General features: G+C 66.4%; 429 protein-coding genes, 8 tRNA genes, 4 pseudogenes and 2 CRISPR repeat arrays (2 of these 443 only partly in view). Of the genes and pseudogenes, 239 read left to right on the top strand and 202 right to left on the bottom strand.

Annotated features, from left to right (window positions below; genetic code table 11):
• The 24 genes in view from ACNQFN_RS11300 to ACNQFN_RS11415 are tightly spaced (at most 21 nt apart) and all read right to left on the bottom strand, a layout consistent with a single transcriptional unit that may run on beyond the window.
• Positions 1-93, bottom strand: the 5' portion of a protein-coding gene (locus tag ACNQFN_RS11300) for a phage protein Gp27 family protein (RefSeq protein ID WP_418648846.1). It extends 237 nt beyond the left edge of the window; the window shows 93 of its 330 coding nt (coding positions 1-93); it begins with the start codon at positions 91-93; its stop codon lies beyond the left edge, outside the window.
• Complete coding sequence (locus ACNQFN_RS11305; RefSeq protein ID WP_418648847.1) at positions 90-614, bottom strand: hypothetical protein; 525 nt, start codon at positions 612-614, stop codon at positions 90-92. The genes ACNQFN_RS11300 and ACNQFN_RS11305 overlap by 4 nt, the downstream gene beginning before the upstream one ends.
• Positions 601-1,227 (bottom strand): regulatory protein GemA, encoded by a 627-nt coding sequence (locus ACNQFN_RS11310; RefSeq protein WP_418648848.1) that lies wholly within the window; start codon positions 1,225-1,227, stop codon positions 601-603. Before ACNQFN_RS11310 ends, ACNQFN_RS11305 begins: the two co-directional genes overlap by 14 nt.
• Before the next feature lie 2 nt (positions 1,228-1,229).
• Entirely contained in the window at positions 1,230-1,538 is a 309-nt protein-coding gene (locus tag ACNQFN_RS11315) for a hypothetical protein (RefSeq protein WP_418648849.1), read from the bottom strand.
• Positions 1,539-1,540: 2 nt separating this feature from the next.
• Entirely contained in the window at positions 1,541-1,792 is a 252-nt protein-coding gene (locus ACNQFN_RS11320) for a hypothetical protein (RefSeq protein ID WP_418648850.1), read from the bottom strand.
• Positions 1,789-2,049 (bottom strand): hypothetical protein, encoded by a 261-nt coding sequence (locus ACNQFN_RS11325; RefSeq protein WP_418648851.1) that lies wholly within the window; start codon positions 2,047-2,049, stop codon positions 1,789-1,791. Before ACNQFN_RS11325 ends, ACNQFN_RS11320 begins: the two co-directional genes overlap by 4 nt.
• A 1-nt stretch (position 2,050) precedes the next feature.
• Positions 2,051-2,284, bottom strand: coding sequence for a hypothetical protein (locus tag ACNQFN_RS11330; protein WP_418648852.1), 234 nt, complete (start codon positions 2,282-2,284; stop codon positions 2,051-2,053).
• Complete coding sequence (locus tag ACNQFN_RS11335) at positions 2,284-2,988, bottom strand: DUF2786 domain-containing protein (RefSeq protein ID WP_418648853.1); 705 nt, start codon at positions 2,986-2,988, stop codon at positions 2,284-2,286. The genes ACNQFN_RS11330 and ACNQFN_RS11335 overlap by 1 nt, the downstream gene beginning before the upstream one ends.
• Positions 2,988-3,437, bottom strand: a complete 450-nt coding sequence (locus ACNQFN_RS11340; protein WP_418648854.1) for a hypothetical protein — start codon at positions 3,435-3,437, stop codon at positions 2,988-2,990. Before ACNQFN_RS11340 ends, ACNQFN_RS11335 begins: the two co-directional genes overlap by 1 nt.
• On the bottom strand, positions 3,437-3,628 hold the full coding sequence (locus ACNQFN_RS11345; RefSeq protein WP_418648855.1) for a hypothetical protein: 192 nt from the start codon (positions 3,626-3,628) through the stop codon (positions 3,437-3,439). The genes ACNQFN_RS11340 and ACNQFN_RS11345 overlap by 1 nt, the downstream gene beginning before the upstream one ends.
• On the bottom strand, positions 3,628-4,002 hold the full coding sequence (locus ACNQFN_RS11350; RefSeq protein WP_418648856.1) for a hypothetical protein: 375 nt from the start codon (positions 4,000-4,002) through the stop codon (positions 3,628-3,630). Before ACNQFN_RS11350 ends, ACNQFN_RS11345 begins: the two co-directional genes overlap by 1 nt.
• Complete coding sequence (locus tag ACNQFN_RS11355) at positions 4,002-4,376, bottom strand: hypothetical protein (RefSeq protein WP_418648857.1); 375 nt, start codon at positions 4,374-4,376, stop codon at positions 4,002-4,004. Before ACNQFN_RS11355 ends, ACNQFN_RS11350 begins: the two co-directional genes overlap by 1 nt.
• Positions 4,376-4,873 carry a host-nuclease inhibitor Gam family protein gene (locus tag ACNQFN_RS11360; RefSeq protein WP_418648858.1) on the bottom strand — a complete coding sequence of 166 codons (498 nt, stop codon included), beginning with the start codon at positions 4,871-4,873 and terminating at the stop codon, positions 4,376-4,378. Before ACNQFN_RS11360 ends, ACNQFN_RS11355 begins: the two co-directional genes overlap by 1 nt.
• 1 nt (position 4,874) lies before the next feature.
• Positions 4,875-5,120, bottom strand: a complete 246-nt coding sequence (locus tag ACNQFN_RS11365) for a hypothetical protein (protein WP_418648859.1) — start codon at positions 5,118-5,120, stop codon at positions 4,875-4,877.
• 2 nt (positions 5,121-5,122) lie between these two features.
• Positions 5,123-5,476 (bottom strand): hypothetical protein, encoded by a 354-nt coding sequence (locus ACNQFN_RS11370; protein WP_418648860.1) that lies wholly within the window; start codon positions 5,474-5,476, stop codon positions 5,123-5,125.
• Complete coding sequence (locus ACNQFN_RS11375; RefSeq protein WP_418648861.1) at positions 5,473-5,832, bottom strand: hypothetical protein; 360 nt, start codon at positions 5,830-5,832, stop codon at positions 5,473-5,475. The genes ACNQFN_RS11370 and ACNQFN_RS11375 overlap by 4 nt, the downstream gene beginning before the upstream one ends.
• Positions 5,829-6,221, bottom strand: coding sequence for a hypothetical protein (locus tag ACNQFN_RS11380; protein ID WP_418648862.1), 393 nt, complete (start codon positions 6,219-6,221; stop codon positions 5,829-5,831). Before ACNQFN_RS11380 ends, ACNQFN_RS11375 begins: the two co-directional genes overlap by 4 nt.
• Complete coding sequence (locus ACNQFN_RS11385; protein ID WP_418648863.1) at positions 6,218-7,435, bottom strand: ExeA family protein; 1,218 nt, start codon at positions 7,433-7,435, stop codon at positions 6,218-6,220. The genes ACNQFN_RS11380 and ACNQFN_RS11385 overlap by 4 nt, the downstream gene beginning before the upstream one ends.
• A gap of 10 nt (positions 7,436-7,445) precedes the next feature.
• Positions 7,446-9,212 carry a hypothetical protein gene (locus ACNQFN_RS11390; protein ID WP_418648864.1) on the bottom strand — a complete coding sequence of 589 codons (1,767 nt, stop codon included), beginning with the start codon at positions 9,210-9,212 and terminating at the stop codon, positions 7,446-7,448.
• Between the two features lie 11 nt (positions 9,213-9,223).
• Positions 9,224-10,222: a hypothetical protein gene (locus tag ACNQFN_RS11395; protein ID WP_418648865.1), complete on the bottom strand. Its 999-nt coding sequence runs from the start codon at positions 10,220-10,222 to the stop codon at positions 9,224-9,226.
• A gap of 21 nt (positions 10,223-10,243) precedes the next feature.
• Positions 10,244-10,549, bottom strand: a complete 306-nt coding sequence (locus tag ACNQFN_RS11400) for a hypothetical protein (RefSeq protein WP_418648866.1) — start codon at positions 10,547-10,549, stop codon at positions 10,244-10,246.
• On the bottom strand, positions 10,546-10,806 hold the full coding sequence (locus tag ACNQFN_RS11405) for a hypothetical protein (protein WP_418648867.1): 261 nt from the start codon (positions 10,804-10,806) through the stop codon (positions 10,546-10,548). Before ACNQFN_RS11405 ends, ACNQFN_RS11400 begins: the two co-directional genes overlap by 4 nt.
• A complete protein-coding gene (locus tag ACNQFN_RS11410; protein WP_418648868.1) occupies positions 10,803-11,003 on the bottom strand; it encodes a hypothetical protein in 201 nt (66 codons plus the stop codon). Before ACNQFN_RS11410 ends, ACNQFN_RS11405 begins: the two co-directional genes overlap by 4 nt.
• A 5-nt stretch (positions 11,004-11,008) precedes the next feature.
• Positions 11,009-11,269, bottom strand: coding sequence for a hypothetical protein (locus tag ACNQFN_RS11415; RefSeq protein WP_418648869.1), 261 nt, complete (start codon positions 11,267-11,269; stop codon positions 11,009-11,011).
• 54 nt (positions 11,270-11,323) lie between these two features.
• Between ACNQFN_RS11415 and ACNQFN_RS11420 the strand changes: the two genes are divergently transcribed.
• The 23 genes from ACNQFN_RS11420 (at position 11,324) to ACNQFN_RS11530 (ending at position 26,884) form a co-directional block, all read left to right on the top strand.
• Positions 11,324-11,545 (top strand): hypothetical protein, encoded by a 222-nt coding sequence (locus ACNQFN_RS11420; protein ID WP_418648870.1) that lies wholly within the window; start codon positions 11,324-11,326, stop codon positions 11,543-11,545.
• Between the two features lie 208 nt (positions 11,546-11,753).
• Entirely contained in the window at positions 11,754-12,098 is a 345-nt protein-coding gene (locus tag ACNQFN_RS11425) for a helix-turn-helix domain-containing protein (RefSeq protein WP_418648871.1), read from the top strand.
• A 1-nt stretch (position 12,099) separates the two neighbouring features.
• Positions 12,100-12,639, top strand: a complete 540-nt coding sequence (locus ACNQFN_RS11430) for a hypothetical protein (RefSeq protein WP_418648872.1) — start codon at positions 12,100-12,102, stop codon at positions 12,637-12,639.
• A 250-nt stretch (positions 12,640-12,889) separates the two neighbouring features.
• Positions 12,890-13,096, top strand: a complete 207-nt coding sequence (locus ACNQFN_RS11435; protein ID WP_418648873.1) for a hypothetical protein — start codon at positions 12,890-12,892, stop codon at positions 13,094-13,096.
• Positions 13,089-13,556 carry a lysozyme gene (locus ACNQFN_RS11440; protein WP_418648874.1) on the top strand — a complete coding sequence of 156 codons (468 nt, stop codon included), beginning with the start codon at positions 13,089-13,091 and terminating at the stop codon, positions 13,554-13,556. The genes ACNQFN_RS11435 and ACNQFN_RS11440 overlap by 8 nt, the downstream gene beginning before the upstream one ends.
• Entirely contained in the window at positions 13,553-14,068 is a 516-nt protein-coding gene (locus ACNQFN_RS11445) for a hypothetical protein (RefSeq protein ID WP_418648875.1), read from the top strand. Before ACNQFN_RS11440 ends, ACNQFN_RS11445 begins: the two co-directional genes overlap by 4 nt.
• Positions 14,065-14,370: a hypothetical protein gene (locus ACNQFN_RS11450; protein WP_418648876.1), complete on the top strand. Its 306-nt coding sequence runs from the start codon at positions 14,065-14,067 to the stop codon at positions 14,368-14,370. The genes ACNQFN_RS11445 and ACNQFN_RS11450 overlap by 4 nt, the downstream gene beginning before the upstream one ends.
• Entirely contained in the window at positions 14,367-14,789 is a 423-nt protein-coding gene (locus ACNQFN_RS11455; protein ID WP_418648877.1) for a hypothetical protein, read from the top strand. Before ACNQFN_RS11450 ends, ACNQFN_RS11455 begins: the two co-directional genes overlap by 4 nt.
• Positions 14,786-15,085, top strand: coding sequence for a hypothetical protein (locus tag ACNQFN_RS11460; RefSeq protein ID WP_418648878.1), 300 nt, complete (start codon positions 14,786-14,788; stop codon positions 15,083-15,085). Before ACNQFN_RS11455 ends, ACNQFN_RS11460 begins: the two co-directional genes overlap by 4 nt.
• Positions 15,086-15,087: 2 nt before the next feature.
• Positions 15,088-15,639: a phage protein Gp27 family protein gene (locus ACNQFN_RS11465; protein ID WP_418648879.1), complete on the top strand. Its 552-nt coding sequence runs from the start codon at positions 15,088-15,090 to the stop codon at positions 15,637-15,639.
• 110 nt (positions 15,640-15,749) lie between these two features.
• Positions 15,750-16,091, top strand: a complete 342-nt coding sequence (locus ACNQFN_RS11470) for a Gp49 family protein (RefSeq protein ID WP_418648880.1) — start codon at positions 15,750-15,752, stop codon at positions 16,089-16,091.
• A 115-nt stretch (positions 16,092-16,206) separates the two neighbouring features.
• Positions 16,207-17,652: a terminase large subunit domain-containing protein gene (locus ACNQFN_RS11475; RefSeq protein WP_418648881.1), complete on the top strand. Its 1,446-nt coding sequence runs from the start codon at positions 16,207-16,209 to the stop codon at positions 17,650-17,652.
• Entirely contained in the window at positions 17,649-19,133 is a 1,485-nt protein-coding gene (locus ACNQFN_RS11480; protein ID WP_418648882.1) for a DUF935 domain-containing protein, read from the top strand. Before ACNQFN_RS11475 ends, ACNQFN_RS11480 begins: the two co-directional genes overlap by 4 nt.
• 112 nt (positions 19,134-19,245) lie before the next feature.
• Positions 19,246-20,553, top strand: coding sequence for a PBECR2 nuclease fold domain-containing protein (locus ACNQFN_RS11485; protein WP_418648883.1), 1,308 nt, complete (start codon positions 19,246-19,248; stop codon positions 20,551-20,553).
• A gap of 99 nt (positions 20,554-20,652) precedes the next feature.
• On the top strand, positions 20,653-21,252 hold the full coding sequence (locus ACNQFN_RS11490; protein ID WP_418648884.1) for a phage virion morphogenesis protein: 600 nt from the start codon (positions 20,653-20,655) through the stop codon (positions 21,250-21,252).
• 103 nt (positions 21,253-21,355) lie between these two features.
• The gene (locus ACNQFN_RS11495; protein WP_418648885.1) at positions 21,356-22,501 is read left to right on the top strand and encodes a hypothetical protein; all 1,146 of its coding nucleotides are present in this window, start codon (positions 21,356-21,358) and stop codon (positions 22,499-22,501) included.
• Between the two features lie 15 nt (positions 22,502-22,516).
• Positions 22,517-22,879, top strand: coding sequence for a hypothetical protein (locus ACNQFN_RS11500; protein WP_418646554.1), 363 nt, complete (start codon positions 22,517-22,519; stop codon positions 22,877-22,879).
• A gap of 14 nt (positions 22,880-22,893) precedes the next feature.
• Complete coding sequence (locus ACNQFN_RS11505) at positions 22,894-23,844, top strand: hypothetical protein (protein WP_418646555.1); 951 nt, start codon at positions 22,894-22,896, stop codon at positions 23,842-23,844.
• 157 nt (positions 23,845-24,001) lie between these two features.
• Entirely contained in the window at positions 24,002-24,424 is a 423-nt protein-coding gene (locus tag ACNQFN_RS11510) for a gp436 family protein (protein ID WP_418646556.1), read from the top strand.
• A 1-nt stretch (position 24,425) separates the two neighbouring features.
• Positions 24,426-24,854 carry a phage tail terminator protein gene (locus ACNQFN_RS11515; RefSeq protein WP_418646557.1) on the top strand — a complete coding sequence of 143 codons (429 nt, stop codon included), beginning with the start codon at positions 24,426-24,428 and terminating at the stop codon, positions 24,852-24,854.
• A 266-nt stretch (positions 24,855-25,120) separates the two neighbouring features.
• Positions 25,121-26,068, top strand: a complete 948-nt coding sequence (locus tag ACNQFN_RS11520) for a phage tail tube protein (protein ID WP_418646558.1) — start codon at positions 25,121-25,123, stop codon at positions 26,066-26,068.
• Positions 26,069-26,090: 22 nt separating this feature from the next.
• Entirely contained in the window at positions 26,091-26,579 is a 489-nt protein-coding gene (locus ACNQFN_RS11525; RefSeq protein ID WP_418646559.1) for a hypothetical protein, read from the top strand.
• A 65-nt stretch (positions 26,580-26,644) separates the two neighbouring features.
• A complete protein-coding gene (locus tag ACNQFN_RS11530; protein WP_418646560.1) occupies positions 26,645-26,884 on the top strand; it encodes a DUF1799 domain-containing protein in 240 nt (79 codons plus the stop codon).
• Here ACNQFN_RS11530 and ACNQFN_RS11535 read toward each other — a convergent pair.
• The gene (locus ACNQFN_RS11535) at positions 26,866-27,027 is read right to left on the bottom strand and encodes a hypothetical protein (RefSeq protein WP_418646561.1); all 162 of its coding nucleotides are present in this window, start codon (positions 27,025-27,027) and stop codon (positions 26,866-26,868) included. The genes ACNQFN_RS11530 and ACNQFN_RS11535 overlap by 19 nt on opposite strands.
• On the opposite strand from ACNQFN_RS11535, the gene ACNQFN_RS11540 reads away from it, so the two are divergent.
• From ACNQFN_RS11540 to ACNQFN_RS11560, 5 genes are all read left to right on the top strand, one after another.
• Positions 27,026-32,386, top strand: coding sequence for a tape measure protein (locus ACNQFN_RS11540; RefSeq protein ID WP_418646562.1), 5,361 nt, complete (start codon positions 27,026-27,028; stop codon positions 32,384-32,386). The genes ACNQFN_RS11535 and ACNQFN_RS11540 overlap by 2 nt on opposite strands.
• Positions 32,383-33,267, top strand: a complete 885-nt coding sequence (locus ACNQFN_RS11545; RefSeq protein WP_418646563.1) for a hypothetical protein — start codon at positions 32,383-32,385, stop codon at positions 33,265-33,267. The genes ACNQFN_RS11540 and ACNQFN_RS11545 overlap by 4 nt, the downstream gene beginning before the upstream one ends.
• Positions 33,264-34,052 carry a hypothetical protein gene (locus ACNQFN_RS11550; protein ID WP_418646564.1) on the top strand — a complete coding sequence of 263 codons (789 nt, stop codon included), beginning with the start codon at positions 33,264-33,266 and terminating at the stop codon, positions 34,050-34,052. The genes ACNQFN_RS11545 and ACNQFN_RS11550 overlap by 4 nt, the downstream gene beginning before the upstream one ends.
• 1,120 nt (positions 34,053-35,172) lie before the next feature.
• Entirely contained in the window at positions 35,173-35,370 is a 198-nt protein-coding gene (locus ACNQFN_RS11555; RefSeq protein ID WP_418646565.1) for a hypothetical protein, read from the top strand.
• Between the two features lie 5 nt (positions 35,371-35,375).
• Complete coding sequence (locus tag ACNQFN_RS11560; protein WP_418646566.1) at positions 35,376-35,744, top strand: hypothetical protein; 369 nt, start codon at positions 35,376-35,378, stop codon at positions 35,742-35,744.
• Between the two features lie 210 nt (positions 35,745-35,954).
• Here the strand turns inward: ACNQFN_RS11560 and ACNQFN_RS11565 are convergent, their stop codons facing one another.
• The 6 genes from ACNQFN_RS11565 to ACNQFN_RS11590 all read right to left on the bottom strand — a co-directional run bounded on the left by ACNQFN_RS11565 (position 35,955) and on the right by ACNQFN_RS11590 (position 42,256).
• Entirely contained in the window at positions 35,955-36,137 is a 183-nt protein-coding gene (locus tag ACNQFN_RS11565) for a hypothetical protein (RefSeq protein ID WP_068637758.1), read from the bottom strand.
• 13 nt (positions 36,138-36,150) lie between these two features.
• Complete coding sequence (locus tag ACNQFN_RS11570; protein WP_418646567.1) at positions 36,151-37,857, bottom strand: FAD-dependent monooxygenase; 1,707 nt, start codon at positions 37,855-37,857, stop codon at positions 36,151-36,153.
• Positions 37,858-37,985: 128 nt separating this feature from the next.
• Positions 37,986-39,962, bottom strand: coding sequence for an acetoacetate--CoA ligase (locus ACNQFN_RS11575; RefSeq protein ID WP_418646568.1), 1,977 nt, complete (start codon positions 39,960-39,962; stop codon positions 37,986-37,988).
• Between the two features lie 84 nt (positions 39,963-40,046).
• Positions 40,047-40,691, bottom strand: a complete 645-nt coding sequence (gene maiA / locus ACNQFN_RS11580) for a maleylacetoacetate isomerase (protein WP_068635181.1) — start codon at positions 40,689-40,691, stop codon at positions 40,047-40,049.
• A gap of 6 nt (positions 40,692-40,697) precedes the next feature.
• A complete protein-coding gene (locus ACNQFN_RS11585; RefSeq protein ID WP_068635180.1) occupies positions 40,698-41,708 on the bottom strand; it encodes a fumarylacetoacetate hydrolase family protein in 1,011 nt (336 codons plus the stop codon).
• On the bottom strand, positions 41,705-42,256 hold the full coding sequence (locus ACNQFN_RS11590) for a VOC family protein (protein ID WP_068635179.1): 552 nt from the start codon (positions 42,254-42,256) through the stop codon (positions 41,705-41,707). Before ACNQFN_RS11590 ends, ACNQFN_RS11585 begins: the two co-directional genes overlap by 4 nt.
• A gap of 140 nt (positions 42,257-42,396) precedes the next feature.
• Between ACNQFN_RS11590 and ACNQFN_RS11595 the strand changes: the two genes are divergently transcribed.
• Complete coding sequence (locus tag ACNQFN_RS11595) at positions 42,397-43,323, top strand: LysR family transcriptional regulator (RefSeq protein WP_418646569.1); 927 nt, start codon at positions 42,397-42,399, stop codon at positions 43,321-43,323.
• Between the two features lie 130 nt (positions 43,324-43,453).
• Here the strand turns inward: ACNQFN_RS11595 and ACNQFN_RS11600 are convergent, their stop codons facing one another.
• From ACNQFN_RS11600 to ACNQFN_RS11630, 7 genes are read right to left on the bottom strand one after another with little or no spacing between them, the layout of a single operon-like run.
• Complete coding sequence (locus ACNQFN_RS11600; RefSeq protein WP_418646570.1) at positions 43,454-44,221, bottom strand: Crp/Fnr family transcriptional regulator; 768 nt, start codon at positions 44,219-44,221, stop codon at positions 43,454-43,456.
• Positions 44,222-44,238: 17 nt separating this feature from the next.
• Positions 44,239-46,176, bottom strand: a complete 1,938-nt coding sequence (locus tag ACNQFN_RS11605; protein WP_418646571.1) for a nitric oxide reductase activation protein NorD — start codon at positions 46,174-46,176, stop codon at positions 44,239-44,241.
• Positions 46,177-46,179: 3 nt separating this feature from the next.
• Complete coding sequence (locus ACNQFN_RS11610) at positions 46,180-46,614, bottom strand: hypothetical protein (protein ID WP_068635176.1); 435 nt, start codon at positions 46,612-46,614, stop codon at positions 46,180-46,182.
• A gap of 11 nt (positions 46,615-46,625) precedes the next feature.
• Positions 46,626-47,438: a CbbQ/NirQ/NorQ/GpvN family protein gene (locus ACNQFN_RS11615; protein ID WP_068635175.1), complete on the bottom strand. Its 813-nt coding sequence runs from the start codon at positions 47,436-47,438 to the stop codon at positions 46,626-46,628.
• Positions 47,435-47,716: a cytochrome C oxidase subunit IV family protein gene (locus ACNQFN_RS11620; RefSeq protein WP_068635174.1), complete on the bottom strand. Its 282-nt coding sequence runs from the start codon at positions 47,714-47,716 to the stop codon at positions 47,435-47,437. Before ACNQFN_RS11620 ends, ACNQFN_RS11615 begins: the two co-directional genes overlap by 4 nt.
• Before the next feature lie 10 nt (positions 47,717-47,726).
• Positions 47,727-48,329 (bottom strand): cytochrome c oxidase subunit 3 family protein, encoded by a 603-nt coding sequence (locus ACNQFN_RS11625; protein ID WP_068635173.1) that lies wholly within the window; start codon positions 48,327-48,329, stop codon positions 47,727-47,729.
• A gap of 45 nt (positions 48,330-48,374) precedes the next feature.
• A complete protein-coding gene (locus ACNQFN_RS11630; protein WP_068635172.1) occupies positions 48,375-49,454 on the bottom strand; it encodes a type I glyceraldehyde-3-phosphate dehydrogenase in 1,080 nt (359 codons plus the stop codon).
• A gap of 186 nt (positions 49,455-49,640) precedes the next feature.
• Here ACNQFN_RS11630 and ACNQFN_RS11635 point away from each other — a divergent pair, with 186 nt between their 5' ends.
• The 6 genes from ACNQFN_RS11635 (at position 49,641) to ACNQFN_RS11660 (ending at position 57,251) form a co-directional block, all read left to right on the top strand.
• A complete protein-coding gene (locus tag ACNQFN_RS11635; protein ID WP_418646572.1) occupies positions 49,641-51,860 on the top strand; it encodes a TonB-dependent siderophore receptor in 2,220 nt (739 codons plus the stop codon).
• 87 nt (positions 51,861-51,947) lie between these two features.
• Complete coding sequence (locus ACNQFN_RS11640) at positions 51,948-52,271, top strand: hypothetical protein (RefSeq protein ID WP_157659083.1); 324 nt, start codon at positions 51,948-51,950, stop codon at positions 52,269-52,271.
• A complete protein-coding gene (locus ACNQFN_RS11645; protein ID WP_068635170.1) occupies positions 52,268-52,585 on the top strand; it encodes a hypothetical protein in 318 nt (105 codons plus the stop codon). The genes ACNQFN_RS11640 and ACNQFN_RS11645 overlap by 4 nt, the downstream gene beginning before the upstream one ends.
• A gap of 3 nt (positions 52,586-52,588) precedes the next feature.
• Positions 52,589-54,211: a PepSY-associated TM helix domain-containing protein gene (locus ACNQFN_RS11650; RefSeq protein ID WP_418646573.1), complete on the top strand. Its 1,623-nt coding sequence runs from the start codon at positions 52,589-52,591 to the stop codon at positions 54,209-54,211.
• 169 nt (positions 54,212-54,380) lie between these two features.
• Positions 54,381-54,758, top strand: coding sequence for an ArsR/SmtB family transcription factor (locus tag ACNQFN_RS11655; RefSeq protein WP_418646574.1), 378 nt, complete (start codon positions 54,381-54,383; stop codon positions 54,756-54,758).
• A gap of 159 nt (positions 54,759-54,917) precedes the next feature.
• On the top strand, positions 54,918-57,251 hold the full coding sequence (locus ACNQFN_RS11660; RefSeq protein ID WP_418646575.1) for a heavy metal translocating P-type ATPase: 2,334 nt from the start codon (positions 54,918-54,920) through the stop codon (positions 57,249-57,251).
• 41 nt (positions 57,252-57,292) lie between these two features.
• Here ACNQFN_RS11660 and ACNQFN_RS11665 read toward each other — a convergent pair whose 3' ends face one another.
• The 3 genes from ACNQFN_RS11665 to ACNQFN_RS11675 all read right to left on the bottom strand — a co-directional run bounded on the left by ACNQFN_RS11665 (position 57,293) and on the right by ACNQFN_RS11675 (position 60,408).
• Positions 57,293-58,345 (bottom strand): NAD(P)-dependent alcohol dehydrogenase, encoded by a 1,053-nt coding sequence (locus ACNQFN_RS11665; protein ID WP_068635166.1) that lies wholly within the window; start codon positions 58,343-58,345, stop codon positions 57,293-57,295.
• A gap of 197 nt (positions 58,346-58,542) precedes the next feature.
• Positions 58,543-59,922: a cbb3-type cytochrome c oxidase subunit I gene (locus tag ACNQFN_RS11670; protein WP_068635165.1), complete on the bottom strand. Its 1,380-nt coding sequence runs from the start codon at positions 59,920-59,922 to the stop codon at positions 58,543-58,545.
• Positions 59,923-59,982: 60 nt separating this feature from the next.
• The gene (locus tag ACNQFN_RS11675) at positions 59,983-60,408 is read right to left on the bottom strand and encodes a c-type cytochrome (RefSeq protein ID WP_068635164.1); all 426 of its coding nucleotides are present in this window, start codon (positions 60,406-60,408) and stop codon (positions 59,983-59,985) included.
• Between the two features lie 200 nt (positions 60,409-60,608).
• Between ACNQFN_RS11675 and ACNQFN_RS11680 the strand changes: the two genes are divergently transcribed.
• Positions 60,609-61,361: an N-acetylmuramoyl-L-alanine amidase family protein gene (locus tag ACNQFN_RS11680; protein WP_418646576.1), complete on the top strand. Its 753-nt coding sequence runs from the start codon at positions 60,609-60,611 to the stop codon at positions 61,359-61,361.
• Positions 61,362-61,395: 34 nt separating this feature from the next.
• Here ACNQFN_RS11680 and ACNQFN_RS11685 read toward each other — a convergent pair whose 3' ends face one another.
• The 3 genes from ACNQFN_RS11685 to ACNQFN_RS11695 are packed head-to-tail and all read right to left on the bottom strand — an operon-like array spanning position 61,396 to position 67,048.
• The gene (locus ACNQFN_RS11685) at positions 61,396-62,838 is read right to left on the bottom strand and encodes an efflux transporter outer membrane subunit (protein WP_418646577.1); all 1,443 of its coding nucleotides are present in this window, start codon (positions 62,836-62,838) and stop codon (positions 61,396-61,398) included.
• On the bottom strand, positions 62,835-65,939 hold the full coding sequence (locus ACNQFN_RS11690) for a MexW/MexI family multidrug efflux RND transporter permease subunit (protein ID WP_418646578.1): 3,105 nt from the start codon (positions 65,937-65,939) through the stop codon (positions 62,835-62,837). Before ACNQFN_RS11690 ends, ACNQFN_RS11685 begins: the two co-directional genes overlap by 4 nt.
• Entirely contained in the window at positions 65,936-67,048 is a 1,113-nt protein-coding gene (locus ACNQFN_RS11695; protein ID WP_418646579.1) for an efflux RND transporter periplasmic adaptor subunit, read from the bottom strand. Before ACNQFN_RS11695 ends, ACNQFN_RS11690 begins: the two co-directional genes overlap by 4 nt.
• Positions 67,049-67,218: 170 nt before the next feature.
• Between ACNQFN_RS11695 and soxR the strand changes: the two genes are divergently transcribed.
• Both soxR and ACNQFN_RS11705 read left to right on the top strand, forming a co-directional pair.
• Positions 67,219-67,638, top strand: a complete 420-nt coding sequence (gene soxR / locus ACNQFN_RS11700; RefSeq protein ID WP_418648918.1) for a redox-sensitive transcriptional activator SoxR — start codon at positions 67,219-67,221, stop codon at positions 67,636-67,638.
• Positions 67,639-67,749: 111 nt separating this feature from the next.
• Entirely contained in the window at positions 67,750-68,286 is a 537-nt protein-coding gene (locus tag ACNQFN_RS11705; protein ID WP_068635159.1) for a DUF924 family protein, read from the top strand.
• A 27-nt stretch (positions 68,287-68,313) separates the two neighbouring features.
• Here ACNQFN_RS11705 and ACNQFN_RS11710 read toward each other — a convergent pair whose 3' ends face one another.
• The 4 genes from ACNQFN_RS11710 to ACNQFN_RS11725 are packed head-to-tail and all read right to left on the bottom strand — an operon-like array spanning position 68,314 to position 71,991.
• Positions 68,314-69,339: a quinone-dependent dihydroorotate dehydrogenase gene (locus ACNQFN_RS11710; protein WP_418646580.1), complete on the bottom strand. Its 1,026-nt coding sequence runs from the start codon at positions 69,337-69,339 to the stop codon at positions 68,314-68,316.
• Between the two features lie 27 nt (positions 69,340-69,366).
• The gene (locus tag ACNQFN_RS11715) at positions 69,367-70,173 is read right to left on the bottom strand and encodes an arginyltransferase (protein ID WP_083953433.1); all 807 of its coding nucleotides are present in this window, start codon (positions 70,171-70,173) and stop codon (positions 69,367-69,369) included.
• A 20-nt stretch (positions 70,174-70,193) separates the two neighbouring features.
• Positions 70,194-70,901 (bottom strand): leucyl/phenylalanyl-tRNA--protein transferase, encoded by a 708-nt coding sequence (aat, locus tag ACNQFN_RS11720; RefSeq protein WP_068635157.1) that lies wholly within the window; start codon positions 70,899-70,901, stop codon positions 70,194-70,196.
• 7 nt (positions 70,902-70,908) lie between these two features.
• A complete protein-coding gene (locus tag ACNQFN_RS11725; protein ID WP_068635156.1) occupies positions 70,909-71,991 on the bottom strand; it encodes an ABC transporter ATP-binding protein in 1,083 nt (360 codons plus the stop codon).
• Between the two features lie 131 nt (positions 71,992-72,122).
• Between ACNQFN_RS11725 and ACNQFN_RS11730 the strand changes: the two genes are divergently transcribed.
• A complete protein-coding gene (locus tag ACNQFN_RS11730; protein ID WP_068635155.1) occupies positions 72,123-73,790 on the top strand; it encodes an ABC transporter permease in 1,668 nt (555 codons plus the stop codon).
• A 12-nt stretch (positions 73,791-73,802) separates the two neighbouring features.
• On the opposite strand, the gene ACNQFN_RS11735 is transcribed toward ACNQFN_RS11730, so the two are convergent.
• On the bottom strand, positions 73,803-74,000 hold the full coding sequence (locus ACNQFN_RS11735) for a hypothetical protein (protein WP_157659082.1): 198 nt from the start codon (positions 73,998-74,000) through the stop codon (positions 73,803-73,805).
• A 101-nt stretch (positions 74,001-74,101) separates the two neighbouring features.
• Here ACNQFN_RS11735 and ACNQFN_RS11740 point away from each other — a divergent pair, with 101 nt between their 5' ends.
• Entirely contained in the window at positions 74,102-75,130 is a 1,029-nt protein-coding gene (locus ACNQFN_RS11740; protein WP_245650832.1) for a GGDEF domain-containing protein, read from the top strand.
• Here ACNQFN_RS11740 and ACNQFN_RS11745 read toward each other — a convergent pair.
• The gene (locus tag ACNQFN_RS11745) at positions 75,121-76,140 is read right to left on the bottom strand and encodes an extracellular solute-binding protein (RefSeq protein WP_217999551.1); all 1,020 of its coding nucleotides are present in this window, start codon (positions 76,138-76,140) and stop codon (positions 75,121-75,123) included. The two genes, ACNQFN_RS11740 and ACNQFN_RS11745, sit on opposite strands and share 10 nt — an antisense overlap.
• Positions 76,141-76,264: 124 nt before the next feature.
• Between ACNQFN_RS11745 and ACNQFN_RS11750 the strand changes: the two genes are divergently transcribed.
• Positions 76,265-76,600 carry a DUF2325 domain-containing protein gene (locus tag ACNQFN_RS11750; protein WP_068635153.1) on the top strand — a complete coding sequence of 112 codons (336 nt, stop codon included), beginning with the start codon at positions 76,265-76,267 and terminating at the stop codon, positions 76,598-76,600.
• 156 nt (positions 76,601-76,756) lie between these two features.
• Here ACNQFN_RS11750 and ACNQFN_RS11755 read toward each other — a convergent pair whose 3' ends face one another.
• From ACNQFN_RS11755 to ACNQFN_RS11775, 5 genes are all read right to left on the bottom strand, one after another.
• A complete protein-coding gene (locus tag ACNQFN_RS11755; protein WP_068635152.1) occupies positions 76,757-77,323 on the bottom strand; it encodes a C40 family peptidase in 567 nt (188 codons plus the stop codon).
• A 102-nt stretch (positions 77,324-77,425) separates the two neighbouring features.
• Positions 77,426-78,073, bottom strand: a complete 648-nt coding sequence (locus ACNQFN_RS11760; RefSeq protein ID WP_068635151.1) for a PolC-type DNA polymerase III — start codon at positions 78,071-78,073, stop codon at positions 77,426-77,428.
• Positions 78,070-79,968: a DUF294 nucleotidyltransferase-like domain-containing protein gene (locus tag ACNQFN_RS11765; RefSeq protein ID WP_068635150.1), complete on the bottom strand. Its 1,899-nt coding sequence runs from the start codon at positions 79,966-79,968 to the stop codon at positions 78,070-78,072. Before ACNQFN_RS11765 ends, ACNQFN_RS11760 begins: the two co-directional genes overlap by 4 nt.
• 137 nt (positions 79,969-80,105) lie before the next feature.
• Positions 80,106-81,602: a PhoH family protein gene (locus ACNQFN_RS11770; protein ID WP_418646581.1), complete on the bottom strand. Its 1,497-nt coding sequence runs from the start codon at positions 81,600-81,602 to the stop codon at positions 80,106-80,108.
• Between the two features lie 60 nt (positions 81,603-81,662).
• A complete protein-coding gene (locus ACNQFN_RS11775) occupies positions 81,663-82,112 on the bottom strand; it encodes a peroxiredoxin (protein WP_068635149.1) in 450 nt (149 codons plus the stop codon).
• 257 nt (positions 82,113-82,369) lie between these two features.
• Here ACNQFN_RS11775 and vapB point away from each other — a divergent pair, with 257 nt between their 5' ends.
• Both vapB and vapC read left to right on the top strand, forming a co-directional pair.
• Positions 82,370-82,603: a type II toxin-antitoxin system VapB family antitoxin gene (gene vapB, locus ACNQFN_RS11780; RefSeq protein WP_418646582.1), complete on the top strand. Its 234-nt coding sequence runs from the start codon at positions 82,370-82,372 to the stop codon at positions 82,601-82,603.
• Positions 82,600-83,019, top strand: coding sequence for a type II toxin-antitoxin system tRNA(fMet)-specific endonuclease VapC (gene vapC, locus ACNQFN_RS11785; protein WP_418646583.1), 420 nt, complete (start codon positions 82,600-82,602; stop codon positions 83,017-83,019). The genes vapB and vapC overlap by 4 nt, the downstream gene beginning before the upstream one ends.
• Positions 83,020-83,025: 6 nt before the next feature.
• Here vapC and ACNQFN_RS11790 read toward each other — a convergent pair whose 3' ends face one another.
• Positions 83,026-83,415, bottom strand: a complete 390-nt coding sequence (locus tag ACNQFN_RS11790) for an Mth938-like domain-containing protein (protein ID WP_418646584.1) — start codon at positions 83,413-83,415, stop codon at positions 83,026-83,028.
• 159 nt (positions 83,416-83,574) lie between these two features.
• Here ACNQFN_RS11790 and ACNQFN_RS11795 point away from each other — a divergent pair, with 159 nt between their 5' ends.
• The 5 genes from ACNQFN_RS11795 (at position 83,575) to ACNQFN_RS11815 (ending at position 89,516) form a co-directional block, all read left to right on the top strand.
• Entirely contained in the window at positions 83,575-84,882 is a 1,308-nt protein-coding gene (locus tag ACNQFN_RS11795) for a pyridoxal phosphate-dependent aminotransferase (RefSeq protein WP_418646585.1), read from the top strand.
• Positions 84,883-84,913: 31 nt separating this feature from the next.
• Positions 84,914-86,224, top strand: coding sequence for a homoserine dehydrogenase (locus tag ACNQFN_RS11800; RefSeq protein WP_418646586.1), 1,311 nt, complete (start codon positions 84,914-84,916; stop codon positions 86,222-86,224).
• A 132-nt stretch (positions 86,225-86,356) separates the two neighbouring features.
• Positions 86,357-87,016, top strand: coding sequence for a hypothetical protein (locus tag ACNQFN_RS11805; RefSeq protein WP_418646587.1), 660 nt, complete (start codon positions 86,357-86,359; stop codon positions 87,014-87,016).
• Between the two features lie 21 nt (positions 87,017-87,037).
• Positions 87,038-88,891, top strand: a complete 1,854-nt coding sequence (locus ACNQFN_RS11810; RefSeq protein WP_418646588.1) for a sensor histidine kinase — start codon at positions 87,038-87,040, stop codon at positions 88,889-88,891.
• A complete protein-coding gene (locus tag ACNQFN_RS11815) occupies positions 88,875-89,516 on the top strand; it encodes a response regulator transcription factor (RefSeq protein ID WP_418646589.1) in 642 nt (213 codons plus the stop codon). The genes ACNQFN_RS11810 and ACNQFN_RS11815 overlap by 17 nt, the downstream gene beginning before the upstream one ends.
• Positions 89,517-89,540: 24 nt before the next feature.
• A CRISPR array of direct repeats spans positions 89,541-90,057; the repeat unit is 29 nt; unit sequence CGGTTCATCCCCGCGCGAGCGGGGAACAC.
• Between the two features lie 108 nt (positions 90,058-90,165).
• On the opposite strand, the gene istB is transcribed toward ACNQFN_RS11815, so the two are convergent.
• The 13 genes from istB to ACNQFN_RS11880 all read right to left on the bottom strand — a co-directional run bounded on the left by istB (position 90,166) and on the right by ACNQFN_RS11880 (position 106,089).
• Complete coding sequence (gene istB, locus ACNQFN_RS11820) at positions 90,166-90,954, bottom strand: IS21-like element helper ATPase IstB (protein ID WP_418648887.1); 789 nt, start codon at positions 90,952-90,954, stop codon at positions 90,166-90,168.
• The gene (gene istA, locus ACNQFN_RS11825) at positions 90,954-92,174 is read right to left on the bottom strand and encodes an IS21 family transposase (protein WP_418648888.1); all 1,221 of its coding nucleotides are present in this window, start codon (positions 92,172-92,174) and stop codon (positions 90,954-90,956) included. Before istA ends, istB begins: the two co-directional genes overlap by 1 nt.
• Before the next feature lie 183 nt (positions 92,175-92,357).
• Positions 92,358-94,400: direct repeats of the CRISPR family, unit length 29 nt; unit sequence CGGTTCATCCCCGCGCGAGCGGGGAACAC.
• Between the two features lie 90 nt (positions 94,401-94,490).
• Positions 94,491-94,787, bottom strand: coding sequence for a type I-E CRISPR-associated endoribonuclease Cas2e (cas2e, locus tag ACNQFN_RS11830; RefSeq protein WP_418646590.1), 297 nt, complete (start codon positions 94,785-94,787; stop codon positions 94,491-94,493).
• Positions 94,768-95,694, bottom strand: coding sequence for a type I-E CRISPR-associated endonuclease Cas1e (gene cas1e, locus ACNQFN_RS11835; RefSeq protein ID WP_418646591.1), 927 nt, complete (start codon positions 95,692-95,694; stop codon positions 94,768-94,770). The genes cas2e and cas1e overlap by 20 nt, the downstream gene beginning before the upstream one ends.
• 2 nt (positions 95,695-95,696) lie before the next feature.
• Complete coding sequence (locus ACNQFN_RS11840) at positions 95,697-95,918, bottom strand: DUF3368 domain-containing protein (protein WP_418646592.1); 222 nt, start codon at positions 95,916-95,918, stop codon at positions 95,697-95,699.
• 21 nt (positions 95,919-95,939) lie between these two features.
• Complete coding sequence (locus ACNQFN_RS11845; protein WP_418646593.1) at positions 95,940-96,281, bottom strand: UPF0175 family protein; 342 nt, start codon at positions 96,279-96,281, stop codon at positions 95,940-95,942.
• A 32-nt stretch (positions 96,282-96,313) separates the two neighbouring features.
• Complete coding sequence (gene cas6e, locus ACNQFN_RS11850; protein WP_418646594.1) at positions 96,314-96,952, bottom strand: type I-E CRISPR-associated protein Cas6/Cse3/CasE; 639 nt, start codon at positions 96,950-96,952, stop codon at positions 96,314-96,316.
• Positions 96,927-97,595, bottom strand: a complete 669-nt coding sequence (gene cas5e, locus ACNQFN_RS11855) for a type I-E CRISPR-associated protein Cas5/CasD (RefSeq protein ID WP_418646595.1) — start codon at positions 97,593-97,595, stop codon at positions 96,927-96,929. Before cas5e ends, cas6e begins: the two co-directional genes overlap by 26 nt.
• 3 nt (positions 97,596-97,598) lie before the next feature.
• Entirely contained in the window at positions 97,599-98,756 is a 1,158-nt protein-coding gene (cas7e, locus tag ACNQFN_RS11860) for a type I-E CRISPR-associated protein Cas7/Cse4/CasC (RefSeq protein ID WP_418646596.1), read from the bottom strand.
• The gene (casB, locus tag ACNQFN_RS11865; RefSeq protein ID WP_418646597.1) at positions 98,753-99,274 is read right to left on the bottom strand and encodes a type I-E CRISPR-associated protein Cse2/CasB; all 522 of its coding nucleotides are present in this window, start codon (positions 99,272-99,274) and stop codon (positions 98,753-98,755) included. Before casB ends, cas7e begins: the two co-directional genes overlap by 4 nt.
• The gene (gene casA, locus ACNQFN_RS11870) at positions 99,271-100,827 is read right to left on the bottom strand and encodes a type I-E CRISPR-associated protein Cse1/CasA (protein WP_418646598.1); all 1,557 of its coding nucleotides are present in this window, start codon (positions 100,825-100,827) and stop codon (positions 99,271-99,273) included. The genes casB and casA overlap by 4 nt, the downstream gene beginning before the upstream one ends.
• Before the next feature lie 13 nt (positions 100,828-100,840).
• Positions 100,841-103,486, bottom strand: coding sequence for a CRISPR-associated helicase Cas3' (gene cas3 / locus ACNQFN_RS11875; RefSeq protein WP_418646599.1), 2,646 nt, complete (start codon positions 103,484-103,486; stop codon positions 100,841-100,843).
• A 524-nt stretch (positions 103,487-104,010) separates the two neighbouring features.
• Positions 104,011-106,089: a c-type cytochrome gene (locus ACNQFN_RS11880; RefSeq protein ID WP_418646600.1), complete on the bottom strand. Its 2,079-nt coding sequence runs from the start codon at positions 106,087-106,089 to the stop codon at positions 104,011-104,013.
• 395 nt (positions 106,090-106,484) lie between these two features.
• Between ACNQFN_RS11880 and ACNQFN_RS11885 the strand changes: the two genes are divergently transcribed.
• The 6 genes from ACNQFN_RS11885 (at position 106,485) to ACNQFN_RS11910 (ending at position 110,003) form a co-directional block, all read left to right on the top strand.
• Positions 106,485-107,396 (top strand): PEP-CTERM sorting domain-containing protein, encoded by a 912-nt coding sequence (locus tag ACNQFN_RS11885; RefSeq protein ID WP_418646601.1) that lies wholly within the window; start codon positions 106,485-106,487, stop codon positions 107,394-107,396.
• A 277-nt stretch (positions 107,397-107,673) separates the two neighbouring features.
• Positions 107,674-108,336, top strand: a complete 663-nt coding sequence (locus tag ACNQFN_RS11890) for an MOSC domain-containing protein (protein WP_418646602.1) — start codon at positions 107,674-107,676, stop codon at positions 108,334-108,336.
• Positions 108,337-108,441: 105 nt separating this feature from the next.
• Positions 108,442-108,579 (top strand): hypothetical protein, encoded by a 138-nt coding sequence (locus ACNQFN_RS11895; RefSeq protein ID WP_418646603.1) that lies wholly within the window; start codon positions 108,442-108,444, stop codon positions 108,577-108,579.
• Between the two features lie 41 nt (positions 108,580-108,620).
• Positions 108,621-108,833 carry a dodecin gene (locus tag ACNQFN_RS11900; protein WP_068635140.1) on the top strand — a complete coding sequence of 71 codons (213 nt, stop codon included), beginning with the start codon at positions 108,621-108,623 and terminating at the stop codon, positions 108,831-108,833.
• Positions 108,834-108,858: 25 nt separating this feature from the next.
• Entirely contained in the window at positions 108,859-109,002 is a 144-nt protein-coding gene (locus ACNQFN_RS11905; RefSeq protein ID WP_245650829.1) for an AMP-binding enzyme, read from the top strand.
• A gap of 71 nt (positions 109,003-109,073) precedes the next feature.
• Positions 109,074-110,003: a pyridoxal-phosphate dependent enzyme gene (locus ACNQFN_RS11910; RefSeq protein WP_418646604.1), complete on the top strand. Its 930-nt coding sequence runs from the start codon at positions 109,074-109,076 to the stop codon at positions 110,001-110,003.
• A gap of 81 nt (positions 110,004-110,084) precedes the next feature.
• Here ACNQFN_RS11910 and ACNQFN_RS11915 read toward each other — a convergent pair whose 3' ends face one another.
• Positions 110,085-110,255: a hypothetical protein gene (locus ACNQFN_RS11915; protein WP_217999547.1), complete on the bottom strand. Its 171-nt coding sequence runs from the start codon at positions 110,253-110,255 to the stop codon at positions 110,085-110,087.
• A 115-nt stretch (positions 110,256-110,370) separates the two neighbouring features.
• Complete coding sequence (locus ACNQFN_RS11920; RefSeq protein WP_245650828.1) at positions 110,371-110,919, bottom strand: RidA family protein; 549 nt, start codon at positions 110,917-110,919, stop codon at positions 110,371-110,373.
• Between ACNQFN_RS11920 and ACNQFN_RS11925 the strand changes: the two genes are divergently transcribed.
• Entirely contained in the window at positions 110,892-111,356 is a 465-nt protein-coding gene (locus tag ACNQFN_RS11925) for a LysR substrate-binding domain-containing protein (RefSeq protein ID WP_217999545.1), read from the top strand. The genes ACNQFN_RS11920 and ACNQFN_RS11925 overlap by 28 nt on opposite strands.
• Before the next feature lie 136 nt (positions 111,357-111,492).
• Here the strand turns inward: ACNQFN_RS11925 and ACNQFN_RS11930 are convergent, their stop codons facing one another.
• Entirely contained in the window at positions 111,493-114,276 is a 2,784-nt protein-coding gene (locus tag ACNQFN_RS11930) for an FAD-binding and (Fe-S)-binding domain-containing protein (protein ID WP_068635139.1), read from the bottom strand.
• A 99-nt stretch (positions 114,277-114,375) separates the two neighbouring features.
• Positions 114,376-115,254 carry a tellurite resistance TerB family protein gene (locus tag ACNQFN_RS11935; RefSeq protein ID WP_068635138.1) on the bottom strand — a complete coding sequence of 293 codons (879 nt, stop codon included), beginning with the start codon at positions 115,252-115,254 and terminating at the stop codon, positions 114,376-114,378.
• Positions 115,255-115,410: 156 nt separating this feature from the next.
• Here ACNQFN_RS11935 and thrC point away from each other — a divergent pair, with 156 nt between their 5' ends.
• The 3 genes and pseudogenes from thrC (at position 115,411) to ACNQFN_RS11950 (ending at position 117,461) form a co-directional block, all read left to right on the top strand.
• Entirely contained in the window at positions 115,411-116,859 is a 1,449-nt protein-coding gene (gene thrC / locus ACNQFN_RS11940) for a threonine synthase (RefSeq protein ID WP_418646605.1), read from the top strand.
• Between the two features lie 45 nt (positions 116,860-116,904).
• Positions 116,905-117,018 (top strand): annotated as a pseudogene (locus ACNQFN_RS11945) (hypothetical protein); the annotation flags it as partial.
• 125 nt (positions 117,019-117,143) lie between these two features.
• The gene (locus ACNQFN_RS11950; RefSeq protein ID WP_281178400.1) at positions 117,144-117,461 is read left to right on the top strand and encodes a PD-(D/E)XK nuclease domain-containing protein; all 318 of its coding nucleotides are present in this window, start codon (positions 117,144-117,146) and stop codon (positions 117,459-117,461) included.
• 16 nt (positions 117,462-117,477) lie between these two features.
• On the opposite strand, the gene ACNQFN_RS11955 is transcribed toward ACNQFN_RS11950, so the two are convergent.
• The 3 genes from ACNQFN_RS11955 to ACNQFN_RS11965 form a co-directional block, all read right to left on the bottom strand.
• Entirely contained in the window at positions 117,478-118,050 is a 573-nt protein-coding gene (locus tag ACNQFN_RS11955; RefSeq protein WP_068635136.1) for a DUF2946 family protein, read from the bottom strand.
• 10 nt (positions 118,051-118,060) lie between these two features.
• On the bottom strand, positions 118,061-118,912 hold the full coding sequence (nadC, locus tag ACNQFN_RS11960; RefSeq protein ID WP_068635135.1) for a carboxylating nicotinate-nucleotide diphosphorylase: 852 nt from the start codon (positions 118,910-118,912) through the stop codon (positions 118,061-118,063).
• Between the two features lie 81 nt (positions 118,913-118,993).
• Positions 118,994-120,550, bottom strand: a complete 1,557-nt coding sequence (locus tag ACNQFN_RS11965; protein WP_418646606.1) for an NAD(P)H-hydrate dehydratase — start codon at positions 120,548-120,550, stop codon at positions 118,994-118,996.
• Positions 120,551-120,750: 200 nt separating this feature from the next.
• Between ACNQFN_RS11965 and ACNQFN_RS11970 the strand changes: the two genes are divergently transcribed.
• A complete protein-coding gene (locus ACNQFN_RS11970; protein ID WP_245650836.1) occupies positions 120,751-120,906 on the top strand; it encodes a hypothetical protein in 156 nt (51 codons plus the stop codon).
• A 133-nt stretch (positions 120,907-121,039) separates the two neighbouring features.
• Here ACNQFN_RS11970 and ACNQFN_RS11975 read toward each other — a convergent pair.
• The 3 genes and pseudogenes from ACNQFN_RS11975 to ACNQFN_RS11985 all read right to left on the bottom strand — a co-directional run.
• A pseudogene (locus ACNQFN_RS11975) lies at positions 121,040-121,801 on the bottom strand (TonB-dependent receptor plug domain-containing protein); the annotation flags it as partial.
• A gap of 124 nt (positions 121,802-121,925) precedes the next feature.
• Positions 121,926-122,612, bottom strand: coding sequence for a FecR family protein (locus ACNQFN_RS11980; RefSeq protein ID WP_068635131.1), 687 nt, complete (start codon positions 122,610-122,612; stop codon positions 121,926-121,928).
• Positions 122,613-122,761: 149 nt separating this feature from the next.
• Positions 122,762-123,175, bottom strand: a pseudogene (locus ACNQFN_RS11985) (sigma factor); the annotation flags it as partial.
• Positions 123,176-123,324: 149 nt separating this feature from the next.
• On the opposite strand from ACNQFN_RS11985, the gene ACNQFN_RS11990 reads away from it, so the two are divergent.
• Positions 123,325-123,552: a CopG family transcriptional regulator gene (locus ACNQFN_RS11990; RefSeq protein ID WP_418646607.1), complete on the top strand. Its 228-nt coding sequence runs from the start codon at positions 123,325-123,327 to the stop codon at positions 123,550-123,552.
• Entirely contained in the window at positions 123,524-123,961 is a 438-nt protein-coding gene (locus tag ACNQFN_RS11995; RefSeq protein ID WP_217999544.1) for a type II toxin-antitoxin system VapC family toxin, read from the top strand. Before ACNQFN_RS11990 ends, ACNQFN_RS11995 begins: the two co-directional genes overlap by 29 nt.
• A 155-nt stretch (positions 123,962-124,116) precedes the next feature.
• Here ACNQFN_RS11995 and ACNQFN_RS12000 read toward each other — a convergent pair whose 3' ends face one another.
• The 6 genes from ACNQFN_RS12000 to ACNQFN_RS12025 form a co-directional block, all read right to left on the bottom strand.
• The gene (locus ACNQFN_RS12000; RefSeq protein ID WP_418646608.1) at positions 124,117-124,392 is read right to left on the bottom strand and encodes a hypothetical protein; all 276 of its coding nucleotides are present in this window, start codon (positions 124,390-124,392) and stop codon (positions 124,117-124,119) included.
• A 305-nt stretch (positions 124,393-124,697) separates the two neighbouring features.
• On the bottom strand, positions 124,698-126,080 hold the full coding sequence (fumC, locus tag ACNQFN_RS12005) for a class II fumarate hydratase (protein ID WP_068635127.1): 1,383 nt from the start codon (positions 126,078-126,080) through the stop codon (positions 124,698-124,700).
• A 79-nt stretch (positions 126,081-126,159) separates the two neighbouring features.
• On the bottom strand, positions 126,160-126,540 hold the full coding sequence (locus ACNQFN_RS12010; RefSeq protein WP_068635126.1) for a hypothetical protein: 381 nt from the start codon (positions 126,538-126,540) through the stop codon (positions 126,160-126,162).
• A 99-nt stretch (positions 126,541-126,639) separates the two neighbouring features.
• Positions 126,640-128,178 (bottom strand): SpoVR family protein, encoded by a 1,539-nt coding sequence (locus ACNQFN_RS12015; protein ID WP_068635125.1) that lies wholly within the window; start codon positions 128,176-128,178, stop codon positions 126,640-126,642.
• Positions 128,175-129,458 carry a YeaH/YhbH family protein gene (locus ACNQFN_RS12020; protein WP_418646609.1) on the bottom strand — a complete coding sequence of 428 codons (1,284 nt, stop codon included), beginning with the start codon at positions 129,456-129,458 and terminating at the stop codon, positions 128,175-128,177. Before ACNQFN_RS12020 ends, ACNQFN_RS12015 begins: the two co-directional genes overlap by 4 nt.
• 68 nt (positions 129,459-129,526) lie before the next feature.
• Positions 129,527-131,449, bottom strand: coding sequence for a PrkA family serine protein kinase (locus tag ACNQFN_RS12025; protein WP_068635123.1), 1,923 nt, complete (start codon positions 131,447-131,449; stop codon positions 129,527-129,529).
• Positions 131,450-131,820: 371 nt separating this feature from the next.
• Here ACNQFN_RS12025 and tig point away from each other — a divergent pair, with 371 nt between their 5' ends.
• The 6 genes from tig to ACNQFN_RS12055 all read left to right on the top strand — a co-directional run bounded on the left by tig (position 131,821) and on the right by ACNQFN_RS12055 (position 138,217).
• A complete protein-coding gene (gene tig, locus ACNQFN_RS12030) occupies positions 131,821-133,125 on the top strand; it encodes a trigger factor (protein WP_068635122.1) in 1,305 nt (434 codons plus the stop codon).
• Positions 133,126-133,145: 20 nt separating this feature from the next.
• Entirely contained in the window at positions 133,146-133,784 is a 639-nt protein-coding gene (gene clpP, locus ACNQFN_RS12035; RefSeq protein ID WP_068635121.1) for an ATP-dependent Clp endopeptidase proteolytic subunit ClpP, read from the top strand.
• An 18-nt stretch (positions 133,785-133,802) separates the two neighbouring features.
• Positions 133,803-135,071 (top strand): ATP-dependent Clp protease ATP-binding subunit ClpX, encoded by a 1,269-nt coding sequence (gene clpX / locus ACNQFN_RS12040; RefSeq protein WP_068635120.1) that lies wholly within the window; start codon positions 133,803-133,805, stop codon positions 135,069-135,071.
• Between the two features lie 113 nt (positions 135,072-135,184).
• Positions 135,185-137,596 carry an endopeptidase La gene (lon, locus tag ACNQFN_RS12045; protein ID WP_068635119.1) on the top strand — a complete coding sequence of 804 codons (2,412 nt, stop codon included), beginning with the start codon at positions 135,185-135,187 and terminating at the stop codon, positions 137,594-137,596.
• A 228-nt stretch (positions 137,597-137,824) separates the two neighbouring features.
• Positions 137,825-138,097: an HU family DNA-binding protein gene (locus ACNQFN_RS12050; RefSeq protein ID WP_418646610.1), complete on the top strand. Its 273-nt coding sequence runs from the start codon at positions 137,825-137,827 to the stop codon at positions 138,095-138,097.
• 44 nt (positions 138,098-138,141) lie between these two features.
• A tRNA-Val gene (locus tag ACNQFN_RS12055) sits at positions 138,142-138,217 on the top strand.
• A gap of 13 nt (positions 138,218-138,230) precedes the next feature.
• On the opposite strand, the gene ACNQFN_RS12060 is transcribed toward ACNQFN_RS12055, so the two are convergent.
• Positions 138,231-138,761 (bottom strand): hypothetical protein, encoded by a 531-nt coding sequence (locus ACNQFN_RS12060; RefSeq protein WP_418646611.1) that lies wholly within the window; start codon positions 138,759-138,761, stop codon positions 138,231-138,233.
• Between the two features lie 137 nt (positions 138,762-138,898).
• Between ACNQFN_RS12060 and ACNQFN_RS12065 the strand changes: the two genes are divergently transcribed.
• The 3 genes from ACNQFN_RS12065 to ACNQFN_RS12075 all read left to right on the top strand — a co-directional run bounded on the left by ACNQFN_RS12065 (position 138,899) and on the right by ACNQFN_RS12075 (position 139,890).
• Positions 138,899-139,564: a phosphatase PAP2 family protein gene (locus tag ACNQFN_RS12065; protein ID WP_068635114.1), complete on the top strand. Its 666-nt coding sequence runs from the start codon at positions 138,899-138,901 to the stop codon at positions 139,562-139,564.
• A 124-nt stretch (positions 139,565-139,688) separates the two neighbouring features.
• A tRNA-Val gene (locus tag ACNQFN_RS12070) sits at positions 139,689-139,763 on the top strand.
• A 52-nt stretch (positions 139,764-139,815) separates the two neighbouring features.
• Positions 139,816-139,890: transfer RNA gene (locus ACNQFN_RS12075), tRNA-Val, on the top strand.
• 66 nt (positions 139,891-139,956) lie between these two features.
• Here ACNQFN_RS12075 and ACNQFN_RS12080 read toward each other — a convergent pair.
• On the bottom strand, positions 139,957-140,874 hold the full coding sequence (locus ACNQFN_RS12080; protein WP_068635113.1) for a LysR substrate-binding domain-containing protein: 918 nt from the start codon (positions 140,872-140,874) through the stop codon (positions 139,957-139,959).
• Positions 140,875-141,034: 160 nt separating this feature from the next.
• On the opposite strand from ACNQFN_RS12080, the gene ACNQFN_RS12085 reads away from it, so the two are divergent.
• The 13 genes from ACNQFN_RS12085 (at position 141,035) to ACNQFN_RS12145 (ending at position 156,567) form a co-directional block, all read left to right on the top strand.
• Entirely contained in the window at positions 141,035-142,723 is a 1,689-nt protein-coding gene (locus ACNQFN_RS12085) for a DUF1302 domain-containing protein (RefSeq protein ID WP_418646612.1), read from the top strand.
• Between the two features lie 32 nt (positions 142,724-142,755).
• Positions 142,756-144,108, top strand: a complete 1,353-nt coding sequence (locus tag ACNQFN_RS12090; RefSeq protein ID WP_418646613.1) for a DUF1329 domain-containing protein — start codon at positions 142,756-142,758, stop codon at positions 144,106-144,108.
• 145 nt (positions 144,109-144,253) lie between these two features.
• Entirely contained in the window at positions 144,254-145,369 is a 1,116-nt protein-coding gene (locus ACNQFN_RS12095; RefSeq protein ID WP_418646614.1) for a WD40/YVTN/BNR-like repeat-containing protein, read from the top strand.
• Entirely contained in the window at positions 145,369-147,768 is a 2,400-nt protein-coding gene (locus ACNQFN_RS12100) for an efflux RND transporter permease subunit (protein WP_418646615.1), read from the top strand. Before ACNQFN_RS12095 ends, ACNQFN_RS12100 begins: the two co-directional genes overlap by 1 nt.
• 17 nt (positions 147,769-147,785) lie before the next feature.
• Positions 147,786-148,820 (top strand): universal stress protein, encoded by a 1,035-nt coding sequence (locus ACNQFN_RS12105; RefSeq protein WP_068635109.1) that lies wholly within the window; start codon positions 147,786-147,788, stop codon positions 148,818-148,820.
• 197 nt (positions 148,821-149,017) lie between these two features.
• Complete coding sequence (locus tag ACNQFN_RS12110; protein WP_068635108.1) at positions 149,018-150,712, top strand: sigma-54-dependent Fis family transcriptional regulator; 1,695 nt, start codon at positions 149,018-149,020, stop codon at positions 150,710-150,712.
• Between the two features lie 324 nt (positions 150,713-151,036).
• On the top strand, positions 151,037-151,972 hold the full coding sequence (locus ACNQFN_RS12115; RefSeq protein WP_068635107.1) for a catechol 2,3-dioxygenase: 936 nt from the start codon (positions 151,037-151,039) through the stop codon (positions 151,970-151,972).
• A 10-nt stretch (positions 151,973-151,982) separates the two neighbouring features.
• On the top strand, positions 151,983-152,261 hold the full coding sequence (locus ACNQFN_RS12120) for a phenol hydroxylase subunit (RefSeq protein WP_068635189.1): 279 nt from the start codon (positions 151,983-151,985) through the stop codon (positions 152,259-152,261).
• A 42-nt stretch (positions 152,262-152,303) separates the two neighbouring features.
• Complete coding sequence (locus ACNQFN_RS12125) at positions 152,304-153,296, top strand: aromatic/alkene monooxygenase hydroxylase subunit beta (protein ID WP_068635106.1); 993 nt, start codon at positions 152,304-152,306, stop codon at positions 153,294-153,296.
• A 9-nt stretch (positions 153,297-153,305) separates the two neighbouring features.
• Positions 153,306-153,575: an MmoB/DmpM family protein gene (locus ACNQFN_RS12130; protein WP_004334009.1), complete on the top strand. Its 270-nt coding sequence runs from the start codon at positions 153,306-153,308 to the stop codon at positions 153,573-153,575.
• Positions 153,576-153,589: 14 nt separating this feature from the next.
• On the top strand, positions 153,590-155,107 hold the full coding sequence (locus ACNQFN_RS12135) for a YHS domain-containing protein (RefSeq protein ID WP_068635188.1): 1,518 nt from the start codon (positions 153,590-153,592) through the stop codon (positions 155,105-155,107).
• 31 nt (positions 155,108-155,138) lie between these two features.
• On the top strand, positions 155,139-155,495 hold the full coding sequence (locus tag ACNQFN_RS12140; RefSeq protein ID WP_068635105.1) for a phenol hydroxylase subunit P4: 357 nt from the start codon (positions 155,139-155,141) through the stop codon (positions 155,493-155,495).
• 10 nt (positions 155,496-155,505) lie between these two features.
• The gene (locus tag ACNQFN_RS12145) at positions 155,506-156,567 is read left to right on the top strand and encodes an NADH:ubiquinone reductase (Na(+)-transporting) subunit F (RefSeq protein ID WP_068635104.1); all 1,062 of its coding nucleotides are present in this window, start codon (positions 155,506-155,508) and stop codon (positions 156,565-156,567) included.
• Between the two features lie 69 nt (positions 156,568-156,636).
• Here ACNQFN_RS12145 and chrA read toward each other — a convergent pair whose 3' ends face one another.
• Complete coding sequence (chrA, locus tag ACNQFN_RS12150) at positions 156,637-157,866, bottom strand: chromate efflux transporter (RefSeq protein WP_418646616.1); 1,230 nt, start codon at positions 157,864-157,866, stop codon at positions 156,637-156,639.
• Between the two features lie 5 nt (positions 157,867-157,871).
• A complete protein-coding gene (locus ACNQFN_RS12155) occupies positions 157,872-158,012 on the bottom strand; it encodes a hypothetical protein (protein ID WP_169802946.1) in 141 nt (46 codons plus the stop codon).
• Positions 158,013-158,328: 316 nt separating this feature from the next.
• Between ACNQFN_RS12155 and ACNQFN_RS12160 the strand changes: the two genes are divergently transcribed.
• The 13 genes from ACNQFN_RS12160 (at position 158,329) to ACNQFN_RS12220 (ending at position 171,407) form a co-directional block, all read left to right on the top strand.
• Positions 158,329-159,789: a 2-hydroxymuconic semialdehyde dehydrogenase gene (locus ACNQFN_RS12160; RefSeq protein ID WP_418646617.1), complete on the top strand. Its 1,461-nt coding sequence runs from the start codon at positions 158,329-158,331 to the stop codon at positions 159,787-159,789.
• Positions 159,790-159,798: 9 nt separating this feature from the next.
• Positions 159,799-160,596: a 2-oxopent-4-enoate hydratase gene (dmpE, locus tag ACNQFN_RS12165; protein WP_418646618.1), complete on the top strand. Its 798-nt coding sequence runs from the start codon at positions 159,799-159,801 to the stop codon at positions 160,594-160,596.
• Positions 160,593-161,396 carry a 2-oxo-3-hexenedioate decarboxylase gene (gene dmpH, locus ACNQFN_RS12170; RefSeq protein ID WP_418646619.1) on the top strand — a complete coding sequence of 268 codons (804 nt, stop codon included), beginning with the start codon at positions 160,593-160,595 and terminating at the stop codon, positions 161,394-161,396. The genes dmpE and dmpH overlap by 4 nt, the downstream gene beginning before the upstream one ends.
• Before the next feature lie 26 nt (positions 161,397-161,422).
• Complete coding sequence (locus ACNQFN_RS12175; protein WP_004334023.1) at positions 161,423-161,650, top strand: tautomerase family protein; 228 nt, start codon at positions 161,423-161,425, stop codon at positions 161,648-161,650.
• A complete protein-coding gene (locus ACNQFN_RS12180) occupies positions 161,647-162,561 on the top strand; it encodes an acetaldehyde dehydrogenase (acetylating) (RefSeq protein WP_418646620.1) in 915 nt (304 codons plus the stop codon). The genes ACNQFN_RS12175 and ACNQFN_RS12180 overlap by 4 nt, the downstream gene beginning before the upstream one ends.
• Complete coding sequence (gene dmpG, locus ACNQFN_RS12185; protein WP_418646621.1) at positions 162,561-163,610, top strand: 4-hydroxy-2-oxovalerate aldolase; 1,050 nt, start codon at positions 162,561-162,563, stop codon at positions 163,608-163,610. Before ACNQFN_RS12180 ends, dmpG begins: the two co-directional genes overlap by 1 nt.
• On the top strand, positions 163,610-164,368 hold the full coding sequence (locus ACNQFN_RS12190; RefSeq protein WP_418646622.1) for an SDR family oxidoreductase: 759 nt from the start codon (positions 163,610-163,612) through the stop codon (positions 164,366-164,368). Before dmpG ends, ACNQFN_RS12190 begins: the two co-directional genes overlap by 1 nt.
• 37 nt (positions 164,369-164,405) lie before the next feature.
• Positions 164,406-164,837: a tautomerase family protein gene (locus ACNQFN_RS12195; protein ID WP_418646623.1), complete on the top strand. Its 432-nt coding sequence runs from the start codon at positions 164,406-164,408 to the stop codon at positions 164,835-164,837.
• Positions 164,834-165,196, top strand: coding sequence for a 2Fe-2S iron-sulfur cluster-binding protein (locus ACNQFN_RS12200; protein ID WP_418646624.1), 363 nt, complete (start codon positions 164,834-164,836; stop codon positions 165,194-165,196). The genes ACNQFN_RS12195 and ACNQFN_RS12200 overlap by 4 nt, the downstream gene beginning before the upstream one ends.
• 184 nt (positions 165,197-165,380) lie before the next feature.
• Positions 165,381-166,412, top strand: coding sequence for an IS110 family transposase (locus ACNQFN_RS12205; protein WP_418646625.1), 1,032 nt, complete (start codon positions 165,381-165,383; stop codon positions 166,410-166,412).
• Positions 166,413-166,827: 415 nt separating this feature from the next.
• A complete protein-coding gene (gene trmA / locus ACNQFN_RS12210) occupies positions 166,828-167,931 on the top strand; it encodes a tRNA (uridine(54)-C5)-methyltransferase TrmA (protein WP_418646626.1) in 1,104 nt (367 codons plus the stop codon).
• Positions 167,932-168,089: 158 nt separating this feature from the next.
• Positions 168,090-169,904 (top strand): M61 family metallopeptidase, encoded by a 1,815-nt coding sequence (locus ACNQFN_RS12215; RefSeq protein ID WP_418648919.1) that lies wholly within the window; start codon positions 168,090-168,092, stop codon positions 169,902-169,904.
• Positions 169,905-170,078: 174 nt separating this feature from the next.
• On the top strand, positions 170,079-171,407 hold the full coding sequence (locus ACNQFN_RS12220) for a ferric reductase-like transmembrane domain-containing protein (RefSeq protein ID WP_068635092.1): 1,329 nt from the start codon (positions 170,079-170,081) through the stop codon (positions 171,405-171,407).
• Here the strand turns inward: ACNQFN_RS12220 and ACNQFN_RS12225 are convergent.
• The 8 genes from ACNQFN_RS12225 to ACNQFN_RS12260 all read right to left on the bottom strand — a co-directional run bounded on the left by ACNQFN_RS12225 (position 171,383) and on the right by ACNQFN_RS12260 (position 178,576).
• Complete coding sequence (locus tag ACNQFN_RS12225) at positions 171,383-172,804, bottom strand: MATE family efflux transporter (protein ID WP_068635091.1); 1,422 nt, start codon at positions 172,802-172,804, stop codon at positions 171,383-171,385. The two genes, ACNQFN_RS12220 and ACNQFN_RS12225, sit on opposite strands and share 25 nt — an antisense overlap.
• Positions 172,801-173,370, bottom strand: a complete 570-nt coding sequence (locus ACNQFN_RS12230; protein WP_418646627.1) for a hypothetical protein — start codon at positions 173,368-173,370, stop codon at positions 172,801-172,803. The genes ACNQFN_RS12225 and ACNQFN_RS12230 overlap by 4 nt, the downstream gene beginning before the upstream one ends.
• An 84-nt stretch (positions 173,371-173,454) precedes the next feature.
• Complete coding sequence (locus ACNQFN_RS12235; protein WP_418646628.1) at positions 173,455-174,930, bottom strand: Y-family DNA polymerase; 1,476 nt, start codon at positions 174,928-174,930, stop codon at positions 173,455-173,457.
• Positions 174,931-174,936: 6 nt separating this feature from the next.
• Entirely contained in the window at positions 174,937-175,611 is a 675-nt protein-coding gene (gene imuA / locus ACNQFN_RS12240) for a translesion DNA synthesis-associated protein ImuA (protein WP_418646629.1), read from the bottom strand.
• A 56-nt stretch (positions 175,612-175,667) separates the two neighbouring features.
• On the bottom strand, positions 175,668-176,276 hold the full coding sequence (gene lexA, locus ACNQFN_RS12245) for a transcriptional repressor LexA (protein WP_418646630.1): 609 nt from the start codon (positions 176,274-176,276) through the stop codon (positions 175,668-175,670).
• Between the two features lie 70 nt (positions 176,277-176,346).
• On the bottom strand, positions 176,347-177,390 hold the full coding sequence (locus ACNQFN_RS12250) for a zinc-dependent alcohol dehydrogenase family protein (RefSeq protein WP_418646631.1): 1,044 nt from the start codon (positions 177,388-177,390) through the stop codon (positions 176,347-176,349).
• Positions 177,391-177,557: 167 nt separating this feature from the next.
• On the bottom strand, positions 177,558-177,869 hold the full coding sequence (locus tag ACNQFN_RS12255) for an AzlD family protein (RefSeq protein WP_418646632.1): 312 nt from the start codon (positions 177,867-177,869) through the stop codon (positions 177,558-177,560).
• A complete protein-coding gene (locus ACNQFN_RS12260) occupies positions 177,866-178,576 on the bottom strand; it encodes an AzlC family ABC transporter permease (RefSeq protein ID WP_418646633.1) in 711 nt (236 codons plus the stop codon). The genes ACNQFN_RS12255 and ACNQFN_RS12260 overlap by 4 nt, the downstream gene beginning before the upstream one ends.
• A gap of 174 nt (positions 178,577-178,750) precedes the next feature.
• Here ACNQFN_RS12260 and ACNQFN_RS12265 point away from each other — a divergent pair, with 174 nt between their 5' ends.
• A complete protein-coding gene (locus ACNQFN_RS12265) occupies positions 178,751-179,620 on the top strand; it encodes a LysR family transcriptional regulator (RefSeq protein ID WP_068635084.1) in 870 nt (289 codons plus the stop codon).
• Between the two features lie 143 nt (positions 179,621-179,763).
• Here the strand turns inward: ACNQFN_RS12265 and metE are convergent, their stop codons facing one another.
• Positions 179,764-182,055 (bottom strand): 5-methyltetrahydropteroyltriglutamate--homocysteine S-methyltransferase, encoded by a 2,292-nt coding sequence (gene metE / locus ACNQFN_RS12270; protein WP_418646634.1) that lies wholly within the window; start codon positions 182,053-182,055, stop codon positions 179,764-179,766.
• 104 nt (positions 182,056-182,159) lie between these two features.
• On the opposite strand from metE, the gene ACNQFN_RS12275 reads away from it, so the two are divergent.
• From ACNQFN_RS12275 to ACNQFN_RS12290, 4 genes are all read left to right on the top strand, one after another.
• Positions 182,160-183,062 (top strand): LysR family transcriptional regulator, encoded by a 903-nt coding sequence (locus tag ACNQFN_RS12275; RefSeq protein WP_418646635.1) that lies wholly within the window; start codon positions 182,160-182,162, stop codon positions 183,060-183,062.
• A 201-nt stretch (positions 183,063-183,263) separates the two neighbouring features.
• Positions 183,264-183,497: a hypothetical protein gene (locus tag ACNQFN_RS12280; RefSeq protein WP_418646636.1), complete on the top strand. Its 234-nt coding sequence runs from the start codon at positions 183,264-183,266 to the stop codon at positions 183,495-183,497.
• A 323-nt stretch (positions 183,498-183,820) separates the two neighbouring features.
• Positions 183,821-184,078, top strand: a complete 258-nt coding sequence (locus tag ACNQFN_RS12285; RefSeq protein ID WP_068635081.1) for a type II toxin-antitoxin system ParD family antitoxin — start codon at positions 183,821-183,823, stop codon at positions 184,076-184,078.
• Positions 184,075-184,368, top strand: coding sequence for a type II toxin-antitoxin system RelE/ParE family toxin (locus ACNQFN_RS12290; RefSeq protein ID WP_068635080.1), 294 nt, complete (start codon positions 184,075-184,077; stop codon positions 184,366-184,368). Before ACNQFN_RS12285 ends, ACNQFN_RS12290 begins: the two co-directional genes overlap by 4 nt.
• A 300-nt stretch (positions 184,369-184,668) precedes the next feature.
• Here ACNQFN_RS12290 and ACNQFN_RS12295 read toward each other — a convergent pair whose 3' ends face one another.
• From ACNQFN_RS12295 to ACNQFN_RS12330, 8 genes are all read right to left on the bottom strand, one after another.
• Positions 184,669-187,161, bottom strand: a complete 2,493-nt coding sequence (locus ACNQFN_RS12295) for a TonB-dependent siderophore receptor (RefSeq protein WP_418646637.1) — start codon at positions 187,159-187,161, stop codon at positions 184,669-184,671.
• Positions 187,162-187,214: 53 nt separating this feature from the next.
• Positions 187,215-188,195, bottom strand: coding sequence for a FecR domain-containing protein (locus ACNQFN_RS12300; protein WP_418646638.1), 981 nt, complete (start codon positions 188,193-188,195; stop codon positions 187,215-187,217).
• A 1-nt stretch (position 188,196) separates the two neighbouring features.
• On the bottom strand, positions 188,197-188,703 hold the full coding sequence (locus tag ACNQFN_RS12305) for a sigma-70 family RNA polymerase sigma factor (protein WP_418646639.1): 507 nt from the start codon (positions 188,701-188,703) through the stop codon (positions 188,197-188,199).
• 177 nt (positions 188,704-188,880) lie between these two features.
• On the bottom strand, positions 188,881-189,789 hold the full coding sequence (mmsB, locus tag ACNQFN_RS12310; RefSeq protein ID WP_068635076.1) for a 3-hydroxyisobutyrate dehydrogenase: 909 nt from the start codon (positions 189,787-189,789) through the stop codon (positions 188,881-188,883).
• A 103-nt stretch (positions 189,790-189,892) separates the two neighbouring features.
• Entirely contained in the window at positions 189,893-191,035 is a 1,143-nt protein-coding gene (locus tag ACNQFN_RS12315; protein WP_418646640.1) for an enoyl-CoA hydratase/isomerase family protein, read from the bottom strand.
• A gap of 10 nt (positions 191,036-191,045) precedes the next feature.
• The gene (locus tag ACNQFN_RS12320) at positions 191,046-191,834 is read right to left on the bottom strand and encodes an enoyl-CoA hydratase (protein ID WP_418646641.1); all 789 of its coding nucleotides are present in this window, start codon (positions 191,832-191,834) and stop codon (positions 191,046-191,048) included.
• Positions 191,831-192,991: an acyl-CoA dehydrogenase family protein gene (locus tag ACNQFN_RS12325; protein WP_418646642.1), complete on the bottom strand. Its 1,161-nt coding sequence runs from the start codon at positions 192,989-192,991 to the stop codon at positions 191,831-191,833. Before ACNQFN_RS12325 ends, ACNQFN_RS12320 begins: the two co-directional genes overlap by 4 nt.
• A gap of 19 nt (positions 192,992-193,010) precedes the next feature.
• The gene (locus ACNQFN_RS12330) at positions 193,011-194,525 is read right to left on the bottom strand and encodes a CoA-acylating methylmalonate-semialdehyde dehydrogenase (RefSeq protein ID WP_418646643.1); all 1,515 of its coding nucleotides are present in this window, start codon (positions 194,523-194,525) and stop codon (positions 193,011-193,013) included.
• Between the two features lie 177 nt (positions 194,526-194,702).
• Between ACNQFN_RS12330 and ACNQFN_RS12335 the strand changes: the two genes are divergently transcribed.
• The 4 genes from ACNQFN_RS12335 (at position 194,703) to ACNQFN_RS12350 (ending at position 199,195) form a co-directional block, all read left to right on the top strand.
• Positions 194,703-196,172, top strand: coding sequence for a helix-turn-helix domain-containing protein (locus ACNQFN_RS12335; RefSeq protein ID WP_418646644.1), 1,470 nt, complete (start codon positions 194,703-194,705; stop codon positions 196,170-196,172).
• 159 nt (positions 196,173-196,331) lie between these two features.
• A complete protein-coding gene (locus ACNQFN_RS12340; RefSeq protein ID WP_418646645.1) occupies positions 196,332-198,362 on the top strand; it encodes a ribonucleoside triphosphate reductase in 2,031 nt (676 codons plus the stop codon).
• A 28-nt stretch (positions 198,363-198,390) separates the two neighbouring features.
• On the top strand, positions 198,391-198,588 hold the full coding sequence (gene nrdD, locus ACNQFN_RS12345) for an anaerobic ribonucleoside-triphosphate reductase (RefSeq protein ID WP_418646646.1): 198 nt from the start codon (positions 198,391-198,393) through the stop codon (positions 198,586-198,588).
• 13 nt (positions 198,589-198,601) lie between these two features.
• Positions 198,602-199,195 carry an anaerobic ribonucleoside-triphosphate reductase activating protein gene (locus ACNQFN_RS12350; RefSeq protein ID WP_418646647.1) on the top strand — a complete coding sequence of 198 codons (594 nt, stop codon included), beginning with the start codon at positions 198,602-198,604 and terminating at the stop codon, positions 199,193-199,195.
• Positions 199,196-199,249: 54 nt separating this feature from the next.
• Here the strand turns inward: ACNQFN_RS12350 and ACNQFN_RS12355 are convergent, their stop codons facing one another.
• The 6 genes from ACNQFN_RS12355 to prpC form a co-directional block, all read right to left on the bottom strand.
• Positions 199,250-199,837 (bottom strand): GntR family transcriptional regulator, encoded by a 588-nt coding sequence (locus ACNQFN_RS12355; RefSeq protein WP_418646648.1) that lies wholly within the window; start codon positions 199,835-199,837, stop codon positions 199,250-199,252.
• A gap of 65 nt (positions 199,838-199,902) precedes the next feature.
• Positions 199,903-203,385 carry a pyruvate carboxylase gene (locus ACNQFN_RS12360; RefSeq protein ID WP_418646649.1) on the bottom strand — a complete coding sequence of 1,161 codons (3,483 nt, stop codon included), beginning with the start codon at positions 203,383-203,385 and terminating at the stop codon, positions 199,903-199,905.
• 129 nt (positions 203,386-203,514) lie between these two features.
• Positions 203,515-204,375, bottom strand: coding sequence for an isocitrate lyase/PEP mutase family protein (locus ACNQFN_RS12365; RefSeq protein WP_418646650.1), 861 nt, complete (start codon positions 204,373-204,375; stop codon positions 203,515-203,517).
• A 34-nt stretch (positions 204,376-204,409) separates the two neighbouring features.
• On the bottom strand, positions 204,410-205,609 hold the full coding sequence (gene prpF / locus ACNQFN_RS12370; protein ID WP_418646651.1) for a 2-methylaconitate cis-trans isomerase PrpF: 1,200 nt from the start codon (positions 205,607-205,609) through the stop codon (positions 204,410-204,412).
• Positions 205,610-205,701: 92 nt separating this feature from the next.
• Complete coding sequence (gene acnD / locus ACNQFN_RS12375; RefSeq protein ID WP_418646652.1) at positions 205,702-208,335, bottom strand: Fe/S-dependent 2-methylisocitrate dehydratase AcnD; 2,634 nt, start codon at positions 208,333-208,335, stop codon at positions 205,702-205,704.
• Between the two features lie 157 nt (positions 208,336-208,492).
• Entirely contained in the window at positions 208,493-209,650 is a 1,158-nt protein-coding gene (gene prpC, locus ACNQFN_RS12380) for a bifunctional 2-methylcitrate synthase/citrate synthase (RefSeq protein WP_418646653.1), read from the bottom strand.
• A 325-nt stretch (positions 209,651-209,975) separates the two neighbouring features.
• Here prpC and ACNQFN_RS12385 point away from each other — a divergent pair, with 325 nt between their 5' ends.
• From ACNQFN_RS12385 to ACNQFN_RS12400, 4 genes are all read left to right on the top strand, one after another.
• Positions 209,976-211,457 (top strand): short-chain fatty acyl-CoA regulator family protein, encoded by a 1,482-nt coding sequence (locus ACNQFN_RS12385; protein WP_068635061.1) that lies wholly within the window; start codon positions 209,976-209,978, stop codon positions 211,455-211,457.
• 168 nt (positions 211,458-211,625) lie between these two features.
• Complete coding sequence (locus tag ACNQFN_RS12390; RefSeq protein ID WP_418648920.1) at positions 211,626-212,108, top strand: peroxiredoxin; 483 nt, start codon at positions 211,626-211,628, stop codon at positions 212,106-212,108.
• Positions 212,098-212,583, top strand: a complete 486-nt coding sequence (locus tag ACNQFN_RS12395; RefSeq protein WP_068635059.1) for an FKBP-type peptidyl-prolyl cis-trans isomerase — start codon at positions 212,098-212,100, stop codon at positions 212,581-212,583. Before ACNQFN_RS12390 ends, ACNQFN_RS12395 begins: the two co-directional genes overlap by 11 nt.
• Positions 212,584-212,678: 95 nt before the next feature.
• A complete protein-coding gene (locus ACNQFN_RS12400) occupies positions 212,679-214,739 on the top strand; it encodes a dipeptide ABC transporter ATP-binding protein (RefSeq protein WP_418646654.1) in 2,061 nt (686 codons plus the stop codon).
• 243 nt (positions 214,740-214,982) lie between these two features.
• On the opposite strand, the gene ACNQFN_RS12405 is transcribed toward ACNQFN_RS12400, so the two are convergent.
• Both ACNQFN_RS12405 and gloB read right to left on the bottom strand, forming a co-directional pair.
• A complete protein-coding gene (locus ACNQFN_RS12405) occupies positions 214,983-216,464 on the bottom strand; it encodes a transglycosylase SLT domain-containing protein (protein WP_418646655.1) in 1,482 nt (493 codons plus the stop codon).
• Positions 216,465-216,537: 73 nt separating this feature from the next.
• Positions 216,538-217,311 (bottom strand): hydroxyacylglutathione hydrolase, encoded by a 774-nt coding sequence (gene gloB / locus ACNQFN_RS12410; RefSeq protein WP_418646656.1) that lies wholly within the window; start codon positions 217,309-217,311, stop codon positions 216,538-216,540.
• A 27-nt stretch (positions 217,312-217,338) separates the two neighbouring features.
• On the opposite strand from gloB, the gene ACNQFN_RS12415 reads away from it, so the two are divergent.
• Genes ACNQFN_RS12415 through dnaQ form a run of 3 tightly spaced genes read left to right on the top strand, consistent with a single transcriptional unit; the run spans position 217,339 to position 219,266 of the window.
• Entirely contained in the window at positions 217,339-218,067 is a 729-nt protein-coding gene (locus tag ACNQFN_RS12415) for an SAM-dependent methyltransferase (protein ID WP_068635184.1), read from the top strand.
• Positions 218,068-218,526, top strand: a complete 459-nt coding sequence (gene rnhA, locus ACNQFN_RS12420) for a ribonuclease HI (protein WP_068639638.1) — start codon at positions 218,068-218,070, stop codon at positions 218,524-218,526. It begins immediately after the preceding gene.
• Positions 218,527-218,546: 20 nt separating this feature from the next.
• Positions 218,547-219,266, top strand: a complete 720-nt coding sequence (gene dnaQ / locus ACNQFN_RS12425; RefSeq protein WP_418646657.1) for a DNA polymerase III subunit epsilon — start codon at positions 218,547-218,549, stop codon at positions 219,264-219,266.
• A gap of 15 nt (positions 219,267-219,281) precedes the next feature.
• Here dnaQ and ACNQFN_RS12430 read toward each other — a convergent pair whose 3' ends face one another.
• The 4 genes from ACNQFN_RS12430 to pgi all read right to left on the bottom strand — a co-directional run bounded on the left by ACNQFN_RS12430 (position 219,282) and on the right by pgi (position 225,360).
• Positions 219,282-220,052, bottom strand: a complete 771-nt coding sequence (locus ACNQFN_RS12430; RefSeq protein WP_418646658.1) for a spermidine synthase — start codon at positions 220,050-220,052, stop codon at positions 219,282-219,284.
• A gap of 7 nt (positions 220,053-220,059) precedes the next feature.
• Positions 220,060-222,693: a DNA mismatch repair protein MutS gene (gene mutS, locus ACNQFN_RS12435; protein WP_418646659.1), complete on the bottom strand. Its 2,634-nt coding sequence runs from the start codon at positions 222,691-222,693 to the stop codon at positions 220,060-220,062.
• Between the two features lie 130 nt (positions 222,694-222,823).
• On the bottom strand, positions 222,824-223,627 hold the full coding sequence (gene map, locus ACNQFN_RS12440; protein WP_068639632.1) for a type I methionyl aminopeptidase: 804 nt from the start codon (positions 223,625-223,627) through the stop codon (positions 222,824-222,826).
• Entirely contained in the window at positions 223,624-225,360 is a 1,737-nt protein-coding gene (gene pgi / locus ACNQFN_RS12445; protein WP_418646660.1) for a glucose-6-phosphate isomerase, read from the bottom strand. Before pgi ends, map (ACNQFN_RS12440) begins: the two co-directional genes overlap by 4 nt.
• 213 nt (positions 225,361-225,573) lie before the next feature.
• On the opposite strand from pgi, the gene pgsA reads away from it, so the two are divergent.
• The 14 genes from pgsA to iscX all read left to right on the top strand — a co-directional run bounded on the left by pgsA (position 225,574) and on the right by iscX (position 236,033).
• Entirely contained in the window at positions 225,574-226,152 is a 579-nt protein-coding gene (gene pgsA, locus ACNQFN_RS12450; protein WP_068638772.1) for a CDP-diacylglycerol--glycerol-3-phosphate 3-phosphatidyltransferase, read from the top strand.
• 77 nt (positions 226,153-226,229) lie between these two features.
• Positions 226,230-226,305, top strand: a tRNA-Gly gene (locus ACNQFN_RS12455).
• Positions 226,306-226,348: 43 nt separating this feature from the next.
• Positions 226,349-226,422 (top strand) — tRNA-Cys (locus ACNQFN_RS12460).
• Positions 226,423-226,855: 433 nt separating this feature from the next.
• On the top strand, positions 226,856-228,226 hold the full coding sequence (gene ltrA, locus ACNQFN_RS12465; protein ID WP_418646661.1) for a group II intron reverse transcriptase/maturase: 1,371 nt from the start codon (positions 226,856-226,858) through the stop codon (positions 228,224-228,226).
• Positions 228,227-228,464: 238 nt separating this feature from the next.
• Positions 228,465-229,220 carry a serine O-acetyltransferase gene (gene cysE / locus ACNQFN_RS12470; RefSeq protein ID WP_418646662.1) on the top strand — a complete coding sequence of 252 codons (756 nt, stop codon included), beginning with the start codon at positions 228,465-228,467 and terminating at the stop codon, positions 229,218-229,220.
• A gap of 125 nt (positions 229,221-229,345) precedes the next feature.
• A complete protein-coding gene (gene iscR, locus ACNQFN_RS12475) occupies positions 229,346-229,828 on the top strand; it encodes a Fe-S cluster assembly transcriptional regulator IscR (protein ID WP_068637303.1) in 483 nt (160 codons plus the stop codon).
• Positions 229,829-229,836: 8 nt separating this feature from the next.
• A complete protein-coding gene (locus ACNQFN_RS12480; protein WP_418646663.1) occupies positions 229,837-231,000 on the top strand; it encodes a cysteine desulfurase family protein in 1,164 nt (387 codons plus the stop codon).
• Between the two features lie 59 nt (positions 231,001-231,059).
• Positions 231,060-232,268: an IscS subfamily cysteine desulfurase gene (locus ACNQFN_RS12485; protein WP_217999627.1), complete on the top strand. Its 1,209-nt coding sequence runs from the start codon at positions 231,060-231,062 to the stop codon at positions 232,266-232,268.
• Between the two features lie 39 nt (positions 232,269-232,307).
• Positions 232,308-232,691: a Fe-S cluster assembly scaffold IscU gene (iscU, locus tag ACNQFN_RS12490; protein ID WP_068637300.1), complete on the top strand. Its 384-nt coding sequence runs from the start codon at positions 232,308-232,310 to the stop codon at positions 232,689-232,691.
• A 26-nt stretch (positions 232,692-232,717) separates the two neighbouring features.
• A complete protein-coding gene (gene iscA, locus ACNQFN_RS12495) occupies positions 232,718-233,041 on the top strand; it encodes an iron-sulfur cluster assembly protein IscA (RefSeq protein WP_068637299.1) in 324 nt (107 codons plus the stop codon).
• 16 nt (positions 233,042-233,057) lie between these two features.
• Positions 233,058-233,591, top strand: a complete 534-nt coding sequence (hscB, locus tag ACNQFN_RS12500; RefSeq protein ID WP_068637298.1) for a Fe-S protein assembly co-chaperone HscB — start codon at positions 233,058-233,060, stop codon at positions 233,589-233,591.
• 23 nt (positions 233,592-233,614) lie between these two features.
• Complete coding sequence (gene hscA / locus ACNQFN_RS12505) at positions 233,615-235,489, top strand: Fe-S protein assembly chaperone HscA (RefSeq protein ID WP_418646664.1); 1,875 nt, start codon at positions 233,615-233,617, stop codon at positions 235,487-235,489.
• 6 nt (positions 235,490-235,495) lie between these two features.
• The gene (gene fdx, locus ACNQFN_RS12510) at positions 235,496-235,837 is read left to right on the top strand and encodes an ISC system 2Fe-2S type ferredoxin (protein ID WP_418646665.1); all 342 of its coding nucleotides are present in this window, start codon (positions 235,496-235,498) and stop codon (positions 235,835-235,837) included.
• 1 nt (position 235,838) lies between these two features.
• On the top strand, positions 235,839-236,033 hold the full coding sequence (iscX, locus tag ACNQFN_RS12515) for a Fe-S cluster assembly protein IscX (protein ID WP_068637295.1): 195 nt from the start codon (positions 235,839-235,841) through the stop codon (positions 236,031-236,033).
• Between the two features lie 60 nt (positions 236,034-236,093).
• On the opposite strand, the gene ACNQFN_RS12520 is transcribed toward iscX, so the two are convergent.
• Genes ACNQFN_RS12520 through dapC form a run of 6 tightly spaced genes read right to left on the bottom strand, consistent with a single transcriptional unit; the run spans position 236,094 to position 242,084 of the window.
• Entirely contained in the window at positions 236,094-236,549 is a 456-nt protein-coding gene (locus tag ACNQFN_RS12520; RefSeq protein ID WP_068637294.1) for a response regulator, read from the bottom strand.
• A 45-nt stretch (positions 236,550-236,594) separates the two neighbouring features.
• On the bottom strand, positions 236,595-237,614 hold the full coding sequence (gene prmB, locus ACNQFN_RS12525) for a 50S ribosomal protein L3 N(5)-glutamine methyltransferase (RefSeq protein ID WP_418646666.1): 1,020 nt from the start codon (positions 237,612-237,614) through the stop codon (positions 236,595-236,597).
• A 37-nt stretch (positions 237,615-237,651) separates the two neighbouring features.
• Positions 237,652-238,794, bottom strand: a complete 1,143-nt coding sequence (gene dapE / locus ACNQFN_RS12530) for a succinyl-diaminopimelate desuccinylase (protein ID WP_418646667.1) — start codon at positions 238,792-238,794, stop codon at positions 237,652-237,654.
• 35 nt (positions 238,795-238,829) lie between these two features.
• Entirely contained in the window at positions 238,830-240,002 is a 1,173-nt protein-coding gene (locus ACNQFN_RS12535; RefSeq protein ID WP_418646668.1) for a PilT/PilU family type 4a pilus ATPase, read from the bottom strand.
• A 45-nt stretch (positions 240,003-240,047) separates the two neighbouring features.
• Positions 240,048-240,869, bottom strand: coding sequence for a 2,3,4,5-tetrahydropyridine-2,6-dicarboxylate N-succinyltransferase (gene dapD, locus ACNQFN_RS12540; RefSeq protein WP_068637290.1), 822 nt, complete (start codon positions 240,867-240,869; stop codon positions 240,048-240,050).
• Positions 240,870-240,890: 21 nt separating this feature from the next.
• Complete coding sequence (gene dapC / locus ACNQFN_RS12545) at positions 240,891-242,084, bottom strand: succinyldiaminopimelate transaminase (protein WP_068637289.1); 1,194 nt, start codon at positions 242,082-242,084, stop codon at positions 240,891-240,893.
• Between the two features lie 221 nt (positions 242,085-242,305).
• Between dapC and smc the strand changes: the two genes are divergently transcribed.
• The 4 genes from smc to galU all read left to right on the top strand — a co-directional run bounded on the left by smc (position 242,306) and on the right by galU (position 250,036).
• A complete protein-coding gene (gene smc / locus ACNQFN_RS12550) occupies positions 242,306-245,842 on the top strand; it encodes a chromosome segregation protein SMC (protein WP_418646669.1) in 3,537 nt (1,178 codons plus the stop codon).
• Positions 245,843-245,876: 34 nt separating this feature from the next.
• Positions 245,877-246,980 (top strand): cell division protein ZipA C-terminal FtsZ-binding domain-containing protein, encoded by a 1,104-nt coding sequence (locus tag ACNQFN_RS12555; RefSeq protein WP_068637288.1) that lies wholly within the window; start codon positions 245,877-245,879, stop codon positions 246,978-246,980.
• Positions 246,980-249,034, top strand: coding sequence for an NAD-dependent DNA ligase LigA (ligA, locus tag ACNQFN_RS12560; protein ID WP_068637287.1), 2,055 nt, complete (start codon positions 246,980-246,982; stop codon positions 249,032-249,034). Before ACNQFN_RS12555 ends, ligA begins: the two co-directional genes overlap by 1 nt.
• A gap of 96 nt (positions 249,035-249,130) precedes the next feature.
• A complete protein-coding gene (gene galU, locus ACNQFN_RS12565) occupies positions 249,131-250,036 on the top strand; it encodes a UTP--glucose-1-phosphate uridylyltransferase GalU (protein WP_068637286.1) in 906 nt (301 codons plus the stop codon).
• Positions 250,037-250,120: 84 nt separating this feature from the next.
• Here galU and ACNQFN_RS12570 read toward each other — a convergent pair whose 3' ends face one another.
• A complete protein-coding gene (locus tag ACNQFN_RS12570) occupies positions 250,121-252,865 on the bottom strand; it encodes a cation-transporting P-type ATPase (protein ID WP_418646670.1) in 2,745 nt (914 codons plus the stop codon).
• Positions 252,866-253,020: 155 nt separating this feature from the next.
• Positions 253,021-254,838, bottom strand: a complete 1,818-nt coding sequence (typA, locus tag ACNQFN_RS12575) for a translational GTPase TypA (RefSeq protein WP_418646671.1) — start codon at positions 254,836-254,838, stop codon at positions 253,021-253,023.
• 115 nt (positions 254,839-254,953) lie between these two features.
• On the opposite strand from typA, the gene ACNQFN_RS12580 reads away from it, so the two are divergent.
• On the top strand, positions 254,954-255,691 hold the full coding sequence (locus tag ACNQFN_RS12580; RefSeq protein WP_418646672.1) for an S-methyl-5'-thioinosine phosphorylase: 738 nt from the start codon (positions 254,954-254,956) through the stop codon (positions 255,689-255,691).
• Between the two features lie 32 nt (positions 255,692-255,723).
• Positions 255,724-256,230 (top strand): TIGR00645 family protein, encoded by a 507-nt coding sequence (locus ACNQFN_RS12585; RefSeq protein WP_068637283.1) that lies wholly within the window; start codon positions 255,724-255,726, stop codon positions 256,228-256,230.
• 37 nt (positions 256,231-256,267) lie between these two features.
• On the opposite strand, the gene ACNQFN_RS12590 is transcribed toward ACNQFN_RS12585, so the two are convergent.
• Both ACNQFN_RS12590 and map (ACNQFN_RS12595) read right to left on the bottom strand, forming a co-directional pair.
• Positions 256,268-258,844: a [protein-PII] uridylyltransferase gene (locus ACNQFN_RS12590; RefSeq protein WP_068637282.1), complete on the bottom strand. Its 2,577-nt coding sequence runs from the start codon at positions 258,842-258,844 to the stop codon at positions 256,268-256,270.
• A gap of 30 nt (positions 258,845-258,874) precedes the next feature.
• Positions 258,875-259,696 (bottom strand): type I methionyl aminopeptidase, encoded by an 822-nt coding sequence (map, locus tag ACNQFN_RS12595; protein ID WP_068637281.1) that lies wholly within the window; start codon positions 259,694-259,696, stop codon positions 258,875-258,877.
• Between the two features lie 297 nt (positions 259,697-259,993).
• Here map (ACNQFN_RS12595) and rpsB point away from each other — a divergent pair, with 297 nt between their 5' ends.
• From rpsB to ACNQFN_RS12690, 19 genes are all read left to right on the top strand, one after another.
• Positions 259,994-260,749, top strand: a complete 756-nt coding sequence (gene rpsB, locus ACNQFN_RS12600) for a 30S ribosomal protein S2 (RefSeq protein WP_068637280.1) — start codon at positions 259,994-259,996, stop codon at positions 260,747-260,749.
• A 106-nt stretch (positions 260,750-260,855) separates the two neighbouring features.
• Positions 260,856-261,761 carry a translation elongation factor Ts gene (tsf, locus tag ACNQFN_RS12605; RefSeq protein WP_068637279.1) on the top strand — a complete coding sequence of 302 codons (906 nt, stop codon included), beginning with the start codon at positions 260,856-260,858 and terminating at the stop codon, positions 261,759-261,761.
• Between the two features lie 10 nt (positions 261,762-261,771).
• Positions 261,772-262,485 (top strand): UMP kinase, encoded by a 714-nt coding sequence (gene pyrH, locus ACNQFN_RS12610; protein ID WP_068637278.1) that lies wholly within the window; start codon positions 261,772-261,774, stop codon positions 262,483-262,485.
• 20 nt (positions 262,486-262,505) lie between these two features.
• Positions 262,506-263,063 (top strand): ribosome recycling factor, encoded by a 558-nt coding sequence (frr, locus tag ACNQFN_RS12615; protein ID WP_068637315.1) that lies wholly within the window; start codon positions 262,506-262,508, stop codon positions 263,061-263,063.
• 46 nt (positions 263,064-263,109) lie between these two features.
• Positions 263,110-263,898 (top strand): polyprenyl diphosphate synthase, encoded by a 789-nt coding sequence (uppS, locus tag ACNQFN_RS12620; protein ID WP_068637277.1) that lies wholly within the window; start codon positions 263,110-263,112, stop codon positions 263,896-263,898.
• A complete protein-coding gene (locus tag ACNQFN_RS12625; protein ID WP_418646673.1) occupies positions 263,891-264,715 on the top strand; it encodes a phosphatidate cytidylyltransferase in 825 nt (274 codons plus the stop codon). The genes uppS and ACNQFN_RS12625 overlap by 8 nt, the downstream gene beginning before the upstream one ends.
• Before the next feature lie 38 nt (positions 264,716-264,753).
• The gene (gene ispC / locus ACNQFN_RS12630) at positions 264,754-265,956 is read left to right on the top strand and encodes a 1-deoxy-D-xylulose-5-phosphate reductoisomerase (RefSeq protein WP_068637275.1); all 1,203 of its coding nucleotides are present in this window, start codon (positions 264,754-264,756) and stop codon (positions 265,954-265,956) included.
• Positions 265,953-267,317 carry an RIP metalloprotease RseP gene (rseP, locus tag ACNQFN_RS12635; RefSeq protein WP_068637274.1) on the top strand — a complete coding sequence of 455 codons (1,365 nt, stop codon included), beginning with the start codon at positions 265,953-265,955 and terminating at the stop codon, positions 267,315-267,317. The genes ispC and rseP overlap by 4 nt, the downstream gene beginning before the upstream one ends.
• 8 nt (positions 267,318-267,325) lie before the next feature.
• The gene (bamA, locus tag ACNQFN_RS12640) at positions 267,326-269,674 is read left to right on the top strand and encodes an outer membrane protein assembly factor BamA (protein WP_068637273.1); all 2,349 of its coding nucleotides are present in this window, start codon (positions 267,326-267,328) and stop codon (positions 269,672-269,674) included.
• Between the two features lie 35 nt (positions 269,675-269,709).
• The gene (locus ACNQFN_RS12645) at positions 269,710-270,210 is read left to right on the top strand and encodes an OmpH family outer membrane protein (RefSeq protein ID WP_068637272.1); all 501 of its coding nucleotides are present in this window, start codon (positions 269,710-269,712) and stop codon (positions 270,208-270,210) included.
• Between the two features lie 13 nt (positions 270,211-270,223).
• On the top strand, positions 270,224-271,228 hold the full coding sequence (gene lpxD / locus ACNQFN_RS12650; protein ID WP_068637271.1) for a UDP-3-O-(3-hydroxymyristoyl)glucosamine N-acyltransferase: 1,005 nt from the start codon (positions 270,224-270,226) through the stop codon (positions 271,226-271,228).
• 35 nt (positions 271,229-271,263) lie between these two features.
• A complete protein-coding gene (gene fabZ / locus ACNQFN_RS12655) occupies positions 271,264-271,701 on the top strand; it encodes a 3-hydroxyacyl-ACP dehydratase FabZ (RefSeq protein WP_369404213.1) in 438 nt (145 codons plus the stop codon).
• Complete coding sequence (gene lpxA / locus ACNQFN_RS12660) at positions 271,698-272,468, top strand: acyl-ACP--UDP-N-acetylglucosamine O-acyltransferase (protein ID WP_418646674.1); 771 nt, start codon at positions 271,698-271,700, stop codon at positions 272,466-272,468. Before fabZ ends, lpxA begins: the two co-directional genes overlap by 4 nt.
• A 5-nt stretch (positions 272,469-272,473) precedes the next feature.
• On the top strand, positions 272,474-273,625 hold the full coding sequence (lpxB, locus tag ACNQFN_RS12665; protein ID WP_068637269.1) for a lipid-A-disaccharide synthase: 1,152 nt from the start codon (positions 272,474-272,476) through the stop codon (positions 273,623-273,625).
• A 17-nt stretch (positions 273,626-273,642) separates the two neighbouring features.
• On the top strand, positions 273,643-274,239 hold the full coding sequence (gene rnhB / locus ACNQFN_RS12670) for a ribonuclease HII (protein ID WP_088178885.1): 597 nt from the start codon (positions 273,643-273,645) through the stop codon (positions 274,237-274,239).
• The gene (locus ACNQFN_RS12675; protein WP_083953617.1) at positions 274,239-275,057 is read left to right on the top strand and encodes a TrmH family RNA methyltransferase; all 819 of its coding nucleotides are present in this window, start codon (positions 274,239-274,241) and stop codon (positions 275,055-275,057) included. Before rnhB ends, ACNQFN_RS12675 begins: the two co-directional genes overlap by 1 nt.
• Positions 275,058-275,167: 110 nt before the next feature.
• Positions 275,168-275,641, top strand: a complete 474-nt coding sequence (locus tag ACNQFN_RS12680; RefSeq protein ID WP_418646675.1) for a hypothetical protein — start codon at positions 275,168-275,170, stop codon at positions 275,639-275,641.
• Positions 275,642-275,692: 51 nt separating this feature from the next.
• A complete protein-coding gene (gene yaaA, locus ACNQFN_RS12685) occupies positions 275,693-276,478 on the top strand; it encodes a peroxide stress protein YaaA (RefSeq protein ID WP_418646676.1) in 786 nt (261 codons plus the stop codon).
• Between the two features lie 5 nt (positions 276,479-276,483).
• Complete coding sequence (locus tag ACNQFN_RS12690; protein ID WP_418646677.1) at positions 276,484-277,035, top strand: M14-type cytosolic carboxypeptidase; 552 nt, start codon at positions 276,484-276,486, stop codon at positions 277,033-277,035.
• On the opposite strand, the gene hpnE is transcribed toward ACNQFN_RS12690, so the two are convergent.
• From hpnE to hpnC, 3 genes are read right to left on the bottom strand one after another with little or no spacing between them, the layout of a single operon-like run.
• Positions 276,942-278,282 carry a hydroxysqualene dehydroxylase HpnE gene (gene hpnE / locus ACNQFN_RS12695; RefSeq protein WP_418646678.1) on the bottom strand — a complete coding sequence of 447 codons (1,341 nt, stop codon included), beginning with the start codon at positions 278,280-278,282 and terminating at the stop codon, positions 276,942-276,944. The genes ACNQFN_RS12690 and hpnE overlap by 94 nt on opposite strands.
• Before the next feature lie 4 nt (positions 278,283-278,286).
• On the bottom strand, positions 278,287-279,120 hold the full coding sequence (gene hpnD / locus ACNQFN_RS12700; protein ID WP_068637262.1) for a presqualene diphosphate synthase HpnD: 834 nt from the start codon (positions 279,118-279,120) through the stop codon (positions 278,287-278,289).
• On the bottom strand, positions 279,117-279,950 hold the full coding sequence (gene hpnC, locus ACNQFN_RS12705) for a squalene synthase HpnC (RefSeq protein ID WP_418646679.1): 834 nt from the start codon (positions 279,948-279,950) through the stop codon (positions 279,117-279,119). The genes hpnD and hpnC overlap by 4 nt, the downstream gene beginning before the upstream one ends.
• Before the next feature lie 261 nt (positions 279,951-280,211).
• Between hpnC and ACNQFN_RS12710 the strand changes: the two genes are divergently transcribed.
• The 10 genes from ACNQFN_RS12710 (at position 280,212) to ACNQFN_RS12755 (ending at position 291,155) form a co-directional block, all read left to right on the top strand.
• Positions 280,212-280,889: an ABC transporter ATP-binding protein gene (locus tag ACNQFN_RS12710; protein ID WP_068637260.1), complete on the top strand. Its 678-nt coding sequence runs from the start codon at positions 280,212-280,214 to the stop codon at positions 280,887-280,889.
• A 79-nt stretch (positions 280,890-280,968) separates the two neighbouring features.
• Positions 280,969-283,548, top strand: coding sequence for an FtsX-like permease family protein (locus ACNQFN_RS12715; RefSeq protein ID WP_418646680.1), 2,580 nt, complete (start codon positions 280,969-280,971; stop codon positions 283,546-283,548).
• Positions 283,549-283,620: 72 nt separating this feature from the next.
• Positions 283,621-284,835, top strand: coding sequence for a lipocalin-like domain-containing protein (locus tag ACNQFN_RS12720; protein WP_418646681.1), 1,215 nt, complete (start codon positions 283,621-283,623; stop codon positions 284,833-284,835).
• Positions 284,836-284,889: 54 nt separating this feature from the next.
• Positions 284,890-285,972 (top strand): dTDP-glucose 4,6-dehydratase, encoded by a 1,083-nt coding sequence (gene rfbB, locus ACNQFN_RS12725; protein ID WP_068637259.1) that lies wholly within the window; start codon positions 284,890-284,892, stop codon positions 285,970-285,972.
• On the top strand, positions 285,969-286,856 hold the full coding sequence (rfbD, locus tag ACNQFN_RS12730) for a dTDP-4-dehydrorhamnose reductase (RefSeq protein ID WP_418646682.1): 888 nt from the start codon (positions 285,969-285,971) through the stop codon (positions 286,854-286,856). The genes rfbB and rfbD overlap by 4 nt, the downstream gene beginning before the upstream one ends.
• 52 nt (positions 286,857-286,908) lie before the next feature.
• Positions 286,909-288,348, top strand: coding sequence for a mannose-1-phosphate guanylyltransferase/mannose-6-phosphate isomerase (locus ACNQFN_RS12735; protein ID WP_418646683.1), 1,440 nt, complete (start codon positions 286,909-286,911; stop codon positions 288,346-288,348).
• Positions 288,349-288,455: 107 nt separating this feature from the next.
• Positions 288,456-288,540 (top strand) — tRNA-Leu (locus ACNQFN_RS12740).
• A gap of 224 nt (positions 288,541-288,764) precedes the next feature.
• The gene (locus ACNQFN_RS12745) at positions 288,765-289,991 is read left to right on the top strand and encodes a class I SAM-dependent methyltransferase (protein ID WP_418646684.1); all 1,227 of its coding nucleotides are present in this window, start codon (positions 288,765-288,767) and stop codon (positions 289,989-289,991) included.
• Positions 289,970-290,530 carry a flavin reductase family protein gene (locus ACNQFN_RS12750; RefSeq protein WP_418646685.1) on the top strand — a complete coding sequence of 187 codons (561 nt, stop codon included), beginning with the start codon at positions 289,970-289,972 and terminating at the stop codon, positions 290,528-290,530. Before ACNQFN_RS12745 ends, ACNQFN_RS12750 begins: the two co-directional genes overlap by 22 nt.
• A gap of 460 nt (positions 290,531-290,990) precedes the next feature.
• On the top strand, positions 290,991-291,155 hold the full coding sequence (locus tag ACNQFN_RS12755; protein WP_157659164.1) for a hypothetical protein: 165 nt from the start codon (positions 290,991-290,993) through the stop codon (positions 291,153-291,155).
• A 62-nt stretch (positions 291,156-291,217) separates the two neighbouring features.
• Here the strand turns inward: ACNQFN_RS12755 and ACNQFN_RS12760 are convergent, their stop codons facing one another.
• Positions 291,218-292,207, bottom strand: a complete 990-nt coding sequence (locus ACNQFN_RS12760; protein WP_068637813.1) for a diaminopimelate dehydrogenase — start codon at positions 292,205-292,207, stop codon at positions 291,218-291,220.
• 84 nt (positions 292,208-292,291) lie between these two features.
• A complete protein-coding gene (gene def / locus ACNQFN_RS12765) occupies positions 292,292-292,819 on the bottom strand; it encodes a peptide deformylase (RefSeq protein WP_068637815.1) in 528 nt (175 codons plus the stop codon).
• A gap of 204 nt (positions 292,820-293,023) precedes the next feature.
• Here def and ACNQFN_RS12770 point away from each other — a divergent pair, with 204 nt between their 5' ends.
• The 3 genes from ACNQFN_RS12770 (at position 293,024) to ACNQFN_RS12780 (ending at position 295,056) form a co-directional block, all read left to right on the top strand.
• Positions 293,024-293,788, top strand: coding sequence for a PEP-CTERM sorting domain-containing protein (locus ACNQFN_RS12770; RefSeq protein WP_418646686.1), 765 nt, complete (start codon positions 293,024-293,026; stop codon positions 293,786-293,788).
• A 71-nt stretch (positions 293,789-293,859) separates the two neighbouring features.
• On the top strand, positions 293,860-294,297 hold the full coding sequence (locus ACNQFN_RS12775; protein WP_068637866.1) for a low molecular weight protein-tyrosine-phosphatase: 438 nt from the start codon (positions 293,860-293,862) through the stop codon (positions 294,295-294,297).
• 36 nt (positions 294,298-294,333) lie between these two features.
• Positions 294,334-295,056 (top strand): SIMPL domain-containing protein, encoded by a 723-nt coding sequence (locus ACNQFN_RS12780; protein WP_068637819.1) that lies wholly within the window; start codon positions 294,334-294,336, stop codon positions 295,054-295,056.
• Between the two features lie 6 nt (positions 295,057-295,062).
• On the opposite strand, the gene ACNQFN_RS12785 is transcribed toward ACNQFN_RS12780, so the two are convergent.
• From ACNQFN_RS12785 to ACNQFN_RS12845, 13 genes are all read right to left on the bottom strand, one after another.
• The gene (locus tag ACNQFN_RS12785) at positions 295,063-296,319 is read right to left on the bottom strand and encodes a glycosyltransferase family 4 protein (RefSeq protein ID WP_068637821.1); all 1,257 of its coding nucleotides are present in this window, start codon (positions 296,317-296,319) and stop codon (positions 295,063-295,065) included.
• Positions 296,320-296,363: 44 nt separating this feature from the next.
• Positions 296,364-297,866: a heparinase II/III family protein gene (locus tag ACNQFN_RS12790; protein WP_418646687.1), complete on the bottom strand. Its 1,503-nt coding sequence runs from the start codon at positions 297,864-297,866 to the stop codon at positions 296,364-296,366.
• A 256-nt stretch (positions 297,867-298,122) separates the two neighbouring features.
• The gene (locus tag ACNQFN_RS12795) at positions 298,123-299,097 is read right to left on the bottom strand and encodes a hypothetical protein (protein ID WP_157659165.1); all 975 of its coding nucleotides are present in this window, start codon (positions 299,095-299,097) and stop codon (positions 298,123-298,125) included.
• 62 nt (positions 299,098-299,159) lie between these two features.
• On the bottom strand, positions 299,160-300,542 hold the full coding sequence (locus ACNQFN_RS12800) for a hypothetical protein (RefSeq protein WP_418646688.1): 1,383 nt from the start codon (positions 300,540-300,542) through the stop codon (positions 299,160-299,162).
• A 53-nt stretch (positions 300,543-300,595) separates the two neighbouring features.
• Positions 300,596-301,750 carry a glycosyltransferase gene (locus tag ACNQFN_RS12805; RefSeq protein WP_068637829.1) on the bottom strand — a complete coding sequence of 385 codons (1,155 nt, stop codon included), beginning with the start codon at positions 301,748-301,750 and terminating at the stop codon, positions 300,596-300,598.
• A gap of 13 nt (positions 301,751-301,763) precedes the next feature.
• Positions 301,764-302,882, bottom strand: a complete 1,119-nt coding sequence (locus ACNQFN_RS12810) for an ATP-grasp domain-containing protein (protein WP_418646689.1) — start codon at positions 302,880-302,882, stop codon at positions 301,764-301,766.
• On the bottom strand, positions 302,879-304,150 hold the full coding sequence (locus ACNQFN_RS12815; RefSeq protein ID WP_418646690.1) for an oligosaccharide flippase family protein: 1,272 nt from the start codon (positions 304,148-304,150) through the stop codon (positions 302,879-302,881). Before ACNQFN_RS12815 ends, ACNQFN_RS12810 begins: the two co-directional genes overlap by 4 nt.
• Before the next feature lie 184 nt (positions 304,151-304,334).
• The gene (tviB, locus tag ACNQFN_RS12820) at positions 304,335-305,618 is read right to left on the bottom strand and encodes a Vi polysaccharide biosynthesis UDP-N-acetylglucosamine C-6 dehydrogenase TviB (protein ID WP_068637835.1); all 1,284 of its coding nucleotides are present in this window, start codon (positions 305,616-305,618) and stop codon (positions 304,335-304,337) included.
• A gap of 43 nt (positions 305,619-305,661) precedes the next feature.
• Positions 305,662-307,230 carry an MraY family glycosyltransferase gene (locus ACNQFN_RS12825; protein ID WP_083953654.1) on the bottom strand — a complete coding sequence of 523 codons (1,569 nt, stop codon included), beginning with the start codon at positions 307,228-307,230 and terminating at the stop codon, positions 305,662-305,664.
• A gap of 133 nt (positions 307,231-307,363) precedes the next feature.
• A complete protein-coding gene (locus tag ACNQFN_RS12830) occupies positions 307,364-309,613 on the bottom strand; it encodes a polysaccharide biosynthesis tyrosine autokinase (protein WP_418646691.1) in 2,250 nt (749 codons plus the stop codon).
• Between the two features lie 64 nt (positions 309,614-309,677).
• Positions 309,678-310,748: a polysaccharide biosynthesis/export family protein gene (locus ACNQFN_RS12835; protein ID WP_418646692.1), complete on the bottom strand. Its 1,071-nt coding sequence runs from the start codon at positions 310,746-310,748 to the stop codon at positions 309,678-309,680.
• A 444-nt stretch (positions 310,749-311,192) separates the two neighbouring features.
• Positions 311,193-312,563, bottom strand: a complete 1,371-nt coding sequence (gene radA / locus ACNQFN_RS12840; RefSeq protein WP_068637839.1) for a DNA repair protein RadA — start codon at positions 312,561-312,563, stop codon at positions 311,193-311,195.
• Positions 312,563-313,483: a LysR family transcriptional regulator gene (locus ACNQFN_RS12845; protein WP_083953656.1), complete on the bottom strand. Its 921-nt coding sequence runs from the start codon at positions 313,481-313,483 to the stop codon at positions 312,563-312,565. The genes radA and ACNQFN_RS12845 overlap by 1 nt, the downstream gene beginning before the upstream one ends.
• Before the next feature lie 166 nt (positions 313,484-313,649).
• Here ACNQFN_RS12845 and lplT point away from each other — a divergent pair, with 166 nt between their 5' ends.
• Positions 313,650-314,900, top strand: coding sequence for a lysophospholipid transporter LplT (gene lplT / locus ACNQFN_RS12850; RefSeq protein WP_068637841.1), 1,251 nt, complete (start codon positions 313,650-313,652; stop codon positions 314,898-314,900).
• A gap of 36 nt (positions 314,901-314,936) precedes the next feature.
• Here the strand turns inward: lplT and ACNQFN_RS12855 are convergent, their stop codons facing one another.
• Genes ACNQFN_RS12855 through ACNQFN_RS12870 form a run of 4 tightly spaced genes read right to left on the bottom strand, consistent with a single transcriptional unit; the run spans position 314,937 to position 317,325 of the window.
• Positions 314,937-315,839, bottom strand: coding sequence for a uracil-DNA glycosylase (locus tag ACNQFN_RS12855; protein WP_418646693.1), 903 nt, complete (start codon positions 315,837-315,839; stop codon positions 314,937-314,939).
• A gap of 16 nt (positions 315,840-315,855) precedes the next feature.
• The gene (gene rimI / locus ACNQFN_RS12860; RefSeq protein WP_083953659.1) at positions 315,856-316,278 is read right to left on the bottom strand and encodes a ribosomal protein S18-alanine N-acetyltransferase; all 423 of its coding nucleotides are present in this window, start codon (positions 316,276-316,278) and stop codon (positions 315,856-315,858) included.
• A gap of 29 nt (positions 316,279-316,307) precedes the next feature.
• Complete coding sequence (gene tsaB, locus ACNQFN_RS12865) at positions 316,308-316,997, bottom strand: tRNA (adenosine(37)-N6)-threonylcarbamoyltransferase complex dimerization subunit type 1 TsaB (protein ID WP_068637846.1); 690 nt, start codon at positions 316,995-316,997, stop codon at positions 316,308-316,310.
• A 34-nt stretch (positions 316,998-317,031) separates the two neighbouring features.
• Positions 317,032-317,325 carry a hypothetical protein gene (locus ACNQFN_RS12870; RefSeq protein WP_068637848.1) on the bottom strand — a complete coding sequence of 98 codons (294 nt, stop codon included), beginning with the start codon at positions 317,323-317,325 and terminating at the stop codon, positions 317,032-317,034.
• 276 nt (positions 317,326-317,601) lie between these two features.
• Here ACNQFN_RS12870 and ompR point away from each other — a divergent pair, with 276 nt between their 5' ends.
• The 7 genes from ompR (at position 317,602) to ACNQFN_RS12905 (ending at position 322,347) form a co-directional block, all read left to right on the top strand.
• Positions 317,602-318,360 carry a two-component system response regulator OmpR gene (ompR, locus tag ACNQFN_RS12875; RefSeq protein WP_068637850.1) on the top strand — a complete coding sequence of 253 codons (759 nt, stop codon included), beginning with the start codon at positions 317,602-317,604 and terminating at the stop codon, positions 318,358-318,360.
• A 7-nt stretch (positions 318,361-318,367) separates the two neighbouring features.
• Positions 318,368-319,801, top strand: a complete 1,434-nt coding sequence (locus ACNQFN_RS12880; protein WP_083953657.1) for an ATP-binding protein — start codon at positions 318,368-318,370, stop codon at positions 319,799-319,801.
• Entirely contained in the window at positions 319,791-320,252 is a 462-nt protein-coding gene (locus ACNQFN_RS12885) for a group II truncated hemoglobin (RefSeq protein ID WP_418646694.1), read from the top strand. Before ACNQFN_RS12880 ends, ACNQFN_RS12885 begins: the two co-directional genes overlap by 11 nt.
• Positions 320,253-320,276: 24 nt before the next feature.
• On the top strand, positions 320,277-320,885 hold the full coding sequence (locus ACNQFN_RS12890; protein ID WP_068637854.1) for a septation protein A: 609 nt from the start codon (positions 320,277-320,279) through the stop codon (positions 320,883-320,885).
• Complete coding sequence (locus ACNQFN_RS12895) at positions 320,885-321,184, top strand: YciI family protein (RefSeq protein WP_418646695.1); 300 nt, start codon at positions 320,885-320,887, stop codon at positions 321,182-321,184. The genes ACNQFN_RS12890 and ACNQFN_RS12895 overlap by 1 nt, the downstream gene beginning before the upstream one ends.
• 79 nt (positions 321,185-321,263) lie before the next feature.
• Positions 321,264-321,554, top strand: coding sequence for a BolA family protein (locus ACNQFN_RS12900; RefSeq protein ID WP_068637858.1), 291 nt, complete (start codon positions 321,264-321,266; stop codon positions 321,552-321,554).
• 10 nt (positions 321,555-321,564) lie between these two features.
• Positions 321,565-322,347 carry a peptidylprolyl isomerase gene (locus ACNQFN_RS12905; protein WP_068637860.1) on the top strand — a complete coding sequence of 261 codons (783 nt, stop codon included), beginning with the start codon at positions 321,565-321,567 and terminating at the stop codon, positions 322,345-322,347.
• A 127-nt stretch (positions 322,348-322,474) separates the two neighbouring features.
• Here the strand turns inward: ACNQFN_RS12905 and ACNQFN_RS12910 are convergent, their stop codons facing one another.
• The 4 genes from ACNQFN_RS12910 to ACNQFN_RS12925 are packed head-to-tail and all read right to left on the bottom strand — an operon-like array spanning position 322,475 to position 326,676.
• Positions 322,475-324,271 (bottom strand): acyl-CoA dehydrogenase, encoded by a 1,797-nt coding sequence (locus ACNQFN_RS12910; RefSeq protein WP_068637862.1) that lies wholly within the window; start codon positions 324,269-324,271, stop codon positions 322,475-322,477.
• A gap of 30 nt (positions 324,272-324,301) precedes the next feature.
• Positions 324,302-324,967 (bottom strand): energy-coupling factor ABC transporter permease, encoded by a 666-nt coding sequence (locus tag ACNQFN_RS12915; RefSeq protein ID WP_083953658.1) that lies wholly within the window; start codon positions 324,965-324,967, stop codon positions 324,302-324,304.
• Positions 324,968-324,994: 27 nt separating this feature from the next.
• Entirely contained in the window at positions 324,995-325,924 is a 930-nt protein-coding gene (locus ACNQFN_RS12920) for an electron transfer flavoprotein subunit alpha/FixB family protein (RefSeq protein ID WP_418646696.1), read from the bottom strand.
• A gap of 2 nt (positions 325,925-325,926) precedes the next feature.
• Positions 325,927-326,676, bottom strand: a complete 750-nt coding sequence (locus tag ACNQFN_RS12925) for an electron transfer flavoprotein subunit beta/FixA family protein (RefSeq protein ID WP_068638958.1) — start codon at positions 326,674-326,676, stop codon at positions 325,927-325,929.
• 175 nt (positions 326,677-326,851) lie between these two features.
• Between ACNQFN_RS12925 and ACNQFN_RS12930 the strand changes: the two genes are divergently transcribed.
• On the top strand, positions 326,852-327,487 hold the full coding sequence (locus ACNQFN_RS12930) for a TetR/AcrR family transcriptional regulator (protein WP_418648921.1): 636 nt from the start codon (positions 326,852-326,854) through the stop codon (positions 327,485-327,487).
• On the opposite strand, the gene ACNQFN_RS12935 is transcribed toward ACNQFN_RS12930, so the two are convergent.
• The 3 genes from ACNQFN_RS12935 to ppx all read right to left on the bottom strand — a co-directional run bounded on the left by ACNQFN_RS12935 (position 327,469) and on the right by ppx (position 330,765).
• Positions 327,469-328,263, bottom strand: coding sequence for a TatD family hydrolase (locus ACNQFN_RS12935; RefSeq protein WP_418646697.1), 795 nt, complete (start codon positions 328,261-328,263; stop codon positions 327,469-327,471). The two genes, ACNQFN_RS12930 and ACNQFN_RS12935, sit on opposite strands and share 19 nt — an antisense overlap.
• 43 nt (positions 328,264-328,306) lie before the next feature.
• Positions 328,307-329,107, bottom strand: coding sequence for an enoyl-CoA hydratase (locus tag ACNQFN_RS12940; RefSeq protein WP_418646698.1), 801 nt, complete (start codon positions 329,105-329,107; stop codon positions 328,307-328,309).
• Positions 329,108-329,262: 155 nt separating this feature from the next.
• Positions 329,263-330,765: an exopolyphosphatase gene (gene ppx, locus ACNQFN_RS12945; protein WP_418646699.1), complete on the bottom strand. Its 1,503-nt coding sequence runs from the start codon at positions 330,763-330,765 to the stop codon at positions 329,263-329,265.
• 198 nt (positions 330,766-330,963) lie between these two features.
• Here ppx and ppk1 point away from each other — a divergent pair, with 198 nt between their 5' ends.
• Positions 330,964-333,045 (top strand): polyphosphate kinase 1, encoded by a 2,082-nt coding sequence (gene ppk1 / locus ACNQFN_RS12950; protein WP_418646700.1) that lies wholly within the window; start codon positions 330,964-330,966, stop codon positions 333,043-333,045.
• A gap of 83 nt (positions 333,046-333,128) precedes the next feature.
• Here the strand turns inward: ppk1 and ACNQFN_RS12955 are convergent, their stop codons facing one another.
• Positions 333,129-335,333: a RelA/SpoT family protein gene (locus tag ACNQFN_RS12955; RefSeq protein WP_068639380.1), complete on the bottom strand. Its 2,205-nt coding sequence runs from the start codon at positions 335,331-335,333 to the stop codon at positions 333,129-333,131.
• Positions 335,334-335,542: 209 nt separating this feature from the next.
• On the opposite strand from ACNQFN_RS12955, the gene ACNQFN_RS12960 reads away from it, so the two are divergent.
• The 4 genes from ACNQFN_RS12960 (at position 335,543) to ACNQFN_RS12975 (ending at position 338,321) form a co-directional block, all read left to right on the top strand.
• Positions 335,543-336,436: a DMT family transporter gene (locus ACNQFN_RS12960; RefSeq protein WP_068639381.1), complete on the top strand. Its 894-nt coding sequence runs from the start codon at positions 335,543-335,545 to the stop codon at positions 336,434-336,436.
• A gap of 4 nt (positions 336,437-336,440) precedes the next feature.
• Positions 336,441-337,238, top strand: coding sequence for a zinc-dependent peptidase (locus tag ACNQFN_RS12965; RefSeq protein ID WP_068639382.1), 798 nt, complete (start codon positions 336,441-336,443; stop codon positions 337,236-337,238).
• Entirely contained in the window at positions 337,214-337,678 is a 465-nt protein-coding gene (locus tag ACNQFN_RS12970) for a flavodoxin family protein (protein ID WP_418646701.1), read from the top strand. The genes ACNQFN_RS12965 and ACNQFN_RS12970 overlap by 25 nt, the downstream gene beginning before the upstream one ends.
• A gap of 205 nt (positions 337,679-337,883) precedes the next feature.
• Positions 337,884-338,321, top strand: a complete 438-nt coding sequence (locus tag ACNQFN_RS12975) for a host attachment protein (protein WP_068639384.1) — start codon at positions 337,884-337,886, stop codon at positions 338,319-338,321.
• Between the two features lie 235 nt (positions 338,322-338,556).
• Here the strand turns inward: ACNQFN_RS12975 and ispF are convergent, their stop codons facing one another.
• Positions 338,557-339,066 (bottom strand): 2-C-methyl-D-erythritol 2,4-cyclodiphosphate synthase, encoded by a 510-nt coding sequence (ispF, locus tag ACNQFN_RS12980; protein WP_068639385.1) that lies wholly within the window; start codon positions 339,064-339,066, stop codon positions 338,557-338,559.
• Entirely contained in the window at positions 339,063-339,794 is a 732-nt protein-coding gene (gene ispD, locus ACNQFN_RS12985; RefSeq protein WP_068639386.1) for a 2-C-methyl-D-erythritol 4-phosphate cytidylyltransferase, read from the bottom strand. Before ispD ends, ispF begins: the two co-directional genes overlap by 4 nt.
• A 120-nt stretch (positions 339,795-339,914) precedes the next feature.
• Between ispD and amrA the strand changes: the two genes are divergently transcribed.
• Both amrA and ACNQFN_RS12995 read left to right on the top strand, forming a co-directional pair.
• Entirely contained in the window at positions 339,915-340,481 is a 567-nt protein-coding gene (gene amrA / locus ACNQFN_RS12990; RefSeq protein WP_068639392.1) for an AmmeMemoRadiSam system protein A, read from the top strand.
• The gene (locus ACNQFN_RS12995) at positions 340,478-341,161 is read left to right on the top strand and encodes a phosphoribosyltransferase (RefSeq protein ID WP_068639387.1); all 684 of its coding nucleotides are present in this window, start codon (positions 340,478-340,480) and stop codon (positions 341,159-341,161) included. The genes amrA and ACNQFN_RS12995 overlap by 4 nt, the downstream gene beginning before the upstream one ends.
• 15 nt (positions 341,162-341,176) lie before the next feature.
• Here ACNQFN_RS12995 and ACNQFN_RS13000 read toward each other — a convergent pair whose 3' ends face one another.
• Together ACNQFN_RS13000 and ACNQFN_RS13005 are read right to left on the bottom strand one after the other, a co-directional pair.
• Complete coding sequence (locus tag ACNQFN_RS13000; protein ID WP_068639388.1) at positions 341,177-341,869, bottom strand: nitroreductase; 693 nt, start codon at positions 341,867-341,869, stop codon at positions 341,177-341,179.
• 42 nt (positions 341,870-341,911) lie between these two features.
• Entirely contained in the window at positions 341,912-342,721 is an 810-nt protein-coding gene (locus ACNQFN_RS13005; RefSeq protein WP_418646702.1) for an alpha/beta fold hydrolase, read from the bottom strand.
• A 239-nt stretch (positions 342,722-342,960) separates the two neighbouring features.
• On the opposite strand from ACNQFN_RS13005, the gene mfd reads away from it, so the two are divergent.
• From mfd to serB, 4 genes are all read left to right on the top strand, one after another.
• Positions 342,961-346,449, top strand: a complete 3,489-nt coding sequence (gene mfd / locus ACNQFN_RS13010) for a transcription-repair coupling factor (RefSeq protein ID WP_418646703.1) — start codon at positions 342,961-342,963, stop codon at positions 346,447-346,449.
• A gap of 16 nt (positions 346,450-346,465) precedes the next feature.
• Positions 346,466-347,449 (top strand): magnesium and cobalt transport protein CorA, encoded by a 984-nt coding sequence (locus ACNQFN_RS13015; protein WP_418646704.1) that lies wholly within the window; start codon positions 346,466-346,468, stop codon positions 347,447-347,449.
• A gap of 397 nt (positions 347,450-347,846) precedes the next feature.
• Positions 347,847-348,926 (top strand): 3-deoxy-7-phosphoheptulonate synthase, encoded by a 1,080-nt coding sequence (locus tag ACNQFN_RS13020; protein ID WP_068639390.1) that lies wholly within the window; start codon positions 347,847-347,849, stop codon positions 348,924-348,926.
• Entirely contained in the window at positions 348,923-349,753 is an 831-nt protein-coding gene (gene serB / locus ACNQFN_RS13025) for a phosphoserine phosphatase SerB (RefSeq protein ID WP_418646705.1), read from the top strand. Before ACNQFN_RS13020 ends, serB begins: the two co-directional genes overlap by 4 nt.
• Before the next feature lie 6 nt (positions 349,754-349,759).
• Here serB and ACNQFN_RS13030 read toward each other — a convergent pair whose 3' ends face one another.
• Genes ACNQFN_RS13030 through ACNQFN_RS13040 form a run of 3 tightly spaced genes read right to left on the bottom strand, consistent with a single transcriptional unit; the run spans position 349,760 to position 351,056 of the window.
• Entirely contained in the window at positions 349,760-350,101 is a 342-nt protein-coding gene (locus tag ACNQFN_RS13030) for a DUF5615 family PIN-like protein (RefSeq protein WP_083953738.1), read from the bottom strand.
• A complete protein-coding gene (locus ACNQFN_RS13035) occupies positions 350,098-350,355 on the bottom strand; it encodes a DUF433 domain-containing protein (protein ID WP_245650991.1) in 258 nt (85 codons plus the stop codon). The genes ACNQFN_RS13030 and ACNQFN_RS13035 overlap by 4 nt, the downstream gene beginning before the upstream one ends.
• Positions 350,352-351,056: an ABC transporter ATP-binding protein gene (locus tag ACNQFN_RS13040; RefSeq protein ID WP_418648922.1), complete on the bottom strand. Its 705-nt coding sequence runs from the start codon at positions 351,054-351,056 to the stop codon at positions 350,352-350,354. Before ACNQFN_RS13040 ends, ACNQFN_RS13035 begins: the two co-directional genes overlap by 4 nt.
• On the opposite strand from ACNQFN_RS13040, the gene ACNQFN_RS13045 reads away from it, so the two are divergent.
• Positions 351,040-351,654 carry an arylesterase gene (locus tag ACNQFN_RS13045; protein ID WP_068639180.1) on the top strand — a complete coding sequence of 205 codons (615 nt, stop codon included), beginning with the start codon at positions 351,040-351,042 and terminating at the stop codon, positions 351,652-351,654. The genes ACNQFN_RS13040 and ACNQFN_RS13045 overlap by 17 nt on opposite strands.
• 7 nt (positions 351,655-351,661) lie before the next feature.
• Here the strand turns inward: ACNQFN_RS13045 and selD are convergent, their stop codons facing one another.
• A complete protein-coding gene (gene selD, locus ACNQFN_RS13050; RefSeq protein WP_068639174.1) occupies positions 351,662-352,702 on the bottom strand; it encodes a selenide, water dikinase SelD in 1,041 nt (346 codons plus the stop codon).
• A 57-nt stretch (positions 352,703-352,759) separates the two neighbouring features.
• Here selD and mnmH point away from each other — a divergent pair, with 57 nt between their 5' ends.
• Complete coding sequence (gene mnmH / locus ACNQFN_RS13055; protein ID WP_418646706.1) at positions 352,760-353,839, top strand: tRNA 2-selenouridine(34) synthase MnmH; 1,080 nt, start codon at positions 352,760-352,762, stop codon at positions 353,837-353,839.
• A gap of 191 nt (positions 353,840-354,030) precedes the next feature.
• On the opposite strand, the gene ACNQFN_RS13060 is transcribed toward mnmH, so the two are convergent.
• From ACNQFN_RS13060 to ACNQFN_RS13075, 4 genes are read right to left on the bottom strand one after another with little or no spacing between them, the layout of a single operon-like run.
• Positions 354,031-354,399, bottom strand: coding sequence for a hypothetical protein (locus ACNQFN_RS13060; protein WP_068639172.1), 369 nt, complete (start codon positions 354,397-354,399; stop codon positions 354,031-354,033).
• Positions 354,386-355,240, bottom strand: a complete 855-nt coding sequence (locus tag ACNQFN_RS13065) for a DUF3325 domain-containing protein (protein WP_418646707.1) — start codon at positions 355,238-355,240, stop codon at positions 354,386-354,388. The genes ACNQFN_RS13060 and ACNQFN_RS13065 overlap by 14 nt, the downstream gene beginning before the upstream one ends.
• Positions 355,237-355,548 carry an iron transporter gene (locus tag ACNQFN_RS13070; RefSeq protein ID WP_418646708.1) on the bottom strand — a complete coding sequence of 104 codons (312 nt, stop codon included), beginning with the start codon at positions 355,546-355,548 and terminating at the stop codon, positions 355,237-355,239. The genes ACNQFN_RS13065 and ACNQFN_RS13070 overlap by 4 nt, the downstream gene beginning before the upstream one ends.
• Positions 355,545-357,191: a PepSY-associated TM helix domain-containing protein gene (locus ACNQFN_RS13075; RefSeq protein WP_418646709.1), complete on the bottom strand. Its 1,647-nt coding sequence runs from the start codon at positions 357,189-357,191 to the stop codon at positions 355,545-355,547. Before ACNQFN_RS13075 ends, ACNQFN_RS13070 begins: the two co-directional genes overlap by 4 nt.
• A 346-nt stretch (positions 357,192-357,537) precedes the next feature.
• On the opposite strand from ACNQFN_RS13075, the gene ACNQFN_RS13080 reads away from it, so the two are divergent.
• Positions 357,538-358,053 (top strand): sigma-70 family RNA polymerase sigma factor, encoded by a 516-nt coding sequence (locus tag ACNQFN_RS13080; protein ID WP_418646710.1) that lies wholly within the window; start codon positions 357,538-357,540, stop codon positions 358,051-358,053.
• Positions 358,050-358,508: pseudogene (locus ACNQFN_RS13085) on the top strand (DUF4880 domain-containing protein); the annotation flags it as partial. The gene ACNQFN_RS13080 and the pseudogene ACNQFN_RS13085, both read left to right, overlap by 4 nt.
• A 388-nt stretch (positions 358,509-358,896) precedes the next feature.
• On the opposite strand, the gene ACNQFN_RS13090 reads toward ACNQFN_RS13085, so the two are convergent.
• On the bottom strand, positions 358,897-360,000 hold the full coding sequence (locus tag ACNQFN_RS13090) for an arginase family protein (RefSeq protein WP_083953737.1): 1,104 nt from the start codon (positions 359,998-360,000) through the stop codon (positions 358,897-358,899).
• A 57-nt stretch (positions 360,001-360,057) separates the two neighbouring features.
• A complete protein-coding gene (locus ACNQFN_RS13095; RefSeq protein WP_418646711.1) occupies positions 360,058-360,612 on the bottom strand; it encodes a class I SAM-dependent methyltransferase in 555 nt (184 codons plus the stop codon).
• A 127-nt stretch (positions 360,613-360,739) separates the two neighbouring features.
• Between ACNQFN_RS13095 and ACNQFN_RS13100 the strand changes: the two genes are divergently transcribed.
• From ACNQFN_RS13100 to ACNQFN_RS13155, 12 genes are all read left to right on the top strand, one after another.
• On the top strand, positions 360,740-362,230 hold the full coding sequence (locus ACNQFN_RS13100) for a sensor histidine kinase (protein ID WP_418646712.1): 1,491 nt from the start codon (positions 360,740-360,742) through the stop codon (positions 362,228-362,230).
• A 173-nt stretch (positions 362,231-362,403) separates the two neighbouring features.
• Positions 362,404-365,091 (top strand): bifunctional acetate--CoA ligase family protein/GNAT family N-acetyltransferase, encoded by a 2,688-nt coding sequence (locus ACNQFN_RS13105; RefSeq protein WP_068639165.1) that lies wholly within the window; start codon positions 362,404-362,406, stop codon positions 365,089-365,091.
• 5 nt (positions 365,092-365,096) lie between these two features.
• Positions 365,097-365,948 carry a D-hexose-6-phosphate mutarotase gene (locus ACNQFN_RS13110; protein WP_418646713.1) on the top strand — a complete coding sequence of 284 codons (852 nt, stop codon included), beginning with the start codon at positions 365,097-365,099 and terminating at the stop codon, positions 365,946-365,948.
• A gap of 26 nt (positions 365,949-365,974) precedes the next feature.
• Positions 365,975-367,252 carry a TonB-dependent siderophore receptor gene (locus tag ACNQFN_RS13115; RefSeq protein WP_418646714.1) on the top strand — a complete coding sequence of 426 codons (1,278 nt, stop codon included), beginning with the start codon at positions 365,975-365,977 and terminating at the stop codon, positions 367,250-367,252.
• A gap of 170 nt (positions 367,253-367,422) precedes the next feature.
• Positions 367,423-369,759, top strand: a complete 2,337-nt coding sequence (locus ACNQFN_RS13120; RefSeq protein WP_418646715.1) for a Tex family protein — start codon at positions 367,423-367,425, stop codon at positions 369,757-369,759.
• 15 nt (positions 369,760-369,774) lie between these two features.
• Positions 369,775-370,137: an ArsC family reductase gene (locus ACNQFN_RS13125; RefSeq protein WP_068639162.1), complete on the top strand. Its 363-nt coding sequence runs from the start codon at positions 369,775-369,777 to the stop codon at positions 370,135-370,137.
• On the top strand, positions 370,134-370,997 hold the full coding sequence (locus ACNQFN_RS13130) for an Hsp33 family molecular chaperone HslO (RefSeq protein WP_068639161.1): 864 nt from the start codon (positions 370,134-370,136) through the stop codon (positions 370,995-370,997). The genes ACNQFN_RS13125 and ACNQFN_RS13130 overlap by 4 nt, the downstream gene beginning before the upstream one ends.
• 137 nt (positions 370,998-371,134) lie before the next feature.
• Positions 371,135-371,896: a septum site-determining protein MinC gene (gene minC, locus ACNQFN_RS13135; protein WP_418646716.1), complete on the top strand. Its 762-nt coding sequence runs from the start codon at positions 371,135-371,137 to the stop codon at positions 371,894-371,896.
• 31 nt (positions 371,897-371,927) lie between these two features.
• A complete protein-coding gene (gene minD / locus ACNQFN_RS13140) occupies positions 371,928-372,740 on the top strand; it encodes a septum site-determining protein MinD (RefSeq protein ID WP_083953735.1) in 813 nt (270 codons plus the stop codon).
• A 1-nt stretch (position 372,741) separates the two neighbouring features.
• On the top strand, positions 372,742-373,002 hold the full coding sequence (gene minE, locus ACNQFN_RS13145; protein ID WP_068639159.1) for a cell division topological specificity factor MinE: 261 nt from the start codon (positions 372,742-372,744) through the stop codon (positions 373,000-373,002).
• 27 nt (positions 373,003-373,029) lie between these two features.
• A tRNA-Leu gene (locus tag ACNQFN_RS13150) sits at positions 373,030-373,114 on the top strand.
• Positions 373,115-373,184: 70 nt separating this feature from the next.
• A complete protein-coding gene (locus ACNQFN_RS13155) occupies positions 373,185-373,649 on the top strand; it encodes a DUF1178 family protein (protein WP_068639158.1) in 465 nt (154 codons plus the stop codon).
• A 16-nt stretch (positions 373,650-373,665) separates the two neighbouring features.
• On the opposite strand, the gene ACNQFN_RS13160 is transcribed toward ACNQFN_RS13155, so the two are convergent.
• The 3 genes from ACNQFN_RS13160 to ACNQFN_RS13170 form a co-directional block, all read right to left on the bottom strand.
• Positions 373,666-374,856, bottom strand: a complete 1,191-nt coding sequence (locus ACNQFN_RS13160) for an alkaline phosphatase family protein (protein ID WP_418646717.1) — start codon at positions 374,854-374,856, stop codon at positions 373,666-373,668.
• Positions 374,857-374,872: 16 nt separating this feature from the next.
• The gene (locus tag ACNQFN_RS13165; RefSeq protein WP_418646718.1) at positions 374,873-375,430 is read right to left on the bottom strand and encodes a c-type cytochrome; all 558 of its coding nucleotides are present in this window, start codon (positions 375,428-375,430) and stop codon (positions 374,873-374,875) included.
• Positions 375,431-375,614: 184 nt separating this feature from the next.
• The gene (locus ACNQFN_RS13170) at positions 375,615-376,043 is read right to left on the bottom strand and encodes a LysR substrate-binding domain-containing protein (RefSeq protein ID WP_418646719.1); all 429 of its coding nucleotides are present in this window, start codon (positions 376,041-376,043) and stop codon (positions 375,615-375,617) included.
• 222 nt (positions 376,044-376,265) lie between these two features.
• Here ACNQFN_RS13170 and ACNQFN_RS13175 point away from each other — a divergent pair, with 222 nt between their 5' ends.
• Positions 376,266-377,030 (top strand): SDR family NAD(P)-dependent oxidoreductase, encoded by a 765-nt coding sequence (locus ACNQFN_RS13175; RefSeq protein ID WP_418646720.1) that lies wholly within the window; start codon positions 376,266-376,268, stop codon positions 377,028-377,030.
• 2 nt (positions 377,031-377,032) lie between these two features.
• Here ACNQFN_RS13175 and ACNQFN_RS13180 read toward each other — a convergent pair whose 3' ends face one another.
• From ACNQFN_RS13180 to ACNQFN_RS13205, 6 genes are all read right to left on the bottom strand, one after another.
• Positions 377,033-377,821, bottom strand: coding sequence for an XdhC family protein (locus ACNQFN_RS13180; protein WP_418646721.1), 789 nt, complete (start codon positions 377,819-377,821; stop codon positions 377,033-377,035).
• On the bottom strand, positions 377,782-378,045 hold the full coding sequence (locus tag ACNQFN_RS13185) for an XdhC family protein (protein WP_418646722.1): 264 nt from the start codon (positions 378,043-378,045) through the stop codon (positions 377,782-377,784). The genes ACNQFN_RS13180 and ACNQFN_RS13185 overlap by 40 nt, the downstream gene beginning before the upstream one ends.
• On the bottom strand, positions 378,045-378,614 hold the full coding sequence (locus tag ACNQFN_RS13190) for a nucleotidyltransferase family protein (protein ID WP_068639155.1): 570 nt from the start codon (positions 378,612-378,614) through the stop codon (positions 378,045-378,047). The genes ACNQFN_RS13185 and ACNQFN_RS13190 overlap by 1 nt, the downstream gene beginning before the upstream one ends.
• Positions 378,611-380,554 (bottom strand): molybdopterin cofactor-binding domain-containing protein, encoded by a 1,944-nt coding sequence (locus tag ACNQFN_RS13195; RefSeq protein WP_418646723.1) that lies wholly within the window; start codon positions 380,552-380,554, stop codon positions 378,611-378,613. Before ACNQFN_RS13195 ends, ACNQFN_RS13190 begins: the two co-directional genes overlap by 4 nt.
• Positions 380,551-381,024 carry a (2Fe-2S)-binding protein gene (locus tag ACNQFN_RS13200; RefSeq protein ID WP_418646724.1) on the bottom strand — a complete coding sequence of 158 codons (474 nt, stop codon included), beginning with the start codon at positions 381,022-381,024 and terminating at the stop codon, positions 380,551-380,553. Before ACNQFN_RS13200 ends, ACNQFN_RS13195 begins: the two co-directional genes overlap by 4 nt.
• Positions 381,025-381,169: 145 nt before the next feature.
• The gene (locus ACNQFN_RS13205; protein ID WP_418646725.1) at positions 381,170-381,565 is read right to left on the bottom strand and encodes a LysR substrate-binding domain-containing protein; all 396 of its coding nucleotides are present in this window, start codon (positions 381,563-381,565) and stop codon (positions 381,170-381,172) included.
• A 572-nt stretch (positions 381,566-382,137) separates the two neighbouring features.
• Here ACNQFN_RS13205 and ACNQFN_RS13210 point away from each other — a divergent pair.
• The gene (locus tag ACNQFN_RS13210) at positions 382,138-383,115 is read left to right on the top strand and encodes an arsenic resistance protein (protein WP_418646726.1); all 978 of its coding nucleotides are present in this window, start codon (positions 382,138-382,140) and stop codon (positions 383,113-383,115) included.
• A gap of 232 nt (positions 383,116-383,347) precedes the next feature.
• Here the strand turns inward: ACNQFN_RS13210 and ACNQFN_RS13215 are convergent, their stop codons facing one another.
• Complete coding sequence (locus ACNQFN_RS13215; protein WP_418646727.1) at positions 383,348-384,877, bottom strand: catalase; 1,530 nt, start codon at positions 384,875-384,877, stop codon at positions 383,348-383,350.
• Between the two features lie 210 nt (positions 384,878-385,087).
• On the opposite strand from ACNQFN_RS13215, the gene tnpA reads away from it, so the two are divergent.
• Entirely contained in the window at positions 385,088-385,516 is a 429-nt protein-coding gene (tnpA, locus tag ACNQFN_RS13220) for an IS200/IS605 family transposase (RefSeq protein ID WP_418646728.1), read from the top strand.
• 196 nt (positions 385,517-385,712) lie between these two features.
• Here the strand turns inward: tnpA and ACNQFN_RS13225 are convergent, their stop codons facing one another.
• On the bottom strand, positions 385,713-387,263 hold the full coding sequence (locus ACNQFN_RS13225) for a phospholipase D family protein (RefSeq protein ID WP_418646729.1): 1,551 nt from the start codon (positions 387,261-387,263) through the stop codon (positions 385,713-385,715).
• A gap of 480 nt (positions 387,264-387,743) precedes the next feature.
• Between ACNQFN_RS13225 and nosZ the strand changes: the two genes are divergently transcribed.
• From nosZ to ACNQFN_RS13270, 9 genes are all read left to right on the top strand, one after another.
• Positions 387,744-389,699, top strand: coding sequence for a TAT-dependent nitrous-oxide reductase (gene nosZ / locus ACNQFN_RS13230; RefSeq protein WP_418646730.1), 1,956 nt, complete (start codon positions 387,744-387,746; stop codon positions 389,697-389,699).
• Positions 389,700-389,807: 108 nt separating this feature from the next.
• Positions 389,808-391,109, top strand: a complete 1,302-nt coding sequence (locus ACNQFN_RS13235; protein WP_418646731.1) for a nitrous oxide reductase family maturation protein NosD — start codon at positions 389,808-389,810, stop codon at positions 391,107-391,109.
• Positions 391,081-392,022: an ABC transporter ATP-binding protein gene (locus ACNQFN_RS13240; RefSeq protein WP_068636619.1), complete on the top strand. Its 942-nt coding sequence runs from the start codon at positions 391,081-391,083 to the stop codon at positions 392,020-392,022. The genes ACNQFN_RS13235 and ACNQFN_RS13240 overlap by 29 nt, the downstream gene beginning before the upstream one ends.
• Positions 392,023-392,033: 11 nt before the next feature.
• Complete coding sequence (locus ACNQFN_RS13245) at positions 392,034-392,864, top strand: ABC transporter permease (protein ID WP_068636620.1); 831 nt, start codon at positions 392,034-392,036, stop codon at positions 392,862-392,864.
• Positions 392,865-392,893: 29 nt separating this feature from the next.
• Positions 392,894-393,427: a nitrous oxide reductase accessory protein NosL gene (locus ACNQFN_RS13250; protein WP_418646732.1), complete on the top strand. Its 534-nt coding sequence runs from the start codon at positions 392,894-392,896 to the stop codon at positions 393,425-393,427.
• A 478-nt stretch (positions 393,428-393,905) separates the two neighbouring features.
• The gene (locus ACNQFN_RS13255) at positions 393,906-394,955 is read left to right on the top strand and encodes an efflux RND transporter periplasmic adaptor subunit (protein ID WP_418646733.1); all 1,050 of its coding nucleotides are present in this window, start codon (positions 393,906-393,908) and stop codon (positions 394,953-394,955) included.
• Positions 394,900-398,205, top strand: a complete 3,306-nt coding sequence (locus tag ACNQFN_RS13260) for an efflux RND transporter permease subunit (protein ID WP_418646734.1) — start codon at positions 394,900-394,902, stop codon at positions 398,203-398,205. The genes ACNQFN_RS13255 and ACNQFN_RS13260 overlap by 56 nt, the downstream gene beginning before the upstream one ends.
• A gap of 34 nt (positions 398,206-398,239) precedes the next feature.
• Positions 398,240-398,449 carry a YgaP family membrane protein gene (locus ACNQFN_RS13265; protein ID WP_068636624.1) on the top strand — a complete coding sequence of 70 codons (210 nt, stop codon included), beginning with the start codon at positions 398,240-398,242 and terminating at the stop codon, positions 398,447-398,449.
• Between the two features lie 19 nt (positions 398,450-398,468).
• Positions 398,469-399,842 carry a TolC family protein gene (locus ACNQFN_RS13270; RefSeq protein WP_418646735.1) on the top strand — a complete coding sequence of 458 codons (1,374 nt, stop codon included), beginning with the start codon at positions 398,469-398,471 and terminating at the stop codon, positions 399,840-399,842.
• A 106-nt stretch (positions 399,843-399,948) separates the two neighbouring features.
• On the opposite strand, the gene ACNQFN_RS13275 is transcribed toward ACNQFN_RS13270, so the two are convergent.
• From ACNQFN_RS13275 to ACNQFN_RS13295, 5 genes are all read right to left on the bottom strand, one after another.
• Positions 399,949-400,635, bottom strand: a complete 687-nt coding sequence (locus ACNQFN_RS13275; protein WP_068636626.1) for a cytochrome b/b6 domain-containing protein — start codon at positions 400,633-400,635, stop codon at positions 399,949-399,951.
• Between the two features lie 4 nt (positions 400,636-400,639).
• Positions 400,640-402,220, bottom strand: coding sequence for a tetrathionate reductase family octaheme c-type cytochrome (locus ACNQFN_RS13280; RefSeq protein WP_418646736.1), 1,581 nt, complete (start codon positions 402,218-402,220; stop codon positions 400,640-400,642).
• Between the two features lie 367 nt (positions 402,221-402,587).
• On the bottom strand, positions 402,588-403,574 hold the full coding sequence (locus tag ACNQFN_RS13285; RefSeq protein WP_418646737.1) for an SLAC1 anion channel family protein: 987 nt from the start codon (positions 403,572-403,574) through the stop codon (positions 402,588-402,590).
• 22 nt (positions 403,575-403,596) lie between these two features.
• A complete protein-coding gene (locus tag ACNQFN_RS13290; protein ID WP_418646738.1) occupies positions 403,597-403,836 on the bottom strand; it encodes a DUF2141 domain-containing protein in 240 nt (79 codons plus the stop codon).
• A 17-nt stretch (positions 403,837-403,853) separates the two neighbouring features.
• Positions 403,854-404,270: a hypothetical protein gene (locus tag ACNQFN_RS13295; RefSeq protein WP_418646739.1), complete on the bottom strand. Its 417-nt coding sequence runs from the start codon at positions 404,268-404,270 to the stop codon at positions 403,854-403,856.
• Positions 404,271-404,754: 484 nt separating this feature from the next.
• On the opposite strand from ACNQFN_RS13295, the gene trxC reads away from it, so the two are divergent.
• Both trxC and ACNQFN_RS13305 read left to right on the top strand, forming a co-directional pair.
• On the top strand, positions 404,755-405,189 hold the full coding sequence (trxC, locus tag ACNQFN_RS13300) for a thioredoxin TrxC (RefSeq protein ID WP_418646740.1): 435 nt from the start codon (positions 404,755-404,757) through the stop codon (positions 405,187-405,189).
• Between the two features lie 228 nt (positions 405,190-405,417).
• On the top strand, positions 405,418-406,128 hold the full coding sequence (locus ACNQFN_RS13305) for a class I SAM-dependent methyltransferase (RefSeq protein ID WP_068636631.1): 711 nt from the start codon (positions 405,418-405,420) through the stop codon (positions 406,126-406,128).
• Between the two features lie 127 nt (positions 406,129-406,255).
• Here the strand turns inward: ACNQFN_RS13305 and ACNQFN_RS13310 are convergent, their stop codons facing one another.
• The 3 genes from ACNQFN_RS13310 to ACNQFN_RS13320 all read right to left on the bottom strand — a co-directional run bounded on the left by ACNQFN_RS13310 (position 406,256) and on the right by ACNQFN_RS13320 (position 410,497).
• Positions 406,256-407,638, bottom strand: a complete 1,383-nt coding sequence (locus ACNQFN_RS13310; RefSeq protein ID WP_217999595.1) for an APC family permease — start codon at positions 407,636-407,638, stop codon at positions 406,256-406,258.
• Positions 407,635-408,459: an SAM-dependent methyltransferase gene (locus ACNQFN_RS13315; RefSeq protein WP_418646741.1), complete on the bottom strand. Its 825-nt coding sequence runs from the start codon at positions 408,457-408,459 to the stop codon at positions 407,635-407,637. The genes ACNQFN_RS13310 and ACNQFN_RS13315 overlap by 4 nt, the downstream gene beginning before the upstream one ends.
• 79 nt (positions 408,460-408,538) lie before the next feature.
• A complete protein-coding gene (locus ACNQFN_RS13320; protein WP_418646742.1) occupies positions 408,539-410,497 on the bottom strand; it encodes a TonB-dependent receptor domain-containing protein in 1,959 nt (652 codons plus the stop codon).
• Between the two features lie 123 nt (positions 410,498-410,620).
• Here ACNQFN_RS13320 and ACNQFN_RS13325 point away from each other — a divergent pair, with 123 nt between their 5' ends.
• Positions 410,621-411,541, top strand: coding sequence for a LysR family transcriptional regulator (locus ACNQFN_RS13325; protein WP_418646743.1), 921 nt, complete (start codon positions 410,621-410,623; stop codon positions 411,539-411,541).
• Positions 411,542-411,735: 194 nt separating this feature from the next.
• Here the strand turns inward: ACNQFN_RS13325 and ACNQFN_RS13330 are convergent, their stop codons facing one another.
• A complete protein-coding gene (locus ACNQFN_RS13330) occupies positions 411,736-411,933 on the bottom strand; it encodes a hypothetical protein (protein WP_418646744.1) in 198 nt (65 codons plus the stop codon).
• A 310-nt stretch (positions 411,934-412,243) separates the two neighbouring features.
• Between ACNQFN_RS13330 and cydP the strand changes: the two genes are divergently transcribed.
• The 6 genes from cydP to acnA all read left to right on the top strand — a co-directional run bounded on the left by cydP (position 412,244) and on the right by acnA (position 418,638).
• Positions 412,244-412,453 (top strand): cytochrome oxidase putative small subunit CydP, encoded by a 210-nt coding sequence (gene cydP / locus ACNQFN_RS13335; RefSeq protein WP_068636690.1) that lies wholly within the window; start codon positions 412,244-412,246, stop codon positions 412,451-412,453.
• Complete coding sequence (locus ACNQFN_RS13340; protein ID WP_418646745.1) at positions 412,431-413,999, top strand: cytochrome ubiquinol oxidase subunit I; 1,569 nt, start codon at positions 412,431-412,433, stop codon at positions 413,997-413,999. Before cydP ends, ACNQFN_RS13340 begins: the two co-directional genes overlap by 23 nt.
• 15 nt (positions 414,000-414,014) lie before the next feature.
• Entirely contained in the window at positions 414,015-415,154 is a 1,140-nt protein-coding gene (cydB, locus tag ACNQFN_RS13345; RefSeq protein ID WP_068636637.1) for a cytochrome d ubiquinol oxidase subunit II, read from the top strand.
• A 17-nt stretch (positions 415,155-415,171) separates the two neighbouring features.
• The gene (gene cydX, locus ACNQFN_RS13350) at positions 415,172-415,303 is read left to right on the top strand and encodes a cytochrome bd-I oxidase subunit CydX (RefSeq protein ID WP_418646746.1); all 132 of its coding nucleotides are present in this window, start codon (positions 415,172-415,174) and stop codon (positions 415,301-415,303) included.
• The gene (locus ACNQFN_RS13355; RefSeq protein WP_068636638.1) at positions 415,296-415,592 is read left to right on the top strand and encodes a cyd operon YbgE family protein; all 297 of its coding nucleotides are present in this window, start codon (positions 415,296-415,298) and stop codon (positions 415,590-415,592) included. Before cydX ends, ACNQFN_RS13355 begins: the two co-directional genes overlap by 8 nt.
• A gap of 343 nt (positions 415,593-415,935) precedes the next feature.
• A complete protein-coding gene (gene acnA / locus ACNQFN_RS13360; protein ID WP_418646747.1) occupies positions 415,936-418,638 on the top strand; it encodes an aconitate hydratase AcnA in 2,703 nt (900 codons plus the stop codon).
• Positions 418,639-418,749: 111 nt separating this feature from the next.
• Here the strand turns inward: acnA and ACNQFN_RS13365 are convergent, their stop codons facing one another.
• From ACNQFN_RS13365 to ACNQFN_RS13380, 4 genes are read right to left on the bottom strand one after another with little or no spacing between them, the layout of a single operon-like run.
• The gene (locus ACNQFN_RS13365; RefSeq protein WP_418646748.1) at positions 418,750-420,861 is read right to left on the bottom strand and encodes a TonB-dependent receptor; all 2,112 of its coding nucleotides are present in this window, start codon (positions 420,859-420,861) and stop codon (positions 418,750-418,752) included.
• 36 nt (positions 420,862-420,897) lie between these two features.
• Positions 420,898-422,685: an ABC transporter ATP-binding protein gene (locus tag ACNQFN_RS13370; protein WP_418646749.1), complete on the bottom strand. Its 1,788-nt coding sequence runs from the start codon at positions 422,683-422,685 to the stop codon at positions 420,898-420,900.
• The gene (locus ACNQFN_RS13375) at positions 422,682-424,451 is read right to left on the bottom strand and encodes an ABC transporter ATP-binding protein (protein ID WP_418646750.1); all 1,770 of its coding nucleotides are present in this window, start codon (positions 424,449-424,451) and stop codon (positions 422,682-422,684) included. Before ACNQFN_RS13375 ends, ACNQFN_RS13370 begins: the two co-directional genes overlap by 4 nt.
• Positions 424,441-425,829, bottom strand: coding sequence for an MFS transporter (locus tag ACNQFN_RS13380; protein ID WP_418646751.1), 1,389 nt, complete (start codon positions 425,827-425,829; stop codon positions 424,441-424,443). Before ACNQFN_RS13380 ends, ACNQFN_RS13375 begins: the two co-directional genes overlap by 11 nt.
• Positions 425,830-426,201: 372 nt before the next feature.
• On the opposite strand from ACNQFN_RS13380, the gene ACNQFN_RS13385 reads away from it, so the two are divergent.
• Positions 426,202-427,188, top strand: a complete 987-nt coding sequence (locus ACNQFN_RS13385) for a helix-turn-helix domain-containing protein (RefSeq protein WP_157659125.1) — start codon at positions 426,202-426,204, stop codon at positions 427,186-427,188.
• A gap of 429 nt (positions 427,189-427,617) precedes the next feature.
• On the opposite strand, the gene ACNQFN_RS13390 is transcribed toward ACNQFN_RS13385, so the two are convergent.
• From ACNQFN_RS13390 to ACNQFN_RS13410, 5 genes are all read right to left on the bottom strand, one after another.
• A tRNA-Gly gene (locus ACNQFN_RS13390) sits at positions 427,618-427,693 on the bottom strand.
• A gap of 166 nt (positions 427,694-427,859) precedes the next feature.
• On the bottom strand, positions 427,860-429,080 hold the full coding sequence (glcF, locus tag ACNQFN_RS13395; protein WP_418646752.1) for a glycolate oxidase subunit GlcF: 1,221 nt from the start codon (positions 429,078-429,080) through the stop codon (positions 427,860-427,862).
• A 12-nt stretch (positions 429,081-429,092) separates the two neighbouring features.
• Positions 429,093-430,160, bottom strand: coding sequence for a glycolate oxidase subunit GlcE (glcE, locus tag ACNQFN_RS13400; protein WP_418646753.1), 1,068 nt, complete (start codon positions 430,158-430,160; stop codon positions 429,093-429,095).
• On the bottom strand, positions 430,160-431,659 hold the full coding sequence (gene glcD, locus ACNQFN_RS13405) for a glycolate oxidase subunit GlcD (protein WP_418646754.1): 1,500 nt from the start codon (positions 431,657-431,659) through the stop codon (positions 430,160-430,162). Before glcD ends, glcE begins: the two co-directional genes overlap by 1 nt.
• Positions 431,660-431,760: 101 nt before the next feature.
• Positions 431,761-432,495, bottom strand: coding sequence for an RNA methyltransferase (locus ACNQFN_RS13410; RefSeq protein WP_068636648.1), 735 nt, complete (start codon positions 432,493-432,495; stop codon positions 431,761-431,763).
• An 85-nt stretch (positions 432,496-432,580) separates the two neighbouring features.
• Between ACNQFN_RS13410 and ACNQFN_RS13415 the strand changes: the two genes are divergently transcribed.
• Entirely contained in the window at positions 432,581-433,381 is an 801-nt protein-coding gene (locus tag ACNQFN_RS13415) for an inositol monophosphatase family protein (protein ID WP_068636649.1), read from the top strand.
• 35 nt (positions 433,382-433,416) lie between these two features.
• Here ACNQFN_RS13415 and ACNQFN_RS13420 read toward each other — a convergent pair whose 3' ends face one another.
• The gene (locus tag ACNQFN_RS13420; RefSeq protein ID WP_245650896.1) at positions 433,417-434,448 is read right to left on the bottom strand and encodes a poly(3-hydroxybutyrate) depolymerase; all 1,032 of its coding nucleotides are present in this window, start codon (positions 434,446-434,448) and stop codon (positions 433,417-433,419) included.
• A 337-nt stretch (positions 434,449-434,785) separates the two neighbouring features.
• Between ACNQFN_RS13420 and ACNQFN_RS13425 the strand changes: the two genes are divergently transcribed.
• The 16 genes in view from ACNQFN_RS13425 to ACNQFN_RS13500 are tightly spaced (at most 41 nt apart) and all read left to right on the top strand, a layout consistent with a single transcriptional unit that may run on beyond the window.
• Complete coding sequence (locus ACNQFN_RS13425; protein WP_068636691.1) at positions 434,786-435,379, top strand: DUF4255 domain-containing protein; 594 nt, start codon at positions 434,786-434,788, stop codon at positions 435,377-435,379.
• Positions 435,376-436,143 (top strand): hypothetical protein, encoded by a 768-nt coding sequence (locus ACNQFN_RS13430; RefSeq protein WP_418646755.1) that lies wholly within the window; start codon positions 435,376-435,378, stop codon positions 436,141-436,143. Before ACNQFN_RS13425 ends, ACNQFN_RS13430 begins: the two co-directional genes overlap by 4 nt.
• A 38-nt stretch (positions 436,144-436,181) precedes the next feature.
• On the top strand, positions 436,182-437,897 hold the full coding sequence (locus ACNQFN_RS13435; protein WP_418646756.1) for a phage tail sheath family protein: 1,716 nt from the start codon (positions 436,182-436,184) through the stop codon (positions 437,895-437,897).
• Positions 437,898-437,915: 18 nt separating this feature from the next.
• Entirely contained in the window at positions 437,916-438,374 is a 459-nt protein-coding gene (locus ACNQFN_RS13440; RefSeq protein WP_068636653.1) for a phage tail protein, read from the top strand.
• 4 nt (positions 438,375-438,378) lie between these two features.
• On the top strand, positions 438,379-439,989 hold the full coding sequence (locus tag ACNQFN_RS13445; protein WP_068636654.1) for a hypothetical protein: 1,611 nt from the start codon (positions 438,379-438,381) through the stop codon (positions 439,987-439,989).
• On the top strand, positions 439,982-440,443 hold the full coding sequence (locus ACNQFN_RS13450) for a phage tail protein (protein ID WP_068636655.1): 462 nt from the start codon (positions 439,982-439,984) through the stop codon (positions 440,441-440,443). Before ACNQFN_RS13445 ends, ACNQFN_RS13450 begins: the two co-directional genes overlap by 8 nt.
• An 11-nt stretch (positions 440,444-440,454) precedes the next feature.
• Positions 440,455-441,144: a hypothetical protein gene (locus ACNQFN_RS13455; RefSeq protein ID WP_418646757.1), complete on the top strand. Its 690-nt coding sequence runs from the start codon at positions 440,455-440,457 to the stop codon at positions 441,142-441,144.
• The gene (locus ACNQFN_RS13460; RefSeq protein ID WP_418646758.1) at positions 441,141-441,308 is read left to right on the top strand and encodes a hypothetical protein; all 168 of its coding nucleotides are present in this window, start codon (positions 441,141-441,143) and stop codon (positions 441,306-441,308) included. Before ACNQFN_RS13455 ends, ACNQFN_RS13460 begins: the two co-directional genes overlap by 4 nt.
• Positions 441,295-442,344, top strand: coding sequence for a phage late control D family protein (locus tag ACNQFN_RS13465; protein WP_418646759.1), 1,050 nt, complete (start codon positions 441,295-441,297; stop codon positions 442,342-442,344). Before ACNQFN_RS13460 ends, ACNQFN_RS13465 begins: the two co-directional genes overlap by 14 nt.
• A complete protein-coding gene (locus ACNQFN_RS13470; protein WP_418646760.1) occupies positions 442,341-442,982 on the top strand; it encodes a phage baseplate assembly protein V in 642 nt (213 codons plus the stop codon). The genes ACNQFN_RS13465 and ACNQFN_RS13470 overlap by 4 nt, the downstream gene beginning before the upstream one ends.
• On the top strand, positions 442,976-444,631 hold the full coding sequence (locus ACNQFN_RS13475) for a hypothetical protein (protein ID WP_418646761.1): 1,656 nt from the start codon (positions 442,976-442,978) through the stop codon (positions 444,629-444,631). The genes ACNQFN_RS13470 and ACNQFN_RS13475 overlap by 7 nt, the downstream gene beginning before the upstream one ends.
• Positions 444,628-445,023 (top strand): GPW/gp25 family protein, encoded by a 396-nt coding sequence (locus ACNQFN_RS13480; RefSeq protein ID WP_068636659.1) that lies wholly within the window; start codon positions 444,628-444,630, stop codon positions 445,021-445,023. Before ACNQFN_RS13475 ends, ACNQFN_RS13480 begins: the two co-directional genes overlap by 4 nt.
• Before the next feature lie 41 nt (positions 445,024-445,064).
• The gene (locus ACNQFN_RS13485) at positions 445,065-447,257 is read left to right on the top strand and encodes a putative baseplate assembly protein (protein WP_418646762.1); all 2,193 of its coding nucleotides are present in this window, start codon (positions 445,065-445,067) and stop codon (positions 447,255-447,257) included.
• 10 nt (positions 447,258-447,267) lie between these two features.
• Positions 447,268-449,742, top strand: coding sequence for a phage tail protein (locus tag ACNQFN_RS13490; RefSeq protein WP_068636661.1), 2,475 nt, complete (start codon positions 447,268-447,270; stop codon positions 449,740-449,742).
• 21 nt (positions 449,743-449,763) lie between these two features.
• Entirely contained in the window at positions 449,764-450,732 is a 969-nt protein-coding gene (locus ACNQFN_RS13495; protein ID WP_068636662.1) for a hypothetical protein, read from the top strand.
• A gap of 9 nt (positions 450,733-450,741) precedes the next feature.
• On the top strand, positions 450,742-452,054 hold the 5' portion of the coding sequence (locus ACNQFN_RS13500) for a methyltransferase type 11 (RefSeq protein ID WP_418646763.1). 1,201 nt of this gene lie beyond the right edge of the window; 1,313 of the gene's 2,514 nt are visible here — the first part of the coding sequence; its start codon is at positions 450,742-450,744; the stop codon falls past the right edge of the window.

The raw sequence follows: 452,054 nt of genomic DNA on the forward strand, positions 1-452,054 counted from the left end.
CCCTACGTAGTCGCTGAAGCTCGAGGCGAGGATTCGCCGGTTCAGTTCGTCGAGAACATCCGCTGGAAGAGTGGTAACAGATGAGCGCTTCATGTTTGATCCTCGTTGAAAAGATCGGGCTGACGGCGTTTGGATTCTGCTGCCATGAACGGTTTGAGCTTTTGCCGAAGGCGCTCGCTGGATATTCCGACCTCCAGTGCGAGTGCTCGGATGTTGCCTTTGTAGCGGCGCCACAACTCCTTTGCATCGTGTTCGGTGGTAAGGAGTGTCTTCGGAATGTGGGCACCCTTCGCTGTCGCCCGCAGCGCGTCAATCAGGTGCAGGACAGCGACGTCTGACCAGGCGTCAGGCATGCCGCAGCGCTCGGCGATGAGCGCCCGCCATGCATCGTGCAGCCGACCGTAAGCCGGGTCGCCCCGCAGGTCGCTTGCCGATGCACGGGGAGCCGCCGGCAGGCGATGTCCGCCGATTGTGGTGCGGCAGCTATGCATCAGATCCACCGCCAGCCGCTCACGCTCGGCATCGGGCATGGCCGGCGACAGCCGCCCGAGTGTCGCGTGCAGATCGTGCGCGATGAGCCCGAGCAGCTCGGGCACGTCGTCAGGCGGCAGCATTGCCTTGCTCCACTTTGTCGAGATACCACCACGCCCGCTGCAGTGCAGTGAACGTGCTCGAATCGAGTGTCGGGCTGACGCCGCTGACCAAGCCCGCCACCGTCATGCCGACGGGCAGCTTGCCCGTGGCCTGAAGCGCGTGCAGGCGCTGCTCGAGCTTTGCCGGCAACTCGCGGGCGGCCCAGGTCTTGATGCCCTCGATCAGCTTGTCGGTGCGCCTTGTCCATTGCAGTGCATCGACGCCGCTGATGCGCTTGCCGAACGATGCAAGCGCAGCCTCGCTTGGGTCGCGGACGATTCCGACCTGGTGCAGCCAGAGCCAGAGTGCCCGGGCCTTGCTGCCGGTGGGTGACGTGTCGAGTGCCCGGCGCTCGCGCGGCGCCGCGTTTGCCGGCTTGGTGGGCTTGAAGCCGCAGCCGCGCAGGTGTTTGATGACGGCCTCGAGCTGGTCGACGGACAGATCCTTGGCCGAGCGTTTGCCGTTGGACTTCGCCGCCAGCAGATCGCGGTAGGTGTCTTCGTCCATACGCAGCCGGTTGCGGCCGGTCTGGACGATCTTGATGAGCTTCGCGCGCTGCGCGGCGCGGGCGGATGCGAGGGATGCGGAGGCCATGGTCAGTCCTCGCAATCGAAGTTGCGCGCATGGCACTTCGCGCAGACCTGGCCTTCGCCTGCGATTGGGTACCATTGCCAGACGTGCTCGCATTGCTCCTGCCTGACGCGCTGTTCGATGGCGGACACGACCCGCTTGTACTCCGGCCAATCGTGCTCAACGACCACGCATTCGAGTGGAGCCTTGCCGATTAACTGCCGTTCCTGGTCCACCATGCTATTGATGTCCATGAGCTGCTCACGGATATGTGCGAGATGGGGGGCATCAAGGTCTTTCATCTTGAAGACGATGTAACGCCGTTCGAGAGTCATGGTCAGCCCTCCATTTCGTCGAACAGATCGCTGATGGCCTGGCTCACCACGGCGCAAGAGGTCGGCGCGTATCTGGGGATGGTGAGGCTCGACATGCAGCCGGAGGGCCACTGGATATCCATGTATGCATCCTTCTGTCCGGGGCGCCGGAGAATGCTGATCTGCGTTCCGGCCGGAATGAGGGTCGCGATGCATTTGATGGAGGTCTGGATCATCATCGCGAGGTCGGCGGATTTGAGGTTGGAGGCGTTCATTGATCGCTCTCCCCTGGAAGCAGGTCGCGCAATCGCGTATTGCGATCACCGCCATACGGAACGCAGTCACCATCCCACCCGTCGCGCAGATGCCGAAGGCGGCGAACCTCGCCACTCACGTGGATGTCTGTCGGTTCGTTGGCGTCATCGAATGCTTGCCTGGCGTGCTCTTGCGCAACCTGCCACGCGTGATCCTCATCTTCCGCCACAACAACCATCCTTGTGGTCTTGGTGGCGACTACATTGAATATCGGCATGTCACTGCCCTCCATCAGTTGCCGTGGCCGCGCTATCCGGCAGATCAACACCGGCAGCGATCGCCATATCCAGCAGTTCGCGCCAACTGATCGTCCAGAGCCTGTTGGAGCTTTCCGAGAGGACAACGGGAGTGCCGTCCATTGCGAAGCCGAACTCGTATTGATTGCCCCCGCTCTTGGCTGTCCCCGCGTGATTCCAGAGCATGAGCGTGGCGCTCGGATGTACCTTGCCCATCACTCACCTCCCAGCATCAGCGGTTTGTTGGCGCCTACGCCCTGGTGCAACTGCGCACCGCGCCCGGCGCTGCGGCCTGCGTGGTAGGCGTCCTGATCCTTGTCAGACCAATTGCGGCCAGCGTTGCGATCGGTTGTAGAGAGCTCCCCCAAGCTCGGATGCTTGAGCTGTATGTAGGCCTGGATGGCCTCGGTCGCGCCTTCCGGCGGCGTGAGCGCGCCGACTTGGGCGCATGCGGTGTGCACCCAGCCCGCGCTGAACAGGTCCGCGCGGCGCGTCTTGTTGGCCTTCTTCTTGGTGCGCTTGAGGGTGCTGCCGATAAATTCGCGGCGGGCCTTGAGCGCCTGCCTGAGCAGAACCTCCAGGGAGTACGCCGCGATTTCGTTCGCAGGCGGCAGGCCGATGAACACCCACTGAGCCTCACCCCAGCCCCAAGAACTGGAGCTGAAGATCAATTTGCAGCCGAAAGCGGCGGCGATGTGTGTAGCGAGGTCGCTTTCCCAGGCGGCCGGCCGTGCGACGGCGCAGGCCTTGGACTTGGATTCGTGCACGCCGGCTGCAAGCATCTCGGCCTGGCTGATCTTGTGCAATTCCATCAGCCGCTGGGCCTGGCGCAGCGCGGTAGCGGCTTCGTGCTCACTGCCCGACTGGGCCAGCGCCATGCACTTGCGGATCTTGTCGAGGATGTCGTCACGGTTGTCCATTACTCACCTTCCTTCAACGGCAAGACAGCATCGATCGGATAACGGATTGTTCGCACGCCACTGCTGTGCTCATGCCGAAGGGCGATGTGATCCCCGCGATGGATCGTTTCGTTGATGACCTCTGCGCCGGACCACATATCGGACTGGAAGGGGCGCGCGTCGATGACCCGACCGCCTTTGATGTCGAATTTAAGGAAATCCTGGCCGTGATCTTCAAACACGACGGTCATGCCATCCTGGGGATTCGGTGCTGGCTGGCGGGGCTGTTTGTCCAGTTGGCGCAGACGAATGCGGACGGCGCGCTCGACGGACTTCTGCAGATCACCCATGGCGAGTGCAGTTTGGCACTGTGCGCGATCGAAAGTCTTGACGCGATTGATGCGATCGTTGGCGGTCACGGCGAAGCACTCGATGCCGCCGTAGCAGCCGGTCTTGAACGGGTCGTCCATCACTCCGCCTCCGCGTTTTCCAGCAGGTCGGTATGTGCGCTAAGCAGCGTTTCGGCGGCATCCGTGAGGATGTTGACGCAGTACTCATCGACATCGGCCCACTGCGCAGCCATGTCCAGCAACTTGGCGCGCATGGTCTTGAGGGTGCGGCGTTGAGCTGCCGCGATCTGCCTTTTCGATGGGGTCGCCATCACGCCACCTCCACGGTTTCCGGCTGGACGTCTGAGGTCCAAATGTCGCGGCGCAGGCCGTCCAGCAGGATCGTCAGGCGCCCGAGCTGCGTGTCGTAGCCCCAGTCTCCAGGGCTGCCGAGGAAGCTCAGCAGCGACTTCAGGTTTTCATCCAGCCGGATGCGCTCCTCGGCAGTCAGCGCAGAACTGCACAGCGGCAGGTCTTTGAAGGCTTTGCTCCGGCGCTCGTTGAGGCGGGCGGCGTTGGCCAACTGGTCGCACTCTTCGAGCAGCGTGATGATCAGTTGAGCGCGCCGGTTGATTCCCCCGTCACGCGCCGCCTCGGAAACAAGCTCGGGCAGGCTCTGGCGGAGAAACTGGTATTTGTCTTCCATCACGCCACCTCCTCTTCCAAGTCGTTGATCCAGTCGTTGATCATGGTCCGCACCATCTCGATGTCGCCGGCGTCGAGCCACTCCAGCATTTCCTGGAGGAACTCGAGGTCATCGCTGTACAAGTTGGGCGTGGGGCCGTCCATGGTCACCGGCCACGGCGTCAGCAGCTCCAAGGCGATTTGGATTGCGATCTTGAAGCCGATCAGTTTGTCGCCGTCCAACTCGACGCTGGCATCGCCGGCGTTAATCATGACGCGCGGACCAGTGTCCGCGAGAGCGTGTAGTGTTTCGATGTGCCCGGCGTGCCATTGCTGCGCGCGGTTGAAGATGGCGACCACATCCGGGTCAAAGGTTGTTGCAGTTTGCTTGCTCATCACGCCACCTCCTGCAGCTGCTCGCGCTTGATCTCATAGCCGAAGGCGTCTTCCTGTTTGAGGTTGGCGCCGACGGCATGAAGGGTTTCGAGCGGCAGGTTCTTCATGGCCTCCTTGTCGCACTCCTCCTTGATGCGGATGCAACTGGTGAGCGCGAAGTCTTTGAGGGCCTGCAGCGTGTTGCCGAGGTTCTTGATGACCACCTTCGACGACAGGCGAAAGCCCACGCTGCCGAAGGTCAGTTCCTTGGTCTTCGCCTTCACGAACTCGCCGCGGTTGGCTTCGGCGTACTGCTGAATGGCGAGCTCGAGGCCGGCCTTCTTGTTCTGCAGCGGTTCGGCGGCGGCTTTGGTGCTGGCCTTGATGGCGTCGATCTGCTCTTGCTGGGCGGCTTCGAGCAGGCCCAGTTCGCGGTCGACTTCGCCGATGGCCTTCAGGCAGGCGTCGACGTCGTTCCAGGATGAGAGGGTGGTGGCGGAGAGGCGTTTGCGGGCCATGTCAGTGAGCTCCTGTATTTTTGCGGGAAGCGGTGTCGGTGATGCGCCAGCGGCTGACGTGCGGCTGGGCGGGGTTCGGGGCGCCGATGCGGCGGGCGGTGTCGAGGTCGGCGGCGCCCCATAGTTGTTCGGCCAGGCGTTCGGCCGCGCGGGCGGGTGAGCTGGTGGCTGCACCGCGAATACCGAGGATGCGATCTGTGCGGTACTGGCCGTCAACGAAAGTGACGGTGATGTCGAGGTAGTGCATGCTCAGGCCTCCTTCGCCACGCTTTTGCGCGGCCTGCTGCGCGGTGCGCCCGTCTTTTTGAGCGCGACCGGGTCGTGACGGACAAAGAGGAAGGACAGGCGCGGCCCGGTCCAGGCGCCGGCCGGCGCGACAACGCCCGTGGGCCAGATACCCAGCCAGGGGTCGGCGTCGACACGAGGGCGGTAGAGTTGCGCGCCGGTGATGCGTCCTTCGCGGGCGAGCTGGTCGATGGCGGCCCAGAAGTCGACATCCTTGCCGCCGACCAGGGCGAGGACGTCATCGGCATTGGCCGGGCGCTTACTGGTGGCGGTGGCGATCGCGGCCAGGACGCGATCTGCGAGTGGCGTCGGTTTCATTGGGGTTCCTCCCAGATGATCCACACGCCCTCGAGCCGGCACGCGGCGGTTTTGACGGAGACGCCGTCGCGGGCGATGCACACCCACTCGCGCGGGCCGGCCGCATCCAGGAAGGCGGCGAAGCTGCGCTGTGGGTCGCGCTCGATGCGGATGGACGGCTCGGCGACTGCGGGCCATTCACCATCGAGATGGCATTCCAGGACGCGTACGCCGAGGGTGCGCAGTGTGCGCATGGCGGTGTTCATGCGTGCAAGGCGCCGCGTAGCCTGGCTGGTGAGCACGTGCGCCGGGCGCTGCGCGGGGTTGTAGCCGCCGCGCGGGCCGTGCATGGGATAGATGGTGGCGTTGGTGATCACAGCTTGTCCTCCAGTTGATCCAAGCCGGGCATGACGACAGGCAGGCCGCAGCTGACGGCGTAGCTCAGGGTTGCGACGGCGTTGCTGGCGGCCTCAAAAATGGACTCTTCGGCAGCGACGCGGTCGGTATCCGGGGCATGCTTGTTGCGGTAATCGGGGTCGTGCAGCATCAGGGCATGCAACAGCCCGGCCAGGTCGGCGAGCAACTCGGGCGCCAGGGCAAACAGATCGGCCACCGGCTGTGGCGAGGCATTGCCGGGCATCGAGACCATCGCCACAAGCCGGCCATCCGAGGCGTGGATGTCGGACGGGTGATCGGGGGAGTGATGGGCGTACAGCGGCAATGTCGGCAGCGGATTGGGGTGTTGCGAGGCAATGGCGCTCATCATTCTTCCCTCCGCACTGCAGCCGCGATCAGTTCCGCCGTCACCTTGGGCGCGCCGATGCGCACCGCCTGATTCATCGCGCCGCTGACCAAGTTGTTCACCGCCAGCGGGTAGCACAACGAAATGGACTGCGCCTGGCTCTGCCCGCGCACGCGGCGCGTGATGCTGGTGCGCAGCAGTTCGTTGATGGCGGGTACCGCGCCGGGGGCGAAGATGCCGTCGAAGTCGGCGTCCGCTCGAGTGAACTTGTGGCGCAGATAGGGCTCAAGCGCCGGCCCGAGTGGCCCGAGGCGCGCAAACTCGCAGCGCTGTACCACCTCGCGCACCTCGGGGTTGTGCTCGGAGAGCTTCCATTCAAGTTCGGTCTGGCCGATCAGGATGATGGCGAGCAGCTTCTTGAAGCCTTCCTGCACTTCGTAGAAGCGCTTGAGATGCTTGAGGGTGGGCGTTGCCAGGCAGTGCGCTTCCTCAATGATGAGCAAGTGCTTGCGGCCGACCTGGGCGCTGGCGCGCAGGATGTCGTGCATCTGCTCGGAGCGGTCCTGGTGGCTCGCGCGCAGGCGCGTGCCGGGGGCAACGCGGCGGATCACGGCGCCGGTAATGTCGGCCGCGCGCAGCATGCGCCCCTTGTTGTCGGTGTCTTCCATGCCCAGCACGTAGGGTTCGATGATGGTGACCGGCTCGTCATTGGCATTGATCCATTCGGCTAGGTCGTGGCGCAGCGTGCTCTTGCCCGCGCCGCTCTCGGCGATCACCGCCAGCAGCCCGCCATGCTTGGCAACTTGGCGCATGGCGGCGCGCACGTAGCGGATGTCGTCACTGGTGAACACGTCCGCGTCGCCGCGCATCTCATCGGTGAAAGGGTCGCGCGGGATGCGGAAGTGGGTCTTGGCCTCGCGCGTCAAGGTCTGTTTGCGTAGTAGCATGTGTACGTCCTCCGGGTCGTTTGCTTCGGGCTGGTGGGGCGCCGGCAGGGCCGCGCTGCAACGCGGCTCTGCCAACTTTTCAAAGACGGTTTTCAGGGTGGATTCGTCCGCGCCATGCGCGCGCAGGAAGGCGTGGATGCGCTCCTGCAGGGCCTCGGTCGGGATGCTCTTGGGCCAGAAGTCGTGATTGACCATCTGCGCAACCAGGCCATCGGACAACCGCAGATGGCGCGCCAGCGCGGCCTGTGTCTGGCCAACTCCCGCCAGCACGCGTTTCAGTTTCAGCGTCATCTCGTCTCCCCTATGCAACCCGCTCGATGGCCGGGTTGTTGAACTGCGCGATCAGCGCGTCGATCTGGTTTTCTGGTACGCCCTTGGCGTAGCGCAGGCTGAAGAAGCGGTGCTCTTCGGGTGTGAGGTTGCGGCCCAGGCCATCGACGATGCGCAACATGGCGCTGATGGCGTCGAGCAGTTCCGGCCCTGTGGCCACGGCATGCGCGGGCGCCTCGATCTCGGTACCGGCACGCGGCAGATAGGTGGGCTGCTCGACGTGCTTGAGGTGGCTGTGGGCATCCAGGGTGTTGCCGAAGGGGACAGCCTTCTTCTCGCGTGCGCGCTTGACCTCCTCGGCCGACATGCCGGGATATGCGGCGGCATCCATCGCGGTGGCGGCGTGCTCGATGGCGGTGTCCGGCATGGCCTTGTACTCGGCGCCGATCTCGGCGGCGTCCGCAAGCTGGCCGAAGCGGTCGTAACCGCGCACCGGCTCCACGCGGTGCACCAGGGGCGCGCCGTCGTAGCGCGCAACCTCGATCTGGATGGCGCAGTCGCCATACACCAGGGGGCGCACCGACACGCTGTCACCGATGCATACGCCATCCAGCCCGCGCAGGCTGTAATCCAGGCTGCGCTCGGCCGCCGGGTGCTTGAACGGGATCGTCATGCTGCCCGTTACCTTGCGGGTTTCCAGCTTGCCGGCCATCAGCGCGCGGCACACCTCAACCGGCGGCAACACGCGCAACTGCTCGGCGGTGATCCACTGCCACAGGTTATAGCGCGCCATGGGCTCGGGCAGCCCGCGCCGCTTCAGGCGCGAATCCTGGCCGGGTATCAGGTTGGCATTCCAGGCCTCCGCCCAGGCTTGGGCGGAGGCGTTGAGCTGGGCAACGTCATCCACAGGCTCGAAGCGCAGGCGGCTTTCGAACTGCGTTTCCACCAGGTTGTTGCCGTTCTCCACCCCGCCTTTCACGCGGGCACGGCCCGCCTCGTGCGTTAAAGGCGTCACGCCCAGGCTGCGCAGCAGCCCCTCGATCGCCGCCGAGATGTTGGCGCTGCCCTTGTCCCACAGCAGGTAGTAGGGCACGCCATGAATCAGGCGGCCGGTCTGCTGGCCCCAGGCGAACATCAGGAAGTTGAACAGGTTGTGCTGGTTTTCGCCGGCCGCTTCCACGTACCAGGGCACAATGGCACCGCTGGCGCGGTCGTACAGGACGTAGCGATAGACCTTGAACTTGACCTTTGCGTAGTTCTCCAGCTTGTTCTTGTAGAACTCGCGGTCGCGCATGATGTGCTGCTTGCCGCGCAGGTAATACACCAGGCACAGCGAGGGGTCGATCTCGTGCGTATGGTTGGGGTGCGGTGCGCGCAGCGCCTGCACCGGGTTGGCGTTGCGCTGGGCGGCCACGTTGAGCTTGCGCGCACGTAGCAGGCGGTTCAGATGTCCGGTGCTGCAGCCGAACTGGTAGCTGTTCTGCTCCAGCACGCTGCGCGCCGTCGTGGTAAAGAGCGTTTGCTTGCCGTTGTCGCGGATCGCCTCACGCTGGGCCGCGCCCAGGGCCGTCAATGCCTCGACCGAGATCGACGTGCTGCCCTTGTCGCGGCGCGCCGCGCGGCCGGTATCGCGGCCGGCGGATTGCTTAAGGTGCCGGTGCACCGTCTGCATCGACCAGCCGAGAAACTCCGCCGCTGCTTCCACTAGCCGGCTCTTGCCGCCATGCGGTGCCGCGTCCAGGCGCAGCGCCAGATCGCGCAGGTAGTCGCGCGTCTCGGGGGCGAGTTGTGCTGCCATCGTCGCCTCCATCACGCCGCGCCCTGGTCGCCGGGCTCGCGCAGCAGATGGCGGCGGGCATCATCGATGTCCGCGCCGAAGCGCGTTTCCAGCTCGTTCTGCAGGGCGCCGACTAGGCGCGCAGTGCGCTCGACGGCATCCGAGAGTGTGAGCAGTACTGTCTGCACGGCCGGCGGCATCGTGGCGTCGGACTCGGGGTCGTAGTCCGGTGCGGCACACACCTCCTGCGTGTACCAGACGTCCAGCGCAGTCACCGCCTCCAGGTGCGCGCCGACCAGCTTGTCCAGCAGCTTCTGCCGCTCGCCAATCTCGCCCTTGAAGGCGTCGACGCGCTCGTCCCAGGATGCCGTGCGCAGTTCCAGCTTGGCCTTGGCGCGCTTGGCGTTGTCGAGTTCGTCGCGCGTGGCGGCCAGCAGTTTGTCCGTGGCTGCGTGCTGAGCGCGCTCTTCGCGCAGGGCGGTGCGAAGTTCCGAAACCGACATCGATGCAATGTCGTCGAGAGACAGCTCGCCAGTTTGGCCGGTCAGCTCCAGGTCCTCGATCTGGTCGTCGTCGAGGATCAACAACTCGAACAGCTTGGTCTGGCTTCCGGCTGCTTTCAAAACGGTCGTTGACGACCGATTTGAGAACTTGGTGGCAGCCCGGATGAACTTGCGGGCCACGCCATCATCGATACCAAGCACTTCCAGCCGTGCCATGAACTGCCCGTGCTGGCACGCCTGCTTCAGCACCGCAAGCCCGCGCCCGACTTCCAGGCAGGCTTCCACGCTGCGGCGCATGTTGGCCGCAATGTCGCGCTGGATCAGATCGGGATCGGTGCAGTCGGCCGGCAACTGGTAGCCCAGTTGCTGCGCCACCGCGCGCACGCCGGCATCGTGCTGGGAAATCGCCAGGGCCGTCGCGGTGTCGGCCTGGTGCATCGCCACCTCGATAACGGCCATGGCGGGCGGTGTGGCGCCGACGAACTCGGGGCCGTGTTTCAGCGCGGGGGCAAGGGGTTTGCGGGCCATGATTCCTCTACTTTTCCTGGGTTACGGTTTGCAGGCGTAGGTCTGCTCGAAGTCGCGGTTGCGCTGGCGCAGGCGGTCAATCTCGTCCTGGTGGGCAATGGCGAGCTGCACCAGGCGCGGCGTGAGACGCCAGCGGTCCTTGTTGGCCGGCAGGCGCTCGGTAATGCCCTCTTCGGCCAGTGCCTCCAGGTCGCGCAGCGTCTTGTCCTCGCGCTGGCCGACCAGTTGCGATACCTGCCTGAGGCGCAGCCCCTCGAAGCTGTGGCCCTGCAGGGCGAAGATCAGGGCAAGGGCACGCTGCACCGGGGTGGCGCGGACGGTGCTCATGTCTTGCTCCGCTTGATCGTCACGGCGTCGATCGCATCGGCGCTGGCCAGCAGTTCGGCAGCCAGGGCGCGGGCCATGTCGGCGCTCAGCTCTTGCGAGAAGGCCGCATCACCAAGGTTCTGGGTTACCCGGATGTTGGGCTGACCCCTGCTGCCAATGCGGACCGCATCCACGGCGATGCCGTAGTTGGGTTGGACGTGCTCGGATGAGCGCAGCAGGTGCGGGCCGCCTTGGGTGACAACAGTGAAGATACTCATGCTGCCCTCCGCTGCTCGGCGGCCTCAAAGCGCGCGACGATTTCCAGATAGGGGCGCATCCAGCTCACCCGTGCATCGCGGGCGGCGCTGGACTGCAGCTTTTTCGGGAGCGGACGTACCATCCAGGCGCTCGCGCGCGTCGTCGCCGGGCGAGCGGGCGACTGGGTGGCCTTGGGTGAGACGGTGGTGGTGTTCATGCTGCCTACCTCCTGTTGGAACGATCGATGACGGCCTGCGGGTTGGGCTTGAGGCCCAGCAGCACCGCGGCGCAGTGGCGGTCGCCGCGCACGCCCCGGCCCTTGCCGCGCAGCGCGTCGAACAGCGCGTAGCGGCTGATCCGGTAGTAGCGGGCGACGTCGGCCAAGCAGATGCCGTGTTCGTGGCACCAGGCGCGCGCGGTGCTCGGCGTCTGCGGGTACGGGATGGGGATGCCGGCGGGCGGCGGGGTGGCGATCTTTTTCATGGCGTGGTCAGGCGTGGTAAATTGCGGGAGTCATAAAGAGAAGGGAGGTCGGTTGTGGAATCCAAGATGTTTGTGATGGGCGCGATCACGATCAGCAATTCGGGACCGCAGATGCTGTCGGCGCAGTTCGATTTCCGGGCTGACACGGTGCATGGCTCACTTACCGTCACGCTTCCGGGTGGCGACGATTCACTGCAGAGCATCCAACGCAAAGCATTACTCGAGGCAAGCGACAAACTGCGAGCTCTTGCCGGGGAGAGCCCACGAGCTCGATAACCGTCCGCTCGAAAAAGGGGCAAGGGGGAGTGGGCGTGGTGGCGTAGAGGTCGCCGCGCAGTGCTTTTTCGTAGGCTTGGCGGATGGATTAAGAGGCATCCATGGGCAATCTCCTGCGGCTTGTTGCGTGGTGAAGCGCGGTTAAGTGGTGCGATGTGTGGTAATTGTGTTATTCAATTGAATAACTGTCAAGTGGAATTTTATTCAAATGAATGTCGGCGAGCGGCTAAGGGAAGAGCGGGAGCGCATGGGGCTCAGCCAGGAAGCGATGGGGGCTATCGGTGGGGTCAAGAAGCTCGCGCAGTTCAATTACGAGAAGGGCGAGCGAGCACCTGACAGCACTTACCTCGCCGCCATCGCCGCAGCTGGCGCTGACGTGCTCTACGTCCTCACTGGCCAACGGTCAGGCGATGCGCCCGCCGTGCCGGCCAGTCCGCGCGTGCGGGCGCTGGTGGAGAACTACGAAGCGGCCGACGAAGCCGGTAGGCGCGTCATAGAAGGCGCCGCCGATCTGGCAGCGAAATCGGCGCGGCCGATGAAGAGGGCGGGGTGAGATGAGCGAAGACGGAAATGAAGACGATGTTCCGCCGCAGATGCCCAATCTGACGGCCTACTTCTTGAGGGAGCTGGTTGAGGTCAAGGCGAGCATGGCGGTGCTCGACGCCACTGTTCAGGCCCAAGCTCAAATCATCAATGCCTTGGCCGTGGCTGTGCCGGCCAGCAAAAGGCCGGACGTTCTCGCCCTGCTTCGGGCGCAGCAGCAGATGCTGTCGTCCGATGGTGAGAATACGGCTGCGGGTATGCTGGGCGTGACGATTGATTACATCGGCGCGATGCTGGGCGAGGGCGGTAAGCGCACACTCGGAGAGGTGACGGCGGCTGTGGGTCTGGGGAATGCTCTGGTCAGGAGCGTTCCCGAAGAGTACGCTCAAGCGATGCGCACATGGCTATCCATTGCGACCGAAGGCGAGATTGCTCAAGACGCCACGCGATTGCCGCCTGAACAGCTTGATGAACTTTTGCGTCTTCAAGCAGCTTCAGAGCCCGTAGTGCGCGGCGGTTCAAAAAAGAGGAAGCCGCGCGGCGGCGGTTGATGGGTTTGCGTTTCATGAGTTCAGGTCGGCGCCCTGGTCTGCGCTGTCCTCCTCCTGTTGGCACATCGAGCAGGCAGCGGCGTTTGCTGCCAATCGATGCGGTAAGCAGGCTGCTGTTGGAGAGAAAAATCAAGCCGTAAGGGCAGAAGAGCTCACGGCAAGGCCGTAGCAATCTTCCGCGCGCCCATGAGCGCAAACCAGCAAAACCCTTTGCGTGCGCCGCATCGCGCGCGCGCGGAAACTTCGCGGCATGCAAACCCATGCCGCCACCCCTCCCACTGCTGATCCCGCCGTTGCGCGCACCTGCGCCAACTGCGCCCGCGTGTCTCCCGCCAAGGGGCGCATGGGGGCGCTGGGCTGGGGCAGTTGCGCGGTCGATCCGGGCTGGCGCTATGTTTCGCTGAGTGGGCGCGGTGGCTGCCACCACGGCAATGCGTGGAAGTCGCGCCATGCGTAAGCCTGCCATGGGTCTTATTGCCAGCGCCGCCCTGGTCGCCAGCCTGGCCGGGTATGAAGGCTACCGAGCTGCCGCATACCGTGACGCGGTCGGCGTGCCGACCCTCGGTTTTGGCACTACGGCAGGCGTCACCCTGGCGGATCGCACCGACCCCGTGCGCGCCGTGCAGCGCCTTGCTGCGGATGCCCAGGCGCACGCCCGCGAAGCGGCGCGCTGCATTGGCGACGTGCCGCTGTACCAGCACGAGTTCGATGCCTTCGTCGACCTCGCCTACAACGTCGGCACGCCGGCCTTCTGTTCTTCCACCTTGGTCAAAAAGTTGCGCGCCACGCCGCCGGACTACCCCGGCGCCTGCGCCGAGCTGCTGCGCTGGGTCTACGCGGGCGGCAAGCGCCTGCGCGGGCTTGAGCTGCGCCGTGCAGAGCAGTACCGGCTGTGCATGGAGGGCTACCTGCAATGACGCCGCGCGACTGGATGGGTGATCTGCTCGGCTTGCTGGTGCTGCTCTCCGGCGTGGGGGCGTGCGGCTGGATCGGCTACCAGGTCGGCCGGAGTGACGTCGATGAACTGCGCGCGCAATACGCCCGCGAGCATGCCGCTGCTGCAGAACATGCCAGTCGGAAACTGCTGGCTGCCACCAAGCGCGGCGACCGCCTCACCTTGGAGCTGGCTGCCGCCCAGCTCGACGCCAATCGCTTGTCACAGGAAGTCCGCGATGAAATTCCCCGCGTCACAGATGACCGCGCTTGTCTGCGCGAGCCTGCTCTGCGCCTGCTCGACAGCGCCACGGGTCTATCAGTGCGCCTGCCCGCGCCCGCCCGCGTCGCTGATGCTGCCGATGCCGGCCGAGTTGCCACCGATGCCGACATCTCCAATTGGGCCGTCGATGCCGGCGCACAGTACGCCGAGTGCGCCCGACGCCTCGCCGCCTTGATTGACTGGCACCAGGCCACACACGAGGAGACGCAGTGATTCACATCGAGCATCTGACCAGTGTCGTGCGGGTATATCGCCCGGGCGATTCCTACGAGTTCGGCGACGAGCCGGTGGCGGTCGCAACGCTGTGCCGCACCGACGCCCACACGGTCGAAATCATGGCCGCGATGGGGAAGCTGACCCGTGCGGCAATGCGCGAAATTGCCCGCGCGCTGGCCGCGGGCGGTGTGCGCACGCTGGTGATCAAGCGCGCCGGGGCGCGACGCATGCCTTACGGCAAGCTGGTTAAAACCCATGGGCCGTTCAGCTATTACGAAGTCGCCGTGGAGGCCATGTGACCATCGAAATCAACTATCTCACCGTGCTGCTGGCGGCCGCCGTGCTCTCGGCCATCGGCAGTCTGCTGTGGGCTGCGGGCCGCAGTCTGCTCAACCAGTATGGCGCGCTGCTGCGCGACCAGCTCGCCGATCATCGCGCGGACATCGGCGCCCGGCAGGAGGCTGACCGGCGACGGCTCGATCAATTCGAATCTGCGATCGATGCCTACGCCGGCCGTGTCGCTCGACTGGAGCACGACATGCGCACCGCGCCCACGCACGACGACCTTAAGCGGTTGCATGCCCGCATCGACGGCGTCGTGAAGGAGCTGCACGACGTGGCGGGCGACCTGAAGGCGCTGAACCAGAAAGTGGAAGGCATCGGCAGGACGCTCGGATTGATCCATGAATTCATGCTCACAGGAGGCAGCAGCAAATGAGTTACCCCGAAGCCGTGCAGACTGAAATTCGCCGCGCCATGCTCGACGCGCTGGCCGATCTGCCCGATCTCACGCTCACCGAAGGCGGCCTGGCCGAAGCCGTCAACGAGCGCACCGCGTATCGCGTGGGCGGCGTTGCCGTGGCCGGATATACGAGCTGGCTGCACCAGGCCGGCCTGGTCACTCGGCTGGCCGTGGGCGCCACGGCGGTGATTGCCCTCACCCCGCGTGGGCTGGACGTGTCGCGCGGCCTGGACAGCGTGCCCGGCGTGGCCCGCCGCGTGCGGGAGGCTTGAACATGGCCCCGCGCCCGGCGATCGAAACCCTGCCGCCCGACCTGCGCCGCGCGCTCGATGAGCGCCTGGTGGCCAACAGCTTCGGCGACTATGCCGGGCTGAGCCGCTGGCTGACCGAGCAAGGCTACGCCATCAGCAAGTCCGCGCTGCACCGCTACGGTCAGGCGCTCGAGGGCGAGTACGACGAAGCGATGGCCGACGCCCGCGCACTGCTCGCGCTGACCCGCGCGGCGGGCGACCTGGGCGAGGCCGGCAGCGAAATTGCCTCGGGCGCCGCAACGATCTTGCAGACCGACCTGGTGCGCACCGCGCTCGAAATCCGCCGCGAGGCAGACCCGGCCAAGCGCACCGCGCTGCTTGCAAAGCTGACCCGCGCGCAGGCCGACATGGGACGCATGACGGTGTCGGTGGAACGGCACCGGGCGCAGATCGAGGAAGCAGCCCGCAAGCAACTGCTGGAAGAGCAGCGCGCCAAGCTCGATGCGATGGGCAACAAGGGCGGCGTGACGGCCGAGACCGCGCGGGAAATCCGCAAAGTGCTGGGGATCGAGTGATGGACGCCAAGCGGAAAAAGGCTCTGCGCCGACATATGGCGGAATGCCCGTTCTCAACCCGTTTCGGACGTGCGCTCTGGCGCGCGCTTTTTTGACAGAGGAGATTGCTCATGAATCATGAACAGACCGCGCCGCGCATCACCAAGGCCGATATCGAGGCGAACATCGCCAGCGAGTTCTATTTCAGCGTCGCGAATGGCGTGGAAGGTGCATCACAGCTTGGTACCAGCGTTGCATCTTGGACCGGCTGGGATCACGTCACGCTCTGCGCGATCATCTTGTGCAACGGCACCAAGATCATCGGCATCAACTATGGTCCTGTGAGCCGAGAGAACTTCGACCCCGAAGAGGGCCGGCGCCTCGCCCGTGAGAATGCCGTCCAACAGATCTGGCCCCTGATGGGCTACGCGATGCGGCAGCGTTTGTTCGAACAAAGCGGCGACGCGCAATGATCTTTGTCGACGTCCTGCGCATTGCATCCACCATGGTTGGCGCCATCGTCATCCTGATGTGGTTGGCCGGGGCGTTCGGCCTGGGCGACTTTGCACTGACGTTTCGGGTGCCCTGATGGCCGTCAAGCCCAAAGGCCGCGCCCGCATCATCCCGGCCAACCCGGATGCGATCTTCTTGCCGTTTCAGTCGACATGGGTGAAGGACGGCGCCAGGCTCAAGCTGATGGAGAAATCCCGCCAGATCGGTTTGTCCTGGAGCACGGCTTATGCCTGCGTCGAACGCACCGCGGCGCAGGGCGCCAGGCAAGACCAGTGGGTAAGCAGCCGCGACGATCTGCAGGCGCGCCTCTTTATCGAGGACTGCAAGATGTGGGCGGGCATCATGAACCTGGCTGCCCGCGACCTGGGCGAAGTTGTGATCGACCCGAAGGCACGCATCAGCGCCTATGTGCTGGAGTTTGCCAGTGGCCGGCGCATCCACAGCATGAGCAGCAACCCGGATGCCCAGGCCGGCAAGCGCGGCGGGCGGGTGCTCGATGAATTCGCCCTGCACCCCGATCCGCGCAAGCTGTGGAGCATCGCCTACCCCGGCATCACCTGGGGCGGCGGCATGGAGGTGATCTCCACGCATCGCGGCTCGAACAACTTCTTCAACGAGCTGATCCGCGAGGTGCGCGAGCGCGGCAACCCGAAGAACATCAGCCTGCACCGCATCACCTTGCAGGACGCGCTCGACCAGGGCTTTCTCTACAAGCTGCAGCAGATGCTGCCGGCCGACGACGAGCGCCAGGCAATGGACGAGGCCGCGTACTTCGACTTCGTCCGCTCCGGCTGCGCCGACGAGGAAAGCTTCCAACAGGAGTACATGTGCAACCCGGCAGACGACGATGTCGCCTTCCTGGAGTACGACCTGATCGCCGCGGTGGAGTACGCCGCCGGTACGGACTGGCAGCACTGCGGTGGCGGGCGGCTGTACACCGGCATCGACATTGGGCGGAAGCACGACCTGACCGTGGCCTGGCAGACGGAAGAGATCGGCGGTGTGCTGCTGACCCGGCGCGTCGAACGCCTGCAGAACATGAGGAAGAGCGATCAGGAAAAGATCATCTACCCGATGATCGAAGAGAGCGACCGCACCTGCATCGACGCCACCGGCTTGGGAATCGGTTGGGCAGACGACGCCCAGGACAAGTTCGGAGCGCACAAGGTGGAGGCTGTCACCTTTACCCCCAGGGTGAAGGAAGAGCTGGCCTACCCGGTGCGGGGGCGCATGGAGGATCGCAGCCTGCGCATTCCGTACGACCCGAAGACGCGTGCGGCGCTGCGATCGGTGACCAAGCAGACCACCGCGGCCGGGAACGTCCGCTTCACCGCGGAGCGTACTGCCGATGGCCACGCGGATGAATTCTGGGCGCTGGCGTTGGCCGTGCACGCGGCAGGCTCACCAGCAGCCCCGATCGAGTTCGACTCACTCTCGCGCGCCGAGATGACTGGCGGTTCCATGTACAACGACTACCTACCTGCCGCCACCGGCGATTACAGCGACTACCTGTGCTCATGACCACTTTGCTCGACGCCTCTGGCAATCCAATCGGTAAACCCCGCCCTGTAGTGGACGAGGCCGCGCACATCGAGCTGTCGATGCTGTCGATGTTCGGCGGTTTGATGCAACCCGATGACGACACGCTGGCAACCCGCGGTGGGAACAAGGGCGTGCGCATCTATCGAGAGCTGGAGCGCGATGCTCACGCCTGGGCGGTGCTGGACAAGCGCAAACGCGCGGTGATTGCCCGTACCTGGAAAGTAGTGCCGGCATCCGAGCGCCCGCGTGATGTGGAAATGGCAGAACGGGTGGAGGCGCAACTGCTGCGCTTTCCGTTCGACCAGGTGTGCCACGACCTGCTCGATGCCACGCTGATGGGTTACGCCGTGGGCGAAATCATGTGGCGGGTCCGTCCTGGCGAGGTGGATGTGGCAGAGGTGATCCCTCGCGCCCAGGAACGTTTCGTGTTCGACATGGAGCGGCGCTTGCGTCTGCTCACCCGTGACGAGCCGACATTCGGCCGCATCATGCCCGAGCGCAAGTTCATCGTGCATCGGCGTGGTGGCGCGGATGGCAACCCGTATGGTTTGGGTTTGGGTACGCGCTTGTTCTGGCCGGTGTTCTTCAAGCGGCAGGGCGTCACTTTCTGGCTGACCTTTCTGGACAAGTTCGGGGCTCCTGCGCCGGTAGGCAAGTACCCGTCCGGGGCCAGCGATGAGCAGAAGCGCACGCTGCTGCAGGCTCTCAAGGCTTTGCGGATGGAGTCGGCGACCATCATCCCCGAGGGCATGCTGATCGACCTGGTCGAGGCCAAGCGTGCCGGCAACACAGATGCTTTCGAGAAACTCGCCCGATATATGGACGAGCAGATGGCACTGATCGTACTCGGCGAGACCATGAGCACGACGTCGGCCGCATCCGGCTTGGGGAGCCGCCAAGCCGAGGTGCATAACGAGGTGCGCCTCGAGCTGGCGCGCGTCGATGCGGATCTGCTCACCGATACGTTGAGCCAGACGCTGGTGCGCTGGATCGTGGAGTTCAACGATCCGGGTGCCGGTGTTCCACGTGTTGAGCGTGATTTCTCCGAGCCGGAGGATCTCGGCGCCAAGGCGACACGCGACAAGCAGCTGGTCGAGATGGGGCTGGAACCGGAGGACGCCTATATCGCCGAGTTTTATCCGGGCTGGAAGCGTGGCGTCGGGGCGACGCTTGGTCGAGTGAGTGCTTTTGCAGCGCCGGCCGACGATTCGCAGGATGGTCAGCGCGCGGTGGATGCTGCGATCGACGCCATTCCGGCCGAGGTGTTGGCCTCGTTGACCGAGGGGGCCATGCGCCCGGTGGTGGATCGACTGCTCGCCACCGGCGACGTCGACGAGGCACACCAGGCGCTGCTCGAAGCCTGGCCGGAACTCGACACTGATGCGCTCGAGCAAATGCTGGCTCGTGCGCTTTTTGTGGTCGAAACCTGGGCGCGCATCGAGGCGCAGGAGGGTCTGTGAGAATCGCCGCGCTGTGCGCTTCGTGCGCCCTTGCCGTGCCGGATGCTTGCGCCGGGGCTGAATCGGCCGTCTGCGGCTTTTATAAAAGCCTTGCTGGCGCAAAGGTGCTTTGATGTCCGCCCCCGATTTGCGTGCAGCGTTCGCCATGCCTCCGGAAGCTGCGCTGGCTTACTTCCGCTCCAAGGGCTACGCCATCAGTTGGGACTGGCGCGATGTGTGGCAGGACGCCCAGGCGCGAGCACACACGGTTGCCGGGGTGATGAAGATCGATGCACTGCAGGCTATTCGCGGCCGCCTCGATGCCGCGCTGAAGGAAGGCCAGGCTTTTGCGCAGTGGCAAGACGCCCTGATCCCCGACCTGGAGAAGCTTGGACTGTGGGGGCGGCACAAGCTGCTCAATGAAGAAACCGGCGAGTTGAAGACGCTGACGCCGCATCGGATGCAGACCATTTTCCGCACCAATCTGCAAACGGCCTACATGGCCGCACGCTACCAGGCGCAGCGGGAAAACGTGGAGGATCGCCCGTACTGGGAGTATGTGGCGGTGATGGATGGCCGCACCCGGCCCAGCCATGCGGCCATGCATGGCCGTGTGTTCCGGCACGACGATCCGATTTGGCACACGCACTATGCGCCCAACGGGTTCAATTGCCGCTGCCGCATCCGGGCGCGCACCGAGGCGGAAGTGCGAGCGGCCGGGCTGGCAGTTTCCAGCAGCGAAGGCCGGCTCACCAGCGGCCCCGCCCAGGTCTGGCCGGACCGTGATCCGATCGAGGTGACGCGCTTCGAGCACGCGCCTGGTCAGCACTTCACGCCCGACCCCGGCTGGAACTACAACCCCGGCGAAACCTGGACGCGCCCCTTTGCGCCGCCGCCGCTCGATGATCTGCCGCGCACCTTCCCTGAAGGCGTGGCTTTGCCAGGCATGCCAGCTGCGGCCCGCGTGCAATCGGCCCGGCTGCTGCCGGAAGGTTTGCCCCCGGTGGACTATGCGCGCGCCTTCCTGCAGGAGTTCGGTGCGGACATCGGCCGGCCTGTGGTGTTCGATGATGTGGCGGGTGACATGCTGACGATCAGCGATGCGCTTTTCACGGATGGCCGCGGAAACATCAAGGCCGACAAGCGCGGCCGTGGGCCTTACATGCGGTTGCTGGCGGAGACGGTGCGCGAACCGGACGAGATCTGGATGCGCTGGGAGGAGAGCCGTGCGCAGCCAGGCACATGGCTGCTCAAGCGACGCTACCTGAAAGTGATCGAGCTGGTCTCGGAAGATGCCGCGCTGTATGGCATCGGCGCCTTCGAGTATGGCCGTGACGGCTGGAGCGGTTCGACCGTGTTCCCGGCCGATGCCGGCGATGGCCGCAAGCGCCGCGAATACCTGGAACATCAGCGCGCCGGCTTTTTGCGGTACCGAAAATAGAAAACCCGACGCGCCGCCACACGTCGGGAACCCTGGGGCTGGGAGTAGGAGGCGCTGGCGGACGCTGCCGCCCCAATGGGTGTATATGAAGGATAGACCATGACTGCCTTTCACGTCGAGATCACCGAAGACCAGGTCACTCGCCGCCTGGCCGAACTGCTGAAGGCCGGCGAAAACCTCACGCCGGCCATGCGGGCCATTTCCGGCTTGCTGAACGATCTCACCGAGGAAGCCTTCGCGCGCCAGGCGCAACCAGGTGGCCCCAAGTGGGCGCCATTGGCCCGCTCCACGATCGAGGGGCGCATCGGCCGCTGGGCCAAGGCTGCGGGTGGCACCCGCAAGGATGGGCGAATCAGCAAGGCCGTCGCCAACCGTGCCGCGGGAGCAAAGCTGTTGCAGGATACTGGCCGGCTTGCGGCCTCTGTGCATGGGTCGAGCGGTGCAGACTTCGCTCAGATCGGCGTGTCGGCGGTGTACGCCGCTATCCACCAGTTTGGCGGCAAGACCAGTCCGAGCACGATCCGCCCGAAACGGGCCAAGGCGCTGGCCATCGGCGATGCAGTGGTGAAGTCGGCAAAGCACCCCGGCAGCACCATTCCGGCACGCCCCTATCTGCCGCTCGCGGGGGACTCCGGTCAGCTGACCGCGCCCGCCCGCGAGGGAATTCTGGAGATCCTGTCACGGCACTTCGGGGCTTGATCGTGGCACACTTCCAGTGCAGCGCCCGCCCTTGTGCGGGCGTTGTGCATTCTGCAAAGGGCTTTGCGTGCTCCCGGTGCGCGCGGCGGCGACCATGTGCCACATGGATACCTCGACCGCCCATCCCTCCGCCCCCATCGTCGTCGAATCGCTGCGCCCCGGCACCTTCGTCGATGCAGCAGGCAATAGGCACACCTTCACGCGCGCCGACCTCGATGCCATTGCCGCGTCCTACGACCCGGCGGTGTTTCGTTCTCCGGTCGTCATCGGCCACCCCCAGACCAATCATCCCGCTCGTGGCTGGATCAACGCTGCCCGTGTAGGCGACGACGACCGGCTGCGCATCGAGTTCGGCACCACTGATCCGGCCTTTGCTGACGCGGTCAGCAAGAAGCACTACCGCAAGGTGTCGCTGGCGCTCTTCGGTCCGGCAACGCCGGGTAATCCGACGCCGGGGCGCTGGTACATCCGACACCTGGGCTACCTCGGTGCGGTGGCGCCCGCCGTGACCGGACTTGCCGAGGCGGACTTCTCCGGGCCGGTCGATGGCCTGGTGGAGTTCTCCGATTTCACGCCGAGCTGGCAAGGCATGGGCCGTCTGCTGCTCAACCTGCGCGACTGGCTGCTGGCTTCGCACGGGCAGGAAACCGCCGACCAGGTACTGCCCCGCTGGGAAGTGGAGGGCATCGAAGCCGCCGCGCGTGACGCAGACACCCAACCCCTGGGCGCATTCTCCGCGCCGCCGGCAGCGCCCGCGCCCAACCCTCAACCACAGGAGCACACCATGTCCGAACAGGTAATCGCGCAGCTGCGCGAGCAGAACACTGCGCTGACGGCGCAACTGGCCGCTGCACAAGCTGCGCGCATCGCCGCCGCACACAGCCAGAACGTGGAGTTCGCGGCGAGCATGACCCACTGCATTCCGCCTGCGCTGCATTCGCGCCTGGTGGCGGTACTCGATGCGCTGTCCGCCGTCGAGCAGCCGGTGTCGTTTTCGACTGGCGACAACGCCACGGCAAGCGAACCCCCGGCTGCGGCACTGCGCGCGGTGCTCGCCGGCATCGTGTCCCCGGTGCCGCAGGGTGAAGCCGCGCCTGGTGGCTCGGCCGAGTTTGCCGCGCCCGCGGCCGATGATCCCCACGCCCTGGCACAAGCAGCCAGCGAGCTGATGAACAAGGCTGCCCGCGAGGGCCGCACGCTCGATGCGGCCAGTGCTGTCGCCCAGGTGCAGGCCCGCGCTGGCCGCTGATCGGAGGAAACCAAGATGCTGATCAAGACCTATACCGCTGGTGGTGCCGTCGCGCGCTACCGCCTGGCGAAGTTTGCGGCCGAAGCCGGCAAGGTGCTGGCTTCCACTGCGCCCACCGATGAAACCGTGGGCGTCACGACTGACATCGCAGCCGTCGAGGGTGAGCGCGTCGACCTGGTGCACCACGGCGAAGCGCTGGTAACGGCGGGTGGCGCCATCGGCCAGGGCAAGTTCTTCGTCGCCGGGGCCGGTGGCAAGGCTGTCCAGGGCGAGCCCGGCGCAGGTGTCCGGGCTATCGGCATGGCGCTGGAACCTGCTTCGGCGGACGGTGACATCTTCCGTGCATTCATCTTCCCGGCCGTGCTGGCCGCTTCCTGACAGGAGTTCCAACCATGGCATCTGCACCGTTTGCCGTTAATCCCACGCTGACCGCGATCGCAATCGCCTACGTCAACCCGCTGGTCACGCTGATCGCGGATCGTGTGCTGCCGCGCAAGAGCACCGGGGAAACCTTCGTCTACACCAGGTACGACAAGGCCGCCGCCTACACCGTGCCGGATACGACGGTGGGCCGTAAGGGCAGGCCCAACTTCGTCGAGTTCGATGGCGCCGAAGTGGTGGATCGCTGCCTGGATTACGGCCTGGATGCGCCCGTGCCGAACCGCGACATCAAGCTCTTTGCCGATATGCCCAAGGCACCCGGAGCGAAGGGGCCGCTCGAGGTGGCCACGATGATGTTGACCAACCTGATGCTGCTCTCGCGCGAGGTTCGCGTTGCGCAACTGGTTTTCAATGCCGCGACCTATCCCGCTGCCAACAAGGCCAAGCTGACCGGCGATGAGCGCTTCTCGGATCATGCCAATTCCGATCCGCTGGGCTTCGTCCTGGAAAAGCTCGATGTGCCGCTGGTGCGGCCGAACGTGATGGTGTTCGGCCAGGAGGCCTGGACTCAGTTCCGCGTGCATCCTGACATCGTGCAAGCCTGCAAGGGGGGCGCGCAGCAGTCCGGCACGGTGACACGCCAGCAGGTGGCCGAGCTCTTCGAAGTGAATGAAGTGCTGGTCGGCGCAGGGCGTCACAACGTGGCGCGCAAGGGCCAGCAGCCGAACTTCCAGCGCTGCTGGGGCAAGCACATTGCCCTGCTGTCGATCGACCAGATGGCCGCTGAAACGGATCAGCCGACCTTTGGTTGGACGGCGCAATGGGGGGCGAAGGTCGCCGGCACTATCAATGATCCGGACATCGGTATTGAGGGTGGTGTGCGGGTGCGCTCTGGCGAGCATGTGAAGGAAGTCATTTCCGCGCCGGACGCTGCCTTCTTCATCGAAGACGCGGTGGCGTGATGGTCGCGCGCAGCCAAAGCGGTCGGCGTAGCAGTACCCGCGTGCGCGAGTCGCGCCGCGCGGTGCCGCCGCCGGCCAGCGTGACCGAGCCGCAGGCGCCGGAGACCCCTGCGGCCGAAGCGGCGCCGCGCCGCGCCCGCAAGCAGGAGCCCAAGCCGTGAGCTACGCCACGCAGCAGGCAATGGTCGACACCTTTGGCCAGGCGCAAATCGTGCAGGTCACCAGCCGCGGCGGCACGGATATCGACACTGCCGTGCTGGCGCGCGCGTTCGAAGACGCCGACCAACTGATCGATAGCTATCTGGCCGAACGGTATGCGCTCCCCTTGGCTGGCCGGGCTTTCCCGGTGCGGCAGGCATGCGACATCGCGATGTATTACCTGCTTGGCACCCGTGTCACGGAATCGGCGCAGACACGGTACGAGCAGGCGCTGGGTTTCCTTCGTGACGTCGCTCGCGGCGTCGCCTCGTTGCCGAGCGACGGTACCGATGCGCCTGCTCAGGACAAGCAGGACGGCGACCTGGTGCAGTCGGTGTCGTCGCCGCCTGTGTTCAGCGCTGACGCCTTGCGGGACTACTGACATGGCGGACTTCGATATCACGCCCTACCGGCAGCGCCTGGCCGCGCAGCTCGTCGATTGGGCGCAGGTGGGCAGTGCGGCCGACCTCGAGGCAATCGAAGGCGGGATGGTGGCGCCACCTGCAGCCTTTGTCGTGCCGCTGTCGGATGCGCCGTCGGCCAACCCGCTGGCGGGTGATTTTGTGCAGCACGTCGTTGTTCGCTTGGGCGTGGTGATTGCGCTGTCGAACTTGAGCGATGGCGAAGGCGCCGGAGCCATGTCCGAGCTGTCGCTACGCCGCAGTCAGGTGCGGGCAGCCCTTGCCGGCTGGTCGCCCAATGAAGCAATCGGCTGGGCGCAGCGCGGGCCGGGGACGTTGCTGAAGTTCAACGATGGCGTCCTGTGGTGGATGGACGAATACGTCACCGATTTCTATGAGAGACGAGCATGACTCGCAACCGAACTTCCAAGGCCGCATCGGCCAGTGAAAGGGCTGAGACGCAAGTCGACGCCCCCGCCGCCGGGGACGGTTTCCCCGGCACCCTCAACCGTGAGTCCGAGGCAGTACCTGGCGCGGACGGGGCCGCGTTGCCCCCGTCCGCCACGCCAGGCTCCGCAGGCACGTCATACATCGGCGATCCGTACTGGGGTCGCGGCGGCCGTTACATCGTCGGCCAGGACGGCATTCGCCGGCCGGCCAGGCAGGAGGAATAAGTCATGGCAAACGTAGTAGCCAACCCGCGCTTCTGGAAAAAGAAGGCGATCCTGATCAAGCGCGAAGTCACGGTCGGCGTCGATGCCGAACCCACCGGCGCCGCCAACTGGATCGAGGCGCGCAATGTGACCTTTCAGCCGTTCGACGTCGAGACCGCGGATCGCAACATCGAAGCGCCGTACATGGGCAACGGCGGCAAGCTGATCACCGGCAAGTATTCAACGCTCAGCTTCGAGCTTGCCCTTGTTGGCCCTGGCGTGCCTGGCGGTGTGCCGAAGTTCGCGCCCCTGCTGTTCGCGGCGGCCTTTGCCGAGACGCTGACCGAAGACACGGCCGCCGCGTACAGCCTGGTGTCCAGCAATATCGAATCGGTCACGGCCTACATCAACATCGATCAGGTTACCCACAAGATGGTGGGCTGCCGCTGCAACGTGGCGCTGACGATGTCGGCCAAGGGCATCCCGCTGCTGAGGATCGAGATGCAGTCGATCTATACGGTGCCGGTGGCCGAGGCACCGCCGGTGGTCGATCGCGAGGGTTGGCCCATCGAGCAGCCGGTGACTGCGGCGACCACCAGCGGCATGGTGTTCGGTGCCACCACGCTGGCGTATTCGACCTTTGAGCTGAACCTCGGCAACCAGCTCGCGCGCATCGATCTGCCTGGCCCGCAAGTCGAGGTTGCCATCACCGACCGCAAGCCCACTGGCAGCGTCACGGTGCTGGCGCCGGGGCTGGGGGTGTTCGATCCGTTCGCGCTGGCGACCGCAGGCACGGTGGTCGATGTCACGACGACACAGGACAGCCGCATCGGCCACAAGGCCAAGGTGGACGCAAAGGTGCGCATCATCGGCGTCGAGTACGACAGGATCGAAGAGATGCTGGCCTACAAGCTGACGCTGGAGCCGACGCCCGTCGCCGGCAACGACGAAATCACCCTGACCTACCTGTAAACCTGCAAAGGACTTTCACCCAATGAGCAATCAACAACAGCCGGCGCCGGCTTTCGTGCTGGTCAGCAACCCCACGGTGCAGTGGCCGGTAACGGTCCAGGTGCCGACCAACGGCGGCACCTTCGCGCCGCACCGCTTTACCGGCACCTTCCGCGTGATGGCGGAGTCGGACTATCTGGCGCTGTTTCCGCAGCGGTCCGAGGCTGATGCCGCAAAGCGCGAGTTCGCCGACGTGCTGGCCGAGAACGCCGAGGCGCTGCCCAGGGTGCTGGTCGGCTGGGATGTGAAGGGGCCGGACGGCGCGCCGGTGGGCATCGAGCACCTGGCGGCGGCGCTGCGCGGCGAGCATGGCGCGTTCTTGGGTGCGGGCATTCGCCGCGCAGTAACGGAGATTCGCTTTGGCCTGCCCGCCCAGCCGCCGGCCACGCTGGGAAACTCGCCGACTGCGCCCGACATTGGGTCCGGCGCGCAGCAGGACGATCCGGCCCCGACGAGTTCGCCGACGATCTAGCGGCGTTTGGCCTGGCCGAGCGTGCTGCTGCCGAGCGCGCCCGGCCGGATGATGCGCCCTTCGGGGTGTATGCCCACAACTGGCCGGCGTTTCAGTTGTGGTGCCTGGTGTGGCGGCAGTGGCGTTGGGTGTCGGGTGGCCTGGGTGCGCAGCGGGTCGGGCTGGACTGGTGTCAGGTCGAATCCGTGATGCGCCTACAGGGCATCAAGCGCCGGCGCCGTGCGGCGCTGATGCGTGATCTGAAGGTGATGGAAGACGCGGCGGCGGATGAATTGGCGCAGATCGATCAAGCGCGCGGCGCTTGATTCCGCTTCCGCCCGATCCAGGCGCCGGCAGCCAGGTTGATGCCCAGCAGCGGCCAGAACCAGGCGCCCAGCACGCCGTGCAGCACCAGTGCCAGCAGTAGCCACACGAGTCCCATCGAGCAGTAGTAGAAAAGGTTGACCATGTCCTCAGCTTCCCGTGATCTGGTGATTCGCATCCGCGGCGACTCGGCCGAGTTCGTCGCCGCAGTCGATGGTGCCGGGCGGCATCTGGATGATTTCGGTCGCCGCGTCGAGAGTATAGACCGGTCGGCCAGCGCGACCACGGCAAGTCTGGCACGGATGGGGCACGGCCTGACGGCCTTCCTGGGCGTGCGCGAGATCATCCAGGCGGCGGATGCCTACGGGCAGTACGCCAGCCGGATGCGCATGGCGGTGGACAGTGCGGCCGAATACGAGCAGGCACAGAACCGCATGGCGGCCAGCGCCAGCGAAACTTTCCGCAGCATCAACGAGACGCGCGAAAGCTTCATCCTGATGAACCCGGTGCTGCGGCAGATGGGGCTGTCGCTCGATGAGAGCATCGACGCGATCGACACCTTCAGCGGCCTGCTCGTCGTCAATGCCGCAAGCTCGGAGCGCGCCTCTTCTGCGCAGGCTGCGCTTGCAAAATCCTTGCAGACGGGCCGCATCGAATCCGATGCATGGCAGAGCATGATGGCGGCCATGCCCTCGCTGGTGGGGACGTTGGCCACCTCGAGCGGACTGGCCGAGGCGGAGATTCGCAAGCTGGGCATCAGCGGCCGGCTGTCAGTGGACATGCTGACTCAGGCATTGGTCGCCGGCAACGCCGCGGTGTTTGAGCAGGTGCGGCAGATGCCGACCTCGATCGCCGACGCGCTGACCAATCTGGGCACCGCCTTCAGTGAATACGTGGGCCAGACCAACGAGGCGTTGGGCGTCACGGCCAATGTCGCAGGCGCCATCGGTACGTTGGGCGAGCACTTCGACAGCTTTGCCAATGCCGCCATCGTTGCCGCCGGCGCGGTGGGCGGGCGCTATGCGGTGGCACTGTACGGCGCTGCTGCGGCCCAGCTTGAGAAAACCCGCCAGACGCGCGCGGCGACGATCGCCGAAGCCCAGCACCAGGTGGTGCTGGCGCGTACCGCGGTGGCTCAGGCTTCGGCCACGGCGAACTCTTCCGCCATGGCCGCCGCCCGTGCACGCGAGACGGCGGCCACCGAGGCGCTGACGGCGGCGCAGTCCCGCCTGGCCAGCGTTGCTGGCGTTGCAGGTCGCGCGGTGACGGCGCTGGGCGGGCCGGTGGGCATGCTGACCATGGCGCTGACAGCCGGCGCCACCGCCTGGGCGATCTGGGGCGGCAAGGCCGAAGCGGCGGCAAAGCAGGCCGCGCAAGCGGCCGACAACCATATCGAGGGCGTGCTGCAGAAGCTGCGCGCGCTCAATGCCGACATGGGCCGCTTCTCGCGCCGGGAAGTGGATGCGTCCATCGCTGCGGCCGAGTCGGCCGTGGGGCTGAACGCGGGCGAGATCAACGCGGCCGCGCGCCGGGTTCGTGAGCTGCGGGCCGAGATCGACGTGGCGCGCGACCATGGCTTCAGCCAGCGCCACATCCGTGCGCAGAACGCCGAACTGATCGCGGCCGAGGACGAGTATCAGCGCCTGCTCTCGCGCCAAAAGGATTTGCAGGGCGACTTGGCGACGGCGCGCGACCGGGCCGTGCGTGCGGGCATTGCGGGCGTGCAAGCCTTTGTCGATGCCAATTCGGTGGGCGCTACGAAGGTCGCCCGCGAGCGTGCCGCGCTGCAGGCCGAGTTCGACAGGGTGATGCGCGATGCGGGCGGCTTCAATCCTGCGCTGCCCGAGCACGTCGCCGCGCAAACCGCGCTGAACCAGAAGCTGGCCGAGTTGGACAAAGCTGCACGCAAGGCGCAGGGCGGCTTGTCCGAAGCCGAGAAGTCGGCGCGGGACATGATCGCGGCCGGCATCGAGCTCGCCGCCACGCTCGATGCGACAGCCGCAGGCTATACGGGCGATTTTTTCAAGAAATGGGAGTCGCTGGCGGCGGCATATCACGCCGGTAAAATCAATCTTCATGAGCTGACCGACGCCCAGGCTCGTCTGCTTTCGCAGCAGCCGGCCGTCAAGGCCGCGGCCGAGGCGGAGGCGAAGCTTGTGCAGGCCCGCACGCAAGCGCTGCAAGGGCTCGTCGACGCCGAATCGAACCGGGCCGATGCGCTGATCGAAGGTATTGCGCGAGGCCGGGAAGAGATCGAGACGCTCGGCATGACCGAGCAGCAACTCGCCGCCTACACCGCTGCGAAACTGGTGGCCACCGCTGCGGCCGACGAACAGGCGGCGTCCGAACTCGATGTCGCCGCGGCGCTGCTCGGCCAGCAGGGTGTGCTGTCTGACGTGGCCGCCGAATACCGTCGCCTGGCGGCCGAGAAGCGCCGTGCGGCCGAGGCTGGGCGCAACGCAAGCACGCAGGCGATCGAGCTCGGCAACGCCCGCGCGGCCGTTGCTGCGGCGGACGTGGCGCGCCAGGCGTGGTCGGACACGGCAGGCCACATCCAGTCCGCGATCTACGACGCGCTGATCAGCGGCGGCGAGGATGCGGCTGACGTGCTCGAGCGGACCTTCAAGGCGATGGTGATCGAGCCGAGCGTGCGCCTGGTCGCGCAGGCGGGCAGCGACCTGGTCATGGGTAGCGGCAGCGTATTGCTTGAGGCACTAGGGCTTGCGCCGAACAATGCCGCGCCGCAAGGCGTGGGCGGGATCTCGTTGTCCGGTGGTGCCGGAGCGTCGGGTGGCTTCAACGGCTACGGCACGCTCGCGAATCAGGCGCTGGGGGCGTTCGGTGGTGTGGCGGGCGCAGTCTCTGGCATCGCATCGCTTGCCGCAGGAACCTCTCTCGGTTCGTTTGGTGCCGGCATGGCTTCAGGCTTGGCGTCGTTCGGGTCTCTGGGCTCGATGGGCGCGACATTGTCGGGCGGTGCGGCGGCCGGTGGCGCGGTTGGTGCCGGCATGATAGCGGGCACCGTCATCCCCGTGGTCGGTGCCGTCCTTGCGCTGGCGAGCGTACTCGGCGCCTTCGGCGGCGGCACGCCGCACACCGGTGCGGTCGTCATCTCAGGCGGCGCTGGCGATACGGTGTCACCCCGCTCTGATGCGGAGGTTCGCGGGATTTATGCGACGCCCGATGATCCGTGGGGGCTTGAGGCCGGTCAGTTTCGCGAAAATGATTTCTACAAGCGACGAAATCAGGGCGTCGCAGATGCGCTCACGCCTGTTGCGGAGGCGATGGCCGAGCAGTTCAATGCGCTGGCGAGCGCACTGGGCGGTGCTGGCACGTATCGCGTGGGACTGGGCTTTTCCGCAGACGGCGACGATCCGAGCCGTGGCCGCGCCTCGATCATCGATCAGGATGCGAATGAGCTGATCGACTTCGGCGGGAAGTATTCATCGGACCCACAGCGTGGGCTGGAGCAGTTCATCGGCGCGCTGGGGCCGGTGCTGCGCGATGCACTGATCGCCGCCGTGCCTGATCTGGATCAGTGGCAGGCGGACGCCTTGCGCGCGCTGGGCAACGATATCGACGCCGATGCGCTGGCCGCGGCCGTGGTGCAGATCAAAACGATCGAGTCCGCGAGCACCCAGGCTGCGGCCGCGCTGGGCGTTACTGCGGACGAGATCAGAGGGATGGCTGACGGCCGCACGCTCTCGATGATCGCCGACCAGGTCGGCGCGTTTGCGCTGGCGATCGAGTCTGCTGGCCAGCTCGGGTTGACGTTCGATGCGGCCGCCGAGGGTGCCATGCGGGCGTCGTCGCGGCTCATGAGCCTGGCCGGTGGCCTGGATGAATTCGCCGGCTTGCAGTCCGCGGCCTATGCCATGCTTACGCCACTCGCCGACCAGGTCGCGCGGGCGCAATCGCAGGTCGTGGATGCGTTCGAGCGCGCGGGCGTCGTCATGCCGCGCACCGCGGAGGAGTATCGCGGTCTGCTGCGAGCTCAGGATTTGCTGACCGAGTCCGGGCGCGAAACCTATGTCGAGCTGCTGAAACTGGCAGGCAGCTTCGATGCCGTGCGTGGGCAGGCCTTGGCGTTGGCCGGCATCGACACGAACGCGCTCGGCCAGGCGATCGTCGCCGGGCTGACCGGCGAGCTGACGCAGGCCGAGATCGCGGCGCAGCTCGAAGACAATGTGGTCGCCGGCATCCGCCGCGCTATGGCAGGTAGCGTTGCAAACGAAGTCATGGATTTGATGGTTGGCGAGATCATCAACCCGGCGATCGAGGCACTGGTGCTCGGCGGCGATCTGAGCAAGGCAATCAACGCCGCACACATCGACGCGGTGGTCGCGGACATCACGGCTCGGGTCAGTGCGTTCCAAGCGGTTATGGAATCGCCTGAAGTGATGGGTGCGCTCGACCGCCTGCGTGGCGCCATGAGCGGAATTGCCGGGGCGATGGGGGGCGCGGCAAATGCGTCTGCTGACGCGGCCCGCGCTGAGCGCGATCGTGCATCTGCCATCTCGGCGGCCGAGGCCGCGCTGCGCAGCGCATACCAGCGCGAAGCTGCGGAACTTCAAGCCGCGGCAAATCGCATGGGCGATTTTGCGCGCCGGCTGCGCGAGTTCCGCGAGTCGCTGCTCGTGGGCGATCGCTCGCCGCTCGGCATCGACGCCCGTGCTGCCGCGGCCGAGCGCCAGTTCGCCGACGTCGCCCGTCGGGCGGCACTGGGCGACACCGATGCAATGGATCGTCTTCAGGGTGTTTCGGAAGACTACCTCGACACGAGCCGAGAAGCCGCCGCCAGCGCAGAGGAGTATTACAGATCGTTCGCTCGGGTCCAGGGTGTGCTGCTCAAAACCGAAGGCGTGGCGAGCCGGCAAGAGCGTGTCGCGCAGCAGCAGCTCGACGCGCTCACGGCACAAGTCAGCGCGCTGATCGAGATCAACAGCAATGTGATGTCCGTCAGAGATGCGATCGCCGCATTGCATGCTGCGCGCGGCACGTCCGGCAGCTCGAGCAGCAGCAGTGGATCGAACGCTGATCTTTGGTCGCCGAAGAACCCTGCCGGGCAGTTGCCGAGTGGTGATTGGCTGGATGCGCTTCCGCCCGGCCTCATGGCAAACAGCGCATACATCAGCCCAGAGCTGCAGGGGCTCTCGCAGGAACAGATCGTCGCGTACTTCGAGCGTGAGAAACAACGTGGCCAAGTGCCTGCATTTGCTGCTGGCGGCTTGCATTTGGGCGGTCTGCGTCTCGTCGGTGAGCGTGGTCCCGAGCTGGAGGTGACTGGCCCGGCGCGCTACTACTCTGCGCAGCAGACCCAACAGATGCTTGGTGGCGGTGACAATAGTGCGCTGCTTCGGGAGATCGCCGCACTGCGGGCGGAGGTCCGCGATCTGCGTGCCGCTGCGACCGCGACAGCACGGCATACGCAGTCGACAAGCCGGCTGCTTGCGCGCGTGTCTCGTGACGGCAATGCGCTCATGGTCGAAGAGGTTGCGGCGTGAAGGTCATTGAGCCCACAACGATCACACCTGACTTGCTCGTCAGCTCGTCGGTCCCCGAGGATGATGCCCAGGCCTGGAATGCTGGAACGAGCTACAGCATCGGCGAGGAAGTCATGGACGACCACGCTGTTTTCGAGGCGTTGCAAAACAACGTCGGCAAGCCGCCCAGGAGCAACCCCGATGTCTGGCTGCCATTGGGGGCCGTGAATCGCTGGAAGATGTTCGATGGGAAAGTGGGGGTCGGCACGACTGCGGATGACGCTGTGTCGATTGTCGCGCGCCCCGGGCTGATCACCGGTATTGCGTTGATCGGTGTCGTTGCAGATTCAGTGACAGTATCGATGACGGATGCGACTGAAGGGGTGGTCTTCGAAGAGGTCATTCAGCTGCAAGACACGAAAGTGGTGCATGACTGGACCACCTATTTCTTTGAGCCAATTCGCCGACGCAATCACGTCGTTGTCACAGGTCTGCCGATGTATCGCAATGCCGAGGTCGCTGTCACGGTCAGCGCCCCTGGCGAACGCGTGACGATCGGCGAACTCGTGCTGGGGCGGCTGCATGTTTTTGCGAAGTCGTTCAGGTACGGCGCGAGCTTCGGTATCCGCGATTTCAGCAAAAAAACCCGTGACGACTGGGGTAACTGGTTCGTCCGCGAGGGGGCGTATTCACGGCGTGGACGATGGCCGGTGCTTGTCGACAACAACATGATCGACAGCATGGCCGCCACGCTTGACCGGTTGCGCTTCAAAGCGGCGGTCTACGTCGGTTCCCCGCGCTGGGATGCCGCCGTTATCTATGGTTTCTATATCGACTACGACATCGTGATCCCGTACCCGACATATTCCGAGCTTGCAATCGAGATCGAAGGACTGACATGAGCACTCACCAAATCACCCCGCTGCCTACGCCGCCGTCACGGCGCCGGCCGGAGACGTTTAGCGACGAAGCCGATGCGTTACTTGGCGCGCTGCCTGCATTCCAGGCCGAGGCCAATGCGCTCGCACAGTTTGTATCCGATGCTGCAGTTGATGTGGCTGCCAATGCAGATGCAGCCGCTGCGGCCGAGGCGGCGGCAACAGGCCAGGCAGCCGCTGCGGCATCTTCCGCTGTCGCTGCGGCAGCAGATGCGGGCGTCGCAGTCGCCCAGGCTGGCATCGCCGCCGCGCGGGCCGGAGATGCTGCTTCGGCCGCTGGCGCTGCAGAGGGCTTCGCCGTGGCGGCCGGTGCCGCTGCAGCCGCGGCGGCAGACAAGGTCGATGAGGCGCTGGCATCAGCAAACCGCGCAGCGGCGTGGGCTGACAGCGATGTCGAGATCGAGCCGGGGCGCCGGTCGGCACGGTACTGGGCTGATCAGGCGGCGGGGTCAGTGTCGGGCGGCATGCTCGATGACACTGTGACGTCGCCGGTCAAAACGTGGAGCAGCGAGCGCATGGCGGGCGAGCTGGGTCTGTCGAGTGCGGGCGAGCTTACTTATGTCGACGGCGTGCTGACTGGGGTTTCGGAGGTGCTACCGGGTGGCACGCGCACCACTGCACTCACCTACGCAGACGGCGCGTTGGTGAGCGTCGAGCAGACCATCGGCGACCGCATCCGCACTACGACGCTGACGTACACCGATGCCGTTCTGACTGGATACACAACTGTGGAGACTGTTGCGCAATGAGCGACCCCATCAATTTTGCCGTCCTGAGCGAGACGGTCCGGCAGCGTCTTGCAATTGGCCGCAGCATCAATCCGATTGTCAAAGTTGTCCGCTCGAGTGGCGAGTTTGTAATGCCTTACGACGGGCTCCTTCGGATCGCTGCGATCGGCGGGTCTGCCAGTGGAGCAGCGGTTAAATCCGCGATGGGTCAATTGGCGGCCGCTTCTGGGGGTGGGCCTGGGAGCTTGGTTAGAAAATCTGTATGGGCGCGGAAAGGCGATACCTTCACGATAGAAATCGGCGCGCGCGGCGAGGGCGTAACAGTTTCAAGTTTCGCGACAGGGGCCAACGGGAACGACGGCGGCGATACGCTGGTGACAGGACCGGGCGTGAACATCGTAGCGACCGGCGGTAAAGGTGGCGTATTCAGCTTGTCCGGCAGCTGCGCGGGCGCGCCGGCGAGCGATGAGCCCACGGGTGGCGATGAAAATATTGCGGGCGCTGGAAGTGGCCAAGTAGTTGGGAATGGGGGCGCAACCGGGGGCGGCGCTGTTGGTGTTTTCGGCACTAGCCATAAGAGCGGTGATTGCACCTCAATTGGTGTCCCCACGGGTGGCGCTGGATGCGGCGGTCCGAGCGGTGGATTGGGCGGGGGCGGATCGTTGGGTCCATCTACAGGGAGTCAGGGCGGACCTGCGGCCGATGGCAGCACATCGGGCACAGCTCATGTGCCGTGGCTCAATGCTGGCCTCATGCAGCCAACCGGTGGTGGTGCCAGTGGTGGTTCGTCAAGCGCGGGTGGGGCGGGTGGTGGTGGTGGTGGTGGTGCCAGTAATAACGCGAGCGCGACAGGCGGCCCCGGGGGCATGTTCGCAGGTGGTGGGGCGGCTAGGGCAGGCAACGGCGGCGTCGGCGGTACTACGAATGCGACAAGCGGCACAGGCGGGCTGTTTGGAGGTGGCAGCGGCGCAGCACTGCGATATGTGAACGATAGTAACGGGACGGTGGGTTCCGCTACTAGCGCGCCAGGGAGTGATGGCGCTGTTATTCTGGAGTACTAACATAGAGCTAACCGGCGGCGCTTCGCGCCGTCCGGGTTGAGCGCCGGGTTATGCCTGGCGCAAGCCAAGGAGAAGAAACGATGAACACCACGAACCACCAAGCACTGAGCCTGCTGCAACAAGCGTTCGACGCACTGGAAGCCACTGCGGACAGCGACATCGACACCCTCGAGGATGAAGAGGCGGAAGCTGTTCCGGCGCAGTACGCCTGCCGGAAGATCATGGAAGCGATGGACCTGCTCCGCGCCGAAAACCGTGCGCAGCTTCTTGGGGCATAACAACCATGATTTATGAAATCGTTGACTCAGACGGCAACGTCATCAACACCATCGTCGCCGACGCTGCGTTCGTTGATGCGCGGTATCCGGGACGGTATCGCATGATCGAACAGCCTGCCGCTGAGCCCACTCCAGCGCCCCGCCACATCAGCGTTGGCGCCTTTTATGATCGTTTCGGCAGCGCGAAATACGCGATCCTTGCTGACAGCAGTCCGATCGTACAAGCGCTGATCAAAGACACAAGTGTGCGTCAGTACATCGATCTCGATCGCGCTGACCTGCCAGACGGGCTGCAGATGCTGGTCAACGCAGGGCACGGCATCGACGTGGGCGCGATCTTGTCAGCGCCGGTCCAGCCCGGAGAGCTACCGTGAAGGCTTGAACAGGCCGGCAGACTATCAGGACGGATTTTCCGGCCGCTGATCGACGCGATCTTCGCGCGGTTGCCCTTCGGCTCGTTCTGCAAATTCCTTGCACAGAGTGCAAATGCGCGCAATGCCATTTATCGCGCAAAACGATGCCATTTATCGCGCCGCGCTACAGCATCGCGGCCGTGAGCCTGGACGCGGGGGCGCTGGCGGATGTCAAAGATCCTGGCCGGCGGCCTCGATCATGGTGTTGAAGCGGTCGGCATCACCGAGCGCCTCGGCGGCGAGGATGGCCAGTTTGACGAGGAACAGTTCGGCGTGCTGTGGCGTTGCCGCGTCGATTGCGAGCGCCAGCTTGTCGTAGATGCGCTCGAGTTCTTGGATGGAAAGATTGGTCATGTTCAGTTCTCAGTCAGGAATTGCCGAGCACGGTATTCAGGGCCGCGCGCAGGCGATCGGGAGACAGGTTCTTCCAGCGTGCGCAGACATGCTGGTCGGGACGCACCAGATAGGCCGCACCGTCGGCGAGCACGCCGTACTTCTCCCAGAAGTGCCCGCTTTCATTGCCGAATGCCGCATCGGCGCCTTCCACCGCCTGCTTCCGGCCGCGGCGGACCACGATGATCCGCACGGGCACGCCGCGCGCGCGCAAGGCCTCGACTTCGGCGAGGATCGGAGCGGGCACCGCGTCGATCTCGGCGAACATCAACAGGTGCAGCGCGGGGCCGAAGTGGTCGAAGAGGAAGCCGTCGCTGCCGAGGCGGACATTCATCAAGGGCGCGCCGTCCGCCGGGCCGGCGTGGAACAGCGCGTTGTCGTCGCCGAGGCTGTTGAGCATCGAATCGGAATACTCGTGCGGCCGCGAGGTCCGCCAGTGGAACAGCGGGCGGACGAAATCGTGCTTCAGGGACAGGGACAGCACTGCGTCGCGCAGCAGGCGGAAACCATCCGAGGGCGGTGTCATGAAACGGATGCTCTTGCCCGCCTCGTCGATGATCTCGCGCGCGGCCTTCACCCGTTCCGCCGAGTAGCTGCGCAACAGCTTCTCCGTCCCCCAGCCCTGGATCGCGAATGCGAGCTTCCAGCTCAGGTCGAAGCCGTCCTGGAAGCCGGTGTTCGCGCCCCGCACGCCGAAGATCGGCAGGATGTGCGCGGCGTCGCCGGTAAAGATCACCCGGCCATGCACGTAGTCAGGGAGGGTCAGGGTGCGCGCGGAGTAAACCGAGCACCAGTCCATTTCCCACTCCGGCTCCTCGACGCCGATCATCCTCAGCTGGGCGTCGATGCGCGCCTTCAGCGAGTCGGGCTGCAGCGCCTGCTCCGGGGTCTCGTCCGCCGGCAGCTGGTAATCCACCCGCCAGATGTTGCCCGGCTCCCGGTGCATCAGCACCGTGTTGCCCGGGTTCCAGGACGGATCGAAGAAGGCCAGGCGTTCGGTGGGCAGATCGACGTCGATGCGGATGTCGGCGATGACGAAGCGGCCTTCGTAGGAAGCGCCCTCGAGACCCAGACCCATCATCGTGCGGATCACCGAGCGGGCGCCGTCGGCGGCCACCAGCCAGTCGGTCTCGAGGGTGTACGGGCCGGCCGGCGTGTCGATCTCGACCCGCGCGTGATCCGCTGCCTGCTCGACGCCGAGCACCTTGTTGCCCCAGCGCAGCTCGATCAGCGGATGAGCCTCGGCGGCATCGACCAGAAACTCCTCCAGATACTGCTGCTGGAGGTTGATCATCGGGTAGTAACGATCGTCCGCGTCATGCGGCGCTTCCATGCGGAACACGCGCTGGCCGCGGTAGAACGAATTGCCGAAGCGCCAGGGCAGGCCCGCCGCACTGATCCGGTCGGCCGCCCCCGCTTGTTGCAGGATTTCCATGGAGCGGCGGGTGAACACGATCGCCCGGCTGCCCTCCGAGACCTGCTGCTCGGATTCGAGCAGCACGGAAGGCACCCCGTAGCGCGCCAATGTCAGCGCCGTGGTCAGGCCGACAGGACCGCCGCCGACGATCACGACGCGCTTGCGTTCTTCCGGCCCCGAGGGAAGGCGGGCAGGGTAGATGCGGTAGTTATAGTAGACTCGATATTTGGCTGATGCATCGTTTCTTGTCTCCTGAATGTTCAACTGCGAGCGACACTGCAAACTTGGCGGTGCCGTTTTCGGGATGGAGCGGAGGCCGGCACTGTTTTGTCGTGCCGGACCGCTCCCGCCCCCGGTCATTCATTGCCGGGGCGAAGGTTTTGCACGGCCGTTCAGCCGGCCAGTTCGTCCCGGTCGCGGAAATGCGCCAGCGCCTCGGGGTTGGCCAGCGCTTCCTGGTTCTTCACCGGGCGGCCATGCACCACGTTGCGCACCGCCAGCTCGACGATCTTGCCGCTCTTGGTGCGCGGAATGTCCTTCACCTGCAACACCTTGGCCGGCACGTGGCGCGGCGTGGTGTTGTCGCGGATCGTCTGCCGGATGCGCCCGATCAGTTCATCGTCCAGCGCCAGGCCCTCGCGCAGCCTGACGAACAGCACCACGCGCACGTCGCCCGGACTCTGCGGCGGCCAGTCCTGTCCGATCACCAGGCTCTCGACGACTTCGTCCAGCTTCTCGACCTGGCGGTAGATTTCCGCCGTGCCGATGCGCACCCCGCCCGGATTGAGCGTGGCGTCCGAACGCCCGTAGATGACGACGCCGCCGTGGGCGGTGATCTCGCAGAAGTCGCCGTGGCACCAGACCTTGGGGAAGCGATCGAAATAGGCCGCGTGGTACTTGCTGCCGTCGGCGTCGTTCCAGAACCCCAGCGGCATCACCGGGAAGGGCTTGGTGCACACCAGCTCGCCTTTCTCGCCGCGCACCGGCTGCCCGTCGTCGTCCCACACGTCCACCGCCATGCCCAGGCCGCGGCACTGGATCTCGCCGCGCCACACCGGCCATACCGGGCTGCCCAGCACGAAGCAGGAGATGATGTCGGTGCCGCCCGAGATGGACGACAGCTGCAAGTCGGCCTTGATCTCGCGATAGACGTAGTCGAAGCCTTCGGGCACCAGCGGGCTGCCGGTGCTCATCATCGCGCGCAGGGTCTCGAGCCGGTGCGTTTCGCGCGGCTCGAGGCCGAACTTGGCGCAGGCGTCGATGAACTTGGCCGAGGTGCCGAAGTGGGTCATGCCTTCGGCGTCGGCGTAGTCGAAAAGGACATGATTGCCGCCGGCGAAGGGCGAGCCGTCGTAGAGCAGCAGCGTGGCGCCGGCCGCCAGGCCGGACACCAGCCAGTTCCACATCATCCAGCCGCAGGTGGTGAAGTAGAACACGCGGTCGCCGGGCTTGACGTCGCAGTGCAGGCGATGCTCCTTGAGGTGCTGCAGCAGCGCGCCGCCGGCGCCATGCACGATGCACTTGGGCACGCCGGTGGTGCCCGAGGAGTACATGATGTACAGCGGGTGATCGAAAGGCAGCTGCGCGAACGCGATGTCGTCGACGAAATGGAAGGGCGCGATGAAGTCGGCGTACAGGCGCGCATGCGCCACCTGCGACAGATCATGTTCGCGATGCACGTAAGGCACGACCACCACGCGCTGCAGCGAGGGAAGCTGGCCGGCGATCTCGCCGAGCTTGTCGAGCACGTCGATGGTCTTGCCGCCGTAGTAATAGCCGTCGCAGGCCACCAGCACCTTGGGTTCGGTCTGGCCGAAGCGGTCGAGCACGCCCTGCACGCCGAAATCGGGCGAGGCCGAGGTGAAGATCGCGCCGATGCTCGCCGCGGCCAGCATCACGATGATCGTCTCGGGCATGTTGGGCATGTAGGCGGCGACGCGATCGCCCGCCACCACGCCCTGCTCGCGCAGTGCGGCGGCGAAATGGGCCACCGCGCGGTACAGCTCGCCGCGGCTCATGCGATTCTGCACCCGGTCCTCGCCCCAGAACACGAGGGCATCGCCGGCATCACGCGAGCGCAGCAGGTTCTGCGCAAAGTTCAGCCGCGCATCCGGAAACCATTTCGCCCCCGGCATGCGCTCGCCATCGACCAGCACCCGCTCGCCGCGCGTGCCGATCACGCCGCCGTCTTCCCAGACGCTGACCCAGAACTGCTCCGGATGCGCGACCGACCAATCATGAAGCGCAGCGTAGTCGGGCAGCGAAACGCCCCAGCGCCTTTCCGCCGCAACACGGAACGCGGTGACATTGGCCGAGGCGATGCGCTCCGGCGAAGGTGCCCACAAGGGCATGTTGTCTGCAGGATTCATGATGCCTCCTCACCATCCCAAAAGAGCGTGCAAGCCAGAGCGCGCGACCTGTCGTTCCGGGTCGCTCTTGCCGCTCGCTCCGATTCACTCGGCATCGGGCTGCGCCATCGGCGCCGCGCGTCGAAACGCCTCGAGTTCCTCGCACCGGGCGACGATTCCGCGCACCGTCGGCATTGCCGAGAGGTCGCAGTCGAAGCGCCGGGCGTTGAACACCTGGGGTACCAGGCAGCAGTCGGCCAGTCCGGGCCGATCTCCATGGCAGTACGCACCCGTGAGCTCGTCGCCGGCGAGTCTGGCCTCGACGGCGGCCAGGCCGAGCTCCACCCAGTGGCGATACCACGCATTGCGCTGTGCTTCGCTCGCTCCGAGCGTTTGCCCGAGGTACTGCAGCACCCGAAGGTTGTTCAGCGGGTGGATGTCGCAGGCGGTCGCCTGGGCGATCGCACGTACGCGCGCCCGTTCGAGTGCCCCCGCCGGCAGCAGCGGCACCTGGGGATGGGTCTCGTCCAGGTACTCGATGATGGCGAGCGACTGCGTCAGCACCTGCCCTGCGTCCTCCAGCGCCGGCACCAGGCCGGCCGGATTCAGCTCCAGATACTCGGGCCGGCGGTGCTCGCCGCCGCCGCGTAGCAGATGAACCGGTACCGCCTCGTATTCCAGGCCCTTGAGATTGAGGGCGATCCGCACGCGGTAGGCCGCCGAGCTACGGAAGTAGGTGTAGAGCCTCATCGCCTGTCAGCCCTTGCGCGCCACCACCCGGTTCTCGATCGTGCCGAACACGCTGCGGCCTTCGCGATCGAACATCTCGACGCGCACCACGTCACCGTCGCGCATGAAGGGCGTGCTCGGCTCGCCCTGCTCGATCGTCTCGTAGGTGCGCACCTCGGCGAGGCAGCAGTAGCCCACGCCGCCGTGTTCGATCGACGAACCCCACAGATCGCCCTGCTTGTTCGAGACCGTGCCCGAGCCGATGATCGAGCCGGCTTCGAGTTCGCGCGTCTTCGCCACATGGGCGATGAGCTGGCCGAAGTCGAAAGTCATGTCGACGCCGGCTTCCGGCTTGCCGAACAGCTTGTCGTTGAGGTGCACCACCAGCGGCAGGTGGACCTTGGCATCCTTCCAGGCGTCGCCCAGTTCATCCGGGGTGACTGCTATCGGGCTGAAAGCCGAGGCCGGCTTGGACTGGAAGAAGCCGAAGCCCTTGGCGAGCTCGTTGGGGATGAGGTTGCGCAGGCTGACGTCGTTTACCAGCATCAGCAGGCGGATCGCCTTCGCCGCCTCGGCAGGGGTGGCACCCATCGGCAGGTCGCCGGTCACCACGGTGACTTCGGCCTCGAAATCGATGCCCCAGCTCTCGTCGGCCACCACCGCGTCGCGCGGGCCGATGAAGCTGTCCGAGCCGCCCTGGTACATCAGCGGGTCGGTGTAGAACGAGGGCGGCATCTCGGCGTTGCGCGCCTTGCGCACCAGCTCCACATGGTTGATGTAGGCGGAGCCGTCGGCCCACTGGTAGGCGCGCGGCAGCGGCGAATGGCAGGCTGCCTGGTCGAAGGGCTGCGACTCGACCGTATCGCTGTTCAGGGCCTCGTAGACCTGGCGCAGCTGCGGCTCGCAGGCTTGCCAGTCGTCGAGCGCGGCCTGCAGCGTGCGGGCGATCGCCGGCACCGGAAGGCAGCGGGCGAGATCGCGGCGGACGACGACCAGGGTACCGTCGCGGCCGCCTTGCTTGAGGGTGGCGAGTTTCACTTGAACATCTCCTTGTAGCTGCCGTCGTGCATCCAGGCAGCGTGCTTGGGAGCCTTCTTGGTCTGCGCCCATTCTTCGAGCATGTCCCACTTGACCTTGTCGAGCGCATCAAGCATCCCGGGGAGATTGGTGTTGCAGGCGAGTTCGAGGCGGTGGCCGTTGGGGTCGAAGAAGTAGATCGACTGGAACAGCGCATGGTCGGTGGGGCCGACGACCTCGAGGCCCTCGGCTTCGAGGCGCGCCTTGGTGGCGAGCAGGATCTCCATCGAGTCGACTTCCAGGGCGAGATGCTGGGTCCACGCTGGGGTGTTCTCGTCGCGGCCCATCGGCGCCCGGGTGGGCAGCTCGAAGAAGGCGAGCACGTTGCCCATGCCGGCGTCCATGAAGATGTGCATGTAGGGATCGGCCTCGCCGGTCGAGGGCACGGCATCCTCGGCGATCGACAGGATCAGCTTCATGTGCAGGTGCTTCTCGTACCAGCGCGCGGTCTCCAGCGCGTTCTTGCAGCGATACGCGACGTGGTGGATCTTCTTCACGATCGGGGTCATTGCAGTCTCCTCTCTCCTGTAGGCCCCTCGGCAAGGGGATGATGTGTTTCGTTTATCGATGCATAAGTGATGTCGCTATTAAATTGGAAAATGTTTTATCATTCAAACGACTTTTTCAGATTCATTTATTGGATTACCGGATGAATGTGACCTTGCGCCAGCTGCGCGCCTTCCTCGCCGTCACCCGGACCGGAAGCTTCACGCTCGCGGCAGAGAGCCTCTACATCACGCAGTCGGCCCTCAGCGGACTGATCAAGGAACTGGAGCAGGGGCTGGGCGTTCGCCTGCTCGATCGCAGTACGCGGCGCATCCAGCTGTCGGAGATCGGCCGCGGGATTCATCCGCTGATCGAGAAGATCCTCGCCGACCTCGACGGCGCACTCGACGAGCTTGCGAACATCAAGGCGCTGAAACAGGGAGTGGTGCGAATCGCGGCGCCGCAGTTGATGGCCTGCACGCTGTTGCCGGACGTGATCGCAGCATTTGCGCGCGATTACCCGAACATCACGATCCGGCTCACCGACTGCGCGGTCGAGAGCGTGACCTCACGGGTGTTTTCGGGGGAGGTGGACCTGGGCGTCGGCCCCGAGCGCGATCCGAATTCCGATATCGATGCCGCGCTACTGTTCGCGCTGCCGTTCCATGCGGTTTTTCACCGCGAGCATCCACTGGCGGACGCCGAATCGGTGTGCTGGGCCGAACTCGCAAATCACCCCTTGATAACACTGCAGGGCCAGTTCACCGAGCGCCTCTCGATCGATCTGCACAACGTGGTGCGCGGACTCGACCTCAACCCCAACGCGACCGTGACCTTCATGTCGACTGCACTCAGCATGGTCGCGGCCGGACTGGGGGCGACGATCTGCATTCCCTACGCCGCTTCGCTGGTACGCCTGTATGGCTTGAGCATGCGGCCGCTGGTCGCCCCCGAAGTCTTCCGCCGCTTCCATATCTTCACCCGCAACGGCCGTTCGCTGTCACCTGCAGCCGAGGCTTTCCGGGATCATCTGACGCGATATGTCCGCGAGCACGCGGGCTTCTCGGCGGAGGGCATGCGAAAACAATAGACTTCGCTGGTGTTGCAGCTGCCACCGAGACTGGCTGCGACACCTTGCTCAGCGAAGACATGCACCATGGTCATGCCCTGCCTGGTATCCGCGTCGTCAATCCTCTTGTGTCATCTTCGGCAGCCGTGGCTCAGTCCAGGCTGCTGCGCAGCCGCTCGATGTCCGGGATGTGGATGGTGCGGCCTTCGACCTCGATCAGGCCGGAGCTGGTCAGTTCGTGCAGGATGCGGGAGAAGTGTTCCTGCGTCAGGTTGAGCCGCGAGGCGATGGTGCCCTTGCTGGTGGGCAGGCGGATCGACACGCGGCCGGTGCCGCTGCATTCGCTGCCCAGTTCCTCTTCGCGCAGCAGGTAGCCGATGATGCGCTCGCGGCCGGAGCGCAGCGAATAGCTTTCGACGTCGCCCATCAGGCGGTGCAGGCGCTGGGAGAGGCCGGCGATGATCTTGTGGCAGAAATCCGGGTCGTTGCTTATTTCCTCGAACAGCACCTGCTTGCCGATGTGCAGCAGGGCGCTGTCGGTCAGCGCCTGCGCCATGACGACGTAGGGCTTGTCCATGAACATCACCGCTTCGCCGAAGCTCTGGCCCGGGCGCAGGATGTCGACCACTTTCTCGTTGCCTTCGGATGAGGTGAAGGCGAGCTTGATCTGGCCGGACAGGATCAGGTGGAAGCCGGTGCAGGTATCGCCGCGATGGAACAGGATTTCGCCCTTGGCGGCCTTGATTTCGCGCACGCCGCGGGCGAAGCGGGCGATTTCGCCACAGCCCAGGCCCTGGAACAGCGAGGCATGGCGCAGCAGGCGGCACAGGCGCTCGACTTCGGGTGCCAGCGGAAGGGCCTCGGCGGGCGGATCGGCTTCGCGCATGGCTTCCTGGCATGGGGTGTCGAAATGGTTCATGGCGTTGCTCTCATGCGTCAGCGGGTCAGTTGGGCATAGAACATCGGCAGGCGGGCGGGCAGTTCGTCGGGCTGGCGGATCACCGCGTAGCCGCCGGGGCCGAACAGGTGGGGCAGGTAGCTGGCGCCCTCGCGGTCGATGGTGACGCAGAAGGGCACGATGCCGCGGCCGCGCGCTTCGATGACGGCGACGCGGGTGTCCTCGATGCCGTAGCGGCCATCGTAGAGGTCGAGGTCGTTGGGCTTGCCGTCGGACAGGATCAACAGCACGCGCCGCGCGGCGGCCTGCTTTTCGAGCACGCTGGTGGCGTGGCGGATCGCCGCGCCCAGGCGGGTGTAGTAGCCCGGCTTGATCGCCATGATGCGGCCGCGCGCGGCGTCGTCGAAGCGCTGCGAAAAATTCTTCAGGTGGTGGAAGCGGACGTTGCTGCGCTTGACCGACGAGAATCCGCACAGCGCGAAGCGGTCGCCGGTGGCCGACAGCGCTTCGCCGAACAGCAGCAGCGAATCGCGGATGACGTCGATGACGCGCGCCTCCGACGAGATCCAGGCGTCGGTGGACAGCGACAGGTCGGCCAGCGCCAGACAGGCGAGGTCGCGTTCGCGCTTTTCCAGCGACAGGTAGAGCTGGTCGGACGGGTGCTGGCCGATGGCGCGATCGGTGGCGGCGCGCACCACCGCGTCGAGGTCGAGCTCGCTGCCGTCGATGCGGCCCTTGAGCCAGCGCCGGCCCGGCTGCAGCGCGGCGAACTGGCGATGCAGGTGGCGCGCGGTGCGGTGCAGGTGGGGCGGCAGCGGCGTGGGCGCGGCGCGCGGGTCGTGCGGCGAGGCGGTGAGTTCCTGCAGGCGGACGTGGTCTTCGCGCAGCAGTTGCTTGCGGTAGTCCCATTCGGGCAGCGGAATGCCGTCGCCGAGCACGACGTCGTCCTCGGCGGCGGACGGCAGGTCGAGGTCGAAGCGCACCTTGGAGGCGACACGCTCCTCGTCGCGCGACAGCGCGAGCTGTTCGAGGTTGGCGGCGGCGTCGGCGGCATTGTCGTCGGGGTCGTCGTCGCTGCTGCGCTTGACCTTGAGGAACTCGGCCACCGACAGCAGGCTCTCGGCGCGGAAGATCATCAGCAGGCCGTGCTTCTCCTGCGGCTGGTCGACGCGCTCGACGCGGTGGGCCTGGCGTTCGGTTTCGCGCTCGTCGCGCTTGTTCTGCGCGTTGGCGCTGGCTTCGGCGCCGCGTCCGCCGCGGGCGGCGGCGGCCTCGCCGGGCATCAGGTCGCCCAGCCACAGCAGCACGGGCTGGTGCGCCATGCCCTTGGGCGGCAGGGGCGGCAGGGCGGCGACGCTGCCGGGCTGCTGCAGCGCCTGGCGGATCAGGTTCTCGCGTTCGGCTTCGACCGGCGGCAGGCGGGCGGGGGCGATGCGCTGCTGGATGACTGCGGCCACGAGGCGGTCGTAGCGCGGCTGCAGGCCGGGCCAGCGCAGCAGCGCGCGTAGCGTGGCGAGCTGGTTCAGGCGCAGTTCGAGCGTCGCCGCGTCGGCGCTGGCGCCTTCGGGCAGCGGCGCGAGCCGGGCTCGGGCCTCGGCCAGCGCGGCTTCGTCCTCGGCGCCGGCCGGCGCGCCGCTGGCGGCGGCGAGCGCAGCGAGCCACAGGTAGAGGTCGCGGTTCAGGCTGCGCTCGGGCAGGGCGTCGAGTTCCATCGGCAGGCGCAGCGTGACGGCGTCCATGCGCGCGCGGGCCGTGCGTTCGTCGCTGCCGGCTATGCGCGACAGCAGGCTGCGGCGCGCGCCGTGCACGTCGGCGGTGGCGGCGGCGACGCGCAGGCCGGGGTCGCCGCCGAGGGCGCGGAAGAACACGCCCGTCATGCGTTCGATTTCCTTCAGCCTGACCACGGCCTGCGGAAAATGCCCGCCCGCGGCGCGGGTGATGAAGCGGTGCCAGAGCTTGCCGACGGTTTCTTCCACGGCTCAATGCTCCTTTGGAGGGGAGAGGTCCAGTTCAGGCTCGCGCGGCCCGAAGATCGGATAACGCCAGGGCCGGCCATTGACCGCGCGCGACAGGCCGAGCACGCCGAGCAGGATCAGCCCGGAATGGACGAAGGTGAAATACAGCACGCCGATCACCCACGACCACGGGTTGTCGAAGCCGCCGAGCACGAAGATGGCCACGCTCAGGCTCACCAGCAGGGTGCCGCCCCAGATGCAGGTCCAGCCGGTCTGGCGCAGGTGGTTGCGCACCAGCGGGTCGGGATGATTGCGGTGCTTGATCCACAGGAACATCAGCGCCAGGAAGGCCAGGCCCGGCGCCAGCATCAGGTTGATGAGGAACAGGGCCTCGGCGGCGATGGCGAGATGCGGGCCGGGTACGGCGTGGCGAAGGGGGTCGGGGCGTTCGATCGACATGGCCGTTCGCGTCAGCGGCCGAAGGTGGCCGACACGACTTCCATCAGCGCCTCGGCGACTTCATGGTCGTCGGTCAGGCTCTCGATGATGCCGACGCGGCAGGCGGCGACCGGATCCATGCCGTCCTTGATCAGCAATGCGGCGTAGATCAGCAGGCGGGTGCTGGCGGCTTCCTCGAGATCGCGGTCCTTCAGCGCGCGCAGCGCGCCGGCGATCGCCACCAGGCGGCGGGCGAGGTCGGGCGGGCAGGCGGTCTCGCCGATCAGGATCGCTTCTTCCTGTTCGGCGCGCGGGAAATCGAAGCGCAGGCTGACGAAGCGCTGGCGGGTCGAGGGCTTCATGCCTTTCAGCAGGTTCTGGTAGCCGGGGTTGTAGGAAACCACCAGCATGAAGCTGGGCGGCGCCTCGAGCAGTTCGCCGGTGCGGTCGATCGGCAGGATGCGGCGGTCGTCGGCCAGCGGGTGCAGCACCACCGTGGTGTCCTTGCGCGCCTCGACCACTTCGTCCAGGTAGCAGATGCCGCCTTCGCGCACCGCGCGGGTCAGCGGGCCGTCGCACCACACCGTCTTGCCGTCGCCGATCAGATGGCGGCCGACGAGGTCGGCGGCGGTGAGATCGTCGTGGCAGGCCACGGTGTGCAGCGGCAGCCCCAGGCGGGCGGCCATGTGGGCGACGAAGCGGGTCTTGCCGCAGCCGGTCGGGCCCTTGATCAGCAGCGGCAGGCGGTTCTTCCAGGCGTGCTCGAACACTGCGACTTCGTCGCCGGCGGCCTGGTAGTAGGGGATGTCGAGTTGCTGCGTCTCGGCGCGGTTGTCCATGTTCATTGCGGCATTCCTTTGATGTATGCGATGGCGATGACCGCCCAGACGAGGACCATCCAGCCCAGCGTCAGCATGCGCCACAGCGCCGGTGCATGTCTCAGGGCCATGAAGTCGAGGATGATGACCGCGCCCTTCCAGAACGAGATCGCGGCCAGCGCGGCGATCGCGCCCTTGCCGGTGGCGCCCAGCACGCCCATGCCCCAGGTCAGCAGCGTGGCGACGATCAGCGTCGCCCACAGCAGGGTGGCGCGTCGCGGCGTGCCATGTACGTCGGAGCTCATCTTCTCCTCCTCAGTGGATGACATAGACCAGCGGGAACAGGATCAGCCACACCAGATCGACCATGTGCCAGTAGGCGGCGCCGGTCTCGATGCCGTTCATCTCGCCCGGCCGGTAGCGGCCCTGGCGTGCGCCGTTCCACATCGCGACCAGGATCACCATGCCGAGAATCACGTGCATGAAGTGGAAGAAGGTCAGCGACAGGTAGAACATGTGGAAGGGGCTGCTCGACAGGCTGATGTTGTGCTCGAAGGCCGCCGCGTACTCGAACATCTTGACCACCAGGAAACCGGCGCCGCAGGCGATCGCGGCCAGCAGCCAGCGCGCGCAGGGCTGCGACAGGCTGTGCTCGGCGGCCTGCACCGCGCGCACGACGAAATAGCTGGCGGTGAGCAGCAGCACGGTGTTGAGCGCGCCGGCATGGCGGTTCAGCGCCGCCTGCTCGGCATCGAACAGCTCGATGTTGTTGGCGCGGGTGAAGGCGTAGGCGGCGAAGAACACGCCGAAGGCCAGCAGTTCGGCGAGGATGAAGAACCAGATCGCCAGGTCGCCCGCGAGTCGGGGGCCGGTGGTGTCCGGGGGTGTTGCAATGGCGGGTAGGGTGTCCTGTTCCATGCATCGAAGTCTAGGCAGCGGGGCATGGAATTAACTTGATCGTGGTTAACTGAGCCGTTCCGCGAGGGATTCGGCGGCGCGGCCCAGCCAGTGCCGCGTCACATCCGCCATGCGGTTGGCAAACCCCCATTCGTTGTCGAACCACACCACCAGGTTGAGCAGCCGCGGCCCGATCATGCGCGTCTGGCCGCCGTCGACGATCGCCGAATGCGGATCGTGGTTGAAGTCGATCGAGGCATGGGGGTCGTCCGACCACGCCAGCAGTCCGCGCCACGTGCCTTCGGCAGCGGCGCGCAGCAGCCTGTTGATCCGCGCCGCGTCGGTGTCGCCGGCGAGCTGCAGCACCATGTCGATGGCCGAGACGTTGTGCGTCGGCACGCGGATGGCCTTGGCCTGCACCTTGCCGGCGAGCTCGGGCAGCAGGCGCTCGACGCCGCGCGCCAGGCCGGTGGACACCGGGATGATGGACTGCATCGCCGAGCGTGTGCGGCGCAGGTCGGCGTGGTGGTAGCCGTCGATCAGCGGCTGGTCGTTCATCGCCGAATGCAGGGTGGTCAGCAACACGTTCTCGAGGCCCAGTTCGCGGTGCAGCAGGGCCAGCACCGGCACTGCGGCATTGGTGGTGCACGACGCGTTCGACACCAGCCGGGCATCGGCGCGCAGGCTGGCATCGTTGATGCCGTGCACGATGGTGGCGTCGACGTCCTCGGCGCTGTTGCCCGGCTGCGATAGCAGCAGGCGTGGGCAGCCTGCCCGCAGGAAGCGTTCGAGTTCGGCGCGGCTGCCGTACTGTCCGGAGCATTCGACCACCAGATCGATGCCGTGGGCTGCCCAGTCGAGCGCTTCGGGCGTGGCTGCATGCGAGACCGCGATGGCCCGGCCGTCGATCAGCAACTGGTCGCCGCTCGTCTCGACCTGGCCGGGAAAGCGCCCGTGGGTGGAATCGAAGCGGGTCAGGTAGGCGATGCTCGCGAGATCTGCCGGCTCGTTGATCGCCACCACCTGGAACTGCCGTGCCAGCCCGGCCTCGTGCAGGGCACGCAGGTAACAGCGCCCGATGCGGCCATAGCCGTTGATGGCGATGCGTTGCGGGCGGGATGGGACGGGGGGCGGGGTGCGTGACACGGTGGCTTCCGGTGGGCGGGTCGGGGGAAAAGCGGAATTCTAATGGGCGATGGCCCCGTGCCGGAATTCGTGCAGGGCAGGAGCAGGCTTGCTGCGGTTTCAAAGTCGGTTATTTAGCTCTCGTTTTTATTAGTACAATGAGAACTGTTTTCATTAAAATTCATCGTCCGTTCTCATGAGGAAACCATGAAGGTCCGCATCGCAAGTTTGAAGAGGAAAACCGTATGCCTGGTCATCCTGTCGGCCATGCCCGCACTGGCAGCCGCACAGGAAAGCCGGCAGGCGTCCGCAGACGACGGGTTGGCGCCCACGGTGTTGAAGGCGGTCACCGTTGATGCCTACCGAACGGCGGAAACGACGTCGGGTGCGACCAAGACCGATACACCGGTTGCCGAAACGGCACAGTCGGTATCGGTGATCGTGCGCGACGAACTGGACGCGCGCGGCGTGCAGAACCTCAACGACGCGATGCGGTATGTCGCCGGAGTCGCGCTCGAAGGCTCCGGCATCGACAATCGCGTCGATGATTTCAGCATCCGCGGCTTCGATGCCGGCAGCTGGAGCAACAACGTGACCGTCGATGGCATGCGGGCGCCGCAGGGCAGCCAGTGGAACCGGACGATGGTCGATAGCTGGAACCTGGAGCGCGTCGAAGTCCTCAAGGGGCCGTCGGCGGTGATGTATGGCCAGGTGGCACCGGGAGGCATGGTCAACCAGGTGAGCAAGATGCCGTCGGCCGACCGCGAGCGGCTCCTGCGGCTCGGCATCAACGGCCATGGCCAGTTCAATACTGCCTTCGATGTCGGCGGCGGCAGCGAGGACGACCGCCATCTGTTCCGTCTGGTCGGGCTCTACCGCAAGGGTGATACCCAGATCAAGCACACGCCGGAAGAGCATTACTTCATCGCGCCGAGCTACAGCTTGCAGATCTCCGATGCGACGAAGCTGACGCTGCTGGGCCTGTACCAGCGCGACGACGGCGGTTCGACCTACCAGTTCCTGCCAATGGACGGAACGCTCGTCGCGACGCCGTTCGGGCGGATGAAGAACACCACCTTCATCGGCGAGCCGCACTGGAATACCTATGATCGTACGATCTGGACTGCCGGCTATGTCTTCGAGCACGCATTCGACGACAGCTGGAAGTTCAGCCAGAGTGCGCGTGTGACGGACGTGGAGTCCCTGTTCCGTACGGTGGTCACCAGCGGCGCATTGAATGCCGACGGCCGCACTCAGAACCGCCGCGCGGTATGGGGCGAGGGCGATTCCAGGGGGTATACCGTGGATACGCGCCTGACCGGAAAATTTGCCACTGGCGCGGTTGCACACACCTTGCTTGCCGGGCTGGATTGGCAGAAGGCGGATTGGACCGGTGCGCGCGGCGCGATGACCAGCCCTCCGCCCATCGACATCTTCAACCCGGTGTACAGCGGCTTCAGGCCCACCACCACCAGCATCAGCTACAGTGGCGGCAAGAACGAACAAACCGGGGTCTATCTGCAGGATCAGATGGCCATCGACAAGTGGCGGCTGACCTTGGGCGGCCGCTACGACTGGACCGAGGATGACACCTACTCGCAGCCCTATTCTGCCATTTCCGGTGTCTACGGCGCCCGCAGCCCGAGCAGGGTAAAGAACGAAGCCTTCACCCGCAATGCCGGAATCCTCTATGTTTCCGATCTGGGCCTGTCGCCTTATCTCAGCTATGCCGAGTCGTTCCAGCCGGCCGGCAGCAACACAAGCATGAGCTTCACCGACAAACCCTTCGATCCGGTGACCGGCAAGCAATGGGAATTCGGCATCAAATACCAGCCGGCGAACCATGATGGCCTCGTCACCGTGTCCATCTACGACCTGCGCCAGCAGGACATCCTGGTCGACGACCCCGATCCCGCCCACAACACATGCGGTTCGAACGGAACCAGCCAGTGCCAGGTCCAGGATGGCGAGAGCCGGGTGGCGGGCGTGGAGCTCGAAGGCCGGATCACGCTGCAGAAGGGGTTGAGCGTGATCGGCGCGGTGTCGTGGATGGATTCGGAAATCACCCGCAGCACGGCCGGCCTGAAGGGCAAGGAGCTTGCGCGCGTGCCGGAGAAAACCGCGTCGCTGTGGGCCGACTACACTTTCCTCGGCGGAGACCTGGCCGGCCTGAGCCTGGCGGCCGGGGTGCGCTACAACGGCAGGAGCTACGGCGACAGTGCCAACCTCTACGAGATTCCGTCCTTCACGCTCTATGACGCGGCAATCCGCTACGTCATCGGCCGCGACAGCGGCACGCCCGTCCAGCTTGCGCTCAATGTCGGCAATCTGACGGACAAGCGCTACGTTTCCACCTGCGGCGGCGTTTCTTCATGCTTCTACGGGACCGGCCGCACCGTCAACGCGACCGCGACCTTCAATTGGTGAGTCCGTGGCGGCAGGTTCCCCCGCCGGGGCGGACCGCGTCATGGCATACCCTGTGGGCAGCGACGCAAGCGGGGGCGGCAGTGATGATTGTCGCTGCGGCTGCAGCCGTATCTTTCGAATGAGATCAGTACGATGAATGCGTGGATGGTCCTGCTTTCGGCGCTGTCCGGTGTGGCGGGCGCATGGCTGCTCTATCTGGCATCGCCGCAGCAACTGTGGTCGGCACGCCGATCCTCCCCCCGCGGCCTTGCCTGGCTCGGCAGCGGCTGCCTGCTGCTGTCCCTGGTGCTGCTGCTGTCGATGATGGGGGCGATGGCTGCGGTGGCGAGCTGGATGGTGCTGGCGATGCTGGTGTGGACGGCGGCGCCGTTCGTTGGTGCATGGCGGGCGCGGCAGCGGAGGCCGTCATGAGCGAGAAGGCGGCAACGGTGAATGTGCGGCGGCTCGACAGCCGCCACTGGTTCGGCAAGGGCTGTGCCGGCGTGCTGCTCGGTTTCGGCCTGGCGGTGGCCCTCTCCGGCTTGTTTGCCTGGCTCGGCCCGGGAGGTATCGAGGGTGGGGGCGGCAAGACGCAGTTCAACATGTGGCTGATCTCGCCGATCTGGGCGGGTGTGCTGTCCTTCGTATTCCTGTTTCGCGACAGCCTGCGTGCATGGTTGTGGCTGGGCGCGGCGAACCTGGCTGCTTTCGGCCTGTTGGGCGCGCTCCGGCTGGGCATGGGTTGAGCAATGAAAATCCGTAACGACGTCATCAAGGTATACAAGGACGTACACATCTGGGTCGGCATCGTCAGCGGGCTGATGCTGTTCATCGCCTTCTACGCCGGCGCCATCACGATGTTCGAGAAACCGCTCGAACGCTGGGCGACGCCGCCATCGGCGCTGGCGCCGCCGCCGCCGATCGAGCGCGCGGACGAATTGCGGGAGGCCGTCCTCGCCAGGCACCCGCAGGCGGCGAAGTTCCATGCCGTCGTTGTCCAGCCGACTGCCGAAATGCCTGCAAGAGTGGTATGGCGCGAACCTGGCAAGACCCGTCGGGACTTTACCGAGTATGGGGCGAGCTTCGCTGCCGATGGCAGCCTGCAGGTCGAGAAGCTGGCCAGGGCGCCGGTGGCGCAACTGGTCGACACGCTTCACCAACTGGTGGGCCTGCCGTTTGCCGATGCGGTGGCACGCCCGATCATGGGCGCCGTGGCCTTGCTGTATGCGGTGGCGCTGGTTTCCGGGCTGATCATCGTGCTGCCGACGCTGGTCAAGGATTTCTTTGCCCTGCGCCTGGGCAGGAACATCAAGCGCATGTGGATGGACGTCCACAATGCGCTGGGCATCGTCAGCCTGCCCTTTCACCTCGTCATGGCGCTGACCAGCGTGGTGTTCGCCTTCCATACGCCTTTCTACGCGGTTCAGGAGAAAGTGGTGTATCCCCATGGCCTGCCCTGGGGGCAGCACGATCCTGCGCCCTTGCCCGGCCCCGACGAATACCCGCTGCCGGCGGACGAGCTGCTGCGCAGAGTCGAGGCGCAACTGCCGGGTTTCGAGGTGTACAGCTTCATTTTCCGTGAAGACCATGGCCAGTTGGAGGCGAGCGTCACCGGCCTGGACATCCGCTACGGCACTCGTGGGCGAACCTATGCGAGCACGCACCTGAATCCCTACACCGGCGAAGTGGACCCGCATGACCTGCCCGGGCACATGGAGCCATGGGACGCGACCGTCAATACCTTCTTCATGCTGCATTTCGGCAGCTACGGCGGCGACGCGATGCGCTGGCTCTACGTGGCGATGGGACTGGCCGGTGCCATGCTGTTCTACACCGGAAACCTGCTGTGGATCGAATCGCGCCGCAGGAAGCGGCGCGACGGCGTCATCCCCGGGCAAAAACGTTCGGCCCGGGTGCTGGGCTGCCTTACCGTCGGTGTGTCCCTTGGCTGCGTGATCGGTATTTCGGCGACGTTGGCAGCGACCAAATGGCTGCCAGGCCAGGCCGATGACCTCGCTGCATGGCATGAGGGCATTTATTACGCAGTTTTCTTCGCCGCCGTTGCCTGGGCCTTCGTGCGGGGGGCTGCCCGCGGCGCCGACGAACTGCTGCGGCTGGCGGCGCTGGCGACCCTGCTGATTCCGCTCGGCAGTCTGGCGGGCATCTGGGGGATCGGCGGCACCTGGAACCATCACGGCGCGGGCTTCGCCGTCGATGCCACCGCCCTGGCAGCCGTACCGGTGTTTCTGCTGCTGGCGCATCACACCCGCAAGCGGATGCTGGAAGGCCATGCCGATAGCGTCTGGTCCGCGAAGCATGAACCTGCCGTCGATCCAGGTGCTTCACCTCAGGAGGTGGCGGTTTCCAAGTGAGGGGCCGGTATGGACGGCCGCTGCTGCTCGCCGTCGTCCTGCATCCTGCCCCGCGGGGTGGACGTGACGGGGGTTCTAGGCTGTAATCCCGGCCACCAGCAGGGCAGACCGATGCGGCTGCCGATCAGGGACCACAGCGGCCGGCTTCGGGAACAGGTATCTTCGCGCCATGACTTCACACAAACCGCGCGACGGCAAGGATGTGCCGCCTGCGCCTGCACGAGAACAGGACGCCGGCGATGCCTTTGCGCTGTCGCAGAACGACGTCACCATCCTGGCGGAGACTTTCCGCCTGCTGGGCGATCCGTCGCGCCTCAGGATCATGCTGTGCTGCATGAAAGGTTCCACTTCGGTGGGGGAGATCGCTGACAGCCTTGAGCTGTCGCAGTCGCTGGTCAGCCACCATTTGCGGCTGCTGCGTGGCGCGCGGCTGGTGAAGGGAGTGCGGCGGGCCAAGCACATCTTCTACGAAGTCGCCGACCAGCACGTCAGCCAGGTGCTGCAGGACATGGCCAGCCACATCGTGGAAGAGCAGGCTGACGATTGAACGCTGCGCCCGGGCAGGAGGTGTGGCGCTGCAGCGGAGCGGGTGTGCCTTTTTAAAAAACACATGAACAATTGTTCATGTGTGCTAGTATGAGTGCACCTGCTGTGCAAGAAGGTCTGCGTTTTTGCAGCTCCCGCATCGGCAGGCAAGGAGATCGGCATGAATGAACACCATGCGGAGCACGGGCACCACGACGGCCACCGGCACGAGCGGGATGGCTGCGCGGATCACTGCCATTGCGAGATCCAGGCCTGCGCGGACGGGCATCGGCATGCCCACGCGGCCGGGGAGGTGGCTGCCGCCCAGGCAGCGTCCGCTCCTGCGCCCGAAAGCTCACCCAGGGTATCGATGCGGGTCGAAGGCATGGACTGCGCAAGCTGCGTCGGCAAGATCGAGACTGCGCTGGCGCGCATGCCGGGGGTGTCCTGCATCCGGCTCAATTTCGCTGCGGAAACGCTGGAACTGGCGCTGGCGCCGGATTCGGCCACCGGCGTCGGCGACATCGAGAAAGTCATCGGCGGGCTGGGCTTCGGTGTGTCTGCCATCCAGGACCGGAGGGGGGAAGAGGGAGCGCCGAGCGCTCCTGCTGCTGCCGCGGACCTGCCCTGGTGGAAGACGAAGAAGGGCGCGCAGGTTCTCGGCCTCGGCGTGCTGATGGGTGCGGCCTATGCGATGGCGCTCGTGTTGCCGGCATATGGGCCCTGGGTGTTTGCCGCCGCCGTGCTGCTCGGCGTCTTTCCCTTCGTGCGCAAGGCGTTCGCACTGGCGCGCGCGGGTTCGCCGTTCTCGATCGAGATGCTGATGTCCGTCGCTGCAGTCGGTGCCCTGCTGATCGGCGAGGCGGAAGAGGCCGTTGCGGTGGTGTTCCTGTTCTCGGTCGGCGAATTGCTGGAGAACGTCGCCGCGGGCCGTGCGCGCGCCGGCATCAAGGCGCTGGCCGCGCTGGTGCCGAAGACGGCGCTGCTGCTCGATGGGCAGGGCGGGCAGCGCGAAGTGCCGGCCTCGTCCTTGCGCGTGGATGACCGCGTGCTGGTCCGGCCGGGCGACCGCGTGCCGGCCGACGGCGTGATCGTGGCGGGCGCGTCCAGTCTGGACGAGTCGCCGGTGACCGGCGAGTCCGTGCCCCGGGAGAAGGCAGCCGGCGACGGCGTCTTCGCCGGCACCATCAACGTCGATGGCGTGCTGCAGGTCCGGGTGGACAAGGCCGCCGCGGACAACACCATCGCCCGCATCATTCATCTGGTGGAGCAGGCCCAGGCCGCCAGATCGCCCACCGCGCGTTTCATCGAGCGCTTCAGCCGCTATTACACGCCGGCGGTGATGGCGCTGGCGGCGCTGGTCGTGCTGGTGCCGCCGCTGGTGCTGGGCGGCGACTGGGGCACCTGGCTCTATCGCGGCCTGGCGTTGCTGCTGATCGCCTGCCCTTGCGCGCTGGTGTTGTCGACCCCGGCCGCCATTGCTTCGGGCCTGGCGGCGGGCACGCGGCAAGGGCTGCTGATCAAGGGCGGCAATGCGCTGGAAACCATCGGCCGCGTGGGTGCGATCGCCTTCGACAAGACCGGCACGCTGACCGAAGGCAGGCTGCGCGTCACCGACATTGCCGCCTTTGACGGAGAAGAAGGGGAAGACGAGGAGAGCCAGGCGATGAGCGTGCTCGCGCTGGCGGCGGGCGTCGAATCCGGTTCCAGCCATCCGCTGGCCAGGGCCATCATCCGGCAGGCCGAAAGTGCCGGGCTCGCCATTCCAGTGGCGGCGGAGGCTTCGGCCAGCGCGGGCCGGGCAGTGCGTGCGCGGGTGGATGGCCGTCGCCTGGCGGTGGGCTCTCCGGTGTACGCCGAGCAGGTCGCGCAGCTTGCGCCTGGGCAGCGGGCACGCATCGAGGCCTTGCAGAACGATGGCAAGACGGTGTCGGTGCTGCTCGACGAGGAGGCGGGGCGCGCCCTGGGCCTGCTCGCGCTGCGCGACGAACTGCGGCCGGATGCGCGTGAGGGCGTCGCCCGGCTCAAGGCGCTGGGCGTGCGGCCGGTGATGCTGACCGGCGACAACGCCCGCACGGCGCGGGCGCTGGCCGGCGAACTGGACATGGAATGGCAGGCCGAACTGCTGCCGCAGGACAAGCTGCGCCTGATCGACGGCATGAAGCGTGATGCCCGCGTGGCGATGGTGGGCGACGGCATCAACGACGCGCCGGCACTGGCAGCGGCCGACGTCGGCATCGCGATGGGCGGCGGCACCGACGTGGCGATCGAAACCGCCGATGCCGCGCTGCTGAAGAGCCGCGTCAGCGATCTCGCCCATCTCATCGCGCTGTCGCGGGCGACGATGGCCAACATCCACCAGAACGTGGTGTTCGCGCTCGGCCTCAAGGGGGTGTTCCTGGTCACCAGCGTGCTGGGCATGACCGGCTTGTGGGTGGCAGTGCTGGCCGATGCCGGGGCGACGGCGCTGGTCACGCTCAACGCGCTGCGCCTGCTGCGCTTCGGGCGTGGCTGAAGCGCCGGCTCGCCCGCGGCATACGGGGGCGGGCCGCTGCTTCAGGCGACGCTGGACAGCGAAGCCATGTCGATCACGAAGCGGTAGCGCACGTCGGCTTTTTCCATGCGCTCGAAGGCGTGGTTGATCTCGTCCATGCGGATCATCTCGCAGTCGGGCAGGATGTTCTTTGCCGCGCAGAAATCGAGCAGTTCCTGCGTCTCGCGGATGCCGCCGATCGGCGAGCCGGCGATGCGGCGGCGGCCGAACAGCAACGGCACCGTGCTCAGTTCGTCCAGCGGGCCGATCTGGCCCACCAGTACCAGCGTCCCGTCCACGTCCAGCAACGGCAGATAGGGCTTGAGGCTGTGCTGGACCGGCACGGTGTCGATGATCAGGTCGAAGCTGCTGGAGGCCTTGCGCATCGACTCGGTGTCCGATGAGGCGAGCAGGCGGTGCGCGCCCAGCGCCAGCGCGTCGGCTTCCTTGTCCCTGCTGCGGCTCAGCACCGTGACGTCGGCGCCCAGCCCGACCGCGAGCTTGACCGCCATGTGGCCCAGGCCGCCCAGCCCGATCACGGCCACCCGGCTGCCCGGCCCGACTTGCCAGGTGCGCAGCGGCGACCAGGTGGTGATGCCGGCGCACAGCAAGGGCGCCGCCCGGGCCAGATCCAGCCCTTCGGGTACGCGCAGGCAGAATTCCTCGCGCACCACCAGATGCTTGGAATAGCCGCCCTGCGTCGGCTCCCGGGTGATGCGGTCGTGTCCGCCATAGGTGCCGGTGCAGCCCTTGCGACAGAGCTGTTCCTCGCCCCGTTGGCATAGATCGCATTCCATGCAGCTGTCGACCAGGCAGCCGACGGCGACGTGGTCGCCGGCCTTGTAGCGGGTGACCTCGGCGCCGACCCGGGTGACGCGACCGACGATCTCGTGCCCCGGCACGATCGGGTAATAGCTCTTGCCCCAGTCGTTGCGCGTGGTGTGCAGGTCGGAATGGCACACGCCACAGTAGAGGATCTCCATCGCGACGTCGTTCGGCCGCAGCGCACGGCGTTCGAACTTGAAGGGCGCCAGAGGCGTGTCCTTGCTGTAGGCGGCATAGCCATAGGTCTGCATGTGCGGGCTCCTGTGCTGTATTTCTCGGAAAGCTGGGATCCTACAGGCTGTGGCGCGGCAGGCAAGCGGTTTGCCGCCGCCGGACTGCCGGGCGCCGGATCGCCAGACCGTCGACGAAAAAAAAGGGGCGGCCCAAGCCGCCCCCAACCCCTTCCCCTGGTCGCCCAGGAGTTACTGCGGAGAGACACCGGTCATCGTCATGCCTTTGCCGGCTGGGTCTCGCCCTTGACGAAGAAGCTGATGACGTACACCACCAGGCCGACGAAGAACATCACACCCGCCCATTCACGCATCCAGTAGAACAGGGTGACCTGGTCCTGGGCGGCCATGAAGGACATCGGCGAGTCGGACACGCGCTGCAGCCACACTTGCAGGATGCCGGCGGCGGTGAGGAACAGGGTGATGAAGACCATCGCGATCGTCATCAGCCAGAAGGCCCACATTTCCAGCACTTGCGACTTGTTCGAGTTGGCGGCACGGCCGCGCAGGATCGGCATCGCGTAGCTGATGATGGTGAGCACGACCATCACGTAGGCGCCGTAGAAGGCCATGTGACCGTGGGCGGCGGTGATCTGCGAGCCGTGGGTGTAGTAGTTGACCGGAGCCAGGGTGTGCAGGAAGCCCCACACGCCTGCGCCGAGGAAGGCCATCACGCCGGTACCCAGGGCCCACAGCACGGCAGCGCGGTTCGGATGCTCGCGGCGACGGCGGTTGACCATGTTGAAGGCGAAGACGGTCATGGCGAAGAAGGGCAGCGGCTCCAGCGCGGAGAAGATGGAACCCCACCACTGCCAGTATTCCGGCGCACCGATCCAGTAGTAGTGGTGGCCGGTACCGATGATGCCGGTGACCAGGGCCAGCGTGATGATCACGTACAGCCACTTCTCGATGACTTCGCGGTCGACCCCGGTCACCTTGATCAGCACGAAGGCCAGCAGCGCGCCGAGGATCAGTTCCCACACGCCTTCCACCCAGAGGTGCACCACCCACCACCAGTAGAACTTGTCACGGACGAGGTTCACCGGGTTGTAGAAGGAGAACAGGAAGAAGATCGCCAGACCCCACAGACCGAGCAGCAGCACCATGCTGATGGCGGTCTTGCGGCCCTTGAGCGTGGTCATGGTGATGTTGAACAGGAAGGCGAGGGCGACGATGACGATGCCGATCTTGGTGATCAGCGGCTGCTCGAGGAACTCGCGTCCCATCGTGGCGAGGATGTCGTTGCCCGTCATCTCGGCCAGCGTGGCGTAGGGCACCAGCAGATAGCCGAGGATGGTGGCCGCACCGGCGACGAGGAAGATCCAGAACATCGCCAGCGCCAGCTTCGGGCTGTAGAGCTCGGTTTCCGCTTCTTCCGGAATCATGTAGTAGGCCGCGCCCATGAAGCCGAACAGCAGCCAGACGATCAGCAGGTTGGTATGGACCATGCGGGCCACGTTGAACGGGATTTCCGGGAACAGGAAATCGCCGACGACGTACTGCATGCCCATGATCAGGCCGAAAATGATTTGCCCCACGAACAGTCCGATCGCCGCGATGAAGTAGGGCATGGCGACCGCTTGTGATTTGTATTGCATGGATGATCCCCTTGTCGGTTCTCCGGGTTGCGTCTGAGGTTCTATGGTTCAGCCTTCGACTCAACCTTCGATGTTGGGCGGCCAGTTGGCGGTGTTGATCTCGGAGGTGTACTTCAGGAAGGCAACGAGCTCATCCAGCTCCTCGTCGGTCAGGTTGAAGTTGGGCATCTGGCGGCGGCCAGGCGCCATCGTGGGCATGCTCTGCATCCACGCCTTGATGAACTCCGGACCGCGGCGAACATAGACATTGCCGAGTTCAGGCGCGAAATAGGCGCCTTCGCCCAGCAGGGAGTGGCATCCGATACAGTTTCGTGTTTCCCAGATGTGCTTGCCGGCGGCGACTTCCGGCGTGATGTTGTGAGAATTGTCGCGCGATGGCAGTTCGCGCTCGGTGTCGAAGGTCAGCGCCAGGAACAGGAGGAAGAAGAAAACCGTCCCCCCATAGAAGATGTTCCGCGCCATCGATTTTGTGAAAATGCCGCTCATCGCGCACTCCTCATCATTGGTCTCGTTTTCAGGATTGATTGGTGTCAGTGGTAAGGGGGATTACATTCCCACGGCTGAGCCGATGGTGAGCGCATGGTAGGGAGCCGGCTGCCCCCCCACCATGATTTGAATCAAGATTGACCGGGTAGCCGGAATGCGCCCGGCGACCGGGCTGGAGAGCGTGGGTGGAGATGAACGGGATGGCATCGACAGCGCATCGCGTCTGCATGGCCATGCTCGCCTTGCCGGCGATTGCGCTGGCACATGGCGAGATCGTGGTGGACGTGGGCCATACCCTGGCGGCACCGGGGGCGACGAGCGCGCGTGGACGCAGCGAATTCGAATTCAACCTCGATCTGGCACGCGAGGTGACGGCGGCGCTGCAGGCGCGGGGCCGGTCCGCACGCCTGATCAACGAGGACGGCCTCATCCCCAGCCTGAAGGCCAGGCCACAGGCGGCCGAGGGAGCCGCCTTCCTGCTGTCGATCCACCACGACTCGGTCAACGCCTTCGAACTGCAGCCCTGGCAGTGGCAGGGGCAGGCGCTGGACTACAACGACGACTTCGCCGGACATTCGCTGTTCGTCTCGCGCGACAACCCGGATACCGCGCGCAGCATCCTGTGCGCCCGCATCATCGGCGCACGCCTGCAGCGCATGGGTTTCGAGCCCACCTACAAGAACGGCCGCCGCCGCGCCTACGCGGACCCCATGCATGCCGTGCATTATTACGATGGCCTGGCGGTGCTACGACATGCGACGATGCCCGCCGTACTGTTCGAGGCCGGCGTGATCAAGAACCGCGACGAGGAACTGCTGCTGCGCGATCCCGCGCGCATCGCCCGCATGGCCGATGGCATCGCCACCGCGCTGGTGGCCTGCCTGACTGCCGGCCAGCCGGCCGATGATGAGGCGACGGCAGATGGGCCGCCGCTGCAGCCTGTCGTGGAGTGATGGCTCGAGTGCTGTGATGTGGCAATGTGGCGTATCAAGGCATGGCGCGCTCGCCTTGCCAGCCGAGCGCCTTGTATAGCGCGACCACTTGCACCTGCGATCCGGTTTCCTCCTGCACGATCTGCCGGCGTAGCTGAAACAGCGTTCGCTGGCTCTCCAGCACGGCCTGGTAGCTGCCGGCACCGGCGCGGTAGCGTTTGCCGGCGATGTCGAAGGCCGCCTGGGCGTGGCCGGCCGATTGCAGCAAGACGGCGAGTTGGCGCTGCTGTTCGGCGAGGGTGGTGATCGCGTTTTCGACTTCCTCCTGTGCGTTCAGCAATACCTGTTCGTAGACGGCCAGCAAGCCTTCGGACTGCGCCCTGGCGGCGCGCAGCCGCGCGCGGGCATTGCCGAGGCGCAGGGCTGGCCAGGACAGAGTGGGGGCAGCCTGGAAGGTGCGCGAGGCGGCGCTGCCGAGATCGCCATCGCGCAAGGCGAAGAAGCCGAAAAAGCCGCCCAGGTCGAGGCGAGGGTAGAGCTCGGCGGTGGCTGCGCCCACGTTCTCGACGCTGGCGGCCAGCAGGCGTTCAGCCCGGATCACGTCGGGCCGCGCGAGGATCAGGTGCTTGACGTCGCCCAGCGGAAGCTGCGTTGCCAGTGGCGCGAAGCGGGTTTCGGCCGGGTCGGGCAATTCCGCCCGGGCCTGGCCGGGCCGCCGTCCGGCGAGCACGTCGAGCCGGTAGCGGGCCTGCTGCAAGGCCGCCGTCAGCGGGGGAATCGCGGCCTCGCTGCGCAGCAGGTTGGCGCGGGCGCTTTCCACCTCCTCCGGCAGTCCGGCGCCGGCGCGCTGGCTGGCTTCGGCCAGGCGGACGGTTTCGCGCCAATTGTCGGCTTCCTGCCGGGCGACGTCCAGTTGCCGCCGATGGCCTTGTGCATCGAACCATGCCCGTGCGACTTCGGCAGCGATGCTCAGGCGCGTCAGCGCCAGGTCAGCCCGGCTGGCTTCGGCACGGGCCATCGCTGCCTGTTGCAGCCGATCCAGGCGGCCGAACAGGTCGATTTCCCACTGCACGTCGAAGCCGGCCTGCCAGGATTCGGACAGCCTGCGTCGGCCGTCGTTGCTGGCCTGCTGCTGGATGCCCCGCACATGGCCGGCGCTGCTGGTCACGCCCGGCAGGCGGTCGAGCCGGCGTTCGTCGAAGACCGCACGGGCGCCAAGCAGCCTGGCCTGCGCCTGGCGGATGTCGTGGTTGTGGGACAGTGCCGTTTCGATCCAGCGGGCCAGGCCCTCGTCCTCGAAGAAGCGCCACCAATCGGCGGGCATCGTTGCGCTGCTGTCCATCGCCTGGCTCGCGGCCAGTTCCACCGTCTGTGGGCTGGCAAGCACGACGGCTGGTGTGTCGGGTTTGACGTACTTCGGTCCCACTGCGCAGCCGGTCAGCGCCGTGGCCAGCGCCGCTGCACTCAGGAGACGGAGTCTGGTGCTGCTCGTCCTCATGCCTTCGCTCCTTCGGCCCGTTCGATTTCAGCGATCCCGGCCAACTGAAGCTCACGTGCGCTCTGCACGCGATGGTCGCGTGCCAGCCAGGTGTAGATCGTCGGCAGCACGAACAGGGTGAACAGCGTGCCGACCAGCATGCCGCAGACGATCACCACGCCCAGGCCGAAGCGGCTGTTGGCGCCCGCGCCGCTGGCGAACAGCAGCGGCACCACGCCGAAGGCCATCGCGCTGGTGGTCATCAGCACCGGCCGTAGGCGGATCTGCGCGGCGCGGATGATCGCGGACGTCCGGTCCAGCCCTTCATTCGCCTGCAGTTCGTTGGCGAACTCCACCATCAGGATGCCGTGCTTGCTGATCAGGCCGATCAACGTCACCAGGCCGATCTGGGTGTAGATGTTCAGTGTCGCCCAGCCCAGTGCCAGTGGCAGCAGCGCGCCGCAGATCGACAGCGGCACGGTGATCAGGATGATCAGCGGATCGGCCAGGCTCTCGTACTGCGCCGCCAGCACCAGATAGATCACCACCAGGGCGGCGAGGAAGGCGAACACCAGCGCATTGCCTTCCTGCACGTACTGGCGGGATTCGGACTGCCAGTCGTGGCTGAAACCGGGCGGCAGATCGGCCACCGCCTGCTCAAGGAAACCCACCGCCCGGCCCAGTGACACGCCTGGTGCGGGAATGGCCTGCAGGGTGGCGGCGTTCTGCTGGTCGAACTGCATCAGGCGGTTGGGTTCGACGCCCATCTCCAGCCGCAGCACCGTGGACAGCGGCACCAGGGTGCCGTCGCCGGTGCGCACGAACTGGCGAGCCAGTGCCTGCGGCGTCAGCCGCTGGTCGCGCATGCTCTGCGGGATCACGTCGTAGGAACGGCCGAACAGGGCGAAGCGGTTGATGTAGTTCTCGCCGACCAGCACGCCGAGCGAATCGCCGATGTCCTGCATGGAAATGCCCAGGCTTCCCGCCTTGGCACGGTCGATGGTGAGCTGGACCACCGGGCTGTCGTACTCCAGGTCGCTGTCGACCACGACGAACAGGCCGCTTTCGCGGGCGCGCTGCTTCAGGCCCGCCATCGCTTCATAGATCACCGGATGGTCCTGGGCACTGCGCAGCACCAGTTGCACCGGCAGGCCGCCGCTGCCGCCCGGCAGCGGCGCGACCTGGAAGGCGAAGATGCTGCTGCCTTCGATGTCGCCCACGGCCTGCTGCAGCTCGGCGAGGATTTCAGGCTCCTTGCGCTCGCGTGCGCCCCAGTCCGACAGGTTGATGCCGCCGAAGCTGGACGCGGGGCCGTCGGTGCCGTTGATGATCCAGGTGCCGGTCGTTTCCGGAATGGCGGCCATGACGCGGTGCAGCTCCAGCCCGAAGCGTTCGGCATAGTCCAGGCTGGCGTACTGAGGCGACTTGATCGCGGCCAGCACCGCGGCCTGGTCTTCCGGCGGTGCCAGTTCGCGTTGAGGCATCTGGTACAGCAGAGGCAGGCTCAGGCAGACGAGCAGGGCGACGCCACCGCTCAGCCAGCGTTGGCGCAGCGAGAAACGCAGCAGCTTGCCGTAACCGTCTGCCAGGCCGCCGAAGACCTGTTCGGCCAGCCTCGCCATGCGGCCGTGTCCGTCGTCCTGCCGGCTGGACTTCAGCAGCAGCGAACTCATCACCGGCGACAGTGTCAGCGCCACCACACCTGAGACGATCACCGCGCCGGCCAGCGTCAGCGCGAACTCACGGAACAGCGCTCCGGTCAGCCCACCTATCAGGCCGATCGGGGCATAGACCGCCGCCAGCGTCAGCGTCATGGCGATGACCGGCCCGGCGATCTCGCGCGCACCGATCAATGCCGCCGCGATTGGCGACCTGCCTTCTTCGATGTGGCGATGTACGTTCTCCACCACGACGATGGCGTCGTCCACCACCAGGCCGATCGCCAATACCATCGCCAGCAGGGTCAGCAGATTGATGCTGAAGCCGAAGGCCAGCATCAGCCCGGCTGCGCCCAGCATCGACAGCGGGATCGTCAGCACCGGGATGACGACGCTGCGCAGCGAGCCCAGGCACAGCCAGATCACCAGCACCACGATCAGCACCGCCTCCAGCAGCGTGTGCAGCACCTCGTCGATCGAGGCTTCGATGAAGCGGGCCGTCTCGTAGGCCAGTTCCATCTTCACGCCCGGCGGCAGCGCTTTCTCGATCTCCGGCAGCAACTGGCGGATGCCATCGACGATGACCAGCGGATTGCCCGCGGGCGTCGGGAACAGGCCCAGGTGGACGGCGGCTTCGCCATCCATCGTGGCGCTGGCGTTGGTGGCCGCGGCGCCCAGCTCCACCGTGCCCACGTCGCGCAGGCGCACCAAACCGTTGCCGTCGTTGCGGATCACCAGATCACGGAACTCGTCGACGCTGCTCAGTTCGGAATCGACCCGTACATTGGCGATCACGTACTGCCCGCGTACCTGCCCCGGCGCGGCCTGGTAGTTGTTGCGGCGCACCGCCTCGGCCACGTCGCTGGCGGTCAGGCCGCGGCCGGCCAGGCGATCCGCATCCAGCCACAGGCGCATCGCCAGCCGCTGGCCGCCGAAGGTCTGCACCTTGGCGACGCCGGGAATGCCGGAGAACAGCGGCTCGACCACGCGCGACAGGTAGTCGGTAAGCTCGGGCGCCGACAGGCTGCCGGTGGAGAAGCCGACATAGGCCACCGCCGTCGAATCGCCGGCGGACAGTTCGATCACCGGATCGTAGGCGCGCTCGGGCAGGCGATAGCGCACCTGATTGACCTTGGCCATGGTCTCGGTCAGCGCCTGGGTGGAATCGCGGTTCAGCTCCATGCGCAGCGTGACCGTGCTGCGGCCCTGCACCGACGAGGACGACAGGTAGTCGATGCCTTCGACCGAGGACACCGTCTGCGTGATCGGCTGGGTGACGAAACCCTGCATCAGTTCGGCGGACGCGCCGGGGTATTCGGTGCTGACCGTGATGGTCGAGGTTTCCAGCGTCGGGTACTGCCGGATCGGCAGCTTGCCCAGCGCGAACAAGCCCAGCAGCACGATCAGGCTGCTGGCCACCAGCGCCAGCACCGGGCGGCGCACGAAAACGTCGGTGAATTTCATGAGCGCGCGTCCTCCGTCACAGGTGCTACTGGCTGTTCCTCATGAAGCGCGTCACGTGCGACTACCTCGACCAGCATTCCGTCGCTCAGCCGCAACTGGCCGGAGACGACTACCCGTTCACCCTCGTTCAGGCCGGATTCGATCTCGACAAGGCCCTGCCAGCGTTCGCCGGTCCTGACCGCCACGCGGCGCACGCTCAGCGCCTGCCGTTCATCCCTTTCGGCGACGAACACCGTCTGGCCGTAGGCGGAATGGCTCACGGCGGTTTCCGGCACCACCAACACCGGCGTCGGCTGCTGGCGCAGCACGCGGACCTTGGCGAACATGCCGGCCTGCAACAGCCTTTCGGCATTCGGGATGCGGGCCTGCACCTGCACCGTGCGCGAGGCGCCGATCAAGGGGTCGATGGCGGCGACCTCTGCCTCGAACACACGCCCTGGCCAGGCATCGGCGCGCACCTGTACCGGCTGGCCAGCGCGCAGATGCGGCACCGCCTGCTCATCCAGCGCGAAGTTCGCATGCAGCGTGCCGGCATCGACCAGACTGGCGATGGCATCGCCGGCGTTCAGGTACTGCCCCTCATGCACCCGGCGGATGCCGATCACGCCGGGGAAGGGCGCGGTGACGGCCTTCTGCGCGATCACCGCCTCGATGCGCTGCAGTTCGCCGCGCGCCATGTCACGGGCCGCGGAGGCGTGGTCGAGCTGCTCCTGGGTCGCCACCCGCTCGCCGTGCAACTGGCGGGTTCGGGCCAGTACCGTTTCGGCGTTGCGCAACTGGGCGCGCAGCCGCAGGCGCTCGGCCTGCTCGGGCGCGTCGTTGAGCTGCACCAGCAACTGCCCCTTGTCGATACGCTGGCCGGAGGAGAAGGCGATGCGCGTGATGCGCCCTGCGACTTCCGCGGCCAGCTCCACCTGGCGCGCAGCTTCCAGTTCGCCGACACCGTGAAATGCCCGTGGCGCATCGGCGTGCTCCACGGCGGCCAAGGCCACCTTGGTGACCGGCCAGCCATCGCTCGAGGTTTCGCCGTCGCCGCCCCGGATCAGCCATGTGGCGGCGACGGTCACGGCGGTGGCCGATGCGATCGCCACTCCCGCCCATTTTTGCATTGTCGTTCTCCCGATGATTCAGCAGCGCAGTGCTGCACGCGCCCTCGATGTCCGGCCCGCAAGGCTTGCCGGCGTGGTCGCGGCGGACTATAAGACCTCAAGTTAACTTGAGGTCAAGCGTCGTGACGAACCAAGACAAACCCATCGGTTTCATCCGAGTGTTTCTGACCGTGGGGGAAGTTGCCCGGCGTGCGGGCGTGCCTGTATCCACCATCCACTTCTACGAATCGAAGGGTTTGATCACCAGCGTGCGCAGCGCGGGCAACCAGCGGCGTTTCCCCTTGGTGGTGCTGCGCTACATCGCCGTCATCAAGGTGGCGCAACGCGCCGGCGTGCCGCTGGAGGAAATCAAGGAAGCGCTGGGCCGCTACCCGCGTGGCAGCAAGCTGACGACGGAGCAATGGCGCGAGCTGTCCTCGGCGTGGCGTGCCAGCCTGGACGAGCGGATCAAGCGGCTGACGCGGCTGCGCGATGAACTGGACGGCTGTATAGGCTGCGGTTGCCTGTCGCTGGAGGAATGCCCGTTGCGCAATCCGATGGATGAACTCGGCAGGGAGGGGGCAGGGCCGAGGATTCTGGAGCGGCCATGAGAACGCATCAGGTTCGGCGCTGCGTGTGCAGGAGCTGTTTTGTCACGGCCCCTGTGCTCGGCTGCGCCGAAGTGTCACACAATTCACGACGGGACAGACAGGGAGACAAGCATGCACGAGGAAATCCTGCGTTTCTGGTTCGAGGACATCCAGCCGGCCCAATGGTGGGCGGTCGATCCGGCCTTCGATGTCCTGCTGCGCGAACGTTACGCGGCTGTGCTGCAAAGCGCTGCGCAGGGCGAATGCCATGCCTGGCGCGGCAGTGCCCGCGGCCGCCTGGCCGAAATCATCGTGCTCGACCAGTTCTCGCGCAACATCCATCGCGGCACGCCGCGTGCTTTCGCGCAGGATGGGATGGCCCTGGTGCTGGCGCAGGAGGCGGTCGCAGGCGGCGTGCTGGATGCGCTCGGGCCTGCCGAGCGCGCCTTCCTGCTGATGCCCTGGATGCACAGCGAGTCGCGCTTGATCCATGTCGAGGCCGAACGCCTGTTCAGGCATTGGGCGCCGCCGGACAGCCACGATTTCGAACTGCGCCACAAGGCCATCATCGATCGCTTCGGGCGCTATCCGCATCGCAATGCCATCCTGGGGCGGGAACCCAGCGCCGAGGAAGTCGCCTTCCTGCAGCAACCGGGGTCGAGTTTCTGAACCGGCTGCGGCCCCCTGGCCGGGTGCTCAGGCCGCGGGCGCTTTCCAGCTGCGCGTGGCACGCACGCATTCGCGCACCAGCGCCGGGCCGCGATAGACCAGGCCGCTATAGACCTGCACCAGGCTGGCGCCGGCATCGAGCTTGGCGATCGCGTCGCTGCCGTTGAGCACGCCGCCGGCGGCAATGATCGGCAGTTCGCCGGCAAGCGCCGCGGCGAGCTGGCGGACGACGGCGGTCGAGGCTTCGAACACCGGCGCGCCGGACAGCCCGCCTTGCTGTTCGCCGTAGCGGATGCCCTGCACCTTGTCGCGGGCGATGGTGGTGTTGGTGGCGATGACGCCGTCGATGCGGTGGCGGCGCAGCGCGTCGGCGATGTTGATGACCTGGGCTTCGTCCAGGTCGGGGGCGATCTTCAGCGTCAGCGGCACGTAGCGGCCATGGGTGTCGGCCAACCGGGTCTGCGCGGCCTTGAGGCGGCCGAGCAGGTCGTCGAGTTCGGATTCGCCCTGCAACTGGCGCAGATTCCTGGTGTTGGGTGAGGAAATGTTGACGGTGACGTAGCTGGCCAGCGCATAGATCTTGTCGAGGCAGGCGAGGTAGTCGTCGGCGGCGTTCTCGATCGGGGTATCGAAGTTCTTGCCGATGTTGATGCCGAGGATGCCGCGGAATTTGGCTGCCTTGACGTGGGCGATCAGGACGTCCACGCCGTGGTTGTTGAAGCCCATGCGGTTGATGACGCCTTGCACTTCGGGCAGGCGGAACATGCGCGGACGGGGGTTGCCGGGCTGGGGGCGCGGCGTGATGGTACCGATCTCGATGAAGCCGAAGCCCATGCGGGCGAGGCCGTCGATGGCTTCGCCGTTCTTGTCGAGGCCGGCGGCGAGGCCGATGCGGTTCGGGAAGCTCAGGCCCATGACTTCGACCGGCTCGGCCGGCTCGGGCTGGCCGGCGGGCAGTACGCGGCCGGCGAGGTTCAGGGCATGGATGGTGAATTCGTGGGCGGTCTCGGCGTCGAGCGAGAACAGCAGGGGGCGGGCGATGTCGTAGAGCATCGGCGGATTGTAGCGATTCGGTGCCCGTCAGGCGATGGCGCCGGATGTGCCGGAAAGAGGGGGCGCACCCGGATCCGGGGTCGGGTGGGGCGAAAGCGGGCCGCCATGGCCGGGCATGCTCTCCAGCGCCATCCACTGGCCGGCGTGCAGCGCCTGCAGCGGGCGGAAACGTGCCTTGTAGGCCATCTTCGGGCTCTCGCCGATCCAGTAGCCGAGATACACGTAGGGCAGGCCCATGCGGCGGCAGGCTTCGATCTGCCAGAGGACGCCGTAGGTGCCGAGCGAGCTTCCGGCCAGTTCCGGTTCGTAGAAGGTGTAGACGCTGGACAGGCCGTCTTCCAGGCGGTCGATGATGCTGACCATGCACAGGGTGTCGCCGTCGCGGAATTCCACCAGCCGCGTATCGACGTGGGTCTGCAGCAGGAAGTGGGTGTATTGCTCGCGGTTGTCCAGGTCCATGCCGCCGCCGGCGTGGCGGGTGGACTGATAGCGCTGGTACAGCCGGTAGTGCTCCTCGACGAAGGCCAGCGGCAGTTCCACGGCCCGCAGCCCGGCGTGGCGCGTCCGGGCGCGCCGCTGGCTGCGGTCGGGGCGGAAATCCTGCACCGGGATGCGCACCGGCACGCAGGCGTGGCAGGTGTCGCAATACGGCCGGTAGGTGAACACGCCGCTGCGGCGGAAGCCGCGCCGCACCAGTTCGCCATATACCTGGGTGTCGATCAGGTGGCCGGGCGTGGCGACCTGCGAACGTGCATTGCGGCCGGCCAGGTAGGAGCAGGCATAGGGCGCGGTGGCGTAGAACTGTATCAGGGCGTAGGGGTAGTCTTTCTGCATCTTCGCTCCCGGCCGTGTATCTAGCCCCAGTCGATGTACTGCCCGGCGTCCGCTGGCCATCGGGCTCCGCCCGGACAGGCCGATGCGTGCCGGGCGAGGATGTCGCTGAACTGTCGGCGCGGAATCTCGCACGCGCCCATCGACATCAGGTGCGTCGTCGTCATCTGGCAGTCGATCATGACATAGCCTCGCATGTGCAGGAAGCGGGCCAGGTGGGCAAGCGCGACCTTCGAGGCGTTCGATTCGATCGAGAACATCGACTCGCCGAAGAAGACCCGCCCCAGCGCCATGCCGTACAGGCCGCCCACCAGACGGCCATCGCGCCAGGTTTCGACGCTGTGGGCATGGCCGAGTTCATGCATGGCGCAGTACGCGGCGCGGATTTCCGGCGTGATCCAGGTGCCGGGGCCGGGTGTGCGCGGCGCCGCACAGGCGTCGATGACGGCGCTGAAGCGGGTGTCGAAGCGGACCTCGAAATGCCGCCGGCGCAGGAGCTTGCGCAGGGAGCGGCTGATGCGGATCTGCTCGGGTGCGAGCACCAGGCGCGGGTCGGGACTCCACCACAGGATGGGTTCGCCGGGATTGAACCAGGGAAAGATGCCTTTCCGGTAGGCGGCGAGCAGCCATTCCGGGCTCAGGCCGCCGCCGGCGGCGAGCAGGCCGTTCGGTTCGCGGAGCGCATGCTCGACCGGCGGAAATCCGGGCGGGCCGTCCAGCCAGGGAATCATGCCGGGCTCAGGCGGCTGCGTCGGCCGCCGGCGAGTCCTGGAAGGTGATGACGTGGTCGGCATCCAGGCGGATGCCGATGTGCTCGCCGATCGCGTGGTTGTGGTGGCTCGGCACCAGCGACAGCACCCGCGCGCCGCTCGCCAGGCGCAGGGTGTAGAGGATGTCGGCGCCGCGGAAGGCCTTGTGCAGGACTTCGGCCTTCAGCGGGCTGGCATCGTCGTGGATTATGTCGTCCGGACGCAGCAGCACGTCGACCGCCGCGTCGGGCCTGCACGCCTTGTGGTCGCCGCAGGACAGCGGGACATGGCTGTCGAGTATGCCGAGCTCGATGCGGACGCGGCGTTCGTCCAGCATCTGTCCGTCGACGAACACGCCCTGGCCGATGAAGTCGGCGACGAAGCGGTTGGCCGGTTCGTGATAGAGGTTGTAGGGCGTGTCCCATTGCTGGATGCGGCCTTCGTGCATGATGCCGATCTCGTCGGCGACGGCGAAGGCTTCGTGCTGGTCGTGGGTGACCAGGATGGCGGTGGTCCCGGTGGCCTTGATGATGTCGCGCACTTCGTGCGACAGGCGCTCGCGCAGCTCGACGTCGAGGTTCGAAAAGGGTTCGTCGAGCAGCAGCAGGCTGGGCCGGGGCGCCAGCGCGCGGGCCAGCGCGACGCGCTGCTGCTGGCCGCCGGACATCTCGTGCGGATATTTGTGGCCCTGGTCGCTGAGGCCGACCAGTTTCAGCAGTTCGGCGACGCGCGCCCTGCGGGCCTCGGCACTTTCCTTGCGCAGGCCGAAGGCGATGTTGTCCGCCACCGTCAGGTGGGGAAACAGCGCGTAGTCCTGGAACACCATGCCGATGCGCCGCTGTTCGGGGGCGAGATGCTCGCCGGCGGTGCTGACCACCCGGCCATCGAGCCGGATTTCGCCCGCGGCCACGCGCTCGAAACCGGCGATGCAGCGCAGCACGGTGGTCTTGCCGCAGCCGGAAGGCCCCAGCAGGCAGCCGATCCGGCCTTTCTCCAGGCTGAAGGACAGCTTCTGGACGATCCGGTGAGAGCCGAAAGCGAGGTCGATGTCGGTGAGCTGGAGATGGGCCATGTCGGGTCGTCGGACTGCGGAGGAGGAGGATTATTGCATCGTAACGCGCAACAAATGCGATCAATTATAATTCTCCTCCTCTGCAAGGGGCCAGGCGGCGGCAGACCGGGCCCGACAACGACGGAACCAGAATGAACAACAAGGGAGGGCAGGCCGCCACGAGCCTGCGCTGGTCATCTTTGACCGTGGCCGCGGTGATCATCGCGGCCTTGATCGCCGCGCCTGTGCTGTCGGTGTTTTCCAACGTCTTCACGGGAGGGACCAGCGATACCTGGACGCATCTCAGCGAAACGGTGCTGGGCGAATTCGTCTTCAACACCGTGGTGATGTGCGTCGGCGTCGGCCTGGGCGTGGCGTCGATCGGCGTGACCACCGCCTGGCTGACGACGATGCTGGATTTCCCCGGGCGCCGCTTCTACGAATGGGCGCTGATCCTGCCGATGGCGGTGCCGGCCTACGTGATGGCCTACGTGTATACCGACTTCCTGCAGTTCGTCGGGCCGGTGCAGACCGGGTTGCGCGAACTGTTCGGCTGGCGCGCGGGCGACTACTGGTTTCCGGACGTGCGCACCGTGGGCGGCGCGGTGACGATGTTCATGTTCGTGCTCTATCCCTACGCCTACATCCTGGTCCGTGCGGCCTTCCTCGAACGTGCCGGCGGCATGCTGGAGGCGGGACGTTCGCTGGGGCTCGGGCCCTGGGGCTGCTTCCTGCGCGTGTCGCTGCCGCTGGCGCGGCCGGCGGTGGTGGCCGGCACGGCGCTGGCGCTGATGGAAACCCTGGCCGACTTCGGCACCGTGTCGTACTTCGGCGTGCAGACCTTCACCACCGGCATCTACCGCGCCTGGTTCTCGCTCGGCGACCGCGTGGCCGCGGCCCAGCTCGCCGCCGCGCTGCTGGCCTTCGTCGTCATCGTGCTGAGCCTGGAGTTCGCCAGCCGGGGGCGGGCGCGCTTCAACAACACCTCGCGCCAGCAGGGGGCGCCGGCGCGCAGGCGGCTGTCGCCGGGCTGGGGGCTGCTGGCGAGTTTCGCCTGCTTCATGCCGCTGCTGCTGGGTTTCCTGCTGCCGGCCGGGTTGCTGCTGCAGATGGCTTTCGTCGAAGGCGATGCCCAGTTCGGCCCGCGCTTCCTGCAACTGGCGCGCAACAGCTTCGTGCTGGCGGCGGTGACGGCTGTGCTGGCGGTGGTGCTGGCGGTGGTGCTGGCCTATGCGGCGCGGCTTGCCCGCTCGTCGTTGCCGGCGGCGTTGAACCGCATCGTCGGCCTCGGCTATGCGGTGCCGGGCTCGGTGATCGCGGTCGGCGTGCTGATCCCGGTGACACGGCTCGACGCCTGGCTGGCGCAGGCCTGGCAGGCGGCGTTCGACGTCAATCCGGGTCTGATCCTGACCGGCGGCATCGCTGCGCTGGTTTACGCCTATCTCGCCCGCTTCCTGGCGGTGGCGCTGCATGCGGTCGAATCCAGCCTGGGCAAGATCACGCCGAGCATGGACGATGCGGCGCGCAGCCTGGGCTTCGGCAAATGGGCGACGCTGCGCCGGGTCCATGTGCCGATCCTGCGCGGCAGCCTGCTGTCGGCGGCGCTGCTGGTGTTCGTCGATGTGATGAAGGAGCTGCCGGCCACGCTGGTGATCCGGCCGTTCAACTTCGACACCCTGGCGACGCAGGCGCATACGCTGGCAGCCGACGAGCGCCTGACCGAGGCATCGACCGCGGCGCTGACCATCGTCGCCGTCGGCCTGCTGCCGATGATCGTGCTGTCGCGTCAGATCCTGAAGGCCAGCAGGCGGAAGGATTGAGCAATCCGATCTTCATGCGGAGCCGTCCGCGCTGGTTGCAAAGACGGCAAAGACGGGCAGGAACGTGATGCCGTCGCCTTTCCTGGCCAATTCGCATCGAGGATAATCGCGCGGGCAAGTTGTTCTGCCGGCGCGGCGCTTTGCCTGCGCGGCGCGCCTGTCATTTTCCGACGATGCGAGAACATGCAGATAGCAACGAAGCCCATTCATGCCCCCGCTCCGCTGGCCCGCACGGCCGGTGAAGCGCTCGGGCTTGCGCCGATTCGCCGGGCCCTGGCGCTCCACGTGTTGTCTGCCATAGGGAGCCGCACATGGCGCTGATGGACGAGCGCGCCCTGCTGATGGCGCTGGAGAGCGCTTCACTCGGGATCTGGGACTGGGACATTCCGTCCGGCAGGATGAGTTTCAGCCCCTTGTGGGCATCCATGCTGGGTCGGCGGCCCGAGGAGCTTGCGCCGGACGTGTCGTCGTGGGAGGTGCTCGTGCATCCGGACGACTGGAGCGGTATCCAGTCCGCGCTGCTACCCCATCTGCGGGGAGAAACCGAGTCCTACGCCGCTGAATACCGTCTCCGCCACGCCGACGGCCGCTGGGTGTGGGTGCAGGATTCCGGACGCGTGCTCGAACGCGACGACGAAGGCAAGCCCCTGCGGGCCGTCGGCCTGCACCAGGACATCAGTTCGCGCAAGGCGATGGAGGAGAGCCTGCTGCTGCTGGCGACCAGCGATCCGCTGACCGGGCTGTGGAACCGGCGCAATTTCGCCGAGATGGTCAATGGTGAACTGGGCCGGGTACGCCGCCACGGCTCGCAGGCCTGCCTGTTGCTGCTCGACCTCGATCACTTCAAGCGCATCAATGATACGTACGGACATGCGGCTGGCGATGAGGTGTTGCGGCACTTTTCCGGACTGGTTTCTCTCCATCTGCGCGAGGCCGACGTGTTCGCCCGTCTGGGTGGCGAGGAGTTCGGCGTCCTGTTGCCCTGTATCGAGGGCGATGCGGGCGCGCTGCGCGCGGCCACGCGTCTGCGCGAACTGATTGCGTCGAGCCCGGCCATCGTGGATGGCAAGCCCTTGCGCTTTTCCGTGAGCATTGGCGTGGCCATGCTCGATCCGGAAGATGAAGGCTTCGACGAAATCTTCACGCGCGCCGATGAGGCGCTGTATGAGGCCAAGCGCACTGGCCGTAATCGTGCGGTGCTGGCAGGGCATGCGCCTGACAGCGGGGCGGACGGCGAAAGAGAAACGGGCTTCGCGTCCTGGAACGACGCGAAGCCCGTCAGCCGGGAATGCCCCGAAGACGATCGGGGCTCGTCCGCCGGCGCCGGCTGTCAGCGATAGCCGGCGCGGTCGTAGATCTTCTGCGCTTCGGCGACGGTGTCGGCCAGTTCGCCGATCTGGATCGAATCCGCCTTGAACTTGCCCAGCTTGTCGAGCGCGGCATTGTCGACCTTGACCGAGGGCACCACCGGCCATTCGTTGTTGCCGTTGGCGAAGTAAGTCTGGGCTTCGTCGGAGGCCAGGTATTCGAGGAACTTGACCGCGGCTTCCTTGTGCGGCGCGGTCTTCAGCATGCCGGCGCCGGAAACGTTGACGTGGGTGCCCCAGCTCTGCTGGTTGGGCCACACCGCCTTGACCTTGGCGACCACTTCCTGATCCGCCGGGCGCGGCGAGTTCATCAGGCGGGCGAGGTAGTAGCTGTTGGCGATGGTGACGCCGCACTCACCGGCCGCGACGGCCTTGATCTGGTCGGTGTCGCCGCCCTTGGGCGCGCGAGCGAAGTTGTCGACCACGCCGCTCGCCCACTTGGCGGCGGCTTCCTCGCCGTTGTGCTTGATCAGAGCGGCGCCCAGCGACAGGTTGTAGGGGTGGCTGCCCGAGCGGGTGCACACCTTGCCTTTCAGCGCCGGGTCGGCGAGCTGCTCGTAGGTCTGGACCTGCTCGGCCTGAACAAGCTCGGGGTTGTAGACGATGATGCGTGCGCGCTGCGAGAACGAGAACCAGCGCTCGGTGCGCAGATTGGCCGGAATCCTCTCTTCCAGCACTGCCGACTTCACCGGCGCGAAGATGCCCATCTTGTCGGCATGGGCCAGGCGCGAGATGTCCACGGTGATGAAGATGTCTGCCGGGCTGTTGGCGCCTTCGTTGCGGATGCGCTCAAGCAGCTCGTCTTCCTTGGCTTCGATGCGGTTGATCTTGATGCCGGTCTGCTTGGTGAAGTTGCCGTACAGGGCTTCGTCGGTCTGGTAATGGCGGGCGGAGTAGATGTTCAGTTCGGTGTCGGCCGCGTACGCAATCGGCGCTGCAATGGCGAACGTGGACAGCAGGGCGATGATGGTGGCTTTCTTCATCATTTTGGAGGTCTTCCGTGGCAGTCGTTGAGGTCCGGATATTAAACGAGAAGAGTTCGCAGTTGCAAAGGCGTTCATTTCATGTCTTAATAGTGATAATCATTCGCAACTATCGGATACGGACATGGACGCACTCCTCGTTGGCGCAGATCGTCTTGGCAACATTCCCGACATCCTGTCGAACTTCGGCATTCGCATCGCCGGCCACGTCAGCGGCCGGGACACCACCCACCAGCGCCGCAGCAGCTCTCTGCCCGCGGGAATCGGCATGGTGATCCTGTTCACCGATTTCATCGGCCACAACGTCATGCAGCGATTCCGTGAGGCGGCCAACCGCGAAGGCGTGATGTTCGTGTGCTGCAGGCGCTCGACCTGCGCGCTGCAGCAGGCGCTGGGCCAGCGCATGGCGGAGAAGTGTTCGACGTGCACCGTGGCAAAGAAGTGTCGGCAGAAGCATTGAGAGTTGCCGCGGGAACGGCACCGGGTCGGTAGCCGGCCGCCGCAGACGAAGAAGGCGTTCGATTGCTGCGAACGAGCGGCAATCGAACGCCTTTCACGTTGATGCACTGCCGGCGACGGAGCGTGGGCGCAGGTGTCGAGCGGATGTGAAGCCGGATCAGCGGATGGCGGCGAAGCTGTCGGCAGTGGAGCCGCTGTCTTCGTCGATCAGGCGGCGGGCGCCGTTGAAGCGCTTGGACCAGTAGCTGCTCGAAAGCGCCTCGACACGTACCTTGCCGCCGGTGGACGGCGCGTGTACGAACTTGCCGTCGCCCAGGTAGATGCCGACGTGGGAAAAGGCGCGGCGCATCGTGTTGAAGAAGACGAGGTCGCCCGGTTTCAGTTCCTGGCGGCCGATCTTGTCGCCCAGCCGGGACATCTCGGCGGCAGTGCGCGGCAGATCGAAGCCGATGGCGTTGCGGAACACGTTCAGCACCAGGCCGCTGCAGTCGAGGCCTGTTTCAGGCGAGGTGCCGCCGAAGCGGTAGCGTACGCCGAGATAGGCAAGCGCCTGATCGACGAGCTGTTCGGCGGCCGAAACGTAGTCGCTGCCCGTGTCGCCACTGCTCGGGGATTCGCTGTTCGCCATGCCCATTGCCATCTGCTGCATGGGTTCGTCCGCGTGCGTGGCCTGGATTCCCGAGAGGGCGAGCGTCAGCACGAGGAGGAGGCGGCGAATTTGCATTCGGCGGAATATACGCAAATGTAACAGGCTTGTAAACAAGCGGCTGGCATGGACGCCGGGCAAGGCCGTGGTCAGCCTGCATAGGCTGCCCACGGCCTCTGTTTACAGCCGGTTGCGATACTGCCGCTGGCTGCGTTCGAGGTCTGCGAGTGCGCGTGGCGTATGCACTCCCTGTTCGGCAGCCCGGGCCTGCGCGACGAGGAGCAGCTGGGCGATGGCCCAGGCGTCGCCCAGCGCGTGGTGGCGCTGGAAGGTCTCGATGCCGAAGCTCTCCATCCAGGCGGCGAGCTTCGCCGGGCGCTCGATGCGTTCGGGAAACAGCGCGGGCAGCAGGAAATAGAGATCGATCCACTGGTCGTCGGGTTCGATGCCCAGGTGTTCGTCGAAGGCGTGTTCGAGCAGGCTGCGGTTGAGTGCGGCGTTGAACACGACCCGTGGCGCCTTGCCGGCCACGCCGAGCAGTTCGGCGAGGGTGGAGGCGGGGTTGGGGGCCAGGGTGCCGTAGTAGCTGTCGCGCGGGGCGAGCAGGCCGCCATCCACGGCCAGTGCCGCGACGGCGATCAGCCGGTCCTTGTCGAGATCCAGGCCGGTGGCCTCGGTGTTGAGCACCACGTAGCGGGTTTCGAAATGCGCCGTGCTGGTGTCGGCCGGGGCCAGTTCGGTCCAGCGCTGCAGGGCCTGGGCGCCCTCGTCCGAGAGCGGGGCCCCGGCCTGCGACGGGGCGAGAAAGCGGCTCAGCCATTTGCTCATAGCTGGTAGTCGAGCTTGATCCGGATCTGCAGCTTGCGCGCCTGGCGGAAAGCTTCCTTCAGGATGCGGCGATCGAGTTCGTTGAGGGTGTCGGGATCGACCTGGTTGTCGTCCGGCGCGCCATGTTCGGTCTCGAGGTGCTGGGAGCGCAGGCGCAGCAACTGGATGAAGTGGAAGCCGTCGATGATGGCCGACACTTCGTCGGCGGACACGCCCATCTTGCCGCTGGCCTGGCGCAGACGCTGGGCGGTGCTGCTGGAATCGATGCCGATGCGCAGGGCGATGATGCGGGCGACATCGACGAACAGCCGCGCGCCCGATTTCTTCAGGTCGATGCAGCCATTCTCCTCGACCACGAAGTCGCGCAGGCGGCCGAGCGGCGGCGTCACCGAGAGCGCGTTGGCCGCCATCATGCGCAGGAAGGCGGCGTTGCCGCGCACCGTCCTGTTGAGCCAGCTGCGGAGCTGGTCGCCGAGGCGTTCGTTGCCGTACAGCACGCGGAAGTCGAAGAAGATCGAGGCGTTGAGCAGGGCTTCGGGGTCGGGTTCGCGGATCCAGGCGCCGAAGCGCGACTTCCATTCGTCCAGCGTCAGGCACAGCTCGGGGTTGCTCGCCATGATGTTGCCCTTGCACAGCGGGAAGCCGCAGAGGGCGAGGCTGGCATTGACCTCCTTGGCGAAGGCGATCAGCCTGCTGCGGATCGATACCGGGTTTTCCCACTCGGCGCATTGCCAGATGATGCCGTTGTCCTGGTCGGTGGATAGCGTCTGTTCGTGCCGGCCCTCGGAACCGAAAGCCATCCAGCCGAAGTTGATGCCGGTCAGGTCGTGGTTTTCGAGCGCGAGCTGGATGATGCGGCGCGTCAGCGCATCGTTGAGCGTCGAGATGAACTGGGTGAGCTGCTCCGCTGCGATGCCCTGGGCGATGAGGTTGAGGGCGAGCTGGCGGATGTCCTTGCTGGCGCGCTGCAGCGATTCGATGTCCGCAGCGTTGTCGATGCCCGCACGAATCTGCCGCAGGCCGATGCGCTGCAGCGAGAACAGGTCGCGCTCGGAGACGACGCCCTTGAGCCGGCCTTCGGCGTCCACCACCAGGATGTGGCGCACGCCGTGCGTGGCCATCGCCAGCGCGGCATCGTAGGCCGAAGCGGTGGTGGCGAGCTGGTGGGGGTTGGCCGTCATCAGTTCGCCGACCGGGTTGCCGAGATCGAAGGCGGCGAGGATCACGCGCGGCAGCAGATCGCTCTGGGTCAGGATGCCGACGGGGTGGCGTTCCTGGTCGGTCATCACTGCGCAGCCGATGTGCTGTGCGTCCATCTGCTCGAGCACTTCGCGTGCCGGCGTGTCGGGAGAGAAGCAGACGGGTTCGCGCTTGATGAGCTGGCCCAGCGTGGTCGTCATCGTCTGCTGCTCGGCCGCGCGCTGTGCGAACGCGGCCTGCAACTGCTCGCGCGACTGGTTGAGCAGGCTGGCGATGTACTGTGTGCAGAACAAATGGAGGGCCGGGCTCGTTTCCATCAACTGCAGGAAGTCGTCCGCATCGATCTGGAAGCAGAAGCTGTCTTCGACCGCCACATAGGCGTTGGTCGACGGACGCCGGGCGGAAATCGCACCGATCGGGAAGCACTCGCCCGGGCCGAGCGGCAGGCTGGCGTATTCGCTCAGGGCGGAAGCGACCACCTGGCGCGCCTGGATCTTGCCGCGCTGGATGATGTGGAAATGGCGCGGCACGCCCATCTCGGGCGTCAGGATCTCACTGCCGCGCGGGTGGAAGGCAAGTGCGGCGCGCTCGGCGAGGAAGGCGAGAGCCTCGGCTTCCATGCGGTCGAAGGGCGAGAAGCGGCGCAGGAAGTCCGTGCTGGCTCCCACCAGCAGGTCGGCGGCGATGGCGGTCATGACGGTTCTGTCGTCGGTCGGATGCGCCGATTATAGGGGGCTGCCGGGACAATGGCTTGTCCGCGCGCAAGCGGCTACCCGCCGGCAGCGGTTTGCGCGGAGAGCGGGGACGAAAAGCGTGCCGGCGGAAAGGAAACTTACAGCACGTCGGCAGCGTAGTCGGCCAGGCGCGAGCGCTCGCCGCGCTGCAGCGTGATGTGGCCCGAATGCGCCCAGCCCTTGAAGCGATCGACGACGAAGGTCAGGCCCGACGAGCCTTCGGTCAGGTAGGGCGTGTCGATCTGGGCGATGTTGCCCATGCAGACCACCTTGGTACCGGGGCCGGCGCGGGTGATCAGGGTCTTCATCTGCTTGGGCGTCAGGTTCTGTGCCTCGTCGATGATCAGGAACTTGTTCAGGAAGGTGCGCCCGCGCATGAAGTTCAGGCTCTTGATCTTGATCCGGCTGCGGATCAGGTCGCGCGTGGCGGCGCGGCCCCAGTCGCCGCCTTCGCCGGCGGTGCCGTTGAGCACGTCGAGGTTGTCCTCCAGTGCGCCCATCCACGGCGCCATCTTCTCTTCCTCGGTACCGGGCAGGAAGCCGATGTCCTCGCCCACCGACACCGTCACGCGGGTCATGATGATCTCGGAGTAGCGCTTGGATTCGAGCACCTGGGTCAGGCCGGCGGCCAGCGTCAGCAGGGTCTTGCCGGTGCCGGCCTGGCCGAGCAGGGTGACGAAGTCGATGTCCGGGTTCATCAGCAGGTTCAGCGCGAAGTTCTGCTCGCGGTTGCGCGCGGTGATGCCCCATACGTTGTTCTTCTGGTGGCTGTAGTCCACCACGGTCTCGAGCAGCACCTTGCCGCCGTCGCGTTCCTTGACCCAGGTCTGCAGCGGATTGTCGCCGCTGGTCTCGAAGACGAACTCGTTGACCAGCAGGTCCGGCGCCAGTGGTCCGCTCACACGGTAATAGGTGTGGCCCTCTTCCTTCCACGACTCCATGCCGCGGCCGTGGGTGTCCCAGAAGTCGGCCGGCAGTTCGCGCGCGCCGGAGTAGAGCAGGTCGGTGTCCTCGAGCACCTTGTCATTGAAGTAATCCTGCGCCGCAAGCCCGAGCGCGCGGGCCTTGATGCGCATGTTGATGTCCTTCGACACCAGGATGACTTCACGCTCGGGGTGGCGCTCGGCCAGGTAGGTGACGACGGCCAGGATCTGATTGTCGCCGCGCGCGGTGGGCAGCGCGGCGGGCAGCGCGGCGTCGATCGCCTCGGTCTGCAGGAAGAGCCGGCCGGTGGCGAGGCCGTGCGACGGCAGGTCGAGCGCGATGCCTTCGTCGATGCCGTCGGGAGAGGTGGTGACGATCTCGTCCAGCATGCGGCTGGCCTGGCGGGTGTTGCGCGCGACTTCGGTCGTGCCCTTCTTGTTGTTGTCCAGTTCCTCCAGCGTCATGATCGGCACGTAGAGGTCGTGCTCCTCGAAGCGATACAGGCTGGTGGGGTCGTGCATCAGCACGTTGGTGTCCAGCACGAAGAGCTTGCAGTCGTGCTTGCAGGCGCTCTGCTTCACCGCCTTGCCGCGCTTGGCGGAAGCGGTCGCGACAGTTTTCGGTGTCTTGGCTTGCGCCTTCGGCGTCTTGGTCTTGGTGGTCGAGGGCATGGTCTGGCTCGGATGGAAGAGGGGAGGCGCGCAGCGAAGCGGTGCGCCGAAAGGGGTGGATCAGAGCGACTGCACCACGGCAAGCACGTCCGCAGCGTGGCCCGGCACCTTGACGCCGCGCCATTCGCGGGCGATGCGGCCGTCGGCGTCGATCACGAAAGTGCTGCGCTCGATGCCGCGCACCTGCTTGCCGTACATGTTCTTCAGCTTCATCACGCCGAAGGCTTCGCAGGCCGCTTCCTCGGGGTCGGAAATCAGTTCGAACGGCAGTTCCAGCTTGGCCTTGAAGTTCTCGTGGCTCCTGATGCTGTCGCGGCTGATGCCGAACACCTCGCAGCCGGCGGCGGCGTACTCCGCGTACAGAGCGCCGAAGTCCCTGGTTTCGTTGGTGCAGCCGGGCGTGTTGTCCTTGGGGTAGAAATAGATCACCAGCTTGCGGCCGCGCAGTTCGGACAGCGTGACGTTGCGGCCGCCGGTGGCGGGCAGGGTGAAATCGGGGGCAAGACTCATGCGGTTCTCCGTATGTTCTTCGAGCGTCGGGGGCGGCGGAAAGCGGGGCATTCCGTGCATGGCGGCAGGCCGGAGCGGCCTCGCCATGCGCGCATACGTTTCGACGCAGGGTAGCGGAGCAAGGTTTCGCCCGCAATCGTCCGTCGGCAGCCGGTCGTTCGGCCATGCGGGCCGCTGGCCGAGCGCGATGCGATCCTTGTCCGTCTCGTGGTCAGTGTATATAGTCGATGTATATCGCAGATGAAGGAGGAGCGATCATGACCACCACGACCGTTTTTACCAACAACCGCACACAGGCCGTGCGCCTGCCTGCCGAAGCCCGCTTCCCGGCCGAGGTCAAGAAAGTGAGCGTGCGCGTGGTCGGCAACGAACGCATCATCGCGCCAGCCGAGTCGGCCTGGGACAGTTTCTTTCTCGGTAGTCATACGGTCAGCGACGATTTCATGAGCGAGCGAGCGGATCAATCGCAGCTGGAGCGCGAAGGGCTATGAATGCGCCCGCGCTGCTCAGCCATCTGCTCGACACCAACATTGCGATCTACGTCATCAAACGCCGGCCGATCGCCGCGCTCGCCAGTTTCAACCGCCACCACGGCCGCATGGCCATTTCCAGCATCACGCTGGCCGAACTGATGCATGGGGTGGAAAAAAGCAGCGATCCGGCACGCAATTTCCTCGCTGTGCAGGATTTCAGCAGCCGCCTTCAGGTTCTGGCCTATGACGAAGCTGCCGCGGCTCACTACGGGCAGGTCCGCGCCGCATTGGAGCGGCAGGGCCAGCCCATCGGCGTCAATGACCTTCACATCGCCGGGCATGCCCGGAGCCGGGGGCTGACGCTGGTGAGCAACAATCTGCGCGAATTCCAGCGTGTTCCCGGGCTTCGGCTGGAAAACTGGATCGAGCCGTGAAGCGCTTCAGCCGGCCGCTTCGAACAGCAGCGCGACCGCGACCGAGCGGCCTTCGCCGACCAGGATGTTGTAGGTGCGGCAGGCCGCGGGCAGGTCCATGAACTCGAAGCCGATGCCTGCCTCGATCAGCGGACGGAGCAGGGCGGGAGAGGGAAAGCGCTGGCGCCGGCCGGTGCCGACGATGACGATCTCGGGCCGCAGTTCGGCCACCGCCGCCAGGTCGTCGGCCGTCAGCGCGGCCAGGTCGCCGCGGGCAGCGGGCGCCCAGCCGGTGTGGATGCCGTCCGCGGTCACGATCAGGTTGCCGTCGTGGCGCACCTTGTTGACCATCACGTGGTCGTCGCCATAGCCGGTGACGACGTTGAACTTGTCGTTGCTGTCCTGGTAGAGCTTCATCGTTCGTCGCTTGCGATTGTCTTGGTGCGGCTTTCGGTGCGCGCCGGGAAATTGCCGCAGTGCGGCAGCGCGGATAAGATAACAACCTTTTGCGGCAAGGGGTAAGCCCCCGGGATTCTTCCCTGCCGTTCCTTCCCTCCCTGCACGAAAAGGTCAGTCATGAAAGCGGAGAAGACAGTCGAGCTCGCAATGCCCAACCCGGAACCGGCTGCCAGGGCCGAAGCGGGCGCGGCCGTCGCGCGTCCTCCGATCCGCAAGTCCGTCAAGCTGAACAACGTGCTCTACGACGTGCGCGGCCCCATCGTGGATGCGGCCAAGCAGATGGAGGACGAAGGCCAGAAGATCATCAAGCTCAACATCGGCAACATGGCGCCGTTCGGCTTCGATGCGCCCGAGGAAATCCAGCAGGACATGATCCGCAACCTGCCGGATTCGGCAGGCTATTCCGACAGCAAGGGCATCTTCGCCGCGCGCAAGGCGGTGATGCACTACACCCAGCAACTGGGTATCGAGGGCGTGACCCTCGAGGACATCTACCTGGGCAACGGCGCCAGCGAACTGATCGTGATGGCGACCAACGCGCTGCTCAACGATGGCGACGAACTGCTGGTGCCGACGCCGGACTACCCGCTGTGGACGGCCTCGGCCAGCCTCGCCGGCGGCATACCGGTGCATTACCGCTGCGACGAGGACAAGGGCTGGCTGCCCGACCTCGACGACATGCGCGCGCGCATCACGCCGCGCACCCGCGGCATCGTGGTCATCAACCCCAACAATCCCACCGGCGTGATCTATCCCGACGACGTGCTGCAAGGCATCGTCCAGATCGCGCGCGACTACGGCCTGGTGCTGATGGTCGATGAGGTCTACGACAAGGTGCTGTACGACGGCGTCAAGTTCACGTCGATCGCCAGCCTGTCCACCGACGTGCTGACGCTCACCTTCAATTCGCTGTCCAAGGCCTACCGCTCCTGCGGCTACCGCGCCGGCTGGATGGTGATTTCCGGGCCGAAGGACGACGCCAAGGACTACATCGAAGGCCTGAACATGCTGGCCAACCTCAAGCTCGGCTCCAACGTGCCGGGCCAGTGGGCCATCCAGACCGCGCTGGGCGGCTATCAGAGCATCAACGACCTGGTGAAGCCCGGCGGGCGCCTGTGCCGCCAGCGCGACATCGCCTACGAACTGATCACCGCGATCCCGGGCGTGAGCTGCGTCAAGCCGCAGGCGGCGCTGTACATGTTCCCGCGGCTCGATCCCAAGGTCTACCCGATCGAGGACGACCGCCAGTTCTTCATGGAAGTGCTGCGCGCCACCCGCGTGATGCTGGTGCAGGGCTCGGGCTTCAACTACCCGGACAACCAGCATTTCCGCATGGTCTTCCTGCCGCACGAGGACGACCTGCGCGAGGCCATCGGCCGTCTGGCCCGCTTCCTCGAAAACTACCGCAAGCGCCACGGCGCCTGACACTTACTTCACACACCACGGAACACACTGCATGAAACCGATCAATGTTGGCCTGCTGGGCATCGGTACCGTCGGCGGCGGCACCTTCACCGTTCTGAAACGCAACGCCGAGGAAATTTCCCGCCGCGCGGGCCGCCCGATCTGCATCACCACCGTGGCCGACAAGAACCTGGAGCTTGCCCGCAAGGTTACTGGCGGCGAGGCCAGACTGACCGATGACGCCTTCGCCGTCGTGGCCGACCCCGACATCGACATCGTCGTCGAACTGATCGGCGGCTACGGTGTGGCCAGGGACCTGGTGCTGCAGGCGATCGAGAACGGCAAGCACGTCGTCACCGCCAACAAGGCGCTGCTTGCGGTGCATGGCAACGAAATCTTCGCCGCCGCGCAGAAGAAGGGCGTGATGGTGGCTTTCGAGGCCGCGGTGGCCGGCGGCATCCCGATCATCAAGGCGCTGCGCGAAGGCCTCACCGCCAACCGCATCGAATGGCTGGCCGGCATCATCAACGGCACCACCAACTTCATCCTGTCCGAAATGCGCGACAAGGGCCTGCCCTTCGCCGAGGTGCTGAAGGAAGCACAGGCGCTGGGCTACGCCGAAGCCGATCCGACCTTCGACATCGAAGGCGTGGACGCTGCGCACAAGGCGACGATCATGAGCGCGATCGCCTTCGGCATCCCGATGCAGTTCGACAAGGCCTACGTCGAAGGCATCAGCAAGCTCGACGCGGTCGACATCGCCTATGCCGAACAGCTCGGTTACCGCATCAAGCTGCTCGGTATCGCCCGCCGCCGCGAGCAGGGCGTCGAGCTGCGCGTGCATCCGACGCTGATTCCGGCCAAGCGCCTGATCGCCAACGTCGAAGGCGCGATGAACGCGGTGCTGGTGCAGGGCGACGCGGTCGGCGCCACGCTGTACTACGGCAAGGGCGCGGGCGCCGAGCCGACCGCGTCGGCGGTCATCGCCGACCTGGTCGACGTCACCCGCCTGCACACTTCCGACCCCGAGCACCGCGTGCCGCATCTGGCCTTCCAGCCCGATCAGGTGCGCGACGTGCCGGTGCTGCCGATCGAGGACGTCGTCACCTCGTACTACCTGCGCATGCGGGTCGACGACAAGCCCGGCGTGCTGGCCGACATCACCCGCATCCTGGCCGACAGCGGCATCTCGATCGAGGCCCTGCTGCAGCGGGAGGCCGCCGAAGGCGAATCGCAGACCGACATCATCATGCTCACGCACCGGACCGTCGAGCGCAACGCCAATGCCGCCATCGGCCGTATCGAGGCGCTGCCGGTGGTGCGGGGGCAGGTCACGCGCCTGAGGATGGAAGCGCTGCAGTAAGCGCCTGCATCCGGAGTGGCAGCCGCGGCCTGACCGGCCCGGCTGCAGCGGCGCTGCGACGCGGGCGGGGAGGATGCCCAGGCCCGCGCTTCCGCAATCGTCCGCTCGGAAATCGACTTTCCCGGAACCCAAGTGCGCTTCTTCGACTTCACTTCCTGGCCGGACCTGCTGCTGACCGTCATCGGCCTGGCCCTGTTCACACTGATCAGCATGGGCATCCGGCTGATCATGATGTTCTCGATCCAGCAACGCCGCGAGCGGGTGAACCGGCAGATCAACGAACGCCTGAAGACGCTGATCGCCGCCTACAAGACGCTGGGGGGTTCCTTCACCGGCACGCTCACCGTCGACCCGACCCACATGCGCGATCTTCGCCGCGAGGCCGACACCCAGGCCGGCGGCGAGGACGCCGCGCAGCAGGCGTCCAATTCGGAGCGCGCCCGGCGGATCCGCGACGCGGTGGAAGCGGCGCTGTCCGACATCATCCTGCTCGGCACCGCGGAACAGGTGCGCCTGGCCGCGGCAGCGAGCCGCCAACTGGTGGCCGGCGAGCACGTCCATACCGACGAACTGGTCGTGTCGCTGCGCGACTTCATCCGCCAGGCGCTGGATCTGGCGCCCGTTCCGGCCGATGCGGAGATTCCGGCCCAGGGCCCGGCACGGCCGTCGGCATCGGGCGGTCGTGGCGGCACGGGCCGAGGTGGCGGAGGCGGTGGAGGTGGCATGGGGATGGGTGCAGGCGGCGGAGGTGTGGCTTTCGGCGTGTCCGAGCGCTCGGCGCCGGATCTCTAGCCGATGCTGGGCGACGGCGGGATGTTCCTGTCCCGGTGCCACGTGCCAGCCGGACGCCGCGGGCTGGCCTTGCTGCGCCGAACCATCCGGCTCTGTCTGCTGGGCATGTCCGGTTTCGGCCTGCTGCCCGGTACGGCGCAGGCCGAAACCGGCACCCGGGACGTCACCATCGGTGTCCTCGCTTACCAGGGAGAGCTGGCCGCGGCGCTCGACTGGGCGCCGCTGACCCGTTTCCTGGATGAGCGCCTGCCCGGCTACCGCTTCCATCTCGAACATTTCGATGCTGACAGCCTGCGTGCGGCGATCCGCGACCGGCGTGTCGACCTGGTCGTCACCAACCCCGGCTACTACGTGGCGATGGAGAACGAATTCGGCCTGAGCCGGATCGCCACGCTGGATTCGCCGCAGGCGCTGTCGCCGGACAAGGCGACCGGCTCCGCGCTGATCGTGCGCAGCGATCGCGGCGATCTGCAAACGTTCGGCGACCTGCGCGGCAAACGTCTGGCGGCGATGGCGCCGGACGCCTTCGGCGGCTATCTGCTGGTCGTGCGGGAAATGCTGGCGAAGGGCATCGAGGCGGAATCGAGTCTGAAGGAAATCCGCTTTGTCGGCGTGCCGATGATGCGCATCGTCGAGGCCGTGCTGCGCGGCGAAGCGGACGCCGGCGTCGTGCGCAGCTGCTTCATCGAGCAGGCTGCGGCGCGCGGCGAGCTGCGCCTTGACGATTTCCGCGTGCTGGCCGACCGCCGCAGCGAGGGGGCCGCCGATGCCGCCTTTCCCTGCGGCTTGTCGACCGCGCTGTATCCGGACTGGCCGATCGCGGTGACGCGCACCATCGGCCATGGCCTGTCCAAGCAGGTGGCGCAGGCCTTGCTGGCGATGCCCGGCGATACCGGCATGGCGTGGACGGTGCCGGCCGACTACCAGTCGGTGCACGCGTTGTACCGCGAGCTGCGCACCGGCCCCTATGCCCACCTGCGCGATGTCACGCTGGCAGGCCTGCTGCGTCGTTTCTGGCCCGCGCTGCTGGCGCTGGCCCTGGTGCTGGCCGCCTGGGGCGTGCATACGGTGCGGGTCGAGCACCTGGTGCAGCGCCGCACCGCCGAACTGCGTGCCTCGCTGCGCGCCCGCGACGAAGCCGAGGCGCGGGTGCGCAGCCACCAGGAACAGATGGAGCATCTGTCCCGCCTGTCCATCCTCGGCGAGCTGTCGGGCAGCCTCGCGCACGAGATCAACCAGCCGCTGACCACCATCGGCAACTACGCCCGCAGCCTGCTGCGGCGCCACGCCGACGGCCGCCTGACCGAGGCGGCGGTGGTCGAAGCCGCCGGCGAAATCGACAGCGAGGCCGAGCGTGCCGGCGGCATCATGCGCCGCATCCGCGACTTCGCCCGCAAGCGCAGCGCGGTGCGCGAGCCGGTGGACATGCCGGCGCTGGTCGACAGCGCCCGCAAGCTGATCGAAGGCATGCTGCTGCAGGCGCCGCCCATCGTCTGCGAAAACAGCCTGCCGCCTGGCTGCGAAGTGCTGGCCGATGCGCCGCAGCTCCAGCAGGTGCTGTTGAACCTGATGAAGAACGCCATCGACGCCGCCCGCGAGCTGCCGCCCGGGCGCCAGACCATCGCCATCCGCCTGGAGATCGTGGACAAGCGTCTGGTGGTGCAGGTCATCGACCAGGGCTGCGGGCTGTCGCCGGAACAGCAGGCCCACCTGTTCGAGCCTTTCTTCACCACCAAGCCGGACGGGCTCGGCCTCGGGCTGCCGATCTGCAAGACCATCATCGAAGCCCACGGGGGTCGCCTGTGGGCGCAAAGCAATGTACCGTCGGGCATGTGCTTTTCCTTCTCCTTGCCCTGCCATGCCGTTTCCGACTGAAGACGCGCTCGTCTACGTGGTGGACGACGATCCCGCGCTGTGCCGCTCGCTGCGTTTCCTGCTCGAAACCGAAGGCTGGCCGGTGCGCCTGTTCGAATCGGCCGAATCCTTCCTCGACGAAATCGGCAACCGCTCCCGTCCGGCACGGCCTTGCTGCCTGCTGCTCGACATCCGCATGCCGGCGATGAGCGGCCTGGAACTGCAGCAGGTATTGCGCGAGCGCGGCTTCGACGCACCCATCCTGTTCATGACCGGGCATGCCGACGTGTCGATGGCGGTGCAGGCGATGAAAAGCGGTGCCTGCGATTTCGTCGAGAAGCCGTTCAACGACCAGGCGGTGCTCGACGCCGTCGCCGCCGCGGTGTGCCGCTGCGCCGACTTGCTCGACGAGGCCGCCCGCCGTGAAGCCGCCCGCAGCGCACTGAGCCATCTGTCGCCGCGCGAACAGGAAGTCGCCCACCTAGTCGCGCGCGGCCAGCCCAACAAGCTGATCGCCGCCGAATTGGGCATCAGCGAAAAGACGGTGCATATCCACCGCCAGCACGTCATGGAAAAGGCAGGGGTGTCTTCGGCGGCGGAACTGGCGCGGCTGTTCCTGCGGGTCGATCCGGCGGCCTTGGACTGAGCGGAGGCGGGGCAGGTCCGAGGGCAGTTCATCCCCGCGCGAGCGGGGAACACGACTGGCCGAGCAACGACTGGAACGACGTCGGCGGTTCATCCCCGCGCGAGCGGGGAACACATGAGCGAAACCACCCAGGCGGGCACCACCACCGGTTCATCCCCGCGCGAGCGGGGAACACTTCAAGTGGTGATCGAATATTCGCGCCGTTCGCGGTTCATCCCCGCGCGAGCGGGGAACACAGTGGTAGCGCATCCTATCTCGTCAGTTTCCACGGTTAATCCCCGCGCGAGCGGGGAACACGGGCAGATGGACCTGCAGACCGCGATTGACCGCGGTTCATCCCCGCGCGAGCGGGGAACACATGCCGCCTATGTATGCGCATGTAGGCTAGAACGGTTCATCCCCGCGCGAGCGGGGAACACGCACCTTGTACGCCGCCCACCAAAACGACCTCCGGTTCATCCCCGCGCGAGCGGGGAACACGCCCACGAACTGATCGCCACTATCGAATCCACCGGTTCATCCCCGCGCGAGCGGGGAACACGAACTGAGCGGTGGCGGAATCGACGCCGTTGAGGGTTCATCCCCGCGCTGTCAAGCGACACGCAGATTTGACCCCCTGACGACATCTGGAATTGACCCCCTGGGTTAATCAACTCTCCGACGTGATCGGGGTGGGGGCAGCGGCCTTCTGCAGAAGGCCGCTGCGGCGCTTGTCGCGCAGCCGGTAGCTGTCGCCCCGGATCGTGATCACCTGGCTGTGATGCAACAGCCGGTCGAGGATGGCGGTGGCGGCCACGGCATCGCCAAACACCTGTCCCCACTCGCCGACTGGCCGGTTGCTGGTGATCAGCATGCTGGCGCGCTCGTAGCGTCGCGACACGAGCTGGAAGAACAGGTGCGCGGCGGCCGGCTCGAGCGGCAGGTAGCCCAGTTCGTCGATGATCAGCAGCTTGGGCTTGGAGAGCTGCAGCAGCTTCTCCTCGAGTCGCCCGTCGGAGTGCGCCTTCGTGAGCCCTGCCATCAGCGCTGCTGCCGAGGTGAAGAGCACCGTGTAGCCGCGATCGACCGCTTCACGCCCGAGTGCGACCGCCAGGTGCGTCTTGCCCACGCCGGGCGGGCCGAGCAGCAGCAGGGCCTGGCCGTGGCCGATCCAGCGGCCGGTGGCCAGATCCCGGATCTGCCCCGGATCAATCGAGGGTTGAGCGTCGAAGTCGAAGCCGTCGAGCGTGCGCACGCACGGGAAGCGGGCGAGCTTCATGCCCATCTGGATACGCCGGGTGTCGCGTCGGGCGACCTCGCGTTCGGCCAGGAACAGTAGCGCCTCGCGCAGCGTCATCTGCGCCCGGCTGGCTTCATCGAGCAGGCTGTCGAGCTGGTCGCGGATCGCCGTGAGCCGCAGCCGGGTGAGCAGTTCGTCGAGTCGGTCGGTGTCGAGCATCACCAGCCCCCTCCGACGAGTGCTTCGTATTCGGCCAGCGGACGCAGCAGCGCATCGGTGCGTGGCGGCACCGCGATCTCGGCTGGCGGCGGAGAGCCGCCCAAGAGATGGCTGCGCTCGATGCTGCGCCCGCGACTACCGGAGAGTTCCGCGTGGCGTGCGACTTCCTCGCCGGCGTACTCAACCACCACGGTATCGGCGCTAACGACGACCGTGACGGTCTCGCCAATCAAGCGCCACGGCACACTGTAGGCGTTGGTGTCCAGTTCGATGCAGCCCTCGGCATTGACCCGGCGCACGAGCTCGCGCACCTGCAGGAAGGGGGTGACGCCGGCGATGGGGCGCAGGTGATCGCGCTCCAGCTCGAAGCGCTCGCGTGGGGCAACGCCCGTCGTGCCGTGGATACGCACGTCGGCCACCTCACGTTGCCAGCGCGCCAGGTGCGCTTCCATCGCCGCCCAACTCTCGAAGGCGTGGCCGGCGATGGCGTTCTTCTTCACGTAGCCCACGCCGTTCTCGGTCTTGCCCTTGGTGCGGGCGCGAAACGGCGCGCACGCCCGGGCAGCGATGTCCCAGTGCCGGCAGAACGCCTCGAAGCGGCTGTTGAACCGAACCTGGCGCGTGTGCGCGTCGTGCTTGTCGACCAGCGCCTTGGCGTTGTCGACGAGGAGCGTCTGCGGTCGTCCGCCGAAGTGGGCGAACGCGGCTTCGATGCCAGCGAACCAGGCGCTTTGGCGCTCGTGCCGGAACGCGCAGGCGAACCCCCTGCGCGAATGGCCCAGCGTCGCCACAAAGAGGAACACCCGCACCGACTCGCCGCCGATCAGCACGCGCGTCTGGCCGAAGTCGATCTGCATCTGCTCGCCGGGCGCGGTCTCGAAGCGGATCGTCGCACGGCGGCTCGCTTCGAGTTCCTGGCGGAACCCTCGGCACGCGCGCTCGACCGTGCGCAGGCTCGTGTCGATCCCGAGCTCTTTGCTCAACTGCTGGCGCACCACGTCGCAGTTGCCCCGGTGCTGCAGAAAGCGCTCCCGCAGCCATGTTTCATGACCGCCGAGCACACTGGCACGTTGCGGCTGCTGGTAGGGCACCGGCCCGCCCGCATTCAGATACCGCTTCGCTGTGTTGCGCGCGATGCCCAGCGTCCTGGCAATCCGCTTCGCACCCCACCCCGACTGCCCCAACCGAACGATCGTCGTGACCGCTTCCGGCTCCAACATCTCCTGCACTCCGCAAACCACACGGCGCACAGGATTCACCTTGATGTGCTTCGTTTCCAACGATGGCCTCCTTGCGAACGAGGGGGTCAGTTCCTCGTGTCGCTAGGGGGTCAATTTACGGTGTCGCCTGACACGCGCGAGCGGGGAACACAGTTGTCGCCGGTCAGGCTGTACAGTTTCTTGCGGTTCATCCCCGCGCGAGCGGGGAACACCGCGCTGATGCTCGCATCGGCTCTGTTTCGCGCGGTTCATCCCCGCGCGAGCGGGGAACACCGACCCCGCGCCCCACAAAACCCCCGGCCTACCGGTTCATCCCCGCGCGAGCGGGGAACACGGTTTCATTTGGCGGCGTCACCCGCACCACCACGGTTCATCCCCGCGCGAGCGGGGAACACCACGTTTCCGGTTCGTTGGGGTCTTGCTCTGGCGGTTCATCCCCGCGCGAGCGGGGAACACCACGAGTTCGCCGGTCGGCGTGGGCACGAGGTAGGTTCATCCCCGCGCGAGCGGGGAACACGCCATGCCGCAGGATACGGCGTCGGTGTTCGGCGGTTCATCCCCGCGCGAGCGGGGAACACATCCCCAGAAATAAAAAAGGGAAGGCCGAAGCCGGTTCATCCCCGCGCGAGCGGGGAACACTTGGGAAGCATCGGTTCATCAATCTGGCGCGGCGGTTCATCCCCGCGCGAGCGGGGAACACGCCGCTTCCGCCTTCCTGCGAAAGCTTGCCGACGGTTCATCCCCGCGCGAGCGGGGAACACGACGGCGAGCACGATGTTTGCCGGCACTTCGTACGGTTCATCCCCGCGCGAGCGGGGAACACATGGACGCCAGCGAGGGCAGGCAGTTGGAGGCCGGTTCATCCCCGCGCGAGCGGGGAACACGCACCGTTGGGCATCAGCAGCAGCCGGGCATCCGGTTCATCCCCGCGCGAGCGGGGAACACTAGACAGGGGCATCGTCAAGAATGACAGCGAGCGGTTCATCCCCGCGCGAGCGGGGAACACCGCACGGTGTTCACCGTGTCGGCCTGCACCTTCGGTTCATCCCCGCGCGAGCGGGGAACACTTCACCGCGTAATGTGGTTCCTGGTCGGCTTTCGGTTCATCCCCGCGCGAGCGGGGAACACTTGAGAATCCCGCACGAAAGTCATAGTCACCTCGGTTCATCCCCGCGCGAGCGGGGAACACGTTCCATTTGCGCAGGCCCTGGCGGAGCGTGCCGGTTCATCCCCGCGCGAGCGGGGAACACTACTAGGGAAAATAACGGACCTCATGCGACTGCGGTTCATCCCCGCGCGAGCGGGGAACACCAGACCTGGGTCACCGGCACCTGGGAAGACAGCGGTTCATCCCCGCGCGAGCGGGGAACACTCGGTGCTGTCGTAAGCAATGCCGGCCGGCTGCGGTTCATCCCCGCGCGAGCGGGGAACACGTAGCGCACGACGAGCGAATTGGCGGCGTAGACGGTTCATCCCCGCGCGAGCGGGGAACACTGGATCGCGCGGTGTAGAACTCAGGGAACCACCGGTTCATCCCCGCGCGAGCGGGGAACACCTGTTCATCAGGGCGGATTGCTGGCCCGAATACGGTTCATCCCCGCGCGAGCGGGGAACACGCCACCCACGGCGGCAATCGGGGTGGCCAGAGCGGTTCATCCCCGCGCGAGCGGGGAACACGTCAAAAAGTCGTGTTCTCCAAGCTCGACGGCCGGTTCATCCCCGCGCGAGCGGGGAACACCCCGTCCGTCGCAGTTTCACCGTCCTACCGTACGGTTCATCCCCGCGCGAGCGGGGAACACTATGACTGTGCATAGTTGTTCGTCGGAATCTACGGTTCATCCCCGCGCGAGCGGGGAACACTGTTCGTGTAATGATGAACATGATGAAACCGACGGTTCATCCCCGCGCGAGCGGGGAACACACCGTCCTACCGCACTTCCTTCGTTTCGTCGCCGGTTCATCCCCGCGCGAGCGGGGAACACGCCTCGAAGACAGACGACAGCAGCGCCACCGCCGGTTCATCCCCGCGCGAGCGGGGAACACCCGCGCGGTAACTACGTCCTGGCGCCGGAAAGCGGTTCATCCCCGCGCGAGCGGGGAACACAGCAGCTACTTAAGACGGCGGCATGCATTGCACGGTTCATCCCCGCGCGAGCGGGGAACACGGAAGCCGCTCAAGCAGCCGAACGAGAGGATGCGGTTCATCCCCGCGCGAGCGGGGAACACACTTCCTCCATCTCCATGAAATTCAATGGAAAAATGGAGAGGACAAATTCTACCGATAGTTCGTCATGCTGTAGGCATTTGTTCGGATTGTTAAGGAGCGTCGTCCGTGGGTTCGGGATGGAAACTCACAAGTCTTACGCCATCCCAGTCTGCTGGCATTCGTCGGTTCGCCCCAAGCGTCAGGAACTCGAACCCGGCTTCATTGTTCGTGCGCCAGACCATGACTGCATTGCCGTCGTCAATCCCATCCTCGACCTGCTTCCAGATGTGCTCGCGGACCTTGTTCGAGTAGTTTCCGACGTAGACGCCTGCGCGCACTTCCAATAGCCAGACGGCCAGACGGCCACGCAATCGAGGTGGTGCGTTTTCAAGAACGATGACCAGCATCGCCGATGTTCTCGGGGTTGGGAATGGCCGGACCGACGACTCCATCGACGGAATCGGGGCGGCTCACATCTCCGGCGGCAAGTATGGTTTCGATGTCCGGGATGATGCGTTCCAATAGTCTGGTCTGACGGAAGATGTCGCGGCAGGCCAGACGCACAGCACGTTCCGGGTTCTGCGGTTCAGATGCAGCCACCTTGAAAGCTGCAGGCACCACGGTTTCGAATTTGTAGATATCGGCCACGTCGTACACGAAGGACAGCGGCTTGCCGGTGTGGATGAAGCCGACTGCCGGTGCATAACCCGCTGCCAGCACGGCCGCTTCAGTCACGCCATATAACGCGGCAGTGGCGGATGACAGACAGCGATTGGGCAGATCGGACACGTCCCAGTCCTCCGGGTTGTAGTTGCGTCCAGACCACTTCACCCCAAATTTTTGCGCGAGCAATTGATAGGTCTTGCGTACCCGGACCCCTTCGATTCCGCGCAATTGCTCCACGCTGCGGCGCGCGGGCGGCTCTTCGCCGAAACGCATGGCGTACATTTTGCGCACGACCTTGAGACGCAGGGTTTCATCCAATGCTAGGCGTGCCTGATAGAGCAGCCGGTCGGCGCGCGCGCCGCCGGGCTGGCCGGACGAGTACAGGCGCACCCCGGCCTCGCCCACCCACACCAGCAAGGTGCCCACGCGCGCGGCGAGTGCCGCCGCCATGTGCGAAACTCGTGTGCCGGGTTCAAGCATGATGCACGCTACCCCGCCGACCGGGATATGAGCGAGCACCGGGCGTACCCGAAAGCCTTGCTGATCGACCATAACGAAAGCGCCATCGACAACGTCGATCTCGCCTTTCTCGACGAAGACGATGGACATGCGTTCCTTGATGGGGATGGGTTTGAGCGGCGGGAGCATGTTCAGGCTTCACCCAGGTCAGTCAGTATGCGCTCCACCAGCGAGGGCGACAGGAAATAGCCTGAGTCTTGCAGGATGCCGATCAGGGGTTTGAGCGCGGGGAGTAGGCCGCTTTCACGCGCCCGGATCAGCAGGCCCAGGGTTCCAAGCACGGGTAGTCCGAGTTCAACCGCAATCCGTCGCCCTTTCCTTTCATCCATCAGCACGGCCGCACCCAGTTCCACACCAAGGGCGAGCGTGTGTCGCTATCCGCGATCAGCAAGCGTCCGGGCATAGGCGAGTTCTTCGTCGAGTTCTTCCGGTGTGATGCGGATGACGGGAATCCGACGTCCGCCAAGCTCGTCGATCATCTCGCTGATCGACAGGCCTGCCATGGCTGCAGCGCCTCCCAGAGTGGGCTGCTCGAGATCGAACAGACGCACTGCCAGTTCCAGGCGTACGCTGCGAGCGTCGAATCCCTCGCCCATCGGCACGGTCATGAACACGGGCTTGCCGTGATCCGTCACCAGCGCGGATTCGCCTCGGCGTGCGTCGGCCAGCAGGCTGTCAGGCCGGTTCGTCAGTTCATCAGTGGTGAGCTGGTGCATTGCAGGCTCCCGAAGTGTGCGTCGTGTGGCAATTATCGCCGAATGGGTGCGGGTGCAACCGACAGCATTCCCAGTCCCAGCGCTTTGGCATGGCCTATGCCTTTTATCAGCGCCGACCCGACTCGTTCCGGATTATCCACCCTCAGCAGACCGTCGAACTGTACCACCTGCAGTGTGATTCGCCGGCCACTGCGTCCCTGTTGGTAGCTTACGCGCTCGCTGCGACCTATGCGGGTGTGCAGTGAGGTGAAACCGTGCTGCTGCCCCTGCCGGACCAACCACCCCAGTTGCTCCTCTTCGCGCATCAAGCCATAGCGTTTGCCGGCGCGGGTGACTGTTGGGTTGCACACCAGCCGGAACACATAACAGCGGTCTGCCTCCAGCAGTTGCTCAACTGGAACGGGTTTGTCCGGATACAGGGTGCGGATGTAGCCCGGCTCTTCCTGCAGGCGTTGCCAGCAGCCGGCTGTGGCAGACTGTAACAGGACAGTGGCCCCCTCTTCGGGAGAGCGGTCGCCGCCGTGTTCCAGCCGCCACAGGAAACGCACTGGCGGGCTGTCGATGCTGTCGGCAAACACCCGGCTCAGGGTGCGGTGCATTTCATAGGCGTTCGCCAGATCCCGCCGCGCCTGCGGATGGGTGGGGTCAAGCACCAGTTTGGACAGGAACATCCAGCACCTCCGAGAGTACGAAACGGGGGCCGAAGCGACGTTCGGCAAAGGACGACAGGGGCTGATCCATCTTCATCAGGCCGGAACGGTCGGCAGATTCCAGAGACAGAATTCTTGGTGTACGTGGCTGACCTCGCTGTGCTGGGGCGATGGACGGCCACTGGGTCAAAGCCTCGCGCAGATCGGCATCCACCACTGCGCCAGGCATCCAGATCGGTTCCGATGGAACATAAGATTTTCGGCCAAGAGCAAGAGGCCAGACCGGATCAGCAAATGCGGCGTGTGCGCGTTCGAGCAAGATACGGTCCTCGCCACACAACCCAACCAGGAAAGCGGCATCGGCGAGGTAGTGACGGGTGGTGACGGCAGTGTCGTGGATCTTCGAACCATCGGCCGAAATCACCCGCTGTGCCGTCTGGTAATCGCGCTTTGGCACTCCCGGTCGGTCATGGCGCACCCCCATGCGCAAGCGGCACAGGGGCTCCAGGTCGGCCCAGTTCTCCCGATCCATGCCCAGCGCCGCTGCCACCAGCCCGAGTACGCCGGACTTGCTGGGTTCCTTGCCGGTATCTCGTTCGTCGAAGCGGCTGGTGGTGCCCCAGGACTGCATCGGCCCCACCAGGCGCAGCAGTAAGGTGGCCATGATTCAGCCCTGCTGCACTTCGGCGATCACCGCATCCAGCAGCGCCGCGAGCGATGCAATTGGCTGGGCCGCATCGCCGATCTCCGCGCCGGAAAGGTCGAGCACGAAGGCAGCCGCCTCGCCGCCATAGGCCGCTTGCAGCGTTTTGGCCTTGCCGAGCAGCGCATTGGCGGAGTTGCGCGTCAGGTTGTCACGGGCGCGGATGGCAGTTTCGAAGGCATTGGCCAGATTGCGCGGAGCGGTATTGCGGCGCACCGTTGCCAGCACGAACTCCGGTGGGTTGTGTGCAGCAAAAGTGTTCTGCTTGCCGGTGGGCTCAGCTACGACAAAGCCTTCGAGGAAGGCGCGCAACCCCTTGGCAGCCAGTTCGCCGTCTCCTTGCAGATTCGCGCCCAGCTTTTCCCAATCGACCACGGCATAGCGGTAGAAGCAGGCGGAATTGAATTCGACCGTGCCCATCATGTCCGCCCCAGCGGTGTCCTCGGGCTTGAGATCGTCTACGGCGGTGTAGAAGTCGAATTCCCGCTCCACCGCGTGAGTAGACAAAGCATGGGCGACCTGGCAGGCGGCGTACTGGTTCTTCTCGGGCATGTCGGCCAGCATGCGCCCGAACAGCGCCACATCCAATGCCTTGCCACCGTTGAACACCTTGTCCAGTGCCTTCCTGATATCTGGATCAATGCCTTGCGCGGCCTGCTTCTTGGCCTTGCCCGCTTTCTTGCCCTCGGTGGTGGGCGTTGCGGACGCAACCAGGGCATCCCACTTTTCATGTACCACCTCGGCGATGCCGGCGATTTCGCGCTGACCGAGGAAGAGCAGGTATTCGGTCTTGCCTTCGTCCTTGATCGCAAGCTCCATGGCCCCCAGAGCCAATGTGGCCTTCTCTTTTGCATCGGTCGGGTCCCGGCCTCTTTCGACCAGGATTTCGATTAGCGCTTCAAGTACTCGCTTGCTACGCCGCGCCAAGTCGTCCGTGCTCAGAATGCCCTGCGATACCTGCTCGCCAAAGAACTGCCGCACTGCCCGCTTCGTACACTGACTGGAAATACGCGCCCGGCGTGTACCGCCAAACAGCGCATCCTTCGGCGCGCCGGTGTCGTCGCGGTTGAGGTTGGACGGCGCGAAGTTCTGCAGGGCGTGGATTTCAACGATGGTCTTCATGCGGACTCCTCTTCGGTTTCGGATTCTTCAGGCAGATCGGTGTCTTGCTGCAGCGTGCGGTAGAACTGGCGTGCCCACTGGTTCTGGGTGCGCTTGTCCGGGGATTGCCAGCGCAGGAGGTCGGTGAGCAGTGCGTCGAAATCAATGGTGTGATCCTTCAGCAGAGCGACCATCTGGCGCAGCCGATAGGGCAGTTCGTCGGGGTTCGCATCGAGCAGGGCGATGAAGCGGCGCTCGGTGCTGGCCGACTTGCTTGCCAACTGGAGCAGGGCGGCGGCCTTGCCGATGGGCTGGATACCGCCGCTACGCTCCGCCTTCCAATGAGCCGCCCATAGCGCCGCGACCAGGTAATGAACTTGTCGCCGCCAATGGCTGGCATCTTCCGCCAGGAAGGGTTCGACATAGGGGTAGGCTGCGGGAAAGACACCAGGGGCGAAGGCCAAGCTGCGGCGCAGCACGGCGCGAACGCGGCTATCGCGCTTGTTCATCTCCTCCAGCCAGTCGAGGTAAGCACTCATGCAGGCTCCTTGTCGGGTTCGAGTTTGGAAATTTCATCATTGAGCTTCCCGATGTGGCGCAGTACCGAAGCCTCGGCCAAGGCAAGCGCGCGGATCGCCCAGGCATCGCCGACGGCAACGCCCGATGCGTAGGCACGCCAGGCGGTGCTCATGGCGGAACGCACATGGCGCAGCCACGACAGGCGGATGTCTTCGGGGTCACTATCCTCGGTGTATTCGGCCAGAACCTGATGAAAGCGAGGTTCCAGGTTGGACCAGTAGCTATCGGTGACGGGCATCTGGCGCACGAAGTTGCTCACATCCTTTCCTGCAGGTTCCCGTTCGCCACGACTAAGCAGGTTGCGGGCAAAGGACTTGCAGGCGTACCACAAGGCGGTCTGTGCCTCTTCCGACTCGGCCAGCAAGGTGCGAATCTCCGCTCGTACAGAGCGATCTCCGGCCAGTGCAGATGGCAGGCTGAAACGCTCCATGCGCCAGTATTCGATCTTGGCCTTGTCATTGGACTGACCTGCCACCATCACCGTGGAAGGAAAGCGCTCCGGCACTGCACGGCCCAAGTCAACAGCATGCTCAATCACTTGAGGCGCACACCTTGCAGCGTCGGGCAATAGGGAGTCGAAGTCGCGCCAGAATCCCCGTTCACGAAAGATCATGGGCAAGCGGCCTTTCTTTTCGTCGACTCGATAGCCGAGCATCGGGTCGGTCTGCTGTTCCGCCCGATGCCCCACGCCCGATGCGAAGGCAAGCCGCGGCACCATGAGATCCGCGTCGACCTGTAAGCGCACAGCGCGAATGCGCCAAGTGTAGCGATCCGCATAGCCGCTGACAGCCCGCTCGCATCCGCTTTTCAATGCTTCCAGCGTTTCCGGCGCCCGTTCCCAGAGAGGAATATCTTGCTCCAGCACCAAACGATTCTGCGGAACGAGCAAGAACGAAAGGGTATCTCGCAGACTGTGCCCCAATGGTATGGCCATCGCCGCAGTGGCGGACGGTGCCGTGCCGGTATGGGACAACTCGCTCTTGCCGCAACTCACCGAGAAAGTCTGCGTCGCCAGCAGCCAGCGGGTGGCCTGGGCTGGAGGGATTGCGCCGGCTTGATTCACGTCCACATGGTCGGACAGGACTTTGGCGTTGTCGGCGTTGTGCTCGGCGGCCAGTACGGTCCACGCCCGCCATATCCGGGGCTTGAATGTGGGAATCTGTCCGAAGGGGAAATGCGCGTCAAATAACCAGAAATGCTCACGCCATTGCGCCAGATAAGCCTCTATCTTCTCGGTCGGCCAACCCTGTTTGAACCAGGTTCTGGCCTGCTGCCCGTCCGACGGCCCCTCCAGCGCTCGGTACAGCACCGCCAGCAGGAAGCGATGCAGCGCAGCGACCACCAGAGGTGAAGCATCCTGAATCTCGGCGATGCGGTCTGCCTGCAGAAGCGTTTCGCGGATGCCCAGTTCGCTGCGTGAGCCGTCCTGCCAGAGAACAGGTATCCACGGCTCATCGATGAGATTGAAACTCGGTGTGACCGCCGGTTCTGCGCTTTTTGTACTGTCGGCCATTGTGTCTCCGTGTTCAAGTGTTATTGTCATAGATCAGGCCTAAGGCCGCATCAAGACGGACTGATGGGTCGTCCAGCCAGCGTCCGAGTTCATCCAGGTATAGGGGAAAGCTGTTGCGCAACAGCGGGGATTGCTGCCACGTTTCAGGAATGCCCCGTGCCTTGAGCTGTTTCACCACCCCTTTGCGACCGACGCGCAACGCCTGCAGCGACCATGCCTTGGCCTGCTCGAAGCTGGGTGCGGTTTCGGCAACGAAGCCATCGGTTGGTCCCAAGGGAATCACGATCAGGGACTCGTCGCCCAGGCGGGTCTGGGCGGCCAGGGTGCGATGCACGAAGGGGTCGTTTTCGTCGTAGAGGGCAAATCGTGCCGGTTCGTCCCAGGACGCGTCATCAGGCATACCGATAATGGCGGCATGGGCCTGCTGGGTCTTGGTGATGTCGTTACCGTCGGATTCCATGAGCGCCTTGTCCAGCCGGGACTGTAATTCCTCCGGGATGGGAACGTTTTCCTCGTAGACTGCCTGTACGAGCGTGTCGATGTCGTCGGGCAGGATGATTTGCCGGTGCGCTGGCTGCCGCAGCAAACACCAAGTGCGCAGTAAAATCGATTCGGCATAAACCGCGCTCCACCACAGCGGGCGGCCGAAATCCTCCGGCGCATCTCCGGCCAGACCAGCGATCAGCAGCACCGGAAGAGCAACAGGACGCTGCGGCCTGGGATGGCGCCATAGCCGGCCGGCCCGTTGCAGCAGCAGATCAATGGGGGCGAGGTCGGTTGCAATGACATCGAAGTCCAGATCCAGGCTTTGTTCGGCCACCTGGGTGGCGATCAGGAGCTTGCGACCGCTGCGCAGTTCGCCATGCTCTCCACCGGATTTACCGAAAATATCAAGCACTCGCTGCTCGCGTACCTGGCGCTGCTTGGCTGGGAAACGAGCATGGAACAGATAAATCTCGCTACCATCGTTCAGCCGCTTGCCGACTGGATCTCCATCCCGCAGCAACGGGATACCTTCGGGGAGCAAGCCATACAGCTCCTGCGCCCGCTGCACCGTATTGACCAGTGCGAGGCCCATACCGCCATCGGCCAGGTTGTGCATCAGCGCAGCCTGCATCTCGTCGAGGGTGGTGCCAATCGGCTGGATGTCGACGGTCAGACGCCTTTCGGGATCGGCTTCGAAATGGATTTGCCGGATTGCTCCGCTGGTGAAGGCGCTTAATCGTGGGTAAGGCGTTTCAGTGGTGGGCAGTTCGGCGCCTACCGCCTTGGCCAAATTGCGCCGGATGGCAGGTGGCAAAGTGGCCGAGAGCAACACCACCGACGAACCCAGTGCATGTAGCCAACGTACCAAATGGATGAGTAGCGTGCCGGTGTAGGCGTCGTAAGCGTGAATTTCATCGAACACCACCACCCGGTTGGCCAATCCCCATAAGCGTACGAAGTGATGACGCACCGGCAGGATGGGCAGCAAGGCCTGATCCACCGTGCCCACGCCATATTCGGAGAGCAATGCCCGCTTCTTGTGGGTGAACCACTCGCTGGCCCTGATCTGTGCGTTTACGGGGTGCTCTTCGTCATGGACCGACGTCAGGCGAAGTTGCTGGAAGCTGTCATTGAGCAGCGTGCCCCCGTGCAGCAATTGCACGTCCAGTACACGGTCGGCGCTGCGCGCGCGCAAAAAAGCCAGCGTGCGGACGAACATGGCATTGCCCGTGGCTTGGGTGGGCAAAGCCATATACAAGCCACGATGCTCGAAGCGACGCTGCAGTTCCAGGTGTGCAAACCACGCAGCCTCGGTCTTGCCCTCGCCCATGGGGGCCTCGATGAGCAGAATGGCGGGCTCGGCCAACTCTTCCAGTGCGACCTCCACGGCATTCTGCAAAGGGCGTGGAGCAAAACCGAAGGCTTCGGAAAAACTGTTGCGACGTGTCAGCAGGGGCCTGCGCGGCTGCCAGCCGATTGCGTCCAGTGCCTGTACGGCAGTGTCGCAGCGGGCTTCAAACCATTTCTTCGGCGCGGCAGTATCGGTTGCGGCACCAAATCCGAACCAGTCGGTATTGGAGCCGATCCAGTCGGCAAAGCTGGTGAGTCCGGCCAATAGCATGAACTCCGGGCCGGGGAGGGTGGATGTGCTTGGAAACGCCGTTGGTTCGAAAACTTCGAACAGAGTGTCGAGCAATTGAAAGCGGACTTCGGCCCAAGGGCTCTTTCCGACGGCGCTGCGATCCCATTCGAGATTTTCAAGCGTGGTCGGCGAGGCCCGATTGCCATGGTGACAACCTATCGCATCGGCAGCCAGCCGGGCGAGCTCATCGGGCCAGTTGCGCTGGACCAGCCAAGCGGCCAGTGCGATCTGGCTGACGAAGGCGTGGTTTATATTGGTGTTCGGGCTGCGGCCCGGATCGAGTCCGGAGATGTTCTGCCACTTGCACTGAAAACCGGGGCAGGCCTTGCCGAGATCATGGGCTGCAATCAGAAGAAGCAGCCACGGTTTGGCTTCTTCCCAAGACAGTCCAAGGGCACGTGCAAACTGACGACGGGTCTGCCGCGGTTCGCGATTCAGGATTTCAAGCGCAGCCGCTGCCACATCGAGGCAGTGCAACAACAGGGGGTGCCACCTGCCTTCTCCGTCAGTTTTCGCCCAGATGTTGGTCATTCTCGTAGGAAGGGCTGCAGCGTGGGAAGCCCCTTGTCGTGTTGCCTTTGCAGTCATGGAATACAAAACCGCTATTGTATGCATGATGCAAAATTTCGCCGGCAAATGGCTCGTATGACGGGCTACTTCGGCAGTGCTCCGTGTCGTACTTCACGGCGCCTGACCGGTGGTCGGCTTGCAGGCTTCGGTGCAGGGTTTGCTTGAATCCTCCGACAGCCTTGGGTGTGCGGCTGCTTGGTTGTCGCATCCAACAGCAACGTCTCTCCGGGACGATTGCCGGGAGATGCTGGGTGCGACTGATTTCCTGGTGCCGAGCTTGCCCAATCTGGCGACGGCGCTTGATGGTGTGCGTGCCAGTTTGGATGACCCGGCCGCGCTGCGTCGGTGCAGCGCGGCCGAATCTGCCTGTACTCCCTTATCGTTCAAGCCAGTTTTCAATGATCAGGCTGGAATCGTCGCGCAAACCGGCCTCGTCTTTAGTTACCGGCGTGCAGCCTGCCGCTGGCTCGACATCCAGCCGCTGCTCAGTAGCGCGCGTCGCTTGGCTTGCCGCCCTTGGGCCAGTCATTGACCTTGGGTGCGAAGTCCGGGCGGGGCAGGTGGCTGAACCAGGCCGCCACGTCCACCGCTTCCTGGTCGGACAGCCCGCCCTGGCCGAGCGGGAAGCTGCCGTGGAAGGCGATCGGCATGTTGCGTTTGACGAAGGCCGCGGCAGTGTAGATGCGGGCCATGCCGGCGCCGATGTTGAACGAGTGCTCGCCGCCCAGCGGCGGATAGACCCAGCGGCCCCTGGCGTCCTTGATGCCTTCGCCTTCGTCGCCGTGGCAGACGGCGCACTGGGCGGCGTAGATCAGCTTGCCGTTGTCGGGGTCGGGTACGATGCTGCGGTCGATCTTGCCGATGCCCCGGCCCTCGACGCGATCCTCGGGCTTGGTCTCGCGCTTCATCCAGTCGAAGTAGGCGACCATCGCCTTCATCTCGTCCGACTCCTTGGGCAGCGCCTTGCCGTTCATCGAGCGCTGGAAGCAGCCGTTGATGCGCTCTTCCAGCGTGATTTCGCGGCCCGCGCGGGCGCCATAGCTGGGGAAGAAGGCCGACACGCCGACGTAGGGCGAACCATCGGCCACGGTGCCGGCGTTCAAATGGCAACTGGCGCAGTTCATCGCTGCGCCGACGTGATCGGGCAGCATGCGGGCAGTGTCGATGTTCAGGCGCGCGCCCAGCACCAGTTGCTCGGCGTTCGCTTCCTTCAGCATGTCGGCCAGCCGCGGCGTCTCGAACGGCCGCTCGTCGATGCCCTTGGCGCCGAGGTGCTTGCGCACGCTGCCGACCTCGCTTGCGAGGATTTCACGTGCATCGCTGCGGCCCCAGCTGCGGCGGGTGAAGTTCAGGATCTCGGCGATTTCCTCGTCGCCCAGTTGCGCGAAGGCCGGCATGTACAGCGGCCGCGCATGACTTTCGGTCACCGGCGCACGCCAGCCGGTGAGCATGATGTGGATCAGCGTGGCCGGGTCCTGCGACTGCAGCGTGTGGTTGCCGGTCAGCGGCGGGAACACATTGGGTACGCCGTCGCCGTTGGCGCGGTGGCAGTCGGCGCAGAACTGCAGGTAGCCCAGGCCGCCGCGGGTGGTGAAGATGTTGGTCGGCACGTCGTCGTCCGGCGCTGCACCCATGCCTGCCGACAGCGGGACGATGTTCGGCGCCGGGCCCTGGGCCACCTGCATCGGCAGGTCGTCCTTGCCCGCCGGCAGCGACTTCAGATACACGCCCACGGCCAGCAGGTCCTCGTCCGTCATGTACTGGGTGCTGTGCTGCACCACGTCCACCATGTTGCCCGAGACGGTGCCGTGCTTGTTGCGGCCGGTCTTGAGCATCTCGGCGGTGTCCTCCGGCGTCCACAGGTTGCGCAGGCTCAGCGCGCGCCAGCCTTCGACGGTTTCGCCGGCCAGGAACATGGCGCCCTTGCCGCCCTGGTCGCTCATGGTCTTTTCCTGGAAGGCGAAGCCGCGCGGCGTGTGGCAGGCACCGCAATGGCCCAGGCTCTGCACGATGTAGGCGCCGCGGTTCCACTGTTCCGATTCGTTCGCGACCGGCTCGAATGCCTCGTCGTCGAGGAAGACGGCATTCCACAGCGACAGGCCCCAGCGCATGCTGAAGGGCCAGTCCATGTCGTTCTCCTTGTTCGCCTGCTCGACCGGCTCGACGCCGTTCAGCATGTAGGCGTACAGGTCGCGCATGTCCTGCGCGGTCATCCTGGCGTAGGACGGGTAGGGCATGGCCGGGTACAGGTTGTGGCCGTCGGCGGCCACGCCCTTGCGCATGGCGCGGTCGAACTGCTCGAACGTGTATCGGCCGATGCCGGTCTTGCCGTCGGGCGTGATGTTGGTGGAATACAAGATGCCGAACGGCGTCTCCAGCGCCCGCCCGCCGGCCATCGGCTTGCCGTCCGGCGCGGTGTGACAGGCGACGCAGTCGCCCATGCGGGCAATGTATTCGCCGCGCCTGACCACATCGGCCTGCGCCGTGCCGGCCGATGCGGTAGCGGAGGCCAGCAACAGCGAACAGCCGATGCCGACCGCTCGCAGGATCGCTCGCGTATTCATGGAAAGCTCCCTTTGGCTCATGACGATTTGACTTGCCGGGAGCTTATTTCCTTGTTCATGGAAGGGATATAAGAAAATCTCCCTAGCGGCCTGTCGGGCTTGGGCTCGGCAGCTTGCTGGTCATGGCTACACGAAGGCGGGATGCCGATGGGTTTTCGCCACGGACAGAATGGCGTTTGAACTTTCTACGCGCGGGCTCAGCGCGGGGTATTCAACCAGACCGCGGTGATGTCGAAATTTATTACATTTATAGTATTGAAATCATCAATAAAATCACAATATTTTGATTTTATTGATTTTTATAAGATGGCATGCCGTTTGCTAGTCGGTGTGCGGCCTGTCCTCCATCCTGGTCAGTCAATTTGTCACGTACTTCGATTCACAAAGAGGCGCTCATGAAAATTTTTACCTTGAGTATTGCGGCCCTTGCTGCCGCGCTGACGTCCGGCACGACCCTGGCTGCGCCGGTCCTGCTCGAATCCCAATCTGTGCGGGTGAATATTACCGATGGGGGGGTGTTCAATTCTTTGCGCTTTGACCCCACCGGCACCGGCAACTTCCCTGCGGACAAGGATTATGTATCGCCCGGGATTCCCTTTGAAGGCTTCGGCATCAGGTTGACGGATTCCACTGGTTCCGCGCGCTCGTACTCGAATTCCAACTCTGGCGGCTTGTCGCTTTCCGGTACCACGTCGGTGGCAAGCGGCTCGTTCGACTTCGGCGCCACCTGGAGCACGACGACCAACCTGTTCTCGCTGACGCACCTGTTCTACTTCAACGAAGGCGACCAGCGCGTGAACATCCAGACCACGTTCACTGCGAACGCGAACCTGGACAACGTGCGTATCTCGCGCGCCGTCGATCCCGATCCGGACAACTACTCGGGCGGTAGCGCGGCCACGAACAACCAGCGTGGCATTGCGGATCAGGGCGTTTCGCTGGAGGACTTCGTCGGCTCGCTCGGCGCGATCTCCGGCTACCCGCTGGGCCTGTTCTATTCGGGCCCGATCGCGCACAACACGGGCATCGTCGGCGCCTGCTGCTCGGTGACCGATCCGGATGTCTATCTGGCTGGCGGCAACCAGGGCAACTCCAGTTCTGGCGACCATGGCATCGGCCTGGCATTCAACCTGGGTGATCTGTTGAGCGGCGATACCGTTGTGTGGAACTACGCATACGTGATGGGCGGCTCGCTCGACACGATCGATATCCCGGTTGAGCCCGGCAAGGTGCCCGAGCCCGGCTCGCTGGCCCTGGCCTGCCTGGGCCTGGTTGGTTTGGCTGCTGCTCGCCGCCGCAAGCACTGATCTCAGCTTCGATTGCACGCACAACCCGGCTTTGGCCGGGTTGTGCGTAGGCGATGATCAGGGCAGTGAGGATCATTCCAAGAATTTCTGGCGCGTACACCAGGAAGCCTGCCGATGGTTAAATCGTGTGGCTTGGAATGCATCGCTCTACATCCACTATGCGCGGTCGGGCGATCGCGCTGTGGCGCCGCCATCGGCACGCAAGCGCGTCTTCGATGGCCCGGGTGGGGCGGGTTCAGGTAAGCTGATTTTCCCTGTTCCGATCCATGGAGAAGCGATGAAAAGCACGGTCGATCAGGTCTTCGTCGGACGCGTGCGGCTGATGCTGCCCGAAGGCGAGGCCAGCGGAATCTTCAAGTCGGCGGTCGACGGCCCGGTCCAACTGGGCACGACTGGGCTGGCGGGAGACGAGCAGGCCGACCTGCGCCACCACGGCGGGCCGGACAAGGCGCTGCATCACTATCCGGCCGAGCACTACGCGCTGCTGGCCGAGGAGTGGCCGCAGTGCGCGCAGATCGTCGGGCCGGGTGTATTGGGCGAAAACATCAGCACGCGCGGCTTGGTCGAGCACGACATCTGCATCGGCGACGTGCTGCGCATCGGCGAGGCGCATGTGCAGGTCAGCCAGCCGCGCTCGCCATGCTGGAAGATCGACCTGCGGCTGAAGGTGAAGGACGCCTCGCGCTTCGTCGAGGCCGCGGGCGTCACCGGCTGGTATTACCGGGTACTGCGGGAAGGTCGCCTGTGCGCCGGGGATGGCATCGAACTGCTCGAACGGCCGAATCCCTGGCTGACGCTGGCCGAATACTGGGACACGGTGACGGCGCACCGGCCCGATCCTGCGGCGCTGCGCCGCATCGCAGCGGCACCGGGACTTGCGGCGGACAAGGCCGGGCGCTGGCTGGAGAGGGCGGCCTGGCTGGAGGCGAATGCCGGCTGAGCGACGCGCTGCGGCAGGCGCGAGCGGAGATGTGCGGCTACACTGAAGGCATTGGCCGCGCCTGAGGCGAAAGGGGCGTTTCAGGAGCGAACGGGACCGACTGACATGGCATTCAAACTCATCGTTTTCATCGGCATCCTCATCGCGGTGGCAGTGCTCGGCGTACGTGCCTACCGTTCTTCGGTGCGGAATTTCGAAGCGCGGCAAGTGTCTTCCAGCCATTGCGATGGCGATTCGAACTGAGAAGGCCGATTCCCCGGCCTCACCACCAAGAGGAGGCTCACATGTCCGATCACGTCTATAAGCTCGTCGAGGTCGTCGGCTCGTCCCACGAGGGCAGCGATGCTGCCATTCGCAACGCCATCGAGGCTGCGGCGCAGTCCATCCGCCACATCGACTGGTTCGAAGTGGTGGAAACCCGCGGCCACGTCGTCGATGGCAAGGTGGCGCACTTCCAGGTCACGCTGAAGATCGGCTTCCGGCTCGAAGCCGATTGAGGTCTGTGGGCGGGCGGCGGAGGACTTGATTGCCTACGTGCCCACCAGGCTCGCTTCGTTCAAGGTGCCCAAGCGCGTGTTCTTTGTCGAGGACATGCCGCGCAATGCTTCGGGCAAGCTGCTCAAGCGCGAGCTACGCGCGCGCTACGCAAGCGAGGCCGAGGGCTGAGCGTTTTCCCGCCGGGATCTTGCCTGGCCCGGAGTCATTTATTATCCGCTTTTCTGATTTTCTGCTTGCCCATGCCTTTGCACATCGAAACCCCGCTGATCGCATCCGATTCCCTGAGCCAGGCCGCAGGCCGGCGCATCAGGCTCAAGCTCGACAACTTGCAGCCTTCGGGCTCCTTCAAGATTCGTGGTATCGGCGCGGCCTGCAAAGCGCACGCACGAACGGGCAAGCGCCGTTTCGTGTCCTCTTCCGGCGGCAATGCCGGTATCGCCGTGGCCTATGCCGGCCGCTGCCTGTCCGTGCCGGTCGTCGTGGTGGTGCCGGAAACCACCACTGAGCGAGCCCGGGCCTTGATCCGCGCACAAGGCGCGGAATTGGTCGTACATGGAGCGGCTTGGCATGAAGCCCATGCGCTGGCGCAATCCCTGCTGGGCGAGGAAGACGCCTTTCTTCACCCGTTCGATGACCCGCTGCTTTGGCAAGGCCATGCCACCCTGATCGACGAGGTGGCGGCGGCCGGCACCAAGCCCGATGCCATCGTGCTGTCGGTGGGCGGCGGCGGCCTGTTCTGCGGTGTGGTGGAAGGCTTGCGCCGCAATGGCTGGCAGGACGTGCCCATCGTCGCCGCAGAAACGGGTGGCGCCGATGCGCTGGCGCGTTCGCTCGCGGCAAACGAGCGCATCGCGCTGGATGCCATCACCAGCATCGCCACGTCGCTGGGCGCGCGACAGGTATGCAAGCATGCATTCACCCTGGCGCAGCAGCATCCGGTACGGCCCGCGGTGGTCAGCGACCAGGCTGCCGTGCAGGCGTGCGAGCGCTTCCTCGACGACCATCGGATGCTGGTGGAGCCCGCCTGCGGTGCCAGCCTGGCGGTGGCCTACGGGCAGGCTGGCGCATTGGCCGATGCCGCTGATGTGCTGGTGGTAGTGTGCGGCGGCGTAACCGCCACCGCCCAGCAGTTGCACCAGTGGCATGCCGCATTGGATGCGAATCCATGAGTCAGTCATGTATCCATGCTGGCCCGGAAATCTGACGGGCTGAAAGGGTCTGGCACCGCACTGCCAGGGGATCGTCCCGATCTACCGGCCTTGCTCCCTGAGCCAGCCGTCATGCAGCCACTTCTCGGTCTTGCGATGGCCTGGGAAGGTGATCCATACGATGTCGCGCTCGAACACCATCGGTTTTTCGTCGCTGCCGAGGATGACCCAGAACCAGCGCCCGTCGGCCAGATTGCGAGCTTTGACTTTCATGCCGGTCAGGGTGACGGTTTCGCTGCGGCCATCGCGCTGCACATGGATCGGCTCATCGTGCGGGTCGATCCATGGGTGAATCTCCTTTCAATGGATTCCGGTGTACCGAGGGAAATCAGGCATCCGGCGGCAGCACAGCAATCGCATCCATCTCGACCAGTACATTGGGGTGGAACAGCTCTGCCGCGCCGATCAATGTACTGGCGGGAGGCCGTTCCTGGTCGATGAAGCGGTCTCGTGCGCGGCGGATGGCGGGCAGTTGATCCGCCTGGAAATCGCGCACATAAATCGTGATACGCGCCAGTTGGCGAGGTGTTGCGCCTGCCGCTTCCAGCGTTGCGCTCAGGTTCTTGAATACCTGGTCCAGTTGGCTTTCAAGGTCTGGCGGAAGAACTGCGCCGCCCGCATCCATTGGCACGTGCCCGGACAGGAACATCATCCTGCCGCTCTCAACGACGACGGCAGAGGAAATGCCGGGGATAACGGCGCCCGCAGGATTGACGGGCCGAAGCATGGTGCTTGCGGAGGGCATGGCGGATTCCTCCTGTGCGGAAAGTGCGGGATTGGCCAGGGCATTGGCGCTGAGCAGAAGCGCTGCCGACAGCATGGAAAAGCGATGAGGTTTCATGAAGAGCGGTGCGCCCGCCATCAGGAGCGGCAACAATCGGCTGTGCTGCTCATCGCATCGGCCTCCCTCATGCGCCGGTTGCCGGTCCGGCCCAGCAGGCAAACAACACCGTTATTCGTGAACCGGCCGATTGCCTGAGGTGGCCGTTGCTCCAGGACGCTGACCGTGCGGACTGGCCGCTGTGGCTGGCGGCGCATGGCGTGCCCGACGACCCGCGCGCCGAACGCGGCACGGCATTCGAGGACGACTACCTGCTGATCCGGGCGGCCGTGGCCGGTCAAGGGCTCGCCCTGGTGCCGCAGGAATACGCCTGCGATGAAATCGCTGCCGGGCGTCTGGTACAAGTGCTGGACAAGCCTTGGCCGGCGCGCTTCGCGTATTACCTGGTCACGCTGCCGGATGCCATGCAGCGCCCGGAAGTCCAGGCGTTTGCGGAATGGATCAGGGAAGAAGTGCAGCAGGCTCTGGCCTGAACCAGGGCAACGCCCGTGGTGATGGGACCGTGGTACAGGACGGTGCCCTTGTGCGCCAGATGACCGATCGCGACTTCGATGTCCGGTACGAAGCGGACGATGGATTCGATGGTTCGCAGCATGGCGGGAGAGGCGTTCAGCAAGATGCCTGCCGCATCGCCTCGCGGCTGCATTCGTCCAGCAGATGGACGATGGAGCGGTAGGGCAGGCCGGTGGCGGCGGTGAGGCCGATTTCGCAGGTCTGGTTGCTGGAATAGCCGCCGCAGCAGCCGGCCGGGATGTCGGCGGCCAGCTTGCGCAGTGCGTGGGCGTTGAGTTCGGGCACGACGAAGCCGCGGTCGCCGCCGAAGCCGCAGCATTTGACTTCCGCCGGCAGCGTCACCTGTTCGGCACAGGCGCGCGCGAGCTGGGTGAGCTTGCGTTCGAAACCCATGCGGCGCGCGCTGCAGTTCAGGTGGACCAGCACCGGCTCGGCCTTCTTCGCCAGCATCAGGCGCGGCAGCAAGGCGTCGTGGGCGAATTCGACCAGGTCGTAAATCGGCAGGCGTTCGGCGAGGAAGGTTTTCATGCGCAGCGAGCAGGCGCTGGCGTCGAGCACGATGGGGTGGCGGCCGTCTTCGCTGGCGTGGCGCAGCACGGCTTCGAGTTCGGCGGACTTGCGGTCGGCATCAGCGGGCATGCCCTTGCTGGCGAAGGACTGGCCGCAGCACAGCGCATCGACGCCTTCGGGCACGACGGGGGCGTAGCCGGCGCGTTCGAGCACGCGGATGACCGTGGCCGACAGCGCATTCTCGGGCGTGTCGGCACCGAACATGCGGCCGGCGCAGGTCGGGAAATAGACCACCTTGTCGCCGCTGGCGGCGGGGTTGACGCGGCCCGCCGGCTGGGGGCGCGGCATGCCGGCCTTCCACGCGCCGCCGGTGAGGCGGGCGAGCAGCGGCGTGCCGAGCACCGATTCGGCGACGTGGCCGGCTTTCAATGCGCTGCGGGCCAGTGCCTGGGTGGCGCCGAAGTTGTTGGCGGCGACGCGGCCGAGCGTGCGTGCGACCGACGACAGGTTTTCGCCGCGCACTGCGCGCGTCAGCGCGCCGGTTTCGATGCCGACCGGACAGGCGGTGGCGCACAGGCCGCAGGTGGCACAGGTGTCCAGACCCATGTAGAGATAGTCGTGGCCGAGTTCGCCGGGCGCTTCGCCCGCCGCCTTGCGCCGCGACAGTTCGCGCCAGCCGACGATGCGCTGGCGGGGCGACAGCGTGAGGCCGTGCGACGGGCATTGCGGTTCGCAGAAGCCGCATTCGATGCAGCGGTCCACCGGCGCGTACAGCTCGCCGGCGGCGGGCATCGGCTTGAGGTGCTTCAGGTGGGCCTCGGCATCGTCGTTGATGATGACGCCGGGGTTGAGTAGTTCTTCCGGATCGAACAGGCGCTTGATTTCCTTCATCAGCGCATAGGCCTGTGCGCCCCATTCCAGCTCGACGAAGGGCGCCATGTTGCGCCCGGTGCCGTGCTCGGCCTTCAGCGAGGCATCGTACTTCTCCACCAGCACGGTGCACAGTTCGTCCATGAAGGCGGCGTAGCGGGCGACTTCCGACTCGATGCCGAAATCCTGCGTGAACACGAAATGGACGTTGCCTTCCAGCGCATGGCCGAAGATGATCGCCTCGTGGTAGCCATGCTTGGCGAACAGGTGCTGCAGGTCGAGGCAACAGGCGGCCAGGTCGGGTACTGCCACCGCGACGTCCTCGATGATGACCGTGGTGCCCGGCTTGCGCACCGCGCCCACCGCCGGGAAAGTGCCCTTGCGCACGTTCCACAGGCGCTCGATCTCGGCGGCGTCGGTGGTGAAGGCCGGCGCTTCGAGCAGCGGGTGGCGGGCCAGCTCGGCGAGCACCGCTGCCATCCGCTCGGACAGCGCGGCGGCCGACGGAGCGCGCGTCTCGATCAGCAGCGCGGTGGCGCCATCGGCCAGTTCGCGCAGCAGCGGCGGCATGCCCGGTTTGTCGGCCACCGAGCGCAAGGATGCGCGGTCGAGCAGTTCGACCGCATCCACCGGCGCGGACTTCAGCCCGGCCACCGCGCGGCAGGCGCTTTCCATGTCGGGGAAGAACACCAGCGCGCTGGCCTTGTTGGCGTATTCCGGCACGGTGCGGTAGGTGACGCGGGAGATGAAGCCGAGCGTGCCTTCCGAGCCGATCATCAGGTGGGCGAGGATGTCCACCGGGTCGTCGAAATCGACCAGGGCGTTGAGGCTGTAGCCGGTGGTGTTCTTGATCTTGTACTTGCTGCGGATGCGCGCGTACAGCGCCTCGTCGGCCTTGATGCCGGCGGACAGCCCGGCCAGGCGGTCGAGCAGGGCGGCGTGGCTGGCGCGGAAGGCGGCCACGCTGGCGGCGTCGGCGGTGTCGAGCAGGCTGCCGTCGGCCAGCAGCACGCGGATCGCCGCCAGCGTGTTGTAGCTGTTCTGCGCCGTGCCGCAGCACATGCCGCTGCTGTTGTTGGCGGCGATGCCGCCGATCTTGGCGGCGTTGATCGATGCCGGGTCGGGGCCGATCTTGAGCCCCAGCGGCGCCAGCCGGCGGTTGACCTCGGCACCGATGATGGCCGGCCCCACTTCCACCGTGGCGCCGTCGGCGGCGATACGGCAGCTCGCCAGCCCTTCGCCGAGCAGCACCAGCACGCCATCGGTCACCGCCTGGCCGCACAGGCTGGTGCCGGCCGCGCGGAAGGTCACCGGGCGCTGGTGGCTGCGAGCGAGCGCGATCACGTCGCGGACGTCGTCCTCGCTGTCGACGACGGCGACGACCTCCGGAATCAGGCGGTAGAAGCTGCCGTCCGTGCCGTAGGCAAGGCGACGCAGTTCGTCGGTGATGACGCGCTCGGCGGGCAGCCGGCGGCGGAGAGCTTCGATCAGTGCGGACATGGAGAGTCGTCCCGGCAAAAAGGTAGGAACAACCGGGCGCGATGCCCTTGTGCGCTCATCGGCAGGGCATCGCGCTCGTGATGGCGTCGGGCGTCTTGCTCAGGCCACGCCAGTGAGCTGGTGCAGGCGGGCGACGGTGTCGGCATCCAGTCCCAGTCCGCGCGCGAGCTGGCGCAGGTAGGCCAGTTCGGCTTCGGTGTCGAGGTCGATCGCCAGCAGCGAAGCACCGTAGACCTGTGCCGCGACCGCCTGGCTGGGCACGGCGGCGATCAGCGACTCCAGATCCAGCGGGCGGCGCAGCTCGGCGACGACGAACTGCTTTTCTTCCGCCGTGACGCCGTCTTCGCCGATCTTGCCGACGATGCGCTGGATTTCGCTTTCGTCCACCTCGCCATCGGCCTTGGCCGCCGCAATCATCGCGCGCAGCACGAGCTGCTCGGTCTCGGGCGAAGTCATCGCCGCCAGTTGGGCCGGCTCGATCTGGCCGGGCGCTATCGCCGCCTGGGCACCGCTGAAGCCGGCCGCAGCAGTGCGCGAACCCTGCCAGTTCTTCAGCGCCGCCATCGCCAGCGTGGCGAGGATGGCCATGCCGGTGCCGCCGAGCGGATTGCCCGAACCGGCGCGGCTGGCGCCGCTGCTTCCGCCGCCCAGCATGCCGCCGAGCACGTCACCGAGGCCGCCTCCCGCACTGCGGCCGCTGGCGCCACCGCCCAGCAGGCCGCCGAGCAGATCACCCAAGTTGCCGGCACCGCTCCTGGCCGAGCCCTGGCCGCCGAGAACGCTGCCCAGTACGTCCGCCAGGCCGCCACCTGCGCTGCCGCGGCCACCGCCGCCCGCGCCCAGAACCGTGCCGAGCAGGTCGCCCAGGCCGCCGACGCCGCCCAGCCCCGAAGAGCCGAGCGTGTGATCCAGCCGCGAACGGCTCTGGCTGGCCATGCCTTGCTGCAGGATCTGGCCGATGATGTTGCCGAAACTCATGGTGTTCTCCGGTTTTTGTCGTGGGGCGGAGGAATTGTAGCCGCCTGCCGGCCCTGGAACGGTATGTCGGCTGCCGCGCCATTCGTTAAAATCGCGCATTAGCACCCGGACACTTCGTCCGGCCCGATTCCAGCCCAGTCTCCGAGGACTTCCTCCGTGAAATACATCTCCACCCGAGGCCATGCCGGCCAGCCCGCCAATCCCGAGTTCTGCGACATCCTGCTCGGCGGCCTCGCACCCGATGGCGGGCTGTACCTGCCCGAAACCTATCCTCAGGTGACGCGCGCCGAACTCGATGCCTGGCGCAGCCTGTCCTACGCCGAGCTGGCCTTCGCCATCCTGTCGAAATTCATCACCGACATTCCGCCGGCGGACCTGAAGGCGATCTGCGACAAGACCTATACCGCCGAGGTGTACCGCCACGTGCGCGAGGGCGACCAGGCGAGTGACATCACGCCGGTGCACTGGCTGGAAGAAGGCAAGCTTGGCCTGCTGGAGCTGTCCAACGGCCCGACGCTGGCCTTCAAGGACATGGCGATGCAACTGCTCGGCAACCTGTTCGAGTACGTGCTGGCCAAGCGCGGCGAGACGATCAACATCCTCGGCGCCACCTCGGGCGACACCGGCTCGGCGGCGGAATACGCGATGCGCGGCAAGCGCGGCGTGCGCGTGTTCATGCTGTCGCCGCACGGCAAGATGAGCGCCTTCCAGCGCGCGCAGATGTATTCGCTGCAGGACGACAACATCTTCAACATCGCCGTCACCGGCATGTTCGACGACGCCCAGGACATCGTGAAGGCGGTGTCGAACGACCATGCCTTCAAGGCCGAGCACAAGATCGGTGCGGTCAACTCGATCAACTGGGCGCGTGTCGCGGCGCAGATCGTCTATTACTTCAAGGGCTATTTCGCCGCGACCGGGAGCAATGACGAGCAGGTCGCGTTCTGCGTGCCCTCGGGCAACTTCGGCAACATCTGCGCCGGCCACATCGCCCGCCAGATGGGCCTGCCGGTGGCGAAGCTGATCCTCGCCACCAACGAGAACGACGTGCTCGACGAATTCTTCCGCACCGGCGTCTACCGTCCGCGCAAGGCCGCCGAGACCCACGTCACCTCCAGCCCGTCGATGGACATCTCCAAGGCGTCCAACTTCGAGCGCTTCGTCTTCGACCTGGTCGGGCGCGAGCCGCAGAAGGTCGCCGCGCTGTGGGCGGAAGTCGATGCCGGCCGCGCTTTCGATCTGTCCGCATCGCCGGAATTCGCCCGCATCGCCGGCTTCGGCTTCGTGTCGGGCGCCAGCAGCCACGCCGACCGGCTGGCGACCATCCGCAAGGTGTTCGAGCAGTACGGCGTGATGATCGACACCCACACCGCCGACGCCGTCAAGGTGGCCTGGGCGCGCGCCGCCGAAGTGCCGACCGGCGTGCCGGTGCTGGTGCTGGAAACCGCGCTGCCGGTCAAGTTCGCCGAAACCATCGTAGAGGCGCTGGGCCGCGAGCCCGAGTGTCCGTCCGACCTCGAAGGCATCGAGAAGCTGCCGCAGCGCGTCGAGGTGATGGCGCCGGACGTGGATGCGGTGAAGCGCTTCATCGCCGAGCGCGTCTGAGGCGGCGTGCCTTGCCGGATGGGGTGTGACCGGCAAGGCCGTACAATGGCGGCCGAGACGGAATCCGCGAGCGCAGCCCATGAACCGCAAGAAACTGCCGATCGGCTCCAGACCTTCCGCGAAATCCGGGAGGAGGGCCATTATTACGTCGACAAGACCACGTTCGCGCTGCGCCTGATCGACGAGGGCAAGCACTACTTTCTCTCCCCCCGCGCCGTTTCGGCAAGAGCCTGTTCACTGCCTTCTTTGCCGGCATCCCGGCCGACTGGCACCGCAGGAACCCCATCGCCAACTACGAGGGCTACTGTGCCAGCGTGTTCTACGCCTATTTCGCCGCGCTCGGCCTGGATGTGGTGCCCGAAGAGGCCAGCCATGCCGGGCGACTGGACATGGCGGTGCGCTTCAACGGGCAGGTGTATCTGTTCGAGTTCAAGGTCGTCGAGATCGAACCCGAAGGCCGTGCGCTGGAGCAGATCAAGGACAGGGGCTACGCCGACAAGTATCGCCTGGCCGGCCAGCCCATTCACCTGATCGGCGTCGAATTCAGCCGCGAGCAGCGCCGCGTGGTGGGTTTCGAGGTGGAGAGCATTGCCGGGGCGTAAGGAGGCGAGACGGGTTTCAGGCTGCTTCAGGCTGCGGGTCTGAAGTGAAGCCGAGCCGGGAGGCGGCTGTTTCGCCGCTGCGGCCACCGTCCAGCGCCTGGAGCGGCATTCCGTGCCACTGCAGCTTCGCCCGGCTTTCACCCGCCACCAGCGCCAGCAGCGTATCGTCGTCCGCGGCCTTGCCCGCAGGGTCGCTCAAATCGGCCAGCAGCATCGCCAGATCGCGATCGTCCAGTGCAGCAGGGCCGGCGTCGGTGGCGAGGAACAACCGTCCTTCGGCGTCGAGCAGCAGCGGGCCGATCGCCGTGACGCTGCGCCCGGTGTGGGTGACGAAGCTGCCGTCAGGCTGCAGGCGCAGCACCCAGGGCGCGCTTTCCAGTGCGACGTACACCCGCTGCGGGCCGTTGTTCACCAGCCAGCGGCCTTCGGCGTCATGGGTGTAATGGGCGTTCAGGAAAGCGATCAGCCCGGGATGGGAGATCGTTTCGCCTTTCAGCCGCCAGCGGCCGCGGGCGTCGAGCGACAGCCAGCCGTAGCAGGCCGGCACCATCGGCCAGGGCGGCAGGGAAGCGCTGGCGCCGTCGGCCATCGGGCGGCGCTCAGGCCTGGGCCTCGACGTGGCGCAGCGAGAGGTCGAGCGCGCGCACGTCCTTGGTCAGGGTGCCGATCGAGATGCGGTCGACGCCGGTTTCGGCGATGGCGCGCACCCGCTCCAGGCTGACGCCGCCGGACGCTTCGAGCTCGGCGCGGCCGGCGTTGATCGTCACGGCTTCGCGCATGTCGTCCAGGCTCATGTTGTCGAGCAGCACCATCTTCACGCCCGCATCCAGCGCTTCCTCCAGTTCGTCGAGACTCTCGACCTCGACTTCGATGAAGACGTTCGACGGCGCGATGAGGCGCGCCTGCTCGACCACTTCACGGATGCCGCCGGCAGCGATGATGTGGTTTTCCTTGATCAGGATGCCGTCGTAGAGGCCGACGCGATGATTGGTGCCGCCGCCGATCGCGACCGCGTACTTCTGCGCCAGGCGCAGGCCGGGCAGCGTCTTGCGGGTGTCGACGATCCTGGCCTTGGTGCCGGCGACGGCATCGACGAAGCGGCGCGTCACCGTGGCCGTGCCGGACAGCAGTTGCAGGAAATTCAGCGCCGTGCGCTCCGCGGTCAGCAGCACCCGCGCGCGGGCGATGATGTCGCACAGCACGTCGCCGGCCTTGACCACGTCGCCGTCGCGGACGTGCCAGTCGACCACCGCCGCCGGGCTGAGCGCGGCGAAGGCGGCGTCGAACCAGGCGGTGCCGCAGATCACCGCGTCCTCGCGGGTGATGACGCGGCCGCGGGCCTCGGTGTCGGGGGCGATCAGGCGCGCCGTCAGGTCGCCGGTACCGATGTCTTCGGCCAGGGAGGCGGCGATGTTGCGCTGGATTTCGACGCGAAGCTGTTCAGAGAGCATGGCGGGTGAGCGGGCAGGTGGCAGGAGGCGCGATTCTAGCATCGCGCCCGGCGCGGACAGGTCGGGGTGGCGGCCCTGGGATCAGTGCTTGCCCAGCGTGATCAGCGGGCGCGAGTCGCGTTGAACGTCGCGGTTCGCATCCTGCTGGGCCTCGACGAGCCAGCCGTTGAAGACGCCGCGGGCGGCGACGATGGTTTCGCTGGCGCTCAGGCCAGCCGGGCCGATGCCTTCGCGCGCCAGGCGATCCGCTGCGGCGCCATGCAGGTGGACGGCCGTGATCAGTGCCGATTCGGCGGGCCAGCCCTGGGCGAGCAGGCCGGCGACGAGGCCGGTGAGCACGTCGCCCATGCCGGCGCTGGCCATGCCGGGGTGGCCGCTGGTGTTGATGAACCAGCGCCCGTCGGGCGCGGCGATGATCGAGCCGCAGCCTTTCAGCACGGCCAGCGCGTGGTAGCGGCGGGCGATGTCGAGCGCGGCCCGCAGGCGGTCGGACTGGACGGCCGCAGTGCCGATGCCCAGCATGCGGCCGGCTTCGGCCGGATGCGGCGTCAGCACGGTCGGCATCCTGCGTGCGGCAAGCTGGCTCTGCAGCGCGGCGTCGGTGCCGATCAGGTTCAGTGCGTCGGCGTCCAGCACCAGCGGAATGTCGCGGGCGAGGGCGGCGGCGAGCTGCGCGGCGGCATTCGCATCGATGCCCAGGCCCGGCCCGACGGCCAGCGCGCTCAGGCGCTCGGGCAGTTGTGTGGCGCGGCGCAGCATGAGTTCGGGGTGCGAGAAGTCGACCGCCGGGCCGTTGGGGTCGAGCAGGCCGACATAGACCCGGCCGGTGCCCAGCCATTGCGCCGCACGCCCGGCCAGCAGCGCCGCGCCGACCATGCCGGCATTGCCGCCGAGGATGCCGGCATCGCCGTACAGACCCTTGTGGCTGTTGCGCGGCCGGCGCACCAGCTGGTTGCGGAACAGCGCGGGCGTGATCGCATGGCCGACAGCGGGCAGCCAAGCCGGCGCGTCGATGTCCAGCCGCTGCACGCTGATGTCGCCGCAGTAGTCCGGGCCGTCGTTGGTCAGCAGGCCGGGCTTGAGCGAAATGAAGGTGGTCGTGTGGGTGGCGCGGAAGGCCGTGCCGAGCGGCTGGCCGGTGTCGGCGTCGAGGCCGCTGGGCACGTCGAGCGCCATGCGCGGTGAAGGCTGGGCGTTGAGGGTCTGGATCCAGCCCGCGTAGCGGCCTTCGATCTGGCGCTTCAGGCCGATGCCGAAGATGGCATCCACCACCAGCGCCCAGCCCTGTGCCGGCGCCGCCGGCAGGTCGGAAATGGTCTGGCCGCCCGCCGCGAGGTAGTCCGTGTAGGCCTTGGCGGCTTCGGCGGGCAGATTCTGGGCGTCGGCGGCGAAGGCGACCTGCACTTCGCGTCCGGCCTGGGCCAGCTGGCGGGCCATGACGAAGCCGTCGCCGCCGTTGTTGCCCGGCCCGCAGGCGATCAGGATCGGCCCCGGGCGGTCCATGACCAGGCGGACCGCGTCTTCGGCGGCGGCGCGGCCGGCGCGTTCCATCAGCGGCGGCCGCGCGCTGGGGATGAGCTTGCCTTCGATTTCACGGATGCCGGCGACGGGATAGATGGGTAGGGCGGACAGGAACATGATGGGCGCGCCGTCAGGTAAAGGCGAAATTGTAAGGCGCGCTGCGGTGCAGCGTGAATGTTCATCGAAGCTTCACTTGCAGGACGTACATTTTGCGGGGGCGCCTTGTGGGGCGCGATACGGTCATCGATCTTATTTTTTGCAATCCCGGGGGTTGCTTGATGTTGGGTGACACACGGCTCACGGTTCGGCTGCGCCAGATGCTGGAAAGGCACGAGCTGAAGTTCGTTTTCCAGCCGATAGTGGATCTGGCCAGGGCCGACCTCCTGGGCTACGAGGCGCTTCCTGCCCGGCAACATCCCGATCACCGAGCACATCGGCCACCAGCCGGCCGCGCACGGAGGCATCCTCGTTGAGCGCGCGCGAAACGTCCAGCCCCACGCCGTAGCGCGACCAGTTGCCCGCTTCGGCGCTGATGCTGGTCTGCGGTGCCTTCGTCGGGCGCTTGCGAATCATGTTGATGGTGGCCGAAGGATAGCCCAGACCGCTCATGATGCCGGTGGCGCCCTTGACGATTTCCACGCGGTCGTACATCGCGGTGTTTTGCAGGTAGTTGCTCATCGACGCGGAAACGGGCACGCCGTCGATCTGGAAGTTGGTGATGCTGGAGCCGCGTGACCAAAGCTGCGGGCCATCCGCGCCATGGTTGAACGGTTTGATGGTGATGCCCACGGCGGCCTCCAGCACGTCGCTCAGGCTGTTGAGCCTTTGGTCCTCCATGCGCTGGCGCGTCATCACCGTGACCGCCTGCGGCGTCTCCTGTGGCGTCAGGTTCAGGCGTGTGGAGCTGCTGGTGGACCAGGTGGTGTAGGAGCCCGTGCCCTCGGTGGTGGAGCCCGGTGCCTTGCCGGAAACAGTGACGGCTGGCAGCATCGCTTCCGGTGCCTGCGCTTCGGGGCTTGGCGCGATGCTGAAGCCGTTGCCGCCGCTGGCCCGGGCGCTCAGGCCGCTGCCGGCGAGCAGGCGGCTCAGGGCCTGTTCGACGCTCATCCGGCCGGACACGGCGGGAGCCTGGTGACCGCCGATCTGTGCGCCGGCGGCGAAGATCTGCGCGCCGGTCTGGCGCGACAGTTCGTTCAGCGCGCTGCCCAGCGGCTGGGCGGGCAGATCGATCTCGAAGCTGCGTTCCGCCTGTTGCGCGCTGGTCTGCGCATGGGCCGGCGCGGGTGGGCCGGCAAGCAGGGCGAAGGCGCCGCACAGGGCGGCGATGATGGGCAGCAGGCGGAAGCTGCTCGGCTTGCGGTGGGACATGTCGGCTCCTGTTCATGGACATGCGCGCTTCGACCAAAAAGCACGCTTCAGGGCAGGAGACGTTCGGGAGAGAAAAACGGAGACAGGAGACAGGTGGTTTCCAATTCGCCGCCGGGTTTCGGGCTCACCGCGCTGCCAGGCGGATGCTGCCATCGTCGAGCACTTCCACGCGCAACGGCAGGATGGCGGGCAGAGCCTGGACGAGGCTGCGCTGATCCTGGGCGCGGAAGCGGCCGGTCAGCCGCAGCGCGCCGGTGCGGTCATCGGCGAGGACGATGGGCTGTCGACGATAGGCGTTGATGGCGGGCAAGGCGTCGGCCAGCGGCGTGTCGTCGAAGAGCAGCCAGCCGTCGCGCCAGGCGGCGACCTGTCCGGGAGGGATGGGGCGGACTGCTTCGGGGCGGGCATCGCGCACGCTCAGCGCTTCGCCGCCGCGCAGGTCGATGGCAGGTGGGGCGAACACCGGCAGACGGGCGAGGCCTTCGCCACGCGGGGTGAAGCGGACCTGGCCGTGCTCGACGGCGATGTCCAGCGCGCCGCTCCGGTCGGCGATGTTGAAGGCGGTGCCGAGCACTTCGATGCGCCCCGCGCGCGTGTCCACGCGGAAGGGGCGGCCGATGTCGCGGGCGACGGCGAAATACGCTTCGCCTCCAGCCAGTTCGACGTGACGCGCAGCGCGGCTGAGGCTGGCCTGGAGCACGGTGCCGGGAGCGAGCTGGAGGCGGCTGCCGGGGGCGCCGCCAGGGCCGTCCGGCAATTCGGCAAGCAGGGTGTCGAAACCGTCGTTGTGGTACTGCCGTGCGAAATGCACGGTCTGCTCAGCTGATCGAAGTCTACGTAGCCGCCGGCCGGCTCGACGTACTCGGGCAGTTCCGCGAAGATACGGCTGCAATCGAGCGTGGCGCGGACCACGTGCTTGGCCACCGTGCTTTCCTGGATACCCAGCCGGGCGGCGATTTCGGCCCGGCTCATGCCGTAGGCGCGGAACAGGATGAACACCTCGCGCCGGGCGCGCGGCAGGCTCATCAACTGGGCGACGACCCGCTCGATGATCTGGCGCTGGGCGACCAGATGGTCGGATGCGGGTGCGGCCCGGTGCGCATGCGTCGCGCCGTGCTGCAAAGCCCAGCTGCTGGCGGTCTGCTGGCGGCGGTGATGGTCGATGCACAGATTGTGGGCGATGCGGAAAAGCAGGGCGCGGGGCGACTCGATGGCGACATCGAGCTTGCGCTGCAGGGTGAGCAGGAGCTGTTCGTAGGTGCTCTGGGCAATGTCGTCGGCGTCTGCGCCATTGCCCAGCTTGCGAGCCAGAAAGCAGCGCAGTTCGCGATAATGCGTGAGGACGTCGGCAATGGAGGGGGCTGGGGACGGCACGTGAGGGGCGCTGGACAGGCGACATGTTAATGATAATTCTTATCATTGCATGGGGGTTTGATCCTGTCGGCAGCCTTGCCGGCTGAATGGCTTGCCTTCCCTGCTTGAGCACATACAATTCCACATATATGCAGACCGTGGAGATCGCCATGTCCCAGATCACTCTATATATCGATGACGCTACGGAGGCGCTGCTCGTCCAGGCCGCGCAGGCGAGCGGCATGTCCAAGAGCCGTTGGGTGGCGGAACTCATCCGCCAGCACGCACACGACACCTGGCCGGCCGAATGCATTGCGCTGGCCGGGGCGTTTCCCGATTTCCCGCTACGCGAGGAATTGCCGCCACCGGGTGAAGACCTGGCCCGAATCAGGTTTTGACCCGATGCTGGTTCTGGACAGCAACACCATCAGTTACTACTTTCGGGGCGATGCTCAGGTGGTGCCGCGCCTGCAGGCGTTACCGCCATCCGAGGTGGGTGTGCCCGCCATCGTGGTCTACGAACTGCGCTATGGCCTGATGCGCCTGCCCGTCGAAGCTGCACGGCCGCGCATCGAGGCACTGGACAAGTTGCTGCTGCCATTGCAGGTGCTGGCTTTCGATGCCGTCTGCGCAGAACAGGCCGCCGCCATCCGCTGTGCGCTGGAGAGGCAAGGCACGCCGATCGGCGCCCATGACGTGCTCATCGCGGCCACGGCATTGCGCCATCGGGCGAGGCTGGTGACGCGCAATGAGCGGGAGTTCGCCCGTGTGCCGGGCTTGCAGGTGGAAAACTGGCACGCCGAATGATCGGTTCGCGGATACCCGGCATTTCCAGCTGCGCCTGCCCGACTCCCTGCACGAAGGTGCCCGATGCTCCGTCCATGCCCGGCGACGAGTCGCCCGGTGGCGAAGCGGTTTGATCCCACGGGGCCGGGCGCGCGCAACCCGGCCCCGAGCCCGCATCAGAAATCTGCGCTCAGGGAGAAGGTGAGGGTGCGCGGTTCGCCGACCTCGCTGCCATTGTTCCAATAGCGCCTGTCGCCCGCGTTCTGGACTTCCAGGCGTGCGGTCAGCGGCCGGCCCGCCAGCGTGGTGGCGTAGCGTGCGCCGACGTCGAACAGCGTGAAGGCGGGCAGCCGGTCGGTGTTCATTTGATCGGCGTATCGGTGGTGTGTGTACTGGACGCTGCCCACCAGTGTCAGCCCCGGCAGCCAGCGCGTGTCGTACTCGACGCGCATCGAGCACGCCGAATCATTGCTCAGGTGGGTCTACTCCCATCCGTAACCCGCCCGCGTTCTCTGCAAGGTATTTGCAATTCCGCCCCAGCTCATCCAACAAAATCCATGGTCTTCCCGCCATTTATCTCGCCGGAGCCTGTGGATTTATCTCACTCGTTCTTACGCAGCGGGCCAGAAACGATGGTTGGAGCTGGCTGCGAAGTCGCTCCCGGGCTGGGGCGGCAGGCGCGGATGAAGCGGTAGTCGGTGTCCGAAGGTGTCGGCGGCCGGCGCGCATTTGCGGCCGGCCGTGCGGGTCTCCGGGCTCAGCCGACCATCTTCGCCGGGTCGATCCAGCGGTCGAAGTCTTCCGCCGAGACATGGCCCAGCGCCAGCGCGGCTTCGCGCAGGCTGCTGCCTTCCTTGTGCGCCTTCTTGGCGATCTGCGCGGCCTTGTCGTAGCCGATGTGCGGATTCAGCGCGGTGACCAGCATCAGCGAACGCTCGACCAGTTCGGTGATGCGGGCGCGGTTGGGCTCGATACCGGCGGCGCAGTGGTCGTTGAAGCTGTTCATGCCGTCGGCGAGCAGGCGCACACTCTGCAGGAAGTTGTGGATGACCATCGGGCGGAAGACGTTGAGCTCGAAGTTGCCCGAGGCGCCGCCGATGTTGATGGCGACGTCGTTGCCCATGACCTGCGCGGCGAGCATGGTCATCGCTTCGCTCTGGGTCGGATTGACCTTGCCCGGCATGATCGAGGAGCCGGGTTCGTTCTCCGGGATCGAGATTTCGCCCAGGCCGCTGCGCGGGCCGCTGGCGAGCCAGCGCACGTCGTTGGCGATCTTCATCAGGCTGGCGGCCAGGGTCTTGAGCGCACCGTGGGCGTACACCAGCCCGTCGCAGCTGGCCAGCGCCTCGAACTTGCTGGGCGCGGTGACGAATTCCTGCCCGCTGAGGCGGGCGATTTCGGCGGCCACGGCTTCGGCATAGCCCTTGGGGGCGTTGAGCCCGGTGCCGACCGCGGTGCCGCCCAGCGCCAGTTCGCTCAGGTGCGGCAGCGCGGCGCGCAGGTGGCGTTCGCCATGGGCCAGTTGTGCGGCCCAGCCGGAGATTTCCTGCCCCAGGGTGAGCGGCGTGGCGTCCTGCAGGTGGGTGCGGCCGATCTTGACGATGTCGGCGAAGGCGCGGGATTTTTCTTCCAGCGTGGCGCGCAGCCGGGCCAGCGCCGGCAGCAGTTTCCGGACCACCGCCAGCGTGGCGGCGACGTGCATCGCGGTGGGAAAGACGTCGTTGCTCGACTGGCTGCGGTTGACGTCGTCATTGGGGTGGACGAGGCGCTTCTCGCCGCGTTCGCCGCCCAGCAGTTCGCTGGCGCGGTTGGCGAGCACTTCGTTGACGTTCATGTTGGTCTGCGTGCCCGAGCCGGTCTGCCAGACGGCGAGCGGGAACTCGTCCGGGTGCTTGCCGGCGAGCACTTCGTCGGCGGCGGCGATGATGGCGTCGGCTTTTTCGGCGGGCAGCAGGCCCAGGCCATGGTTGACCCGCGCGGCGGCGCGCTTGACCAGCGCGAGGGCGTGGATGAGTTCGGTGGGCTGGCGCTCGGTAGAGATGGCGAAGTTGATCAGCGAGCGCTGGGTCTGCGCGCCCCACAGGCGGTCGGCGGGGACGTCGATCGGGCCGAAAGTGTCGTATTCCTGGCGTGTGCTCATGGAGGGGGCTCCTGTTGGTGAGGTGGAAGGCGGGCGCGTGCCGGCGGCGCCTCGAGTGGATGAGCTGGAGAAAGGCTTTTCAGGCAAAAGGCGAATCCGGGCCGTCGAGCTGCATGGACGGGGACAGGTCCAGGTTGGCGACGCGCCAGCGCAGCGCGGCCAGCCGCGCCTGTTGCTGCGGGGTGAGGGCGCAGCAGGCCAGTCGAGCCAGCGGTTGGTGCAGATGATCCAGGCACAGGTGGCGCCAGTGGCCGGGCAGGGCGCGGTCCGCGGCGGCACCGGCCAGCAGTTCGGCCGCGCGCCATGCGGCTTCCCAGGGCGACAGCCGCATGCGGCGTACCAGGGCGTCGGCTTCGGTGAGGTAGTGCGGAATCAGGCGCGGCTCGTCCGGCTGCAGTGCGCAGCGGATGCGGATCGCGGCCCAGAGCCAGCGCTGTTTGCGGTCGAGGTGAGGGGGCATGTGGCTGTCGCGCGATCATTTCAAATTAATGAGAATCATTGTTGTCAATGAGGCCGAGATAGACAAGCCCGGTGGCGAAAAGTCGCAAGCGGGCGCGCTTCAGCCGGTGTCGCCGACGCGGCGTTTGTCTCTGCGTATCTCGGTATGCAGTTCGACCTGGCCGTCTGCCCCGACCGTCTCCAGGCGGACGGTGAAGCCCCACAGGCGGGCCAGATGCTTCATGACTTCGCCGGTGGAGTCGCCCAGCGGGCGGCGGCTGTGCTGCTGGTGGCGCAGCGTCAGCGAGCGGTCGCCGCGCAGATCGACGCTCCAGACCTGGATGTTGGGTTCCCGCGCGCCGAGGTTGTAGTGGTCGGAGAGGACGTCGCGCACACGGCGGAAGCCTTCGTCGTCATGGATGGCCGATACCTTCAGCTTGTTCTCGCGATCGTCGTCGAGCACTGCGAACATGCGGAAGTTGCGCATGATCTTGGGCGACAGGTATTGCGCGATGAAGCTCTCGTCCTTGAAGTTGCGCATCGCGAAGTCGAAGGTTTCGAGCCAGTCGCTGCCGGCGATCTCCGGAAACCAGTGGCGGTCCTCGTCGTCAGGGTTTTCGCAGATGCGGCGGATGTCCTGCCACATCGCAAAACCCAGCGCATAGGGGTTGATGCCGTTGTACCAGGCAGCGTTGTACGGCGGCTGATACACCACGTTGGTGTGCGACTGCAGGAATTCGAGCATGAAGCTGTCGGCGAGCAGGCCCTCGTCGTACAGGTGGTTGAGCAGGGTGTAGTGCCAGAAGGTGGCCCAGCCTTCGTTCATGACCTGGGTCTGGCGCTGGGGGAAGAAGTACTGCGCGATCTTGCGCACGATGCGCACGATTTCGCGCTGCCAGGATTCGAGCAGCGGGGCGTTCTTCTCGATGAAGTAGAGCAGGTTCTCCTCGGGTTCGGGCGGGAAGCGGCCTGGCGATTCCGGGCGGGCATGGATGTCGTGTGCCGGCAGCGTGCGCCAGAGTTCATTGACCTGGCTCTGCAGGTAGCTCTCGCGTTCCTGCTGGCGGAGCTTTTCCTTGGCGAGCGAGAGTTTGGGTGGGCGCTTGTAGCGGTCCACGCCGAGGTTCATCAGCGCATGGCAGGCGTCGAGCAGGTTCTCGACCTCTTCCTCGCCATGGCGCTCTTCGCATTCGGTGATGTAATTCCGCGCGAAGATCAGGTAGTCGATGATCGCGTCGGCATTGGTCCAGGTGCGGAACAGGTAGTTGCCCTTGAAGAAGCTGTTGTGGCCGTAGGCGGCGTGGGCGATCACCAGGCCCTGCATCGTCAGGGTGTTTTCCTCCATCAGGTAGGCGATGCAGGGGTTGGAGTTGATGACGATTTCGTAGGCCAGCCCCATCTGGCCGCGGCGGTAGCCTTTCTCGGTGGCGAGGAAGTGCTTGCCGAAAGACCAGTGGTGGTAGTTCACCGGCATGCCGACCGAGGCGTAGGCGTCCATCATCTGTTCGGCGGTGATGATCTCGATCTGCACCGGATAGGTGTCGAGCCGGTAGTGGGCGGCGACGCGGGCGATCTCGGTGTGGTAGCGGTCGATGCTTTCGATCGACCATTCCGAGCCGCGCGGCAGGGGGTCGAGCTTGCGGGTGGCGGCGGTCGTCATAGGATCGTCTTCTTGAACAGTTCGCGGAACACCGGGTAGATGTCGGCCGGCGATTCGATTCGCTGCATGGCGAAGTGGGGCTGTTCGTCGGCGATGCGGGCGTATTCGCGCCACAGGTTCTGCGGCTCGCCGGCGGTGATCTCGATGTAGGCGAAGTATTGGCAGCTGGGCAGGATGTCGCGGCCGAGCAGCTGGCTGCACAGCGGCGAATCGTTGTCCCAGTTGTCGCCGTCCGAAGCCTGCGCGCCGTAGATGTTCCACTGGCCGTTGGCGTAGCGCTGGCGCAGGATGTCGCGCATCAGCAGCAGCGCGCTGGACACCACGGTGCCGCCGGACTCGCGCGAGTGGAAGAATTCGTCTTCGTCGACTTCCTTGGCCACGGTGTGATGGCGGATGAAGACGACTTCGATGTGTTCGTAGCTGCGCGTCAGGAACAGGTAGAGCAGCATGAAGAAGCGCTTGGCGGTGGATTTGCGTTCCTCGCTCATCGAGCCGGAGACGTCCATCAGGCAGAACATCACCGCCCGCGTGGTGGGGCAGGGCACGCGGATGCGGTTGTTGTAGCGCAGGTCGAAGCGCTCGATGAAGGGGATCTGCTCGATCTTCTCGCGCAGCCGCTCGATTTCCTCGCGCAGCGCACAGGCTTCCTCGCTGTCCTCGCAGGCTTGGTCGCCGTTGCAGTGGGCGAGGAGTTCGTCGAGCTGCTGCTGGAGTTCGCGCAGCTTGCCGGCGTAGGGCGAGCCGAGCGCGAGCCGGCGGCCGAGCGCGCTGCGCATCGAGCGGATGATGTTGATGTTCGCCGGCACGCCGTCGGCGGTGAAGCCGGCGCGCTGGGTCTTGTATTCGGTGACCTTGGCCAGCTGGGTGCGGACCAGGCGCGGCAGTTCGAGATCCTCGAAGAACAGATCGAGGAATTCCTCGCGCGAGAGCTGGAAGACGAAATCGTCCTCGTGCTCGCCTTCGTTGCTCGCCTTGCCCTGGCCGGAGCCGCCCGCGCCGCCGCCGAGCGGACGGTTGATGAGGTCGCCGGCGCTGAACTGGTCGTTGCCGGAGAAGACCTGTTCCCAGGTGCCGCCCCGGCCGTGATGCAGCGAAGGTTCGGACAGATCGCGCGCGGGAATGGCGACTTCCTCGCCGTTCTCCAGGTCGCGGATCGAGCGGCCCTCGATCGCGCCGGACACCGCCTTGCGGATCTGCTGCTTGAAGCGACGCATGAAGCGCTGGCGGTTGACCGCGCTCTTGTTCTTGCTGTCGAAGCGTCGATCGATGATGCGGACCATGCCTCCTCCTCGGGCCGAAGCCGGCAACGGTGCGCGCCATGTCGGGCGCGCACCTCATCCGCACGGATTCACGAAGACTTGCGTACGCGCAGATACCATTCGCACAGCAGGCGTACCTGCTTCTCGGTGTAGCCCTTCTCGATCATGCGGTCGACGAAGTCCTGGTGCTTCTTCTGCTCGTCGGCGCTGGCCTTGGTGTTGAAGCTGATCACCGGCAGCAGGTCCTCGGTGTTGGAGAACATCTTCTTCTCGATCACCGCGCGCAGCTTCTCGTAGGAGGTCCAGCTCGGGTTGCGGCCGTCGTTCTTGGCGCGGGCGCGCAGTACGAAGTTCACCACTTCGTTGCGGAAGTCCTTCGGGTTGCTGATGCCGGCCGGCTTCTCGATCTTCTCCAGTTCGTCGTTGAGCGCGGAGCGGTCGAGGATCTCGCCGGTGTTCGGATCGCGGAACTCCTGGTCCTGGATCCAGAAGTCGGCATAGGTCACGTAGCGGTCGAAGATGTTCTGGCCGTACTCGGAATAGCTTTCGAGATAGGCGGTCTGGATTTCCTTGCCGATGAATTCGGCGTAGCGCGGCGCCAGGTATTCCTTGATGTAGCCCATGTAGCGCGCTTCGGTCTCGGGCGGGAACTGCTCGGCCTCGATCTGCTGCTCGAGCACGTACATCAGGTGCACCGGGTTGGCGGCAACTTCGCGGTGGTCGAAGTTGAACACCTTGGACAGGGCCTTGAAGGCGAAGCGGGTGGAGAGCCCGGTCATGCCTTCGTCGACGCCGGCATAGTCGCGGTATTCGGGATAGCTCTTGGCCTTGGGGTCGGTGTCCTTGAGGTTCTCGCCGTCGTAGACGCGCATCTTGGAGAAGATGCTGGAGTTTTCAGGCTCCTTCAGCCGCGACAGCACCGAGAACTGGGCCATCATCTTCAGCGTGTCGGGCGCGCAGGGCGCTTCGGACAGCGAGCTGTGGGCCAGCAGCTTCTCGTAGATGCGGATTTCGTCCGACACCCGCAGGCAGTAGGGCACCTTGACCGTGTAGATGCGGTCGAGGAAGGCCTCGTTGTTGCGGTTGTTCTTGAACGCGACCCATTCGGACTCGTTCGAGTGCGCCATCACGATGCCGTCGAACGGGATCGCGCCGAAACCTTCGGTGCCCTTGTAGTTGCTTTCCTGGGTCGCGGTGAGCAGCGGGTGCAGGACCTTGATCGGCGCCTTGAACATCTCGACGAATTCGAGCAGGCCGCGGTTGGCCAGGCACAGGCCGCCGGAGTAGCTGTAGGCGTCGGGGTCGTCCTGCGAGTACTGCTCGAGCTTGCGGATGTCGACCTTGCCGACCAGCGAGGAGATGTCCTGGTTGTTCTCGTCGCCCGGCTCGGTCTTGGCGACCGCCGTCTGGCGCAGCACCGAAGGCATCAGCTTGACGACGCGGAACTTGGTGATGTCGCCGCCGAACTCGTGCAGGCGCTTGACCGCCCACGGGCTCATGATGGTGTCGAGATAGCGGCGCGGAATGTGGAAGTCGTCCTCGAGGATGCGGCCGTCTTCCTGGGCATCGAACAGGCCGAGCGGCGACTCGTGCACCGGCGAACCCTTGACCGCGTAGAAGGGGATCTTCTCGATCAGCGACTTCAGCTTTTCCGCCAGCGAGGACTTGCCGCCGCCGACCGGGCCGAGCAGGTAGAGGATCTGCTTCTTTTCCTCCAGCCCCTGCGCGGCGTGGCGGAAGTAGGAGACGATCTGCTCGATCGCCTCTTCCATGCCGTAGAAGTCGCGGAAGGCCGGATAGAGGCGGATGAGCTTGTTGGAGAAGATGCGCGAGCGGCGCGGGTCGAGGCGGGTGTCGACCAGTTCGGGCTCGCCGATCGCGGCCAGCATGCGCTCTGCGGCCGAAGCGTAGGCCATGCGGTCGCTGCGGCAGAGTTCGAGGTACTCCTGCAGCGACATTTCCTCTTCGCGCGATGCCTCGAAGCGGGCCTGGTAAGCATTGAAGATGGACATGGCAATCTCCCTGACGATCGATGCGAGGGGGGGCGTGCCTGACGATGATACGCGCCCTGTGTCCTGACACCTGCATCCAGTCGTATGACGGCGAGCACGGGTGCGCGCTCGCGCGGATGCCGGCTCTGTAGCATCAGAGGCCCCGCGCGGGTGCGAGTTCCGCGCCCGGATCACCTGTCTGCGGCGTTCGTGCGCGCTTTTCGTGCATGGCGTCACGGTCTCATCCAGTCCTCAAGCGTGACGCGGGCGCTGTGCTAGAATCCCGCTCTTCGTTCAACGCGTTTGCGCTGGCGGCGTGTGCGTGCGTCCTTGTCGAAGACGCATGCCGACGCCGGCGAGAACGGTTTTTTTGACTTCTCAGGATCGACCCAATGGAGCAGAACCAGGTAACCCCGAGCGCACTCGAGCGCCGTATCGACATCGCCGTTTCGCTGGCAGACATCGAAAAAGAGGTGGATGCCCGCCTCAAGCGCATGGCGCGTACGGTGAAGATGCCGGGGTTCCGCCCGGGCAAGGTGCCGATGAAGATCGTCGCCCAGACGCACGGCGGCCAGGCCCGCGGCGAAGCGGTCGGCGCGGCGGTCGAGAAGGCTTTCGGCGAGAAGGTGCGCGAGCAGAACCTGCGCGTGGCAGGGTATCCGAACATCGAGCCCAAGAACGGTGCCGCCGACGGCACGCTGGAATTCAGTGCCGTGTTCGAGATCTACCCGGAAGTCGCCATCGGTGATCTCGCCAGCCAGCAGATCGAACGTCCGGCCCTGGTGGTCGGCGATGCCGAGGTCGACAAGACGCTCGACGTGCTGCGCAAGCAGCGTACCTCCTTCACCGCGGCCGATCGTGCCGCCGCCGAGGGCGACCGCGTCGTGATCGACTTCACCGGCCGCAAGGACGGCGAAGTGTTCCAGGGCGGCCAGGCCGAGGACTTCCCCTTCGTGATCGGCGCCGGTGCGATGCTGAAGGACTTCGAGACCGCCGTGACCGGTCTGAAGGCGGGCGAGAGCAAGACTTTCGACATGAGCTTCCCGGACGACTACCATGCTGCCGAACTGGCCGGCAAGACCGTCCAGTTCGAGATCAAGGTCAAGCAGGTCGAAGGCCCGGTGCTGCCGGAGATCGATGCCGACTTCGCCCGCTCGCTGGGCGTGGCCGACGGTGACGTCGCCAAGCTGCGCGAAGAGGTCAAGGGCAATCTGGAGCGCGAGGTCAAGCGCCGCATCCAGGCCAAGGTCAAGGAACAGGTGATGAACGCGCTGATCGCCGTGACCCCGATCGAAGTGCCGAAGGCGCTGGTGCAGGGCGAGTCGCAGCAACTGGCCGAGAATGCCCGCCGCGACCTGGAAATGCGCGGCATGAAGACCAAGGACATCCCGGTCGATCCGTCGTGGTTCACCGAGCAGGCCGAGCGCCGCGTCCGCCTGGGCCTGATCATGGCCGAACTGGTCAAGGCCAACGAACTGCACGCCAAGCCCGAGCAGGTCCGCGCGCTGGTCGAGGAAATGGCGCAAAGCTACGAGGATCCGTCCGAGCTGGTACGCTGGTACTACGCCCAACCCGAGCGCCTGGCCCAGGCCGAGGCCGTGGTGATCGAGGACAATGTCGTCGCCTGGGTCAGCGAGAAGGCCCAGACCACCGACAAGGACGTGACTTTCGACGAACTGATGGGCAACGCGGCCTGAGTCCGCAAAGGGTCTGACCAATGATGCAAGGAACACCCCAGCACAGCAGCGACTGGAATCCGGTCGGTCTCGGCCTGGTTCCGATGGTGGTCGAACAGAGCGGTCGCGGCGAGCGCGCCTACGACATCTATTCGCGCCTTCTGAAGGAGCGGGTGGTGTTCCTGGTCGGGCCCGTCAATGACGTGACCGCCAACCTGATCGTCGCGCAGTTGCTATTCCTCGAATCCGAGAATCCGGACAAGGACATCTCGTTCTACATCAACTCGCCCGGCGGTTCGGTCACTGCCGGCATGGCGATCTACGACACCATGCAGTTCATCAAGCCGAACGTCAGCACGCTGTGCATCGGCCAGGCGGCAAGCATGGGCGCCTTTCTGCTGGCGGCGGGCGAGAAGGGCAAGCGCTTCATCCTGCCCAACTCGCGCGTCATGATCCACCAGCCGCTGGGCGGCTTCCAGGGCCAGGCCTCGGACATCGAGATCCACGCCCGCGAAATCCTCTACCTGCGTTCGCGCCTGAACGAGATGCTGTCCAAGCACACCGGCCAGCCGCTCGAGCGCATCGAGAAGGACACCGACCGCGACAACTTCATGTCAGCCGCGGCGGCGGTCGAGTACGGCCTGGTCGACAAGATCCTGACCAGCCGCGACGACACCTGATCCAGGAGAACCCCCGACATGACGGACAAGAAGGCTGGCGGCGACAAGCTGCTGTACTGCTCCTTCTGCGGCAAGAGCCAGCACGAGGTGCGCAAGCTGATCGCCGGCCCTTCGGTCTTCATCTGCGACGAATGCATCGAACTGTGCAACGACATCATCCGTGACGAGGTCGTCGGCGCCGCAGACCCGGAAGGCACCAAGGGTGCGCTGCCCACGCCGCGCGAAATCTGCGAGATCCTCGACCAGTACGTGATCGGCCAGGCACGGGCCAAGCGCAATCTCGCGGTGGCGGTGTATAACCACTACAAGCGCCTGCGCCACGTCGAGGCACGGGAAGACGACGTCGAACTGGCCAAGAGCAACATCCTGCTGATCGGGCCCACCGGCTCGGGCAAGACGCTGCTGGCGCAGACGCTGGCGCGCCTGCTCGATGTGCCCTTCGTGATGGCCGACGCGACGACGCTGACCGAAGCCGGCTACGTCGGCGAGGACGTCGAGAACATCATCCAGAAGCTGCTGCAGAAGTGCGACTACGACGTCGACAAGGCGCAGCAGGGCATCATCTACATCGACGAGATCGACAAGATCTCGCGCAAGGCCGACAACCCCTCGATCACCCGCGACGTCTCGGGCGAGGGCGTGCAGCAGGCGCTGCTGAAGCTGGTCGAAGGCACGGTGGCCTCGATTCCGCCGCAGGGCGGGCGCAAGCATCCGAACCAGGACTTCATCCAGATCGACACCACCAACGTGCTGTTCATCTGCGGCGGCGCCTTCGACGGCCTGGAAAAGGTCATCCGCAACCGTACCGAGAAGGTCGGCATCGGCTTCGGCGCCGAGGTCAAGAGCAAGGAAGGCAAGAACCTCACCGACACCTTCCGCCAGGTCGAACCCGAGGATCTGATCAAGTTCGGCCTGATCCCCGAGCTGATCGGCCGTCTGCCGGTCGTCGCCACGCTGCAGGAACTCGACGAGGCCGCGCTGATCCAGATTCTGGTCGAGCCCAAGAACGCGCTGGTCAAGCAGTACCAGAAACTGTTTTCGATGGAAGGCGTCGAACTCGAGATTCGTCCTGCGGCGCTGCATGCGGTGGCCCGCAAGGCGATCAAGCGCAAGACGGGGGCACGTGGCCTGCGCTCCATCCTCGAAGCGTCCTTGCTCGACATCATGTACGACCTGCCGACGCTGAACGGCGTCGAGAAGGTCGTCGTCGATGAGGCGACCATCGAGGAAGGCGGCAAGCCGCTGCTGATCTACGCCGAGCAGCCGAAAGTGTCGGGTGCCAACTGAGACCGGCGAAGCGGACTCGTGTGATCGTCGTCCAGCCGTGGGTCGTACCCGTCGCTTGAATTTCCAGGTCATGCCCATACATGGGTATGACCTTTCTCACAGGGAAAATTAAAATGTCGGGTTCCGCTGAACTCCCCAACGGACAACTGGAAATGCCGCTGCTGCCGCTGCGCGACGTGGTGGTGTTTCCGCACATGGTCATCCCGCTGTTCGTCGGACGGCCCAAGTCGATCAAGGCGCTCGAAAGCGCGATGGAAGCCGGCAAGAGCATCCTGCTCGTCGCGCAGAAATCGGCGGCCAAGGACGAGCCCTCGATCGAAGACCTCTATTCCATCGGCTGCATCGCCAACATCCTGCAGATGCTGAAGCTGCCCGACGGCACCATCAAGGTGCTGGTCGAGGGCGTGCGCCGCGCGCGGGTGGATTCGGTCGAGGATCTGCGCCACCTGTTCGTCGCCAAGGTGACGCCGGTGAAGGTGACCGAGGTCGACACCAACGAAGTCGAGGCCATGCGCCGCGCGATCGTTGCCCAGTTCGACCAGTACGTCAAACTGAACAAGAAGATCCCGCCCGAGATCCTGACCTCGCTGGCCGGCATCGAGGAAGCAGGCCGCCTGGCCGACACCATCGCCGCGCATCTGCCGCTCAAGCTCGAACAGAAGCAGGAAGTGCTCGAGATGTTCGACACCGGCGAGCGCCTCGAAAAGCTGCTGAACCAGCTCGAAGCCGAACTCGACATCCTGCAGGTCGAAAAGCGCATCCGCGGCCGCGTCAAGCGCCAGATGGAGAAGAGCCAGCGCGAGTACTATCTGAACGAGCAGGTCAAGGCCATCCAGAAGGAACTCGGCGAAGGCGAGGATGGCGCCGACCTCGAGGAGATGGACAAGAAGATCAAGGCCGCCGGCATGCCCAAGGAGGCACTCGCCAAGGCCCAGTCCGAATTCAAGAAGCTGCGCCTGATGTCGCCGATGTCGGCCGAAGCCACGGTCGTGCGCAACTACATCGACACCCTGATCGGCCTGCCGTGGAAAAAGAAGTCGCGCGTCAGCAAGGATCTGGCCGAGGCCGAGAAGGTGCTCGACAAGGACCACTACGGCCTGGAGCGGGTCAAGGAACGCATCCTCGAATATCTCGCCGTGCAGCAGCGCGTGGACAAGGTCAAGGCGCCGATCCTGTGCCTGGTCGGCCCCCCGGGCGTGGGCAAGACCTCGCTCGGCCAGTCGATCGCCAAAGCCACCAACCGCAAGTTCATCCGCATGGCGCTCGGCGGCGTGCGCGACGAAGCCGAGATCCGCGGCCATCGCCGCACCTACATCGGCTCGATGCCGGGCAAGATCCTGCAGAACATGAGCAAGGTCGGCGTCAAGAACCCGCTGTTCCTGCTCGACGAAGTCGACAAGCTCGGCATGGACTTCCGCGGCGACCCGAGTTCGGCATTGCTCGAAGTGCTCGACCCGGAGCAGAACCACACTTTCCAGGATCATTACATCGAAGTCGATTTCGACCTCTCCGACGTGATGTTCGTGGCCACCGCCAATACGCTGAACCTGCCGCCGGCACTGCTCGACCGCATGGAAGTGATCCGCCTGTCCGGCTACACCGAGGACGAGAAGGTCAACATCGCCCAACGTTACCTGCTGCCCAAGCAGATCAAGAACAACGGCCTCAAGCAGGAAGAAATCTCGCTCACCGAGGACGCTTTGCGCGACGTCGTGCGCTACTACACCCGCGAAGCCGGCGTGCGCAGCCTGGAGCGCGAAATCTCCAAGATCTGCCGCAAGGTGGTCAAGCAGCTCGTGCTCAAGAGCCGCAGCAGCAAGATCGTCGTCAACGCCAAGAATCTCGACAAGTTCCTCGGCGTGCGCAAGTACAGCTTCGGCATCGCCGAGAAGCAGAACCAGATCGGCCAGGTCACCGGCCTGGCGTGGACCGAGGTTGGCGGCGAACTGCTGACCGTCGAGGCGGTGCAACTGCCCGGCAAGGGCAAGGTGCTGACTACCGGCAAGCTCGGCGAAGTGATGCAGGAATCCATCCAGGCCGCGCTGTCGGTGGTGCGCAAGCGCGCCCGCTCGCTCGGCATCGAGGAGGACTTCCACCAGAAGAGCGACATGCACATCCACCTGCCGGAAGGCGCGATCCCGAAAGACGGACCGTCCGCTGGCATCGCGATCAGCACCGCGCTGGTGTCTGTATTGACCGGCATCCCGGTGCGCTGCGATGTGGCGATGACCGGCGAGATCACCCTGCGCGGCGAAGTGCTGCCGATCGGCGGCCTCAAGGAGAAGCTGCTGGCAGCGGTGCGCGGCGGCATCCGCACGGCGTTGATTCCGGAAGAGAACGTCAAGGATCTGGCGGAAATTCCGGAGAACATCAAGAACGCGCTGGAGATCGTGCCCGTCAAGTGGATCGACCAGGTGCTCGAACGCGCGTTGGAGCGTCGCCCGGAGCCCTCGCCCGAAGAGGTGGCGGCGCCGGTGGCGCCTGCGGATCCGGACGCGGTCGGCGCGGCTCAGCGGCCGCACTGAGTTCGGGCGGATCCGCCGGGCGCAATTCCTGGCATCCACCCCGACAAAGCCGCAGCGTGTGTCATGCACGCTGCGGCTTTGTCATTGATGTATCACGCGTTGACCCGCCGAAGTGCGCGCGCTATAAAAACCGGGATCGGCAGGACAGCAGGCCGTACCGGACATCCGTACCGACGCGGATAAGCAGTGAGCGTCATCCCATCGCAGTGCACTTTCGGAGGGATTCAAGTGAACAAATCAGAACTGATCGACGTCGTCGCAGCACAGGCCGAAATCTCCAAAGCCACGGCGGGCCGAGCCCTGGATGCAGTCGTCGCGGGGGTCGTGGAAGCCCTCAAGGGCGGCGACAGCGTCACGCTGGTGGGCTTCGGATCGTTTTACGTCGGTGAGCGAGCAGCACGCACCGGCCGCAATCCGCGTACAGGGAAGAACATCAAGATCCAGGCAGCGAAAGTCCCGAAATTCCGTGCTGGCAAAGGCCTGAAAGATGCAGTAAACTAACGGGCTTTACTGGGCCGCCTGCCAAAGAAAGGTGGTTTCAGCGCGGGTGCTTAGCTCAGTTGGTAGAGCGTCGCCCTTACAAGGCGAATGTCGGCGGTTCGACCCCGTCAGCACCCACCAGACATGCTGCCAGTCAGCAATTCAAAAGCCCGGCAAGCCGGGCTTTTGCTTTTCCGTCGCCGAACAAGGCAAAACCGATGTTCGGGAGCAGAGCGACAGGTGCGGGTTCTTTCAGGCGCGGGGAAAACCTTCTTCGCGCAAGGCAGTTCATACTGCCGTTCATGGCCTCGCTGCCTCTCAGTGACAGGCATACCTTCTTCCCTGATGTGGTGCCTGCTTCGCGCAGATTGATGCGGATGAGCGGCGCCCCCTGTCTTTCGCCGGACAGGCGGACGGAAGGAATGGCCGTGCCGGCACCGATCTCGATCACGACCAGGTGTTCGACCATGCACCGCCAGGCATTCAGTCGGGCGTGTTGTGCCTCCGAACGGCTTTCGACCCAGCCCCAGTCGCCGAACATCAGGATGTCCGGGCGCGCCTCGTCGCCACGGAAATCCGGCAGGCCGGAATCGACGCCCAGTCCGGCGCCGGCCGTGATGAGAAGCCCGTCGGCCTGGGCGATGAGTCGGGCGCAGCGGATGAAGCCGGCATTCGGATCGTGCATGGTGTGGCCTGTGGCGTGGTGCTGCCCGGAGCTGCCGTCCGGCGATTGACCATTTTAGCGGCACAGCGGCAGACTGCTGCCATATGGGGAAACGGATCGCCACAGCGACGAGAGAAACGCGAAACGAGGGAGGCGAGATGAAGTTTCTGCGCACATGGCTTGAACCGCGCATTCTCGCGGTGGTGCTGTTGCTGGCTTCGGCGGCCTGGATTTTCATCGCGGTTGCGGACGAAGTGGCGGATGGCGATACCGTGACCCTGGATCGCGCCATCATGCTGGCGCTGCATCCTCGGCCCGACACCGGCGGGCCGATGTGGCTGCAGTCGGCGGCGCGCGACGCCACCGCGCTGGGCAGCACCACGGTGCTCAGCCTGCTGGTGTGCATGGCCGTGCTGTTCCTGCTGCTGTCCGGCCGAAGGGGCATGGCGCTGTTCGTGCTGGCGTCGACCCTGGGCGGGACCCTGCTCAGCACGCTGCTCAAAGGCGCCTTTTCCCGGCCGCGGCCGGACGTGATCCCGCACGGCGACTTCGTGACGAGTGCGAGCTTTCCGAGCGGGCACGCGATGATGTCGGCCGTCGTATATCTGACGCTCGGTGTCCTGCTCGCCCGCCTGGTGAATGCACAGGCGCAGAAGCTCTATATCATGGGGGCTGCGCTTTTTCTGTCGGGTATCGTGGGCTTGAGCCGGGTCTATCTCGGTGTCCACTGGCCGACCGATGTACTGGCCGGCTGGGCGGCCGGTGCGGCCTGGGCCCTGGGCTGGTGGATGGTCGCCGAACTGATGTGGAGAAGGCGCGGATGAAGGGCGGTGCCGGCGGCAAGTGGAGCCGCTGTCAAGACAGGATTTGCCCGGCAGTCAAGCGACCGACAAAAAGCCGGCTTGACGGGCCAGGGTGCCGCTTCTACAATGCGGCCTCTTTGCGGAAGGGCGGTTAGCTCAGCGGTAGAGCACTGCCTTCACACGGCAGGGGTCACTGGTTCGATCCCAGTACCGCCCACCAGGCCTCGAATGCCTCCTTTCGCAAGCCGACCGCGCGAATCTTTCGCCGGATCGGGCGGTTAGCTCAGCGGTAGAGCACTGCCTTCACACGGCAGGGGTCACTGGTTCGATCCCAGTACCGCCCACCAGAATCCAACCCCAGCCCGTCCCGGCTGGGGTTTTCGTTTTGTGCTCCCGTATGCTGATTGCCAGGCTCATTCCGTCAAGGCCGCTCCTGACGGAAGCGTGGAACGCATTTGCTCGATGGTGCCGAGAAAGGCTTCGAGGATCGGCGACTGGTCGTCGCTGCGATAGATGCAGCTCAGATCGACCTGGGCATGGTGGGGTAGGTCGGTGAGGGGCTTGTAGATCACGCCGGGCAGGGCCAGCGAGGTGGTCGATTCCGGGACCAGGCAGACGCCGAAGCCGCCGGCAGCCAGTGCTACGCCGGTGATGGCGTCGCTCACTTCCTGCGAGACGATGGGTTCGAAGCCCGCTTCGTGGCACAGCGTCATCACCTTGTCGATGAAGTTCGGGCGCGCGCCGGTGGGGAAGAGCACGAGCGGGTGATCGCGCAGCGCCGGGAATGCCACCGATTCTTGCGCGGCCAGCGGGCTGGTGTGGCTCATGGCCAGCAGCAGCCTCTCGTTGGCCACCAGCCGGGTGGTGATGTCGGGCAGCGGCGCGAGCATGCGGTTGAAGCCGACCGTGATGCGGCGCTGGCGCAGGGCTTCGATCTGTTCGCCCTTGTTCATGGTGTGGAGGACGATCTTCACCTCCGGGTAGGAGCGGCGGAAGGCCAGCAGCAGCTTGGGGATCGCGTCGAGGATCGCGGTGCCGAAGATGCCGACGTCCAGCCGCCCGAGCTTGCCTTGCCCCGCGCGCTGGGTGCGCTCGGTGGCCTGCTCGACGACGGCGCGGATGTTGCGCGCTTCGTCGAGGAAGAGCGCCCCGGCCTGGGTCAGCTCGACGCCGCGCGGCGTGCGCTTCAGCAGGCGGACGCCCAGTTCTTCTTCGAGCTGCTGGATCTGCCGGGTGAGCGGCGGTTGCGAGATGTGGAGCCGGGTGGCGGCGCGGCCGATGTTCTGTTCCTCGGCGACGGCGATGAAATATCTCAGGTGGCGCAGGTCCATGCGCTTTCTCCGGTATCGATCCGGGGCGATCATACTTTAAAGGTATTGATGAGTCCATAAATCGGTATTGGACGGCATTTCGCCCGCTCTATAAGGTTCGTGCCATCCCGGTAGGTCGGATACGGATCCGGGATCCAGATAACGATTGGAGGAGGAAGGCATGGACAAGAGGGCACATCCGCACGGCCGCAGCCGTTTTCGCATCAGATCCGTCTGTCGTGCCGTTGCCGGTGCGTTTGCAGGGCTTGCGGCCTCCGGCGCCGCGCTCGCTTTTCAGATCGATACCGGCAACCCGGACATCAGGATGAGCTGGGACAACACCGTCAAGTACAGCGCGAGCTGGCGCGTGAGCGGCGTGGACCGGAAGGTGGCGGACGACTCCATCGGACCGCAGGCGAACACCAACGACGGCGACCAGAACTTCGGCAGGGGGCTGGTCTCGAACCGGCTCGACCTGCTGTCCGAGCTCGATTTCCGCTACATGCGCAAGTACGGCTTCCGCGTCAGCGGGGCGGCCTGGTACGACCAGGTCTACAACGAGTCGAACGACAATCCGGGCGCCCTCGGCGGCGCGCTGCTGAACCAGCGCTCGGCGCGCTACAACGAATTCACCCGCGCGACCAAGAAGCTGCACGGGCGCAAGGCCGAGTTCCTGGATGCCTTCGTCTATGGCAGCTTCGAGCCGGCCGGCATGAACCTCAACCTCAAGGCGGGGCGCTTCACCCAGCTTTACGGCGAGAGCCTGTTCTTCGGCTCGAACGGCATCGCGGGGGCGCAGACGCCGCTCGACCTCGCGCGCGCGCTGTCGGTGCCCAACTCGCAGTTCAAGGAGGTCGCGCGTCCGGTCGGGCAGGTGTCGGTGACGCTGCAGATCAACCCCGAGGTGACGCTCGGCGCCTATTACCAGGCCGAGTGGCGCAAGTCGCGCCTGCCGGCGGCGGGCAGCTATTTCAGCTTCGCCGACTTCGTCGATGCGGGCGGCGAGCGCCTCATCCTCGGGCCGGGGCAGGAGGTGTTCCGGGGCAAGGACATCGAGGCGAAGGACTCCGGCCAGGGCGGGGTGCAGATCCGCTTCAAGGCCGGGGATTCCGAGTACGGCCTCTATGCCGCCCGGTTCCACGACAAGATGCCGCAGTTCTACGTGCGGCCGGGCGTCAACGTCCAGCCCGGCAGCATCGGCGACTACGTCATGGTCTATGCGGAAGACATCCGCACAGTGGGTGCCAGCTTCAGTACCCTGGTGGGCGAGACCAACGTCGCCGGCGAACTGTCCTTCCGCGACAACATGCCCCTGGTGGGAAGCGGCATCACCATGATCCTGCCGGGCGACACCACCGCCGACGGCGGCGACGACGCGGCCTTCCCCAAGGGCCGGACGATGCACCTCAACCTCTCGGCCATCAGCGTGCTGGGCGGCAGCGCGCTGTGGGACGGCGCGACCTTCGTCGGCGAGTTCGCCTACAACCGGCGGCTGAAGGTCACCGACAACGCGCACCAGCTCGACCGCCTCGCCACGCGCAGCGCGAGTGCGATCCAGTTCGTGTTCACGCCCGAGTACTTCCAGGTGGCGCCCGGGCTCGACCTGCAGGTGCCGATCGGCCTCAGCTACGGCCTCAGCGGCCGCTCCTCGGTGAATGGCGTGCTGTTCCCGTCCGAAGGCGGCGGCAACTTCAGCATCGGCGTCAAGGCCGACTACCAGCGGACCTGGCAGGCGGGCCTGAACTACACGCGCTATTTCGGTTCGGGCGGCTCCGTGATCCGCTACGACACTGCGGTGCCCGAGCTTTCGTACGACAACTTCCACCGCGACCGGGATTTCGTCTCGCTGTCGATCCAGCGCACGTTCTGATCCCCCGGGCACGACAATTTCAGGAGACGACAATGATGAAGCACAAGATTCTGCCGCTGGCCGCGATCGCCGCCGCGCTGATGGCGCAGGCCGCCGGCGCGGCGGTCACGGCCGACGAGGCCGCCGGGCTGAAGAACACGCTGACCCCGCTGGGCGCCGAAAAGGCGGGCAACGCCGACGGCAGCATCCCGGCCTGGGACGGCGGCATCACCAAGCCGCTGCAAGGCCGGAAGGTGGGCGACATTCCGGGCGAGATCTTCGCCGGCGAGAAGCCCCTGCACCAGGTCACGGCCCAGAACATGGGGCAGTACGACGCCCTGCTGTCGGAAGGGACGAAGGCGCTGCTGCAGAAGTACCCCGACAGCTTCCGGCTGGACGTCTACCCCACGCACCGCACAGCGGCGGCGCCGCAGCGCGTCTATGACAACACCGCGCTGAACGCGACGCGCTGCAGCACCAGGGATGGCGGCTACTCGCTCGAAGGCTGCATCGGCGGCATCCCCTTCCCGATCCCGAAGGAAGGCGTCGAGGTAATGTGGAACTTCCTGCTGCGCGTCGAGGCGCCGTCGATCGAATACCGCTTCAAGAACATCGTCGGCAACGCCGACGGTTCGCACACCCTGGCCACGCGCAACGAGATCGCCTTCCAGTACCCGCCGTACTACGAGGACGCGACCATCGAGAAATGGTCCGGCGAGTACGCGATGTTCCGCTTCAACACGCTGGAGCCGCCGTTCAAGGCGGGCGAGTCGCTGGTGATCCGCGACGGCATCGACCAGAAGAACGCGCGCCAGGCCTGGCAGTACCTCGTCGGCCAGCGCCGCGTGCGCCGGGCGCCGACGGTGTCCTACGACACGCCCGATTTCGTCGCCTCCGGGGCCAACTACTTCGACGAGGTGCAGGGCTTCTTCGGCCAGCTCGACCGCTTCGAGTGGACGCTGGTGGGCAAGCAGGAGATGCTGATCCCGTACAACAACAACGGGCTGGTCGGCGCCAGGCTGGAAGAGGCGCTGTCCCGGCACCACCTGAACCCCGACCAGGTGCGCTGGGAGCGCCATCGCGTGTGGGTGGTCGAGGCGAGCGTCGCCGCCGGCAAGCGCCACGCGGTGCCCAAGCGCCGCTACTACCTCGACGAGGACACCTGGCTGATCGCGCTGATCGACGGCTACGACGCCGAAGGCAAGCTGTGGCGCACGACCCAGGTCACGCCCTTCGTGGTGCCGAAGATTCCGGCCACGCTGATGAAGACCGCCACCGTCTTCAACCTGCAGGCGGGCACGATGAGCGTCATCCAGGCGCTCAACGACGAGGACTTCAAGGTCGTCGAGCGCAAGCCGGAGACCTACTTCACCGGCGACGCGGTGGCGGCCGACGCCGCACGCTGACCTGCGCGGCGCGCTCGCCGGTCGCCGCCGCGGAGTGCGCGCGGGCTGGCCGGCGAGGCGCCGGCTTCTCCAGTTTCTCAGATTGCTCGCCGCCGCCGTCCGCCACCCGCGGGCCGGGGCGCGGCGAGGACACGGGTTCCGAATCATGTCCATCAGGCTTCCAGGCCGGCGCGGCATTGCGCGCGCGGCCGTCGTTCTACCTGCCGTCCTGGCTGCGGCAACGGTCCTGGCCGCGCAAACGCAGGCCGTGCCCGACCTCCTCGAGGCGCCGGCCCGCGCCGACGTCCGCGCGCAGCAGTCGCCGCAGTTGAACGTGGCGGAGGCGGGCAGCCGCTTCGTCGGCGTCGGCGTGCGCGGCCTCGTGTTGCTGTCGGACGACGCCGGGCGCACCTGGCGCCAGGCCGGGGCGGTGCCGGTCAGCGTCGCGCTCACCGACGTCCACTTCGTCACCTCCACCGACGGCTGGGCCGTCGGCCATGGCGGCGTGGTGCTGCAGACCACGGACGGGGGCGAGACCTGGCAGCTCCGGCTGGACGGCCGCCAGGCCGCGCGCATCGTCTTCGAGGACGCGCAGGCCCGCGCGCAGGCCGGGGACGACGCGGCCGCCCGCGCGCTGCGCGACGCCCAGCGCCTCGTCGAAGAGGGGCCGGACAAGCCTTTTCTCGGCGTCCACTTCCTGGACGGGAAGCGCGGCTTCGCCGTCGGCGCGTACGGACTCGCACTGGCGACCGACGATGGCGGGCGGAACTGGCATTCCCTGATGGGACGCATTCCCAACCCGCGCGGCAAGCACCTGTACACCGTCCGCGCCAGCGGCGCCGACGTGCTGATCGCGGGCGAGCAGGGGGCGCTGTTCAGGTCGCTCGATGGCGGGCAGCGCTTCAGCGCGATCGAAACCCCCTACCCGGGGACCTGGTTCGGCGCGCTGGCGCTCGATCGCGACACGCTGCTGGCCTACGGCCTGCGCGGCAACGTCTGGCGCAGCGCGGACGGCGGCGCCAGCTGGCGGCAGATCGCGCTCGGGCAGGCGGTGACGCTGACCAGCGGCAGCGTGCTGGCCGACCGTTCCATCGTGCTCGCCGACGAAAGCGGGCGCCTGCTGCGCAGTGTCGATGGCGCGCGCAGCTTCACGCCCGTGGCGGGCAGTTTCCCGACCGGCCTCACCGGCCTCGCCCAGGGCGGCGACGGGGCGCTGGTGCTGTCCGGCGCGCGTGGGCTGACCCGTGTCGAGCCGGCTCGACTTGTTGCGGAATCAAGATAATGGCGGTCGCACATTCCCTTCCGGCCGAGGCCGTGATCGCGGACATCGCGGAATTCGATTCGCGTTCGGGCTCGCTGCCCGAGCGCCTGCTCTTCAACAACCGCCTGGCCGTCGTCGCCGTCTGCCTGCTGGTGACCGTGGTGCTGGCCTGGCAGGCGTTCGGCCTGCGGCTCAACGCGGCGTTCGAGAAGATGATTCCGACGAGCCATCCCTACATCGTCAATTTCCTGGAAAACCGCAGCCAGCTCGCCGGCATGGGCAACAGCCTGCGGATCGCGATCGAGGCCACCGAAGGCGACATCTTCAGCGCGGCCTATCTCGACACGGTGCGCAAGCTCAACGACGAGCTGTTCCTGCTGCCGGGGGTGGACCGCCCCTACATGAAGTCGCTGTGGGCGCCGGCGGTACGCTGGACGGGGGTCACGGAGGACGGCCTGGATGGCGGCCCGGTCATCCCGGACGACTACGACGGCTCGCCGGAAAGCCTGGAGCAGGTCCGCATCAACGTCGAGCGCTCCGGCGAGATCGGCCAGCTCGTCGCCGCCAACTATCGTTCGAGCATCCTCCTCGTGCCGCTGCAGGATGTCGTCGCCGACACCGGTGAGCGCATCGACTACCACGCGCTGTCGCAGCGCATCGAGCAGTTGCGCGGCAAGTACGAGTCGGACACGGTGAGGATCCATGTCACCGGCTTCGCCAAGGTCGTCGGCGACCTGATCGACGGCCTGCGCCAGGTGATGCTGTTCTTCGCCGGGGCGATCGTCATCTGCACCGTGGTGCTCTACTGGTACACCCGCTGCCTGCGCAGCACGCTGCTGGTGGTGGCGTGTTCGGTGGTCGCGGTGGTCTGGCTGCTGGGCCTGCTGCCGACGCTGGGCTACGAGCTGGACCCCTATTCGGTGCTGGTGCCTTTCCTGGTGTTCGCCATCGGCATGAGCCACGGCGCGCAGAAGATGAACGGCATCATGCAGGACATCGGCCGCGGCACCCACCGCCTGGTGGCGGCGCGCTACACCTTCCGCCGCCTGTTCCTGGCCGGGCTCACAGCCTTGCTGGCCGACGCGGTGGGGTTCGCGGTGCTGATGGTGATCGACATCCAGGTCATCCAGGACCTGGCGGTCACCGCCAGCATCGGCGTCGCGGTGCTGATCTTCACCAACCTCGTGCTGCTGCCGATCCTGCTGTCCTACACCGGCGTCAGCCCGGTCGCCGCCCAGCGCAGCCTGGCGGCGGAGCTGACGGACGCCGGCGACGGCGGCCACGGCAAGCATCCGTTCTGGGCCTTCCTCGACCTGTTCACCCGGCGCAAGTGGGCCACCATCGCCGTGGCCTGCGGCCTGGCGATGGGCGCGTTCGGCCTGGCGGTCAGCTTCCAGCTCAAGATCGGCGACACCGACCCCGGCGCCCCCGAACTGCGCCCGGAGTCGCGCTACAACCGCGACAACGCCTTCATGACCGCCAACTACGCCGCGAGCAGCGACGTATACATCGTCATGGTGAAGACGCCGCAGTATGCCTGCGGCCAGTACGGCACGCTGATGGCGGTCGATGCGCTGGAGCGCGCGCTGCAGCAACTGCCCGGCGTGGAAGCGACCAGCTCGCTCGCCGGCCTGGCCAAGGTCGCCAACGCCGGCATGAACGAGGGCAGCCTGAAGTGGTTCGAGATTCCGCGTTCGCAGGACATGCTCAACGCCATCATCACGCGCGCGCCGCGCGAGATGTTCAACCAGAACTGCGACCTGCTGACGGTCTATGCCTACCTGAAGGACCACAAGGCCGACACCCTGGCCAGCGTGGTGGACGTGGTCGAGGGCTTCGCCGCGCGCCACGGCACGGACGCGCTGCGCTTCCTGAACGCGGCCGGCAACGCCGGCATCGAGGCGGCGACCAACATCGTCGTGCGCAAGGCCAACGTGCAGATGCTGTTCCTGGTCTATGCGGCGGTGATCGTGCTGGCCTTCATCACCTTCCGCTCGTGGCGGGCCGTGGTGTGCGCGGTGGTGCCGCTGATGATCACCTCGGTGCTGTGCGAGGCGCTGATGGTGTGGCTCGACATCGGCGTCAAGGTGGCGACGCTGCCGGTGATCGCCCTCGGCGTCGGCATCGGCGTCGACTATGCGCTGTACGTGATGACGGTGACGCTGGCCCGGCTGAAGGAAGGCATGAGCCTGTCCGAAGCCTATTACCGCGCGCTGATCTTCACCGGCAAGGTCGTCGTGCTGACCGGCATCACGCTCGGCCTCGCCGTGGCGACCTGGGCCTGGTCGCCGATCAAGTTCCAGGCCGACATGGGCATCCTGCTCGCCTTCATGTTCGTCTGGAACATGCTGGGGGCGCTGATCCTGCTGCCGGCGCTGGGGCACTTTCTGCTGCGGCCGAAGCAAGCGATCGCGGTCTGATCCGAAGGAGACGGGACATGTATCGACATCTGCTGGTGCCGCTCGACGGCTCCGAACTGGGCACGGGCCTCGCCACCCAGGCCGTCGCCTTCGCCGCGGCGCTGGGGGCGAAGATCACCTTCTTCACCATGCGCGAGGACTACGGCGCGAGCGGCGAGGGCGCGCTGGCGCGGACCTTGTCGCCGCAGGCCTTCGCCGAACTGGCCATGGGCGAGGCCAACGCGATCCTGGCCAAGGCCGTCGCCGCGGCCGGCGCCGCCGGGGTCGACTGCGACGGCGTGGCGCGCACCGGCGCGCGGCCCTACGAGCTGATCCTGGACGTGGCGGCCGAGCGCGGCTGCGACCTGATCTACATGGCCTCGCATGGCCGGCGCGGCGTGCGCGCGCTGATCATCGGCTCGCAGACGCAGAAGGTGCTGGCCCACGCCACGCTGCCGGTGCTGGTGGCGACGGTCGAGGCCAACGTGCGCGGCACGCCGGCCGCGGCAGCGGTCGACATCATCAAGGACGAGCACCGCGCCATCGCCGCGATCTGTGCCGGGCTGCGGGAACAGGCGGCGCGCCTGCGTGCCGGCGCCGAGACCGACCACGAGCTGACCGGGGCGCTGCTCCACTACCTGCGCGCCTTTCCCGAACGGCTCCACCATCCCAAGGAAGAGCAGTACCTGTTCGCCAGGCTGGGGCAGCGCAGTACCGACGCCGGGCCGCTGATCACCGATCTCGAGCGCGAGCACGCGGAAGGCGGCCGTCGCCTGGCCGGGCTCGAACAGGCCGTGGCCCGCCTGCGCGAGGCTGGCGGCGATGCCGAGGCGCGCACCCGTCTGGGCGACGACATCGACGATTTCGTCGCAGGGCAGTGGCGCCACCTGAACACCGAGGAAAAGCTGCTGCTGCCGCTCGCCGCCCGCCACCTGCGGGACGAGGACTGGGCGGAGATCGCCCGGGCCTTCCGCGAGAACGCCGAGCTCGGCAAGGCGGGCGCGCAGGACGAAGCCTTCCGGCGCCTGTTCTCGCGCCTGATGAACCTGCGCGCCGGGCGTCCCGTGTATTGACATCGGATAGGGCGGTGCGGAGGCGGGCCGATCCGGGCCGGCCCGCGCCTTGCCGGCCTCTACACATCGGTGCGCCAGTCGCGTAACGTGGCGCCTCGGCGTGGCCGGTGGAGGCCATTTGGAACAGACCGGCCAGCGCTGCGCGCCCGCGATGCGGGCGGCGAGGCGCGTCTCAGAGCCGGATGCGGAGCGAGGACATGGCAGAGCAGCGACTCATCGAGCAGTTCAATCTGCGTTCGAGGTTGCGTTTCAACATCGACCAAGGGCAGATCTGGCTCGACGAGAACCGGATGCTGCTCCTGCACGCGCGGGCGATGGGGGCGCTGCGCAAGGAGCTGTTCGATTCCCTCGGCACGCGGCGGGCGCAGGGCCTGCTGCTGCGCATGGGCTTCGTCTCCGGCCAGCAGGACGCCGACCTGGCCTCCAAGCTGTACGGCAGCGGCGACAACTACGACGTCTTCCGCATCGGCCCCGAGCTGCATGCCTTCGAGGGGCTGGTCAGGGCGACGATCACGCGGGCCGACATCGACTGGGAGGTGGGCAGCTTCTTCGGCGAAGTCGAATGGGACAATTCGTGGGAGGCGGAATCCCACCTGCAGCAGTTCGGCAGCGGGCACGAGGCCGCGTGCTGGACCCTGGTGGGCTACGCTTCCGGCTACGTCACGGGTTTCTTCAAGCGCCTGATCGTGTTCCGCGAGACGCATTGCCTGTGCAAGGGCGACGGCAAGTGCGTCATCGTCGGCAAGCCGGCCGAGGCCTGGGGCGACGATCCCTACCTGGCGCATTTCAAGCCCGAGAACCTCGACTGGAAACTGCAGGAGATGGAGGCCGAGCTGGTCGAATTGCGCGGCCAGCTGCGGGAGCGCAAGGAACTCGGGCAACTGGTCGGCCGTTCGCCGGGCTTCCGCGCCGCCTTCGATCTGCTCAGCAAGGCGGCCAACAGCCCGATCAGCGTGCTGCTGCTGGGCGAGACGGGCGTCGGCAAGGAAGTCTTCGCGCGCTGGCTGCACGAGAACAGCGACCGCCGCGAACAGCCTTTCGTCGCGGTGAACTGCGCGGCCATTCCGAACGACCTGATCGAGGCCGAGCTGTTCGGCGTCCAGAAAGGCGCATACACCGGCGCCCAGCAGTCCCGCGCGGGCCGCTTCGAGCGTGCCGACGGCGGCACCCTGTTCCTCGACGAACTGGGCGAGCTGTCGCTGGCCGCGCAGGTCAAGCTGCTGCGCGTCCTGCAGACGGGCGAGGTCGAGCGCCTGGGGGACGAGAAGACGCGCAAGGTCAATGTCCGCGTCGTCGCCGCCACCAACGTCGATCTCCAGCAGGCGATCGCGCAGGGGCGCTTCCGCTCCGATCTGTACTATCGCCTCGCCACCTATCCGGTGACCATTCCGCCTCTGCGCGAGCGCAAGCCGGATATCCCGCTGCTGGTCGCGGCGATGCTCGACAAGTTCGCCCCGCAATACAACAAGACGCTCGAAGGCCTCACCGACCGCGCGATGCAGGCCTTGATGAGCTACCCATGGCCGGGGAACATCCGCGAACTGGAAAACCTCGTCGAGCGCGGCGTGCTGCTGGCGCCGGCCGGAGGACGGATCGAAGTGGACCATCTGTTCGCGGGCGGGGCGCCGGCCGTCGGCGCCGCTGCGGCGGTCGATCACGAAGGCGGCGTCTGCCGCGCGGTCGATGCCGCCCGCGAGCGCCTGTGCGAAACGCTGCTGGACGAGGAAGGCTTCGACCTCGACGCGCACGAGACGCGGCTGCTGAACCTGGCCGTGCAGCGCTCCCAGGGCAATCTCACCCATGCCGCGCGCCTGCTGGGCATCACCCGGCGGCAGCTTGCCTACCGCTTGAAGCAGGGTGAGGGCAGCGAGACGGGGCTGCCAGACCCGTAAGTCTGGGCGCCCGCCGCACCGCAGTTCCGCCGATGGCCGCTTTCGAGCGGCCATCGGCGTTTTCGGCGCAGATCGGCTCTGCCTTCTTGCTGCATCGCACCGTGACGCTTTTGTCAGGCGGACGGCGGCGATGGACCAAAACGTCAGGCCACCGCCGCAGCAGCAGCGTCGCTTTTTTCGTGAAAACTCAATTAATACAGTGATTTGATTCTTCTGGCACGGTCTCTGCATAAAGAATGGTGAATGCTTGATAAGCGGGCTTGATGGATGACGGATCGGTCAGGCGCCTTGCCCGCACCCACCGTTGAACAAGGAGACAAGAAGATGGCCATGACAGGAGTCCTGCGACCGGGGCACGTCCAGCTCAGGGTGATGAATCTCGACGATGCCGTTCGCCATTACCGCGACATCATGGGATTGACCGAAACCGGGCGCGATGCCGAAGGGCGGGTCTATCTAAAGTGTCGCGACGAGATCGACCACCACAGCGTGGTGCTGCGCGAAGCCGACTGCGCGGGGCTGGATTTCATCGGCTTCAAGGTGCTCGACGAGGCCACGCTGGACCGGCTCGAGGCGGACCTGCGCGCTTATGGCCTGGACACCACGCGCCTGCCCGCCGGCGACCTGCTGGAAACCGGCGAGAGAGTGCGCTTCCAGGTGCCGTCCGGCCACTGGTTCGAGCTGTACGCGAAGAAAAGCGCCGTCGGCAACGGCTGTGGACTCGTCGATCCGACGCCCTGGGCGCCCGAGAACAAGCGGGGCATGGCGCCGCTGCGTCTCGACCATGCCTTGCTGTACGGGCCGAACATCGGCGCGGTGCAGAAGATCTTCACCGAGGTGCTGGGTTTCACGCTGGTCGAGCGGGTGCTCAATCCCGAAGGCAGCGCCAACCTGATCATCTTCCTGAACTGCTCGATCAAGTCGCACGACATCGCCTTCGCCGAGTATCCCGAGCCGGGCAAGCTGCACCACTGCTCCTTCCTGATGGAAAGCTGGGAAGACGTGCTGCGCGCCGGCGACATCATGTCCATGAACAAGGTGCCGGTGGACATCGGACCGACCCGGCACGGCGTCACCCGCGGCCGCACCATCTATGCCTGGGACCCCTCCGGCAACCGCTTCGAGACCTTCAAGGAAGACCGCCAGCCCTATCCCGACCACGAGCCGCTGACCTGGACCTTCGAGGCGCTGGGCGCGGGCGGCGGGCTGGACTACGTCCAGCGCAAGCTGCACGAAACCTTCCTCACCGTCGTGACCTGAGGTGGCCGCCATGGCAGCGACAGATACCAGCGCGGCGCCGGCCTTCGACACCGCCCGGCGCTTCGTGCGCGTCACCGGCGAACGGCCGAACGGCTTCGTCGAATTCGATTTCGCCATCGGCGAGCCGGAACTCTTCGTCGAGCTGATCCTCGGCCGCGAGGCCTTCGGCGAATTCTGCGCCGCCAACGCGGTGGCGTTGCTGCCGCCGCGGGACGGGCAGGCGGACGCCAAGACGCCCGACGACTTCGACTGGCGGCTCGCCGACGCCACCCACACCCGATTCCGATGAACAGCATGCGCCGCCGCTCCGGGGCGGCGCAGGAGGGACAACATGCAGATCGACCTTCGCACCGTCAGCATCCAGCCGCAGCGCAACGCCTTCGACCACCTGGTCCGCCGCTTCGGCGACAAGCCGGCCTCGCGTTACCAGGAAGGCAGCTACGACATCCAGGCCGCCGAAAACCTGCATTACCGGCCGACCTGGGATCCGGACCAGCAGCTCTACGATGCCGGCATCACCCGCATCGCGATGCGGGACTGGTACGCGCTGAAGGACCCGCGCCAGTTCTACTACAGCACCTACACCCTGACCCGCGCGCGCCAGCAGGACACCACCGAGGCCAACTTCGCCTTCGTCGAGTCCCGCGGCCTGGCCGACAGGCTGGCTCCCGAGCTGCGCGAGGCCGTGCTGCGCCTGCTGGTGCCGCTGCGCCACGCGGCCTGGGGCGCCAACCAGAACAACACCTTCGTCTGTGGCTATGGCTTCGGCACTGCTTTCACGCAGCCCTGCATGTACCACGCGATGGACAACCTCGGCATCGCCCAGTACCTGTCCCGGCTGGGGATGATGCTGGGCGACGTGGAAGCGCTCGACGCCGGCAAGGCCGCCTGGCTCGACGGCCCCGCCTGGCAGCCGCTGCGGCGCTACGTCGAGGACTGCATGGTGGTGCGCGACCCGTTCGAGCTGTTCGTGGCGCAGAACGCCGCGCTCGACGGCCTGCTGTATCCGCTGGTCTACGCGCGCATCGTCGATGACGAGCTGTCGGCCAGGGGGGCGAGCGCGGTGGCGATGCTCACCCAGTTCATGGCCGAGTGGTTCGACGAGACGCGCAAGTGGGTGGATGCGGTGCTCAAGACCGCGGCCGCCGAATCCGACCACAACCGCGAGGTCCTGCAGGGCTGGATGGCGCACTGGAGCGACCGCGCCGCCGCCGCCCTGGTGCCGGTCGTCGAACTGGTGCTCGGCGTCGACGCCGACGAAGCGGTCGCCGTGCAGATCGCGGCGTTCAAGGCCCGCATCCACAAGACCGGGATCTCTTTCTGAGGAAACACGATGTCCACCGTATTCATCGCCTTGCAGGCCAATGAGGAAACCCGCCCGATCATCGACGCCATCGAGATCGACAACCCGCAGGCCGTCGTCAATCGCCAGCCGGCGATGGTCAAGATCGACGCGCCGGGGCGGCTCGTGGTGCGCCGCGAAACCATCGAGGAACAACTCGGGCGCGCCTACGACCTGCAGGAACTGCAGATCAACCTGATCACCCTTTCGGGCAACGTGGACGAGGACGAGGACACGCTGACCCTGAGCTGGAACGAATGAGCGAGGCAAACACCATGGATATGAAAGCCACCAAGAAAAAGCTGGGCATGAAGGAGCGCTACCGCGTCCTGACCCGCGACCTGGGCTGGGAGCCGGGCTACCAGTCGAAGGAGGCCATCTTCCCCTACGTCCGCTACGAAGGCATCAAGGTGCATGACTGGGACAAGTGGGAAGACCCCTTCCGCCTGACGATGGACGCCTACTGGAAGTACCAGGCGGAAAAGGAGCGCAAGTTCTACGCCATCATCGACGCCCATGCGCAGAACAACGGCCACCTCAACCTGACCGATGCGCGCTACCTGTCGGCGCTGAAGATCTTCCTGCAGGCCATCAGCCCGGGCGAATACGCCGCGCACAAGGGCTTCGCCCGCATCGGCCGCGAGTTTCCTGGCGTCGGCACGCAGGTCGCCTGCCAGATGCAGGCGATCGACGAGATCCGCCACGCCCAGACGCAGATCCACGCCATGTCGAACTACAACCGCTACTACGACGGCTTCCATGCCTTCGCCGATGCGCGCGACCGGATCTGGTACACCTCGGTCGCGCGCTCGTTCTTCGACGACGCGATGAGCGCCGGCCCGTTCGAGTTCATGATCGCGATCGGCTTCTCGTTCGAGTACGTGCTGACCAACCTGCTGTTCGTGCCCTTCATGTCGGGCGCGGCCTACAACGGCGACATGGCGACCGTCACCTTCGGCTTCTCCGCGCAGTCGGACGAAGCGCGCCACATGACGCTGGGGCTGGAGTGCATCAAGTTCATGCTCGAACAGGACCCGGACAACCTGCCGATCGTGCAGGGCTGGATCGACAAGTGGTTCTGGCGCGGCTTCCGCGTGCTCGGCCTGGTCAGCACGATGATGGACTACATGCTGCCCAAGCGCGTGATGTCGTGGCGCGAGGCCTGGGAAATCTACGGCGTCGAGAACGGCGGCGCGCTGTTCCGCGACCTGGCGCGCTACGGCATCCGCCCGCCCAAGGGCTGGGACGATGCCGAGCAGGCCATCGACCACATGTCGCACCAGTTCATGCTCGGCCTCTACCAGTGGAGCTTCGGCACCGCCTTCCACAGCTGGATTCCGTCGGACGACGACATGGCCTGGCTGTCGGCGAAGTACCCGGACACCTTCGACCGCCACTACCGCCCGCGCTGGGCGCACATCAAGAAGCTCAAGGCCGCCGGCACGCCGTTCAAGAACTACGGCCTGGCCAGGCTGTGCCAGTGCTGCCAGTTGCCGTGCGTGTTCACCGAGCCCGGCGACCCGACCCTGACCTGCCACCGCGAGACGGTCTACAAGGGCGAGAAGTATCAGTTCTGCTCCGACGGCTGCAAGGACATCTTCGAGCACGAGCCGGAGAAGTACATCCAGGCCTGGCTGCCGATGCCGGCGCTGTTCAGCGAGCTGGGCGGCGACGTCGCCGCGTGGATGGACTGGGTCAACCTGCGCGACGGCGCCGACAACGGCGACTACGACGGTTCGCGGGATCAGAAGCATTTCGACGAATGGCGCGGACTCGCGACCTCGAACCTGTGACCCGCGCCCACCAGGACAAGGAGACTCGACAATGGCTGTCACCTCACTGAAGGAATACATCGGCGTCGCCCGCGACCGCGTGGAGAACTACGGCGGCAAGCAGATCGTGTATCTGAGCTGGGACCACCACCTGCTGTTCGCCGCGCCGCTGATGCTGTGCCTGCCGCCCGCCACGCCGTTCGGCGAGGTGTTGCGGGGGCCGCTCGCGGCGCTGCTGCAGGCCGACCCCGACGCCTCCGCGCTGGACTGGAGCAAGGTCGAGTGGCTGAAGGACAACCGGCCCTTCGCGCCGGATTTCTCCCGCAGCCTCGCCGACAACGGCATCGGCCACAAGGACCAACTCCGCTTCCGCACGCCGGGGCTGAATTCCCTGCAGGCCGTCGCGTGAAGGGGCAGCGATGAGCTACGAACTGACCATCGAGCCGCTGGGCCAGACGATCGAGATCGAGGCGGGGCAGACGATTCTCGACGCGGCCCTGCGCGCCGGCATCTACCTGCCCCACGCCTGTTGCCATGGCCTGTGCGCCACCTGCAAGGTGCAGGTCAGCGACGGCGAGGTCGATCACGGCGAAGCCTCGAGCTTCGCGCTGATGGACTTCGAGCGCGACGAGGGCAAGTGCCTGGCGTGCTGCGCCCGCGCCGAAAGCGACCTCGTGATCGAGGCCGAGATCGAAGAAGACCCGGACGCCGAGAACCTGCCGGTGCGCGATTTCGACGGCGCCGTCAGTCGCATCGAAACGCTCACGCCGACGATCAAGGGTGTGTGGATCACGCTCGACGAACCCGCCGGCATCCGCTTCCAGGCCGGACAGTACATCAACCTGGAATTGCCCGGCGGCATCGGCAGCCGCGCGTTCTCGATCGCGAGCGTGCCGTCGGCGGCGGGGGAGATCGAACTCAACATCCGCATCGTGCCGGGCGGCGAGGGCACGGCCTACGTGCATGAGCGGATGCGGGCCGGCGAGCGGGTGCGCATCAGCGGTCCCTACGGGCGCTTCTTCGTCAAGAAGTCGGCGCGCGTTCCGGTGCTCTTCATGGCGGGCGGCTCGGGCCTGTCGAGCCCGCGTGCGATGATCCTCGACCTGCTCGAAGAAGGCTTCGAACTGCCGGTCACGCTCGTCTACGGCCAGCGCAGCCGCGAGGAACTCTACTACCACGAGGACTTCCTCGCGCTGGCCGGGAAGCATGCCAACTTCCGCTACGTGCCGGCCCTGTCGCACGAGCCGGAAGGAACGGACTGGACCGGGTTCCGCGGCTTCGTGCACGAGGCGGCGAAGGCCGCCTTCGACAACGATTTCCGCGGCCACAAGGCCTACCTGTGCGGGCCGCCGCTGATGATCGACGCCTGCATCACGACGCTGATGCAGGGGCGCCTGTTCGAGCGCGACATCTACACCGAGAAGTTCATCTCGGCCGCCGACGCGCAGCAGATCAGGAGTCCGCTGTTCAAGGCGATCTGAGCGGGAGCACGCCGGGGGAGGCGCCATTCGCGCCTCCGCCTCCTTTTCCCGCGCCCGGCGAACCGGGGTTCAGCGTCCCATCGCCATGATCCCGCCCGCCACCCCGGCCAGCAGCACCACGAGCGCCGGCGGCGCGCGTCCGACCGTCAGCAGCCCGAACGACGCGAGCGCCAGCCCGAAATCGGCCTTGCCATGGATGGCGCTCGTCCACACCGGGTCGTACAGGGCAGACGCCAGGATGCCGACCACGCCCGCGTTGATGCCGGCCATGGCCGTCTGGATGCCCGCACGGTGGCGCAGCTCCGCCCAGAACGGCAGCGCGCCGACGAGTATCAGGAAAGCGGGAAGGAAAATGGTGAGCAGCAGCGCCAGGCCGCCGATCCAGCCGTGCAAGGGCCCGCCGGCGACGGCGCCGAGATAGGCCGCGAAGGTGAACAGCGGCCCCGGCACCACCTGCGCCGCGCCATAGCCGGCGAGGAAATCGGCATTGTCCACGAGGCCGCCGGGCACCACCGCCGCCTGCAGCAGCGGCAGCACGACATGGCCGCCGCCGAAGACCAGCGCGCCCGAACGATACACCCCTTCCAGCAGGGCGATCGTGGACGAGCCGGTGGCGGCCGCCCACAGCGGCAGCGCGGCGAGCGGCGCGGCGAACGACAGCAGCGCCGCGATGCCCAGCTTGCGCGAGACCGGGTAGACGTGCGCCTGGCCGCCGCCCGGCTGTGCGATCTTCAGTCCCAGCCAACCCAGCAGGCCCGCCACCGCGATGGCGGCGACCTGTCCGGCCGCCGAGGGCAGCAGCATCGCCAGCAGCGCGGCCAGGATCGCCAGGGCCGCGCGCGGACGGTCGGGGCACAACGACCTGGCCATGCCCCATACGGCCTGCGCCACGATGGCCACGGCGACGACCTTGAGCCCATGCACCCAGCCGGACTGGGCCAGGTCGCGGTACTGCGCGATGCCGAAGGCGAACAGGATCAGCGCGATCGCCGATGGCAGGGTGAAGCCTGCCCAGGCCGCGAGCAGCCCGGCCCAGCCCGCGCGGCCCAGCCCCAGCGCCATGCCGACCTGACTGCTGGCCGGCCCGGGCAGGAACTGGCACAGGGCGACCAGATCGGAATAGGCGCGGTCGTCCAGCCAGCGGCGGCGATCGACGAACTCCAGGCGGAAATGGCCCAGGTGCGCGACCGGCCCGCCGAACGAGCTCAGGCCCAGCTTGAGGAAGGCGCCGAAGACCTCGGCAGGGGTGCCGGGCGCGGCGGCAGCCTCGCGCTGCGCGGTGTCGGCGGGGTCGGCCATCCGTTTCAGGGGCGCGATGCCCGGCGGGCGGCGAGTGGATGCGGGATGCCGCCATCGCCATCGGCGTGCATCACCCGCGCACGGAATTCATCGTCGAATTCGCACTTGGCGAACGTGAACGTGGCGGTGCTGGTGGCGTCGGACAAATCGAGCTCCTTGGATCATGGCCGTTGTTCCCGGCCGAGGCCGGTTTTCGGAACCGATAGTACCCATGCGGCCACTGATCGGCACGCCGGAGAAGGCTTTCCGGCTCAAGCCGAGCGTTTTCCCCGGCCGTCCTTGGGATTTTTTCGAATGCGCGCGCCGCCGTCATCCATGCTTTATTCAATACCTTTAAGGTATTGATAATTAGATAACAAAGTATTAGACGGTATTTCGCTTCTTTCTTAGACTCGTTTTCGAAGGTCGGGGCCGATGCGCAGCGCTTCCGGCACGAGTGACAAATCCACACCTGGGGGGACCATGCGTCTTGTAGACAACTTCATCGCGGGCGAATACCGGGCGCCGGCCTCGGGCCGCCGCTTCGACAAACGCTCGCCGCTGGACAACCGCGTGATCGCCTCGGTCGCCGAGGCGGGGCGCGGCGAGATCGATGCCGCGGTCGGCGCCGCCCGCGCGGCGCTGGCGGGCGAGTGGGGCGTGTTGACGACGGAGCAGCGCGTCGATCTGCTCCATGGCGTCGCCAACGAGATCACCCGCCGCTTCGAGGACTTCGTCGCCGCCGAGATGGCCGATACCGGGCAACCGGGCCACGTCATGCGCCACGTGTTCATCCCGCGCGGCGCGGCCAATTTCAAGGTGTTCGCCGACGTCGTCAAGAACGTGGCCTCGGAGTCCTTCCGCATGGCGACGCCGGACGGGCAGGGCGCGCTGAACTACGCGATCCGCGTGCCCAAGGGCGTGATCGGCGTCATCTGCCCGTGGAACGCGCCCTTCATGCTGATGACCTGGAAGGTCGGGCCGGCGCTGGCCTGCGGCAACACCGTGGTGGTCAAGCCGTCGGAGGAGTCGCCGCAGACGGCGGCCCTGCTCGGCGAGGTGATGAACGCCGTCGGCGTGCCGAAGGGCGTTTACAACGTCGTCCACGGCTTCGGGCCGGACTCCGCGGGCGAATTCCTGACCCAGCACCCCGGCGTCGATGCGATCACCTTCACCGGCGAGACGCGCACCGGCACGGCGATCATGAAGGCCGCCTCCGAAGGCATGCGCGACGTGTCCTTCGAGCTGGGGGGCAAGAACGCGGCCATCGTCTTCGCCGACTGCGATTTCGACGCCGCGGTCGGGACCATCTTCCGCTCGGCCTTCCTCAATACCGGGCAGGTGTGCCTGGGCACCGAGCGCGTCTATGTCGAGCGGCCGATCTTCGAGCGCTTCGTGCAGGCGCTCAAGGCCAGGGCCGAAGCGGTGAAGTACGGCCGCCCCGAGGATCACGATGCCGACTACGGGCCGCTGATCAGCCAGGCGCACCGCCAGAAGGTGCTGTCCTACTACCGCAAGGCGGTGGAAGAGGGCGCCACCGTGGTCACCGGCGGCGGCGTGCCCGAGATGCCGGAAGCACTCGCCGACGGCGCCTGGGTGCAGCCGACCATCTGGACCGGCCTGGCCGACGACGCGGCCGTGGTACGCGAGGAAATCTTCGGGCCGTGCTGCCACATCCGCCCGTTCGATGCCGAGGACGAAGTGGTCGGCCTCGCCAACGACACCGTGTATGGCCTGTCCACGACGATCTGGACCACCAGTCTGGCGCGCGCGCACCGCGTCGCCGCGCGTGTCGAGGTGGGCATCACCTGGGTGAATAGCTGGTTCCTGCGCGACCTGCGCACGCCTTTCGGCGGCTCGAAGCAGTCCGGCATCGGGCGCGAGGGCGGGGTGCATTCCCTGGAGTTCTACACCGAGACGCGCAACATCTGCGTCAAGCTCTGAGGCGGAATCATGGATGAAAGCAGGATCAGGCAATTGGGCGACGAGCTTTTCGACGCCTGGCGCGCGCGCCGCACGGTGCCGCCGCTCGTCGAACGCGAGCCCGACATCGCGCTGGAGGATGCCTACCGCATCCAGTCGCGCTACATCGAACGCCGCCTCGCCGCCGGCGAGACGATCGTCGGCAAGAAGATCGGCGTCACCAGCAAGCCGGTGCAGGATTTCCTCGGCGTGTTCCAGCCGGATTTCGGCCAGCTCACCTCGGGCATGGTGCATGAGGAAGGCGAGGCCATCGACCTCGGCACGCTGATCCAGCCCAAGGCGGAGGCCGAGCTGGCCTTCGTGCTGAAGGAAGACCTGCGGGGGCCGGGCGTCACCGCGATGGACGTGATCCGCGCCACCGACTACGTGGTGCCGTGTTTCGAGATCGTCGATTCGCGCATCACCGACTGGAAGATCCGCATCCAGGACACGGTGGCGGACAACGCCTCCTGCGGCGTGTTCGTGCTCGGCGGCAGCCGCGGCGACCCGCGCAGGCTCGACATCACGCTGGCCGGCATGGTGCTCGAAAAGAACGGCGAGCTGCATTCGACCGGCGTCGGCGCCGCGGTGCAGGGCTCGCCGGCCAATGCGGTGGCGTGGCTGGCCAACACGCTGGGCGAACTGGGCATTCCGTTCAAGGCCGGCGAGGTGATCCTGTCGGGGTCGCAATCGGCGCTGGTGCCGGTCGCCGACGGCGACGAACTGGTGTGCACCGTCGGCGGGCTCGGCAGCTGCCGGGTGAAATTCTCCGGGAGGAGCGCGGCATGAGCATGGACATCACCCTGTCGCGCGAGGATGTCGTGCGCCTGTGCGAGCGCATCGAAGGCGCGCAGCGCCGCGCCCACGCCATTCCCAAGCTGACCGACGAATACCCGGGCATGACGATCGGCGACGGCTACGCGGTGCAGACCGAACTGCGCCGCCGCTACGTCGCCCAGGGGCACCGGCTCGTGGGCTGGAAGGCCGGGCTGACCTCGAAGGCGAAGATGCGCCAGATGGGCGTCGACGTGCCTTCCATCGGCTTCCTGACCGACCGCATGGCGCGCGCCGAGAACGCCGCGATCTCGACGTCCGACCTCGTCCATCCGCGCGTCGAGTGCGAAGTGGCCTTCGTCATGAAGAAGGCGCTCGCCGGCCCCGGCTGCACGCGCCAGGATGTGCTCGATGCCACGGACCATGTGCTGCCGGCGGTGGAGATCATCGATTCGCGCTTCTCCGGCTTCAAGTTCGACCTCGCCAGCGTGGTCGCCGACAACGGCTCGTCGGCGCGCTTCGTCGGCGGCGGCCGCGCCCGCTGCGCGGATGAGCTGGACCTGCGCACGCTCGGTGTGGTGCTGGAAAAGAACGGCGAGATCGTCGGCATGGGGGCCGCGGCGGCGGTGCTGGGCCATCCGGCGGACGCGGTTGCGATGCTGGTCAACATCCTTGCCGAACTGGGCGAGAGCCTGCCCGCCGGCAGCTTCGTCATGAGCGGCGGCATCACCGAGGCCGTCCCCGTGCGGCCGGGCGACAGCGTGGTCGCGCGCTTCCAGGAACTGGGCAGCGTGTCGATGCGCTTCGCCGAATGAGGGCGGCGTAAAGCCGGAGACGACAGATGCCAATCATCGAAATGCACATGATGCAGGGCCGCAGCGACGCGCAGAAGCGCGCGGTGGCCGGCGCCGTCACCGAGGCGGTTGCGCGCAGCCTGGGGTGCAGCCCGGAGACGGTGCGCATCCTCATCACCGAACACGGCACGGAGGAATTCTTCGTCGCCGGACTGACCATGGCCGAGCGCGCGGAACGCCAGCGGCGCACGGCATCGCAGGAGCAGAACCCATGAAGAAGATCCGATGCGCCCTGATCGGCTCCGGCAACATCGGCACCGATCTCATCTACAAGATCCAGCGCAGCCTGGTGCTCGAGCCGGTCTGGATGGTGGGCATCGACCCCGCCTCCGAGGGCCTGGCGCGCGCCCGCGAAATGAGCCTCAAGACCACCGCCGAAGGCGTGGACGGCCTGCTGCCGCACGTGCTGGAGGACGGCATCCAGATCGCCTTCGATGCCACCAGCGCCTACGTGCATGCGGAGAACAGCCGCAAGCTCAACGAACTGGGGGTGATGATGATCGACCTGACGCCGGCCGCGATCGGGCCGCTGTGCGTGCCGCCGGTCAACCTGCGCGAGCATGCCGACCGGGTGGAGATGAACGTCAACATGATCTCCTGCGCCGGCCAGGCGACGATTCCCATCGTCAACGCGGTGTCGCGCGTGCAGGGCGTGGGCTACGCCGAGATCGTCGCCAGCCTGTCGTCGAAATCGGTGGGGCCGGGCACGCGTGCCAACCTGGACGAATTCACCTACACCACCTCCAGCGCGATCGAGCGCGTCGGCGGTGCGAAGAAAGGCAAGGCGCTGGCCATCATCAACCCGGCCGAACCGCCGCTGATCATGCGCAACACGATCTACTGCCTGACCGAGGATGAACCGGACCATGTCCGCATCACCGAGTCGATCCTGCAGATGATCGGCGAAGTGCAGAAGTACGTGCCGGGCTACCGGCTCGTCAATGGCCCCATCTACGACGGCAACAAGGTTTCCGTGTTCATGGAAGTGGCCGGCCTGGGCGACTACCTGCCCAGGTACGCCGGCAACCTCGACATCATGACTGCGGCCGCGACCCGCACCGCCGAGATGTTCTCCAAGGAAATCCTGGCCGGAAAGATCAAGCTGAAAGCGACGGAGGCGGTGTGATGAGCGAAACGAAATCCCTGCAGGGCCGCAAGGTCGTCCTGCACGACATGTGCCTGCGCGACGGCATGCATGCCAAGCGCGAACAGATCGGCGTCGAGCAGATGGTGAAGGTCGCCACCGCGCTCGACGACGCCGGTGTCCCCTACATCCAGGTCACGCATGGCGCGGGCCTGGGCGGCAACTCGCTGCAGCACGGCTTTGCGCCGGCGAGCAACGAGGAATACATCGCCGCGGTGGCATCGCGGATGAAGCAGGCCAAGGTCTCGGTGCTGCTGATCCCCGGCCTGGGGACGATGAAGGAACTGCAGGCGGCCTTCGACGCCGGCGCGCGCAGCGTGCATGTGGCGACGCACTGCACCGAGGCCGACACCTCGCCGCAGCACATCGCCTTCGCGCGCAAGCTCGGCATGGACACCACCGGCTTCCTGATGATGGCCCACCTCAACGACCCGGCCGGCATCGCCGCGCAGGGCAAGCTGATGGAGTCCTATGGCGCCCACACGGTGTACGTCACCGACTCGGCCGGCTACATGCTGCCGGAGGACGTACGCGCGCGCGTCGCCGCGTTGCGCGAGGCGCTCGACCCGGCGACCGAGATCGGCTTCCACGGCCATCACAACCTGGGCATGGGCATCGCCAACTCGATCGCGGCGATCGAGGCCGGCGCCACCCGCATCGACGGCTCGGTGGCCGGGCTGGGCGCGGGCGCGGGTAACACGCCGCTGGAGGTGTTCGCCGCGGTGTGCGAGCGCATGGGCATGGAGACCGGCGTGGACCTGTTCAAGCTGATGGATGCCGCCGAGGACATCATCGTGCCGATGATGGACCACCTGGTGCGGGTCGACCGCGAGTCGCTGACGCTGGGCTTCGCCGGGGTGTATTCGACCTTCCTGCTGCATGCCAGGCGCGCGGCCGAGCGCACCGGGGTGTCCGCGCGCGACATCCTCGTCGAACTCGGGCGCAAGAAGATGATCGGCGGCCAGGAGGACATGATCATGGATACCGCCATGACCATGGCCAAGGCGCGCGGACTGGAGGGCGTGGCCTGATGTCCGGTGAGCCGTCCGAACTCGCGGTGGTGGTCGGCGCGACCGGCGCCTTCGGCCAGCACATCGTCGCGCGCCTGTGCGATCGCGGACTGGGCGTGGTGGCGGTGTCGCGCACCGCGGCCGCGCTCGACGCGCTGCGCGCGCGCCACCCGCGGGTGCGCGCCTGCGTCGCCGACATCGCCGCCGACGAAGCCATCGCGCAGATCGCCGCCAGCGTCGACCGTCCGGTGCGGATGGTGGTGCATGGCCCCGGCGTCGCCGTGGCCGGCGGCATCGCCTTGGTACCGGCGGCGGCGGTCGTGGATGCGGTCAACATCAAGGTGGGCGGCATGCTGCGGCTGGTGCGCGCGGTCGAGCCGCGGCTGGTGCGGGGTTCGCGGCTGGTCGCGATCGGCGGGCATTACGGGCTGGAGCCGACCGCCTACGCCGCCGCCGCAGGCATCGCCAACGCGGCGCTGGGCAACCTGATGCGGCAATTGAGCCTCGCCCACGGCGCGGCCGGCGTCACCGCCCACCTGATCGCGCCCGGGCCGGCCGACACCGGACGCCTGCACCGCGTCGCCGCCGACCGTGCCGTGCTGCGCGGCATCACCGTCGAGGACGTGATGGCGCAGATGCGCGCCGAATCCTCGATCGGCGCGTTCACGACGCCGGCGCAGGTGGCCTGGGCGGTGGCCCTGCTGCTCGACCCCGAAGCCGACGCGATGACCGGCAGCACCTTCATGCTCGACGCCGGACGGCGGCGCGGACTGCCTTGAGCCCCGGGGTCGGGACCTGCCTGACAAGGAGATTCACATGCCGGTCGTCAATTTCCACCTGGTCGAAGGACGGGCGACGCCGCAGCAGGAAGCGGCGCTGCTGAAGGCCGCCTGCGCGCTCTACTGCGAGGTGCTGCGCGCGCCGCTGGAGCGGGTGCGGGCCTTCATCACGCGGCACGCGCCGGCGCACGTCCTGGTCGCCGGCGAGTTGGTCGGCGACGACGGGCCGCATGCGCCGGTGTTCCACTTCATCGTCCTCGAAGGCCGGCCGCTGGAAGAGCGCCAGCGCCTGCTCGCCGGCTTCACCACGCTGCTCGTCGATATCCTGGGCGTGGAGCGGGCGCTGGTCAGGGGTAGCTGCACCCGCGTGCATCCGGAGGACTGGGCGATCGGCGGCCGTCCGGCGAGCGAGCTGCGCGCCGACGAAGTGCGCGCGCGGGCGCTGCGGGCGGCGGACGGCGCGGCGTGAGCGCGGCGGGGCCGGCACGCGTGAGGCACGACGTCGAGATCGCCGGCACCGGCGAGCACTATGCCTGCGGCAGCGACGAATCGGTGCTCGACGGCATGGCGCGGCTCGGCCGGCGCGGCATTCCGCTGGGCTGCCGGGGCGGCGGCTGCGGCGTGTGCAAGATCCGCATCACCGCGGGGCGCTACCGCTGCCGGGCGATGAGCCGCCAGCACGTCGGCGCCGACGAACTGGCGGCGGGCGTGGTGCTGGCGTGCCGGGTCATGCCGGAAAGCGATCTGGTGCTCCAAGTGTTGGGCAAGATGCAGAAATGCATGGGCGCGGGGCGCCCGGTGCCCGCAGCGGATGGCACCGGCGAATGACGCTCCGGGGCCGCTCCCGGGCCTGATCGCGGCCCCGTCCTTTTCATGCTGATGGCCTCTCCCCATCTCCTCGGTCGTCGGCACTTGCGCCCCGGAATCCGTTCCGGGGCTAATGAGATGGTCAGCCCGATCCCCGCTCAGCGGCTACGCTGAACGGGGATTGTTCTTTTCGGAGGCCATTATCATGAATGCGGTGACGTTGATCGGGATCGACCTGGGCAAGCACTGCTTCCACCTTCATGCTCAGGACGAGAAGGGGCGGATGGTATTCCGCAAGAAGGTGTCGCGCAGCCAGATGCTGACGATGCTGGGCAACTTTCCCGCCTGCCGCGTCGTGATGGAAGCGTGCGCCGGTGCGCACTGGATCGCGCGTCGGTTGGGCGGCATGGGACATGAGACGCGGCTGATCTCGCCGCAGTTCGTCAAGCCCTTCGTGCAAGGCAACAAGAATGACTTCGCCGACGCCCAGGCGATCTGCGAGGCGGCGAGTCGGCCGAGCATGCGCTTCGTGCGTCCGCGCACCGAGACCCAGCAGACCATCTCGGCGCTGCACCGGGTACGTGAAGCCCTGGTACGCGAACGCACGTCCACGACGAACCAGATTCACGCCTTCCTGCTGGAGTTCGGCATCGGTTTGCCCAAGGGCGCAGCCATCATCAAGCGCCTGCCGGCGGTGCTGGCCGAGCACGAGACACAACTGCCGCCGCGCCTGATCGCACTCATCGAGCGGCTGCGTGCCCACTTCAAGTATCTGGACGAGCAGATCAAGCAGGTCGAGCAGGAACTGACGCAACAACTGCGCGAGGACGATCGCGGCCAGCGGTTGCTGGAAATTCCCGGCATCGGGCCGATCACGGCCAGCGTGCTCGCCACCGAGCTGGGCGATGCCAGGCAGTTCGCCAACGCGCGCCAGTTCGCCGCCTCCGTCGGGCTGGTGCCGCGCCAGTACAGCACCGGCGGCAAGCCCACGCTGTTGGGCATCAGCAAACGCGGGGACAAGAACCTGCGACGGCTCCTCGTGCAGTGCGCTCGCGCGTTGATGCAACGCATTCAGAAGCGCACCGACGCCTTGGGCCAATGGACCCGCGCCATGCTCACCCGACGCCACTCGAATGTCGTCGCCTGCGCACTGGCCAATAAATTGGCGAGGATCGCCTGGGCCATCCTCGCCAACGGAACGCACTATCAGTGTCGCCAGCCTGTGGCAGCAGGCTGATGACTCGCGCCACCAATGAACCTGTAGTCACCCACCGGGTTTTGCGACGGTAGATCACGTGATGACGTAAACGGCTCAACGGCCTGGCAACGAACCTGACATAAAAAACAGCGATCACACGCTGAGGGGCTTTTGAGGATTGCCAGGCGCGGCTCTCATCAAGGAGCGGGGAGTCCCCTCCCCAACACGACTCCGAATAGATTTGCGCAAGCCCAATTTACGCCTGAACTCCTCTGCCTTGCGAAAATCGGGCTGACCATAGATTTTTTCGTCGCCGGGCCGCCCCAGGACGAAAAAGCCTCCTGGGGTGCAGTTCAGATGAGCGTGGGGGTCTTTCTCGTCCGCCTTTCCCGTCCATGGCCGTCGTATACTCTTGCGCCCTCCGGCTTCCGTCTCCACTACCGCCTTGCCTGCCATGCCGTCCGACCGCATCGACCCCGCCCAATACGAATCTCAACTGGCCGGCAAGCTCGCCGCCTTTAAGCGGGATTTCGCCGATTTCGGCCTGCCCGAGCCCGAAGTCTTCCGCTCGGCGCCGCTGCACTACCGCATGCGCGCGGAGTTCCGCATCTGGCACCACGGCGGGCGCATCGACTACGCGATGTTCGAGGCCGGCGGCGGCGACAAGAAAGTCGTGCTGATCGATGATTTTCCCGCTGCGGTCCAGCCGGTCTGCGAATTGATGCCGCGCCTGCGCGATGCCTTGCAGGATTGCGAAGTGCTCAAGCGCAAGCTGTTCCAGGTCGAATTCCTCGCCACGCACAGCGGCGAACTGATGGTGTGCCTGATCTACCACCGCCCGCTCGGCGAGGACTGGAGCGCGGCCGCGCAGGCATTGGCGGACCGCTTCGGCGTGCAGCTCATCGGCCGCAGCCGCAAGCAGAAGATCGTGCTCGGCCGCGACTGGCTGCTGGAATCCTTCGAACTCGACGGCCGCACGCTGCGCTACCAGCAGATCGAAGGCAGCTTCACCCAGCCCAATGCCGGCGTCAACCGGCAGATGCTGGGCTGGGCCCGCCGCCAGGCGGCCGATGCCGGCGGCGACCTGCTGGAGCTGTACTGCGGCAACGGCAACTTCACCGTGGCGCTGGCGCCGGCCTTCGGCAAGGTGCTGGCGACCGAGGTCAGCAAGTCCTCGGTGCGCGCGGCAAACTACAACCTCGAGGCCAACGGCATCGGCAACGTCACGATGGTGCGGATGTCGAGCGACGAGATCAGCGACGCGCTGGCCGGCGGGCGGGAATACCGCCGCATGAAGGAAATCGACCTCGGCGGCTATCGCTTTTCGACGCTGTTCGTCGATCCGCCGCGCAGCGGGCTGGACGCGGCCACGGTCGAACTCGCCCGCGGCTTCGAGCGCATCCTGTACGTGTCGTGCAATCCGGCCACGCTGCGCGACAACGTCGCCGCGCTGCACGATACGCACGAGATCGCGGCGGCGGCGGTGTTCGACCAGTTTCCCTATACCCTTCACCTCGAAAGCGGCCTGCTGCTGAAGCGGCGCCGGGCCGGCGGCTGAGCCGCCACGCAACCGGAGCGCCGGGCACGGATGGCGCTGCGCATTGCGCTGCGGCAGCCCGGGTCGACGCGGGCGGTGCGGGGTGGTAAATACAGGACTTCCGGCACGAGGGCTTGAAGCCCGTGCCAATCCCCGTTGCCAACCGGACCCGCGACACGATGCCTCCCGCCTTGCCTGCCGTCGAATACCGTATCCGCCCCGCCAATCCCGGCGCCCATCTTTTCCATGTGAGCTGCACTGTCCGCGATCCCGATCCGGCCGGGCAGGTCTTCCGCCTGCCGGCGTGGATTCCGGGCAGCTACATGATCCGCGAGTTCGCACGCAACATCGTCACGCTGCGCGCCGAACTGGATGGCGAAGCCTGGCCGATCGACAAACTCGACAAGCACAGCTGGCGCGCCGCGCCGGTGCCGGACGGCGGCGTGCTCAGCCTGTATTACGAAGTCTATGCCTGGGATCTGTCGGTACGCGCTGCCCACCTGGACGGCACCCACGGCTTCTTCAACGGCACCAGCGTGTTCCTGGCGGTGGAAGGACGCAGCGATCGTCCCTGCCTGGTCGACATCGAGCGGCCGGACGGCGCCGAGTACCGCGACTGGAAGGTCGCCACCGCGCTGCCGCTCGCACGCGGCGTGGCCGGCGCGGCGCGGCCCTATGGTTTCGGCTGGTATCGCGCCGCCGATTACGACGAGCTGATCGACCATCCGGTCGAGATGGGCAGTTTCACCCTCGGCCATTTCGACGCCGCCGGCGTGACCCACGACATCGTGCTGACCGGCCGCCACGACTGCGATCTCGAACGCCTGTGCGAGGACTTGCGCCGCGTCTGCGAATGGCAGATCGCGCTGTTCGGCGCGCCGCCGCCGATGGACTACTACGCCTTCCTGACCATGGTGGTGGGCGAGGGCTATGGCGGGCTGGAGCACCGCGCCTCGACCGCGCTGCTGTGCAGCCGCGCCGAGCTGCCGTGGAAGGGCATGGAAGGCCTGCCCGACGGCTACAAGAGCTTCCTCGGCCTGTGCAGCCACGAGTATTTCCACAGCTGGAACGTCAAGCGCATCAAGCCGGCGGCCTTCACGCCTTACGATCTGACCCAGGAAAACTACACCCGCCTGCTGTGGGCCTTCGAAGGCTTCACCTCCTACTACGACGACCTCGCGCTGGTGCGCAGCGGCGTGATCGCGCCCGACGATTACCTCGGTCTGCTCGGCAAGACCGTTTCCGCCGTGCTGCGCGGCAGCGGGCGGAGCAAGCAGAGCGTGGCGGAGTCGTCCTTCGATGCGTGGACCAAGTATTACCGCCAGGACGAGAACGCGCCCAACGCCATCGTCAGCTATTACGCCAAGGGCGCGCTGATCGCGCTCGCGCTCGACCTGCAGCTGCGTGCCGGCAGCGACGGACGAAGCAGCCTGGACGACGTGATGCGCCTGCTGTGGCAGCGCCACGGCCAGACCGGGCTGGGGGTGGCGGAAGAAGGCGTCTTCGACGCGGTGCGCGAAACCGGCGGCGGCACGCTGGGACCGAAGCTGGCGCGCTGGCTGAAGAAGACGGTCGAAGGCACGGACGATCTGCCGCTGGCGCGGCTGTTGAAAGGCTTCGGCATCGACTGGCAGGCCGAGCCGACGACCGCCGCACCTTCGCTCGGCGTCAAGCTGGCGGCCGGCAATGGCGAATGCAGGCTTGCCAGCGTCCATGACGGCGGTGCGGCACAGGCGGCCGGGCTGTCGGCCGGCGACGTGCTGATCGCGCTCGACGGCCTGAAACTGGGCAGCGGCAAGGCGCTCGACGACATGCTCGCGCGGCGCCAGCCTGGCGATGAGGTGGAGATCCACGCCTTCCGCCGCGACGAGCTGATGGTGTTCAGCGTCGTGCTGGGCGAGCCCGTCGTCGACAAGATCAGCCTGAAGCCTGCGGAAAAGGCTTCCGCCGGAGCGCTGAAGCTGCGCAGGGGCTGGCTGGGCCGGGCTGCCTGAGCGCTCGGCTGCAGAAGCAGGATCATCCCTGCCGGCGCTGGATTCCCGCAGTTCCCGGCCGGCAGGCCCCGGCTCCACGTCGGTGCGAGCCAGGCGGATTCAGGCTGCGTTCAGGCAGGCCGGGCGAAACTTGGGCATCGTCAATCGAAAAAGTACGGCGGGAGGCGTACGGCGATGAAACCGATCAAGACAGGTCTCGTGGTTTTGCTGGGTGGGCTGAGCGTGCTGTGGCTGATGGCGGATACTTTCCTGCCCCAGCCTTTCGGCTATTTTCCGTTCCGCAAGGTATTCGTGCAGTACTCCGGCGTCATCGCCATGGGGGCCATGAGCGTCGCCATGGTCCTGGCGCTGCGCCCGGTGCGCCTGGAGCCGATGTTCGACGGCCTGGACAAGATGTACCGCCTGCACAAATGGCTCGGCATCACCGCGCTGGTGGCCGGCACCGTCCATTGGCTGTTCGCCAAGGGCACCAAGTGGGCCGTCGCTTGGGGCTGGCTGGTCAAGCCGGGCAAGGGCGGCGGGCAGGCATACGAAGGCATCGAGGCGCTGTTGCGCACCCAGCGCGGGCTGGCCGAAACCGTCGGCGAATGGACTTTCTACGCGGTCGCGGTCCTGATCGTGCTGGCGCTGATCAAGCGCTTTCCCTACCGCCTGTTCGCCAGGCTCCACACGCTGCTGGCCGCCGGCTACCTGTTGCTGGTCTTCCACAGCGTCATCCTGATCAAGCACGAATACTGGACCCAGCCGATCGGCATCGCCATGGCGCTGCTGATGGCCGCAGGCAGCCTGGCCGCCTGTATCAGCCTGGCCGGCCGCATCGGCCGCAAGCGCCAGGTGGGCGGGCGCATCGAGGAACTGATCCATTACCCCGAAATGCAAACCCTGGTCACGCGCATCCAGCTCGACGAAGGGTGGAAGGGGCACCAGAGCGGCCAGTTCGCCTTCGTCACTTCGGATCCCCGCGAAGGCGCTCACCCCTATACCATCGCGTCGGCATGGGACCCCGGCAAGCGGCAGATCACCTTCGTCACCAAGGGGCTGGGCGACCACACCAGGCGCCTGCCGGAGCGCCTGAAGATCGGCGACCCGGTGACGGTCGAAGGGCCTTATGGCTGCTTCACTTTCTCGGACCAGCGGCGCCAGATCTGGATCGGCGCAGGCATCGGCATCACGCCTTTCCTGGCCCGTCTGCAGTATCTTGCCGGGCACCCCGCTGAAAGCCGCCAGGTCGACCTGTTTCACCCCACGACCGTGCTGGCGCCGCAGGCTCGCGAGATTCTGGCCGAAGCGGCCGGGGCCGCCGGTGTCAGGCTGCACCTGCTGATAGGCGATGGCGAGGGCCGGCTGGATGGTGAGCGCCTGCGCCGCACCGTGCCCGGCTGGAAGGATGCCAGCGTCTGGTTCTGCGGCCCTTCGGCGTTCGGCCGGGCCTTGCGTGCCGATCTGCTGGCTCACGGGCTCCCCCCGGGAGCCTTTCATCAGGAATTGTTCGAGATGCGCTGACGTTCCATCACCCGCGCCAGCAGCCAGCCGAACAGTGCGGTGGCCAGCACGGTCGCCGCCACGCTGGCCTCCCAGAAGCCGGCGACGCTGGGCGCCGTCTCGCGGCCGAAGGCGTGGTAAGTGGCCCAGTAGCCGCCGCCCAGGCCGACGCCCCAGAAACACAGGGTGTGCAGCAGCATCGGCAGCAGCGTGACCTTGAAGCCGCGCAAGGCATGCGCGGCCACGGTCTGGATCGCGTCGGTCAGTTGATAGATGCAGATGTAGACGATCAGGCCGAGCGCCACCGCGCGTACCGCCGGATCGGTCGATGACAGGCCGATCACCGGCTCGCGCAGCAGCCACAGGCCGATGCCGACCAGCGTGGCGAAGCCGGACGTCAGCCACAGGCTGACTTTCACCGTTGCGCGCGCGCGTGCCCAGTCGTGTGCGCCGGCGGCCTGACCGACCAGCACCAGGGTGGCGATCGACATCGCCAGCGGCAGCATGTAGACCAGCGCCGACAGGTTGGCGACCACCCGATGGCCGGCCACCGCTTCGGAGCCGAGGCGGGCGGCGAACAGCGCGATCAGCGTGAAGGAAGTGATCTCGATGAAGGTGGAAAAACCCATCGGCACGCCCAGGCGCAGCAGCGAGCCGATCTCGCGCGGGCGGGGCGCCTGCCAGTGCGAGAAGATCGCGTACTGGCGGTAGGCCGGGCTGCGCAGCAGGTGCAGCAGCCCGCAGCCCAGCCCCAGCCAACTGACGATGGCGGTCGAGATGCCGCAGCCGGTGCCGCCGAGCGCGGACAGGCCGGCGAAGCCGAACAGGCCGTGGGTCAGCGCCCAGGCGAGCGGCACATGCACGCAGACGGCGATGAAGCTGATGACCATCAGCACCCGCGGTCGGCCGACCGCGTTGTTGAAGGCGTAGAAAGTGCGATAGAGCAGTACCGCCGGCAGGCCGAAGGCGGTGGCCCGCAGGTAGGCACCGGCGCCTTCGGCAATCTCGGGCGGCACGCGGGCGAACCGGAGCAGGGCATCCGGCTGGCCGAGCACCAGGCAGCCCGGCACGGCCAGCATCAGCGCCAGCCAGAAGCCCTGCTGCAGAGCCGGCCCGATCGCACCGCTGCGCCCGGCGCCGACATGGTGGGCGATCGTCGGCGCCACCGCCTGCAGGATGCCGACCAGCAGCATCACCACCGAGATGTACAGCCCGCTGCCGACCGCGACCGCGGCGAGGTCGGCCGTGCCGTAGCGGCCGGCGATCAGCGTGTCGGCGACCATCATGGACATCGACAGCAACTGCGCGACCAGCACCGGCCAGGCGTGGTGCAGCAACTGGCGGATGATGGGCGCTGCCGGCAGAGCTGCGGCCGCCGGTGTTGCCGGCGAGGTGGGACGGGCGGGGGTGGGCTTCAATCTTGCGCCGCGCTGCGGGGGAACAGGCGCGGGCGCCAGTAGCGCCAGGCGAGGAAACCGAACAGCACGGCCATGATCAGCCAGAAACCCACGCCCTGCCAGAAGGCGATCGGATCGGTGGCGAGGAAGTAGTCGCGCGGCGGCCGCACGAAGTGGATGCGGCCCTCGTACAGGCCGCGCCCGGCGGCGGCAATGGCGGCCAGCGCGGGCGAGAACCACACCAGCAGGCCGACTGCGACGATGGGTTTGTCGAGCGCGGCGCCGGTCGTGCGCCTGGGCAGGTAGACGCTGTCCACGCCGAACCAGACCGCCAGCAGGAAGCCGATGGCGGCCGCCAGCGGCGCGATCGCCAGCGCCGCGCCGAGCAGCGTGGCCGCGGCCATGAAAGGCAGGCCTTCGAGCGGCAGGATCCGGTCCCAGATCGGTTCGAGCCGGCTGAACAGCCACCACGAGATCGGCAGCGCGATGATGAAGGCGAGCAGGCTCCGTTTTGCACGGCGGCGGGCGGCGTCGCCCGGCAGTTCGGCAGGTATGTCGGGAGAGTGGGGGGAAGAGGAGGATGGCATGTCTGTTGTTGTCCGGCAGGCCGGGAAAAATGTGCCGGGGGAGTGTACTACGTTCGCAAGGCGCTTCCCGGCGCGGCGGCCGCGTCAGCCGAAGCAGCCGTGCAGGAACCAGCCGCCCGGCGAGGCGAGATCATGGAAAACCCAGCACAGGCTGCCGTCGGCACGGCGGGCGAGGTAGTAGTCGCGGCGGATGTCGCCTTCGTCCCACCAGCCGCTTTCGATGCGTTCGGCGTCGCCGATCAGCGCGTATTGCCGAAGGTCGATCGCTCGCGGCGCGGGGAGCAGCCACAGGGGGCGCAAGTTTCGGCTCGGAGAAGGCTTTGCCTGGCTGCTTCGGGACCGCTCCCCGCAGACTTGCCAGGCGGCTTCCGGGCGGTGGTCGGCGAGTGGCGCGAGGCGGCGCACGGCGCCGTCGCCGAGCCGTGCGCGCAGGCGGTCGAGCAACTGCAGCGCTTCGTTCCGGGCCTGGCCGGGAGAGCCGAACAGGTCGGTGGCATGCGCACCGCGGTCGAGCGGGTGCTCGGCTTCCAGGCGCAGGATGCAGATCTCGGCAGGCAGCACCTGCATGCCCAGGCGTTCGCGCGTGATCAGGGCGAGATGATCCGCGTCGTCCGAAGGATGGCCAAGCACGATGTCCAGCGGCGTTTCCCCGCTGCCTTCATGGACCAGCGACAGGCGGCAATGGTCGATGCCCGCATGCCTGGCCTGCAGCCAGGCCGACAGGCTGGCGAACAATCGGCGGGCGGCGAACAGCAGGGTTTCGCTGTGATGGGTCGGCGCCGGCAGCGCCAGTTCGTGCGAGAAGCGCGCGGGCGGCTCGAACCAGGGGCGAGGGTCGGGCTGTTCGCCGCGGGCGCGGGCGATCAGCAGGCCGACGGCCTGGGCCTGGCGACGGGCCAGGCCTGCTGCGGGCAATGCACGTACCACGCCGATGCTGCGGGCGCCGAGGCCGTCGAGCAGCTCGAGCGTGCTGGCGGAACAGGCCGTGGTGGCATGAGCGAGCATTTGAGGGAGAGCAGGGGCGCCGTCCGTGCCGCTGCCGAGGACGGACAGCGGCAGGCCGTCCAGCGCCTCGCGCCAGTCGATGCCGGCCGCGGGGTCCTGTCCGCAGGCGGCGAACCAGCAGGCGGCCAGCGGCGTGGGGGCGCAGGCGAGGCGGGCTTCGATGCCGAGCTGCAGCAGGCCTTCGCGAGCCTGCTGGCGGATCGCGTCCATACCGCCGAACAGGCGCAGGCTGGCACCGATCTCGAGCAGCACGGCGTCGGGCGGAGCAAGGCTGATACGCGGCGTGAAGCGCCCGGCCCAGCAGGCGATTTCGGCCAGCAGGGCGGCTTCGCGCGCGGTCTGGCGAGCTTGCAGCTGCAGCGCCGGCGCCATGGCCCGTGCGGCCGACAAGGCCTGGCCGGCAAAGACGCCCTGGGCGCGGGCGGCGCCGTTGGCGGCGAGGATGCGGTTACGGCGGCCGCTGTCGATCACGCCGAGCGGCGTGTCCTCGTCGGCCAGGCCGCGGGTGAAGACCTGCAGCGGCAGCTCCGGCAGCTTGATCGCGAGCCACGGCATGCTTGTTCAGCCGACGAGGGCGAGGCGCCGTGCCGTGCCGGCGCAGGCGTCGTTCGTCGCGGCGGTGTCGTCGCGCCAGCTCAGCAGCACAGGGCGCGCTGCAGGCGGGCCGCGCCGTTTCAGGATGTCGATGCGCAGCCCCCCGGTCGTGGGCGCCAGGGCCAGGCGCAACGGCGCGGGCGAGGCGTGGCGGGCCATGTCGCGCGTGCGGAACAGGAACAGCGGCGTGGCGCTTTCTTCGGCAGCCAGTTGCAGGCGGCGCAGCGCTGCGGTGTCGGGCCGCGCAAGCCAGGCCAGCACCAGGGCGCAGGCGCCGCTGGCCGTCGCCTGGCGGGCGGCCCACAAGGCTTCTGCCGCGCTGGCAGGCTGGATCAGCAGCAGGCGCTGCAGCGGCACGCCGGCAGCGGCCAGCGCCGGTGCGTAGGGCAGCAAGGGCGGCGCGATGCAGGCGATCCAGCGTTCGGCGCCGGCCTTGCGCATCAGCGGCAGCAGCAGGGACAGTTCGCCCACGCCGGGGTGTTCGGCCAGCAGTTCGATCAGTGCGCCGGCCGGCCAGCCGCCGCCGGGCAACTCCGCATCGAGCACAGGGAAGCCGGTGGGCAGGATGCCGCCGGGCGGCCGCGCCAGATGCGAGCCCTGCCAGACGAGGCCGGCGGGCAGGTTCTCGAGCAACTGGGCCACGGCGTGCTCCGCGTGATTCGTCGATGCGCGGCAGGCGCGGACAGGACGGGGAAAACTCAGTGATCCTGGCGGATCAGGCCGACCATGACGCCTTCGATGGCCAGCGGATCGCGCCGGGTGTCGACGACGATGGGTTCAAAGTCGGGGTTGGCGGGCAGCAGCTCGACCAGCGGCCCCTCGCGCTGCAGCGTCTTGACGGTGACTTCGTCTTCCAGCCGGGCGACGACGATCTGGCCGTTGCGCGCCTCGGGGCTGCGATGCACGGCGATCAGGTCGCCGTCGAGGATGCCGGCGTCGCGCATGCTCATGCCGCGCACGCGCAGCAGGTAGTCGGCGCGCGGCGAGAACAATGCGGGGTCGAGCTGGAGCCGGGTTTCGACGTGCTCCGCCGCCAGGATCGGGCTGCCGGCGGCAACGCGGCCGACCAGCGGCAGGCCCAGCGCTTCGGCCAGGCGGATGCCGCGCGCGCGGCCTTCTTCCAGCAGGATGGCGCCCTTGGCGGCGAGCGCGCGCAGATGGGTTTCGGCCGCATTGGGCGAGCGGAAGCCGAAGGCGGTGCAGACTTCGGCGCGGGTGGGAGGGCGGCCTTCGCCTTCGACGGTGGCGCGGATGAAATCGAGAATTTCCTGCTGGCGGGCGGTGAGGTTTTCGCTGCGGGCGTTCATTACAGCCTCCTTGTGGATGGCTGTAATTTTAAACAGTTGATGGAGAACGGCAAGCCTGGCCGGAGCGGCTTCAGGGAATCAGCACCGCCGCGCCCTGCAGCGCGCCGCGGCGCAGCCGCTCGAGGGCGTCGTTGGCGTCGGCCAGCGCGAAGCGTGTCACTTCGGTGCGCACCGGCACACGGGCGGCGAGGGCGAGGAATTCGTCGCCGTCGCGCCGGGTCAGGTTGGCGACCGACATGATGCGGCGTTCGCCCCACAGGATGTCGTAGGGAAAGGAGGGGATGTCGCTCATGTGGATGCCCGCGCAGACCACGCTGCCGCCCTTGCCCAGTGCCCGCAGCGCGGCCGGCACCAGTTCGCCCGCCGGGGCGAAGATGAGCGCGGCGTCCAGCGGCTGCGGCGGCAACTCGTCCGACGCGCCGGCCCAGCAGGCGCCGAGCGTCCGCGCAAAGTCGCGGCTGGCTGCGTCGTCGCGGCGGGTGAAGGCATGGACTTCGCGCCCCTGCCAGACGGCGACCTGGCAGATGATGTGTGCGGCCGCGCCGAAGCCGTAGATGCCCAGCCGCCGCGCGTCGCCGGCCATCGCCAGCGCCCGGTAGCCGATCAGGCCGGCGCACAGCAGCGGCGCGGCCGCGGCGGCATCGATCGTATCGTCGAGCGCAAAGCAGTAGCGCGCGTCGGCCAGGGTGAATTGCGCATAGCCGCCGTGGATCTGATAGCCGGTGAAGCGGGCTTCGTCGCACAGGTTCTCGCGCTGGCTGCCGCAGTAGCTGCAGTGGCCGCAGGTCCAGCCCAGCCAGGGCACGCCCATGCGCTGGCCGAGGCGGATGCCCTGCACGCCGCTGCCGATGGCGGCCACGCGGCCGACGATCTCGTGGCCGGGAATCATCGGCAGTACGGGGTCGGGCAGTTCGCCGTCGATCAGGTGCAGATCGGTGCGGCAGACGCCGCAGGCTTCGACTTCGAGCAGAACCTGGCCGGCCTGCGGCACGGGGCGCGGCAGTTCGACGGCCTTCAAGGGCTCGAAAGGACGTTCGAGCACCATCGCGCGCATGCGTTCCGGCAGGTTCGGGAGCATCTGCCCGGGCCGGGAGTCATGGTTCGTGGAGGACATCGTGTGTCTCCTTGGAATGCAGGTGTAGCGCGTTTCCGAGTCTTGCCCGATGCGGACAAGGAGATTTTCGGCCTCGCTTTCCTGCCGGGCAAGCATTCCAGGCGACGGAAAGGATCGGCAAGGGCGCTGCGGCAAGTTCGAACAGCGCGATCGCCGTCGCGGTGCTCCTACAAAAGCTGCCTGGACAAGGCCGCCGTGGCGATGCCGGCAGCAATCGCGGGCAGGGGCTTCTTCAGCAGCAACATCGTGGCGGCGGTGGCCAGCAGCGCCAGCCGCGCGCCACCGTCGCCATTCACCGCCAGTGGTGCCAGAAGCGCCACCAGTACCGAGCCGGACATGGCGCCGATGAACTGTTGGACCCTGCGGCCGATGGGGACGAAGGACATGACGAAAATCCCGCCCCAGCGGGTGGCCAGCGTCACCCCCGCCATGACCAGAATGATGATCAGCGTGCCGATGGCCGACGTTTCGATGCTCACGGCTTTTTCTCCATCCAGACTGCGCCCAGCACGCCGCCCGCCAATGCGCCCACGACGACATGGCTGTTTTCCGGCAGATACCAGTAGGCCAGCAGGGACGAGCAGGCCGCCGCCGTCCATATCGCGAACATGCGCAGGTTCTTCGGCCCGCTGATCGCCATCGCCAGCATGAAACAGCCCATCACCATGTCCAGCCCCAGGCTCACCGGGTCATGAATGGCATTGCCGAAATGGAGGCCCAGCCAGGAGCCCAGTATCCAGGCCAGCCAGAGGGCAATGCCGCCGCCCAGCAACAGCCCCATGCCCGATTCGCCACGGCCGAATGCTTGTATGGACATGGCCCAACTGGCGTCGGTGACGACGAGCATCACGCCGTAGCGCCTTGCGGGCGGCAGATGGCGAAGCCACGGATAAAGCGTGGCCCCCATCAGCAGGTGGCGGGCGTTGACGGCGAAGACAGTGATGGCCAGCGGGATCAACGGCACTTGCGCGCCCCACAAGTCCAGCGCGGCGAACTGCGAAGCGCCGGCAAAGACCAGCGTGCTCATGATGACGATCGAAGCGCCATCCAGTCCCGACTGCGTGGCTGCAAGCCCGAATGCCAGGCCAAAGATGACGACGAAAAGGGAAATGGGCAGCAACTGCTTGAAGCCAAGCCATACCTCGTGGCGATCAAGCGCGTATGCCGTTGCAGCCTTGCTTGTCAAAGTCCGGTCTCCTTCACCTGTAGCTGTCGCCGTTCCGAGCGAAAACATCGATTGCGTGCGATGGCCGGCGTGGCCGGAAGGGCATGCAGGCCGGAAGGATGCGCCAGACAGTAAATGACGAAAAGCGCATAATTCTGCTACCTACCATCCGTAAATCGAATACATGAAGGCGCCATGAATTACCCGGATCTGCAGGTCGATTGGCTCAAGTGCTTCGTCGCGGTGGTGGATGCCGGTTCGTTGTCCGGCGCCGCGCCGGAACTGCATCGCTCGCAGTCGGCGGCGAGCATGCAGCTCAAGAAGCTGGAGGCCGCGGTGGGGCGGCAACTGCTGGTGCGCGGCCCGCGGCAGCACCAGCTGACGCCCGACGGGCAAGTCCTGCTGGGTTACGCACGGCGTATCCTCGATCTGCACGCGGAGGCGCAGGCGGCCTTTCATGGCGAGGAGCTGGCAGGCCGTGTTCGACTCGGGGTTCCGGACGATTACGCCGCCACCTACCTGACGCCTGTCCTCAAGCGCTTTGCGCCCAGGCACGGCAACGTGGAAATCGAGCTGGATTGCGAGCAGTCGACATCCCTGATTCCCCGCGTCGAAAGGGGCGACCTGGATCTGGCGCTGATTTCGCGGGACCATGCCCGGCGCGGCACCTTGCTGTTTCACGAACCGATGGTGTGGGTGGGAGCGCCCCAGTTCGATGCGTGGCGGCGTGATCCGCTGCCCATCGCGGTCTATGAGAACACCAGCCTTGCAAGGCGCAGCGCCATCAATTCATTGGGTTTGCAGGGGCGCCGCTACAGGGTGGTCTACAACAGCTCGAGCCTGGCCGGGCAGATCGCCGCCGTCGAGAGCGGACTGGCCGTCGCCGTGCTGACCCGCTGCAGCGCACCGCCCCATCTGGAAATCCTGGGCAGTGCGCATGGGCTGGGGCCACTGGAGCCGATGGAAGTGTCGGTGTACCGGAGCAGGGCTTCGCGCGGCTCGAAGGCCGTGGATAGCCTTCATGAGCTTCTGATCAGGACGCTCAGGATTTCCGAATCAGCCTGAGCTCTTGTCGGTCCATGGACATGTGGCCCGTGTCGCCGACGCTGAAAGAACAGAACCCAGCAGCCCCCTGGTGGCATGGCGACAGGGGGCTGCTGAGCTGGGGCAGGGCCTCGACCCTGCCATGCCGGGCAGAAAGTGCCTGCTCAGGCGGCGGTGCGCAAGGTCTTCGCTGCCTCCACCATGTTGGCCAGCGCCGGGATGACTTCACCCCACTGGCGGGTCTTCAGGCCGCAGTCGGGATTGACCCACAGGCGCTCGGCGGGGATGCGCTCGGCCGCCTTCTTCATCAGGTCGACGATGTGCGCGGTGCTCGGGATGTTCGGCGAATGGATGTCGTACACGCCGGGCCCGATCTCGTTGGGGTACTTGAAGTCGTCGAAGGCGTCGAGCAGCTCCATGTCCGAGCGCGAGGTCTCTATGGTGATCACGTCGGCGTCCATGCCGGCGATGGCCTCGATGATGTCGTTGAACTCCGAATAGCACATGTGGGTGTGGATCTGCGTTTCGTCGCGCACGCCGTTGGCGGCGATGCGGAAGCACTCGATCGCCCAGTCGAGGTATTCCTTCCACTGCGCGCGGCGCAGCGGCAGGCCTTCGCGCAGCGCGGCCTCGTCGATCTGGATCACGCGCACGCCGGCCTTTTCCAGGTCCAGCACTTCCTCGCGGATCGCCAGCGCAAGCTGCTTGCACGATTCCGAACGCGGCTGGTCGTCGCGCACGAAGGACCAGTTGAGGATGGTCACCGGGCCGGTCAGCATGCCCTTCATCGGCTTGCCGGTAAGCGACTGCGCGTAGGTGATCCACTCCACCGTCATCGGCCGCGGGCGGCTGATGTCGCCGAACAGGATGGGCGGCTTGACGCAGCGCGAGCCGTAGGACTGCACCCAGCCGAACTGGCTGAAGGCGTAGCCGTCGAGCTGCTCGCCGAAGTATTCCACCATGTCGTTGCGCTCGGCCTCGCCGTGCACCAGCACGTCCAGCCCCAGCTTTTCCTGTTCGCGCACGCTGCGCTCGATTTCCGCCTGCATGGCCTGGCGGTAGGCCGTGGCGCCGATGCGTCCGGCCTTGTAGTCGGCGCGTGCCTGGCGGATTTCCGCGGTCTGCGGGAAGGAGCCGATGGTGGTGGTGGGAAACTTCGGCAGCTTGAGCAGCGCGGCCTGCTTGGGCGTGCGCCGCGCGTAGCTGCTTTCGCGCATGCCCAGGTGGGGAACGATGCAGGCCACCGCGCTGCGCACCTTGGGGTTGTGCACCCGGGGCGATGCGCGGCGGGCGTCCAGGTCGGCCTTGTTGGCCGCCAGTTCGCCGGCTACCGCCGCGCGGCCTTCGCGCAGCGCGGTGGCGAGCACCTTCAACTCGTCGAGCTTCTGCAGCGCGAAGGCGAGCCAGGACTTCAGCTCGGGGTCCAGCTTCTGTTCGCTGGCGAGATCCACCGGCACGTGCAGCAGCGAGCACGAGGGCGCGAGCCACAGGCGTTCGCCAAGGCGCTCGGCGATGGGTTCCAGCCAGTCGAGCACGGCAGTCAGGTCGGTCTTCCAGATGTTGCGGCCGTTGATCACGCCGAGCGACAGCACCTTGTGCGAGGGCAGCAGGCCGATCAGCGGCAGCACGTCGTCGCGCCCGTTGATCGCATCCACATGCAGCCCGGCCACCGGCAGGTTGGCGGCGAGGTACAGGTTCTCCGCCAACTGGCCGAAATAGGTCGCCAGCAGCAGCTTGACGCGGCAGCTCTTCAACTGGTGGTAGGCGGTGGTGAAGGCATGCTGCCAGTCAGCGTCCAGCTCGGTGACCAGGATGGGCTCGTCGATCTGCACCCATTCGATGCCCTGCGCGGCCAGCGTCTCCAGCAGCTCGGCATACACCGGCAGCAGGCGCGGCAGCAGCGCGAGGCGGTCGGAGTCGTCCTTGGCCTTGCCGATGGCGAGATAGGTGACGGGGCCGACGATCACCGGCTTGGTGCGCACGCCCTGCGCCCTGGCTTCGGCGAGTTGCTCCAGCAGGCGCGAGGCGTCCAGGCGGAACTCGGTGGCGGCGGTGAATTCCGGGACGATGTAGTGGTAGTTGGTGTCGAACCACTTGGTCATCTCGCCGGCGGCCACGCCGCCGCAGCAATCGGCATGTTCTTCCGCCGACTGGGCAGAGCGGCCTCGGGCAACGCGGAAGTAGTTGTCCAGCACGTCGCCGTGGAAGCCCTGCACGCGCTCGGGCAGGTTGCCGAGCATGAAGCTGGTGTCGAGGATCTGGTCGTAGAACGAGAAATCGCCTACCGGCACCAGGTCGAGGCCGGCCTGGTCGTTCCAGTGGCGCTGGCGCAGGCTGGCGCCGGTCGCCTTCAGTTCGTCGCGGGACGATTCGCCCTTCCAGTAGGATTCGAGGGCGAATTTCAGTTCGCGTTTTGCGCCGATGCGCGGAAAGCCGAGGTTGTGTGTGAGTGCCATGGGAGTGCGGATACGGGTTGGTAGTGGCCCAATCCTATGACGCCTCGTTCATGAATAAAAATGGTATTGTTTCATTAATCGATTAATGTTGTTCACGCAATGACATGCCCATCCTGGAACGCACCCATCTGGAAATCGTCTGCGCCGTCGATCAGTACGGCTCGCTGACCGCCGCCGCCGAGAAGCTGCACGTCACCCAGTCGGCGCTGAGCCACACCGTGCGCAAGCTGGAAGATCAACTCGGCACCGCGATCTGGCACCGCGAAGGGCGCAGCTTGCGGCCTACGCAGGCCGGCGAGTACCTGCTGGCGGTGGCCCAGCGCCTGCTGCCGCAGCTCGTGCTGGCGGAAGAGCGTCTGCGCCAGTTCGCTCAGGGTGAGCGTGGCGCGCTGCGCATCGGCATGGAATGCCATCCCTGCTACCAGTGGCTGCTGAAGATCGTCTCGCCCTACCTGGCCGCGTGGCCGGCGGTGGACGTGGATGTGAAGCAGAAATTCCAGTTCGGCGGCATCGGTGCGCTGTTCGGCTACGAGATCGACCTGCTGGTCACGCCGGACCCGCTGCACAAGAACGGGCTGGTCTTCGAGCCGGTGTTCGACTACGAACAGGTGCTGGTGGTCGGCTGCGCGCATGCGCTGGCCAGTGCCAGCCATGTGGACCCCGAACAGCTCTCGGATGAAACGCTGATCACCTATCCGGTGAGCCTGGACCGGCTGGACATCTACACCCGCTTCCTCACCCCGGCGGGCATCTCGCCGAAGCGGCACAAGCCCATCGAGACCACCGACATCATGCTGCAGATGGTCGCCAGCGGCCGCGGCGTGGCCGCGCTGCCGCGCTGGCTGGTGGAAGAAAATGCGGAACGCTTCGGCGTGGTTCCGGTGAAGCTGGGGCCGCAGGGCGTGGACAAGCAGATCTTCCTCGGCTACCGCGAGGCGGACGGCGACATCGATTACCTGCGCGCCTTCATCGAGATGGCGCGGGCGCACCGCGATATCCATGCATGATTGGCAGCGCTCCTGTTTTGTCGGAATTCAAGCAATTGATAGGCATAAATATTATTAACGATTACATTACTGAGTAAATTTACTCAGTAATGTAATCGTGGCCTCTTCCTACCAACGCTCGGAATCGGCAACGCTGCACGAGCGGCTGCGCGAAACGCCGCGCTTTCTGATCATCGTCGCCACCCTGATCTGTGGCGCGCGGTGCATGAGCAACTCATCGGACGCTACATCCGCGATCCTGGCACAGGCGGTTGCGGCATCTACCTGGTGTTCTGGTTCGGTGGCGAGAACATGCCGCTGCCACAGACAGGCAAGAAACCGCGCAGCGCAACCGAACTTGAACAGCGCTTGCGGTCGATTCTGACCAAGGAAGAGGCAGCACATGTCGCCGTTATCGTGATCGATTGTGCGTTGCCGGTGAGCGCCAAAGGATGAACAGATCAAACGCGCCATCACCGCCGACACCGCGCTGCGGCTGGCTGCCTGTTTCGACACGGATGCGCGAAGCTGGCTCAATCTTCAGGGTGACTTCGATACGGCCAAGGCAAGGGATGCGCTGACCGAGGTGCTGGCGCGCATCGAGCGCTTCGAGCCGATCCACACCGTGCGCACATGAATCGTTGCGCCTTGCCTGCATAGCCGACACGGCCCCCTATACTCACTGCACGCACCCACAAGCTGCTTTACTTACAGGCAGGAAATACCAATGAATACGATTGGGTGGTAATATGAGATTCCATCCCACCCGGAGACACGCCATGACCAAGAACACCTCCATCTCGCTGGGAGAGCACTTTGGCAGCTTCATTGAGCAGCAGCTTGCCCATGGCCGGTACGGCTCGGCCAGCGAAGTCGTGCGTGCTGGGCTGCGCCTGCTCGAAGAGCAGGAAATGCGTCTGAGTGCCCTGCGCCACGCGCTCGAAGAAGGCGAGCGCAGCGGCCCGGCGACCGGCTTCGACTTCGACGAATTCATCCAGGCCAAACGCGCCCAGGCCGGGCGGAAAGCCTCTGCATGAGCGGCTATCGGCTTTCCCGCAAGGCGGTGGCTGACCTCTCCGGCATCTGGGACTACACCGCCGAGCATTGGGGCGTCGAGCAGGCCGAGCGCTACATCGGCAACATCCGCGACGCTTGCAAAGCGCTGGCCAGCCGCCGACAACGCGGCCAGGACGCCAGCCACATCCGCCACGGCTACCGCAAGCAGCTCACGGGCGCACATGTACTGTTCTTTCGCACGCTGGACGATGGCTGCATCGACGTCGTGCGCATCCTGCACCAGCGCATGGATGCAGGCCAACACTTGTGAACGGGCCAGGCAAACCATTCACACCTGCTCCACTGCACCGGCGAAGCTGCCCCCGCCATTTGTCGAACACCTTGTCCACGTTGAAGCGAATGGTGGCCGGATTGCCGCTCCATGGGCTGCGAGCACGTCGTGCGGGCCATTGCCGCGCTGGAGGCTGCGGGTTTGCCGGTGCAGGGCCGGTTCCACATCCTGGATCACTGGCGCTGACGATTTCAGTGGATCGACGGCATGCGGCTGGAAAACCGGCGTGTGGATGTCGGCGGTTCGACGCCGCCGACACTGTCTGCCGGATATCACGAATCAGAAATCCACCGAAGCCGATAGCCGGAAGACGCGCGGCGCGCCAAGGGTGGCGTAGCCGCTATAAAAACCGCTTTGCCAGTAATTGCGGTTAAACACGTTGGCCACGTTGGCGCGGAACACGACCGGCTTGCCGCTCAGTTGGGTGGAATAACGCGCACCCAGGTCCAGCCGCGTCCATGAGGGCAGTTTCAACGTGTTGGCGTTGTCCACGTATTGTCGGCCGGTGTGGATCACCCGGCTGCTCAGCGCCAAACCTGGCAAGCTGGGCACGTCCCAGTCGACGCCCAGATTGGCGGCCCAGGGCGACGAGCCAGGCGCCTGATTGCCGTCTTGCAATCCATCCTGCGTCTTGCTCAGCCGGCCCTGCATGTAGGTCACCCCGCCCAGCACGCGCAGGCCGCGTGTCAGTTCGCCGAAGATCGTCCATTCGATACCCCTGTTGCGCTGCTCGCCGTTCATGCGCAGCATGGGCAGTGGCGACGTGCTGTTGTCGGTCAGCGTGCTGGGCTTTTCGATCTGGAACACGCTGATCGTGTTGGTGAATCGGCCGGTTTGCAACTTGGTGCCCACCTCGATCTGTTTGGTCTTATAGGGCGGGAAGACCTGACCAGCGTTCTGGTAGCCACTGCCGACCGTCGTGCCCTCCGACAGCCCTTGGATGTAATTCGCATAGAGTGATAAACCGTCGGTCGGCTTGACCACCAGCCCCGCCATGGGCGACCAGGCACTCGCGTCGTAGCTTGAGGTCACTGCACCGCTGTCATCGAAGCTGTCGGCCTTCACGTTCTGGCGCCGCACACCCAAAGTCAGCAATACGCGGTCGTCCATGAAGCCCATCGTGTCGGCCAGGGCAATGCCGCTGAGCGTGCTCTCCGAGGTTTTCAGCATAGGGGCTGGAGGAGCGGGCCAGGCAGGGATAGGCGTCGGCTCATAGATGTTGGTCGGCTGAATGGGAATGATTCCGAAAGCGTCGCTGCCGTCCCGGTTCAGATACGACGCGCTCAGGGCCAAGGCATGGCTGACCGCACCGGTCTTGAATCGGCCCCGCAGGCCCGTTTCGGCGCTGGTGGTTCGCATGTCCATAGGACGGATATGAGTGAGCAGGAGTCCATCGCCATTGGCTTGTACGTTTAGAACTGTTCCAGGCCAGATCCCCTCGACCTCGTAGCGCTGCACGCCCAGTTTGGCGAAGCCCGTCCAGCGGTCGTTGAAGTCATATTCACCGCCAAGGATCACTGCTTCCGTCGTTCTTTTTGTTTCAGGGGCGCCCGGCAGGATGTTCGTGCGGCCATCAGGTGCAGCGGGCATCGAACTCAGCCAACTTGCGCCGCTGCCCCAATTGCCAACAATGGCCCACAGAGGCGCACCACCATGCTGCTTCTCCTGCGAGCGAACGGCATCCAGCGACATGCGTAAACGCTCGCCCCGATAGTCCAGTGCCAGGGCACCAAGGTGGCCGCCTTTCTTCTGGCCATCGAGGTAGCCGTCACCGTTGTTGTAACTGCCGTTGAAGCGCAGGCCCCATTCGCCGACAGCGCCGAATCGCCGGCCCATGTCCACATGACCACGCCACAAAGCGTCCGACTCCACGCCCAGCGTCAGGCGTGTCAAGGGCTGATCATCTGCCCGCTTGGGAATGAGATTGACGGCGCCGCCTACCGCACCAAGAGGCGACATGCCGTAAAGCAGGGCGCTCGGTCCCTTGAGGACTTCCACCCTTTCAGCGAACTCCGCCGAAAGACCGCTAAAGCTCGGCGCCATCCCATAGAGCCCGTTGATCGCCAATTCGCTGGTGCTGACATCGAAACCGCGAATGGTGTAGTACGACATGGCCCCCCCCGATGGCGAGCTTTGTCGAACCGAGGGCTCGTTCAACAGTACATCCTGAACCGTGCTTGCCTGCTGATCTTCGATCAGTTGAGAGGTGTAGTTGGTGATGTTGAACGGCGCGTCCATCACGTCCACATTACCCAGCAGGCCCAGGCGCCCGCCACGTGCAACCTGGCCGCCCGCATAGGCTTCGGGCAGGTCGCCGGGGCGCGCAAGCTGCGCCGTCACCGCCACCGGCGCCAGCGTCACCTCGCCCTGCGCCGCTGGCAGCCTGTACAAGGTATAGCTGCCGTCGCCGCGTGCTTCCGCCGCCAGTCCCGTGCCTTGCAGCAGCCGGGCAAGGCCGCTGGCAAGGTCGTGGCTGCCCTGCAGGCCGGGACTGCGCAGGCCGGCGGTGAGGCCGGTGGAGAAGCCGAGCGTGATGCCGGCTTCGCGGCCGAAGTGGTTCAGGGCGGCTTCCAGCGGGCCGGCGGGGATGTCGTAGCTTCGCTGGACGGCGGCTTTGGCGGCACCGGCTGTTTCGGCGGCGAACGCCGGCGTGGCCAGTGCCGGCACCAGAGCGAGATGGGCGAGGGCCAGGGCCAGCAGGCTCGGGCGCGGCAGACGGCGATGGGACATGGTGTTTCCTCGGGTGGTGAAGGTGAAAAAACGTGGCTTCACCTGGTTTGTCCGACGAGGAAAAAAAGTAGACCACCCGCGGTGCGTTATTTTGCTCAGGTGGCGGGATGCACCGTGACCCAGTAGCGCGTGAGGGTGTCGATGCGCACCGGCAGGCTGGCGCGCAGGACGTCGAGGATGCGGTCGGTGTCGTCCAGCCGGTAGGTGCCGGAAACGCGCCAGTCGGCGATTTCCGGCGCGCAGGCGAGCCGGCCGTGGCGATGCCGGCCGACTTCGGCGAGGAAGTCGGCGAGCCGCATGTTGGCGGCGACCAGGATGTCTTCACGCCAGGCGACGGCGTTTTCGTCGGCGGCCTGCGGCGCTTCGTCGAGGCCCGGGGCGAAGCGCAGTTGTTCACCGGCCTGCAGGGTGACGCGCGGCGCCGTGTCGCCACTGTGCTGGACGGCGACGGCGCCTTCGAAGACGGCGAGGTGGCCGGCGTCCGGCAGGATGCGCACGGCAAAGCGGGTGCCGAGCGGGCGCAGCGCACCGTAGCGGGTGAGGACGACGAAGGGGCGTCTGGCCGGATCCTGCCCCGTGCGGATGAGGATTTCGCCGCGGTGCAGGCTCAGTTGCCGGGCCTGCTCGTCGAAGCGGACGTCCAGCGCGCTGTCGCTGTTGATCGCCAGTTCGCTGCCGTCGGCCAGTTCCAGTGTGCGGCGTTCGCCGATGCCGGTGCGCAGGTCGGCCAGCAGGCCGGTGTTGCGCCGGCCGTGGCCGCTGTGCAGCCACAGGCCGCCGCTGGCACCGGCGGTGAGCAGCGCGATGAGCAGTTCGCGGCGCCGACGGCGGGGGCCGCCGAGCAGCGCCTTGCGCACCGGCGGCGCGTTGTCGGCCACCGAGTGCAGGCGGGCGTTGACGCGCTGGATGTGTTCCCAGGCGCGGCGGTGGTCGGGGTGCTCGGCCAGCCAGCTTTCGAAAGCCCGGCGCGGCGCTTCGGCGTCGCCGGCCTCCTGCAGTTCGAACAGCCATTCCACGGCACGGCTGGCGATTGCCGGATCGAAGTCGGCCGGCGGCTGGGGCGTCGCAGAGGACATCTCAGCCGGCATCGAGGGCGAAGTAGCACAGGGTGCCGGCCCGGGTCAGGTAACGCTTGACGGTGGTCACCGAGACGCCGAGTTCCGCGGCGATCTGGGCCTGGTTGAGGCCGTCGAGCTGCGACAGCAGAAAGGCGCGGCGCACTTCGCCGGGCAGGGTGGACAGCAGGGCGTCGATCTCGATCAGCGTGGAGAGGACCACCTGGCGCTCCTCGGGCGAGGGGGCCAGTGCCTCGGGCCGCAGGGACAGGGCTTCGAGCCAGGCTTGTTCCAGGTACTCGCGCCGCCAGTGGTTGGACAGCAGACGCTGTGCGATGGTGGTCAGGAAGGCCCGTGGCTCCTGGATAGCGACCGGCTCTTCACGGGCAAGCAGGCGCAGGAAGGTGTCGTGCGCCAGATCGGCGGCGCGATGGGTGCAGCCGAGCCGGCGGCGCAGCCAGGTGTGCAGCCATTTGTGATGATCGGTGTACAGCTCGTCGACGTTGGGGGTGGCAGGGGCGGCAGGCACGGCATGCTCCGGGAAGCGGAAAGAAGTGCTGGCTACCGGGAACCTCCCCTTGGCTGGCTATCGAGAATCGTTCTTAGTTTCCGCCTGGAGCAGGCCGGCCGTCAATGTGGGCTGCCGGGTTCGGCACTCATCGAACTGGTGCGGGCGCCGCCGGGGCCGTGGGCGCCCGCCGGGGGGCTACTGCTTTCGCGCCTGCAGCAAGCCGATGATGCTGGAGAAGTCCAGCCCGCCGTTGCCGGCTCGGCTGTGTGCGGCGTACAGCGATTCGGCTAGCCCGCCCAGCGGCACCGGGCTGCGGCTGGCGATGGCCGCTTCCAGCGCAAGGCCGAGGTCCTTCAGCATCAGGTCGGTGCCGAAGCCGCCGCTGTAGCCGCGCGCGGCGGGTACGTTGTCCATCACGCCGGGCACCGGGTTGTACTTTTCCAGCACCCAGTTGCCGCCGGAGCTGACTTTCATGATGCCTGCGAGCACCGCCGGGTCCAGGCCGAGCGACTGGCCCAGCGACAGCGCTTCGCTGGTGCCGATCATCAGGATGCCGAGCAGCATGTTGTTGCACAGCTTGGCGGCCTGGCCGGCGCCCGCGCCGCCGGCATGGAAGACGTTCTGGCCCATGTGGCGCAGGATGGGTTCGGCGCGGGCGAGGTCTTCTGTTGCCCCGCCCACCATGAAGGTCAGCGTGCCGGCGGCGGCGCCCGCGGTGCCGCCGGAGACCGGCGCGTCGAGCACCGCGATGCCGGCCGCGTGGCCGGCCGCGGCCAGCTTCTGCGCGCTGGCCGGGGCGATGGTGCTGCAGTCGATCAGCAGCGTGCCGGCGGGCAGGGCGGCGAGCAGGCCGGGTTCGTTGCCGTTGCCGAGGAACAGCCCTTCGACATGGCGGCTGGCCGGCAGCATGCTGATGACGATGCCGGCCCCGTCCGCCGCCGCGCGGGCCGAGTCGGCGATGTGCGCGCCGTGCTCGGCGACGCGCGCGCGGGCGGCGGGGTCGAGGTCGAAGGCGCGTACCGCGAGGCCGGCCCTGGCGAGGTTGATGGCCATCGGGCCACCCATGTTGCCGAGGCCGATGAAGGCGATGTGCTTGTCGGTCATTGTGGTGTCTCCTCCTGGTTGCGAATGTGACGTGATGCCGTCCGGTCAGGATTGCTGAAGCCCCTCTCCCGCTGCGGGAGGGGGGCGGGGCCGGTGGTCTGCATCACCGGCCCAGATCAGCCAACGGATGCGGGCCGCTGTAGCGGGGCTTGAAATGGTCCTCGATGGCCGCGTCATCGACCGCCTCCAGCGTGGCGTACTGCCAGCGCGGCTTGCGGTCCTTGTCGATCAGCAGCGCGCGCACGCCTTCGGCGAAGTCGCGGTGGGCGGTGGCGGCGACCGATACGTGGTACTCGGTGCGGAACACCTCGGCCAGCGACATGTGGCGCGTCTTCTGCCACAGTGCCCACGACAGCCGTGCCGAACTGGGCGCGCCACGCGCGAAGGTCTTGCCGGCGGCGGCGAGCCAGGGGTCGGCATCCTCGGCCAGCGCGCTCAGGCGGGCAGCGATGTCGGCCAGGCCGTCGTGACCGATCAATGCCTCGATACGGTCGAAGTGGGCGCGCAGCGGCGAGGGCTGTACGGTGGCGGGCGACACGCTGGCACCCAACTGGTCGAGCAGGGCGCCCAGGCGGGCGTGATTGGCGGCGTTGCCGCCATCATCCGGTGCATCCCAGCGGGTGTCGGCGAGCAGCGCGGGCAGACGTTCGCGCTCGGCATCGGCGACGATGAAATCGGCCAGCCCGGCGAAGCGGGCGTCGGCGGCGTTGAGCGGCGCACCGGTCAGCGCCAGGAACAGGCCGGTACGCCCGGGCATGTGGCGCAGGAACCAGCTTCCGCCCACGTCCGGGTACAGGCCGATGGTGATCTCGGGCATCGCCATGCGGGTGGTGGGCGTGGCGACGCGGTGCGAGGAGCCGGCCATCAGGCCGATGCCGCCGCCCATGACGATGCCCTGACCCCAGCACAGCACCGGCTTGGGGTAGGTGTGGATGCGGTGGTCGAGGCGGTATTCGCGCTCGAAGAAGGCCTTGGCTTCCTCCGGTGCGTCGCCTTCGGGCGCGGCCTTGATCGCATGGTGGAGCGCGGTCACGTCGCCGCCGGCGCAGAAGGCCTTCTCGCCCGTGCCGTCGAGCAGCACGCCGACGATGGCGGGGTCGGCGGCCCAGGCGTCGAGCTGGGGCGCGAGGCGGTCGATCATGTCCAGCGACAGGGCGTTGAGGCTCTTCGGCGCGTTCAGCGTCGCATGGCCGAAGCGCCGGCCGCAGGCGGTGGGGAATTCGCGCAGGATCACGCAGTCGTCCATCGCTGCCTCCTCAGGCGTTGCGCCATTGCGGGGCGCGCTTTTCGAGGAAGGCGGTGACGCCTTCGCGCTGGTCGGCGGTGTCGAACAGCTTGACGAACTCCGCGCGCTCGTCGGGCAGCGCCTGGTTCGGCGGGGTGGTGCGGGCGGCCTGGATCAGGCGCTTGCAGGCGGCCACGCTGGTGGGGCTCTGCTTTTCGACCGTGCGCGCCAGTTCCAGCGCGCGCGCCAGTGCCTCGCCGCGGCCGGTGACTTCTTCCACCAGGCGGATGCGCAGCGCGGTGGCCGCGTCCAGGCGCTCGCCGCACAGGATCAGGCGCTTGGCCCAGCCTTCGCCGGCCAGCCAGGACAGCCACTGGGTGCCGCCCGCGCACGGCAGCAGGCCGACGGCGGCCTCGGGCAGCGCCAGCACCGCCTGTTCCTCGGCGATGCGCAGGTCGCAGGCCAGCGCGCATTCCAGCCCGCCGCCCATCGCATAGCCGTTGATCGCGGCGATCGACACGCCGCGGAAGGCCGACAGGGTCTCGAAGGCGAGGCCGAAGTAGTGCGCCATGCCCGCCGCCACTGCCTTGTCGCCGCTGGCGAAGAGCTTGAGATCGGCGCCGGCGGAAAAGAACTTGCCGCCCTGGCCGGTGACCACCAGGCTGTAGATCTCGCGGTCGTCGTTCAGCAGGCCGACCACCTCGACCAGGGCCGCGAGGCTTTCCTGCGTCCAGGTGTTGGCCGGCGGGTTGTCCAGCGTCAGGATGGCGGTGTGGCCCTGTTTCTCGAGTACCAGGCCGGGGTAGGTATGCGTGCTCATCGTGGGGTCTCCGTGGTGTGTTCTGCGAGCATGCGGCGGGCGATGATGACGCGCATGATCTCGTTGGTGCCTTCGAGGATCTGGTGCACCCGCGCGTCGCGCAGGTAGCGTTCCAGAGGGTATTCGCGGATGTAGCCGTAGCCGCCGTGGATCTGCAGCGCCTCGTTGCAGATGGCGAAGCCCAGGTCGGTGGCCAGGCGCTTGGCCATGGCGCAGTACATCGTGGCGTCGGCCGCGCCGGCATCGAGCCGGCTGGCGGCCAGGCGCACCATCTGGCGCGCGGCGACCAGTTCGGTGGCCATGTCGGCGAGCTTGAACTGCAGCGCCTGGAAGTCCGCCAGCGGGCGGCCGAACTGGCGGCGTTCGTGCAGGTAGGCGAGCGCCGCGTTCAATGCGCCCTGCGCGGCACCGACCGAGCAGGTGGCGATGTTGATGCGGCCGCCGTCCAGCCCCTTCATGGCGATGGCGAAGCCTTCGCCTTCATCGCCCAGCAACTGGCTTGCCGGCACGCGCACGCCGTCGAAGGCGATGCTGCGCGTGGGCTGGCTGTTCCAGCCCATCTTGTGCTCCTTCTTGCCATAGCTGATGCCGGGACTGTCGGCGGCGACGAGGAAGGCCGAGATGCCCTTGGGGCCGGCTTCGCCGGTGCGCGCCATGACCACCAGCGTACCGGTGGCGCCGGCGCCGGAGATGAAGGCCTTGGTGCCGTCGAGCACATAGTGCCCGCCCTCCCGCCGCGCGCGGGTGGCGAGCGAGGCCGCGTCCGAGCCGGCGCCGGGTTCGGTCAGGCAGTAGGAGGCCAGCACCTCGCCCGAGGTCAGGCGCGGCCCCCATTCGGCGGCCACCTCGGGGCGGGCGAAGCGTGTCACCATCCAGGTCGCCATGTTGTGGATGGTCAGGTAGGCGGTGGTCGATGGGCAGGCCGCAGCCAGTTCCTCGAACACGATGCTGGCATCCAGCCGCGGCAGGCCGAGGCCGCCGTATTCCTCCAGCGCGTACAGGCCGCAGAAGCCCAGTTCGCCGGCATGGCGCAGCGCCTCGACCGGGAAGATGCTTTCGGCGTCCCATCGCGCCGCGTGCGGCGCGAACTCGCGCTGGGCGAATTCGCGCGCGGTGTCGCGGAAGGCGCGCTGGTCTTCGGAGAGTTCGAAGTCCATGGAAATGCTCCGGGCCGGCTTACTTCAGGCTGATGGTGGTGTTGACCGGCGCCACCACGCCGTCGTCGAACCAGCGCGCGGTGACGGTCTTGGTCTGGGTGTAGAACAGGATCACCTGCTGGCCGTAGGGGCCGAGGTCGCCCAGCTTGGAACCGCGCGAGCCGGTGAAGGAGAACAGCGGCACCGGCACCGGGATGGGCACGTTGATGCCCACCTGGCCGACGTCGATCTCCTCCTGGAACTTGCGCGCCGCCGCGCCCGACTGGGTGAACACCCCGGTGCCGTTGCCGTTGGGGTTGGCGTTGATCAGCGCGATGGCCTCGTCCAGCGACTCCACCGCCATCGTGCACAGCACCGGGCCGAAGATTTCCTCGTCGTAGATGCGCATGCCGGGCTTGACGCCGGAGAATAGCGTGGGGGCGACGAAGTTGCCGTCCGGGTAGCCGGGCACCTGCGGGGCGCGGCCGTCCAGTTCCAGCGTGGCGCCTTCCTCGACGCCGGCTGCGATCAGCTCCAGGATGCGGGCCCTGGCCGCGCGCGAGACGACGGGGCCGACGTCGGTGCCGGCTTCGTGGCCGGCATTGACCTTCAGCGCGCGGGCACGCTCGACCAGTTCCGGCAGCCACTGCGCCGCTTCGCCGACGAAGACCACCACCGACGAGGCCATGCAGCGCTGGCCGGCGGCGCCGAAGCCGGCCCCGGCCAGGGCGTTCAGCGTCTGTTCCTTGTGCGCGTCGGGCAGCACGACGACATGGTTCTTGGCGCCCATCATGCATTGCGCGCGCTTGCCGGCGAGGCTGGCGCGGTTGTAGACGTGGGTGCCGACGCGGGTCGAGCCGACGAAGGACACCGCCTTGATGTCCGGGTGGTCGCAGATGCCGTTGACCACGTCGACCGCACCATGCACGACGTTGAGCACGCCGGCCGGAATGCCGGCCTCGATCGCCAGTTCGACCAGCCGCATCGTGGACAGCGGGTCCTGCTCGGAAGGCTTGAGCACGAAGGTGTTGCCGCAGGCGATCGCCATCGGGAACATCCACAGCGGGATCATCGCCGGGAAGTTGAACGGCGTGATGCCGGCGCAGACGCCGATCGGCTGCTGCAGGGTGTAGGTATCGACGCCGGTGGCGACGTTGTTGGCCAGTCCGCCGAGCTGCAGCGTGCCGATGTTGGCAGCGTGCTCCACCACCTCCAGACCGCGGAAGACGTCGCCCTCGGCGTCGGGCAGGGTCTTGCCCTGTTCGGCGGTCAGGATGGCCGCCACTTCCTTCATGTTCTCGCGGATCAACTGCTGGTACTTCAGGAAGATGCGTGCGCGGGCACCGATGGGCGTCTTCCTCCAGCTTTCGAAGGCTTTCCTGGCCGCGGCGACGGCGGCATCCACTTCTTCTGCGGTGGCCATCGGCACGCGGGCCAGCACCTGCTGGGTGGCGGGGTTGACCACGTCGCGCCATTCGGTGGTGCGCGATTCGACGAATTCGCCGTTGATCAGCAGTTTGACGGTGGGGATGGTGCTGCTTTGGGTCGTATTCATGGGTGTCTCCTTCCGGTTCTCGTTGCGGCTGCGCGGACATGCCTGCCGTGTTCGACCGCATCGTATTTACATGCCTTGAAATCATCAATAAGCTATTGATGTAAAAGAGAAATCATGTAAATAAATTCGCAATGGAAAGCGTGAAATTGCGAATCATGTGAACGAGGAGGCGAGGTCTTGAACCACAAGCTGTTCATTGGCGCCCGCCTGCGCCGCCTGCGTGAGCAGGCAGGCTTGAACCAGGCCGCGATGGCTGCCCGGCTGGGTATTTCACTGAGCTATGTCTGCCAGCTGGAGAACAACCAGCGCCCGGTGAGCGCCACCGTGCTGCTGAAACTGGTCGAGGCTTTCGACTGCGAAGTGAGCGATTTTTCGGAGGAGCAGGACCGGCGCCTGCTGGGCGAACTGAGGGACGTGTTCCGCGATCGCCTGCTGGCCGGGGAGGGCGTGGGCCAGGCGCAACTGGTGCGCATGGTCGAGCAGGTGCCCGAACTGGCCAGCGCCTTCGTCGGCCTGGTCCAGCGCCACCAGCGTCTGCAGGACGAATATGCGCAGTTGGCCGATCGCTTGCACGGCGATCAACTGCCGACGCTGCTCGCACCGTTGCCGCACGAAGAGGTGCGTGATTTCTTCAACCGGCGCGACAACTACATCGATACGCTGGATGCGTTGGCCGAGGAGCGGGCGGGCAGGGGAGGATTGGTGCCGGGCGAGCGTGCCGCGGCCCTGCGCAGGATCCTGCATGACGAGCATGGCATCGAGGTCGAAGGGCTCGGCAACACCGCTGCCGACGGCATGCTGCGGCGTTTCGATGCGCGCCGCAGCCGCCTCGCAGTGGCGACGCATCTGTCGGACGCCCAGCAGGCCTTCCAGATCGCCACCCAGCTGGCGCTGATCGCACACCGTGATGTCATCGAGGCGGAGATTGCCGCCGCCGGTTTTTCCGATGCGCAGACCAGCGCCCTGGCACGGCAGGGGCTGGCACATTACTTTGCCGGTGCGCTGCTGCTGCCCTATGGTGATTTTCGCGCCGCGGCACGCAGCTCGCGCTACGACATCGAGGCTTTGCAGCGGCGCTTCCACGTCGGCTTCGAAACAGTCTGCCATCGCCTGTCGACGCTTCAGCGAAGCGGTGCCCGTGGCGTGCCCTTCTATCTGGTGCGGGTGGACCAGGCCGGCAACATCTCCAAGCGCCAGAGCGCGACGGCTTTCCATTTCGCCCGTCACGGCGGTGCCTGCCCGCTGTGGCATGTGCACGATGCCTTCACTCAGCCGGGGCGCATCCTCACCCAGGTGGCGGAGATGCCCGACGGTACGCGCTTCTTCGGCATCGCCCGCAGCATCGGGCGCGGCGGCGGCGGCTGGCGGGTGCCGCGCAAGTCCTTCGCCATCGGCCTGGGCTGCGAACTGAGCCATGCCCGGGAGCTGGTCTATGCCGACGGCCTGGACCTCGACGCGCAGCGCGAGGTGGTGCCGATCGGCCCCGGCTGCCGCGTCTGCCCGCGCGCCGACTGCGTGCAGCGCGCATTTCCGCCAGCCGGCAAGCTGCTCGAAACCGGCGTCGATGTCGAGTTCCTGACCTCCTACCGCTTCGAGGACGAAGGGCGCAAGCACAGCGGGAACAGGGCGGCAGCCGCGCGCGGATAGGCGTGCCGGCGCAGCTTCCGGCCCTGCTGCCGATCCATCCGGCATTAGTGCAAACGCGGGCGGCAAGCTCGGATGGAGATCTTATTGATGTATGTCAAATCAACATGTAGTTGTTTGAGTGAAAAATTCAACTACATTTAGTGCATCAAGGGGACGAAAATGCAGAATCCGCCCGAACCCGCCAGCGTGATCAGCGCACGCAGGGTGATCAAGCGCGACGGCCGTCGCACTGCTTTCGATGCCGGCAAGATCCGTTCCGCGCTATCCCGTGCGGGCCGGGCCAGCGGCGAATACGGCGACGACGAAGCGGCCCGTCTCACCGAGCGGGTGCTGCGCGTGCTCGCCCACCGCTTCGGCAATCAGGCGGTCGGCATCGAGCAGATCCAGGACGTGGTCGAAGAAACGCTGATCGCCGACGGCCTCGCCGCCACCGCGCGCGCCTACATCGTCTACCGCGAACGGCACGCGGCGCTGCGCGGCGAGCGCAAGGTGCAGGTCGATGTCGAAAGCTCGGTCAATGAATATCTCACCCGCGCCGACTGGCGGGTCAATGCCAACGCCAACCAGGGCTATTCGCTGGGCGGGCTGATCCTCAACGTCGCCGGCAAGGTCACCGCCAACTACTGGCTGTCGCACGTCTACCCGCCCGAGGTCGGCGCCGCGCACCGCGAGGGCGACCTCCACATCCACGACCTGGACATGCTGTCCGGCTACTGCGCGGGCTGGTCGCTGCGCACCCTGCTGCACGAGGGCCTGAACGGCGTGCCGGGCAAGGTGGAGGCCGGTCCGCCCAGGCACATGTCCAGCGCGGTGGGGCAGATCGTGAACTTCCTCGGCACCATGCAGAACGAATGGGCGGGGGCGCAGGCCTTCTCGTCCTTCGATACCTACATGGCGCCCTTCGTGCGCAAGGACAACATGCGCTACGAGGAGGTGCGCCAGCACATCCAGGAACTCATCTACAACCTCAACGTGCCCTCGCGCTGGGGCACGCAGACGCCGTTCACCAACCTCACCTTCGACTGGACCTGCCCGGACGACCTGAAGGAGCAGATCCCCGTCATCGCCGGCGAGGAAATGCCCTTCGCCTACGGCGAGCTGCAGGCCGAGATGGACCTGATCAACCGCGCCTACATCGAGGTCATGTCGGCCGGCGACGCCAAGGGCAGGGTGTTCACCTTCCCGATCCCGACCTACAACATCACTCCGGACTTTCCGTGGGAGTCGGACAACGCCGCGCTGCTGTTCGACATGACGGCCAAGTACGGGCTGCCCTACTTCCAGAACTTCGTCAATTCCGAACTCCAGCCCAACATGGTGCGTTCCATGTGCTGCCGCCTGCAGCTCGACCTGCGCGAACTGCTCAAGCGCGGCAACGGCCTGTTCGGCAGCGCCGAGCAGACCGGCAGCCTGGGCGTGGTGACGGTGAATTGCGCGCGCCTGGGCTATCTGCACCGTGGCGACGAGGCCGGCCTGTTCTCCCGCCTCGACCGCCTGCTGGAGATCGGCCGCGACAGCCTGGAGATCAAGCGCAAGCTGATCCAGCGCCTCATCGACCAGGGCCTGTTCCCCTACACCAAACGCTACCTCGGCACGCTGCGCAACCACTTCTCCACGCTGGGGGTGAACGGCATCAACGAGATGATCCGCAACTTCAGCAACGATGCCGAAGACATCACCACCGAACGGGGCCACGCCTTCGCCGTGCGCCTGCTCGATCACGTGCGCGCCCGCATCACCGCCTTCCAGGAGGAAACCGGCCACCTGTACAACCTGGAGGCCACCCCGGCCGAGGGCACCACCTACCGCTTCGCCCGCGAGGATCGCAAGCGCTGGCCGGACATCCTGCAGGCCGGCACCACCGAGCAGCCGTACTACACCAACTCCTCGCAACTGCCCGCCGGCTTCACCGACGACCCCTTCGAAGCCCTGGCCCGGCAGGAGGCGCTGCAGCGCAAATACACCGGCGGCACCGTGCTGCACCTCTACATGGGCGAGCGCCTGTCCAGCGGCGAAGCCTGCAAGCGACTGGTGCGCCGCGCGCTGGAGAACTTCCGCCTGCCTTACATCACCGTGACGCCGACCTTCTCGATCTGCCCGGCGCACGGCTACCTGGCCGGCGAGCACGCCTTCTGCCCGAAGTGCGACGAAGAGCGCCTCGCCGCCAAGCGGGCACGGCTCGCCGCCTGACATTCCACTTTTCCACAAGGAGCACACCATGAACATGCACACCGCCAGCGAAACCCGCCATCTCGCCGACGCCGTCACCCTCAGCGACGAAGAGCGCCAGCCCTGCGAAGTGTGGACCCGCGTGATGGGCTACCACCGCCCGGTCGCCAGCTTCAACACCGGCAAGAAGGGCGAGCACGCCGAGCGCCGCTTCTTCGCTGAGAATCGCTGCGGCCTCGGTGGCTGAAGCAGGCTCCCCCATGTCCAGCCTGCGCGTCGGCGGCTTCGTGCCGCTGACCACCATCGACTTTCCCGGCCGGCTGGCCGCCGTGGTGTTCTGCCAGGGCTGCCCGTGGCGCTGCAGCTACTGCCACAATCCGCAGCTGATCCCGGCGGGGGCGGAAGCGGAGCGCCCATGGCAGGCAGTGCTGGACTTCCTCGAACGCCGCCGCGGCCTGCTCGACGGCGTGGTGTTCTCCGGCGGCGAACCGACCCTGCAGGCGGCGCTGCCGCAGGCCTTGCGCGAAGTCCGCGCACTCGGCTTCGAGACCGCGCTGCACACTGCAGGCATGTATCCCGACCGCCTCGCCGCGCTGCTGCCGCTGCTCGATTGGGTGGGGCTGGACATCAAGGGCCCGGCCGAACACTACGATGCGATCACCGCCACGCCTGGCAGCGCAAGCGCCGCGCAGCGCTCGCTGGAGCTGCTGCTGGCCAGCAGCGTCGACCACGAATGCCGAACGACCTGGCATGCCGGCCTGTTCGGCAGGGACGAACTGGACCGCCTCGGCGCTGGACTCGCGCAGCGCGGAGTACGGCGCTGGAAGGTGCAGGCCTGCCGCGTCGAAGGGTAAGCAGCGGTCGACGCATTGGCGTTCGAATAAGGTTCGCAAGCCGGGAGCGGCTGTTCAATTGGGCAGCGGCGCGGGCTCCTTGAGGTTTGCCAATCGCCGGCGCGCGGCGGCATAGGTTCGCCATACAGCTTCGGCCTGCGCTGCGTCGTGCCGGCTCAGGGTTGCATGCAGGGTAGGTGCGATGCCGGAAAAGCATTCGGCGTCACCGTCGCCGAAAGCGGGGCCGAGCGCTAGTCTGAGCTTTTCGCGCAGGCGAAGGATGGCGTCGGCGGCATAGCGATTGCCGGCGCTTTCGACCAGCCGTTCATAGTCGATCGGTCCGGCGACCGGGCCACGGCCGGCGGCTTCGCGCACGGCGAAGGCTTCCAGCAGCTCGAGCACGCCGAACAGTGCGCACACGTCGCTGCGGGAAAACTCCGCCACGCAGCAGCCGCGGCGTGGCTCGATCACCACCAGGCCCTCGTGGGCCAGCACTTTCAGCGCCTCGCGCACCGGCGTGCGGCTGACGCCGTAGCCGCGCGCAAGGGCGATTTCATCCAGCGCGGCGCCCGGCGGCAGTTCGTGGGCGAAGATGCGCTCGCGCAGCGAGTCACCGATGGCTTCGTATAGCGCTCGCGGGCGCAGCAGATCGTTGTCATTCATGTCCGTGCTCCTCCATCGGGTGGCTTGGAAGCCGGCCGTTGTGGCATCGTGGCAGTGGAAGGCACTCATGCCGCCTCCGCTGCTGTGAACTCGATCAGCAGATCCTTGGCTTCCACCTGATCACCGGGCCTGATGAAGATGCGGGCGATGGTCGCGTCGCGCTCGGCGCTCAGCACCGTCTCCATCTTCATCGCCTCGATCGACAGCAAGGGCGTGCCCTTCTTCACCGTCTGGCCGGCTTCGACGGCCACCATCACCACCGCGCCGGGCATCGGTGCGGGCAGGTGGGCGGCGTTGCCGTCCTCGGCCTTGGGGTGATTGCGCTGCGGCGCAGCCAGGCCGGCCTGGGCGACCTTGATCGGGCGCGCCTGGCCGTTGAGCTCGAAGAACAGCTTGACCATGCCGTCGTCGTCGGCTTCGGTGCGGCCGGTCAGGCGTACCGCGAGCGTCTTGCCGGCATCGATGGCGACGGCGATTTCATCGCGTTCGCTCATGCCGCTGAAGAACACCGGCGTCGGCAGCGTCGACACGTCGCCGTACTGGCGCTGGTGGCGGGCAAAGTCGGCGAAGACCTTGGGATACATCAGCCACGAGGCGAGGTCCTTGTCGTCGATGTCGCGGCCGGCCGCTTCGCTGGCGGCCGCGCGCGCGGCGTCGAGATCGGCCGGCGGCAGCACCGCGCCGGGGCGCTCGGTCAGTGGCGCCTGGCCCTTGAGCACCTTGCGCTGGAGTTCGGCCGGGAAGCCGTCCGGCGGCAGGCCGAGTTCGCCGCGCATCAGTTGCACGACGGATTCGGGGAAGGCGATCTCGCGCGCCGGGTCGAGCACGTCGGCCGGCGTGAGTTCGTTCGCGACCATGAAGATGGCCATGTCGCCGACCACCTTGGAGGTCGGGGTGACCTTGACGATGTCGCCGAACAGCATGTTGACGTCGGCATAGGCCTGGGCGATGGCGTCCCAGCGGTGTTCCAGCCCCATCGCGCGGGCCTGTTCGCGCAGGTTGGTGTATTGGCCGCCGGGCATTTCGTGGCGGTACACGTCGGCGGTGCCGGCGCGCATGTCGGCTTCGAAGGGGGCGTAGTGGCGGCGCACGCCTTCCCAGTAGTGGGAGAAATGGCGGAGCTGGTCGAGGGTGACGGCCGGCGCGCGTTCGCTGCCTTCCAGGGCGGCGACGATGGCGCCGAGTGAAGGCTGCGAGGTGAGACCGCTCATCGCGTCCATGGCGCCGTCCACCGCATCGACGCCGGCTTCGATAGCCGCCAGCACGCTGGCGGCGGAGGCGCCGCTGGTGTCGTGGGTGTGGAAGTGCACCGGCAGCCCGGTTTCCTCGCGCAGTGCCTTGACCAGCGCGCGCACCGCGCGTGGGCGGCAGATGCCGGCCATGTCCTTGATGCCGATGATGTGGGCGCCGGCACGTTCGAACTGTCTGGCCAGATCGACGTAGTACTTCAGCGAATACTTGTCGCGTCGGGCGTCGAACAGGTCGCCGGTGTAGCACAGAGCGGCTTCGCACAGCGCGCCGGACTCATTCACCGCGTCCATCGCCACCCGCATGTTGTCGGCGTTGTTGAGCGAATCGAAGACGCGGAACAGGTCGATGCCTTCGGCCGCCGCGCGCTGGACGAAGAAGCGCACCACGTTGTCCGGGTAGTTGGTGTAGCCGACCGCGTTGGAGGCGCGCAGCAGCATCTGGAACAGAATGTTGGGCACGCGCTCGCGCAGTTGTGCGAGGCGCTGCCACGGGTCTTCCTTGAGGAAGCGCATCGCCACGTCGAAGGTGGCGCCGCCCCAGCATTCCATCGACAGCAGGTCGGCGAGGTCTCGCGCATAGTGCGGTGCCACCGGCAGCATGTCGGCGGTGCGCATGCGGGTGGCGAACAGCGACTGGTGGGCGTCGCGCATCGTGGTGTCGGTGAGCAGCACCGCCTGTTGTTCGCGCATCCAGGTGGAGAAGCCCTTGGCGCCGAGTTCGCGCAGGCGGTCGCGGCTGCCGGCGGGGATAGTCGCATCCAGGCTGGCGGCTGACCAGATCAGGCTGCCGTCTTCGCGGCCGTGACCGAGGCTGCTGGCGGGAGCCGGCTGGCGGCCCTTCATTTCTGGGTTGCCGTTGACGACCACTTCGCCGATGAATTCGAGCATGCGCGTGGCGCGGTCCAGGCGCGGCGTGGTCGCAAGCAGTTCCGGCGTTTCGTCGATGAAGCGGGTGGTGCACGTGCCGTCGCGGAAGGACGGATGGTCGACCACGTTCTCGAGGAAGGCGAGGTTGTTGGCGACGCCGCGGATGCGGAACTCGCGCAGCGCGCGGTCCATGCGCTGTGCGGCTTCGGCCGGTTCGCGGCCCCAGGCGGTGACCTTGACCAGCAGCGAGTCGTAGTAGGGCGTGATCACCGCGCCGGTATAGGCGGTACCGGCGTCCAGGCGGATGCCGAAACCGGCGGCGCTGCGGTAGGCGCCGAGCTTGCCGTAGTCGGGCGCGAAGCCCTTGTCCGGGTCTTCGGTGGTGACGCGGCATTGCAGCGCGTGGCCGTTGAGGCGAATGTCGGCCTGCTCGGGCACACCGGATTCGGGCGTGCCGATGCGCGCGCCTTCGCTGACGTGGATCTGCGCCTTGACGATGTCGATGCCGGTGACTTCCTCGGTGACGGTGTGCTCGACCTGGATGCGCGGGTTCACTTCGATGAAGTAGAACTCGCCGCTGTCGGCGTCCATCAGGAATTCCACCGTGCCGGCGTGGGTGTAGCCGACCGAGCGGCACAGGCGCAGCGCGGCTTCACACAGCTCGGCGCGCTGAGTGTCGTTGAGGTAGGGGGCCGGAGCGCGCTCCACCACCTTCTGGTTGCGCCGCTGCACCGAGCAGTCGCGCTCGAACAAATGGACGAGCTGGCCATGGGTGTCGCCGAGAACCTGCACTTCGACGTGGCGGGCACGCACGATGCGCTTTTCCAGGTAGACCTCATCGTTGCCGAAAGCGGCCTTGGCTTCGCGCCGCGCAGCGGCGATGGCGGCAGCGAGCTCGTCCTCGCTGTCGATCGCGCGCATGCCGCGGCCGCCCCCGCCCCAACTTGCCTTGAGCATCAGCGGATAGCCGATCGCCGCGGCCTGGGCCTTCACTGCGTCGAGGTCGTCCGGCAGCGCGGCGGTGGCCGGAATCACCGGCACCTTTGCGGCAATGGCAGCGTTGCGCGCGGCCACCTTGTTGCCGAGCGTGCGCATCACCTCGGGCGAGGGGCCGATGAACTCGATGCCGGCGGCGGCACAGGCTTCGGCGAAGTCCGGATTCTCGGACAGGAAGCCGTAGCCGGGGTGGATGGCATCCACCCCGGCCTCGCGCGCGATGCGCAGGATGTCGTCGATGTCCAGGTAGGCCTGGATCGGCGTCTTGCCGGTGCCGACCAGATAGCTCTCGTCGGCCTTGAAGCGGTGCAGCGCGAAGCGGTCTTCGCGGGCGTAGATGGCAACGGTGCGGATGCCCAGCTCGGCGGCGGCGCGCATCACCCGGATGGCGATCTCGCTACGGTTTGCAACCAGCAGGCTTTTGATTTTTTTCATTCTTCATCGTCCTTTTCGGACATTTCCATTCCCTCTCCGCGGATCCGTTCTGCGCCTCTCGAAGGGAGGAGGGGCGCCCGGCGAGGGGCACCCAAAGGATGCTCGCCCGGGGAAAGGTATTCAGCCCGCTCAGATGTAGCGCTTTTCCAGCGCATCCCATTCGGCTTTGCCGACCAGGCGTTGACGTTCGGCAAAAGGCGTAACGAGGCCGCTCGATTCCTTGACCTCCTTTTCGTCGCGCAGCACGGTCAGCGCCTTCTGCATGCCGGCCACCGCACCCTGCAGCGCGGCGTTGGCGTACAGCACGAAACCGTAGCCCAGCTCACCCAGTTCGGTGGCGTTGAAGATCGGCGTCTTGCCGCCGATCACCATGTTCATCAACTGCGGCTTGGCGAGGCGCTGCGGCAGCGCGCGCACTTCCTCTTCCCCGGTCACGGCTTCGACGAACAGGATGTCGGCGCCGGCCTCGGCGAACTTGTGCGCGCGTTCGATGGCGGCCTCGAAGCCATGCACGGCGGCGGCGTCGGTGCGCGCCATGATCAGGAAGTCCTGGTCGCGGCGGGCGTCGGCGGCGGCCTTGATCTTGCCGACGGCCTCTTCGGTGCTGATCACGTCCTTGCCGTTGAAGTGGCCGCAGCGCTTGGGCGCGACCTGGTCTTCGAGCTGGATGCAGTCGGCGCCGGCGCGTTCCAGCGTGCGCACGGTGTGATAGACATTGACCGCGTTGCCGAAGCCGGTGTCGGCATCGACCAGCAGCGGCAGGTCGACGGCGTCGCGGATGCGGGCGGTGTGGTCGGCGATCTCGGCCAGGCCCATGAAGCCCTGGTCGGGCATGCCGAACCACATGTTGGTGACGCCGGCGCCGGTGATGTAGATGGCCTCGAAGCCGAGGTCGGCGATCACCCGCGCGGACAGCGCGTTGAATGCGCCCGGCACGATCACGCCGCGCCTGGCTTCGGCCAGGGCTTTCAGTTGCTTGCGAGTGGACATGGTGTCTCCTTGTTCGGGGGCTGTGTTCGAGGGGTCAGAAAGCGTCGCCGGGCACGCGTACCCAGCCTTCCATCAGCACGCGCGCGCTGCGGCTCATGATGGCCTTGGTGACGGTCCATTGACCGTCGACCAGCCGTGCCTCGGCGCCGACGCGCAGCGTGCCGGACGGATGGCCGAAACGGACCGCGGTGCGCTCGCCGCCGCCGGCGGCGAGATTGACCAGCGTGCCGGGAATCGCCGCGGCAGTGCCGATGGCGACTGCCGCGGTGCCCATCATCGCGTGGTGCAGCTTGCCCATCGACAGCGCGCGCACCAGCAGGTCGACCTCGCCGGCCGTGACCGTCTTGCCGCTGGAGGCCGCGTAGTCCTTGGGCTTCGAGACGAAGGCGATCTTGGGCGTGTGCTGGCGGGTGGCGGCTTCCGCCGGCGTCTTGATCAGGCCCATGCGCAGCGCGCCGGCGATGCGGATGGCCTCGAAGCGCGCCAGCGCCTCCGGGTCGCCGTTGATGTCCTCGCGCAGCTCGGTGCCCTGGTAGCCGATGTCTTCGGCGTTGACGAAAATGGTCGGGATGCCGGCGTTGATCATCGTCACCTTGAGCGTGCCCGCGTTTGCCACGCTTTCGGGCACTTCGAGGTCGTCGACCAGATTGCCGGTGGGGAACATCGATCCGCCTTCGTCACCGTCGTCGGACGGATCGAGGAATTCCAGTACGATCTCGGCGGCCGGGAAGGTGACGCCGTCCAGCTCGAAGTCGCCGGTTTCCTGCACCTGGCCGCCGGTGACCGGCACGTGGGCGATGATGGTCTTGCCGATGTTGGCCTGCCAGATGCGCACCACGCAGACGCCGTTTGCGGGAATGCGCGCCGGGTCGACAAGCCCCGCGTGGATGGCGAAGGCGCCTGCGGCAGTGGACAGGTTTCCGCAGTTGCCGGACCAATCCACGAAGGGCTTGTCGATCGAGACCTGGCCGTACAGGTAATCCACGTCGTGCTCAGGCCGGTTGCTCTTGGACAGGATCACGCACTTGCTGGTGCTGGAGGTGGCGCCGCCCATGCCGTCGATCTGCGCGGCATAGGGATCGGGGCTGCCGATGACGCGCATGAACAGCCTGTCGCGGGCCTCGCCCGGCGCCTGGCAGCGCTCGGGCAGGTCCTGCAGGCGGAAGAACACGCCCTTGCTGGTGCCGCCACGCATGTAGGTAGCGGGGATCTTGACTTGCGCTGCATGGGCCATGTGCGGGGCTCCTGTCAGGCCGCTGTGTATGGCGGCGGTGTGTGGGATGCGCAGGAAGCGTGCCGGGGCGCCGCTTCCTGCTCCTTGCTGCGTCAGACCGTCCCTTCCAGGAAGTCCTTGGCGAAGCGCTGCAGCACGCCGCCTGCTTCATATACCGAAACTTCCTCGTCCGAATCCAGCCGGCAGGTGACCGGCACCCGCAGGGTTTCGCCGTTCCGGCGGTGGATCAGCAGCGTCAGTTCGGCGCGCGGCTGCAGTTCGCCTTCCACATCGTACGTCTCGGTGCCGTCGAGCTGCAGCGTCAGGCGGTTGCTGCCCGGCTTGAATTCGAGCGGCAGCACGCCCATGCCGATCAGGTTGGTGCGGTGGATGCGCTCGAAGCCTTCGGCCACCACCGTTTCCACGCCTGCCAGGCGCACGCCCTTGGCCGCCCAGTCGCGGCTGGAGCCCTGGCCGTAGTCGGCGCCGGCGATGATGATGAGAGGCTGGCGGCGGTTCAGGTAGGTCTCGATCGCTTCCCACATGCGCATCACCTTGCCTTCCGGTTCGACGCGGGCCAGCGAGCCGCGTTTGACCTCGCCATCGACCACGGCCATTTCATTGACCAGCTGCGGGTTGGCGAAGGTGGCGCGCATCGCGGTCAGGTGATCGCCGCGGTGGGTGGCGTAGGAGTTGAAGTCTTCCTCCGGCAGGCCCATCTTCGCCAGGTATTCGCCCGCCGCGCTGCTCGCCAGGATGGCGTTGGACGGCGACAGGTGGTCGGTGGTGATGTTGTCCGGCAGGATGGCCAGCGGGCGCATGCCTTTCAGCGTGCGCGGATTGGCGGCCAGCGCGCCGACGCCTTCGGTGTCCCAGTAGGGCGGGCGGCGGATGTAGGTCGACATCGGACGCCAGTCGTACTGTGGCGACACGCGTTCGCCGTCGTCGCGGCGGATGGCGAACATCGGCTCATACACGGCGCGGAACTGCTCGGGCTTGACGGCGCTGGCGACGATGGCGTCGATTTCCTCGTCGCTCGGCCAGATGTCGCGCAAGTGGATTTCCTTGCCGTCGACCACCGCGAGCACGTCCTGCTCGATATCGAAGCGCACGGTGCCGGCGATCGCGTAGGCCACCACCAGCGGCGGCGAGGCCAGGAAGGCCTGCTTGGCATAGGGGTGGATGCGGCCGTCGAAGTTGCGGTTGCCCGACAGCACGGCGGTGGCGTACAGGTCGCGATCGATGATTTCCTGCTGGATCTTCGGATCGAGCGCGCCGCTCATGCCGTTGCAGGTGGTGCAGGCGAAGGCGACGATGCCGAAGCCCAGCTTTTCCAGCTCGCCCAGCAGGCCGGCTTCCTTCAGGTACAGCTCCACTGCCTTGGAGCCGGGCGCCAGCGAGGACTTGACCCAGGGCTTGCGCGTCAGGCCCAGCCGGTTGGCGTTGCGCGCCAGCAGTGCGGCGGCGATCACGTTGCGCGGGTTGCTGGTGTTGGTGCAGCTCGTGATCGCGGCGATGATCACCGCGCCGTCGGGCATCAGGCCCTGGGCTTCCTCTTCCTTGCCGGCGGCCAGCTTGGCGGGGTCGGCAATGCCACGCTCCTGCAGCGCCGACACCGGCAGGCGGCGGTGCGGGTTGCTTGGTCCGGCCATGTTGCGCACCACGGTGGACAGGTCGAAGCTCAGCACACGCTCGTACTCGGCGGTTTGCAGCGCGCTGCTCCAGATGCCGGCCTGCCTGGCGTAGGTTTCAACCAGTTTGACCTGTTCGGGGCTGCGGTCGGTCAGCTTGAGGTAGGCCAGGGTCTGCTGGTCGATGTAGAACAGCGCGGCGGTGGCGCCGTATTCGGGGCACATGTTGGAGATCGTGGAGCGGTCGCCGATCGACAGGCTGTCCGCGCCTTCGCCGAAGAATTCGACGTAGGCGCCCACCACTTTCTCCTTGCGCAGGAATTCGGTCAGCGCCAGCGCGATGTCGGTGGCGGTGATGCCGGGCTGGCGCTTGCCGGTGAGCCTGACGCCGACGATGTCGGGCAGGCGCATCCACGACGCGCGGCCGAGCATCACGTTCTCGGCTTCCAGGCCGCCGACGCCGACGGCGATCACGCCCAGCGCGTCGACGTGCGGGGTGTGGCTGTCGGTGCCCACACAGGTGTCGGGGAAGGCGACGCTCGTGTCGCCATCCTTCTGTACGTAGACCACGGGCGACATCTTCTCCAGATTGATCTGGTGCATGATGCCGTTGCCCGCGGGGATCACATCCACGTTGGCGAAAGCCTTCTTGGTCCATTCGATGAAGTGGAAGCGGTCTTCGTTGCGGCGGTCCTCGATCTCGCGGTTCTTGCGGAAGGCGTCGGGGTCGAAACCGCCGCACTCCACTGCCAGCGAGTGGTCGACGATCAATTGCACCGGCACCACCGGGTTCACCGCCGCCGGGTCGCCGCCGGCCGAAGCGATGGCGTCGCGCAGGCCGGCCAGGTCCACCAGCGCGGTCTGGCCGAGGATGTCGTGGCAGACCACCCGCACCGGGAACCAGGGGAAGTCGATCTCGCGCTTGCGCTCGATCAGTTGCGAAAGACAGGTGTCGATGATGGCCGGATCGGCCTTGCGCACGATGTTCTCGGCATGGATGCGGGCGGTGTACGGCAGCTTGTCCCAGGCGCCGGGCTGGATCGCGTCGACCGCTTCGCGGGCGTCGAAATAGTCCAGCGAGGTGCCGGGCAGGGGTTTGCGATGGGCTGTATTCATGGATGGCGGACGGCCGGGGCCGGCTCGAAAAAGGTTGTCGCAAGCGTCGATGCGGACGGGGAAGGCGCGGCGGGCAGCTTGCCGCCGCGCGGGCCGGGGCGCCGTGTGCGGCGGCCGTGGTGCCTTGACAGGAGGGAGATCACGGCCGCCGCGGCGCTCAGTGGCGTGCCTCGATGGGCACGAAGGGCTGGTCGTCCGGGCCGACGTAGTTGGCGCTCGGGCGGATGATCTTGTTGTCGATGCGCTGCTCGATGATGTGCGCCGCCCAGCCGCTGGTGCGCGCGATGACGAACAGCGGGGTGAACATCGCCGTCGGCACGCCCATCATGTGGTAGCTGACCGCGCTGAACCAGTCCAGGTTGGGGAACATCTTCTTCACTTCCCACATCACCTGTTCCAGCCGCTCGGCGATGTCGTACATCTTGGTCGAGCCGGCCTCATCCGACAGGCGCTTGGCCACACCCTTGATGACCACGTTGCGCGGGTCGCTGATCGTGTACACCGGGTGGCCGAAGCCGATCACCACTTCCTTGGCCTCCACGCGGCGGCGGATGTCGGCTTCCGCATCAATCGGATTGTCGTAGCGCTTCTGGATCTCGAAGGCCACCTCGTTGGCGCCGCCGTGCTTGGGTCCGCGCAGCGCGCCGATGGCGCCGGCGACGGCGGAGTACACGTCGCTGCCGGTGCCGGCAATCACGCGCGCGGTGAAGGTCGAGGCATTGAATTCATGCTCGGCGTACAGGTTCAGCGAGGTGTGCATCGCCCGCACCCAGGTCTCCGACGGCTTTTCGCCGTGCAGCAGGTGCAGGAAGTGGCCGCCGATGGAGTCGTCGTCGGTTTCCACCTCGATGCGCTGGCCCTTGGTGGACCAGTGGTACCAGTACAGCAGCATCGAGCCCAGCGAAGCCATCAGGCGGTCGGCGATGTCGCGCGCGCCCGGCGTGTTGTGGTCGTCCTTCTCCGGCAGCACACAGCCGAGCGCGGAGACGCCGGTGCGCATCACGTCCATCGGGTGGGCCGAGGCCGGCAGGCGCTCCAGCGCTTCCTTGACGCTGGCGGGCAGGCCGCGCATGGCTTTCAGCTTGGCCTTGTAGGCACGCAGCTCGGCCTTGGTCGGCAGCTTGCCGTGCACCAGCAGGTGAGCCACTTCCTCGAATTCGCAGCGCTCGGCGAGATCGAGGATGTCGTAGCCGCGATAGTGCAGATCGTTGCCGGTCTTGCCGACGGTGCACAAGGCGGTGTTGCCGGCGGTGACGCCGGACAGGGCGACCGATTTCTTCGTCTTCGGCGCGGTCTCGGTGGTAGCAGTGCTCATGCAGGTCTCCTTCGGTGGATGGGCACGGGCGGGAGGGCCGCCGGTGTCGATGGAGCGCACTATACGCAGCGAGAAAATTGCGTAAATGACTGAAAAGGCGAGGTTTTGCGAAGCGATATGAGTGAATTTGCAAAGCCTGCGAAGACCTTGGCCGGCCACTGCCGCGGCTGGAGGCGTTCACGAGGCGAAGGGTGTGGCTTGACGATGATTTGCAAGAATACGCAGCAAAAAAGTAATATAAGTTATTGATTTTGTGTATTTTGTAAATTTATCAGGCCTGGCTTGCAAATTTTGCGAATCAATTGGCCTTGTTATCGGAGCCAGCATGAAAAAGACCTTCATGGGCCCGCGCTTGCGCCGGCTGCGCGAGGAGCGCGGCCTGACCCAGGTGGCGCTGGCGCGGACGCTGGAGATCTCGCCCAGTTATCTGAACCAGATCGAGCAGAACCAGCGTCCGCTCACCGTGCAGGTGCTGCTGAAGATCAGCGCTGCGCTGGACGTGGATGTGCAGCGCTTTTCAGATGACGACGAGGCTCGGCTGATCACCGATCTGCGTGAAGTGCTCGGCAGCGGCGCGCTCGGCGCGATGCTGGACGAACCGGTGTCGCTGGCCGACGTCCGCGAACTGGCCGCCGGCATGCCCGCCATCGGCCGCGCCCTGATCGCGCTCGACCGGCGCTGCCGCGAGGCCGAGGAGCGCGTCGATGCGCTCGCCACCCGCCTGGGCGAGGACCGCGGCGCGGTGGCCGGTGCACCGCCGATGCCTTACGAGGAAGTGCGCGACTTCTTCTACGCCCGCCACAACCACGTCGCCGAGCTGGACGATCTCGCCGAGCGCCTGTTCGGGGCCTGGTCGCTGCAGCCGGGCGACGTCGCTGCCGGGCTGGCGGCGCGGCTGGCGAAGGTGCATGGCGTGCGCGTGGTGCGAGACGACGCCGGCTTCGGCGAGGAGGGCCACGAGGACGGCCCGCTGCGTGCGTTCGATCCGGTGGCGCGCGTGCTGAGCCTGTCGCCGCTGCTCGAACCCGGCCAGCAGGCTTTCCAGATGGCGACCCAGCTCGCCTTTCTGGAGGCGGGGGAGGAGATCGATCGCATCGCCGCCGAGGCACCGTTCCGCAGCGACGAGGCCAGGGTGCTGGCGCGCATCGGACTGGCCAACTACTTCGCCGGCGCACTGGTGCTTCCCTACGGCCGCTTCGTGGCTGCGGCGGAGCGGCTGCGCTACGACATCGATCGCCTCGGCCGGCGCTTCGGTGTCGGCTTCGAGACCGTCTGCCACCGCCTGTCCACGCTGCAGCGGCCGGATGCGCGCGGCGTGCCTTTCTTCTTCGTGCGGGTGGATCGCGCCGGCAACATCTCCAAGCGCCAGTCGGCGACCGATTTCCACTTCTCCCGCGTCGGCGGCACCTGTCCGCTGTGGAACGTGTACGAAGCCTTCGCGCGGCCGGGCCACATCCTGACCCAGCTCGCCGCGATGCCCGACGGCCGCACCTATTTGTGGATCGCACGCTGCGTGTCGCACAGCCGCGGCGGCTACGGCGTACCGGAAAAGAGCTTCGCCATCGGCCTGGGCTGCGACCTGCGCCACGCTTCGCGGCTGGTCTACGCCAAGGGGCTCAAGCTCGACGACCCCGAGGCGCCGACACCGATCGGCGCCGGCTGCAAGGTGTGCGAACGCCCCTCCTGTCCGCAGCGGGCCTTTCCGCCGGTGGGCGGCGGCCTGGCGATCGACGAGAACCGCAGCCGCTTCGAGCCTTATGCCGCGGTGGTACGCAGCGGCGTGCGCAGGGTACAGGTGCGCGGATAGTGGAACTTGTTTGTGGCCGGACGCCGCGTGCGCATCTATTATTCCGGTTACAGAAAAACAGAGAGGGAGTGAGCCATGTTGGTCCAGCCCCACCCGGAATCCCAGCCCGGCCCCGGTAGAGTTCGCCGGGGGTCTCGGCTAGAATCCGCCTCACGTCAGGGAGAGCCCATGCTGCAAAGCGGAGATACCGCGCCCCCGTTTTCCTTGCCCGATGCGGACATGGAGGTCTTCGACCTCGCATCCTTGCAGGGCAAGCATCATGTGGTTCTTTATTTCTATCCCCGCGACCGGACGCCGAGCTGCACGCTGCAGGCCGCAGATTTCAGCGATCACGAGGACGATTTTGCCCGCCACGGCTGCATCGTGGTCGGCGTGAGTCCTGACGACTGCCTGACGCACGCCGATTTCCGCGACGAGGAAGGCCTGTCGATCCGGCTGCTGTCGGATGCCGACAAGGAGGTCTGTCGCCTGTACGGCGTATGGCAGCAGAAGGAAGTCGATGGCATCAAGAAGATGGGCGTGCGGCGCTCGACCTTCATCATCGACAAACGGGGCGTGATCCGCCATGCGCTCTATGATGTAGCACCCCGTGGCCACGCGGCTGCGGTTTTTGAACTGGTCAAGAAACTGGAAGCCGACAATGCAGAATGAAATCGTGAAAAATAGCGTCGTGACGCTCAACTACACCGTCCGCGACACGGACGGCGCCGTCATCGACGATGGCCAGCACCCGCTGGTGTATCTGCACGGCGGATACGACGGCATCTTCCCGGTGCTGGAAGAAACCCTGCACGGCAAGAAGGTCGGTGAAAGCTTCCAGGTCAAGCTGCAGCCGGAAGACGCCTTCGGCGACTACGACGAGGAACTGATCCTGGTCGAGGACGCCAAGCTGTTTCCGGACAATATCGAAGTCGGCATGAGCTTCGAGCGCACCTCCGACGACGGTGAGGACGACGTCATCTACCGCATCACCGACATCGCCGACGGCAAGGTCGTGGTCGACGGCAACCATCCGCTGGCCGGTGTCGCGCTGGTGTTCGAGGTCACCGTCGCCGAAGTGCGTGCCGCCACCGCCGAGGAAGTCTCCCACGGCCACGTTCATGGCGCGGGCGGACATCACCACTGATCGTGCCCAGGCCGCGCAAGCGGCCTTTTTTCAGTCTCTTTTCTGTTGCGCTCCGGGGCTGCCGCAGTTCCGGACATAGCCAGACAACGCCAGCAATGAACCTTTCCGCGCCAGCCGCGGCTTCTTCCGGCGGTGCCGTTCCGCTTCTGTCCGTCTCCGGGCTCGCCGTCGCCATCGACCGCGGTGGCGCCGTCGCGGCGCGGCCGGTCGACGGCGTGGATCTGGCGATCGCCGCAGGCGAGACCTTCGCGCTGCTCGGCGAATCGGGCTGCGGCAAATCGATTACCGCGCTCGCGCTGACGCGGCTGCTGCCCGACGGCGGCCGCATCGAGCGCGGCGAGATCCGCCTGGGCGGCGAAGACCTGCTGCGCCTGCCGGAGTCGGTGATGCGCAGCGTGCGCGGCGGGCGCATCGGCATGATCTTCCAGGAGCCCTCGACCAGCCTGAATCCGGTGATGACGGTCGGTGCCCAGATCGCCGAGGCGCTGGCGCAGCATGGGGTGAACGGCGTGCGGGCCGAAGCGGAAGCCTGTCGCCTGCTCGAAGCGGTCGGCATTCCCGATCCGGCACGGCGGCTGCGCGATTTCCCGTTCCAGTTCTCCGGCGGCATGAAGCAGCGCGTGATGATCGCGATGGCGCTCGCCGGACAGCCGCAGCTGCTGATCGCCGACGAGCCGACGACGGCGCTCGACGTCACCATCCAGGCCCAGGTGCTGGACCTGCTGGTGAAGATCCAGGCCGAGCGCGGCATGGGCATGCTGCTGATCACGCACGATCTCGGCGTGGTGGCGCGCATGGCGCACCGGGTCGGCGTGATGTACGCGGGCGAACTGGTCGAGACCGGGCCGCGTGAAGCCTTCTTCCACGCACCGCTGCATCCATACTCGCGCAAGCTGTTCGCCGCCTTGCCGGGCGCGGCGAAGCGGGGCGCGCCGCTGGATGCGCCCAGCGGCGCCGTGCCGACGCTGGACCGGGATTTTCCGGGTTGCCGCTTCGCCGAACGCTGCGCGCTGGCCTTCGATCGCTGTGACGACGAGTCGCCGGCCTGGCACCGCATCGGCGAGCAGGCGGTGCGCTGCCATCTGTACGAAGGCGTGGCCGTGCCGCATCACCGGCCTGCCGGCGTGCAGCCGGAGGCCGCGCCATGGCGCGCGCGCCAGGCTGCGCCGGTGCTGGAAGTGAAGGATCTCAGCGTCCATTTCCCGGTGCGCAAAGGGCTGCTGCGGCGTACGGTCGGGCATGTCCGCGCGGTCGACGGCGTCAGCCTGAGCCTCGCACCCGGGCGGACGCTGGCGCTGGTCGGCGAATCGGGCTGCGGCAAGACCACGGTCGGCAAGGCCGCGCTGAAGCTGATCGAGCCGACCGCCGGCGAGCTCTTCCTCGGCGGCGAGAACATCAACGCGCACCGCGGCGAAGCGCTGCGGGCCATGCGCCGGGTGGTGCAGATGGTGTTCCAGGATCCGTTCGCGTCGCTCAATCCGCGCATGCGCGTCGGCGACATCATCGAGGAGGGCATGGCCAGCCTCGGCGTCGAAGCCGATTCGAATGCCCGCCGCGCACGCGTCGATGAACTGCTCGAACGCGTCGGCCTGTCGGCCGACATGCGCTGGCGCTACCCCCACGAGTTTTCCGGCGGCCAGCGCCAGCGCATCGCGGTAGCGCGCGCGCTGGCGGTGTCGCCGCAGGTGATCATCTGCGACGAGCCGACCAGCGCGCTCGACGTGTCGGTGCAGGCGCAACTGCTGAACCTGATGCGCGAGCTGCAGGCCGAGCGTGGCCTGGCCTACCTGTTCATCACCCACAACCTGGCGGTGGTCGAATACCTGGCAGACGACGTGGCGGTGATGTACCTCGGGCGCATCGTCGAGCAGGGGCCGGCCGACAAGGTGCTGCGCGCGCCGGCCCATCCCTATACGCGCGCCTTGCTCGCCGCGGTGCCGAGGATCGGCGAGGAGCACAGGGAAATGAGCGGCAAGGGTGGCGATGCGGCGCCGGTCGCGAGCGACCTGCCTTCGCCGCTGAACCCGCCGGCGGGCTGCCACTTCCATCCGCGCTGCCCGCACGCGACCGAAGTCTGCCGCATCAGCTACCCGCCGGTGACCGAGTTCGGCCAGGGCCACCGTTTCCGCTGCCACTGGCCGCGGCTGGGAGATTGAGCAGGAAGGCAACTAGGCAGGGGGCCAGAGTGCAGCGGAACCCACCGCGCCACGCTTGAGGCGATGGGTTTCGCCTTCGGCTCTTCCCATCCTACGCTCGCTGGGGGATTGAGCAGGGCAGTCTGGCGGCGAGATGGGGCGGGCCGCATCGGTAGATGCCGAAGGCGAAATCCGCCATCTCGAGAGCGAGCGCAGCGATGTCGGGTTTTGCTGCGCTGGCTACGCGGCCCGACCCATCCACACCTAGTTCCTGGCGGGCGCTTTGGCCTTGGCGGCGGGTTTGCTTGCCTGCTTCGGCGCTGCCGGCTTGGCGGTGGTCTTCCCGGTGCTCTTCGCCGTGCTGGTTTGGGGCGCCTTTTTCGCGGCGGGTTTCGAGGCTTTCTTGGGGGCTGCTTTCGGCGCGGCCTTCTTTGCGCCCGGCTTCGCCGGGGCCGCGGCCTTTTTCGATCCGCCCGCCGTTGTGCGCACGGCGGCAGGCGCTTTGAGCCCGCCTCCCGAACCGCCGATCTTCAAGCCCTGCTGGCGTGCCGCTGCAGCGGCGAAGGGCAGCATGCTGCTGACCTGCAAGGCGCCGTCCGGGTCGATGCCGCTGGGCACCAGCAGGGTATGTCCTGCGCTCACGGCATTGCCGGAGAGACCGTTGATCTGGCGCAGCTCGGTCACGCTCAGATCATGCCGGGCGGCGATCTGCTCCAGCCGCTCGCCCTTTTCGACGGTGTGCAGGCTCCAGCCCTTGCCGCTGCGCTGCAACTCGTCCAGCCCTTCGCGCAACTGGCGGGCACGGTCGGTGGGAACGATGAAGGCCTGGCCCGGCATCGTCGTCACCGGGCGGTTGAAGCCGGGGTTCAGAGCGAGGAACTCGTCGAGCGGCATGCCCGACAGCGTCGCGGCGGTGGCCAGGTCGACGCCGATCGGCGCATCGACCGAAACGAAGTGCATCTCGTTGGCGACGTAGGGCAGTTCGAAATGGAACAGCTCCGGCTCGGAGACGATGTTCTTGATCGCCTGCAGCTTGGGCACGTAGTTGCGCGTTTCGTCCGGCATGCGCAGATGGCTGTACTCCAGCGGCAGGTCTTCCTCGGCATTGCGCTTCAGCGCGCGCTGCACCGAACCTTCGCCCCAGTTGTAGGAGGCCAGCGCCAGATGCCAGTCACCGTGCATCTCGTAGATGTACTGCAGGTAGTCGAGCGCGGCATTGGTCGAGGCGATGACGTCGCGCCGTTCGTCGACCCAGGCGTCCTGCGTCAGGTTGTAGTGCTTGCCGGTGGAGGGGATGAACTGCCACAGGCCGGACGCATGGGCGCGCGAATAGGCAAGCGGGTTGTAGCTGCTCTCGACCATCGGCAGCAGGGCGAGTTCGGTGGGCATGCCGCGGCGTTCGAGCTCATCGACGATGTAGTACAGGTAGCGGCCGCCGCGCGAGAACACCTGCTTCAGGAAGCTCGGCCTGTTCAGGTAGAAGGCCTGCTGGTCGCCGACGCGCTCGCTGTCGAGATCGGGCATGCCGAAGCCGCGGCGGATGCGGTCCCAGATGTCGTTGGCGTCGCGGGTCAGGTCGAGCGTCAGCACGCGCTCGGGTACGGCGATTTCGTCGACTTCGAGCGGAGCGGGCGTGCTTGCAGGCGCCGCCTGCTGGGCTTGCGCAGGCCTGCCGATGGCGAACGCCCCCATGCAGGCAAGACTGGCAATGAAAACGGAGAGGCGGGCGGCGAAACGTCTGGGCATGATCGTGTGACTGCCTTGTGCCGCGAACGATTAAACGTGGAAGTCTATCGATCGGCGGGACGGGGCGTCAATTTCAGAACGTATCCTTCCAGGCGCGCAGCGCGGCCACGCATCCGGCGGTGTCGGCGGGGCGCACGCCGGAGTGGGTGGCGAGCACGTCGCGGATCTGTGCCTGGTCGCTGCGCAGGAAGGGATTGATCGCCTTTTCCAGCCCGATCGTGCTCGGCAGCGTGGGCCGGTTCGCAGCCCGTAGCGCCTGGCAGCGCTCGACGTAGGCGTCGCGTTCGGGGTTGTGCGGTTCGGCTGCACGTGCGAATGCGAGGTTGGACAAGGTGTATTCGTGCGTGCAGTACACCAGGGTGTCGTCGGGCAGGGCGGCGAACCTGGCCAGCGCGTCAGCCAGTTGCCGTGCACTGCCTTCGAACAGGCGGCCGCAGCCGGCCGAAAACAGCGTGTCGCCGCAGAACAGCGCGCGGGGCGGTGTGCCCCGGCTGACGTAGGCGATGTGGCCGGCGGTGTGGGCCGGGACGTCGAGCACGTCGAACTCTAGATCCAGCGCATCGATGCGCACCGTGTCGCCTTCGGCCACGGGATGATCGACGCCGTCGATGCGTTCGTTGAACGGGCCATGCACCGGCACCGGTGCGTGGGACAGCAGCGTGCCCAGGCCGCCGACGTGGTCGGCGTGGTGATGGGTGACGAGGATGGCGGCGAGCTGCAACCCTTCTCGTGCCAGGTAGTCCAGCACCGGTGCGGCATCGCCCGGATCGACCACGACTGCGTGGCGACCGTCGCGGATCAGCCAGATGTAGTTATCGCGGAAGGCGGGAAGAGGGATAATGTGCATCCGCCAATTGTGGAAGCCTGGTCGCCGATGTCAATGCCCGATCTCTCCGCGTGGCTGGAAACGCCGCCGGGGCAGTACCTGCTCGAATGGGAGCGAGCCGTGCTGGAGCGCATGGTGGCGGACATCTTCGGCTACAGGGCGGTGCAGATCGGCTTGCCCGGGCTGGATCTGCTGGCCGCCAACCGCATGCCTTTCCGCTTCGTCTGCGCCCGTACGGGGCCGGCGGCGGTGCTGGCGAACGAGTTCGAGCTGCCTTTCGCCAGCGCGAGCATCGATCTGGTGCTGATGCCGCACGTGCTGGAGTTTTCCGCCGATCCGCATCAGGTGCTGCGCGAGGTGGAGCGTGTGCTGGTGCCGGAAGGCAGCGTGGTGCTGAGCGGGCTGAATCCGATCAGCCTGTGGGGCTTGCGCCGCCTGGCGGCACGCAAGGACGGCGTGCCGCCGTGGCGCGGCCAGTACCGGCCGGCGATGCGGATCAAGGACTGGCTGAAGCTGCTCGGCTTCGAGGTGCTGGCGGTCGAATCCGGCTGCCATGTGCCGGCGCTGAACAGTGCGCCGTGGCTCGAACGCCTGCGCTGGATGGATCGCGCCGGCGCGCGCTGGTGGCCGTTGCTGGGCGGGGCTTATCTGATGCATGGGGTGAAGCGGGTGCAGGGCATGCGCCTGATCATGCCCAAATGGCGCGAACGCAAGGCGGCCGCGAAACGAGTTCCCGCCGTTGCCCAGCGCAACGGCGGCACGAGGAAAACGACATAGATGGAAGAAGTGGATATCTACACCGACGGCGCCTGCAGCGGCAATCCGGGGCCCGGCGGCTGGGGCGCGATCCTGCGCTCGGGCGCGCACGAGAAGGAAATCTGGGGCGGCGAACCGGTGACGACCAACAACCGCATGGAGCTGCTCGCCGTGATCCGCGCGCTCGAAGCGCTGAAGCGGCCGGTGAGTGCTCGGGTGCATACCGACAGCCAGTACGTGCAGAAAGGCATTTCCGAATGGATCCACGGCTGGAAGGCGCGCGGCTGGAAGACGGCCTCGAAGGAGCCGGTGAAGAACGCCGACCTGTGGCGTGCGCTGGATGAAGCGCAGGCCCGGCACCAGGTGAAATGGCTGTGGGTGAAGGGCCATGCCGGCCATGTGGAGAACGAGCGCGCGGATGCGCTGGCCCGCCGCGGCGTGGATGAGGTGCGCAAGACCGGCGCCACGGTCGAACCCTGAGACGAAGGAAAGGAAATAACATGCGACAGATCGTGCTCGATACCGAAACCACCGGCCTGGACTGGCGCAACGGTGATCGCGTCATCGAAATCGGCTGCGTCGAGCTGCTGAACCGCAGCCTCACCGGCCGCCATTTCCACGTCTACCTGAACCCGGAGCGCGGCATCGACGCCGAAGCGGTGGCGGTGCACGGCATCACCGAGGAATTCCTCGCCGACAAGCCGAAATTCGCCGACGTTGCTGCGGACTTTGAGGATTTCGTCCGCGATGCCGAGCTGGTCATCCACAACGCCAGCTTCGACGTCGGCTTCCTCGACAACGAATTGAGCCTGCTCGGGCGCGACAAGCTCAAACGCCTGTGCGCGGGCGTCATCGATACGCTGAAACTCGCCAAGGAACAGAATCCGGGCAAGAAGGCTTCGCTCGACGCCTTGTGCGACCGCTACGAGATCGACAACGGCCACCGCGAGCTGCACGGCGCACTGCTCGATGCGGAACTGCTGGCCGAAGTCTATCTGGCGATGACCCGCGGCCAGGAGAGCCTGATCATGGCGCTCGACGACGAGCCCGCGATGCACACGGCCGATGCCGGCGGTGTGCCGAGGGCGCGCGTGGCGGTGAAGGTGCTGCGGGCTTCCGACGAGGAACTGCAGGCGCACGGCAGCGTGCTGGCCGACATCGCCAAGGCCAACAAGGGCTTGTGCCTGTGGCTGCCACTCGAGGAGCCGGCGGCGGCTTGAAGCACGGCGCCGGGCTTACAGCCGCAGGCTGCCGCCCGGCACGCTGCCCGACTGCTCCAGGCGGGTGATCGTCGGCCCGAGGTCGAGGCCGGTGGTGGTCTTCAGCAGATGGGCGCGCTCGCGCAGTTCGGCCAGCGGGCGCTCGATCGCTTCGCCGTCGGCGGCGAAGGCGACGACGTTGCCGCTGTCGCATGAAGGAAAGGCGACGACGCGGTCGTCGAAGGCTTTCAGCAGGCGCTCGACGCTGGCCTTGTAGCCGCGCGAGCGGCCGAACAGGTTGACCGCCATCAGACCCTGGCCGGACAGGCGCGAACGCACCGCCTGGTAGAAGGGCAGGGTGTCCAGGGCGCCGGCGCGCGCGTTGCGGTCGAAGCCGTCGACCAGGATGTAGTCCCAGGTCTCGTCCTTTTCCAGCACGTATTGCGCGCCGCAGCCGACGTGGATCGAGAAGCGCGCGTCCTCGGCCGGCAGCTTGAAGAACTGGCGCGCGGCGGCGACCACCGTGGGCGCGATCTCGACCACCCTGATCCGTGCCTGCGGACAGTGGCGGTAGACGAATTTCGCCAGCGAGGCAGCGCCGAGGCCGATGATCAGCACTTTCTTCGGCCACCGGCCGGTGTCCTCGGCGAGGCCGTCGCGCAGCAGCAGGCCGGCCATCATCTCGCGGGTGTAGGCCAGCTCCAGCGCATCGGGTTTGCGGATGCGCATCGCGCCCTGCACCCAGTCCGAGCCGAAGTGCAGATAGCGCACGCCGGCTTCTTCGGAAATGTCGATCGGTGTATTCATGCTCGGCTCAGGAAGCCAGGCGCTTCAGCGCGTACAGGCGTTCGAGCGCTTCGCGCGGCGTCAGCGCATCGGGGTCGAGGGTGGCAAGCTCGGTCAGCACCGGGTGCAACAGCGGTTCGGCTTCCGGCTCGGGCAGCGAGGCGAAGAGATCGGCCTGCGGCCCGGCGTGGATCTCGCGGTTCTCCAGCGTACGCAGGCGGCGGCGGGCGTCGCGGATCACCGGCGCCGGGATGCCGGCCAGCGCGGCGACCTCGATCCCGTAGCTCTGGCTTGCCGGGCCTTCCTCCAGCGCGTGCAGGAAGACGATGCGGTGGCCGTGCTCGACGGCGTCGAGGTGCACGTTGGCGCACTCGGGGTAGTCGGTATTGAGCCGGGTCAGCTCGAAATAGTGGGTGGCGAACAGCGTCAGGCTGCGGTTCTTTTCCAGCAACTGGCGGGCGATCGCGGCCGCCAGCGCGAGGCCGTCGAAAGTCGAGGTGCCGCGGCCGATCTCGTCCATCAGCACCAGGCTGTGCTCGGTGGCGCCATGCAGGATGGCGGCGGCTTCGGTCATCTCGACCATGAAGGTCGAACGCCCCGAGGCGAGGTCGTCCGAGGCGCCGATGCGGGTGAAGATCGCATCCAGCGGGCCGAGTTCGGCGGTATCCGCCGGTACGAAGCTGCCGACGTGGGCGAGCAGGCAGATCAGCGCCACCTGGCGCATGAAGGTCGATTTACCACCCATGTTCGGGCCGGTGATCATCAGCATGCGGCGGGTGGCCGCCAGGCGCGCGTCGTTGCGGATGAAGTTCTCGACCTGGCGCTCGACCACCGGGTGACGGCCGCCGGCGATGTCCACGCCGGGCGTGTCGCGGAAACGCGGGCGGACGTAGCCGTAGCGCAGCGCGGCTTCGGCGAAGGCGGCGAGGCCGTCGAGCAGCGCCAGCGCGCGGGCGATGCGCTGCAGTGCCGGAATGTGGCCGGCCAGGGTGTCGAGGATCGCTTCGTACAGCAGCTTCTCGCGCGCCAGGGCGCGCTCCTGCGCCGACAAGGCCTTGTCCTCGAAAGCCTTCAGTTCGGGCGTGATGTAGCGCTCGGCGTTCTTCAGCGTCTGGCGGCGGCGGTAGTCGTCCGGCACCTTTTCGCTGTTGGCGCGGCTGACTTCGATGTAGAAGCCATGCACTCGGTTGAACTCCACCTTCAGGTTGGGGATGCCGCTGCGTTCGCGCTCGCGCGCCTCGAGCGCCAGCAGGAATTCGCCGCAGTTGCTCTGGATGTCGCGCAACTCGTCCAGTTCGGCGTCGTAGCCGGCGGCGATCACGCCGCCGTCGCGCACCATCGCGGCGGGTTCGGCGGCGATCGCGCGTTGCAGCAGTTCGAGCGCGTCAGGGGCGATTTGCAGCGCGTCGCGGATCTCGCACAACAGCGGCGTACCGCAGCCGTGCAACACGGCGCCCAGTTCCGGCAGCCGGGCCAGGCTTTCGCGCAGCGCCGACAGGTCGCGCGGCCGGGCGCTGCGCAGCGCGATGCGGGCGGTGATGCGATCGACGTCGGCCACGCCGCGCAGCGCGGCGCGCACGGCGGCGGTGTTGCGTCCGCTGCGATCGTCATCGCGGCTGGAGGGCTCGTCGCCGAGGCTGGTGGAAAAACCTTCCACCAGTTCCGCCACCGCGGCCTGGCGCGTGGCCGGCACGGCACGGTCGCGCAGCGGGTGGTGCAGGGCGTGGCGCAGCCAGCGCGAGCCCATGCTGGTGACGCAAGTGTCGAGCAGCGACAGCAGCGTCGGCGAAGCTTCGCCGCGCAAGGTCTCGGTCAGCTCCAGGTTGCGCCGGGTGGCGGCGTCCAGCCGCAGGTATTCGGACTCCCGTTCGACGGTGAGGCCGGTGACGTGGGCGAGCGTCTGGCGCTGGGTGGCCTGGGCGTAGTCGTACAGCGCCGCCGCCGCGCCGAGCGCCACCGGCAGCTCCTCGACGCCGAAGCCGACCAGGTCACGGGTGCCGAAATGCGTGGTCAGCAGTCGGGTGCCGGTCTCGGCGTCGAACTGCCAGTCGGCCAGCCGGCGCAGCGCCGGGGCCAGGGTGTCGAGCAAGGGCAGCGCCAGGCCGTCGGGGATCAGCACTTCGGCCGGGCGCAGGCGCTCGAACTGCGCCTGCAAGGCCTCGGACGGGCACTGCATCAGGCGGAAATCGCCGTTGGCGAGGTTCAGCCAGGCCAGGCCGAGCACGCCCCGGTGCAGGTTGGCCGCCAGCAGCAATGCATCGCGGCGGTCGTCGAGCAGGGCGGCGTCGGTCAGCGTGCCGGGGGTGACGATGCGGCTGACGGCGCGCTCCATCGGCCCCTTGGTGGCACCGGGTTCGCCGACCTGCTCTGCAATGGCCACCGCCTCGCCGAGCTTGACCAGCCGCGCCAGGTATTGCTCGACGGCATGGAAGGGCACGCCCGCCATCTTGATCGGCTGGCCACCCGACTGTCCGCGGGTGGTCAGCGTGATGTCGAGCAGGCGCGCCGCCTTCTCCGCATCGTCGAAGAACAGCTCGTAGAAATCGCCCATGCGGTAGAACAGCAAGGTGTCGGGATGTTGCTGCTTTATGCGGATGTACTGCTGCATCATCGGCGTATGAGCAGCGATCTCGGCTTCGGTGAGCGGCGGTGTCTTTTGCATTTCTTCCTATCAAGCCCAGGCATGCGAGCCGTCCATGGCCGGCCGGCAGGATGGCGCGGGCGTGGCTGAGCCTTTCGCCACGGCCGGCGCCGGTCGACGGGGCTGCATCTTATCAGGACGCCCGGGCGTGTCAGCCCGCAGGGTGGATCGCCGGATAGCTGCCGGTGCCTTCGGGCCAGGGGGTCAGGACTTCGAAACCGTCCGGCGTGACGGCCACCATGTGTTCCCACTGGGCCGACAGCGAGTGGTCCTTGGTGACGACGGTCCAGCCGTCGGCAAGGGTTCGGGTTTCGCGCTTGCCGGCATTGATCATCGGTTCGATGGTGAACACCATGCCCGGCTCCAGCCGCAGGCCTTCGCCGCGGCGGCCGTAGTGCAGGACCTGCGGGGCGTCGTGGTAGATCTTGCCGATGCCGTGGCCGCAGTATTCACGCACGACGGAAAAGCGTTCGCGGTGCGCCACGGTCTGGATCGCATGGCCGACGTCGCCCAGCGTGGCGCCTGGGCGCACCGCGCGGATGCCGGCGACCATCGCCTCATAGGTGGTGAGCACCAGGCGGCGCGCCAGCGGCCCGGGTTCGCCGACGAAGTACATCCGGCTGGTGTCGCCGAACCAGCCGTCCTTGATCACGGCGACGTCGATGTTGATGATGTCGCCTTTCTTGAGGGTCTTGCCCGGCGACGGGATGCCGTGGCAGACCACGTGGTTGACCGAGGCGCAGACGGTCTTGGGGTAGCCGTGGTAGCCGATGTTGGCGGGAATGGCGTCCTGCACGTTGACGATGTGGTCGTGGCAGATGCGGTCCAGTTCGTCGGTACTGACACCCGGCTTGACGTAAGGCGCCACGACCTTGAGCACTTCCGCCGCCAGCCGGCCGGCCGCGCGCGACAGGGCGATTTCTTCGGGAGTCTTGATGGAAACCGTGCTGTTCATCGGGCTTGGTTCTGCTCCGTGTGTCCTGCGGCCGGCTTCTCGCTGTCCTGCCGTTCTGCCAAGTGCTCGCGATAACGGGCGATGAGGCCCGCGGTGCTGGCGTCGTGGGGGTGGAGATCGGCGGGGGCGGCGAGATCGGCCAGCACGCGGGCGGCGAGCTGCTTGCCGAGTTCCACGCCCCACTGGTCGAAGGAATTGAGCCCCCACACCACGCCCTGCACGAAAGTGCGGTGTTCGTACAGGGCGACCAGCGCACCGAGCGCGAAGGGGCTGAGGCGTTCCATCAGCAGGGTGTTGCTGGGGAGGTTGCCGGCAAAGACGCGGTGCGGCAGCAGCGCACGGATCTGCGCTTCGGCCAGGCCCGCCGCCCGCATCTCGGCCTCCACTTCGTCCGCCGGCTTGCCGCTCATCAGCGCTTCGGCCTGCGCGACCATGTTGGCGAAGGCGATGCGATGGTGCTGCTCCAGTCCGGCTTCGGCTTGCAGCACGCCGATGAAATCGACCGGGACGAGCTGGCTGCCCTGGTGCAGCATCTGGAAATAGGCATGCTGGCCGTTGATGCCGGATTCGCCCCAGATCACCGGACTGGTCTGGCAGTCCACCGGACTGCCGTCGCTTCTGACCGACTTGCCGTTCGACTCCATGTCGAGCTGCTGCAGGAAGGCGGGCAGGCGGTGCAGGCGCTGGTGGTAGGGGGCGATGAGCTGGCTGGGCGCGCCGAGGAAATCGACGTTCCAGATGCCGAGCAGCGCCATGATCACGGGCAGGTTGCGCTCGAACGGTGCGTCGATGAAGTGCCGGTCCATGGCGTGCGCGCCGGCCAGCAGTTCGTCGAAACCCTCGGCGCCGATCTGCAGCACGATGGACAGGCCGATTGCGCTCCACAGCGAGTAGCGGCCGCCGACCCAATCCCAGAAGCCGAACATGTTGGCGGGGTCGATGCCAAAGCGCGCGACCGCGTCGGCATGGGTGGACACGGCGACGAAGTGGCGGGGGATCGCCGCTTCGCTGCCAGTGTGTTCGACCAGCCAGGTGCGTGCGGCATGGGCGTTGGTCAGCGTTTCCTGGGTGGTGAAGGTCTTGGAGGCGACGATGAACAGCGTGGTGGCGGGATCGACGGTACGCAGCACGTCGCCGATCTGCACGCCGTCCACGTTCGAGACGAAATGCATCCGCAGGCGCGGATGGGCAAAGGCTTTCAGTGCTTCGCACGCCATCAGCGGGCCGAGATCGGAGCCGCCGATGCCGATGTTGACGACGTCGGTGATGGCGCGCCCGTCGTGTCCGCGCCAGTTGCCGCCGCGCACGGCTTCGGCGAAACGGTAGATGCGTTCGCGTACTGCGGCGACGTCGGCGACGACGTCGCGTCCACCCACGATCAAAGGCTGGTCCGCCGGCCGGCGCAAGGCCGTGTGCAGCACGGCACGGTTCTCGGTGAGGTTGATGCGTTCGCCGCCGAACATCGCGGTGCGCCGTTCGGCCAGCCGCGCCTCGCACGCCAGTGCGAAAAGCAGCGCCAGGGTTTCATCGCTGACACGGTTCTTCGAATAGTCGAGGAACAGGCCACAGGCTTCGGCCTGCATGCGCGCGGCGCGTTCGGGGTCGGCAGCGAACAGTTGCTTGAGATGGCATTCGCCGATCCCGTCGCGATGGGCAAGCAGGGCCTGCCACGCCGCAGACGAGGTGGAGGAGGCGCCGGAGGGGGCGAAATGCAAAGTCGGATGGCTGGTCATCGATGCATCGAGGGAGTCGAGCGGGCAAGAGTCCGAAAGGCAGCCGGCATTGTGCCCGTTTTGCCGCGCCGCGGCCTGCCCGGATCGGATATGCGGCCGTAACGAGTTGTTTACAATGCCGCAGCCGATGCTGCCGGATGCAATGCCCGGGTGCGATGAGGGCACTGATATACTCGCGCCATTCTCCGTTCCAGACCCGGACCTTCCCCCGGCATGCCACTCAATATTCCCAATTCCCTGACTTGGGCCCGCATCGTACTCATTCCGATCTTCGTCGGTGTGTTCTACCTGCCGGACAGCCTGCTGTCCGTGCACAGCAAGAACTTGGTCGCGACCGCGCTGTTCGCCGCCGCGGCGATCACCGACTGGTTCGACGGCTATCTCGCCCGTGCGCTCGGCCAGACCTCGGCCTTCGGCGCCTTTCTCGATCCGGTCGCGGACAAGCTGATGGTGGCGGCGGCGCTGATCCTGCTGGTCGAACTGTCGCGCGTCGATGCGATCATCGCCGTCATCATCATCGGCCGCGAGATCACCATTTCCGCGCTGCGCGAATGGATGGCGCGGGTCGGAAAGTCCGCCAGCGTGGCCGTGGCCTACGTCGGCAAGCTCAAGACTGCCGCGCAGATGGCGGCGATTCCGCTGCTGCTGTACGACGCGCCGCTGCTGTCGATCGACATTCGCATGCTGGGCAGCGTGCTGCTCTACGTTGCCGCCGCATTGACCCTGTGGTCGATGGGCTACTATCTGCAGCGCGCCATTCCATTGCTGACCGGCGGGCAGGACGGTAAGTAGCGGCCCCGGGGCGGGCAGGGTGCTGATTTCGTACTTGACAGCATGAAATCGCCGCCTATAATGGCGCTCTTTCCCGAGCGGGAATAGCTCAGTTGGTAGAGCGCAACCTTGCCAAGGTTGAGGTCGCGAGTTCGAGACTCGTTTCCCGCTCCAAGCATTCCGGCGGTAGGTCGACGATCTGCCGTACAAGCCAAAAGGCGCGATGGCAGAGTGGTTATGCAGCGGCCTGCAAAGCCGTGTACCCCGGTTCGATTCCGAGTCGCGCCTCCATAAACAGCAGTTGATTCAAGCATATAGCCCGCCATGAGCGGGCTTTTTGTTGTGTGCGCCCAGCATGGGCGCCCTCCTGCGGGTGCAAGTCCCGCCGTAAGTTGATCACAGCGAACGAAGTGAAGCGCAACTGCGTGAGGGTGACCGAGCGTGGGGAGGAAGCGTGGAGCATAAGCTGCGAGCCGATGGACAAGAATCGGATAGAAGGCGCTGCGGAGCAGGGCGAGCGAGCACGTAATCGCGAAGCTCTCGTGATCAAGGCGAAGTGGCGTAGATCCGGCGGTTGTGCAGCGAAGGAGTGCGTTCTTACCTGGGGAGGTCTCGCCTTGTGCCTGAAAGGGCGACGGCGCTTAACCGGAGCGAGAAGTCAGCAGAGGCCGTAGTAGCCGCTGGTTTGGGGCGAAGGGCCGAACGAGTAGGAGGGCCGAAGGCCGTGTTGCTCGGACGTGAAGTGCATCAGAAGCTCGGGGAGCCGGGGCGCAATGCGGGAGGGCTCGGTGAAGCCGCGTCCGAAGCAGTGCGTGATGAAGCACGGACGGCGCGGCATGGAACTGGAAGCCCGGGGCGAGATGACCTGCTTGCGCAGGTGCTCGCGAGCGCGAACATGGAGGCGGCGTGGAAACGCGTCAAATCCAATCGCGGCAGTGCTGGGGTGGATGGGTTGTCGATCACCGAGACGGCGGAGCAACTGAGAGCGCACTGGCCCCGGATTCGGGAATCCTTGCTGGATGGCAGCTACCGGCCCCTGCCGGTGCGCCGTGTCCAGATCCCGAAGCCCGATGGTGGGGTGCGCGAATTGGGGATTCCGACGGTGACGGATCGGCTGATCCAGCAAGCCCTGCTGCAAGTCTTGCAGCCCAGGATTGATCCAACGTTCTCTGAACACAGCTACGGCTTCCGGCCGGGACGCCGTGCCCACGACGCGGTGCTCGATGCACAGCGCTACGTGCAGGACGGTTACCGGGTGGTGGTCGATGTGGATCTGGAGAAATTCTTCGATCGAGTCAATCACGACATCCTGATGGAACGGTTGTCGAGGCGAATCGAGGACAAGGCCGTGCTGCGGCTGATCCGTCGTTACCTCGTGGCCGGGATCATGGATGGCGGCGTGGCCATGGCGCGCTACGAGGGGACGCCGCAAGGCGGCCCACTGTCGCCGCTGCTGGCCAATGTGCTGCTTGACGAGGTGGATCGGGAACTGGAGCGACGGGGCCACCGTTTCGTTCGCTATGCCGACGACTGCAATGTATATGTACGCAGTGGTCGCGCAGGCGAACGGGTGCTGGCGGGCCTGACCAAGCTCTACGAACGACTTCACCTGAAGGTCAATGACGCCAAGACGGCCGTTGCGCCGGCCTCGGGCCGCAAGTTTCTGGGCTACGCCTTCTGGTACGGCCCGGGCGGACAGGTCAAGTGCAGGGTGGCCGACAAGGCGCTCAAGACCTTCAAGCAACGCATCCGGCAATTCACGCGTCGCTCGGGTGGGCGCAACCTGACCGAGATTGCCGAACGGCTGCGGGCCTACATGCCGGGCTGGAAGACGTACTTCCAGCTTGCGCAGACACCCAAGGTGTTCCGCAAACTCGACAAGTGGATAAGACACCGGCTGCGTGCGGTGCAGCTCAAGCACTGGCGTCGGGGTACGACGATGTACCGGGAGTTGAAAGCGATGGGCGCCTCGGAAGAGGATGCCCGCAAGGTGGCGGCGAACAGTCGGTGCTGGTGGCGTAACAGCCGCATGCGATTGAACCGCGCGATGCCTGTCGCTTACTTCGACCGACTCGGCGTCCCTCGGCTCTCATAACCTCAACGACTCGAACCGCCCGGTGCGGACCCGCATGCCGGGTGGTGTGGGAGGGGGCGGCCGGGTAAGCTGGCCGCCCCTATCCCGATCCGTGAGCGGCCTGGGGTGCGGCCGTTTCAAGTTTGTCGCCAAGTCGATTAAAATCGTCGGGAATTCGGCGTCGGCAGGTATGTGCGTTTCCGGCCCCGCATCCGTTTTCCGTACTGTCAGTCCAATCCATTCCGGAGTCCGTCCAAAAATGTTCAGCCGCCTGCGTGAAGACCTGGCCAGCGTTCGCGAACGCGATCCTGCAGCCCGCTCCACGTTCGAGGTGCTGACCTGTTACCCGGGCGTGCATGCGCTGATGTTCCATCGTCTCGCCCACGGGGCGTGGCGCCGGCAATGGTTCTGGCTGGGCCGTTTCCTGAGCCACGTCAGCCGTTTCCTGACCGGGATCGAAATCCACCCTGGCGCGATCATCGGCAGGCGGGTCTTCATCGACCACGGCATGGGCGTGGTCATCGGCGAAACGGCGGAGATCGGCGACGACTGCACGATCTACCAGGCCGTCACGCTGGGCGGCACTTCGCTCTACCGCGGTACCAAGCGGCATCCGACGCTGGGCAGGGGCGTGGTGGTCGGTGCCGGCGCCAAGGTACTGGGCGGCTTCACCGTCGGCGACGGTGCCAAGATCGGCTCGAATGCGGTGGTCGTGAAGCCGGTGCCCTCCGGCGCGACGGCTGTCGGCAACCCGGCCCGGATCGTCGACGCCGAGCGCGACGCGCAACGTGAGCAGAAGGCGGAGCAGATGGGCTTCAGCGCTTACGGCGTCACCCGCGACATGGACGACCCCGTGTCCAAGGCGCTGCACGGCCTGCTGGACCATGCGGTCGAAACCGACCGCCGCCTGCAGGCGATGGCGGCCCGGCTCGAGGCAGCCGGCCTGCAACTCGACTCGTCGATCGAGGCGAAGGATGATTTCGATGCCTCTCGCCTGTCGCGGATGGTGGATTGAAGCCATCGGTCTCTCCATATAGTTGACCGTTTTTGTCGGGATAAGTATAGTTGACCGAAACGTTCGGGTATTCAGGATGCGTGGCATCCTTGCCGGGCGACTCAAGGTTTCGGAGAGATGACGCGATGAGATTGACGACCAAGGGACGTTTCGCCGTGACGGCGATGATCGATCTGGCGGCGCGCCAGGACGACGGTCCGGTGACGCTGGCAGGCATCGCCGAACGGCAGAAGATCTCGCTGTCCTATCTCGAACAGCTGTTCGGCAAGCTGCGCCGCCACGATCTGGTCAGCAGCGTACGCGGCCCGGGCGGCGGCTACCGCCTGGTGCGCAGCATGGACGAGATCACGGTGGCGGACATCATCATCGCCGTGGACGAGCCGCTGGATGCCACGCAATGCGGCGGCAAGCAGAACTGCCACGACGCGCAGCGCTGCATGACGCACGATCTGTGGGCCAACCTGAACAAGCGCATGTACGCCTATCTCGATTCCGTGACCCTGCGTGCGCTCGTCGAGCGCCAGGTCAAGCCGGATTCCGACATGGCGGTCCTGAAGAACATCCGCCGCCGCGCCACGCTGCAGGCGCGTGAAATCGCGGCAGCTTGAGGGCAGGGATGAGTTTTGCCCCGGTCTATCTCGACTGGAACGCCACGACGCCGCTCGATCCGCAGGTGCGCGAAGCCATGCTGCCCTGGCTGGGCGCAGCCGAGCCGATCCGTTTCGGCAATGCGTCGAGCCGGCACGAATACGGCAGGCAGGCGCGCGCAGCCGTCGATGAGGCGCGTGCGCGCGTGGCCGCGGCAGTCGGCGCTCACGCGACCGAAGTGATCTTCACCAGCGGCGGTTCGGAAGCGAACAACCTCTTCCTGAAAGGCGCGGCGGCCTGTCTCAAGCCCGGTACCGTCGCCGTCAGCGCGATCGAGCATCCCTGTGTGCGCGAACCGGCAAAGCAGTTGCAGCGAACCGGCTGGACGCTGAAGGAAATCGCGGTCGACGCGCATGGCGTGATCGATGCGGCCGACTGGGGCGCAACGCTGCAGGCCAAGCCGGCGCTGGTGTCGGTGATGCTGGCCAACAACGAGACGGGCGTGCTGCAGGACATTGCCGCGCTGGCGGCCGAGGCGCGCAAGCCGGGCGCCTGGTTCCACACCGACGCGGTGCAGGCGCTGGGCAAGGCCGAGCTGGATTTCCGTGCCTTGGGCGTCAATGCGATGACGCTGTCGGCGCACAAGATCGGCGGTCCGCTCGGCGCGGGCGCGCTGGTGGTGGACAAGCGTGTCGAACTGGCGCCGCTGATCGCCGGGGGCGGGCAGGAGCGCGGGCTGCGCTCCGGCACCGAGAACGTGGCGGCGATCGTCGGCTTCGGTGTCGCCTGCGAACGGGCGGTGGCGCACCGCGAAACCGAGGCGCAGCGGCTGGCGCTGCTGCGTGGCGAGATCGAGACAGGTCTGGCCGCGCTCGGTGCCACCGTGTTTTCACGGGCAGCGCAGCGCCTGCCGAATACGGTATTTTTCGCCTTCGGCAACATCGATGGCGAAACCCTGGTGGGCAAGCTGGATCGCGCGGGCTTTGCCTGCGCCAGCGGTTCGGCCTGCTCGAGCGCCCAGCCCGAGCCGTCCCATACCTTGCTGGCGATGGGCGTCGATCCGGTGGTGGCGCGCGGAGCGGTGCGCGTCAGCCTTGGGCGCATGACCACGGCTGACGACGTGGCGCGATTCGTCGCGACCCTGTCGCGCGTGGTCGAAGATTTGAGAAAACTGGCGTCGGTGGCGGGCTGAACCGCGCCGGCGTTCGAAACCTGACAACGAGACAAACCCCTCTGCGGAGAGATGCAATGCTGAAGTTCCCGATCTACCTCGACTACTCTGCGACGACGCCGGTGGATCCGCGCGTGGCGGCGAAGATGATCCCGTGGCTGACCGAACACTTCGGCAACCCGGCCAGCCGCTCGCACGCCTACGGCTGGGAAGCCGAGCAGGCGGTCGAGGAAGCGCGCGAACAGGTCGCGGCGCTGGTCGGGGCCGATGCCAAGGAAATCGTCTGGACCTCGGGCGCGACCGAGTCGAACAACCTCGCGATCAAGGGTGCGGCGCACTTCTACCAGGGCAAGGGCAAGCACGTCATCACGGTCAAGACCGAACACAAGGCAGTGCTCGACACGGTGCGCGAACTCGAACGCGAAGGCTTCGAGGCCACTTATCTCGACGTGCAGGAAAACGGCCTGATCGACCTCGAGGTGCTGAAGGCGGCGATCCGTCCGGACACCATCCTGGTGTCGGTGATGTTCGTCAACAACGAAGTCGGCGTGGTGCAGCCGATCGCCGAAATCGGCGAGATCTGTCGCAGCAAGGGCATCGTTTTCCACGTCGATGCGGCGCAGGCCACCGGCAAGGTCGCCATCGACCTCGGCAGCCTGAAGGTCGACCTGATGAGCTTCTCCGCGCACAAGACCTATGGCCCCAAGGGCGTCGGCGCGCTGTACGTGCGCCGCAAGCCGCGCGTGCGCCTCGAAGCGCAGATGCACGGCGGCGGCCACGAGCGCGGCATGCGCTCGGGTACGCTGGCGACGCACCAGATCGTCGGCATGGGCGAGGCCTTCCGCCTCGCGCGCGAGGAAATGGCGGGCGAGAACGAACGCATCCTCAGGCTGCGTGACAAACTGATGAACGGCCTGACCGGCATCGAGGCGACCTACGTCAATGGCGACCTCGAGCATCGCGTGCCGCACAACCTGAACATTTCCTTCGCTTACGTCGAAGGCGAGTCGCTGATCATGGCGATCAAGGACATCGCGGTCTCCAGCGGCTCGGCCTGCACCTCGGCCAGCCTGGAGCCGTCCTACGTGCTGCGTGCGCTGGGCCGCAACGACGAACTGGCGCACAGTTCGATCCGCTTCTCGATCGGCCGCTTCACCACCGAGGAAGAAGTCGATTTCACCATCGATCTGCTGCGGAACAAGATCGGCAAGCTGCGCGAGCTGTCGCCGCTGTGGGAGATGTACAAGGAAGGCATCGACCTCGACACGGTGCAGTGGGCCGCGCACTGAGCGCCAACGAATAAAGACGGAAACCCCTGGAGAAACATCATGGCTTACAGCGACAAGGTCCTGGACCATTACGAAAACCCCCGCAACGTCGGCTCCTTCGGCAAGGAGGAAGAAGGCGTGGCCACCGGCATGGTCGGCGCCCCCGCCTGTGGCGACGTCATGAAGCTGCAGATCAAGGTCGGCAAGGACGGCGTGATCGAGGATGCGAAGTTCAAGACCTACGGCTGCGGCTCGGCGATCGCGTCGAGCTCGCTGGTGACCGAATGGGTCAAAGGCAAGACGATCGACCAGGCGCTGGACATCAAGAACACCCAGATCGCCGAGGAACTGGCGCTGCCGCCAGTCAAGATCCACTGCTCGATCCTGGCCGAGGATGCGATCAAGGCCGCCGTGGCCGACTATCGCAAGAAGCATCCGGCCTGAACGGCCGCGAACAGGAGGCAAGAACCATGGGCGTGACCCTGTCTGAAAACGCTGCGCGCCATGTGGCGAATTTCATCGCCAAGCGCGGCAAGGGCTTCGGCATCCGCCTCGGGGTGAAGACCTCGGGATGCTCGGGCATGGCCTACAAGCTCGAATTCGTCGACGACACCCACGACGAGGATCTGGTGTTCGACAGCCACGGCGTCAAGGTCGTGGTCGATCCGAAGAGCCTGGCCTATCTGGAAGGCACAGAGCTGGATTTCGTCAAGGAAGGGCTGAACGAGGGCTTCAGGTTCAACAACCCGAACGTCAAGGACCAGTGCGGCTGCGGCGAGAGTTTCAACGTCTGATGGCGCGCGACGAGGCATGAGCATCGATCTCAAGCAGGACCATTTCAGCCTGTTCGGTCTGCCGCGCAGCTATGCTCTGGACGAGGCGGCGCTCGAAGCCGCCTGGCATGGCCTGCAGTCACAGGTCCATCCCGACCGCTACGCTCATCTGCCGGATGTCGACAAGCGTCGCGCGATGCAATGGGCGACGCACGTCAACGAGGGTTTTCGCACGCTGCAGAAGCCGCTGTCCCGCGCCCGCTATCTGCTGGAACTGGCGGGCGTGGACGTTGGCGCCGAAACCAACACCGCGATGTCGCCCGAATTCCTGATGGAGCAGATGGAATGGCGCGAAGCGGTCGAGGAGGCGCGCCAGGCGGCGGAGGTCGAGGACCTGGAGCAACTGCACACGCGCCTGCTGCGCCATGCGCGGGCGGTGCGTGCCGAGCTGGAACGCCAGCTCGATGTCGAACATGACCATGCCGCAGCAGCCGACACCGTGCGCCGGCTGATGTTCATCGAAAAACTCCAGCACGAGATCGACGAAGCCCTGCTCGCGCTCGAAGGCTGAACACAAGAGGCACGGATTCCCTGATGGCCCTGTTGCAGATCGCCGAACCCGGCATGTCCCCCGAACCGCACAAACACCGGCTTGCGGTGGGCATCGACCTCGGGACCACCAATTCGCTCGTCGCCAGCGTGCGCAACGGCATCGCCGTGTGCCTGCCGGACGAATCCGGCCGCAGCATGCTGCCGTCCGTGGTGCGCTACCACGCCGATGGCAGCATCGAAGTCGGGCAGGGCGCATTGAAGGCGCAGGCCACCGATCCGCGCAACGCCATCGTCTCGGTCAAGCGCTTCATGGGCCGCGGCCTGAAGGACGTCGCCCACGTCGAGGCCATCATGCCCTACGACTTCGAGGACGGACCGGGCATGCTGCGGCTGCGCACAGTGCAGGGCGTCAAGAGCCCGGTCGAAGTGTCGGCCGAGATCCTGCGCGCGCTGCGGGTGCGCGCCGAAGCCAGCCTGGGCGGTCCGCTGGTGGGCGCGGTCATCACGGTGCCGGCCTACTTCGACGATGCCCAGCGCCAGGCGACCAAGGATGCGGCACGCCTGGCCGGACTGGACGTGCTGCGCCTGCTCAACGAACCCACCGCCGCGGCGGTCGCCTATGGCCTGGACAATGCCGCCGAGGGCGTCTACGCCGTCTACGACCTCGGCGGCGGCACCTTCGACCTGTCGATCCTGAAGCTGTCGCGCGGCGTGTTCGAGGTGCTGTCGACCAATGGCGATGCCGCGCTCGGTGGGGACGACTTCGACCACCGCCTGTTCTGCGCCATCCTCGAGCGCGCCGCGATCGCGCCGCCTTCGCTCGAGGACGCCCGCCGCCTGCAGATGAAGGCGCGCGAGGTCAAGGAACTGCTGACCTCGTGCGAGGAAGCGCCGATCCACCTGCGCCTGGGGTCGGGCGAACTGGTCGATCTCGTCGTCACCCGCGACGAATTCGCCGACATGACCCGCCACCTGGTGCAGAAGACGCTGACGCCGGTGCGCAAGGCCTTGCGCGACGCCGGGCTGACGCCGGAAGAGATCAAGGGCGTGGTGATGGTCGGCGGCGCCACGCGGATGCCCCACATCCAGCGCGCGGTCGCTGCTTTCTTCGGCCAGGAGCCGCTGACCAATCTCGACCCCGACAAGGTGGTCGCGCTCGGCGCCGCGATGCAGGCCAACGTCCTGGCCGGCAACCGCGCCGAACAGGACGACGACTGGCTGCTGCTCGACGTCATTCCGCTGTCGCTCGGCCTGGAGACCATGGGCGGGCTGGTGGAGAAGGTCGTGCCGCGCAACTCCACGCTGCCGATCGCGCGCGCGCAGGAATTCACCACCTTCAAGGACGGCCAGACGGCAATGGCTTTCCATGTCGTGCAGGGCGAGCGCGAGCTGGTCGCCGACTGCCGCTCGCTGGCGCGCTTCGAGCTGCGCGGCATCCCGCCGATGGTGGCGGGTGCGGCGCGCATCCGCGTGACTTTCCAGGTCGATGCCGACGGCCTGCTGTCGGTGTCGGCGCGCGAGATGTCCTCGGGCGTCGAAGCGAGCGTGCTGGTGAAGCCGTCCTACGGCCTGTCCGACGACGAGATCGCCGAAATGCTGAAATCCGGCGTCGAGCATGCCGGCGACGACATGATGCTGCGCGCGCTGCGCGAACAACAGGTCGAAGCCGAGCGCGTGATCGAGGCCACCGAGCAGGCGCTGGCCAAGGACGGCCATCTGCTCGATGCCGGCGAGCGCGCTGCGATCGATGCCGCGATCGAGCATCTGCGCGTGCTGCGTGCCGGCAGCGACCACCGTGCCATCAAGACCGGCATCGACGCCTTCGCGCGTGCCACCGACGAATTCGCCGCCCGCCGCATGGACAACAGCATCCGCACTGCGCTGGCCGGCCACAAGGTAGACGAGTTGGAACTCTGACCCATCATGACCCAGATCATTGTCCTTCCCCATGTCGAACTCTGCCCCGACGGCAGCGTGATCGAAGCCAAGCCGGGCCAGTCGGTCTGCGAGAGCCTGATCGAGAACGACATCTACATCGAGCATGCCTGTGAGATGTCCTGCGCGTGCACGACCTGCCACGTCATCGTGCGCGAGGGTTTCGAGTCGCTGCCGCCCGCCGAGGAAGAGGAAGAGGACCTGCTCGACAAGGCCTGGGGGCTGGAGCCGCAATCCCGGCTGTCGTGCCAGGTCCAGGTCGGCGACACGCCGCTGGTGGTGGAAATCCCGCGCTACACGATCAACATGGCCCGCGAAGGAAAGCACTGAAATGAAATGGACCGACGTGCAGGAAATCGCCATCCAGTTGTCGGAAGCCCGGCCGGATGTCGATCCGACCAGGGTGAATTTCGTCGACCTGATGAACTGGGTGATCGCGCTGCCCGAATTCGACGACGATCCCAAGCGCTGCGGCGAGCGCATCCTGGAAGGCATCCAGCAGGCCTGGATCGACGAGCTCGCCTGAGCTTCTCGCACATGACGGGCGCTCGCGTGGCGCCTGTCCTTTGTAGTACCCCGGCCCGACTCAATAGCCGTTGCGGGTGCTGGCGTCGCTGCTTTCGTTGACCTCCAGCCAGTAGCGGCCGAGCAGGCCGATGACCTGCACGAAGCGCTCGAAGTCCACCGGCTTGCGCACGTAGCTGTTCGCGCCGAGATTGTAGGCCTGCTGCAGATCGAGCGATTCGCGCGAGGTGGTCAGCACCACCACCGGCAGCAACGTGGTGCGCGAATCGGCCCGGATGTGGCGCAGCACTTCCAGGCCGTCGATGCGCGGCAGCTTCAGGTCCAGCATCACCACGGCAGGCAGCGGTCCGCTGCTGCCGGCATAGCTGCCGGTGCCGAACAGGTAGTCCAGCGCCTCGGCACCGTCATGTACCACGATCACCGGGTTGGTGATCTGGTTCTTGCTGAAGGCGTGAAGCGCGAGCGCTTCGTCGTCGGGATTGTCCTCGACGAGCAGGATCGGACGGTTGTTGCTCATCGCTCTAAGCCCCCTGATTCAGTCCTGTGGCGATGCAGTGGAAACTCAAGGCTCGGCGCTGGGCTTCCGGTCGCCGGATCGCCGGCCGCCCGGCACCGGATTGCCGGCCAGATCTTCCCTTCTCAGCACGAACACCATGTCGTCGCCGCCACGGGTGGAGAGCCAGGTGAAGGGCAGGTCGGGGAAAGCCTCTTCGACAATGTCGCGGTTGTGGCCGACCTCGACGGCCAGCAGGCCGTTCGGGTTCAGGTGCTCCGCGCCTTCGGCGATCAGCCGCCTCACGACGTCCAGCCCGTCATCGCCGGCGGCGAGCGCCATGTGCGGCTCGTGCAGGTATTCGGGGGGCAGGGCGTCCATCGCGTCGCCCGTGACGTAGGGTGGATTGCTCAGGATCAGGTCGTAGCGGCGTCCGCCGAGGGCCGAGAACACGTCCGACTGCACCAGCTCGATGCGTGCATCCAGGCCGTAGTCGCTCACGTTTTGCAGCGCGACGTCGAGCGCGTCTTCGGACAGGTCCGCGGCCGTGACTTCGGCGTTGGGGAAAGCATGCGCCATCAGCACGGCGAGACAGCCGGAGCCGGTGCACATGTCCAGCACGCTGGTGACTTTTTCGGGTTCGTCGATCCATCCCGCGAGGCCGTCTTCCAGCAGTTCGGCGAAGAAGGAGCGCGGCACGATGACGCGCTCGTCGACCGTGAAGCGGAAGTCGCCCAGCCAGGCTTCGCCGAGGATGTAGGCGGTCGGCACGCGTTCGCCGGCGCGGCGTTCGATCGCTTCGAACAGGGCGATGCGCTCCTCGGCCGGAATGCAGGCATCGAGGAAGGGCTCGAGCCGGTCAAGCGGCAGCGCCAGCGAACCCAGCAGCAGCCACACGGCTTCGTCGTAGCTGTCGTTGGTGCCATGGCCGCAGAAGATGCCGGCGCGGTTGAAGCGGGTGACGGCATAACGCAGCCAGTCGCGTACGGTGACCAGCTCGGCCAGCGGGCCGTGCTCGTGCATATGATCATGCTCGTGGTCGCAACGCTCGTGGTCGCAATGCGCGTGATCGGACGAATGTTGGTTCATGGAAGTGTGATTCCTTGTTTCGGGCGGCCGGACGGCTTCATGCGGCCAGCAGGGCGCGCAGGGTGCGTTCGTAAACCTGGGACAGCGGTTCGATCGCCGAGACGGCGATGCGTTCGTCGACCTGGTGGATGGTGGCGTTGACCGGACCGAACTCGACGACTTCGGCGCAGATGTCGGCAATGAAGCGCCCGTCCGAAGTGCCGCCGGTGGTGGAAAGTTCGGTTTCGATGCCCAGCGTGTCGGCGATGGCGCCGGACAGCGCGGCCACCAGCTTGCCGCGGCCGGTGATGAAAGGCTTGCCCGACAGGTGCCAGTCGATCTCGTAGTCCAGACCGTGGCGGTCGAGCACTTCGTGGGTCCGCGCCTTGAGGCCGTCGGCCGAGGACGCCGAGCCGAAGCGGAAGTTGAACATCACTTCGCAGACGCCCGGGATGACGTTGTTGGCGCCGGTGCCGGCATGGATGTTGGACACCTGCCAGGTGGTCGGCGGGAAGAACTCGTTGCCCTGGTCCCATTCGATCGCCGCCAGCTCCGCCAGCGCGGGTGCGAAGGCATGGATCGGATTGCGCGCGAGTTGGGGGTAGGCGACGTGGCCCTGCCGGCCCTTGACTCTCAGCGTGCCGGACAGCGAACCGCGGCGGCCGTTCTTGATCATGTCGCCGAGCGCATGCACCGAGGTCGGTTCGCCGACGATGCAGTAGTCGAGCCGTTCGCCGCGTGCCGCCAAGGCCTCGACCACCTTGACCGTGCCGTGCGTGGCGATGCCTTCCTCGTCCGAGGTCAGCAGCAGGGCGATGCTGCCGTCGTGGTCCGGATGGGCCGCGACGAAGCGTTCGATCGCGGTGACGAAGGCGGCGAGCGAGGTTTTCATGTCGGCCGCGCCGCGGCCGTGGAGCATGCCGTCGATGATGGTGGGCTCGAACGGCGGCGTCTTCCAGGCCGCCGCCGGTCCGGGCGGGACGACGTCGGTATGGCCGGCGAAGCACAGCACCGGCTGCGCCTTGCCGCGGCGCGCCCACAGGTTGGAGACGCCGCCGGTGTCGATGCGCTCGCAGCCGAAGCCGGCTGCACGCAGCCGTCCGGCGAGAAGTTCCAGGCAGCCCGCGTCGTCGGGCGTGACCGAGGGGCGGGCCATGAGTTCGCAGGCGAGGGCCAGCGTGGGGGAGTCGGCGTGAGGCATTCAGTGTGTTCTTGGTGTGGGGTGGACAATCGCGCTCAGTCCCGGTCGGCGTGCAGCGTGAACTCCTGGAACGAGGCGCCGCCGCCATCCGGCTCGAAATTGAGCAGGCTCGGCGAATCGGGCGGCGGCGAGGCGGCTGGCGCAGCGTCGATCTGGGCGTTGTTGATCAGCCAGTGCAGGTTGGTCGGGGAGTCGGCATTGGCCAGTGCCTCCTCGAGCGAGATGATCTTGTCGCTGTACAGCTCGTACAGGCATTGTTCGAAAGTCTGGCAGCCCGGTGCCAGGCTCTGCTCCATGGCCTGTTTGATCTCGTTGATTTCGCCGCGCTCGATCAGTTCGGCGATATGGCGGGTGTTCATCAGGATCTCGACCGCGGGCATGCGGCTGCCGTCCGGTTTGCGCACCAGCCGTTGGGAGACGATGCTGCGCAGGGCGACGGCCAGGTCGAGATACAGCAGTTGCCGGTTCTCGAGCGGGAAGAAGTTGATGATGCGGTTGAGCGCGTGATAGGCGTTGTTGGCATGCAGCGTGGCCAGGCACAGGTGGCCCGACTGCGCGTACGAAACCGCCGCCTGCATGGTTTCCCGGTCGCGGATCTCGCCGATCAGGATGCAGTCGGGCGCCTGGCGCATCGCGTTGCGCAGGGCTTCCCGCCAGCTCAGCGTGTCGATGCCGACTTCGCGCTGGTTGACCACCGACTTGCGGTGGGTGAACAGGTATTCGATCGGATCTTCCACCGTCAGGATGTGGCCGCTGCGATTGCGGTTGCGATGGTCGAGCATCGATGCCAGCGTGGTGGATTTGCCCGAGCCGGTGGCACCGACCACCAGCACCAGCCCGCGCTTTTCCATCACGATCTCCGCCAGCACTTCGGGCAGGCCGAGATCGTGGATGGAGGGAATGTTGCTCTGGATGTAGCGGGCGACGATCGCGATCGAGTTGCGCTGCCAGAAAACGTTGACGCGGAAGTTGCCCAGGTCCCGGCGGCCGAAGGACAGGTTCAGTTCGCGCTCGCGTTCGAGCTGGGCGAGCTTCTCGGCTGGCACTGCCTCTTCGACGATCCTGCGGATCATGGCCGGCTCCATGACCTGCTGGTTGATCGGCATCGTGTTGCCCTGGATCTTGATGTGGATCGGGGCGCCGGCGGTGATGAAGATGTCCGAGGCTTTCTTGTCCGCCATCAACTGGAAAAGGCTGTCGAAAATCATGCCCCGGCCATGCTCCGTCAATAAGGAAGGTTCTTGCCCACCAACTCAGGCGCCGCGCAGCAACTCGTTGATGCCGGTCTTGGCGCGGGTCTGCGCATCGACCTTCTTCACGATCACCGCGCAGTACAGGCTGTACTTGCCGCAGGCCGAGGGCAGGCTGCCCGGCACCACGACGGCGCCGGCGGGCACGCGGCCGTAGGTGACCTCGCCGGTCTCGCGGTCGTAGATCTTGGTGCTCTGGCCGATATACACGCCCATCGACAGCACGGCGTTCTCCTCGATGACGACGCCTTCGACGACTTCCGAACGGGCGCCGACGAAGACGTTGTCCTCGATGATCACCGGACCGGCCTGCACCGGCTCGAGCACGCCGCCGATGCCGACGCCGCCGGACAGATGTACGTTCTTGCCGATCTGGGCGCAGGAGCCGACCGTGGCCCAGGTGTCGACCATCGAGCCTTCATCCACGTAGGCGCCGATATTCACATACGAAGGCATCAGCACCACGTTCCTGCCGATGAAGCTGCCCTTGCGGGCGACGGCCGGCGGCACGACACGAAAACCGCCTTCGCGGAACTGCTCGGGCGAGTAGTCGCCGAACTTGGTGTCGACCTTGTCGTAGAAATTGAGGCCGCCGGCCGACACGATTTCGTTGTCGCGCAGGCGGAAGGAGATCAGCACGGCTTTCTTGATCCACTGGTTGACCACCCACTGGCCGTCCTTCTTCTCGGCCACGCGCAGCGTGCCGGCATCCAGCCCGGCAATGACGGCCTCGACCGCATCGCGGATCTCGGCGGGAGCGGAGCTGGGCGACAGGCTGGCGCGGTTCTCGAAGGCCTCGTCGATGATCTGTTGCAGTGCTTGCATTTGGTTTTCTCTCTTGGAGTTTCAGAGACTTCTGCAGAAGTCGATGATGCGCTCGGCCGCTTCGACACACTCGTGAGTGTCGGCAACCAGCGCGATGCGGATGAATCCGGCGCCCGGGTTGACGCCGCCAGACTCCCGGGCGAGGTAGCTGCCCGGCAGGACCGTCACATTATATTCAGCCTGCAGACGGCGGGCGAACTCGGTATCCGGCAGCGGCGTGCGCACCCAATGGTAGAAGCCCGCATCCGGCATCCGGACGGGCAGCCAGGGCGCCAGCATCGGCGTGATGCGGGCGAATTTCTCGCGGTACAGGCGGCGGTTCTCGGCGACGTGTTCTTCGTCGTTCCAGGCCACGACCGATGCTGCCTGCACCGGCGGACTCATCTGGCAGCCGTGATAGGTGCGGTAGAGCACGAAGTCCTTCAGGATCCTCGCGTCGCCGGCGACGAAGCCCGAGCGCATGCCCGGCACGTTCGAGCGCTTGGACAGGCTGGAGAACATCACGATGTTGCGGAAGTCGGTGCGCCCCAGTCGCCAGGCGGCTTCGAGCCCGCCGATCGGCTTCGCCTCGTCGTCGAACCAGATTTCGGAATAGCACTCGTCGGCCGCGATGACGAAGCCGTGGCGATCGGACAGCTCGAACAACTGCTTCCATTCGTCCAGCGACAGCACGCGGCCGGTCGGGTTGCCCGGCGAGCAGACGTAGACCAGTTGCACGTCGCGCCAGACGGCCTCGTCGACGGCATCGAAGCCGGACGCAAAGCCGTTCTCCGGCAGGTGGTTCAGAAAGACGGGTTCGGCGCCGGCCAGGTAGGCCGCGCCTTCGTAGATCTGATAGAAGGGGTTCGGGCACAGCACCTTGGCACCCGGCCGGGTACCGTCGATCACGCACTGGCCGAAGGCGAACAAGGCTTCGCGCGTACCATTGACCGGCACCACCTGGGTGGCGGGGTCGATCTTCGGCAGGCCGTAGCGGCGTTCCAGCCAGTGGGCGATGGCGCCGCGCAACGCATCGCTGCCCAGCGTCAGCGGATAGCTGGACAGGCCGTCCAGGCTGTCGGCCAGGGCGTGGCGGATGAAATCGGGTGTCGGATGCCGGGGTTCGCCGATCGACAGGCGGATCGGACTCAAATCCGGCGGTGGCGTGATGCCGGCAAACAGCTGGCGCAGCTTCTCGAAGGGGTAGGGCTGGAGGCGGGTGAGGTAAGGATTCACTTTGGCACAAAATCCACGCCGCAGCAGCGTGCCGCAGCCGAGTGGGAAAGGCCGGAAATGGTATCATGGCGGGCCTTGCCGGCACTGCGCCGGGATGGCCAGTCCCGGCTGCGCAGCCGTTTTCGTCCCGTTCAATCCGCCGCCTCGTTCCGCTTGCCGCCATGCTGGCGATGGCTGCGGCCCGGCTTCCCGCTTCCAGGCATCGATCCTCTCCTTCCGACGTGCGTCTGTCCAAGCTCAAACTTGCCGGTTTCAAGACTTTCGTCGATCCGACCACGGTACTGACGCCGGGCAATCTGGTCGGTGTGGTCGGCCCCAACGGCTGCGGCAAATCCAACATCATCGACGCGGTGCGCTGGGTGCTGGGCGAGACGCGCGCTTCGGCCCTGCGCGGCGAGTCGATGCAGGACGTGATCTTCAACGGCTCGACCACGCGCAAGCCGGTGTCGCGCGCCAGCGTCGAACTGGTCTTCGACAACGCCGAAGGCCGTGCTGCCGGGCAGTGGTCGCGCTACAACGAGATTTCGGTCAAGCGCGTGCTCGACCGCTCGGGCGAGTCGACCTACTACATCAACAACGTGCACGTCCGGCGCAAGGACGTCATCGACCTGTTCCTCGGCACCGGGCTGGGGCCGCGCGCCTACGCGATCATCGAACAGGGCATGATCTCGCGCATCATCGAGGCCAGGCCCGAAGAGATCCGCGGCTTTCTCGAAGAAGCCGCCGGCGTCACCAAGTATCGCGAGCGGCGCAAGGAGACCGAAGGCCGGCTGCGCGATGCGCGCGACAACCTCGCCCGTCTCGACGACATCCGCATGGAGCTGGGCGAGCGCATCGGCCATCTCGAAGCCCAGGCCGAAGTCGCGGCGCGCTTCAACAGCCTGAGCGCGGCCCATGTGCAGAAGCAGCAACTGCTGTGGCTGCTCAAGCGCAACGAGGCCCGGGCCGAGCAGGCCCGCCTGAGCGAGGAGCTGAACGCCGCCACCTTGCGCATCGAGTCGGACAGCGCGCGCCTGCAGGAACTCGAAGCCGCCGTCGAAACGGCGCGTGAAGCGCATTTCGAAGCGTCCGAATCGGTGCACGTGGCGCAGAGCGACCTGTTCGCCGCCAGTGCCGAAGTGGCGCGGCTGGAAACCGAACTGCAGCACCTGGGCGAGGCGCGCAAGCGCCTGGAGGCCCGCCTGGCGCAGCTCGAACTCGACCGCGCTCATTGGGAGGCGCGGCGCGAGGCGCTGATCGAGGACCGCGAGCGCTGGCTGGGGCTGGCGGACAATGCGGCGATGCGTGCCGAACAGGCCGAGGCGCGGCACACCGAGATCGCCGGGCGGGTGCCCGAACTGGAGTCCGAGCGCCAGGCGGCGGATGCCACTGTCGTGACTGCGCGCCGTGAACTGGCGCAGACCGAGCAGCAACTGCGGGTCGAGGAGGCCCACCGCGCCAGCGCGACGCGGGCGCTCGATGCCTTGCAGCAGCGCCGCGGCCGCATCGAAGGCGAACGCGCGGCGATCGTCGGCCCCGACGAGCGCGAGCTGGCCGAACGCGAAGCGCGCCTCGAAGCCCTGCAGGCTTCGCTCGAAGGACAGCAGCAGACCCTGGCAGAGTTGCAGCAGGAGATGCCGGATGCGCAGGCGGCATTGAAGGCGGCGCTGGAGCACGAACGCGCGGTACAGCGCCGCCTGACCGAACTGCGTGCGCGCCGCGACGCGCTGGTGCAGTTGCAGGCCAAGGTGCAGTCGCAGGGCAAGCTCGGCGACTGGCTCAAGCGCCACGGACTGGACAGCCTGCCGCCGCTGTGGCGCAGCCTGCGCGTCGCCGAAGGCTGGGACGCGGCGGTGCAGGCGGTGCTGCGCGAGCGCCTGGCCGCGCTGCTGGCGCCCGACGCAGCGTCCGCGCGCGCCTTGCTGGATGAAGTGCCGCCGGAATCGCTCGCGGTCGTGCTCGGCACCGAACACGCTGCGCCACCGGCTGCTTCCGCCGGGGACGGCTATGCCGGGCTGGAACCGCTGCTGGCGAAAATCGAAGTGCTCGACGCCGGCCTGCAGCCGCTGCTCGCCGGCTTCCTGCGCGGGGTCCATTGCGTCGAGCACCTCGATGACTGGCTGCCGCGCCACCGCGAGCTGCCGGCGGAGGTGCTGCTGGTCGGTGCGCATGGCCAGATGCTGGGCAGGGGACTGCTGTCGCACTCGGCGCCCGACAGCCGCACCCATGGCGTCATCGAGCGCCAGCGCGAAATCGACCATCTCGCCGACGAGCAGGGCGCGCTGGAAGACGAAGCCGCCATCGCCCATGAGGCCTTGCAAGCCGCCGAAGCGGCGGCGACGGCCTTGCAGGAACGGATCAACACATTGAGGCGCGACGGCCAGGGCATGCAGGCACAGGTCCACGCGGAGCAGGTCGAAGTGCTCAAGCTCGCGCAGGCACGCAGCCGCGCGGAAGAGCGCCATGGCCAACTGGCGCGCGATCTGGAAGACCTGGTCCATCTCGAACAGACCGAGCACGAGCATCTGGCCCGCGCCGAGCGCGACCTGGCCCGGGCGGAAGAACTCGCCGAACTGCAGCGCGAGCGCCTCGATGCCGGCATGGACGTACTGCGCGAGCGCGAGCAGGCCCTGCAGGAAGCGCGGGCGCTGGAACAGGCAGCGGCGCGCGAGCTGCAGGAAGCGAGGTTCTCCGAGCGCGAGTGCGCCGGCAAGCTAGACGACATCGGCCGCAACCTGCAACTGGCCGCCGAACAGTTCGAGCGTGCCGTCGCCGAGACGCAGACCCGGACCGCCGAGCTGGAGGCCACCGACGACAGCCGCAGCTTCGACGCCTTGCAGACCGCGTTGGCGCTGCGTTCGAGCCGCGAGGCCGCGTTGGCGGCCTGCCGCGACGCGCTGGAAGACGCCGCGGCCCGGCTTCGCCAGGCTGAGGAAACGCGGCTGCGCACCGAACAGGAAGCCGCGCCGATGCGCAACCGCGTCGCCGAGCTGCGGCTGGCGGTGCAGGCCAGCGAACTGGCGGTCGAGCAGTTCGCCGAGCGCCTGCTCGAAGTCGACGCCGACGAGGCCGCGCTGCAACCCTTGCTGGATGCAGACGTCAAGGAAAGCACGTTGCAGCGCGAAGTTTCCCGGCTGGCGAGGGAGATCGCCGAACTGGGCGCGGTCAACCTCGCCGCGCTCGACGAGCTGCGCAGCGCCTCCGAGCGCAAGGGCTATCTCGATGCCCAGACCGAGGATCTGCTGCAGGCGATCGACACGCTGGAAGACGCGATCCGCCGCATCGACCGCGAGACGCGCGAGCAACTGCAGGAGACCTACGACACCGTCAACCGCCAGTTCGGCAGCCTGTTCCCGCAGTTGTTCGGCGGCGGCCGGGCGGAGCTGGTGCTGACCGGCGAGGAGATCCTGGATGCCGGCATCCAGATCGTCGCCCAGCCGCCGGGCAAGAAGAACTCCTCCATCCACCTGCTGTCCGGCGGCGAGAAGGCACTAACCGCGATTGCGCTGGTCTTTTCGATGTTCCAGCTCAATCCGGCGCCATTCTGCATGCTTGACGAGGTGGATGCGCCACTGGACGATACGAACACCGAACGCTACGCCAACATGGTCAAGCGCATGTCCTCGCAAACCCAGTTCATCTTCATCAGCCACAGCAAGATCACGATGGAGTTCGCGCAGCAGCTGGTTGGGGTGACGATGCAGGAGCAGGGTGTGTCGCGCGTGGTGGAAGTGGACATGGAAGAAGCGCTGCGCCTGGCCGAGCCGGCGGCAGCCTGAAGAACAGCAAGGAATTCGGGAATCTCTCTTACATATGGACAGCGAACTTCAGATCGCCCTCATCGGTGCGGGTCTCGGCGTCGTGGTGCTGATTTTTGCCTACAACAAGTGGCAGGAACGCAAGCACCGCAGCAAGGCCGAAAAGGTTTTCAAATCCGAACACCGCGACGTGCTGCTCGAACCGCGCGGCGGCGGGCAGAGCGAAGAGGCGGGGGAACGTTTCGAACGGCGTGAACCGGGCTTCGGCAACGGCGACGACGAAATCCCGCGCCCGGTGCGCGAGGCATCGATCAAGCGTTCGGCCCCCGAGCTGCCCGCGCTGCTCGACGCCCGCACCGACTGCGTGATCCGCCTCGAGGCGATCGAACCGCTCGACGTGCAGCGTGTCTGGCAGGCACAGCTCGAGCACCTCGAAGGCCTGTCCAAGCCGGTCCGCTGGTTCGGCTTCAACGATGCCGAGAACCTGTGGTTCCCGCTCGGCCCCGACGCCGACGGCGCCTGCCACTGGTTCTGCGCCGCGCTGCAGCTGGTCGATCGCCGCGGTTCGATCGGCGAAGCGGACTTCATGCGTTTCTCGGGGGGCGTGCAGCGTGTCGCCGACCTCGTCATGGCGCTGCCGCCGGGCTTGCCGGCGCGCGGCGAGACGCTGCACGGCGCGGCCCAGCTCGATGGCTTCTGCGCCGAAGTGGACGTACAGATCGGCGTCAATGTGATCGCCGGCGAGCGTCCCCTCGAAGGCCGGGAAATCGCCCAGTTCGCCAGGCGCCATGAGCTGAGCCTTGCCGGCGACGGCAGCTTTCATGCCCTGGCCGACGACGGCAGCACGCTGTTCACGCTGGCCAACCTGGAAGCGGGCGCGTTTTCCGAGGACATGGCGTCGCTGGCGACCATGGGGGTCACGCTGGTCATCGACGTTCCCCGCGTGCGTGACGGCGTGGCGGCCTTCGATCACATGATGGAACTCGCCGGTGCGCTGGCGCAGCAGAGCAAGGGCACGGTGGTGGATGACAATCGTGCCCCCTTCGGCGCCGAGGCGGCTGCGATGATCCGCAGCCAGATCCGCCAGTTCCAGGATCGCATGGCCGAAAGCGGCATCCCCGCGGGCGGTCCGCTGGCAAGACGCCTGTTCGCGCTGTGATGGATTCGCCCGTTTCTGCGGCGCAGCGCGCGCAAGCGCTGCGCGACGAGATCGCTCGCCACGACCACGCCTACTACGTCCTCGATGCGCCGACGGTGCCGGACGCCGAATACGACCGCCTGTTCCGTGAACTGCAGGCGCTGGAAGAGGCGCATCCCGAGCTCCACACCGCCGATTCGCCGACCCGGCGCGTCGGCGGCAGGCCGCTCGAACAGTTCCCGCCGGTACGCCATCGGGTGCCGATGCTGTCGATCCGCACCGAGACCGACACCGAGGCCAGCGGTGCCCATACTTTCGATGCCCGCGTGCGGCGCGAGCTCGGGCTGGGCGAGGGCGATGCCGAGGTCGAGTACGTCGCCGAACTGAAGTTCGACGGCCTCGCCGTCAGCCTGCGCTACGAGCATGGCATGCTGGTGCAGGCCGCCACCCGCGGCGACGGCGAGACCGGCGAGGACGTCAGCAGCAACGTCCGCACGATGCGCGCGGTGCCGCTTCGCCTGCACGGCCAGGCGCCCGCGGTGCTGGAGATCCGCGGCGAAGTCTATATGCGCCGCGACGACTTCGAGGCACTGAACCTGCGCCAGGCCGAAGCCGGCGAAAAGACCTTCGTCAATCCGCGCAACGCCGCGGCCGGCAGCATCCGCCAGCTCGATCCGGCGATTGCCGCGCGCCGGCCGCTGTCCTTCTTCGCCTATGGCCTGGGCGAAACCGAAGGCTGGGCGCTGCCGGCGACCCATGCCGAAGTGCTCGACGCCATCGCCGCCTTCGGCCTGCCGGTGTGCGGGCACCGCGCAGTGGTGCAGGGCGCGGCCGGGCTGGCGGCCTTCCACGCGCGCATCGCCGGCCTGCGCGAGACGCTGCCCTTCGACATCGACGGCGTGGTGTACAAGGTCAATTCGCTCGAGCTGCAGCGACAGCTCGGCTTCGTCACGCGCGAGCCGCGCTGGGCGGTGGCGCACAAGTACCCGGCGCAGGAGGCGGTGACGCTGCTGCGCGGCATCGAAGTGCAGGTCGGCCGCACCGGCGCGCTGACGCCGGTGGCGCGGCTGGAACCGGTGTTCGTCGGCGGCGTCACCGTCACCAATGCCACGCTGCACAACCAGGACGAGATCGACCGCAAGGACGTGCGCATCGGCGACTGGGTGATCGTGCGCCGCGCCGGCGACGTCATTCCCGAAGTGGTCGCGCCGGTCGTCGAGCGGCGCCAGGGCGAGCTGCCGCGTTTCGACCTGCTCGAACGTTTCCCCGCCTGTCCGGTGTGCGGCTCGCATGTGGTGCGCGGCGAGGACGAAGTCGTGGCGCGCTGCACCGGCGGCCTGTTCTGCCCGGCCCAGCGCAAGCAGGCGCTGCTGCATTTCGCCGGGCGGCGGGCGATGGACATCGAGGGGCTGGGCGACAAGCTGGTCGAGCAACTGGTCGATGCCACCATCGTCAAGACGCCGGTCGACATCTACCGGCTCGGCATCCTCGCGCTGGCGAATCTGGAGCGCATGGGCGAGAAGTCGGCGCAGAACCTGCTCGCCGCGATCGAGAAGAGCCGGTCGACGACGCTGGCGCGCTTCATCTTCGCGCTCGGCATCCGCAACGTCGGCGAAGCTACCGCGCGCGATCTCGCACGCCATTTCGGCAAGCTCGATGCGCTGATGGAGGCCGACGCCGAGGCCTTGCAGCAGGTGCCGGACATCGGTCCGATCGTCGCCCGCTCCATCGTCGAGTTCTTCGGCGAACCCCACAACCGCGAAGTCATCGAGCAGTTGCGTGCCGCCGGCGTGCATTGGCCGGAGAGCGAGCAACTACGGATGCCCCAGGGCGGGCTGGCAGGGCAGACCTTCGTGATCACCGGCACCCTGCCCACGTTGACGCGCGACGAGGCCAAGGCGCTGATCGAGGCGCGGGGCGGCAAGGTCGCGGGCTCGGTGTCGAAGAAGACCACCTGGCTGATCGCCGGCGCCGAAGCCGGCTCCAAGCTGGTCAAGGCGCAGGAGCTGGGCGTGGACATCCTCGACGAGGAAGGCTTGCGTGAACTGCTGCGCAAAACGGATACAAATGCCTGATGCAGGCGGCTGCGGCTTCGCGCATGATGCCGGGCGCGCCGGCCAGCCGAGGCATGGACGGCTTTGTCGAACGATCGAACAGGGAGTGAAGCAGGCATGAAGAAGATCACCAAGGCAATATTTCCGGTCGCCGGCATGGGCACGCGCTTCCTGCCGGCGACCAAGGCCAGCCCGAAGGAGATGCTGCCGATCGTCGACAAGCCCCTGATCCAGTACGCGGTCGAAGAAGCGGTGGCAGCGGGCATCACCGACATGATCTTCATCACCGGCCGCACCAAGCGTTCGATCGAGGATCACTTCGACAAGGCCTACGAACTCGAGACCGAGCTGGAATCCCGCGGCAAGAAGGAACTGCTCGAGATCGTGCGCAAGACGGTGCCCAAGGGCGTCAACTGCATCTACACCCGCCAGTCCGAAGCGCTGGGCCTGGGCCATGCGGTGCTGTGCGCCGACAACATCGTCAATGACGAAGCTTTCGCGGTGATCCTCGCCGACGACCTGCTCGACAACAAGGACGGCACGCCGGTGCTCAAGCAGATGGTCGACGTCTTCAGCTACCACCGCTGTTCGGTACTGGGCACGATGAACGTGCCGCGCTCGGAAACGCGCAGCTACGGCATCGTCAGCACCGAGAACGAGTCGGGCAAGGTGCAGCGCATGACCGGCATCGTCGAAAAACCCAAGCCCGAGGAAGCGCCCACCACGCAGGCGGTGGTCGGCCGCTACATCCTGACGCCGCGCATCTTCGAGCACATTCGCGCCCTGAAGCCCGGCGCCGGCGGCGAGTATCAGCTCACCGACGCCATCGCCTCGCTGCTGAAGGAAGAGGCCGTGCTGGCCTACCAGTTCGACGGCGTGCGCTACGACTGCGGCTCCAAGCTGGGCTACCTGAAAGCGACCATCGAATTCGGCCTGCGCCACCCGGAAACGGGTGCCGAATTCGCCGACTATCTCGGCGAACGCTTCGGCGCGCAGCAAAAGAGTGCGAAAACCGCCAAGTAGGCGGCACCGAGAGAAAGCACTGGCAAGGAATGCGCGGGGTGGAGGGAAGCCGGCAAGCGGCCTCCCTCCACCCCGCGTCGCGTTTCAGGCGTGATGCAGCCGTGCGGCCAGCGGGGTGCGGCGGATGATGAACTTCTCCGCTTCCGCGACGCAGAACACCAGCAGGCCGGCGCCCAGCACCTTGGCCCACTCCAGCAGCGTCAGGTCGTCCGAACCGAAGATACCCTGCATCAGCGGCAGATGGGTGAAGGCCAGTTGCAGCGGAATGCAGGCGGCGATCGCCAGCAGTACGTAGCGGTTGCCGCTCAGGCGGGCGGGCGCGAGGATGAAGCGGCTGTTGACCAGATAGAACATTTCCGCCGCGACCACTGCGTTCACCGCCATCGTGCGTGCGGTCTCGATGCTGGTGCCCTTGTCCAGCTCGTACAGGAACAGGCCGAGCGCGCCGGTCATCATCAGCACCGACACCATCAGCACGCGCCAGACGAAGAAGCCCGACAGCAGGGCTTCGCCGGGCGGCCGCGGCGGACGGTTCATAATGCCGCGCTCGGCCGGCTCGAAAGCCAGCGCGAGGCCGAGCGTGCTCGACGTCACCATGTTGATCCACAGCACCTGGGCCGCCGTCAGCGGCAGGATCAGCTCGAACAGGATCGCGGCGATCACCACCAGCGCCTCGCCGCCGTTGGTCGGCAGCATGAACAGGATGAACTTCTTGAGGTTGTCGTAGACCGCCCGGCCTTCGCGCACCGCGGTGGCGATGGTGGCGAAGTTGTCGTCGGCCAGCACCATGTCGCTGGCTTCCTTGGCGGCCTCGGTGCCTTTCATGCCCATCGCCACGCCGACGTCGGCGCGCTTCAGGGCCGGGGCGTCATTGACGCCGTCGCCGGTCATCGCCACCACCTGGCCATGCTCCTGCAAGGCCTGCACCAGGCGCAGCTTGTGCTCGGGGCTGGCGCGGGCGAAGACATCCACTTCCATCGCCACCTCGCGCAGCGTGGCATCGTCCATCACCGCCACCTCGGCGCCGGTCAGCGCCGGTTTGCCGACGCCGATGGAAAGCTGGGCACCGATCGCGCGCGCCGTTTCGGCATGGTCGCCGGTGATCATCTTGACGCGGATGCCGGCATGGTGGCAGTCGCCCACCGCGCGGATGGCTTCCTCGCGCGGCGGGTCGATGATACCGACCAGGGCCAGCAGCACGAAGCCGGCGTCCACGTCGGCGAAATCGAGCGACTCGCCCTGCGGCGCGGCGCGCTTGCAGGCCAGCGCCAGCAGCCGCAGCCCCTGCGCGGCGACATTGGTCGCCATGCGCCGCCAGGTGTCGATGTCCAGCGGCTCCTCGCCGTCGGCGCCCCACTGCGCGCTGCACATGTCGAAGATGCGCTCCGGCGCGCCCTTGGTGAAGATCCACGGCATGTCGTCGCTGTCGCGATGCCAGGTGGCCATGAAGCGGTGCTGGGATTCGAAGGGGATCGAATCGAGGCGGGGCCAGGCTTCGTCGCCGAGGTGCTGCGAAAAGCCGGTCTTGCCGCCGAGCACCAGCAGCGCACCTTCGGTGGGGTCGCCTTCGATTCGCCACAGATCGTCTTCCTCGCACAGGCGGGCGTCGTTGCACAGCACGCCGGCACGGATCGCCATCGCCAGCGCGGGATAGTGCTCGGGGTCGATGATGCGGCCGTCCACGCTCAGGTCGCCCACCGGTGCGTAGCCGACGCCGCCGACGTCGAACACGTGGCCGGCGCAGACCACTTTCTGCACCGTCATTTCGTTGCGCGTCAGCGTGCCGGTCTTGTCCGAGCAGATCACCGTGACCGAGCCCAGCGTCTCGACCGCCGGCAGGCGGCGGATGATCGCGTTGCGCCGCGCCATGCGCTGCACGCCGAGGGCCAGCGTGACGGTCATGATCGCCGGCAGGCCTTCGGGAATCGCGGAAGCGGCCAGTGCCACCACCATCATGAACATGTCCGCCGGCGCGTGTCCGCGCCACAGCGTGCCGAGCACGAAGGTCGCGGCCGACAGCGCCAGAATGGTCAGCGCCAGGGCGTGGCCGAAGCGATCGACCTGGCGCAGCAGCGGCGTCGTCAGGCTGCGGATGTCGGCCAGCATCTGGTTGATCTTGCCGAGCTCGGTGGCTGCGCCGGTCCTGACCACGATGCCGCTGGCCTGGCCGTACACCACCAGGGTGCCGGAGTAGGCCATGCCGTGGCGGTCGCCCAGCGGCGCATCGGCGGCGACGGTGGCGGTGGTCTTCTCCACCGGCAGGGATTCGCCGGTCAGCGCGGCTTCCTCGACTCGCAGCTCCTTGACCGAGGCGAGGCGCAGATCGGCCGGCACGCGGTCGCCGGAGGCCAGCACGACAAGGTCGCCGGGCACCAGTTCGCCGGCGTCGATTTCCCGCCGGACGCCGTCGCGCACGACCATCGCGTGGGGCGAGAGCATGCCGCGGATGGCGTCGAGCGCGGATTCGGCCTTGCCTTCCTGGATGAAGCCGATGATGGCGTTGATGATCACCGCCGCCATCAGCACACCGGTGTCGACCCAGTGGCCGAGCAGCGCGGTGATCAGGGCGGCGCCCATCATCACGTACAGCAGGATGTTGTGGAACTGCATCAGCAGACGCAGCAGCGGGCCGCGCCGTTTGGGCGGTGCCAGGCGGTTCGGGCCGTAGACGCCCAGGCGCCTGGCGGCTTCGGCCTCGGTCAGTCCGCGCGTTCCGGTCTGCAGCATTTCCTCGACCTGGGAGCGGCTCAGGGTGTGCCAGCGGGTGGGCGGCTGGGACGAGGAAGGAAAAGGATCGCCGGCGTGAACGGGGCGTGAGTCTTTCGTCATGGGTCGGTCTCGATGTCCGGTCGCTTGTTGCATATTCTGACAAGCGATGCTCGACTCTTCCAGACAACGGCAGGATCGTCGTAGTTCATGCCGCAAAAGGAAAACGCCCTTCACGGCGATCGGGAAGGGCGTTCATGCGTGGCGGCAGCGGCGGCTCAGGCGTCGGCGGCTTTCGCTGCGCGCTTGCGCTCGTGCTCCTGCAGGTGGCGCTTGCGCAGGCGGATCGACTTCGGTGTGATCTCGACCAGTTCGTCGTCGGCGATGAACTCGATCGCCGATTCGAGCGTGAGCTGGATCGGCGGCGTCAGGTTGACCGCCTCGTCCTTGCCCGAGGCGCGCACGTTGGTGAGCTGCTTGCCCTTGATCGGGTTGACGACGAGGTCGTTGTCGCGCGAATGCACGCCGATGATCATGCCTTCGTACAGCGCGTCGCCCGGGCTGACGAACATGCGGCCGCGGTCCTGCAGGTTCCACAGCGCATAGGCCACGGCGTCGCCGTTGTTCTGCGAGATCAGCACGCCGTTGCGGCGTTCGGCCATCTGGCCGGCCATCGGGCCGTAGTCGTCGAAGACGTGGCTGGCCAGGCCGGTGCCGCGGGTCAGGGTCAGGAACTCGCCCTGGAAGCCGATCAGGCCGCGGGCCGGGATGCGGTATTCGAGGCGCACGCGGCCCTTGCCGTCCGGCTGCATGTCCTGCAGCTCGCCACGGCGGCGGCCGAGTTCTTCCATGACGCCGCCCTGGTGCTCTTCCTCGACGTCGACGGTCAGCAGCTCGTAGGGCTCGCACTTCTGGCCGTCGATTTCCTTGAACACCACGCGCGGGCGGCCGACGGCCATCTCGTAGCCTTCGCGGCGCATGTTTTCGAGCAGGATGGTCAGGTGCAGTTCGCCGCGGCCCGACACTTCGAAGACGTCGGCGTCCTGGGTGTAGTTGACGCGCAGCGCGACGTTCTTCAGCAGTTCCTTTTCCAGACGTTCGCGGATCTGGCGGCTGGTGACGTACTTGCCTTCGCGGCCGGCCAGCGGCGAGGTGTTGACCATGAAGTTCATCGTCAGCGTCGGCTCGTCGACGGCGATCGGCGGCAGCGGGTCGAGCTTGTCGGGGTCGCACAGCGTGACGCCGATGTTGACCTGGTCGATGCCGGCCACCAGCACGATGTCGCCGGCTTCGGCGACCTCGGCGGCCGAGCGCTCCAGGCCCTTGAAGGTCAGCACCTGGCTGACCTTGCCCTTGCCGCGGTTCTCGTCGCCGTACATCACGACCAGTTCCTGGTTCGGGCGGATGCGGCCGCGCTGGATGCGGCCGATGCCGAGTTGGCCCATGTAGGTGGAGTAGTCGAGCGAGCAGATCTGCAGCCGCAGCGGGCCGTCGACGTCGATCTCGGGCGGCGGCACGTACTTGAGGATGGCTTCGAACAGCGGACGCATGTCCTTGCGCTCGTCGTCGAGGCTCTCGACCGCGAAGCCGTTGAGGCCGGAGGCGTAGATGACCGGGAAGTCGAGCTGTTCCTCGGTGGCGCCCAACTTGTCGAACAGGTCGAAGGTGTGGTTGATGACCCAGTCCGGGCGGGCGCCCGGGCGGTCGATCTTGTTGATGACGACGATCGGCTTCAGCCCCAGCGCCAGTGCCTTGCGGGTGACGAAGCGGGTCTGCGGCATCGGGCCTTCCTGGGCATCGACCAGCAGCAGCACGCTGTCGACCATCGACAGCACGCGCTCGACCTCGCCGCCGAAGTCGGCGTGGCCCGGGGTGTCGACGATGTTGATGTGGGTGTCGCCGTACTGGATCGCACAGTTCTTGGCGAGGATGGTGATGCCGCGTTCCTTCTCGATGTCTCCCGAGTCCATGACGCGTTCGGCGACCTGCTGGTTTTCGCGGAAGGTGCCGGACTGGCGCAGCAATTGGTCGACGAGGGTGGTCTTGCCGTGGTCGACGTGGGCGATGATGGCGATGTTGCGGATGGCGCGGGACATGGAGGCGGGAAGTCTTTGAAAGGGCGAGGATTCTAACATGCGTTGCGGCAGCGCAGCATCCTTTGTCGAAGCTGCGTGCTAAAATCCGCGCCCATTTTTTCAGCGGAGCAAGCGGATGCTCGCGATCATCGGCGGCAGCGGCCTGACCCAGCTTTCCTCCCTCGCCATCGTGCGGCGCGAGGTCGTGCGCACCCCCTACGGCGAGCCGTCCGGCGCGCTGACCTACGGCAGCCTGTGTTCGGAGCCGGTGATCTTCCTCGCCCGCCACGGCTACGGCCATACGATTCCGCCGCACCGGGTCAATTACCGCGCCAACATCTGGGCGCTGAAGCAGGCGAAAGTCAAGGGCATCATCTCGGTGGCCTCGGTGGGCGGCATCCGTGCCGATCTCGGCCCGGGCACCCTGGTCGTGCCGGACCAGATCATCGACTACACCTGGGGGCGCGACAGCAGCTTCTTCGAAGGCGGCGAGATGCCGGTCAAGCACGTCGATTTCACCCACCCCTACGACGCGGTGCTGCGCCGGCGGCTGCTGGCGGCGACGGCAGCCGCCGGCGAGCGCGCGGTGGACGGCGGCGTCTATGCCGCCACCCAGGGGCCGCGGCTGGAAACGGCGGCGGAAATCGACCGGCTGGAGCGCGACGGCGCCGACGTCGTCGGCATGACCGGCATGCCGGAGGCTGCGCTGGCGCGCGAACTGGAGCTGCCGTATGCGGCGCTCAACGTCGTGGTCAATCACGCCGCGGGGCGCTCGGACAGCGCGCGCGGGATCGTCTTCGACGACATCGAGGCCACGCTGCAGACGGCGATGGCCCGGGTGCGCGCCATCCTCGAAATGATCTGCCAGGTATGAAACGGAAAGCGATGAATCAGGAAGCGCAAGACATGAAACGGCTGGAAAACAACTTCGAGCACCTGCTGTTCTCCAGCCGCTGGCTGATGGCGCCGGTCTATTTCGGCCTGGTGCTGGCGATGGTGGTGCTGCTGGTCAAGTTCGGCAAGGAAGTGTGGGGCCTGTTCGCCCACATCATGACCGCGACCGGCGGCGAACTGATCATCGGCGTGCTGTCGCTGGTCGACATCGCGCTGATCATGAACCTGCTGATCATCATCATGTTCAGCGGCTACGAGAACTTCGTCTCCAAGATGGACGACCTGCACAGCCACCAGGATCGCCCGGAGTGGATGGGGCACATCGGTTTCTCCGACCTCAAGATCAAGCTGATCGGCTCGATCGTGGCGATCTCGGGTATCGAGCTGCTGAAGGCCTTCATGAACGTGGACAACCTCAGCGACCGCCATCTGGCCTGGATGGTCGGCATCCACATCACTTTCCTGTGTTCCGGTGTGCTCTACGCGCTGATGGACCGCCTCGGCGGCAAGGCTCACTGAGGGCCAGGCTCTCCGGCCCGGCCCTCGGTGGCGCGCCTCAGACCTGCAGGCGCTGCAGCAGTTCGCGCTCGATGCGCAGCAGCTGGGCGTCCTGGGCAAGCGTGGCGCCGCTGAGCAGGAAAGTATCCTCGACGCGTTCGCCGAGCGTGGCGATCTTCGCCGTGAGCAGGCGGATGCCGTGGTTGGCGAGTATTTCGGCGACGTCGAACAGCAGTCCCGGCCGGTCGGCCGCGGTCAGCGACAGGATGTAGTGCCGGCCCGCCTCGTCGGCGCGGATGCTGACCTGCGGCGTGATCGGGAAGTGCTTGACGTGGCGCGACATGCGGCCGCGCGACGGGCGGTCGAGCGCATCCGGGCGGGCCAGGTAGGCGGTGAGCTCGTGCTCGATCAGCGTGATCACGTCGCGGTAGCGGGCTTCGCCGCCCGGATCCTGCAGGATGAAGCTGTCGAGCGCATGGCCGTGGCGGGTGGTGTGCACCTTGGCGTCGAGGATGGTGAAGCCGAGGCGGCTGAAGAAGCCGGTCAGGCGGACGAAGAGCTCCCGCTGGTCGGGGGTGAACACCATCACCTGCACGCCGTCCTCGTCCTCGGTCACCCGTGCCTTGACGACGGGTTCATCGGAGTCCGGGCGAAAGTACAGCACGCGCGTGTGCCAGGCGATCTCCTCGGCCGAATGGCGCATGAAATACACCGCGTCCAGCTCGGACCACAGCCGCTCCTCGACGCCGGGACGCAGGCCGTGATAGCGCAGCAGCCGGCGCGCATCCTCGAGGCGGTCGTCCATGCCCAGCGCCTGCTGCGGGGTGGCGCCGCGCAGCAGGCGCTGGGCGGCGAAGAAGAGATCCTCGAGCAGCCTGCCTTTCCAGCCGTTCCAGACCTTGGGGCCGGTGCCGCGGATGTCGGCATGGGTGAGCAGATAGAGCGCGACGAGGCGGCGTTCGCTGCCGACGATGTCGGTGAAGCGCTGGATCACCTCGGGGTCGGAGATGTCTTCCTTCTGGGCGAAGTGGGACATGATCAGGTGCTGCCCGACCAGCCAGACGACGAGTTCGGTGTCTTCGTCGTCCAGGCCGTGCAGCACGCAGAAGTCACGTGCATCGATCATGCCCAGCCTGGAGTGATCGCCGCCGCGGCCCTTGGCGATGTCGTGGAACAGCGCCGCGATGTAGAGCAGCCAATGGCGGTCGAAGACCTGGATCAGGCGCGTCATCAGCGGATATTCGTGCGCGTGCTCGCCCATCGTGAAGCGCCGGATGTTGCGCAGCACCGTCAGGATGTGCTGGTCGACGGTGTAGGCATGGAACAGGTCGTGCTGCATCTGGCCGACGATCCGCCGCCAGGCCGGCAGGTAGCGCGACAGGATGCCGTATTCGTTCAGGCGCCGGAAGGCGTGCACGATGCCGCGCTTCTGCTGCAGGATCTGCAGAAACAGGGCGTGGTGCGCGGGGTCGGCGCGGAAGGCGGCGTTGATGCGGTTGCGGTTGATCCACAGCGCCCGCAGCGTTCGCGCGGTCATGCCCTTGAGTTCCGAGCGCTGCTGCAGCAGCAGGAAGCATTCCAGCAGTGCCGACGGCTGGCGCTCGAAGATGTCCTCGTGGCGGATGTCGAGCAGTTCGCGCACGGCCTGGAAGCGTGGGTTGATGACAATGGCCGCGCCGCGGCCGGGGAAGATCACCGTGCCGTAGTTCTGCAGCAGGATGGTGTTGAGCTGCGTCACCATCTTGGCATTGACGTAGTAGCGCTGCATCAGCACTTCGGAAGCGCGCCGGTTGGCGCTGGCGCCGATGCCCATGATGCGCGCCAGCTTTTCCTGGTGGTCGAACAGCAGGCGGTCTTCGGCACGCCCGGCCAGGTAGTGAAGGCGGATCCGCAGGTGCTGCAGGAAGCGTTCCACGCTGCGCAGCTCGCTGGCTTCGCTGCCGGTGATCAGGCGGCGACGGGCCAGGTCGCGCCAGTTGCGGCCCAGCCCGGCAGCTTGTGCGATCCAGCCGAGCATCTGCAGGTCGCGCAGCCCGCCGGGACTGTCCTTGCAGTTCGGTTCGAGCGAATAGGGGCTGTCGTCGAAGCGCGCGTAGCGCTGCTCCTGTTCGAGCAGCTTGGCCTTGTAGAAGGTGGGTACGTCCAGCGCGGCGCGATAGCGCTCTTCCAACTCGGTGAACAGCAACGCGTTGCCCGCGAGGAAGCGGGCCTCGAGCAGGCTGGTCTGCACGGTGATGTCGTCGTCCGCGGCTTCGATGCATTCATCCACCGTGCGCGCGGCGTGGCCGATTTCGAGCCCGATGTCCCACAGCGCGCCGACCATCGCGCTCAGCCGGATGCGGGTCTCCACGTCCGCCGTGCCCGGCAGGAGGACCAGCAGATCGACGTCCGAGGCGGGAAACAGCTCGCCGCGCCCGTAGCCGCCGACCGCCACCAGGGCCGCGTTGGCCGGCATGCCGCAAGCCTGCCAGAGGCCGGCGACCTCGGCGTCGACCAGCCGTGTGCGCCCCTCCAGCACCGTCGAGGTGCGCGGATGGGCATCGTACGCGGCGCGCAACGCGGCCGAACCATCGGCCAGCCGCTGCCGGGCTTCCGCGATCAGGGCTTGAAGGCGGGCGTTGAGAGCGTCTTGCATGGTGGCTCGGGCCTTGCGCGAAAAGCGGATTCAGGCGAAACGCGAGGCGACGACGGCCGGCGGGGGCGGGCAGTGCTCGGACAGGGTCAGGACTTCGACGCCGGTCTCGGTGACCAGCACGGTGTGCTCCCACTGCGCCGACAGGCTGCGATCCTTGGTGACGATGGTCCAGCCGTCGGGCAGTTCGGAAATGGCGGCCTTGCCGGCGTTGATCATCGGCTCGACGGTGAAGATCATGCCCGGCAGGAGCTCCGGCCCGGTGCCGGCCTTGCCGTAATGCAGCACCTGCGGCTCCTCGTGGAACTTGCGGCCGATGCCGTGGCCGCAGAATTCGCGCACCACCGAGTAGCCGTTGCCCTCGGCATGCTTCTGAATCACGGCGCCGATGTCGCCCAGATGGCCGCCCGGCTTCACCGCGGCGATGCCCAGCCACATGCATTCATAGGTGATCTGGGCCAGCCGGCGCGAAGCGATGCTGGCCGCGGCCTCGCCGCCGACCAGGAACATGCGGCTGGTGTCGCCATGGAAGCCGTCCTTGATCACGGTGATGTCGATGTTGAGGCTGTCGCCCTTCTTCAGTGCCTTGTCGCCCGGGATGCCGTGGCAGACCTGGTGGTTGATCGAGGTGCAGATCGACTTGGGGAAAGGCGTGTAGCCCGGCGGGGCGTAGTTCAGCGGTGCCGGAATCGTCTGCTGCACATCGACCATGTAATCGTGGCACAGGCGGTCGAGTTCGCCGGTCGTGACTCCCGGCTTGACGAAGGGGGCGATGTAGTCGAGAACCTCGGCGGCGAGGCGGCAGGCCACGCGCATCTTTTCGATTTCTTCCGGGGTTTTGAGGACGATGCTCATGTCGGTTTCTGTCTGCTGGGGCTGGAAAGGGTCTAAAGGTATCGCAAGCGGGCTGGGGCGGGCAAACACGAGGCACGCGCGCCCTTGAGCAGGGTAACGCTGGCATGCTAAGATCGCAGGCTTGTCTGCATGGGCAGGCAAAAATCCACACGTCCTGTGGAATGGGGTCCGGCGCGCGTACCGAAGGTGCGAAGCCGGCAAGGTGCAAAGGGCGCGTGCGGGCCACGGTGATGGCCGGTGCGCGTGACGGAGCACTCCCGGGGCGGAGGTCCAACCCTTTCAAATCTGGAGTTTCACATGTCAGTCACGATGCGTCAGATGCTCGAAGCGGGCGTCCATTTTGGTCACCAGACCCGTTTCTGGAATCCGCGCATGGCCTCGTACATCTTCGGCCAGCGCAACAAGATCCACATCGTCAACCTCGAGAAGACGATGGTGAAGTACAACGAAGCGATGGACTTCGTGCGCAAGCTGGCCGCCAATCGCGGCAACATCCTGTTCGTCAGCACCAAGCGCCAGGCGCGCGAGATCATCGCCGAGGAAGCCCGCCGTGCCGGCATGCCTTTCGTCGATGAGCGCTGGCTCGGCGGCATGCTGACCAACTTCAAGACCGTCAAGCAGTCGATCAAGCGCCTGAAGGAAGTCGAGGCCATGGTCGAAGACGGTTCCATCGAGCGCCTGTCGAAGCGCGAAGCGCTGACCGTGCGCCGCGAAATGGAGAAGCTGCAGAAGTCGATCGGCGGCATCAAGGACATGGGCGGCCTGCCCGACGCGCTGTTCGTCATCGACGTCGGCTACCACAAGATCGCCATCACCGAAGCCCAGAAGCTGGGCATCCCGGTCGTTGCCGTGGTCGATACCAACCACTCGCCCGAAGGCGTGGATTACGTGATCCCGGGCAACGACGACTCCTCGCGCGCGATCCGCCTGTACGCCCGTGGCGTGGCCGATGCCGTGCTGCAGGGGCGCAGCCAGGTGCTGCAGGAAATCGTCGATGCCGGTGGCGACGAGTTCGTCGAGGTCGAGGAAGAGAACACGCAAGAGCAGGCCTGATCTGCGGCTTGCGAGGGCCTCGAGGGGCCCTTTTTTGTCATCGTGAATACCCGTTCCGCATTGGCTGGGGCCGGTGCGGGCGATAGCCGAAATTCGAGGAGTTAGCATGGCGGAAATCACCGCGAGCATGGTCAAGGAACTGCGCGAGAAGACGGACGCGCCGATGATGGAATGCAAGAAGGCGCTGACCGAAGCGGCCGGCGACATGGGCAAGGCCGAAGAGATCCTGCGCGTCAAGCTCGGCAACAAGGCCAGCAAGGCGGCGACCCGCGTGGCGGCCGAAGGCGTGGTCGGCATCGAGATCTCCGCCGACGGCAAGCTGGGTGCCATCATCGAAGTCAACTGCGAAACCGACTTCGTCGCCAAGAACGACGATTTCCTGGCGCTGGTGCAGAACTGCGCCAAGCTGGTCGCCGACAAGAACCCGGCCGACGTTGCTGCGCTGTCGGCGCTGCCGCTGGCCGACGGCACGGTCGAATCCGTTCGCACCGCGCTGGTCGGCAAGATCGGCGAGAACATGTCGATCCGCCGCTTTGCCCGCGTCGAGGCCAAGGGCCAGCTGTTCAGCTACATCCACGGCGGCGCCAAGATCGGCGTGCTGCTGGATCTGGTCGGTGGCGACGAGCAACTGGGCCGCGACATCGCGATGCACATCGCCGCGTCCAAGCCGAAGGCGCTGGATGCTTCGGGCGTCGCGCAGGAACTGATCGATGCCGAGCGCCGCATCGCCATCGAAAAGGCGCGTGCCGACAACAAGCCGGAGGCGATGCTGGAGAAGATCGCCGACGGTACGGTGCAGAAGTTCCTGAAGGAAGTCACGCTGCTGGCCCAGGTCTTCGTCAAGGCCGAGGACGGCAAGCAGACCATCGAACAGCTGCTGAAGGCCAGGGGCGCTTCGGTCGCCGGCTTCATGCTGTACATCGTCGGCGAAGGCATCGAGAAGAAAGTGACCGATTTCGCCGCCGAAGTGGCCGAGCAGCAGGCTGCTGCAGCTGCTGCCGCCAAGCAGTAAGGAGAAGCACATGTCCGCCGCCTACAAGCGCATCCTGCTGAAACTGTCCGGCGAAGCCCTGATGGGGGACGACGCCTATGGCATCAACGAGGACGTGGTGACCCGCATCGTCTCCGAGATCGCCGAGATCTCGCGCCTGGGCGTCCAGGTGGGTGTGGTGATCGGCGGCGGCAACATCTTCCGTGGCATGAAGGGTGCGGCATCCGGCATGGACCGCGCCACTGCCGACTACATGGGCATGCTGGCCACGGTGATGAACGCGATGGCGCTCGCCGACGCCATGCGCCGCATGGACGTCGAGGCGCGCGTGCAGTCGGCGCTGCGCATCGACCAGGTCGTCGAACCCTACATCCGCGGACGTGCGATCCGCCATCTGGAAGAGGGGCGCGTGGTGATCTTCGCCGCCGGTACCGGCAACCCCTTCTTCACCACCGACACCGCGGCGGCGCTGCGCGGTTCCGAGATCGGTGCCCAGATCGTGCTGAAGGCGACCAAGGTGGATGGCGTCTATACCGCCGATCCGAAGAAGGATCCGGATGCCCAGCGCTACCATCGCATCAGCTTCGACGAGGCGATCGGCCGCAACCTGGCGGTGCTCGATGCGACCGCGTTCGCGCTGTGCCGCGACCAGAAGCTGCCCATCAACGTGTTTTCGATCTTCAAGCCGGGTGCGCTCAGGCGCGTCGTCATGGGCGAGGACGAAGGCACGCTGGTTCATTCCTGACGCCCTTGGAGAGTGCGCTGATGATTTCCGAACTGAAGAAGACCGCTGAACAGAAGATGCAGAAATCGGTCGAGGCGCTCAAGACCGATCTGGCCAAGATCCGTACCGGCCGCGCCCACGTCGGCCTGCTCGACCACGTCATGGTCGAGTACTACGGTTCGATGGTGCCGGTGAACCAGGTGGCCAACATCACCCTGATCGATGCCCGCACGATCGGCGTGCAGACCTGGGAAAAACCGATGCTGCCCAAGGTCGAACGCGCCATCCGCGACAGCGACCTCGGCCTGAACCCGGCGAACATGGGCGAGATGCTGCGCGTACCGATGCCCGCGTTGACCGAAGAGCGCCGCCGCGACCTGACCAAGATCGTCAGGCAGGAAGGCGAGGGCGCCAAGATCGCGATCCGCAACCTGCGCCGCGACGCCAATCAGCAGCTCAAGGATGCGGTCAAGGACAAGGAAATCTCCGAGGACGACGAGCGCCGTGCCGAGGAGGACGTCCAGAAGCTGACCGACAAGTACGTTGCCGAGGTCGACAAGCTGCTTGCCGCAAAAGAACAGGAACTGATGCAGATCTGATCCGCCGGATCGGCTCTTCCCTCATGGGCAGGACAGGAGGCGGACAATGACGGACGGACGATTCGCGAGCTCCACGCGGGACATTCCCGAGGTGCCTGCGGTGCCGCGGCACATCGCGATCATCATGGACGGCAACGGGCGCTGGGCGCGCAAGCGTTTCATGCCGCGTGTCGCCGGGCATGCCCGGGGGCTCGAAGCCGTGCGCACGGTGGTCAAGGCTTGCGTCGAGCGCGGGGTCGAATACCTGACCCTGTTCGCCTTCAGTTCCGAGAACTGGCGCCGGCCGGCGGACGAAGTCTCCTTCCTGATGCAGCTCTTCATGCGTGCGCTGCACAAGGAAGTGGCGCGCCTCGACCACAACGGCATTCGCCTGCGGGTCATCGGCGACATGTCCCGCTTCGATCCGGAGCTGGTGCGGGTCATCCGCGAATCCGAGGAGAAGACCGCTGGCAACACCAGGCTCACTCTGTGCGTGGCGGCGAACTATGGTGGCCGCTGGGATATCGCCAATGCGGTATCGCAACTGATGCGCACGCATCCCGAACGCCGTGACGGCTTCAGCGAGGAAGAGCTGACGGGCGCCTTGTCGATGAGTTTCGCACCGGAGCCCGATCTCTTCATCCGCACCGGCGGGGAGAAGCGCATCAGCAATTTCATGCTCTGGCAGCTCGCCTATACCGAACTGTATTTCACCGACGCGCTGTGGCCGGATTTCGATGCGGCTGCGCTCGACGAGGCCATTGCTTCCTACCAGGGGCGCGAACGCCGTTTCGGCCGGACCAGCGAGCAACTCGTCGCCCGTGGCCTTCCGCAGAGCGAGAGACCTCATGCTTAAGGCGCGAATCATCACCGCGATCGCGCTGCTCGTCGGCCTGCTCGCGGCCGTCTTCCTCCTTCCACCGGCGGGCTGGCTGGTGTTCTGCGCGCTGCTGTGCAGCGCTGCGACCTGGGAGTGGGGGGCGCTGGCCGGGTTCGCGCGGACGCTGCGGGTCGCGACGGCGCTGGCCTTCGGCGCGATCTGCCTGTTGTTCGGCCATCTGGCCGGCCTGAGCTCGCCTTTCCCGACCGGATACGAGCTTGGGCTGACGCCGCTCTACGTCATCAGCGCGGCGTTCTGGCTGGTGCTGGCGCCGCTGTGGCTGGTGCGCAAATGGCCTTTGTCGGACTCCGTGCTGGCCGCGCTGACCGGTTTCGTCGTGCTGGTGCCCACGGCGCTCGCGCTCGCCCAACTGAGGGCGATCGGCCCCTGGACCCTGCTGGCGACGATGGCGGTGGTGTGGGTCGCGGACATCGCGGCCTACTTCTCCGGCCGCGCTTTCGGGCGGCACAAGCTCGCACCGTCGATCAGCCCGGGCAAGACCTGGGAAGGTGCGGCGGGTGCGGTCCTTGCCGTGCTGTGCTTCGGTTTCATCGTGCTGGCATCGCAGCGGGCCGGCTTTCCCGGCGGCGTGACTGCCACCGTGACCGGCCTGGTGCTGTGGACGGCGGTCAGCATCGTCGGCGACCTGTACGAATCGCTGCTCAAGCGCCAGGCCGGCCTGAAGGACAGCGGCAGCATTCTCCCCGGCCATGGCGGCATCCTCGATCGCATCGACAGCCTCACCTCGACGCTGCCGATGGTCGCCCTCGGCGCCGTGCTGCTCGCGCGCTGAGCGGCCAGGCGCCACTCCGTCCCATTCCAGATCACACCATGTCCCAACACGCCGTCCAGCGCATCACCGTCCTGGGTGCGACCGGTTCCATCGGCCAGAGCACGCTCGACGTCGTTGCCCGCCACCCGGATCGATTCTCGGTCTTCGCTCTGAGCGCGCACCGCCAGGACGACAAGCTGTTCGAACAGGTGCTGCGCTTTGCGCCGCAATTCGCCGTGCTGGTCGATGGCGAGGCCGCGGCGCGCCTGCGGACCGCGCTGCGTGCGGCGGGCAGCCGCACCGAGGTGCTGTGCGGCAGCGAAGCGCTGGTCGACATCGCCGCAGCGGCCGAAGCCGACATGGTCATGGCGGCGATCGTCGGCGCCGCCGGGCTGCGTCCTGCGCTTGCCGCTGCGCGTGCGGGCAAGAAGGTGCTGCTGGCCAACAAGGAGGCGCTGGTGCTGTCCGGGCGGCTGTTCATGGATGCGGTGGCCGGGAGCGGTGCCGTCCTGCTGCCGATCGACAGCGAGCATAACGCCGTTTTCCAGGCCTTGCCCGCCAGCTATGCGCGCGACCCGCAACGCTCCGGCGTACGCAGGGTGCTGCTGACCGCCTCGGGCGGGCCTTTCCGGGCAAGCCCGCTGGAGACGCTGGCCGGCGTCACCCCCGAGCAGGCCTGTGCCCATCCCAACTGGGTGATGGGGCGCAAGATTTCGGTGGATTCGGCAACGATGATGAACAAGGGCCTCGAAGTCATCGAGGCGCACTGGCTGTTCGGCGCGTCTGCCGACATCATCGAGGTCGTCGTCCACCGCCAGAGCGTGATCCATTCGATGGTGGAGTACATCGACGGTTCGGTGATCGCCCAACTGGGCAACCCCGACATGCGCACGCCGATCGCCCATGCCATGGCCTGGCCCGAGCGTATCGATGCCGGCGTGCGTGCACTCGATCTGTTCGAAGTGGCCCGGCTCGATTTCGAGCGCCCGGATCTGGCCCGCTTCCCCTGTCTGGCGCTGGCATTCGAGGCGCTGCGGGCCGGCGGCGCCGCGCCGGCGATGCTCAATGCCGCCAACGAGGAAGCGGTCGATGCTTTCCTCGGCCACCGCATCGGTTTCCTCGACATCGCCCGCGTCATCGAGCCCTGCCTGGAACGCGCCGGCGACTTCGCTGTCGATTCGCTGGATGCCGTGCTGGCTGCCGACGCGCAGGCGAGGGAGCGGGCACGGCTGGAAATTCACAAGCTTGCGGCAGCCAGATGAACCTGTTCGATTACCTTTTGCCTTTTGCGCTCGCGCTGGGCCTGCTGATCCTGGTGCACGAACTGGGCCACTACCTCGTCGCCCGCTGGTGCGGCGTCAAGGTGCTGCGCTTCTCGATCGGTTTCGGTAAGCCGCTGCTGTCGCGCAAGGCCGGTCGCGACGGCACCGAATGGGCGCTCGCGGCCTTTCCGCTGGGCGGCTACGTCAAGATGCTCGACGAACGCGAAGGCCCTGTCGCGCCGGAGGAGCTGCACCGGGCCTTCAATCGCCAGAGCGTCTGGCGCCGCTTCGCGATCGTCGCCGCCGGACCGCTGGCGAATCTGCTGCTGGCGGTGGCGCTGTATTGGGGATTGTTCGTCACCGGCAGCAACGAGCTGCAGCCGCGCCTGGCCTTGTCGGACACGCCGGCCATCGCCCAGGCTGCCGGCGTGCAGGACGGCGACCTCGTGCTCGCGGTGGACGACGAAGCCGTCCGCTCGTGGCAGGACTTGCGCTGGGTTCTGCTGCGCCATGCACTCGACAGCCGCGAGGTCTTGCTCCATGTGCGTACGCTGGACGACAGGGAAGCCGTCCGCAGGCTGGATCTCAGAGGCGTCCCGATCGACGACGGCCAGCAGGACCTGATCGTTCGCCTCGGCCTGCAGCCTTGGCGTCCGCTGATTCCCGCGGTCATCGGGCGGGTTGCCGAGGACGGTGCAGCGGCGGGTGCCGGCATGCGAAGCGGCGACGAAGTCCTCGCCATCGACGGCGAGCCGATCGCTTCCTGGGGCGAGCTGGTCGCCAAGGTCAGGGACGCGGCCGGGCGCAGCCTGCGTTTCGACGTGCAGCGTGACGGCGGGCGATTCGTGCTGGACATCGTGCCGGACGAACTGGTCGAGGGCGGAGCGCGCATCGGGCGGATCGGCGTAGGCGTGGCCGAGCCCCTGCAGGGCGGGCTGTCGATGTTTGCCGAAGTGCGCTACGGGATTGGTGAAGGGCTGGTCAAGGCGGTGCACCAGACCTGGGAAACCAGCGTGCTGAGCCTGAAGATGATCGGCCGCATGTTCACCGGCGAAGTGTCATGGAAGAACCTTTCCGGTCCGGTCACGATCGCCGACTACGCGGGCCAGACCGCACAGCTCGGACTCGACCACTACCTCAAGTTCGTGGCGCTGATCAGCATCAGCCTCGGGGTGCTGAACCTGCTGCCGATCCCGGTGCTTGATGGCGGACACTTGTTGTACTATACGGTCGAAATCATCAAGGGCGGTCCGATTCCGGAACGCATCATGGAGATCGGTCAGCAGATCGGTCTCGTTCTCCTGGCGATGCTCATGGCCTTCGCCTTCTACAACGACATCAACCGACTCATTTCCGGCTGAACTCCTGCATGAATCGCAAGCTCCTGCCCGGGCTCATCATGGCCCTATTCGCCGCTGCGCCGGCGTTCGCATTCGAACCTTTCGTGGTCAAGGACATCCGGGTCGAGGGCATCCAGCGTACCGAAGCCGGTACGGTCTTCAATTACCTGCCCGTGCGCGTCGGTGAGCGCTTCGACGAGGCCCAGGCCGCCGAAGCCATCCGCGCACTGTTCGCCACCGGCTTCTTCAGCGACGTCCGCATCGAGACCGAAGGCGACGTCATCGTCGTCGCCGTCGATGAGCGCCCGGCGATCGCGCAGATCGATTTCGTCGGCGTCAAGGAATTCGACAAGGATGCGCTGAAAGCCGGCCTGCGCGAAGTGGGGCTGGCCGAGTCGCGCATCTTCGACCGTTCGCTGCTCGAACGCGCGGAACAGGAACTGAAGCGCCAGTACCTGTCGCGCGGCAAGTATTCGGCCCAGGTCACGACCACGGTGACCCCGCTCGAACGCAACCGCGTCGGCATCAACTTCAGCGTGGACGAAGGCGACGTCGCCAAGATCCGCCAGATCAGCATCATCGGCACCCAGGCTTTCGACGAGGACGACCTGCTCGAGCAGATGCAGCTGACCACGCCGGGCTGGCTGACCTGGTACACCAAGAACGACCAGTATTCGCGCCAGAAGCTGTCGGCCGACCTCGAGACCCTGCGCTCCTTCTACCTGAACCAGGGCTATCTCGACTTCAACATCGATTCCACCCAGGTGTCGATCACGCCCGACAAGAAGGACATTTACATCACGGTGAACATCACCGAGGGCGAGCAGTACAAGGTGACCGGCGTGCGCTACACCGGCGATCTCGTCATTCCCGAAGCCGAATACCTTGCGCTGACCACGCTGAAGCCGGGCGAGACCTTCTCGCGCGAGCGCCTCACCGAAACAACCAAGGCGATCACCGACCGGCTGGGCAACGAAGGCTATGCCTTCGCCAACGTCAATGCCGCACCCGAGGTCGACAAGGAGAAGCGCGAAGTCGCGTTCACGATCTTCGTCGACCCGGGCCGCCGCGTGTACGTGCGCCGTATCAACGTCGGCGGCAACACCAAGACGCGCGACGAAGTGATTCGCCGCGAGATGCGCCAGATGGAAGGTGGCTGGTACGACGCCGCGGCGATCAACCGCTCGAAGACGCGCATCGACCGGCTCGGCTACTTCGACGAGGTCAACGTCGAGACGCCGCCGGTACCGGGCACGACCGACCAGGTGGACGTCAATTTCGCGGTCAAGGAACGCCCGACCGGCAACCTGATGCTGGGGGCGGGTTTCTCCAGCTCCGAAAGCATCGTGCTGTCGGCCTCGATTTCGCAGCAGAACCTGTTCGGCAGCGGCAACGCGCTGAGCCTGGGTCTGAACACCAGCAAGTCGAGCCGCACGCTGTCGCTGTCCTTCACCAACCCGTATTACACCGTGGATGGCGTCAGCCTCGGCTGGGATCTGTACCACCGTACCTACGATCCGACCGATTACAACACCTTGTCGCCGTACAAGACGGTGTCGACCGGCGCAGGCCTGCGCCTGGGCTGGCCGATCGCCGAGGACGACCAGATCAACTTCGGCCTGACGGCGGACCACACCAAGATCACCACTTATTCGGACAGCCCGCGCCTGTACAAGGACTTCTGCAAGGATTTCGGCTGCAGCGGCTCCGGGGCGGCCGACGGCGTCGGCGAAGTCAGCGTCAGCAGCCTGCTGCTGTCCGTCGGCTGGTCGCGCGACAGCCGCGACAGCTTCATCTATCCGCGCAAGGGTGTGTACCAGCGTGTGTATGGCGAAGTCACCGTGCCGGTGGGCGACCTGCGCTACGGCAAGCTGGGCTACCAGTACCAGCACTGGTTCCCGATCGGGCGCGATTACGCGCTGATGCTCAATGCCGACCTCGGCTATGCCAAGGGTTTCGGTGGCAAGGAAGTGCCTTTCTACAAGAACTACTACGTCGGCGGCATCGGCTCGGTGCGCGGCTTCGATCAGGGCACGCTGGGGCCGAAGTTCAGGGATACCGATGGCGACATCACCTCGACCGGCGGTACCCGCAAGCTGGTGACCAACGCCGAGTTCTTCTTCCCGATGCCGGGTTCGGGCACCGACCGCTCGTTCCGCATCTCCGCCTTCTTCGATGCCGGCTATGTCTGGGGCGAGGATCCCGATACCGGCAAGGAGCAGAAGCTGGGCTTCGACGACCTGCGTTACAGTACCGGCCTTGCGTTCTCGTGGAGCTCCCCGATCGGACCGCTGAAGTTCAGCTTCGGCCACCCGCTCAAGAAAGAGAAGGACGACGAGATCCAGCGTTTCCAATTCCAGCTCGGCAGCGTGTTCTGAGCGCTGCGCCAAACAAGTTTCATTCGGAGGCATAAGTGAAAGTTAGCACCCTGTCCCTGGTGGGCGCCGCACTGATCGGCTTGTCGCAGGCCGCCGTGGCCGACACCAAGATCGGTTTCGTCAACTCCGACCGCGTGATGCGCGAGGCGGCGCCCGCGGTGCGGGCCCAGCAGCGCCTCGAGAAGGAGTTCGAGAAGCGCGACCAGGAACTCCAGCGCATGGCCCGCGACCTGAAGGCCATGCAGGATGAGCTCGAGCGCAATGGCACGACCATGGCCGAGAACGACCGCCGCAACAAGGAGCGGGCGCTGAACGATCTCAACCGCGACTTCCAGCGCAAGCAGCGCGAGTTCCGCGAAGATCTGAACCAGCGCCGCAACGAGGAACTGGCTTCGGTGCTCGACAAGGCCAACCGCTCGGTCAAGGACATCGCCGAGAAGGAAAACTTCGACATCATCTTCCAGGAAGCGGTGTACGCGAACCCGCGCATCGACATCACCGACAAGGTCATCAAGGCCCTGTCCGACGCCAAGTAAGCCTCCCGCCCGCATGTTCCGTCTCGACGAACTGGTTGCGCGGCTCGGAGGGGAAGTGTCCGGCGACGCCGGCGTGGCCGTCCACCGGGTGGCCACGCTCGACCAGGCGGGAGAGGGCGATCTCGCCTTCGTCGCCAACCGCAAGTACCTGCCGAAGCTGCGCGAAAGTGCCGCGTCGGCGGTCATCGTCGCGCCGGACGCGAAGGCCTTGCTGAACGGCCGCAGCGCCATCGTCGTTGCCGACCCCTATCTGTACTTCGCGCGCGTCGCCCAGCTCTTCAATCCGCTCCCGGTGGTGCGCCCCGGCGTCCATGCGCTTGCCGCGCTCGCTTCCAGCGTACCGTCGTCGGCCGAGATCGGGCCGGGCGCGTCGATCGAGGAGGATGTCGAGATCGGCGAGGGCGTCGTCGTCGGCGCGGGCTGCCACATCGGCCGCGGCGCACGCATCGGCCGCGGTACGCGGCTTGCCGCGCGGGTCACGATCCAGCATGGCTGCGTGGTCGGGGAGAACTGCATTCTGCATTCCGGCGTGGTCGTCGGCAGCGACGGCTTCGGCTTCGCCCGTGAAAAGGATGGGCGCTGGGTCAAGATCCCGCAGATCGGCCGGGTCGTCGTCGGCAACGAAGTCGAGATCGGCGCCAACACCACGATCGACCGTGGCGCGCTCGACGACACCGTGATCGGCGACGGCTGCAAGCTCGACAACCAGATCCAGATCGCACACAACGTGCGCATCGGCGAGAACACCGCGATCGCGGGCTGCGTCGGCATCGCCGGCAGCACCACCATCGGTGCGCGCTGCATGATCGGTGGCCAGGCAGGCATCATCGGCCATCTGACGATCTGCGACGACGTCGTCGTTTCCGCCGGCACGCTGGTCAGCAAGTCCATCACCCGGCCGGGCGTCTATACCGCCAGCCTGCCGGTACAGCCGCACGCCGACTGGGTGCGCAATTTTTCCCACCTGCGCCACCTCGATGCGCTGGCCGGACGCGTCCGCTCACTCGAAAACCAATGAAGGCGGCCGCGACGGCCGGCCCCGGGACAATCCTCATGATGAACATCAACGAAATCGTCGAATACCTGCCGCACCGCTATCCCTTTCTGCTGATCGACCGCGTGCTCGAGATGGAGGAGGGCAAGCGCATCATCGCGCTGAAGAACGTGACGATGAACGAGCCTTTCTTTCCCGGTCATTTCCCGCACCACCCGGTGATGCCCGGCGTGCTGATCGTCGAGGCGATGGCCCAGGCGGCGGCCGTGCTGTCGTTCAAGAGCATGGGCGTCAAGCCGGACGAGAACTCGGTGGTGTATTTCGCCGGCATCGACAACGTGCGCTTCAAGCGCCCGGTGGTGCCGGGCGACCAGTTGATCTTCGAGGTCGAGATCACCCAGAACAAGCGCAACATCTACAAGTACAAGGGAGTCGCCCGCGTCAATGGCGAAGTGGCGACCGAAGCCGATCTGATGTGCGCACTGAAGACCCTATGATCCATCCGACCGCCATCGTCCATCCGGGCGCCAGGCTCGGTGAGAAGGTCTCGATCGGAGCCTATTCGATCATCGGCGAGCACGTCGAGATCGGCGACGGCAGCCGGATCGGGCCGCACGTCGTCATCGAGGGCCATACCCGCATCGGCCGCGACAACGAAATCTTCCAGTTCTGCTCGCTCGGCGCCAAGCCGCAGGACAAGAAATACGACGACGAGCCCACCCGGCTCGAGATCGGCGACCGCAACACCATCCGCGAGTACTGCTCGTTCAACCTCGGCACCAGCCAGGACGGGGGCGTCACCCGTGTCGGCGACGACAACTGGATCATGGCCTACGTCCATGTGGCGCACGACTGCCAGGTTGGCGATCACACCATCTTCGCCAACAACGCGACCCTGGCCGGCCACGTCCATGTCGGCGACTGGGCGATCCTCGGCGGCTTCACCGGCGTGCACCAGTTCTGCCGCGTTGGCGCGCACAGCTTCTGCGGCGTCGGCACGGTGCTGCTGCAGGATCTGCCGCCTTTCGTCACTGTCGCCGGCAACCCTGCCAAGCCACACGGCATCAACAGCGAAGGCCTCAAGCGCCGCGGCTACGGCAGCGAAGGCATCGCCGCGATCAAACGTGCCTACCGGGCACTGTATCGTAGCGGCCTGACGCTGGACGAAGCGCGTCAGCGCGTCGCCGAGATCGCGGCCGAGCATGCCGAGGCCGGCCTGCTGTCCGAATTCATCGCCGACTCCGGCCGCGGCATCGTCCGCTGAGCACCATGACCGTCCGCATCGCGATGGTCGCCGGAGAAGCATCCGGCGACCTGCTTGCCAGCCATCTGATCCGGGCCATTCGCCGGCACCTGCCCGATGCCGAGTTTTTCGGCATCGGCGGGCCGAAGATGCAGGCGGAAGGCTTCGACGCGCGCTGGCCCTGCGAACTGCTGGCGGTGCACGGTTATGTCGATGCGCTGAAGCGCTACCGCGAGCTGTCGGGTATCCGCCGCAGCCTGCTGGCGCAGATCCGCAAGGAGCGGCCGGCGGCCTTCATCGGCGTCGATGCGCCCGACTTCAACCTGTGGCTGGAAGGCAAGGCCAAGGATGCGGGCATTCCGGCGATCCATTTCGTCAGCCCGTCGATCTGGGCCTGGCGCGGCGGGCGCATCAAGCGCATCGCGCGCTCGGTCAGCCGCATGCTGTGCCTGTTTCCGTTCGAGCCGGCGCTGTACGAGCAGGCTGGCGTGCCGGTCAGCTACGTCGGCCATCCGCTGGCGGACGTGTTTCCGCTGTGCCCGGACCGCGCCGCGGCGCGTGCGCTGCTGGGTTTGAATCCGGACAGCAGGATCGTGGCGATGCTGCCGGGCAGCCGCCAGTCCGAAGTGCGCAACCTGGCCGACATCTACATCGCCACGGCGATCCGTATGCTCGAACGCGACCCCGGCCTGGGTTTCCTGGTGCCGCTGGCGACGCGCGAGACCCGATTGATCTTCGAAGAAGCGCTGCACCGCAACCAGGCGATGGAGCTGCCCATTCGCATGCTGTTCGGCCATGCGGTCGAGGCCATGACTGCCGCCGATGCCGTGCTGGTGGCGAGCGGCACGGCCAGCCTCGAAGCCGCGCTGCTGAAGCGGCCGATGGTGATCACCTATCGCATCGGCGACTGGCAATACCGCCTGATGAAGCGCATGGCCTATCTGCCGTGGGTCGGGCTGCCGAACATCCTGTGCAACGAAGGCCTGGTCCCCGAACTGCTGCAGGACGATGCGACGCCGGAAAAACTCGCCGTTGCGTTGAAAGCCTGGCTCGACGACGCCGACCGCTGCGCGGCGCTCGAACTGCGCTTCACCGAACTGCATCTGACCCTGCGGCAGGACACGGCGCAAAAGGCAGCGGAAGCCATCCTGCCTTACCTGAACGGCAGGACGACGTGAGCGCAGACCTTTTTTTCATGCCTGCTGCGGCGTGTCCGGGACAGGCGCTGGTATGCGGTGTGGACGAGGCCGGGCGCGGCCCCTTGTGCGGACCGGTCGTTGCCGCGGCGGTGATTCTCGATCCGGCACGCCCGATCGACGGCCTGGCGGATTCCAAGAAGCTCGGCGAGCGTGCGCGCGAGCGCCTGGCGGTGCTGATCCGCGAGCGCGCGCTGGCCTGGGCGGTCGCCGAAGCCAGCGTCGAGGAGATCGACCGCCTCAACATCCTGCACGCAAGCATGCTGGCGATGCAGCGCGCGGTCGCGGGGCTGAGCGTGGCGCCGGCCGAAGTGCTGATCGACGGCAACCGCTGCCCGCGGCTGCCCTATCCGGCGCGCGCCATCGTCAAGGGCGATGCCACCGAACCTTCGATCTCGGCTGCTTCCATCCTTGCCAAGACCGTCCGTGACGCCGGCATGCGTGAACTCGACGCGTCATGGCCGCAATACGGGCTCGCCGCGCACAAGGGTTATCCCACTGCCGCCCACCTGCAGGCGTTGCAACAGCATGGCGTCGCCGATTTCTACCGCCGCAGCTTCGCGCCCGTACGGCGCCTGCTCGACGCCGCCGAGTGATGAAAGCGATCGCGTCGCGCGACAATCCGCTGGTCAAGCGCCTGCATGCGCTGTCAAGCTCGACGCGTGAACGGCGCAAGCATGGCGAGACGCTGCTCGACGGCGCACACCTGCTGGATGCCGCGCTGCAGCGCCAGTGGCCGCTGAAAGGCGTCGTCGTGGCCGAGAGCGGCCTCGCCGGCGCCGAGATCCAGGATCTGCTCTCGCGCTGCCCGGCCGAGGTGCCGCGCTACCGGTTGTCCGACGCCTTGTTCGCCCACATCAGCCCGGTCGATACGCCCTCGGGCCTCGTCGCCATCATCGACCTGCCGGCCGAACCGGCACCTGAGCCACTTGCAAGCGACGTCGTCGTGCTCGATTCGGTGCAGGACCCCGGCAATCTCGGCACCATCCTGCGCACTGCGGCTGCGGCCGGCGTGCGCGAGGTGCTGCTCACCGAAGGCTGTGCAAGCGCCTGGTCGCCACGGGTGCTGCGCGCCGGCATGGGCGCGCATTTCGGCCTGCGCATCCGCGAACGCGTCGACGCATTGCAGGCCTTGGAGGGGTTTCCCGGTACCGTGCTGGCCACCGCGCTGGCGCCCGATGCGCGCAGCCTGTACGACATCGACCTCGGCCGTCCGGCCGCTTGGCTGTTCGGTGCCGAAGGCCAGGGCCTTTCGCCGGCCTTGCTCGCCCTTGCCGCCGAGCGCGTCGTGATTCCGCTCGCAGACGGGATCGAATCGCTCAACGTCGCCGCGGCAGTGGCGATCTGCTTGTTCGAGCAGGCACGGCAGCGGCGCGCGTTAAGTGCGTCACATTCCTCTCAAGGCGGCGATTGACAGCTTTTTCCCCGGCACATGATGCTATCGGCCGGTGCCGGTCCGCGACACGCGTCGCGGCACGCAGGGCCACAGACGGCGGAAAGCCGCATTTGCCGAGGAGACGAGGAGTGACGATCCACTACAAAACCCCGAAAGGGGTGGGCGAAATCGCCAATCGCAGCGGGGCCATCGGCCAGCGTGCGAGGCGGTTGCTGATCCTGATCGACGGGCAGCGCTCCAGGACCGAACTGCACGCCCTGGCGGGCGACCCCGATTTCGAGAACTCCCTTGCCCAGCTGTGCGGCGCCGGCTTCATTGCCGCAGCACCCGTGGAGCCCGGGATCGTGCCGCCGTCCGCAGGCACTCCGGCAGACGATCCGTCGGCACAAGACCTGCAGAAGGCGCGCAACTTCATGATCAACACCTTGCGCGCCTATCACGGCCATTACAACAAGCTGAACCTGATCAAGCGCATCGAAAGCTCGCAGCAGCGCGCGGAGCTCGAGGCCTTGTTCGGGGAATGGCGTGCGTCCATCGCCGAAAACCGTACCGGTCTCAAACGCGTCGACGAGCTCGCCAGCCAACTGCGCGCGGTGATGTAGCGCCCCGTTTGCTAACATTGGGCGCTTCTTCCTGCCGGCCGTCCTCCGCCCATGATCTTCGTCATTTCCCCCGCCAAGGCACTCGACTACGAGACGCCGCCTGCCACGCCGCGCTTCACCCAGCCGGATTTCCTCGATCGATCCGCCGAACTCATCGCCATCCTGCGCGAGCGCTCGCCGGCGCAGATCGCGGAGCTGATGTCGCTGTCGGACGCGCTCGCCAGCCTCAATGCCGCGCGCTACGAACAATGGTCAACGCCGTTCTCGCCGGACAATGCCAAGCAGGCGGTATTCGCCTTCAATGGCGACATGTACGAGGGGCTGGACGCATGCAGCCTGACGCCGCAGGAGCTCGACTGGGCACAGGACCATCTGCGCATCCTGTCCGGCCTGTACGGCGTGCTGCGCCCGCTCGACCTGATGCAGCCTTACCGGCTGGAAATGGGCACCCGGCTGGAGAACGCCCGCGGCAGGAATCTGTACGCCTTCTGGGGCGATCGCATCACCGACGAACTCAACCGCCTGCTCGCCGTCGAGGCCGAGGCCGGACGCGAGCCGATCCTTTTCAACCTGGCCTCCGACGAGTATTTCAAATCGGTCAAGCCGGCGAAACTCAAGGGCAGGCTGGTCGGCGCCGCTTTCGAGGACTGGAAGGGAGGCCGCTACAAGATCGTCAGCTTCTACGCCAAGCGCGCGCGTGGCCTGATGAGCCGCTACCTGATCCAGCACCGCATCGACGACATCGACGGGGTGAAGGGCTTCGCTGCCGAAGGCTATGCCTTCGCGGCCGAAGCCTCGGACGACGACCGGCTGGTATTCCGCCGCCGCGAGGCCTGAGCGCGATGGCTGAAGTGGCCTCCATGCGCATCAGTTCATGCTTCGATTCCGGCGCGATCGAGGTGGTCTGCGCCGACGACCCGCAGAACATCCGGCTGCGCCTGCGCGCCGACAATGCCGCCGAATTCCGCCAGTGGTTCCATTTCCGCCTGACGGGTGCCGCGGGCAGGGCAGTGCGCATGGTGTTCGAGAATGCTTCGCAGGCCGCCTACCCGGACGGCTGGCCGGGCTACCGCTGCGTGGAACTGGTTCCGCGTCTCCGGCACCCGCTACGAGAACGGCCAGTTGATCGTCGAGCAGTACGCGGCAATCTGCGCACCAATGCGGCGGGGCGCAATCTCAATCGCGAGTGGCGCGAGCCCGATCCCGCCGCCAGTCCGGAGGTCTTTCCAGGGACGATGAAAGCCCCGGTTGACGGGTCAGTGCCGCGACGGAGCGCGACCGGGTCCCTGGCTCCGGGGTGTTACAGCCAGGTCGCCTTCATTCCCAGTTCGGCCAGGATGGCGGCGGCGCAGGCCGTGCCCGAGCGCACGGCGGATTCGAGCGTGGCGGGGTAGGGGGAGTCGAGATAGTCCCCGGCCAGCCACAGGCCGCGCAGCGGCGTGCGCATGCCGGGGCGGAAAATGCCGGGCCGGCAGGCGATGGTGGCGCGCTTTTCGACGATGACCTGCGACCACTCGGGCGCGGGCAGCCTGCGGCCCAGCTGGCGTTCGAGCTGGGCGTGGGTTGCCAGGATCAGTTCGTCGCGGGGCAGCGCCTCGTGCGGCCCGTGGGCGCTGATGACGCAGGCGATCAGGCCTTCCGGCCCACCCAACTGGCCACGGTCGAAAGCCCATTGTGCCGGGCTGGCCGTCAGCGTGGCGGTGGTGCCGCTGTCGAGGCCGATCATCGGTTCGGACAGCTTCTGCCCTTTCCCGAGCGCCAGATAGACTGTAACGATCGGTTCGTGAGGCAGGGCGTCGATCTGCGCGGCGAGGCGCTCGCACGGGCCGGTGGAGGCGAGCAGGGCGCCGGCGTGATAGGGCGCAGTGGCAAGCACGACATGCGGCCAGGGACGGCTGCCGGGGTCGCCTTCGAGGCGGAAGCCGCCGTCGACCGGCTGGATCGCCTCGATCGCGTTGCCGGTGCGCAGCTTGCCGCGCCGGGTGGCGAGGTAGCGGGCCGCCGGCACCGGGAACAGTTCGGACAGGTCGACGCGCGGGATCAGCAGTTCGCTGTCGCTGGCCGAGGCGGCCAGGCTGTCGCGCAGCACGTTGGCGAAGACCTGGGCCGAAGCTTCGGCGGCCGGCGTGTTCAGCGCAGCGACACACAAGGGTTCCCATACCAGTTCAGCCAGTACCGGCGTCTGCCGCGTCTCGCGCAGCAGGCTGCGGACCGTCATCTCCGGCGGCAGGCGGAAACCCTGCTTCTTGAGCCAGCGCATCAGGCGCAGCATCGCCAGCCGGTCGGCCCAGTTCAGGCCTTCGGCACGCAGCAGGCCGGCGGCCAGGTGAAAAGGCGCGGGCAGCGCCGCCGCCTTCAGCTTCATCCTGCCCGGCACGTGCAGGGTCAGCGGCAGGTGGGCGAGCTGCTTGGGCGAGCAGCCGGTGGTGCGCAGCAGGCGGGTGAGTTCGGTGTAAGCGCCGATCAGGATGTGCTGGCCGTTGTCGACCCGCCGGCCGTCCTTGGCCACCACCCGCGCCCGTCCGCCCAGCGTGTGCGAGCGCTCGAACACCGTGACATGCACGCCGGCGCGCGCCAGCTCGACTGCGCAGGCGAGGCCTGCGTAGCCAGCGCCGATCACCGCGACGGTCGGCACGCTCATCAGCTCAGCCCTTGAACCAGGTGGTGCCGGCCAGCCAGACCTTGCGCAGCGGCGTCAGCGAGGTGCGGCGGTCCAGCACCTGGAAGCCGTCGGCGGCGATCTCGCGCAGCAGCGTGCGGTAGATCGCCGCCATCACCAGGCCGGGGCGCTGCATCTTGCGGTCGATGTCCGGCAACTGCGCGAAGGCCTGGTCGTAGAAGCCTTCCGCACGTTCGGCCTGGAAGGCCATCAGTTCGCGGAAGGCGTCTGAATGGCGCGCCTCCAGGATGTCCTTGGCCGGCACGTCGAAGCGCTGCAGGTCCTCGATCGGCAGGTAGATGCGGCCGCGGCGGGCGTCCTCGCCGACGTCGCGGATGATGTTGGTGAGCTGGAAGGCGATGCCGAGGTCGTGGGCGTACTTCAGCGTCTGGCGGTCCTGGTAGCCGAAGATCTCGGCCGCCAGCAGGCCGACCACGCTGGCGACCCGGTAACAGTAGAGCTGCAGGCCCTTGAAGTCGAGGTAGCGCGTCTGCGACAGATCCATCGCCATGCCGTCGATGATCTCCAGCAACTGCTCCTGCGGCAAGGCGAAACGCGGCAGCACGTCCTTCAGCGCATGGCCGACAGGATGGGTCGGGTTGCCGGCCCAGGTGCGCGCGACCTCCTTGCGCCACCATTCGAGCTTGGTCTGGGCCAGCGACAGGTCGTGGCATTCGTCGACGACGTCGTCGACCTCGCGGCAGAAGGCATACAGCGCGGTGATCGCCTGGCGCTTGTCGGGCGGCAGGAACATGAAGCTGTAGTAGAAGCTCGATCCGCTCTTGGCGGCCTTGTCCTGGCAGTAGTCGTGCGGATTCATGCGGTGTTCCGGTAGTTCAGGGCGCGCCAGCCGAGGCGCAGCCAGTCGGGCCGGACGAGTACCGGCCGGCGGCGGAAGACGTCGTAGCCGGCTGCTTCGATGCGTTCGAGGATGCGCAGGCCACCGAGCACGATCAGGCGCAACTCCCAGCCGATGCGGCCGGGCAGGGCCAGCGCCAGCGGTGCGCCGTCGAGCATCATGGCACGGGCGCGCTGCACTTCGAAAGCCATCAGCGCCTGCCAGCGGGCATCGCAGCGGCCGGCGTCGATGTCGCCCTCGGTGATCTCGAAGCGCGCCATGTCGTCCTGCGGCAGGTAGATGCGCTGCTTCCGCCAGTCGACGCCCACGTCCTGGCAGAAGTTGATCAACTGCAGACTGGTGCAGACGGCGTCCGAGCGGCGGAGATTCTCCGGCGTGGCGGCAGCGTACAGGTGCAGCAGCAGGCGGCCGACCGGGTCGGCCGAGCGCCTGCAGTAGTCGCGCAGCTCGGCGAAGTTGCGGTAGCGCGTCTTGCCGACGTCCTGGGCAAAGGCGCCGAGCAGGTCGCGAAAAGGCTGCACCGGCAGTGCATGTGCGGCGATCGCACGTCCCAGGCGGGCGAACATCGGCGCCAGGCTCTCGTCGCGCACGACCTCGCCGCGCGCACAGGCTTCGAGCGCCAGACGATAGTCGTGCAGCCGGGCCAGTCTGGCGACGGCCGGCGCATCGCCTTCGTCGGCCACGTCGTCGGCGCTGCGGGCGAAGGCGTAGATGGCCTCGACCGGCTCGCGCAGGCGCGGCGGCAGCAGAAGCGAAGCGACAGGAAAATTCTCGTAGTGGTCGACCGGCATGCCTGGCGATGAAGATGCGATGCCACGTTGTGGGCAGGCGGCCCTGCGCGGCGCGGCGGGCGGAGTATATACGTGATTCGCCCCTGTCCCGGATCGAGCAGGGGTGGCGGCAGCTGGCGGCATGGTGGTCTTGCCCAGGCTCGGCGCAGTCCGGCTGTCCATTTTTGGCAGGCTTCGCAGCAATTTCAACGCTGCGATGACACAATCGGGCTTTGCTGCCCCTTCTTTACCTCTCCTTCCACTTCCTGCCTGACCGATCTCATGCTGACTGCCCACGCCTTGCGCAAGACGCTTCCCGGTACCCCGCCACGCCTTCTGTTCGATGGGCTGGAGCTGCAGGTCGCGGGTGGCGAATGCGTGGCGATCGTCGGTGAATCCGGGGCGGGGAAATCGACGCTGCTCAATTGCCTGGCGGGGCTGGAGCCGTTCGACGGCGGACACGTCGAACTGGGCGGGCAACGCATCGGCGGGCTGGACGACGATGCGATGGCCCGCCTGCGGCGAGAGGCCTACGGCTTCGTCTTCCAGGCTTTTCACATCCTGCCGCATCTATCGTTGGCGCAGAATGTGGCGCTGCCGCTGTGGCTGCTGAAGGTCGACGAGCGCCAAGCCGATCAGCGCGCCCGCGCCATGCTGGCGCGCGTGGGCCTGGAAGGGCGGGCCGACGACGCGCCGCACACCCTGTCGGGCGGCGAGATGCAGCGTGTGGCGATTGCGCGGGCGCTGATCCATGCTCCTAAGCTGGTGCTGGCCGACGAGCCGACCGGCAACCTCGACCCGGCGCGGGCCGGCGAAGTGCTCGATCTGCTGCTTGGGCAGATCCGGGCCGGCGCCGCCGCCGGCGTGCTGGTGACGCATTCCCGCCTGGCCGCGAAGCGTGCCGACCGGGTGCTGGAATTGGGGCCGCAGGGGCTGGCGGACGTCACGGAGCGCGTGTGAGCGCCGCCGCCCGGCCGCCCGAAGGGGGCGCTCATCCTCCCGCGGGGAGGATGTCGCACAGCGACAGGAGGGTAGTCCAGTGAGCCTGGTGGGCGCGACCTCGCGCCGGCTCTTCCTCGCCAGCCTGCTGCGCCATCGCCTGGCCACTGCGCTGTCGCTGCTGGCGATCGCGCTCGGCGTGGCGCTGGGTCTGGCGGTGCAACTGATCCATGGCGCGGCCATCGACGAATTCGGCCGCGGCCTGCGCACGCTGGCGGGCGAAGCCGACCTGCAACTGGTGGGGCCGCGCGAGGGCTTCGACGAGGCCATCTATCCGATGCTCGCCAAGCGTCCGGAGATCGCCGAAGCCAGCCCGGTGCTGCGCATCGAGGCACGGCTGCCGGGGCGGGAGGATACGCTGGAGATTCTTGGCGTCGACATGTTCCGCGTCGCCCGCATGCAGGCCTTGCTGCGGCCGCGGGCCGACCCGGCGCTGGTGGACGGCGACGGCCGTCTTGCCGGGCTGCAGCCGCGCAACATCTTCGTGAGCGTGGATGCCCGTGCCCGCCTGGAGCTGCCGTCGCGCCTGGGCAACGGGGAGATGGCCGGGCCCGCGCTGCGGGATGGCGTGTTGACCGTCCAGTCCGGTGTCAGCGGGATCGAGCTGCGTCTGGCCGGCGAACTGCCCTTGAGCGGCGCCGAACTGGCGGTGATGGACATCGGCGGCGCGCAGCAGATGTTCGGGCGCATCGGTGTGTTGAGCCGCATCGACCTCAAGCTCGCTCCGGGCCTGAGTCCCGAAGCCGCAGGTCTGGCGCTGTCGCCGCTGCTGCCGCCTGGACTGGCACTGCAGGTTCCGGAAGCCGCGGCCGGCGAGGCGAGTGCGCTGTCGCGCGCCTATCGGGTCAATCTCACGATGCTGGCGGCCATTGCGCTGCTGACCGGTGCGTTCCTGGTGTTTTCCACCCAGGTGCTGTCGGTGGCGCGGCGACGGCGGGAATTCGCCCTGCTGCGTGCGCTCGGCATGGAAAGGCGCCAATTGCTGCGCGGGCTGCTGGCCGAAGGGGCGGTGCTCGGGCTGGTGGGCGGCGTGATCGGCGTGGCGCTCGGCCATGCGCTTGCTGCGCTGGCCTTCAGGCTGGTCGGCGGTGATCTGGGCGCAGGCTTTTTTCGCGGTAGCCGACCCGAGTTGCAGTTCGATGCCATGCTTGCCGCAGGATATCTGCTGCTGGGCGGTGTGGCCGGTGTGCTCGGTAGCTGGCTGCCGGCCCGGGCAGCGTCGCAGGTTGCGCCGGCCCGGGCGCTGAGGGCCGGCGAAGCGCAGTATGCCGGCTTGCCGCATATGCAGGGACGCCTGCCGCTGGCGCTGCTGCTGGCGGCAGGCGCCGGGCTCGCCTGCATGCTGCCGCCGGCCGGCGGCATTCCGCTCGGCGGCTATGCTGCGGTGGCACTGAGCCTGATGGCGGCAGTGCTGTCCCTGCCTGCGCTGGCGCAGAGCCTGCTGCCCTTGCTGGGGCGGACGCGCTCGGTGATCTGGCGCCTGGCCCATGCCCGCCTGTCGGCCACGCCCGGCCAGGCCGTGGTGGCCGCTGCCGGCGTGGTCGCCAGCGTGGCGCTGGCATCGGCGATGGCGATCATGGTCAGCTCCTTCCGGGTGTCGGTGGATGACTGGCTGGCCCAGGTGCTGCCGGCCGACCTGTATGTGCGGGCTTCGAGCTCGGCGGCCAGCGGCTATCTGGATGACGACGCATTGGCGCGCATTGCCGCAGTGCCGGGCGTGGCTTCGGTGGATACGACGCGGCTGCTGAATTTGCGGCTGTCGGACGAGGAGCCGGTGTTCAGCCTGCTGGCGCGTCCGGTCGACGGCAACTGGGGCTTGCCGCTGGTCGCCGGTTCGACCGGACGCCCGGACGGCAGCAAGCCGGGGCAGAGTAGCTTGCCGCCAGCGTGGATTTCCGAAGCCGCCGTCGATCGCCTGGGGCTGGGCGTCGGCGACCGCCTGACGCTGCCGCTGGCCGGCCGCCAGCAGAGTTTCGTCGTTGCCGGCGTCTGGCGGGATTATTCGCGCCAGTACGGTGCGGCGCTGATCGAACCGGCGGACTATCGCGCCCTGACCGGCGACGATCGCGTCAACGACGCCGCGATCCGGCTCGAGGAGGGCACCGATGCGGGCGCGGTGGCCGATGCGCTGAACGCCCGCTTCGGCCCCGGACGCCTGATCATCGCACTGCCGGGCGAAATCCGTGCGACCACGCTGCAGATCTTCGACCGGACTTTCCTGATCACCTATCTGATGGAAGCCGTGACGGTGATGATCGGCCTGTTCGGCATCGCCACCACCTTCGCCGCGCTGGCCGGCACGCGCGAAGGCGAGTTCGGCATGCTGCGCCATCTGGGTTTCACGCGCGGGGAGATCGGGCGCCTGATCGCAGCCGAAGGGGCGCTGACCGCCGGGTTTGGCGTGGCCTGCGGTTTGCTGGCGGGCGGGGCGATGGCATGGATCCTCATCGAGGTGGTCAACCGGCAGAGTTTCCATTGGAGCATGGACCTGGCCGTGCCTTGGGCTGCGCTGGTTCTGTTTGCCGCCGTGCTGGTGTCGCTGGCTGCACTGGTTGCACGGCTCGCCGGGGCGCGAGCGATGCGAGGGTCCGCGGTGCAGGCGGTGAAGGCCGACTGGTGAATGCGGCGGTGCAGGCAGGCGGAGCGGTTGGATGATGCGTGCGAAGGCGGATGCAGGAGAGGACAAGTGTCGATGGTGATACGACGTGCCGGGCAGTGGAGCGGAATCTGGAGGCACTTCGGAGCGGATATCGCCCGACGCTCGCTGTGTGCGTTCGCCGCTGTCATCGCCTTGCTGTCGTGTCTGCCACCGGAGATTCATGCACAGGGTTCAGGATCTGCGTCGGCTGCCGATGGCTACCCAGCCGTGGTGCCGGGCAGGCCGCTGATCTTCCCCGATGATTTCGGCGCCCACCCGGACTACCGTACCGAATGGTGGTACATCACCGGCTGGCTGCGTGATGACGCAGGCGCGGAGCGTGGCTTCCAGCTCACCTTCTTCCGGGTGCGCACCCTGATCGGCGAGGACAACCCCAGCCGTTTCGCGCCGCGCCAACTCATCCTCGCCCATGCCGCGGTGGCCGATCCGGCGAATGGCCGCCTGCTCCATGCCGAACGTTCGGCACGGGCCTGGCCCGGCCTGGCAGGCGCCGCGACCGGCCGGACGGACGTCGAGATCGATGGCTGGTCGCTGTCGATGGAAACTGGGGAGGGTGGCGAGACGGACGGGAGCAGTGGCGATCGCTACCACAGCCGCATCGAAACGGAGGAATTCGGTTTCGAACTGCGCTTCGACGCCCGCCGTCCGCCTTTGCCGAATGGCCGCCAGGGTTTCAGCCAGAAGGCGCCCGATCCGCTCAACGCCAGCCATTACTACAGCCGGCCGCAGCTCGGCGTGTCGGGCAGGCTGCGCCTGGGCAGCGAGATTCTGGACGTGGACGGCCATGCCTGGCTGGATCACGAATGGTCCTCGGAGATCCTGCCGCAGGGCGCGCGCGGCTGGGATTGGATCGGCATCAACCTGCATGACGGCGGTTCGCTGATGCTGTTCCAGATGCGCGATGGCGAAGGCGGCGCGATGTGGGCCGCGGGGACGCTGGCCGATGCGCTTGGCCGGGCGCGGCCCTTCGCTCCCGACGAAGTACGCTTCGAGCCGGTGAGGCACTGGACGTCTGCTCGCACCGGCACGCGCTACCCGGTGGAATGGCGCCTGCACCTGGCCGACGGACGCACGCTCGGCCTGCGTCCGCTAATGGACGACCAGGAGCTCGACAGCAGTGCATCGACCGGCGCCGTGTATTGGGAAGGCGCAGTACGCCTGTCCGAGCAGGCGGAGGACGGCAGCGAACGTGAAATCGGTCAGGGCTACCTCGAAATGACCGGCTATGCCGAACGCCTGGACATGTAGCCGCCGCTTCGATGATGCGATAATCCTGCCATTCGACCCAAGCGGAGCTTGATCTTGATTCTCGTGACCGGCGGCGCGGGCTTCATCGGCGCCAACTTCGTCCTCGACTGGCTTGCCGGCGATGGCCGCAGCGATGGCGAAGCCATCCTGAACCTGGACCTGCTGACCTATGCCGGCAACCTCGAAACGCTGGCGAGCCTGCGGGACGATCCGCGCCATGTTTTCGTGCAGGGCGACATCTGCGACCGCGCATTGGTCGACCGCCTGCTGGCAACCTACCGGCCCCGCGCGATCGTGCATTTCGCCGCCGAGAGCCACGTCGACCGCTCCATTCATGGCCCTGGCGATTTCGTGCGTACCAATGTCGAAGGCACGTTCACGCTGCTCGAGGCGGCGCGTGCCCATCATTCGGCGCTCGACGCGGGGGAGCGGGCGGCCTTCCGCTTCCTGCACGTCAGCACAGACGAAGTCTATGGCTCGCTGGGCGCCGACGACCCGGCTTTCGCCGAAACCAAGGCCTACGAACCCAACAGCCCGTATTCGGCCAGCAAGGCGGCCAGCGACCATCTGGTGCGCGCCTGGCACCACACTTACGGCCTGCCGGTGCTGACCACCAACTGCTCGAACAACTACGGTCCGCGCCAGTTTCCGGAGAAACTGATTCCGCTGATGATCGTCAATGCCCTGGCGGGCAAGCCGCTGCCGGTGTATGGCGACGGCCTCAACGTGCGCGACTGGCTGTACGTCACCGATCACTGCGCCGCGATCCGCGAAGTGCTGGCGCGCGGCACGCCGGGCGCGACCTACAACATCGGCGGCTGGAACGAAAAGACCAATATCGACATCGTCCGCAGCGTCTGCGGACTGCTCGACGAGTTGCGCCCCTCGGCTGACGGCAGCCATGCACGGCTCATCACCCATGTCACCGACCGCCCGGGGCACGATCGGCGCTACGCCATCGATGCCCGCAAGATCGAGCGCGAACTGGGCTGGCGGCCAGCCGAGACCTTCGACAGCGGCATCCGCAAGACGGTGCAGTGGTATCTCGACAATCCGCAATGGGTCGCGGACGTGCAGAGCGGTGCCTACCGCGACTGGGTGGCGGCCAACTACGCCACGCGGGGGCAGAAGGCATGAAGATCCTGCTGCTGGGCAAGAACGGCCAGGTGGGCTGGGAGCTGCAGCGTGCGCTGGCGCCATTGGGCGAGCTGATCGCGCTCGATCGCCGTGGCAGCGACGGCTTGTGCGGCGACTTGGAACGACTCGATGCGCTGGCCGATACCGTGCAGCGCCTGGCGCCGGATCTCGTCGTCAATGCCGCAGCCTACACGGCCGTCGATCAGGCGGAAAGCGACGCGGAGCGTGCGCGCCGCATCAACGCGGACGCGGTCGGCGTGCTTGCCGGGCAGGCTGCCGAGCTCGGCGCACTGCTGGTGCACTATTCGACCGATTACGTCTTCGATGGCAGCGGCGAGCGCCCCTGGTGCGAAGACGACACGCCGGCGCCGCTGTCCATCTATGGCGCGACCAAGCTCGAGGGCGAGGAAGCGATTCGCGCCAGCGGCTGCGATCATCTGATTTTCCGTACCTCCTGGGTCCATGCCGCGCGTGGCGGCAACTTTGCCCGCACCATCCTCCGCCTGGCTGCCGAGCGCGAACGCCTGACCGTCATCGACGACCAGATCGGCGCGCCGACCGGTGCAGACCTGATCGCCGATGTCAGCGCCCATGCCATCCGCCGCACGATGGGCGACCGCGGCCACGGCGGCACTTACCACCTGGCCGCAGGCGGGCAGACGAGCTGGCGCGGCTACGCCAGCTTCGTCATCGACCGCGCCCGCTCTGGCGGCAGGACACTGGCGGTGCGTGAGATCGTGCCGATACCGGCCTCGAACTATCCGACGCCTGCGGCGCGCCCGCTGAATTCGCGCCTTGACACCCGGCGCCTGCGCGAGCGCTTCGATCTGCACCTGCCCGACTGGCGCGACGGCGTGGCGCGCATGCTGGACGAACTCGGCTGAAGGCGGCCGTTCAGCCAATCAGCTTCGGACAATCGACTGGAACCCTATCGACATGATCATCAAGAGCGTCATCCTTTCCGGCGGTTCGGGCACCCGGCTGTGGCCGGCCTCGCGCGAGAATCACCCCAAGCAGTTGCTGCCGCTGACCAGCGAGCGCTCGCTGCTGCAGGAAACCGCGGTCCGCCTGGACGGTTTTGCCGGCGGCGAGGTCGATCGGCGTCCGCTCGTCGTCACCAACGAGGAATATCGCTTCATCATTGCCGAGCAACTGCGCCAGATCGGTGTGCGTTCGCCCCAGATCGTGCTCGAGCCCTTCGGCCGCAACACCGCGCCGGCGCTGACCCTGGCGGCGCTCGCAGCACTGGAGGAGGGCGACCCGGTGCTGCTGGTGATGCCGGCCGATCACGTCATCACCGACCTCGGCGCGTTCCAGCAGGCCATCGACCAGGGCAGCAGCCTGGCCGGCGACGGGATGCTCGTGGCCTTCGGCATCGTGCCCGATCGCGCCGAGACGGGCTACGGCTACATCCGCGCTGGCATGGCAATCGGCGGGGGGCGCGAGCTGGCCGAGTTCGTCGAGAAGCCGGATCTCGACACCGCCCGGCGCTATCTCGAAAGCGGCGAATATTTCTGGAACAGCGGCATCTTCATGATGAAGGCCCCGGTCTGGTTGCGCGCCATCGAGCGCTTCAGGCCCGATATCGCCGAAGCCTGCAGGAGCGCTTACGAAGGCCACAAACAGGATGCCGATTTCATCCGTCTGGAGCAGGGCGCATTCGAACGCTGCCCGAGCGACTCGATCGACTATGCCGTCATGGAGCATCTGGCAAGCGCACCGGAACTGGGCAAGGGTGCGGTGGTGCCGATGTCGGCAGGTTGGTCCGATGTCGGTGCCTGGGATGCGCTGTGGGCGATATCCGGCAAGGACGAGGCGGGCAATGCCGGCCGTGGCGAAGTGCTGTTCGAAGATTGCCGCAATACCCTGGTGCATGCCAATGATCGGCTGGTGGCTGCGGTCGGCTGCGAGGACATGATCGTCGTCGAAACGCCCGATGCGGTGATGGTGGCGCACAAGGATCGCACTCAGGACGTGAAGAAGGTCGTCGCCCGCCTGAAGGCCGAAGGCCGCAGCCTGACGCAAAGTCACCGCAAGGTCTATCGGCCCTGGGGTTGGTACGACTCCATCGACGAAGGGGAGCGTTTCCAGGTCAAGCGCATCGTCGTCAACCCGGGCGCCAAGCTCAGTCTGCAGATGCACCACCATCGCGCCGAACACTGGATCGTGGTCAAGGGCACGGCCGAAGTCACCAACGGCGAGCGCACCTTCCTGCTGGCGGAAAACGAATCGACCTACATTCCGCTGGGGCATACGCACCGGCTGGCGAATCCGGGCAAGGTGCCGCTGGAGATCATCGAGGTGCAGTCCGGGAGCTATCTCGGCGAAGACGACATCGTGCGCTTCGAGGATACCTACGGGCGCAGCTCGAGCTGAGGCCGGAAGGGGGAGGGTCGCTTCGAGCCGTGGCAGTCCGCGCAGGCCGAACCGCAGCCAGGTTCCGCGAAGAGACCATGTATAATGCGGCCCGCTTCGCTGCCGATGCGGGGGTGGCGGAATTGGTAGACGCACTGGATTTAGGTTCCAGCGCCGCAAGGCGTGAGAGTTCGAGTCTCTTCCCCCGCACCATCGGGTTTCAGCGTACTTCTCCCGAGCCGTCTCGTTTTGCAAAACCGTATCTGTTTTGCAAGAATCAGCAGCAGAGACGCCAGTGTGCCTGCGTTGCGATGTCGCGGATGCCTGCGCCACAGCATGTCGGTGAATGCTGCCTCAACCTGCAGGGTACGCTACGCGGCTCTCTTGCACCTGGATTTCCAACATGATCGATGTTGGTCAGGCTTCAGGAGGCGTGCATGGATTCTTCTTCGCCCCTTGTCGAGACATTGCGCCGACTCCTCGCCGATCGCGGCCTGGCGCTGGGCCTGCAATTGGGAAATGGCCGTACTGAAACGCTGGGCAGTGGTCCGGCCGCGGTCATCTTGCGTCTTCCGCGTCCCGAAGCGGCGCTCAAGCTGTTGTCCCCCGATCTCGGCACGCTTGCGCGAGCCTATATCCATGGCGAGATCGATGTCGAAGGAAGTGCGCTGGACATCGTCCGGCTGGCGTTCGAACTCGCGCATGCCGGGAGTGCCCATCGGCGTCTGCTGAACCGGGTCACGGGGTGGCGCCTCTGGCGACATAATCCGGCCAGTGACAGGCGGGCCATCGCGCATCACTACGATGTCTCGAACGATTTCTATCGGCTGTGGCTCGACCCCGAGATGGTCTATTCCTGCGCCTATTTTCCGAGCGGCTCGGAGACCCTGGAGCAGGCACAGCAAGCCAAGCTCGACCTCATCTGCCGCAAGCTCCAGCTCGAGCCGGGAGAGCGCTTCCTCGACATCGGCTGCGGCTGGGGAGCGTTGCTGCTGTGGGCTCATCGTCATTACGGGGTGAAGGCCACCGGCGTGACATTGAGCGAACAGCAATTCAACTACGCACGGCAGCGCATCCGCGAACTGGGCCTGGAAGGGGCAATCGACGTTCACCTGCAGGACTATCGCCACATCCCGGGCCAGGGTGTATTCGACAAGATCGCCTCGGTGGGCATGTTCGAACATGTAGGCATACGCAATCTGCCCGTATATTTCGGCGCCATCAGTCGGCTGCTGACGGATGGCGGCCTGGTGTTGAACCACGGCATCACCACCCGCACAGGGGATGAGGCAGTCAGGGACGGCGCGGGCGATTTCATCGACCGCTATGTGTTTCCCGATGGAGAACTGCCGACCATGGCCCAGGCAGCCGCGGCGATGGAGGATCAACAACTGGAGGTTTTCGACGTCGAAGGCTTGCGACCCCATTACGCACGAACGCTGCTGCATTGGGTCGAGCGTCTCGATGCACACCGCGATAGCGCCATCCGGCTTGTCGGAGACCGGACCTATCGCGTGTGGCGGATCTACATGGCCGGTAGCGCTCAAGCCTTCGAGTACGGCTGGATCTCCGTTCATCAACTGCTGGCTGCCAAGCGCGCCGTGAAGGGTTTTTCGGCCCAGCGCTGGAGTCGTGAGCATATGTGGAGGAGTCCAGCACGATGAAACCCCTTGTCGCCGCAAGGATCTTCACGCTGCTCGAACCCGGCCCGGTCGTGCTCGTCACGACACGCCATGGAGGCAAGAGCAACATCATGACCATCTCGTGGACGATGGTTCTGGATTTCACGCCGCGCTTTGCGATCTGCACCGGTGCATGGAACCACTCGTTCACCGCGCTGGAGAAAACGCGCGAATGCGTCATCGCCATCCCGCCCGCCGACATGCTCGACACCGTGATCGGCATCGGCACCTGCTCGGGCGCGGATACCGACAAATTCACGCGCTTTGGTCTCACGCCCTCCAAAGGCAAGCACGTGCAAGCCCCGCTGATCGCGCAATGCCTCGCCAACATCGAATGCCGGGTCGCCGAGATCATCGCCCCGCACGGCATCGTCGTACTCGACGGCCTGGCCGCGTATGTCGATCACCAGAAATCCGACCAGCGCATGCTGCATGCCGTTGGCGACGGCACCTTCGTCGCCGACGGCGAACGCTTCGACCGTAAGGAGGCGATGCGGTCGAAGCTGCCTGATGGTGTTTAGACTACACTTTGCCACGCGCTGATGACTCGGCGCGGGTGTTGCCGCATGTTGCTGACGTGGCGAAATCGGATGGCGGGCACGACATGCTGGTCTTCCTCGCACGGGCGATCGTCCGACTGTCCGCGACGCACTTGTACAAGCATTCGTGTGCTGCTGGAGCGGCGCCGGCACGGTAGCCAGAGCAGAATGTTCAGGCGCTTGCACGACTGAGGACAGCGGCGGCGCTTGGTCTTCCTGCATAACATGGCATGGGCCGGCACTCTAGGCTATCTGGAAACGCGTCGAAGGAATGTGAAGAGCCAGGAAAACAGCTTTGATCCCACGGAGCCTGTTCTTAAACTTAACATAATACAAATTATCGCGGTTTCAGGCGGCTACTCGTGCAGTTCCTGCCCAATTCAGTACTCCAGCGTGAACGGCGTCATGAATGCCACCTCCTTATCTGACTACCATGCTCTTCATGAAAACCAGTGTTCTGGTCACGCTTATTGCGTTGATCGCCTTCCTCGGTATCGTGTCGTTGTTGCTGTTCACCGGCAAGGCGCCAACGCATATACGCATCCAGCCCGTTCAAGTATCCGGAGCCGCAGGGTCGTCAGCGCCGGATTCCGCTGTACACAACTGAGCGCTGTGGTGGCCGCGGGCCGATCGCCCCCGCGCGCCACCTCGAGAACAGCAAATGGACCGTCAAAGCAGCTCTTTGCGCAACTGGGCCGGCGTCTTGATCGACAGCAGTCCGGGTGCCACATCGAAGGCGGTCTTGGCGCCGAACTGGCCCTGTACGTTCAGGCGATAGGCTGCCCGTGCATAGGCCACCAGAACGCTGGCGGTGAACTCGGGATTGCTTTCGAGTTGGAGCGAATACTCGATCACTTGGGCGTGTGCCTCGGTGGTGTTGCCGCTGCGAATGACGAAGCCGCCATGCGGCATGCGGCTGTGTTCGCGGAGCAAGGTTTCTTCGCTGATGAAATGGACCGTGGTGTCGTAATCGGCAAAATAGTTGGGCATGGTGACGATGGTCCGCTCGACTTCGGCTGCATCGGCGCCTTCGTTCAGAACGACGTAACATTCACGCGTGTGCTTCTGACGGGTCGTCAGTTCGGGACGCAAGCCACTGCGCACTTGCTCGATCGCATCCCGTGACGGCAACGTGTACTGCACCCCCGCTTTCACACCGGGCACGCGGCGAATGGCATCGGAATGCCCCTGGCTGAGTCCCTTGCCCCAGAACGTGTAAGTTGCGCCATCGGGCAACAAGGCTTCGCCATACAGACGATTGATGGAAAACATGCCTGGATCCCAGCCAATGGAAATCAACGCTGTTTTGCCGTTTGCGCGTGCTGGCGCATCGACAGAATCGAAGTACTCCGGGATCCGCGCATGTGTGTCGAAGCTGTCGACGATGTTGAACCTTGCCGCCATCTCCGGCCCCTGGCGAGGCAAGTCGTCCTTGGAGCCGCCACATAGAATCAATACGTCGATCGTGTCACGACAGTCGGACAGTGCGGTGATGGGCTGCACCGAGGTCCGGGCGGACAGAGGCTTCACCGACTCCGGCGAACGGCGGGTAAATACGCCGACCAGCGTCATGTCCGGGTTCCTAGCGATGGCGGCTTCGACGCCGCGCCCCAGATTTCCGTAGCCGGCGATACCGATGCGAATTTGTGTGTTGTCCATCAGGAAATCGACTCCAACTTCAAGAGAATGAATGTTCGCTCAGCGCCCTGTCCATAAGAGCACGCGTCGTGTTCGGCTCTGCTCTCAGCGCCTTTCCATATCTGGGAACAGTACATCAGTGAAGCCGAAACGGGTGAAGTCGTTCACCCGCATCGGGTACAGTACTCCGGCGAGATGATCGCATTCATGCTGCGCCACACGAGCGTGAAAACCCTCGACCATGCGATCGATGGGATTCCCTTGCGGATCGAACCCTTGATAGCGGATGCGTTGGTGGCGTGCCACCACCCCACGCAGCCCGGGGACCGACAGGCAGCCTTCCCACCCCTCCTCCATCACGTCGTCCAGTGGCGTGATGACTGGATTCAGCAGGATCGTGCGCGGTACTGCGGGGGCGTCGGGATAGCGTTCATTCTGCTCGAAGCCGAAGATCACCAACTGCAGGCCGACGCCGATCTGCGGTGCTGCCAGACCAACACCACCATTTGCGCTCATCGTGTCGAACATGTCGGTGATCAATTCGTCGAGTTCCGGCGTTCCGAACGCCGTGATGGGTTTGGCCGGTTCGAGGAGACGCGGATCTCCCATGCGGAGGAGCGTACGAGCAACCATTGTCTTCACCAGATGTTTGTCGGGATATTTTACACTCTGATTGCAATGCTTTTGAAAAGATCATGGAAACATTATTGATTACAACTATTTGATCAAGCAGGTGTGAATATTGCTTTAGAATGGTCTGCGACCTTCACGTTGCGACGACGTTAACCCCCGCACTCTGGCCATACGCCAGCCGTGACGTACAGACAGGAATCACTCATGAAGAAAACCGCCTTCATCGCTGCCACTGCGGCTCTTGCCACCTTCAGTGCCGGAGCATCGGCTGCTTATGTCAGTCAGGTCGATAGCCTCAGCGGTGGTTTCACCGTCTCTGGATTCAACGATGGCACACCGAATACCTACACGATCAATCTCACGGGCCTTTCAGGCAGCGGCGTGGTCAACGTCGGTCCGAGCGGCGGCTATGAAATCAGCGCCGGCCCCGGCACCTTGGGTGGAAGCGCTTCGGTCGAGCTCACCGTTCCGGTCCTCGGAAGCCGTACGTTTACGACAAGCAGTTTCACCTCGCTGTTCACCGGTGACGTCAATTTCAGCGGCCTGGCCGAGGGCAGCTACCCCTTCGCCTTCGGCACCGGAGCCGTCACCACGCCCATCGGCGTCAATTTCGGCGGCAGCTACGATGGTGCCACGACCATGGGTATTCTCGGCTTCCTGAACGCCCTGCTGGGGACTTCGTTCGTCGATCCGTCGGGGGCCGGCACTTTCAGTGTCGAAGGCACCATCACTGACACCGGGGTCGTGCTGGATGTCACTGAAACTGCTACCGACTGGCCCGGCGCGGGCCAACTCCTGCTGGATTTCATCGGTGATGTTCCCGTCATCGGCGGCAGCTTCCGCATCGACAATCTGGCAATCGTCGCAACGCCGGCCCCCACCGAGGTTCCCGAACCTGCTTCTCTCGCCCTGCTGGGCCTGAGTATGGCCGGCCTCGCTGTAATCCGGCGCCGTAAGCAAAGCGTCTGATCCAGGCGTTTCGGCAACATCTCGAAACCGGCGCCCTCGACAGGGGGTGTCGGTTTTTTTACGCTAGCGCCATGTTCGAAAAGATACTCATCCTTTGCACGGGCAACATCTGCCGCAGTCCATTGGCCGAAGCCCTTCTCCGCGACCGAGCTCAGGCGAAGGGCAAGAAGGTCCTCGTTCGTTCTGCCGGCATTGGCGCTCTCGTCAATCACGGTGCCGATCAGACCACCCTGCAGGTGGCCGGCCGGCATCAGATCGATCTCGATGGTCATCGGGCACAACAGCTCAACCTCGAGTTGACGCGCTGGGCCGATCTCATCCTCGGCATGGAAAAGCATCATCTCGACTACACGAACGACCTCGATCCAACCACACGCGGCAAGACCTTTCTGCTCGGCCACTGGAGCAAGGCTGAAGTGCCTGATCCCTACCGCAAGCCTCAGGAAGCCCACCAACTGGCTCATGACATCATCTCCGAGGCGGTTGAGCAATGGATCGCCAGGATTTGATGCCGCCCTCTTCTCCAATCAGCCCGGAGCCATCTCATGTCTGAAACACGAATCGGTCTGCTCCCTGCCCTGCTGCTCGCCGGCAGTGTTGCATTTGCAGGCTTTCAGGTAGGAAAAGGGATCGAACGCTTCAGAATGGCCGATCGCAGCATCACCGTCAAAGGCCTTGCCGAGCGTGATGTAAAAAGTGATTTCGCCGTATGGACCTTGAGCTTCCGCCGTGCGGCGGATGAGTTCAGCACCGTTCAACGAGCGTTGACCACGGACCGCGAGCAGATCGTGTCCTTCCTGCACGGCCAGGGGTTCGAGGATGCCGAGATCGAGATACGTCCGCTGCAAGTGCAGGACCTTCTTGCACGGGAGTATGGCCCGGAGCGTGTCGCCCTGCGTTTCAACGGCCAGGGGCAAGTCACGGTGAAGTCTGCTCGGGTCGATGCTGTCGCAGCAGCCTCGAACAAGGTCGACCCCTTGATTGCCGCCGGTATCCAACTCGGCGGAGATGGCCAGGGGGAATGGCCGCGCTATCAATTGCGCGGCTTCAATGACATCAAGCCCCTGTTGCTGGAAGAAGCGACACGCAGCGCACGTGAGCAGGCGAGCAAGTTCGCGGCCGATGCCGGCGCTCGTCTCGGGCCATTGAAGAGCGCAAATCAGGGCGCCATCCGTATCCTGGACGATGATGGCAGCGACATGGACAGCTCGCGCACCATCGGCAAGCGCCTGCGCGTTGTCAGTACGTTCGAATTCGGGCTGGAGTAGCGCCTTTCACCGCGCAAGCGGCTTCTTGCCCCGAGCATCATCCACCACGGCCTCCAGCATCGCCAGCATCTGCTGCGCCAACTCCTTTCTGTCATATTTTCGGGCCCCTTCCAGTCCCTTGCTGCGGTATCGCTCGTACGCCATCCGATCCTCGAACATCCTCACCACACCGTCGCAGAGCGCATCTGCGTTTTCCGGTTCGAAAACGATGCCTGCGCCTTCCTGTTGCACGATATCGGCCGATTCGCCCGCGACACCGTGCAATACCGGAATGCCCATGCCCATGCATTCGAACAATTTCGATGGGATCACTGTCGTGAAGAGCTCCGTCCTGCGCAGGTGGATGATCGACACATCGAGCAGAGACCAATAGCGCACGACTTCCTGCTTGGATACCGAATCGACGAATACAACGTTGTCCAGCCCCATCGACCGCGCTTTCGTCACCAGCTCCGCCTTGCAAGCGCCATCGCCCAGCAGAAGCAGCCGATATCGGTCACCATCGGGCAAGGCCTTCAGCTTGGCAGCGGCTTCCAGCAGCGTATCCAGCGCATGTGCCATTCCATGCGTGCCGATGTAGCCGGCGATAAACTTGCCTTCCAGCCCCAGTCGAGCAAGCAATTCGGCATCCTTCTGCCGTGGTTTGAAACGGCTGATGTCGACGCCGTTGGTCACGACATCAATTTTTTGCCCATCGATCCCGCGCCTGATCAGGTTCTCGCGAAAGGCGTTGGTCACCGTCACCACGGCATCCGCCTTGCGATACAGAAAAAGCTCGAGCTTCTCGACGAGATCCAGCACTTTCGATTCCTTCATCGCCCCCACTGCGCGGATCGACTCCGGCCAGAGATCGCGCAGTTCGAATACCCAAGGCACGCGTTTCATCCGACTCGCCACATACGCCGCGCATGCGGTGAAGAATTGTGGCGACGTGCCCACTACCATATCAACCTTGCGCACGAAGGGACTGGCCAGCACTGCCGACAGCATGAAGCTCTGGTAGTCCAGGATGCGCTTCACGAAACCTTCGTTTGCCGTGATGTAGGACCATACTCGAATCACGCGGATGCCTTCGACCTCCTCCGTCTGCCAAAGGTGGTTTCGATAACCATCGAAGACCTTGCCCTTGGGAAAATTCGGCGCGCAAGTGATCACCGTGACCTCGTGACCCATGCTCCTCCACTCGCGGCAATGTTCGAAAGTACGGCTGGCCGGGGCGTTCACCTCGGGCGGGAAATTGTCAGTCAGAAAGAGAATGTGCATAGGGATGGCAGCAATGATTGAGTACTGGATCTAATGAATGGCGACTACAAGGCTTCGGCATGAGCAGCATGCTTGGTCGCGTAGGAATCGGCATCTTCCGAAGACCACGAAAAGCGTACATGGGCCCTTCGGTCCACGATCTGCACACGTAGCAGCCTGCATGGCCTCGACACGCCGAAGTGGGGATGCCACGTGGACTCCACCAGTTCCCCCATGCCGTGCTCGATCACCCATTCCACTGGCTGACCACCTGGCAGCACGGCCCTCCCCCGGCGTCCATTGCCCTCGATCGAAAGTGCCACATCGGGATGGAAGCGATACTGCGCCACCGCCTCGGCATAGGTGCCTGTCAAACCATCCGCGACGCTCAGCTCACCAGGCCGCAGGGACCAGCTCCGCGTGTGCAGCGGACGCCCTTTCAGCCGGCGATAGCCGTCGTGGCTGCAGCTGACCTGCATGCAGGCAACGTCCTCCCTGCATGCCAGTCCACGCGGATATGCTCGCCCGGCGACTCGAAAGCCGCCCCATACCTCGGACGAATCCATGCCATCCACAATCACCGTGTTGTGTGCTGCGGTACCGCGCTGGCGCAGGCGTTCGGCACTCGCGCCGTAGCACGAAGTTCCGCCATTCACCAGGAGGCGCTGTCCGAACAAGGACAGCTCGAAGCCCAGCGTGTCGGCATGCGCATGCCCTGGCAGGTAATCCGGCCCCACCCGTGCCACATCCAGCAAGGCAAGCGCTGCGTCCGATGCCAGGCGTACATAGCCACTGGCTGCCAATACTTCCATCGGTTTCGGTACCGGCACGCTCACGGCCGGAAAGCAGCGCGCGAAGTACGCTTCCATCTCTGCAATCGAAGGGGCAATTCCGATCGCCGAATCATTGAACAGCGAGATCTCGCCGTCCGGATGACACATCGTCCGCAGCCAATGCATCATCGCCGCAACCTTCGGCACTAGCCAGGCACGGACCAGCGCGCAGTCCTCGGATGCGGCTGATTCGTAACAAGTGGCGATATTGACCAGATCGAGCACATCCTCCAGGGCCAGCACGTGATACATCGTACTGAGTTCGAAGTGGCCGCCATCGGGCAGTATCTGTTCGGATATCTCGCGCACCAGAATTCTCAGCGCCGTTCTTCTCCAGCCGTCTGCTTCCTCGCCTTCGAAGAACAGGCCGGCAAACAGCAAGGCCTTGGCATTGGCAAACAGATGGTTGCCCAGCAGATGGATCTCCAGCCGCTTGCTCAGCCAGCGCGCCTGCACAGCCAGGCTGTGCCGTGCCGCCGGCGGCAGTTCCCCGCCGGCCAGCGCCCATTTGATCCAATTGACAATGCGCAGCGAAAGCGGATATGGCTCCCAGCCGTTACCCTGCCCGGGCGGATTGTGCCGGATCCAGTCCTCGATCAGGGCGACATGCCAGGCGTATCGCTGTTCGGCGCCGATCGCGTTGAGATCATCAAAATAATGCTGGTTGTAGCGCCACAATTTTTCACGCTGAGGTCCGTCCCAGCCGATCTCGTCCAGTCCGCCCGGCTCGTTCAAGAAAACGAATTGCCGCGGTCCATCCATGCTCGCCAGTCGCCGTGCGCTTGCCTGCCACGTGCCCCTATGGGCACGAAGGGCAGGCGCCGGGCGCAGGTCAGGCTTGGGTCGTGAATATCGGAACCATATCCGGCCATAAAACTGCACCGGCCGCAAATGGCGCAAGGTGCGCCAATAGAGTCCCGCCTTGCTCAATAGATCCATCGTCGTTCGACTCGGTTCACCGACAAGGGAGCGCTGTCTGCATGGCAGCCTCTCATGTGTTCTGGTTCAAAATCCGTATCGGCAATTCAGATTGCGCCGAGCCGTTCTTCAAGCCGCGAAGCAGCGCGTTCAATTCGTCCTGATTGCCATATCCATAGAGCTTCACGCCATCCGGGCGGGGTACGACATCGGATGCAAGGACAGGGCAGCCGAAATGAATGGCCTCCCTGATGCTGATGCTGTCTCCATCGGTCGAGGTGAGGCGAAGAAAGGCATGCACCCTCTTGTATACCGGCCAGAACTGATACTGCCCCAGCATTTTCACAAGCACTCCGGCCGACGCCAGCCTATCCATGCGCACAGCCAGATCACGGGGCAAGAGGCTTTCGTCGAACTCCGCGATTGCGAGCAAGCAGCGCGGCTCGCATCCCTCCTCCTGGAGGTATTCAAGTGACGCGATGAGCGCATCGATACCATAAACGTCGCGCCCGGCACCATCCCGTACATATACGGACGCGGAAAGCGCCAGCTTCAAGCCATGCGTGCTTTCCAGAAAATCCACGACCTCTTCCGGGTAGCTTTTCAGTATCTCCGCCTGTTCAGACTCCACCGGCGGCAAAAAAGGGCTCTCCACTTCAACCTTGTGCCCCAACCCCCTGCTCTCATATCCAGCCTTGAGGTGTTGGTGAACAACCCTGATCCCCAACGCATTCTTCACCAGAAAAATGTAAAGCCTTTCCAGTCGGCCCCTGCCCCAGTTTCGCCGGGAAGCATTGTGATCGTAAACGTAGGAGCGCCTGAGGGCGCCAAGCAGATAGCACGCAAGGAGAAAATGGATATTCCCCGTATTCACATAGAATTCACATCGCGAGGAGATGACAAGCCAGAACAGCTTCGCCGGCCACCACAGGCTCCTCAAGTCGACATATCCAGCACCGGCTGAACGCATCGACTCGTATTTTCGCTTAACGAAAATGCTCACTCCGCCGTAAGGTGGAGGAAAGCGACCAACGACAACGACTTTCATGATGGATCCGGGAGTTGAAGAAAAAGCCCTGAGCATTCACTCTCTGCTTCTGGCAGCATGTCCTAAAGAAACTTGGCGCCGGCCCATAACAGATGCAGAACGGCCGCAGCCGCCAGAACCACGCCCGTCACTCTCTTGTACCTGGCCCGCATGAGATGGTCCGACATGTCCGGCTGGAGAGCGAAAACCAGCAAGGGCACCAGAAAGGCGCCGAAATGCCTAGGCTCCAGGCTGGTTGCCGCTATCGCGAACATCATCCCTCCGCCCAGAAAGGCCAGAAAGAGAGTTTCCGGTGTCCTTTTCGAGCGATCCCTTGCAAGCTCCAGCAAGGCAAGCCACAGAAGCGGAGTCACGAAATAAAAGTAGATTGCGTTGACAGATCGAAGGGCATGAATGGCGCTTGCCACCTCGAACCCCGACCATACCGGCACCGGAAATACGAGAAGATAGAGAGAGCCGAGGACCAGTCTGATCGGCAATGGTTGCTTGACGATCAGTGCCATCCCGAGTGAGCCCGACCCATGCTGGCCTTCGCTCATGCCAAGATACGCCTCGTTCCCCTTGACGAGCCGATCCAGGATCTGGTCGCCAAAAGCAACGAGCAGTCCTATGACACACGCACCTGCAAGGACGGCCATCAAGTAGAGGCCGCCTTTCCCTCGACCGCCGGCGTTGCCGATCAGGAGCGCAGTGACGGCGCACAAGGCCATCGCAAAAGGAACGAAGGAAAACTCGGTTCTCAGAAAACCCAGAATCGTTGCGCCCGCAATATTGGCCACGGCAAGAGGGACGAGATTCAAGCCAAAACGCGGTGTGCGGAGCGCCTTGACCCATAAGAACACCAGGAAAGTGACGAGCAGCAGCACGACCGCATCACGGAGATGTATGGCTGCGAACATCCAGAACAAGCCGCAGCATGCCGCCAATAGCTTGAAAAGTCTGATTTTTTGAACGTCGTCGCCATAAACGCATCTGACTATTCGCACCCCGATCGCTGCCGTCATCGAAACGGAGGTGATATTTACCGCAACTCCGATGTAGCGCTCTTTCTGAAATCCGAGAAAGGAAAAAAGATCGTAGATCTCCGACCAGAACGCGATTGCCAGAGAGCCCTCATGAACCTCTCTCAGTTCCGCAAGCGTCAGGCCGCTTCCTTTTCCTGTCGCATAGTCGAAGAAACGGCCTGCATCGCCGTGCAGTTGAACCTGATCGAAGAAAAAGTTCGCGTAGATTGCCGCAATGCCTGCCACTGCGAAACAGACAAGAAAAACCAGACCGAAGGTGGAGTACTCCTGGGACCTAGAGCCGTTCAGCGGGACAATGAAAAGCGAGCCCAGGAAAAAAAGCAGCGCCGATGCCACGAACGGCTCGATCGTGCCATATGCAAGAACATTGAGAAAAAAACCCGCTCCAAGGAGAATGGACAGGGCGAAGAAGCTGTTCACCAGGTTTCTCGCGAAATATGTATCATGAAAGAAGCTCGAATGCGGCTCTCTTTTCAAGAGAATGGCTGCAAGGAGCGTCCAGCCCCACCAAGCAAGGCCTCATACTCCTCAACCATTCTATCCACCCCCAGTTGACTCCGAGCGTAATTCATTGAATTTTCAGACATTTCACGCCACTCCTGCTCCGGGAGGAAGACGACATGCTCGATGGCCTTGCAGATCTGTACCGGATCCAGCGGGTCAAAGATGAATCCGCGCGCCGGCTCATCGACAAGAGATGGATGATCGCAGACGCCCGATGCAATCACCGGGCGTCCGGCAATGAAAGCCTCGCAGACCACGTTCGGCAGGCCCTCATACAACGATGGATGTATCAGCGCCCGATGCTCGCGCAGAAGATCCATGATGTCCCGCCGCTCGCCAAGCCAGTTCCATTGCGCCCTCACTCCGGGATACTTGTCGAGGATCGCTCTGAGGGCGGAAACGTAGCGCTGTCCAGCAGGAAGAATGTCCTCCTTGCCTGCCCATGAAATATCGGGCACGTAGCCGTGCTTCCGGCGAAAAAGCTCCAGCGCCTCGACCAATCGAATGCCGTTCTTTTCGGGGCCAATCCGACCGACAACCAGGAAACTCATGGGCGGAATTTCGCCGCTGGCAGCTTGGTCTGCCATTGGGAATCCGTTGTAGATCGCCATGGTTTTTCCGCGGAGCCACGGATACCGCCGTAGCCACTCGGCCTGGCTTTTGCTGTTGGCCACCACCTTGTCTGTGAACCCGTACAGAAGCCGCTTTCCCAAAGCAAGGTATTTGTTCTTGTCGTGGTGATGGCTGGACCGCTCCGATACGACGAGCTTCAAGCGCGGAGAGAAAATCGACGCCACGACGGAGTACACGTTTGGCGTATCGAGAAACGAAATCAGCGCATCGTATTCCCTTGCGTGCAGCAGGCGCACGAGTCCAACGAGCACGTTGACGCCCAGTTTTCCCTTCTTGGGGAGCGCATGCACCGCCACGCCCGCTTCTGCCAACTCGGACAGGAAAAAATCCTGGTGGGGATAGTAGATGAACACATCCACGATATGCCCACGGGCCTTCAGGCCGCATGCCAGGTTGACCAACTGACGCTGTGCCCCTCCCGAGCCGAGCGAGTCGATTACACATAGAATCTTCATCGAGTCCTCGAGCCTGCCAATGTTCGTGTGTTCCACGGAAAATGATTCATCACATCGACTTGGGCGGCAGGCCGACGGACGCGATCAGCCCTTCCAGAATCTTGACGGGCATGCTCGTCTCGCCATCGTGCCAGGCTCCGCTTCGATCGAAATACCCCGGATAGACCGACGTCACGCAGCCAAAGCTGATTTCGACGACCATGGGTTCGCCATTGGCCGTGTACACAAGATCGATCGCAACGCTCTGCATCTTCAAGGTGTCTGCAAGCCTGAACGCGAGTTCGATCGAAGCCTTGGGAAACGCGTCCGGCTCATAGCTCTTCAAACCGGAACCCGATGCGCGAAAATCTCCCGTCCTGCAGAAGCGCCGTACTGCAAAGCAGAAATCGCCGACGACGACCAGCCTGTCGTCGAATCTGTTGTCTGGAATGAATTCCTGGAAGTAGGCGTATCCAATTTCCCGCGGATGGAGGTCGGATTCGTCGCGAATGGAGGGCAGCAAGGAGCGTCCCAGGTGATAAAACACCGCAGCCATCGAACGTGGGCTCCTGTCGCGCCTCGCGCGCCAGATGCTCTGCTTGAAGATCTCCCACCTTTCAAAGTACGGGAAACCCGTGCCAAAGGCTTTCCTGACGAGTTTTCGCGCCTCGGCCCTTGTCCTCGCCAGCCGTACATTCAGGGCACCCGCTCCACCACGCAGCTTGAAAACGACCGGATAGGAGCAGGTTTGCAGCCAGGCGTCCGCCGATGCCTGGTCGTAGAACACGTGGGATTTTGCCGCAGGCAGGCCCGCCACCTCGAAAACGTATTTCTGTGCGACCTTGTCATCGAAGTGCCAGCAGGTCTGGATATCCGGATACGTCCGAATCGAGGTGCTTGCCAGCGCCGAAAACAGCTGACGGGCAAAGAGCTGGTCCTTGTAGGAATCATGGCGCCAATGCCATAGAAAAGCCGCACCATCGCGGATCTTCGAAACGAGGTCACTCCGATAAGGGTTCACGGTCTCGAAATCCACTCCAGCTTTGGAGCAGTATTCGATCCACTCGTCTGAAAACGAGCCTTTCCGTTCGACGATGTATAGCTTGCGTGAGGCCGGTTCCCCGTGCGCGCCTGGATTCCCGGCCACGGCGCAAGTATTTTCCGGGTATTGATCTTCTTGCCTGATCACGACTGATTCGCCTCTTTGATGGACCGGGCCTTCCGGATGACGTGAAGCACCAGATACAGGTTGACGATCGCTCCGGCGCAGGAAAAAAGAGCCACGGATATCGTTTCATCCTTGAGAACGAGGATCCCGAAAGCCAATGCCAGGGCCTTCGCAACGATACTCAGCACTTCATAGCCGAGCAGAAATTTCTGTATCCCCAGCGGGGCGATGGCAGAAACCGATGGCCTGTTGATGAAGCCGAACAGAAGCCAGATGGAAATCCAGCCGGCGAACACGCCGGCGTTGTGCCATTGGGTTCCGAAGACGAAGGAGAAGAGCTCGGGGCCATAGAAGAACACCACGCCGAAGGGCAGTGCAGCGATACCGAAGAGGATTAGGGTCGACCTGATGAGCAGGCGGCTGACGTCTTCCCTCTCGGCCACGGCTTCCGCCAGGCGTGGATAGAAGACGTCGGAAACCGATTTGCCGACCAGCGTCAGCGGAGCGCTCAATATGCTCTTCGCCAGCGCATAATAACCCACCACCGCCTGATCGAACGCAAAGCCTAGAACCAGAATCGGCAGGCTTTGCGAGATGGCGTTGATGAATCCCTGGGGGGCGCGATAAAGCGCGAAATCACTGAATTTCCGTGCGACGACCGAAGCATTGGCGAGCGCGTCGAACGTGCCCAGGGCAGCCAGGCCGCGCCTTGCCTTGAGGCCGAGCGTGTAGAGCAAGGTCTGCACGGCCTGGCCGAATGCGTATATCCCGATCAGTGCCGCGGCAAGCGGGAAGAAGAAGCCGAGGGCGGATTTCGAGACATTGTTGAAGAGCGAGTTGATCACTTCCATCCGCGCCAGCGAGGAGAAATCCTTTTCGCGTAAAAGCCAGCTTCTGAACACTTGCGCCAAACCCGAGAACAGTACGGCAAAGGCAAAGAGATACGGCAGCCCGGTGAAGTTCTCCATTCCCATGTAATCGAGCAGTTCGCCCTCGAACATCAGCGCCAGAAAAAGCGTGACTGCGGCAAAGAGGAGCGCGATCAGGCCGGATAGCTGGGTCAGTGAGACAGCCTCGCTGTCGTCGCGGGACAGCACGATCGCCATGGGGTAGGACAAGGCCACAAGTGGAACGAGAATCGTGATCAGCGAAGAGAAGGTGCCGAGCGCGCCATAAGCTTCCGGCGGGAAAAGCCTTGTAATGATCGGCGTGAAGAGGATGGTGATCGCCTGAGCGAGGGCAGTGCCTCCCGCCATGGTGGCGACCGATTTGACGACTTTCGGTTTCACTTTGAGCGTTCTTTTCCAGATGCCATCTCGCTGTTTGGCTCGACCCTGCAAGCGTGTTGCATGGCGGTACGTCGCCGATCAGACCCGCGGTTTTCTCCATGCACGACCTGAAGCATTCGGTGCCAGCATGGCCCCGAGCAGCACGGTCCTCGTGCTGCTCGGGTTTGCTGTCAGTTACTGGAGACTACAGCCTCAAGTCCGCCGCATCGCGCGGCAGTACATACTTCAGGTCGTAGAGCACGTGCTCGCGCTTGCCCAGCGCGCGGATGCCCTGATCGCTGAGCACCTTGAACTGGTCGTGGGCCACGGCCACGACGATGGCGTCGTAGGTGCCCGGCGCCGGGATCTGGATCGGCGTGATGCCGTACTCGTGCTCTGCCTCGGCCGGATCGACCCAGGGGTCGTACACCTCGGCCGCCATGCCGTACTCTCCCAGTTCCTTGACGATGTCCACCACGCGGGTGTTGCGCAGGTCCGGGCAGTTTTCCTTGAAGCTCAGGCCCATGATCAGGATCTTCGCGCCTTCGACCTGGATGCGCCGCTTGAGCATGGCCTTGACCAGCTGCGACACCACGTAGGCGCCCATGCCGTCGTTGAGCCGACGGCCGGCCAGGATGATCTCGGGGTGGTAGCCGATCGCCTGCGCCTTGTGGGTGAGGTAGTACGGATCCACGCCGATGCAGTGCCCGCCGACCAGGCCCGGACGGAACGGCAGGAAGTTCCACTTGCTGCCGGCCGCCTTCAGCACTGCTTCGGTGTCGATGCCCATGCGGTTGAAGATGATGGCGAGTTCGTTGATCAGCGCGATGTTGACGTCGCGCTGGGTGTTCTCGATGACCTTGGCCGCCTCGGCCACCTTGATGCTCTCGGCCTTGTGGGTGCCGGCGAGGATGATCTGGCGATACAGCGCATCGACCAGGTCGGCCACCTCGGGCGTGGAGCCGGACGTGACCTTGCGGATGGTGGAGACGCGGTGCTCCTTGTCGCCCGGATTGATGCGCTCGGGGCTGTAGCCGGCGTAGAAGTCGACGTTGAAGCGCAGCCCGGAGTGCTGCTCCAGCACCGGCACGCAGTCTTCCTCGGTGGCGCCGGGATAGACGGTGGATTCGTAGATGACGATGTCGCCCTGCTTGAGCACCTTGCCGATGGTCTCGCTGGCCTTGATCAGCGGCGTCAGGTCGGGCTGCTTGTGCTCGTCGATCGGCGTCGGCACGGTGACGATGAAGACGTTGCAGGCGGCCAGATCCTGCGCATCGGCGCTGTAGCGCAGGCCGGTGGCTTCGCGCAGCTCTTCGTCCGAGACTTCGAGCGTGGCGTCGTGGCCGGCCTCGAGCGCGTCGATGCGCGTCCGGTTGATGTCGAAGCCGAGCACGTCGCGCTGCCTGGCGAACTCCACCGCCAGCGGCAGGCCGACGTAGCCCAGGCCGATGACGGCAAGCTTGATCTGATCGAGGGAATGGGCAGTCATGGTGGATGACACTCCGCGTGAATGAGAAGAAGTGTTGAGAAAATCAGTGTTTTGCAATCAGGGTGTCAGGGGCGCCGACGGCCTCCTCACCTTCCGTATTCGTGTGCTTGACGTCCTGGTCCAGGATTCGGCCATGATCGACGTAAGTGAAGGACTCCTCCAGCAACTCGCGTTTGCGCTGCCGGCGGTTGCGGACTCGCATCTCGACTGCGGGCTCATCCGGATTGATCCGGCGATCATTGAAAGGGTCTCGATGGACATAGCTGCGAATATAGACCCCGTTGTATGGATGCAGCGCTTTTCGTATCAAACGCAGATATTCGATTTGGTGGGTCAGGGGCGCAGTTTCATCGTCAAGCATGATCTCCACCACGGCATACCGCATCCCGGGACTGCCGTCGGCCTCCATGCGCTGATACAGGCGGGTCCGGAAAGCCGTGTTGTCGCGGAGCTGAGGAGCGACCAGTTCGTTGATCTGCTCGACACGCTCGAGTGCGCAGTTGCCGAAGAACACGCCGCAATTGGCGGCAGGCGTAAGATGCAGATAACGGTGAATGCCGCGCAATGCAGGCACGAAACGCCATGGGCGCGCGGTGACCATGACGTAAGCGGCAAACAGGCACAGAAAGGCCATGAACATCACGCTTTCGGGCACGCCCCAGAGCAAGCCGGTGACGCCGGCTCCTCCCAGCACGAGGTGCAGCAAACCTATGGACGTCACCACGTCCTCCACGCGAAAGCCCGCACGTTGAAGCAGGTGATGCAAATGGTGGCGATCGGGTGTGAACGGAGACTGCCCCATCAGCACTCGGCGTACCATGACGCTGAGCGTGTCGATGAGCGGAATGGCGAACAGCCACAAAGCGGCAACGGGGCTGATCAGCGCGCCTTCTCCCTGGGTCAGGCCGATAAGCAGCCATACGATCAGCAGTCCCAGCGTCATGCTGCCGTTGTCGCCCATGAAGGTACGTGCGCGATGCTGCCGTCCATGGCGCATGTTGAACCACAGAAACCCCCCTACTCCGCCCAGCAGGGCCATCGACAGCAAGTGCATCGGGCCGTCTCCGCCAAAGCCCGTCATCAGCGCGATCAGCAGCAGCGTGATGCCGGCGATGGTGCCGACCAGTCCATCGATGCCATCGACCATGTTGAGCGCATTGATGCCGCCGATGGTGGCGAAGACGGTGAACGGCACGGCCAGAAGGCCGAGCGCGATGTCGCCGGTGAATACCACGTTGCCCAGTCCGGTCAGTAAAATCCCGCCGCCGTATACCATGAGCAAGGCCAGCACGGCTTGAACGACGAGCCGGATCCTGAAGCCGAGCTTCCAGCGATCGTCCACCAGCCCCACCAGGAACATCGTGCCGCCGCATATCAGCAGCGAGATCCACGCGGTATTCCGGGCGGGATAAAGGCTGATCAACATCACGACCGCGAGCAGCAATGCGGCCATTATTCCGAAGCCGCCGATGAAGGGCGTGACGTGCTCATGCTGCTTGTGCTCCCCGGGATGGTCGATCAAGCCCGCGCGCGGAGCCAGCGCGATCATGGCGCGTATGACGATGGCGGAAACCAGGATCGCCAGCGGTAGAACGATGAGCCCATGCATCATGAGAGCCTCCTTTTTTGAAGTCGAACACACCCGGCGAGGCGACGCCGGGGTGCGCGCTCGAGAAGCTGAAGTGTCGTCAGGCGGGCGCCTGTAGATGATTGGGGGGCGCCCGTGCGTGGTGCCTGCCTGGTCGTCAGGCGGAATATTTGTATTGGTATTGATAACCCTGGTAACCGAAACGGTGCCGCTGTCGCTGCAGGTCCAGGCCATTGAAAACGAATCCCTTGACGCTCACGCCACCCTGCTCCAGGCGCTTGACGGCTTGGTCCAGCTCGCCGATCGGATGGCGGCCTGCCCGTGCGACCAAAAGCGTGGCGCCCGTCAGGCGGCCAACGATCACGGCATCGGACACGGCAAGCACGGGAGGCGCATCGACGATCAGCACATCGCATTGCGTCTCCAGGCCGTGCAGCAGCGCCGCGAAACGCTCATGCATCAACAACTCCGAGGGATTGGGCGGGATCTGGCCGGTCGTGACGATGGACAGGCCCTCGACGATGGTCGGGCGCACGATCGATTCGAGTGACAGGCCGCTGGTAATGAACTCGGAAATCCCGCCATTGCGCGGCAGCGCGAATTCCTTGTGGATGTGCCCTTTGCGCAAGTCGGCATCGACGATGATGACGCGCTTGCCACTCTGGGCCAGCACGGCGCCGAGATTCTTGGAAATGAAACTCTTGCCGACATCTGGCGCCGGACCGGTGATCAGCACTGAACCACGATCTGCCCCCAGCAGCGCGAAATGCAGCGTGGTGCGCAGGCTGCGCAGGCTTTCCACCGCGCCGTCGTCCGGATGCGCCACGGCCAGCAGTTCTCCAGCATTCCTGCCGCGCTTGATGCGGCGATCGATCTCTTCCTCGGCCTTGCTCTCCGGCACGGTGGCATACACGGGTAGCGAGAGTTCCCGCTCGATGGTCTCGGGGTCTTCGACGACCACCCGCAGGGCGCGAATCGCCCAGACCGAGCCCAGGCCGATCAGGGCACCGAGCACTCCCGACAGCAGCACGATGAGCGCCTTGCGTGGGGCGATGGCCTGATGCGCGGTAACCGCGCTGTCGATGATGCGCACGTCACCTACCGTGCCCGCCCGGGCGACGCGCAGTTGCTGCGCGCTATTGAGCAGGTTGGTGTAGAGCGCGGTGGAGACCTCGACGTCGCGATGCAGCCGCAGCGCGGTCTGCTGCGTATCCGGCAGGCGGGAAACGTCCTTGTCCAGGGTGCTGCGCAATGCCCGCAGACGGGCGATCTGCGAGTCCACCGACTGGACCTGCGGGTGCTCGGCGGTGAAGCGCTGGCGAAGCTCATCGCGTTTCTGCTGCAGCACGACGATGTCGTTGTCCACTTTGACGATGGAACTGAGCATCGCTTGCGTTTCCATCGTCAGGTCGATGGAGCCGCGGTTCTGACGGTAGTTGTTGTAGGCAGCTTCCGCCGTATCCAGCTCGTTCTTGAGTTCCGGCAACTGGGCCTCGAGGAAAGCCAGCGTGGACTCCGCTTCCGCGGAGCGGTATTCCACGTTCTGCCGTACATAGGCATTCAGTACCTCGTTCAGGATGGCCGATGCCCGGGCCCGATCGGTGTCGGAGAAAGTGGCTTCGATCACGTTCGACTGGCGGGCGCGCTCCCGTACCTCCAGGACACCACGCAGCGAGGCGATCGCCTCGGCCTGGCTGCGCCGGGATACGTCGAAACGGGTGCCGGGACGTGCGACGAGCTCGGCCACGAACAAGCTGACGCGCTCGCCATTGACCAGGATGCCCACGGCGCCTTGTGCAAGCAGGATGCCGTCTTCATCGAGAAGCCGGAACTGCTCGCCCTCATCCACGACGAGGGTCAGCGGCATGCCGACGAGATCCGGCGCCACCTCGAGGCTTTGCACCGTGATGCGTTCGCCTCCCCAGGCATGACCGGACAGGCCGAGGAGCGGCTCAGCCGGAGCATCGGCATTGGCGTGGCGACGAGCCAGGGCACGGCCGACGATCGGAAAATACCTTGGCTCGGCGACAATGGTGAGGTTGAGGCGTTCGACGACACGGCCGAGGATCATGCGCGAGCGCAGGATCTCGAGTTCTGCGGCCACCGAGGTGGAGTCGCCCAGCACGGCCTCGACGTCGCGCAGGGCGGCAATTCCGCCCTTGGCCGTACCCTTGTCCTCCACCTGCAGCATGGCGTCGGCACGATAGATGGGAGTGGACACCAGTGCGACGAACACGCCCACGGAGACTGCAAAAGCGGTGATGCTCAGGATGAGCCACTTCCATTCGAACAAGGTGGCGATGATTTCACCCAGATTGATGAAATCGTCCCCCTTGCCGTGCAGGCTGGGCACGTGCTTGTGTCGAGTCTCGTCGAAGGGAACAGCGTGCGGAGTTTGTCGAGCCAAGGGCGGAGCTTCCTGAAGAGGGTTCGATCAAGCGCAATCGTATGCGTACTGGATGGCGCCCACGTTACTGGCGGCCATTGAAGAGCGGATAGCGTGTTTCGCCGAGGAGGTTGAGCATCTGCGATGTGGGCAGGATGTTGCTCACGACACGATTCCAGCGCGCGACGGCGGCCACATCCACGTAGACGATGTCACGGGGGCGCAGCGGGAAGCCTTCGGCCAGCAAGAGTGCGTCGGGCGAACCTGCGTTGAGGTGGAAGAGCTCCGACGTGCCATTGTCACTTCGCATCACGTAGATCCAGCTCGGATCGGATGTGATCTGGTTGACGAAGCCTGCTTCGCTGAGCGCTTCGGCCAGCGTGGTGCGCCGCTTGTTCATGACGAACGAGCCGGGCTCCCTGACCTCGCCCAGCACGAAGATCTTGTTGAGCTGGCGATCGGGCACGTTGACGATGTCGCCGGGCTGCAGCTCGACGTTCTGCGACACGTCGCCGTCTTCGTACAAGGCCTGCAGATCGACGCGCCACGTCTGGCCGCCGCGCGTGAGCAGCACGTTGCCGTGGTCTGCCTCGGTCGTGATGCCGCCGGCGCGATTGATCGCTTCGACCAGGGTCATCCTGATGTCGTTGATCGGCTGCAGGCCCGGCTCCCTGACTTCACCGACGACATAGATGCGCTTGCTGCGGAAGGACACGACGCGAACGTCGAGCTGAACGTTCTCGATGACCTTGGACAGGCGCTGGGACAGGATCTCGCGCACCTGTCGAGGTGTCTTGCCCGCTACGTCGAGCGTGCCGGCATAGGGGAAGAAGATGGTCCCGTCGTCGGCGACCAGGGTGCCGGACTGCTCGGCAGAGCGATAGGAGCCCGCAGGAATGGTGATCTCGGGATGGTCCCAGACGATGACGTTGATGATGTCGCCAGGGCCAAGCTGGTAGTCCTGATGGGCGAGGCCGAAGTCGGGCACCGTCGCTGGCCGCACCGCAGTGCGGCCGCCGGATTGCGTTGCCCGGAATCCGGGCTCGCCATTGCGGACTTGAGCGATGATCAGATCGGCCGTGATCGGGGTGATGGTGACGTTGTCCGGAACGGGCTCGGATTGGCGGGCTTCGTCATCGACGATCGGCAGAGGCACCGAAGAAGTCGTCCGCATATCCCAGGCGGAAGTACCGGGGATCACCGTGCATGCCGACAGCGCTCCCGCCAGGCCTGCAATCAACCCCGTCCGTACGAACCATTCTCCGCTGCTGATCATGGTGGGCGACAACCCGAAAAATGATGACGAAAGCCATTTGCCTTTCATTAAGCAGCCCTATCCAAAACCGCCATGATTGCCGGCCGGCATCCTTGATGTTCATCAAAACAGCGAAAAACACCAAAAATACCCAGCTCGCAATAAAAAACAGGAATGTCAAAAAAATATGGAAATAGGCAGCTAATTCTATTTATCAGCGCCTTGCGGTGCACAATAATACATGGATGCTAAGCATTCATGCTTTTATTATTGCTTCAGCATGTAAACGGCGGTTTTCGAACCGGACTGCGAAAAAGGATTGCCGCAGGGACGCGACAGGCGTGCTCAAGCCTGCTCGCGCATCCGCTCGAGCGCCTCTTCAACACGATCGACGGCGATCACGTTCAGGCCTTCGATCGCCTGGCGCGGCGCATTGGCCCTGGGGATGATGGCGGTATCGAAGCCGAGCTTCGCCGCTTCCCTGAGCCGCTCCTGACCGCGGGGCGCCGGACGGATTTCGCCCGCGAGCCCCACTTCGCCGAAAACCGCCAGCCCTTGCCGCAGCGGGCGGTCGCGCAATGACGAGACGATGGCGAACAGGATGGCGAGATCGGCTGCCGGCTCGGTGATCTTGACGCCGCCGACGGCATTGACGAACACGTCCTGGTCGTAGCACACGACGCCCGCATGGCGATGCATGACGGCCAGCAGCATCGCCAGCCGGGTCGGCTCCAGGCCCACCGACAGGCGCCGGGGATTGGGGCTTTGCGCCGAATCGACCAGGGCCTGGATCTCGACCAGCAGCGGGCGCGTGCCCTCCTGGGTGATCAGCACGCAGCTTCCCGCCACCTGCTGGGCATGCTGCGACAGGAAGATTGCGGAAGGATTGGAGACGCCTCTCAGGCCCCGCTCGGTCATGGCGAACACACCGAGCTCATTGACCGCGCCGAAGCGGTTCTTGAAAGCCCGGATCAGCCGGAAGCTGGAATGGGTGTCGCCTTCGAAATACAGCACGGTATCGACGATGTGCTCGAGCACGCGCGGGCCGGCCAGCGTGCCGTCCTTGGTGACGTGGCCGACCAGGATCAGGCTGGTGCCGCTCTGCTTGGCGAAGCGCGTCAACTGCGCCGCGCACTCGCGCACCTGCGCCACCGACCCCGGTGCGGACTGCAGGGTTTCGGAATACACGGTCTGGATCGAATCTATGACGGCCACGCGTGGCCGGGCGTCGCGCAGCGTCTGCAGGATGCGCTCGAGATTGATCTCGGCCAGCATCTGCAGCTCGGATGGCGGCAGTTGCAGGCGGTGGGCGCGCAAGGCCACCTGCTCGCCCGACTCCTCGCCGCTGACATACACGACCTTGTGGGCTCCGGACAGATGCGACAGCGCCTGCAGCAGCAGGGTCGACTTGCCGATGCCCGGGTCGCCGCCGATCAGCACGACGCCGCCCGCGACCAGGCCGCCACCCAGCACGCGGTCGAACTCGTCGAGCCCGGTCGGCTGGCGCGGCTCCTCGCGCGGCTGCAGCGTCGACAAGGGCCTGAGACGGCTGGTTTCGCCCGCCAGCGCGGCGAACCGCCCGCCCGTTGCCGGAGCGGCGGTGATCGCGGTCTCCACCAGGGTATTCCAGGCCTGGCACTGCGGGCATTGCCCTTGCCAGCGGGCCACCTGCCCGCCGCATTCGCTGCAGACGAAAGCAGTCCTTGCTTTTGCCATCAGCCCTCGGCGTCCGTGTCGCCGGCCATCCGGACGAACTCCTCACAGACGTAGTCGGCAAATGCCGTGATCAGGCGCGAGCGGAACTTGTCGCGCGGCAGAATGACTTCGAGCGGGGTGTAGATGCGGGGCTCGAGGCGCACCGCGGCCAGCCGCCCTTCGGCAACGTCGCGCCGGATGGCACGATCCGATGCGATCGCGAAGCCCAGGCCGGCAGCCGCGAGCTGCTTGATCGTCGCCAGGCTGCCGAGTTCGGCGCAAAGGTTGATTTCGCTTCCGGCGATGCCTGCGGCCTCGAAGAATTCATCGGCGATCTGGCGGATGCCGTTGCCCGGATCACGGTCGATGAAGGGGTGGCCGATGAGATCCTTGGCCGTCAGCTTGTCGAATTTCGCCAGCGGATGGTCGGGGCTGCAGATGACCATGAGCTCATCGCGGGCGGCGCTGCGGCGCTCGACGCTACTCTGTTCGGTGACGATCTCGATCAAGCCGATGTCGAGGTCGCGCGCGGCGACGCTGTCCTCGGTCAGTTTGGAATTCCCGACCACCACACGAGGCAGTACCCGAGGGTATTTGCGCTTGAAACCCTCGAGCACGACCGGCAGCCAGTAGGCCGCGATCGTCGTGCTGGTGCCGATCTTGATCTGCCCCGCCAGTTCATCGGTCAACTCGGATACGCGCGAATCGAGCTCAGCCGACAGCCCGAGGATACGCTCGGCGTAGGCCAGCACGAGTTCACCAGCGGGCGTCAGCGTGATCTTGCCGTGGCCGCGGTCGAGCAAGCGCGTGTCGAAGTGCTCTTCGAGCTGCTTGATCTGGAAAGTGACGGCCGGCTGAGTCATGTAGAGATGCTCGGCGGCACGGGTGAAGGAGCCGTGCTTGGCCACGGCATGGAATACCTGAAGTCTGCGGTCTGCCATGGTGTAGATAAGTATGATTTATTAAGTGGATTAGATCACAAACCGCTCCACATTGGACAGATGTCCGGAGCACTCGGTGAGGGTAGATCGCCTCCTGCGGCCCAGGCAAGCGCCCATCCGTGTTATAAACCGCGCTTCCCGACCACAGCTGCCCGGTACATTCACGATGCCGCTTGGCTTCTACATCATCATGGCAGCGCAGTTCTTCTCTGCGCTCGCGGACAATGCCCTGCTCATCGTCGCGATTGCCCTGCTGCGGGACATGGCTGCACCTTCTGAGTACGAGCCCCTCCTGAAGCTGTTCTTCACGGTCTCCTACGTCGCGCTCGCGGCCTTCGTCGGCGCCTTTGCCGACTCCATGCCCAAGTGGCGGGTGATGCTGATCAGCAACACGATCAAGATCGGCGGCTGTCTGATGCTGTTCCTCGGCGCCCATCCCCTGTTCGCCTACGCGGTGATCGGGCTTGGTGCGGCGGCCTACTCCCCTGCCAAATACGGCATCCTGACCGAATACCTGCCTCATCGCCTGCTGGTCGTGGCCAATGGCTGGATCGAAGGCCTGACCGTCGGTGCGATCATCATCGGCACCGTGATGGGCGGCTTCATGATCCTCGACGGCGTCGCCGACGGCTTGATGGCCCTCAGCCTGCCTTTCGTCGATACGCCTTTCGAGGCGGCAGTGCTCGTCATCGGCTCGCTTTACCTGGTTGCAGCCATCTTCAATCTCTACATCCCCGATACCGGCGTCGACCACAAGCCGCTCAAGAGCAACCCGCTTTACCTGCTGCACGACTTCAACCACTGTCTGCGGCTGCTGTGGCGCGACAAGCTCGGGCAGATCTCGCTGGCCGTCACCACCTTGTTCTGGGGCGCGGGCGCGACGCTGCAGTTCATCGTGATCAAGTGGGCCGAGCACAATCTCGGCATGAGCCTGTCCCAGGCATCGATGATGCAGGGCGTCGTCGCGCTGGGCGTCGCGGCAGGCTCCATCGTCGCCGCGCGCTATGTGACGCTGCGCAAATCCGTCCGAGTGATTCCGCTGGGCATCGCCATGGGGGTCGGTGTGATTTCGATGATCTTCGTCACCAGCACCAGTGCGGCGATGCTGCTGATGGTCGCGGTCGGTGCGCTGGCCGGCTTCTTCGTCGTGCCGATGAATGCGCTGCTGCAGCATCGCGGACACATCCTGATGGGCGCAGGCCATTCGATCGCGGTGCAGAACTTCAACGAGAACCTGTCCATTCTGGTCATGACCGGCACCTACGCCCTGCTGATCATGCTGGGGCTGTCGATCAATACCGTGATCGTGCTGTTCGGGCTGTTCGTCGCCGGCACGATGCTGCTGGTCAAGCTTCGCCACGAAGCCAATCAGCGCGAATTCGACAGTGCCGCCCTGCTCGAAGACCGTAGCCATTGAACGGCACGGCGGTACGGCCGCAGGCCTGCCGCCCGCTCAGCTTCCCTGCTGCATCACTTTGCGGGCAAAGCACAGATCGGCCCAGGCCTTGCCCTTGTCCTGCGGATTGCGCAGCAGATAGGCGGGGTGGTAGCTGACCACCACCGGAATGCCCTTGTAGTCGAAAATGCGGCCTCGCGCCCTGGAAATGCTGATTTCGGTATTCAGCAGCGCCTGGGCGGCGGGGCGGCCCAGCGCGAGCAGCAGACGAGGCTTGACCAGTTCGATCTGGCGCTCGAGATAAGGCAGGCAGGAGCCGATTTCCGCCGCTTCGGGCGTACGATTGTGCGGCGGACGGCACTTGACCGCATTGGCGATGTACACATTGGCACCGCGTTGCAGCGCGAGCGCGGCAAGCATGTTGTCCAACAGGCGGCCCGCCTGGCCGACGAAAGGTTCGCCGCGCTGATCTTCCTCACGCCCTGGCCCCTCGCCCACCAGCATCCAGTCGGCCTCGCGGTCGCCCACGCCGGGCACGGCCTGCTTGCGCTGCTCGCACAAGACACATGCCCGGCAACTGCGTATTTCGGCTTCCAGCGCGTCCCATTCAAGCGTGGCGATGCGCTTCGGGCGTTCGGGGTCGGGCATGTTGGCGGCAGGCCGGCTCGCATGCGCGGATTCGGTGTGCGCGGCGAAGCCGGACTGCGCCAACCCCGTTCGGGGGCCGTGCTCCCGGCTCCACGCCGCATCGCCTCCTGCCCGAGCTTGCGGCCGATGCGAAGGCATGGGGGCAGATGACAGTTCGGCTGCTGCATCCGCCGCAGGCGCGGCCGGCGACGACATCTCCGCCACCGCCGTGCTCCCATCGTCGGTTTCCCTGGCTGCCGACCGCAACCGCCAGACCGGACCCAGACCCATCTCGCGGATGATCGCATCACGCCGGGAGCTTGGCCTGCGCATGGGTGTCGCCATTCGTTCAGAGCCTCCGCCGCATCACGATCGCATCCTCGCGGCCGTCTTCTGCGGAATAGTAGCCTTTGCGCAGGCCGATCTGCTCATAGCCCAGTGCCCGATACAGCGACAGGGCGGGGGTATTGGACGGACGCACTTCCAGAAAGAACTGCGTCGCCCCCTTGCTGCGCGCATCGCCATGCAGCCATTCGAGAAAGAAGCGCCCGAGCCCACGTCGCTGGGCGCTGCGGATGACGCTGATGTTGAGCAGATGGGCTTCGTCGAGAACGGCGAGCACGATGGCGTAGGCAAGCATGCAGCCCTCCTCCTTCAGGACCCAGGCTCCATGTCCCGCCGCCAGCGAATCGAGAAAATTGCCGCGGCTCCAGGGAAACGCATGCAGTGAAGCCTCATGAACCTCGATCCAATCCAGATGCCCGGCCTGCATCGGCACGAATTCGCAACGTCCCGTCATGCTCAAGCTCTGCCGCCGCGCGCCAAGCGTTCGGCCGTGGTCAAGGCCACCTTGTCGCGGATGTAGAGCGGTGCGGCGGTTTCGGGCGATACCAGGTCGCCACGCGCCGCCGATCCTGCTGCCAGCCTTGCCACTTCGTCCGCCCGGGCAGTCAAGCCATCCAGGCAGACCGGGAGCCGGTCACTGAAACGCGTGTACAGGGCATCCGGCCAGACCCGGAAGGCGGAACCCGCTGCTGTCCAGCATCCAGGGGGCAGTTCGACGTCCTCGGGCGCCAGGCAACGAATGGGGGATAGTGCCTGCACCACGTCCTTGCCGGCCTCGAAAGCAGCACAGTAGACCTCTCCCATGCGCGCATCCGTTGCCACAAACACCCTCTCCGCCCCCGCCTGCAAAGCAATGGCATCGAGGCTGCCGATGACGGCAATCCCCAGATCGGCGCCCAGGGCAAGCCCCTGAGCCACGCCGCAGGCCAGCCGCAGCCCGGTGAAAGCGCCCGGCCCGGCACCGAAGGCCACGGCATCGAGCGCGGAGACGGAAAGCCCGGCGTCGGCCAGCAACTCGCGCACTTGATGCAGTACCGATGCCGAATGCCGTGATGCGCCTTCGATTCGGCGGGCGACGATGGCACCATCGACGAGAAGCGCAACGCTGGCCAGTTCGGATGAAGCTTCGAGTGCGAGGATTTTCATGGTGCCGGTATTCTACCGGCTCGGACCATGGGATTCAGTGCGACTTCTTCTTTCTGGAAGGGCCGGGATGTTCCGGATAGGCGCCACGCATGGCATCGCGCAGATCGCGGTGGAGAGCGTTGCGCTCTTCCACGTTCAGGCGACGGGGTTCGGAGGCTTTGCCGCCAACTTCGTGGGAGCTGGTCAGCAGGTGATTGCGCAAGCCCTCGTGGCGCAGCCCCTCGCGTATCGGCACCGGACCGCTCGGCAACCCGGAATCTTCACCGCGCGTGCGCGCATCGGCAACGCCGGCGGCAGTGAGCAAGCAGACCGACAGCACACAGGCCATCACGCATCGGCCATGATGCGGCAAGGCGGAAGACCGGTATAACGGACCAGGAGAGGCGAAAGTCGGTGTCATCGGATGGGAGGCACTGCGCATCGATCATGGACTCGAACATACGGTAAATCCACGTTTTGCGACAGTCCTGCGCATCGGTACCGATGATGCTTTGTAAAACGGTGTTGCCTGTTTGCCACGCTCTTACGAAGCGTTACCGGCCCGCCGGCACCGGCCTTTCTCCAGCACTGGCAAGCTCTCGCTTTGAAGGATAGGATTGGCTCCATGAACCTGAAAACCCGCTATCGCGTACTGTTGGTGGACGACGACGCTCGTCTGCGTGAACTGCTGTCCCGCTATCTTCAGGAGCAAGGTTTCGCGGTCAAGGCCGTGAGCGACGCCCCGATGATGGATCGTGCATTGCATCGCGAGCACTTCGACCTGATGGTGCTCGACCTGATGCTGCCCGGCGAGGACGGACTGGCTATCTGCCGCCGGCTTCGTGCGGCAGAAAACAATCTGCCGATCATCATGCTCACCGCCAAGGGTGACGACGTGGATCGCATCGTCGGTCTGGAGATGGGGGCCGACGACTACATCGCCAAGCCGTTCAATCCGCGCGAACTCGTCGCCCGCATCCAGGCCGTGATGCGGCGGCAGCCGCACACCCTGCCCGGCGCGCCGACCGCCGAAGACGAGATCGTCGCTTTCGGCAACGTCAGCGTCAATCTGGGCACTCGTCTGCTAGAGCGCAACGGCGAGGAGATCCAGCTGACCACCGGCGAATTCTCACTGCTCAAGGTGCTGCTGCAGCATCCGCGCCAGCCCTTGTCGCGGGACAAGCTGATGGAACTGGCCAGAGGGCGCGAATACGGCGTCTTCGACCGGGCGATCGACGTGCAGATCTCCCGCCTGCGCAAGCTCGTCGAGGAAGACCCGGCCAAGCCCCGCTTCATCCAGACGGTATGGGGTTTCGGCTACGTGTTCGTGCCGGAGGATGTCAAGAACGAATCGGGTGAAGGCAAGGCAGCCGCCAGCGAGTAAGCGCGGCATGTCCGCCAAGCTGCACCCCGGTCGTCGGCCGCGCCCGGTGACGCGCCTGCTGCAGGCCTGTCTGCCCGGCACCCTGCTCTGGCAGACTTTCCTGCTCGTCGCCTTGCTGCTGATCCTGGCACTCGGTGCCTGGTCCCAGATCTTCAGCTATTTCCAGGAGCCTGCCCGGTCGCGCGACGTGGCGCAGATGGTGGTCTCGGTCGTAAACCTGACCCGCACCGCACTGATCAATGCCGATGCAGGACGCAGGACCGATCTGCTGATCGAGCTTGCCGCGCTCGAAGGCATCCGCATCTACCCGGCGGAAGCATCCGACGAGGTGGAGCCCCTGGCCGATACGCGGCCGAACCGGCTGCTCATCAACGACGTGCGCCGGCAACTGGGAAACCACACGCGCTTCGCCTCACGCTGGAAGACGCTCGATGGCTTCTGGGTGAGCTTCCGGCTCGACCCGGATGATCAGCACAACGAATACTGGGTCATGCTGCCTGGCGAGCGGATCGAAAGCCCCGACACCCTCGACTGGCTCGTCTGGGGGCTCGGTGCGCTCTTTGCCGCGATGCTCGGCGCTTACCTGATCGCTTCGTGGATGGGCAGGCCGCTGCGCCAGGTGGCACGCGCAGCCCGGCTGGTCGGCAGCGGCCAGACGCCGCCGCCGCTGGATGAGTCCGGTCCGCATGAAATTGCCGTGGTCGCCCATGCCTTCAATCAGATGACGGGCGATCTCGCCCGCACCGATGCGGATCGCGCGCTGATTCTGGCAGGCGTGTCCCATGACCTGCGCACGCCGCTGGCGCGCCTGCGTCTGGGTGTCGAGATGTCGGGAGCGCCGGACAGCGAAGTCACGGCGATGGTGTCGGACATCGAGGAGATGGACCGGATCATCGGCCAGTTTCTCGACTTTGGCCGCGGCGTGCCGCAGGAGCCCGCGCAAGCAGTCGATGTCGTGCAACTGGTGCGCGAAATTGCCGAGCCTTACCGCTTGAGGGGGATCGATCTCCAGCTCGACACACCGGAAAGTCTGACATGCAGTGCCCGCGCCCTGTCCCTGCGCCGGGCGCTCGCCAACCTGATCGACAATGCCCTGCGCTATGCAGGAGAAGACATGCGGCTCGACATCGTGGTCGGGCCGCACGATGGTTTTACCTGCATCGAAGTGGCCGATCGGGGCCCGGGGATTCCCGAAGACGAAGTCGAGCGCATGCGTCACCCCTTCACCCGGCTCGAAAAGGCCCGGAGCAACACCAAGGGTGCCGGCCTGGGCCTGGCGATCGTCGAACGGGTGATGCGTTCCCACGGCGGCCGGCTGGATCTGCTGCCCCGCGAAGGCGGCGGTCTCAGAGCGATCCTGTGCCTGCCGGCAGATGGAAACCCGGGCGCGCGCGCTAGAATGCACGGCTCACAGGAGGACAGTCCTTCCCATGCCCACTGATAACGCCCTGCCGCCGAACGCCACGCCATACGAGCGCCTGGGTGGCGAAGCCGCCGTCCGCAAGCTGGTCAGGCGCTTCTATGGACTCATGGACACGCTGCCCGAAGCCTGGGCTGTGCGCCGGATGCATGCCGAGGATCTTTCCGGCTCGGAAGAAAAGCTTTTCCTGTTCCTGTCCGGCTGGCTCGGCGGGCCGAATCTCTACGTCGAGCGCTACGGCCATCCTTTCCTGCGGGCCCGGCATCTGCCGTTCTCGATCGGCATCCGGGAGCGCGATGAATGGATGCTCTGCATGCGCCAGGCGCTCGAGGAGCAGGTCGCCGACGGCGCATTGCGCGCCAGCCTGCTCAGCGCCTTCTCCTCGCTCGCGAACCACATGCGCAACAGGGCCGAAAGCGGAGCCGCAAGTGCCGCCGTGACGCTCGACACGCTTGGCAACGGGCAGGCTTGAACACTATCGCTATAATTCGACCGCATGAAATTCCTCTTCGACCTCCTTCCGGTCATCCTCTTCTTCGCCGCCTACAAGCTTGCCGGCGCCCAGCCCGAAGCTTCCCATGCGTTTGCGGCCCAATGGCTGGGAGACGGCATCGACGTCGCGCAGGCACCGATCCTGATCGCCACCGCGGTCGCGATCGTCGCCACCTTCGCGCAGATCGCCATCGTCTGGGGCAAGCATCGCAAGGTCGACACCATGCTCTGGGTCAGTCTGGCGATCATCGTCGTGTTCGGCGGCGCAACCCTGTTCTTCCACAACCCCACTTTCATCAAATGGAAGCCGACCGCGCTCTACTGGCTGTTCGGCGCCGTGCTGATCGGTTCGGCCACGCTGTTCAGGCGCAACCTGATCCGCAAGATGCTGGAGGCGCAGATACAGTTGCCCGACGAGGTCTGGACACGCCTGAACCTGGCCTGGGCGGGCTTCTTCGTCGGCATGGGCCTGCTCAATCTCTACGTCGCCTACAGCTTCAGCGAGGAAGCCTGGGTCAACTTCAAGCTGTTCGGTGGAATGGGCCTGATGCTTGCCTTCGTGCTCGGCCAGGGTTTCTATCTTTCGCGCCATATCGAAGAGGAAAAAAACTGATGTTCTACGCCCTGATCGGAGAAGACGCGCCCGGCACGCTGGAGCGGCGCATGGCGGTACGTCCCGAACACCTGGCCCGCCTTCAGGCACTGAAGGACGAGGGCCGCCTGCTGCTCGCCGGCCCCATGCCTGCGATCGATTCGCCCGACCCGGGGCCGGCGGGCTTTGCCGGCAGTCTCGTCGTCGCCGAATTCGATTCGCTGGCCAGCGCGGAAAAATGGCTGGCCGAGGACGCCTACGTGCGTGAAGGCGTCTTTGCGAGAACCAGCGTGCGCCCCTTCCGCAAGGTTCTGCCATGAGCGCCGTCGCCCGGCCGCCCGAAGGCGGCGCTCTCCTCCCGCGGGGAGGTGGTCGCGCCAGCGACCGGAGGGTAGTCCAATGAGTACCGACGTGGCGGAGCGGATCCGGCTGCGCTTGAACGAAGCCTTTGCGCCCGACGAGATCGAGATCCGTGACGACAGCGCCCTGCATGCCGGGCATGCAGGCGCACGCAGCGGCGGCGGCCACTATGGCTTGCGCATCGTTGCCAGCGCCTTCGCCGGGCACGGCACGGTCGCTCGCCATCGCATGATTTACGAAGCCCTGGGCGACATGATGAAAAAGGACATTCACGCGCTCGCCATCAAGGCAATGACGGCCGACGAGGCCACCCAAGCAACCCACCCCTGAAGGAACACCGATGAAACGCTTCCCGAGCCGCCTCGCCATCGCCATGCTGGCTGGTTTTCTCGCTTTCCCCGCCGCTGCGGCCACCCCGGTCGCCAAGGTCAACGGCGTCGCCATCCCGGCCGAGCGCGCAGAAGCGATGCTTGCCGAACAACGCGCCCAGGGTGCACAGGACAGCTCCCAGTTGCAGGACGCGGTGCGCGAAGAACTGGTCCGCCGTGAAATCCTGAGCCAGGAGGCAACCAGCAAAGGGCTCGCCAAGAAGTCCGAAGTGCAGACCCAGATGGAACTGGCCAAGCAGGCCATCCTGATCCGCGCCTACCTGCAGGACTTCGTCCAGAAGAACCCGGTCACCGACGCTGAAGTCCAGCAGGAATACGATGCAATCAAGGGCCGCATGGGCGACAAGGAATACAAGCCCCGCCACGTGCTGGTCGAGACCGAAAACGAAGCCAAGGCGATCATCGCCAAGCTGCAGTCGGGCACGCCCTTCGAGGAAGTGGCGAAGGAGTCGCGCGATCCCGGCTCCAGGGACCGCGGCGGCGATCTGGGCTGGAGCAACCCGGCGATGTTCGTCCAGCCCTTCTCCGAAGCCATGGTCAAGCTCGAGAAAGGCAAGTTCACCCCCACGCCGGTGAAGAGCGATTTCGGCTACCACGTCATCCAGCTCGACGACGTGCGCACGACGCAGGCGCCCCCGCTCGACGAGGTCAAGCCGCAGTTGCAGCAGCGCCTGCAGCAGCAGAAGATCGAGAAGCACGTGCTCGACCTGCGCGCCAAGGCCAAGGTGGAATAATTCTCCTTCTTCGCACGGCGGGCTCCGGCCCGCCCTCGAAAAAAAGAGAGGCTGGATCACGACGATCCAGCCTCTCTTTTTTGGACTGTTGCTGCGGCCTTTCCTCGAGGGAAAGGCCGCATGCAGGTCAGAACTGCTCTTCCGTCAGTTCGAGTGCCCCGGTGGCGCCATTGACGATGGTGTAGGCCAGGCCGGGCGCCTGTGCCAGCACGTGATCGGCGTAGAAGCGCGCGGTGACGATCTTGGCCTGGTAGAAGTCGGGTTCGCCCTCGCCTGCTTCGAGCCTGCGCTTGGCGATCAGCGCCGCACGGCCCATCTGCCAGCCACCGGCGACGATGCCCAGCAGCTTCAGGAAGGGAACCGAGCCCACCGATGCCGCCTTCACGTCCTTGCCGTAAGTGGCCAGGATATAGGCGACCGCTTCTTCCACCGCGGCGATGCCGGCACCGAGCGACCTGGCAATGGCGGCGAAGGCCTCACCGTCCGCGGCAGACAGTTCGGCTTGGACTCCTCGCATCGCCTCGATCAGGGCGGCGATGGTGGCGCCGTTCTCGCGCGCGATCTTGCGGCCGATCAGGTCATTGGCCTGAATCGCGGTGGTGCCCTCGTAGATCGTCGTGATGCGGGCATCGCGCAGGTGCTGGGCGGCACCGGTTTCCTCGATGAAGCCCATGCCGCCATGAACCTGCACGCCGTCCGAAGCGACGTCGATCGAGTTCTCGGTGCTCCAGCCCTTGACGACCGGGATCATCAGATCGACAAAAGCCTGATTCTGCGCCCGGACCGCTTCGTCCGGATGGTGGTGGGCCTTGTCGGTGGCAGCGGCGACCACATAGGCCAGCGCACGCATCGCCTCGGTCTTGCTCTTCATGTTCATCAGCAGGCGGCGGACGTCCGCATGGTGAATGATGCTGACCTTCGGGCCGCCACGGACGCCCGCCTCGGTTCCCTGGATGCGATCCTTGGCGTACTGCAGGGCGTGCTGATAGGCGCGCTCGGACAGTGCCAGGCCTTCCATGCCGACCGCGAAACGGGCCTCGTTCATCATGATGAACATGTACTCCAGGCCGCGATTCGGCTCGCCCACCAGGGTACCGATCGCCCCGCCCTTGTCGCCGAAGGCGAGCACTGCGGTCGGGCTGGCATGGATGCCGAGCTTGTGTTCGATCGACACGCAATGCACGTCGTTGCGCGCACCGAGGCTGCCATCGGCATTGACCAGGAACTTGGGCACGACGAACAGCGAAATGCCCTTCACCCCTTCGGGCGCGTCCGGCAGGCGGGCGAGCACCAGATGGACGATGTTGTCGGTCATGTCGTGCTCGCCGTAGGTGATGAAGATCTTCTGGCCGAAGATCTTGTAGGTGCCATCACCCTGCGGTTCGGCCTTGGTGCGAACCGCAGCCAGATCCGAACCGGCCTGGGGTTCGGTCAGGTTCATGGTGCCGGTCCATTCGCCGGAAACCATCTTCGGCAGGTACATGTCCTTCTGCTCGTCCGTGCCGCGCAGCATCAGTGCCTCGATGGCGCCGGTGGTCAACATCGGGCACAGCGAGAAAGCCATGTTGGCCGATTTCCACATTTCCATGACGGCGGTGGACAGCAGCTTGGGCAGCCCCTGGCCGCCGTACCGGGGGTCGCAGGCGACCGCTGTCCAGCCGGATTCACAGAACTGGCCGTAGGCATGTTTCCAGCCCGGCGCGGTGAGCACTTCGCCGTCCTTCCACTTGGCGCCTTCCTGATCACCGACCCGGTTCAGCGGCGCGAGCACGCCGCTGGCGAACTTGTCGGCTTCTTCGAGGATGGCATCGACCAGGTCGATCGAGACTTCTTCATTGCCGGGCAGCTGCGCGACTTCGTCGAGACCGGCAAGCTCGCGCATCGCGAACTGCATGTCGCGAATCGGGGCGTTGTAAATGCTCATGGATTCGATATCTCCCTCAGATTGTTGGAATCACTTGTTGATCAGGTAGCGATTGTCATCGAAGCCGGCTACCCAGTCCGGCCGGTAGACCACCAGCAGCGTCACGACCGCGCCGCTGATCCAGGCCTCGGCAAAACCGAGGAGTAGAAAATAAGGCAGGTATTCCGTCAGCAGGTAGTCGGCAGGGTATGCGCCTGCCGCGACCAGCGCCGCCGATGCGGTCAAGCCCTGGAACATGACGGTCAGTGCAGCCCCGGCGAAGCCGGTGACGAAGATGAAGATGAAGAAATGGGCTGGAAGCCAGCGTTCTATGGCGCGCTGGATCAGGTGCGCCACGGCCACCGGAATCGCCGCCATCAGGATGAAATTGATCGGCCATGCGCTCCACTCCACCGCCCCGTTCAAGGTGATTCCCGTCAGCGCTCCGGCCAGCGCCAGCAAGCCCAGCCAGGGGCCGAGAACCAGGGTTGCCGCCATCGCACCGAGCATGTGCAGGCTCAGGCCGGGCTTCACGCCCGCGCGCATGCTCCACAGCAGCATCAGTCCGACGATGAAACCCAGCAGCAGATTGAGCTGCGAGCCGTTCTGCAGGCGTCGCCATGGCGCACGCACCAGCAACTTCGACAGGATGAACACGGACAGCACCAGCATGCCCCAGTGCCAGGTCGCCGGAAACAGCGAACTTGCGAGGTTCATGCCGACGCCGTCCGCTGCCGACCGGACTCAGAGCGCCGCGGTCAGTTCCGGCACGACCTCGAACAGATCGCCCACCAGGCCGTAATCGGCCACCTGGAAGATCGGCGCCTCCGGGTCCTTGTTGATCGCCACGATCACCTTCGAGTCCTTCATCCCCGCCAGGTGCTGGATCGCCCCCGAGATGCCCACCGCGATGTACAGCTGCGGCGCAACGATCTTGCCCGTCTGGCCCACCTGGTAATCGTTGGGCACGAAGCCCGCATCGACCGCCGCACGGCTCGCGCCCAGTGCCGCGCCCAGCTTGTCCGCCAGCGGCTCAAGCAGCGTGTGGTAGTTCTCCCCGCTGCCCACGCCCCGGCCACCCGAGACGATGACCTTGGCCGCGCCCAGTTCAGGGCGCTCGCTCTTGGTCAGCTCGCGGCCGGCCAGCGCCGCCACGCCCAGGTCGGCACCCGCGGCCAGCGCTTCGATCGGCGCGGCGCCGCCTTCTGCGGCCGCATCGAAGGCGGTGGTGCGCACCGTGATGACCTTGATCGCATCGGCGCTCTTGACCGTGGCCAGCGCGTTGCCGGCGTAGATCGGGCGCACGAAGGTGTCGGCGCTTTCGATGGCGACGATGTCGCTGATCTGCGCCACGTCCAGCAGCGCCGCCACCCGCGGCAGCATGTTCTTGCCGTTCGGCGTCGCCGGCGCCAGCACGTGACTGTAGTTCGGGGCGAGGCCCTTGACCAGCTCGGCCACGTTCTCGGCCGTCTGCGCTTCGTAGTGCGGCGCGTCGCTCACCAGCACCTTGGCCACGCCGGCGATCTTCGCCGCCGCCTCGGCCGCCGCGCCGCAGCCGGCACCGGCCACCAGCACGTGGATGTCGCCGCCCAGCTTGGTTGCCGCCGTCACCGTGTTGAGCGTGGCGGCCTTGAGCGATTGGTTGTCGTGTTCGGCAATGACGAGAATGCTCATGTTCAGATCACCTTGGCAACGTTCTTGAGTTTGTCGACCAGCTGGGCGACGTCGGCCACCCGCTCGCCCGCGCTGCGCTTGGGCGGCTCGGCCACTTTCAGCGTCTGCAGCCGCGGCGCCACATCCACGCCCAGCTCTGCGGGCTTGACCGTGTCGAGCGGCTTCTTCTTCGCCTTCATGATGTTGGGCAGCGTCGCGTAGCGCGGCTCGTTCAGCCGCAGGTCGGTGGTGACCACCGCCGGCAGCACGATCGACAGCGTCTCCAGACCGCCGTCGATCTCGCGCGTGACCTGCGCCTTGCCATCGGCGATCACCAGCTTCGAGGCGAACGTCGCCTGCGCCCAGCCCGCCAGCGCCGCCAGCATCTGCCCGGTCTGGTTGGCGTCGTCGTCGATCGCCTGCTTGCCGCCGATCACCAGCGCCGGCTGCTCACGGTCGGCCACCGCCTTCAGCAGCTTGGCCACCGCCAGCGGCTGCAGCTCGGCATCGGTCTCGACCAGGATCGCGCGGTCCGCGCCGATCGCCAGCGCCGCGCGCAGCGTCTCCTGGCACGCCCCCACCCCGCAGCTCACCGCCACCACCTCGGTGGCCACGCCCGCTTCCTTCAGGCGCACCGCCTCTTCCACCGCGATCTCGTCGAACGGGTTCATGCTCATCTTGACGTTCGCAATATCCACGCCGCTGCCGTCAGCCTTGACGCGAACCTTCACGTTGTAGTCGACAACGCGTTTCACGGGTACGAGAATCTTCACTCTGCCGCGCTCCTTTCATTGGTCAGAATATTTTCCGGCGATTGCAACCGGGGTGGATGATTATGTCACTGCTCCGCGGACATGACACGCGTGCCGGACTGGAAGCCAGCTTCGCAGCCCATTCCATCTCTACATACGGTAGCGTATGGGCAAAGAATCGTCAATACTATTCCATATGGAAAAAACAGCAAAGAAGCCACGCATCCAACTCGATCGCCAGAGCTGGGTCAACGCCGCCATCGAGGTCATGGCCGAAGAAGGAATCGCCGGCCTGCGGGTCGAAGTGCTCGCCAAGCGTCTCAAGGTCACCAAAGGCAGTTTCTACTGGCACTTCAACGACCGCCGCGACCTGCTGCTGGCGATATTGCAGCACTGGAAGGAAGGCCGGATCTGCGACATCATCAAGCAGACCCGGGTACAGCCGGGCAAGGAGCTTGCCCAGATCTACCACGTCATCGATGTGTACAGCGCAAGCCGCAATCGCCGCGGCATGATGATCGAACTCGCGGTGCGCGACTGGGCCCGCCGCGATGCCGAAGCTGCGGCGATCGTCGCCGAAGTGGACGACGTCCGCCTGCGCTGCGCGCGCGATCTCTTCCTGGCTTGCGGCGTGCCGATGGAAGAGGCCTCGAGCCGCTGCATGCTGCTCTACGCCTACGTGTTCGGCGTATCGCTGATGATCTACGAGAAATTCGACAGCGACATACTGCGCCTCAAGCGCGACATCGCCGATCTGATCGCACGATCCGGAGCCATGGCCACGCTGGCGGCTACACCTGAGCCGGCCGGACTTCAGTCGCCGGCTGCCTGACCGGGTGTTTCACCAGGACGCCAGCGCAGGACTTCGATCGCGTTTCGCCCGGTCGCCGCGATGATCTCCTCGACCGTGGCACTGCGCAATTCGGCGAGAATCGACGCATAGCGCAACAGATTCGCCGGTTCGTTGCGCCGCCCCCTCGCCCATTCCGGCGGAATGTCGGGGGCGTCGGTCTCTAGCACGATCGCGCCCAGCGGCAGTGCGGCAGCGAGTTCGCGGATGCGCGTCGAACCGCTGAAGCTCATCGTGCCGCCGAAGCCCAGCTTGAAGCCCAGGCCGATCAGGGCGTCCGCCTGCTGTCTGCTGCCGTTGAAGGCATGGGCGATGCCACCCGGCACGCCGATGCGGCGCAACTGCTTCAGAATGGGGTCGATCGCGCGGCGCACATGGAGAATCACCGGAAGCCCGTGGCGCCGCGCGAGCTTGAGCTGCGCGACGAAGAATCCGAGCTGCCGTTCGTGATCGATGCCGGGAACAAAATGATCCAAGCCGATTTCGCCCACCGCCACCGCCCCGCCTTCGCCGAGGTATTCGTCGAGCACGTCGACGTCGTCCATCCGCGCCGGCATCACGTACATCGGATGAATGCCGAGCGCGAAGCCTATATCGGCATTCTCCGCGGCGATGCCCCGCACGGCATCGAAGTTGGCCCGTTCGACCGCCGGCACGACAAAGCCGGCAACGCCCTTGGCCCGGGCGGCATCGATGACCTGCCCGCGATCGGCATCGAACTCGGCGGCATCGAGGTGGATGTGGGTATCGATCAGCATGCTGCCATTGCGGCGGTCCTGCCCGGCCGCCGCCCGGAGAGGTTCAGCGCCCTTTCCACACCGGCTTGCGCTTGGCGGCAAAGGCGTCCATGCCTTCGGCCGCGTCCTCGCACATGGCGTTGCAGGCCATGGTTTCGGCCGCCATCTGGTAAGCGGCTTCCAGGCCCATTTCGAGCTGCTTGTAGAACATCTGCTTGCCCATGCGGATCGCGACCGGCGACTTGGCGACGATGGCGGCTGCCAGCCGGGCAACTTCTTCATCGAGCTGTTCGAGCGGCACCACGCGGTTCACCAGCCCGCGGCGCTGCGCCTCGTGGGCATCGATGAAATCGCCGGTGACCAGCATCTCGAACGCCTCCTTGCGGCCCATGTTGCGCGACAGGCCGACACCCGGCGTGGCGCAGAACAGGCCGACGTTGATGCCGGACACCGCGAAGCGGGAGACGTCCGCCGCGACCGCGAGGTCGCACATCGACACCAGTTGGCAACCCGCCGCGGTGGCGATGCCATGGACGCGTGCGATGACCGGCTGCGGCAGCTCGGTCAGCTTCATCATGAACTTGCCGCACAGGCGGAACAGCCGCTGCTGGAAGTCCTTGCTGTAGTTGCCGCGCATTTCCTTCAGATCGTGCCCGGCGCAAAAGGCCTTGCCTTCGCCCGCCAGCACGACCACGCGCACGCTGTCGTCGCGGGCGATTTCGTCCACCGCCTCGATCAGCGTCTCGAGCATCTCGAAGGACAGCGAATTGAACTGGTTCGGGCGATTCAGCGTCAGCGTGGTGACGCCGCCATCGTCATGACGCAGCAGCATCGGCTCGGAACTGGAAACGGGAACGGCGCTCATGAGGTCTCCTTGGACGATCGATTCGGGGCGTGCGATCCGTGCACCTCGCCGGCCGCAGCTGTTTGGATCAGGTTGACGGTAACGTCAACTGCCGTACATGGTACTGCTTCGCGGAGCCGGCAGCCAGTTCCCTCGGCGCGGACGCTCCGCCCCGTTCAGACCTCTGCTCCGCGCGCGCTGGGCGAGCGAATATAGAGCCCTCTGCCGAGCGCGCTCCATTGCCGCTGCTCCTCGTCCAGCGCAGCAGCCGTCAGCGGCAGCTTCTGCAGCCAGCCCGGCGGTGTGTTGACGCTGAAGCCGCGCCCTTCGCGCCGCAGCACGATCGGCGGCGTGCCGCGCGCATCGCGGGCGCGATGGATGACCACGGCCAGCCGCAGACAGGCGATCAACAGCCAGTCGACACTGTTCGGATCGATCGACGCCACCCGCTCGAGCTTGCCGCGATGCGACAGCACCAGGCGCGACAGGCGTCCCTGATCCATGCGCGAGAAGCCCGGCATGTCGGCGTTGGCGACGATGTAGGCGCTGTGCTTGTGGTAGCTCGAATGGGCGACGGAAATGCCGATCTCGTGCAGCAATGCCGCCCAGCTCAGAAAGCGCCGGTCGAGGTTCTCCGGATCGGCCATCGCCGGCTCGACCTGGTTCAGCAGATGGCAGGCGGTATCCGCGACCTGCTGGGCCTGGCGCAGATCGACGTTGTAGCGGCGCACGAAGGCACTGACCGTGGCATCGCGCAGATCGTGATGGTGGTAGCGGCCGAGCAGGTCGTAGAGCACGCCCAGACGCAACGCGCCTTCGGAAAATACCATCTGTTCGATGTCGAATTCCTTGAACACGGCGCTCATGATGGCGAAGCCGCCCAGAATCACCGGCAGGCGGTCGCCCTTCAGCCCGGCGAGGTCGAGTGCGTCGATGCGCCCCGCCCGCAGCAGTTCGGCCCGGAAGCGCTCCAGCCCCTCGCGGGTGATCCCCGAATGCGAGAAGCCGTTCTGCTCCAGTATTTCGGCCAGAGCCTTGGCCGAGCCGCTGGAGCCGACCGCCTCTTCCCAGCCCGCTTCGCGGTAGGCGGCGACGATGGTCTGCAGCTCGCGCCGTGCGGCGAGCTCGGCTTCCTTCAGGCTGCGCTTGTCGACGCGGCCATTCGGGAAGAAGCGCAGGCTGTAGCCCACACAGCCCATGTAGCGCGATTCGAGCAGCAAGGGCTCGAAGCTCTTGCCGATGACGAACTCGGTGGAGCCGCCGCCGATGTCGACCACCAGTTGCTGCTTGTGGGGATCGGGCAGCGTGTGCGCCACGCCGACGTAGATCAGGCGGGCTTCCTCGCGGCCGGCGATGACTTCGATCGGAAAGCCGAGCGCCGCTTCGGCGCGAAGCAGGAACTCGGCAGAGTTCTTCGCCACGCGCAGCGTGTTGGTGGCCACCGCACGCACGGCACCGGCGTCGAAGTCGTGCAGGCGCTCGCGAAAGCGCTGCAGTGCCGCCACCCCGCGCTGCTGGGCATCGAGGTCGAGAATCTTGTCGGCAGACAGGCCGGCGGCCAGACGCACCGATTCCTTCAGCCCGTCGAGCGGATAGATCTGATCATTGACGATGCGACCGACCTGCAGGCGAAAACTGTTGGAGCCGAGATCGATTGCTGCAATGAGGTTGCGCATCATCAGAGTTCCGGACGAATGGCACGAGGCCGATCGGCGGATTTTAGCATCGGCTCTACGCTGCGTTGCAGCAAAAATATTCTGCCGAACACATCCGCCGCGGTTCCTTGCGCGGAATCATCGAAGCTCGCCGCTGTCATGATCCTGCAACGAATATGTCACATAATCGAGACGAACCTTCATCCGCGAACCCGGACCGCCATGTACGCCCCGAAGAACGATCGCAGCTACCCCACCGACCATTTCATCAACCGCGAGCTGTCCCTGCTGCGCTTCCAGCGCCGCGTGCTCGCACAGGCTGCCGACCCGACGGTGCCGCTGCTCGAACGCCTGCGCTTCCTGTGCATCGTCTCGAGCAACCTCGACGAGTTCTTCGAGATCCGCGTCTCCGGCATCAAGGAGCAGATCCACCTCGGCAGCCGCAAGACCGGCCACGACGGCATCTCGCCGCGCGATCTGCTCGAACGGGTCAGCGACGAGGTGCATGACATCATCTCGGACCAGTACGAACTGCTCAACGACGACATCCTCCCCGCGCTGGAAAAGGAGGGCGTGGTCTTCCTGCGCCGCAGCGAATGGTCCGAAACCCAGTTGAAGTGGATTCGCGACTACTTCATGGACGAAGTGATGCCGGTGCTGACGCCGATCGGGCTCGACCCCGCGCACCCTTTCCCGCGCGTGCTGAACAAGAGCCTGAACTTCGCCGTCGAGCTGGAGGGGCGCGACGCCTTCGGCCGCGATTCCGGCGCCGCCATCGTCCAGGCGCCGCGGGCGCTGCCCCGCGTCATCCGGCTGCCGCGCGAGATCTGCGCGCAGGAATACACTTTCGTGTTCCTGTCCTCGGTGCTGCATTCGCATGTCGGCGAACTGTTCTCGGGCATGAACGTGCTCGGCTGCTACCAGTTCCGCGTCACGCGCAATTCGGACCTGTTCGTCGACGAGGAAGAGGTCAAGGACCTGAGGGTGTCGCTGAAGGGCGAACTGCAGCAGCGCCATTACGGCGACGCCGTGCGGCTGGAAGTCGCCGACAGCTGCTCGAAGGAAATGGCCGCCTTCCTGCTGCAGCATTTCCATCTGGAGCCGGACGACCTCTACCGCACGCCGGGCATCGTCAACCTGGTGCGCCTGATGCAGGTGCCCGACTGGGTGGAGCGCCCCGACCTCAAGTACCCGCCCTTCGTGCCGGGCATCCCCAAGCCGCTGGACAAGCGGCGGCAGATCTTCGCCGTGCTGCGCAATCACGACGTGCTGCTGCACCACCCCTTCCAGAGCTTTGCGCCGGTCATCGACCTGCTGCGCGCGGCGGCGGACGACCCGCTGGTGCTCGCGATCAAGATGACGGTGTACCGCACCGGCACCGACTCGGTGCTGATGGAGCACCTGGTGCGCGCAGCGCAGAAAGGCAAGGAAGTGACCGTGGTGCTGGAACTGATGGCGCGCTTCGACGAGGAAGCGAACATCAGCTGGGCCAACCGCCTGGAAGAAGTCGGCGCGCATGTGGTGTACGGCGTGTTCGGCTACAAGACCCACGCCAAGCTGCTGATGGTGGTACGGCGCGAGGAAGACGGCCTGCGCCGGTACGTGCATCTGGGCACCGGCAACTATCATCCGCGCACCACGCGCTTCTACACCGACTTCGGCCTGCTGACCGCCAACGAGGAAATCGGCGAGGACGTCGCCACCGTGTTCAAGCAATTGACCGGCCTGGGCACTGCCAGCGAACTGCGCCACCTGTGGCAGGCGCCGTTCACGCTGCAGCCCAAGGTCGTCGAGGCGATCAAGCGTGAAGCGGAGATCGCCCGCGAAGGCCGCCGCGGCCGCATCATCGCCAAGATGAACGCGCTGCTCGAGCCGGAAACCATCGAGGCGCTGTACGAAGCCTCGCAGGCCGGCGTCGAGATCGACCTGATCGTGCGCGGCCCCTGCGCGCTCAAGCCGGGCGTGTCCGGCCTGTCGGACAACATCCGGGTGCGCTCGGTCGTCGGCCGCTTCCTGGAGCACCACCGCATCTTCCATTTCCATGCCGACGGCGACGACCTGATGTTCCTGTCCAGCGCCGACTGGATGGAGCGCAACTTCTTCCGCCGCATCGAGATCGCCTTCCCGGTGCTCGATCCGAAGCTGAAGCGGCGCGTGATGAAGGAAGGCCTGCGCCCCTACCTCGGCGACAACTGCCAGGCCTGGGAAATGCATTCGGATGGCCGCTACCGCCGCCGGAATCCGCGCGGCACGCGCCGCGCCGCGCAGCTGATCCTGCTGAAGGAGCTTGCCGCCAGCAGTTGAGCGGGCGGCACGAAAGGCATCGGGGGCTGCATCGCCCCCGTTCGCCCCACCGGCCCGGCGTCAACGCTTCCGGTAGCGGCGCCTCACTTGCGCTGCGCGTCGATCACGCCGGACACCTCGCGGATCAACGTGATCGCACGCTGGACCTGCTTGATGCCGTTGACCTCCATCGTGAAGCGCATGTAGGCCGTGCCCTTCTTGGTCAGCGTATTCACCGCGATCACGTTCAGCTTCTCGCGCGACAGCACTTCGGAGATGTCGCGCAGCAGGCCCTGGCGGTCCATTGCCTGCACGGTGATGTCGACCTGGTACAGCGCCGTCTTGCTGTCGGTCGCCAGCCCACCCCATTCCGCCGAGATCACGCGCTCGGGGTGCTTTCTCGCCAGCAACTGGAAATCCTGGCAATCGACACGGTGGATCGAGATGCCGCGTCCGCGCGTGACGAAACCTTCGATCGCATCAGGCGGCGCCGGCTTGCAGCAACGCGACAGCGAAGTCATCAGCTTGCCGACGCCGACGATCAGGATCTTGTCGGAATTGTCGCCCGAGCGGCTGCGGCTGACGACGAAATCCGGCTCGGCCGGCGCTTCCGGCGCTGGCGCGCTGCCTTCGCGCAGCGCCACCTGCACCGAGCGCGGCCCCACTTCGCCACGGCCGGCGGCGAGGAAGAGCGCCTCGGCGTTCTTGAAACCGAGACGCTCGGCGAGGCCGTCGAGGTTGGCCTGGCTGTGGCCGTCGCGCTGCATCTCGCGCGCGACGAAGCTGCGGCCGCGCGCGAGCAGGTCTTCCTCGTCGAGCTGGGCAAAGTACTGCTTGATCTTGTTGCGCGCGCGCGAAGTGTTGACGTAGTGCTGGCGTGCATCCAGCCAGTCGCGCGAAGGACCACCCTCCTTGACCGTGACGATCTCGACCGTCTGGCCGTTTTCCAGCGGCGTGTTCAGCGGCACCAGATGGCCGTCGATCTTGGCGCCGCGGCAGTGGTGGCCGAGGTCGGTATGCAGGCGGTAGGCGAAATCGATCGGCGTCGAACCGCGCGGCAGGTCCACCACCTTGCCCTGCGGCGTCAACACGTACAGCATGTCGTCCAGCGAGGCACGCTTGAACTGCTCCATCCACTGCGCGGAATCGGTGACTTCGTCGCGCCAGGACAGCAGGTTGCGCAGCAGCGCGATCTTTTCGTCGTAGTCGGAGCCGGACTGCGAGCCTTCCTTGTAACGCCAGTGCGCCGCCACGCCGAGTTCGGCATGCTTGTGCATGTCGTGGGTGCGGATCTGCACCTCCAGCGCACGGCCGTCGCCCGCCAGCACCGCGGTATGCAGCGACTGGTAGTTGTTGCCCTTGGGCTTGGTGATGTAGTCGTCGAATTCCTTGGCGATCGGCTGCCAGATCTGATGCACGAAGCCGAGCACCGTGTAGCAGTCCTTGACCTCGTCGACCAGCACGCGCAGCGCACGGATGTCGAACACCTGCGAGAAGTCGAGCCGCTTCTTGCGCATCTTGTTGTAGATGCTGTAGATGTGCTTGGCGCGGCCGGTGATCTCGGCCTTGATGCCGACTGCCGCCAGTTCGGCCCTGAGGCGCTCGATCGCGTCCTGGATGAACTGCTCGCGCTCCACCCGGCGCTCGTCGAGCATCTTGGCGATGCGCTTGTAGGTTTCCGGCTCGATGAAGCGGAAGGAAAGATCCTCCAGCTCCCACTTGAGCTGCCAGATGCCCAGCCGGTTGGCCAGCGGTGCATAGATGTCCAGGCTCTCGCGCGCCACATCCACCCGCGCGTCGCCCGGCAGGTCGGTGTAGAAGCGCAGCGTCTGGGTGCGCGACGCCAGCCGCACCAGCACCACGCGGATGTCCTCGACCATCGCCAGCAGCATCTTGCGCAGCACTTCGGTCTGGGCGCGGATCTCGGGCGCGGTGGCGGTGGTCGTCATGCGCGTCAGCACGCGCAGGCCGTTCAGCTTGTGCAGGCCGCGCACCAGATGGCAGATGTCGGCATCGAAGCGCGACTCGATCTCTTCGGCCGGGTCGTCCACTTCGTCCCACACCGCGAACAGCAGCGCGGCGATGCGCGTGTCCGCGTCCAGCCTCAGCGAGGCCGCGATCAGCGCAGTGCCGATCGCATGCGTCCAGGCCGGCTCGCCGGTGCCGAGCACCTTGCCTTCGTACAGATCGGAGATCCATTCGAGCGCGGACTCGATCCTGTCGCGTTCTCCGGCCGTCAGGCCGGCAGCGAGCATGTCGACCGGGGGGGCGGTGTCGCCCTGGGAGATGGCGTGAGTGACGGAAACCATGGCGGCGGATTATCCCATACCGGCGGGTTTTTCGAACCTGTCGCCAGGCCGCGGAAAATGTATGGAAATGCGGCATGCCGGTGCAGGCGGGTCGGGCCGGCGGCGGGCATGCGCTTCGCAGCTGCATCCGTGCTGTGCGATCATCCCCGGCCTGCGGCGCCCGCCACGATCGAGCGCCGCTCCCGAAACGACTCCAGGCCGAAGCATCGATGCAGCGTCTCAATGCCAATCCTTACCTCCTGCTCACGCTCACCGCCCTGTTCTGGTCGGGCAACATGGTGATGGGCCGTGGCATCCGTGCCGACGTGCCGCCGCTCGCGCTCGCCTTCTGGCGCTGGGTGATCGCCCTCGCCCTGGTCGCGCCGTTCGCGCTGCCGCACCTGCGCGGGCAATGGGCCAGGCTGCGCGCGGCCTGGCCGGTCGTCGTCGTGCTCGGCCTGCTGAGTGTCGGCTGCTACAACACGTTTGCCTATCTCGCCCTGCAGCACACCACCGCGACCAGCGCCACGCTGCTGAACTCCTTCATCCCGATCGCCACCATTGCCTTCGGTTTCCTGTTCTTCGGCAGACGCCTGAGCCGCGCCGAGACGGCCGGCGTCGCGACGTCTCTGCTCGGCGTGCTTGCGATCGTCAGCCGCGGCAGCCTGGAAACCCTGCTGGGGCTCAGCCTCAACACCGGCGACCTGTGGATGCTGGCTTCGGTGACGGTGTGGGGGCTGTACACCGTCGGCCTGCAGAAGCGCCCTGCCGGCGTCGATCCGATGCTGATGCTGGCCGCCTTCACCGTGGTCGGCCTGCTCGCGCTGGCGCCGGCCTATGCCTGGGAGCTGTCCGAAGGCCGGCACATCAACCTCAACCTGGCATCGCTCGGCGGCATCCTCTACACCGGCATCTTCCCCGGCTTTCTCGGCTACGTGTTCTACAACGCCGGCGTCGCTGCGGTGGGGCCGGCGCGCGGCTCGCTCTTCATCCACCTGATGCCGGTGTTCGCAACCATCCTTGCGGCGATCTTCCTCGACGAGCGGCCGCAGTGGTACCACTTCGCCGGCATCGCGCTGGTGTTCGCCGGCATTTTCCTGACCACGCGCAAATCCTCGAGCTGATCCCATGTTCGAACGCATCCGCCGCTGGCTCGGCCTGGCCACCCCGCCGACTTCGGTTCCCGACAGCCAGTGGGCGCGAGTCGAGGCCTGGCTGCCCTTCCTCGATTACCTCGACCCGGACGACCGGCCCCGCCTGCGCCGGATGGCGCTGGAATTTCTCGCCGGCAAGCAGTTTCACGGCGCCAACGGACTCGAACTGAACGACGACATCCTGCTCTGCATCGCGCTGCAGGCCTGCCTGCCGGTACTGAACATCGGCCTGCAGGCCTACCGCGACTGGGTCGGCGTGATCGTCTATCCGGGCGATTTCCTCATTCCCCGGCGCGAGTACGACGAGGCCGGCGTGCTGCACGAATACGAGGACGAGGTGCTGGGCGAAGCCTGGGAAGGCGGGCCGGTGCTGCTGTCCTGGTTCGGCGGCGAAGGGCAGCCGGCAGGCGTCAATGTCGTGATCCACGAGTTCGCCCACAAGCTCGACATGGAGAACGGCGGCGTCGACGGCCTGCCGCGGCTGCGGCCCGGCATGTCCCGGCAGGCCTGGGCAGCGGCCTTCAGCCAGGCCTACGAGGATTTCTGCGGCGAAGTGGACCGCGGCGCGGAAACCGACATCGACCCCTATGGTGCGGAGCACCCGGGCGAGTTCTTCGCCGTCGTTTCCGAAGTGTTCTTCGAGGCGCCCCATGTGCTGCAGCAGCGCTTCCCGCAGGTATACGCTCAACTCGCCCTGTTCTATGGCGTCGACCCCGCCCAGCGGGAAGCCCTGCTGAGAGGACGCGGATGGCACCAGCCAAGCGCCTGCTGATCGTGCATCACACCCAGTCGGGCAACACCGGCATGCTGGCCGAAGCGGTGTTGCGCGGCGCCGGGCGCGTCGATGGCGTCGACACCCGGCTGATGCGCGCCTTCGACGCCGGCACCGACGATCTGCTGGCCTGCGACGGCCTGCTGCTCGGCACGCCCGAGAACTTCGGCACCATGTCCGGCGCGCTGAAGGACTTCTTCGACCGTACCTACTACCCCTGCGAAGGCAAGCTCGTCGGCCTGCCCTACGCCGTCTTCGTCAGCGCCGGCAACGACGGCACCGGCGCGGTGCGCGAGATCGGGCGCATCGCCAACGGCTACGGCTGGAAGCAGGTCGCCGAAGCGCTGATCGCGCGCAAGGAAATCACCGCCGGGCATCTGAACGCCGCCGAAGAGCTCGGCGAAGCGATGGCGTCGGGATTGGCGATGGGAATTTTCTAGGCCTGCCCCGAGGCAAGGTTTCATGGACGGCCGGCGGTGCTTTGCGGGATGCGATCCGCTCATCGGAACACGTTTCCATACTGCGATACGAAATGAATTTGGCAGGATCGAAACGAGTGACTAAGCTGAACGAGTGCCGCTCCATCGGCACCCCATTGGTGCATGGCACGGTACGCTATCCTTTTCACGCAACGGAGGTCGTCTCATGGCAATAACCTGGATTTTGGTTGCCAACGCCAGCCTGGCGAAGCTGTATGCGAATCTCGGCCCCAACAAGGGGCTCACGCTGGTCAAGGAACTGATCCACCCGGAAAGCAGGCAGAAGAACTCTGAACTCGTCACCGACCGCTCGGGCGCGATGGGTGCCAACGGCGGTGGCGGATCGATGCAGCCACAGACACTCCCGAAGCAGCACGAAGCCAGGGTCTTCGCCCAGGAGATTGCCCAGGCCCTGTACCAAGGGCGGGCGGCGAACGCCTTCAAGCGCGCCATCCTGGTCGCGCCGCCGGCTTTCATGGGCATACTCAATACCGTGATCGACGGCCCGACGGCGCAATTGATCAGCGACCGCTTCGAAAAGGACTACACCAAGACGACCGAGCCGGAACTGAGCCAGCGGCTCGCTTCGGCGATCTATCTGTAATGCCGCAGGAACGGCGTTTTCGGAGGAGGATTCATTTGAGCGGATACGACATCCCACTCGATTCGATCTGAACCATTCCGATTCATTTCCGATAGCCTCCGTCCAGGAGGCTCGACGGCGCAAGGCGCGCGATGCCTGGCGCCGTTACGCAGAGCGCGGGGCCAGCGTGCCAGACACGCGGCCCCGCAGCCGTTTACATCCGCTCAGCCCGGAGACGGCCAACTCGGCCAAGGAATCAGGCGCGGGTTTCAGCCTGTCCTTCTGCACGCCCCAGCAAGGCCACGACCTGGGTCGCGATCCCCTCTCCACGTCCGGCGAAGCCGAGCTTCTCGGTGGTCTTGCCCTTGATGTTGATCGCGCTCGCGTCCATGTCGAGGTCGGCGGCGATGTTGGCGACCATCGCCGGCGCATGGGGCATGATCTTCGGCGCGGCGCAGATGATGGTGGCGTCGATGTTGACCACCTGCCAACCCGCCGCACGCACGCGGGCGAAGGCTTCGCGCAGCAGCACGCGGCTGTCGGCACCGGCATGCCGTGGATCGGTATCGGGAAACAGCCTGCCGATGTCGCCCAGGCCGGCCGCCCCCAGCAAGGCGTCGGTGACGGCGTGCAGCAGCACGTCGGCATCGGAATGGCCGAGCAGGCCGCGCGGGAAGGGAATCGTCACGCCGCCGATGATCAACGGCCGGCCGGGCACCAAGGCGTGGACGTCGAAACCCTGGCCGATGCGGAACGGAACGCTCATTGCCTGGCTCCTTCGCGGTTCTGCAGAATCCACTCGGCCAGGTGCAGATCGAGCGGATAGGTGACTTTCAGATTGGTGGCATCGCCCTGAACCAGGCGGGGGCGCAGGCCGGCAGCTTCGATCGCGCTGGCCTCGTCGGTGACGTCGGACGCCGCTTCCAGCGCCCGGCGCAGCATCACGTAGCGGAACATCTGCGGCGTCTGCGCCTGCCACAGGCTGTCGCGCGGCACGGTGGCGGCGACGTGGCGGTGGTCGTCGGCCCGTTTCAGCGTGTCGGCCACCGGCACCGCCAGCAGCCCACCGACTTCGTCGTGCGCCAGTTCTCGCACCAGCTTGTCGATGTGCCATGCCGCCAGGCAGGGCCGCGCAGCATCATGGACCAGCACCCAGTCGGATGCCGCGGCCTCCTTCGAGATCGCACGCAGGCCGCCGAGCACGCTGTCCGCACGCGTCGCACCGCCGCAGAACAGCGGCACGAGCTTGCCGCCCAGCACCGACCAGTCGTGCCGCGACCACTCGGCATCATCCACCGACAGCACGACGAAGACCTTGTCGATGTCGGGCGAAGCGCACAGCACCGACAAGGCGTGGTGGATCAGCGGACGGCCCAGCAGCGGCAGATACTGCTTGGGCCGCGCAACGCCCATGCGCGAGCCGCTGCCCGCGGCAGGCACGATGGCGAAATGGCGGGCCCGGGGGCGGGCTTGTGTGTTTTGCATGGCGCGCATTCTAACCGCGCCTGACGGCGCGGGGCCGTATTCTGCGAGGCCTGGGGGTATGATTCGGAGGCCCGCCATCCGCGCATCTCCTTTCCTGCCATGCCGCTCGCCCCGCCCCTGATCGAAGCCATGCCCGACACCGATGTCGGCCCACGACTCCTGCGCCTGGCGCGCGAGGCCATCGCCCACCACCTCGGACTCGGCCCCGCGCCCTCACCCGACGGCCACCCCGCGCTCGCCGAACGTGGCGCCACCTTCGTCACCCTGACGGTAGCGGGCGAACTGCGCGGCAGCGTCGGCAGCATGCGGCGCACCCGCTCGCTGGCGGCCGACGTGATCGCCAACGCGATCGCCGCCTGCCAGGATCCCCGCTTCCCGGTGCTCGATGCGGCGGCATTCGCACAGTCGGAAATCGAGGTCTCGCTGCTGGACGAACCGGAGTTCATCGATTTTGCCGACGAGGCCGGCCTGCTTCGCCAATTGCGCCCGCAGCAGGATGGCGTGATGCTGTTTGCCGGCTGCCGCGGCGTCACGCTGCTGCCGCACATGTGGGCCCAGTTGCCACGGCCGGAGCTGTTCCTCGCCGCGCTCAAGGAGAAAGCCGGCATTCCGCTCGAACGCCCGGTGGACGGACTGATGGCGGCACGCTACGGCGTCAGCACCTGGCGCACCGACGACGGGAAGCCCGCATCGTGAAGCTGCGCCACACTCCGCTCAGCATCCCGGCGCACGGCGACTGGCTGGCCGGCACGCTCGCCCACGCGCCGGACGTGCGGGCGCTGGCGCTGCGCATCCATTCATCGGGCCGCTCGCTGGACCAGTCTCCGCTCGACGGCGCACCCGGGCCGCTGGAGCCGGCGCTGCAGGCCGCCGGCTTCGCGACGATGACGGTCGAACTGCTGACCGGCGACGAAGCGCTGCACGATGCCGATGCCGCTTTCAACATTCCGCGCCTCACCGAACGCATCCTCGCAGCGGTGGATTGGGCCATCCACCAGCCATTGCTCGACCGCCTTCCGCTCGGTCTCGTCGCTGACGGCACCGGGTGCGCCGCAGCGATCCGCGCGGCGGTCAACGCACCGGAAAGCTTCACCTCGATCACCTGCCTCGGCGGACGGCCCGACCTCGCCGGCGCAGCCCCGCTGCGTGCCGTCCGCACGCCGGCACGCTTCGTCGTCGCGCCGGAAAGCCCGGATGCGCCGATGCTGGCATCCGCCTACGCACTGCTCCAGGGCGAGCGCGACTGGCTGGCGCTGCCGGCTGCCGGCGAGCACGACCGGCAGCGGCACGCCGCGCAGGCCGCCAGCGACTGGCTGGCATCCCATCTCCCGCCGGCGGACGAAACCGGCACCGGGCAGTCGCCTTGGCCCACCTGAGCGCCCGGCATCCCCTCAGTCGCGGAAGCTGACCCACTCGTCGAGCGCCATGCGTTCCGTGCGCAAGGCGTTCTCCGGCGCATCCGGATCGGCATGCCCCATCGACATCGCGCAGATCAGGACTTCGCCGTCGGGAATGCCGAGTTCCTGCTTGATGATGCGATGGAACTGGATCGGTGCGACCTGGGGGCAGGTGTCCAGCCCGCGCGCCTTTGCCGCCAGCATGACGTTCTGCAGCAGCATTCCGCTGTCGAGCCACGAGCCCTGCTCCATGATGCTGTTGACGCTGAAGATCAGGCCGACCGGCGCATCGAAGAACTTGTAGTTGCGGGCGAACTGCTCGTGCATGCGCTGCGCATCGCCTTTCTGGATGTTCAACAGGCTGTAAAGCTGCCTGCCGACCTGGCGGCGGCGCTCGACGTAGGGCGACACCCACTCCCTGGGGTAATAGATATAGGGTTCGACGTGGGTGGCGGCCTCGCCGGGATCGTCGAACACGGCGAGTATCTTGTCGGACACCCTGGCCTTGGTTTCCCCGGTCAGGACCCAGACCTTCCACGGCTGGATGTTGGTGCCGGACGGCGCACGCGAAGCCACGGCGAGGATCTCGGCAATCGTCTCCCGAGGTACGGCGCGCGGCAGGAAGGCGCGGCAGGAATAGCGGCTGTTGATGACTTCGTCGACTGCTGACTGGAGGGAGTTGCTCATGCGAGGAACCTCGGGAACGTACAGGATTGTTGAAAGCCGCCTTCAGGCGACGCCGTCGAGAAAACGCGAAACCAGTTTGAACACCTGCTCCGGGCATTCACGGTGAGGCACATGCCGTATGCCGGGCATGATCTCGACACGTGCCGGACCGCCGGCAAGTTCGCCGATCAGCTCCGGATGGCACGGACTGCCGTATTCATCCTCCGCGCCATGAATGGCGAGCAGCGGACACTCGACCCGAGGCAGCACCGGCCTCAAGGACCAGGACGCGAACGCGGGGCTCAGCCAGGTGCCGATCCAGGCATCCAGCACCCACTCCGCCTTGTCGCCATGGTATTTCGCCAGCCGTTCGCGCTGCGCCGGGTCCTTGAACAGCTCGCGGGCTTCCTCGATGCCGGCGACGGTCCGATCCTCGACGAAAGCCTGGGCCGACTCGGTAATGAGCGCCGCACAATCATCGGCATGGCGCGCGGCGCAATTCACCGCCATGCCGCCGCCGACGCTGTGGCCGAACAGGATGAAACGGCCGATCTCCAGCTGCCGCAGCAGCGCCGCGAAGCCCGTCTCCGCCTCGGCCGCGATGAAGTCCAGTGGGAGCTTGCCCGAACACGCATCCGAGCGGCCGAAGCCGAGGCGGTCGTAGGCCAGCACCCGCCGGCCGGTGCCGGCACACAGCACCGCGGGGAAATCCCGCCACAGCTCCACGCTGCCGAGCGAATCGTGCAGCAGCACGATCGGGGTACGATCGCGGCCCGGCGGGGGCGGCAAGCCGCGGGGCGACCATTCACGTGCATACAGGCGGGCGCCGCAGGCCTCGATCCAATGGTCGCGGGTGTCGATGTCGTGAAGCACTCGAATCGTTCTCCTGGGCTTGGGGGGCGGGGGCCGCATGATCGTGCCGGCACATCATGCACCACCCTTCTTCTTGTCGTCCGCGGGATGATGTGTCGAAAATTACGTTAACGTCAACGTAATGGCGGCAGGCAATGGCCGGCCCATGACGAAAAACCCGCTGGAGGAAGAAGACGGCGGGCAACGGCCGCCCGGGCACTCTCTATAATCGCGTCTTCAGAATGCGCAACACCGGTGCAATGCCCCCCTCTCAGCCCCCTTCCCAGCTCCGCTCCCCCCTCGATCCGCTGCTGCCCCTGCTCGCCGCCTGTGCACTGCCCAGGCCCGGCGCCCGCCTCGAGCTTCCCGCCTTCGCCGGCTCGGCCGATGCGCTGGCGGTCGCCGCGCTGGCGGCACGCGCCGGCCGGCTGCTCGTCGTCACCGCCAACCCGCTCGACGCACAGCGCCTGCAGGACGAGATCCGCTGGGTCGCACCCGAACTGCGGCTGCACCTGCTGCCCGACTGGGAGACGCTGCCCTACGACAACTTCTCGCCCCACCAGGATCTGATCTCCGAGCGGCTGTCCTCGCTGTACGCGATCAGCCGCGGCGAGGCCGACGTGGTGCTGGTGCCCGCTTCCACCGCGCTGTACCGCATGGCGCCGCCATCCTACCTGGCGGCCTACACCTTCTTCCTGAAGCAGGGCGAGCGCCTGGACGTCGAGGCGCTGAAGGCGCAGATGACGCTGGCCGGCTACGCCCACGTCACCCAGGTGGTCAGCCCGGGAGAGTTCTCGGTGCGCGGCGGCCTGGTCGATCTGTATCCGATGGGTTCGCCGCTGCCCTTCCGCATCGACCTGTTCGACGATGAAGTCGAGAGCATCAAGACCTTCGATCCGGACACCCAGCGCACCGTCTATCCGACCACGGAGATCCGCCTGCTGCCGGCGCGCGAATTCCCGCTCGACGATGCCGGTCGCAGCCGCTTCCGCAGCCGCTTCCGCGAAACCTTCGAAGGCGACCCGACCCGCGCGGCGATCTACAAGGACGTCTCCAACGGCATCGCCCCGGCCGGCATCGAATACTACCTGCCGCTGTTCTTCGACGACACCGCGACGCTGCTCGACTACCTGCCTGCCGACACCACGGTGCTGCTGCACCGCGACGTGCCGGCGGCGATCGCCGAGTTCTGGCGCGACACCCGCTCGCGCCACGACCTGCTGAAAGGCGACCGCAGCCGGCCGGTGATGCCGCCGGAACAGCTCTTCCTCAGCGACGAGGACTTCTTCGGCGCGCTGAAAGCGCGCCCCCGCCTCGTGCTGGGTGCCGCTGCCAGTGCCGAAGGCGGCGAGGCCATCGCCCGGCCGCTGCCCGAGCTGTCGGTCGAGCGCAAGGCCACCGACCCGCTGCACAAGCTGAAAGCCTTCCAGGCCGGCGACTGGTACCAGCGCGGCGGCCGCATCCTGCTGCTGGCGGATTCGCCGGGGCGGCGCGAGACGATGGCCGACTATCTCGCCGAATACGGCCTGAAGCCGGAGGCGATGACGGATTTTGCCGCCTTCATCGACGGCGAGGTCCGCTTCGCACTCGGCGTATCGCCGCTCGCCAATGGCTTCATGTTGCCCGAAGCCGGCCTGGCCATCGTCACCGAAGCCGAACTCTATGCCGCCACCGCCCGCACCCGCACGCGGCGCGACAGCCGCAAGGCGGCGACGATGGAAGGCTGGCTGCGCGACCTGTCCGAGCTCAAGCTCGGCGACCCGGTGGTGCATGTGTCGCACGGCATCGGCCGCTACCTCGGCCTGATCCACATGAACCTCGGCGAAGGCGACACCGAATTCCTGCACCTGGAATACAACGGCGGCGACAAGCTCTACGTGCCGGTGTCGCAGCTGCACGTCATCACCCGCTACGCCGGCGCCGATCCGGAAGCGGTCGACCTGCACCGTCTCGGCTCCGGCCAGTGGGAAAAGGCCAAGAAGAAGGCCGCGATGCAGGTGCGCGACACCGCCGCCGAACTGCTGGCGCTGTACGCCCAGCGCGCCGCCCGTCCCGGCCACCGCTTCGACTTCCAGCAGCACGACCTCGAAGCCTTCGCCGAGGGTTTCGGTTTCGAGACCACGCTCGACCAGCAGTCCGCGATCGACGCGGTGGTGAACGACATGAAGTCCGGCCGGCCGATGGACCGCCTGGTGTGCGGCGACGTCGGCTTCGGCAAGACCGAAGTCGCGCTGCGCGCCGCCTTCATCGCGGTGCAGGACGGCAAGCAGGTGGTCGTGCTGTGCCCCACCACCCTGCTCGCCGAGCAGCACTACCAGACCTTCGCCGACCGCTTCGCCGACTGGCCGGTGCGCATCGCCGAGCTGTCGCGCTTCAAGTCCGCCAAGGAACAGGCCGAAGCCCTGCAGCAACTGGCCGAAGGCAAGGTCGACATCATCATCGGCACCCACCGCCTGCTGCAGAAGGACGTGCAGTTCAAGCGCCTGGGGCTGGTCGTCATCGACGAGGAGCACCGCTTCGGCGTGCGCCAGAAGGAAACGCTGAAGCAGTTGCGCTCGGAAGTCGACATCCTGACCCTGACCGCGACGCCGATCCCGCGCACACTGGGGCTGGCGATGGAAGGCCTGCGCGAGTTCTCGGTGATCGCCACCGCGCCGCAGAAGCGGCTATCGATCAAGACCTTCGTGCAGCCCTCCAGCCGCGGCACGATCCGCGAGGCGGTGCTGCGCGAATTCAAGCGCGGCGGCCAGGTGTACTTCCTGCACAACGAAGTCGACACCATCGAGAACATGCGCAACGACCTCGAGGAACTGCTGCCCGAGGCACGCATCGTCGTCGGCCACGGCCAGTTGCCCGAGCGCGAGCTGGAGCGCGTGATGCGCGACTTCACCCAGCAGCGCGCCAACCTGCTGCTGTGCACCACCATCATCGAGACCGGCATCAACATCCCCACAGCCAACACCATCATCATCAACCGCGCCGATCGCTTCGGCCTGGCGCAGCTGCACCAGCTGCGCGGCCGCGTCGGCCGCAGCCACCACCAGGCCTACGCCTACCTGCTGACCCAGCCCGGCGCCAAGCCCTCGGCCCAGGCGCAGAAGCGGCTGGAAGCGATCACGATGATGGAAGACCTCGGCTCCGGCTTCTACCTGGCGATGCACGACCTGGAGATCCGCGGCGCCGGCGAAGTGCTCGGCGAGAACCAGTCGGGCGAGATCCAGCAGGTCGGTTTCAGTCTCTACACCGAAATGCTCAAGCGCGCGGTCAAGGACCTGCAGGCCGGCAAGGAACCCGACCTCAGCCAGCCGCTGGAAGTGGTGTCCGAAATCAACCTGCACACCCCGGCGCTGCTGCCCACCGACTACTGCCCCGACGTACAGGAACGCCTGACGCTGTACAAGCGCCTGGCCAACTGCGAAACCGACGAGGACCTGCGCGCACTGCAGGAAGAACTGATCGACCGCTTCGGCGAAGTTCCGCCGCAAACCGCCGCGCTGCTCGAAACCCACCGTCTGCGCATGCTCGTCAAGGACTACGGGGTACAGAAGCTCGACGCCTCCGACGCTCAGATCAGCGTGCAGTTCGCCAAGGACGCGCCGATCGACCCGGTCAAGGTCATCTTCCTGATCCAGAAGGACCGCAGCGTCAAGATGGCCGGCCCGGAAAAGCTCGTGCGCCGCATCGCCCTGCCGAACCTGAAGGACCGCGCCAAGGCCGTGAAGGATCTGCTCGACGCGGTGAAAGCCTGAGCGACCGGAGGCCGCCATGCTCATCAACTGCACCGCCTACCAGCACGGCCGCAAGCTCGCCGAGCTGCCGGTCGAGCGCATCGGCGACTACCTGGCACGGCCGGACACTTTCGTCTGGGTCGCGCTGAAAGACGCGACGCCGGAAGAGCTGGCGGTGATGAAGGGCGTCTTCGACCTGCACGAACTGGCCGTCGAGGACGCCAACCACGGCCACCAGCGGCCCAAGGTCGAGGAATACAACGACGGCGACGACGGCGGCTCCAGCCTGTTCGCCGTCATGCATCTGATCGACGAGCGTGAAGGCGGCCTGCACGTCGGCGAAGTCCACGTCTTCGTCGGCGCCAACTACATCCTGTCGGTACGCAACGACAGCCCGCGCGATTTCGCCGGCGTGCGCGCCCGCTGCGAACGCGACCCCCGGATGCTGGCCAAGGGACCGGGCTACGTGCTCTACGCGCTGATGGACGCGGTAGTGGATCGCTACTTCCCGCACATCGAAAAGCTCGAGACCGAGGTCGAGGCGCTGGAAGAGCGCATCTTCACCAAGGGCGCCGCACGCTCCAACATCCGCCGCCTGTACCGCCTCAAGCGCAAGGTCACGCTGCTCAAGCACGCCGTCGCCCCGCTGATGGAAGCCGCGAGCAAGCTCCACAGCGGCCGCGTGCCGGACCTCTGCAGCAAGAGCCGGCACTACTTCCGCGACGTCTTCGACCACCTCGTCCGCATCAACGCCTCGCTCGACGGCATCCGGGACACCATTGGCACCGCCATCCAGGTCAACCTGGCGCTGGTCACCGTCGACCAGACCGAGATCAGCAAGCGCCTCGCCGCCTGGGCCGGCATCTTCGCCGTCGCCACCGCGCTGGCCGGCCTCTGGGGCATGAACTTCAAGTACATGCCCGAGCTGGAGTGGGAGTACGGCTACCCCCTGGCGCTGGCGACGATCGCGGCGCTGGGCGGACTGCTGTACTGGCGGTTCAGGAAGGCGAAGTGGCTGTGAGAAGGAAGCAAGGGAAACAGTAAGGCCGCCCCGGGCATGATGCCCGGCGCGACACCATCCGCGACCTGGGCTATTCCCATGTGGAAGACGAGATGTACCTCGGCGACATCGCGCTGGGCGTCGCCACACTGATTCGAGCAACAAGGTCGTCGGCGCGATCAACATCGGCATCGCCCGTCCGCAATGGAAGGGCGAGGAAGACAAGGAGAACATGCTGTCGCTGCTGATCGCGGCAGGACGCGCGATTTCCAGCCGGGGATGATGCCGGAGCCGGCGCGTGGATGAAGCCAGGTTCGGCGTCCACACGCAGGTTCGCGACGAAATCCGTCTCAGACGGTGCCCATGGAGCGTTACAATTCATGGTTTTCCGTCCCTGCCGTACACCGGAGTCTCAGCAATGCCCGCCGCCCTGACCGAAAACCTCAACATCGCCGCCTTCGATCACATGCCCTCGCCGGAGGAGATCAAGGCCAGCGTACCGATCACCGAGCAAGCCGCGGCTTCGGTCGTGGCCGGACGCAGAGCGCTGATGGACATCCTCGATCGCAAGGATCCGCGCGTCTTCGTCGTCGTCGGACCGTGTTCGATCCACGACCCGGTGGCCGGCCTCGACTATGCGCGCCGGCTCAAGGCGCTGGCCGACGAGGTGTCGGACGTGCTGCTGCTGGTGATGCGGGTGTATTTCGAGAAGCCGCGCACCTCGACCGGCTGGAAGGGTTTCATCAACGATCCCTTCATGGATGACTCCTTCCGCATCGACGTCGGCATGGAGCGTGCGCGCAAATTCCTGCTCGACGTCTGCGAGACCGGCCTGCCGACCGCCACCGAGGCACTCGACCCGATCGCGCCGCAGTACTACGGCGACCTGATTGCGTGGACCGCGATCGGCGCCCGGACTTCCGAATCCCAGACCCACCGCGAGATGGCTTCGGGCCTGTCGACGCCGGTCGGTTTCAAGAACGCCACCGACGGCGACCTCGACGTGGCGATCAACGCGATCATCTCGGCGGCCAGCCCGCACAGCTTCCTCGGCATCAACAGCCGCGGCCAGTCGGCGATCACCCGCACCCGCGGCAACCGCTACGGCCACGTCGTGCTGCGTGGCGGCGGCGGCCGGCCGAACTACGACACGGTGTCGGTGTCGCTGGCCGAGCAGGCGCTGGCCAAGGCCAAACTGCCGCAGAACATCGTCGTCGACTGCTCGCACGCCAACTCCTGGAAGAAGCCCCAATACCAGCCGCTGGTGATGAAGGACGTGATGCACCAGATCCGCGAAGGCAACGAGTCGGTGGTCGGCCTGATGGTCGAAAGCAACATCGAAGCCGGCAACCAGCCGATTCCCGCCGACCTGTCGCAGCTCAAGTACGGCTGCTCGGTGACCGACGCCTGCGTGGGCTGGGACACCACCGAGGAGATGATCCGCAATGCGGCGGCGATGCTGCGCGAAGTCGCCGGCAGGCGCGGAGCGCGCGCATGAATCTCGTCGTGCTGGCCGAGGACGTCGACAGCATTGCGCTGAAGAACGTCGCCAAGCTGACGGGCGCGCGCGAGATCGAGCAGATCACACCGCGCTCGTTCCGTCTGGTCGCGGCCCAGGCCCATCCCGACCTGGCGAAGACCTGCGCCGCAGGCGGCCTGGACCATGCCTGGCTGCCCGACGGCCGTCAATTGCGCGACTTCGGCCTGTTCGTCACCGACATGGATTCGACGCTGATCAACATCGAATGCATCGACGAGATTGCCGACATGCAGGGCCTGAAAGCCCAGGTCGCCGAGATCACCGAAGCGGCGATGCAGGGTGAGATCGATTTCCGCGAGTCGCTGACCCGCCGCGTGTCGCTGCTGGCCGGCTTGCCCGAAAGCGCGCTGGAAGAGGTTTACGTCCATCGCCTGCAACTGAACCCCGGCGCTGAACGGCTGATGAAAGGCATGCAGCGCGCCGGCATCCGCACGATGCTGGTGTCCGGCGGCTTCACCTACTTCACCGAACGCCTGAAGCAGCGCCTGGGCTTCGACCACGCCCATGCCAACGAGCTCGAGGTGGCCGATGGCCGCCTGACCGGCCGCGTGCTGGGCGGGATCGTCGACGGCGAGGCCAAGGCGCACCATCTGCTGCGCGTCCGCGATGCGCTCGGCCTGCAGCCGCAGCAGGTGATCGCTGCCGGTGATGGCGCCAACGACATTCCGATGTTGAAAGCTGCTGGCTTCGGCGTCGCTTTCCACCCCAAGCCGGCGCTGCGCCAGGTGGCTGACTGCTGCATCGAGCACAGTGGGCTGGATGGAGTGCTCGACCTTTTTGGCTGAATCGACCTAGGCGTCACCGAGTTCGACGATTTGCTCGCCCGCCTTCAACAAAACGATGGCGTCGAGAAACAAGCGTCCGAGTACTTCGCGCAAGCGTCGATTGGTCAGGTTTCCACAAGTCACCCACAGCAGTCGCGGTGGGGGGCCGCGCTGTGCAATCAATTCGATGAAATCGCTGTCCTTGCTGATCAGCACGACTTCACCTGTATCTCGCGCTCGATCGAAGATATGCCCGTCCTCTGCGTCGTGTAATCCGAGAAAGCGCATCGAATAGGCTTCCACACCAAAGGCTTCGGACAACCATGGCGCAAGACTGGGCGGCAACTGGGCATCCACCCAGAAAATCACGCCGCCAGCCTCGCAATGGATGCGCGCTTGGCGGCGAAATGCAGGCAGGCCAGGATGTCCGCGCCTTCCAGATCAGGGAAGTCCGTCAGGATTTCAGACTGATCGACTCCCTGGGCAAGCATTTCCAGAACGTCGGCCACGCGAATCCGCAGTCCGCGAATGCAGGGCTGCCCACCGCATTGGCGAGGATTGAAGCTGATACGCTGATCAAGGTCGGTATTCATTGCTTTCTCATCCTTGGCCTGAATGGTCATTGTGCCTCACTCAAGCGCCCCGCATCCATCCGCAGCACGCGCCCGCAGCGGCGCGCAAGCGACTCGTCGTGGGTGACGAGAATCAGCGTGGTGCCGGCTTCGCGGTTGAGCGCGAACATCAGTTCGATGATGGCGCGGCCGGTTTCGGCGTCGAGGTTGCCGGTCGGCTCGTCGGCCAGCAGCAGGCGCGGATCGGGGGCGAAAGCCCGCGCCAGCGCGACGCGCTGCTGCTCGCCGCCGGACAGGTGCTTGGGATAGTGGCGCAGCCTGCTTTCCAGGCCGACGCGCTGCAGCCATTGCGTGGCCACCTCGCGCGCCTGCGGCACCCCGGCCAGTTCCAGCGGCAGCATCACGTTCTCCAGCGCGGTGAGCGCCGGCAGCAGCTGGAAGGACTGGAACACGAAGCCGATGGTCTCGCCGCGCAGCGCCGCGCGCGCATCTTCGTCGAGGACGAAGAAATCCGTGCCCTGCAGCCTGACCGAACCGCCCGATGGAACATCCAGCCCGGCGAGCAATCCCAGCAGCGTCGATTTGCCCGAACCCGACGCGCCGACGATGGCGACCGACTCGCCCGCGCCGACAGCGAAGCCGACATCCTGCAGAATGTGCAGATCACCCTCGCCGTCGGCCACCTTCACGCGCTTCGACAGGCGCTCGACTTCGATGACCGGAATGGAGATTTCAATGCCGCTGCGATCCATCGCTACCTTCTTTGTCATGCTGCTGTTCATGAGTGCCGCCCAGGCGGCGACGATCCTGGTGTGGGGCGACAGCCTGTCCGCCGGCTACGGCCTGAAGCCCGGCGAAGCCTGGCCCACCCTGTTGCAGACGCGCCTGGAGGAAAAAGGGTTCCACCATACCGTCGTCAATGCCAGTGTATCCGGCGAGACTTCGGCCGGCGGCCGCTCGCGCCTGCCGGCCGCGCTCGAACGCCACAAGCCCGACATCGTCATCCTGGAACTCGGCGCCAACGACGGTCTGCGCGGCCTGAAGCCGCAACTGCTGGCCGAGAACCTCGAAGCGATGATCGCCGCATCCCGCGAAGCCGGTGCCCGGGTGCTGCTGATCGGCATGCAGATGCCACCGAATTATGGTCCCGCCTACACCCGCCGGTTTGCCCAGGCTTTCGACGAAGTCGCCAAGGCCCAGCAGGTGCCACTCGTTCCCTTCCTGATGGAAGGCTTCGCCGACCAGCCCGAGCGCTTCCTCGCCGACGGCATCCATCCCACGGCCGACGCGCAGCCGCTGGTGCTGGATACGGTGTGGAACGGCCTGGAGCCATTGCTGGGCAAGCGCTAGCGCAGCCTCAGACCACCGTCACGATCGCTTCGCCCGCCACCATCCGCCCGATCACCGTGCCGGACTCGCCCTGTGCGTCGGCGATCGCAGCCTGCACCGCGTCCAGCGCGCGCTCGTCACAGGCGATCAGCAGACCGCCCGAAGTCTGCGGATCGGTGACGAGCTTTTGCTGCCATTCCGGCGCGCTCGCCGGCAAGCGCACACCGCTGCCGTAGCTGGCCCAGTTGCGCGTCGAGGCGCCGGTGGCGATGCCGTCCCTGACCAGCGCCGCGGCTTCGCCGATGAGCGGCAGCGCGTCGATGCGCACTTCCGCGCCCAGCTTGCCGCCGCGGCACATTTCCAGCAGGTGGCCGGCCAGGCCGAAGCCGGTGACGTCGGTGACGGCATGCACGCCGTCCAGCTCGGCAAGCACGGTGCCGGCGCGGTTCAGCGTGGTCGTCCAGCGAACCATCTGCTGATAGCCCTGCGGCGACAGCAGCCCCTTCTTCAGCCCCGCCGACAGGATGCCGATGCCGAGCGGCTTGGACAGCACCAGCACGTCGCCATCGCGCGCGCCGGCATTGGTCTTGACCTTGGCCGGATCGACCACACCCAGGCCGACGAGGCCGTAGATCGGCTCGAGCACGTCGATCGAATGGCCGCCGGCGATGGGGATGCCGGCGTCGCGGCACACTTCCGCTCCGCCCTGCAGGATCTCGCCAATGACTTCGCGCGGCAGCTTGTCGAGCGGCATGCCGACGACGGCCAGCGCGAAGATCGGCGTGGCGCCCATCGCATAGACATCGGACAGCGCGTTGGTGGCGGCGATGCGGCCGAAGTCGCGCGGATCGTCGACGATGGGCGTGAAGAAATCGGTGGTGGCGACCACGGCCTGGCGCTCGTTCAGCCGATACACTGCCGCATCGTCCGAGGTGTCGGTGCCCACCAGCAGCTCGGGCGGCATCAGGCCGGCCGGCATCGCCGCAAGCAGTTCGGTCAGTACGCCGGGCGCGATTTTGCAGCCGCAGCCGCCGCCGTGGGAAAATTGCGTGAGTTTGATTTCGTTCATAGCCGGAAAGAGGAGCAGCGGGCGCGCAAGGAGTATTGGAAACGTGCCTGCGAAAACATGAGAAAAGGCGTCGCGACCGTAGCACAGCTATCCGGCTTTGACGAGATCATCGATGCCCGCAGCCCGGCGGAATTCGCCGAGGATCGCATTCCCGGCGCGGTCAACCTGCCGGTGCTGGACGACGAACAGCGCATCGTGGTCGGCACCCTGTACAAGCAGTCCGCCTTCGAGGCCCGCCGGCTCGGCGGTGCGCTGGTCGCCGAGAACATTGCCCGCCATCTCCAGGGCCATCTCAAGGACAAACCGAAAAAATGGCGGCCGCTGGTGTATTGCTGGCGCGGCGGACAGCGCAGCGGTTCATTCACGACCTGGCTGCGCATGGTGGGTTGGGACGCCCATCAACTGGAAGGCGGCTACAAGGCGTTTCGGCACCACGTCATTTCCGAGATCGGGCACTACGCCTCGGCGCTGCGCTGGCGGGTCGTCTGCGGCCCCACCGGCAGCGCCAAGACGCGGGTGCTGGAGGCGCTGGCGCACGCCGGCGCGCAGACGCTCGACCTGGAAGACCTGGCCGCTCACAAGGGCTCGGTGCTCGGCGCCCTGCCCGGCCGGCCGCAGCCCGCACAGAAGCACTTCGAAACCCTGCTGTGGGCGCGGATGGCGGCGCTCGATCCGGCACGCCCGGTGCATGTCGAAGCCGAAAGCCGCAGGATCGGTGCACTCTTCGTGCCCGAGCCGCTGATCCTCGCGATGCGCCGTGCGCCCTGCATCGCCATCGAAGCCAGCCGCGAGGCGCGGCTGGAATTCCTGGTGCACGACTACGCCTACCTCGGCGACGACATCGCCCGCCTGCGGGCCAACATCGACCGCCTCGCCCAGTTGCAGAGCCGCAAGACCATCGAGCACTGGCACGCATTGGCCGAGGCCCGTGCCCTGCCCGAACTGTTCGGCGAATTCATCGACCTGCACTACGATCCGCTCTACCACCGCTCGCAACATGGCAACTACGCCGGGTTCGGCGATGCGCCGCAGCTGGAAACCGATGACCTGAGTCCAGCCGGCATCGACGCGCTGGCGCAGCGGATACTGGCGCTCGATCCCGCCCGAGGCGGTACGGGCGATCCGGGTGTGGCCTGAGCAGCCGCCTGTGCTTCAGCCCAGCCGGCTTCGGCCAGCATGCTCCGCCCCGCGAGCGACGAGCCCGGATGCAGCACCGGCGGACATCAGCGGGGAACCTCGAAGCTGAGCGTGGCCGTGTGGCGCACGTCGTCGTACTTCTTGCAAGCGATGTTGGGGGGAACGGGACTGCGGCATGAGTTCTCCTGTCTTTACCGGGTACGCATCCAGCGCGGCACCCGATCGGGCGGCGGCGCGGTGATCTCTTCCTGTTCGACCGTGACCTGCAAACCGGGGCCGATGTCGAACAGCACGTAGAAGGGCTGTTCAGGTTTCTTGAATGTCCATGTGGAATCCGCGCCCAGCTTGCCTTCGAGCAGCGCACCGCCGTCCACGGCGATGACTTCCATGCGCGAATCCGGCATTTCGTCGCCGTCGTTGGTCGCGCCCCGGCAGCGCACGGTGTGCTCGTCCACCAGGAAGCAGCGGGCCACCGGTTCGTGGGCAGCAGCCCCGGCGCACCCCAGCGCCAGGCCGAGGGCCAGCAGCCAGCGGGCGCTCGAGTGTTCAGCGTCTTGCATGTTTGCTCCGTTGTTCATCGAACCAGGCCACGGTGGCGGGAGAGACCCGATCCATGCGCATCACGGCCTGGTGGACGCTGCCGTCCTTGCCGACGACGGTGAGCCACAGCTCGCTGTCCGCCCGTGTCGTGGACGGCAGCGGAATTTCCACCCGCCGCTCCCAGCGCTGCCCCATGAAAGCCATGCCGGTAGCGCGCTCCGAGCGCGGCTTGTTCACCTTCAGGTAGGCCCGCTGGATGTCGTCGTCGCAGGCCTCGCAAAAGCGAAGGCGGAATTCCTTCATCGGAACGTCCATCTCCATCACCTCCGGCTCGTCGCGGTGGGCCTCGGCAAAGGCGAACTGCCACGGCCCCACCTTGCCCTGGATCGCGTCAGGGCGCTTGAGCAACTGGACTTCCTCGCCGGCCAGGCCTGCCGAGAACACGGCGACAGTGGCCGCCAGCAGGCCGCCGGCAATCCAGCGGCGAGCGCGTGGCTCGGGAATGGCATCCGCCTCGGCCGGCCCAGGCTTCGCGCTACCGCGTTCGGCGCGTTCGCGCACAGGCGGTTGCCAGGGCCACTTGGGGAAGGCGAACACCCAGGCCAGCGCAGCAACGCTCAGCCAGCCCAGCCACAGCGTGATGCCCACGCCGCTGCCCAGCGCAGCGATGCCCAGCGCCAGCGCGACCGCCAGCAACAGCCAGCCCAGCGCCCGTGCCATGCGCCGCCAATGCGGTGCAGGCAGCCTGCCGAGCAGATGCTTGCCATGGCGCTCAGTGGCGAAAGCCAGCGCGAAGAAGCCCAGCCCGCTCAGCAGCAGAATGCCCAGATGCATCCCGCTCAAGTTCGACACGACGTTCATGCGCCACCTCCCTGCTCCGCCAGCCAGAGCAGCCAGGCGATTCCGGACAGCAGCACTGTGCCGGCCACCATGCCTGCCCAGGCACGGCCGGCGCTGCGCGTGTGGACGGCCCAGATCACCGCCACGGTGTATACCGTGAAGCTGATCATCGTTGCCCACAGCACGGCTTGCGCCCGCGGTGCTGGCCACAGCAGTGACAGCAGCACGGTGGCGGCAGAAGTGAGCGCATAGCCCCCCAGCGCGGCAGCAGCCACGCGGGACGCCACCGACCAGCGATAGGCCGGCGTCAAGGTGCTTTCCTTCTTCATGCCACCCCCTTCTTGGGCATGGCGCCCGCCGCAGCCCGCACGGCCTGGTCCGCAGGGGTCAGCCGGCGCCGCACCTTGATGGCCGTGCAGGCGAACATCGCGGCCAGCGCCCACATCGTCAGGTCGAAGCCTGCCAGCACCCAATCGCCGGCCGGCAAGGTCTGGCCCAGATGGCGATCCGTCGTCAGGGCGTTGATCACCGGTACCAGCGCATAGGCCGCGCAGGCGCCCCACAGCAGTTCGACCCAGGCGCGGGCAAGCGGCCGCGCCAGCGCATAGAACAAGCTTCCCAGCCACACTGCGAACAGGCAATGAAACTCCCAGGTCGCGCGATCCGCGATGTCGACCGGCAGCAGGCGGTTCGCCCAGAAATAGGCTGCTACCGCCACCGGCAGGCCGGCAATGGTGGCGACGTTGAGCGCCTCGACCAGCCGCACGCCGAAGTGCTCGGCGCCTTCACGGCCGCTGCCCAGGTGGTGCCTGCGCCGCTTGACGCTCCACAGCACCAGCCCGGTGCCGATCATGGCGCAGCCCAGCAGCCCGGCGATGAAATACAACCAGCGCCCCCATATGTCGGCGAACAGGCCTTCGTGCAGGTTGAAGATCACCCGCTGCGTCTTTGCCGCCGAGCCACCGGGCCGGGGCTCCGGCTCGAGCAGCTCTCCCGTCTCCGCATGAAACCGCAGCATGGCCGGGTTCCAGAAGTCCAGACTGCCGCCGGGAATCCGGGAAACGAGGATTTCGGGCGGCTCGCCCTCGTGGCGCTCGATGGTCACCGAAGCCACCTTGCCCGCCCCCCATTCCGCCTCCGCCTGCGCAAGCAGCGGCACCAGCGGCACGGCCGGCCTGCCGATCGGTTCATGCTTGTGTTCGCCGCGCTCGAACAGCGCGTCGTAGTACGCCGTCTGCTCCGCCGGGCCGGTGCCGTACAGCAGATCGCGCCCGGCCGGCATGTAGGCGAACAGGAAGAACACCAGCCCGCTGTAGGTGATCATCAGGAAGAAAGGCAGCGCCATCACGCTCACCGCGTTGTGCGCATCCAGCCAGCTTCGCTGCCCTTTGCCCGGCCGGAAGGTGAAGAAATCCTTGAAGATCTTCTTGTGCGTGATCACCCCGCTGACGATCGCCAGCAGCATCAGCATCGTGGCGATGCCGACGATGCGGATGGCCCAGTCGTAAGACATGTAATGCAGCGCGTAATGCATCCGGTACAGGCCACGGCCGCCCGCGGTTTCGCGCGGTTCGGGGCCTGCGGGCAGCAGCGCACCGGAGACGGGGTCGAGCTTCTCGCTGCCGCTCGCGCCCCACTCGTGGCCCGGCAAAGGCATCTCTTCCCAGCGGATTTCGAGGCCGCGCCATTCGCGCGGCGCCATCGCTTCGTGCGGCAGGGTGATGCGCCAGCTCGCGGCCACCGGGGCCATCTGCTCCAGGCGTTGCAGCGCGAGTTCGAGCATATGCCCGGTCGTGGCGCCTTCTCCCGGCCTGTCCGGTTCCATGGCGCGCTCCGGCTGCATCCAGCGGGTGATCTCGTACTGGAAATAGCCGGCGGTGCCGGTCACGAAGACGAAAAACAGCAACCAGCCGGCCACCAGGCCGACCCAGGTGTGCAACCAGGCCATCGACTGGCGGAGATGCTCTTTCATGCCTGCCCCCAGGCATGACGGGCAGACCCGCATGGGAAGAAAAATTGTCTGTGCATCGATAAGGATAAGAAAAGGAAGGGGCCATGGACGGCCACGGGCTCGCACGACAGGCTCGGAGACAAGCCTCCACCGCCGTCTTTTGCGCTCTCATAAGGTATGTCGTTTGAGGCGGCGAAAAACGGACATTTCTTACCTATTGTTACAACTAGGCATGAAAAAGGCGCGCCGCAGCCTGCGGCAGATGCGATTGACGCTTCCTATTCTGAGAAATGAAAATAAGACTGATCAACAATACTCTTTGTGCCTGTTCGCACCAATCAAGGGTTCCCGACTTCCGGAGCACGCCGTGCCTGTCGCCCCAGCCCACCCCATTGCCGATCTCTATACCGAGCATCACGGCTGGCTTCACGCCTGGCTGCGCAAGAAACTCGGCTGCTCGAACCATGCCGCGGATCTGGCCCAGGACACCTTCCTGCGGCTGCTCACCCAGGAACAGCGCGGCAGGCCGCTCGAGCCCCTGCGCCAACCGCGCGCCTATCTGGCCACGGTTGCCCACGGGCTGGTGGTCAACCACTGGCGGCGCCTGGAAATCGAGCGCGCCTGGCTGGAAACCCTAGCCAGCCGGCCCGAGTCCCTTGCCCCCTCGCCGGAAGAACGCAGCCTGCTGCTGGAAGCACTATGCGAACTCGGCGCGCTGCTCGACCGCCTCAACCCGAAGGCCCGCAGCGCTTTCCTGATGGCACAGCTGGACGGCCTGAGCTACATCGAGATCGCCGGGCATCTGGGGGTTTCCGAGCGCATGGTCAAGAAGTACATGGCCCAGGCCATGCTCCACTGCCTGCAATCGGGACTGGCGCCGTGAGCCCCGCAAGCGGCCATGGCGGCAACACGCCGGAAACGCCCGATTTCCAGGTACTGCAACAGGCCGACGAATGGTTCGCGATCCTCGGGGCCGCCTCCGTCGACCCGGCCCAGCGACAGGCATGGCAAGCGTGGTGCGATGCCGATGTCCGGCACCGCGCCGCATGGCAGCAGGTCGAGCGCATCTGCGGCGCCTTCAGCCATCTCCCCACGCCCGACAGGGCCGGTGCCCGCCGCACGCTCGACGCTGCGTCGGAACGGCAACTCACGCGCCGACGTGCCGCCAAGATGCTGCTTCTGCTCTGCGGCACCGGCACGCTGGGCTGGACGCTCGCCCGCCAGGCGCCCTGGGCCGAATGGAACGCCAGCCACAAGACCGCTACCGGCGAACGGCGCACCATCGCACTTGCCGACGGCGGCAGCATCTGGCTCAACACCGCCAGCGCCGTGGATGTCGATTACGACGCGCAGCAGCGCCGCATCCGCCTGCATCGCGGCGAGATACTGATTCAGACCGCACACGACACCCATCGGCCGCCCCGCCCCTCGTCGTCGACACCGTTCATGGCCGCATGCACGCCCTTGGTACCCGTTTCAGCGTCCTGCGGCAGGAAGCCGGCACGCAGGTCGCCGTATTCGAAGGCGCGGTCGAACTGCAGCCTCAGGCAGCCGGTACCCCTGCACTCATCCTGCAAGCCGGAGAACAAAGCCTGCTGAGCAGCCATGGCGCCAGCGCCCCTTCACCCGCCGACAGCACCCGCCAGGCCTGGAGCCAGGGCCTGCTGCTGGCGGAAAACACACGCCTGGGAGACTTCATCGCCGAACTCGCCCGCCACCGCCCCGGCTACCTCGGCTGCGCCCCCGATGCCGCTGAGCTGATCAGTGGCAGTTTCGCAAGCATGTCCTGGAGGGCCAGCGCATCCCAGGGAAGATGCTCGGCAACGGACATTCCGACCGCTGGCTTTTGTGAGGTGACTTGTCCGATAAGCTTCACAACGTCGGGAATATTGAGCTTTCCTTCGGCCACATCGCCGAAGTCATGCTCGCCCCGCCCAGGCCGAGCAAACAGCACCGAGCGGAAATTTTGGGGATCGAGCACGTCCAGATCGAGGTGAATGGCCAAAACCTCGATGCCACTGTCACTTATCCACTGGATCACAGACTCCGCGCCAGCGCGCACTTCTTCAGGTGAGCAAGTGCGAATGCCGTGATCGGCAATGAACTTCGCTTCATACGGCAGAGGATCATGGATGCCCGCGATCATGATGTTTTTGGCGAGAATCGGATGTTTGACGGCACTGGTCAAATCGGGGTCGCCATTACCCATGAGCGCGCCAAGCACATGGGCATGGGCGTTCTTGTACTGTGCCGGAGTTTGTACGTCGGGATGTGAGTCAATCCAGAGGACGCCTAGCTTGTCACCGTAGCGTTCGCTCAACCAGGCAAAAGGTACGAGAGAGACTAAACAGTCTCCGCCCAGCACCGCAATGGCGTCCGGTTGATGGCGCTTGACGATTTCCTTAGCCGACTGGATGTACTTTTTCAGCGAGGCTCGCCCTGTCATGTCGTTTTCCGGTGTCAAGGGAGTATCCGTAGGAATATCTACCGGCACTTCCTCAACTGGGCCAGTTGCCTCGGGCGCAAGCCAAGTCAGCATCTTCGATCCGAGAAAATATGGCGGATTATCTCCACCTTCCCATTGCGGAAATATCAGGCGTAGGGTTTTTCCGTTGTTTGTAGTCACAACGGCCTTGTCGCTGGAAACACGCCGAATGCCAAGCTTACCCAACGTCTTGATGATCGTCTGCTCATGTACGTCGATGCCGGTGCGCCGCCTGAACTCCTGACGAATCTCATCCAGCGTGGCCGTCCGATCCGATTGCACGATGGCGACCAGATGCTCCGCGTCATCGGCCTGGATCTTCGGGGGACGTCCTGTTCTGGCCATGGGACTGGCTCCTTCGATCAGTGAAGGGGGGAGTCTACTTTATTTTGTAAACACCCTCTAAGGCAGCACCAAGGTCGCAGCATGCCCGCGCACCGCGCATATCCGCTGCACCGCGGCCGGGCGCGGCGACTGCACTTCGCCCTGTTCGAAGGCGACGATGGTCCAGTCGCCCCGCAGCCGTTCGAGCAGTTCGTTCGGCCGCAGCAGGAATTCGGGATTGCTCGGCTTGCCGAAACGCTCGTTGCCGAGCATGAAGGTCTCGTAGATCAGCACCCCGCCCGGCCGCAGCACCGTGAGCAAGTGCCCGAAATACGGGCGGCAAAGGTAATTGGTGACGACGACGGCATCGAACTGGCGTCCGGCATACGGCCATGCCTCGCCTTCGAGATCGGCCTCGCGGGTGGTGACCTTGGGCAAGCCCTGCAGAAGCTGCAGCGCGATGCCGTCGCGGTCGACCGCTTCGACGCGGAAGCCGCGCTGCGCCAGCCAGCGTGCATGGCGGCCGCTGCCGCAGGCGTAATCCAGGATTGCGCCGCCCGAGGCGATCAAGGGCGCGAATCGCGTCACCCAGCTGGAAGGCGTGCTCGCGGCGGTGTGCAGGAGATCGTGCATGGACTGTTCCCGTTGTCGTGAGTCGTGCGGGGTCGTGGGCTGAACATTCTAACCAGCCAGCCGCCGAATGCACCGGCGTCGCTTGCGGCAGCAACGATGATCGCCATGACCGTCGGGTCGGACCGGCATGCCGCCGCATTGGGCAACGAATCTGTGCTATAGATTCAGGCCATCGCCAGCATGCCCGCCTGGCCCATCGGTGGTTTCCGACAAGGCAATGGATCGCGTTCCGGACGAGGATAGCTCAGCGGCAATCAGGACACCGGCCCGTATCGCAACGGGTCTCGCGCCATTGCTTGCCGTCCCGGCGTCGCTCGCGTCCGACAGCTTGCTCGGGCCTGCCGGTGGGCAGGACTGGCTCTGGCCCGTGCTGTACCTGCTGGCCGGCCTGGTGCCGGGATACGTTCTCGGCCGTCGCCAGCGCGCGCGTGCCCGTCCCGCCGCGTCGGCTGCGGCGGCATCGACGAGCTCTGGCGCCCGGCGGGAACGGACAATGCCCGCTCCTTCCGCGAAGGAATCCCTCTACCTCGACATGCTCGAATCGGTCAGCGAAGTCATCTTCCGCACCGATGGCACGGGCAAGCTCATCTACCTGAACAAGGTGTGGTGCGAACTGAGCGGCCACGACGTCGAGACCAGCCTGGGCAAGCCGCTGCACGAATTCCTTCATCCGGATGATCGCGAGACGGCCGCACAGCTGTTCCGTGACCTGATCGTCGGCGCAGGCGCCGACTGTGAGCGCGAATTCCGGCTTCGGACCCGCAGCGGAGAAATCCGCTGGATCGAAATCACCGCACATCGGGCGCCGGACACCAAGCCGGGAGAAGGCGGCCTGACCGGCACGGTGGACGACATCTCCTCGCGCAAGGTGGCCGAACTGAGCCTGCGCAACCTCAACCAGGATCTGGAGGCGCGCGTGCGGCTGCGGACCGCCGAGCTCGAAGCTTCGAACCGGGAACTCGAAGCCTTCTCGTATTCGGTTTCACACGATCTGCGGGCGCCGCTGCGCGCCATCGACGGTTTCGCCCGCATCATCGAAGACGAGCTCGACGGCAAGGCCGAAGCGCATACCTTCGCGCATCTTTCGCGCATTCGCAAAGCGACCGAACGCATGGCGAACCTGATCGACGCGCTGATCAATCTCGCCCTGCTGGCGCGGCAGCCGCTGCGGAAGGAAAGCTTCAGCCTGTCGGAACTCGCCCACCAGATCGTCGAGGAGCTGCAGGCCGAAGAGCCCGGGCGCGAAGTCGAGATCGAGATCACCGAAGGACTCGATGTCATCGCCGATCGCGCCCTGAGCTTCTCGCTGCTCGACAACCTGCTGCGAAATGCCTGGAAGTTCACCGCGCATTGCACCCCGGCCCGAATTGCCCTGAGCGCCGAGCGCATCAATGGTCGCCGCGTGTTCTGCGTCTCCGACAATGGTGTCGGCTTCGACATGAGCCACGCCGGCAACCTGTTCCGCCCCTTCTACCGCATGCATGGTGACGAGGCTTTTCCGGGTACGGGGATCGGTCTGGCGACGGTGCAGCGCATCGTGCAGCGCCACGACGGTTCGATCCGGGCCGAGTCCAGGCCGGGCGAAGGCAGCCGTTTCCTGTTCACGCTCGGACGATGAGGTGCAAGCGTGACGATGTGCCCGCCCTTTCGCGAGGTTTTAAGCTTTAATCGTCGGCAGCGATACGGATTTTGTGCACTGCAGTATAATTCTGCGATCAATACACTTGATTCCGCAAACGCCCGAAACGACAGGCGGATGCACCGGCAATTTCACCCAGACAGGTTGCAGCCATGAAAGAAACGCACTACCTCACTCCGCTTCTCGAACCGCGCTCGGTGGGGATCATCGGTGCCAGCGAACGCGAGGGTTCGCTGGGCGACGTGCTGGTCCGCAACATGCTCGACGCGGGCTACAAGGGCAAGCTGTTCGCCATCAACCCCAAGCACGAATCGGTGCGCGGCATCGCCTGCTACAAGTCGGTGGAGGACGTCCCCCAGCGCCTGGATCTGGTGGTGATCGCGGTGCGCGCGGAAAAAGTGCTGGCCATCCTTGACGCCTGCGGGCGTGCCGGCGTCAAGGCCGCGATCCTGCTGTCTGCCGGCTTTTCCGAAGCGGGTCCGCGCGGCGCACTGCTCGAACGCCAGGCCGTCGACGCTGCGCAACGCCACCGCATCCGCCTGCTCGGCCCCAACTGCCTGGGCATCATCCGCCCGCAACTCGGCCTCAATGCCACTTTCGCCCACACCTGCGCGCAAAAGGGCAGCATCGGCCTGATCTCCCAGTCCGGCGCGCTCTGTGCCGCGATCCTCGACTGGGCCAAGCCCAACAACGTCGGTTTCTCGGCCGTCGTGTCGCTGGGCACCTCGTCCGACATCGACTTCGGCGACGTGCTGGAATACATGATTTCCGACCCGCGCACCGAGAGCATCTTCCTGTACGTCGAAGGCATCCGTGACGCGCGCCGCTTCATGAGCGCTCTGCGCGGCGCGGCGCGGGTCAAGCCGGTGCTGCTGATCAAGGCCGGCCGCCACCCCGAGGCCTCGCGCGCCATCCTGTCGCATTCGGCGGCGCCGATCGGCGACGACGCGGTGTTCGACGCCGCGCTGCGCCGCGCCGGCGTGATCCGCCTGTACAACCTCGGCCAGCTCTTCGCCGCGGCCAATGCGCTGTTCTCGCACTTCCGACCGCGCGGCAACCGCCTGGCGGTGATCACCAACGGCGGCGGACCGGGCATCATGGCTGCCGACCGCGCGGCCGACATCGGCATTCCGCTGTCGGAGTTCACCGAAGGCACGATGGAGAAGCTCAACGCGGTGCTGCCGGCCAACTGGTCGCGCGGCAACCCGGTCGACATCCTGGGCGACGCCGACGCCGAACGCTATGGCAAGGCGGTGAAGGCCACGCTGGAAGGCCCCAACGTCGATGGCGTGCTGGTGATGCTGACGCCGCAGGGCATGACCAACCCGAGCGCCGTCGCCGACGCGCTGATCGAGATCGAAAAGACCGCCGACAAGCCGGTGGTCGCCTGCTGGATGGGCGAAGAGCTGGTCACCGAATCGCGCCAGAAGTTCAGCGCCGCGGGCATCCCGCATTTCCGCACGCCGGAACCGGCGGTCGAACTGTTCAGCCACATCTCGGCCTACTACCGCAACCAGAAGCTGCTGATGCAGACGCCGTCCTCGCTGTCGCACCTGAGCCCGCCCTCGATCGAGAGCGCCCGGCTGGTGATCGAGATGGCCTTGTCCGAGCGCCGCAAGAAGCTCAACGAGATGGAGTCGAAGGCGCTGCTGGCCGCCTTCCGCATCCCGATCGCACAGACCGTGGTGGCGCGCTCGGCGGCAGAGGCAATGGTGCTCGCAGCCGAGATCGGCCTGCCGGTGGTGATGAAGATCGACTCGCCGAGCATCGTGCACAAATCCGACGTCGGCGGCGTGCGCCTGAACATCCGCAGCCTGGTGGCGGTGCGCTCGACCTATCAGGAGATCCTCGACGAAGTGAAGCGCGTGCAGCCGGACGCGGTCATCAACGGCATCGCCATCGAGCCGATGATCCAGAAGCGCAACGGCCGCGAGCTGGTCGTCGGCGTCAGGCGCGACCCGGTGTTCGGCCCGGTGATCACTTTCGGCGAAGGCGGCAACCTGGTCGAGGCCAACCGCGACGTCGCCGTCGCCCTGCCGCCGCTCAACAACTACCTGGTCAAGGACATGATCCGCTCGACGCGGATCTACCACCGCCTGGGCGAGTTCCGCCATCTGCCGTCGATCGACATGACGGCGCTGGAACTGGTGCTGCTGCGGGTGTCGGAGATGGTCTGCGAGCTGCCGTGGATCAACGAAATGGAAATCAACCCGCTGATCGTCGACGAGAACGGCGCAGTCGCGGTCGACGCCAGCATCATCGTGGACAACGTCTCGCCGACGGCGGACCGCTACGATCACATGGCGATCCACCCCTACCCCTCGCACCTGACCCAGACCTGGATCGTGCCCGACGGCACCACCGTGACGATCCGTCCGATCAAGCCCGAAGACGCCGACCTCGAAGTCGAATTCGTGCGCAACCTGTCGTCCGAGACCAAGTACTACCGCTTCATGAACACCATGCGCGAACTGCCGCCGGCGATGGTCGCACGCCTGACGCAGATCGACTACGACCGCGAAATGGCCTTCGTCGCCACGCTCGAAGTCGATGGCGCGGAGAAGGAAATCGGCGTCTGCCGCTACGCGGTCAACCCGGACGGCGAGTCCTGCGAGTTCGCCGTCGTGGTCGCCGACGACTGGCAGCACCGCGGCCTGGCGCGCAAGCTGATGGGCGTGCTGATCGAGACCGCGCGCAGCCGCGGCATCGCCTACATGAACGGCGTGTTCCTGTCGAACAACGAGCGCATGCTCAAGTTCGTGCAGAAGCTCGGCTTCGTGCTCAGCAACGACCCCGAGGACAACACCGTCAAGCTCGGCGTGCTGTCGCTGCAGGACTGATGGCGATGGCAGCAGGCATCGAACGCATCGACTTCAAGGGCCTGCCGGCGCTGCGACTGGGCGCCGGCAACGGCGCCAGCGCGGTGGTGAGCCTGTTCGGCGGCCAGGTGCTGTCCTGGACTCCGCCCGGCGGGCAGGAACGCCTGTACCTGAGTCCCGCCGCACGCTTCGACGGCAGCACGCCGATCCGCGGCGGCATCCCGGTCTGCTTTCCGCAGTTCGCCGACCTCGGCCCGCTGCCGCAGCACGGCTTCGCCCGCACGGCGAACTGGTCGGTGCTGAACGAACGCAGCGGCGAGGGCTATGCGCTCGCCACTCTCGGGCTGCGCGACGACGACGCGACCCGCGCCCTGTGGCCCCATGCTTTCACGGCCGAACTGAGCGTCCTGGTGGAAGACGCCCGGCTCGACCTCGAATTCGAAGTCACCAATACCGGCGGCGAGGGCTTCGACTTCACCGCCGCGCTGCACACCTATCTGGCGGTACGCGAAGTCGAGGAAACCCGCGTCGAAGGCCTGCACGGATACAGCTACCGCGACAAGGCGGACGCCAACCGCATCGGGCGCGACAGCGGCGACGTGCTGCTGATCGAGGCCGAGACCGACCGCGTCTACCACGGCGTCGAGCGCCCCCTGCTGCTGCGCGAATACGATCGCAGCCTGGGCATCAACAACGCCGACGGCTTCGTCGACGTCGCCGTGTGGAACCCCTGGGTCGAGCGCAGCGCCGCCATCGCCGACCTGCCCGACGACGCCTTCCGCCGCATGCTCTGCATCGAAGCCGCGGCCGCACGGCAGCCGTTGCAGCTCGCCGCAGGCAAAAGCTGGTGGGGCAGGCAGACGCTGGTAGCGCTGTAGCACCAGTGCCAATCGCATCCCCTTGCTTGGCCGAGCAGCATCGGACTGCTCGAGTTCGTCCAGGTCTGCAAGGGGTGCCCGGCGATTCCGCGCAGGCCGCCGACCTGGCGCAGGACACCCTGCTCGCCGTGGGCGCCGACTATCAGAACAACGATCCCAAGGGCAGTACCTGGGGCGGAATTCCGGTCTACGACAGCAACGGCGATTTCAACAAGACATCGCGCTCCTTCAACCTTGCGGCCCGCTGGAGCAGTTGGGAGCAATACACCCGCACGGCCTTCGCGACACTGGAGCATTATTTCGACAACGATTGGGTCGCCAAGCTGAAACTGAACCACCAGATCAACGGCTACGACAACCGGATGGGCTCGATCGGCAGCGGCTTCCCCGATCCGGCCACCGGTGCCGGTACCAGCCTGTGGCTGGGCAGCTACGCCGGCAAGACCGTCAGCAACGCCGCCGATCTTTACACCAGCGGGCCGTTCAGCCTGTTCGGGCGCAAGCATGAACTGGTGGTCGGCGGCAGTACGTCCAGGCTCAAATGGACCAATGAAGGGCAATGGGCCGGCGCCACCGCCATCGCGGATTTCTACGAGTGGAACGGCAGTCATCCGGAACCGAACTGGTCACGCACCAAAGGCAAGGACGAAACCACGCGGGAACAGGGCTTCTACCTTGCCACCCGCCTCAATCTGCGCGACGACCTCAAGCTGCTGGTCGGCAGCCGCGTCGCCGATTACGAGAAGGAAGACCTGAAGAAATCCGAGGTCGTCGTCCCCTACCTGGGTGTGGTCTATGACCTGAACAGGCAACTCTCGCTGTATGGCAGCCACACCAGCATCTTCAAGCCTCAATCCGCGCAGAACGAGCAGGGCCGCACGCTCGATCCGCTGGAGGGCAACAACACCGAGATCGGTTTGAAAGGTGCCTTCTTCGGTGGGCGCCAGCAGAAACCGCGCCTCAACGGAGAACGCGTCTCCACCCTGGCCCCCGAGAAACAATTCAGCCTGTACACCAGTTACAAGCTGAGCGGCAAACTCAGGGGCCTGACGCTGGGTGGCGGCGCACGCTGGCAGGATGACACCTGGAGCAGGGTCAACCACCCTGCGCTAGGCAAGGCCAAACACATTGTCGAAGGGTACTGGCTGGTCGACGCGACAGCCCACTACCAGATCAATCGGCACATGTCGGCCATGCTTGCCATCAACAATCTGCTGGACGAGAAGTACTACACCATCTTCGACAGCAACTACAGCTGGGGCGAACCGCGCAGTACGAGTATCAGCCTGAAATACGCATTCTGATCCCGATGCACTGGAAACGGGGCTGGCCAATGCTTTGCGCACCGCCACCTATCTGAAGCAGCCCTCCTCCGGCCCACACGCCGCAGCAGCAAGCCTTGCCTCCACGGCGCAATCTATAGCACCATCGCCGCCCCGTTTACGTTTCTTCCCCGCCCGCCGGGGCGTATGCCATGCTGCCACCCATCGAACACCGCATTGCCGACGAAATCGGCGTCTCCCCGCGCCAGGTCATTGCCGCGGTCCAGTTGCTCGACGACGGCGCCACCGTGCCCTTCGTCGCCCGCTACCGCAAGGAAGCCACCGGCGGGCTGGACGACACCCAGTTGCGCACGCTGGAAGAACGCCTCGGCTACCTGCGCGAACTCGAAGACCGCCGCGCCACGGTGCTGGCCTCGATCGAGGAGCAGGGCAAGCTGACGGCCGAACTGCGCGCCGAAGTCGAACATGCCGACACCAAGCAGCGCCTCGAAGACCTCTACCTGCCCTACAAGCCCAAGCGCCGCACCAAGGCCCAGATCGCCCGCGAAGCCGGCATCGGGCCGCTGGCCGAAGCCCTGCTCGCCGATCCGGCGCTGACGCCCGAGGATGAAGCCGCCAAGTACATCAATGCCGACGCCGGCTTCGCCGACGCCAAGGCGGTGCTCGACGGCGCGCGCCAGATCCTGATGGAAACCTTCGCCGAAGACGCCGCGCTGCTGGGCGAACTGCGCGGCTATCTGCACGAGCACGGCCAGGTGCGTTCGTCGGTGATCGAAGGCAAGGAGAACGACGGCGCCAAGTTCCGCGACTGGTTCGACTTCCAGGAAGCCATCGCCACGATGCCTTCGCACCGCGCGCTGGCCCTGCTGCGCGGCCGCAACGAAGGCGTGCTGCGCCTGGCGCTGGACGTGGAGCGCGCCGACGCCGATGCGCCCCACCCCTGCGAAGGCCGCATCGCCGCCCGCTTCGGCATCCGCAACCAGGGCCGCCCGGCCGACCGCTGGCTGGCCGACACCGTGCGCTGGGCGTGGAGCGTGAAAATCTCCATCCACCTCGAACTGGAACTGATGGGCGAGCTGCGCGACCGCGCCGAGGAAGAGGCGATCCGCGTCTTCGCCCGCAACCTGAAGGACCTGCTGCTCGCCGCGCCGGCCGGCACGCGCGCCACCATCGGGCTCGATCCCGGCATCCGCACCGGCGTCAAGGTCGCGGTGGTCGATGCCACCGGCAAGCTGGTGGATACCGCCACGGTCTATCCCTTCGAGCCGCGCCGCGACCGCGAATCCGCCATCGCCACGATCGCCGCGCTGGCGAAGAAGCATGCGGTAGAACTGATCGCCATCGGCAACGGCACCGCCTCGCGCGAAACCGATGCGCTGGTCGCCGAGTTGATGAAGCGGCACGCCGGGCTGCCACTGACCAAGATCGTGGTGTCGGAAGCCGGTGCCTCGGTGTATTCGGCCTCGGAGCTGGCGGCACGCGAGTTTCCCGATCTGGACGTCAGCCTGCGCGGCGCGGTGTCCATCGCCCGCCGCCTGCAGGATCCGCTGGCCGAACTGGTCAAGATCGATCCCAAATCGATCGGCGTCGGCCAGTACCAGCACGACGTCAACCAGGGCCGCCTGGCGAAGAGCCTGGACGCGGTGGTCGAGGACTGCGTGAACGCGGTCGGCGTGGATGTGAACACCGCCTCGGCGCCGCTGCTCGCCCGCATCTCCGGGCTGAACGCCACGCTCGCCGGCAACATCGTCGAATACCGCAACGCCAAGGGCCCGTTCCGCAGCCGCGCCGCGCTGAAGGACGTGCCCCGCCTCGGCCCCAAGACTTTCGAGCAGGCCGCCGGCTTCCTGCGCATCCCCAGCGGCGACGATCCGCTCGACGCCTCGTCGGTACACCCGGAAGCCTACCCGGTGGTCGAACGCATCCTCGCCAGGGTGCAGAAGAGCGTGCGCGAGCTGATGGGCAACGGCAGCATCCTCAAGAGCTTGAAAGCAGCGGAATTCACCGACGAGCGCTTCGGCCTGCCGACGGTGCAGGACATCCTCGGCGAACTGGAGAAACCCGGCCGCGACCCGCGCCCCGAATTCCGCACCGCCAGCTTCCGCGAAGGCGTGGAGACGCTCAAGGACCTGCAGCCCGGCATGCTGCTCGAAGGCGTGGTCACCAACGTCACCAACTTCGGCGCCTTCGTCGACATCGGCGTGCATCAGGATGGGCTGGTGCATATCTCCGCGCTGTCGAACACTTTCGTCAAGGACCCGCACAGCGTGGTCAAGGCCGGACAGGTGGTGAAGGTCAAGGTGCTGGAAGTGGACATTCCCCGCCACCGCATCGCGCTGACGATGCGGCTGGGCGACGAAGCTGCGCCCAGGCGCAATGACGGCGCCGGCCGCGGAGAGCGCCGCGGTGACGACCGCCGCAGCGGCGGCAATGCGCGCACCTCGTCCACAGCGCGCCACGGCCAGGACAAGCCCGCCGCAGGCAACGCGCTGGCCGAAGCCTTTGCCCGCGCGCGTGGCAACAAGTAACAGGAGCATGTCCGCATGAAGCCCGCGATCTACGGCATCAAGAACTGCGACACGATGAAAAAGGCCTTCGCCTGGCTCGACGCCGCGGCCATCGCCTGCGACTTCCACGACTACAAGAAGGCGGGCATCGATACCACCACGCTGACGCGCTGGTGCGACAAACTCGGCTGGGAGGCGCTGGTCAACAAGCGCGGCACCACTTGGCGCAAGCTGTCGCCCGAACAGCAGGCCATTGCCTCGACCGAAGACGCCATCGCACTGATGCAGGCGAACACCAGCCTGATTCGCCGCCCGGTGATCGAAACCGCCAGCGGCGAACTGCTCGTCGGCTTCGACCCGGAACACTACGCCACCGCTTTCACCGGAGCCGCCCGATGAGCACCTCCCTCCCCTCCAGCTACGTCCAGCGCTTTCTGCTGGAAGAGCTCGACATCCGCGGCGCCGTCGTGCGCCTGACCGACGTCTGGCAGGCGATGCAGGCCGAACGCGGCTATCCGGCGGCCGTCGCCCGCCTGCTCGGCGAAATGGCCGCGGTCTCGGTGGTGATCACCGGCAACCTCAAGCAACCCGGCCGGCTCACCTTCCAGGTCAGCGGCCACGGCCCGGTCAGCCTGCTGGTGGTCGACTGCGCAGAGACGCTGAACCTGCGCGGCTACGCCAAATCCGAAGGCGCGCCGGCCGATGGCAGCCTCGCCGAACTGGTCGGCGACGGCCGCCTGCAGTTGTCGCTCGACATCCCCGGCCTGGACCAGCCCTACCAGAGCCTGGTGCCGCTCGAAGGCGACAGTATCGCCGAAGTCTTCGAGCACTACCTTGCCCAGTCCGAGCAGCAGCCCGCGGGGCTGTGGCTGGCCTGCGGCGCGGATGCCGCCACCGCGCTGTTCGTGCAGAAGCTGCCGGGCGCGGATCTGAAGGACCTCGACGGCTGGTCGCGGGTGCAGCAGCTTGCCGCCACCGTGCGCGGCGACGAACTGCTCGGCCTCGACGCCGCCGACATCCTGCGCCGCCTGTTCGCCGAAGAGAACGTGCGCCTGTTCGAGGCCCGCGCCGTCACGCACGACTGGCCAGCCGACCCGGACAAGGTCGCCACCATGCTGCTGAGCCTGGGCGAGGAAGAAGTGCGCAGCCTGCTGGCCGAACATGGCGAGATCGTCGTACACGACGATCTGTCGAATCACACCTACCGCTTCGGCGCAGCCGAAGTGGACGCCTTGTTCCAGGCACGCACGCTGCACTGAGGCGCTCCCCCGCGCCGATCCAGGCTCGGCGCGGGCTGCGGGCGCATGCGCGCTTTCATTTCTGGCCCCCCTGCTTCGGCCTTGCCCGATCGCACGTCGATCAGTACACTTCCTTGATTTTGAAGAAGCTTCCATCCATGTCCGCCTCCGCGCCTGTCCAGTTCCGCAACACCACGCTCGGCGCGACCGTCGCCGTGCTGCAGGCCACCGAACCGCCCGCCTTGGCGGACGCCCTGCACAAGATGTTCGGCGGCATGCCTGATTTCTTCAATGGCGAAGCGGTGATCCTCGACTTTGCCGCACTGGCCGAAGTGCCGTCGTCGATCGACTGGGCGGGCTTGAATTCATTGATGCGCCGCTACCGCCTGCAACCGATCGGCGTCTTCAACCTGCCGCCGGAACATGGGGAAGGCGCCCGCCGCGCAGGTCTGGCTCAACTCGATGAAGCGGTCACCGGCAACCCGCGGCAGATAGAAACGCCTGCACCGGCGCGCACACCCGAACCGCCTGCGGCAGCGCCCCAGGCACCAGCCCCTTCGCCGCAGCCGGCAACGGCGTCGACCATGTTCATCGACCGCCCCTTGCGCTCCGGCCAGCAGATCTATGCACGCGGCGCCGACCTGGTGCTGGTGGGCGGCGTCAGCCCCGGCGCCGAAGTCATCGCCGATGGCAGCATCCATTGTTACGGCCCGTTGCGCGGACGTGCCATCGCCGGCGCCCAGGGCGACGACCGGGCCCGTATCATCACCAGCAATTTCGGCCCGGAACTGGTTTCCATCGCCGGCGTGTTCCGCACCTTCGAGCGCGGCATTCCCGAGACCATCGCCGGCCGTGCGGCCCAGGTGCGCCTGAGCGGCACCGAGAACACTCTCAACATCGAAGCGCTGCAGCCCATCTGAACGCAGCCACACAGCAGAACAAGGGGAAACCGTGAAAGTCATCGTGATAACGTCGGGCAAGGGCGGCGTGGGCAAGACCACCACCAGTGCGGCATTCGCTTCCGGCCTCGCCCTGCGCGGCTACAAGACCGCGGTGATCGACTTCGACGTCGGCCTGCGCAACCTCGACCTCATCATGGGCTGCGAACGCCGCGTGGTGTATGACCTGGTCAACGTCGTCAACGGCGAAGCGCGCCTGAACCAGGCGCTGATCAAGGACAAGCATTGCGAGAACCTGTTCATCCTGCCGGCGTCGCAGACCCGCGACAAGGACGCGCTGACCGAGGAAGGCGTCGAGAAGGTGCTGGAAGAACTGCAGCACATGGGCTTCGACTACGTCGTCTGCGACTCCCCCGCCGGCATCGAGCGCGGCGCGGTGATGGCGCTGACCTTCGCCGACGAGGCGGTCGTCACGAGCAACCCCGAAGTCTCCTCGGTGCGCGACTCCGACCGCATCCTCGGCATCCTGCAGAGCAAGTCCAAGCGTGCGCGCGACGGCGGCGAGCCGGTCAAGGAACACCTGCTCATCACCCGCTACTCGCCCAAGCGCGTCGACGAAGGCGAAATGCTGTCGTACAAGGACGTGCAGGAACTGCTGCGCGTGCCGCTGATCGGCGTCATTCCCGAATCGGAATCGGTGCTGCACGCTTCCAACCAGGGCACGCCGGCAATCCACCTCAAGGGCACCGACGTCGCCGAAGCCTATGCCGACGTCGTCGCCCGCTTCCTCGGCGAAGAACGTCCGCTGCGCTTCGTCAACTACGAAAAGCCCGGCTTGATCAAGCGCCTGTTCGGAGGCAAGTGACATGTCCTTCCTTTCCCGCCTTTTCGGCGAAAAGAAAAAGACTGCGGAAATCGCCAAGAACCGCCTGTCGCTGCTGATCGCTCACGAACGTGCAGGCAACTCCCCGGCCGCCGACTTTCTGCCCGCGCTGCAGCGCGAGCTGATCGAGGTAATCTCGAAATACGTCGCGGTGAACCCCGACGACATCAAGGTCCAGCTCGACAAGCAGGACAACATGGACGTGCTCGAGGTCAACATCGTCCTGCCGGAGCAGCCGCGCTGAGCTGATCACGCCCGCCGGCGTGGCCCTGCCCGGGTGATGAAATCGGTAACCATAGCGGACTTAAAATCCGCCGGCGCAAGCCTTACGGGTTCGAGTCCCGTCCCGGGCACCATTCCATATCCAGTTGGTCCGAAAGGTTCGCAGGCGCTATCGGAGCGCCTCCCAACCCGCATGCGCTTATCGTGATCGTCCTAGACCTCTGCTGTAGCCAGGAGCATCGCTTCGAAGGCTGGTTCGCTTCGGCGGAAGCCTTCGAGGAACAGTGTGCCCGCCAACTCGTGAGCTGTCCCGTGTGCGGCAGCACGGCGGTGCGTCGCCTGCCCAGCGCGCCGTACGTGCAGACGCGCCACTCGTCGTCTGCCGGCAATGCCGTCGAGCAAGTGCAGGCTGCGCCAGTCCCCGTTTCTGCCGAGCCCGATCAGCCGCCGCATGCGATCGCAGAGAACATGCTGCAGATGCTGCGGCACATGTCCCGCAGCGCCGAGAACGTCGGCGACCGCCTGCCGGAAGAGGCACGCCGGATCCATTACGGCGAAGCCGAGGTGCGCAACATCCGCGGCCAGGCCTCGCCGGAGGACGTCGAGGAACTGATCGATGAAGGCATCCTTGTCGTGCCCCTGCCGCCCGGCGAGGACGAAGTCCACTAGAGCCGCACGGTAGCGATCACGGCCGCGCGACGATCAGCGGCACCCGCATTTCATCGGCCGTCATGCCGCCATGCACGCCGATCAACTCGTGGGGCTTTTCGCCCTCGACCTCATCGACGATGGTCCAGCCAGGCTCCATCAGCAGCACGTGGCTGCCGACCCGCTCCGCCAGCCGGGGATGAGGCTGCCCGGGGCCGAGCAGTCCGGCAGCGATGCAGTCGGCGCCGGACATCGGCACGGCACGCCCCCGCAGCGTTTCCTCCGCCCAGCGCTCGAACTCCCGTTCGGCCCCCTGCCTGACCGCGCAGAACGCCAGCCGGCGCTCGCCGAACAGCGGTGCGGCAAGCATCGCGGACACCTCGCCGTCCGGCGCCAGCTGCAGCGTGCGTTCCGGCGAGCTGTCGATGAAGCCGTGGTCGGCAGTGACCAGGATGCGCGTGCCGCTCCCTGCCAGCCGTTCGCAGAGGCGGGCGAACATTCCATCGATCTTGCCGAAGCAGCCCAGCGCCTGGGGCGAACGGCAGCCGTAGGCATGGCACAGCGCATCAAAACTCGGGTAGTAGGCATGGATGAAACCGCCTTCGCGGCCGAATTCACCGATGGTCTCCAGCAACACTTCTTCCAGCATCGCCAAGCCGTCGTATGGGCGGATGCGCGCCCCGCGCGTATGGTGCTGCGAATAGGGAGAAAAGGCGATCTGGCTGGGCGAAAGCATCACCGTGGGCCGCTGCGCGGCGCGGAACATCGACGCCTGCCGGAACAGGCGGGTCGCGGCGTCGGGCGTCAGTGCGCCGCCGCCCCGCAGCTCGAGCGGCAAAGGCGAGATCACGCCGCCGAAGCGAGGGTCGTGAATGAACCAGCCGTTCAGGCCGTGCTCGGCCGGCGAGGCTCCGGTCATCAGCGTGGTGATGGCACTGGCTGTGGTGCTGGGGAAAACCGAAGTCAGCGTGCGCCGATAGTGGGCAGCGAGCGCCGAGCCTGCGCCGGCATCCGAGAGGAAATTCGCGCCGAGGCCATCGATCACCAGCAGCACGAGGCAGGCCGCTTCGCCTGCCTCGACTTCCGCAGCTTCGAGCCCGGCCCGGGGCACATGCAGCCAGGTCCGCAGATCGCGCGCCAGGCCGTAGATCCCGCCCTGCTCGTAATCGGGCAGGACATGGTCGCAAGGCCAGCGCGGCGCAAGGGAGTGGGTGTGGTTCGATTCCATGCCGATCGGCGGGCCGTCAGCGCCCGTTCGCGGCCGCACTGCCGCCGCTCGGTGCCGCATGCGCACCGGCCAGGTAGTTCACCACCGCATTGATGTTCTTTTCTCCCAACTGGGTCACCGCGGCCGTCATCGGCGCGGAAAAGCGCTCGCCGGATTGGGTCAGGTATCGCCGCAGGCTGATGCGCAGATATTCGGCCTGCTGGCCGGCAAGGCGCGGGAAAGTCTCGGCGCCGCCCGCATCGGGCTGGTGGCAGAGCGCGCAGTGCTTTTCGTAGAGCCCGGCGCCGGCACCAGCATCCGCCTTCATCTGCGGTGGCGGGGATGAGGCGTAATACAGCGCGATGGCAAGCTTGTCGCGCTCGCTCAGCACTTTCATCAGCCCCTGCATGAAGTCGTCCCTGCGTGTGCCGGTGAGGAAGGCCTCGATCTGGGAAAGGATGTAGGCAGGATGCTGGCCTGCCAGATTGGGGACTTCGCCATAGCGGCTGACGCCTCGCTCGCCATGGCAGTTCGCACAGAAGAACGCAGCCTTGCGCCCCTCCTCTGCCAGCACCGCACGTTGTGCGTCATCCATCTGCTGAAGCGCCTGGCTGGCGGATTCGGCGCCTGCAGGTGCCGCCAGGACCACAGTCGACACCGCCAACGAAAGAACTGCAACGGGAAGCCACTTCAGATGCATATTTGTCCGACCCCTGCTCCGGATGGTCAAGATTACACCATTGCCGCGCGCCGATGGACGGGGGCCTACCGATGTTTCGTCATGGGTGTGACTTTGGTCCGCTATGGCGCAACGCATCGACGACCAGCGAGAAAGCCGGCGATGGCTGACGGCGGCTGGGGTAATGCAGGAAGAACCCCGGGAACGGTTCACACCAGTCTTCCAATACACGCACCAGCCGGCCTTCGTCGATGTGCGGCACGAACTCATCCTCGAGCAGACTCGCGATGCCGAGTCCGGCGAGCGCGGCGTCCACAATGCTGGATGAAGCATTGAAGATGAGTTGCCCATCCACGCGCACGTTCAGCTGTTTTCCACGCCGCCGGAAATCCCATAAGGAAATCCCGCCGCTGCCCTGCATCCGCATATTGATGCAGTAGTGGTTCAGCAGATCGTGAGGGCCGACAACTCGACCAAGGTCTTCTCCCCGCTCATCGCCGCCATCGCGTCCGAACGCAACGACCTCCATGTTGTCTCCAATGACGTTGACGGTGTCCAGCAGAGGGTTGCCTCCTGCTTCAGCCCGTCAAGCTGTTGCCTCCCGGCAGCATGATCGGAGGATACGTCGATGGATCGAAGAAAGTTTCTCGCCGCAGGTGCCGGACTGGGTTCAGCGCTGACTGCCGGATCTCTGCTGTCCGCCATGCCTGTGCAAGCCCGGACGCCAGCGGCCGCCGGCAAGGAGGCCCCCATGTCCAACGCGCAAGGTGCCACGGCTCGCAAGCGCCGCGTCTTCATCACCGGTTCGGCCGACGGCCTGGGCCACGCCGCAGCCAGGACGCTGCTCGGCGAAGGCCACGACGTCGTCGTGCACGTCCGCTCCCAGGCCAGGCTGACAGCCGTGCAGGAACTCGTGGATCAGGGTGCCGCCGCCACGATCGGCGATCTGTCGGATATCGCGCAGATCCGCGATCTCGCCGGGCAGGTCAATGCCATCGGCCGGATGGATGCCGTGATCCACAACGCCGGCGTCATCTCCGGTGCGCATCTGATGGTGGTCAATGTCGTCGCCCCCTATCTGCTCACCGCCCTGATCCAGCGCCCTCAGCGTCTGATCTACCTCAGCAGCGCGATGCACAAGGGCGGACGTGCCAGTCTGGACGGCATCGACTGGTCCGGCCAAGCCACCACCGGCAGCTATTCGGACAGCAAGCTCTTCATCACCACGCTGACCGCGGCCGTCGCACGGCTGTGGCCCGATGTGTACAGCAACGCGGTCAATCCCGGCTGGGTGCCGACCAGGATGGGCGGCCCCAGTGCGCCGGACGACCTGCGGCTGGGGCACCTGACCCAGGAATGGCTCGCCACCAGCGACGATCCCGAAGCGCTGACCAGCGGCGGATACTGGCACCATCAGCGCCGCGAGGAAGCGCACCCCGCCGTCGACGACGTCCAGTTCCAGGACCGGCTGCTGGCCGAACTCGCGCGCGCCACCGGTACGACGCTGGTGCGATGACATCAATCATGATGGGCGGCGCTGGGCGAGCGAAATTCGGCGCGCAGCCGGCGTGCCGGCACTGCCCCGTTCTTTACCGCAATGATTTCGGCCATCACGCTCACCGCGATCTCGGCGGGCGTCTTGCTGCCGATGTAGAGCCCGACCGGCGAATGCAGGCGCTGCACGGACGCCTCCGTCTCGTCGAAGTGTTCGATGAAGCGCTGCGTGCGGCTGTTCGCGTTGCGCCGCGAGCCGATGGCGCCGACGTAGAACGCCGGGCTGTGCAGTGCTTCCAGCAGCGCCATGTCGTCGAGCTTGGGATCGTGGCTCAGGGCGACGATGCAGCTGCGGGCGTCGGGGACAAAAATGCGCACGGCGTCGTCGGACATTTCGATGGTGATGTGCACGCCGGCCACGGCCCAGGTGTCCCGGTGTTCGGCACGCGGATCGCACAGCGTCACGGCGAAGTCGTTGAACAGCGCCATCGTCGCCACGTATTCGGCCAATGCGCCTGCACCGATCAGCAGCATCCGGTGCTGCGGCCCGAAAGTGCTGGACAGCGTGGTGCCGTCGAAATGCAGCGGCCCGGGCGCGCTGGCCGCTTTCAGGCTCGCTGCGCCGGAGCGGCAATCCACCGTGCGGCGGACGAGTTGCCTCGCTTCCAGGCGCTGCACCAGCTCAGCGAGCGCGGCAGGATCCGGTTCGAACTCCAGCAGCAGCTCCAGCATACCGCCGCACGGCAGGCCGAAGCGGCGCGCTTCGCCGGCGGTCACGCCATAGCGCACCAGCCTGGGTGCCGAGCGCGGCATGCCCTGGCCGCCATGGACCGTGGTGTAGCCAGGATCAGATCGTCCTCGATGCAGCCGCCCGAAACCGAGCCGATGCAGCGGCCGTCCTCGCGCAGCGCCATCATCGAGCCGGGCGGCCGCGGCGACGAACCCCAGGTCTTGACCACCGTCGCCAGCATCAGCCGGTGTCCGGCGGCATGCCAGTCCCGCGCGGCGCGCAGCACCCGCACATCGACGCTTTCCATCAGGCTGCTCCCCGGGTTTCGAGCAGTGCCTCGGCCCGTGCCAGATCGTCCGGCGTGTCGATGTCCAGGACGATGCCCTCATCGTCCAGCTCCATGTCCAGCACCCTCCCCGCCTGCCGCTGCGCCCGCACGACGGCAGCCGCACCCGCATCGCCGCCCAGTGCCATCAGCGCCGCGCGGCATTCGCGGCCGAAGCCGACCGGGTGGCCCTGCCGTGCATTCCAGAACGGCACGACCACCGGCTGTGAAGCCAGGCCCTCCGCCACCCGCAGCAGGCTGCGGGCGTCGACCAGCGGCAGATCGCCCGGCAGGATCAGCCAGCCGGCGGCGTCGGTCGTGGCAGCGACGCCGCGGGCAATGGAGTCGCCCATGCCATCCGTGCCGTTTGCCGGCCGCACGACATGGCAAGCCAGGCCCGATGCGGCGACGCTGCGCAGCACATGCTCGAGCACCGGCACGCCGGCCAGCAGTGCATCGAGCTTGTGCGTGCCGCCGCCGGAGCGGGCGAAGCGCTCGCCCCGCCCGGCGGCCAGCACGATCACGGTGGGCGCTTGCAACACGTCGGTCATGCCACCGTGCGCACCGGCAGGCTGCGCACGCGCTTGCCGGTGGCGGCGAAGATTGCATTGCACAGCGCCGGCGCTACCGGCGGCACCGGCGGTTCGCCGACGCCGCCGGGCGGCAGGTCGTGGTCGTCGTTGACCAGGTGGGTGCGGATCACACGCGGCGAGGCCTGGTGGCGCAGCACTTCGTAGTCGTGGAAATTGCTCTGCCTGACCCTGCCCTTCTCGAAGCTGATCTCGCTGGCAAGCGCCAGGCTCAGGCCCATGATCGCACCGCCTTCCATCTGCGCGCGGATGCGCTCGGGCGACTCGGTGTAGTTCCAGGTGTCGGCCATCATGCCGGGGTCGATCCTGCGCGCCGGGCCGATCAGGTCGAGCGCGAACTGGCGGTGATCCTTGCCGGCACGATGCGCCAGTTCGGCGATGAAGCACTGGGCCGCAAAGGCGTGCGGGATGTTCGCCACCGAGCGGAACCAGCCGATGCGCGCATGCGCCGCCACTTCGGCGGTTTCCACCCGCACGTTCGGGATCACGTACGGCATGTTGATCGCCGACATCGCCGATTCGGTGATCTGCTGTCCCTTGGCGCCTTCGACGAACAGTGAAGCAATCGTCGGCGAGGCGCTGCGGTGCAGCCAGGACTGCACCTGGCCGCTGCCGTCGATGACGGCTTCCTGGCGTTCGACCGAGACAGTGTGCAGGTAGTCGTGCTGGATGTCGTCCTCGCGCGTCCACACCAGCTTGACCGGCGTGCCTTCGGGCATGGCCTGGGCCACGGCGGCCTGCGCCGCGGCGGGGTTCTGCACCGAGGTCCAGACTTCGGCACGGCCGTCCTCGATCCGCACGGTGGCGACCGGCGGCTCCATCGACGCATGGGCCAGATGCGGAATGTAGTATTCGGCAGCCAGGCGCTCGGCTTCCGGCGCCTCCGCCCAGGCCTCCGCAACATTGCCCTGGTCGCGCATCAGCTTGCCGGGCGCGCGTGCCGCGGCTTCCAGTTCCTCGCGGTAGGCAACGGAGTCGTAGCTGCCGTTGGGGCCGTCGTCCCATTCGATATCCAGCGCGTCACGGCCCTGGATGGCGGCCCAGGTATTGCGCGCGACCACGGCGATGCCGCCCAGCGGCTGGAAGGCGGGTGCGCCCTGGAAAGCGGGAATCTCCACCAATTTCAGCACACCGGGTATCGTCAGCGCCTTGCTGCCATCGAAGCGGCGCAGCTTGCCGCCGACCACCGGCGGGCGTGCCACCACGGCATGGACCATGCCGGGCAGGCGCATGTCCATGCCATAGACGGCCTCGCCCTTGCCGATCGCTTCCAGATCGACAAGCCTCACCTTGTCGTTGCCGATGTAGCGGAAATCCTCCCGCGCCTTGAGCTTCAGGGCATCGGCCGCAGGCACCGGCTGCCGTGCCGCATCGGCCGCCAGTTCGCCAAAGCCCAGGCGCCGGCCACCAGGCTCGTGCAGCACTTCGTGCTGCACCGCCCTGACTTCGGACACCGGTACCGACCAGCGCGCCGCCGCGGCCGCTTCGAGCATCTGTCGTGCCGCCGCCCCCACCCGCCGCATCGGCATCAGGAAGTAGCGAACGCTGCGCGAGCCATCGACGTTCTGATTGCCGTAGCGCGCCTCGTCCGCCTCGGCCTGGACCACCTCGACGCGCTCCCAGAGTGCCTCCATCTCGTCGGCCACCACCATCGGCAGGCTGGTGCGCACGCCGGTGCCCATCTCGGCGCGGTGAGCGACGATGGCCACGGTGCCGTCTTCGGCGATCGAGACGAAGACCAGCGGATCGTCCACCGTGCCGCCGGGCATGGAATCGGCGCCATATTTCGGCACGTCGGCATCGGCGGCCCTGACCAGCCCACTGGAGGTGACGGCCAGGGTCAGCACTCCGAGGCTGCCCTGCAAGAAAGCGCGCCGGGAAAGTCGCACGGTCGCAGTCATGATTGGCCTCCCGCCCCCAGGCGGCCCGCTGCCTGCTTGATGGCGGCACGGATGCGCGGGTAGGTGCCGCAACGACAGATGTTGCCGCTCATGGCATCGTCGATCTGCTGCTCGGTGGGCGCCGGGGCGGTCTTCAGCAAACTCACCGCAGCCATGATCTGGCCGGCCTGGCAGTAGCCGCACTGGGCGACGTTGTTCTCCACCCAGGCCTGCTGCACCGCCTGGCCGATGCAGTCGGCTGCCATGCCTTCGATGGTCGAAATCTCGCGTCCGGCCGCAGCCGAGACCGGCGTGACACAGGCGCGCACGGGTTCGCCATCGATGTGGACCATACAGGCGCCGCATACCGAGATGCCACAGCCGAACTTGGTGCCGGTCATGCCGAGTTCATCGCGCAGGGCCCACAGCAAGGGCATGTCGTCCGGCACGTCGGCCTTCCTGGCCTGGCCGTTGACTTGGAGATGTGTCATTGGCGAACTCCTCTGGGGGTAAGCGCGCAGGGCGCAGATTATGCGAGCCTGTGCCTTGAAGCGGCTCTTGTTCGAGTCCGAGGATTTTCCCTGAAAACCCCTGCCTTGATAAATCAGCAAGGCTAATAACTGCTGTAAGCGCTCGTCAGGCACCCACGAAGGCCTGCTCGCCCGAAGCTGCCTCCCGCAGCAGCCAGTCCCGGCATGCCCACAGCTTCGGCATACCGGCGCTTTCCGGTCGATACACGACGTAGTAGGCCAGCTCGGAAGCGAAGCGGACCCCGGGGAACAGCCGCAGCACCCGGCCGGATGCCAGATCGTCATGGGCCGTCACGCTGCGGGCGAGCGCCACGCCCCGGCCCTCGATCGCAGCCTGCAGGACTGCCGCGGAGTTGTTGATCCTCAGACCGCGTGAAGCCGCCAAGCCGGCGACTCCCATCTTCCGCAACCACCTCTCCCAGCTCGGAAAGCCCGCATGGCCACGCAAGGCCGTGTCGGTGGCAACGAGCCTGGCGCGGCCGCTGTTGCTGCGGATGAACACCCCATCGGCCGTGCCGGCACGCCGCAGGACTCGCCGGAGCCATCGTCTTCCTGCGCTCGGACAAGGCGGGCTGGGTGACGGGCGCAGTCTGGGATGTCGGCGGCGGCGTCGCCACCTTCAATGCACTGAAGAAATGCGGCGCGCAGGCCGGCGACACGGTCGCGGTGCTGGGCATCGGCGGCCTCGGCCACATGGCGCTGCAGTATGCGCGGCGGATGGGCTTCAGGGTCGTGGCGATCGGCCGCGGCGGCATCGCCGCGGATGCGCTGGCGCTGGGTGCGCATGTCTTATATCGACAACCGCCGGGAAGATGCCGCCGCCAGGCTCTGGGCCATGGGCGGAGCCCAGGCCATCGTGACCATGATCGACCAAGCCGATGCGGTATCGGCCCTGCTGACCGGCCTGGTGCCGGAAGGCCATCGGCCAGTGGAGAAGACGCGGGTAGAATCGCCCGACGATTTCATCATCTTCGGCGTGGCTCCTTCCCGTCCGGCAGCCGCTGTCCGCCCATGGCTGCCTGCCCACCTCCATGGCGGGATCTGCCGTGGCGCCGATCTTCAGGACCGATCGACATGTCTGCTGCCGCGCTGCGGGAACGACTCGAATCCCGGCAGGTTGCCATCTATTTCCTCGCCGTGCTGCTCGCCGCCGCGCTGGCATGGCTGCTGCCGGGCACGGCGGCACTGGCACCGGCGATCGATCCCCTGCTCGCCTTCATGCTGTTCGTCACCTTCCTGCAAGTGCCCTTGATCGAGCTGCGCCAGGCCCTGGCGAACGTGCGCTTCCTGGGCGCCTTGCTGACGGCGAACTTCATCGTCGTGCCGATACTGGTGGCGGTGCTGATGAACTGGCTGCCGGACGATCCGCTGTTGCGCACCGGCGCCTTGCTGGTACTGCTGGCGCCGTGCATCGACTATGTGGTGACCTTCGCCCATCTCGGCCGTGCCGATGCCCGCGCGCTGCTGGCCTCCACGCCGGTGCTGCTGGCCGCGCAGATGCTGCTGCTGCCGGTTTTCCTGGGGCTGTTTCTCGGCGACAGCGCGGCCCGGATCGTGCAATGGGAGCCCTTCCTGCATGCCTTCACCTGGCTGATCGCGGTGCCGCTGGCACTGGCGGCCGCCTGCCAGGCATGGGCCGCCCGCGCCAAAACGGGCGCGAAAGCGGCAGCCCTGCTGGGTCTGTTCCCCGTTCCCGCTACCGCGGCGGTGCTGTTCGTCGTCGTCGCGGCCGTGACGCCCCAGCTCGGCCTGGCGCTGGATGCGGTCCGCACGGTCGTGCCGGTCTACATCGCTTTTGCCGTCGTCTCGCCGCTGCTGGGCTGGGCGGTGGCGCGCGGCTGGCGGCTGCCGGCGGATCAGGCTCGGGCGGTCGCCTTCAGCAGCGCCACCCGCAACTCGCTGGTCGTGCTGCCGCTGGGCCTGGCGATTCCGGGCGCCCTTCCCCTGATACCAGCGGTGATCGTCGCGCAGACGCTGGTGGAACTCGTCAGTGAACTGCTCTATGTGAAGCTGCTGCCGCGTCTGGGTCCAGTTTCGATGCCCGCACGATGACTGGCTGCCGCCCTGACTCGTCACGCCTTTGCCGCCCGGACAGCAAGCAGGAAGACCCCATCGGAGCCTATCCGCCAAAATGGACGGGCACCCCAGGGCCGTCATCATCCGAAGATGGGATGCCGCCGGCAGCACAATGAAAACAGGCCGGTCCTATCTGCATAGGACCGGCCTGTCGAAAGAAGAACAACACTGCCGCCCGACACCCTTCGGCGCCGGGCAAAACCTCACGTCAGGCGGGCAGTGGCACCAGCGGGTTGCCGTACATCGGGTCGTCCTGCTTGGAGGCCAGCGCCTTCTCCAGGTCGATGCCGAGCGCCTTGGCCACGCCGGCACCGTAGGCCGGGTCCGCCGCATGGCAGTTGCGGATGTGGCGGAACTTGATGAATTCCGGCGCATCGCCCATGGCGCGGCCGGTGTTGCCGAACAGGGCTTCCTGCTGTGCCGGCGTCATCAGCTGGAACAGCTTGCGCGGCTGCTCGAAGTAGTTGTCGTCGTCCTGGTGGTAGGACCAGTGCTTGGCTTCGCCGGTCAGACGCAGCGGCGGTTCCTCGAACTCCGGTTGCGCCTGCCATTGGCCGAAGCTGTTGGGCTCGTAGTGCGGCAGGCCGCCGTAGTTGCCATCCACCCGGCCTTCACCGTCGCGGTGGTTGCTATGCACCGGACAGCGTGCCCGGTTGACCGGGATCTGGTGGTGATTCACGCCCAGCCGGTAGCGCTGCGCATCCGCGTAGTTGAACAGGCGGGCCTGCAGCATCCGGTCCGGGCTGGCGCCGATGCCGGGCACCAGGTTGGACGGCGAGAAGGCGCTCTGTTCGACATCGGAGAAGAAGTTTTCCGGGTTCTTGTTCAGCTCGAACTCACCCACTTCGATCAGCGGGTAATCGCCCTTGTACCAGACCTTGGTCAGGTCGAAGGGGTGCAGGCGGTATTTCTCGGCATCGGCCTCGGGCATGACCTGGATGTACATCGTCCACTTGGGGAAGTCGCCGCGCTCGATGGCCTCGTACAGGTCGCGCTGATGGCTTTCGCGGTCCTTGCCGACGAGCGCTTCGGCTTCAGCGTCGGTCAGGTTCTTGATGCCCTGCTGGGTCCTGAAGTGCATCTTGACCCAGAAGCGCTCGCCCTTCGCGTTCCAGAAGCTGTAGGTGTGCGAGCTGAAGCCGTGCATGTGGCGGTAGCTGGCGGGGATGCCGCGGTCGCTCATCACCACCGTGACCTGGTGCAGCGCCTCGGGCAGCAGCGTCCAGTAGTCCCAGTTGTTGGTGGCGCTGCGCATGTTGGTACGCGGGTCGCGCTTGACGGCCTTGTTCAGGTCGGGGAACTGGCGCGGATCGCGAATGAAGAACACCGGCGTGTTGTTGCCGACCATGTCCCAGTTGCCTTCCTCTGTGTAGAACTTGAGGGCGAAGCCGCGAATGTCGCGCTCGGCGTCGGCGGCGCCGCGCTCGCCGGCCACAGTGGTGAAGCGGGCGAACATTTCGGTCTTCTTGCCGACTTCGCTGAAGATCTTGGCACGGGTGTACTTGGTGATGTCCTTGGTCACCGTGAAAGTGCCGAAGGCGCCCGAGCCCTTGGCGTGCATGCGGCGCTCGGGAACGATCTCGCGCACGAAATTGGCGAGCTTTTCGTTGAGCCACACGTCCTGCGCAAGCAGCGGGCCACGTGGGCCGGCAGTGAGGCTGTCGCGGTTGGTGACGACCGGGGCACCGAAATCGGTCGTCAGCTGGGTCACGGGACACTTCTTGGTATCGTCATTCATGGCGCACTCCTGCCGCAGGTTAGTCGATAGGCCCCATTGTTCGAATGGGTTTTTGAATTTTATGGAAATTATTCAAACAACAAAATTTAAACCAATCCGGGAAATCCCCCGGCTGTGCCGGGGTGGCAGTAGAGGTTTGACTTATGCGGGAGTCCATCGATGAAACTTCCAGAGTGAGCCGCCAAGCACACTCGAAAAGGGAGTTTCACGATGGACGAGTTTGAGAGCCTAAGTCACAGCCGTTGGGAGTGCAAATACCATGTGGTGTTCATTCCGAAATGCCGTAGGAAGACGTTGTATGTGAGGTTGAGGGTGCATCTGGGTGAGGTGTTCCGGCAGCTGGCGCTGCGTAAGGAAAGCCAGATTCTGGAAGGGCACCTGATGCCGGATCATGTTCACATGCTGATCGCGATCCCGCCGAAGTACGCGGTTTCGCAGGTGGTTGGGTACATGAAGGGTAAGAGTGCGATCCACCTTGCGCGGGTGTATGGGGAGCGTAAGCGCAACTTCGTGGGGCAGCATTTCTGGGCCAGGGGCTACTTCGTATCGACGGTAGGGCGTGACGAAGAGGTGATTCGGCGCTACATCCGGGACCAGGAGAAGGAGGACGCACGTTTGGAGCAGCTCAAGCTGATGTGATGCGTGCCACCAGCAGGTGGCGCATGAGGAGGGGCCGCGTTAGCGTCCCCGCATAGCCGCTTTGAGCGGCTCACAAACGAAGGCCCCCGGCTCTGCCGGGGGATTGTTACTAGTTTCTATCGATGCCATAGGCACCACGATCAGGCAGTCATCACTCAGGCAGCAGAGCGCCGCACCATGGACCATCATCCACGGCTCAGAGCTGCGATTCCAGCGGCAGCATGCCGATGATTCGCGCGGCAAGCCGCCGCGGCAGCGAGGTTTCGGGTTCCCTGTCGTAGCGGACGGGCTCCCCGTTCCGGCTTGCGCTCCATTCCAGCCTGCCCTGCGGCGTCAGACGGACCTCATAGCTGCGCGAAGGAGCGGTTTCGCGCTGCCAGACTGCCTCCATCCTTGCCACCAGCGTTCCGGAATCGAAGAGCACCCCCATCTCGGTGTTGAGCGAAGTCGAACGCGGATCGAGATTCATCGAGCCGATGAAGCCCACGCGCCCGTCGGCGCTGAAGGCCTTGGTATGCAGGCTTGCACCGCTCGATCCGCGCAGGGAGAAATCCTTGTCCTGATCCTCGGGGCGCAGTTCCCAGAGCCTGATGCCCGCCTCGAGCAGCGGGACACGGTAGCGCGCATAGCCGCCATGGACCGCGGCCACGTCGGTCGCGGCCAGGGAATTGGTCAGGACCGAAACCGAAACGCCTCTTGCGGCAATGGCGGCGAGTATCGCCGTGCCCTGCTCTCCGGGAATGAAATAGGGCGAGGTGATCTCGAGCCGTTCGCGCGCGCCCTCGAACACCGGCCGCAGCTCGTGCATCAGCCAGTTCTCGCCATCCCTGCCAAGCGCCTTCTGCGGCGGATCGGCGATGATCCGTGCGTTCGCCGTCCAATGGGGCTGCTCCGCCCCGGGGTCGAGCAGCGAGAGCCGCTCGACGAGGCGCTGCAGGTATGGGCGGGCAGCGGCCTCATCGGCGGTGCCGCTCAATCCCGGGGCAATCCGTTCCAGTGCGGCCCTGGGGTCTTGCACGGGCGAGAGCCTGTCGATCGGCAGCGCCACGCCGCTGTTCCAGTAGTCGTCGAAGATCGTTTCCGCCTGTGCGACGACAGGCCCCATCACCAGTACGTCCATGTCGCGGAAATTGGTTTCTTCGGCCGCATCGAAATACTCGTCGCCGATGTTGCGCCCGCCCAGGATCGCGATGCGTCCATCGACGATCCAGGCCTTGTTGTGCATCCGCCGCGTCACGCTGAATGCCCGCAGCGCCATTTCGATGCCACGCCGCAGACTGCCCTCCCGCGCCCGGGTCGGGTTGAAGATGCGGATCTCGATCTGCGGATGGTGCGCCATCGCGATCATCGCGTCCCAGCTATGGCTGGTGCCGATGTCGTCGATCAGGATCCGCACCCGCACGCCGCGCCCGGCCGCGGCAAGCGCCTCGGCGAGAAGAAGCCGGCCGGTCAGGTCCTCATGCCAAATGTAGTACATCAGATCGAGCGAACGCTCGGCCTTGCGGGCCGAAAGGCCGCGCGCGGCAAAGGCATCGAGGTTCTCGGCCAGCAGGATCAGGCCGTTTTTGCCTGGGTGGGCGTCCGTCGCGGCGCCGATCTGCCGGTCGAGCAGCGTCCGCCCGCCCTCGACCGGCAGCGCGTGGGAGACCTCTCCCTGAACGCGGGCTGCAAAGATGCCGTACAGCCAGGTCGCAAGCACCGAGGCCGCGACGAAACACAGACAGGCGAGAACGATGAACCGGATCATGGCCATCCTTCAGTACGGCGCCCGGAACGGATGGGCACATGAGGGTTCAGCCCCGATGGAATGGACACTTTCGAGGCTCCGAAGAGCAGAAGGCCGGTCGTGCCCGATCAGCAACAGCCCGCACGCCGAGCCGGGTCCGGCAGCCACGGGAATTGTAGCGCCCGAACCTCCTCGCGCAAGATGCACGCATGGCGCAGGTGGATTTCGGGATGGTCGCCCGAGGGAATGCGCTTTTGCCGTTCAAGCTGTCCGGCATGCCGGGTTCCGTCCCCTGCTCCACCGCACCGATGAATATTCGTTCATGGCGATATAACCATCCTTTAACATATATCAAGTCTCCCCCTCCCTGGCGGGCCTAAAGTGCATCCGCAGGAACTGCCACGAAACGTTTGTCATGGACATTCATGCGGGCAGTAGCCAGGCCCATGAGCCGGATGCCTGGACGAGCGTCGATCAAGCCAGAAAGGGAGCGAGATGATCATGAACGAAGAAATGAAGATGAACCCGGCCGATGCGATGCCGGATCCGAGCCGCCGCAAGTTCCTGAACACCGCTGCCTTCGCCGGCCTGGCCGGTGCCGGCCTGTCGGTCGGCCTGTCGGCCTGCAACAACGAAACGGCTCCCGCACCCGCTGCGCCATCTGCAGCGGCCCCCACCGGTGCGCCGGCAGCCGCCGCAAGCGACATGCACCTGCACATGCAGCCGGGAGAACTCGACACCTACTACGGTGTCTGGTCCGGCGGCCACTCGGGCGAATGCCGCATTCTCGGCCTGCCCTCGGGCCGGGAGATCAAGCGCATCCCGACCTTCAACCTCGACTGCATGAGCGGCTGGGGCATCACCAACGAGTCGAAGAAAGTCATCGGCACCCGCCCCGACGGACGCCTGAAGTACATGACGGGCGACACGCACCACATCCACGGCTCGTACACCGACGGTACCTTCAACGGCAAGTACTTCTGGGTCAACGACAAGATCCACGGCCGCCTCGCCCGTATCCGCGGCGACGTCTTCGAGTGCGACGCGATCACCGAGCTGCCCAACATCCAGGGCTTCCACGGCATCTTCCCGGACAAGCGCGACCCGGTCGATCCTGCGATCAACCACACCACCCGCGTGTTCTGCGGCAATGAGTTCCACATTCCGCAACCCAACGACGGCCGCGACCTGGACGACCCGACGAAGTACTTCTGCCTGTTCACCTGCGTCGATGCGGAAACCATGGAGGTCCGCTGGCAGGCCAAGGTCGACGGCAACATGGACTTGGTGGCGACTTCGTACGACGGCCGCTTCGCGGCCTCGAACCAGTACAACACCGAAGGCGGCGTACATTACGAAGACATGATGTCGGCCGAAATGGACGCCTGCGTGTTCCTGGATGTGGGCCGCGTCGAACAGGCGATCAAGGACGGCAAGTTCACCACCATCGGCGACTCGAAGGTGCCCGTGGTGGACGGCACCCGGGCTGCCAACACCGACCCGGCCACCGCGCTGTCCGCCTACGTTCCGGTGCCGAAGAATCCGCACGGTGTCAATGCCAGCCCGGATGGCAAGTATTTCATCTGCTCTGGCAAGCTGTCGCCTACCTGCACCGTGATCGAGGTGGGCAAGGTCGCCGACTGGCTCGACGGCAAGCTCGACGACGTCCGCAAGGCGGTGGTCGCCGAAGTCGAAGTCGGCCTCGGCCCCCTGCACACCACTTTCGACGGTCGCGGCAACGCCTTCACCACGCTGTTCCTGGACAGCCAGGTCGTCAAGTGGAACATCGACAAGGCGATCCAGTTCTACGCCGGCGACAAGTCCGTGCAGGCCGTGGTCGACCGCATCGACGTGCATTACCAGCCGGGCCACATCAACGCCTCGATGGGCGAAACCCGCGAGGCCGACGGCCAGTTCCTCGCGGTGGGCTGCAAGTTCTCCAAGGACCGCTTCCTGCCGGTCGGCCCGATGCACCCGGAAAACGAGCAGTTGATCGATATCCGTGGCGAGAAGATGGTGTTGCTGGCCGACCACCCGGTGCATCCGGAACCCCACGATTTCGTCATCGTCCGGCGCGACATCATCAATACCCGCCAGGTCGGCGTGCTGGACGCCCATCCGCTCGCGGTGAAGGATCCGAAGGATTCCGGCGTGTTCCGTGACGGCAACAAGGTCACGGTCAAGATTGCCTCGATGGCGCCAGCCTACACCTTGCGCGAGTTCGAAGTGAGGGTCGGCGATGAGGTCACCATCATCCTGACCAACCTCGACAAGGTGGAGGATCTTACGCACGGCTGGGCGATGCCGAAATACGACATCAACTTCACCGTCAATCCGCTGGAAACCAAGTCGGTCACCTTCACAGCCGACAAACCGGGCGTGTTCTGGTGCTACTGCACGCACTTCTGCCACGCCCTGCACCTGGAGATGCGCACACGCATGATCGTGCGTCCGTGATCCTGCAGCACTGAACGCGGCACGCCGTCAGCGCTGCCTGGCCTGAATCGAGGGGCGGCAAGCCCCTCGATTGCTTTTCTCCGCCGACTTCCCGACATGGAGCGCATCATGAAGCCCCTCACCGCCCTGCGGAACATCGCAATGGCGGCATTGCTCGCTGCCAGCCTGCTTGCGATGCTCGCTGTGCCAGCGGCCGCGGCCGAAGTGTGGCGGGTCAAGGCAGGCGAATCCATCCAGGCCGCGATCGACCGCGCCTCACCGGGCGACACCATCGAAGTCGAGCGCGCGCGCTATTTCGGCCACCTGCTGATCGACAAGCCGCTGACCCTGCGCGGCATCGACCGTCCGACGATCGACGGCGAGCTGAAGGAAAACACCATCAGCGTGAAGGCCGAGGACGTCACCATCGAAGGCCTGATCATCGCCAACTCCGGCGGCGACACCCTGTACCAGCATGCCGGCGTCTACATCTACCCCGGCTCGCACAAGGCGGTGGTACGCAACTGCGATTTCTCCTACACGCTGTTCGGGCTGTGGATCGAGAAGGCCAACGACGTGCTGATCGAGAACAATCTGATCACCGGCAAGCGTGATTTCGATTCGCCCCGCCGCGGCAACGGCATCCAGCTCTACAACACGCGTCGCGCGCGGATCATCGGCAACAACATCAGCTTCGTGCGCGACGCGCTGTACGTCGATGTCTCGCACGACGCGCTGTTCCGCGACAACCGCCTGCACCACAGCCGCTACGGCACGCACTACATGAACGCCTACGACAACGTCTGGGAAGGCAACGACAGCTGGATGAACCGCGGCGGGCTGGCGCTGATGGAAGTGCGCCGCCTGACCGTGCGCAACAACCGCGCCTGGGCCAACTCGGACCACGGCATCATGCTGCGCACCATCCAGGACTCGGTGATCGAGAACAACGTCGTCGCCGGCAACCAGCGCGGCTTCTTCATCTACGATGCCGAATACAACGCGCTGCGCGGCAACGCGGTGATCGACAACCGCGTCGGCATCCACCTGTGGGCGGGCTCGAAGAACAACCAGGTCGAAGGCAACGACTTCATCGCCAACCGCGAGCAGGTGCGCTACGTCGGCGCCCGCGACATGGTCTGGGGCGAGCAGACGGGCAACTACTGGAGCAACTACCTCGGCTGGGACCGCGACGGCGACGGCGCCGGCGACGTCCGGTACGAAGCCAACGACATGGTGGACCGCCTGTCCTGGCGCCACCCGATGATGAAGCTGCTGCTGGCCAGCCCCGCGGTGCAGACGCTGCGCCTGGTCGGCCAGCAGTTCCCGCTGCTGCGCGCGCCCAGCATCGTCGACCCCAAACCGCGCATGCAGCCGCACAACCCCGACTGGAGCCAATGGCGTGGCCGATATTTCCCCCGCTCCGAGTGACACGACCCGCGCGGTGATCACCGCCCGCGGCGTGCGCAAGCACTATGGCGCCATCCACGCGGTCGATGGCGTCGACCTGGACGTGCGCGAAGGCGAACTGTTCGGCCTGATCGGCCACAACGGCGCCGGCAAGAGCACGCTGTTCAAGATGATGCTCGGCCTGATCCCGCTTTCCGCGGGCGAGATCCGCATCGACGGCGCGCCGGTGAGCGGCGGCGACTTCCGCGCGGTGCGGCGCAAGATCGGCTACCTGCCCGAGAACGTGGTGCTGTACGACAATCTCACCGGGCTGGAGACGCTGCACTTCTTCGCCAGGCTGAAAGGCGTGGCCGGGCAGAATCATGCCGCCCTGCTCGAGCGCGTCGGCCTGGCCCACGCCGCCCGGCGGCGGGTGCGCGAGTACTCCAAGGGCATGCGCCAGCGCCTCGGCTTCGCCCAGGCCCTGCTCGGCCAGCCGCGCATCCTGTTCCTCGACGAACCCACCACCGGCCTCGACCCCGAGGCGATCCGCGGCTTCTACGCCATCCTGCGCCAGTTGAAGAGCCAGGGCGTGACCACGGTCATCACCTCGCACATCCTGGCCGAGATCCAGGAGCGGGTGGACCGCCTGGCGATCATGGCCGCCGGCCAGGTGCAGGCCAGCGGCACCGTGCAGGCCCTGCGCGAGCAGATGGCGCTGCCGCTGTGGTTCAGCGTGCGCGTGGCGCCCGAGGACTTCGAGGCGGTGCGCGCGGCGCTGGGCAGCCTGCCGGTGGGCGCGATCGAGGCGCGCGACGATCACGTCGCGGTGCAGTGCCCGCGCGAGGCCAAGATGGCGGTGATCGCCGCGCTGGCCGCGCTCGGCGACAAGGTGCGCGACCTCGGCGTGCGCGAACCTTCGCTCGAAGACGTGTTCTTCGGCTTCTCGGACTAAAGGGGCGGACCATGGAGTTTTCGCAGATCGCCGCCATCGCCGGCAAGGAATTCTGGGACCGCATCCGCAACCGCTGGGTGCTGGCGGTGGCGCTGGTGTTTACCGCCTTCGCGCTGTCGATCGCCTATTTCGGCGCCGCCCAGCAGGGCGCGGTGGGTTTCCGCTCGATCGAGGTGACCATCGCCAGCCTGGTCAGCCTGGTGATCTACCTGATCCCGCTGATCGCGCTGGTGCTCGGCTTCGACGCCATCGTCGGCGAGCGCGAGCGCGGCTCGCTCGACCTGCTGCTGTCGATGCCGATCACCCGCGTCGAGCTGCTGCTGGGCAAGTACCTCGGCCTGGCCGGCGCGCTGGCCTTTTCCACCATCGCCGGCTTCGGCCTGGTCGGCGTCGTGCTGTCGGCCCAGCTCGACCTCAATGCGCTGTACCACTACCTGGGCTTCATGATCAGTTCGGTGCTGCTCGGCTGCGCCTTCCTCAGCCTGGCGGTGATGCTGTCGGTGTTCGCCGCCGACCGCACCCGCGCCTCGGGCCTGGCGATCGCGATGTGGTTCTTCTTCGTGCTGATCTTCGACCTGCTGCTGCTCGGCGTGCTGGTCGTCACCGCCGGCCAGTGGGGCGGCGAGGCGCTGCCCTACCTGCTGCTGCTCAATCCGGCCGACGTCTTCCGCATCCTCAACATCTTCTCGCTCGAGGACGTGCGCACGCTGTACGGCCTGGCCACCGTGTTCCCGCCCGCGCTGGCCAGGCCCTGGCTGCTCGGGCTGGTGATGGCCGGCTGGATCGCGCTGCCGCTGGCCATCGCCGCCTGGCGCTTCCGCCTCGGCGCGGGCCGCGCCTGACAACCCAAGATTGCGACAGGAGAACAGACATGTGCACACACCACGGCTGCCGCCACACCCCCCGGTCATCCTTCGACCGGCGCCGCTTCCTGGCCGCCGGTGTCGCCACCGGCCTGCTCGCGGCCTGCGGCGGCACGGACGGCGGCAGCGCTTCGGTCGTCGCGCTCGAGATCGAGCGCAGCACCAGCTGCGCGCTCGACGGCATGCTGCTGGCCGACTACCCCGGCCCCAAGGCGCAGATCCATTACGCCGGCGTGGCCGAACCCGACTGGTTCTGCGACACGCTGGAGATGTTCAACATCCACCTCAGCCCGGAGCAGGCGCGCCGCGTCACCGGCATTTTCGTGCAGGACATGGGCAAGGCCGACTGGGACGCGCCGGCCGGCCACTGGATCGATGCCCGCCAGGCCTTCTACGTCTTCGGCTCGAAGCGGCTGGGCTCGATGGGGCCGACCGCCGCTTCGTTCGCAACCGAGGCCGATGCCCGGGCCTTCGCCGCACAGCACGGCGGCAAGGTGCTGAAGTTCAGCGACGTCACGCCAGACATGGCCATTCCCGAGTGACTGATTTCGATTTATGGGCCAGAGCTACCACTGGCAATCCGTCAGGTCGCTGATTACCTTTCTTCCCACGGATCGATGACGGTCAGGCCGGCAGCCTCAAAAGGTGTGGCGTCACGTGTGGCGACCATGAAAGCACGCGCGGCAGCCGTGGCGGCGGCATGAGCGTCTGCCCTGCCGACGGCCAGACCTTCTGCCCGAGCTCGAGCCATCAGATCTGAGTAGGCCTGATGGCGCTTCATGGGAATGCAATCATTGACGCAATATCAGGAGTTGGACCCCCTTCGAGCGTTTTGCCGCTCGGGGGCAGCATCTTGCTGCGCTCATCGGACAAGCAGCTCAGTGCCCTGCACATCACAACGCGGCGATCTGCAAACAATAAATTAGAAATTTCTAATATAATGGTCACGCAATGCACAACCGATAAGCCCCGGTTCGCCAGACTCCCTGTCATCCATTCCGTTCCACGCACAGCCCACCCATGCTCCCTCTCCGCCAGAAAACCCTGGTCTGCGCGCTGTTGTCGGCCGCCTGCCTCCCCTGGCCACCCGTGCTGGCCAGCCCGCCGGACGGAACGGTCGCGCCTGCAACGGTATCCGCCCAGGCGGCCGGCGTCGGCACCGGCACCGCCCATGCCGGCCGCGTAGAGGCGGTGCGCAGCGCCACGGTGGCGGCGCAGGTGGCCGGCACGATCACCGCGCTGCACGTGAAGGCCGGCGATCGCGTGGCGGAAGGCCAGGTACTGCTACACATCGACAGCCGCGTGGCCGGGAAAACCGCGCAGGCCAGCGCCGCACAGACCGAGGCCGCCGTCGCGGTGCTGACCGCCGCCCGCAGCGAATTCGCGCGCCAGCAGCGCCTGTTCGAGAAACGCTACATCAGCCAGGCGGCGCTGGAGCGCGCCGAAGCGCAGTACAAGGCCGCCGCAGCCCAGGCCAGGGCGCAGCAGGCCGCGGCGGACGCGGCGGACACGCAGGCCGGGCTGTCCGTGCTGCGGGCACCGTTCGATGCGATCGTCGCCGAGGTGCCGGTGGAGACCGGCGACATGGCCATGCCCGGCAGTCCGCTGCTGGCGCTGTTCGCCCCCGACGCGCTGCGCGTGGTCGCCGACGTGCCGCAGGGCGCCGTGCCGGCCGACGCCGCGGCGCCGGACATCAGGCTGGAACTGCCCGACGGCCGCATGCTTTCCCCCGCCGCGGTGGAGGTGCTGCCCACGCTCGATGCGCGCAGCCATACCGTGCGGCTGCGGCTGGCGCTGCCGCCGGCGGCCGGGGCGGTGGCACCCGGCAGCTATGCCCGCGTCTGGCTGGCGGACGCCGCGCCGCGCGCCGCCGTACTGGTGCCGCGCCGGGCCGTCGTGCGCCGCGCGGAGATGACCGGGCTGTACGTACTGGATGCGCAGCAGCGCCCGCTGCTGCGCCAGGTGCGGCTGGGCGCCGAACGCGGCGAGCAGGTGGAAGTGCTCGCCGGCGTCGATGCGGGCGAGGCGGTGGTGGTGGACCCGCAGGCCGCCGCGCGGCTGCGCCGCTGACGAGGGGGCCGGCTTGAGCACTGCAGAACACGGCACCGGCCCGGGCCTCTCCGGCCGCATCGCCGCCGCCTTCCAGGCCGCACGGATCACGCCCCTGCTGGCCCTGCTCGGGCTGCTGATGGGGCTGTTCGCGATGCTGGTGACGCCGCGCGAGGAAGAACCGCAGATCGACGTCACCATGGCCAGCGTGATGGTCGCCTTTCCCGGTGCCTCGGTGCGCGAGGTCGAGCAGATGGTGGCCTCTCCCGCCGAACAGGTGCTCGCCGGCATGGCGGGGGTGGAGCACGTCACCTCCGCCTCCTACCCCGGCCAGGCGCTGCTGACCGTGCAGTTCGAGGTTGGCGTGCCGCGCACCGAGGCGCTGGTGCGCCTGCACGACGCGCTCGATTCGCATGCCGACTGGCTGCCCGCCGGGCTGGGCGTGCTGCCGCCGATCGCCAAACCGCGCGGCATCGACGACGTGCCCATCGTCAGCCTGACGCTATACACCGATGCCGCCGACCAGGGCGCCTACGATCTGGCGCGCGTGGCGCACAGCATCGAGGCCGAACTCAAGCGCGTGCCCGGCACGCGCGAGGTGTGGACTCTCGGCGGCCCCGGCCGCGCCGTGCTGGTGCAGCTCGACCCGGCGCGCCTGCGCAGCCACGGCGTCAGCGTCGGCGAGCTGCACCAGGCATTGCAGGCCGCCAATGCGGGCGGCCCGGCGGGCGAACTGCTCGCCGGCAACCAGGCCATCCAGGTGGATACCGGTGCCTTCCTGCAGGATGCCCGCGACGTGGCCGAACTGGTGGTGGGCGCGCACGACGGCCGCCCGGTGCTGCTCGGCGACGTGGCCGAGGTGCGCCTGGGGCCGCCGCCCGCCGCCAGCTACGTCTGGCACGGCACCACCGGCGGACAGGCGGCCGAATACCCGGCGGTGACACTGGCGGTCAGCAAGAAACCCGGCGAGAACGCCATCGACGTCGCCGACCGCCTGATGGAGCGGGTGGAGAGCCTCAAGGGCACGGTGATCCCCGACGCCGTGCAGGTGGCCGAAACGCGCAACTACGGCGCCACCGCCGACGACAAGGCGCGCCAGCTGATCCAGAAGCTGCTGTTCGCCACCGCCTCGGTGGTGGCGCTCGTATTCTTCGCGCTGGGGCGGCGCGAGGCGGCCATCGTCGGCATCGCCGTGCTGCTGACCCTGACCGTGACCCTGTTCGCCTCCTGGGCCTGGGGCTTCACCCTCAACCGCGTGTCGCTGTTCGCGCTGATCTTCTCGATCGGCATCCTGGTGGACGACGCCATCGTGGTGGTGGAGAACATCCACCGCCACCAGCACCTGCACCCCGGCCGGCCGCTCGCCGCGATCATCCCCGCCGCGGTCGACGAGGTCGGCGGCCCGACCATCCTGGCGACCTTCACGGTGATCGCCGCGCTGCTGCCGATGGCCTTCGTCAGCGGCCTGATGGGCCCCTACATGAGCCCGATCCCGATCAACGCCAGCATGGGCATGCTGCTGTCGCTGGCGATCGCGTTCACCGTCACCCCCTGGCTGGCGCGGCTGTGGATGCGCGAGGTGCCCGCCGGTACGAATGCCAGCCACGGCGCCGATGCCGCGCGGCCGTGGCTGGCGCGGCTGTTCCACCGCATCTTCGATCCGCTGCTGGACGCGCGCCGCGGCCGGCGCAGGCGCTGGCTGCTCGGACTCGCGGTGATGCTGCTGATCGCCGCCTCCCTGGTGCTGCCGGCCACCGGGTTGGTACTGCTGAAGATGCTGCCCTTCGACAACAAGTCGGAAATCCAGGTGGTGGTGGACATGCCCGAAGGCACGCCGCTGGAGAAGACCGCCGCGGTGCTGCGCGAACTGGGCGCGCATCTGTCCACGGTGCCGGAAGTCAGCGACTACCAGGCCTATGCGGGCACCGCCGCGCCGATCAACTTCAACGGCCTGGTGCGCCAGTACAACCTGCGCAGCGGCGGCGCGGTGGGTGACCTCCAGGTCAACCTGCGGCCGAAATCCGAACGCCGCGAGCAGAGCCACGCCATCGCCACGCGCCTGCGCGCGCCGCTGCAGGCCATCGGTGCGCGCCACGGCGCCAACGTCAAGATCGTCGAAGTGCCGCCCGGCCCGCCGGTGCAGGCACCCATCGTCGCCGAAATCTACGGCCCGGAGGCGGAAGGCCGCCACGCGCTGGTGCGGCAGGTGCGCACGGTGTTCGAGAACACGCCCGGCGTTGTCGATGTGGACGACAGCACCACCAGCGCCGCCCCCCGCGTCCTGCTGCGGGTGGACCGGCGCAAGGCCGCCGCGCTGGGCGTGGCCCAGGCCGACGTGGTGCAGACGCTGCAGGCCGGCCTCGGCGGCCTGGCCGCCACCTATGTGCACGACGGCAGCAGATACCCGGCCCCCGCCTGGCTGCAACTGCCGCCGCACCTGCACGGCGAACTGGACGCACTGCTGCAGTTGCCGGTGCGTTCCGCCGCAGGCGCCCTGGTGCCGGTGCGCGAGGTGGTGCGCATCGACGACGGCGTGCGCGAACAGCCCGTCTTCCACAAGGATCTGCTGCCGGTCGATTACGTCACCGCCGACATGGCCGGCGCGGTCGACAGCCCGCTGTACGGCATGTTCGCGATGCGCGGCGAACTGCTCGCCCTGCCCACCCCCAACGGCGGCGCGCTGGGCGAATACTTCATCCGCCAGCCGCTGGACCCGTGGCGCGAATACGCCATCAAGTGGGACGGCGAATGGCAGATCACCTACGAGACCTTCCGCGACATGGGCGCCGCCTACGCCGTCGGGCTGCTGCTGATCTACCTGCTGGTGGTGGCGCACTTCGGCTCCTACCTGATGCCGCTCGTCATCATGGCGCCGATCCCGCTGACGCTGATCGGCATCCTGCCCGGCCACGCACTGCTGCACGCGCCATTCACCGCCACCAGCATGATCGGCATGATCGCGCTGGCCGGCATCATCGTGCGCAACTCCATCCTGCTGGTGGACTTCATCCGCCTGCAGCAGGCGCAGGGCGTGGCGCTGGAACGGGCCATCGTGCAGTCGGCGATCATCCGCGCCCAGCCCATCGCGCTGACCGCGCTGGCGGCCATGCTGGGCGCCTTCTTCATCCTCGACGACCCGATCTTCAACGGCCTGGCGATCGCGCTGATCTCCGGGATCCTGGTGTCCACGCTGCTGACGCTGGTCGTCATCCCCCTGCTCTACTACGTCGCCTACCGCCCGCGCGGCGGCACCGGGCAGCCCCATGCCTGATCCTTCCCCCACCTTCCCCTCGAGGAGAACCGCCATGACATCCTGGCAGATCGTGCGCATCGCCGCCGGCTTCTTCATCCTGCTGTCCCTCGCCCTGGGCGTGCCGGGCAGCCCCGTGTTCGTGAACCAGTGGTGGCTGGCGTTCACCGTCTTCGTCGGCCTCAACCTGCTGCAGAGCGGCTTCACCCGGTGGTGCCTGCTGGAAACCCTGCTGCGCAGGCTGGGCGTGCCGCCGGGCTGCTGAACCGTCACCGGAACGCGCCATGATCCGCCGCCTCACGCTGGCCCCGCTGTGTGCCGCGCTGCTGCTGGCCGCCGCCGGCGCCCGCGCCACGCCCCTGCCGCAGTTGTGGGAAGCTGCCCAGGCCCATGCGCCCGTCCTGCACTCGGCCCGCGCCGCCCGCTTGGCGGGGCAGAGCCGCAGCGACCAGGCGCGCGCCCTATGGCGGCCCGACCTGGTCATCGGTGCCGCCGCCGGTTATGCCGACGCCAGCAGCCTGACCCGCGGTGCGCAGTTCGCCGCGCCGGGCTTCGGCAGCACCGGCGGCGTGCGCTTCGAGACCGACGTCAGCCACGCCCGCAGCGGCAACTGGAGCCTGGTGCTGATGCAGCCGCTCTACAGCCCGCAGCGCAGCGCCCGGCAGCAGTTGCTGGAGATCTCCGCCGCGAGCGCCGAGCTGCAGTGGCAGGCCGCCCGCCAGAACCTGATGTTGCATCTGACCGAAACCTATTTCGCGCTGGCGCTGGCCGAGGAATCGCTGCACGTGCTGCGGCGGCAGCAACAGGCGGTGGAACGCATCCTCACCGAAACCCGCGACCGCTTCGAACTGGGCGACCTGCCGGTGACGGATACCCACGAAGCCCACGCGCGCGCCGAAGCCGTGCGTGCCCAGGTGCTGGCCGCCGAAACCGAACTGGATCTGCGCCGCAACGCGCTGGCCGACCTGACCGGCATCCGCCTGGCGGACGGCGAGGCACGCCTGCCCCAGGCCCTGCGGCAAACGCCGCAGACCGCGCCCCTGGATGACTGGCAGGCCCGCGCCGCGCAGCACAACCCGCAGTGGCTGCTGATGGAACAGCAGGTGGCCGCGGCCGCCCGCGAAGCCGCCCGCCACGGCCCGCTGGACGACGCCCGGCTGGATCTGGTGGCCAGGGTCGGCAGCGAACACCTCAGCGGCGACGGCCGCGGCGGCAGCGCCGCGAACCACGGCCGCGAGGCCTGGGCCGGCGTGCAGTTCACCTTGCCGCTGTCCACCAGCGGCCTGCGCAGCGCCCAGCAGCGGGAAGCCCTGCATCTGCTCGACCAGGCCCGCGCCGACCGCGACCTGCTCCGCCAGCAGATCGATCAGCGCATGCGCAGCGCCTGGCTGGGCCTGACCACCGGCAGCGCCCGCGTGCAGGCGCTGCAGGCGGGCGCAGAAGCCAGTCTGGCACAACTGGAAGCCACCCGGCTCGGCCTGGAGGCCGGCGACCGCAGCACGCTGGATCTGCTCAATGCCGAAAACGCCCATGCCGCCGCCCGGCTGGCGCTGGACGAGGCGCGCGTGCAGTTGCTGCTGCACCGTCTGCAGCTCGACGCGCTGGCCGGCGGGCTGGACGAAGGCGCTCTGGCGTGGGCCTGGGCGCAGGCCCGCTGAGCCAGCCCCGCCATGCCCTTCTCGCCCGCTGGCGCCGGCACGGCAGGGCATGGCGATGAGCTCGATGCGGCAATCCATGCCACGGTGAATCCTGCCCGGTGCCGGTTCATGGCATGCCGCTCCGCGCCGGATCGTCGCCCCCCTGGAGCGAGCGGCCGGACCGGGCGGGGTCGCCCTCCGGTTCCTCGTCCTCCCAGCCGGTGATCATCGCCTTGATGTGGGCGAACACCGTGTGCCCGGTGGTGGTGAGATACACGTGCACGATGAAGAACACCAGCATCATGAAGGCGCCCGCGGTGTGGGCGGTGGCCACCCATTCCAGTTCCAGCCAGCGGTCGACGCCGTAATCCCCCCACCAGGCGTAGAAGAGGTAGAACAGACCGGAGACCCAGATGACGGGCGAGACCACCGCCAGCAGCGCCAGGTAGGCCAGGCGCTGCAGCGGATTGTGCTTCTTGAGCGCGGTCTTGTGGTAGGGGTGGGGGGCGCCGCGGAAGATGCCCCAGGCGTAGTAGCGCACCATGGCGTCCACCTTCTTCAGCGTGGGGATGTACTGCCGCCACTCGCCGGTGGTGAATTGCCAGAAGATGGTGAAAGCCCACAGCACCAGCAGCGCCCAGGCGGCCAGGGTGTGGTACTCCACCGCGCGGCGGAAGCCGAAATTCTCGTAGGCGCCGGCGATCTCGAAGCCGGTGAGCATCATGAAGACGATCAGCACGGCCTGGGACCAGTGCCAGAAACGCTCGTAGCGCTTGAAGACGTAGATGCGGCGCACGGGTCGATGTTCGTTCATGGTGTCACTTCCCCCGGTAGTGGGTGAGGATGCGCAGCGCGCCATGGATCAGCACGCCGGCCAGGGCCGCGAGCGCGGCCAGCCAGCCGGCGGTGCGCAGCAAGGGGAAGCCGTCGCGGCCCGGAACGTAGATGCCCTCCACCCCCGCCAGGCGTCCGTCCCGGCTGTGGCATTCGTGGCAGGCCACGGCCCGCTCCTTGGGCGCCACCATGTGGGTGATCGGCCAGATCATGCGGGTGGCGGCGAAATCGAACTTGCCGCTGTAGGGCTGGCCCGTGGCCGCGGCGCCGGCGGCCAGCGCCTTGGGCCAGTCGAAGTTGTACCAGAAGGCGGTGTCGTCCGGCGTGGCGGTGTGCGGCACCAGCAAGGTGCGGTGCTCCACGTCGTAAGGCTGCTTGCCGTGGAAGATCTTCACCGGCCAGATACGTGCGTCCGGGTCGTCCGGGCCGCCGTGGAAGGTGTTGATCGCCACCTCGGCGGACGGATCGATGCGGGTGTCGATCGTGGTGTAGGTGACCTTGCCGTTGAACCACAGGTAGTCGGGCACCACGTTCTCGCCGAGGACGAAGTCGCCCTTCTTGCTGTCGTAGATCACGTGGCCCTTATCGTCCTTCTTCTGGAAGGGCTTGCCGTTCTGGTCCATCCGGCCGGCGGTGGACCAGTCCCAGCCCATCTTGGTGGGCACGCCGCCGCGCGCGAAGCTCGGGATGTGGCAGGCCTGGCAGGCCAGGGTGTCCGTGTGGGCATTGAGCCGTCCGGCATGCAGCAGGCTTTCCTTGTGCGGCTTGTCGCCGTGGCAGGATTGGCAGGTGGCCGGATTGCGTTCGCTCTTCTGGCCGCGCACGAGGGGGCCGTGGGGATCGGCGGCGGTCATGGCGATGCGGCTGCCGGGCACCTTGTGCTCTTCGGCCTGGTGGCAGTCGCTGCAGGCGAAGTTAAGGCCGTCCTGCGCCATGTGCACGTCCAGTTCGCGCGGCGCGGCGTTGAGGGAGGAATCCAGGTCGCCGTGCTTCACGCCGTCCCCGCCGCCGCCGTAGTAGTGGCAGGTGCCGCAAGTCTCGCGCGAGGTGTGGCCCACATGCTGCGCCACCCGGGCGAGATCGGTGGCCTCGACGAACTTGCCCGAGCCGGGCGGCCATTCCATGCGCTCGTAGGCCGGGTGCCCGGCCAGCCCGGAGAGCTTCTTGTATCCCCCTGTGTTGTGGCAGGCCAGGCAATCCACCTTCTCCTCGGCGGAGAAGTCGAAACTGTCGTCCTTCCAGCCGTAGCCCACGTGGCAGGACTGGCAGAAGGCTTCATTGGACTTGTCGCCGATGCAGAAGCCGTTGAGCATGGTCTTCTTGCCCAGCTTCGTGCCGTCGGCGGGGTTCGCGTATTCCCAGGTCCAGTGGCGGGTGGCCATGACCTGCCTGGCCGCCTCGGTGTGACAGGACAGACAGGCGCGGGTGACGTCCTCACCGCTGGCAAACGGACCCTGCAGTTCCTTGAACTTGCCGTGGTCGGCGGTGGCCGCCAGGGCGCTGCCTGCCATCCATAGCGCCACGCCGAGTGCGCATGCCGCGCCCCGGCCGATCATGGTCTCCATGCTCCTCTTCCTTTTCTTTTCTAATGCCCGGCACCCCTGGATGCCCGGTCGGGATGTGAAACGAAGGCAGGAAAGAACATCCGGGCAACGGCCCCTGCCAGGAGAGTTCAGGGGGCAGCGAAGCGACGCTGCGGTGGCTGTTCAGTCGGGCATTTCCGCCTCAGTGTCGGGTGTATCAAGGAACATGCCAGAATCCACGGCAACCATGATTTAAATAAATTGCTTTTAAAAACAACAATATGAAACTTGAACCCAGCCATTCCGGAGCGAGCCGGCACTGCCAGCGGCGCGTGCCATGACAGTTCATGGCAGCATCTGGCGTCAATCCTGGCAGGCCGGCCGAGTGGCCGGCCCCCTCATCGCACCCCTATTCGGGCACGCAGATTCTGTGTCCGGCCGCCGCCGCGAGGGTCTTCACCGCCAGCAGGGCGACCACCGCGCTGAGTGTCGCCAGCAGCACCCAGGACAAGCCCGCATGGAAGACGGAGCCGCTGCGCGCGCTCATCTCGAAGGTGGCGATCGTCATCGCCGCCAGCGGGAAGGAATAGGCCCAGGCCGAAATGAAAAACGACAGACGGAAGAAGCGCGCGGCATTGCTCGCCAGCAGCAGGGTCAGGAACAAGGCGGTGAAGTACAGCACGCGGGCGAAGGCGTCGAGCTGGCCGGTCAGCGCCACGTAGGAAATGAAACCCACCGCGGGCGGCGCGATCAGGATGAACAATGTCGGCGTCAGGCGCGCCGGCAGCGGTTCGTGGAAGAACAGGCGGTAGAGCACGATGGTCATCAGCACCAGCCAGAACACCAGCCCGATGCTGAAGAAGAACCAGCTGACGTCCGCCGGGGCGAAATGCACGCCGGCGATCGGCACGAGGATGTTGCCCACCACCGGAATGAACCAGGCCGGGTTGGCGTGCTTGATGTCGTAATGGGTGTGGTGGATCCAGCTGCTCATGGCGAACAGCGTGAACGTCAGGTGGACCGCGGCGCCGATGCCCCACAGCCAGCGTGCCACGGCAGGCGCGTCCTGGGCCCAGGCGATACCGAGCAGGATGAGGCCGATCGAGATGGCGGGAAAGAAATTGAGCCGTACCGGGTGGGCCCAGTCGGCGCGCACGGCGTCCGGATGGCGCAGCACCTTGGCGGCGTAGACCGCCAGCAGGAACACGTACAGGCCGCTCGCCAGCCAGCGCAGCACGATGCCGGCCTCCGGCGGTACGCCGCCGCCGTGGTGCGCCTTGAGCCAGGCGATGGCCAGCCCGGCCACGCCCATGACGGTGGAAAACAGGGCGACGGGGAAATGCGCCAGCCACCCTGCGTGATCAACGGGTGCTGTGCTGGAAGCGGGGACGGTCATGGGAAGCTCCTGGGCCGGCGAATCAGTAGCGGATGTCGATGCGGACTTCGTGCGGCGCGGCGCCGGACACGAGCTCGAAGGCGCTGTCCTCGAAGGCCGGGGGCCCCGAAACACTCGGATTGTTCGACAGCCCGTAGCCTTCGGTCGGGAACATACCGAAGCGCCGGTTGAGTTCGCCGTTACCGTCTTCGTCGTGGTAGGCCATGATGGCATAGCGGCCGGGCGGCAGCCCGTCGAACTCGACCCGCAGTTCGCCCGGCACGGCGGCCCCGTATCCGCTCAGAATCCGATGAGCTTGCGGTTCGGTTCCAGCAGGGCGCGCCCCATGTCGGCGGGCTTGGCCGGCCTGATGCCATCCTTGAGGTCCTCCGGCTTGTTTCCGGAGTTGGGCAGGTAGAGTGCGCAGACCGAGGCCGTCGCCCCCTTCTTCAGCGCGGCGTCGAGCAACTGCGCGGGGGTGACGTCGTTGGGCTTCAGGGCTTCGCCCCCCGCATTCCTGAGTGCCAGATCTCCGGCCTTGTCGCACAGCAGGATGTCGACCTGGGCGCCTTGCTCCTGCATCTGGTTGGCGAGGACCATGGCCATGCCTTGCGTCATGGTGCTGGCGTCGTTGAGCACGACGGTGACGGCCTGCTTGTCGGCGAGCGCGGCGCCGGAACCGAGTGCGAAGGCAAGTGCGATGAGGGTTTTCTTCATGATGCAACTCCTTGTGGACGAAAGATGTGAACGTTCGGCGAAGCGGCGTTCAAGGCGGGGGCCGCCATTCACGCGCCGAGTTCCGGATAGGCCTTCTTCAGCCGGTGATCGGCGAAGAAGGCCCCCGAAGGGCAGCAGCGCGCCATGGCGTCAAATATAAGATTATGCTAATACAACATCGAGCTGAATACCAACCTGTCGGCCATGGCGTCATGCAATGACCTGCCGCTCCCCATGCCGATCAAGATGCATGCCTGCGCTCCCCGCTCCGCTCCATCGCCTCATCTGCATGATTCTTCACCGCTTTCGAACCTGCTCGATACCTGCCATGGCAGGCATTTCCTGCCACCTATGGCAGCACCGCCACAAACGGCAGCCCTCTCCCCGCCGCCGGGAGGCCGCCGCGCGGCCCCGCCTTTCCTTGAACCATCGCGTTCCGGCCCGATATGCCGGACGAGCACCACGAACCAGGATGCCCACGACCATGAACGCCCCACTCCATCTCGTCTGCCCCCACTGCCACGCCGTCAACCGCCTGCCGGCCGAGCGCCTGGGTCAGGCGCCCAACTGCGGCCAGTGCCACCGTCCCCTGTTCGACGGACAGCCCGTGGAACTCGACGCGGCGGCCTTCCCCCGCCACCTTGCCCGCAACGACATTCCGCTGCTGGTGGATTTCTGGGCGCCCTGGTGCGGCCCCTGTCGCATGATGGCGCCCCACTTCGCCGAAGCCGCGCGCCTGCTGGAACCGCGGGTACGGTTGGCTAAGGTAGACACGGAGGCGGCACCGCAACTGGGCGCCCAGTACGGCATCCGCAGCATTCCCACGCTGGCGCTGTTCGCCGGCGGCAAGGAAGTCGCGCGCCAGACAGGCGCCATGGGCGCCCAGGGCATCGTGCGCTGGGTAGACAGTCACCTGTGAGAGCAGGTACGCGATCTGCTCCGCATCCGGCAAACTGCCTCGGATGCGGAGCAAGCGATGCCCGGATGATTCGGCGACTTTGGAAAGGTTGCTGGAGCAGTACAGGCGATTTTGCCGACATCTGGTCCGGATCTGCCGTCGACCACTGCGTTTCCGCCTCTTTGTATGGGCGCGCACCCTCTTCAATATTATCTATTTCTCATATTTCGCCCCCCGCCCGGACCAGCCATGAAGATTGCCGACCCCGCCCAGACTTCCCTGCTCAACGAAATGGAGTTGCTGCTCGGAACCTTGCCCCTCGACGGTGCAGCAGTGCTGGAACTGGGCTGCGGCAAGGCCCAGAAGACACGGACCCTGGCCGAGAGCGGCAGGGTTGCGCACATTCTCGCGCTGGAGGTGGATGCCATCCAGCACGAGCGCAACCTGGAAATCACCGATCTGCCCCAGGTGGAGTTCCGCCATGGCGGGGCCGAAGCCATCCCTGCGGAAGACGGCCGCTTCGACGCCGTGCTGATGTTCAAGTCCCTGCACCACGTCCCGGCCGGACACATGGATCGCGCCTTGCGCGAAATCGCCCGCGTACTCAGGCCGGGCGGCCTGGCATGGATTTCCGAGCCGGTTTACGCCGGCGACTTCAACGAGATCCTGCGCCTGTTCCACGACGAAAAGGCAGCGCGCGAAGCTGCCTTCGCCGCGGTGTGCAAGGCGGTGGACGACGGCAGCCTGCACCTCGAACGGCAACTCTTCTTCAACACCCGGAGCCACTACCGGGGTTTCGCCGACTTCGACGCCCGCATCATCCGCGTCACCCATACCGACCACCGCCTGTCCGATGACGTCCATCGGCAAGTGCGGGACAGGTTCAACGCACACCTGACGCCGGAGGGCGCCACCTTCCATACGCCCAACCGGGTGGACATCCTGCGCAAGCCGGCCTGAATCACAACGACGTCACCCATCCGCGTCTCCCATTGTGCCGGGCTGATGATGCAGCGCATGTTCTCCACACTCACCCTCTCCTGGCGGCCTTCCGGTAACGCGTGCCGTCTCTTTGTCAGCCCCTTCCTCATCCCTCCTGCACCGTCCCGCGGCCAGCCGCCGTGAACAGGCGGTAGAGCCCCACGCCAGCCCCCAGAGTGAGCAGCCCGTACAAGGCCACCTGCGGACGGCTGAACAGCGAGTAGGCCACGATCCACAGATTGCCGCCCAGGAACAGCAGCGGTGTCAGCGGATAGCCCCAGGCGCGGTAGGGACGCGGCAGGTCCGGCTCGCGCCGGCGCAGGCGCAGCAGCCCGGCCACGGTGAGCATGGCCGACAGCGACAGGGTGAAGCCGATGTAGATCAGCAGGGTGTCGAAGGCCGCGGTGAGGATCATGCCGATGGCGATCAGGGCCTGGAACAGGATGGCCTGCGCCGGGGTGTGGCGGGCCGCGTCCACCTGGCCGAAGCGGCGGAAGAACAGGCCGTGGCTGGCCATGGCGTAGTACACCCGCGGCCCGGCCATGATCATCGCGCTGACCACCGACAGCAGCCCCAGCGCGATGGCCAGCCCCACCAGCGCGCCCGCGCGCGGGCCGAACAGCGCGGCGGCCGCGCCGCTGCCCACTTCCAGCATGCCGGCCATCTGCTCCGGCGGCAGGGCGTAGACGTAGACCAGGTTCAGCAGCAGGTACAGCACGCTGACGAAGGCGGTGCCGAGCAGCAGGGCCAGCGGCAGGTTGCGTTCCGGCCGGCGGATTTCCGCCCCCAGGTAGGCGGCGGCGTTCCAACCGCTGTAGGCGAAGGAGACGAAGATCAGCGCCACGGCGAAACCGGCGCCATCCACCGGGCGCCCGTCGCCGAACAGCGCGGCCTCGACGCGCGCCGCATCGCCCTCGCCGAAGGCCAGCCCGGCCACGATCAGCACGACGATGAAGGCCACCTTGAACACGGTGAGCACGTTCTGCACGCCCTGCCCCATGCGCAGGCTGTGGTAATGCACGAGCGAGAACACCACCACCGCGGCAATGGCGAGCACGGAGACAGGCGACAGGGCGAGCCACGGGTGGCCGCCCGCTTCCAGGCTCCACCAGGCTTCCCGCGCGCCGCCGAGAAAATAGGTGGCAAAGGCGATGGCCGCCGCGGCGATGGGCGCGGAAAAACCGACGATGAGGGAAATCCAGCCCGACACGAAGGCCGGCAGCGGGCCGAAGCTGCGCCGCAGGTAGGCGTACTCGCCGCCGGCCTCGGGCAGCATGGCGCCCAGTTCGCCGTAGCACAGCGCGCCGGCCAGGGCGAACAGCGCGCCGATGGCCCAACAGGCCAGCAGGGCCTGGGTGCTGCCCAGTTCGCCGAGGATGAAGCCGGAGGTGGTGAACACCCCGGTGCCCACCATGTTGGCCACCACCAATACGGTGGCCGCGCCCAGCCCCATCTCGCGCCGCAGGCCGCCGGCCAGCGTGTTCTTCACCGCAGGAAGTCGCCCACGTAGATCAGGTGCTCGAAGGGCAGCTTGTCGCCGCCCAGGCGTTCCAGCACGGTATCCAGCGTGGCCTGCAGCACCGCCTGCCGATCCGCCGCGCCGGCGTGGGAGACGATGGCGATGGGCGTGTCGCCCGGATAGTGGCGCTTGAGCTGGTCGACGGCCTCGGGCAGGTTCATGCCCATGGTGAAGAACACCAGCGTGGAGCGGGTCTCAGCCAGTTTGGCGAGCGTGTCGCGGCCCTGGTAGTTCTCCCGCATGCCGGCGGCGGCGGTAAGAATCACCGAACGGCTCTCGCCGCCGCTGGTGATGCTGCGCCCCAGCGCGGCGTTGGCGGCGTTGAAGCTGGAGATGCCGGGCACCACCACCGGGCTCAGGTCGCTGAATTCGCGCAGGTAGCCGGTTTGCGGGCCGTAGAGGGTGGGGTCGCCGTAGTCGATGACGGCCACGGTCTTGCCCGCCTGCACCGCCGCGCGGATGATGCGGCGGGTTTCCGCCTCCTGTTCGCGCAGCTTGTCGTCCGGGGCGTCGCGCCGCGACAACGTGCCGAACAGGCCATGGCCCGCCTCGTGCATTTCCTTGCCGACGAGCAGTTCCGGCAGGCGCTCGCGCAGGCGCTGCATGCCGAACACGATGTCCGCCTGCTGGATGATCTTCTGCGCCCGCACGGTGATGTTGTCGGGGTCGCCGATGCCCACGCTGACCAGATACAGGCCGCCGGCCTGCCCGGCGAAGGAATGGCCGGCAAGAAGCAGCAGCCCGGCGAGGGCGAGGCGGCGCAGCAAGGCGCCGGATTGCTTGGCAAACATGAAAGACTCCGTGGAAATAGGAAAAAACAGGAAAAAGCAGAAAAAGGAGAGGCCGCCGGAACCGCCGGCGGCGGGTGGATCAGAAGCGGTAGCTGGCGCTCAGGCGCACGTCGCGCCCCGGTTCATGGACGATGTTGTCGGTGCCGGCGGCAATCGAAGTCTGGCTGCTGTAGCGCTTGTCGCCCAGGTTGCGGATGGCCAGCGCCAGGCTCAGGCCGCGCACGGCGGCGGGCTGCCATGCGGCCTGGAGGTCGTGCAGGGCATAGCCGGGCCGCTCGATCTGCCCGGCCGGCACGCGCGACAGGCGCTTCACGGCAGTCAATGTATAGCCCAGTGTCAGGCCGTCGGCCACGCGCCACTGGTTGTCCCACACCAGCCGGTCGCCGGTGGGCGCGTTGCGGCGCCGGCTGATGGCGACCGGATCGCCGTGCTGGTTCTCGCTGTTCACCCGGCTGTAGGCGAGCCGGGTGCCGTAGGCGCCGAGGCGCCAGCCCGCGCGCAGATCCCAGCCGGTGGAAATCAGCGTGTCCGGGTTGTTGCGGATCGCGCTGACCTGCCCGCCGCCACCGCCCACGCGCTCGATGGTGTCGTACAGGTAGGACCGGAACAGCGTCAGTTCAAGGTTCACCTGGTCGCCAGCGCGCAGCAGGTCGCCGCCCGCATAGCGCAGGCCGCCTTCGCGCTGGCGCGAGCGTTCCGGTTCGAAGGGATTGCCGTCGTTGAAATTGGTGCTCTCGGTGATGTTGGTCATCCAGGAAGCGGGAATCAGCCCGCTGCCACGCACCGCCTCGCCGTAGCCGGCAAAGGCCGTGACGCCCCGCCCCAGGTCCAGCTCCACGCCCGCGTTGGGCGAAACCTCGCTGCCGCTGACGCTGCGCGGGCCGTACTCGGCATCGAAATCGTCATGGCGCGCACCCACGGACACCAGCAGGGGGCCGAAGGCGATGCGGTCCTGGATGAACAGGGCGCGGTTCCTGGACGTCGTGGTCTGCTTGACGCTGCGGAAATCCAGCCCGGTCAGGTCTTCGGAAAACCAGTCCATGCCCACGGTGAGCCAGTGGCGGGTCGGCCCCAGGCCGAAGCTGAAGGTGTTGCGCAGTTCGCCGCCGGTTTTCTCGCCGCGCATCTCGGTGTCGGTGGTGACGTTCTTCAGACTGTCCTCGTTGCGGTACAGGTTGAAGCGCCAGTCGATCCAGGGCGTATCGGCGGAACGGTAGCTGTGGTTGAGCACGTGGGTGTTGCGTTCGCTTTCCTGATACACGGGCACCGAGCCTTCCGGCGCATAGCCCATGTCGCTGCCGGTGCTGCCCCACAGGTACAGGCCACGGTTGGTGTTGCGCTCGGTGCTCAGGCGCAGGCTGTGGCCGGCCTGTTCCAGCAGGCTGAACTTGAGGAAGTAGTCGCGGTCCCGCCCGGCGGTGTTGGGCGCGTCATCGCCGCCGCCGATGCGGTAATCCTCGGCGTTCTGCGCCGAGACATGGCCGAGCAGGCCCATGCCCTCGCCCAGCAGGCCGTACACCGTGGTGGCGCCGCGCCACGCCTCGTCCGCGCTGGCGTAACCGGCCTTGAGCCGCACGCCCGCGCGCCGCTGCGGATCGAGCAGGTCCTGGGCATCCACGGTCTCGAAGCGGATGCTGCCGCCCAGCGCGCCCGGCCCCCGGTCCGCGCCGGGGCCGGCCTGGATGTCCACGCGCTTGAGCAGGTCGGGGTCGATGCCGCCGATGCCGCCGCGATGCTGGTGCAGGTTGCGGCCCTGGCTGGCGCCATCGATGGAGATGTTGAGGTTGCTGCCTTCCATGCCGCGCAGGTAGATGCGCTGGGCGTTGCGCCCGCCGCCGCCCACGCTGACCGAGGATTCGGTGGCGAACACCTCCGCCATGTCCCGCGCCTGGGTGCGTTGGAGGGTTTCCGCAGTGATCTCTCTGCTTTCTGCGGAGAAGGCGCGCACTTCCACCTCGGGCAAGGTGGTCTGGGCATGGCTGGCGGTCATCCAGCCAGACGCCAGCACGGCGGCAAGCGCGGTCATTCGTGGAGCCATTGGTCTGCCTCTTTGTTGCACATGTAAATCACTCTCAATATCATCCAATATTAGAGATTCACCCTGTGCTGAAGAAGCCACATCCGCGGAACACCCCGTTCCGCAAATGCGTCCGCAACCGCCATGATCGATTTCGACCCCCTGCGCGCCGTCCTCGCGCTGGCCCGGCACCACAGCCTGAGTGCCGCGGCACGCGCGCTGGACTGCCCCAAGTCCACCCTGAGCCGGCGCATCGCGCTGGTCGAGCAGACGCTGGGGCACGCCCTGACCCGGCAGGAGAACGGCCGGCTGATCCTCACGGAAGCCGGCTGGCATTACGCCGAATACTGCGAGCGCATTCTCGAACTGGCCGACGAGGGACGGCGCGCAGTGGACCAGCTTGCCACCGGCATCAGCGGTGAGCTGCGCATCGGGATCAGCCCGGAAATGACCCGGGGCTGGATCAGCCGGGCGCTGAACGAATTCCTCGATCACTACCCGGGCCTGCGCCTGGATGTCCATGTGGCCCACTCCGGCACCCTGACGAACGGAACGGGGCTGGATCTGTGGATCCAATGCGGAGAAGCGGCCCTGCCCGGCATGAAGCGCCTGCCGCTGGGGCGCTGGGAACGCCGCATCTACACCGCCGCGCCCCCCGACAGCCCCTGCCGCAATCTGGACGGCCCGGACGGACTGCCGGACTGCCCATGGATCTGCCTGGCCGGAGAGGCTCAGCAAACCGTCCTGCGCCATGCCGGCGATGGGACATGCCGCAGCGTGCAACTCACCCCCCGCCTGCGGGTGGCCTCCATGCAGATGCTGGCCGATTGCATCGCGCGCGGCTACGGCATCGGCATCCTGCCTTCCTGGCTGGCCGAATGTCCCCGCCACGGGCTCCGCGGACAGTTCAGCCGGGTGCTGGACGGCTGGCAGGCACCCGCCATCGAACTGGCCCTGTATCTTCCGCCCGGCCCGCGCACCCGGCGCTGCGACCTGCTGGTCGAGCACCTGCACACCCGGCTGCCGCCGCGCTGGGCGCTCGAGCAATGTACCGAAGGCACCTAACGGAAGTCCGGAAGGGATTCCGCGCAACGGCCCCTGCCAAGGGGTTGGCGTGAAAGACTTTTCAGCGTGCGCTCTTTAAGGAAGCAATCCGGGGTGCGAGTCAGTCCGGCGGGTCACGTTGGGTGCGGAGTCGAGCCGCCAAAGACCTTTACGGCCTTTCCACGCCACCTTCCTCATCGAAGTCTCTTTCATCTTCAGGAGTGGCGGCAGCCTGGCAGGCCGGCGCGTTCGAGCACGTTGCGCAGTTCCTCCACGCTGCCTGGCAAGGCGTAGCGGCACAGCGCCCGCATGGCCGCCGCCGGCACGCGCAGGCGGCGCTCCGGCGCCACCCGGCCAAGCAGCGATTCGACCAGCAGCGGGATGTCGCTGACGCGCTCGCACAGCGGCGGCACGATGATCGGGAAGGTGTTGATGCGGTAGTCGCGGTCGCACAGGATGTGCGGCTCGGGCAGGCTGTCGAGAAAGGAGAGCAGTTCGGGAAGGGAGCGGTTTTAGGTCGACATCGTATCGCTCGAGCTGGCAGCAGATTGGCAGAAATCTGGCAGTTTATGCTGGCAGACTGTGTGGCACTGGCAGTCCGACCGTCAGTGCCGAGCGCTCGAAGCAGCTCTAAAATTGATATAAATCAAGATCATCACGACTGGCCGGCAATACTGGCACGGCACTTGTATTGCAAGGGGTGTTTTCCCCCCGGAGATGACGATGCAACTGGCCGACCGGAAACTGCTGCGCGAGATCGTCGTGGTCGTCGTGCTCAAGCTCGTGCTGATCACCGCCCTGTGGTGGGCGTTCATCCGCGGCCACCAGGTCGAGGTGGACGTCCAGCGCATGGTGGCGCACACGTCCGGCACGTCCGCCGGGGGGCTTCCCAACCCTGACGGAGAGACCGATGGTCACAGAGCAACTCGTTGACCTCTCGCGGCTGCAGTTCGCCGCCACCGCGATGTACCACTTCCTGTTCGTGCCGCTCACCCTGGGCATGGTGTGGCTGCTGGTCATCATGGAAAGCGCTTACGTGATGACCGGCAAGCTCATCTACAAGGACATGACCCGCTTCTGGGGCAAGCTGTTCGGCATCAACTTCGCGCTGGGCGTCACCACCGGCATCACGCTGGAATTCCAGTTCGGCACCAACTGGGCCTACTACTCGCACTACGTGGGCGACATCTTCGGCGCGCCGCTGGCCATCGAGGGGCTGATGGCATTCTTCCTGGAATCCACCTTCATCGGCCTGTTCTTCTTCGGCTGGGAGCGCCTGTCGCGCAAGCAGCACCTGATGGTGACCGTGCTGATGGCGGTGGGCACCAATCTGTCGGCACTGTGGATCCTGGTGGCCAACGGCTGGATGCAGCATCCGGTGGGCGCCGAGTTCAGCTTCGAGACCATGCGCATGGAAATGACGGACTTCTGGGCGGTGCTGTTCAACCCCGATGCGCAGGCCAAGTTCGTGCATACGGTATCGGCCGGCTACGTGACCGGGGCGATGTTCGTGCTGTCGATCTCGTCCTGGTATCTGCTGCGCCGCCGCGACCTGGAATTCGCCCGCCGCTCGTTCTCCATCGCCGCAGCCTTCGGCTTCGCCTCGGTGTGTTCGGTGATCGTGCTCGGCGACGAATCCGGCTACGTGGTCAGCGAGGCGCAGCAGACCAAGCTCGCAGCGATGGAGGCGATGTGGGAAACCGAGCCGGCGCCGGCGAGCTTCAACCTCATCGCCTTTCCCAACGAGGCGGAGATGCGGAACGACTACGCGCTGCACATTCCCTGGGTGATGGGCATCATCGGCACGCGCTCGCTCGACCGGGAGATGCCGGGCATCCGCGACATCGTGGCGAGGAACCGCGAGCGCGTGGAAACCGGCGTGGAAGCGGCGCGCCTGCTCGAAGCCCTGCGCGCCGACCCGGCCAACCCGGACCTGCGCACACGCTTCGACGCGGTCAAGGACGATCTCGGCTTCGGCCTGCTGCTGAAGAAGTACGTGGCGTCGATGGACGAGGTCACGCCCGAACTGATGGACCGCGCCGCGCGCGACACCATTCCGAAGGTGGCGCCGCTGTTCTGGAGCTTCCGCCTCATGGTGGCGCTGGGTTTCGCCCTGCTGGCGCTGTTCGGCCTGGCGCTGTGGCATTCGGTCAAGGGCGACTTCGAGCGCAAGCCGTGGCTGCTGCGCTGGGCGCTGTGGTTCCTGCCCGCGCCGTGGATCGCCTGCGAGCTGGGCTGGTTCGTCGCCGAATACGGCCGCCAGCCGTGGACCATCTACGGCGTACTGCCCACCCATCTGTCGGTGTCCACGCTGTCGGTGGAGAGCCTGTACGGCTCGCTGGCCGGCTTCGTCGGCTTCTACACCCTGCTGCTGGTGGTCGAGATGTACCTGATGGTGCGCTTCGCCCGCCAGGGGCCGGGCAGCCTGGGCACCGGCCGCTACACGAACGAACAACACGGCGAAACCGCCCCCGCCTGACAAGGAAACCTGGACATGATTCTCGACTACCCGACCCTCAAACTCGTCTGGTGGCTGCTGGTGGGCGTGCTGCTCGTCGGCTTCGCCATCATGGACGGCCACGACATGGGCGTGGGCACGCTGCTGCCCTTCGTCGGCAAGGACGACACCGAGCGCCGTGTGGTGATCAACACCGTAGGGCCGCACTGGGACGGCAACCAGGTGTGGTTCATCACTGGCGGCGGGGCGATCTTCGCCGCCTGGCCCATCGTCTATGCGACCGCCTTCTCCGGCTTCTACTGGGCCATGCTGGCGGTGCTGTGGGCGCTGTTCTTCCGCCCGGTGGGTTTCGACTACCGCAGCAAGATCCATCATCCCGTTTGGCGCAGCACCTGGGACTGGGGCCTGTTCGTGGGCGGCTTCGTGCCGCCGCTGATCTTCGGCGTGGCCTTCGGCAACCTGCTGCAAGGCGTGCCCTTCCATTTCGACGACACCCTGGTGCCGTACTACACCGGCAGCTTCTGGGGCTTGCTCAACCCCTTCGCGCTGCTGTGCGGCGTGGTGTCCAGCGCCATGATCACGCTGCAGGGCGCGGTGTACCTGATGCACCGTACCGAGGGCGAGGTGTACGAGCGCACCCGCAAGGCCATGCTGGGCGCCGGCCTGGTGCTGCTGGCCGGCTTCACCGCGGCGGGCATCTGGGTGCAGGCGATTCCGGGCTACGTCATCGCCAGTGCGATCGACCCCTCTGCCCTGCCCAACCCGCAGGCCAAGGAAGTAGTGCGCGAGGCCGGCGCGTGGATGGCCAACTACCGCGCCATGCCGGCCACGCTGCTGGTGCCGGCGCTGGCCTACCTGGGCGTGGCCGCGGCGCTGTGGCTGGCCTGGCGCGGGCGCACGCTGGCGGCCTTCGTGGCCTCGTCGCTGGGCATCGTCGGCGTGATCGGCACCGCCGGGGTATCGATGTTCCCCTTCGTGATGCCTTCGATCAGCGCGCCGGACGCCAGCCTCACGGTGTGGGACGCGGTCTCCAGCCACCTCACGCTGACCATCATGTTCTGGGCCACGCTGATCTTCATGCCCCTCATCGTCGCCTACACCAGTTGGGCCTACAAGGTGATGGCCGGCAAGGTCACCGCCGCCTACGTGCGCGAAAACGAACATTCGGCCTACTGAAAAAAGGAGAACCGTTCATGTGGTACTTCACCTGGATGCTGGGCATCGGCTTCGCCGTGCTGCTGGCGATTCTGAACGTGTTGTGGATGGAGAACGAAGATGGACGCCGGAACAGCCTGCAGACACAACGCGGCGGCGACGATGCCTGAGCAGGTGGCCGCGACGCCGGCGGCGCCTGGCCGCAGCAAGCCGCTCGCCCTTGCCCTGGCCCTGGCGATCACGCTGGGCATCACCGTCTATCCGCACGCACTCGCCGGCCCCGGCGGCGGCGCCGACCACTGGGCGGCCGTCGCGGCCTTCTGGGCGATGAGCGCCGGCTACGTCGCCGGCGTCGGCTTCCGGCCGCGCCGGCTGGCTTTCCGCCTGCTGTTCTCCGGCGGCGCCTGCATCGTGGCGCTCGGGCTGGCCCTTGCGCGCATGGCCTGGCTGTGGCGATAGCACGGCGTGGGATGCAGGACGATGCATTTCCGCGTGATCGAGGATGCGCGCGCCGCCGCACATGGTTGCAGGGGCGCATGGTCACCACGGTGGCCGACGAGCGCCGCCACCACGCCCGGGTGGTCGGTGCCTCGCGCGAGTCCTTCGTCACCGATCAGTCCGACGCCTGACCTTTTGCATCATGCTCGGACGCCAGGAACATGCTGGCGGACCGGACGCTCGAACAACCAGAGGCTGCTGGCACCCAGGGTCGTATCGGCCACCACGATGGCCGGGGTCGCCGCTGGTCAAGCGCCAGAGCCGCTGCGTCCACAACATGCCATATCCCCGAAAGGATCACGCCATGACGAGCGCCCACGATAGCTTCCGATCCCGCAGCCGCCTCCAGGTCGGCGACCAGTCCTATACCTACTTCTCGATTCCGGCAGCGGAAAGGAACGGTCTTGCAGGCGCATCGCACCTGCCGTTCTCGATGCGTGTCCTGCTCGAAAACCTGCTGCGCTTCGAGGACGGGCGCACCGTGCGGCGCGCCGACATCCTCGCCGTGGCCGATTGGCTGAACGACAAGGGGCGGCTGGAGAAGGAAATCGCCTTCCGCCCTGCCCGCGTGCTCATGCAGGACTTCACCGGCGTGCCTGCCGTCGTCGATCTGGCTGCCATGCGCGACGCCATCGGTCTGCTCGGGGGCGACCCGAAGAAGATCAACCCGCAGGTGCCCGTCGATCTGGTCATCGATCACTCGGTGATCGTCGATGAATTCGGCACCTCGCTTGCCTACCGTCACAACGTGGAAAAGGAATACCAGCGCAACGGCGAGCGCTACCGCTTCCTGCGCTGGGGCCAGGACGCATTCGACAACTTCCGCGTCGTTCCGCCCGGCACCGGCATCTGCCACCAGGTGAACCTGGAGTACCTGTCGCAGACGGTGTGGACCCGCAGCGAGGGCGGCGAAACCGTCGCCTATCCCGATTCGCTGGTCGGCACCGATTCGCACACCACCATGGTCAATGGCCTTTCCGTGCTGGGCTGGGGCGTTGGCGGCATCGAGGCGGAAGCGGCCATGCTCGGCCAGCCGCTGTCCATGCTGATACCCGAAGTCATTGGCTTCAAGCTCTCCGGCCGGCTGATGGAAGGCGTGACGGCCACCGACCTGGTGCTGACCGTGACCCAGATGCTGCGCAACAAGGGCGTGGTCGGCAAGTTCGTGGAGTTCTACGGCCCGGGGCTCGACGCGCTGAGCATCGAGGACCGCGCCACCATCGGCAACATGGCGCCCGAATACGGCGCGACCTGCGGCTTCTTCCCCATCGACGAAGAGACGCTGCGCTACCTGCGCAAGACCGGCCGCGCCGAGGAGCGCGTGGCGCTGGTCGAGGCCTATGCCAAGGCGCAGGGCATCTTCCGCACGGCCGAGACGCCCGACCCGGAATTCACCGACACGCTCTCGCTCGACCTCGGCGACGTGCTGCCGTCTCTGGCCGGCCCCAAGCGTCCGCAGGACCGCATCCTGCTCTCGGCCGCCAGGCAGGGCTTCGCGGACGCGATGGAAACCGAGTTCAAGAGGGCCGCCAACATCGCCGCGCGCTACGAGATCGAGGGCAAGCCCTTCGATCTCGGCCACGGCGACGTGGTGATCGCCGCCATCACCTCCTGCACCAACACCTCGAACCCCAGCGTGATGATCGGCGCCGGGCTGCTGGCCCGTAACGCGGTGGCCAAGGGCCTGAAGGTGAAGCCGTGGGTGAAGACCTCGCTCGCCCCCGGATCGCAGGTCGCCGGCGAATACCTGGAGAAATCCGGCCTGCAGAAGAGCCTCGATGCGCTCGGTTTCAACAGCGTCGCCTTCGGGTGTACGACGTGCATCGGCAACTCCGGCCCGCTCGCCGCGGAAATCTCGCGTGCGATCAACGACAACGGCATCGTCGCGGCTGCCGTGCTGTCGGGCAACCGCAACTTCGAGGGCCGCATCAATCCTGACGTGCGCGCCAACTACCTCGCTTCTCCGCCGCTCGTGGTGGCCTATGCGCTCGCCGGGTCGATGCAGATCGATCTCACGACCGAGCCGCTCGGCACGGGCTTCGACGGCCAGCCGGTGTACCTGAAGGACATCTGGCCGTCCTCGCGGGAAATCCAGGCATTCATCGACCAGAACATCTCCGAAGCCTTGTTCCGTCGCCGCTACGCGGACGTGTTCACGGGCGACGACAACTGGAAAGGCATCACCGTCTCCGGCGGGCTCACCTACCAGTGGGACGCCTCGTCCACCTACGTACGCAATCCTCCGTATTTCGACGGCATCACCAGGACGCCGGAGCCGATCCAGGACATCGTTGGCGCCCGCATCCTCGGTCTCTTCCTCGATTCGATCACCACCGACCATATTTCGCCCGCAGGCTCGATCAAGGAGACGAGCCCCGCCGGCCGCTACCTGCGCGACCACGGCGTGAGTCCGCCGGACTTCAACCAGTACGGCACCCGCCGCGGCAACCACGAAGTCATGGTGCGCGGCACCTTCGCCAATATCCGCCTGAAGAACCAGATGGTGCACGACGAGGCCGGCAATGTCGTCGAAGGCGGCTGGACCGTGCATCACCCCTCGGGAGAAAGGCTGGCGATCCACGATGCCGCCGAACGCTACGAGGCCGAAGGCGTGCCGCTGGTGGTGTTCGCCGGCCGTGAATACGGCACGGGGTCTTCGCGCGACTGGGCAGCCAAGGGCAGCAAACTGCTCGGCATCCGTGCCGTGATCGCGCAGAGCTTCGAGCGCATCCACCGCTCCAACTTGGTCGGCATGGGCGTCGTCCCGCTCGTGTTCGAGGAAGGCACGTCATGGCAGACACTCGGCCTCAAAGGCGACGAGCGGGTGAGCATCCACGGCCTCGGCGGTGCGCTCCAGCCTCGCCAGACGCTCGATGCCGAGATCACTTTCGCAGATGGCACGGTGAAGAACGTCCCCCTCATCGTGCGCATCGACACGCTCGACGAGCTGGATTACTTCAGCAACGGCGGCATCCTGCATTACGTGCTGCGGCAGCTCGCCTCATGAAGGCCCCGCCGAGGTGCGGGCCATGCAGGCCGCCATCAGCGGTTCAGGCCGAAGGCCGTGGATGAGGGCTCGAGGACCGGAGCGGTTTCGCCGCGCATGGCTGCACCCGGATCAATAGGCATAGGTCGCCGTCACCCCCAGCGTCCTGCCCGGCGCCACCTGCGCGAAGTTGCCGGTCGCGCCGTAGGAGAAACCGTAGGTGCGGTAGTCCTCGTCGCTCAGGTTGTGTGCATAGACCGTGAAGTCCCAGTTGCGCACCGGGCTCCAGGCCACGGCTGCATCGACCACGGTGTAGGCATCCTGGCGCAGCGTGTTGCTGCTGTCGAAGTAGTGCGAACCGGTGCGGCGCACCGACAGCTGAGGCCGCAACAGCTTGTCGCCGATCGTGACCTTGCCCCTGGCCGCCAGGGTCAGGCCATGGCTGGGCACCATCGGCACGTCGTTGTCCTTGCAGCCGGTGCAGGCGCTGGAGTCCTCGAAGCGGCGGAAGGTGGCATCGTTGACGAAGCCGCCCGCGCTCAGCGTCCATTGCCGGGTGAGGTCCCATTCGGCGTTGAACTCGATGCCGACCGAGCGCGTGTCGCCGACGTTGCGCAGTGTCTGGTTGCCCATGTCGCCGTCGCCGTAGAGCTGAACGTCCTTGGTGTCCACGCGATACACCGCGACGCTGGCGCGCACCGCATCGCCGGAATAGCGCAGGCCGGCCTCGTAGCTGATCGAGCGTTCGCGCCCATAGCCGTAGGCGTCATCCACGCTCGACGGCGCGAGGTTGTAGCCAAGCGGCTTGTAACCCTGGGCGACGTTGACGTAGCCGCGCCACTGCGGCGTGAATTGGTAGCCGGCGGCGACATGGCCGAGCCAGGTGTTCTGGTTCGAAGAAGCCCTGCCCTGGAAGGCGCTGCCCATCATGTCGCCGCGGAAAGTCGTTTTCGCCTCGTCGCGGGTGAAACGCAGGCCGGTGGTGAGATCGGCCCTGGGCGTCAGATGCCATGTCACGTCGCCGTACGCCGCCAGCGATTCACTGCGGTTGTCGGACGCGGAGTCCATTATCCGAAAGAGGCCGGGCAGCACCATGTCGAACTGGTAGCCCCGGGACATCTCCACTTCCTGCCGGTACAGGCCGAACACCGCGTCCCAGGCACGTGAAGGCAAGCCGCCCTGCTCGGCACTGCGCGTCGACAGGCGCACTTCCTGAGTGTTCTGCTTCCAGTGCTCGGAGAACTGCGGGAAGTAGGCATCGAGCGGGAAGCGGCGGGTGATGTGGACCCGCTGGGTGCTGGCAACGGCGCTCAGCCGCCAGACGTCGAAATCGTATTGGCCGCTGGCTGCAATACTGTTGGCGCAACGGCGCTGATGATAGTCCTGCCAGGTTTCCGGCAGGTTCGGCAGCACATGGGCGCGGCGGGACGTGTAGTCGTCGAACAAAGTGTAGACGTCCTGGTCGCCGGTCGCGCAATCACGTCCGGCCGACAGGCCCAGCTCCCAGGGGCTGCCGGTCGGCGCCAGGCGCAGCTTGACGTTGCCGGCGCGCGAACGCACACCGCCGAGTTCGTCACTGCCGATCACGTCGCTGCGCACGTCGCCGTTGACGTCGTTGGCGAGCAGGGACACCGAGCCGTACAGCAGATCCTGGATCAGCGGCCCGGCGCCCTCGGCCTGCAACTGGTAGCCGTCGCGGCTGGACACGCCAGCGCGTGCGACGAACTGCGGCGTGCCGTCCGGCTTGTGCGAGACGATGTTGAGCACGCCACCCTGCGCGCTCTTGCCGTACAGCGTGCCTTGCGGGCCTTTCAGCAGCTCCACCTGCTGCACGCCGAGCAGAGACTGCGCAGCCACGATTGGCAGTTGCGGCACGCCGTCCACGTAGACGGTCAGCGCCGGATTGTAGAAATCCTGGGCCGAGGTGACGCCGCGAATCGTGATGATCGGGAACAGGAAGGTCGCGCTGTGCGCCATGTACAGCTCGGGGAAGGCCCGGTGCAGCTCCAGCGTCGACGAAATCTGCGCATCGTCCAGCTCCAGCCGGTCGACGATGCTGGCCGCGCCATTGAGCTGCTCCAGGGTTTCGCCACGCTTGCTGGCGGATACCACCACCGGGGCCAGCGCCTGGGTCTCGCCCTCCCCCTGCTGCGCATGAACGGTGCCGGTCCAGGCCGCGGCATGGGCGGACGCGAGCGCGAGGCCGAGCAGGCGCAATCTCGATCTGAAAGTGAAGCGGGTCATGGTTCCATCTCCTGCCAGTTGAAATTCCGTAGCGGTTCAGCGTCCGGCGTGCCAGTTCTTCGCGCTCTGCTGCGCCTGCCACATGCGGGCGTAGCGACCGTTGTCGGCGAGCATCTCGCCGTGACGGCCCGCCTCGACCACCCGCCCACCGTCGATCACCAGAATCTGGTCGGCGGCGGCGATGGTCGACAGGCGGTGGGCGACGACGATCACCGTGCGGTCGCGCACCAGGGCGTCGATCGCACCTTGCACGGCGACTTCGCTCTCGGTGTCGAGTGCCGCGGTGGGCTCGTCGAGGATGACGATCGGTGCGTCCTTGAGCATCGCCCGGGCAATGCTGATGCGCTGGCGCTCGCCGCCCGACAGCCGGCCGCCGATGTCGCCGACGCGGGTCGCGTAGCCTTCGGGCAGGCGGCTGATGAAGTCGTGGCAATGGGCTGTGCGGGCGGCAGCCCCCACTTCCTCGTCGCTTGCCTCGGGCCGGGCCATGCGGATGTTGGCCAGGATGGTGTCGTCGAACAGGTACACATCCTGGAACACCACCGAGATCAGCGCGTTGAGCCGTTCGGGTTCGATGGCGCGCACGTCCACGCCGCCGATGGTGATGCGTCCGGCCTGCGGATCGGCATGGCGCATCAGCAAGCGCGTCAGCGTGGTCTTGCCCGAGCCCGAGGGGCCCACCAGCGCAGTCAGGCTGCAGGCGGGCAGGCGGGCATCCAGCGCCTGCAGCGTCGGCTTGCTCGCCTGGGCATGGCTGAAGCTCACGCCTTCGAAAACCACCTCGAAGGATTGCGGCACTTGCGCCGGCAGGATTTGCGGCAGCGGCTCGATGCGCAGCATCGCATTGATCCTGCCCAGCGCCGCCTCGATCAGGTCGATGACCTTGGCGTACAGCACGAAGGTCGCCAGCGGCTCGCCGAAGCGCACCACGATCACCATCAGCGCCGCCAGGATCGCGACGTCGAGCGTGCCTTGCGTGACCAGCCAGGCGCCGGTGAAGACCACCAGCAGCACCGCCATTTCCATCACCGTGGCCAGGATCAGGTTGGGCTTGGCGCCTTTCTGCTGGCCGACGGTCTGGATGGTCTCCAGGTGCTTGAAGCTCGCCTGCAGCCTTTCCGCCTGGATGCCGGCGCAGCAGGCCGCGCGCAGCACCGGCAGCCCCTGCACGTACTCCAGGATGTCGGCGCTGGTGCGCTGCTGGGCGTCGGCCAGCATGCGCATGCCGCGGCCGAAAGCAGGCCGGCGCCAGCGGTAGAGCGGGATCAGCAGCGGGAACACCAGCAGCAGGATCAGTCCCATGCGCCAGTCGAAGCACAGCACCGCCAGCGCCACCACCACCGGGGTGATCAGCGCATGCGCCATCATGTTGGCGATGGTCAGCAAATAGCTCAGGTTCTCATCGACGCTGCCCAGCAGCGTGGCATTGACCTCGCCGGCGCGCTTGTCCTGAACCTGTTCCAGCGGGATGCGGCGCAACTGCTCGCCCAGCTCGGTGCGCAGCTCGTGCGTGTTGTCCACCATGTCGCCGCGGTAGTCGAAGCCCTGCGCCCGCCAGCACAGCAACATGCTGGCCAGCATCAGCCCGGTCATGAGCAGCAGCCAGGGCAAGGCTGCCTGCCAATCGGCAGAGGGATGATGGGCGGTGGGAATCAGCGCCTGGAACAGCGGTATCAGGCAGGCCAGCGCCAGGCCCTGCAAGGCGGCGGAAATACCAAGGCCGATCAGGCTGGCCCGCAGGCGCGGTGCGCGGCTGCGGGCACTCGCCATCAACTGGCGCCAGGTCTCGCGCAAGGGCGTGATCTGCGGCCGCGTGGCGCTCATGCCTGTGCTCCCCGCAGCGCCCAGCCTTGCGCCTGCTCGTAATTCGACCACAGCCGTTCGTACACACCGCGCTCGGCAAGCAATGCCTCATGTCGCCCGCGCTCGACCAGCCGGCCCTGATCGAACACCAGGATCTGGTCCGCATCGCGGATCGTCGACAGCCGGTGCGCCACCATCAGCACCGTCTTGCCCCGCATCAGGTTCGACAACGCCGCCACCAGCGCCGCCTCGTTCTCGGGGTCGGCAAAGGCCGTGGCCTCGTCCAGCACCAGGATCGGCCGGCTCTGCAGGATGGCGCGGGCGATGGTGATGCGCTGGCGCTGCCCGCCGGACAGGAACACCCCGCGCTCGCCAGCGGGCGTGTCATAGCCCTGCGGCAAGGCCGTGATGAACTCGTGCGCCTGGGCAGCACGGGCGGCGGCAATCACCTCGTCCATCGTCGCGCCAGCCAGCCCCAGGCGAATGTTGTTGGCGATGGTGTCGGCAAACAGGAAAGTGTCCTGGAACACGAAAGCCACCTGCTGCATCAGCGCCGCCGGCTGCAGCTCGCGCACATCCACGCCGCCAATCTGGATACAACCCGCGCTCACGTCCCAGAAACGCGGAATCAGCCGTGCCACCGTGGTCTTGCCGGCGCCCGATGGCCCCACCAGCGCGGTGATGCTGCCGGGTGGCGCCTCGAAGCTCACGCCCTGCAGCACCAGCGGGCCATCGGCCATGTAGCGGAAGTTCACCTGCTCGAAACGGACGCTGGCATCGCGCGGCATCTTCGTCGGTATCGCGGCCGGCACCGGCAATACGGGTTCGGCCAGCACTTCATGGATGCGATGGATGCTCATCTGCGTCTTGCCCACCAGATGCCGCAGCGACACCATCGGCAGCAGCGACTCGGCCATGCCGGTGCCGGCCAGCAGCACCGCCAGCCAGGTGGCGGCGTCCAGCGCATCGCGGCTCGTCAGCCAGGCGCCCAGCCATACCAGCACCACCAGCGTCGGCAGGGGACTGAGGATGATCTGCGACAGGCGCGACGACGTACCGGACATCCGGTACCAGGACTTCACCACGTCGCGGTAGGTTTCCAGTGCCCGCTGGTAGCGGCCGAACGTCGCCGTGCCGGTATCGAAGGTCCGCACCACCGGCATCGCCTGCACGTATTCCACCACCGCCTTGCCGACGTTCTCGCCCGCCTCGTTGTAGCGGCGCATCATGTCGGCGCTGCCGCGCAAGGCCAGCGAAACCACCGCCACGCCGAGGCCCAGCACGGCCGTCGCCGCCAGCGCCAGCCGCCAGTCCAGCCACAGCAGCAGGGCGAAAGTCAGCAGCGGCGACACGTAGGCACGGGCATACAGCGGCGTGCTGTCGGCAACGAAGACGTGCAAGGCCTTGACGTCTTCCATCATCACCTTGGCGAGCGCGCCCGAACCCGTCTGCTGGACGTAGCCCAGCGGCAGGTGCGCCAGATGCTCCGACAGCCGGCTGCGCAGCAAGGTCTCCAGATGGAAAGCCGCATGGTGCGAACGGTTGAAGGCCGCCAGCCGCAGCACGAAAGCCAGTGCCGTCAGCCCTGCCGCCAGCAGCAACGGCTGCCATGGCCACGACACTGACGACTGCAACAGCGCGTGCACCGACCAGGCCAGCGCGCACAGCGCCCCCAGCGCCGCCGCAGCGCTCAGGCCGGACAAGGCCATCGCGAAACGGATGCGGCCCTGCACCGGCTGCATCACGGCCCAGGCTGAGGGCACGGGCTGGGCGGCACTAGCGGGCATGCGCAACCTCGGCTGCGGCCAGGCCGTTCCCCTTTCGGGACCGGCACCACACCACCAGCGCAGCGATCGCCGTCGACACCGCCGCCAGGCCGAAGCAGACGTGGTAGCCCAGGTGCTGGGACAGCCAGCCGCCCACGATGCCGCCGGCCACCGCCAGCAGCGCATCGGCACTCTGGAAGATCGCGAAATCCACGCCGGCCTGCAGCGGCGAAGTCATCCCCATCAGCGCCGAATACAGTGCCACCCACAGGCAGCCCATCACGCCAAAGAGCAGGCCCAGCAGCACGACAAACGTGCTCAACCCGGTCGACGACTCCGGCAATGCAGCCCTCGTCAACGCCAGGAAAACGCAAGCCTTCAGCGCCACCGCGATCGATACCGCACGCCAACCCGGCGCAAGGCGCACCAGCAAACCACCCAGCACGGCACCGCTCAGGCCGGCACCGATATGAAGAGAACCGAACAGCCAGCCAAGCTGCTCCATGTCCATGCCTCGATCCAGCATGAACGGCCCGAACATGCCCAACGTCAGCCGCACGCCGATACTCGACAACAGCAGCATCAACAGGCCGACGCGCACTTCCGGGCGGCGCAAGGCGTGCATCAGACTCGGACGGTGCTCGATGGCCAACTTCCGGTCACGCTCCGGCTCGCGCACGAGCAACATCGGTACGGTCAGCACGAGGATCACGGAACCCGCCGCAAGCAATGCCCAAGGCCAGCCGTATTGGCCCGCGACCAGCAGAAACCCGCCCGCACCCAGCATCGCGCCGACATAGTTGCCACCGACCTGGGCGACGTTGCCCCAGCCGCGCCCGCTCTCGGAGAGTTGATCCACCACGAAGCCGTCGCAGGCGATGTCCGCCGTGGCTGCGACCAAGGCAGCGAGCGCCAACCCCGCCAGAATCCAGCTTGCATGCCCACCCAAGGACAAGCGCCCGAGCAGGCTGGCAAGGCCAAGCCCGACCAGCAGCAGCGTCATCGTCCACTGCCCCGCCAGCACCAGCAGGCGCGAGCGGCGCTCGACGCGGCCTGCGGGCAGGCGCCAGCGCTCCACGATCGGCGCCCACAGGAAGCGAATGCCCCAAGGAGCCCACAGCAGCGCACTCAAGCCCGCCACCTGCAAGGGCGCGCCTTCATTGCGCAGCAGCGTCGGCAACGCCTGGGTGATCAACGCGGTGACGATGGTCTGGGTGATGTAGACACCGGCAACCGCGGCGAGCAGTTGCCATGACTTCAAGGTCGGGACACGGTGGGACACCACAGGGGACATCTGTCTGACGGCTCCATGCAAACCAGAAAGTAGAAAGCCGACGCTTGTGCTGTCATCGGCAGAAGAAGCAAGCTCGTCAGGCACAAAATCCACCCCGAGCGCCACGCGTAGGCGTGCAAATCAGCCCATGCCGCTCGGGCTGAACACGCCTGCGTGCAGACACCGCATCACCACAATACGGATGGGAATCATTTACCACCCTGGGCGCACGAAGGGGTCACAACACGCAGGCAGCGATCATTGCCGGAATGCGTGCGCCATTCCACCGCATTACGGCCAGAATTCGCGTTTCACGGAATATTTTTGCTGCCCGGATGGCCTCTACTGCCCGGGCTTCCTGTTATAAAATGCGGATGGGAATCATTTTCGACGCCATGACGAACGAGGAGACACATCGCCAAGTCGGCGGTCATCGCTGGCATGGGGGCTGTTTGCTGCCGGATTACGGCCAGAACCTGTCTTTTCGAGGAACTTTTGATGGCGGACACGTTAATCAGGAGCGTGCACAGCCGCGTCGTGCATGATCCGGCCCGGATCATCGACAGCCAGTTGGACGGTGTTCCCGACAGTTGGCGACACACCATGCAGCTGGAACGCCCGGCCGAAGGCATCAACATCTGCTGCATGAATGGCCACCCGGGCAGTAGCTGGGCCTTCGAAGCCGAAGGCGACCCTGCCGTAACCCTGGCCATCCTGCTCGATGGTCATATGGAGGCCGGCGTTCAGGATGGCGCCGAACTCGCCATGGGCGCCGGCCAGGTACTGCTGATGGCCGTGGGCGAACGCGCCCGCGGCTGGGACGTGCTGTCCTCACCAGACGACTTCCACCTGGTCAACATCAACCTCACCGAACAAGCTCTGCTCGGCCTGACCGGCCTGGAGATGGACGACGTGCTCGGCTGCATGCGCGCATCCAGCGCCGGCATGGAGCATGTCAATGCCTGCATGGTCACCATGCCCGCATTCACGACGCTGCAGCGCATCGCCGGCGAAATCACCCGCTGCGGCCATCAGCACCGCCTCGCGCGCCGAGCCTTCGTGTGCGCCAAGGTCAGCGAAGCCCTTGCCGCGGTACTCGACCAATGCACCTACAGACAGCGCAATCTCGATTCGAGGCACCCGCGCGCACTCCCCAGCGATCGCTCGCGCCTCATTCAGGCCCGCACCCTGCTCGAGCAGCAATATGCCAGGCCCTGGAGCGTGCGGACACTGTGCAGGGCCGTGGGCCTCAATGAAAAGCGGCTGCAAGCCGGCTTCCAGACACTGTACGGCCACAGCGTACACGACTGCCTGACCCGGATCCGGCTCGATGCCGCCCTGACCCTGCTCTCCACCGGCCACTCCGTGGCCGACACCTCCCAGGCCGTCGGCTTTGCCAACGTCAGCCACTTCGGCAAGGTGTTCCGCAACGCCATCGGCATCACACCCAAGCGCTGGGCACGCGGCCAGCAGCCAAGGGACTAGATCACCCCTCCCCGCCTTCACGCACCGCCGGCAGTTCAGAACATCGGCGGTGCTGCCATGCGCACCGTCATCGGCAAAATACTGCCATTGTCATGCAGCGGGATCGTTCCGCGAATCCCGTGACCGGTGAGCCGGTTCTCGTAGGTTTTTTGGCGGCTTTGGCTTGCCGCACGATCAGATCAGCGAGCGCCATCATCGAACTCCCAAGTCCTGGACTCAGGCCCGACGTTGCTCTCCATCCCGATCCAAACCCAGCAAGAAACCGGAGTCGGTAGCACCACATTCTTTAGCCACGAATATGGACCAAAAAGCGCTGGCTGCAGGTAGAACCCGGCAGCGGTCGCTGAAACGAAAAAAGGAGCCGAAGCTCCTTTTTTCAACGACTTACAGCACCCACCGGGATTCCTCGGAACGCTGCAGATCAAATTCTGGAGCGGGAAACGAGTCTCGAACTCGCGACCTCAACCTTGGCAAGGTTGCGCTCTACCAACTGAGCTATTCCCGCATTTCGACGATCCGGTACGGCGAGGGTTTTCCAGAACCATTCGCGCCTTGCAGTCGCCGGCTTTCACCGATGAAGCAAGCCGATCGTCTTTCGTCTCGCGCCGTTCCGCGCTCGACGGGGGCGAACTATACCGGGCTTCACCCTCGTGCGCAACACCGGCTCGTCGTCAGCCGCCGAGCGCCTCGTCGACGATTTCGATCCAGTGCCGCACCGGTGTGCGGCCGGCGCTGTCCAGGTGGGTCTGGCAGCCGATGTTGGCGGTCGCGATCAGTTCGGGCTTGCCGCTTTCCAGCGCATCCAGCTTGTTGTCGCGCAGGCGGCGCGAAAGCTCGGGCTGCGTCAGCGAATAGGTGCCTGCCGAGCCGCAGCACAGGTGGGCATCGGGCACCGGCGTCAGTTCGAAGCCCAGGCCGGCCAGCACGGCCTCGACTGCGGAGCCGAGTTTCTGCGCATGCTGCAAGGTACAGGGACAGTGGAAGGCGAGCCGCTTGCCGGTGGGCACGCCGAGTTTGTCCAGCGGTTCGGCGCGCAGCACTTCGACCAGATCCCTGGCCAGTTCGCTGACCCGCGCCGCCTTGGCGGCATAGGCCGGATCGTCGCGCAGCATGTAGCCGTATTCCTTGACGAAGGCACCGCAGCCGCTGGCAGTCTGCACGATCGACTCGGCGCCCGCCTCGATCGCCGGCCACCAGGCATCGATGTTTCGCCGGGCACGTTCCAGCCCGGCCTCCTGCGCATCGAGATGGAAATCGAGCGCGCCGCAGCAGCCGGCTTCGCTCACCGGCCGGACGCTGATGCCGAGGCGGTCCAGCACCCGGGCCGCAGCGGCGTTGGTGTTGGGCGACAGGCCGGGCTGCACGCAGCCTTCCAGCATCAGCACGCTGCGGGCGTGGCGTGGCGCCGGGCGCTGCCTGGCGGCAGGTCTGCGCCGGGGGAGTTTCGATGCCAGGGTTTCGGGCAGCAGCGGCCGTAGCGCCGTGCCCGCCGCCAGAAGCGTCTTGAATACCGTCGGCCGCGACAGGGTGCCGCGCAGCAGCGTGCGCCGGGCGGTTTCGTCCAGCGGCCGCGGCGCCCACAGTTCGATGGCCGCGCGGCCGACATCGAGCAGCTTGTGGTACTGCACGCCCGAGGGGCAAGTCGTCTCGCAGTTGCGGCAGCTCAGGCAGCGGTCCAGATGCATGCGGGTGCTGGCGCTGAATTCGCCGCCTTCGAGCATCTGCTTCATCAGGTAGATGCGCCCGCGCGGGCCGTCGAGCTCGTCTCCCAGCAACTGATAGGTCGGACAGGTGGCATTGCAGAAGCCGCAATGCACGCAGGCGCGCAGTACGCTTTCGGCGATCTCGGCGCCGGGCAGCTGGCGCGCGGCTTCACTCAGCTTGGTTTGCATGGCCTCTGCCTGTTACAGCCCGGCGTACATGCGGCCGGGGTTGAAAATGCCTTGCGGATCGAGCTGCGCCTTGAGCTGGCGGTGGTAGCGCATCAGCGCTGCCGGCAGCGGGTGCAGCGGGCTGTCGCAGGCACCCGGCGTGAAACAGCTCGCATGCCCGCCCGCCGCCGCTGCCGCACGACGGATTTCCGTGCTGTCGGCGGCGCTCTTGAGCCAGCGCTGGGCACCGCCCCAGTCGACCAATTGAGCGCCGGCGGGCACGGCCGGACGGCAGTCATTGGCTACCGACAGCCGCCACAGCGGCGCCGGATCGGCGAAGAAATCGAGCTGGAATTCGCGCAGCGCGGTCCAGAACGCCGGCGAGACCTGTTCGCCGCCAAGCGCTTCCCGCGCAGCCTTCACCGAGCCCTCGCCCCCTTCCAGCCGCAGCATCAGCGCTTCGCCGTCATGGCAGGCGGCGGTGATCGGCAGGGGCTGCCGGCCCCATTCGGCGAAACGGTCAAGCGCGGCCGGCACATCCAACTCCAAGCGCAGCGTACAGGCGCTGCGCGGTTTGGGCAGGACTTTCAGCGACACTTCGGTGAGCAGCCCGAGGCAGCCCAGGCTGCCCGCCATCAAGCGCGAAACGTCGTAGCCGGCGACGTTCTTCATCACCTCGCCGCCGAAGCGCAGATGCTTGCCGTGCCCGGTGACGATACGGCAGCCGAGCACGAAGTCGCGCACCGCGCCGACCCACGGCCGCCGGGGTCCGGACAGCCCTGCCGCGACCATGCCGCCCACCGTGGCCTGCCCGCCGAACTGCGGCGGTTCGAAAGCCAGCGTCTGGCCTTCGCCTTCCAGCACCGCCTCGAGTTCGGCGACCGGCGTGCCGGCGCGGACGGTGACGACCAGTTCGGTCGGCTCATAGTTGACGATGCCGCGATGGCCTCGCGTATCCAGCAAGCTGCCGCTGCCCTGCCCGCCGTAGAACGCCTTCGTGCCACCGCCCTGGATCAGCAGCGGCGTGCCGGTGGAAAGCGCCGTGCAGACCTGGGCCAGCAGTTCCTCACTGCGATCGGCATCCGGTGTTGCGCTGCTCATCAGAAACGCTCCAGTTCGGGAAACGGCATCTGTCCCTGATGCACACGCATCGCGCCGTTCTCCGCACAGCGGCGCAGCGTGGGGATATTCTTGCCGGGGTTCAGCAGGCCTTCGGCGTCGAAAGCCGCCTTCACCGCATGGAAGAAAGTCAGTTCGTCGGCGTTGAACTGCACGCACATCTGGTTGATCTTCTCGCGTCCCACGCCATGCTCGCCGGTGATGGCGCCGCCGACCTCGACGCAGAGTTCAAGGATCTTGCCGCCGAGTTCCTCGGCCCTTTCCAGCTCGCCCGGCTGGTTGGCATCGAACAGGATCAGCGGGTGCATGTTGCCGTCGCCGGCATGGAAGACGTTGGCGACACGCAAGCCATAGCGTTCGGAAAGCTCGGCCGTACCGCGCAGCACCCTGGGCAGATGCTTGCGCGGAATCGTGCCGTCCATGCAGTAGTAGTCCGGCGACATGCGGCCGACGGCGGGAAAGGCATTCTTGCGCCCGGCCCAGAACCTCACTCGCTCGGCTTCGTCGCGCGCCAGGCTGACCGCGGTCGCGCCCGCCTTGTTCAGCACTGCGCGTACCCGTTCGATGTCCTCGGCGACGTCCAGCTCGACGCCGTCCAGCTCGCACAGCAGGATCGCCTCGGCCTCGACCGGGTAGCCGGCATGGATGAAATCCTCGGCCGCCTGGATGGCGAGCTTGTCCATCATCTCCAGGCCCCCCGGGATGATGCCTTCGCCGATGATGTCGGCGACCGCCCTGCCCGCGCTGTCGACCGAATCGAAGCTCGCCATCAGCACGCGCGCCACCCGCGGCTTCGGCAGCAGCTTGACCGCGATCTCGGTGACGATGCCGAGCATGCCTTCGGAGCCCATGAACAGCGCCAGCAGATCGAAGCCGGGCGAATCCAGCGCATCCGAGCCCAGCGTCAGGCGCTCGCCCTCGATCGTGAGAATCTCGACCTTGAGGACGTTGTGCACGGTCAGCCCGTACTTCAGGCAATGCACGCCGCCCGCGTTCTCCGCCACGTTGCCGCCGATCGAACAGGCGATCTGCGACGAGGGATCGGGCGCGTAATAGAGCTCGTAGGGCGCGGCGGCCTGCGAGATCGCCAGATTGCGCACGCCCGGCTGCACGCGGGCAAAGCGCCCTTGCGGATCGACTTCGAGGATGCGGTTGAAGCGCGCCATCACCAGCAGCACGCCCTGCTCCAGCGGCAGCGCCCCGCCCGACAGGCCCGTGCCCGCGCCGCGTGGCACCACCGGCACCCGGCGCGCATGGCAGATGCGCAGGATGGCTTCGACCTGCTCGACACGCTCGGGCAGCAGCACCAGCATCGGCAGCGTGCGGTAGGCCGACAAGGCATCGCACTCGTAGGGGCGGCGGTCTTCCTCGCTGTGGAGAATCTGGAGATCCGGCAGGCTGCGGCGCAGCTCGGCAAAGAGATCGGCGACATCGACCTTGTCGAGCGCGCCGTCGATCGCCTCGTCGTAGAGAATGTTCATTGCAGGGCCCGTCCACCTGTCCTCGTTGGCAACAGATGCTAAGGCCTTCGGCCGCGCGCTCCAAGACCTCCTTGCAGGCAGCGGCCCGGCTCAGCGGGCTTTCAGTTGCGCCGCTTCGGTGTCTCGAAGGTCGTCAGCATGCCACGCAGGATGGCGACTTCTTCCTTCTCCAGCCGGATGCGGTTGAACATCCGCCGCATGCGCGGCAGCAGCCGCTTGGGATTCTTCGGGTCGTGAAAGCCGCTCAGCGTCACCGCATGTTCGAGGTGGGCCATGAAGCCTTCGAAGTCGGCATGGGTGGCCGGCTCGGCCTGCAGATCCTGCGGGGGCGGCGGCTGCAGCGCGGCCATGCGCAGCTCGTAGGCCAGCAACTGGACGGCTGCGCCCAGGTTCAGCGAGGAAAATTCGGCGTCGGTCGGGATCGTCACCGGCAGGCTGCACAGGCCGACTTCCTCGTTCGTCATGCCGCTGGTTTCGTTGCCGAACACCAGCGCGACCTCGCCATCGATGGTACGGGCGACGATTTCCTGCGCCGCCTCGCGCGCATGCAGGCGCGGCAGCGACAGCTCGCGGCGGCGGGCGGTCAGCGCCGCCGAGAACACGGTGTCGGCCAGCGCCTGTTCCAGGGTATCGACCACGCGGGCGGACTCGAGGATATCGACCGCGCCGGACGCCCGCGCGGTGGCGACCTCGTCGGGAAAGACGGCCGGCGACACCAGCCACAACTGGCGCAGCCCCATCGTCTTCATCGCGCGGGCGGCGGCGCCGATGTTGCCGGGGTGGCTGGTACGCGACAGCACGACCCGGATACGGTCGAGCGCAAGGGGGCGATTCATATTAAAATTCCGCGTTTTCCGAATTCCGCCGGGCCGGCGCGCACGATAGCGCGGCACAGCCCCGCCTCTTTAACCGAGATCCCGCATGCATCCCACCCTGAACATCGCCGTCAAGGCCGCCCGCCGCGCTGCGACCGTCATCAACCGCGCTTCCACGCAGCTCGACCTGCTGACGGTGCAGAGCAAGACGCCCAACGACTTCGTCACCGAAGTCGACCGCGCTGCCGAGCAGGCGATCATCGACGTGCTGCGCGAGGCCTTCCCGGGGCACGGGATTCTAGCAGAGGAGTCCGGCGAGTCGGGCCCCGAGAGCGAGTACAACTGGATCATCGATCCGCTCGACGGCACCACCAACTTCATCCATGGTTTTCCGCAATACGCGGTGTCGATCGCACAGACCAGGAACGGCGTGCTCGAACATGCGGTGATCTACGATCCGAACACCAACGAGATGTTCACCGCCTCGCGCGGCGGCGGCGCCTTCCTCAACGACCGCCGCATCCGCGTGTCGCGCCGCACCCGCCTCAACGAAGCGCTGATCGGCACCGGCTTCCCCTTCCGCCAGTTCGACAACGTCGATGCCTATCTGGCGATGTTCAAGGAACTGACGCAGAAGACCGCCGGCATCCGCCGCCCCGGTGCGGCCTCGCTCGACCTGGCCTACGTCGCCTGCGGCCGTCTCGACGGCTTCTGGGAAATGGGCCTGTCGCCGTGGGACATGGCGGCCGGCGTGCTGCTGATCCAGGAAGCCGGCGGCCTGGTGTCCGACCTGTCGGGCGAAGCCGGCTTCATGACCACCGGCAACGTCGTCGCCGGCACGCCGAAGGTCTTCGGCCAGTTGCTGCCGGTCATCCAGGCCTACCGCCCGGCCAACATGCAGGCCTGACTCTCCCTGCCCCGCCGCCGGGTCCCGCCCGGCGGCTACCTGGGGGATTCGGCGAGGCGATCGAGCATCGCGCGGATGGCGCGAATCTGGCCGCCGTCTCGCGTCGCGTATTCCGGCCCGGTATAGCCCCACCAGTCCCAGCAGCCCTTCGGGTTGTACACCCAGCGCAAGGACCAGAAGGCCAGGCCGCTGCGCGCCGCTGCCTGCGGATACAGGACGATGATCCGGTTGCCATCGGCCCACTCGTTGTAGCCTGCCGTATCGACGAAACGCCGGCCGATCTGGCCCTCGGTCTGGCGGCAGCCGTGCAGCGCCACATGCAGCCGGCAGCCGCCCTCGCGGCAGGCCTGCGGCACATAGACGTAGCCCTGATCCGCCATACTCAGCTCGAACGGTGCGATGCCGGTGTATTCGCTCTGGTCGAAGGCGACCACTTCGCCTGCCGGGCGCTCCACGCGCGGCGCCAGCGGTCCGTACAGCTGTGTCAGCAGTTCGCCGGCTGCATCCAGTTCGCCGCAACGGTTGATGAAAGGCGGCGCCGAGGTCTCGCAGGCATTCGCCGCCGGATCGGCCACCGAGATCATCGCGTGCCCGGCATTGTCGTGCTGCACGTACTGCACCGCGTCCTGCGGCAGGCGGCTGCGGTAGAAGGCCACCAATCCATCGACCACCGGCCGCTCGACCGTGCGGTCCCCGCCGCCGGAGAACACCCACACCTTGTCGTCCGCCAGCCCTGCCGGGTCGTCGATGCGGCCGGCGCGGGCACGCGCCTGGATACGTGAGTCGGTGTCGCGCGCAGAGGGCACGCTGGCCGGCGTAGACGGCTCCATGCAGTTGCCGAGCGCGCGCCACATGCTGCCCTGGGCGCACTCGTAGGGACCACCGGCGATCACGCCCGCCCCTTTCACCAGTTGCGAATGTGCGACCTGCAGTTGCACCGCCATGTAGGCACCGGACGAAATCCCCGACACCGTCACCGCATTCGCGTCGGCGCCCAGCGCCGGCAAGGGCGGAGCGGCCTGCACGCTGAAAACGATCAGGCAATGGATCGCACTCCCGAACAGCATGGAACGAAAGAACCTGCTCCCCATTCACCACCTCCATCGTCAAAAACAATCGGCATGAAACGGCTCCGTGACGAGCCGACGCTCGCGGAAGTGTGCCTCCACGGCTCGCGGCAGTCCATGCATACGGCAACAAAGTTCTAGCCATTTCAATAGAAATTCTTATCTCGACATTCGGCATTCCCGCACTACGATCAGAGTGTGGCTTTTTGACCCACATCGGGACCTCCTCGGCTTCCTCTCGCACGACATCCCGGTATCCATCCTGCAACAGGCAGGAATGATCCGTTCGTCGCAGCACCGTTTCGCAAGCTCACGCCGGCTCAAAGGGGAGAACAGCTTGGCTTCGCACCACGGAATCCTCGCGGTACTGCAGGCGCTGCGCGAACGCCTGGCGATTCGCATGGCGGTGCGGCTGGGCGGCAACCCCCAGGTCGAGATCCTGGGTTCGCACACGCTGGCCGGTACGCCGCAGCCGAACACCGATACGCTGGGGCTGTACCTGCACCGCATTTCGGTCGACCCTTTCAGCCGCAACCGCCACCTGCCCGCCGTCGAGGGCCGCCGCCTGCCGCGCCCCGAACTACCGGTGAACCTGCACCTGCTGCTGATCGCATGGTGTACGCACACCGAGCAGGAGATCGAATACCTCTCCACGGCGATCCGCATCGTCGGCGGTGGCCTGCCGCTGACGAGCGGCGACCTCAGTCTTGCCGATCCCTCGTGGGGCGACGAGGACAGCGTGCAGGTGATGCCCGAGGAAATGAGCACCGAAGACCTGATGCGGCTGTGGGACAGCCTGCCGGGCGACTACCGCCTGTCGGCGCCCTATCTGGTCAAGACGGTGCGCCTCGCCCCCGACATCGACCCCGCCGAAGGCCCGCCGGTGCGCACGCTGGTGTTCCCGATGGACGACGGAGCGCGCACGCGATGATCGCCGAGACCCTCGTGCTGCATGCCAGCGACTTCATCGAATGGCTGGACGCCAGCGGCCCGCAGGCCGTCGCGCGCCGCGTGCTGCCGGCGCAGGATCTCGACGTGCGCTTCACCCAGGCGCCGCCGGATCTGAAGCTGATCCACAAGACGGCCGGCACCGTGCTGTGGCGGCGGGAACCCGAGGGAATGCGTCTGGTGATCGATGGCGAGGCGGAGCCGGCCGAGCTGGTCGCGCCCGACGAGGCGCTGTACCCGCTCGCCGGCGAGGTGCGCGACCGCGCCGGAATCTTCCTGCCGCGGCGCTTCGCGTTCGACGCCGGAAGGCGCGAAGGGCGCCGCCTGGGGCTGTTCCGCTCGCCGCTGGGGACGCGCTTCGGGCGAGCCGGCGGCCTGTACGGGCGCACGCTGCGCGAAGACGGCACGCCGGTGCCGTGGGTACTGCTGACATTGCGCGTGGCCCCGCCGCTCGCCGAACCGCTCGACTTCATCGCGCAGAGCGACGCGCACGGCGAGTTCCGCCTGTCGCTGGAGCGCCTGCCCTCGCTGACCAGGGATGCGCCGGCAGAAACCTACCCCGCCACGCTGACGCTGCGTGCCGCCGCCGATGGCACGGATCCCGACACGCTGCCCGCCGCGCAGGTACGCGGCACGGGCAGCGGCAACGCCGCATTCAAGACCGAACTCACGGTGGACCTTGCGCCGGGGCGCATCGCCACCCTTGCCAGCCCGGGACGGGATGCCCTCGTCCTGCGGCTTCCCTGAACGCCCGACAAGCGCAACGCCCGCGAAGGAGAAGCGACATGCCCGAGTACCTTGCACCTGGCGTCTTCGTCGAGGAGACGAGTTTCCGCAACAAGTCCATCGAGGGCGTCGGCACCAGCGTCGCGGCGCTGGTCGGGCCGACCCGCAGCGGCCCGCTGCGCGGCCTGCCGGAAGTGCTGACCAGCTATGCGGAGTTCGAGCGCATCTACGGCGACGCGCAGGATCTGGCCATCGGCACGGCTGGCGCCGCGGTGCCCAATTACACCGCGCATGCGGCGCGGGCCTTCTTCGACAACGGCGGCAAGCAGCTTTTCGTCGTGCGCGTGGCGGCCGACGGAACCCAGCCCAGGGCCGCAAGCACCCGCCAGAACGCGGATGACACGGAAGATGTCGACGACACGGAAACCCCCGAACCTCCTGAGCCACCTGAGCCTCCCGAGCCGCCCGAAGACGCCGAGGACACCGACGACGCGGAAAGCGCGGCAGGCATCGTGAGCTTCTTCAGCCGCTTCCCCGGCAAGGCCGGCGAATACACGCTGGAGCTGCGCTGGCGCGACACCGCCCGGCGCCACTTCGATCTGGACGTGCGCAGCGGCGGCAAGGATGGCGAAGTCATATACACCTACGGGGAACTGTCCATCGCCCCTGACGGCCCCGGCAGTCTTGCCGCGGCTCTTCCGGCCGAGCCCGAGCGCCGTGCCGAAGCGCTGAGTTCGCCGATCGCAGCCTCCATCGAGCCGGCGGACGCAAGCGAGGAACAGATCCGGAGCGCCTTGATCGCGCTGTGCGATTCCGCCGCCATCACCCCCCCGGCCACGTCGCTCGATGGCCCACGCTACCTGATCACGCTCGCAGGCGGTTCGGACGGCGGCGAGCCCACGGCCATCGACTACGCCGGCAAGACCGACGAAGTCAGGGGCAGCACCGGCCTGAAGGCGCTCGAAGACATCGAGGACGTGTCCATCGTCATGACGCCCGCCGCGGCCGCCTCCCCCGAGGACGTGCACAAGGCCGTCGTGCTGGAAGTGCAGAAGCATTGCCGCCGCATGCGCTATCGCATCGGCGTCGTCGATTCGCGCAAGGACCAGAGCATCGGCGAAGTGCGCGCCTTCGCCGGCAACTTCGACGACTCCCGCCTCGCCCTCTACTACCCCTGGGTCGTCACCCCCGATCCGGCCGGCACGCGGCGCGACATCGCCGTGCCGCCTTCGGGCTTCATCGCCGGCATCTACGCGCGCACCGACGTGGACCGCGGCGTGCACAAGGCGCCGGCCAACGAGGTCGTGCTCGGCGCGCTGCGCTTCGACCAGCAGATCAACGCCTTCCAGCAGGAGCTGCTCAACCCCAACGGCATCAACGTGCTGCGCTCCTTCGCCGGGCGCGGCCACCGCGTGTGGGGCGGGCGCACGCTGGCCAGCGATCCCGAATGGAAGTACGTGAATGTGCGGCGCTACTTCCTCTACCTGGAACGCTCGATCGAGAAATCCACCCAGTGGGCCGTGTTCGAGCCGAACGGCGAGGCGCTGTGGGCCAACATCCGCTCCAGCGTCGAGGACTTCCTGTTCTCCGAATGGCGCAACGGCCGGCTGCTCGGCGGCACGCCCAAGGAAGCCTATTTCGTGCGCTGCGACCGCTCGACGATGACGCAGAACGACATCGACAACGGCCGCATGGTGTGCCTCGTCGGCGTCGCCGCGCTGAAGCCCGCCGAATTCGTGATCTTCCGCATCGGCCAGAAGACCGCCGACGCCTGAAAACCGGAGAACAGAGTCATGGCCACTTTCCGTGAAACCCCCTACTCGGCGTTCAATTTCCTCGTCGATCTCGAACCCGGCCAGGGCAGCGAGGTGCGCGCCGGCTTCTCCGAAGTGTCGGGCCTCAATGCCGAAGTCACGATCGCCGAATACCGCGCCGGCAACGACCGCGTGAACTACGTGCGCAAGGTGCCGGGCATCCACAAGGCCGGCGACGTCACCCTCAAGCGCGGCGTGATCGGCGCGCAGAACCTCTACGAGTGGCTGGAGCTGGGCCGTACCGGGAAGATTTCCGAAGCCAAGCGCGACATCGCCATCAAGCTGCAGTCCGAGGACCGCAGCGAAACCGTGCTGACCTGGAAGCTGCGCGGCGCGATCCCGATCAAATGGACAGGGCCGACGCTGACCGCCAAGGGCGGCGGCGACGTCGCCATCGAGGAACTGGTGCTGTCGGTCGAGACCATCGAACAGGAATGAAGCCGTGCTGCTCGCCGACCGCCGCATCGAACTGGACGCCCGCCCCGAACCGGGGCGGCTCGCGCCCGTCGAAGTCGTGATGATCGGCCACTGCCCGTCGCCCGACGGCGGCGCGCAGTGGCAGCGGCTCGCGCGCGACGCCGTCGTGCTGGCGGACATCGAGGCGCTGGGCTTCGCCAGGCAGGTCGAGCGGCTGCGCCAGCTCTTCGACGAACCGGAACTGGCCGCTGCGGACGATGCCGACCTGCTCGCGCTGTACCGGCTGCCGATCCCGATCCGCTCGCTCGGCCATTTCCAGGCCCTGTTCCCGTTCGCCTTCGATACCGGCACCGGCTATCGCAGCACCCTTGCCGGGCGCACGGCCTGGCTGCCGCTGGCGGTGCAGGACTTCTTCGCCGGCGGCGGCCCCAGCAATGCCGATGCCGGCATACCCGACACCCGCACGCTGTGGATCATCCGCGTGCCCGAGCGCGACGGCATCCACGCCTTCCTGCCGCGCCCCGGCGCCGACCTGGCCGGGCCGGACACGCTGGGCGCCTTCGAGCACGCGCTGCTGGTGCCGCGCGCCGGCATCGTCGCGCTGCCCGACCTGGAACGCCTGCTGGTGCCCGCCGCGCTGCCCGACGTGCCGCGCCTGCGGCTCGCCAATCCCGCCCCCGTGTTCCTGCCCTGCGGCACCGAGATCGACGACACCCACCGCGAACGCCGCAACCCGGACGAGATGCCGGCCGCGGGCGAAACCGCCGACGCCTACCGGATCGTCGCCGGCATCGCGCGCACGCTGGCGCGGCTGCGGCCGGACCTGCAGTGCCTGCTCGCGCTGCCGCTCGACTCGCGGCCCGAGGACGAACTGCCCGCGCCTGCGGCCGCATTCCTCGATCGGCTGCGCGGCAGGCCCGCCCCCGACGCGACGGACGACGAGAACGTGAAAGACGGCGCGGAGTTCCGCCGGCTGCGCCACCTGCAGTTCGTCTGGCCCTATCTGCGCGGCGACGACCGCGCACTCGGTTCGCCCTGCGGGCTCGTCGCCGGCATGCAGGCGCGCGTCGCCCAGCGCTTCGGCGCCTGGCGCTCGATCGGCGGACGCCCGCTGCCCGGCATGCTGCAGCCCTGGCCGCCGGTCACGCAGCAGCGCGCGGCCGATCTGCGGGACGACCCGGGCGTCACGGTGCTGCTGATGCGCGCCGGAAAACTGCAGGTGGACGACGAAGCGCTGTGCGCGCCCTGCCTGCCCGCTGCCGACCTCGACCGCATGAACGCCGCCACCCGCGCCCTGGGCCACTGGTACTCGGCCGAGGCGATGCGCTTCATGGGCTGGCTGCGGCGCGAACTGCGCACGCTGGGCGAACGGCTGGCGTTCGACGTCGATCCGCGCGATCCGCGGGTGGAGATCGCGCTGCACGCCTTCTTCGGCCGGCTGCATGCGGCCGGCGCGCTGCGCGGCGCGAGCCCAGAGGACGCCTGCCGCATCCGGCAACTGCCGCAGGCCGAATCGACGCTCGCGTTCGAGATCGAAGCCGCCCTCGCCTATCCGCTGGACCGGATACGCATCACCTTCCTGCAGGACCGCCACGCCAGCGGGGCGGACACACGCATCGAGGCGCTCGATGGCTGAGCATGCCGAATTCATCCCTTTCCGCTTCCACGTCGCGCTGTACGACGGCGAGGGCGGCAGCCTGCTGTGCGAAGGCGCCTTCAGCGAAGTCAGCGGGCTGGAAGCGACGATGGCGCCGAAGGCACTGAAGGAAGGCGGGCGCAACTGGGGCGAAGTGCAGCTCGCCGGCCCGACGACCTTCGCCCCCATCGTCCTCAAGCGCGGCATCACCGCGGTCGCCGACCTGTGGCGCTGGTTCGACGTCTCCACCCGGCAGGCCAACCACGCGCTGCGCATGAACGGCACCATCGACGTGTTCCACCCCGAAAGGCCGGACGCGCCGCTGCTGCGCTGGCGCATCACCAACGCGCTGCCGACCAGGTTCAAGGGCCCGGATCTCTCCTCGACCGCCAGCCAGGTCGCCATCGAGGAGCTGCAGCTCGTGCATGAAGGCCTGGAACTGGAACACGTCTGAGGAGACCGCCCATGCCCGCCATGCAGATCGCCCGCGCCAAGCTGATCCCGATGAACGGCGATCAGGTCGAGACCGACGAGAGCAAGCACATCGACGTGCAGTTCAACCCGGCGACGCTGCGCGTGACGCTGTCGAACACGCTGAAGGCCGACAACAAGGGCGGCAGCGGCGCGGCGGCGCAGTATGTGGACAAGAGCGAATCCACGCTCGCGGTGGAACTGGTGTTCGACACCAGCGTCACCGCCGCACTGGGCACGGACAAGCGCGAGACGGTGGCCGCCAACACCGATGTCCGCACGCTCACCAAGCGCATCGCCGAAGCCTTCATGAAACCGCAGGATGCCGAATCGGAGCGCCCCAAGGCGCCCACGCGCTGCCGCTTCCAGTGGGGCAGCTTCCAGTTCACCGGCATGCTGTCGAGCTATTCCGAGACGCTCGACTTCTTCGCCCCGGAAGGCATTCCGCTGCGCGCGACGCTGGCGCTGACCTTCAAGGAAGACCGCTACCAGTTCGCGCTCGACCCGTCGGTGCAGGCCGCCGCCCGTCCCGGCTTCGCGGCCGGCGGCCAGAGCGCCGCGGGCGCGGCGCAAGCGGCCGGACGGAACCCGCGCGACTGGCGCGGCGTGGCCGACCTCAACGCCCTCGACAACCCGCGCTTCGCATCGCCGGGCGCGCTGCTGATTCCATTCGGAGGCCGATGATGCCGGTGATCATCGACGAGCTGCTGGCCGAGATCCAGCCCGAACCGAACCCCGCGCAGGGTACGGGCGCCGACGCCCGCCCGCCCGAAGGCCAGCCGGGCGAAACGCTGTTCGATCTGCTCGCCATCGCACGCGAGCGGGAGGCCCGCCTTGTCATCGACTGATACTGCCCTCGTCAGCGCCCGTCCGCGCCTCAGCATCGACGGCAGCGTGCTCGCCGCGCTGGGCCAGGCGGCGGCCGCGCTGTCGGTGCATCTGCCGGCCAGCGGCATGGCGAGCGCCGAACTGCGGCTGATCAACTGGCTGCCGAACAGCAGCGGCACGGCGGATTTCGGCTTCCAGGACCTGCGCCTGGGCAGCCGGCTGGACATCGTGCTCGGCGAGACCGCGCGCAGCGCCATCTTCTCCGGCGACATCACCGCGCTGGAAGAGCGCTACGGCGACGGCGCGCCCCAGCTCGTGATCCTCGCCGAGGACGCCCTGCACAAGCTCGCGCGCAGCCGCGCCAGCCGCGTGTTCGAGAACCAGGGCCTGGACGCGGTCGTGCGCGCGATCGCCAGCGATGCCGGCCTGCAGGCCGACGTCAGCATCGACGCCGGCAGCGCCGACTGGCTGCAGCACAACGAAAGCCATCTCGCCTTCCTGCTGCGCATGCTGGGGCCGCACGACATTCCGCTGCGCCTGCAGGACGGCCGCCTGCGCGCGCGCGCCGAAGAGGCCGACGCCAGCCCGGTGCATCTCGACCCCGGCACCAACGCCCGCCGCGTCCGCATCATCGCCGACCTCAACCGCCAGCCGCGCGAAGTGCTGGCCGACGGCTACAACCTGGCCGACGATGCCGCGGCCAGCGGCAGCAGTGCCGCGCTCGCCCCCGCGCCCTCCGGCCGCACCGCCGCGGCGACGCTGGCCGAGCTCGGCTGGGACGGCCGCTCGCCGCGCGCCCACCCTTTCCCACGCTCGCAGGCCGAGGCCGATTCCCTCGCCCGCGGCGCCTTCCGCCGCGACGCCCAACGCTTCCTGCACGGCGAGATCGTGTGCACCGGCACGCCGGAACTGCGTGCCGGGCGCGAAGTGGAGCTGGCCGGCGTGTCGCCGCGGCTGGCCGGCCGCTACCGCGTCACCGAATGCTGGCACCACTTCGACAACACCCAGGGCCTGTCCACCCGGCTGCGCGTCGAACGTCCGGACTGGAATCCATGAGCACACATCACAGCCCCGGCTCCCTGCACGAGCTGCACCTCGGTGTGGTGCTCGACAACGCCGACCCGGAACAGCGCGGCCGCGTCAAGCTGCGCCTGCCGGCAAGCGGCCTGGAAACCTGGGCGGCGGTGATGGTGCCGGGCGCCGGCAGCGGCTACGGCGTCAGCCTGCTGCCGCGCGTAAACGAACAGGTCGTCGTCGCCTTCGTCAGCCCGGACCTGCCCATCGTGCTCGGCGCGGTGTGGAGCGGCGGCGGCAGCCAGCCGGGCGACGCCGAGCCGGTGGAAGAACGCTACTTCATCCAGAGCCCGGCCGGCATCAAGGTGCTGCTGGACGACCAGGAACCCAGGGTCCGCATCGAAACGCCGGCCGGCAACCACCTCACGATCACCGACCAGGGCGGCGGCAGGATCACGGTCGAGCAAGGCGGCGAAAAGGTCGAGATGTCGCCCGGCAGCATCAAGGTGAGCAGCGCCGGCGAGGTCAAGATCGAGGCCGCGCAGCTCACGGTGTCGGCCGGCATGGTCAAGGTCGACGCCGGACTGAGCAAGTTTTCCGGCGTCGTGCAGTGCGACACCCTGATCAGCAACTCTGTGGTGTCGGCGAGCTACACGCCGGGAGCGGGGAACATATGGTGACCACCGTCGAAGACGCGCTGCTGGCCGAACAGGCCCGGCGCGCACCGAAATTCTCCGGCAGCGCGGGCACGCACGCGCCGCGCGTGGCCGCGCCCTTCTTCGCCGGCGCCGGCGACGGCCCGACGCTGCACCGCTATCTGGACGACGATTTCGTCGCCCGCTTCCTCGACGACGCCCGCGCCGGCCGCCTGGCCGGCATGGCGGCACAGCCCTGGTTCGGCGCCGACCGCTTCGGCCGCTTCAAGAACGAGCCGACGCTGCGCCTGCCGATGCACCGCAGTTTCTACGTCGTCTGCGCCGAAGTGCGGTGCATCGCGCCCGGCGCGCCGGCCTTCGACCCGAACAAGATCCTCGGCGCCGGCATGGTCGTGCGCCGCATGCCCGCCGACGGCCCGCCACAGCGCTGGATGATCGCCGACGGCCAGCCGCTGGGTTGGCGCGGCGGCCCGATCCCGGATCACGACCCGGACGACGTGCACCGCCTCACCGCCCGCGGCCTGCTGCCGCAGCGCTTCCCCGAGCCGCCCTATTCGGGCGAAGAGGTCACGCCGCTGCACCCGCTGCTGGTGCGCCGCCGCGACGCCCGCGGCATCGTGCGCAGCCACACGCTGCTGTGGGGCTACCTGCCGCTCGGCGGCAGCGCGCGCGAAGCCGCCGACACGCCGCTGCCGCAGGCCAGCGGCGACCAGGCGCCCGACTTCGGCCTCGAACACGCCTGGCCGCTCGGCAGCCGGGGGGAGAAGGCGTGGAGCGCAGACGACGGGCAGCTCGTCACGAACGGCATCGCGACCGCCGGCTTCATCGAACTGCTGCAGACGCTGATCGCGCAGTTTCAGGTTCACGACGCCGCCGACGCCGACAACGCCGGACTGCGCGCGCTGCTCGGCAGCTTGCGCTTCCACACGCTGGAATGGCGCATCGTCGACGACAGCCTGATATCTCGGCCCGTTCAGGTGTCCGGCGAGACGGTACTCGCATGGCTGGACCGGAGTGCGCCAGGCCTGATCACGCTCTTCGCACGGATTGCCCGCCACGACGCCATACCCGGCTCGGCTGCCCTGCCCGCCGGCGGCAACCAGACGCGCAACGACCATCTCGCCATCTCCGAACAGCAGGCCGCCGACCTGCGCAGCCTCGTCGCGCTGCGCCTGGCCCGCGCCCAGGTGCGCTTCGACGACGGCCTGGCGCTGCCGCGCTACGGCCAGACCGACGGCGACCGCTTCGTCGCCCTGCCCTTCGTGCGCTGGGCCGACGACTGCGGCTGCGAGCGCGTCGCCTGGGGGCCGGCGAGCCGGATGTTCCGCGTCGCCTCGCCCTTCGACCCGGAGGCGCAGCGCCCGACCACGATCGTGCTGCCTTCGCTCGACGACTTCAAACGCGGCCTGCCGCGCGGCGTCGCGCTGCTCACATCGAAATCGCTCGCCGACGTGATGCGCAGGATCCAGCCCGGCATCGACATGAAGGAAGGCGGCCCGGGCAACCGTTCGGGCAGTTGCTGGAGCTTCGGCTTCAGCCTGCCGGCGATCACGCTGTGCGCGATGCTGCTGCTGATGGTCGTCATCAACCTGCTGAATCTCTTTCTCGGCTGGCTGCCATGGGTCTTCATCGCCCTGCCCCGGCTGTGCCTGAAAGCGCTGAAAGGAAAATGAAGATGCCGACGCCGGAATCCCTGCTGACGAGCTTCCCGCTGCTGAGCGGCCTCGGCGCCGACGGCCGCCCCGCGTGGCGCCGCGGCAACGCCAGCGTGCGCGAAGTGATGCTCAACATCCTGCTGACGGGGCCGGGCGAGCGGCTGATGCGCCCGGAGTTCGGCGCCGGCATCCGCAACTTCATCCACTACCCCAACAACGAAACCACGCGCGCCCTGATCGCGGACGCCGCCCGGCGCGCGCTGGCGCGCTGGGAGCCGCGCGTCGGCATCGACGAGGTGCGCGTCGTACCCGACGGCGAACGCCTCTCCCACGTCACTCTGGAAGTGCGCTACCGGCTGCTGGCCGACGGCCGCCGCGAGACCTTCGCGCTCGCACTGGAACTGGGCTGAGGCAGATGAAGACCACGACGCAATGACAGGGAGCCGAACACATGCCGCATCCCACACACTTTCCCGTTCCGGACCTCGACGACCGCCGCTTCGACGAGCTCGTCGCCGAGCTGCAGGCCCGCCTCGCCCGCCACGTGCCGGAAATGGCGCCGCTGGCGCCGGGCGACCCGGTCTACGCGCTGGTCGATCTGTTCGCCTGGCTCACCGAGACCATCATCTACCGCGCCAACCAGATTCCGGAGCGCCAGCGCCGCGCCTTCCTGAACCTGCTGCAGATTCCGCTGCGCCCCGCCCGCCCGGCCGCCGGCATCGTCAGCATCGATGCCGCCAACCGCGCGCTGCCGCCGCTGCTCGCCGCCGAATCGCTGCTCAAGGCCGGCAGCACGAGCTTTTCCACCGTCGGCGAAGTCCAGCCCACGCCGCTCGCGCTGCACATCCTCGTCAAGCACACGCTGGACGACGCCGCGCTCGCCGCCGAAGGCATCAGCCTCGAACAATTGCGCGCCCAGTACGGCGTCGAACCCGCCGCCTTCCGCCCGCTGACGCTGGTGCCGGGGCGCGACGCGCTGAGCACCGCCGGTACGCGCGACGGCGCCTTCCATCTCGCCATCGCGCTCGCCAAACCCGCTTTCATCGCCCAGGCCGATTTGCTGCGGCGCGATCTGGCCGGCATCGTGCTCAACGTCGGCCTCGCGCCGCTGACGGAACTCGAAGGCCAGCTCGCCACCGGCCTGCGCCCGCGCAAGCTGGACTGGGAGCTCGCCTGGTGGCCCGACCCTGACGGCGCGCCCGGCAGCGTGCGCTACCTGCCGCTCGAAGTCGTCGGCGACAGCTCGGCGGGCGGGCGCCGCACCGGCGTCGCGCGCCTGCGCCTGCCGCGCAACGCCGAACTGCTGCGCGCCGCCAGCGCACTCGATCCGCAGTTCGCCGGCCTCGGCGACACGCCGCCGGAAGCCCCCGCCGAGCTGCGCCCCGGCCAGTTGCTGTTCTGGCTGCGCCTGTCCTGCGCCGACGAAGCGGCGCTGAGCCTGGGCTACATCGGCCTCAATGCGGTCGACGTCATCGGCCAGGGCATCGCGCGCGACGTGATGCTCGGCGCCGGCAACGGGCGCCCCGACCAGCGCTTCGAACTGCCGCACGCGGACGTGGACGCCGCCAGCGTGCAGGTCGACGTCGAACACCTGCGCGCCTTCCAGCCGTGGACGCAGGTGGCGCATTTCGCCGGCAGCGGGCCGGACGACACCGTCTTCACCGTCGATGCGGCCAGCGCCAGCGTGCATTTCGGCGACGGCATACGCGGCAAGCGCCCGCCCGCCAACGCACGCATCCGCGCCGCCTTCTACCGCCATGGCGGCGGCAGCGGCGGCAACCTGCCGGCCGGCAGCATCAAGGAAATCCACGGCGGCGGCACCCGCCTGGCGCTGCGCCACGAATGGCCGACGCGCGGCGGCGTCGATGCCGAGACGCTGGACGAGGCCGAACGCCGCATCCCCGCCTTCCTCGGCCACCGCGACCGCGCCGTCACCGCCGAGGACTACGGCGTGCTCGCGCGCGACAACCCGATCAATCCGGTGGCGCGCGCCGAAGCGGTCGCCGGCTTCTTCCCCGGCGCCAGCCTGAAGGCGGTGCGCCGCGGCGTGCCGGGCGTGGTCGGCGTATTCGTGCTGCCGCCCGCGCCGCAGGCGCTGGCCGCCGCGCCGCGGCCCAAGGCCGGGCTGCTGACCGATGTGTACGACTACCTGTCGGCGCGCTGCATGCTCGGCACCGAGCTGTACGTGCTGTCGCCGCAGTTCGTGCCGGTCGCCGTCGCGCTGTCGCTCGAGGTCGTCGATCCGGCCACCGAGCAGCAGGTGCATGCCGAAGTCGAGCGCGCGCTGCTGCGCTACCTGTGGGCGCTGCCGCCAGGCGGCCCGCGCGCTGCCGGCTGGCCGCGCGGCAAGGCGGTCGAGATCAACGAACTGCGCACGCAGGCCGGGCGGGTCGAGGGCGTCGAGGCCGTCAACGCGCTGCGCCTGTTCTACCAGGACCCGCAGCAGGACGCGCCGGCCTGGCTGGAACTCAGCGGCGCGCAGGCGCTGCCGCTGCTGGACTTCCAGCTTCCCGAGCTGATGGCGGTCGCGATCCGTCCGGGCGAGGACCGCCCCGCGCCGCCGCGCGGCTTCGGCCCCGGCGCGCCGGCGCCGGACGGCGGCAGCCGGGCGGTGCCGGTCCCGGTCATTCCCGACCTCTGCTGAGGACACGGCGATGAACAGCAACGGCACGCGCTTCCTGCTCCTCGACGGCGCCGCGGATTTCCGCAATGCGAGCCGCCAGTGCGCGTGGGATGCCGAGCAGCGCGCATTCACGCTGACGCGCCAGGACGGCGCGAGGATTCCGCAGCTGCCGCCGGCGCGCGCGCGCGACATCCATGCCGCGGCGACACCGTGGATGATCGACGACCACGGCCAGCTCGGCCGCCTGTCGGACGACGGCCTGCGCCTCGAATGCGCGCTCGCCTGGCCGCCGGCGCAGAGGCAGCCAGCTCAGTGGCAGCCAGTACTCGCCGCGCTCGACGACGCCGAAACCGGCGCACCCGACCTCGAATCCCTGCTGCTGGACCCGGTCGACGCCCCGCACGGCCGCTTCACCGACCTCGCCTTCGGCGGCAGCGGCGTGGTCGCGCTGCCGTGGAGCGACGGCGGCACGGCGCACGGCCTCACTGCCGTGCATCTGCGCCGCCGCTGGCAGACGCACTGCATGCTGGCGTTCGCGCCGCGGCACGCCTGCGTCGAAGCGGCGAGCGGCGCCGACCGCGTCTGGCTGCTCGGCGAGACGCGGCTCGGGCTCGCCGCCGGCGCCCCGCTGCCGCGGCGCTACGCCGGCCGTCCGGAACGTTTCGAGCCGCTGCAGGCCAACCCCGATCCGCTGCGCCTGCTGTGGGACGTGGCGCTGCCGCCGCACCGCGGCCTGCTGGGCCTGGCCGCCGACGGCGAACGCCTCTACATCCTCGCCGAACGTCCGGACAGCACCGACGATGCGCCGCTGATGCAGGTCTTCAGCCGTCCGCTCGCCGCCGGCCCCGCCGCCGCCTTCCGCATCCATCGCCTGCCGGCCGGGCTGCCGCTCGCCACCGACATCGCCGCGCCGGGCGCGGGCCGTTTCCTGCTGCTGATGCCGTTCGAGGAAGGCGAGCAGCATGGCCGGCGGCGCGACTGCCCGCTCTTCGCGCTGGCGGACGACGGCGAGGAAAGCAGCGAAAGCAGCGCACAAGAAGCCCGCGCCGAAGCCGTGCCCGAGCGCTGGCCGCGCCGCTCGGAAGCCGCGCTGCCCGCGGCGGCGCGCTTCGTCCGTCGCCGCGACGGCCATCCCTGCACACTCACCAAGGACGGCCCGATCCGCCTCTACCGCCTCGCCCAGGCCCACTTCGCGCCATCCGGCACGGTGACGCTGAGCGAGATGCTCGATTCGGCGATGCCCGACACGCTGTGGGACCGGCTCTATCTCGACGCCTGCATCCCGCCCGGCTGCCGCATCGACATTGCCGTCCAGGCCGGCGACGATCGCGCCCGGCTGCCGGCGGAGTGGATCGAACAGCCGCAGGCGGTGCGGAATCCGCAGCCGTCCGAGCTGCCGTTCGCGCCCGGCCGCGCGCCGCCCGACGATCCCCATGCCGGCCTGTACGAAGTGCTGCTCCAGCGCGGCACCGGCGCGGTGCGCGAAGTGCGCGGCCGCTACCTGCGGCTGCGCCTCACGCTGCACGGCGACGGCCGCCACAGCCCGGCGATCTTCGCGCTGCGGGTGTATTACCCGCGCTTTTCGTGGCAGACGCACTATCTGCCGGACCACTTCCAGCAGCAGGAACGCCCGCAGCCCACGAATGCCGACGAGGTGGCGGACGGGGTGCCGGCCAACGGCGCGGACCTGCGCGAACGCCTGCTGGCGAGTTTCGAGGGCGTACTGACGCCGCTCGAGGACCGCATCGCCGCCAGCGAAATCCTCGTCGATCCGGCGGCGGCGCCGGCCGCGCACCTGCCCTGGCTGGCGCATGTCCTCGGCACCGCCCTGCCCGGCCACTGGCCCGAGGCCCGCCGCCGCCGCTGGCTCGCATCCCAGGGCGCGCTGCAGCAGACGCACGGCAGCTATCGCGGGCTGCTGCTGGCGCTCGACATCCTGACCGACGGCGCGGTCGCGCGCGGCGCGGTGATCCCGGTCGAGCACTTCCGCCTGCGCCGCACGATGGCGACCCTCCTCGGCATCGACATGGACGACCGCGGCCATCCGCTGACGCTGGGCACCGGGCAGTCGGGCAACAGCATCGTCGGCGACAGCCTGATCCTGTCGGACGACATGGCGCGCGAGTTCCTCGCCCTGTTCGCGCCGGAAGTGGCCGAACGCCAGGGCGAAGCGGCGGTGGTCGAGCGCTTCTTCGACGAAGCCTCGCGGCGCCTGACGGTGATCCTGCACGGCCCGGCGCGCGGCCTGCAGGCGGTGGTGCGCGATGCGCTGCCGGCGCTGGTGCCGGCGACCGTGCAATGGGCCGTCCGCAGCAGCGAGCACCCCTTCGTGCTCGGCCTGTCGCCGCTGCTCGGCATCGACACCTGGCTGGAAACCCGGCCGCCGTCCGGCCGCGTCGTGCTCGAGCGCACGCGCCTGGGCCGCGGCGATCTGCTGCACAACCCTGTGGCGCTCGACCCCGAGCATGCGGTGGCCGTCGGGGCGGGCGCCGGTGACGGACCGTAAAGGACCAGAAAGGAGAAGGGCATGAGCAAGCCCGACGACAACTGCGATGCCAGCCTCGCCAGCGACGGCCGTTTCGAGGAGGCGCTGAAGCGCGTGAGCCACCAGCCCGGCATGCTGCTCGGGCTGGAAGCGACGCGCGCCGAGCAGGACTACCACCGCCGCCGCGCGACGCGCCACGGCTACTGGCTGCACGGCGCCGGCACCGTGGCCGGCCTGCGCGTGAGCATGCGCGCGGAAGACCCCGGCAACGACACCGACAACGTGCGCGTGCGCCTGGTCGTCAGCCCCGGCATCGGCGTCGATGGCCTCGGCCGCGAAGTCAGCGCCGCCGAGCCCTACTGCGTCGATCTCGGCGCCTGGCTCACCGCCCAGTTCGAGGACGAGGCGGCGTGGGGCGCACTGATCCGCGACGGCTATGACGAACCCGGCAACCTGCTGTGGCTCAAGGTCACGATGCGCTACCAGGACTGCGCCAGCGGCCTGCAGCCGGTGCTGGCGACCGGGATCAATGCCGGCACCGATCCGGTGCAGCCCAGCCGGGTCGCGGACTGCGTGCTGTTCGAACTGGCCGCCGAGCGCCCGCAGGACGTCGCCGACGACGAACACCTCTTCGCCGCCCATGCCCGCATCCGGCCCTTCGACGAGATCGAGGACAGGCTCGGCGAAAGCGAGCGCAGCCGCATCGAAGCCGCCAGCGGCGGCGCGCGCGGCCAGCTCGAACTCGGCGCCCGCCTGCTGCATTCGCTCGGCGACGACAACCAGGCGCTGGTTGCCCGCCAGGCTTTCCTGACCGAGCCGGCGCTGCTCGCGCGCACGCTGCTCGCGCGCATCGCGATCCGCCTGACGCCGCCGGCGCCCGGGTCTGAGTCTGAGTCTGAGGCCGAGCTCGGGCCCGGCCTCGTCGTCAACCCGCGCCGCATCGAGGTGGACAACCTCGTGCGCCCCTTCCTGTTCAATGCCGCCGCGCTTGCCCGGCTGATCCGCGCGTAAGGAGCCGCCATGGCCACCATCCACTTCACCCCGCTGCGCACCGGCACGACCAACGCGGCCGGCGAACGCATCTCCAGCATCGACCCGCTGCTGTCGCGCACCAACTACTTCGACGGCCAGTTGTTGAAGGCCTCGGACCTGAACCGCGACCAGATCTACCTCGACGAACGCCTGCTCGAACTCGGCCAGGTCTTCGGCGCCGGCATCGTGCGCGGGCTGGAGCCGAGCCTGAAGTCCGGCCACGTGCTCGAAGTCGCGCCCGGCATCGCGATCGCGCCATCCGGCCGCGTGCTGCAGCTCAACGACACGCCGCTGACCATCGACCTGCTCGACAGCGGCCTGATCGCCACCCTCAACGACGGCCGCTTCCGCAGCCATGCGCGCGGCCTGTACGCGCTGGCGCTGACGCACGCCGAGATGATCGACGGCATCGCCGAGGCCTACCCGAAGGATCTTTCCGCGCCGCGCACGCCGCATGTTTCCGCATGGGCCGAAGGCGTCGAGCTGCGCCTGGTCCCGCTGCCGCTGCCCTTGCCGCAGCAGGACGAGATCGCGGTGCGCGCGAACCTCGCGCGCGAGCTGCTGGGCAGCGGCGAACGCCTCGCGCTGCCGTCCGACGACGCCGTGGCGCTGGGCCTGATCGCCGTCGAGCGCGGCCGCATCCTGTGGCTGGACCGCGGCCTGCTGCGCCGGCCGCAGCGCGCGCTGAACACCCCGAACGCGATCCAGCAGGATCTCGCCGCGCATTACCAGGAACTGCTGCAGGCGGTGCTCGCGGCGCGGCGCAGCAGCGGACTGCGCGGCGCCTTCGCCGCCAGCCAGTACTTCCGCGTGCTGCCGCCCTGGGGCTCGCTGCCGCAGGATTCGATCGACCCGGTCGGCGGCCGCCAGCAGTTCTTCCCCAAGGATTTCGAAGTCAGCATCGCGCCGCTGCGCCGCAGCGAACTGGCCGCGGTGCTGGCCGATTCCGCCCATCTCGCCCCCATCGACCTCGAACGCGACGCCGACTGCGACGTGATGGTGCTGGTGCCGATGAGCGACGCGGCCTTCGCGCTGCGCGCCCGCCAGCTCGAAGCGCCGGCCGAGGCCGTGCCGCGCGCGCTCGGCCGCCTCGCGCGCCTGGATCGCCTCGCGCTGCGCGTGCTGCCGCAGCCCCCCATCCACCGCATCGATACCGACGCTGACGTCTGGCGCGCGATCTGGGCCGAGGCGAATCCGGACGAAATCCTCTACGTGCGCCGGCCGCCGCGCACCGCCGAAACCGCCGTCAGCGCCGTCGTGCTGGCGCTCGGCACCACGCTGCCGCCGCCCTCCGCGGCCCT

The organism is Thauera butanivorans (assembly GCF_048398245.1).
Taxonomy (GTDB): Bacteria; Pseudomonadota; Gammaproteobacteria; order Burkholderiales; family Rhodocyclaceae; genus Thauera; species Thauera butanivorans.

Bases quoted from the DNA above. Each gene is read 5' to 3' on its own strand.
- ACNQFN_RS11305 (WP_418648847.1), bottom strand. From the start codon at position 614: ATGCTGCCGCCTGACGACGTGCCCGAGCTGCTCGGGCTCATCGCGCAC.
- ACNQFN_RS11310 (WP_418648848.1), bottom strand. From the start codon at position 1,227: ATGGCCTCCGCATCCCTCGCATCCGCCCGCGCCGCGCAGCGCGCGAAG.
- ACNQFN_RS11315 (WP_418648849.1), bottom strand. From the start codon at position 1,538: ATGACTCTCGAACGGCGTTACATCGTCTTCAAGATGAAAGACCTTGAT.
- ACNQFN_RS11320 (WP_418648850.1), bottom strand. From the start codon at position 1,792: ATGAACGCCTCCAACCTCAAATCCGCCGACCTCGCGATGATGATCCAG.
- ACNQFN_RS11325 (WP_418648851.1), bottom strand. From the start codon at position 2,049: ATGCCGATATTCAATGTAGTCGCCACCAAGACCACAAGGATGGTTGTT.
- ACNQFN_RS11330 (WP_418648852.1), bottom strand. From the start codon at position 2,284: ATGGGCAAGGTACATCCGAGCGCCACGCTCATGCTCTGGAATCACGCG.
- ACNQFN_RS11335 (WP_418648853.1), bottom strand. From the start codon at position 2,988: ATGGACAACCGTGACGACATCCTCGACAAGATCCGCAAGTGCATGGCG.
- ACNQFN_RS11340 (WP_418648854.1), bottom strand. From the start codon at position 3,437: ATGGACGACCCGTTCAAGACCGGCTGCTACGGCGGCATCGAGTGCTTC.
- ACNQFN_RS11345 (WP_418648855.1), bottom strand. From the start codon at position 3,628: ATGGCGACCCCATCGAAAAGGCAGATCGCGGCAGCTCAACGCCGCACC.
- ACNQFN_RS11350 (WP_418648856.1), bottom strand. From the start codon at position 4,002: ATGGAAGACAAATACCAGTTTCTCCGCCAGAGCCTGCCCGAGCTTGTT.
- ACNQFN_RS11355 (WP_418648857.1), bottom strand. From the start codon at position 4,376: ATGAGCAAGCAAACTGCAACAACCTTTGACCCGGATGTGGTCGCCATC.
- ACNQFN_RS11360 (WP_418648858.1), bottom strand. From the start codon at position 4,873: ATGGCCCGCAAACGCCTCTCCGCCACCACCCTCTCATCCTGGAACGAC.
- ACNQFN_RS11365 (WP_418648859.1), bottom strand. From the start codon at position 5,120: ATGCACTACCTCGACATCACCGTCACTTTCGTTGACGGCCAGTACCGC.
- ACNQFN_RS11370 (WP_418648860.1), bottom strand. From the start codon at position 5,476: ATGAAACCGACGCCACTCGCAGATCGCGTCCTGGCCGCGATCGCCACC.
- ACNQFN_RS11380 (WP_418648862.1), bottom strand. From the start codon at position 6,221: ATGATGAGCGCCATTGCCTCGCAACACCCCAATCCGCTGCCGACATTG.
- ACNQFN_RS11385 (WP_418648863.1), bottom strand. From the start codon at position 7,435: ATGACGCTGAAACTGAAACGCGTGCTGGCGGGAGTTGGCCAGACACAG.
- ACNQFN_RS11390 (WP_418648864.1), bottom strand. From the start codon at position 9,212: ATGGCAGCACAACTCGCCCCCGAGACGCGCGACTACCTGCGCGATCTG.
- ACNQFN_RS11395 (WP_418648865.1), bottom strand. From the start codon at position 10,222: ATGGCCCGCAAACCCCTTGCCCCCGCGCTGAAACACGGCCCCGAGTTC.
- ACNQFN_RS11400 (WP_418648866.1), bottom strand. From the start codon at position 10,549: ATGAGCACCGTCCGCGCCACCCCGGTGCAGCGTGCCCTTGCCCTGATC.
- ACNQFN_RS11405 (WP_418648867.1), bottom strand. From the start codon at position 10,806: ATGAGTATCTTCACTGTTGTCACCCAAGGCGGCCCGCACCTGCTGCGC.
- ACNQFN_RS11410 (WP_418648868.1), bottom strand. From the start codon at position 11,003: ATGAACACCACCACCGTCTCACCCAAGGCCACCCAGTCGCCCGCTCGC.
- ACNQFN_RS11415 (WP_418648869.1), bottom strand. From the start codon at position 11,269: ATGAAAAAGATCGCCACCCCGCCGCCCGCCGGCATCCCCATCCCGTAC.
- ACNQFN_RS11425 (WP_418648871.1), top strand. From the start codon at position 11,754: ATGAATGTCGGCGAGCGGCTAAGGGAAGAGCGGGAGCGCATGGGGCTC.
- ACNQFN_RS11430 (WP_418648872.1), top strand. From the start codon at position 12,100: ATGAGCGAAGACGGAAATGAAGACGATGTTCCGCCGCAGATGCCCAAT.
- ACNQFN_RS11435 (WP_418648873.1), top strand. From the start codon at position 12,890: ATGCAAACCCATGCCGCCACCCCTCCCACTGCTGATCCCGCCGTTGCG.
- ACNQFN_RS11440 (WP_418648874.1), top strand. From the start codon at position 13,089: ATGCGTAAGCCTGCCATGGGTCTTATTGCCAGCGCCGCCCTGGTCGCC.
- ACNQFN_RS11445 (WP_418648875.1), top strand. From the start codon at position 13,553: ATGACGCCGCGCGACTGGATGGGTGATCTGCTCGGCTTGCTGGTGCTG.
- ACNQFN_RS11460 (WP_418648878.1), top strand. From the start codon at position 14,786: ATGAGTTACCCCGAAGCCGTGCAGACTGAAATTCGCCGCGCCATGCTC.
- ACNQFN_RS11465 (WP_418648879.1), top strand. From the start codon at position 15,088: ATGGCCCCGCGCCCGGCGATCGAAACCCTGCCGCCCGACCTGCGCCGC.
- ACNQFN_RS11470 (WP_418648880.1), top strand. From the start codon at position 15,750: ATGAATCATGAACAGACCGCGCCGCGCATCACCAAGGCCGATATCGAG.
- ACNQFN_RS11475 (WP_418648881.1), top strand. From the start codon at position 16,207: ATGGCCGTCAAGCCCAAAGGCCGCGCCCGCATCATCCCGGCCAACCCG.
- ACNQFN_RS11480 (WP_418648882.1), top strand. From the start codon at position 17,649: ATGACCACTTTGCTCGACGCCTCTGGCAATCCAATCGGTAAACCCCGC.
- ACNQFN_RS11485 (WP_418648883.1), top strand. From the start codon at position 19,246: ATGTCCGCCCCCGATTTGCGTGCAGCGTTCGCCATGCCTCCGGAAGCT.
- ACNQFN_RS11490 (WP_418648884.1), top strand. From the start codon at position 20,653: ATGACTGCCTTTCACGTCGAGATCACCGAAGACCAGGTCACTCGCCGC.
- ACNQFN_RS11495 (WP_418648885.1), top strand. From the start codon at position 21,356: ATGGATACCTCGACCGCCCATCCCTCCGCCCCCATCGTCGTCGAATCG.
- ACNQFN_RS11500 (WP_418646554.1), top strand. From the start codon at position 22,517: ATGCTGATCAAGACCTATACCGCTGGTGGTGCCGTCGCGCGCTACCGC.
- ACNQFN_RS11505 (WP_418646555.1), top strand. From the start codon at position 22,894: ATGGCATCTGCACCGTTTGCCGTTAATCCCACGCTGACCGCGATCGCA.
- ACNQFN_RS11515 (WP_418646557.1), top strand. From the start codon at position 24,426: ATGGCGGACTTCGATATCACGCCCTACCGGCAGCGCCTGGCCGCGCAG.
- ACNQFN_RS11520 (WP_418646558.1), top strand. From the start codon at position 25,121: ATGGCAAACGTAGTAGCCAACCCGCGCTTCTGGAAAAAGAAGGCGATC.
- ACNQFN_RS11525 (WP_418646559.1), top strand. From the start codon at position 26,091: ATGAGCAATCAACAACAGCCGGCGCCGGCTTTCGTGCTGGTCAGCAAC.
- ACNQFN_RS11540 (WP_418646562.1), top strand. From the start codon at position 27,026: ATGTCCTCAGCTTCCCGTGATCTGGTGATTCGCATCCGCGGCGACTCG.
- ACNQFN_RS11535 (WP_418646561.1), bottom strand. From the start codon at position 27,027: ATGGTCAACCTTTTCTACTACTGCTCGATGGGACTCGTGTGGCTACTG.
- ACNQFN_RS11550 (WP_418646564.1), top strand. From the start codon at position 33,264: ATGAGCACTCACCAAATCACCCCGCTGCCTACGCCGCCGTCACGGCGC.
- ACNQFN_RS11555 (WP_418646565.1), top strand. From the start codon at position 35,173: ATGAACACCACGAACCACCAAGCACTGAGCCTGCTGCAACAAGCGTTC.
- ACNQFN_RS11560 (WP_418646566.1), top strand. From the start codon at position 35,376: ATGATTTATGAAATCGTTGACTCAGACGGCAACGTCATCAACACCATC.
- ACNQFN_RS11565 (WP_068637758.1), bottom strand. From the start codon at position 36,137: ATGACCAATCTTTCCATCCAAGAACTCGAGCGCATCTACGACAAGCTG.
- ACNQFN_RS11575 (WP_418646568.1), bottom strand. From the start codon at position 39,962: ATGAATCCTGCAGACAACATGCCCTTGTGGGCACCTTCGCCGGAGCGC.
- maiA (WP_068635181.1), bottom strand. From the start codon at position 40,691: ATGAGGCTCTACACCTACTTCCGTAGCTCGGCGGCCTACCGCGTGCGG.
- ACNQFN_RS11590 (WP_068635179.1), bottom strand. From the start codon at position 42,256: ATGACCCCGATCGTGAAGAAGATCCACCACGTCGCGTATCGCTGCAAG.
- ACNQFN_RS11595 (WP_418646569.1), top strand. From the start codon at position 42,397: ATGAATGTGACCTTGCGCCAGCTGCGCGCCTTCCTCGCCGTCACCCGG.
- ACNQFN_RS11600 (WP_418646570.1), bottom strand. From the start codon at position 44,221: ATGAACCATTTCGACACCCCATGCCAGGAAGCCATGCGCGAAGCCGAT.
- ACNQFN_RS11610 (WP_068635176.1), bottom strand. From the start codon at position 46,614: ATGTCGATCGAACGCCCCGACCCCCTTCGCCACGCCGTACCCGGCCCG.
- ACNQFN_RS11615 (WP_068635175.1), bottom strand. From the start codon at position 47,438: ATGAACATGGACAACCGCGCCGAGACGCAGCAACTCGACATCCCCTAC.
- ACNQFN_RS11620 (WP_068635174.1), bottom strand. From the start codon at position 47,716: ATGAGCTCCGACGTACATGGCACGCCGCGACGCGCCACCCTGCTGTGG.
- ACNQFN_RS11625 (WP_068635173.1), bottom strand. From the start codon at position 48,329: ATGGAACAGGACACCCTACCCGCCATTGCAACACCCCCGGACACCACC.
- ACNQFN_RS11635 (WP_418646572.1), top strand. From the start codon at position 49,641: ATGAAGGTCCGCATCGCAAGTTTGAAGAGGAAAACCGTATGCCTGGTC.
- ACNQFN_RS11645 (WP_068635170.1), top strand. From the start codon at position 52,268: ATGAGCGAGAAGGCGGCAACGGTGAATGTGCGGCGGCTCGACAGCCGC.
- ACNQFN_RS11650 (WP_418646573.1), top strand. From the start codon at position 52,589: ATGAAAATCCGTAACGACGTCATCAAGGTATACAAGGACGTACACATC.
- ACNQFN_RS11655 (WP_418646574.1), top strand. From the start codon at position 54,381: ATGACTTCACACAAACCGCGCGACGGCAAGGATGTGCCGCCTGCGCCT.
- ACNQFN_RS11660 (WP_418646575.1), top strand. From the start codon at position 54,918: ATGAATGAACACCATGCGGAGCACGGGCACCACGACGGCCACCGGCAC.
- ACNQFN_RS11665 (WP_068635166.1), bottom strand. From the start codon at position 58,345: ATGCAGACCTATGGCTATGCCGCCTACAGCAAGGACACGCCTCTGGCG.
- ACNQFN_RS11670 (WP_068635165.1), bottom strand. From the start codon at position 59,922: ATGCAATACAAATCACAAGCGGTCGCCATGCCCTACTTCATCGCGGCG.
- ACNQFN_RS11675 (WP_068635164.1), bottom strand. From the start codon at position 60,408: ATGAGCGGCATTTTCACAAAATCGATGGCGCGGAACATCTTCTATGGG.
- ACNQFN_RS11680 (WP_418646576.1), top strand. From the start codon at position 60,609: ATGGCATCGACAGCGCATCGCGTCTGCATGGCCATGCTCGCCTTGCCG.
- ACNQFN_RS11685 (WP_418646577.1), bottom strand. From the start codon at position 62,838: ATGAGGACGAGCAGCACCAGACTCCGTCTCCTGAGTGCAGCGGCGCTG.
- ACNQFN_RS11690 (WP_418646578.1), bottom strand. From the start codon at position 65,939: ATGAAATTCACCGACGTTTTCGTGCGCCGCCCGGTGCTGGCGCTGGTG.
- ACNQFN_RS11695 (WP_418646579.1), bottom strand. From the start codon at position 67,048: ATGCAAAAATGGGCGGGAGTGGCGATCGCATCGGCCACCGCCGTGACC.
- ACNQFN_RS11705 (WP_068635159.1), top strand. From the start codon at position 67,750: ATGCACGAGGAAATCCTGCGTTTCTGGTTCGAGGACATCCAGCCGGCC.
- ACNQFN_RS11710 (WP_418646580.1), bottom strand. From the start codon at position 69,339: ATGCTCTACGACATCGCCCGCCCCCTGCTGTTCTCGCTCGACGCCGAG.
- ACNQFN_RS11715 (WP_083953433.1), bottom strand. From the start codon at position 70,173: ATGCAGAAAGACTACCCCTACGCCCTGATACAGTTCTACGCCACCGCG.
- aat (WP_068635157.1), bottom strand. From the start codon at position 70,901: ATGATTCCCTGGCTGGACGGCCCGCCCGGATTTCCGCCGGTCGAGCAT.
- ACNQFN_RS11725 (WP_068635156.1), bottom strand. From the start codon at position 71,991: ATGGCCCATCTCCAGCTCACCGACATCGACCTCGCTTTCGGCTCTCAC.
- ACNQFN_RS11730 (WP_068635155.1), top strand. From the start codon at position 72,123: ATGAACAACAAGGGAGGGCAGGCCGCCACGAGCCTGCGCTGGTCATCT.
- ACNQFN_RS11735 (WP_157659082.1), bottom strand. From the start codon at position 74,000: ATGAATGGGCTTCGTTGCTATCTGCATGTTCTCGCATCGTCGGAAAAT.
- ACNQFN_RS11740 (WP_245650832.1), top strand. From the start codon at position 74,102: ATGGCGCTGATGGACGAGCGCGCCCTGCTGATGGCGCTGGAGAGCGCT.
- ACNQFN_RS11745 (WP_217999551.1), bottom strand. From the start codon at position 76,140: ATGAAGAAAGCCACCATCATCGCCCTGCTGTCCACGTTCGCCATTGCA.
- ACNQFN_RS11750 (WP_068635153.1), top strand. From the start codon at position 76,265: ATGGACGCACTCCTCGTTGGCGCAGATCGTCTTGGCAACATTCCCGAC.
- ACNQFN_RS11755 (WP_068635152.1), bottom strand. From the start codon at position 77,323: ATGCAAATTCGCCGCCTCCTCCTCGTGCTGACGCTCGCCCTCTCGGGA.
- ACNQFN_RS11760 (WP_068635151.1), bottom strand. From the start codon at position 78,073: ATGAGCAAATGGCTGAGCCGCTTTCTCGCCCCGTCGCAGGCCGGGGCC.
- ACNQFN_RS11765 (WP_068635150.1), bottom strand. From the start codon at position 79,968: ATGACCGCCATCGCCGCCGACCTGCTGGTGGGAGCCAGCACGGACTTC.
- ACNQFN_RS11770 (WP_418646581.1), bottom strand. From the start codon at position 81,602: ATGCCCTCGACCACCAAGACCAAGACGCCGAAGGCGCAAGCCAAGACA.
- ACNQFN_RS11775 (WP_068635149.1), bottom strand. From the start codon at position 82,112: ATGAGTCTTGCCCCCGATTTCACCCTGCCCGCCACCGGCGGCCGCAAC.
- vapB (WP_418646582.1), top strand. From the start codon at position 82,370: ATGACCACCACGACCGTTTTTACCAACAACCGCACACAGGCCGTGCGC.
- vapC (WP_418646583.1), top strand. From the start codon at position 82,600: ATGAATGCGCCCGCGCTGCTCAGCCATCTGCTCGACACCAACATTGCG.
- ACNQFN_RS11790 (WP_418646584.1), bottom strand. From the start codon at position 83,415: ATGAAGCTCTACCAGGACAGCAACGACAAGTTCAACGTCGTCACCGGC.
- ACNQFN_RS11795 (WP_418646585.1), top strand. From the start codon at position 83,575: ATGAAAGCGGAGAAGACAGTCGAGCTCGCAATGCCCAACCCGGAACCG.
- ACNQFN_RS11800 (WP_418646586.1), top strand. From the start codon at position 84,914: ATGAAACCGATCAATGTTGGCCTGCTGGGCATCGGTACCGTCGGCGGC.
- ACNQFN_RS11810 (WP_418646588.1), top strand. From the start codon at position 87,038: ATGTTCCTGTCCCGGTGCCACGTGCCAGCCGGACGCCGCGGGCTGGCC.
- ACNQFN_RS11815 (WP_418646589.1), top strand. From the start codon at position 88,875: ATGCCGTTTCCGACTGAAGACGCGCTCGTCTACGTGGTGGACGACGAT.
- istB (WP_418648887.1), bottom strand. From the start codon at position 90,954: ATGCTCGACACCGACCGACTCGACGAACTGCTCACCCGGCTGCGGCTC.
- istA (WP_418648888.1), bottom strand. From the start codon at position 92,174: ATGTTGGAGCCGGAAGCGGTCACGACGATCGTTCGGTTGGGGCAGTCG.
- cas2e (WP_418646590.1), bottom strand. From the start codon at position 94,787: ATGCTGGTCATCGTTCTTGAAAACGCACCACCTCGATTGCGTGGCCGT.
- cas1e (WP_418646591.1), bottom strand. From the start codon at position 95,694: ATGCTCCCGCCGCTCAAACCCATCCCCATCAAGGAACGCATGTCCATC.
- ACNQFN_RS11845 (WP_418646593.1), bottom strand. From the start codon at position 96,281: ATGCACCAGCTCACCACTGATGAACTGACGAACCGGCCTGACAGCCTG.
- cas6e (WP_418646594.1), bottom strand. From the start codon at position 96,952: ATGTTCCTGTCCAAACTGGTGCTTGACCCCACCCATCCGCAGGCGCGG.
- cas5e (WP_418646595.1), bottom strand. From the start codon at position 97,595: ATGGCCACCTTACTGCTGCGCCTGGTGGGGCCGATGCAGTCCTGGGGC.
- cas7e (WP_418646596.1), bottom strand. From the start codon at position 98,756: ATGAAGACCATCGTTGAAATCCACGCCCTGCAGAACTTCGCGCCGTCC.
- casB (WP_418646597.1), bottom strand. From the start codon at position 99,274: ATGAGTGCTTACCTCGACTGGCTGGAGGAGATGAACAAGCGCGATAGC.
- casA (WP_418646598.1), bottom strand. From the start codon at position 100,827: ATGGCCGACAGTACAAAAAGCGCAGAACCGGCGGTCACACCGAGTTTC.
- cas3 (WP_418646599.1), bottom strand. From the start codon at position 103,486: ATGACCAACATCTGGGCGAAAACTGACGGAGAAGGCAGGTGGCACCCC.
- ACNQFN_RS11880 (WP_418646600.1), bottom strand. From the start codon at position 106,089: ATGAATACGCGAGCGATCCTGCGAGCGGTCGGCATCGGCTGTTCGCTG.
- ACNQFN_RS11885 (WP_418646601.1), top strand. From the start codon at position 106,485: ATGAAAATTTTTACCTTGAGTATTGCGGCCCTTGCTGCCGCGCTGACG.
- ACNQFN_RS11890 (WP_418646602.1), top strand. From the start codon at position 107,674: ATGAAAAGCACGGTCGATCAGGTCTTCGTCGGACGCGTGCGGCTGATG.
- ACNQFN_RS11895 (WP_418646603.1), top strand. From the start codon at position 108,442: ATGGCATTCAAACTCATCGTTTTCATCGGCATCCTCATCGCGGTGGCA.
- ACNQFN_RS11900 (WP_068635140.1), top strand. From the start codon at position 108,621: ATGTCCGATCACGTCTATAAGCTCGTCGAGGTCGTCGGCTCGTCCCAC.
- ACNQFN_RS11910 (WP_418646604.1), top strand. From the start codon at position 109,074: ATGCCTTTGCACATCGAAACCCCGCTGATCGCATCCGATTCCCTGAGC.
- ACNQFN_RS11915 (WP_217999547.1), bottom strand. From the start codon at position 110,255: ATGAAAGTCAAAGCTCGCAATCTGGCCGACGGGCGCTGGTTCTGGGTC.
- ACNQFN_RS11930 (WP_068635139.1), bottom strand. From the start codon at position 114,276: ATGTCCGCACTGATCGAAGCTCTCCGCCGCCGGCTGCCCGCCGAGCGC.
- ACNQFN_RS11935 (WP_068635138.1), bottom strand. From the start codon at position 115,254: ATGAGTTTCGGCAACATCATCGGCCAGATCCTGCAGCAAGGCATGGCC.
- ACNQFN_RS11955 (WP_068635136.1), bottom strand. From the start codon at position 118,050: ATGGCCGACGGCGCCAGCGCTTCCCTGCCGCCCTGGCCGATGGTGCCG.
- nadC (WP_068635135.1), bottom strand. From the start codon at position 118,912: ATGCTCTCTGAACAGCTTCGCGTCGAAATCCAGCGCAACATCGCCGCC.
- ACNQFN_RS11965 (WP_418646606.1), bottom strand. From the start codon at position 120,550: ATGTTCCTGTCCGCCCTACCCATCTATCCCGTCGCCGGCATCCGTGAA.
- ACNQFN_RS11970 (WP_245650836.1), top strand. From the start codon at position 120,751: ATGCTGGAAAGGCACGAGCTGAAGTTCGTTTTCCAGCCGATAGTGGAT.
- ACNQFN_RS11990 (WP_418646607.1), top strand. From the start codon at position 123,325: ATGTCCCAGATCACTCTATATATCGATGACGCTACGGAGGCGCTGCTC.
- ACNQFN_RS12000 (WP_418646608.1), bottom strand. From the start codon at position 124,392: ATGCGCGTCGAGTACGACACGCGCTGGCTGCCGGGGCTGACACTGGTG.
- fumC (WP_068635127.1), bottom strand. From the start codon at position 126,080: ATGAGCACACGCCAGGAATACGACACTTTCGGCCCGATCGACGTCCCC.
- ACNQFN_RS12010 (WP_068635126.1), bottom strand. From the start codon at position 126,540: ATGCCCCCTCACCTCGACCGCAAACAGCGCTGGCTCTGGGCCGCGATC.
- ACNQFN_RS12015 (WP_068635125.1), bottom strand. From the start codon at position 128,178: ATGACGACCGCCGCCACCCGCAAGCTCGACCCCCTGCCGCGCGGCTCG.
- ACNQFN_RS12020 (WP_418646609.1), bottom strand. From the start codon at position 129,458: ATGGTCCGCATCATCGATCGACGCTTCGACAGCAAGAACAAGAGCGCG.
- ACNQFN_RS12025 (WP_068635123.1), bottom strand. From the start codon at position 131,449: ATGTCCATCTTCAATGCTTACCAGGCCCGCTTCGAGGCATCGCGCGAA.
- tig (WP_068635122.1), top strand. From the start codon at position 131,821: ATGGAGCAGAACCAGGTAACCCCGAGCGCACTCGAGCGCCGTATCGAC.
- clpP (WP_068635121.1), top strand. From the start codon at position 133,146: ATGATGCAAGGAACACCCCAGCACAGCAGCGACTGGAATCCGGTCGGT.
- clpX (WP_068635120.1), top strand. From the start codon at position 133,803: ATGACGGACAAGAAGGCTGGCGGCGACAAGCTGCTGTACTGCTCCTTC.
- lon (WP_068635119.1), top strand. From the start codon at position 135,185: ATGTCGGGTTCCGCTGAACTCCCCAACGGACAACTGGAAATGCCGCTG.
- ACNQFN_RS12060 (WP_418646611.1), bottom strand. From the start codon at position 138,761: ATGCACGATCCGAATGCCGGCTTCATCCGCTGCGCCCGACTCATCGCC.
- ACNQFN_RS12065 (WP_068635114.1), top strand. From the start codon at position 138,899: ATGAAGTTTCTGCGCACATGGCTTGAACCGCGCATTCTCGCGGTGGTG.
- ACNQFN_RS12080 (WP_068635113.1), bottom strand. From the start codon at position 140,874: ATGGACCTGCGCCACCTGAGATATTTCATCGCCGTCGCCGAGGAACAG.
- ACNQFN_RS12085 (WP_418646612.1), top strand. From the start codon at position 141,035: ATGGACAAGAGGGCACATCCGCACGGCCGCAGCCGTTTTCGCATCAGA.
- ACNQFN_RS12090 (WP_418646613.1), top strand. From the start codon at position 142,756: ATGATGAAGCACAAGATTCTGCCGCTGGCCGCGATCGCCGCCGCGCTG.
- ACNQFN_RS12095 (WP_418646614.1), top strand. From the start codon at position 144,254: ATGTCCATCAGGCTTCCAGGCCGGCGCGGCATTGCGCGCGCGGCCGTC.
- ACNQFN_RS12100 (WP_418646615.1), top strand. From the start codon at position 145,369: ATGGCGGTCGCACATTCCCTTCCGGCCGAGGCCGTGATCGCGGACATC.
- ACNQFN_RS12105 (WP_068635109.1), top strand. From the start codon at position 147,786: ATGTATCGACATCTGCTGGTGCCGCTCGACGGCTCCGAACTGGGCACG.
- ACNQFN_RS12110 (WP_068635108.1), top strand. From the start codon at position 149,018: ATGGCAGAGCAGCGACTCATCGAGCAGTTCAATCTGCGTTCGAGGTTG.
- ACNQFN_RS12115 (WP_068635107.1), top strand. From the start codon at position 151,037: ATGGCCATGACAGGAGTCCTGCGACCGGGGCACGTCCAGCTCAGGGTG.
- ACNQFN_RS12120 (WP_068635189.1), top strand. From the start codon at position 151,983: ATGGCAGCGACAGATACCAGCGCGGCGCCGGCCTTCGACACCGCCCGG.
- ACNQFN_RS12125 (WP_068635106.1), top strand. From the start codon at position 152,304: ATGCAGATCGACCTTCGCACCGTCAGCATCCAGCCGCAGCGCAACGCC.
- ACNQFN_RS12130 (WP_004334009.1), top strand. From the start codon at position 153,306: ATGTCCACCGTATTCATCGCCTTGCAGGCCAATGAGGAAACCCGCCCG.
- ACNQFN_RS12135 (WP_068635188.1), top strand. From the start codon at position 153,590: ATGGATATGAAAGCCACCAAGAAAAAGCTGGGCATGAAGGAGCGCTAC.
- ACNQFN_RS12140 (WP_068635105.1), top strand. From the start codon at position 155,139: ATGGCTGTCACCTCACTGAAGGAATACATCGGCGTCGCCCGCGACCGC.
- ACNQFN_RS12145 (WP_068635104.1), top strand. From the start codon at position 155,506: ATGAGCTACGAACTGACCATCGAGCCGCTGGGCCAGACGATCGAGATC.
- chrA (WP_418646616.1), bottom strand. From the start codon at position 157,866: ATGGCCGACCCCGCCGACACCGCGCAGCGCGAGGCTGCCGCCGCGCCC.
- ACNQFN_RS12160 (WP_418646617.1), top strand. From the start codon at position 158,329: ATGCGTCTTGTAGACAACTTCATCGCGGGCGAATACCGGGCGCCGGCC.
- dmpE (WP_418646618.1), top strand. From the start codon at position 159,799: ATGGATGAAAGCAGGATCAGGCAATTGGGCGACGAGCTTTTCGACGCC.
- dmpH (WP_418646619.1), top strand. From the start codon at position 160,593: ATGAGCATGGACATCACCCTGTCGCGCGAGGATGTCGTGCGCCTGTGC.
- ACNQFN_RS12175 (WP_004334023.1), top strand. From the start codon at position 161,423: ATGCCAATCATCGAAATGCACATGATGCAGGGCCGCAGCGACGCGCAG.
- ACNQFN_RS12180 (WP_418646620.1), top strand. From the start codon at position 161,647: ATGAAGAAGATCCGATGCGCCCTGATCGGCTCCGGCAACATCGGCACC.
- dmpG (WP_418646621.1), top strand. From the start codon at position 162,561: ATGAGCGAAACGAAATCCCTGCAGGGCCGCAAGGTCGTCCTGCACGAC.
- ACNQFN_RS12190 (WP_418646622.1), top strand. From the start codon at position 163,610: ATGTCCGGTGAGCCGTCCGAACTCGCGGTGGTGGTCGGCGCGACCGGC.
- ACNQFN_RS12195 (WP_418646623.1), top strand. From the start codon at position 164,406: ATGCCGGTCGTCAATTTCCACCTGGTCGAAGGACGGGCGACGCCGCAG.
- ACNQFN_RS12205 (WP_418646625.1), top strand. From the start codon at position 165,381: ATGAATGCGGTGACGTTGATCGGGATCGACCTGGGCAAGCACTGCTTC.
- trmA (WP_418646626.1), top strand. From the start codon at position 166,828: ATGCCGTCCGACCGCATCGACCCCGCCCAATACGAATCTCAACTGGCC.
- ACNQFN_RS12215 (WP_418648919.1), top strand. From the start codon at position 168,090: ATGCCTCCCGCCTTGCCTGCCGTCGAATACCGTATCCGCCCCGCCAAT.
- ACNQFN_RS12220 (WP_068635092.1), top strand. From the start codon at position 170,079: ATGAAACCGATCAAGACAGGTCTCGTGGTTTTGCTGGGTGGGCTGAGC.
- ACNQFN_RS12230 (WP_418646627.1), bottom strand. From the start codon at position 173,370: ATGCCATCCTCCTCTTCCCCCCACTCTCCCGACATACCTGCCGAACTG.
- ACNQFN_RS12235 (WP_418646628.1), bottom strand. From the start codon at position 174,930: ATGCCGTGGCTCGCGATCAAGCTGCCGGAGCTGCCGCTGCAGGTCTTC.
- lexA (WP_418646630.1), bottom strand. From the start codon at position 176,276: ATGAACGCCCGCAGCGAAAACCTCACCGCCCGCCAGCAGGAAATTCTC.
- ACNQFN_RS12250 (WP_418646631.1), bottom strand. From the start codon at position 177,390: ATGTCCTCCACGAACCATGACTCCCGGCCCGGGCAGATGCTCCCGAAC.
- ACNQFN_RS12265 (WP_068635084.1), top strand. From the start codon at position 178,751: ATGAATTACCCGGATCTGCAGGTCGATTGGCTCAAGTGCTTCGTCGCG.
- metE (WP_418646634.1), bottom strand. From the start codon at position 182,055: ATGGCACTCACACACAACCTCGGCTTTCCGCGCATCGGCGCAAAACGC.
- ACNQFN_RS12275 (WP_418646635.1), top strand. From the start codon at position 182,160: ATGCCCATCCTGGAACGCACCCATCTGGAAATCGTCTGCGCCGTCGAT.
- ACNQFN_RS12285 (WP_068635081.1), top strand. From the start codon at position 183,821: ATGACCAAGAACACCTCCATCTCGCTGGGAGAGCACTTTGGCAGCTTC.
- ACNQFN_RS12290 (WP_068635080.1), top strand. From the start codon at position 184,075: ATGAGCGGCTATCGGCTTTCCCGCAAGGCGGTGGCTGACCTCTCCGGC.
- ACNQFN_RS12300 (WP_418646638.1), bottom strand. From the start codon at position 188,195: ATGTCCTCTGCGACGCCCCAGCCGCCGGCCGACTTCGATCCGGCAATC.
- mmsB (WP_068635076.1), bottom strand. From the start codon at position 189,789: ATGACCGACAAGCACATCGCCTTCATCGGCCTCGGCAACATGGGTGGC.
- ACNQFN_RS12315 (WP_418646640.1), bottom strand. From the start codon at position 191,035: ATGGACGACTGCGTGATCCTGCGCGAATTCCCCACCGCCTGCGGCCGG.
- ACNQFN_RS12320 (WP_418646641.1), bottom strand. From the start codon at position 191,834: ATGAGCACGCATACCTACCCCGGCCTGGTACTCGAGAAACAGGGCCAC.
- ACNQFN_RS12325 (WP_418646642.1), bottom strand. From the start codon at position 192,991: ATGGACTTCGAACTCTCCGAAGACCAGCGCGCCTTCCGCGACACCGCG.
- ACNQFN_RS12330 (WP_418646643.1), bottom strand. From the start codon at position 194,525: ATGAATACGACCCAAAGCAGCACCATCCCCACCGTCAAACTGCTGATC.
- ACNQFN_RS12340 (WP_418646645.1), top strand. From the start codon at position 196,332: ATGCAGAATCCGCCCGAACCCGCCAGCGTGATCAGCGCACGCAGGGTG.
- nrdD (WP_418646646.1), top strand. From the start codon at position 198,391: ATGAACATGCACACCGCCAGCGAAACCCGCCATCTCGCCGACGCCGTC.
- ACNQFN_RS12350 (WP_418646647.1), top strand. From the start codon at position 198,602: ATGTCCAGCCTGCGCGTCGGCGGCTTCGTGCCGCTGACCACCATCGAC.
- ACNQFN_RS12355 (WP_418646648.1), bottom strand. From the start codon at position 199,837: ATGAATGACAACGATCTGCTGCGCCCGCGAGCGCTATACGAAGCCATC.
- ACNQFN_RS12360 (WP_418646649.1), bottom strand. From the start codon at position 203,385: ATGAAAAAAATCAAAAGCCTGCTGGTTGCAAACCGTAGCGAGATCGCC.
- ACNQFN_RS12365 (WP_418646650.1), bottom strand. From the start codon at position 204,375: ATGTCCACTCGCAAGCAACTGAAAGCCCTGGCCGAAGCCAGGCGCGGC.
- prpF (WP_418646651.1), bottom strand. From the start codon at position 205,609: ATGGCCCATGCAGCGCAAGTCAAGATCCCCGCTACCTACATGCGTGGC.
- acnD (WP_418646652.1), bottom strand. From the start codon at position 208,335: ATGAATACAGCCCATCGCAAACCCCTGCCCGGCACCTCGCTGGACTAT.
- prpC (WP_418646653.1), bottom strand. From the start codon at position 209,650: ATGAGCACTGCTACCACCGAGACCGCGCCGAAGACGAAGAAATCGGTC.
- ACNQFN_RS12385 (WP_068635061.1), top strand. From the start codon at position 209,976: ATGAAAAAGACCTTCATGGGCCCGCGCTTGCGCCGGCTGCGCGAGGAG.
- ACNQFN_RS12390 (WP_418648920.1), top strand. From the start codon at position 211,626: ATGCTGCAAAGCGGAGATACCGCGCCCCCGTTTTCCTTGCCCGATGCG.
- ACNQFN_RS12395 (WP_068635059.1), top strand. From the start codon at position 212,098: ATGCAGAATGAAATCGTGAAAAATAGCGTCGTGACGCTCAACTACACC.
- ACNQFN_RS12400 (WP_418646654.1), top strand. From the start codon at position 212,679: ATGAACCTTTCCGCGCCAGCCGCGGCTTCTTCCGGCGGTGCCGTTCCG.
- ACNQFN_RS12405 (WP_418646655.1), bottom strand. From the start codon at position 216,464: ATGCCCAGACGTTTCGCCGCCCGCCTCTCCGTTTTCATTGCCAGTCTT.
- gloB (WP_418646656.1), bottom strand. From the start codon at position 217,311: ATGCACATTATCCCTCTTCCCGCCTTCCGCGATAACTACATCTGGCTG.
- ACNQFN_RS12415 (WP_068635184.1), top strand. From the start codon at position 217,339: ATGTCAATGCCCGATCTCTCCGCGTGGCTGGAAACGCCGCCGGGGCAG.
- rnhA (WP_068639638.1), top strand. From the start codon at position 218,068: ATGGAAGAAGTGGATATCTACACCGACGGCGCCTGCAGCGGCAATCCG.
- dnaQ (WP_418646657.1), top strand. From the start codon at position 218,547: ATGCGACAGATCGTGCTCGATACCGAAACCACCGGCCTGGACTGGCGC.
- ACNQFN_RS12430 (WP_418646658.1), bottom strand. From the start codon at position 220,052: ATGAATACACCGATCGACATTTCCGAAGAAGCCGGCGTGCGCTATCTG.
- mutS (WP_418646659.1), bottom strand. From the start codon at position 222,693: ATGCAAAAGACACCGCCGCTCACCGAAGCCGAGATCGCTGCTCATACG.
- map (WP_068639632.1), bottom strand. From the start codon at position 223,627: ATGAACAGCACGGTTTCCATCAAGACTCCCGAAGAAATCGCCCTGTCG.
- pgi (WP_418646660.1), bottom strand. From the start codon at position 225,360: ATGACCAGCCATCCGACTTTGCATTTCGCCCCCTCCGGCGCCTCCTCC.
- pgsA (WP_068638772.1), top strand. From the start codon at position 225,574: ATGCCACTCAATATTCCCAATTCCCTGACTTGGGCCCGCATCGTACTC.
- cysE (WP_418646662.1), top strand. From the start codon at position 228,465: ATGTTCAGCCGCCTGCGTGAAGACCTGGCCAGCGTTCGCGAACGCGAT.
- iscR (WP_068637303.1), top strand. From the start codon at position 229,346: ATGAGATTGACGACCAAGGGACGTTTCGCCGTGACGGCGATGATCGAT.
- ACNQFN_RS12480 (WP_418646663.1), top strand. From the start codon at position 229,837: ATGAGTTTTGCCCCGGTCTATCTCGACTGGAACGCCACGACGCCGCTC.
- iscU (WP_068637300.1), top strand. From the start codon at position 232,308: ATGGCTTACAGCGACAAGGTCCTGGACCATTACGAAAACCCCCGCAAC.
- iscA (WP_068637299.1), top strand. From the start codon at position 232,718: ATGGGCGTGACCCTGTCTGAAAACGCTGCGCGCCATGTGGCGAATTTC.
- hscB (WP_068637298.1), top strand. From the start codon at position 233,058: ATGAGCATCGATCTCAAGCAGGACCATTTCAGCCTGTTCGGTCTGCCG.
- hscA (WP_418646664.1), top strand. From the start codon at position 233,615: ATGGCCCTGTTGCAGATCGCCGAACCCGGCATGTCCCCCGAACCGCAC.
- fdx (WP_418646665.1), top strand. From the start codon at position 235,496: ATGACCCAGATCATTGTCCTTCCCCATGTCGAACTCTGCCCCGACGGC.
- iscX (WP_068637295.1), top strand. From the start codon at position 235,839: ATGAAATGGACCGACGTGCAGGAAATCGCCATCCAGTTGTCGGAAGCC.
- ACNQFN_RS12520 (WP_068637294.1), bottom strand. From the start codon at position 236,549: ATGAGCAACAACCGTCCGATCCTGCTCGTCGAGGACAATCCCGACGAC.
- prmB (WP_418646666.1), bottom strand. From the start codon at position 237,614: ATGAACCAACATTCGTCCGATCACGCGCATTGCGACCACGAGCGTTGC.
- dapE (WP_418646667.1), bottom strand. From the start codon at position 238,794: ATGCCTCACGCCGACTCCCCCACGCTGGCCCTCGCCTGCGAACTCATG.
- ACNQFN_RS12535 (WP_418646668.1), bottom strand. From the start codon at position 240,002: ATGATTTTCGACAGCCTTTTCCAGTTGATGGCGGACAAGAAAGCCTCG.
- dapD (WP_068637290.1), bottom strand. From the start codon at position 240,869: ATGCAAGCACTGCAACAGATCATCGACGAGGCCTTCGAGAACCGCGCC.
- ACNQFN_RS12555 (WP_068637288.1), top strand. From the start codon at position 245,877: ATGGACAGCGAACTTCAGATCGCCCTCATCGGTGCGGGTCTCGGCGTC.
- ligA (WP_068637287.1), top strand. From the start codon at position 246,980: ATGGATTCGCCCGTTTCTGCGGCGCAGCGCGCGCAAGCGCTGCGCGAC.
- galU (WP_068637286.1), top strand. From the start codon at position 249,131: ATGAAGAAGATCACCAAGGCAATATTTCCGGTCGCCGGCATGGGCACG.
- ACNQFN_RS12570 (WP_418646670.1), bottom strand. From the start codon at position 252,865: ATGACGAAAGACTCACGCCCCGTTCACGCCGGCGATCCTTTTCCTTCC.
- typA (WP_418646671.1), bottom strand. From the start codon at position 254,838: ATGTCCCGCGCCATCCGCAACATCGCCATCATCGCCCACGTCGACCAC.
- ACNQFN_RS12580 (WP_418646672.1), top strand. From the start codon at position 254,954: ATGCTCGCGATCATCGGCGGCAGCGGCCTGACCCAGCTTTCCTCCCTC.
- ACNQFN_RS12585 (WP_068637283.1), top strand. From the start codon at position 255,724: ATGAAACGGCTGGAAAACAACTTCGAGCACCTGCTGTTCTCCAGCCGC.
- ACNQFN_RS12590 (WP_068637282.1), bottom strand. From the start codon at position 258,844: ATGCAAGACGCTCTCAACGCCCGCCTTCAAGCCCTGATCGCGGAAGCC.
- map (WP_068637281.1), bottom strand. From the start codon at position 259,696: ATGAGCATCGTCCTCAAAACCCCGGAAGAAATCGAAAAGATGCGCGTG.
- rpsB (WP_068637280.1), top strand. From the start codon at position 259,994: ATGTCAGTCACGATGCGTCAGATGCTCGAAGCGGGCGTCCATTTTGGT.
- tsf (WP_068637279.1), top strand. From the start codon at position 260,856: ATGGCGGAAATCACCGCGAGCATGGTCAAGGAACTGCGCGAGAAGACG.
- pyrH (WP_068637278.1), top strand. From the start codon at position 261,772: ATGTCCGCCGCCTACAAGCGCATCCTGCTGAAACTGTCCGGCGAAGCC.
- frr (WP_068637315.1), top strand. From the start codon at position 262,506: ATGATTTCCGAACTGAAGAAGACCGCTGAACAGAAGATGCAGAAATCG.
- uppS (WP_068637277.1), top strand. From the start codon at position 263,110: ATGACGGACGGACGATTCGCGAGCTCCACGCGGGACATTCCCGAGGTG.
- ACNQFN_RS12625 (WP_418646673.1), top strand. From the start codon at position 263,891: ATGCTTAAGGCGCGAATCATCACCGCGATCGCGCTGCTCGTCGGCCTG.
- ispC (WP_068637275.1), top strand. From the start codon at position 264,754: ATGTCCCAACACGCCGTCCAGCGCATCACCGTCCTGGGTGCGACCGGT.
- rseP (WP_068637274.1), top strand. From the start codon at position 265,953: ATGAACCTGTTCGATTACCTTTTGCCTTTTGCGCTCGCGCTGGGCCTG.
- bamA (WP_068637273.1), top strand. From the start codon at position 267,326: ATGAATCGCAAGCTCCTGCCCGGGCTCATCATGGCCCTATTCGCCGCT.
- lpxD (WP_068637271.1), top strand. From the start codon at position 270,224: ATGTTCCGTCTCGACGAACTGGTTGCGCGGCTCGGAGGGGAAGTGTCC.
- fabZ (WP_369404213.1), top strand. From the start codon at position 271,264: ATGATGAACATCAACGAAATCGTCGAATACCTGCCGCACCGCTATCCC.
- lpxA (WP_418646674.1), top strand. From the start codon at position 271,698: ATGATCCATCCGACCGCCATCGTCCATCCGGGCGCCAGGCTCGGTGAG.
- lpxB (WP_068637269.1), top strand. From the start codon at position 272,474: ATGACCGTCCGCATCGCGATGGTCGCCGGAGAAGCATCCGGCGACCTG.
- rnhB (WP_088178885.1), top strand. From the start codon at position 273,643: ATGCCTGCTGCGGCGTGTCCGGGACAGGCGCTGGTATGCGGTGTGGAC.
- ACNQFN_RS12675 (WP_083953617.1), top strand. From the start codon at position 274,239: ATGAAAGCGATCGCGTCGCGCGACAATCCGCTGGTCAAGCGCCTGCAT.
- yaaA (WP_418646676.1), top strand. From the start codon at position 275,693: ATGATCTTCGTCATTTCCCCCGCCAAGGCACTCGACTACGAGACGCCG.
- ACNQFN_RS12690 (WP_418646677.1), top strand. From the start codon at position 276,484: ATGGCTGAAGTGGCCTCCATGCGCATCAGTTCATGCTTCGATTCCGGC.
- hpnE (WP_418646678.1), bottom strand. From the start codon at position 278,282: ATGAGCGTGCCGACCGTCGCGGTGATCGGCGCTGGCTACGCAGGCCTC.
- hpnD (WP_068637262.1), bottom strand. From the start codon at position 279,120: ATGAATCCGCACGACTACTGCCAGGACAAGGCCGCCAAGAGCGGATCG.
- hpnC (WP_418646679.1), bottom strand. From the start codon at position 279,950: ATGCCGGTCGACCACTACGAGAATTTTCCTGTCGCTTCGCTTCTGCTG.
- ACNQFN_RS12710 (WP_068637260.1), top strand. From the start codon at position 280,212: ATGCTGACTGCCCACGCCTTGCGCAAGACGCTTCCCGGTACCCCGCCA.
- ACNQFN_RS12720 (WP_418646681.1), top strand. From the start codon at position 283,621: ATGGTGATACGACGTGCCGGGCAGTGGAGCGGAATCTGGAGGCACTTC.
- rfbD (WP_418646682.1), top strand. From the start codon at position 285,969: ATGAAGATCCTGCTGCTGGGCAAGAACGGCCAGGTGGGCTGGGAGCTG.
- ACNQFN_RS12735 (WP_418646683.1), top strand. From the start codon at position 286,909: ATGATCATCAAGAGCGTCATCCTTTCCGGCGGTTCGGGCACCCGGCTG.
- ACNQFN_RS12745 (WP_418646684.1), top strand. From the start codon at position 288,765: ATGGATTCTTCTTCGCCCCTTGTCGAGACATTGCGCCGACTCCTCGCC.
- ACNQFN_RS12755 (WP_157659164.1), top strand. From the start codon at position 290,991: ATGAAAACCAGTGTTCTGGTCACGCTTATTGCGTTGATCGCCTTCCTC.
- ACNQFN_RS12760 (WP_068637813.1), bottom strand. From the start codon at position 292,207: ATGGACAACACACAAATTCGCATCGGTATCGCCGGCTACGGAAATCTG.
- def (WP_068637815.1), bottom strand. From the start codon at position 292,819: ATGGTTGCTCGTACGCTCCTCCGCATGGGAGATCCGCGTCTCCTCGAA.
- ACNQFN_RS12770 (WP_418646686.1), top strand. From the start codon at position 293,024: ATGAAGAAAACCGCCTTCATCGCTGCCACTGCGGCTCTTGCCACCTTC.
- ACNQFN_RS12775 (WP_068637866.1), top strand. From the start codon at position 293,860: ATGTTCGAAAAGATACTCATCCTTTGCACGGGCAACATCTGCCGCAGT.
- ACNQFN_RS12780 (WP_068637819.1), top strand. From the start codon at position 294,334: ATGTCTGAAACACGAATCGGTCTGCTCCCTGCCCTGCTGCTCGCCGGC.
- ACNQFN_RS12785 (WP_068637821.1), bottom strand. From the start codon at position 296,319: ATGCACATTCTCTTTCTGACTGACAATTTCCCGCCCGAGGTGAACGCC.
- ACNQFN_RS12795 (WP_157659165.1), bottom strand. From the start codon at position 299,097: ATGAAAGTCGTTGTCGTTGGTCGCTTTCCTCCACCTTACGGCGGAGTG.
- tviB (WP_068637835.1), bottom strand. From the start codon at position 305,618: ATGACTGCCCATTCCCTCGATCAGATCAAGCTTGCCGTCATCGGCCTG.
- ACNQFN_RS12825 (WP_083953654.1), bottom strand. From the start codon at position 307,230: ATGATGCATGGGCTCATCGTTCTACCGCTGGCGATCCTGGTTTCCGCC.
- radA (WP_068637839.1), bottom strand. From the start codon at position 312,563: ATGGCAAAAGCAAGGACTGCTTTCGTCTGCAGCGAATGCGGCGGGCAG.
- ACNQFN_RS12845 (WP_083953656.1), bottom strand. From the start codon at position 313,483: ATGGCAGACCGCAGACTTCAGGTATTCCATGCCGTGGCCAAGCACGGC.
- lplT (WP_068637841.1), top strand. From the start codon at position 313,650: ATGCCGCTTGGCTTCTACATCATCATGGCAGCGCAGTTCTTCTCTGCG.
- ACNQFN_RS12855 (WP_418646693.1), bottom strand. From the start codon at position 315,839: ATGCGCAGGCCAAGCTCCCGGCGTGATGCGATCATCCGCGAGATGGGT.
- rimI (WP_083953659.1), bottom strand. From the start codon at position 316,278: ATGCAGGCCGGGCATCTGGATTGGATCGAGGTTCATGAGGCTTCACTG.
- tsaB (WP_068637846.1), bottom strand. From the start codon at position 316,997: ATGAAAATCCTCGCACTCGAAGCTTCATCCGAACTGGCCAGCGTTGCG.
- ACNQFN_RS12870 (WP_068637848.1), bottom strand. From the start codon at position 317,325: ATGGCCTGTGTGCTGTCGGTCTGCTTGCTCACTGCCGCCGGCGTTGCC.
- ompR (WP_068637850.1), top strand. From the start codon at position 317,602: ATGAACCTGAAAACCCGCTATCGCGTACTGTTGGTGGACGACGACGCT.
- ACNQFN_RS12880 (WP_083953657.1), top strand. From the start codon at position 318,368: ATGTCCGCCAAGCTGCACCCCGGTCGTCGGCCGCGCCCGGTGACGCGC.
- ACNQFN_RS12885 (WP_418646694.1), top strand. From the start codon at position 319,791: ATGCCCACTGATAACGCCCTGCCGCCGAACGCCACGCCATACGAGCGC.
- ACNQFN_RS12890 (WP_068637854.1), top strand. From the start codon at position 320,277: ATGAAATTCCTCTTCGACCTCCTTCCGGTCATCCTCTTCTTCGCCGCC.
- ACNQFN_RS12895 (WP_418646695.1), top strand. From the start codon at position 320,885: ATGTTCTACGCCCTGATCGGAGAAGACGCGCCCGGCACGCTGGAGCGG.
- ACNQFN_RS12900 (WP_068637858.1), top strand. From the start codon at position 321,264: ATGAGTACCGACGTGGCGGAGCGGATCCGGCTGCGCTTGAACGAAGCC.
- ACNQFN_RS12905 (WP_068637860.1), top strand. From the start codon at position 321,565: ATGAAACGCTTCCCGAGCCGCCTCGCCATCGCCATGCTGGCTGGTTTT.
- ACNQFN_RS12910 (WP_068637862.1), bottom strand. From the start codon at position 324,271: ATGAGCATTTACAACGCCCCGATTCGCGACATGCAGTTCGCGATGCGC.
- ACNQFN_RS12915 (WP_083953658.1), bottom strand. From the start codon at position 324,967: ATGAACCTCGCAAGTTCGCTGTTTCCGGCGACCTGGCACTGGGGCATG.
- ACNQFN_RS12920 (WP_418646696.1), bottom strand. From the start codon at position 325,924: ATGAGCATTCTCGTCATTGCCGAACACGACAACCAATCGCTCAAGGCC.
- ACNQFN_RS12930 (WP_418648921.1), top strand. From the start codon at position 326,852: ATGGAAAAAACAGCAAAGAAGCCACGCATCCAACTCGATCGCCAGAGC.
- ACNQFN_RS12935 (WP_418646697.1), bottom strand. From the start codon at position 328,263: ATGCTGATCGATACCCACATCCACCTCGATGCCGCCGAGTTCGATGCC.
- ACNQFN_RS12940 (WP_418646698.1), bottom strand. From the start codon at position 329,107: ATGAGCGCCGTTCCCGTTTCCAGTTCCGAGCCGATGCTGCTGCGTCAT.
- ppx (WP_418646699.1), bottom strand. From the start codon at position 330,765: ATGATGCGCAACCTCATTGCAGCAATCGATCTCGGCTCCAACAGTTTT.
- ppk1 (WP_418646700.1), top strand. From the start codon at position 330,964: ATGTACGCCCCGAAGAACGATCGCAGCTACCCCACCGACCATTTCATC.
- ACNQFN_RS12955 (WP_068639380.1), bottom strand. From the start codon at position 335,333: ATGGTTTCCGTCACTCACGCCATCTCCCAGGGCGACACCGCCCCCCCG.
- ACNQFN_RS12960 (WP_068639381.1), top strand. From the start codon at position 335,543: ATGCAGCGTCTCAATGCCAATCCTTACCTCCTGCTCACGCTCACCGCC.
- ACNQFN_RS12965 (WP_068639382.1), top strand. From the start codon at position 336,441: ATGTTCGAACGCATCCGCCGCTGGCTCGGCCTGGCCACCCCGCCGACT.
- ACNQFN_RS12970 (WP_418646701.1), top strand. From the start codon at position 337,214: ATGGCACCAGCCAAGCGCCTGCTGATCGTGCATCACACCCAGTCGGGC.
- ACNQFN_RS12975 (WP_068639384.1), top strand. From the start codon at position 337,884: ATGGCAATAACCTGGATTTTGGTTGCCAACGCCAGCCTGGCGAAGCTG.
- ispF (WP_068639385.1), bottom strand. From the start codon at position 339,066: ATGAGCGTTCCGTTCCGCATCGGCCAGGGTTTCGACGTCCACGCCTTG.
- ispD (WP_068639386.1), bottom strand. From the start codon at position 339,794: ATGCGCGCCATGCAAAACACACAAGCCCGCCCCCGGGCCCGCCATTTC.
- amrA (WP_068639392.1), top strand. From the start codon at position 339,915: ATGCCCGACACCGATGTCGGCCCACGACTCCTGCGCCTGGCGCGCGAG.
- ACNQFN_RS13000 (WP_068639388.1), bottom strand. From the start codon at position 341,869: ATGAGCAACTCCCTCCAGTCAGCAGTCGACGAAGTCATCAACAGCCGC.
- mfd (WP_418646703.1), top strand. From the start codon at position 342,961: ATGCCCCCCTCTCAGCCCCCTTCCCAGCTCCGCTCCCCCCTCGATCCG.
- ACNQFN_RS13015 (WP_418646704.1), top strand. From the start codon at position 346,466: ATGCTCATCAACTGCACCGCCTACCAGCACGGCCGCAAGCTCGCCGAG.
- ACNQFN_RS13020 (WP_068639390.1), top strand. From the start codon at position 347,847: ATGCCCGCCGCCCTGACCGAAAACCTCAACATCGCCGCCTTCGATCAC.
- serB (WP_418646705.1), top strand. From the start codon at position 348,923: ATGAATCTCGTCGTGCTGGCCGAGGACGTCGACAGCATTGCGCTGAAG.
- ACNQFN_RS13035 (WP_245650991.1), bottom strand. From the start codon at position 350,355: ATGACCATTCAGGCCAAGGATGAGAAAGCAATGAATACCGACCTTGAT.
- ACNQFN_RS13045 (WP_068639180.1), top strand. From the start codon at position 351,040: ATGCCGCTGCGATCCATCGCTACCTTCTTTGTCATGCTGCTGTTCATG.
- ACNQFN_RS13040 (WP_418648922.1), bottom strand. From the start codon at position 351,056: ATGGATCGCAGCGGCATTGAAATCTCCATTCCGGTCATCGAAGTCGAG.
- selD (WP_068639174.1), bottom strand. From the start codon at position 352,702: ATGAACGAAATCAAACTCACGCAATTTTCCCACGGCGGCGGCTGCGGC.
- mnmH (WP_418646706.1), top strand. From the start codon at position 352,760: ATGAGAAAAGGCGTCGCGACCGTAGCACAGCTATCCGGCTTTGACGAG.
- ACNQFN_RS13060 (WP_068639172.1), bottom strand. From the start codon at position 354,399: ATGCAAGACGCTGAACACTCGAGCGCCCGCTGGCTGCTGGCCCTCGGC.
- ACNQFN_RS13065 (WP_418646707.1), bottom strand. From the start codon at position 355,240: ATGAACGTCGTGTCGAACTTGAGCGGGATGCATCTGGGCATTCTGCTG.
- ACNQFN_RS13070 (WP_418646708.1), bottom strand. From the start codon at position 355,548: ATGAAGAAGGAAAGCACCTTGACGCCGGCCTATCGCTGGTCGGTGGCG.
- ACNQFN_RS13075 (WP_418646709.1), bottom strand. From the start codon at position 357,191: ATGAAAGAGCATCTCCGCCAGTCGATGGCCTGGTTGCACACCTGGGTC.
- ACNQFN_RS13090 (WP_083953737.1), bottom strand. From the start codon at position 360,000: ATGGCCAGAACAGGACGTCCCCCGAAGATCCAGGCCGATGACGCGGAG.
- ACNQFN_RS13095 (WP_418646711.1), bottom strand. From the start codon at position 360,612: ATGCACGATCTCCTGCACACCGCCGCGAGCACGCCTTCCAGCTGGGTG.
- ACNQFN_RS13100 (WP_418646712.1), top strand. From the start codon at position 360,740: ATGCCGCCGCATTGGGCAACGAATCTGTGCTATAGATTCAGGCCATCG.
- ACNQFN_RS13105 (WP_068639165.1), top strand. From the start codon at position 362,404: ATGAAAGAAACGCACTACCTCACTCCGCTTCTCGAACCGCGCTCGGTG.
- ACNQFN_RS13110 (WP_418646713.1), top strand. From the start codon at position 365,097: ATGGCAGCAGGCATCGAACGCATCGACTTCAAGGGCCTGCCGGCGCTG.
- ACNQFN_RS13120 (WP_418646715.1), top strand. From the start codon at position 367,423: ATGCTGCCACCCATCGAACACCGCATTGCCGACGAAATCGGCGTCTCC.
- ACNQFN_RS13125 (WP_068639162.1), top strand. From the start codon at position 369,775: ATGAAGCCCGCGATCTACGGCATCAAGAACTGCGACACGATGAAAAAG.
- ACNQFN_RS13130 (WP_068639161.1), top strand. From the start codon at position 370,134: ATGAGCACCTCCCTCCCCTCCAGCTACGTCCAGCGCTTTCTGCTGGAA.
- minC (WP_418646716.1), top strand. From the start codon at position 371,135: ATGTCCGCCTCCGCGCCTGTCCAGTTCCGCAACACCACGCTCGGCGCG.
- minE (WP_068639159.1), top strand. From the start codon at position 372,742: ATGTCCTTCCTTTCCCGCCTTTTCGGCGAAAAGAAAAAGACTGCGGAA.
- ACNQFN_RS13160 (WP_418646717.1), bottom strand. From the start codon at position 374,856: ATGGAATCGAACCACACCCACTCCCTTGCGCCGCGCTGGCCTTGCGAC.
- ACNQFN_RS13165 (WP_418646718.1), bottom strand. From the start codon at position 375,430: ATGGATGACGCACAACGTGCGGTGCTGGCAGAGGAGGGGCGCAAGGCT.
- ACNQFN_RS13170 (WP_418646719.1), bottom strand. From the start codon at position 376,043: ATGGAGGTCGTTGCGTTCGGACGCGATGGCGGCGATGAGCGGGGAGAA.
- ACNQFN_RS13175 (WP_418646720.1), top strand. From the start codon at position 376,266: ATGTCCAACGCGCAAGGTGCCACGGCTCGCAAGCGCCGCGTCTTCATC.
- ACNQFN_RS13180 (WP_418646721.1), bottom strand. From the start codon at position 377,821: ATGCCGCGCTCGGCACCCAGGCTGGTGCGCTATGGCGTGACCGCCGGC.
- ACNQFN_RS13185 (WP_418646722.1), bottom strand. From the start codon at position 378,045: ATGGAAAGCGTCGATGTGCGGGTGCTGCGCGCCGCGCGGGACTGGCAT.
- ACNQFN_RS13190 (WP_068639155.1), bottom strand. From the start codon at position 378,614: ATGACCGACGTGTTGCAAGCGCCCACCGTGATCGTGCTGGCCGCCGGG.
- ACNQFN_RS13195 (WP_418646723.1), bottom strand. From the start codon at position 380,554: ATGACTGCGACCGTGCGACTTTCCCGGCGCGCTTTCTTGCAGGGCAGC.
- ACNQFN_RS13200 (WP_418646724.1), bottom strand. From the start codon at position 381,024: ATGACACATCTCCAAGTCAACGGCCAGGCCAGGAAGGCCGACGTGCCG.
- ACNQFN_RS13210 (WP_418646726.1), top strand. From the start codon at position 382,138: ATGTCTGCTGCCGCGCTGCGGGAACGACTCGAATCCCGGCAGGTTGCC.
- ACNQFN_RS13215 (WP_418646727.1), bottom strand. From the start codon at position 384,877: ATGAATGACGATACCAAGAAGTGTCCCGTGACCCAGCTGACGACCGAT.
- tnpA (WP_418646728.1), top strand. From the start codon at position 385,088: ATGGACGAGTTTGAGAGCCTAAGTCACAGCCGTTGGGAGTGCAAATAC.
- ACNQFN_RS13225 (WP_418646729.1), bottom strand. From the start codon at position 387,263: ATGATCCGGTTCATCGTTCTCGCCTGTCTGTGTTTCGTCGCGGCCTCG.
- nosZ (WP_418646730.1), top strand. From the start codon at position 387,744: ATGAACGAAGAAATGAAGATGAACCCGGCCGATGCGATGCCGGATCCG.
- ACNQFN_RS13235 (WP_418646731.1), top strand. From the start codon at position 389,808: ATGAAGCCCCTCACCGCCCTGCGGAACATCGCAATGGCGGCATTGCTC.
- ACNQFN_RS13245 (WP_068636620.1), top strand. From the start codon at position 392,034: ATGGAGTTTTCGCAGATCGCCGCCATCGCCGGCAAGGAATTCTGGGAC.
- ACNQFN_RS13250 (WP_418646732.1), top strand. From the start codon at position 392,894: ATGTGCACACACCACGGCTGCCGCCACACCCCCCGGTCATCCTTCGAC.
- ACNQFN_RS13255 (WP_418646733.1), top strand. From the start codon at position 393,906: ATGCTCCCTCTCCGCCAGAAAACCCTGGTCTGCGCGCTGTTGTCGGCC.
- ACNQFN_RS13260 (WP_418646734.1), top strand. From the start codon at position 394,900: ATGCGGGCGAGGCGGTGGTGGTGGACCCGCAGGCCGCCGCGCGGCTGC.
- ACNQFN_RS13265 (WP_068636624.1), top strand. From the start codon at position 398,240: ATGACATCCTGGCAGATCGTGCGCATCGCCGCCGGCTTCTTCATCCTG.
- ACNQFN_RS13270 (WP_418646735.1), top strand. From the start codon at position 398,469: ATGATCCGCCGCCTCACGCTGGCCCCGCTGTGTGCCGCGCTGCTGCTG.
- ACNQFN_RS13275 (WP_068636626.1), bottom strand. From the start codon at position 400,635: ATGAACGAACATCGACCCGTGCGCCGCATCTACGTCTTCAAGCGCTAC.
- ACNQFN_RS13280 (WP_418646736.1), bottom strand. From the start codon at position 402,220: ATGGAGACCATGATCGGCCGGGGCGCGGCATGCGCACTCGGCGTGGCG.
- ACNQFN_RS13285 (WP_418646737.1), bottom strand. From the start codon at position 403,574: ATGACCGTCCCCGCTTCCAGCACAGCACCCGTTGATCACGCAGGGTGG.
- ACNQFN_RS13295 (WP_418646739.1), bottom strand. From the start codon at position 404,270: ATGAAGAAAACCCTCATCGCACTTGCCTTCGCACTCGGTTCCGGCGCC.
- trxC (WP_418646740.1), top strand. From the start codon at position 404,755: ATGAACGCCCCACTCCATCTCGTCTGCCCCCACTGCCACGCCGTCAAC.
- ACNQFN_RS13305 (WP_068636631.1), top strand. From the start codon at position 405,418: ATGAAGATTGCCGACCCCGCCCAGACTTCCCTGCTCAACGAAATGGAG.
- ACNQFN_RS13315 (WP_418646741.1), bottom strand. From the start codon at position 408,459: ATGTTTGCCAAGCAATCCGGCGCCTTGCTGCGCCGCCTCGCCCTCGCC.
- ACNQFN_RS13320 (WP_418646742.1), bottom strand. From the start codon at position 410,497: ATGGCTCCACGAATGACCGCGCTTGCCGCCGTGCTGGCGTCTGGCTGG.
- ACNQFN_RS13325 (WP_418646743.1), top strand. From the start codon at position 410,621: ATGATCGATTTCGACCCCCTGCGCGCCGTCCTCGCGCTGGCCCGGCAC.
- cydP (WP_068636690.1), top strand. From the start codon at position 412,244: ATGCAACTGGCCGACCGGAAACTGCTGCGCGAGATCGTCGTGGTCGTC.
- ACNQFN_RS13340 (WP_418646745.1), top strand. From the start codon at position 412,431: ATGGTCACAGAGCAACTCGTTGACCTCTCGCGGCTGCAGTTCGCCGCC.
- cydB (WP_068636637.1), top strand. From the start codon at position 414,015: ATGATTCTCGACTACCCGACCCTCAAACTCGTCTGGTGGCTGCTGGTG.
- cydX (WP_418646746.1), top strand. From the start codon at position 415,172: ATGTGGTACTTCACCTGGATGCTGGGCATCGGCTTCGCCGTGCTGCTG.
- ACNQFN_RS13355 (WP_068636638.1), top strand. From the start codon at position 415,296: ATGCCTGAGCAGGTGGCCGCGACGCCGGCGGCGCCTGGCCGCAGCAAG.
- acnA (WP_418646747.1), top strand. From the start codon at position 415,936: ATGACGAGCGCCCACGATAGCTTCCGATCCCGCAGCCGCCTCCAGGTC.
- ACNQFN_RS13365 (WP_418646748.1), bottom strand. From the start codon at position 420,861: ATGACCCGCTTCACTTTCAGATCGAGATTGCGCCTGCTCGGCCTCGCG.
- ACNQFN_RS13370 (WP_418646749.1), bottom strand. From the start codon at position 422,685: ATGAGCGCCACGCGGCCGCAGATCACGCCCTTGCGCGAGACCTGGCGC.
- ACNQFN_RS13375 (WP_418646750.1), bottom strand. From the start codon at position 424,451: ATGCCCGCTAGTGCCGCCCAGCCCGTGCCCTCAGCCTGGGCCGTGATG.
- ACNQFN_RS13385 (WP_157659125.1), top strand. From the start codon at position 426,202: ATGGCGGACACGTTAATCAGGAGCGTGCACAGCCGCGTCGTGCATGAT.
- glcF (WP_418646752.1), bottom strand. From the start codon at position 429,080: ATGCAAACCAAGCTGAGTGAAGCCGCGCGCCAGCTGCCCGGCGCCGAG.
- glcE (WP_418646753.1), bottom strand. From the start codon at position 430,160: ATGAGCAGCGCAACACCGGATGCCGATCGCAGTGAGGAACTGCTGGCC.
- glcD (WP_418646754.1), bottom strand. From the start codon at position 431,659: ATGAACATTCTCTACGACGAGGCGATCGACGGCGCGCTCGACAAGGTC.
- ACNQFN_RS13410 (WP_068636648.1), bottom strand. From the start codon at position 432,495: ATGAATCGCCCCCTTGCGCTCGACCGTATCCGGGTCGTGCTGTCGCGT.
- ACNQFN_RS13415 (WP_068636649.1), top strand. From the start codon at position 432,581: ATGCATCCCACCCTGAACATCGCCGTCAAGGCCGCCCGCCGCGCTGCG.
- ACNQFN_RS13420 (WP_245650896.1), bottom strand. From the start codon at position 434,448: ATGCTGTTCGGGAGTGCGATCCATTGCCTGATCGTTTTCAGCGTGCAG.
- ACNQFN_RS13430 (WP_418646755.1), top strand. From the start codon at position 435,376: ATGATCGCCGAGACCCTCGTGCTGCATGCCAGCGACTTCATCGAATGG.
- ACNQFN_RS13435 (WP_418646756.1), top strand. From the start codon at position 436,182: ATGCCCGAGTACCTTGCACCTGGCGTCTTCGTCGAGGAGACGAGTTTC.
- ACNQFN_RS13440 (WP_068636653.1), top strand. From the start codon at position 437,916: ATGGCCACTTTCCGTGAAACCCCCTACTCGGCGTTCAATTTCCTCGTC.
- ACNQFN_RS13450 (WP_068636655.1), top strand. From the start codon at position 439,982: ATGGCTGAGCATGCCGAATTCATCCCTTTCCGCTTCCACGTCGCGCTG.
- ACNQFN_RS13455 (WP_418646757.1), top strand. From the start codon at position 440,455: ATGCCCGCCATGCAGATCGCCCGCGCCAAGCTGATCCCGATGAACGGC.
- ACNQFN_RS13460 (WP_418646758.1), top strand. From the start codon at position 441,141: ATGATGCCGGTGATCATCGACGAGCTGCTGGCCGAGATCCAGCCCGAA.
- ACNQFN_RS13470 (WP_418646760.1), top strand. From the start codon at position 442,341: ATGAGCACACATCACAGCCCCGGCTCCCTGCACGAGCTGCACCTCGGT.
- ACNQFN_RS13475 (WP_418646761.1), top strand. From the start codon at position 442,976: ATGGTGACCACCGTCGAAGACGCGCTGCTGGCCGAACAGGCCCGGCGC.
- ACNQFN_RS13480 (WP_068636659.1), top strand. From the start codon at position 444,628: ATGAAGATGCCGACGCCGGAATCCCTGCTGACGAGCTTCCCGCTGCTG.
- ACNQFN_RS13485 (WP_418646762.1), top strand. From the start codon at position 445,065: ATGCCGCATCCCACACACTTTCCCGTTCCGGACCTCGACGACCGCCGC.
- ACNQFN_RS13490 (WP_068636661.1), top strand. From the start codon at position 447,268: ATGAACAGCAACGGCACGCGCTTCCTGCTCCTCGACGGCGCCGCGGAT.
- ACNQFN_RS13495 (WP_068636662.1), top strand. From the start codon at position 449,764: ATGAGCAAGCCCGACGACAACTGCGATGCCAGCCTCGCCAGCGACGGC.